At 55.9% G+C, this 461,373-nt stretch carries 415 protein-coding genes, 12 tRNA genes, 1 other RNA gene, 2 pseudogenes and 1 CRISPR repeat array (2 of these 431 only partly in view); of the genes and pseudogenes, 201 read left to right on the top strand and 229 right to left on the bottom strand.

What is annotated here, in order from left to right; genetic code table 11:
• The 9 genes from AC6I1V_RS03115 to AC6I1V_RS03075 all read right to left on the bottom strand — a co-directional run.
• Positions 1 to 991, bottom strand: the 5' portion of a protein-coding gene (locus AC6I1V_RS03115; RefSeq protein WP_497736833.1) for an aldehyde dehydrogenase. Its footprint begins 509 nt before the window's first position; only the first 991 of its 1,500 coding nucleotides appear in the window; it begins with the start codon at positions 989 to 991; the stop codon falls past the left edge of the window.
• Positions 992 to 1,247: 256 nt separating this feature from the next.
• On the bottom strand, positions 1,248 to 1,478 hold the full coding sequence (locus tag AC6I1V_RS03110) for a hypothetical protein (RefSeq protein WP_497736832.1): 231 nt from the start codon (positions 1,476 to 1,478) through the stop codon (positions 1,248 to 1,250).
• Positions 1,479 to 1,519: 41 nt separating this feature from the next.
• A complete protein-coding gene (locus AC6I1V_RS03105) occupies positions 1,520 to 2,530 on the bottom strand; it encodes a proline racemase family protein (protein WP_486854898.1) in 1,011 nt (336 codons plus the stop codon).
• 342 nt (positions 2,531 to 2,872) lie between these two features.
• Positions 2,873 to 4,438, bottom strand: a complete 1,566-nt coding sequence (locus AC6I1V_RS03100; RefSeq protein WP_486854897.1) for an L-serine ammonia-lyase, iron-sulfur-dependent, subunit alpha — start codon at positions 4,436 to 4,438, stop codon at positions 2,873 to 2,875.
• Positions 4,439 to 4,503: 65 nt separating this feature from the next.
• The gene (locus tag AC6I1V_RS03095; protein ID WP_482334496.1) at positions 4,504 to 5,862 is read right to left on the bottom strand and encodes a GntP family permease; all 1,359 of its coding nucleotides are present in this window, start codon (positions 5,860 to 5,862) and stop codon (positions 4,504 to 4,506) included.
• Positions 5,863 to 6,205: 343 nt separating this feature from the next.
• On the bottom strand, positions 6,206 to 7,594 hold the full coding sequence (locus tag AC6I1V_RS03090; protein ID WP_279140024.1) for an FAD-dependent oxidoreductase: 1,389 nt from the start codon (positions 7,592 to 7,594) through the stop codon (positions 6,206 to 6,208).
• Positions 7,594 to 7,971: a (2Fe-2S)-binding protein gene (locus AC6I1V_RS03085; RefSeq protein ID WP_016360363.1), complete on the bottom strand. Its 378-nt coding sequence runs from the start codon at positions 7,969 to 7,971 to the stop codon at positions 7,594 to 7,596. Before AC6I1V_RS03085 ends, AC6I1V_RS03090 begins: the two co-directional genes overlap by 1 nt.
• A gap of 312 nt (positions 7,972 to 8,283) precedes the next feature.
• On the bottom strand, positions 8,284 to 9,477 hold the full coding sequence (locus AC6I1V_RS03080; protein WP_486854618.1) for an NAD(P)/FAD-dependent oxidoreductase: 1,194 nt from the start codon (positions 9,475 to 9,477) through the stop codon (positions 8,284 to 8,286).
• Positions 9,478 to 9,611: 134 nt separating this feature from the next.
• A complete protein-coding gene (locus tag AC6I1V_RS03075) occupies positions 9,612 to 10,499 on the bottom strand; it encodes a dihydrodipicolinate synthase family protein (RefSeq protein ID WP_302554480.1) in 888 nt (295 codons plus the stop codon).
• A gap of 605 nt (positions 10,500 to 11,104) precedes the next feature.
• Between AC6I1V_RS03075 and AC6I1V_RS03070 the strand changes: the two genes are divergently transcribed.
• The 7 genes from AC6I1V_RS03070 to AC6I1V_RS03040 all read left to right on the top strand — a co-directional run bounded on the left by AC6I1V_RS03070 (position 11,105) and on the right by AC6I1V_RS03040 (position 19,133).
• Positions 11,105 to 13,174, top strand: coding sequence for a sigma-54-dependent Fis family transcriptional regulator (locus AC6I1V_RS03070; protein ID WP_486854619.1), 2,070 nt, complete (start codon positions 11,105 to 11,107; stop codon positions 13,172 to 13,174).
• 270 nt (positions 13,175 to 13,444) lie between these two features.
• On the top strand, positions 13,445 to 14,674 hold the full coding sequence (locus tag AC6I1V_RS03065) for an iron-containing alcohol dehydrogenase (RefSeq protein WP_005027546.1): 1,230 nt from the start codon (positions 13,445 to 13,447) through the stop codon (positions 14,672 to 14,674).
• A gap of 476 nt (positions 14,675 to 15,150) precedes the next feature.
• Positions 15,151 to 16,758, top strand: a complete 1,608-nt coding sequence (locus tag AC6I1V_RS03060; protein WP_486854620.1) for an ethanolamine ammonia-lyase subunit EutB — start codon at positions 15,151 to 15,153, stop codon at positions 16,756 to 16,758.
• A gap of 32 nt (positions 16,759 to 16,790) precedes the next feature.
• Positions 16,791 to 17,774: an ethanolamine ammonia-lyase subunit EutC gene (eutC, locus tag AC6I1V_RS03055; protein ID WP_483990874.1), complete on the top strand. Its 984-nt coding sequence runs from the start codon at positions 16,791 to 16,793 to the stop codon at positions 17,772 to 17,774.
• Positions 17,775 to 17,819: 45 nt separating this feature from the next.
• Positions 17,820 to 18,161 (top strand): ethanolamine utilization microcompartment protein EutS, encoded by a 342-nt coding sequence (gene eutS, locus AC6I1V_RS03050; RefSeq protein ID WP_009380668.1) that lies wholly within the window; start codon positions 17,820 to 17,822, stop codon positions 18,159 to 18,161.
• Between the two features lie 254 nt (positions 18,162 to 18,415).
• Positions 18,416 to 18,904 carry a EutP/PduV family microcompartment system protein gene (locus AC6I1V_RS03045; protein WP_302980195.1) on the top strand — a complete coding sequence of 163 codons (489 nt, stop codon included), beginning with the start codon at positions 18,416 to 18,418 and terminating at the stop codon, positions 18,902 to 18,904.
• A gap of 152 nt (positions 18,905 to 19,056) precedes the next feature.
• Positions 19,057 to 19,133: transfer RNA gene (locus AC6I1V_RS03040), tRNA-Met, on the top strand.
• Positions 19,134 to 19,398: 265 nt separating this feature from the next.
• Here the strand turns inward: AC6I1V_RS03040 and AC6I1V_RS03035 are convergent.
• Positions 19,399 to 19,475 (bottom strand) — tRNA-Arg (locus AC6I1V_RS03035).
• Positions 19,476 to 19,722: 247 nt separating this feature from the next.
• On the opposite strand from AC6I1V_RS03035, the gene AC6I1V_RS03030 reads away from it, so the two are divergent.
• The 7 genes from AC6I1V_RS03030 (at position 19,723) to AC6I1V_RS03000 (ending at position 28,687) form a co-directional block, all read left to right on the top strand.
• The gene (locus AC6I1V_RS03030; protein ID WP_479858302.1) at positions 19,723 to 20,613 is read left to right on the top strand and encodes a tRNA (adenine-N1)-methyltransferase; all 891 of its coding nucleotides are present in this window, start codon (positions 19,723 to 19,725) and stop codon (positions 20,611 to 20,613) included.
• A 15-nt stretch (positions 20,614 to 20,628) separates the two neighbouring features.
• Positions 20,629 to 22,644 carry an ABC-F family ATP-binding cassette domain-containing protein gene (locus AC6I1V_RS03025; RefSeq protein WP_486853806.1) on the top strand — a complete coding sequence of 672 codons (2,016 nt, stop codon included), beginning with the start codon at positions 20,629 to 20,631 and terminating at the stop codon, positions 22,642 to 22,644.
• Positions 22,645 to 22,674: 30 nt separating this feature from the next.
• Positions 22,675 to 23,265 carry a TrmH family RNA methyltransferase gene (locus AC6I1V_RS03020; RefSeq protein WP_302551995.1) on the top strand — a complete coding sequence of 197 codons (591 nt, stop codon included), beginning with the start codon at positions 22,675 to 22,677 and terminating at the stop codon, positions 23,263 to 23,265.
• A 121-nt stretch (positions 23,266 to 23,386) separates the two neighbouring features.
• Positions 23,387 to 23,866: a hypothetical protein gene (locus AC6I1V_RS03015; protein ID WP_302551994.1), complete on the top strand. Its 480-nt coding sequence runs from the start codon at positions 23,387 to 23,389 to the stop codon at positions 23,864 to 23,866.
• Between the two features lie 448 nt (positions 23,867 to 24,314).
• Positions 24,315 to 26,387 (top strand): sodium-translocating pyrophosphatase, encoded by a 2,073-nt coding sequence (locus AC6I1V_RS03010; RefSeq protein ID WP_479858304.1) that lies wholly within the window; start codon positions 24,315 to 24,317, stop codon positions 26,385 to 26,387.
• Positions 26,388 to 26,489: 102 nt separating this feature from the next.
• The gene (locus AC6I1V_RS03005) at positions 26,490 to 27,326 is read left to right on the top strand and encodes a deoxyribonuclease IV (RefSeq protein WP_486853807.1); all 837 of its coding nucleotides are present in this window, start codon (positions 26,490 to 26,492) and stop codon (positions 27,324 to 27,326) included.
• Positions 27,327 to 27,508: 182 nt separating this feature from the next.
• Positions 27,509 to 28,687 carry an iron-containing alcohol dehydrogenase gene (locus AC6I1V_RS03000; protein ID WP_486853808.1) on the top strand — a complete coding sequence of 393 codons (1,179 nt, stop codon included), beginning with the start codon at positions 27,509 to 27,511 and terminating at the stop codon, positions 28,685 to 28,687.
• 252 nt (positions 28,688 to 28,939) lie between these two features.
• Here AC6I1V_RS03000 and AC6I1V_RS02995 read toward each other — a convergent pair whose 3' ends face one another.
• From AC6I1V_RS02995 to AC6I1V_RS02980, 4 genes are all read right to left on the bottom strand, one after another.
• Positions 28,940 to 29,233 carry a hypothetical protein gene (locus tag AC6I1V_RS02995; RefSeq protein ID WP_302551990.1) on the bottom strand — a complete coding sequence of 98 codons (294 nt, stop codon included), beginning with the start codon at positions 29,231 to 29,233 and terminating at the stop codon, positions 28,940 to 28,942.
• Between the two features lie 161 nt (positions 29,234 to 29,394).
• Positions 29,395 to 30,822, bottom strand: coding sequence for a sodium:solute symporter family protein (locus AC6I1V_RS02990; RefSeq protein WP_486853809.1), 1,428 nt, complete (start codon positions 30,820 to 30,822; stop codon positions 29,395 to 29,397).
• Positions 30,815 to 30,964 (bottom strand): hypothetical protein, encoded by a 150-nt coding sequence (locus AC6I1V_RS02985; protein ID WP_302552007.1) that lies wholly within the window; start codon positions 30,962 to 30,964, stop codon positions 30,815 to 30,817. The genes AC6I1V_RS02990 and AC6I1V_RS02985 overlap by 8 nt, the downstream gene beginning before the upstream one ends.
• A gap of 255 nt (positions 30,965 to 31,219) precedes the next feature.
• Positions 31,220 to 31,648: a nucleotidyltransferase substrate binding protein gene (locus AC6I1V_RS02980; protein WP_486853810.1), complete on the bottom strand. Its 429-nt coding sequence runs from the start codon at positions 31,646 to 31,648 to the stop codon at positions 31,220 to 31,222.
• A 167-nt stretch (positions 31,649 to 31,815) separates the two neighbouring features.
• Here AC6I1V_RS02980 and AC6I1V_RS02975 point away from each other — a divergent pair, with 167 nt between their 5' ends.
• The 9 genes from AC6I1V_RS02975 to AC6I1V_RS02935 all read left to right on the top strand — a co-directional run bounded on the left by AC6I1V_RS02975 (position 31,816) and on the right by AC6I1V_RS02935 (position 44,824).
• Positions 31,816 to 33,213 carry a TolC family outer membrane protein gene (locus AC6I1V_RS02975; RefSeq protein WP_308771380.1) on the top strand — a complete coding sequence of 466 codons (1,398 nt, stop codon included), beginning with the start codon at positions 31,816 to 31,818 and terminating at the stop codon, positions 33,211 to 33,213.
• A gap of 23 nt (positions 33,214 to 33,236) precedes the next feature.
• Complete coding sequence (locus tag AC6I1V_RS02970; RefSeq protein ID WP_302551986.1) at positions 33,237 to 35,453, top strand: type I secretion system permease/ATPase; 2,217 nt, start codon at positions 33,237 to 33,239, stop codon at positions 35,451 to 35,453.
• 10 nt (positions 35,454 to 35,463) lie between these two features.
• Positions 35,464 to 36,840: an HlyD family type I secretion periplasmic adaptor subunit gene (locus tag AC6I1V_RS02965; RefSeq protein ID WP_479858311.1), complete on the top strand. Its 1,377-nt coding sequence runs from the start codon at positions 35,464 to 35,466 to the stop codon at positions 36,838 to 36,840.
• Positions 36,841 to 37,680 carry a transglutaminase-like cysteine peptidase gene (locus AC6I1V_RS02960; protein ID WP_486853811.1) on the top strand — a complete coding sequence of 280 codons (840 nt, stop codon included), beginning with the start codon at positions 36,841 to 36,843 and terminating at the stop codon, positions 37,678 to 37,680.
• A 72-nt stretch (positions 37,681 to 37,752) separates the two neighbouring features.
• Positions 37,753 to 39,837, top strand: coding sequence for an HD domain-containing phosphohydrolase (locus AC6I1V_RS02955; protein WP_479858313.1), 2,085 nt, complete (start codon positions 37,753 to 37,755; stop codon positions 39,835 to 39,837).
• Positions 39,838 to 39,867: 30 nt separating this feature from the next.
• Positions 39,868 to 41,085 carry a glycosyltransferase gene (locus AC6I1V_RS02950; RefSeq protein WP_486853812.1) on the top strand — a complete coding sequence of 406 codons (1,218 nt, stop codon included), beginning with the start codon at positions 39,868 to 39,870 and terminating at the stop codon, positions 41,083 to 41,085.
• A gap of 186 nt (positions 41,086 to 41,271) precedes the next feature.
• Positions 41,272 to 42,684, top strand: a complete 1,413-nt coding sequence (gene nhaC, locus AC6I1V_RS02945; RefSeq protein WP_486853813.1) for a Na+/H+ antiporter NhaC — start codon at positions 41,272 to 41,274, stop codon at positions 42,682 to 42,684.
• A 10-nt stretch (positions 42,685 to 42,694) separates the two neighbouring features.
• A complete protein-coding gene (locus AC6I1V_RS02940; protein ID WP_479858314.1) occupies positions 42,695 to 44,248 on the top strand; it encodes a sulfatase family protein in 1,554 nt (517 codons plus the stop codon).
• Between the two features lie 48 nt (positions 44,249 to 44,296).
• Positions 44,297 to 44,824: a 3'-5' exonuclease gene (locus AC6I1V_RS02935; protein ID WP_486853814.1), complete on the top strand. Its 528-nt coding sequence runs from the start codon at positions 44,297 to 44,299 to the stop codon at positions 44,822 to 44,824.
• 300 nt (positions 44,825 to 45,124) lie between these two features.
• On the opposite strand, the gene hflX is transcribed toward AC6I1V_RS02935, so the two are convergent.
• The 6 genes from hflX to AC6I1V_RS02905 form a co-directional block, all read right to left on the bottom strand.
• The gene (gene hflX, locus AC6I1V_RS02930) at positions 45,125 to 46,753 is read right to left on the bottom strand and encodes a GTPase HflX (RefSeq protein WP_486853815.1); all 1,629 of its coding nucleotides are present in this window, start codon (positions 46,751 to 46,753) and stop codon (positions 45,125 to 45,127) included.
• A gap of 333 nt (positions 46,754 to 47,086) precedes the next feature.
• Positions 47,087 to 47,590, bottom strand: coding sequence for a single-stranded DNA-binding protein (locus tag AC6I1V_RS02925; protein ID WP_479858317.1), 504 nt, complete (start codon positions 47,588 to 47,590; stop codon positions 47,087 to 47,089).
• 23 nt (positions 47,591 to 47,613) lie between these two features.
• A complete protein-coding gene (locus AC6I1V_RS02920; RefSeq protein WP_302551977.1) occupies positions 47,614 to 47,958 on the bottom strand; it encodes a formin-like protein 18 in 345 nt (114 codons plus the stop codon).
• Between the two features lies 1 nt (position 47,959).
• Positions 47,960 to 48,610 (bottom strand): biotin attachment protein, encoded by a 651-nt coding sequence (locus AC6I1V_RS02915; RefSeq protein ID WP_302551976.1) that lies wholly within the window; start codon positions 48,608 to 48,610, stop codon positions 47,960 to 47,962.
• Positions 48,611 to 48,682: 72 nt separating this feature from the next.
• Entirely contained in the window at positions 48,683 to 50,932 is a 2,250-nt protein-coding gene (locus AC6I1V_RS02910) for an acetyl-CoA carboxylase carboxyl transferase subunit alpha/beta (RefSeq protein WP_302551975.1), read from the bottom strand.
• A gap of 18 nt (positions 50,933 to 50,950) precedes the next feature.
• Positions 50,951 to 52,366, bottom strand: a complete 1,416-nt coding sequence (locus AC6I1V_RS02905; RefSeq protein WP_302551974.1) for a biotin carboxylase N-terminal domain-containing protein — start codon at positions 52,364 to 52,366, stop codon at positions 50,951 to 50,953.
• A 413-nt stretch (positions 52,367 to 52,779) separates the two neighbouring features.
• Between AC6I1V_RS02905 and AC6I1V_RS02900 the strand changes: the two genes are divergently transcribed.
• Positions 52,780 to 53,751, top strand: a complete 972-nt coding sequence (locus tag AC6I1V_RS02900) for a hypothetical protein (protein ID WP_486854978.1) — start codon at positions 52,780 to 52,782, stop codon at positions 53,749 to 53,751.
• A gap of 259 nt (positions 53,752 to 54,010) precedes the next feature.
• Here AC6I1V_RS02900 and typA read toward each other — a convergent pair whose 3' ends face one another.
• Positions 54,011 to 55,861, bottom strand: coding sequence for a translational GTPase TypA (typA, locus tag AC6I1V_RS02895; protein WP_483971885.1), 1,851 nt, complete (start codon positions 55,859 to 55,861; stop codon positions 54,011 to 54,013).
• A gap of 406 nt (positions 55,862 to 56,267) precedes the next feature.
• On the opposite strand from typA, the gene AC6I1V_RS02890 reads away from it, so the two are divergent.
• Positions 56,268 to 56,762: a CYTH domain-containing protein gene (locus AC6I1V_RS02890; protein WP_486855060.1), complete on the top strand. Its 495-nt coding sequence runs from the start codon at positions 56,268 to 56,270 to the stop codon at positions 56,760 to 56,762.
• Positions 56,763 to 57,173: 411 nt separating this feature from the next.
• Here the strand turns inward: AC6I1V_RS02890 and AC6I1V_RS02885 are convergent, their stop codons facing one another.
• The 4 genes from AC6I1V_RS02885 to AC6I1V_RS02870 form a co-directional block, all read right to left on the bottom strand.
• Positions 57,174 to 59,039, bottom strand: a complete 1,866-nt coding sequence (locus tag AC6I1V_RS02885; RefSeq protein WP_486855044.1) for a sigma 54-interacting transcriptional regulator — start codon at positions 59,037 to 59,039, stop codon at positions 57,174 to 57,176.
• The gene (locus AC6I1V_RS02880; RefSeq protein WP_497736831.1) at positions 59,039 to 62,665 is read right to left on the bottom strand and encodes a response regulator; all 3,627 of its coding nucleotides are present in this window, start codon (positions 62,663 to 62,665) and stop codon (positions 59,039 to 59,041) included. Before AC6I1V_RS02880 ends, AC6I1V_RS02885 begins: the two co-directional genes overlap by 1 nt.
• Positions 62,666 to 62,710: 45 nt before the next feature.
• Complete coding sequence (locus AC6I1V_RS02875) at positions 62,711 to 62,935, bottom strand: translation initiation factor IF-2 (protein WP_302553374.1); 225 nt, start codon at positions 62,933 to 62,935, stop codon at positions 62,711 to 62,713.
• 73 nt (positions 62,936 to 63,008) lie between these two features.
• Positions 63,009 to 63,299 (bottom strand): cysteine-rich small domain-containing protein, encoded by a 291-nt coding sequence (locus AC6I1V_RS02870; RefSeq protein ID WP_486855047.1) that lies wholly within the window; start codon positions 63,297 to 63,299, stop codon positions 63,009 to 63,011.
• Positions 63,300 to 63,607: 308 nt separating this feature from the next.
• Between AC6I1V_RS02870 and AC6I1V_RS02865 the strand changes: the two genes are divergently transcribed.
• The 12 genes and pseudogenes from AC6I1V_RS02865 to AC6I1V_RS02810 form a co-directional block, all read left to right on the top strand.
• Positions 63,608 to 66,334, top strand: a complete 2,727-nt coding sequence (locus AC6I1V_RS02865) for a molybdopterin-dependent aldehyde oxidoreductase (RefSeq protein WP_486855015.1) — start codon at positions 63,608 to 63,610, stop codon at positions 66,332 to 66,334.
• A 132-nt stretch (positions 66,335 to 66,466) separates the two neighbouring features.
• Positions 66,467 to 68,830, top strand: a complete 2,364-nt coding sequence (locus AC6I1V_RS02860; protein WP_497736830.1) for a pyridine nucleotide-disulfide oxidoreductase/dicluster-binding protein — start codon at positions 66,467 to 66,469, stop codon at positions 68,828 to 68,830.
• A 149-nt stretch (positions 68,831 to 68,979) separates the two neighbouring features.
• Positions 68,980 to 69,195: a DVU_1557 family redox protein gene (locus AC6I1V_RS02855; protein WP_337432152.1), complete on the top strand. Its 216-nt coding sequence runs from the start codon at positions 68,980 to 68,982 to the stop codon at positions 69,193 to 69,195.
• Entirely contained in the window at positions 69,192 to 69,899 is a 708-nt protein-coding gene (gene trsM / locus AC6I1V_RS02850; protein ID WP_308771951.1) for a DVU_1556 family methyltransferase, read from the top strand. The genes AC6I1V_RS02855 and trsM overlap by 4 nt, the downstream gene beginning before the upstream one ends.
• On the top strand, positions 69,896 to 70,345 hold the full coding sequence (locus tag AC6I1V_RS02845; RefSeq protein WP_308771950.1) for a DVU_1555 family C-GCAxxG-C-C protein: 450 nt from the start codon (positions 69,896 to 69,898) through the stop codon (positions 70,343 to 70,345). The genes trsM and AC6I1V_RS02845 overlap by 4 nt, the downstream gene beginning before the upstream one ends.
• Positions 70,342 to 71,709: a radical SAM (seleno)protein TrsS gene (gene trsS, locus AC6I1V_RS02840; RefSeq protein WP_486853568.1), complete on the top strand. Its 1,368-nt coding sequence runs from the start codon at positions 70,342 to 70,344 to the stop codon at positions 71,707 to 71,709. Before AC6I1V_RS02845 ends, trsS begins: the two co-directional genes overlap by 4 nt.
• Complete coding sequence (locus AC6I1V_RS02835) at positions 71,706 to 72,788, top strand: DVU_1553 family AMP-dependent CoA ligase (protein ID WP_486853564.1); 1,083 nt, start codon at positions 71,706 to 71,708, stop codon at positions 72,786 to 72,788. The genes trsS and AC6I1V_RS02835 overlap by 4 nt, the downstream gene beginning before the upstream one ends.
• A gap of 94 nt (positions 72,789 to 72,882) precedes the next feature.
• Entirely contained in the window at positions 72,883 to 73,494 is a 612-nt protein-coding gene (gene ruvA, locus AC6I1V_RS02830) for a Holliday junction branch migration protein RuvA (protein WP_005027369.1), read from the top strand.
• Positions 73,494 to 74,522 (top strand): Holliday junction branch migration DNA helicase RuvB, encoded by a 1,029-nt coding sequence (gene ruvB / locus AC6I1V_RS02825; protein WP_486853563.1) that lies wholly within the window; start codon positions 73,494 to 73,496, stop codon positions 74,520 to 74,522. Before ruvA ends, ruvB begins: the two co-directional genes overlap by 1 nt.
• Positions 74,523 to 74,533: 11 nt before the next feature.
• Positions 74,534 to 75,262, top strand: coding sequence for an FAD-dependent thymidylate synthase (gene thyX, locus AC6I1V_RS02820; RefSeq protein WP_486853562.1), 729 nt, complete (start codon positions 74,534 to 74,536; stop codon positions 75,260 to 75,262).
• A gap of 11 nt (positions 75,263 to 75,273) precedes the next feature.
• Positions 75,274 to 75,741, top strand: a complete 468-nt coding sequence (locus AC6I1V_RS02815) for a phosphatidylglycerophosphatase A family protein (protein WP_486853561.1) — start codon at positions 75,274 to 75,276, stop codon at positions 75,739 to 75,741.
• Positions 75,742 to 76,086: 345 nt separating this feature from the next.
• A pseudogene (locus tag AC6I1V_RS02810) lies at positions 76,087 to 76,185 on the top strand (transposase); the annotation flags it as partial.
• A gap of 167 nt (positions 76,186 to 76,352) precedes the next feature.
• Here the strand turns inward: AC6I1V_RS02810 and AC6I1V_RS02805 are convergent.
• From AC6I1V_RS02805 to xerD, 6 genes are all read right to left on the bottom strand, one after another.
• On the bottom strand, positions 76,353 to 76,820 hold the full coding sequence (locus tag AC6I1V_RS02805) for a hypothetical protein (RefSeq protein WP_486853560.1): 468 nt from the start codon (positions 76,818 to 76,820) through the stop codon (positions 76,353 to 76,355).
• Positions 76,817 to 79,477, bottom strand: a complete 2,661-nt coding sequence (mutS, locus tag AC6I1V_RS02800; RefSeq protein ID WP_486853567.1) for a DNA mismatch repair protein MutS — start codon at positions 79,475 to 79,477, stop codon at positions 76,817 to 76,819. Before mutS ends, AC6I1V_RS02805 begins: the two co-directional genes overlap by 4 nt.
• A 67-nt stretch (positions 79,478 to 79,544) precedes the next feature.
• Positions 79,545 to 79,955, bottom strand: coding sequence for a hypothetical protein (locus AC6I1V_RS02795; protein ID WP_302551671.1), 411 nt, complete (start codon positions 79,953 to 79,955; stop codon positions 79,545 to 79,547).
• Positions 79,956 to 79,965: 10 nt separating this feature from the next.
• Positions 79,966 to 80,472, bottom strand: coding sequence for an HIT family protein (locus AC6I1V_RS02790; protein WP_337432160.1), 507 nt, complete (start codon positions 80,470 to 80,472; stop codon positions 79,966 to 79,968).
• Positions 80,473 to 80,565: 93 nt separating this feature from the next.
• Positions 80,566 to 83,322 carry a CBS domain-containing protein gene (locus AC6I1V_RS02785; RefSeq protein WP_486853559.1) on the bottom strand — a complete coding sequence of 919 codons (2,757 nt, stop codon included), beginning with the start codon at positions 83,320 to 83,322 and terminating at the stop codon, positions 80,566 to 80,568.
• Positions 83,323 to 83,340: 18 nt separating this feature from the next.
• Positions 83,341 to 84,351: a site-specific tyrosine recombinase XerD gene (xerD, locus tag AC6I1V_RS02780; protein WP_486853558.1), complete on the bottom strand. Its 1,011-nt coding sequence runs from the start codon at positions 84,349 to 84,351 to the stop codon at positions 83,341 to 83,343.
• Positions 84,352 to 84,372: 21 nt separating this feature from the next.
• Between xerD and folK the strand changes: the two genes are divergently transcribed.
• From folK to cfa, 3 genes are all read left to right on the top strand, one after another.
• Positions 84,373 to 84,930, top strand: a complete 558-nt coding sequence (folK, locus tag AC6I1V_RS02775) for a 2-amino-4-hydroxy-6-hydroxymethyldihydropteridine diphosphokinase (RefSeq protein ID WP_308771549.1) — start codon at positions 84,373 to 84,375, stop codon at positions 84,928 to 84,930.
• Between the two features lie 21 nt (positions 84,931 to 84,951).
• Complete coding sequence (locus AC6I1V_RS02770; RefSeq protein ID WP_302551676.1) at positions 84,952 to 85,239, top strand: transcriptional regulator; 288 nt, start codon at positions 84,952 to 84,954, stop codon at positions 85,237 to 85,239.
• Between the two features lie 278 nt (positions 85,240 to 85,517).
• Positions 85,518 to 86,630: a cyclopropane fatty acyl phospholipid synthase gene (gene cfa, locus AC6I1V_RS02765; RefSeq protein ID WP_486853557.1), complete on the top strand. Its 1,113-nt coding sequence runs from the start codon at positions 85,518 to 85,520 to the stop codon at positions 86,628 to 86,630.
• A 40-nt stretch (positions 86,631 to 86,670) separates the two neighbouring features.
• Here cfa and alr read toward each other — a convergent pair whose 3' ends face one another.
• Complete coding sequence (alr, locus tag AC6I1V_RS02760) at positions 86,671 to 87,825, bottom strand: alanine racemase (protein WP_486853556.1); 1,155 nt, start codon at positions 87,823 to 87,825, stop codon at positions 86,671 to 86,673.
• Positions 87,826 to 88,237: 412 nt separating this feature from the next.
• On the opposite strand from alr, the gene AC6I1V_RS02755 reads away from it, so the two are divergent.
• Together AC6I1V_RS02755 and AC6I1V_RS02750 are read left to right on the top strand one after the other, a co-directional pair.
• Entirely contained in the window at positions 88,238 to 90,652 is a 2,415-nt protein-coding gene (locus AC6I1V_RS02755) for an LPS-assembly protein LptD (protein ID WP_486853566.1), read from the top strand.
• A 94-nt stretch (positions 90,653 to 90,746) separates the two neighbouring features.
• A tRNA-Ser gene (locus tag AC6I1V_RS02750) sits at positions 90,747 to 90,839 on the top strand.
• 178 nt (positions 90,840 to 91,017) lie between these two features.
• Here AC6I1V_RS02750 and crcB (AC6I1V_RS02745) read toward each other — a convergent pair.
• From crcB (AC6I1V_RS02745) to AC6I1V_RS02695, 11 genes are all read right to left on the bottom strand, one after another.
• Entirely contained in the window at positions 91,018 to 91,416 is a 399-nt protein-coding gene (gene crcB / locus AC6I1V_RS02745) for a fluoride efflux transporter CrcB (protein WP_302551679.1), read from the bottom strand.
• 9 nt (positions 91,417 to 91,425) lie between these two features.
• Positions 91,426 to 91,806 (bottom strand): fluoride efflux transporter CrcB, encoded by a 381-nt coding sequence (gene crcB, locus AC6I1V_RS02740; RefSeq protein ID WP_486853555.1) that lies wholly within the window; start codon positions 91,804 to 91,806, stop codon positions 91,426 to 91,428.
• A 48-nt stretch (positions 91,807 to 91,854) separates the two neighbouring features.
• On the bottom strand, positions 91,855 to 93,069 hold the full coding sequence (locus AC6I1V_RS02735; RefSeq protein ID WP_486853554.1) for an ammonium transporter: 1,215 nt from the start codon (positions 93,067 to 93,069) through the stop codon (positions 91,855 to 91,857).
• Positions 93,070 to 93,096: 27 nt separating this feature from the next.
• On the bottom strand, positions 93,097 to 94,098 hold the full coding sequence (gene yut, locus AC6I1V_RS02730) for an urea transporter (RefSeq protein ID WP_486853553.1): 1,002 nt from the start codon (positions 94,096 to 94,098) through the stop codon (positions 93,097 to 93,099).
• A 134-nt stretch (positions 94,099 to 94,232) separates the two neighbouring features.
• On the bottom strand, positions 94,233 to 95,201 hold the full coding sequence (locus AC6I1V_RS02725) for an urease accessory protein UreD (RefSeq protein WP_486853552.1): 969 nt from the start codon (positions 95,199 to 95,201) through the stop codon (positions 94,233 to 94,235).
• Between the two features lie 10 nt (positions 95,202 to 95,211).
• A complete protein-coding gene (gene ureG / locus AC6I1V_RS02720; RefSeq protein WP_308772145.1) occupies positions 95,212 to 95,850 on the bottom strand; it encodes an urease accessory protein UreG in 639 nt (212 codons plus the stop codon).
• Between the two features lie 55 nt (positions 95,851 to 95,905).
• Entirely contained in the window at positions 95,906 to 96,622 is a 717-nt protein-coding gene (locus tag AC6I1V_RS02715) for an urease accessory protein UreF (RefSeq protein WP_497736829.1), read from the bottom strand.
• A 16-nt stretch (positions 96,623 to 96,638) separates the two neighbouring features.
• Complete coding sequence (locus AC6I1V_RS02710; RefSeq protein WP_486853550.1) at positions 96,639 to 97,283, bottom strand: urease accessory protein UreE; 645 nt, start codon at positions 97,281 to 97,283, stop codon at positions 96,639 to 96,641.
• A gap of 215 nt (positions 97,284 to 97,498) precedes the next feature.
• The gene (locus tag AC6I1V_RS02705) at positions 97,499 to 99,217 is read right to left on the bottom strand and encodes an urease subunit alpha (RefSeq protein ID WP_302551687.1); all 1,719 of its coding nucleotides are present in this window, start codon (positions 99,215 to 99,217) and stop codon (positions 97,499 to 97,501) included.
• 36 nt (positions 99,218 to 99,253) lie between these two features.
• Complete coding sequence (gene ureB, locus AC6I1V_RS02700; protein WP_302551688.1) at positions 99,254 to 99,658, bottom strand: urease subunit beta; 405 nt, start codon at positions 99,656 to 99,658, stop codon at positions 99,254 to 99,256.
• Positions 99,659 to 99,672: 14 nt separating this feature from the next.
• Positions 99,673 to 99,975 (bottom strand): urease subunit gamma, encoded by a 303-nt coding sequence (locus tag AC6I1V_RS02695; RefSeq protein ID WP_302551689.1) that lies wholly within the window; start codon positions 99,973 to 99,975, stop codon positions 99,673 to 99,675.
• Positions 99,976 to 100,354: 379 nt separating this feature from the next.
• On the opposite strand from AC6I1V_RS02695, the gene AC6I1V_RS02690 reads away from it, so the two are divergent.
• A complete protein-coding gene (locus AC6I1V_RS02690; RefSeq protein ID WP_486853549.1) occupies positions 100,355 to 101,521 on the top strand; it encodes an MFS transporter in 1,167 nt (388 codons plus the stop codon).
• Positions 101,522 to 101,928: 407 nt separating this feature from the next.
• A pseudogene (gene pap / locus AC6I1V_RS02685) lies at positions 101,929 to 103,421 on the top strand (polyphosphate:AMP phosphotransferase).
• A gap of 170 nt (positions 103,422 to 103,591) precedes the next feature.
• Here pap and AC6I1V_RS02680 read toward each other — a convergent pair.
• Positions 103,592 to 103,831, bottom strand: coding sequence for a hypothetical protein (locus AC6I1V_RS02680; protein WP_302551692.1), 240 nt, complete (start codon positions 103,829 to 103,831; stop codon positions 103,592 to 103,594).
• A 343-nt stretch (positions 103,832 to 104,174) separates the two neighbouring features.
• Here AC6I1V_RS02680 and AC6I1V_RS02675 point away from each other — a divergent pair, with 343 nt between their 5' ends.
• The gene (locus tag AC6I1V_RS02675) at positions 104,175 to 104,615 is read left to right on the top strand and encodes an acetyl xylan esterase (protein WP_486853548.1); all 441 of its coding nucleotides are present in this window, start codon (positions 104,175 to 104,177) and stop codon (positions 104,613 to 104,615) included.
• 76 nt (positions 104,616 to 104,691) lie between these two features.
• On the opposite strand, the gene iadA is transcribed toward AC6I1V_RS02675, so the two are convergent.
• From iadA to AC6I1V_RS02655, 4 genes are all read right to left on the bottom strand, one after another.
• The gene (gene iadA / locus AC6I1V_RS02670; RefSeq protein WP_486853547.1) at positions 104,692 to 105,861 is read right to left on the bottom strand and encodes a beta-aspartyl-peptidase; all 1,170 of its coding nucleotides are present in this window, start codon (positions 105,859 to 105,861) and stop codon (positions 104,692 to 104,694) included.
• Positions 105,862 to 105,931: 70 nt separating this feature from the next.
• On the bottom strand, positions 105,932 to 107,722 hold the full coding sequence (gene nhaC, locus AC6I1V_RS02665) for a Na+/H+ antiporter NhaC (protein ID WP_486853546.1): 1,791 nt from the start codon (positions 107,720 to 107,722) through the stop codon (positions 105,932 to 105,934).
• A complete protein-coding gene (locus AC6I1V_RS02660) occupies positions 107,709 to 107,972 on the bottom strand; it encodes a type II toxin-antitoxin system RelB/DinJ family antitoxin (protein WP_337431486.1) in 264 nt (87 codons plus the stop codon). The genes nhaC (AC6I1V_RS02665) and AC6I1V_RS02660 overlap by 14 nt, the downstream gene beginning before the upstream one ends.
• Before the next feature lie 222 nt (positions 107,973 to 108,194).
• On the bottom strand, positions 108,195 to 109,760 hold the full coding sequence (locus tag AC6I1V_RS02655; protein ID WP_486853545.1) for a Na+/H+ antiporter NhaC family protein: 1,566 nt from the start codon (positions 109,758 to 109,760) through the stop codon (positions 108,195 to 108,197).
• A 618-nt stretch (positions 109,761 to 110,378) separates the two neighbouring features.
• Between AC6I1V_RS02655 and AC6I1V_RS02650 the strand changes: the two genes are divergently transcribed.
• Positions 110,379 to 110,735, top strand: coding sequence for a hypothetical protein (locus AC6I1V_RS02650; protein WP_486850458.1), 357 nt, complete (start codon positions 110,379 to 110,381; stop codon positions 110,733 to 110,735).
• A 116-nt stretch (positions 110,736 to 110,851) separates the two neighbouring features.
• Here the strand turns inward: AC6I1V_RS02650 and AC6I1V_RS02645 are convergent, their stop codons facing one another.
• On the bottom strand, positions 110,852 to 113,041 hold the full coding sequence (locus AC6I1V_RS02645; RefSeq protein WP_497736828.1) for a sensor histidine kinase: 2,190 nt from the start codon (positions 113,039 to 113,041) through the stop codon (positions 110,852 to 110,854).
• Positions 113,042 to 113,056: 15 nt separating this feature from the next.
• Positions 113,057 to 113,713, bottom strand: coding sequence for a DUF4390 domain-containing protein (locus AC6I1V_RS02640; protein ID WP_486853543.1), 657 nt, complete (start codon positions 113,711 to 113,713; stop codon positions 113,057 to 113,059).
• A gap of 211 nt (positions 113,714 to 113,924) precedes the next feature.
• Here AC6I1V_RS02640 and AC6I1V_RS02635 point away from each other — a divergent pair, with 211 nt between their 5' ends.
• Positions 113,925 to 114,170 (top strand): FmdB family zinc ribbon protein, encoded by a 246-nt coding sequence (locus tag AC6I1V_RS02635; protein WP_486853542.1) that lies wholly within the window; start codon positions 113,925 to 113,927, stop codon positions 114,168 to 114,170.
• Between the two features lie 253 nt (positions 114,171 to 114,423).
• On the opposite strand, the gene AC6I1V_RS02630 is transcribed toward AC6I1V_RS02635, so the two are convergent.
• The 7 genes from AC6I1V_RS02630 to AC6I1V_RS02600 all read right to left on the bottom strand — a co-directional run bounded on the left by AC6I1V_RS02630 (position 114,424) and on the right by AC6I1V_RS02600 (position 120,229).
• Positions 114,424 to 114,669, bottom strand: coding sequence for a hypothetical protein (locus tag AC6I1V_RS02630; RefSeq protein WP_302551701.1), 246 nt, complete (start codon positions 114,667 to 114,669; stop codon positions 114,424 to 114,426).
• Between the two features lie 158 nt (positions 114,670 to 114,827).
• Complete coding sequence (locus AC6I1V_RS02625) at positions 114,828 to 115,742, bottom strand: TIGR01777 family oxidoreductase (protein WP_486854885.1); 915 nt, start codon at positions 115,740 to 115,742, stop codon at positions 114,828 to 114,830.
• A gap of 122 nt (positions 115,743 to 115,864) precedes the next feature.
• Positions 115,865 to 116,179 carry a hypothetical protein gene (locus AC6I1V_RS02620; RefSeq protein ID WP_486854884.1) on the bottom strand — a complete coding sequence of 105 codons (315 nt, stop codon included), beginning with the start codon at positions 116,177 to 116,179 and terminating at the stop codon, positions 115,865 to 115,867.
• Between the two features lie 265 nt (positions 116,180 to 116,444).
• A complete protein-coding gene (locus tag AC6I1V_RS02615) occupies positions 116,445 to 117,167 on the bottom strand; it encodes a DUF4396 domain-containing protein (protein ID WP_486854883.1) in 723 nt (240 codons plus the stop codon).
• Positions 117,168 to 117,453: 286 nt separating this feature from the next.
• Complete coding sequence (locus AC6I1V_RS02610; protein WP_302551706.1) at positions 117,454 to 117,675, bottom strand: MoaD/ThiS family protein; 222 nt, start codon at positions 117,673 to 117,675, stop codon at positions 117,454 to 117,456.
• The gene (locus AC6I1V_RS02605) at positions 117,672 to 118,415 is read right to left on the bottom strand and encodes a HesA/MoeB/ThiF family protein (RefSeq protein WP_486854882.1); all 744 of its coding nucleotides are present in this window, start codon (positions 118,413 to 118,415) and stop codon (positions 117,672 to 117,674) included. The genes AC6I1V_RS02610 and AC6I1V_RS02605 overlap by 4 nt, the downstream gene beginning before the upstream one ends.
• A 74-nt stretch (positions 118,416 to 118,489) precedes the next feature.
• Complete coding sequence (locus AC6I1V_RS02600; RefSeq protein ID WP_486854881.1) at positions 118,490 to 120,229, bottom strand: aldehyde ferredoxin oxidoreductase C-terminal domain-containing protein; 1,740 nt, start codon at positions 120,227 to 120,229, stop codon at positions 118,490 to 118,492.
• Positions 120,230 to 120,656: 427 nt separating this feature from the next.
• On the opposite strand from AC6I1V_RS02600, the gene AC6I1V_RS02595 reads away from it, so the two are divergent.
• From AC6I1V_RS02595 to AC6I1V_RS02585, 3 genes are all read left to right on the top strand, one after another.
• Positions 120,657 to 121,250 (top strand): phosphatase PAP2 family protein, encoded by a 594-nt coding sequence (locus AC6I1V_RS02595; protein ID WP_486854880.1) that lies wholly within the window; start codon positions 120,657 to 120,659, stop codon positions 121,248 to 121,250.
• Positions 121,251 to 121,459: 209 nt separating this feature from the next.
• Positions 121,460 to 121,798 (top strand): ethanolamine utilization microcompartment protein EutS, encoded by a 339-nt coding sequence (gene eutS / locus AC6I1V_RS02590; RefSeq protein WP_005027076.1) that lies wholly within the window; start codon positions 121,460 to 121,462, stop codon positions 121,796 to 121,798.
• A 4-nt stretch (positions 121,799 to 121,802) separates the two neighbouring features.
• Complete coding sequence (locus AC6I1V_RS02585; protein ID WP_479858621.1) at positions 121,803 to 122,243, top strand: EutP/PduV family microcompartment system protein; 441 nt, start codon at positions 121,803 to 121,805, stop codon at positions 122,241 to 122,243.
• A gap of 639 nt (positions 122,244 to 122,882) precedes the next feature.
• On the opposite strand, the gene queD is transcribed toward AC6I1V_RS02585, so the two are convergent.
• The gene (queD, locus tag AC6I1V_RS02580; protein ID WP_479858934.1) at positions 122,883 to 123,266 is read right to left on the bottom strand and encodes a 6-carboxytetrahydropterin synthase QueD; all 384 of its coding nucleotides are present in this window, start codon (positions 123,264 to 123,266) and stop codon (positions 122,883 to 122,885) included.
• Positions 123,267 to 123,288: 22 nt separating this feature from the next.
• A complete protein-coding gene (gene dnaE / locus AC6I1V_RS02575; protein ID WP_486854306.1) occupies positions 123,289 to 126,816 on the bottom strand; it encodes a DNA polymerase III subunit alpha in 3,528 nt (1,175 codons plus the stop codon).
• A 236-nt stretch (positions 126,817 to 127,052) separates the two neighbouring features.
• On the opposite strand from dnaE, the gene AC6I1V_RS02570 reads away from it, so the two are divergent.
• The 7 genes from AC6I1V_RS02570 (at position 127,053) to AC6I1V_RS02540 (ending at position 133,057) form a co-directional block, all read left to right on the top strand.
• Positions 127,053 to 127,778 carry an HD domain-containing protein gene (locus tag AC6I1V_RS02570; RefSeq protein ID WP_486854305.1) on the top strand — a complete coding sequence of 242 codons (726 nt, stop codon included), beginning with the start codon at positions 127,053 to 127,055 and terminating at the stop codon, positions 127,776 to 127,778.
• The gene (locus tag AC6I1V_RS02565) at positions 127,771 to 128,199 is read left to right on the top strand and encodes a hypothetical protein (protein WP_486854304.1); all 429 of its coding nucleotides are present in this window, start codon (positions 127,771 to 127,773) and stop codon (positions 128,197 to 128,199) included. The genes AC6I1V_RS02570 and AC6I1V_RS02565 overlap by 8 nt, the downstream gene beginning before the upstream one ends.
• Positions 128,200 to 128,327: 128 nt before the next feature.
• Positions 128,328 to 128,942: a hypothetical protein gene (locus tag AC6I1V_RS02560; protein ID WP_486854303.1), complete on the top strand. Its 615-nt coding sequence runs from the start codon at positions 128,328 to 128,330 to the stop codon at positions 128,940 to 128,942.
• A 10-nt stretch (positions 128,943 to 128,952) separates the two neighbouring features.
• Positions 128,953 to 129,477 (top strand): hypothetical protein, encoded by a 525-nt coding sequence (locus AC6I1V_RS02555; protein ID WP_486854302.1) that lies wholly within the window; start codon positions 128,953 to 128,955, stop codon positions 129,475 to 129,477.
• A 21-nt stretch (positions 129,478 to 129,498) separates the two neighbouring features.
• On the top strand, positions 129,499 to 130,509 hold the full coding sequence (locus tag AC6I1V_RS02550) for an ABC transporter permease (RefSeq protein WP_337430917.1): 1,011 nt from the start codon (positions 129,499 to 129,501) through the stop codon (positions 130,507 to 130,509).
• A complete protein-coding gene (locus AC6I1V_RS02545) occupies positions 130,506 to 131,369 on the top strand; it encodes an ABC transporter permease (protein ID WP_308771165.1) in 864 nt (287 codons plus the stop codon). The genes AC6I1V_RS02550 and AC6I1V_RS02545 overlap by 4 nt, the downstream gene beginning before the upstream one ends.
• 128 nt (positions 131,370 to 131,497) lie before the next feature.
• Positions 131,498 to 133,057, top strand: a complete 1,560-nt coding sequence (locus AC6I1V_RS02540) for a DNA repair protein RecN (RefSeq protein ID WP_497736827.1) — start codon at positions 131,498 to 131,500, stop codon at positions 133,055 to 133,057.
• A 76-nt stretch (positions 133,058 to 133,133) separates the two neighbouring features.
• Here the strand turns inward: AC6I1V_RS02540 and rpsT are convergent, their stop codons facing one another.
• From rpsT to AC6I1V_RS02500, 8 genes are all read right to left on the bottom strand, one after another.
• Entirely contained in the window at positions 133,134 to 133,406 is a 273-nt protein-coding gene (gene rpsT, locus AC6I1V_RS02535) for a 30S ribosomal protein S20 (RefSeq protein WP_302553345.1), read from the bottom strand.
• A 195-nt stretch (positions 133,407 to 133,601) separates the two neighbouring features.
• Positions 133,602 to 135,689, bottom strand: coding sequence for a glycine--tRNA ligase subunit beta (gene glyS / locus AC6I1V_RS02530; RefSeq protein ID WP_486854300.1), 2,088 nt, complete (start codon positions 135,687 to 135,689; stop codon positions 133,602 to 133,604).
• Positions 135,689 to 136,564, bottom strand: a complete 876-nt coding sequence (locus AC6I1V_RS02525; RefSeq protein WP_308771852.1) for a glycine--tRNA ligase subunit alpha — start codon at positions 136,562 to 136,564, stop codon at positions 135,689 to 135,691. Before AC6I1V_RS02525 ends, glyS begins: the two co-directional genes overlap by 1 nt.
• A 95-nt stretch (positions 136,565 to 136,659) precedes the next feature.
• Positions 136,660 to 137,430, bottom strand: a complete 771-nt coding sequence (recO, locus tag AC6I1V_RS02520) for a DNA repair protein RecO (protein WP_486854299.1) — start codon at positions 137,428 to 137,430, stop codon at positions 136,660 to 136,662.
• A 3-nt stretch (positions 137,431 to 137,433) separates the two neighbouring features.
• On the bottom strand, positions 137,434 to 138,306 hold the full coding sequence (locus AC6I1V_RS02515) for a RodZ domain-containing protein (RefSeq protein WP_486854298.1): 873 nt from the start codon (positions 138,304 to 138,306) through the stop codon (positions 137,434 to 137,436).
• Between the two features lie 36 nt (positions 138,307 to 138,342).
• Positions 138,343 to 139,269 carry a SurA N-terminal domain-containing protein gene (locus AC6I1V_RS02510; protein ID WP_337430912.1) on the bottom strand — a complete coding sequence of 309 codons (927 nt, stop codon included), beginning with the start codon at positions 139,267 to 139,269 and terminating at the stop codon, positions 138,343 to 138,345.
• A gap of 221 nt (positions 139,270 to 139,490) precedes the next feature.
• Entirely contained in the window at positions 139,491 to 142,943 is a 3,453-nt protein-coding gene (gene mfd / locus AC6I1V_RS02505) for a transcription-repair coupling factor (RefSeq protein WP_497736826.1), read from the bottom strand.
• A gap of 280 nt (positions 142,944 to 143,223) precedes the next feature.
• Positions 143,224 to 144,444, bottom strand: coding sequence for a M24 family metallopeptidase (locus AC6I1V_RS02500; RefSeq protein ID WP_486854177.1), 1,221 nt, complete (start codon positions 144,442 to 144,444; stop codon positions 143,224 to 143,226).
• A gap of 355 nt (positions 144,445 to 144,799) precedes the next feature.
• Here AC6I1V_RS02500 and AC6I1V_RS02495 point away from each other — a divergent pair, with 355 nt between their 5' ends.
• From AC6I1V_RS02495 to AC6I1V_RS02485, 3 genes are all read left to right on the top strand, one after another.
• Positions 144,800 to 145,225 carry a CoA-binding protein gene (locus AC6I1V_RS02495; RefSeq protein ID WP_302553343.1) on the top strand — a complete coding sequence of 142 codons (426 nt, stop codon included), beginning with the start codon at positions 144,800 to 144,802 and terminating at the stop codon, positions 145,223 to 145,225.
• Between the two features lie 4 nt (positions 145,226 to 145,229).
• Positions 145,230 to 145,691: a YkgJ family cysteine cluster protein gene (locus AC6I1V_RS02490; RefSeq protein WP_302553344.1), complete on the top strand. Its 462-nt coding sequence runs from the start codon at positions 145,230 to 145,232 to the stop codon at positions 145,689 to 145,691.
• Positions 145,692 to 145,799: 108 nt separating this feature from the next.
• Entirely contained in the window at positions 145,800 to 146,477 is a 678-nt protein-coding gene (locus AC6I1V_RS02485; RefSeq protein WP_302554639.1) for an adenylate kinase, read from the top strand.
• Positions 146,478 to 146,551: 74 nt separating this feature from the next.
• On the opposite strand, the gene AC6I1V_RS02480 is transcribed toward AC6I1V_RS02485, so the two are convergent.
• Complete coding sequence (locus AC6I1V_RS02480; protein ID WP_302554627.1) at positions 146,552 to 146,980, bottom strand: GNAT family N-acetyltransferase; 429 nt, start codon at positions 146,978 to 146,980, stop codon at positions 146,552 to 146,554.
• Positions 146,981 to 147,121: 141 nt separating this feature from the next.
• On the opposite strand from AC6I1V_RS02480, the gene AC6I1V_RS02475 reads away from it, so the two are divergent.
• The 4 genes from AC6I1V_RS02475 to AC6I1V_RS02460 are packed head-to-tail and all read left to right on the top strand — an operon-like array spanning position 147,122 to position 150,325.
• Positions 147,122 to 147,799 carry a precorrin-2 dehydrogenase/sirohydrochlorin ferrochelatase family protein gene (locus tag AC6I1V_RS02475; protein WP_486854176.1) on the top strand — a complete coding sequence of 226 codons (678 nt, stop codon included), beginning with the start codon at positions 147,122 to 147,124 and terminating at the stop codon, positions 147,797 to 147,799.
• Positions 147,786 to 148,619: a cytochrome c biogenesis protein CcsA gene (gene ccsA, locus AC6I1V_RS02470; protein ID WP_486854175.1), complete on the top strand. Its 834-nt coding sequence runs from the start codon at positions 147,786 to 147,788 to the stop codon at positions 148,617 to 148,619. The genes AC6I1V_RS02475 and ccsA overlap by 14 nt, the downstream gene beginning before the upstream one ends.
• A 1-nt stretch (position 148,620) precedes the next feature.
• Positions 148,621 to 149,964 (top strand): glutamyl-tRNA reductase, encoded by a 1,344-nt coding sequence (hemA, locus tag AC6I1V_RS02465; RefSeq protein WP_486854174.1) that lies wholly within the window; start codon positions 148,621 to 148,623, stop codon positions 149,962 to 149,964.
• A 10-nt stretch (positions 149,965 to 149,974) separates the two neighbouring features.
• Positions 149,975 to 150,325, top strand: coding sequence for a hypothetical protein (locus AC6I1V_RS02460; RefSeq protein ID WP_486854173.1), 351 nt, complete (start codon positions 149,975 to 149,977; stop codon positions 150,323 to 150,325).
• A gap of 92 nt (positions 150,326 to 150,417) precedes the next feature.
• On the opposite strand, the gene purM is transcribed toward AC6I1V_RS02460, so the two are convergent.
• Entirely contained in the window at positions 150,418 to 151,470 is a 1,053-nt protein-coding gene (gene purM, locus AC6I1V_RS02455; protein WP_308771222.1) for a phosphoribosylformylglycinamidine cyclo-ligase, read from the bottom strand.
• Between the two features lie 185 nt (positions 151,471 to 151,655).
• On the opposite strand from purM, the gene AC6I1V_RS02450 reads away from it, so the two are divergent.
• The 4 genes from AC6I1V_RS02450 to AC6I1V_RS02435 all read left to right on the top strand — a co-directional run bounded on the left by AC6I1V_RS02450 (position 151,656) and on the right by AC6I1V_RS02435 (position 160,394).
• Positions 151,656 to 152,645, top strand: coding sequence for a Smr/MutS family protein (locus tag AC6I1V_RS02450; protein WP_486854172.1), 990 nt, complete (start codon positions 151,656 to 151,658; stop codon positions 152,643 to 152,645).
• A gap of 544 nt (positions 152,646 to 153,189) precedes the next feature.
• Entirely contained in the window at positions 153,190 to 156,786 is a 3,597-nt protein-coding gene (gene nifJ / locus AC6I1V_RS02445; protein ID WP_486854171.1) for a pyruvate:ferredoxin (flavodoxin) oxidoreductase, read from the top strand.
• 152 nt (positions 156,787 to 156,938) lie between these two features.
• Positions 156,939 to 159,056, top strand: a complete 2,118-nt coding sequence (gene pta, locus AC6I1V_RS02440) for a phosphate acetyltransferase (protein WP_486854170.1) — start codon at positions 156,939 to 156,941, stop codon at positions 159,054 to 159,056.
• 120 nt (positions 159,057 to 159,176) lie between these two features.
• Positions 159,177 to 160,394, top strand: a complete 1,218-nt coding sequence (locus AC6I1V_RS02435; protein WP_486854169.1) for an acetate kinase — start codon at positions 159,177 to 159,179, stop codon at positions 160,392 to 160,394.
• Positions 160,395 to 160,520: 126 nt separating this feature from the next.
• Here AC6I1V_RS02435 and miaA read toward each other — a convergent pair whose 3' ends face one another.
• The 4 genes from miaA to AC6I1V_RS02415 form a co-directional block, all read right to left on the bottom strand.
• Entirely contained in the window at positions 160,521 to 161,435 is a 915-nt protein-coding gene (gene miaA, locus AC6I1V_RS02430; protein WP_486854168.1) for a tRNA (adenosine(37)-N6)-dimethylallyltransferase MiaA, read from the bottom strand.
• Complete coding sequence (gene coaD, locus AC6I1V_RS02425; RefSeq protein ID WP_302552013.1) at positions 161,432 to 162,028, bottom strand: pantetheine-phosphate adenylyltransferase; 597 nt, start codon at positions 162,026 to 162,028, stop codon at positions 161,432 to 161,434. Before coaD ends, miaA begins: the two co-directional genes overlap by 4 nt.
• Positions 162,007 to 162,573, bottom strand: a complete 567-nt coding sequence (rsmD, locus tag AC6I1V_RS02420; protein WP_479858426.1) for a 16S rRNA (guanine(966)-N(2))-methyltransferase RsmD — start codon at positions 162,571 to 162,573, stop codon at positions 162,007 to 162,009. Before rsmD ends, coaD begins: the two co-directional genes overlap by 22 nt.
• Positions 162,574 to 162,678: 105 nt before the next feature.
• Complete coding sequence (locus tag AC6I1V_RS02415) at positions 162,679 to 164,298, bottom strand: MBL fold metallo-hydrolase RNA specificity domain-containing protein (RefSeq protein WP_486854167.1); 1,620 nt, start codon at positions 164,296 to 164,298, stop codon at positions 162,679 to 162,681.
• A gap of 233 nt (positions 164,299 to 164,531) precedes the next feature.
• Here AC6I1V_RS02415 and AC6I1V_RS02410 point away from each other — a divergent pair, with 233 nt between their 5' ends.
• The 3 genes from AC6I1V_RS02410 to AC6I1V_RS02400 all read left to right on the top strand — a co-directional run bounded on the left by AC6I1V_RS02410 (position 164,532) and on the right by AC6I1V_RS02400 (position 166,592).
• Positions 164,532 to 165,182, top strand: coding sequence for an LOG family protein (locus AC6I1V_RS02410; RefSeq protein WP_308771789.1), 651 nt, complete (start codon positions 164,532 to 164,534; stop codon positions 165,180 to 165,182).
• 134 nt (positions 165,183 to 165,316) lie between these two features.
• Complete coding sequence (gene tadA / locus AC6I1V_RS02405; protein ID WP_486849639.1) at positions 165,317 to 165,751, top strand: tRNA adenosine(34) deaminase TadA; 435 nt, start codon at positions 165,317 to 165,319, stop codon at positions 165,749 to 165,751.
• 286 nt (positions 165,752 to 166,037) lie between these two features.
• Positions 166,038 to 166,592, top strand: coding sequence for an NADPH-dependent FMN reductase (locus AC6I1V_RS02400; protein WP_486854679.1), 555 nt, complete (start codon positions 166,038 to 166,040; stop codon positions 166,590 to 166,592).
• 67 nt (positions 166,593 to 166,659) lie between these two features.
• Here AC6I1V_RS02400 and nifS read toward each other — a convergent pair whose 3' ends face one another.
• Both nifS and nifU read right to left on the bottom strand, forming a co-directional pair.
• The gene (gene nifS / locus AC6I1V_RS02395; protein WP_486854678.1) at positions 166,660 to 167,820 is read right to left on the bottom strand and encodes a cysteine desulfurase NifS; all 1,161 of its coding nucleotides are present in this window, start codon (positions 167,818 to 167,820) and stop codon (positions 166,660 to 166,662) included.
• A complete protein-coding gene (gene nifU / locus AC6I1V_RS02390; protein WP_486854677.1) occupies positions 167,817 to 168,665 on the bottom strand; it encodes a Fe-S cluster assembly protein NifU in 849 nt (282 codons plus the stop codon). Before nifU ends, nifS begins: the two co-directional genes overlap by 4 nt.
• A 991-nt stretch (positions 168,666 to 169,656) precedes the next feature.
• Here nifU and AC6I1V_RS02385 point away from each other — a divergent pair.
• Positions 169,657 to 169,950 carry a hypothetical protein gene (locus AC6I1V_RS02385; protein WP_302552020.1) on the top strand — a complete coding sequence of 98 codons (294 nt, stop codon included), beginning with the start codon at positions 169,657 to 169,659 and terminating at the stop codon, positions 169,948 to 169,950.
• A 77-nt stretch (positions 169,951 to 170,027) separates the two neighbouring features.
• On the opposite strand, the gene AC6I1V_RS02380 is transcribed toward AC6I1V_RS02385, so the two are convergent.
• The gene (locus AC6I1V_RS02380) at positions 170,028 to 171,746 is read right to left on the bottom strand and encodes an amidohydrolase (protein ID WP_497736825.1); all 1,719 of its coding nucleotides are present in this window, start codon (positions 171,744 to 171,746) and stop codon (positions 170,028 to 170,030) included.
• Positions 171,747 to 172,144: 398 nt separating this feature from the next.
• Positions 172,145 to 172,885, bottom strand: a complete 741-nt coding sequence (locus AC6I1V_RS02375; protein WP_486854675.1) for a sulfite exporter TauE/SafE family protein — start codon at positions 172,883 to 172,885, stop codon at positions 172,145 to 172,147.
• Between the two features lie 236 nt (positions 172,886 to 173,121).
• Between AC6I1V_RS02375 and AC6I1V_RS02370 the strand changes: the two genes are divergently transcribed.
• The 13 genes from AC6I1V_RS02370 (at position 173,122) to mtnP (ending at position 187,547) form a co-directional block, all read left to right on the top strand.
• Positions 173,122 to 174,111 (top strand): AAA family ATPase, encoded by a 990-nt coding sequence (locus tag AC6I1V_RS02370; protein WP_486854674.1) that lies wholly within the window; start codon positions 173,122 to 173,124, stop codon positions 174,109 to 174,111.
• Between the two features lie 4 nt (positions 174,112 to 174,115).
• Positions 174,116 to 175,450: a vWA domain-containing protein gene (locus AC6I1V_RS02365; protein ID WP_486854673.1), complete on the top strand. Its 1,335-nt coding sequence runs from the start codon at positions 174,116 to 174,118 to the stop codon at positions 175,448 to 175,450.
• A gap of 16 nt (positions 175,451 to 175,466) precedes the next feature.
• Positions 175,467 to 175,943, top strand: a complete 477-nt coding sequence (locus tag AC6I1V_RS02360; protein WP_486854672.1) for a hypothetical protein — start codon at positions 175,467 to 175,469, stop codon at positions 175,941 to 175,943.
• A 417-nt stretch (positions 175,944 to 176,360) separates the two neighbouring features.
• On the top strand, positions 176,361 to 177,557 hold the full coding sequence (locus AC6I1V_RS02355) for a DNA polymerase IV (RefSeq protein WP_486853955.1): 1,197 nt from the start codon (positions 176,361 to 176,363) through the stop codon (positions 177,555 to 177,557).
• Between the two features lie 72 nt (positions 177,558 to 177,629).
• Positions 177,630 to 178,748 carry a glycosyltransferase family 4 protein gene (locus AC6I1V_RS02350; RefSeq protein ID WP_486853954.1) on the top strand — a complete coding sequence of 373 codons (1,119 nt, stop codon included), beginning with the start codon at positions 177,630 to 177,632 and terminating at the stop codon, positions 178,746 to 178,748.
• 23 nt (positions 178,749 to 178,771) lie between these two features.
• The gene (locus AC6I1V_RS02345; RefSeq protein ID WP_486853953.1) at positions 178,772 to 180,121 is read left to right on the top strand and encodes a sugar transferase; all 1,350 of its coding nucleotides are present in this window, start codon (positions 178,772 to 178,774) and stop codon (positions 180,119 to 180,121) included.
• Positions 180,122 to 180,542: 421 nt separating this feature from the next.
• On the top strand, positions 180,543 to 181,700 hold the full coding sequence (locus tag AC6I1V_RS02340; RefSeq protein WP_486853952.1) for a hydrogenase small subunit: 1,158 nt from the start codon (positions 180,543 to 180,545) through the stop codon (positions 181,698 to 181,700).
• A 2-nt stretch (positions 181,701 to 181,702) separates the two neighbouring features.
• Positions 181,703 to 183,499, top strand: a complete 1,797-nt coding sequence (locus AC6I1V_RS02335) for a nickel-dependent hydrogenase large subunit (RefSeq protein ID WP_486853951.1) — start codon at positions 181,703 to 181,705, stop codon at positions 183,497 to 183,499.
• A 10-nt stretch (positions 183,500 to 183,509) separates the two neighbouring features.
• Complete coding sequence (cybH, locus tag AC6I1V_RS02330) at positions 183,510 to 184,202, top strand: Ni/Fe-hydrogenase, b-type cytochrome subunit (RefSeq protein WP_302552031.1); 693 nt, start codon at positions 183,510 to 183,512, stop codon at positions 184,200 to 184,202.
• Positions 184,203 to 184,204: 2 nt separating this feature from the next.
• Complete coding sequence (gene hybD, locus AC6I1V_RS02325) at positions 184,205 to 184,750, top strand: HyaD/HybD family hydrogenase maturation endopeptidase (protein WP_486853950.1); 546 nt, start codon at positions 184,205 to 184,207, stop codon at positions 184,748 to 184,750.
• A gap of 241 nt (positions 184,751 to 184,991) precedes the next feature.
• Entirely contained in the window at positions 184,992 to 186,125 is a 1,134-nt protein-coding gene (mtnA, locus tag AC6I1V_RS02320; protein WP_486853949.1) for an S-methyl-5-thioribose-1-phosphate isomerase, read from the top strand.
• Positions 186,115 to 186,777, top strand: a complete 663-nt coding sequence (locus AC6I1V_RS02315) for a class II aldolase/adducin family protein (protein WP_486853948.1) — start codon at positions 186,115 to 186,117, stop codon at positions 186,775 to 186,777. Before mtnA ends, AC6I1V_RS02315 begins: the two co-directional genes overlap by 11 nt.
• A 2-nt stretch (positions 186,778 to 186,779) precedes the next feature.
• The gene (gene mtnP, locus AC6I1V_RS02310) at positions 186,780 to 187,547 is read left to right on the top strand and encodes an S-methyl-5'-thioadenosine phosphorylase (protein ID WP_486853947.1); all 768 of its coding nucleotides are present in this window, start codon (positions 186,780 to 186,782) and stop codon (positions 187,545 to 187,547) included.
• A gap of 98 nt (positions 187,548 to 187,645) precedes the next feature.
• Here the strand turns inward: mtnP and AC6I1V_RS02305 are convergent, their stop codons facing one another.
• Positions 187,646 to 187,870, bottom strand: coding sequence for a hypothetical protein (locus AC6I1V_RS02305; protein WP_337432183.1), 225 nt, complete (start codon positions 187,868 to 187,870; stop codon positions 187,646 to 187,648).
• Between the two features lie 348 nt (positions 187,871 to 188,218).
• Here AC6I1V_RS02305 and AC6I1V_RS02300 point away from each other — a divergent pair, with 348 nt between their 5' ends.
• The 3 genes from AC6I1V_RS02300 to AC6I1V_RS02290 all read left to right on the top strand — a co-directional run bounded on the left by AC6I1V_RS02300 (position 188,219) and on the right by AC6I1V_RS02290 (position 191,340).
• Positions 188,219 to 189,490 carry a dicarboxylate/amino acid:cation symporter gene (locus AC6I1V_RS02300; RefSeq protein ID WP_302552037.1) on the top strand — a complete coding sequence of 424 codons (1,272 nt, stop codon included), beginning with the start codon at positions 188,219 to 188,221 and terminating at the stop codon, positions 189,488 to 189,490.
• Between the two features lie 439 nt (positions 189,491 to 189,929).
• The gene (locus AC6I1V_RS02295) at positions 189,930 to 190,682 is read left to right on the top strand and encodes a ubiquinone/menaquinone biosynthesis methyltransferase (protein WP_486853946.1); all 753 of its coding nucleotides are present in this window, start codon (positions 189,930 to 189,932) and stop codon (positions 190,680 to 190,682) included.
• Between the two features lie 64 nt (positions 190,683 to 190,746).
• Entirely contained in the window at positions 190,747 to 191,340 is a 594-nt protein-coding gene (locus AC6I1V_RS02290; protein WP_302552039.1) for a GDSL-type esterase/lipase family protein, read from the top strand.
• Positions 191,341 to 191,544: 204 nt separating this feature from the next.
• Here the strand turns inward: AC6I1V_RS02290 and AC6I1V_RS02285 are convergent, their stop codons facing one another.
• Positions 191,545 to 191,847, bottom strand: coding sequence for an integration host factor subunit alpha (locus AC6I1V_RS02285; RefSeq protein WP_302552040.1), 303 nt, complete (start codon positions 191,845 to 191,847; stop codon positions 191,545 to 191,547).
• Positions 191,848 to 192,247: 400 nt separating this feature from the next.
• Positions 192,248 to 192,673, bottom strand: a complete 426-nt coding sequence (locus AC6I1V_RS02280; protein ID WP_486853945.1) for an HIT family protein — start codon at positions 192,671 to 192,673, stop codon at positions 192,248 to 192,250.
• A gap of 166 nt (positions 192,674 to 192,839) precedes the next feature.
• Here AC6I1V_RS02280 and AC6I1V_RS02275 point away from each other — a divergent pair, with 166 nt between their 5' ends.
• The 5 genes from AC6I1V_RS02275 to cysK all read left to right on the top strand — a co-directional run bounded on the left by AC6I1V_RS02275 (position 192,840) and on the right by cysK (position 198,750).
• Positions 192,840 to 193,928: an elongator complex protein 3 gene (locus tag AC6I1V_RS02275; protein ID WP_486853956.1), complete on the top strand. Its 1,089-nt coding sequence runs from the start codon at positions 192,840 to 192,842 to the stop codon at positions 193,926 to 193,928.
• 630 nt (positions 193,929 to 194,558) lie between these two features.
• The gene (locus tag AC6I1V_RS02270; protein ID WP_486853944.1) at positions 194,559 to 196,223 is read left to right on the top strand and encodes a DEAD/DEAH box helicase; all 1,665 of its coding nucleotides are present in this window, start codon (positions 194,559 to 194,561) and stop codon (positions 196,221 to 196,223) included.
• 14 nt (positions 196,224 to 196,237) lie between these two features.
• Positions 196,238 to 196,720, top strand: coding sequence for a hypothetical protein (locus AC6I1V_RS02265; RefSeq protein WP_308771019.1), 483 nt, complete (start codon positions 196,238 to 196,240; stop codon positions 196,718 to 196,720).
• 41 nt (positions 196,721 to 196,761) lie between these two features.
• Positions 196,762 to 197,817, top strand: a complete 1,056-nt coding sequence (locus AC6I1V_RS02260) for a glycosyltransferase family 4 protein (protein WP_486853943.1) — start codon at positions 196,762 to 196,764, stop codon at positions 197,815 to 197,817.
• A 27-nt stretch (positions 197,818 to 197,844) separates the two neighbouring features.
• Positions 197,845 to 198,750 carry a cysteine synthase A gene (gene cysK, locus AC6I1V_RS02255; protein ID WP_486853942.1) on the top strand — a complete coding sequence of 302 codons (906 nt, stop codon included), beginning with the start codon at positions 197,845 to 197,847 and terminating at the stop codon, positions 198,748 to 198,750.
• A gap of 253 nt (positions 198,751 to 199,003) precedes the next feature.
• Here the strand turns inward: cysK and dtd are convergent, their stop codons facing one another.
• The 7 genes from dtd to AC6I1V_RS02220 form a co-directional block, all read right to left on the bottom strand.
• On the bottom strand, positions 199,004 to 199,474 hold the full coding sequence (gene dtd / locus AC6I1V_RS02250) for a D-aminoacyl-tRNA deacylase (protein ID WP_486853941.1): 471 nt from the start codon (positions 199,472 to 199,474) through the stop codon (positions 199,004 to 199,006).
• The gene (locus tag AC6I1V_RS02245; protein ID WP_486853940.1) at positions 199,471 to 201,294 is read right to left on the bottom strand and encodes a long-chain-fatty-acid--CoA ligase; all 1,824 of its coding nucleotides are present in this window, start codon (positions 201,292 to 201,294) and stop codon (positions 199,471 to 199,473) included. The genes dtd and AC6I1V_RS02245 overlap by 4 nt, the downstream gene beginning before the upstream one ends.
• A 174-nt stretch (positions 201,295 to 201,468) precedes the next feature.
• Positions 201,469 to 202,692, bottom strand: a complete 1,224-nt coding sequence (gene ispD / locus AC6I1V_RS02240) for a 2-C-methyl-D-erythritol 4-phosphate cytidylyltransferase (RefSeq protein WP_486853939.1) — start codon at positions 202,690 to 202,692, stop codon at positions 201,469 to 201,471.
• An 80-nt stretch (positions 202,693 to 202,772) separates the two neighbouring features.
• Positions 202,773 to 203,152: RNase P RNA component class A (rnpB, locus tag AC6I1V_RS02235), an RNA gene on the bottom strand.
• Positions 203,153 to 203,337: 185 nt separating this feature from the next.
• Entirely contained in the window at positions 203,338 to 204,105 is a 768-nt protein-coding gene (locus tag AC6I1V_RS02230; RefSeq protein WP_486854531.1) for a zinc ribbon domain-containing protein, read from the bottom strand.
• 35 nt (positions 204,106 to 204,140) lie between these two features.
• Positions 204,141 to 204,995 (bottom strand): Nif3-like dinuclear metal center hexameric protein, encoded by an 855-nt coding sequence (locus AC6I1V_RS02225; RefSeq protein WP_479858662.1) that lies wholly within the window; start codon positions 204,993 to 204,995, stop codon positions 204,141 to 204,143.
• Positions 204,996 to 205,031: 36 nt separating this feature from the next.
• Positions 205,032 to 205,865, bottom strand: coding sequence for a phosphoribosylformylglycinamidine synthase subunit PurQ (locus AC6I1V_RS02220; RefSeq protein ID WP_486850734.1), 834 nt, complete (start codon positions 205,863 to 205,865; stop codon positions 205,032 to 205,034).
• A 429-nt stretch (positions 205,866 to 206,294) separates the two neighbouring features.
• On the opposite strand from AC6I1V_RS02220, the gene pyrG reads away from it, so the two are divergent.
• From pyrG to AC6I1V_RS02170, 10 genes are all read left to right on the top strand, one after another.
• Positions 206,295 to 207,947, top strand: a complete 1,653-nt coding sequence (gene pyrG / locus AC6I1V_RS02215; RefSeq protein WP_302554000.1) for a CTP synthase — start codon at positions 206,295 to 206,297, stop codon at positions 207,945 to 207,947.
• 102 nt (positions 207,948 to 208,049) lie between these two features.
• A complete protein-coding gene (kdsA, locus tag AC6I1V_RS02210) occupies positions 208,050 to 208,871 on the top strand; it encodes a 3-deoxy-8-phosphooctulonate synthase (RefSeq protein WP_486854530.1) in 822 nt (273 codons plus the stop codon).
• A complete protein-coding gene (locus AC6I1V_RS02205) occupies positions 208,861 to 209,454 on the top strand; it encodes a KdsC family phosphatase (RefSeq protein WP_486854529.1) in 594 nt (197 codons plus the stop codon). Before kdsA ends, AC6I1V_RS02205 begins: the two co-directional genes overlap by 11 nt.
• On the top strand, positions 209,451 to 210,179 hold the full coding sequence (gene lptC / locus AC6I1V_RS02200) for an LPS export ABC transporter periplasmic protein LptC (protein WP_486854528.1): 729 nt from the start codon (positions 209,451 to 209,453) through the stop codon (positions 210,177 to 210,179). The genes AC6I1V_RS02205 and lptC overlap by 4 nt, the downstream gene beginning before the upstream one ends.
• A gap of 39 nt (positions 210,180 to 210,218) precedes the next feature.
• On the top strand, positions 210,219 to 210,794 hold the full coding sequence (locus AC6I1V_RS02195) for an LptA/OstA family protein (protein ID WP_486854527.1): 576 nt from the start codon (positions 210,219 to 210,221) through the stop codon (positions 210,792 to 210,794).
• Positions 210,794 to 211,516 (top strand): LPS export ABC transporter ATP-binding protein, encoded by a 723-nt coding sequence (gene lptB / locus AC6I1V_RS02190; RefSeq protein ID WP_302553995.1) that lies wholly within the window; start codon positions 210,794 to 210,796, stop codon positions 211,514 to 211,516. The genes AC6I1V_RS02195 and lptB overlap by 1 nt, the downstream gene beginning before the upstream one ends.
• 312 nt (positions 211,517 to 211,828) lie before the next feature.
• Positions 211,829 to 213,307 carry an RNA polymerase factor sigma-54 gene (gene rpoN / locus AC6I1V_RS02185; protein ID WP_486854526.1) on the top strand — a complete coding sequence of 493 codons (1,479 nt, stop codon included), beginning with the start codon at positions 211,829 to 211,831 and terminating at the stop codon, positions 213,305 to 213,307.
• 137 nt (positions 213,308 to 213,444) lie between these two features.
• Positions 213,445 to 213,981, top strand: a complete 537-nt coding sequence (hpf, locus tag AC6I1V_RS02180) for a ribosome hibernation-promoting factor, HPF/YfiA family (protein ID WP_302553993.1) — start codon at positions 213,445 to 213,447, stop codon at positions 213,979 to 213,981.
• Between the two features lie 131 nt (positions 213,982 to 214,112).
• Complete coding sequence (gene rapZ, locus AC6I1V_RS02175) at positions 214,113 to 215,018, top strand: RNase adapter RapZ (protein WP_486854532.1); 906 nt, start codon at positions 214,113 to 214,115, stop codon at positions 215,016 to 215,018.
• A gap of 88 nt (positions 215,019 to 215,106) precedes the next feature.
• Positions 215,107 to 215,733, top strand: a complete 627-nt coding sequence (locus tag AC6I1V_RS02170; protein ID WP_486854525.1) for a LysE family translocator — start codon at positions 215,107 to 215,109, stop codon at positions 215,731 to 215,733.
• A 218-nt stretch (positions 215,734 to 215,951) separates the two neighbouring features.
• Here AC6I1V_RS02170 and AC6I1V_RS02165 read toward each other — a convergent pair whose 3' ends face one another.
• From AC6I1V_RS02165 to AC6I1V_RS02070, 20 genes are all read right to left on the bottom strand, one after another.
• A complete protein-coding gene (locus AC6I1V_RS02165) occupies positions 215,952 to 216,482 on the bottom strand; it encodes an amidohydrolase family protein (RefSeq protein ID WP_486854524.1) in 531 nt (176 codons plus the stop codon).
• A 129-nt stretch (positions 216,483 to 216,611) separates the two neighbouring features.
• Complete coding sequence (locus AC6I1V_RS02160) at positions 216,612 to 217,268, bottom strand: class I SAM-dependent methyltransferase (protein WP_482333246.1); 657 nt, start codon at positions 217,266 to 217,268, stop codon at positions 216,612 to 216,614.
• 198 nt (positions 217,269 to 217,466) lie between these two features.
• Complete coding sequence (locus AC6I1V_RS02155) at positions 217,467 to 217,715, bottom strand: pseudouridine synthase (RefSeq protein ID WP_482333236.1); 249 nt, start codon at positions 217,713 to 217,715, stop codon at positions 217,467 to 217,469.
• Positions 217,712 to 218,275, bottom strand: a complete 564-nt coding sequence (locus AC6I1V_RS02150) for a DUF4376 domain-containing protein (protein ID WP_482333233.1) — start codon at positions 218,273 to 218,275, stop codon at positions 217,712 to 217,714. The genes AC6I1V_RS02155 and AC6I1V_RS02150 overlap by 4 nt, the downstream gene beginning before the upstream one ends.
• Positions 218,276 to 218,288: 13 nt before the next feature.
• Positions 218,289 to 219,032, bottom strand: coding sequence for a carbohydrate-binding protein (locus AC6I1V_RS02145; protein WP_482333230.1), 744 nt, complete (start codon positions 219,030 to 219,032; stop codon positions 218,289 to 218,291).
• 3 nt (positions 219,033 to 219,035) lie between these two features.
• Entirely contained in the window at positions 219,036 to 219,695 is a 660-nt protein-coding gene (locus AC6I1V_RS02140; protein WP_482333227.1) for a carbohydrate-binding protein, read from the bottom strand.
• 14 nt (positions 219,696 to 219,709) lie between these two features.
• Entirely contained in the window at positions 219,710 to 220,219 is a 510-nt protein-coding gene (locus AC6I1V_RS02135; protein WP_482333224.1) for a hypothetical protein, read from the bottom strand.
• Positions 220,219 to 221,118 carry a hypothetical protein gene (locus AC6I1V_RS02130; protein WP_482333222.1) on the bottom strand — a complete coding sequence of 300 codons (900 nt, stop codon included), beginning with the start codon at positions 221,116 to 221,118 and terminating at the stop codon, positions 220,219 to 220,221. The genes AC6I1V_RS02135 and AC6I1V_RS02130 overlap by 1 nt, the downstream gene beginning before the upstream one ends.
• Positions 221,115 to 226,661: a tape measure protein gene (locus tag AC6I1V_RS02125; protein ID WP_487479899.1), complete on the bottom strand. Its 5,547-nt coding sequence runs from the start codon at positions 226,659 to 226,661 to the stop codon at positions 221,115 to 221,117. The genes AC6I1V_RS02130 and AC6I1V_RS02125 overlap by 4 nt, the downstream gene beginning before the upstream one ends.
• A complete protein-coding gene (locus tag AC6I1V_RS02120) occupies positions 226,658 to 227,014 on the bottom strand; it encodes a phage tail assembly chaperone (RefSeq protein WP_479858762.1) in 357 nt (118 codons plus the stop codon). Before AC6I1V_RS02120 ends, AC6I1V_RS02125 begins: the two co-directional genes overlap by 4 nt.
• 44 nt (positions 227,015 to 227,058) lie before the next feature.
• Entirely contained in the window at positions 227,059 to 227,493 is a 435-nt protein-coding gene (locus AC6I1V_RS02115; protein ID WP_487479898.1) for a hypothetical protein, read from the bottom strand.
• A 28-nt stretch (positions 227,494 to 227,521) separates the two neighbouring features.
• Positions 227,522 to 228,445: a phage tail tube protein gene (locus AC6I1V_RS02110; RefSeq protein WP_482334227.1), complete on the bottom strand. Its 924-nt coding sequence runs from the start codon at positions 228,443 to 228,445 to the stop codon at positions 227,522 to 227,524.
• A 12-nt stretch (positions 228,446 to 228,457) separates the two neighbouring features.
• A complete protein-coding gene (locus AC6I1V_RS02105) occupies positions 228,458 to 228,856 on the bottom strand; it encodes a phage tail terminator-like protein (RefSeq protein ID WP_482334229.1) in 399 nt (132 codons plus the stop codon).
• On the bottom strand, positions 228,840 to 229,310 hold the full coding sequence (locus AC6I1V_RS02100) for a phage protein Gp37 (RefSeq protein WP_479858766.1): 471 nt from the start codon (positions 229,308 to 229,310) through the stop codon (positions 228,840 to 228,842). The genes AC6I1V_RS02105 and AC6I1V_RS02100 overlap by 17 nt, the downstream gene beginning before the upstream one ends.
• Positions 229,303 to 229,881 (bottom strand): phage virion morphogenesis protein, encoded by a 579-nt coding sequence (locus AC6I1V_RS02095; RefSeq protein WP_482334231.1) that lies wholly within the window; start codon positions 229,879 to 229,881, stop codon positions 229,303 to 229,305. The genes AC6I1V_RS02100 and AC6I1V_RS02095 overlap by 8 nt, the downstream gene beginning before the upstream one ends.
• Positions 229,882 to 229,883: 2 nt before the next feature.
• Positions 229,884 to 230,315 carry a gp436 family protein gene (locus tag AC6I1V_RS02090; protein WP_482334233.1) on the bottom strand — a complete coding sequence of 144 codons (432 nt, stop codon included), beginning with the start codon at positions 230,313 to 230,315 and terminating at the stop codon, positions 229,884 to 229,886.
• Positions 230,312 to 230,536, bottom strand: a complete 225-nt coding sequence (locus AC6I1V_RS02085; RefSeq protein WP_482334235.1) for an HI1506-related protein — start codon at positions 230,534 to 230,536, stop codon at positions 230,312 to 230,314. Before AC6I1V_RS02085 ends, AC6I1V_RS02090 begins: the two co-directional genes overlap by 4 nt.
• Positions 230,537 to 230,544: 8 nt before the next feature.
• A complete protein-coding gene (locus tag AC6I1V_RS02080; RefSeq protein ID WP_482334236.1) occupies positions 230,545 to 231,429 on the bottom strand; it encodes a Mu-like prophage major head subunit gpT family protein in 885 nt (294 codons plus the stop codon).
• Between the two features lie 12 nt (positions 231,430 to 231,441).
• Entirely contained in the window at positions 231,442 to 231,822 is a 381-nt protein-coding gene (locus tag AC6I1V_RS02075; protein ID WP_479858771.1) for a capsid cement protein, read from the bottom strand.
• On the bottom strand, positions 231,803 to 232,897 hold the full coding sequence (locus tag AC6I1V_RS02070; protein ID WP_482334238.1) for a phage protease: 1,095 nt from the start codon (positions 232,895 to 232,897) through the stop codon (positions 231,803 to 231,805). Before AC6I1V_RS02070 ends, AC6I1V_RS02075 begins: the two co-directional genes overlap by 20 nt.
• Before the next feature lie 193 nt (positions 232,898 to 233,090).
• Here AC6I1V_RS02070 and AC6I1V_RS02065 point away from each other — a divergent pair, with 193 nt between their 5' ends.
• Together AC6I1V_RS02065 and nadS are read left to right on the top strand one after the other, a co-directional pair.
• A complete protein-coding gene (locus AC6I1V_RS02065; protein ID WP_316253542.1) occupies positions 233,091 to 233,411 on the top strand; it encodes a type II toxin-antitoxin system RelE/ParE family toxin in 321 nt (106 codons plus the stop codon).
• Positions 233,404 to 233,694, top strand: a complete 291-nt coding sequence (gene nadS, locus AC6I1V_RS02060; protein WP_482334241.1) for a NadS family protein — start codon at positions 233,404 to 233,406, stop codon at positions 233,692 to 233,694. Before AC6I1V_RS02065 ends, nadS begins: the two co-directional genes overlap by 8 nt.
• Before the next feature lie 41 nt (positions 233,695 to 233,735).
• On the opposite strand, the gene AC6I1V_RS02055 is transcribed toward nadS, so the two are convergent.
• The 14 genes from AC6I1V_RS02055 to AC6I1V_RS01990 form a co-directional block, all read right to left on the bottom strand.
• Positions 233,736 to 233,990 (bottom strand): Rha family transcriptional regulator, encoded by a 255-nt coding sequence (locus AC6I1V_RS02055; protein WP_482334243.1) that lies wholly within the window; start codon positions 233,988 to 233,990, stop codon positions 233,736 to 233,738.
• A gap of 10 nt (positions 233,991 to 234,000) precedes the next feature.
• Entirely contained in the window at positions 234,001 to 234,711 is a 711-nt protein-coding gene (locus AC6I1V_RS02050) for a BRO-N domain-containing protein (RefSeq protein ID WP_487479896.1), read from the bottom strand.
• A 260-nt stretch (positions 234,712 to 234,971) separates the two neighbouring features.
• Positions 234,972 to 235,604 (bottom strand): hypothetical protein, encoded by a 633-nt coding sequence (locus AC6I1V_RS02045; protein WP_486854859.1) that lies wholly within the window; start codon positions 235,602 to 235,604, stop codon positions 234,972 to 234,974.
• Positions 235,605 to 235,970: 366 nt separating this feature from the next.
• Positions 235,971 to 237,257 carry a phage head morphogenesis protein gene (locus AC6I1V_RS02040; RefSeq protein ID WP_479858773.1) on the bottom strand — a complete coding sequence of 429 codons (1,287 nt, stop codon included), beginning with the start codon at positions 237,255 to 237,257 and terminating at the stop codon, positions 235,971 to 235,973.
• The gene (locus tag AC6I1V_RS02035; protein WP_479858774.1) at positions 237,244 to 238,815 is read right to left on the bottom strand and encodes a DUF935 domain-containing protein; all 1,572 of its coding nucleotides are present in this window, start codon (positions 238,813 to 238,815) and stop codon (positions 237,244 to 237,246) included. The genes AC6I1V_RS02040 and AC6I1V_RS02035 overlap by 14 nt, the downstream gene beginning before the upstream one ends.
• On the bottom strand, positions 238,815 to 240,152 hold the full coding sequence (locus AC6I1V_RS02030; RefSeq protein ID WP_479858775.1) for a phage terminase large subunit family protein: 1,338 nt from the start codon (positions 240,150 to 240,152) through the stop codon (positions 238,815 to 238,817). The genes AC6I1V_RS02035 and AC6I1V_RS02030 overlap by 1 nt, the downstream gene beginning before the upstream one ends.
• Positions 240,142 to 240,453 (bottom strand): hypothetical protein, encoded by a 312-nt coding sequence (locus AC6I1V_RS02025; RefSeq protein WP_482334681.1) that lies wholly within the window; start codon positions 240,451 to 240,453, stop codon positions 240,142 to 240,144. Before AC6I1V_RS02025 ends, AC6I1V_RS02030 begins: the two co-directional genes overlap by 11 nt.
• Before the next feature lie 56 nt (positions 240,454 to 240,509).
• Positions 240,510 to 241,598, bottom strand: a complete 1,089-nt coding sequence (locus tag AC6I1V_RS02020) for a DNA cytosine methyltransferase (RefSeq protein ID WP_482334679.1) — start codon at positions 241,596 to 241,598, stop codon at positions 240,510 to 240,512.
• Positions 241,588 to 242,088: a ParB N-terminal domain-containing protein gene (locus tag AC6I1V_RS02015; protein WP_482334677.1), complete on the bottom strand. Its 501-nt coding sequence runs from the start codon at positions 242,086 to 242,088 to the stop codon at positions 241,588 to 241,590. The genes AC6I1V_RS02020 and AC6I1V_RS02015 overlap by 11 nt, the downstream gene beginning before the upstream one ends.
• Before the next feature lie 379 nt (positions 242,089 to 242,467).
• Positions 242,468 to 242,746, bottom strand: coding sequence for a hypothetical protein (locus AC6I1V_RS02010; protein ID WP_302554036.1), 279 nt, complete (start codon positions 242,744 to 242,746; stop codon positions 242,468 to 242,470).
• Entirely contained in the window at positions 242,743 to 242,871 is a 129-nt protein-coding gene (locus tag AC6I1V_RS02005; RefSeq protein ID WP_482334918.1) for a hypothetical protein, read from the bottom strand. Before AC6I1V_RS02005 ends, AC6I1V_RS02010 begins: the two co-directional genes overlap by 4 nt.
• On the bottom strand, positions 242,861 to 243,061 hold the full coding sequence (locus AC6I1V_RS02000; RefSeq protein WP_482334916.1) for a hypothetical protein: 201 nt from the start codon (positions 243,059 to 243,061) through the stop codon (positions 242,861 to 242,863). The genes AC6I1V_RS02005 and AC6I1V_RS02000 overlap by 11 nt, the downstream gene beginning before the upstream one ends.
• Before the next feature lies 1 nt (position 243,062).
• Complete coding sequence (locus AC6I1V_RS01995; protein ID WP_482334914.1) at positions 243,063 to 243,353, bottom strand: RNA-binding protein; 291 nt, start codon at positions 243,351 to 243,353, stop codon at positions 243,063 to 243,065.
• Positions 243,353 to 243,739, bottom strand: a complete 387-nt coding sequence (locus tag AC6I1V_RS01990) for a D-Ala-D-Ala carboxypeptidase family metallohydrolase (protein WP_482334912.1) — start codon at positions 243,737 to 243,739, stop codon at positions 243,353 to 243,355. The genes AC6I1V_RS01995 and AC6I1V_RS01990 overlap by 1 nt, the downstream gene beginning before the upstream one ends.
• Before the next feature lie 140 nt (positions 243,740 to 243,879).
• Between AC6I1V_RS01990 and AC6I1V_RS01985 the strand changes: the two genes are divergently transcribed.
• Entirely contained in the window at positions 243,880 to 244,650 is a 771-nt protein-coding gene (locus AC6I1V_RS01985) for a hypothetical protein (RefSeq protein ID WP_497736824.1), read from the top strand.
• Position 244,651: 1 nt separating this feature from the next.
• Here AC6I1V_RS01985 and AC6I1V_RS01980 read toward each other — a convergent pair whose 3' ends face one another.
• The 10 genes from AC6I1V_RS01980 to AC6I1V_RS01935 form a co-directional block, all read right to left on the bottom strand.
• A complete protein-coding gene (locus tag AC6I1V_RS01980) occupies positions 244,652 to 245,026 on the bottom strand; it encodes an RNA helicase (RefSeq protein WP_489501937.1) in 375 nt (124 codons plus the stop codon).
• A complete protein-coding gene (locus AC6I1V_RS01975; protein ID WP_482334651.1) occupies positions 245,026 to 245,328 on the bottom strand; it encodes a hypothetical protein in 303 nt (100 codons plus the stop codon). The genes AC6I1V_RS01980 and AC6I1V_RS01975 overlap by 1 nt, the downstream gene beginning before the upstream one ends.
• Positions 245,328 to 245,600: a hypothetical protein gene (locus tag AC6I1V_RS01970; protein WP_482334649.1), complete on the bottom strand. Its 273-nt coding sequence runs from the start codon at positions 245,598 to 245,600 to the stop codon at positions 245,328 to 245,330. The genes AC6I1V_RS01975 and AC6I1V_RS01970 overlap by 1 nt, the downstream gene beginning before the upstream one ends.
• Positions 245,597 to 246,025 (bottom strand): PDDEXK family nuclease, encoded by a 429-nt coding sequence (locus AC6I1V_RS01965; protein WP_482334647.1) that lies wholly within the window; start codon positions 246,023 to 246,025, stop codon positions 245,597 to 245,599. The genes AC6I1V_RS01970 and AC6I1V_RS01965 overlap by 4 nt, the downstream gene beginning before the upstream one ends.
• Positions 246,022 to 246,357, bottom strand: coding sequence for an inverted formin-2 (locus tag AC6I1V_RS01960; RefSeq protein WP_489501938.1), 336 nt, complete (start codon positions 246,355 to 246,357; stop codon positions 246,022 to 246,024). Before AC6I1V_RS01960 ends, AC6I1V_RS01965 begins: the two co-directional genes overlap by 4 nt.
• Positions 246,326 to 247,327: a hypothetical protein gene (locus AC6I1V_RS01955; RefSeq protein WP_486855023.1), complete on the bottom strand. Its 1,002-nt coding sequence runs from the start codon at positions 247,325 to 247,327 to the stop codon at positions 246,326 to 246,328. The genes AC6I1V_RS01960 and AC6I1V_RS01955 overlap by 32 nt, the downstream gene beginning before the upstream one ends.
• On the bottom strand, positions 247,327 to 247,815 hold the full coding sequence (locus AC6I1V_RS01950; RefSeq protein WP_482334641.1) for a DNA N-6-adenine-methyltransferase: 489 nt from the start codon (positions 247,813 to 247,815) through the stop codon (positions 247,327 to 247,329). Before AC6I1V_RS01950 ends, AC6I1V_RS01955 begins: the two co-directional genes overlap by 1 nt.
• Positions 247,806 to 248,096: a DUF4258 domain-containing protein gene (locus AC6I1V_RS01945; protein ID WP_486855021.1), complete on the bottom strand. Its 291-nt coding sequence runs from the start codon at positions 248,094 to 248,096 to the stop codon at positions 247,806 to 247,808. Before AC6I1V_RS01945 ends, AC6I1V_RS01950 begins: the two co-directional genes overlap by 10 nt.
• The gene (locus tag AC6I1V_RS01940) at positions 248,093 to 248,545 is read right to left on the bottom strand and encodes a phage regulatory CII family protein (protein ID WP_308770971.1); all 453 of its coding nucleotides are present in this window, start codon (positions 248,543 to 248,545) and stop codon (positions 248,093 to 248,095) included. The genes AC6I1V_RS01945 and AC6I1V_RS01940 overlap by 4 nt, the downstream gene beginning before the upstream one ends.
• Positions 248,546 to 248,737: 192 nt before the next feature.
• On the bottom strand, positions 248,738 to 248,884 hold the full coding sequence (locus AC6I1V_RS01935; RefSeq protein ID WP_486855020.1) for a hypothetical protein: 147 nt from the start codon (positions 248,882 to 248,884) through the stop codon (positions 248,738 to 248,740).
• 246 nt (positions 248,885 to 249,130) lie between these two features.
• On the opposite strand from AC6I1V_RS01935, the gene AC6I1V_RS01930 reads away from it, so the two are divergent.
• From AC6I1V_RS01930 to AC6I1V_RS01865, 14 genes are all read left to right on the top strand, one after another.
• Positions 249,131 to 249,514, top strand: a complete 384-nt coding sequence (locus AC6I1V_RS01930; protein WP_288707007.1) for a helix-turn-helix domain-containing protein — start codon at positions 249,131 to 249,133, stop codon at positions 249,512 to 249,514.
• A gap of 120 nt (positions 249,515 to 249,634) precedes the next feature.
• Positions 249,635 to 250,312, top strand: coding sequence for a hypothetical protein (locus AC6I1V_RS01925; RefSeq protein ID WP_497736823.1), 678 nt, complete (start codon positions 249,635 to 249,637; stop codon positions 250,310 to 250,312).
• Positions 250,309 to 250,644 carry a hypothetical protein gene (locus AC6I1V_RS01920; protein WP_497736822.1) on the top strand — a complete coding sequence of 112 codons (336 nt, stop codon included), beginning with the start codon at positions 250,309 to 250,311 and terminating at the stop codon, positions 250,642 to 250,644. The genes AC6I1V_RS01925 and AC6I1V_RS01920 overlap by 4 nt, the downstream gene beginning before the upstream one ends.
• A gap of 361 nt (positions 250,645 to 251,005) precedes the next feature.
• Positions 251,006 to 251,245: a hypothetical protein gene (locus tag AC6I1V_RS01915; protein WP_497736821.1), complete on the top strand. Its 240-nt coding sequence runs from the start codon at positions 251,006 to 251,008 to the stop codon at positions 251,243 to 251,245.
• 88 nt (positions 251,246 to 251,333) lie between these two features.
• Positions 251,334 to 251,630 (top strand): hypothetical protein, encoded by a 297-nt coding sequence (locus AC6I1V_RS01910; RefSeq protein WP_497736820.1) that lies wholly within the window; start codon positions 251,334 to 251,336, stop codon positions 251,628 to 251,630.
• Positions 251,627 to 251,767 carry a hypothetical protein gene (locus tag AC6I1V_RS01905; RefSeq protein WP_497736819.1) on the top strand — a complete coding sequence of 47 codons (141 nt, stop codon included), beginning with the start codon at positions 251,627 to 251,629 and terminating at the stop codon, positions 251,765 to 251,767. The genes AC6I1V_RS01910 and AC6I1V_RS01905 overlap by 4 nt, the downstream gene beginning before the upstream one ends.
• On the top strand, positions 251,764 to 252,564 hold the full coding sequence (locus AC6I1V_RS01900; protein WP_482333818.1) for a RecB family exonuclease: 801 nt from the start codon (positions 251,764 to 251,766) through the stop codon (positions 252,562 to 252,564). The genes AC6I1V_RS01905 and AC6I1V_RS01900 overlap by 4 nt, the downstream gene beginning before the upstream one ends.
• A gap of 3 nt (positions 252,565 to 252,567) precedes the next feature.
• Entirely contained in the window at positions 252,568 to 253,584 is a 1,017-nt protein-coding gene (locus AC6I1V_RS01895; protein WP_482333816.1) for a hypothetical protein, read from the top strand.
• 85 nt (positions 253,585 to 253,669) lie between these two features.
• Positions 253,670 to 254,143, top strand: coding sequence for a hypothetical protein (locus AC6I1V_RS01890; protein WP_308770980.1), 474 nt, complete (start codon positions 253,670 to 253,672; stop codon positions 254,141 to 254,143).
• Positions 254,140 to 254,322, top strand: coding sequence for a hypothetical protein (locus AC6I1V_RS01885; protein WP_308770981.1), 183 nt, complete (start codon positions 254,140 to 254,142; stop codon positions 254,320 to 254,322). The genes AC6I1V_RS01890 and AC6I1V_RS01885 overlap by 4 nt, the downstream gene beginning before the upstream one ends.
• A 209-nt stretch (positions 254,323 to 254,531) precedes the next feature.
• Positions 254,532 to 254,870, top strand: a complete 339-nt coding sequence (locus AC6I1V_RS01880; RefSeq protein ID WP_482333813.1) for a hypothetical protein — start codon at positions 254,532 to 254,534, stop codon at positions 254,868 to 254,870.
• A complete protein-coding gene (locus AC6I1V_RS01875; RefSeq protein WP_308770983.1) occupies positions 254,855 to 255,118 on the top strand; it encodes a hypothetical protein in 264 nt (87 codons plus the stop codon). The genes AC6I1V_RS01880 and AC6I1V_RS01875 overlap by 16 nt, the downstream gene beginning before the upstream one ends.
• On the top strand, positions 255,100 to 255,402 hold the full coding sequence (locus AC6I1V_RS01870) for a hypothetical protein (RefSeq protein WP_308770984.1): 303 nt from the start codon (positions 255,100 to 255,102) through the stop codon (positions 255,400 to 255,402). Before AC6I1V_RS01875 ends, AC6I1V_RS01870 begins: the two co-directional genes overlap by 19 nt.
• Positions 255,403 to 255,437: 35 nt before the next feature.
• Positions 255,438 to 256,532: a tyrosine-type recombinase/integrase gene (locus AC6I1V_RS01865; RefSeq protein WP_482333811.1), complete on the top strand. Its 1,095-nt coding sequence runs from the start codon at positions 255,438 to 255,440 to the stop codon at positions 256,530 to 256,532.
• A 36-nt stretch (positions 256,533 to 256,568) separates the two neighbouring features.
• Here AC6I1V_RS01865 and AC6I1V_RS01860 read toward each other — a convergent pair whose 3' ends face one another.
• Positions 256,569 to 256,793, bottom strand: a complete 225-nt coding sequence (locus AC6I1V_RS01860; protein ID WP_482333809.1) for an amidohydrolase family protein — start codon at positions 256,791 to 256,793, stop codon at positions 256,569 to 256,571.
• 190 nt (positions 256,794 to 256,983) lie between these two features.
• On the opposite strand from AC6I1V_RS01860, the gene AC6I1V_RS01855 reads away from it, so the two are divergent.
• Together AC6I1V_RS01855 and hypB are read left to right on the top strand one after the other, a co-directional pair.
• Complete coding sequence (locus tag AC6I1V_RS01855) at positions 256,984 to 257,337, top strand: hydrogenase maturation nickel metallochaperone HypA/HybF (RefSeq protein WP_009378575.1); 354 nt, start codon at positions 256,984 to 256,986, stop codon at positions 257,335 to 257,337.
• An 11-nt stretch (positions 257,338 to 257,348) separates the two neighbouring features.
• Positions 257,349 to 258,008, top strand: a complete 660-nt coding sequence (gene hypB, locus AC6I1V_RS01850; protein WP_308772328.1) for a hydrogenase nickel incorporation protein HypB — start codon at positions 257,349 to 257,351, stop codon at positions 258,006 to 258,008.
• A 79-nt stretch (positions 258,009 to 258,087) separates the two neighbouring features.
• Here hypB and nadE read toward each other — a convergent pair whose 3' ends face one another.
• Genes nadE through uvrB form a run of 4 tightly spaced genes read right to left on the bottom strand, consistent with a single transcriptional unit; the run spans position 258,088 to position 263,902 of the window.
• Positions 258,088 to 258,930 carry an NAD(+) synthase gene (gene nadE, locus AC6I1V_RS01845; protein ID WP_302552608.1) on the bottom strand — a complete coding sequence of 281 codons (843 nt, stop codon included), beginning with the start codon at positions 258,928 to 258,930 and terminating at the stop codon, positions 258,088 to 258,090.
• A complete protein-coding gene (dapB, locus tag AC6I1V_RS01840; protein WP_337430596.1) occupies positions 258,930 to 259,721 on the bottom strand; it encodes a 4-hydroxy-tetrahydrodipicolinate reductase in 792 nt (263 codons plus the stop codon). Before dapB ends, nadE begins: the two co-directional genes overlap by 1 nt.
• Before the next feature lie 16 nt (positions 259,722 to 259,737).
• Complete coding sequence (ligA, locus tag AC6I1V_RS01835; RefSeq protein WP_497736818.1) at positions 259,738 to 261,834, bottom strand: NAD-dependent DNA ligase LigA; 2,097 nt, start codon at positions 261,832 to 261,834, stop codon at positions 259,738 to 259,740.
• Between the two features lie 31 nt (positions 261,835 to 261,865).
• Complete coding sequence (gene uvrB / locus AC6I1V_RS01830) at positions 261,866 to 263,902, bottom strand: excinuclease ABC subunit UvrB (protein WP_486854589.1); 2,037 nt, start codon at positions 263,900 to 263,902, stop codon at positions 261,866 to 261,868.
• Positions 263,903 to 264,135: 233 nt separating this feature from the next.
• On the opposite strand from uvrB, the gene AC6I1V_RS01825 reads away from it, so the two are divergent.
• Positions 264,136 to 265,440 carry a molybdopterin molybdotransferase MoeA gene (locus AC6I1V_RS01825; RefSeq protein ID WP_486854590.1) on the top strand — a complete coding sequence of 435 codons (1,305 nt, stop codon included), beginning with the start codon at positions 264,136 to 264,138 and terminating at the stop codon, positions 265,438 to 265,440.
• A gap of 258 nt (positions 265,441 to 265,698) precedes the next feature.
• On the opposite strand, the gene AC6I1V_RS01820 is transcribed toward AC6I1V_RS01825, so the two are convergent.
• From AC6I1V_RS01820 to hrpB, 8 genes are all read right to left on the bottom strand, one after another.
• On the bottom strand, positions 265,699 to 266,550 hold the full coding sequence (locus tag AC6I1V_RS01820; protein ID WP_479858549.1) for an MlaA family lipoprotein: 852 nt from the start codon (positions 266,548 to 266,550) through the stop codon (positions 265,699 to 265,701).
• An 11-nt stretch (positions 266,551 to 266,561) separates the two neighbouring features.
• Positions 266,562 to 267,191: an MlaC/ttg2D family ABC transporter substrate-binding protein gene (locus AC6I1V_RS01815; RefSeq protein ID WP_302552603.1), complete on the bottom strand. Its 630-nt coding sequence runs from the start codon at positions 267,189 to 267,191 to the stop codon at positions 266,562 to 266,564.
• Between the two features lie 2 nt (positions 267,192 to 267,193).
• Entirely contained in the window at positions 267,194 to 267,637 is a 444-nt protein-coding gene (mlaD, locus tag AC6I1V_RS01810) for an outer membrane lipid asymmetry maintenance protein MlaD (protein WP_302552602.1), read from the bottom strand.
• Between the two features lie 32 nt (positions 267,638 to 267,669).
• Positions 267,670 to 268,500, bottom strand: a complete 831-nt coding sequence (locus AC6I1V_RS01805; protein ID WP_302552601.1) for an ABC transporter ATP-binding protein — start codon at positions 268,498 to 268,500, stop codon at positions 267,670 to 267,672.
• 9 nt (positions 268,501 to 268,509) lie between these two features.
• The gene (locus AC6I1V_RS01800; RefSeq protein ID WP_302552600.1) at positions 268,510 to 269,307 is read right to left on the bottom strand and encodes an MlaE family ABC transporter permease; all 798 of its coding nucleotides are present in this window, start codon (positions 269,305 to 269,307) and stop codon (positions 268,510 to 268,512) included.
• Between the two features lie 4 nt (positions 269,308 to 269,311).
• The gene (locus AC6I1V_RS01795) at positions 269,312 to 269,995 is read right to left on the bottom strand and encodes an SPOR domain-containing protein (protein ID WP_486854591.1); all 684 of its coding nucleotides are present in this window, start codon (positions 269,993 to 269,995) and stop codon (positions 269,312 to 269,314) included.
• 93 nt (positions 269,996 to 270,088) lie between these two features.
• A complete protein-coding gene (argS, locus tag AC6I1V_RS01790) occupies positions 270,089 to 271,744 on the bottom strand; it encodes an arginine--tRNA ligase (RefSeq protein WP_486854592.1) in 1,656 nt (551 codons plus the stop codon).
• A gap of 736 nt (positions 271,745 to 272,480) precedes the next feature.
• Positions 272,481 to 275,027 carry an ATP-dependent helicase HrpB gene (gene hrpB, locus AC6I1V_RS01785; RefSeq protein ID WP_497736817.1) on the bottom strand — a complete coding sequence of 849 codons (2,547 nt, stop codon included), beginning with the start codon at positions 275,025 to 275,027 and terminating at the stop codon, positions 272,481 to 272,483.
• Positions 275,028 to 275,207: 180 nt separating this feature from the next.
• Here hrpB and glpX point away from each other — a divergent pair, with 180 nt between their 5' ends.
• The 3 genes from glpX to fabD all read left to right on the top strand — a co-directional run bounded on the left by glpX (position 275,208) and on the right by fabD (position 277,683).
• Positions 275,208 to 276,191, top strand: a complete 984-nt coding sequence (gene glpX / locus AC6I1V_RS01780; protein ID WP_482333082.1) for a class II fructose-bisphosphatase — start codon at positions 275,208 to 275,210, stop codon at positions 276,189 to 276,191.
• Between the two features lie 89 nt (positions 276,192 to 276,280).
• Complete coding sequence (locus tag AC6I1V_RS01775) at positions 276,281 to 276,727, top strand: hypothetical protein (protein WP_486854725.1); 447 nt, start codon at positions 276,281 to 276,283, stop codon at positions 276,725 to 276,727.
• Positions 276,728 to 276,735: 8 nt separating this feature from the next.
• Positions 276,736 to 277,683 (top strand): ACP S-malonyltransferase, encoded by a 948-nt coding sequence (gene fabD, locus AC6I1V_RS01770; RefSeq protein ID WP_486854724.1) that lies wholly within the window; start codon positions 276,736 to 276,738, stop codon positions 277,681 to 277,683.
• An 89-nt stretch (positions 277,684 to 277,772) separates the two neighbouring features.
• Here the strand turns inward: fabD and ettA are convergent, their stop codons facing one another.
• On the bottom strand, positions 277,773 to 279,455 hold the full coding sequence (gene ettA, locus AC6I1V_RS01765; protein WP_302552594.1) for an energy-dependent translational throttle protein EttA: 1,683 nt from the start codon (positions 279,453 to 279,455) through the stop codon (positions 277,773 to 277,775).
• A gap of 368 nt (positions 279,456 to 279,823) precedes the next feature.
• Between ettA and AC6I1V_RS01760 the strand changes: the two genes are divergently transcribed.
• The 6 genes from AC6I1V_RS01760 to AC6I1V_RS01735 all read left to right on the top strand — a co-directional run bounded on the left by AC6I1V_RS01760 (position 279,824) and on the right by AC6I1V_RS01735 (position 283,956).
• Positions 279,824 to 280,195 (top strand): hypothetical protein, encoded by a 372-nt coding sequence (locus AC6I1V_RS01760; protein WP_486854723.1) that lies wholly within the window; start codon positions 279,824 to 279,826, stop codon positions 280,193 to 280,195.
• Positions 280,196 to 280,211: 16 nt separating this feature from the next.
• Positions 280,212 to 280,604, top strand: coding sequence for a hypothetical protein (locus AC6I1V_RS01755; RefSeq protein WP_486854722.1), 393 nt, complete (start codon positions 280,212 to 280,214; stop codon positions 280,602 to 280,604).
• A gap of 764 nt (positions 280,605 to 281,368) precedes the next feature.
• Entirely contained in the window at positions 281,369 to 281,755 is a 387-nt protein-coding gene (locus tag AC6I1V_RS01750; RefSeq protein WP_302552591.1) for a YgiW/YdeI family stress tolerance OB fold protein, read from the top strand.
• A gap of 396 nt (positions 281,756 to 282,151) precedes the next feature.
• Positions 282,152 to 282,439, top strand: a complete 288-nt coding sequence (locus AC6I1V_RS01745) for a hypothetical protein (RefSeq protein WP_308771059.1) — start codon at positions 282,152 to 282,154, stop codon at positions 282,437 to 282,439.
• On the top strand, positions 282,439 to 283,107 hold the full coding sequence (locus AC6I1V_RS01740) for a thermonuclease family protein (protein WP_486854721.1): 669 nt from the start codon (positions 282,439 to 282,441) through the stop codon (positions 283,105 to 283,107). The genes AC6I1V_RS01745 and AC6I1V_RS01740 overlap by 1 nt, the downstream gene beginning before the upstream one ends.
• Positions 283,108 to 283,173: 66 nt before the next feature.
• Entirely contained in the window at positions 283,174 to 283,956 is a 783-nt protein-coding gene (locus AC6I1V_RS01735) for a class I SAM-dependent methyltransferase (RefSeq protein ID WP_308771061.1), read from the top strand.
• 44 nt (positions 283,957 to 284,000) lie between these two features.
• On the opposite strand, the gene AC6I1V_RS01730 is transcribed toward AC6I1V_RS01735, so the two are convergent.
• The 4 genes from AC6I1V_RS01730 to AC6I1V_RS01715 all read right to left on the bottom strand — a co-directional run bounded on the left by AC6I1V_RS01730 (position 284,001) and on the right by AC6I1V_RS01715 (position 286,733).
• Complete coding sequence (locus AC6I1V_RS01730; RefSeq protein WP_497736816.1) at positions 284,001 to 284,252, bottom strand: hypothetical protein; 252 nt, start codon at positions 284,250 to 284,252, stop codon at positions 284,001 to 284,003.
• Positions 284,200 to 285,582 carry a sensor histidine kinase gene (locus AC6I1V_RS01725; RefSeq protein WP_497736815.1) on the bottom strand — a complete coding sequence of 461 codons (1,383 nt, stop codon included), beginning with the start codon at positions 285,580 to 285,582 and terminating at the stop codon, positions 284,200 to 284,202. Before AC6I1V_RS01725 ends, AC6I1V_RS01730 begins: the two co-directional genes overlap by 53 nt.
• On the bottom strand, positions 285,575 to 286,267 hold the full coding sequence (locus tag AC6I1V_RS01720; protein ID WP_486854918.1) for a response regulator transcription factor: 693 nt from the start codon (positions 286,265 to 286,267) through the stop codon (positions 285,575 to 285,577). Before AC6I1V_RS01720 ends, AC6I1V_RS01725 begins: the two co-directional genes overlap by 8 nt.
• A gap of 91 nt (positions 286,268 to 286,358) precedes the next feature.
• Positions 286,359 to 286,733 carry a YgiW/YdeI family stress tolerance OB fold protein gene (locus AC6I1V_RS01715; protein ID WP_302552585.1) on the bottom strand — a complete coding sequence of 125 codons (375 nt, stop codon included), beginning with the start codon at positions 286,731 to 286,733 and terminating at the stop codon, positions 286,359 to 286,361.
• A gap of 479 nt (positions 286,734 to 287,212) precedes the next feature.
• Here AC6I1V_RS01715 and AC6I1V_RS01710 point away from each other — a divergent pair, with 479 nt between their 5' ends.
• From AC6I1V_RS01710 to AC6I1V_RS01690, 5 genes are all read left to right on the top strand, one after another.
• Positions 287,213 to 287,920, top strand: coding sequence for a Crp/Fnr family transcriptional regulator (locus AC6I1V_RS01710; protein WP_486854917.1), 708 nt, complete (start codon positions 287,213 to 287,215; stop codon positions 287,918 to 287,920).
• Between the two features lie 229 nt (positions 287,921 to 288,149).
• Positions 288,150 to 288,392: a 4Fe-4S dicluster domain-containing protein gene (locus AC6I1V_RS01705; protein WP_308771589.1), complete on the top strand. Its 243-nt coding sequence runs from the start codon at positions 288,150 to 288,152 to the stop codon at positions 288,390 to 288,392.
• 36 nt (positions 288,393 to 288,428) lie between these two features.
• Positions 288,429 to 290,105 (top strand): FAD-dependent oxidoreductase, encoded by a 1,677-nt coding sequence (locus AC6I1V_RS01700; RefSeq protein WP_497736814.1) that lies wholly within the window; start codon positions 288,429 to 288,431, stop codon positions 290,103 to 290,105.
• A gap of 157 nt (positions 290,106 to 290,262) precedes the next feature.
• Positions 290,263 to 291,648 carry an SLC13 family permease gene (locus AC6I1V_RS01695; RefSeq protein ID WP_308771587.1) on the top strand — a complete coding sequence of 462 codons (1,386 nt, stop codon included), beginning with the start codon at positions 290,263 to 290,265 and terminating at the stop codon, positions 291,646 to 291,648.
• Positions 291,649 to 292,248: 600 nt separating this feature from the next.
• A complete protein-coding gene (locus AC6I1V_RS01690) occupies positions 292,249 to 292,554 on the top strand; it encodes a hypothetical protein (protein ID WP_486854707.1) in 306 nt (101 codons plus the stop codon).
• Positions 292,555 to 293,421: 867 nt separating this feature from the next.
• On the opposite strand, the gene ilvC is transcribed toward AC6I1V_RS01690, so the two are convergent.
• The 7 genes from ilvC to AC6I1V_RS01655 form a co-directional block, all read right to left on the bottom strand.
• Positions 293,422 to 294,411 carry a ketol-acid reductoisomerase gene (gene ilvC, locus AC6I1V_RS01685; RefSeq protein ID WP_486854706.1) on the bottom strand — a complete coding sequence of 330 codons (990 nt, stop codon included), beginning with the start codon at positions 294,409 to 294,411 and terminating at the stop codon, positions 293,422 to 293,424.
• Between the two features lie 291 nt (positions 294,412 to 294,702).
• Positions 294,703 to 295,194 (bottom strand): acetolactate synthase small subunit, encoded by a 492-nt coding sequence (ilvN, locus tag AC6I1V_RS01680; RefSeq protein ID WP_005026706.1) that lies wholly within the window; start codon positions 295,192 to 295,194, stop codon positions 294,703 to 294,705.
• 43 nt (positions 295,195 to 295,237) lie between these two features.
• Entirely contained in the window at positions 295,238 to 296,929 is a 1,692-nt protein-coding gene (gene ilvB / locus AC6I1V_RS01675; protein WP_479859458.1) for a biosynthetic-type acetolactate synthase large subunit, read from the bottom strand.
• On the bottom strand, positions 296,929 to 297,162 hold the full coding sequence (locus AC6I1V_RS01670) for an HP1242/YdcH family protein (protein WP_302554280.1): 234 nt from the start codon (positions 297,160 to 297,162) through the stop codon (positions 296,929 to 296,931). Before AC6I1V_RS01670 ends, ilvB begins: the two co-directional genes overlap by 1 nt.
• 177 nt (positions 297,163 to 297,339) lie before the next feature.
• Positions 297,340 to 297,639, bottom strand: coding sequence for a YggT family protein (locus AC6I1V_RS01665; RefSeq protein ID WP_486854705.1), 300 nt, complete (start codon positions 297,637 to 297,639; stop codon positions 297,340 to 297,342).
• A 34-nt stretch (positions 297,640 to 297,673) separates the two neighbouring features.
• Positions 297,674 to 298,363, bottom strand: coding sequence for an HAD family hydrolase (locus AC6I1V_RS01660; protein ID WP_486854704.1), 690 nt, complete (start codon positions 298,361 to 298,363; stop codon positions 297,674 to 297,676).
• Positions 298,360 to 299,256 (bottom strand): hypothetical protein, encoded by an 897-nt coding sequence (locus AC6I1V_RS01655; RefSeq protein ID WP_486854703.1) that lies wholly within the window; start codon positions 299,254 to 299,256, stop codon positions 298,360 to 298,362. The genes AC6I1V_RS01660 and AC6I1V_RS01655 overlap by 4 nt, the downstream gene beginning before the upstream one ends.
• 254 nt (positions 299,257 to 299,510) lie before the next feature.
• On the opposite strand from AC6I1V_RS01655, the gene AC6I1V_RS01650 reads away from it, so the two are divergent.
• Both AC6I1V_RS01650 and AC6I1V_RS01645 read left to right on the top strand, forming a co-directional pair.
• Complete coding sequence (locus AC6I1V_RS01650; protein ID WP_302554276.1) at positions 299,511 to 299,711, top strand: twin-arginine translocase TatA/TatE family subunit; 201 nt, start codon at positions 299,511 to 299,513, stop codon at positions 299,709 to 299,711.
• A 120-nt stretch (positions 299,712 to 299,831) separates the two neighbouring features.
• On the top strand, positions 299,832 to 300,260 hold the full coding sequence (locus AC6I1V_RS01645; RefSeq protein WP_302554275.1) for an ACT domain-containing protein: 429 nt from the start codon (positions 299,832 to 299,834) through the stop codon (positions 300,258 to 300,260).
• A gap of 373 nt (positions 300,261 to 300,633) precedes the next feature.
• Here AC6I1V_RS01645 and AC6I1V_RS01640 read toward each other — a convergent pair whose 3' ends face one another.
• The 11 genes from AC6I1V_RS01640 to AC6I1V_RS01590 form a co-directional block, all read right to left on the bottom strand.
• Complete coding sequence (locus tag AC6I1V_RS01640; RefSeq protein ID WP_302554606.1) at positions 300,634 to 301,356, bottom strand: outer membrane protein assembly factor BamD; 723 nt, start codon at positions 301,354 to 301,356, stop codon at positions 300,634 to 300,636.
• A 2-nt stretch (positions 301,357 to 301,358) separates the two neighbouring features.
• On the bottom strand, positions 301,359 to 302,285 hold the full coding sequence (locus AC6I1V_RS01635; protein ID WP_302554605.1) for an NAD(P)/FAD-dependent oxidoreductase: 927 nt from the start codon (positions 302,283 to 302,285) through the stop codon (positions 301,359 to 301,361).
• Positions 302,282 to 302,605 (bottom strand): thioredoxin, encoded by a 324-nt coding sequence (gene trxA / locus AC6I1V_RS01630; protein WP_294624935.1) that lies wholly within the window; start codon positions 302,603 to 302,605, stop codon positions 302,282 to 302,284. Before trxA ends, AC6I1V_RS01635 begins: the two co-directional genes overlap by 4 nt.
• A gap of 158 nt (positions 302,606 to 302,763) precedes the next feature.
• Positions 302,764 to 303,852, bottom strand: coding sequence for a tRNA (adenosine(37)-N6)-threonylcarbamoyltransferase complex transferase subunit TsaD (gene tsaD, locus AC6I1V_RS01625; RefSeq protein WP_302554604.1), 1,089 nt, complete (start codon positions 303,850 to 303,852; stop codon positions 302,764 to 302,766).
• A gap of 136 nt (positions 303,853 to 303,988) precedes the next feature.
• Positions 303,989 to 304,993, bottom strand: coding sequence for a class 1 fructose-bisphosphatase (gene fbp / locus AC6I1V_RS01620; protein ID WP_302554603.1), 1,005 nt, complete (start codon positions 304,991 to 304,993; stop codon positions 303,989 to 303,991).
• Between the two features lie 91 nt (positions 304,994 to 305,084).
• On the bottom strand, positions 305,085 to 306,035 hold the full coding sequence (locus tag AC6I1V_RS01615; protein ID WP_486849919.1) for a hypothetical protein: 951 nt from the start codon (positions 306,033 to 306,035) through the stop codon (positions 305,085 to 305,087).
• 26 nt (positions 306,036 to 306,061) lie between these two features.
• The gene (locus tag AC6I1V_RS01610; RefSeq protein WP_497736813.1) at positions 306,062 to 307,096 is read right to left on the bottom strand and encodes a tetratricopeptide repeat protein; all 1,035 of its coding nucleotides are present in this window, start codon (positions 307,094 to 307,096) and stop codon (positions 306,062 to 306,064) included.
• Positions 307,080 to 307,442 (bottom strand): FtsB family cell division protein, encoded by a 363-nt coding sequence (locus AC6I1V_RS01605; protein WP_486854248.1) that lies wholly within the window; start codon positions 307,440 to 307,442, stop codon positions 307,080 to 307,082. Before AC6I1V_RS01605 ends, AC6I1V_RS01610 begins: the two co-directional genes overlap by 17 nt.
• Complete coding sequence (gene pgsA / locus AC6I1V_RS01600) at positions 307,439 to 307,993, bottom strand: CDP-diacylglycerol--glycerol-3-phosphate 3-phosphatidyltransferase (protein ID WP_302554536.1); 555 nt, start codon at positions 307,991 to 307,993, stop codon at positions 307,439 to 307,441. The genes AC6I1V_RS01605 and pgsA overlap by 4 nt, the downstream gene beginning before the upstream one ends.
• Before the next feature lie 191 nt (positions 307,994 to 308,184).
• Positions 308,185 to 309,039 (bottom strand): Mrp/NBP35 family ATP-binding protein, encoded by an 855-nt coding sequence (locus AC6I1V_RS01595; RefSeq protein WP_302554535.1) that lies wholly within the window; start codon positions 309,037 to 309,039, stop codon positions 308,185 to 308,187.
• Positions 309,040 to 309,112: 73 nt separating this feature from the next.
• A complete protein-coding gene (locus AC6I1V_RS01590) occupies positions 309,113 to 309,775 on the bottom strand; it encodes a protein-L-isoaspartate(D-aspartate) O-methyltransferase (protein WP_302554534.1) in 663 nt (220 codons plus the stop codon).
• Between the two features lie 253 nt (positions 309,776 to 310,028).
• Between AC6I1V_RS01590 and AC6I1V_RS01585 the strand changes: the two genes are divergently transcribed.
• Together AC6I1V_RS01585 and AC6I1V_RS01580 are read left to right on the top strand one after the other, a co-directional pair.
• On the top strand, positions 310,029 to 310,451 hold the full coding sequence (locus AC6I1V_RS01585) for a CBS domain-containing protein (RefSeq protein WP_302554533.1): 423 nt from the start codon (positions 310,029 to 310,031) through the stop codon (positions 310,449 to 310,451).
• 61 nt (positions 310,452 to 310,512) lie between these two features.
• A complete protein-coding gene (locus AC6I1V_RS01580) occupies positions 310,513 to 311,844 on the top strand; it encodes a M23 family metallopeptidase (RefSeq protein WP_337431743.1) in 1,332 nt (443 codons plus the stop codon).
• Between the two features lie 549 nt (positions 311,845 to 312,393).
• On the opposite strand, the gene AC6I1V_RS01575 is transcribed toward AC6I1V_RS01580, so the two are convergent.
• The 4 genes from AC6I1V_RS01575 to AC6I1V_RS01560 form a co-directional block, all read right to left on the bottom strand.
• Positions 312,394 to 312,537, bottom strand: coding sequence for a FeoB-associated Cys-rich membrane protein (locus AC6I1V_RS01575; protein WP_302554531.1), 144 nt, complete (start codon positions 312,535 to 312,537; stop codon positions 312,394 to 312,396).
• A gap of 554 nt (positions 312,538 to 313,091) precedes the next feature.
• A complete protein-coding gene (gltA, locus tag AC6I1V_RS01570; protein WP_479858289.1) occupies positions 313,092 to 314,516 on the bottom strand; it encodes an NADPH-dependent glutamate synthase in 1,425 nt (474 codons plus the stop codon).
• Positions 314,503 to 315,354 (bottom strand): sulfide/dihydroorotate dehydrogenase-like FAD/NAD-binding protein, encoded by an 852-nt coding sequence (locus AC6I1V_RS01565; protein WP_302552169.1) that lies wholly within the window; start codon positions 315,352 to 315,354, stop codon positions 314,503 to 314,505. Before AC6I1V_RS01565 ends, gltA begins: the two co-directional genes overlap by 14 nt.
• A gap of 102 nt (positions 315,355 to 315,456) precedes the next feature.
• Positions 315,457 to 319,056, bottom strand: coding sequence for an FAD-binding and (Fe-S)-binding domain-containing protein (locus AC6I1V_RS01560; protein WP_486854247.1), 3,600 nt, complete (start codon positions 319,054 to 319,056; stop codon positions 315,457 to 315,459).
• Between the two features lie 142 nt (positions 319,057 to 319,198).
• Here AC6I1V_RS01560 and AC6I1V_RS01555 point away from each other — a divergent pair, with 142 nt between their 5' ends.
• Entirely contained in the window at positions 319,199 to 320,155 is a 957-nt protein-coding gene (locus tag AC6I1V_RS01555) for an SAM-dependent methyltransferase (RefSeq protein WP_479858291.1), read from the top strand.
• A 196-nt stretch (positions 320,156 to 320,351) separates the two neighbouring features.
• Here the strand turns inward: AC6I1V_RS01555 and AC6I1V_RS01550 are convergent, their stop codons facing one another.
• Together AC6I1V_RS01550 and AC6I1V_RS01545 are read right to left on the bottom strand one after the other, a co-directional pair.
• On the bottom strand, positions 320,352 to 321,602 hold the full coding sequence (locus tag AC6I1V_RS01550) for a peptidase U32 family protein (protein ID WP_497736811.1): 1,251 nt from the start codon (positions 321,600 to 321,602) through the stop codon (positions 320,352 to 320,354).
• Positions 321,599 to 322,582 carry a DMT family transporter gene (locus tag AC6I1V_RS01545; protein ID WP_486853927.1) on the bottom strand — a complete coding sequence of 328 codons (984 nt, stop codon included), beginning with the start codon at positions 322,580 to 322,582 and terminating at the stop codon, positions 321,599 to 321,601. The genes AC6I1V_RS01550 and AC6I1V_RS01545 overlap by 4 nt, the downstream gene beginning before the upstream one ends.
• A gap of 197 nt (positions 322,583 to 322,779) precedes the next feature.
• Here AC6I1V_RS01545 and AC6I1V_RS01540 point away from each other — a divergent pair, with 197 nt between their 5' ends.
• Positions 322,780 to 323,820 carry a DUF2776 family protein gene (locus AC6I1V_RS01540; RefSeq protein ID WP_486853928.1) on the top strand — a complete coding sequence of 347 codons (1,041 nt, stop codon included), beginning with the start codon at positions 322,780 to 322,782 and terminating at the stop codon, positions 323,818 to 323,820.
• A gap of 140 nt (positions 323,821 to 323,960) precedes the next feature.
• Positions 323,961 to 324,782: a tetratricopeptide repeat protein gene (locus tag AC6I1V_RS01535; RefSeq protein ID WP_302552163.1), complete on the top strand. Its 822-nt coding sequence runs from the start codon at positions 323,961 to 323,963 to the stop codon at positions 324,780 to 324,782.
• A 179-nt stretch (positions 324,783 to 324,961) separates the two neighbouring features.
• Here AC6I1V_RS01535 and AC6I1V_RS01530 read toward each other — a convergent pair whose 3' ends face one another.
• The 3 genes from AC6I1V_RS01530 to AC6I1V_RS01520 are packed head-to-tail and all read right to left on the bottom strand — an operon-like array spanning position 324,962 to position 328,467.
• Positions 324,962 to 325,906: a DUF4037 domain-containing protein gene (locus AC6I1V_RS01530; RefSeq protein WP_486853929.1), complete on the bottom strand. Its 945-nt coding sequence runs from the start codon at positions 325,904 to 325,906 to the stop codon at positions 324,962 to 324,964.
• 25 nt (positions 325,907 to 325,931) lie between these two features.
• On the bottom strand, positions 325,932 to 326,606 hold the full coding sequence (locus tag AC6I1V_RS01525) for a TVP38/TMEM64 family protein (protein WP_497736810.1): 675 nt from the start codon (positions 326,604 to 326,606) through the stop codon (positions 325,932 to 325,934).
• A gap of 43 nt (positions 326,607 to 326,649) precedes the next feature.
• Positions 326,650 to 328,467, bottom strand: a complete 1,818-nt coding sequence (locus tag AC6I1V_RS01520; RefSeq protein WP_486853931.1) for a lytic transglycosylase — start codon at positions 328,465 to 328,467, stop codon at positions 326,650 to 326,652.
• Positions 328,468 to 328,595: 128 nt separating this feature from the next.
• Between AC6I1V_RS01520 and AC6I1V_RS01515 the strand changes: the two genes are divergently transcribed.
• The 5 genes from AC6I1V_RS01515 (at position 328,596) to AC6I1V_RS01495 (ending at position 337,716) form a co-directional block, all read left to right on the top strand.
• The gene (locus tag AC6I1V_RS01515) at positions 328,596 to 329,495 is read left to right on the top strand and encodes a TrmH family RNA methyltransferase (protein WP_497736808.1); all 900 of its coding nucleotides are present in this window, start codon (positions 328,596 to 328,598) and stop codon (positions 329,493 to 329,495) included.
• A 2-nt stretch (positions 329,496 to 329,497) separates the two neighbouring features.
• Complete coding sequence (locus tag AC6I1V_RS01510) at positions 329,498 to 330,820, top strand: ATP-dependent 6-phosphofructokinase (protein WP_302552171.1); 1,323 nt, start codon at positions 329,498 to 329,500, stop codon at positions 330,818 to 330,820.
• A 15-nt stretch (positions 330,821 to 330,835) separates the two neighbouring features.
• Positions 330,836 to 334,090 (top strand): UvrD-helicase domain-containing protein, encoded by a 3,255-nt coding sequence (locus tag AC6I1V_RS01505; RefSeq protein WP_486853933.1) that lies wholly within the window; start codon positions 330,836 to 330,838, stop codon positions 334,088 to 334,090.
• Positions 334,087 to 337,269 (top strand): AsmA family protein, encoded by a 3,183-nt coding sequence (locus tag AC6I1V_RS01500; protein WP_486853934.1) that lies wholly within the window; start codon positions 334,087 to 334,089, stop codon positions 337,267 to 337,269. The genes AC6I1V_RS01505 and AC6I1V_RS01500 overlap by 4 nt, the downstream gene beginning before the upstream one ends.
• Positions 337,270 to 337,641: 372 nt before the next feature.
• Positions 337,642 to 337,716 (top strand) — tRNA-Gln (locus AC6I1V_RS01495).
• Between the two features lie 612 nt (positions 337,717 to 338,328).
• On the opposite strand, the gene AC6I1V_RS01490 is transcribed toward AC6I1V_RS01495, so the two are convergent.
• The 4 genes from AC6I1V_RS01490 to AC6I1V_RS01475 all read right to left on the bottom strand — a co-directional run bounded on the left by AC6I1V_RS01490 (position 338,329) and on the right by AC6I1V_RS01475 (position 342,509).
• On the bottom strand, positions 338,329 to 338,802 hold the full coding sequence (locus AC6I1V_RS01490) for a HyaD/HybD family hydrogenase maturation endopeptidase (RefSeq protein WP_308770939.1): 474 nt from the start codon (positions 338,800 to 338,802) through the stop codon (positions 338,329 to 338,331).
• A 21-nt stretch (positions 338,803 to 338,823) separates the two neighbouring features.
• Positions 338,824 to 340,497: a nickel-dependent hydrogenase large subunit gene (locus tag AC6I1V_RS01485; protein ID WP_308770938.1), complete on the bottom strand. Its 1,674-nt coding sequence runs from the start codon at positions 340,495 to 340,497 to the stop codon at positions 338,824 to 338,826.
• A gap of 11 nt (positions 340,498 to 340,508) precedes the next feature.
• Positions 340,509 to 341,459, bottom strand: coding sequence for a hydrogenase small subunit (locus AC6I1V_RS01480; RefSeq protein ID WP_302552154.1), 951 nt, complete (start codon positions 341,457 to 341,459; stop codon positions 340,509 to 340,511).
• An 801-nt stretch (positions 341,460 to 342,260) separates the two neighbouring features.
• Entirely contained in the window at positions 342,261 to 342,509 is a 249-nt protein-coding gene (locus tag AC6I1V_RS01475) for a hypothetical protein (RefSeq protein WP_302552153.1), read from the bottom strand.
• A gap of 215 nt (positions 342,510 to 342,724) precedes the next feature.
• Here AC6I1V_RS01475 and AC6I1V_RS01470 point away from each other — a divergent pair, with 215 nt between their 5' ends.
• A complete protein-coding gene (locus AC6I1V_RS01470) occupies positions 342,725 to 343,123 on the top strand; it encodes a hypothetical protein (protein ID WP_302552152.1) in 399 nt (132 codons plus the stop codon).
• 262 nt (positions 343,124 to 343,385) lie between these two features.
• Here AC6I1V_RS01470 and AC6I1V_RS01465 read toward each other — a convergent pair whose 3' ends face one another.
• Positions 343,386 to 343,859 carry a hypothetical protein gene (locus tag AC6I1V_RS01465; RefSeq protein ID WP_486853935.1) on the bottom strand — a complete coding sequence of 158 codons (474 nt, stop codon included), beginning with the start codon at positions 343,857 to 343,859 and terminating at the stop codon, positions 343,386 to 343,388.
• A gap of 54 nt (positions 343,860 to 343,913) precedes the next feature.
• Positions 343,914 to 345,110, bottom strand: coding sequence for a dicarboxylate/amino acid:cation symporter (locus AC6I1V_RS01460; RefSeq protein ID WP_302552150.1), 1,197 nt, complete (start codon positions 345,108 to 345,110; stop codon positions 343,914 to 343,916).
• A 460-nt stretch (positions 345,111 to 345,570) separates the two neighbouring features.
• Here AC6I1V_RS01460 and AC6I1V_RS01455 point away from each other — a divergent pair, with 460 nt between their 5' ends.
• The 5 genes from AC6I1V_RS01455 to AC6I1V_RS01435 all read left to right on the top strand — a co-directional run bounded on the left by AC6I1V_RS01455 (position 345,571) and on the right by AC6I1V_RS01435 (position 349,224).
• On the top strand, positions 345,571 to 346,008 hold the full coding sequence (locus AC6I1V_RS01455) for a universal stress protein (RefSeq protein WP_302552149.1): 438 nt from the start codon (positions 345,571 to 345,573) through the stop codon (positions 346,006 to 346,008).
• A gap of 422 nt (positions 346,009 to 346,430) precedes the next feature.
• Positions 346,431 to 347,516, top strand: coding sequence for a YedE family putative selenium transporter (yedE, locus tag AC6I1V_RS01450; protein WP_486853936.1), 1,086 nt, complete (start codon positions 346,431 to 346,433; stop codon positions 347,514 to 347,516).
• Between the two features lie 12 nt (positions 347,517 to 347,528).
• Positions 347,529 to 347,741, top strand: coding sequence for a sulfurtransferase TusA family protein (locus tag AC6I1V_RS01445; protein ID WP_308771551.1), 213 nt, complete (start codon positions 347,529 to 347,531; stop codon positions 347,739 to 347,741).
• The gene (locus tag AC6I1V_RS01440) at positions 347,738 to 348,313 is read left to right on the top strand and encodes a putative Se/S carrier protein (protein WP_486853937.1); all 576 of its coding nucleotides are present in this window, start codon (positions 347,738 to 347,740) and stop codon (positions 348,311 to 348,313) included. Before AC6I1V_RS01445 ends, AC6I1V_RS01440 begins: the two co-directional genes overlap by 4 nt.
• Positions 348,301 to 349,224, top strand: a complete 924-nt coding sequence (locus AC6I1V_RS01435; RefSeq protein WP_497736805.1) for a carbohydrate kinase family protein — start codon at positions 348,301 to 348,303, stop codon at positions 349,222 to 349,224. The genes AC6I1V_RS01440 and AC6I1V_RS01435 overlap by 13 nt, the downstream gene beginning before the upstream one ends.
• A gap of 689 nt (positions 349,225 to 349,913) precedes the next feature.
• On the opposite strand, the gene AC6I1V_RS01430 is transcribed toward AC6I1V_RS01435, so the two are convergent.
• From AC6I1V_RS01430 to AC6I1V_RS01420, 3 genes are all read right to left on the bottom strand, one after another.
• Positions 349,914 to 350,897 (bottom strand): GGDEF domain-containing protein, encoded by a 984-nt coding sequence (locus AC6I1V_RS01430; protein WP_486854984.1) that lies wholly within the window; start codon positions 350,895 to 350,897, stop codon positions 349,914 to 349,916.
• Between the two features lie 164 nt (positions 350,898 to 351,061).
• The gene (locus AC6I1V_RS01425) at positions 351,062 to 352,255 is read right to left on the bottom strand and encodes an MFS transporter (protein ID WP_497736804.1); all 1,194 of its coding nucleotides are present in this window, start codon (positions 352,253 to 352,255) and stop codon (positions 351,062 to 351,064) included.
• Between the two features lie 1,362 nt (positions 352,256 to 353,617).
• A CRISPR array of direct repeats spans positions 353,618 to 354,605; the repeat unit is 28 nt; unit sequence CTTCTAAGCCGCCTACACGGCGGATAAC.
• 1,130 nt (positions 354,606 to 355,735) lie between these two features.
• A tRNA-Sec gene (locus AC6I1V_RS01420) sits at positions 355,736 to 355,829 on the bottom strand.
• Between the two features lie 1,075 nt (positions 355,830 to 356,904).
• Between AC6I1V_RS01420 and AC6I1V_RS01415 the strand changes: the two genes are divergently transcribed.
• Positions 356,905 to 357,717 (top strand): hypothetical protein, encoded by an 813-nt coding sequence (locus tag AC6I1V_RS01415; protein WP_497736802.1) that lies wholly within the window; start codon positions 356,905 to 356,907, stop codon positions 357,715 to 357,717.
• A 144-nt stretch (positions 357,718 to 357,861) separates the two neighbouring features.
• Here AC6I1V_RS01415 and AC6I1V_RS01410 read toward each other — a convergent pair whose 3' ends face one another.
• On the bottom strand, positions 357,862 to 358,332 hold the full coding sequence (locus tag AC6I1V_RS01410) for a YbaK/EbsC family protein (RefSeq protein ID WP_486854507.1): 471 nt from the start codon (positions 358,330 to 358,332) through the stop codon (positions 357,862 to 357,864).
• Between the two features lie 154 nt (positions 358,333 to 358,486).
• Here AC6I1V_RS01410 and AC6I1V_RS01405 point away from each other — a divergent pair, with 154 nt between their 5' ends.
• From AC6I1V_RS01405 to AC6I1V_RS01360, 10 genes are all read left to right on the top strand, one after another.
• The gene (locus tag AC6I1V_RS01405; RefSeq protein WP_486854506.1) at positions 358,487 to 361,885 is read left to right on the top strand and encodes a response regulator; all 3,399 of its coding nucleotides are present in this window, start codon (positions 358,487 to 358,489) and stop codon (positions 361,883 to 361,885) included.
• A complete protein-coding gene (locus AC6I1V_RS01400; RefSeq protein WP_486854505.1) occupies positions 361,872 to 363,677 on the top strand; it encodes a sigma-54 dependent transcriptional regulator in 1,806 nt (601 codons plus the stop codon). Before AC6I1V_RS01405 ends, AC6I1V_RS01400 begins: the two co-directional genes overlap by 14 nt.
• A gap of 708 nt (positions 363,678 to 364,385) precedes the next feature.
• Positions 364,386 to 365,141: an ABC transporter ATP-binding protein gene (locus AC6I1V_RS01395; protein ID WP_302553665.1), complete on the top strand. Its 756-nt coding sequence runs from the start codon at positions 364,386 to 364,388 to the stop codon at positions 365,139 to 365,141.
• Between the two features lie 56 nt (positions 365,142 to 365,197).
• Complete coding sequence (locus AC6I1V_RS01390) at positions 365,198 to 365,992, top strand: ABC transporter permease (protein WP_337430667.1); 795 nt, start codon at positions 365,198 to 365,200, stop codon at positions 365,990 to 365,992.
• Between the two features lie 5 nt (positions 365,993 to 365,997).
• Positions 365,998 to 366,840: an ABC transporter permease gene (locus tag AC6I1V_RS01385; RefSeq protein WP_302553667.1), complete on the top strand. Its 843-nt coding sequence runs from the start codon at positions 365,998 to 366,000 to the stop codon at positions 366,838 to 366,840.
• Positions 366,841 to 366,864: 24 nt separating this feature from the next.
• Complete coding sequence (locus AC6I1V_RS01380; RefSeq protein ID WP_009380730.1) at positions 366,865 to 367,644, top strand: ABC transporter ATP-binding protein; 780 nt, start codon at positions 366,865 to 366,867, stop codon at positions 367,642 to 367,644.
• A gap of 1 nt (position 367,645) precedes the next feature.
• The gene (locus tag AC6I1V_RS01375; RefSeq protein ID WP_486854504.1) at positions 367,646 to 368,032 is read left to right on the top strand and encodes a heme transporter; all 387 of its coding nucleotides are present in this window, start codon (positions 367,646 to 367,648) and stop codon (positions 368,030 to 368,032) included.
• A 93-nt stretch (positions 368,033 to 368,125) separates the two neighbouring features.
• Positions 368,126 to 369,205 carry an ABC transporter substrate-binding protein gene (locus tag AC6I1V_RS01370; RefSeq protein WP_302553669.1) on the top strand — a complete coding sequence of 360 codons (1,080 nt, stop codon included), beginning with the start codon at positions 368,126 to 368,128 and terminating at the stop codon, positions 369,203 to 369,205.
• A gap of 100 nt (positions 369,206 to 369,305) precedes the next feature.
• Positions 369,306 to 370,385: an ABC transporter substrate-binding protein gene (locus tag AC6I1V_RS01365; protein WP_302553670.1), complete on the top strand. Its 1,080-nt coding sequence runs from the start codon at positions 369,306 to 369,308 to the stop codon at positions 370,383 to 370,385.
• A gap of 288 nt (positions 370,386 to 370,673) precedes the next feature.
• Positions 370,674 to 371,210 (top strand): hypothetical protein, encoded by a 537-nt coding sequence (locus tag AC6I1V_RS01360; RefSeq protein ID WP_308770895.1) that lies wholly within the window; start codon positions 370,674 to 370,676, stop codon positions 371,208 to 371,210.
• 59 nt (positions 371,211 to 371,269) lie between these two features.
• On the opposite strand, the gene AC6I1V_RS01355 is transcribed toward AC6I1V_RS01360, so the two are convergent.
• Entirely contained in the window at positions 371,270 to 372,205 is a 936-nt protein-coding gene (locus AC6I1V_RS01355; protein WP_486854418.1) for a YceI family protein, read from the bottom strand.
• A 283-nt stretch (positions 372,206 to 372,488) separates the two neighbouring features.
• Here AC6I1V_RS01355 and AC6I1V_RS01350 point away from each other — a divergent pair.
• From AC6I1V_RS01350 to AC6I1V_RS01330, 5 genes are all read left to right on the top strand, one after another.
• A tRNA-Gly gene (locus AC6I1V_RS01350) sits at positions 372,489 to 372,563 on the top strand.
• A gap of 14 nt (positions 372,564 to 372,577) precedes the next feature.
• A tRNA-Cys gene (locus AC6I1V_RS01345) sits at positions 372,578 to 372,652 on the top strand.
• Positions 372,653 to 372,657: 5 nt separating this feature from the next.
• Positions 372,658 to 372,732: transfer RNA gene (locus AC6I1V_RS01340), tRNA-Gly, on the top strand.
• Positions 372,733 to 372,748: 16 nt separating this feature from the next.
• Positions 372,749 to 372,823, top strand: a tRNA-Gly gene (locus tag AC6I1V_RS01335).
• A gap of 430 nt (positions 372,824 to 373,253) precedes the next feature.
• On the top strand, positions 373,254 to 375,035 hold the full coding sequence (locus AC6I1V_RS01330; protein WP_486854419.1) for a DEAD/DEAH box helicase: 1,782 nt from the start codon (positions 373,254 to 373,256) through the stop codon (positions 375,033 to 375,035).
• Positions 375,036 to 375,523: 488 nt separating this feature from the next.
• On the opposite strand, the gene AC6I1V_RS01325 is transcribed toward AC6I1V_RS01330, so the two are convergent.
• The 4 genes from AC6I1V_RS01325 to AC6I1V_RS01310 form a co-directional block, all read right to left on the bottom strand.
• Positions 375,524 to 375,769, bottom strand: a complete 246-nt coding sequence (locus AC6I1V_RS01325) for a hypothetical protein (RefSeq protein ID WP_302553391.1) — start codon at positions 375,767 to 375,769, stop codon at positions 375,524 to 375,526.
• A 559-nt stretch (positions 375,770 to 376,328) separates the two neighbouring features.
• On the bottom strand, positions 376,329 to 377,897 hold the full coding sequence (locus AC6I1V_RS01320) for a helix-turn-helix transcriptional regulator (protein WP_486854420.1): 1,569 nt from the start codon (positions 377,895 to 377,897) through the stop codon (positions 376,329 to 376,331).
• Positions 377,898 to 378,240: 343 nt separating this feature from the next.
• Positions 378,241 to 379,275 carry a TRAP transporter substrate-binding protein gene (locus AC6I1V_RS01315; protein WP_486854421.1) on the bottom strand — a complete coding sequence of 345 codons (1,035 nt, stop codon included), beginning with the start codon at positions 379,273 to 379,275 and terminating at the stop codon, positions 378,241 to 378,243.
• A 254-nt stretch (positions 379,276 to 379,529) separates the two neighbouring features.
• Complete coding sequence (locus AC6I1V_RS01310) at positions 379,530 to 381,110, bottom strand: TerC family protein (RefSeq protein ID WP_302553387.1); 1,581 nt, start codon at positions 381,108 to 381,110, stop codon at positions 379,530 to 379,532.
• Positions 381,111 to 381,977: 867 nt separating this feature from the next.
• Here AC6I1V_RS01310 and AC6I1V_RS01305 point away from each other — a divergent pair.
• The 5 genes from AC6I1V_RS01305 to AC6I1V_RS01285 all read left to right on the top strand — a co-directional run bounded on the left by AC6I1V_RS01305 (position 381,978) and on the right by AC6I1V_RS01285 (position 384,754).
• A tRNA-Gln gene (locus tag AC6I1V_RS01305) sits at positions 381,978 to 382,052 on the top strand.
• A gap of 14 nt (positions 382,053 to 382,066) precedes the next feature.
• Positions 382,067 to 382,143 (top strand) — tRNA-Glu (locus AC6I1V_RS01300).
• 344 nt (positions 382,144 to 382,487) lie between these two features.
• Positions 382,488 to 383,177, top strand: coding sequence for a DUF3990 domain-containing protein (locus tag AC6I1V_RS01295; protein WP_482331843.1), 690 nt, complete (start codon positions 382,488 to 382,490; stop codon positions 383,175 to 383,177).
• Complete coding sequence (locus AC6I1V_RS01290; RefSeq protein WP_482331838.1) at positions 383,146 to 383,805, top strand: helix-turn-helix domain-containing protein; 660 nt, start codon at positions 383,146 to 383,148, stop codon at positions 383,803 to 383,805. The genes AC6I1V_RS01295 and AC6I1V_RS01290 overlap by 32 nt, the downstream gene beginning before the upstream one ends.
• A 115-nt stretch (positions 383,806 to 383,920) precedes the next feature.
• Positions 383,921 to 384,754, top strand: a complete 834-nt coding sequence (locus tag AC6I1V_RS01285) for a nucleotidyltransferase domain-containing protein (RefSeq protein ID WP_486854422.1) — start codon at positions 383,921 to 383,923, stop codon at positions 384,752 to 384,754.
• A 166-nt stretch (positions 384,755 to 384,920) separates the two neighbouring features.
• On the opposite strand, the gene AC6I1V_RS01280 is transcribed toward AC6I1V_RS01285, so the two are convergent.
• The 12 genes from AC6I1V_RS01280 to AC6I1V_RS01225 form a co-directional block, all read right to left on the bottom strand.
• Positions 384,921 to 386,537, bottom strand: a complete 1,617-nt coding sequence (locus tag AC6I1V_RS01280) for a DUF4435 domain-containing protein (protein WP_497736800.1) — start codon at positions 386,535 to 386,537, stop codon at positions 384,921 to 384,923.
• A gap of 24 nt (positions 386,538 to 386,561) precedes the next feature.
• The gene (locus tag AC6I1V_RS01275; protein WP_486854785.1) at positions 386,562 to 387,434 is read right to left on the bottom strand and encodes a restriction endonuclease subunit S; all 873 of its coding nucleotides are present in this window, start codon (positions 387,432 to 387,434) and stop codon (positions 386,562 to 386,564) included.
• Entirely contained in the window at positions 387,329 to 387,913 is a 585-nt protein-coding gene (locus AC6I1V_RS01270) for a restriction endonuclease subunit S domain-containing protein (protein WP_486854786.1), read from the bottom strand. Before AC6I1V_RS01270 ends, AC6I1V_RS01275 begins: the two co-directional genes overlap by 106 nt.
• Positions 387,913 to 389,331, bottom strand: coding sequence for a class I SAM-dependent DNA methyltransferase (locus AC6I1V_RS01265; protein ID WP_486854787.1), 1,419 nt, complete (start codon positions 389,329 to 389,331; stop codon positions 387,913 to 387,915). Before AC6I1V_RS01265 ends, AC6I1V_RS01270 begins: the two co-directional genes overlap by 1 nt.
• Before the next feature lie 63 nt (positions 389,332 to 389,394).
• Entirely contained in the window at positions 389,395 to 392,637 is a 3,243-nt protein-coding gene (hsdR, locus tag AC6I1V_RS01260) for a type I restriction-modification system endonuclease (RefSeq protein WP_486854788.1), read from the bottom strand.
• A 198-nt stretch (positions 392,638 to 392,835) separates the two neighbouring features.
• Positions 392,836 to 393,237, bottom strand: a complete 402-nt coding sequence (locus AC6I1V_RS01255) for a protein MobC (RefSeq protein WP_486854789.1) — start codon at positions 393,235 to 393,237, stop codon at positions 392,836 to 392,838.
• Positions 393,238 to 393,381: 144 nt separating this feature from the next.
• Positions 393,382 to 394,569, bottom strand: coding sequence for a MobV family relaxase (gene mobV, locus AC6I1V_RS01250; RefSeq protein WP_486854790.1), 1,188 nt, complete (start codon positions 394,567 to 394,569; stop codon positions 393,382 to 393,384).
• A gap of 169 nt (positions 394,570 to 394,738) precedes the next feature.
• Entirely contained in the window at positions 394,739 to 397,369 is a 2,631-nt protein-coding gene (locus tag AC6I1V_RS01245) for a DUF927 domain-containing protein (protein WP_497736797.1), read from the bottom strand.
• Positions 397,370 to 397,424: 55 nt separating this feature from the next.
• A complete protein-coding gene (locus AC6I1V_RS01240; protein ID WP_204626627.1) occupies positions 397,425 to 397,649 on the bottom strand; it encodes a helix-turn-helix domain-containing protein in 225 nt (74 codons plus the stop codon).
• A 246-nt stretch (positions 397,650 to 397,895) separates the two neighbouring features.
• Complete coding sequence (locus tag AC6I1V_RS01235; RefSeq protein ID WP_486853698.1) at positions 397,896 to 398,978, bottom strand: hypothetical protein; 1,083 nt, start codon at positions 398,976 to 398,978, stop codon at positions 397,896 to 397,898.
• A 229-nt stretch (positions 398,979 to 399,207) separates the two neighbouring features.
• Complete coding sequence (locus tag AC6I1V_RS01230; protein WP_486853697.1) at positions 399,208 to 400,233, bottom strand: Fic family protein; 1,026 nt, start codon at positions 400,231 to 400,233, stop codon at positions 399,208 to 399,210.
• 91 nt (positions 400,234 to 400,324) lie between these two features.
• The gene (locus AC6I1V_RS01225) at positions 400,325 to 401,473 is read right to left on the bottom strand and encodes a tyrosine-type recombinase/integrase (RefSeq protein ID WP_497736796.1); all 1,149 of its coding nucleotides are present in this window, start codon (positions 401,471 to 401,473) and stop codon (positions 400,325 to 400,327) included.
• Positions 401,474 to 401,760: 287 nt separating this feature from the next.
• Between AC6I1V_RS01225 and AC6I1V_RS01220 the strand changes: the two genes are divergently transcribed.
• From AC6I1V_RS01220 to AC6I1V_RS01135, 18 genes are all read left to right on the top strand, one after another.
• Positions 401,761 to 401,833, top strand: a tRNA-Glu gene (locus AC6I1V_RS01220).
• Between the two features lie 239 nt (positions 401,834 to 402,072).
• Positions 402,073 to 403,257, top strand: coding sequence for a tyrosine-type recombinase/integrase (locus AC6I1V_RS01215; RefSeq protein ID WP_497736795.1), 1,185 nt, complete (start codon positions 402,073 to 402,075; stop codon positions 403,255 to 403,257).
• A gap of 36 nt (positions 403,258 to 403,293) precedes the next feature.
• Positions 403,294 to 403,446 carry a hypothetical protein gene (locus tag AC6I1V_RS01210; protein ID WP_497736794.1) on the top strand — a complete coding sequence of 51 codons (153 nt, stop codon included), beginning with the start codon at positions 403,294 to 403,296 and terminating at the stop codon, positions 403,444 to 403,446.
• A gap of 38 nt (positions 403,447 to 403,484) precedes the next feature.
• Positions 403,485 to 404,525 carry a hypothetical protein gene (locus AC6I1V_RS01205; protein WP_497736793.1) on the top strand — a complete coding sequence of 347 codons (1,041 nt, stop codon included), beginning with the start codon at positions 403,485 to 403,487 and terminating at the stop codon, positions 404,523 to 404,525.
• Positions 404,526 to 404,650: 125 nt separating this feature from the next.
• Positions 404,651 to 404,869, top strand: a complete 219-nt coding sequence (locus AC6I1V_RS01200; RefSeq protein ID WP_278732728.1) for a helix-turn-helix transcriptional regulator — start codon at positions 404,651 to 404,653, stop codon at positions 404,867 to 404,869.
• The gene (locus AC6I1V_RS01195; RefSeq protein ID WP_497736792.1) at positions 404,862 to 406,643 is read left to right on the top strand and encodes an AAA family ATPase; all 1,782 of its coding nucleotides are present in this window, start codon (positions 404,862 to 404,864) and stop codon (positions 406,641 to 406,643) included. The genes AC6I1V_RS01200 and AC6I1V_RS01195 overlap by 8 nt, the downstream gene beginning before the upstream one ends.
• Positions 406,644 to 406,843: 200 nt before the next feature.
• The gene (gene mobV / locus AC6I1V_RS01190) at positions 406,844 to 408,031 is read left to right on the top strand and encodes a MobV family relaxase (protein ID WP_497736791.1); all 1,188 of its coding nucleotides are present in this window, start codon (positions 406,844 to 406,846) and stop codon (positions 408,029 to 408,031) included.
• A gap of 45 nt (positions 408,032 to 408,076) precedes the next feature.
• The gene (locus AC6I1V_RS01185) at positions 408,077 to 408,529 is read left to right on the top strand and encodes a protein MobC (protein WP_497736790.1); all 453 of its coding nucleotides are present in this window, start codon (positions 408,077 to 408,079) and stop codon (positions 408,527 to 408,529) included.
• A gap of 29 nt (positions 408,530 to 408,558) precedes the next feature.
• Entirely contained in the window at positions 408,559 to 409,164 is a 606-nt protein-coding gene (locus AC6I1V_RS01180; RefSeq protein WP_303866792.1) for a recombinase family protein, read from the top strand.
• 168 nt (positions 409,165 to 409,332) lie between these two features.
• Positions 409,333 to 412,857, top strand: coding sequence for a helicase-related protein (locus AC6I1V_RS01175; RefSeq protein WP_497736789.1), 3,525 nt, complete (start codon positions 409,333 to 409,335; stop codon positions 412,855 to 412,857).
• A 10-nt stretch (positions 412,858 to 412,867) separates the two neighbouring features.
• Entirely contained in the window at positions 412,868 to 413,284 is a 417-nt protein-coding gene (locus AC6I1V_RS01170) for a hypothetical protein (RefSeq protein WP_497736788.1), read from the top strand.
• Positions 413,285 to 413,303: 19 nt separating this feature from the next.
• The gene (locus AC6I1V_RS01165; protein WP_497736786.1) at positions 413,304 to 416,066 is read left to right on the top strand and encodes a DUF1156 domain-containing protein; all 2,763 of its coding nucleotides are present in this window, start codon (positions 413,304 to 413,306) and stop codon (positions 416,064 to 416,066) included.
• 21 nt (positions 416,067 to 416,087) lie between these two features.
• Positions 416,088 to 416,450 (top strand): hypothetical protein, encoded by a 363-nt coding sequence (locus tag AC6I1V_RS01160; RefSeq protein ID WP_483969743.1) that lies wholly within the window; start codon positions 416,088 to 416,090, stop codon positions 416,448 to 416,450.
• A gap of 19 nt (positions 416,451 to 416,469) precedes the next feature.
• Positions 416,470 to 419,877: a DUF499 family protein gene (locus AC6I1V_RS01155; protein WP_497736785.1), complete on the top strand. Its 3,408-nt coding sequence runs from the start codon at positions 416,470 to 416,472 to the stop codon at positions 419,875 to 419,877.
• A 794-nt stretch (positions 419,878 to 420,671) separates the two neighbouring features.
• Complete coding sequence (locus AC6I1V_RS01150) at positions 420,672 to 422,099, top strand: SNF2-related protein (RefSeq protein WP_486853689.1); 1,428 nt, start codon at positions 420,672 to 420,674, stop codon at positions 422,097 to 422,099.
• Complete coding sequence (locus AC6I1V_RS01145; protein WP_486853688.1) at positions 422,096 to 423,286, top strand: phosphoadenosine phosphosulfate reductase; 1,191 nt, start codon at positions 422,096 to 422,098, stop codon at positions 423,284 to 423,286. Before AC6I1V_RS01150 ends, AC6I1V_RS01145 begins: the two co-directional genes overlap by 4 nt.
• On the top strand, positions 423,286 to 423,711 hold the full coding sequence (locus AC6I1V_RS01140; RefSeq protein ID WP_486850218.1) for a GNAT family N-acetyltransferase: 426 nt from the start codon (positions 423,286 to 423,288) through the stop codon (positions 423,709 to 423,711). Before AC6I1V_RS01145 ends, AC6I1V_RS01140 begins: the two co-directional genes overlap by 1 nt.
• Positions 423,701 to 424,348, top strand: a complete 648-nt coding sequence (locus AC6I1V_RS01135) for an IbrB-like domain-containing protein (protein ID WP_486853687.1) — start codon at positions 423,701 to 423,703, stop codon at positions 424,346 to 424,348. Before AC6I1V_RS01140 ends, AC6I1V_RS01135 begins: the two co-directional genes overlap by 11 nt.
• A 965-nt stretch (positions 424,349 to 425,313) precedes the next feature.
• Here AC6I1V_RS01135 and AC6I1V_RS01130 read toward each other — a convergent pair.
• The 12 genes from AC6I1V_RS01130 to AC6I1V_RS01075 all read right to left on the bottom strand — a co-directional run bounded on the left by AC6I1V_RS01130 (position 425,314) and on the right by AC6I1V_RS01075 (position 438,161).
• On the bottom strand, positions 425,314 to 426,486 hold the full coding sequence (locus AC6I1V_RS01130; protein WP_486853686.1) for an aminotransferase class I/II-fold pyridoxal phosphate-dependent enzyme: 1,173 nt from the start codon (positions 426,484 to 426,486) through the stop codon (positions 425,314 to 425,316).
• Entirely contained in the window at positions 426,438 to 426,980 is a 543-nt protein-coding gene (locus tag AC6I1V_RS01125) for a hypothetical protein (protein ID WP_483971985.1), read from the bottom strand. The genes AC6I1V_RS01130 and AC6I1V_RS01125 overlap by 49 nt, the downstream gene beginning before the upstream one ends.
• Positions 426,973 to 428,184, bottom strand: coding sequence for a beta-ketoacyl-[acyl-carrier-protein] synthase family protein (locus AC6I1V_RS01120; protein WP_486853685.1), 1,212 nt, complete (start codon positions 428,182 to 428,184; stop codon positions 426,973 to 426,975). Before AC6I1V_RS01120 ends, AC6I1V_RS01125 begins: the two co-directional genes overlap by 8 nt.
• On the bottom strand, positions 428,177 to 428,563 hold the full coding sequence (locus tag AC6I1V_RS01115) for an acyl carrier protein (RefSeq protein WP_302552874.1): 387 nt from the start codon (positions 428,561 to 428,563) through the stop codon (positions 428,177 to 428,179). The genes AC6I1V_RS01120 and AC6I1V_RS01115 overlap by 8 nt, the downstream gene beginning before the upstream one ends.
• 8 nt (positions 428,564 to 428,571) lie before the next feature.
• Entirely contained in the window at positions 428,572 to 429,300 is a 729-nt protein-coding gene (locus AC6I1V_RS01110) for an SDR family NAD(P)-dependent oxidoreductase (protein WP_486853684.1), read from the bottom strand.
• On the bottom strand, positions 429,297 to 429,665 hold the full coding sequence (locus tag AC6I1V_RS01105; protein ID WP_486853683.1) for an ApeI family dehydratase: 369 nt from the start codon (positions 429,663 to 429,665) through the stop codon (positions 429,297 to 429,299). Before AC6I1V_RS01105 ends, AC6I1V_RS01110 begins: the two co-directional genes overlap by 4 nt.
• Positions 429,666 to 429,900: 235 nt before the next feature.
• On the bottom strand, positions 429,901 to 431,169 hold the full coding sequence (locus tag AC6I1V_RS01100) for a TRAP transporter large permease (protein ID WP_497736782.1): 1,269 nt from the start codon (positions 431,167 to 431,169) through the stop codon (positions 429,901 to 429,903).
• Between the two features lie 3 nt (positions 431,170 to 431,172).
• Positions 431,173 to 431,682: a TRAP transporter small permease gene (locus tag AC6I1V_RS01095; protein WP_302552878.1), complete on the bottom strand. Its 510-nt coding sequence runs from the start codon at positions 431,680 to 431,682 to the stop codon at positions 431,173 to 431,175.
• 350 nt (positions 431,683 to 432,032) lie between these two features.
• Positions 432,033 to 432,446 carry a hypothetical protein gene (locus AC6I1V_RS01090; RefSeq protein WP_486854986.1) on the bottom strand — a complete coding sequence of 138 codons (414 nt, stop codon included), beginning with the start codon at positions 432,444 to 432,446 and terminating at the stop codon, positions 432,033 to 432,035.
• Positions 432,447 to 433,084: 638 nt separating this feature from the next.
• Complete coding sequence (locus tag AC6I1V_RS01085) at positions 433,085 to 434,545, bottom strand: SLC13 family permease (protein WP_302552880.1); 1,461 nt, start codon at positions 434,543 to 434,545, stop codon at positions 433,085 to 433,087.
• A gap of 178 nt (positions 434,546 to 434,723) precedes the next feature.
• Positions 434,724 to 436,412, bottom strand: coding sequence for an FAD-dependent oxidoreductase (locus tag AC6I1V_RS01080; protein ID WP_302552881.1), 1,689 nt, complete (start codon positions 436,410 to 436,412; stop codon positions 434,724 to 434,726).
• 81 nt (positions 436,413 to 436,493) lie between these two features.
• Positions 436,494 to 438,161 carry an FAD-binding protein gene (locus AC6I1V_RS01075; protein WP_479858890.1) on the bottom strand — a complete coding sequence of 556 codons (1,668 nt, stop codon included), beginning with the start codon at positions 438,159 to 438,161 and terminating at the stop codon, positions 436,494 to 436,496.
• A 160-nt stretch (positions 438,162 to 438,321) separates the two neighbouring features.
• On the opposite strand from AC6I1V_RS01075, the gene AC6I1V_RS01070 reads away from it, so the two are divergent.
• The gene (locus tag AC6I1V_RS01070) at positions 438,322 to 439,254 is read left to right on the top strand and encodes a LysR family transcriptional regulator (RefSeq protein WP_479858889.1); all 933 of its coding nucleotides are present in this window, start codon (positions 438,322 to 438,324) and stop codon (positions 439,252 to 439,254) included.
• 856 nt (positions 439,255 to 440,110) lie between these two features.
• Complete coding sequence (locus tag AC6I1V_RS01065) at positions 440,111 to 441,061, top strand: glucokinase (protein WP_486853792.1); 951 nt, start codon at positions 440,111 to 440,113, stop codon at positions 441,059 to 441,061.
• Between the two features lie 15 nt (positions 441,062 to 441,076).
• Here the strand turns inward: AC6I1V_RS01065 and AC6I1V_RS01060 are convergent, their stop codons facing one another.
• From AC6I1V_RS01060 to AC6I1V_RS01045, 4 genes are all read right to left on the bottom strand, one after another.
• On the bottom strand, positions 441,077 to 441,616 hold the full coding sequence (locus AC6I1V_RS01060) for a methylated-DNA--[protein]-cysteine S-methyltransferase (protein WP_302552885.1): 540 nt from the start codon (positions 441,614 to 441,616) through the stop codon (positions 441,077 to 441,079).
• A 13-nt stretch (positions 441,617 to 441,629) separates the two neighbouring features.
• Positions 441,630 to 441,929 (bottom strand): MGMT family protein, encoded by a 300-nt coding sequence (locus AC6I1V_RS01055; RefSeq protein WP_302552887.1) that lies wholly within the window; start codon positions 441,927 to 441,929, stop codon positions 441,630 to 441,632.
• Positions 441,911 to 442,291, bottom strand: a complete 381-nt coding sequence (locus tag AC6I1V_RS01050; protein WP_497737106.1) for a hypothetical protein — start codon at positions 442,289 to 442,291, stop codon at positions 441,911 to 441,913. The genes AC6I1V_RS01055 and AC6I1V_RS01050 overlap by 19 nt, the downstream gene beginning before the upstream one ends.
• Positions 442,292 to 442,474: 183 nt before the next feature.
• The gene (locus tag AC6I1V_RS01045) at positions 442,475 to 443,239 is read right to left on the bottom strand and encodes an SDR family NAD(P)-dependent oxidoreductase (RefSeq protein WP_486853793.1); all 765 of its coding nucleotides are present in this window, start codon (positions 443,237 to 443,239) and stop codon (positions 442,475 to 442,477) included.
• A gap of 1,283 nt (positions 443,240 to 444,522) precedes the next feature.
• Here AC6I1V_RS01045 and AC6I1V_RS01040 point away from each other — a divergent pair.
• The 3 genes from AC6I1V_RS01040 (at position 444,523) to AC6I1V_RS01030 (ending at position 447,122) form a co-directional block, all read left to right on the top strand.
• The gene (locus AC6I1V_RS01040; protein WP_486853794.1) at positions 444,523 to 444,861 is read left to right on the top strand and encodes a hypothetical protein; all 339 of its coding nucleotides are present in this window, start codon (positions 444,523 to 444,525) and stop codon (positions 444,859 to 444,861) included.
• 69 nt (positions 444,862 to 444,930) lie between these two features.
• Complete coding sequence (gene galE / locus AC6I1V_RS01035; protein ID WP_482330679.1) at positions 444,931 to 445,935, top strand: UDP-glucose 4-epimerase GalE; 1,005 nt, start codon at positions 444,931 to 444,933, stop codon at positions 445,933 to 445,935.
• A gap of 38 nt (positions 445,936 to 445,973) precedes the next feature.
• On the top strand, positions 445,974 to 447,122 hold the full coding sequence (locus AC6I1V_RS01030; RefSeq protein WP_483971717.1) for an iron-containing alcohol dehydrogenase: 1,149 nt from the start codon (positions 445,974 to 445,976) through the stop codon (positions 447,120 to 447,122).
• 145 nt (positions 447,123 to 447,267) lie between these two features.
• On the opposite strand, the gene AC6I1V_RS01025 is transcribed toward AC6I1V_RS01030, so the two are convergent.
• The 4 genes from AC6I1V_RS01025 to AC6I1V_RS01010 all read right to left on the bottom strand — a co-directional run bounded on the left by AC6I1V_RS01025 (position 447,268) and on the right by AC6I1V_RS01010 (position 450,435).
• A complete protein-coding gene (locus AC6I1V_RS01025; protein WP_302553101.1) occupies positions 447,268 to 447,693 on the bottom strand; it encodes a hypothetical protein in 426 nt (141 codons plus the stop codon).
• A gap of 217 nt (positions 447,694 to 447,910) precedes the next feature.
• On the bottom strand, positions 447,911 to 449,146 hold the full coding sequence (locus AC6I1V_RS01020) for an aromatic amino acid transporter (RefSeq protein WP_486853795.1): 1,236 nt from the start codon (positions 449,144 to 449,146) through the stop codon (positions 447,911 to 447,913).
• A gap of 475 nt (positions 449,147 to 449,621) precedes the next feature.
• Positions 449,622 to 449,990, bottom strand: a complete 369-nt coding sequence (locus AC6I1V_RS01015) for a hypothetical protein (protein ID WP_486853796.1) — start codon at positions 449,988 to 449,990, stop codon at positions 449,622 to 449,624.
• Positions 449,991 to 450,033: 43 nt separating this feature from the next.
• A complete protein-coding gene (locus AC6I1V_RS01010) occupies positions 450,034 to 450,435 on the bottom strand; it encodes a hypothetical protein (RefSeq protein WP_486853797.1) in 402 nt (133 codons plus the stop codon).
• 159 nt (positions 450,436 to 450,594) lie between these two features.
• Here AC6I1V_RS01010 and trpS point away from each other — a divergent pair, with 159 nt between their 5' ends.
• On the top strand, positions 450,595 to 451,686 hold the full coding sequence (gene trpS, locus AC6I1V_RS01005; protein ID WP_486853798.1) for a tryptophan--tRNA ligase: 1,092 nt from the start codon (positions 450,595 to 450,597) through the stop codon (positions 451,684 to 451,686).
• A gap of 633 nt (positions 451,687 to 452,319) precedes the next feature.
• Here the strand turns inward: trpS and AC6I1V_RS01000 are convergent.
• The 4 genes from AC6I1V_RS01000 to AC6I1V_RS00985 all read right to left on the bottom strand — a co-directional run bounded on the left by AC6I1V_RS01000 (position 452,320) and on the right by AC6I1V_RS00985 (position 455,162).
• On the bottom strand, positions 452,320 to 452,517 hold the full coding sequence (locus tag AC6I1V_RS01000; RefSeq protein WP_486853799.1) for a hypothetical protein: 198 nt from the start codon (positions 452,515 to 452,517) through the stop codon (positions 452,320 to 452,322).
• Between the two features lie 242 nt (positions 452,518 to 452,759).
• On the bottom strand, positions 452,760 to 453,731 hold the full coding sequence (locus tag AC6I1V_RS00995; protein ID WP_486853800.1) for a DUF362 domain-containing protein: 972 nt from the start codon (positions 453,729 to 453,731) through the stop codon (positions 452,760 to 452,762).
• A 381-nt stretch (positions 453,732 to 454,112) separates the two neighbouring features.
• Positions 454,113 to 454,310 (bottom strand): cupin domain-containing protein, encoded by a 198-nt coding sequence (locus AC6I1V_RS00990; protein WP_497736778.1) that lies wholly within the window; start codon positions 454,308 to 454,310, stop codon positions 454,113 to 454,115.
• A gap of 351 nt (positions 454,311 to 454,661) precedes the next feature.
• Entirely contained in the window at positions 454,662 to 455,162 is a 501-nt protein-coding gene (locus AC6I1V_RS00985) for a (R)-mandelonitrile lyase (protein ID WP_486853801.1), read from the bottom strand.
• Positions 455,163 to 455,854: 692 nt separating this feature from the next.
• Between AC6I1V_RS00985 and AC6I1V_RS00980 the strand changes: the two genes are divergently transcribed.
• Positions 455,855 to 457,213, top strand: a complete 1,359-nt coding sequence (locus AC6I1V_RS00980) for an ECF transporter S component (RefSeq protein WP_337431471.1) — start codon at positions 455,855 to 455,857, stop codon at positions 457,211 to 457,213.
• A gap of 994 nt (positions 457,214 to 458,207) precedes the next feature.
• On the opposite strand, the gene AC6I1V_RS00975 is transcribed toward AC6I1V_RS00980, so the two are convergent.
• Both AC6I1V_RS00975 and AC6I1V_RS00970 read right to left on the bottom strand, forming a co-directional pair.
• Positions 458,208 to 460,778 carry a hybrid sensor histidine kinase/response regulator gene (locus tag AC6I1V_RS00975; RefSeq protein ID WP_486853802.1) on the bottom strand — a complete coding sequence of 857 codons (2,571 nt, stop codon included), beginning with the start codon at positions 460,776 to 460,778 and terminating at the stop codon, positions 458,208 to 458,210.
• A gap of 51 nt (positions 460,779 to 460,829) precedes the next feature.
• Positions 460,830 to 461,373 carry the 3' portion of an ATP-binding protein gene (locus AC6I1V_RS00970; RefSeq protein ID WP_486853803.1) on the bottom strand. Its footprint extends 1,964 nt past the window's final position, so the window shows 544 of its 2,508 coding nt (coding positions 1,965-2,508); its start codon lies beyond the right edge, outside the window; the stop codon is at positions 460,830 to 460,832.

Genomic DNA, 461,373 nt, shown 5'->3' with positions numbered 1-461,373 from the left:
TGCGCCAGTTTCCAAGCTCGGCGAGCAGGGCTTCGGTGAAGGCGTCCTTGCGCTTGCGGGGCACGATGATCCGGGAGTTGGCGGTGCAGTTTTCGCCCATGTTCCAGAAGGCGGCAGCGGCGGCCTGCACGGCGACGGCGGCGTAGTCGGTCACGTCGTCGAGCACCACGAAGGGGCTCTTGCCGCCGAGTTCCAGCACGATGCGCTTGAGGTTGCTCCGGGCGGCGTATTCAAGAAAGCGGCGGCCCACTTCGGTGGAGCCGGTGAAGGACACCACGTCCACGCCGGGGTGCAGCCCGAGCGCCTCGCCCACGGAGGAGCCGGGGCCCGTGATCACGTTGAACACGCCTTCGGGGATGCCCGCTTCGGCGGCGAATTCCGCGAGCTTCAGGGTGGAGAGCGAGGTGACGCTGGCGGGCTTGAGGATGACGCTGTTGCCTTCGGCAAGGGCGGGGCCGAGCTTCCAGCCCACCATCATGAGCGGGAAGTTCCACGGCAGGACGCAGGCGACCACCCCGGCGGGCTCGCGCACGATGAGCCCCAGCCTGCCGTCCCCGGAGGGGGAGATGCCGCCGTACTGCTTGTCCGCGCATTCGGCGTGCCATTCGAGGCACTCGATGGTTTCCGGCAGATCCGTGAGCAGGCATTCGCGGACGGGCTTCCCGCTGTCCAGCGATTCGAGGACCGCCAGCTCGACCTGATGCTTTTCGATGAGCCCGATGAAGCGCATGAGGATTTTTTTGCGCTCCGAAGGATGCATACGCGACCAGACCCCGCCTTCAAAAGCCTTGCGCGCCGCGGCGACGGCCTTGTCGACGTCTTCGCGCCCGCAGGAGGCGACCCGGGCGATTTCCTTGCCCGTCGCGGGGTTGACGGTCGGCATTGTCTCGCCGGAGAGGGCGGGGGCGAATGTCCCGCCGATAAAGGATTCGGTCGGGTAGGACAGGTTCGCGGCAATCCGTTCGTAGTCGGCGTGGGACAGCAATGTCATGGTGGCATCTCCTTAATCGTTTGAGTGGCTTTTCAGATCCAGGGGCCGGAGGGCGGTGCGGCGCGCGCTTCCCGCCTGCCGGTTCCGCAAAACTCCCCGCCGAAAGGCGGCGGAGGGGTTCGCTGTTGATGGTTGCCCGCCCGGCCGGAACCGGCGCAGGAAAAACGCGGCGGCCAATCCCTTGGGAGCATATGCCCGTGGGGGGAGGCAGCATCCCTCTGTCCGGGCCGTTCCGGAACGGGGCTCCCTCTTGGCTTTATTCCTTATGATACGGATCGTTGGGGGCAACGGCAGCCTTGAACGTCTTCCGGCAGGGGACGGGTATCTTCCCGGCAACCTTCCCGCCGATCCGCACCGGGGCGAATGCCTTCCGTTCCATCGGCCCGCACTGGAACGGATGCCTTCCGCGCGGCCCCGCCAGCCGAAAGCCTTGGGAAGGGAGAGGGGCCGGGAGGGGAACCTGTGCGGGGGCTTCCCGCTCTCCCAAAAGGCTCCCCCCGGCACGTTTCCCCTAGCCTTCCGCCACGGCTACCAGGAAACGAACCCGTTCTTCAGCTTGTCGTTCTCTTCCACGATAAGGTGGTTGAACCCGGTGATGTGGACGTCCGAGCAGGACACGTAGGGGACGATCGCGGACACGCCGCCCAGCGTGGTTTCCCGCAGCCCCTTGGCGTGGAACGCGCCGCCGCAGACGCTTTTCTGGACGAAGGTTTCCTCAAGCCCGATGAGGCCCCGGAAGTACCGCTGCGCAAGGCGGGTGGACGTGCCGGTCCCGCAGGGGGAGATGTCGGCCTGCGCGTCCCCGAAGATGCACTGGGCCAGATAGCCGCCGTCCTCTTCCGGGGCGTTCTGGCAGAAGAGTACTTGATCAAGGTAATTGATCGCCGGGTTCGTCGGATGGGCCACCTTGATGACCTTGTTGGCGGCGGCGAGGATGTCCTTGCTGAGGTCACGTAGGAGGTTGACCGTGTCCTTGGTGATGGTCAGGCCGAGGGACTGCACGTCCGCCAGCACGAAGAAGTTGCCGCCGTACCCGATGTCCACGGAAACGTCGCCGTATCCGGCAAGATCGATGTGCAGATCCTTGCGGTACAGGAAGGCCGGGACGTTTTCCAGATTGATGCTGGCGACCATGTGGTTTTCCCACTTCACATAGACCGTCACCAGCCCGGTGGGGGTTTCGAGGACGATCTTGGTTTCGGGTTCCACGCGCTTGACCATGCCCGTCTCCACGAGGACCTTGGCGACGGAGAGCGTCCCCGCGCCGCACATGGGCTGATAGGTCAGCGCATCTATATAGAACACGCCATAGTCCGCCTCAGGCGAGCAGGGCTCGGTCAGGATGGCCCCGACGAGGGACAGGAACCCGCGCGGCTGCTGCATGATGCAGGTGCGCAGCCAGTCGTGGTTTTGGCGCATGTCTTCCATTTTTTCAGCCACCGAAGCGCCCTTGAGCGGAGGGATACCGCCGGTGACGACGCGGATCGGGGTGCCCGTGGTGTGGGCGTCCACAACGAAAATCGACTGGGATGCAAGCATAATAGGCTCCTTTTTGAACTCGTATTTTCCAAAAGGCTGTGTTATAGAAAACGGTTGATGCTTTTTCCCTTGAAGTTCCAAAGGGATAACCGGAAAAATGCCTTAGCCGTGGATCCCGCCAAGGGGGAAAACCGGAGAAAAAGGCTGTCTTTTCATCGCACTGTGGAGATGAAACAACCACAAACTATAACAGAGCCTTCCAAAAAGAATCTGTGTTGGAAAAGACCGCCAACAGGGATTCGATAAGAATAAAAGTCTTTGGAAAGGGAGGGATGGGGCTTGGGGAAGGGAGGGAAAAGCTTTTCTTCAGAAAAGTTTTCCCTCCCTTCCCCAAACTTTCTGCTAACTCAGGCGCTTGCGGATGGCGAACGAGGCCGGGGTCTTGCCGAGCCCTCCGAGGGTACAGCGCAGATCGAGGGGAAGCATGAGCCCCACGTCGTAGACGGCGGCGATGGTCTCGTCGAGCGGGATGACCTTGTCGAAGCCCGCCAGCGCCATGTTGGCGCAGGCCACTGCGTTGAAGCCGCACATGATGTTCTTGCCGAGGCAGGGCACTTCCACGCGGTTCGCCACGGGGTCGCAGGCGAGGCCGGTGATGTTCTGGAGGGCCATCGAAGCGGCATCGAGGCACTGGGCCACAGTCCCGCCGAGCATATGCGCCACGCCCGCGGCGGCCATGCCGGAGCCCGCGCCGCACTCGACCTGACACCCGGCGACTTCGGCGGCGAAGGTCGCGGACTCCGCGATGAACACGCCGATGAGCCCGGCGGCGAGCATGGCTTTGACGATTTCCTCGCGCGGCAGGCCCAGCGTGCGGCCCACGCCGATCAGCGTGCCGGGCAGCCCGCCGCACGATCCGGCGGTCGGCGCGGCGACGATGACGCCCATCGCGCTCTTCACTTCCATGATCGCGGTGATGTACTTGGTGACGTTGTTGAACAGGTCATTGGGCAGGAGCGTCTTGTTCCGCTGGCCGGAGTCGATCAGGTGCGCCTGCGGGCCGAGGATGCGGTCGGCGTACTCTGTCCCGGCAAGCCCGTCCTCGACGGCCTTTTCCATGATGCCGACCAATCGGCTCATCTTATTGAAAATATCCTCTTCGGTGGTATTTCCGCGCACGCTCTCGTAGTGGGCGGCAAGCTCCCACAACGGCCTGTCGTTCTGCTTGGCGTATTCAAGAAGCCCGGCGGCGTTGGAGAAGGGGACGGAGCAGCCCCCCCATGAGCGCGTGGGCAGGATGGGATCGAGGACGATGCACCCGGCCACGCCGGGCAGTGCCCGCAGACGGGTCACGGTTTCCGCATCAAGCGCGGAGGCGCATTTGAGGTTGATGAGCAGGCGCGTGCCGTCGCTTTCCGTCCGCAGTTCGTCGGAGGATGCCACGGCCTTTACAGACGCGGCGGCCTGTTCGAGGGGGACGGCCCCCGCGTCCATAAGCAGCAGGTATTCATAGTAGCCGCCCTCGATGCTCACGGGGAAGCCCTCGAAACGCTGCATCTCCACCATACCGCCGCCCACGGAAACGGCTTCCCAGTGGAGGGTGCGCCCGTCGCCGCCGGTTGCGGTGATGCGGTAGTTGTTGGGATGGGTGGCCCCGTAGTCGAGGATGGAGAAGGTCACCTCGACGCCCTCGCGCTCGGCGATGGCGCAGGCATCGGGGACGCGGGGATCGGTCAGGTCAATGTCAAGGATCCCGCTGACGAATCCGATGTCCGAACCATGCCCGTGGTAGGATTCGGCCAGTGAGCCGTTGACGTCGAATTCGACGAGGACGCTGCGGACGTCCCCGCCGAGGGACTGGCGGACAAGGGCGCCTATGCGGGCTGCGCCGGCGACGTGGGAACTGGAAGGGCCGCGCATGACGGGGCCGATGACGTCGTTGAACAGGCTTGCGGGAAGTTTTGCCATAATGATTCCTTAAAGTAGTGCTTGAAAAAGAGGGGCGGGGCCCATTGAGGCCCCGCCCTGTAGGGTTACATGAGGCCGGGGAGGGAACCCGCGAACATATTCAGGATAAGGAGGACGGCAAGCCCCACGACGCCGGAGATCAGCGTGGGGATGGGGTAGACGAGGAATGCCTGCTTGGTGCTCAGGCCGGACATCTTGCAGATGGTCCAGAAACCGGAGTCGTTGGGCAGGCCGAGGCCGATGCCGCCGCAGCAGATGGCGAGGCCCACGAGGACGGGGGAGGCGCCGAGCTGGGAAGTGACCGGGGCGAGCACGGCGGAGGCCGTCACGATGGAAACCGTAATGGAGCCGAGGCCGATGCGCAAGCACTGGCTCATGAGGAAGCCGAGCAGGATGACCGGGATGCTCCAGCTCTGCATGACATTGACGATGGCAGTGCTGATGCCGCTCGCACCTATGACGGCCCCGAACGCGCCGCCCGCGCCGATGATGGCGAGGATGGAGCCCACGGATTCCGCGCCGCGCGAAACCACGGTGTCAAAAGGTTCGGGCAGGTGGTCGCGCAGGGCGAAGTACGCCACGAACACGGTGATCAGCAGTACGATGTTGGTGTTGCCGAAGAAGGAGACGATGCGGCTGGCGGAAGAGGCCGGATCAAGGAAGGCGTTCAGCGTGTTGGCGATGAAAATCAGCACGATGGGCAGGAAGATGATGGCGATGCCGAGCGCGCCGCTGGGGTGATTCTTTTTGGCGAGGGCCTGTTCCACGAGGGCGGCGTCGGGCTCCTCGTCCGTGAGGAAAATCGGGGACTTCCTGCCGAGGAACTTGCCGTACAGCACGCCGCCGATGAGCGAGGCGGGCAGGGCGATGAGCGCGCCGTAGACGATGAACCAGCCGATGTCAGCGCCCATGTTCCCGGCGACGGCCACGGGGCCGGGGGTGGGGATGACGAGGGCGTGCGTGCAGGTGAGGCCGACGACGAGGGCCGTGACCAGCGTGTTGAGGGCCAGCTTGCCTTCGCGGGACATTTCGCGGATGAGGCCGATGAGGATGACGAAGGCTGCGTCGAAGAACACCGGGATGGAGATGATGTAGCCGGTGAGGTTCAGGGCCAGCGCGGATTTCTCGCGCCCGCACAGCCGCAGCATGGTGTTGGCGATTTCGCGGGTACACCCGGATTCATGGAGCACCTGCCCCATGGCGACGCCGAGCAGGATGATGATGCCGATGTCGCCCATCGTATCCCCGAAGCCCTTGCAGGACGTCTTGATGATGGCCATCGGGTCAAGGCCGGAGCATACGCCCATCAGCAGGCAGCCGATGAACAGCGAGAGGAACGGGTGCAGTTTGAATTTGATGACCAGCGCCAAGACGACCGAGATGGACACAAGAAAGGCCAGGATGAGCGAGAGGTTACCGTCCATGAGGGGCTCCTGTGAAAAGGTTTGGATCCGGGAAGGACATCCTGCCGTGGGGAGGCAGGGGGCCGGGGCTGTAAGGGGTTCTTCGCCGTCGATGTATCCGCCGGAGGCCGCGGGGGATGCGCCTCCGGCGGAAGGCCTGATGAAAACGCGGGGGAAGCGCTTCCGGCTTGGCCTGCGGAGTACGCGGGGAACGCGCCTCCGGCTGACGGTTCAGGTACTCCGGGGGGAATGGAATACCCGCCCGCCGACGGCGCGCCGTGGTTCCCGTGGGGTGGAAACCGGGGCGCGGACCGTGGCGGGAAAAAGAAATCCCGAACGTTTATGAGAGATTACGGCCTGACGGCTATAATCCTTCAGGCGGAATGGACATGGAGGCCAGTTCTTCCAGCGGAAGCGGGAAGAGGGGCGGCTGCGCGTGGTAGGGCGGCAGCGTCTCGATGGGCAGGCCGTGCGCGTGGGCGATCATTTCGGCTACGGCGGCGGAACACATCCGGCCCTGACAGGTGCCCATGCCCGGGCGGGCCTGCGACTTGAGCCCGTCGGGGGAGTAGCACCCGGCCTCGATGGTCCGGCGCAGTTCCCCTGCGGTCAGTTCCTCGCAGCGGCACACCACGGCGTCGTCGGCGGGCAGGAGGGCCGACGGGGAGGGCGCGAAAAAGGTTTCCATGAACGGCTGCATGGCGTCGCAACGGTACAGCCGGAACAGCGCGGCCTTTGCCAGGCTGTCCCGCGTTTCCAGCGTCAGCGCGCCGAGCTCGCGGCAGATGTCGAGGGCCACGGCCTCGCCGCTGGCGATGGCGGCGTCGGCTCCGCGCACGCCCGCGCTGTCGCCCGCGACCCGGATGCCGCAGACGTTGGTCTTGCCCCATACGTCCGTCTCGACGTGCCAGTAACGCTGGCGGGGGTTCCACGCATGGCGGCAGCGGGCAAGGCGGGTGATGCGGGTTTCCGGGACAACCCCCTCATGCAGGAGCACGGCGGTCCCTTGCAGGGACTTGCGCTTGCCGAAGCTGGTGAAGTCCACGGTCAGCGTTTCGCCGTCCCTGCGGATGGAAACGTCCTTGGCGGCGGGGTGGCAGGGCGCGCCGAAGAAGGTGCGCAGGCCCATGCCCATGCCGTGCAGCAGGTACTGCGGGCGCAGGAGCGCGCCGGGCATACGCAGCGCGGCCTTGAACAGGCTGGCGGGGCTGCCCGTCAGCGCGACGCCCGCGATGGGGATGCCGAAATGCTTCAGGTGCACGACGGTCTGGAGGATGAGCGGGCCGTTGCCGCACAGCACGACCGGGCCTTCGGGCAGCATGGAGGCGGACTTGAGCAGCACGTCGGCGGCCCCGGCACCGAGCACGCCCGGCAGGGTCCAGCCCGGCAGGGGCACGGGGCGCTCCATAGCGCCGGTGGCGATGAGGATCTGCCGCGCCTGCATGACGTGGCTCGTCCCCTGATGGCTGACATAGGCCCGGCCCGGGGCAAGGTGCCAGACGTTCGCGCCGCCGAGGAAGGTGGCGGGGGACTGGCGGAATTCGCGGACGAGGGCTTCGCCGCGCGCGTAATCGGCCCCGATTTCCTTGCGTTTGTCGGCGGAGGCGGAACCGGCGCTGCGGAAGATCTGGCCTCCGGGCTCGGCCTGCCGGTCAAGGACGAGGACGGAAAGCCCGTGCCGCGTGGCCTGCAACGCCGCGCTCATGCCCGCGGGCCCGGCCCCGATAATGACGATATCCCATTGCGTACGCATCACTTGTTCTCCTCTGTCCTGAAGGAAGGCGCTCCGGACTGCCGTTTCACCGACATGCCTTCCCGCACGGGGATGAGGCAGGACTGCTGGTTCGGGACGCCGTCGATCTCCATGAGGCACTCGTAACAGACGCCCATGTGGCAGTACGGGCCGCGCCCGTCGTGCTTGCGGGCCGTGGTGCGGGTTTCGCCGCCCGCCCGGTCGAGGACCGCCGCCGCAACGGTCGTGCCTTCCTCAACCTGTATGGCCTCGCCTTCAAAGGTGATGGTGACCAGTGCGCGCTGGGGGGGAAAAACGGACTTGAACATGAAAAAACCTCTCTCCTGCGCTGTCGTTTCCGTGCCGGAACCGGCTGCGGCTGCTTGTCTGCGGGACATCCCTCGGCCTGCTGCCAAGGAAGGGGAATCCCTGAAGGGGGAACCCACCTTTCCGGGCGGCCTTCCGCCGTCCCTTGCCCCGTTTCCCTTGCGGGCGGCCTGCTGTGCCTTTCGGAAGGCCCGCTTTCCGCCAGAGGGGGGACGGCCTCCGGCAAGGGCCTGCCGGAAGGCAGTCTTCGCGGGGCTGGCGGTTCGCTTTCCGGGCCGGAGCCGGGGCCCCCGGTTTTCACAGTGCGGGCTTTTCCGGCTGGCCCGCCTTGGAAAGCCATGCCCGTTTCCGGGCTGCCTGCGGGACCGTTCCCGCCGTCCCGATCAGGCCGACGGCAGCGACGGCGGGTTCATGCCGAACCGGTCGATGCACAGGGGGGCGAGATCGACCAGCGGGGTTTCGCCGCGCAGCATCTGGGACACGAGCTTGCCCGTGATGAGGGACAGGCCGATGCCGTTGCCTTCATGCCCGGCGGCCACATACACGCCCTCCACGTGGGTGGGGGAGATGATGGGCTTGCCGTCCGGGGAGGCGGGGCGGACGCCCGCGTAGGCCCGGATGAGCTTTACGCCGCTGAAGGACGGGAAAAAATGCTTGGCGCGCTGCGCTATGGCCTGCATCACGGCGGGGTGGGACGTCGTGTCCATGCCCACGAAGCGGCGGCTGCTGCCGATGAGCACCGTGCCCGCCGCGGACGGCTCAAGCACCATCGCCACGCCGAACTGCTCCATTTCCGGGGTCACGCCGGGGCGCTTCTTGCCGCTCTTGGCCGCCAGATAGCCGAATTCCGCGTAGTTCTTGCTCACAAGCCCGTCGAGGCGCTCGGTGACGAGGATCTGCCCCTGCCGGGGGCGGATCGGGACTTTCACGCCCACCATGTCGCCGAGGCCGGGGGTCCAGACGCCGGAGGCCAGCACCACTTTCTTGGTGGCGATGCTGCCGCTGCTGGTTTCCACGCTCTGCACCGCGCCGTTCTTGACCGTGATCCCGGTGACGGCTGTGCGGTTGAAGGCTTTCGCACCTTTCTGGCGGGCCAGCTCCGCGAGGCCGAAGCACAGGCGCATGGGGTTGAGCTTGGCGTCGCCGTTGAAGTTGAGGCAGGCGATGACCTTGTCGGAGACGTGCGGCTCGTGGCGGAGCAGTTCGTCGCGGTCCCAGAAGGTCACGTCCACGCCTTCGTTCTTCTTGCCCTCATAGTTGGCGAGCACGGTTTCCATGTCCCGCTCGTCGTCGACCAGCAGGCCGAGGCCTTCGGGCTCGAATTCGATGTCGCAGGGCAGCTCGCGGCTGATTTCCGGGAACATGTCCTGCCCGATCTTGCAGAACTGGCTGAAGTAGCCGGGCGCGCTGTCGTAGGTCACGGCGTGGCCGTCGCAGCGGCGGCTGGAGCCCCATGCGTATTCGCCGCGCTCGACGAGCGCCACGTCCGCGCCGTCACGGGCGAGGTAGCAGGCGACGGCGGTCCCTACGGCTCCGCCCCCTATGACGACGATTTCCGCGTTTTCGTGTTTGTTCATCGTTCGTTCCTTTGGCCTTTCAGCGGCGGGAGGCTTGCCGGGCGGTTTCCAGCCCGGCGCGGGGGCCCTCCGGCGGCGCGCCCGGGGGCCGGAGCCTGCCGGGGCGGTCGGGGAGGGCTCCCCATTCGGGGGATTTAGGCGAAGTTGGTCTTGCCGAGCAGTTCGTCGAGCTGGGCCTTCACGCCTTCGGAAATGGGCTGGCGGGGCAGGCGGAGCGTGCCGGTGCCGAAGCCGCGCTGCTTGAGGATGTACTTCACGATCTGCCACAGCTCTCCGGTTTCCTCGGTGAGGCGGAGCAGGGGGAGGATCTGGCGGTACAGCGCGCGGGCTTCCTCAAGCTTGCCCTGATTGACGATGAGGTCGTAGAGGCGGGCGGACTGGGCCGGGGCGACGTTGGCGAGGACGCAGACCCACGCCTTCGCGCCCATGACGAAGCTCTCGTAGGCGAGGCTCTCGCAGCCGCAGAAGATCACGAGGCGGTCGGCCAGCTCGTCCACGGCGCGGGTGAGGCGCATGATGTCGCCGGTGGATTCCTTCAGGAAGCCCATGTGCGGCAGATCAGCGATTTTGTCCAGCGTTTCTGGGAGGATGTTGACACCGCTGCTGCCGGGGTTGTTGTAGATCATCACCGGCAGGGAGACGTTTTCGGAAATGTGCTTGTAGAAGGCGTAGATTTCGTCCTGGCTGGGATGCAGGCCGGGAGGGGGGAGGATCATGACGCCGTCGGCGCCGATAGAGGCGGCGTGTTTGGCGACTTCGAGGGTGACGTCCACGTTGGTGGACACCGCGCCGATGATGACCGGAACGCGCCCGGCCACTTCCTTCATGGCGAATTCGGCGAAGGCCTTGCGTTCTTCAAGGGTCAGCGCGGAAAATTCGCCGGTCGCGCCGAGGGGGAGCAGGCCGTGCACGCCGGATTCGATGAGCCAGTTGATGTGCTTGGCGCAGGCGGCGTAGTCGATCTCGCCGTTTTCCTGAAAGTGGGTGACGGTGACGGCGAAAATGCCGTGGATCTGTTTCATGAAGAACACCTCATTGTGTTGGTTGCGGCGGATTCCGCGCGCCGGCTCCGCGATGCGGGCGGCGCTGGCCGCCGTTGTCCGTTGCGGAAGCCGGGAGCCGGAGGGCGCGGATTCCGTGTTGCGTTGGTTGCTACGGATTCTTCACTGACAGCAAGGAAAATGCCAAAATGAGGCAGTTTTCCTATCATATGATAATCATTTTGAAAGAGGAAAGCTTTTTGGGCGGACGGCAAAACCGTGTCCCCAAAAAGCATGATTTGAGTGTTGCGTTTCGCTCCACTTTTTTCTAAAAGGGCGTTCAAGTGTAGCGATACACGACAGGTGGACATCAGCGCGCTACACTTGGAGCGTCCGTTACGCTCCGCCGCCCCCGCCCTTGGGACGCCGTTTCTTTGAGTTTGTTCCGCGGGGCGTCTTTGTTGCGCCGCCCCGTCCGTGGGACGCTGCACGGGGCAGAAGCCCCGCAGGGCGATCATCGCCCGCTGACCCGCCTTTGGGACGCCGCTGTCCAATACGGCGTTGAATGCTTCAGCCGTCGGCGTCGTCCGCGTCTACGGGGCGCCGCCCCGTTTTCCCCTTTTCGCCCGGACTTCCGGAGGCCCCGCATGGATACCTATGAAAAACGCAATCTCCTTGAAAAGAGCTACCAATCCGCCGTCCATGAGGCGTGGAAACAGTTCATCGCCAACAAGCCCATCAGGGAGAAGGACATCCCGCCGCACATCCTGCGCAGTTGGAAACTGAGCCGCGAGGCGGGCATGGACCCGCTGAACCCGCAGGTGCCGCCGGTCCTGAACAAGCGGGAACTGGCGAGCCTGTGCCGCCAGCACCAGACGCTCATCGACTCGGCCAAGCCCATCCTCGACATGCTGGAAGTCTCGATCCGCGACACCGGGTACATCGCCATCCTCGCGGTGGCTTCGGGGCACCTGCTGGCCGCCGTGGGCGACGACGACCTGCTTGTGCAGGCGCGGAGCCAATACAACATCCCCGGCGCGCAGAGGAGCATCAAGACCATTGGGGCTTCGGCGCTGTCCATGAGCATCGTGGAGCGCGCACCCATCCAGATAACCGGCTATGAACATTACAATTGCTGGTTCCACGAGTGGAAATGCGCCTCGGCCCCCATCTTCAACGACAACGACATCCCCATCGCCTCGCTCACCATTTCAAGCCATATTTCCTGTAAGGACATCCACACGTTGACGCTCGCGACCTCCTGCGCCAACTGCATCAGCATCCGGCTGCGGGAGAGCGCGCTCATCGACACGGAAAAACGCCTCAACGCCATGCTCCAGCGCGTGCTCAATTCACTCCCTGAAGCGGTCGTGGCCATCGACGGGAACGGCTCCATCACCCACGCGAACAACAAGGCCGCCAACTATCTGCTCCCCAAGAACAGCGTCCTTGTGGGCAAGAACATTGACGATCTGTTCCTGAAGTCCGAGTTGCCGCGCGTCCGGCAGTTCATGCGGCGGGGGGTGCCGGAGACGGGGGACGTGACCATCCTGACGCACGAGGGCGAGCGGACGCACTTCTGCCGCTTCGAGCCGATCCAGCTCAGCAACGGCGACTTCGGCATGACCCTCTCCATCAGCATGAAGAGCCAGATCATCAATATTGCCAACCATGCGGGGGGCAATTACGCTAAATATTCCTTTGACGCCATCAGGGGGAAAAGCCCGGAACTCAAGGCGCAGATCGACCTTGCCCGGCGCACGGCGCGCACGGCCTCGCGCGTGCTGCTGACCGGGGAGAGCGGCACGGGCAAGGAGCTTTTCGCGCAGGCCATCCACAACAGCAGCTCGGTGTGCAAGGGGCCGTTCGTGGCGGTTTCCTGCGCGGCGATCCCGCGCGACCTCATCGAGTCCGAACTGTTCGGCTATGTGGGCGGGGCGTTCACCGGGGCCAGAAAAGGCGGCATGATCGGGAAGATGGAGCTTGCCAAGGGCGGCACGCTGTTCCTCGACGAGGTCAACAGCCTGCCCCTCGAAATGCAGGCCAAGCTGCTGCGCGCGTTGCAGCAGATGGAGATCGTGCGCATCGGTGACACCAAGCCGACGCCCGTGGACGTGCGCATCATCGCCGCGACCAACGAGGATCTCAAGGACGCCGTGGCGCAGGGGACGTTCCGGGGCGACCTGTATTTCCGGCTGAACGTCATTGAGATCGCCATCCCGCCGCTGCGCGAACGGAAAGCCGACATCGGCTATCTCGCGGGCATCTTCCTCGACCGGCTCAGTCAGGCCAGCGGGCAGAGCGCGCCGGAGATTTCCGGCCCGGCGCTCAAGGCCATGCAGGACTATGCGTGGCCCGGCAATATCCGCGAGCTGGAAAACGTCTGTGAGCGCGCGTGGTTGCTTTCCGGCGGCGCGGCCATCACCAAGGCCCACCTGCCCCCGCGCATCCTTGAGGCGGCGCACGGGGCGCAGCCCGGCGAGGAGGGCGGCGGGCTTGGCGAGGGCTTCGATGCCGGGGCACGGGAAGGTGCGCCGGGCGATGCGCCCGCCCGGAACGAGGTTGTCGCGTCCGGAAGCGTGGACACGGTGTATTACGAGCTTATCCGCAGCACGCTGGACGCCTGCAACGGCAACCTGAGCAAGGCGGCGGAGCAGCTCGGCGTGGCCCGCAGCACGCTGTACAGAAGGCTGCGAAAGTTTGGGATTATTGAATGAATGGGCGGATGGGGAGAGAAGACTGGGGAAGGGGGGAGAAGCGTGGGGCGCTCCCCCCTTTCTTCAGAAACGTTTCTCCCCTCTTTCCTCCGCATCTCTTTGTCCGAGAACGCTACAGTTTGGCCGTTCTTTGTGAAAAGTGTAGCGTTGCGCTACAGGTTCCGCGTGCTCCGCTACAGATGCTTTGAGCGGACAAACAGGGCTTTGTGAAAAGAGATAAGCAATTTGAACGGATAGGAGTTTGGCACCGTTATTGCTCACTGAAAGGGCATGAGAACAAGGCGCTACGCCTCTGAAAACGCCAAACCTTATACGGAGCACAAAGCCATGATGAAGCGCATCGACTATTTCATCCCCACCCGGATCGTCTTCGGCGCGGGCCGTCTGAAGGAACTCGCCACCCTTTCCCTGCCCGGCAAGAAGGCCCTCCTGTGCGTCACCGAAGACAAGCTTATGGAAAAGCTCGGCATCCAGCAGCGCGTGATCGAACTGCTCGGACAGAACGGTGTGTCCGTGGCCGTGTTCGACAAAGTCACCCCCAACCCGACCCGCACCGGCGTCATGGCGGCCGCCGCGCTCGCCAAGGAAAGCGGCTGCGACTTCGTGATCGGGCTCGGCGGCGGCAGCAGCATCGACACCGCCAAGGCCGCCTCCATCATGATGGCCAACCCCGGCGACCTGTGGGATTACGCCTCCGCCGGAAGCGGCGGGCGCAAGCCGGTCTCCGGCGCGTTCCCCGTGGTGGCGATCTCCACCACCGCCGGGACGGGCACCGAAGCCGACCCCTATGCCGTTGTGACCAATGAGGAAACCAACGAAAAGCTCGACTTCACGCTCGACGAGATCTTCCCCGCCATTTCCATCATCGACCCAGAGCTGATGCTCACCCTGCCGCACAAGCTGACCCTGTTCCAAGGCTTCGACGCGCTGTTCCACGCTTCCGAATGCTACGTGAACAACGGCAACGAGAACCGCCTCACCGAGCTTTTCGCCGTCGACGCCATCGAAAAGGTCGCCAAGCACCTGCCCATCGTCTCCGAGGACGGCTCGAACCTCGAATCCCGCAGCAACATCTCCTACGCCGCGAATATCCTGTGCGGGTTCACGCAGTCCCTCGTGTGCACCACCTCCCACCACATCATCGCGCAGGCCCTCGGCGGGTTCTTCCCCAACGTGCCGCACGGCGCGTCCCTGCTGCTCATCGCCGACGCCTACTACAAGAAGGTCTGCTCCCTGCTGCCCACGGAATTCGATGCCATCGGCGAAATCATGGGCGAAAAGGCCGACCCCGCCAAGCCCGGCTACGCCTTCGTGACCGCCCTTGCCAAGCTCATGGAGCGGACCGGCATGGACAAGCTCGCCATGTCCGACTTCAACATCAACAAGGACGACCTGCCCAAGGTGGCCCATATCGCCGCCGCCGAAGTCGGGTTCGAGTGCGACCGCTACACCGTCACGGAAGCGGACGTGGTCGAAATCCTGATGCAGTCCTACAAGTAGCCGCCGTTCCCTTTCCGGGAAGCCGCGCGGGGTGCCGCTCCCCGCGCGGACGGCGGGGCCGCCTGCGGGACAGGCGGCTTTCTTCGGCCAGAGGAAGCTTCCCGCTCGGACGGCGGAAACCGGCAAAGCGCGGGAGCCGCACACCGATCTCTGAGCCGCTCCCCGCACGGGCGGCGGGGCCTGATTCCAGCGGATGCCTCCGGCGCTCCCGGCCCCGTTTCTGTGCGGACGGCGGTCCCCCTCCAATGGGAACCAGCGGGCTGCCCGTCCCCTGCGTGGGCGGCGGGCTTGCCCGAGAAGGCGGGGAAGGTGGGTTTGCAGCCGTTCCCCGCGTGGGACGGTGGCTGTATTCGCGCTGAGGGCGTCCCGGCGGCTCTTTGAGCCGTCCCCCGCGTGGCGGCTGGGACTGGAACCCCTTCCCCGTCGGGGCGTCCGATAGGCTTTGAATTTTGGGAATATGCCCGGAGCCTGTTCCCGTGTGGCGCAGGCCCGGCAGCCTTGCGGGGTGGAGAGTGGCCCGCCCTGCAAGGGAACCTTCGGGCAGGGGCGGCCCCTTGGGGGTTCCGCCCAGCCCGGCTGGGGCCGCTTGCCTCCGCATATGTCCGCTTCCCGAAGGCCGCCGCATCCGACGGCGCGCGGCGGGAGGCCCGTCCATCCCCTTCCGGGTCGCCGCCATTCCCGGCGTGCCGCCCCCGGACAACGCTTTTTTTCGTGGAGCAGCCGTGAAGCTGAAGACCGTCCTCTTCGGGACAACGTATGCATTCGGTTCGATCAAGGAAGTCCTGAACAAGGCCGGGGAGTTGCGCTCCGGAGACGTGCTGGCGGGCGTCGCCGCCTCGTCCATGCGGGAACGGGTCGCCGCCAAGCAGGTGCTCAGCGAGCTGACCCTCGGCGACCTGCGCGAAAACCCCGTGGTCCCCTACGAGGACGACGCCATCACCCGGGTCATTCAGGACGCCGTGCACACGCCGGTTTACGGGAGCATCAGGAACTGGACCGTCGCGGAGTTCCGGGAATTCCTGCTGGACGGGCGCACGTCCGCCGCGGACATCGAGCGCGTCCGCAAGGGCCTCACCTCCGAAATGGCCGCCGCCGTGTCCAAGATCATGTCCAACGCCGACCTCATCTGCGCAGCGAAGAAGATGCCCGTGGTGGTGCGCTCCAACAACACCGTGGGCCTGCCGGGGCGGTTCTCCTCGCGCCTCCAGCCCAACGACACGCGGGATGACGTTTCCTCTATTGTGGCACAGGTTTATGAGGGGCTGTCCTACGGCGCGGGCGATGCGGTCATCGGCATCAACCCGGTGACGGATACCGTGGAAAACACCAAGGCCATGCTCAACGCCCTGTGGGAGGTCATCGAGCGGCATCGGATACCCGCACAAAACTGCGTACTCGCGCACGTGACCACCCAGATGGAGGCCATCCGGCAGGGGGCCAACGCGAGCATGATTTTCCAGAGCATCTCCGGGAGCGAGAAGGGGCTCGGCGAGTTCGGCGTGAGCGTGGGGCTGCTTGACGAGGCGTATGACCTCGCCGGGCATTACTGCCAGGCCGCCGGGCCCAACGTCATGTACTTCGAGACGGGGCAGGGTTCCGCGCTGTCGGCGGATGCGCATTACGGCTGCGATCAGGTGACGATGGAGGCCCGCTGTTACGGGCTGGCCCGCCGCTACCAGCCGTTCATGGTCAACACGGTGGTCGGCTTCATCGGCCCGGAATATCTGTATAACCATCAGCAGATCATCCGCGCCGCCCTTGAGGATCACTTCATGGGCAAGCTGCACGGCCTGCCGATGGGCTGCGACTGCTGCTACACGAACCACGCCGACACCGACCAGAATTCCAACGAGAACCTGATGCTCCTGCTGGCCGTCGCCGGGGTCAATTTCATCATCTCCCTGCCGATGGGGGATGACATCATGCTGAACTATCAGACGAATTCGTTCCACGACATCGCCACGGCCCGCCAGCTGCTCAACCTGCGGCCCGCGCCGGAGTTCGAGCAATGGCTGGAGCGGCACGGCATCATGGAAAACGGTATGCTCACGGCGCGGGCCGGGGACGCCTCATTCCTCTTTTAAGGCGCGGCGTCGCCCATTCGTAAGGAAAGGACATGCGGGAACAGGATGTACAGCGCATCGCGGCGGAAGTGCTCGCCGCGCTGAGGGAAGGCGCTCCGGCCGGGGCGGATCGTCCGGTCGGTCACGGGGAAACCGGGACTGGCGTTGTCCCGTCCGCCGGGCGGGGAGGCAAGCCGGAAGCGGCGCATACCGGGATGCCCACGGCTCAGGACGAAGGCCGGGACGGGGGCGGTACGCTCCCCGATCTGGCGGGGCCGGAATTCCGCCGGGGGTGTTTCATCGCTTCACCCCATCGGCGTGACGTCATTGATGATTTCGTTTCACACACCGGAGCGCGCATCGCCACCGGGACTGTGGGGACGCGGCCCCCGACGCGGGCCTACCTGCGTTTCCTTGCGGATCATGCCCGCTCGAAGGGGACGGTCTTTAAAGAAGTACCTGAAGAATGGATCAGCGGGCATGGCCTCTGGAGCGTTTCCACGCTGGCGGAGGACAAGGATACCTACCTCACGCGGCCCGACCTCGGGCGGCTGCTGTCCGAGGAGTCGCTGCGGGAGCTGAAGCGCCGCTATGCCGACGCCCCGCAGGTGGTGATCGTGCTTTCGGACGGCCTGAGCACGGACGCGCTGCTCGCCAACTATGAGGAAATCCTGCCTCCGCTCCTGAACGGGCTCAAGCAGGCCGGCATCCGGGCCGGGGCCCCGCTGTTCCTGCGGCACGGCAGGGTGAAGGCCGAAGACCGCATCGGCGAGGCCGTGGGCTGCGACGTGGTGGTCATGCTCGTGGGCGAGAGGCCGGGGCTCGGGCAGTCGGAAAGCATGAGCTGCTACGCGGTCTACCGCCCCACGGCGGACACGCTCGAATCCGACCGCTCGGTGCTTTCGAACATCCACCGGGAAGGGACGCCGCCTGTGGAAGCAGCAGCCGTCATTGTGGATCTTGTCCGGGACATGCTGCATTGGAAGGCCAGCGGCATCAGGCTGAACAGGCGTCAGGCCGGGGACGCGGGCGCATGACGCCGTCAGCGGGCCGGGATGCCGGGACGGGAAAGGGGGAAGCCCATGCCCAATGAGACGAATACCGGGACGCGCGCCTATGTGCCGGGGAAACAGGTGACGGTGGCGCACCTCATCGCGCACCCCGCACCGGAAATCTGCGAAAAGGCCGGGATTCCCGACGTGGACGCCATCGGCATCCTCACCCTGACGCCGGGCGAGACGGCGATCATCGCCGGGGATATGGCGGTGCGTTCGGCGGACGTGAACGTGGCCTTCCTCGACCGCTTTTCCGGCACGCTGATCCTGTACGGTTCCGTGGGCGCGGTGGAGCAGGCCCTCACGCAGGTTAACGATATGCTCAAGCGGCTGCTGCAATTCACCATTTGCCCCGTTACCCGGCACTGACGCCGGGAGCGCGGCACCGGGCCGGGCAGTGCGGGGGCCCGCGCCCGTTCCGGAGTGGGGTCGGGCGGGGCGATGCCAGCATAGCGATACGCTGGGTGCCCTCCCGCCTTCCGGGGTGGGGGATGCCATGCCGTTTCCAATCCGGAAGCGGGGTGGCTCGCTTATCTGCGGGCCCGGCGCGCTGAGGCCGCTGGAGCCGCTGGTGGGCGGCCTTACGCCGATGCTGAAGGGAGAAGGCCGCTACGGAGGAAATCATGCCCAAACGCTGGAAATGCCTGCTTGCCGGGCCGCCCGAGGCCGGGAAGAGCACGCTCTGCGCCGCGCTTCTGGAGCCCGGTTCCGAAAGGCGGGTCATCAAGACGCAATCGCCCGTATTCCATAAAGATCTGATGGTAGACCTGCCCGGCGAGTACATCACCTACCCGCAGCGCCGCACGGCGTTCCTTGTGGCGGCTGAGGATGTGCGGGCCATCCTGTATGTGCAGTCCGCCACGGCGGAGCCCGCCCATGTCCCTCCGGGGCTGCTGCAAACCGTGCCGAACCTCCTCATCGCCGGGATCATCAGCAAAACCGACCATCCCGACGCGGACATCCCGCGCGCCGAGCGGGGGCTGGCGCGCATGGGCCTGCGGGGGCCGTTCTTCACGGTGTCGGCATTCCGGCCCGAAACGCTGGAGCCGCTGCGCCGCTGGCTTGAAGAGAACCATCTCGTCCCGTGCGCCGGAACCGGGAAAGGCGCCTGATCTGGAGGAAAGCCTTGTAAGGAAGGCAGGTTGAAAAGGCTCTCGAAGGAGGCCGGGCTGGACGGACGGCAGCGGGGCGGGATTTTTTTTGCCACGGGCCGAAAAAAAGCTTGCCATTCCCGCATGGTAAGCGTAGGACTCTTTCCACACGACGCGGGGTGGAGCAGCATGGTAGCTCGTCGGGCTCATAACCCGAAGGCCGTAGGTTCAAATCCTGCCCCCGCAACCAGAAAGTTCAAAGGCTTACGATGAAAATCGTAAGCCTTTTTGTATAAAAAGAAAACCACCCGCTGTGCGGGAGGTCCCGAAAAGCATAGTGTAACGCGACACAAATTTTTGCGCACAACGACACAAAAATTTGTGTCGCGTTACATTCCGGTTTGGGGATTTTACGGGGCGGTTGATTGAGGTAAAAAATCTATTTGGTAGCATAGTGGCAGCACAGCATAAGAAAAGGAGTTACGCTGTTAAGCGTAACTCCTTATTTTTTTACTTGGTGCGCCAGGGAGGAATCGAACCCACGGCCCGCAGCTTAGAAGGCTGCTGCTCTATCCAACTGAGCTACTGGCGCAAACATGACAACGACAGTCTGTACAGCAAGGCTTCCCAGAGGTCAAGCCTGATCTTGCGCATTTTGCAAGGCTTGGGAAGGGCGGGCGGCATGAGCCGGAGCGGGCGGGGGCATCCCGGCGAAGAATTCACGGGCGGAAAGGGGCGTCCGCCATTGCTTTCAGGTTGACTGTGGGCTATCCCCTCTGTACGCTTCGGCGCGTTTGGAGTATTGCCTTTACTTTTAGCGAAGAAACCAAGGAAAATTCATGCCCGCATACGGAGATCTCGTTATTATTGTTACCCCCAAGGGGAAGCGGAGCTTGCGCCGCGTTGATGAAAATCAGGACATGCACACGCAGGACGGCATCCTGCGCATGGCCGATGTGGTCGAAGCGCAGTTCGGTTCCGAAGTCTGTACGACGCTCGGCGTGCCGTACCGCATCCAGAAGCCCACGCTGAATGATATCGTCAAGGGCGTCAAACGCCAGACGCAGATCCTCTATCCCAAGGATATAGGGTATATCTGTATGCGTCTCGGCGTGGGGCCGAACCGCACGGTCATCGAAGCGGGCACCGGATCGGGCAGCCTGACCGTGGCCCTGTCGTGGTTCTCCGGCCCGACCGGAAAGGTGCATACGTTCGAGGCTAGGGAGGAATTCCATAAGCTCGCCCGGCGGAACCTGGAGTGGGCTGGGGTGGGGCAGAACGTGACCATGCACTGTCAGGACATCGCGGAAGGCTTCGGCGACGTGACCGGCGCGGATGCCCTGTTCCTTGATGTGCGGACGCCGTGGGACTATTTGAAGCACATCCCCGCCGCCGTGACGCCCGGCGCTGCGCTGGCGTTCCTCCTGCCCACCGTGGATCAGGTCGGCAAGCTCCTCCTCGGGCTGGAGCAGGGGCCCTTCGACGACGTCGAAGTCTGCGAAATCCTCGTGCGCCGCTGGAAGCCCATCGCGGATCGTCTGCGCCCCGAAGACCGCATGGTGGCCCATACCGGTTTTCTCATTTTCGCCCGCCATCAGGAACGCTCGGCGAAGTGGGATGAATGCCGCACCGCGTCGCTCGGCACCCGTGAACGCAAGCAGGAAGCCGCCCGCCGTGAGCGTCTGGGGCTGGATGACATGGAGACGGCTTCCGAACAGATTGATGAATAGCATTTCCATCGCATTATGAAAATAACAATCCAAAATCTTTCCAAGTCCTTTGGCGGTCGGGACATCTTCTCCGACTTCTCTCTGGACATCGACTCCGGTGTCCGCTTGTGCGTGTGCGGGCCCAACGGCTGCGGCAAGTCGACGCTCATCCGTATGCTGGCGGACGCCGATGCCCCGGATTCCGGGCGCATTATCATGCCGCGCGGCTGCCGGGTGGGGTACGTGCAGCAGGATTTGGACGAGGCCGTGCTAGACACGCCGCTGCTCGAATGGGTGGTGGACGTTCTGCCGGACTGGCATGACTTCTGGGCCGCATGGGAAGCGGCGGTGGCCTCCAAGGACGAGGCCGCGATTGCGCGCCTCGGTGCGCGGCAGGCCGAACTTGAGGCCCTGTACGGCTACAATCCTGAACACAAGGCGCAGGCCGTGCTGTCCGGTCTGGGATTCGACGAGAGCAAGTGGCACCTGCCGATCAAGCAGTTGTCCGGCGGCTGGCGTGAGCGTGCAAAGCTGGCCCGGGTGCTGGTCGCCGGGGCCGATGTCCTGCTGCTCGACGAACCGACCAACCACCTCGACATCGAGGCGGTGGAATGGCTGGAAGATTTTCTCATGGATTACAAGGGCGCGCTGCTCTTCGTGGCCCACGACCGCGTGTTCATGGACCGGATCGGGACGCACGTGCTGTACCTCGGCGGCTCGAAACCTGTTTTCCGCAAGGCGACGTTCAGCCAGTTCGTGGAATTGCAGGAGGAGCTTGAGGAGCAGAGGGAACGTGAGGCCCAGCGCCTGAGCGCCGAAATTGAGCGCAAGATGGATTTCGTGCGCCGTTTCGGGGCCAAGGCGACCAAGGCCCGTCAAGCCGGATCACGTCAGAAGATGGCGAAGAAGCTTGAGAAGGAGCTGGAAGGCTTCCGCCCGGAAGCCAAGCGCAAGGAGCTCAGCTTCAAGTGGCCCGAACCGCCCAAGGCCGACAAGACCATCCTGTCCGTGGCCGATCTCGCGTTTGCCTTCCCTGACGGCGTGAGTCTCTGGCCTCCGCTGACGTTCACGATCTACCGGGGCCAGCGCATCGCCCTTGTGGGGCACAACGGCTGCGGCAAGTCGACGCTGCTCAAAATCCTCGCGGGCCGTCTGGAGCGCAAGGGCGGGACGCAGGTCATGGGCTCTCTGGTCAAGATGGGCTACTACAGTCAGCACCAGACGGAGCTTCTGAACAGTTCGGGCACGGTGCTCGGCGAAATCCGGCGGCTCTCTGATCCTCGGATGACGGAAGAGGAGCTCATGAGCGTCCTCGGGCTGTTCCTGCTTGGGCAGAACTACTTCGACCGGCAGGTAAGCAGCCTGTCCGGCGGTGAGCGCAGCCGACTCGTGCTGGCGTCTTTGTTCCTCGCGCGCGCCAACTTTCTGGTGCTCGACGAACCCACCAACCATCTGGATCTCGAAAGCCGCGAAGCGTTGGTCGAGGCGCTGAACACCTTTGACGGGACGCTGTTGATGGTGGCCCACGATCGGTACCTGCTTTCGGAAGTGGCCGACGAGGCGTGGGCGATGTCCGAGGACGGGATCACCGTCTATAAGGAAGGGTTCGCCGAATACGACGCGGCACGGCGTGCGGCGCTGGCGGCGTCCAAGGTTGGGAAGGAGCGTGAGAAGGACGCCGGGCGGAAGGCTGAGGGCCCCGTCCCCGGAAAGGCGCTGGATCGGGAAGAGCTGAAGCGCCTCAAGCGCGAGCAGGCCGAGCAGCGCAACGCCCTTTATAAGAAGATGCGCCCCAAGCAGGAGGCGTATGCCAAGCTGGAAACGCAGCTTGAGGCGTTGCTGACGGAGCAGTCGGATGTCGAAGCCGCGCTTGCCGATCCTGAGGTGTATGCCGACGGGAACAAAACGACGGAACTGCTCAAGAAGTTCAGTCAATTGAAGGAATCAAGCGAGCAGGCGCTGGAGAAGCTCGGCGAGCTGGAAGCCGAGCTTGCGGAACTGGAAGCGCAGCGCGCCGCCCTGTCGATGAACGGCGGCGGGGATGAATTGTAGGCGTTCAGCCTGAAGAGTAAGGAGAATCTTGTGGCCAGAGAAATCACCGAGCGCCGCCGGGCCAAGTTGGAACGTGTGTTGCGCTGGCGTCAGAAGGATCTGACGCTGGTGCTGGCGAATATTCATGATCCGCATAATGTTTCGGCTATTTATAGGAGCGCCGACGCGTTTGGGGTTGCGGCGCTGCATCTCTATTATACGGATACGGCGTTCCCGGAGCTTGGCAAGAAAAGTTCCGCGTCCGCCCGCAAGTGGGTGGAAAGCGTCCGGCACCGCAGCGCCGAGGAGCTGTATGCGGCGCTCAAGGCGGGCGGGCATCAGATCCTCGCCACGAGCTGCTCGCCGGAGTCGAAGCCCCTTGGGGCCTATGATTTCACGAAGCCTACGGCGGTCATCATGGGCAACGAGCACAGCGGCGTCCCCGCGGAACTGAGCCCGTTGGTGGACGGCGAGGTATACATCCCGATGTACGGCATGATCCAGAGCTTCAACGTCTCCGTCGCCGCGGCCGTCATCTTGTCGGAAGCCTCGCGCCAGCGCGTGCAGGCGGGCATGTACGACCGTCCGAGCTACCCGCCGGACGAGCTTGCCGCCCGCCTTAAGGCGTGGATAGAAAAATGAGTAGGGTCTGTCATTGACCTTTCTCCGTCCTATTGGGTAAGAGAGGAAAGAAGGCTCAGGGAAAGCGGGCCCTCGGCCCGATGGGAACGGTTGGAACATGTCCTGCAATATGGGGAACTTCATGAATCTTCGCGTGTTCGCTTTGCTTGGCGTCCTGTTGCTTGCCGGGTGTTCGGGGCTGTCCGTGCGGCATCTTCCGAGCAATCCGTGGAAAAATGAGGCGTCCCAGAACATCCAGATGCGTTACCTCGCCTTCCAGTATCAGGTGATACCGGTGGGGAATGAGCTTGGGATCGTCGCCGAGGCCTATCCGGTTGTCGACAAGCTCCCTGATTGGGCTTCGTGGTACGGCGAGATTCTGTTGAGCGTCTACGTCTCGGACGAATACGGCAGGGTTCTGGCCTCGAAGGATACTGTGCTGGTTCCCCGACCGCTGAACCGTGAAGCCGGGCTTCCGCTTGAGGTCAGCCTCGATTTGGGGACGAATCGGCATCAGCCGCTTTCCATTTCCTTCGGGTACCGTCTGGTGCTGACGGACACGCAGCCCGACAGCGGGGCGGGGCGGCGGATTCTGGTATCGGAAAGGGCGCTTGAGAAATAGGTGTTTCACATCTGTATTGATGGAAAGGGGCGGGCCGGTGTTGACGGCCCGCCCCTTTTTATGCGAGGAGAGGCGGCTGTTTGTCCCGGCAAGAGGGAGATCATGATTGTCGGGAGCCGTTTTTTCTGGAAATGGCCGCATCGTTTCGGATGGGGAAGGGTGGCTTAAAGGGACGTGCAAGGGGGAAGGCTGGAAAGCTCCGGCGGAAGGGGGTTCCCCGGTACCCGGCCTGATTTTTGCTTGCCAGTACCTTTATTTTTGAGTAACATTTTCCGATTCCATTGATACGGTCAGTGTTTTTGAGATGCTGTACCTCGTACGGGCTTCCCGGTTCCGGTCGGGAGCTCGGTTGCGTGTTTTTCCGGCATGTCGCGTCCGCCGGAAGGCGCGATGCGGAGGGGGAGCGTCCTTATGTTCACTTTTAAAAAGCGATATGCGGGGTTCTGAGATGTTCTCATTCATCGTGGTATTGGCTTGCGGGCTGTTCGCCCTCTACTATGCGTATGATACCTCCAAGCGCGTCTTCTCTGCCGGTACCGGCACGGAAGAAATGCAGAAGATTGCTGGCGCTATTCAGGAAGGCGCTCAGGCGTACCTGAACCGTCAGTACAAAACCATCGCCATCGTGGGCGTGATTGTGGCCGTGCTTCTGGCGTGGGCCCTGTCCGGCCTTGTGGCGCTGGGTTTCGTGCTTGGCGCGGTGCTGTCCGGCGCCGCTGGCTACATCGGCATGAATGTTTCCGTGCGTGCCAACATCCGTACCACTGAAGCCGCCCGTCAGGGTATGACCCCCGCCCTCAACGTGGCTTTTCAGGCCGGTGCTGTGACGGGCCTGCTGGTTGTGGGCCTTGGCCTGCTTGGTGTGGTTCTTTATTACGGCCTGTTGACCATGTTCGGCGTGGAACAGAAGACCATGCTTGAAGCCCTTGTGGCCCTCAGCTTCGGCGCTTCCTTGATCTCCATCTTCGCCCGTCTTGGCGGCGGTATCTTCACGAAGGGCGCTGACGTGGGCGCCGACCTCGTGGGTAAAGTCGAAGCCGGCATTCCCGAAGACGACCCGCGCAACCCCGCCGTTATCGCTGACAACGTGGGCGACAACGTGGGCGACTGCGCCGGTATGGCCGCCGACCTTTTTGAAACCTACGCCGTGACTGTGGTCGCCACCATGCTGCTCGCCGCCATCTACTTCACCGGCGAACTCCAGCACCTCATGATGATGTATCCCCTGCTCATCGGCGGTGTGTGCATCCTCGGCTCCGTGTTCGGCACCAAGTACGTCCGCCTCGGCTCTGACAACAACATCATGAAGGCCCTGTACCGTGGTCTGACCGTCGCCGCTCTGGCTTCCGCCGGTCTCATCATCGTTGTGACCTTCCTGCTGTTCTGGGGCGCTCCTGAAATGCAGATTCAGGGCAAGGTCTTCGGCGTGGGCAACCTGCTGATGTGCTCCCTGACCGGCCTCGTGATCACCGCCGCGCTGGTGTGGATCACCGAATACTACACCGCCACCTCGTTCCGTCCCGTCCGCAGCATCGCGCAGGCTTCCACCACCGGCCACGGCACCAACGTCATTCAGGGCCTCGCCGTGTCCATGGAATCCACCGCTCTGCCGGTCATCGTGATTTCCATCGGCATCCTGTTCTCCTACAGCAACGCCGGCCTGTTCGGTGTCGCCATCGCCGCGACCACCATGCTCGCCCTCGCGGGCATGATCGTCGCCCTTGACGCCTACGGCCCTGTGACTGACAACGCTGGCGGCATCGCTGAGATGTCCAACCTGCCCAGTGAAGTCCGTGAAGTCACCGACGCCCTCGACGCCGTGGGCAACACCACCAAGGCTGTGACCAAGGGCTATGCCATCGGTTCCGCCGCGCTCGCCGCTCTGGTGCTGTTCGCCTGCTACACCGAAGACCTCGGTCGCTTCTTCCCCAACCTGAACGTGGCCTTCTCCCTGCAGGATCCCTATGTCCTCGTCGGTTTGTTCCTTGGTGGCCTGTTGCCGTACCTGTTCGGTGCCATGGGCATGATGGCCGTGGGCCGCGCCGGTTCCGCCGTCGTGGTTGAAGTGCGCCGCCAGTTCCGCGAAATCCCCGGCATCATGGAAGGCACCGCAAAGCCGAACTATGGCGCCGCCGTGGATATGCTGACCAAGGCCGCCATCCGTGAAATGATCATGCCCTCCGTACTTCCGGTCTTCGCCCCGATCGTCGTGTACTTCATCATCGATGCCTTCGGTGGCCAGAGCGCCGCGTTTGCGACCCTCGGCGCCATGCTGATGGGCACCATTGTGACCGGCCTGTTCGTCGCCATCTCCATGACCTCCGGCGGCGGCGCGTGGGACAATGCCAAGAAGTTCATTGAAGATGGTCATCACGGTGGTAAGGGTTCTGACGCTCACAAGGCCGCCGTTACCGGCGACACCGTGGGCGACCCCTACAAGGACACCGCTGGCCCGGCTGTTAACCCGATGATCAAGATCATCAACATTGTTGCTCTGTTGCTGCTTCAGGCCCTTGCCTAAGCCTTAGAGACTCAGGGCCATTATCGCGAAGCGCCCCGGTGGGATTGACCGCCGGGGCGCTTTGTGTTTCTGATACGGGATAGCCATTCGGGAAGGTTCGCCATGCTGCATATCGGGTGTCATTTGTCCAGTTCCAAAGGGTATCGCCACATGGGGGAGGAAGCACTCTCCATCAAGGCGGATACGTTCCAGTTTTTTACGCGCAACCCAAGGGGGAGCAAGGCCAAGAAAGCGAACCCCAAGGACGCGGAGGCCCTGCGCGGCCTGATGGAGGGGCACGCATTCGCGCCTGTTCTGGGGCACGCGCCCTATACGCTGAACGCATGTGCGTTTGATGAGGGGCTGCGGGCATTCGCGCGGGAGGCCATGCGTGAGGACGTGATGACGCTGGACACGTATCTGCCGAATATGCTGTATAATTTCCATCCCGGTAGCCACGTGGGGCAGGGGATTGACGCGGGCATGGCGCTCATCGTCGAACTGTTGGATGCCATCCTGCGCCCGGAGCAGACTACCCGCGTCCTGCTGGAAACCATGTCCGGCAAGGGGACGGAGGTCGGGAGCCGTTTCGAGGAACTGGGGTATATCCTCCGCTCGGTATCGCTGGGCGGCAAGATGGGCGTGTGCCTCGACACCTGCCACGTGTATTCGGCGGGATATGATATTGTGAACGATCTTGATGGGGTGCTGGAGCAGTTTGATCGGCATGTCGGGCTGGACAAGCTGTATGCCATTCACCTGAACGACAGCCTGATGCCCTTCGCCAGCCGCAAGGATCGCCACGCCCGCATCGGCGAAGGGACCATCGGGCTGGAGGCGATTGTGCGGATCATCAACCATCCTGCCTTGAGGCATTTGCCGTTTTATCTGGAAACGCCCAATGAGCTTCCCGGCTATGCACATGAAATCAGCATATTGCGGGACGCATGGGTTGAATGACGGCGGGCGCGGCGGTATCCGGCCCTCCACAGGCATTGCCGGGAGGCCGATACGCCGCCTTGCCCCAACCGGTTCCGTCCTGCAAAAAGAGGCTCCGGCCCCTTGACTTCGCGCTTTCGTGAAGCACTCTATAGTCGGTTCACCGTGCGCTTTCGCACCGTCCAATCATCAGGGAGAATCATATGAAATTCACCTATTCCATTCCCACCAAGATCCTGTTCGGCCCCGGCAGTTTCAACGATCTCGCCACGACGCCCCTGCCGGGCAAGAAAGCCCTTATCGTCATCACCGCCGGGAAGTCCATGCGTGCGAACGGCTATCTGGATCGGCTCATCGACATGCTGGGCAAGCAGGGCATCGGACATGCGCTGTTCGACAAGATCCTGCCCAACCCGGTGTTGCGCCATGTCCATGAAGGCGCGGCGTTGGCCCGTGAGCAGGGTTGTGACTTTGTGATCGGTCTTGGCGGCGGCAGCTCCATCGACTCCGCGAAAAGCATCGCGGTCATGGCCAAGAATCCCGGCGACTATTGGGATTACGTCTCCGGCGGTTCCGGCAAGGGGCAGCCGCTGGTGAACGGTGCCCTGCCCATCGTAGCGGTTGCGACCACGGCTGGCACGGGTACGGAAGCCGATCCGTGGACCGTCATCACCAAAGAAGACACCAACGAGAAGATCGGTTTTGGCTGCGCGGAAACCTTCCCCGTGCTCTCCGTGGTGGACCCGGAAATGATGTTGACCATCCCGGCGCACCTGACCGCCTATCAGGGCTTCGATGCGCTGTTCCACGCTACGGAAGGGTACATCGCGAACGTCGCCACGCCGCTCAGCGACGCCTATGCGCTGAAGAGCATTGAACTCCTCGCCAAATACCTGCCCGCCGCCGTGAAGGACGGATCGGATCTGGAGGCCCGCACGCAGGTTGCACTGGCAAGCACGCTCTCCGGCATGGTCGAATCGACCTCCTGCTGCACATCTGAACATGGTATGGAGCACGCCCTGAGTGCCTTCTACCCGAAGCTGCCGCACGGCGCGGGGCTGATTATGCTTTCCGAGGCGTACTATTCGTTCTTTGCCGATAAAGCCCCCGAACGGTTCACGGCTATGGCCAAGGCCATGGGCGTGGTGACGGGGCATCTGCCGGAGGTCGAGCGCCCGATGGCGTTCGTCAAGGCGCTTGTGGACTTGCAGAAGGCCTGCGGCGTTGACGGCCTGAAGATGTCCGACTACGGCATCACAAAGGAAGACATGGCCAAGTGCGCGGCCAATGCGCGGCATACGATGGGCGGGCTGTTCGAGCTTGATCCCTATGCGCTGTCGCTCGAAGAAACCACACAGATCATGGTGGCCGCCTACAAATAAGTGGACGGTACGCACAAAAAAAGCGCGGGGCATACCGCGCTTTTTTTGTGTCCATGCGGGCGTCGCACCTCTGAACCTATGGCGTTCACAGGGAGCCGGTTTCACGGGACACGCTGAACGACCTCGATCCGCACGGGATTTTTGCAGGGCAGGGCTATCACCCTCTGTGGATTTGAGATTGGAAAATCTGGAAGCCTTCACCGGAAGGCTTGCCCCTTCCCAATGCCTTTCTGCCGGTCCTCTCAAAAGCTGCTAGCGGCTGCCGACGTTTTGTGTCTTTTCGATCCAGATAAGGAGCTGCTTGCAGAAGGTTTCGATGGCCTCTTCCGTGATCTCCTTACCTTCGGTAATGGTGTATTGGTTCATAAGCAGGGCGGGCGTCGCATTTGTGAACCCTTGCCGCGCGATTTCAAGCCCGCAGCCCACGCAGGTGATGCGGGCCTCGACAGCATGTTGCTTCAGATGGCGGCGCAGTGTCCGCTCGGTTTGGGCCATGCGCGTGCCGTTCAGATCCAGAATACGAATATTGATTTCAGGCTGATTCATCAAAGCGATCCTTCAGGTGTGTTTTTTCCGCTATAGCGCTTCGATGTGGAGCCTGCAAGCGTCGTGGCAGAAGTCCCGCCTTTCTTCCGAGTCAAGGGGAAGTGTGGCATCCGCAAGCGCTGGGGCGGACGGCGGGGGGGCCACGCCGCCCACCCTGAATGTTAGGCTTCCTGTTCCAGCGCAGGGGATTCGGACAGGGTGGAAACCGCGATCCAACCTATCCATGAGAAGATGAAGCCGACGAAGAAGGGCGGGATGCCGGCAGCCATGAGGCCGAACTGCGGCCCCCAGATGGCGGTGGGGCCGTAGGCAATCAGGTACCATGCAAGGCAGGAGAGGAACCCGCACGCGGCGCTGGCCCATGCTGCCAAGGCGTTGCGGCGTCCGAAGCGCACGAGGGCGACGTAGGGCACCAGCGCCATCGCGCCGACGATGCTCCAACTGGTGGTGCAGAGCAGGGCGACGAGCTGCCCCTTGATTTGGGCGCACCCGCCGCTGACGAGCACGCAGACGGCGATGCCGGTAAACCACGAAAGCCGGCTGCTGGGCCTCCCGCGCAGGTCTTCGGACAGGGCGGACACCGCGATGTGGTAGATGCCGGTGGCCGTCGACAGCGATGCGGAAACGATGGCCAGCACGAAAATATGCAGGGCGAACTCAGGGAGCAGCATCTGGACGAGACGCGGCATGACCTCGTCGGGACTGGCGGCTTCGGGCAGGATAAGCCGGGAGAGCGCGGCCGCGAAGTAGGCCCCGCCCACGAGCACCGTCAGGATGAACATGGCGAGCGGCGTGGTCTTCTTGAGCTGGCGCGGATCGGCGATGGCGAAATGGCGCTGTATCATCTGCGGCTGGGCCCATACCGCGATGGAGGTCACGACGACCAGCGAGAGGATGAACAGCCCCCGTTCCCCGCCTGACAATGAGACGAACCCGTTGTTGGCGAGATCGCTGGGGGGAAGGGCCGCCAGCGCCTGCATGCCTTCCCACGGGCCTCCGACCTTGGAGAAGATGGCCCCTACGAGCATGAGCATGCCCACGAGCATGACGACGCCCTGCATGGCTTCGGTGTAAAGGACGCCGCGCAGCCCGCCGATGAAGACGGTGAGCCCCACGATGATCGCCACCAGCCAGATGAGCGCCCAGACGGGCATGGGGAGGATTTCGGCCAGCAGGAGGGCGGCTCCCTTGATGACGGCCGAGCCGTACACGCCGAGGAACAGGGCGAAGACAAAGGCCATCGCCCTTGTCAGGCTGGGTGAGCCGTGGCCGAGGCCGAGCAGCTGCGCCGGGGTACGCGCGCCGAGGCGTTCCTGCCATTTGCGCGTGGGCCACGCAAGGAAACGGTAGACGGCCCACGTCCCGAACCAGACGTTGCCCGCGGCCACGAGCAGCATTTGCAGGCCGTAGGCATGGGCGAGCCCGCCGAATCCGACGAGCGCCACCGCAGAGATGTAGGTGGCGACGTAGGCGAAGGCCTGCACGCCGAACCCGACGGAGCCGCTGAGCACGGCGTCCTTGCTGCGTCCCTTATGCACCAGAAAGGCAAAGACCGCGAAGTAACCGGCCCAGAGCAGGATCTCAGTCATGGCTGCGCTCCATCCGGCGTTTCGCCGGTTTCACATTGCGGAGAAGCCCAAATAGGGACACCGAAAAGGACACGAACATGGAAACGAGGGCAATTCCCACGGCGCCATCCATAGGCAGGTTGGTCAGGGCGGCAAACATCACGGTTTCTCCCGGCGGTAAAAAGGTACAAAAAAAGCCACCGGCCCTTTGAGGTCGGTGGCTTGTCCTTACTGAACAAAGCTCAATGTGTTGCGGAACGTCTCATTTACGCACAGCACATCCGATCCGGGGCCAGCGGTTGGTATCCCGAATAATAATAGTAAAAGTGCGCAAACGAAACGATCATAACGTAACTCCGTGGGAAAAGACTCCCACAAAAAGGGAGGCCCCGTCAAGGGGGCGCGGCCGCTTTTTTTGTCATTGCTTTCTTTCCTCGGAACAAGGATGCTGGATGAGCCAGTCCCGAAGGCGGATGAGTTCGGGGAGGAAACGGGATTCCAGCTCTTCCATGCTTGCCCGGAGCGTTTCCGGCGAGTCGTCCCTCGCAAGCTGGCTCCTGCGTGAAAGCATGTCCATCCAGATGTGCCCGTTAAAGATGATCCGCCTCCGCCACGCGGCGGCAAGGACGGCGGGCGGGGTGGGCACATCGGGAAGGTGCCCTGATGTTGCGAGGTGGTCTTTCATTGCCTTCAAGCCTGCGTCGACGGCAAAACGCATACGGCGTACGGCCCCTTCCTGTTCAAGCTCCGAAAGTGGAGACACCGAAAAGGTTTCTTCTAATCGGTTTAATTTTCTAATAAAGCATTGCAGAGGATCTAAAGGCTGCGTAAACGGGTGAGAGATCATTGTTCCTCTCGGCAAGATCGCGACAGGGAGCGAAATGTATTTCGCGCTGTACATCGATGTTTCTATCGTGTATACGTTATTCGGTTACTCTTATCAGTAAAAAGAACTTTGAAAGGCACGTCGGTAGCTGTAGAGCAAATCCGTCATAATGAAAAGGGGAATAGGGAATGAAGTCTTCGCACTTGAGGATGCTGTTGCTTCTTGGGGGCTTGGGGCTCGTGTGGTCGCCGGAAGCGGCTTTTTCTCAGGAAAAGGCCTCCGCTCAGGCCCAAGCGGGGAAAACGGTCACGGGGGAAGTGACCGTAAAGCAAACCGTTGAGGATACCTTGCAGTCCCACCGCGGCCTGAAGGTCATGCAGGAGAACCTTGACGTCGTCCGTCATGAGCTCCGCAGGGCCAAGGCTGGATGGGGGCCGAGCGTCGATGTCGTGGGGCGTACCGGCGCCAGCCGGCTGAGCAATACGACGACGCGCCCTTTGAATGCCGATAAGGATATGTACGCGGCCAACAGCATCAGCCTTACGCTCACGCAGCCGCTGTGGGACGGTTTCGCCACGCGCAGCCGCGTCCGCACGGGTGAAGCGACGGTCGACTCCATGACTTACCGTGTCCTCGACAACGCTACGTCGTTTGCCCTGGACGCCATCATCGCCCATGTGGATCTGCTCCGCCGCCGCGAAATCCTCCAGCTTGCCAAGGACAACGTGAGGCAGCATGTGGAGATCCTTGATTCCCAGAAGGAACGCGTGGAGCTTGGGGCCGGTTCCTCCGCCGACGTGACCCAGACCAAAGGCCGCTTGGCCCGCGCCCAGAGCACGCTCACCGATGCCGAGGCATCGCTCCGGGAAGGGGAGGCTTCCTACATCCGTTTGACCGGGAAGCCCGTGCCCGCTTTGCTGGCGGAAGTGCATGTCCCGGACCCCATGTATCCCGATTATGACGCCGTGATAGCGGTCGCCGATAAGAACAACCCGAAGCTGAAGGCCTATATGTCCGACATCAAGGCCGCGCGCGGGGAAAAGGAACTGGCCGAATCCGCCTACCATCCCCAAATCAATTTTGAAGTCGGCCCTTCCTACTCCGACCGCAGCGGCCCCGGCAGCCAGTGGACTTCCGGTATGGACGCCGGGCTTGTCATGCGTTGGAACCTGTTCAACAGCGGCGCGGACAAGGCCGGAACCGAAGCAGCCGAGTCCCGCACGAGGATGTCTACGGAGACGCTGTATAATTTTCATGACGAATTGGCCTTGGAAATCGAAAATACATGGACTCGGTATCTGGCGGCCAAGGAACAGAAGAAGTATTATGAGGAAGCCATCGCCTACAACACGGCGACGCGCGACGCCTACCTTGAGCAGTTCAAGCTGGGTGAAAGAAGCCTGCTTGACGTGCTTGACGCGGAAAGCGAGCTTTTCAACTCCTCCACGGAGTACACGACGGCCAATGGCAACGTGGTTGTCGGCGCGTACAGGCTGTATGCCCTTACGGGCATGTTGCTTCCCGAACTGGGCATCAAGGAAGATCCGCTTTATGAATCGCCCAGAAATCAGCAGGAAAAGCGCTAGGTTCCTGCGTTGAGAGTATCCGCATGGCTGATGTGATGCAGCCCCCGAAAGGGGGAGAGCCCGATATGCCGGAACAGAAGAAGCCTGTCCCGCTGGTCAACGACGGTTTGTCGCCTTCGGATGTGGATTTTATCCCGCCGCTGGTGCATAGCTTGGTTACGTTGCTGCGGCTCCGCGGCAAGTCCGTTTCCACGGCGTTTCTGATGGCGGGGCTGGCCGGAACGGGACGTGTCTCCCCTGGGGCCTGCCTGCACGCGGCAAAGCGTGCGGGGCTTGAGGGGAAGATCGTTTATCGGAAGAGCCTTCAGGACATTTCCACGCTGGTGCTCCCGTGCATCCTCCTGTTGTCCCGTGACCGTTCGTGCGTCCTTACTGCGATGGATGACGGAAAGGCGGAGGTGATTTTCCCGGAAACGGGGGAGGGCGTGCAGCCCGTTCCCCTTCAGATGCTGGCGGACGAGTACAGCGGATACGCCATCTTCGCCACGCGAGAGGCCCGGCTTGACCAACGGGCCGACCGCATCCGGCTTCTCAAGGGGAAGCGCTGGTTCTGGGATGTCCTGCTCTATTACATGCCGATCTATCGCCATGTGGCCTTTGCCAGCGTGGTCATCAATCTGATCGGCGTCATCAGCCCCCTGTTCGTGATGAACGTGTACGACCGCGTGATCCCCAACAACGCGGTGGATACGCTCTGGGTGCTGGCCATAGGCATCCTGATAGCCTACCTTTTCGATTTCCTGCTGCGCAACCTGCGCAGTTACTTCGTCGATGTGGCGGGCCGCAATGCGGACGTCGTGCTATCCAGCCGTCTGGTGCAGAAAGTGCTGACCATGCGGCTGGACGCCAAACCCGAATCGACCGGCGCGCTGGTCAACAACCTGCGCGAGTTCGAGTCGCTGCGCGAATTTTTCAGCTCTTCGACCCTGTTGGCGTTCATCGATCTGCCTTTCCTTGTGGTGGCACTGCTCCTGCTGGGATATATCGGCGGCCCGTTGGTGATTCTGCCGTTATGCGCCATCCCGGTGCTCATCATTACGGGCATCGCGCTGCAGGAGGTGGGCAAACGCACGGCGGAGCAGGGGTATAAGCAGAATATGCAGAAGAACGCGCTGCTTGTCGAACTGGTCAACGGGCTGGAAACCCTTAAGGCGTGCATGGCCGAAAGCCGGATGCTGCACCTCTGGGAACAGGTGGTCGGTGTCTCGGCCAAAGCCAGCAGTGTCGCCAAAAAGTACAACAACCTCGCCATTACCATTTCCACGCTGGTCACGCAGGCCGTGTCCGTGGGGATGGTCATTTGGGGGGTCTACCTGATCGCCGACGGCGCCATGACGATGGGCGGGCTCATCGGCTCGAATATTCTGGTGGGCCGGGCGATGGCCCCGCTGATGCAGATCGCAAGCCTCCTTACCCGGTTGCAGAATTCCCGCATGTCCCTGCAGGCGTTGGATCTGTTGATGCAGCTTCCCTCCGAAGGGCAGAACGACAACGAATACGTCGACTTCGGCAAACTGAGCGCTTCGTTCTCGTTTGAGGATCTGTCATTTGCCTACCCCGGTGCCGAACGCTTGGCTCTCGCGGATATTTCCATGTTCATCAAGCCCGGCGAAAAGGTCGGCGTCGTCGGGCGGATGGGCTCAGGCAAGTCCACGCTCGGCAAGATGCTGATCGGGTTGTACCAGCCTAGGGACGGCGCCGTGAAATTCGGCGGCGTGGACATCCGGCAGCTTGCCGAAGCGGATCTTCGGGGCAGGGTCGGTTTCCTGCCGCAGGACGTGGTGCTTTTTTACGGCACGATTCGGGATAACATCGCGCTCGGCGATCCCACCATCAACGACCAGATGATTCTGCGGGCGTCCACGCTGGCGGGGGTGACGGAATTCATCCGTTCCAACCCGGCCGGTTTCGGGGCGCAGGTCGGCGAGCGGGGCATGGCATTGTCCGGCGGCCAGCGTCAGGCCGTGGCTCTGGCCCGTGCGCTGGTACGGGACCCGGACATCCTGATCCTCGACGAGCCGACCAGCAACATGGATAATGCGTCCGAGCAGATGATCAAAAACCGCCTCAAAGCGGTGATGGGCAGCAAGACGCTGGTTCTGATCACGCATCGGCTGAGCATGTTGGAACTCGTGGACAGGCTCATCGTTATGGAAGGTGGACGTATCATTGCGGATGGCCCGAAGAACGAAGTGCTGCGCCGCCTGCGCGAGCAGCCCGCGCCCCGGACCGAACAGTAAGGATTGAGTCATGCCGCAGCAATCTGAAAAACCGCAACAGCCTCAACTCCCAAACGATACCCGCACTCAGGCCATCGGTTCGGAGGAGCTCCCCTACGTCAATGAGGTGGAAGCCGCACTGGCGCGCAAGCCGCGCCTTGGGGCACGCTTTCTTTCACTGGCTGTCGGGCTTTTTTTCCTCATTTTGGGGATCTGGGCGAATTTTGCCGAAATCGACGAGGTGACCCATGCCAACGGGCAGGTGATCTCTTCGCAGCGCACGCAGATTATCCAGAATCTTGAAGGCGGCATTCTGGGGGCCGTTCTTGTCGGGGAAGGGGAAATCGTCGAAAAGGGCACGCCGCTTGCACAGCTCGACAACAAGCTTGCCGAGAGCCAGTACCGTGACGCCCAGAACAGGATCTTGGAGAATGAGCTTTCAATCATCCGCCTTGACGCCGAACTGAAAGGCGAATCGCCTGTTTTCCCGGAAGAACTCTCGGTTTCGCACCCGCAGGCCATCGCTGATCAGATGGCTATCTTCCACGCCCGCGAACAGCAGCAGAACGCCGAAATGGGCCTGCTGCAATCGCAGTATGAGCAGCGCTCGCGCGAAGTCGAAGAGCTGACCGGCAGGAAACGCCAGACCGAACGCAGCCTTGCGCTTGCCGTTGAACAGCGGAACATCGCCGCGCCGCTGATGCAGCGCAAGATTTATTCCCGTGTCGACTACTTGGGCCTTGAGCAAAAGGTCGTGTCTCTGCAAGGCGATATCGAGTCGCTGGCGTCCTCCATCCCCAAGGCGAAGGCCGCCGCAGAGGAGGCGAAACAGCGCCTGACGCTGCGCAAGGCGGAAATGGAAGCGGAAATCAACGCCGAAATCAGCAAGCGCCGTACGGAACTCAATTCGTTGAAGGAAACCCTCGCCGCCGGCGGCGACCGGGTGACTCGTACCGAATTGAAATCCCCCGTCCGGGGCACCGTCAAGCAGATTTACATCAATACGGTGGGTGGCGTCGTCAAGCCCGGCGAAGCAATCATGGAAATTGTGCCGCTTGACGATACCCTGTTGGTCGAGGCCCGTGTCCGCCCGGCGGACGTGGCCTTCCTTCATCCGGGGCAGAAGGCGATGGTCAAGGTTTCCGCGTACGATTTTTCCATCTACGGGGGGCTTGAAGCCGAGCTTGAGCAGATCAGTGCCGATACGATTGAGGACAAACGCGGCGAGTTCTTCTATTTGGTCAAGGTTCGCACGCATAAGAATGCCATTTCATACCGCAAGGAGCAGTTGCCGATCATCCCCGGCATGGTGACGACCGTGGACATTCTGACGGGGAAGAAGACGGTTCTTGACTATATTTTGAAGCCGATTTTGAAGGCCCGGCAGAACGCCTTGCGGGAAAGGTAAATGATCCGCTGGAGGTGGTTTGGTATTCTCGCGGGCTTGCTTGCATTAAGTATTTTCGTCGGGTTGCCGCATCCCGGCGCGTTCGCTTCGGATGACGGCGACGAAATACTTCTCAAGCGGGGTTCCGTCGGTTCGCTCCTGTCAAACAGGAATAAGGCGGGGGATGCCCGGAATGCGGCACCGTCCCAGCCTCCAGCCGTAACCCCGGCCGAGCCGGCGCGGGAACCGGAGGCGCAGGCGGCCCCGGCTGGAAAACGGAAAGAGGGCGGCCCTATACGGCTGTTCGGTACGCTGGAGATGCGGAGCAAGATAGGGAATATGCCGAAATGGACTTCCGTTTTGGAAAAGGAGCGGAAGAATCCGGGATACGTGGCTCAACGGCAGTTCCCCGGACAGGGCATGTGGAAGGACATCAAGGCGAAACTGTCGCGCCTGTCGCCGCTTGAGCAGGCGAAGGCCGTGAACGTGTTGATCAATCGCTGGCCTTACCGTACTGATATGGATGTATGGGGCCTCATGGACTACTGGGCGGCGCCTACGGAGTTTTTTCGGAAGTCGGGCGACTGCGAGGATTTCGCCATCGCCAAGTATTTCGCGTTGCGTGACTTGGGCATTCCCGCTTCCAAGATGCGGATCGTCGTGCTGAAGGATACGCTTCGCAATCTTGACCATGCCGTCCTCGTCTTCTATTCGGACGGGGACGCATGGATACTTGACAATTTGAGCAACGCGGTCTTGTCGCATAGGCGGCTTTCGCATTATCGGCCGCAATTTTCAGTGAACGAGGAGTACCGCTGGGCGCATTTGAAGCCCTCTGCTCCTAAAAAGACGGGCCGTTAGCTCACGGGCTCCGGCTGGGACGTGTAGTGGACAACCATGCAGACGAGTGGAACGGATAAAGAGAGGGGCGTTATGGAGCAAGTCATTCCCCAGTCTAAGGTGGGAAACAAGTCCGCGGCGTACAGGCGCATGGGCTGGTTTATGGCTGTCATTCTTGTGCTTGTGCTGTGCGCTGCGGGCAGTCTGGCATGGTTCAACATCAATATGGCGGAAACGTCCCTCAAGCAGGATGTGGAACGCCGTCTGCAGTTTACGGCCCAGAATAAGGCCAGTGCGCTTTCGCTTTGGTTCAATTCCATGCAGAATCAGGCCAACCGTCTGATCAGCGCGGATCTTTTCCGGCTGTTCGCGTCGGAAGTCAATGGGCTTGGCAATGATCTCTCCACGCTCCTGAATGCCTCCGGCGACAGCTCCTCTGGGATTGATGATCTGTCGCAGTTGGCCTCTCAGCTTCCGCTCATGAAGAACCTTCTGCAGGAATTCATCTCTTATTCCGGGTTCCTGCGCGCCCGTATCACCAACACGGACGCCCAGACGTACCTTTCCACGGACGTCACGCCCCCGGCGCTCTCGCTGGAACAGCAGCAGGGCATCCGAAAGACGGTCGAGTCGGGCAAGCTGGGCATCCTGCCCGTGCGTAAGACCAGCAATGGGCTGGTTCTTGATCTGGTTGTTCCCATCTTCGCCCCCCAGTATGTTGAAGGCCGATCGGAAAAGCCGGTGGCTACGCTCCTGCTGTCCCTGATGGTGTCTTCCCGTCTTGGCGAAACCATTGATGCCGTGAAGGGTGAGGGCTCGTTCGGCGTTACCCATGTTTTCCAGATCGTCGGGGACAAGTTGCAGGATCTTCTCCCCTTGTCTGCGGATATCCAGAACCTGCCTGGCTGGCAGCTGGGGCAGAACGACAGCCTGCCGTTCGGGATCAGGAAAGGGGCGTCTGGCTCTCATGAAGCGGTATACAGCATCGGCGTGAAGGTTCCCGAACTGCCGTGGCTGGTCGTGCAGGAAGTGCCGGTGGCTGCCGCGCTCAAGCCCTTCCTGTCGCAGCGCAATGCGATTGTCATATGGGCGGTCATTGCGGTTGTGGTCGTGCTGCTGGCTCTGTTGGCCGTCTGGTGGTGGCTCGTGGGGCGCAACGCCCGGAACGTAAGCGCCGAGCTGCTCCAGTTGTATCAGATTTCCAACCAGCAGAAGCAGCTCCTTGACGGCATCAACAGCGCGCTTGTGGACGGCATTGTCCTGACCGACAAGGGCGGCATGGTTCAGTATGCCAACCAAGCGTTCGCGCATATGGTCGGGCGTTCCGATGAAGAGCTTGTAGGCATGGATTGTGCGGCGATTTTTGGCTACGATACCGCTTTGCGGCTGTATAAGCAGTTGGACGTGGCCATCCAAAGCGGGCAATCTTTCATGTTCAAGGACGTGATGTGGCTGCAGTCGAAGAAGTACCATTATCAGATCACATGTTCGCCGTACCGCAATGAAAGCGGGGTAATCACGGGGACGGTTTCGGTGTTCCGCGACATTACGCAGCTTGTCGACGCGCAGGAGCGAAACCAGCGTATGGAGCGGCAGACCATCGCCGCGTTCATGCACGCTATTGAGGCCGTTGACCCGTACTTGGGCGGACAGTCCTCGTATATGGCGAACTTGGGCGGTGATTTGGTCAAGACCCTCGGCCTCAGCGAGGAAGACGAGAGCACCGTCCGCACGGCGGCCAGTCTGTCGCAGATCGGCAAGATGCAGCTGCCCCGTGAGCTGCTGACGAAGCCCGGCGCCTTCACGCCGGAAGAGCGTCAGGCTATGGAGCGGCATGTGGAATATGCTCGGGACACCTTGAAGAACATCAATTTTGAATTGCCCGTCGTGGAAGCCATTTCCCAGATGAACGAGTTTTTGGACGGTTCCGGGTATCCCGAAAAGCTGCATGGGGACGAGATCAGCATTCATGGCCGCATTCTGTCGGTTGCGAATACGTTCTGCGCCCTGATCCGGCCCCGTTCGTACCGCAACGCCAAGTCCGTGGACGTGGCCCTGCATATTCTGGAATCCGAATCGGCGAAGTATGATCAGCATGTGGTACACGCGTTGCGTGAATATTTGAAGACGCCTGCGGGGGAAAAGTTCGTCAGAAGCCTTGCAGATGAAAACGTCTGATGGAGCGTAACGAAGGGATCGGTGTGGGATATGCGCATCCTTTTTCTGCATCATACGTTTCCGGGGCCGTTTCGGTATCTGGCGGCGCGCTTGGGTGGGCTTCCCGGCAACGAAGTCGTGTTCCTTTCGGAGCGGAGCAGGAGGGATGTGCGGATTCCCGGCGTTCGGAATCTGACGGTTTCCGGTGTCCAGCCGGTCATGTCGGAGGATAGGGCCGAGCGGGAATTGATGCAGATGATGCGTTACGGCTCACGTTTCGCCAATGCGCTGTTAAGGTTGCAGCAGAGCGGCTTTGAGCCGGATATCGTCTATGCCCATCCCCGGTGGGGATGCAGCTTTTTCGTGCAGGATATTTTCCCTCAGGCGTTCCATGCCGTGTATGCGGAATGGTATTACACGAAAGGAGCCAATTATACCTTTTTCACGCAAGGGGCACCCCGACCCGCCGTGGAGTTTGCCCAGAGCCGCGTCCGTAACCTTTGCCAGCTCAATGCGCTGGCGGAATGTGATCTTGCAGTCACGGCCACAAGTTGGCAAAAAAAGCAGTACCCGCAGCAGATTGCAAAGCATATTCACGTAGTCCACGAGGGGGTGGACACGGATTTCTTTTCCCCGGAACCTGAGCGTTTCCGCATCGAAGGTTGTGATCTTTCCACTGTCAAGGAGCTGGTGACGTTTTCGGGCCGGGGTCTGGAGCCTTTTCGCGGTTTCCCCCAGTTTTATAGGAGCTTGCCCCGATTGCTGGCGGCACGCCCTGAGTGTCATGTGTTGATTATGGCGTCGGAGCGGCAGGGGAGCGACCAGGCCGTTTCGCTGGAGCGCCTTCGGGAAGAGGTGCCTGTCGATCCCCGGCGTGTCCATTTTGTAGGGTTCCGTCCTTACGAAGAGTATCGGCTGTTGCTGCGCGCTTCCACGGTGCATGTGTATTTTACGGCGCCGTTCGCGCTTTCGGCGGGGCTGTTTGAATCCATGAGCTGCGGCTGCCTGCTGGTGAGTTCGGATACGGAACCCGTCCGGGAAGTGGTTCGGCACGGCGAGAATGGATTCCTGTGCGACTTCTGGGATTACGGCATGCTTGCCGATATCACGGCGGAATTGTTGGCCAGATCTGATGCCATGGGCCCCGTGCGCGCGGCTGCCCGTCAGCGCATTGTGGAAGAATACAACCTGAAAGTGCAGATCCCGCGCCATTTGAACTTGCTTCTTTCGGCGTATGCCGACTGGAAAAAAGCTCGGCGGACATCGTAAATGACAGGCTCCCTTATGAGGGGGCTTTTTTTTGCCGTTTTTGCGGGAAAAGGGGCGGAACGTCAGTTGTCTTTTGGTAAAGGGCGGGTCATACTTGTGAGAACGACAAAGACTTCTGAGCGCGATGCGCTCGCCGGTAACCGTTCCTGAGTGGGACGGGTGGAAGACAGTGGAGAGGAGTATGGAATGGAGACGAAAGGGAAGAAGCCTTCTTTAGGGTGGGCGATCCTGTCATTGGCGTTACCTGTGGCGATGATCCTGTATGGTACGCTCATTGTTGGGGTGCGGCCTCCCGTGCTGCCGCTCATCGGTGCCGTGGCGCTGGCAGGCCTCATGGGGCTGAAGACGGGATATCGTTGGGAAGACTTGCAGGAAGGGATGTTTGAGGCGCTCGGGCGCATCCAGATCGCCATCGCCATCCTTGCGCTGGTGGGCATGATCATCGCGGCGTGGCTTGCTTCAGGAACCATTCCCGCCATCATTTATTGGGGCTTGAAACTGATTGCGCCTGAACATTTCCTCTTGTCCGCCATGGTGCTGTGTTCGGTGGCCTCCATCGCCACGGGCACTTCATTCGGTACGATGGGAACCATCGGCGTGGCGCTGCTCGGCGTCGGGCAGGCGCTTGGCTATCCTCCGGCCATGACGGTTGGGGCCATCGTTTCCGGCGCGTACATCGGCGACAAGATGTCCCCGGTATCCGACTCGACCAACATCACTGCCTCCGTCTGTGAGGTGCCGCTTTTCGATCATATCCTGTCCATGCTCTGGACGACAGTTCCGGCATTCGTTGCGGCGGGGATCGTATACGCCGTGCTTGGTTTTTCCTTTGCGCAGGAGCAGAACGCTTCGCTGGAAAGCCTCAACGCGATCCTCAGCGGCCTTGAAGCGAATTTCAGTCTGGATTTTGTGGCGTTCATCCCCCCCATCCTGATGATCGTCTTGGCATACAAGCGTTTCCCGGTTCTGCCGGTCATGGCGGTGTGCCTGCTCAGTGCCGTGGCCATCGCTGTGTATGAGGGTGCGGCCTTCAACGAGCTCGCCAAGATGATGACCTCCGGCTACGTTTCCAAGACCGGCATCAAGCAGCTTGATCCGCTGTTGTCCCGCGGCGGCCTGCTCAGCATCATGCCTACGGTTTTGCTGTTGTGCTCCGGCATGGCCTTTGGCGGCATTCTGGAACGCTCCCGCGTACTTGAAGTCTTGCTCGATGCGGTATTGAAGGGGGCCCGCTCCGTCGTCCGTCTGGTTGCTTCAGTGCTGGCTGCGGCTTACATCATCAACTTCGGCACGGGCAGCCAGATGCTGGCGGTCATCGTGCCCGGCCGCGCCTTCCTTGATTCGTTCAAGAAGGCCGACATCAGCCCGTTGGTGCTGTCGCGTACCTGCGAGGACGCGGGGACTATCGGTTGCCCGCTGGTTCCGTGGAGCGTCCACGCGTTTTACATCGCGGGCGTGCTTGGCGTCAGCGCGTTCGACTTCGTGCCGTATGCGTTTTTGAATTGGTTCGTCCCCATTTTTTCCATCTTGTGCGCCCTAACCGGCTTCGGCATTTGGCGTTTGAACGGCACGCCGGTTCATGGCCGCAGAAAAGCCTAGAGAGGACAGCATGTCTCCCATCAAGAATGTGGTTTTCATTATGCTGGACACGCTCCAGTTCAATTATTTGGGATGCTACGGCAACACGAAAGTGAAAACGCCCAATCTGGATCGCTTCGCCAGACAGGGGTACCTGTTCGAGAACGCCTATAGCGAAGGGCTCCCCACGATTCCCGTCCGCAGGGCGCTCATGACCGGGCGTTTCACCTTGCCCTATGCCGGGTGGAAGCCGTTGGATCTGAATGATACCAGCCTGACCGACATGCTCTGGTGCCGGGAGGTGCAGACGGCTCTGGTGTATGATACGCCGCCCATGCGCCTGCCCAAGTACGGCTATTCGCGGGGGTTCGACTATGTAAAGTTCTGCAACGGGCATGAACTGGATCACGAGACGTTCCATAATGTGCCTCTGGATCCCGCTGTGAAGGCTGAGGATTATCTTTCGCCCGGCATGTTGCACAAGAATGAGGACGGCGAATACGACAGTTCGTCGCAGTCCCTGATCCGGGAGGCCGAATGCTACCTCAAGCAGCGTCAGTTCTGGAAGTCGGACGCTGACAACTATGTCAGCATCGTCGCACGGGAAGCCGACGACTGGCTGCGGCGCAAACGCGATCCGAAGCGGCCTTTCCTGTTGTGGGTGGATTCGTTCGATCCCCATGAACCTTGGGATCCGCCGTCCGTCTGGGAAGGGAAACCGTGTCCGCATGACCCGGACTATCAGGGCAATCCGATGATCTTGGCCCCGTGGACTGAAGTCAAGGGCGTGATGACGGAAGAGGAGTGTGCCCATATCCGCGCCCTGTACATGGAAAAAGTGGAGCTTGTGGATAAGTGGATCGGCAATCTGCTTGATTCTATCCGCGAGCAGGGCCTCTGGGATGAGACGATGGTGATTATCACCTCTGATCACGGCCAGCCCATGGGCAACGGCGAACACGGGCACGGCATCATGCGCAAGTGCCGTCCTTGGCCTTACGAGGAACTGGTTCATGTTCCTTTGCTCATCCATGTGCCCGGCCTTGAAGGAGGGAAGCGGATCGAAAGTTTCGTCCAGAATGTGGATGTCACGGCGACCATAATGGATGCGCTCGGCTACGGACAATCCGCTCTTTCCGAAGCCGGGCATGAAGGCATCCAGACCTACGGCGCGGATGAGATGCACGGTATCAGCCTGTTCCCGGTCATGCGCGGGGAGACGGATACCGTGCGCGAGGTCGCGATTGCCGGTTACTACGGCATGTCATGGTCGCTCATCACCAAGGATTGGTCGTATATCCATTGGCTCAAGAACGATATTGATACCGACGAGATGAACCGTCTTTTCTATGACGGATCGGGCAAGGGCGGCAACGCTGGCCGTCAGTCCGCCGAGCTGGAAATGAAAGAGGAAATGTGGACGTGCGTTCAGGGGGCCGAAGTGACGGTTCCCGAACAGGACGAACTCTACGACAGGCGGGTTGATCCGTTCCAGTTGAACAACTTGGCTGGTGCGCATCCCGAAAAGGCCAAGGAACTGCTCCAGCAGTTGAAGTTGTATATCGGTGAATTAAGAACCCTGTAGCTTAAAAGGGCGGGGGATTTCCCCGCCTTTTTTGTTGGAAAGACATTAATGGCCGACCCCGTATATGCCGCTTTGGATTTTGAAACCGCCGACTATCAGCCGGACAGCGCCTGTGCCGTAGGATTGGCGAAAGTGCGCGGCGGCGAAGTCGTCGACACGCTGTACAGCCTGATCCGTCCACCGAGGAGGCGTATCCTGTTCACATGGGTTCACGGCATCACGTGGAAGGATGTGCAGGACAGCCCCACGTTTTTGGAATTTTGGCCGCAGATGGCTTCGTTTCTGCAAGGCGTTACACATCTTGTCGCGCACAACGCCCCTTTTGATCGGCGGGTGTTGGAAGCCTGCTGTCAGGCCAACGGCATAGCCCTTCCGGATCTTCCTTTCGTATGCACACTGCGGGAATCGCGCAGGAAGCTCAAGATCCCTTCGCATAAGCTCGACGCGGTTTGCCGTTATTGCGGCATCCCGCTTGAGCATCACCATGCGGGTTCGGATGCCGTCGCCGCCGCCCGAATTTTGATTTACCTCCAAAGAGAACTACAGGGGGGAGGAGGAGAAAAGGGGAGCGGGTAGGGAGCTGTCTAGCCGTGCCTTCCCTTTTTCTCTTAAGGCTGTCCGACTGATGGGGATACGGAAGGGGATCCTGCCGTACGTCCGCCCCACGGTCAGGATGGATTGGAGCTTCGTGTTGAGTGAGCTGTGGCTTTTGTGCCTCCTTTTTTCTCATAGGCCTTTGGAGCGGCGCGGGGCACCGAAGAAAACGCGCCACGGGATCAAGGGGATTTCCTTATCCCTATGGCGCGTTTTGTATCTTGTGTTGAGATGTCGGCTTTGGGAGAGGGCGCGTGCCGTTTTCCAGAGCAGGGTAGCTTGTCAGTATATTTTGGGCATGGGCCCGGTTATTTCGATGTGGGCCGTCGTTTCCCAGTGGATGGTGTTTTCTATGCAGCGGGAGAGAGCGTTGAGACCGTCCCGGTTTTCCGCCGAAATGGGCAGGGCGTCGGGCCACCTGTCGCGCAGGATATCGCGCATCTCATCCTCCAGCCGATCCCACTTGTTGAGGATGAGGATACGCGGAACCTCATTCAGCTCCATATCGGCAAGGATGCCGTCCACAGCCGCAATCTGGCGGTCGAGTTCAGGATGTGAAGCGTCGGCCACATGCAGCAAAAGATCGGCGGCCTCCAGTTCCTCAAGGGTAGCCTGAAAAGCGTCGGTCAATTCCTTTGGGAGGTTGCGGATAAAGCCGACCGTATCCGCCAGCACCAGTTCATGCTCTTCGGGGAAACGAAGTCGCCGGGTGGTGGGATCCAGCGTGGCGAACAGCTTGTCTTCCGCCAGCACTTCCGAACGGGTCAGGGCGTTGAGGAGCGTTGACTTCCCGGCATTGGTGTAGCCCACCAGAGCAGCCACCGGCAAACCCTGCCGGGCGCGGCGGGCACGGGTAAAGGCCCGTTGCTGGCGCAGCCCTTCAAGCTCTTTCTTGATCTTGGCGATCCGTTCACGAATGCGGCGTCTGTCCGTTTCCAGTTTGGTTTCCCCGGGGCCACGGCCTCCGATGCCGCCCATGAGCCTGTCCATAGCCCGGTTTTTGCCCACAAGCCTGGGCTGCGTATACTTGAGCTGCGCCATTTCCACCTGCAGCTTGCCCGCCCTGGTCGTGGCGCGCTGGGCAAAGATGTCCAGAATGAGCTGGGTACGGTCGAGCACTTTGCGCTCGGTGACTTCCGAAAGGCTGTTGAGCTGAGCGGGAGTAAGTTCGCCGTCGAAGATGATCAGCGAGGCTTGGCCCTGCAAAGCCAAAATCTCAAGTTCCGCCAGCTTGCCTTTACCCAAAATATGCCGGGGATGGATGTCGGCGACCCGCTGGATAAGCGTCCCGGTCACCACAATGCCCGCACTGCGCGCCAGCTCCCGGAGCTCTTCGATGTGCATTTCTTGTACGGCGCGGGGAAGGGGCGAGACGGATACGAGGATCGCCCTGGGGCTGTCCCCCGCCTCGGACGCTTCGGAGAGCACGCGGCCAAGCTCCTCTTCCAGCGAGACGGCTTCGGCGTTGAAATCGATGTCCACGCGATCCCATGCGGTCATGGGATGGACGCGGTAAGGCTTGCTGTCGGCATTTGGGGGAAGCAGGTGCCCGCTCTGAAAGCTGACGGGATCGCCGTAATCATTGACGGTCAGTACGGAAACGCTGTCCAGGCGCAGGAACAGCATGTCCATCAAGTCTTCTTGGGAAAGCCCGTCCGGTGAAAGGTGCGTGTGCATCAGGCGGATGCCGCGCAGACGGCCCGCCGCACTACGCCCGCGCGGTAATTCCGGGATCAGGATGGACGCGGGATCGCCCACGATCACCATGTCCACCTTGCCCTGCCGATCTATGACGAGCCCAACCTGACGGCCGAGCGCACGCGAAAGGAGCGCAAGTTCGCGGGCCTGTTCCGTCGTATATCCACCCCGTACGGGGTATCGCCGCTGCCCCAGACGCGTCAGCGCCTTCATCTGGCTGGGCTTCAGGCCCGCCGTGTTGCCTTCCAGTCGAGTAGCTATGATCAATGCCTCGTGTTTATGGATGAAAAATGGAGCTCGTCTCTTTCCATGGTGCTTCCCTGTGATCTGGCGGCGCGTATTTCGGAGGCGTTGCCATCAATAACCACGCTGTATGATGTGAAAAAGTTGCCTTTGATCAAATACGGAAAACCCGCCTCCCTCAGCTCTACATCGGAACGAACTCCATCCGCGTGACCTCCCCACCAGTCAAACGTCTTAGGATGGGAGAGGGAGGGAAAGGGGAACCTTTCTCCAGAAAGTTCCCCTTTCCCTCCCAATATTTCTCTAGAACGGCACGTCATCCATGCCGCTGGCCTCGGAAGGAAACGCAGGGCCCAGATCTTCATAATCGTCCTGACGCTGCTGCGGGCGCTGCTGGGGACGGTTGCCGCCGGGCTGGGCGGGACGGCGGGGAGCGCTGTAGCCGCCTTCGCTGCCGCCGGACATGCCGCCCTGTTCGCTCCCGCGCTTGTCGAGGAACTGGACGCGCTGTGCCTTGATTTCGGTGGTGTAGCGATCCTGCCCCTGCTGATCCTGCCATTTGCGGGTCTGCAGGCTGCCTTCCACAAACACAAGGCTGCCCTTGGTCAGGTACTGGGAGCAGTTCTCCGCCGCTTTCTGGAACACCACGACGCGGTGCCACTCGGCACGGTCCACACGGTTGCCGTCGCGATCCGTGTAGGATTCGTCCGTGGCGATGTTGAGCGTGCAGACGGGGCTGCCGCTCTGGGAATAACGCAGTTCGGGATCGCGACCGAGCCTGCCGATAATCATAACCTTATTCAGCATGATAACTCCTTGCAGGGCGCCCGCTAGGGCTTGGGCGCCCGTTCGTTCAATGTGGCAAGTTCCTCTTCCAGCGTTTCGCTCAGCCCGTTGGCCTTGCGCGGTTCCCACTGGAAAAGCGCTTCCTCCAGTTCCTTTTTGACGGCGGCGGCGCGCCCGATGCCTTCCCGAAGGCCATCGGCGACAGCCTTGGGCCAGCCTTCAAACGAAAGGCCGTTTTCCAGCGCCGTCACCAACTCCAGCACGCCGCGTTTCTCGCCGGGGTACTGGGGACGGGGCCACGCCAAGGCCGCCAGAGCGGGCCATGCCCGGACGACGTCCTCTTCGCGGTATGTCCATGCGCTGACGCGGATCTGGAGGAGTTTGCCCATGTTATTCCTGCTCCTGCCATTCGGTTTGGACTTTCAGCACGACCTCTTCGATCTGCTGGAGCTGATCCGGGGGGCAGACGCCGATCAGCGGGCTTCCCGCGTCCACGTTTTCGTTGTGTTCAAAGTACACCGTATAGATAAGCCCGTCCGGGCCGGTGTAGTACAGGGGCATTTCCCGTTTCATACGAGAGACGATGAACAGCTCCATGCCTTCGTAGACGGAGACGGAACGGCAACCCGACACCTTGATTTTGGTGTCGATCTGGGGAACAAAATAATATTTGGCCCGTTCGGGAGCCACAAAGAGGTTAAGCGCCTGCTTGAGCAGGATGCGCAGCACCTCGTCCTTGGACAAAAAGTGCCGGATGGTGGCGAGCGGGGTGCCCGCCTGTACGTACGTCCCTTCCAACTCGCTATGGATTGCGCAGAGTTCACCCTTCTGAACCGCGTTGAGCGGCTTTGGGTTGCGTTCGCGCGTGATGGTGGCGATAAGCGTTCCGGGCCGTTCCTTCCATGTTCCGTTCGGGCCGATGACCTTATCTCCCAGCTTGAGCGAACCGAACGTCACCACACCGGTATGGGGGGCGACGATTTCCTGTTCCTCAAAAGGGGAAGCCTTGATTTCTTCGAGAAGGCTTGTGACATCTAACATGCTGTTGACTCTCTTCTTGCAAAGGGGAAAGGCGGGGAACCGGGACGTCCCGGCCCCAAAGCCCATCGGCGGTTAACGGTAGTAAAGGTTGCGGCCGCCCATCGTCAGCAGAACCTGCTTCAGGTTGGCGCGAGCCTCACGGCGATCCCATACACCCTGAATGTGTCCCCGCGCCAGTGCCTTATACGCGCTGTGGTAGTGGGGTTCGATGTCTATCCCTGTGGTTTCCTTGATGACGCCGCGTCCGGCGAACCCAAGGTTCGAGGAGCGCATGGCATACTGGTAGGGCGAGCAGCCGAGGAAGCTCGCCACCGGCCCGGCGTAGGAGTTGGTATCGTACAGAACCGTATACAGGCCACCGGCATTGATGTAGCGGCGCACCGCCACCGTGCAGCGGGGCATCTGAATGACGCCGTGCGTGCCTTCCTGAATGCGGATGCCCGCCGTGCCGTGCACGTAGGCGAGAAGCGGATAGCGCTTCTTCATCGCCAGTTCCGCGGCTTCCACGAACTTGGTGCCTTCGGCGGAACCGACGGAGCCGCCGCGGAAAGTGCCCGCGAACAGGGCGACGATCATCTTGGTGCCGTCCAACTTGGCTTCAAAGGTAATGCAGCCGCTTTTGAGCTTGGTGCGCTCCCGCGCTTCGGCAAGGCGGACATCAAAGCCTTCAAACTGCAGGGGGTTGCCGGCTTCCACTTCGCCGTTGAATTCGCGGACGGAATCCTCATCGAACACGTTCTTGACGAACCACTGGTATTCCATCGGGAAGTGGTGGCCGCACCACGTGCAGACGCCCGCGAATTCGCCGTACAGATCCGGGGACCACAGGTCGAGGCAGCCATGCGTGCCTGCATTCGGGCAGGTGACCGCGCGGTCTTCCTTGGCGCGGGGGCTGATATACGACCATTGGCCTTTGCGGGACTCGTTTTCCTCGTCCCAATCGGAAAGCGTGGTCAGGTTGCGCACGGTTTCCGGTTCGATGGAGGGGCGCTGATCACGAGGGATGCGGCAGAAGGGCGCGGTCAGGCGGCGCTTCAGCAGGTGCATTTCAGAGGTCATTTCATCCAGCAGGTAGGCGAACTTACGCTGATGCTTGGTGATAAGCGCATATTTGATGCGGGCGGAGATGTTGCCCCACGATTCGCGCATGCTGTTGCGCATCTTGTTGAGGAAGGGGCGGCGGTCGATATAGGCCCCGCGCGACAGGCGGAGGAATTTTTTCTGGCGGCGCAGGACAAGGCGCTCGCGGGCACCCTGGCTGAGGTGCCAACGGATATACATCTCGTCGAGGTTGATGTCGTCGCGGCTCATGCGGCGGAGCAGCGCGCCGCGGAACAAGCCTGAACGCACGGACAGGACTGTTTCATCGGTAGCCCGGATGATTTCCTGGCGCAGGGTGCGGAAGAAGTCATAATGATACGGACGGGCGCCGAGGCTGGGTTCCTGAATGATCCTGTCGATATAGCCGAACTGGAGGTTGTCCTCGGCGGTGATGTGCAGTTGGGTGGCGCAGCGTTCGATGAGTTCGGGCGTGGCGCGCTGGCCGGGCTTCAGACGGCCTTCGATGGCTGCGGCGCCTTCAGGGGAAATGACCGAATAGTAGCCGTGCGAAAGCATGAGGCGGCGATCCGCCAGCGAAATGGCCTCGGCGCCGCCGGAACCGCCTTCGGAGAACACGGCGACCATAGGCACGGTGAGCCCGGCCATTTCATAGAGGTTTTTCGCAATCTGCTGCGCCGCGCCGGGCGTGTCCTCAATGGGGAAGGAGCCGGGCGTGAAGACGTAGGTATGGATCGGGATACCTTCGGTTTCCGCAACCTTCATGTACTGGAGGGCCTTGGAGTTGCCCCACGGCTTGACGGAACCGCCGTTGCGGAATTCCTCGCCGTGGCCTTTTTCTTGGCCGATGACCATGATGAGCTGGTTGTAGGTCTTCTTGCCGCGGCGGCGGGTGATGGTGGCGCGGGCGATAAGCATACTCGGATCGATGCTGTGCTCTTCCTGACCGCCGATTTCCGTGAAGTTGTCGTATACGTTTTCAAGGATGTCACGCAGGCAGATACGCTGCGGATGGCGGACGATGCGCACCTTGTCCATAGGCTGGATTTTCGTTTCCAGCTTGCGCTCCATAAACGTGAACAGTTCTTCCAGCGTGGTGAGCTCCGCATCCGGGTCGGACTGGATGCCCTCCGTGGCACGGCGGAAGAATTCGTTCAGGCGGTTGTGCAGCAACTCGATGTCTTCCGGGTGCTTGCCGTCAAAGATATCCCGGATATAGTTGAGGCGTTCGCTCAGATGATGTGCTCTTTTTTCGATATCCATGCTGTATCCAGTAATCCGCTAGAAGCGGAGAATGCGGCCCGTATTGGCCCGGAGGAAGTTGACGTTGGACTTCAGTTCGCCGGACTGGTTCTCACCCTGCAGGGTCAGCTCGTCGAGGAACTGCATGCCCCGTTCCTTGGCCTGTTCGAGGTTTTCGCCCCAGATGATGGCAAGCGCAAGGTTCGGGTCGAATTCCGTGGGGATTTCGTACGGCTCGTCCGTAGGCACGTGCGTGTACATTTTGAGCCAAGGATGGCTCGGCCACCCGAAGGCATCGATGCGGCCGACCCACGGCGTAAAGCGGTTATCGGGATCCTCGGCGATGAGGCGGTATTCGATGCCCACGCCTTCAAAAGTGATGTCTTCCTGCGTATAGCCGAGGGGCTCGCCGAGGCCTATGCGGATCTGTTCGGCGATGATGTCGACGTCGCCTTGCCCCTTGACCTTGGAAATGCGGGCGGAGACGCCGTTTTCCACCTGAATGCGGGTGTTCACTTCCATAAGGAAGGGGCTGCCGTCCTTGGTGACGATCCATTCCCACGTCCCTACGTTGTCGTAGCCGACCTTGCGGGCCAATGCGAGGGAGTGGCGGGTGATGTCTTCCAACAGCTTGTCCGCGTCGAAATCGTATTCGATGGATGAGGAATCGAAGCCGGGCGCAACTTCGATACGCTTCTGGAGGCCTGTGGACTGGATCGAACAGTTACGGGTGCCGAAATGAACCGGATTTTTGCCGCTCCGGTCGGAGACGATCTGCACTTCAAGATGGTTGAAGCCGCAGATGCGCTGTTCGATGAGCACGCCTTCGTCCTTGAACTGGCGGAGCGCGTAGTTGCGGATACGCCGGTACACGGAGCGGAACTGATCGATGTCGTATACTTCCTCAATGCCCATGCCGCCGCCGCCCGCGGAAGCCTTGACGAGAACCAGCGGGCGAGTGATGCCCTGCTGAAGCTGGAAATCATAAAGGTTTCTGGCGATCTTTTCGGCTTCCATTTCGTCGTAAATGGGGCGGTCGGAACCGGGAACCGTGGGCACGCCGAGGCTGCGGGCAAGGCGTTTGGTATTGATTTTATCGCCGAGCTCCCGGATGACCCGCCACGAAGGGCCGATGAAGATCAGCTTGCGTTCTCTGGTCGTGACCCGGCGGGCGAAGCGGAAGTCCTCCGCGAAGAATCCGTAGCCGGGGTGAATGGCCGTGGCGCCGGCGTCGTCGGCGACGGACAGGATTTCATTGGCGTCGTGGTAGGAGGACACCTGATAGAGGGATTTTTCCCCACCAAGTTCTTTGGCGATGCGTACGTGGCCGGAATGGATGTCCTCGGCCGTATGCACGCAAACGAATTCCAAGCCCAATTTACGGCAGGCCTGAACGATGCGTACGGCGATTTCTCCCCGGTTGGCTACGAGGACTTTATGTTCTGTTTTCTCCACCGTTGTACCTCATGCATGATTTGTAGGCTCCGGAGCGGAGCATTGCCAGTCGCCGGGCCGCTGGCCCGATATGGATTTTCCTGCCCCGTTTCCAGCTTGCAGGTACGGACAGCACCTGCGGGTCTGACAGTATCGCCTAAATCAAGGCCGTTAGCAATCGCTCCGCTGGGGGATCCAAGATTTTTTCGGGAAATGGAAGCCTTTTGGCATAGGTTGGCTTCCGGCTTTGAATGACTCCTTCAGAAATATATCCCAAAATACGCAAAAAAAGTGTGCGAACAGGGTTTACTTTTGGTATTGGTGACCCCATGTTGAGGCCTGAATCGTTGCGCGTGCCTCCGATAGGCGTTCGGTTTGCCAGCGGGACGCGGCGGGGCGCGCTTCACTTTCTGCCCTGTTAATGAGGAAATGGCATGGAATCGATGTCTGTATTGGAGCGTTTGTCCGAACTGTTGCCCGCTTTGCCGCCGGGCCTCATCGAAGCATGGGGGCAGCTTGCGCTGTTCGCCGTGCCTGTATGCTTATATCTCGCGGCAGTCGTGTTGCCTTTTGTGGTGCTCTATGGACTGATCCGCGCCCATTTTGGCAGAAGGAGCCTGTTGGAGCGCTGTTCCCGCCAGCAGGCGCGGTTTGCCAATTTTTTGAACTGGCTGTTCGTCGTGTGCTTCGCGGGCCTCGGTCTGACAAAGATCGTCCCCTACGACACCTTTCCCCCCCTATATCAGGCGGGCCTATACCTTTCGGCGGGCCTTCTGCTTGGCGGGGCCATCATCTGGGCTATCGTGGTGGCGGCGTGGAAGCCGCTGCGCAGTTGGCCCGTGCTGCACGGTTTTCTCGCGTTTTTGACCGGAAGCAGCCTTGCCTGCCTCCCCATCATCGGGCTTATTCTGGGCCGCGTGGCCTTGCAGGGCACAGAGCTGCCGCAAGAGAACGACCTTCAGACGCTGATCGATCTCCTGTTGCCTTCCGTCAGCGATCCTTTCTGGTTGTACTTCGGGCTGATCCACTTCCTTGAGGTTGCCTCTGCGGGGGCTCTGGGGCTGTTCTGGCTTCTCGTCCGGCGGAATATAGACGACTTCGGGCGTGACTACTATGTCTTTGCGGCCAACTGGTGCGGCGAGTGGGCCGCGTGGGGTGGTTGGCTTTCTTTGATCATGGCGGGCGTGCTGTGCTTCATGCTGCAAACGCAGGAGCTGCTGACGTTTGAAAATCAGGGTGCACTTCTGTTCGTCGCCGCGTTGTTTGCGGCGTTGTTCATCCCCTCCGTCATCTGGACGGTCATCGCCCGGAGCACGACGCCGATGCGCCATAAGATCGGCATGATCTTCTCCCTCCTGCTCTTGATCGTCGCTATCGCCAACAGCGGCGTCCTTGTACTGCTGTAGCGGGCCGGGAAGAGCCTTTTACTGTTCCCCGCAAGAGGCCCGTCTTCTCCCATCAACTACGCAGATCATCCACTTACGAGAATGAGAAAGCCCGTGCGGAACAGACCAGCACGGGCTTTCTTGCCTGTTACGGCAATACCTTTGAACAGGGATTCGATAAACGCGAAAGTCTTTGGAGAGGAAGGGGGAGAGGTTTGGAGAGGGGGAAGGGGAACCTTTCTCCAGAAAGGTTCCCCTTCCCCCTCTCCAATCTTAAGATTTACTTCCCCGGGCTGGCGAGCTTCTTCTTGCCGGCGGACTGGTAGCGCTTGAGTGCATTCAACTCGGCCTTGCGCAGGCGGATGGAGTGGGGGGTTACTTCGACCAGCTCGTCTTCACGGACGAAATGCAGGGCATGCTCCAGCGTCATGGGGCGGACGGGCGTCAAGACAACGGCTTCGTCCTTGCCGGAGGCGCGTAGATTGGTGAGTTTCTTTTCCTTGGTAGGGTTCACGTCGATGTCGTTATCACGGTTGTGCTCCCCGACGATCATGCCTTCATAGACGGGATCGCCAGGCACCACGAAAAGCTGGCCGCGCGGCTCAAGATTGAAGAGCGCGTAGGCGACGGCGTTCCCGGCGCGGTCGGACACGATGGAGCCAGTGAATCGGCTCGGAAAATCGCCGCGATAGGGCTCGTAACCTTCAAGCAGGGAGTTCATGATGCCCGTGCCCTTGGTGTCGGTGAGGAACTCGTCGCGGTAGCCGATGAGCCCGCGGGACGGAACCGAGAATTCCAGACGGACGCGGCCCGTGCCGTTGTTCACGCAATTGACCATGCGGCCCTTGCGCTGAGCGATCTTGTCGGTCACGACGCCCATGAAATTTTCGTCGCAGTCAACGTAAAGCTGTTCGATGGGCTCAAGGAGCTGCCCGTTTTCGTCCCGCTTAAAGATGACTTCTGGGCGGCCCACGCAGAGCTCGAAGTCTTCGCGGCGCATGGTTTCGATGAGGATGGCCATCTGGAACTCGCCGCGGCCCTTGACGATGAAGCTGTCCTTCTCGTCGGGCTCCTCAATCTTGATGGCCACGTTGATGAGGGCTTCCTTAAGCAGGCGCTCGCGGATCTTGCGGGACTGAACGTTCTTGCCTTCGCGTCCGGCGAGAGGCGAGGTATTGATGGTAAAGCGCATGGCCACGGTGGGCTCATCCACACGGAGGCGCGGGAGCACGCGGATGTTTTCCTTGGTGCAGATGGTGTCGCCGATGGCTACGTCATCCATGCCCGCGATGATGACGATGTCGCCGGGCATGGCTTCCGTAATATCGACGAGACGCAGGCCTTCGTAGGCTTGCAGGCGGGTCACGCGCAGGGGCACGGGGACGCCCGCCTCGTTGACGCAGACCAACGCCTCGTTGGAACGAACCGTCCCATGCAGGCTGCGGCCCACGGCGAGGCGTCCGAGGTATTCTGAGTAGTCGAGATCCGAAACCAGCATTTGGAAGGGTTCTTCGGGATCGTAGGACGGGCCGGGAACTACTTCAAGGATGGTTTCAAAGAGAGGGGAGAGATCTACGCGGGGGGCGTCCAGCTCGCGCATGGCTACGGCGTCGCGTCCGATGGCGTAGAGCACCGGAAATTCGAGTTGTTCTTCCGTAGCGTCGAGATCGATGAACAGATCGTAGACTTCGTTCAGCACTTCCTGCGCGCGGGCGTCCTTACGGTCAATCTTGTTGATGACCACGATAATCTTGAGGCCGCGTTCCAGCGCTTTGCGGAGCACGAAACGGGTCTGGGGCAGAGGGCCCTCCGCCGCATCGACTAGTAGGATGGCGCCGTCGGCCATGGATAGGGCGCGCTCGACCTCACCACCGAAGTCGGCGTGGCCGGGGGTGTCGATGATGTTGATTTTCACGCCGTTCCAGCTCACGGCACAGTTCTTGGCGGAGATGGTGATGCCGCGTTCCCGTTCCAGATCCATGCTGTCCATGACACGGTCATCAACCTGCTGGTCGCTTCGGAAAATCCCGCTCTGGCGGAAAAGGGCGTCCACGAGCGTGGTCTTGCCGTGGTCAACGTGAGCAATGATGGCAATATTACGGAGCTTTTCGTTACGAACGAGATCTTTCAAGAAAGTATCCTCATGGAGATTGGCCGGACGAGACCGGAAGGGCAAGCCGGAAAAAAAGGGCGCGTCAACAATGACGGAATCGGTATCTGTACACCGTTTCGCCTTGTTACGCAAGCGGCTGTAAAAATGCTTTCCCAAGCGGAAAAGGAAATGGGGGAACCCATATGCCCAGCCCCAGCTTTCCGAATAGGATTCCTCCAGCTTTTCAAGAAGAACACATATCTACATGAGTTCCTTAGTTTTATTCAGCGTATTTTGGAGGATAGGGAGAACCCTCATGTACACGGAGCCCGTAACGTATCCCGTATACGGAAAGCGTTTCCGGTGGAAAACACCGAGCCTGTACGCTGGGGCCGAAACGCGGTAGAAGGGAAGCATACGACATCGGGCCGTACAGGAGGATGACATGAATGTGGAAATCGAGCGGAAATTTCTTGTCAAAAGCGAGGCATGGCGCGGGCTCGCCGAAGGTGTGCGGTTCCGGCAGGGCTACTTGCAGACGCACCCATGCACGATCCGCGTGCGTACGGAAGGCGAACGCGGCGTCCTGACCGTTAAAGGACAGACACGGGGTTTTTCCCGCGAGGAGTTCGAGTACGAGATCCCGCGCGGGGATGCCGACAGGATGCTTGATACGCTGGCGCTGCCATCCCTCATCGATAAGATCCGTTACAAAATTCCTTATCAGGGCTTCGTTTGGGAAGTCGACGAGTTCCTTGGGGACAACGCTGGGCTTGTCGTCGCTGAAATCGAACTTTCCGACGAGGGGCAAGCCTTTGAACTGCCCGATTGGATTGGGGAAGAAGTGACGGGAGACCGCCGGTATGCCAATTCTGCGCTGTCGAGCTGCCCGTTTTGTACATGGCAGGCTGGATTCCCTGACACCATGCGGAAGCGTTAGGGGCAGGGGCTTTTCCGGAAAAAATTTTTCTCTTTTGGCCCTGTTATAACATGTGGTTGCTTCATCTTTACAGCACGGTGAAAGTACAGCCTTTTTCTCCTGTTTTCCTTTTGGCGGGATCCACGGCTAAGGCATTTTGTTGGTTATTCCTTTGGAACTTCAAGAAAAAAGGCATCAACCATTTTCTAGGTCGTATCGGCAATTAGATATAATTTATCCAAATTATTAAACTGTTTTTCATAAAAAAGATTGTTTTCGATAATTTCAAGTGATTGTATGTAAAATGACGACACGACCTAGGACACAACTTTCCTTTTCTTCCCCCAAATCGCCGGACAGAGCACGTCCGTCCTCTTTCCCAAAGGCTTTCGCGTTTGTGGAATCTCAGAGCGAGGCGTTTCCTGAACCGGGCTATTTGCCTTCTTCGTCCTCCAGATTGAACTGCTTGATCTTGCGGAACAGGGTACGGCGGTCGATGCCGAGGATATCCGCTGTTTCCGCGCGCTTCCAGTCGTTGCGGCGGAGGGTTTCGAGCAGGTATTCCCGTTCAAAACGATCCAGCGCCGTAGCCAACGGCTCCTGCGGGAGGGCTTGGCGGTGTTCGGCCTCGTCGGAGCCTGTTTGCCCCCCGGCGGGAAGCTGTCCTGAACCGACCTGCAATGTGCCGAGCTGGACTTTGCCGAGCGTCAGGTAACGGTACAGCGTATTGTGCAGTTCGCGGATGTTGCCCGGCCAGTCGTACTGCATGAACGCCTGCATGACCTCGCCGTTGAGGGAGGGGAGATCCCCGACGCGGGGGTAGGCGTTGAGGAAGTATTCGATGAGCAGGGGGATGTCCTCCTTGCGCTGACGCAGAGGGGGGAGGTGGATCGGGATGACGTGGATACGGTAGAAGAAGTCCTCGCGCATCTGCCCTGAAGAGACCCGTTCAGCCAGATTGCGGTTGGTGGCGGCGATGATGCGGAAGTTGGGCTTGTGCAGGTCGGAGCCTCCGACCGGGGTGAAGCCCTGTCCCTCGATGGCGCGGAGGAGCTTGGTCTGGGCGGAAAGGCTCAATTCCCCCAGCTCGTCGAGGAAGAGGGTTCCGCCGTCGGCCCGGTCGAGGCAGCCCTTGCGGTCGGCCAGCGCGCCCGTGAACGCGCCTTTCTTGTAGCCGAAGAACTCGCTTTCAAAGAGGTTTTCGGGGATGGCCCCGCAGTTCACCGCGATGAACGGCTTGTCGCAACGTGCACTGCATTCGTGTACTGCACGGGCGGCCAGCTCCTTGCCTGTCCCGGATTCCCCGAATATGACCACGCAGTCCTCCGTGGCTCCTGCGCGGGCAATGAGCTCAAACACCTCGCGCATGGGCGGCGAATCCCCGACAATGTTGTTGAAGCAGCGGGCCTTGAGGCGTTCACGGAGTTCTTCGTTTTCCCTGCGGATGCCGAGCTCGTTCTTTTGCTTTTCCGTAATGTCGTTGACGAGCCCTTCAATGGTAATGAGTGTTCCCGATGCGTCGAACGCGCCCGATGACTGTTCCCACACCCATTTTTCCTCGCCCCACGCCGTGATGATGCGGTAGACGAGTTCCCAGCGGCGGTGCTCTTTGAGGGCTGTTGCGATGGTGCTGCGGATGGTTTCACGATCCTCTTCGTGGGCAATGTCCAAGAGGCCGAGGCGTTCCTCACCCATGAACCTGTCCGGCGCATACCCCGTCAGGCCAAGGACGCCGTCGCTGACGAAGCTGACCGCGCGGCGGGCGTCGGGGATGCCGCCGATGACGGTTTCCCGGTAGGCGAGGCCGGGCAGGTTGTCGAGCAGGGCCAGCAACTGGCGGCGGTGCTCGTCCAGCTCCTTGCCGATTTCGGCGTTGTGGCGTTTGAGCTGTTCGCGCATCTGCTTGTTCATGATGTGCGTACGCACGCGTGCCAGCACCTCGGCGTCATGGAACGGCTTGGTGATGTAGTCGACGCCGCCGACCTCGAACCCCCGCGTTTTCTGGCTGGGATCGTCCACGTAGGAAATGAAGACCACGGGAATGTCGCACAGCCGGGGATCCCGCTTGATGTGCTCGCAGACGGCATAGCCGTCCATGTCCGGCATCATGACGTCAAGCAGCACCAGATCCGGGATCTGCTTGCCCATATATTCCAGAGCCTTTGTCCCGCTTTTGGCGACGCCGAGCCGGTACTCCCGGTTCAGCTTGCTGACGAGGATCCGCAGGTTGGTGGGATCATCGTCCACGACGAGGACAAGGGGCTTTTCGTATTCCGTTTCCATAAGCAGAGGCTCCATCACAGCGTATCCGGGGGAAGCAGCGCCAGCGCTTCGTCATAATCGTAGAAATCGATCGCCTGCTGTAGTTTTTCCATCAGAGCAGATGGAAGGAAAGCCGTCAACGGCATGAGCGCCTCCGCGATCCGTTCGGGATCGGCAAGGGCCAGCATCTCCTTGAAATGTTGCAGTTGCGCTTTTTGATCTTCATTCAGCGTTCCGGCCTGTATGGGCTGGGGTGGGGCATCCTGCTGCTGCGGCGTTTCAGGGAGGGCTTCCAGTACGGATATCTGCACGGTGGCGAAGGCCTCCTCCAGTGCGTTGAGCAGGGGAGAGAATGTCTGTGCAAGCGCCGCCGTTTCGACGGAGGCGTTCCCCGATTGCTTGACGAACTGCTTGAGCGCGAGCTCCAGCGCGTGGGCATCCTGCTGTACGGCGATGGCCCCCACGTTGGCGGATGCGCCTTTCAGGTTGTGGGCTTCGCGGATGAGCCATTCCCACGCCGGGCGGCACAACGCCTGTTCGGGCAGGGCGGGATCGAGGTACAGCCCCTTGCGCAGGGCGGGCAGGGCTTCTGAGGTGTTGCGCACGTAGCCCCGCAGGATTTTCTGGTACGTCTCCGGCGAAACGTTGAGGCGTTCGATGGCCCCGGCGTCGAGGCAGGGAGGCAGGGGGGTGTTGTTGAGCACGATAGGGGCGGAAAGCGCCGAGGGTTCCGAGCCCTGCGGGGCCTGTTCGGGCTTGCGCGGCAGGATTTTGTTCGGAAGCAGGGCCCGCAGCGTGCCGAACAGGGCCGCACGGCTGAGGGGTTTTGAAAGGTATCGGGCGATCCCGGCGGAAAGCGCCCGCATTTTGTCCTCGTGCATGGCGTGGGCCGTGATTGCGACGATGGGCAGCCCTTCGAGTTCGGGCATGGTGCGGATGATCCGGGTGGCCTCATAGCCGTCCATGACCGGCATCTGGACGTCCATCAGGACGAGATCGAAGCGTTCGCCCCGCTGTGCGCCGACCCTGAGCGCGTCGAGGGCCTGTTTGCCGTTGCTGACGATGGTAAGCTGGACGCCCGTATCTTCAAAGAGCGCTTCCATGATTTCCTGATTGGTGGGGTTGTCTTCCGCCACAAGGATGCGGACATCGTGGAACAGCGGCGTTTCCATCGGCGAGGGCAAGGAGTGCAGCCGCCCGGAGTAGGCCACGAGGCAGGGCTCGTTGAGGGAAACAATGGATTCGTGCAGTCCGCGCAGGGTCACGAGGGACAGGATGGCGACCTGCCCGTCATGCTGGGCGGCGTCCCGGTTGGATACGGAAAGGATCTGTTCGCCCGCGTGCTCGTCCATGAGGATTGCGGGGATGGTGCGCCCGAAGGCCGTGCGCAGTGCGCGCAGGGCATACAGTGTATTGGGTTCCGAAAGCTTGCGGTCGAGGAACAGAAGATCCGGCTGCTTCTTGGGCAGAGCCTGCGCCTTGCTTACGGCCTCCTCCGTGTTTGTGGCCGTAAGCGCATCAATGCCGAGGGCCGAGAAGTGGCGGCAAAGGATTTCCGTCTGGAGCGGCGAGGCGCTGAGGACGAGCGCATGGATCGGCTGGGCCGGTGGGGGCGGCAGCTGCGCGGTTGCTCCAGAGTCGGGCTGGGTACATAGCGGAATGGAAAACGCGAAGGTGCTGCCGACGTTGGGTTCGGATTCCACCCATATTTCGCCGTGCATCATTTCGACAAGCTGGCGGCAGATGCACAGGCCGAGGCCGGTTCCCCCGTGGCGGCGCGTGGTGGAGGCGTCCACCTGTCGGAAGGGCTGGAAGAGCTGGCCGAGGAATTCCGGCGCGATCCCGACGCCCGTATCGCGCACGAAACAGATGATCTGTATGCGCCGCTGTTCCGGGCAGGTGTCGGAAGGCAGCGGTTCGGCATGGCCCTGCTTGAGCGTCACGCAGATCTGCCCGCCGGGGCCGGTGAATTTCACCGCATTGGTTACGAGGTTCATAATGATCTGTTGGAGGCGCCCGGCATCGCCGATCAGCGCGATCTGCATGTGCGGGTCCATGTCCACGACGAGCTCGATGCCGCCCGCATGGGCGTTGTGCAGGGCTACGGTACAGACGTGATGCACCACGTCGTCCAGCATGAACGAGGCTTGTTCAAGCTCAAGGTGCCCGGCTTCGATCTTCGATACGTCGAGCAGATCATTGATGATTTCAAGAAGCGCCCGCGAGGACTGGAGGATGGCCCGGAGGTAGCGGTGCGGCGGGGTCTTTTCCTTGAGCAGGGCAAGTTCGGCAAAGGCCATGATGCCGTGCAGGGGCGTGCGGATTTCGTGGCTGATGTTAGCGAGGAACTGGCTTTTCGCGGTTGTGGCGGCGTCGGCGGCTTCCTTGGCGAGCTGGAGCTCGGCATTGATGGCTTGCAGGTCGCGCGTGCGCTCGTTGACGCGGTGTTCCAGTTCCACGTTGGACTGCTCCAGCATGGCCCGGCTTTCCCGAAGCTCCTTTTCGGCACGGTCGTATTTGGCCAGTTCCTGATTGAGCTGGGCCGTCCTGCGCGATACCTGCCGCTTGAGGGAAAAGTTCCAGTAAAGGACAAAGGCAAATACCGTGAACAACACTTCCGCCGCAAAGAGCATCATCCAGATGGTCTGTTTGGAGAAGGCCTTCTTTTCATACGGCTGGAGCCACTTCTGGGCAATGATCCTGCGCTCTTCCTGCGTGATTTTGCCGAGCGCCTTGTTGATGATGCTGTGGAGTTCGGGCCAGTCCTTGCGGATGCCGAAGGCATGTCCGTAAGGCGCGTCGATGGGGCCGGCGACGCGGAGGTTGCGGATGCCGCTGTTGTTGATTTTTTCCGTAATATTGAACTGGTAGTCGATCATGGCGTCGACTTCGCCGAAGGCGACTTTCTGCAACCCCTCCAGCGTGTTTTTGACGGGCACGGGCACTATTTCAGGGTGCAGTTCCTCAAGGAAATCATGCCACGAATACCGGTTGACCACCGCGACCTGCTTTCCGGCCAAGTCCTTGATCCCCTCTATGTCCGGTTCCGTTTCGCCCGTGGAAGGGCTGCGGGCCATGAGCCCGTCCTTGGTGGGCTGCCGGGCCACGATGATGCCGGGGAGCACAATGTAGGAGGGCGTGAACAGCATATATTGGGAACGGTGCTGCGTCTCCGCTGCGGCGATGTACATATCCACCTTGTGGGACGTGGCCATGTCCGTCGTGTCGCTCCAGTCGGAGGGGGGCGTGATGCGGAAGGTGAGCCCCGTCATCTTGTGGAGGATGCGGAGGTAGTCCGGGCCGATGCCGGTATAGCGGCCTTCGGCGTCGAATTTTTCCAGAGGGTAGAAATCGGGATCGATGCCGACCCGGACAGTGTGGTTCTTGCTGAGCCACAGGCGTTCCTGAGGCGTGAGATCGTCGGAAATGGATTCCTGCCGTTCCATGACGGCATCCACAGGATCGACGTTCCGGTCGAACAGGTTGTCCTGCATGGCTTTCAGGACGAGAAAAACCTGCGTCGCCACGAGAAACACGCCGAAAAGAAGGACTGTCAGCAGACGCACGCGAACCTCATACAACTCGGAGTAGGTGGGGGAGCCAGCGGGCAGGGAAGGCACCCGCCGAGCCTCCAAAAAAGAGGCAAGCCCGGAACGTCCCATGTCGGCGCATCCCGGGCTTATTACGGATCATACGGAAGGTCAGGATCAGTCCTTGCCGAGGCCGGAAAGGTACTCATGGGCGGCTGTCAGCACGTTCGGCATGAGGATTTCCCCAGCTTTAGGGTTACATTTGGCCATGGCGATGCACGCGGCCAGATTGTCCCGGACGCGTTCAGCCATGTGGCGGGCCTGCGTCTGGGGCGTCAGGGTTTCCATGTGGGCTTCAACCTTGGCGAGGGCTTCTTGGGCTTGTTCGAGCTTGTTGGGCATGAGGGATCATCCTTGCGCAAAAGTGTTTCAGAAAGGCGACTATAACGCAGGCTCTGCTGTTTTTCAAATAAGATCATTCCGTGGGCTGTCGAGGCCCCTTTTCCTTCCTTTCCGCGGCGCTTTGGCGTATCGCCGCGGAAAGTCTTTGGATAATGCGATCATAGTTGTCGGGTTGATGGGGGGCGCGGCAGAGGGTGCAGTCCTTTATACCGTTCGCGTTCCAGCGGGGGGTGCCGATGCATTCCGGCAGGAAATAGAGCGGGCAATAACAGAAAAGGCAGTTGAATGTTTCAGGATCCGCGTTAGGGTGGCACGGAAAGTAAGCGCAGGACGTGTTCCTGAAAAAGCGGGAGCTGTTTTGCATGGGTGTTTCCTTAAAAACAGTATCAGTGTTTTTCGGGTGACCGCATTGACAGAATGCAGGGCTTCTTATATGCACAAATAAACATATCCGCTCTTCCAAGCAGGGTAGGATAGGTGCACGTCATCGGGAACCGTTTTTGTACGGAACCGTGCCTGTGAGGGTGCGGGGAAGGAGCGGCTTCCGAATGTACTCATCAAGGCAGGCTACAGGGGAACCGGCGAAAAGGGAACAGCCCTTTCGCCTGGGTATCCAGAAACCCTCCGGTTGGGCCCGTCAGACGGGCCGGCCGTGGAATCAAGGAGTGGCACATGATTTCCAAGACTCTCATTGTAAATGGCATGACGAAAACGCTGCTGGTGAATCCGGATGATTCGCTGGCCGACGTATTGCGCGGGCAGCTTTTGCTGACCAGCGTAAAGGTCGGATGCGGCACGGGTCAGTGCGGTGCCTGTAATGTGATTCTGGACGGCAAGCTGGTGCGTACCTGTACGCTGAAAATGAAACGCGTTGAAGACGGGGCCTCCGTCACCACCCTTGAAGGTATCGGCACGCCCGAACATATGCACCCGTTGCAGCTTTCGTGGATGTTCCACGGCGGCGCGCAGTGCGGTTTCTGTACGCCCGGCTTCATCGTGTCCGCCAAATGCCTGCTCGACAAGAACCCGGCCCCGACCCGCAACGACGTGCGCGACTGGTTCCAGAGCCACCGCAACGCCTGCCGCTGCACGGGCTACAAGCCGTTGGTCGATGCCGTCATGGACGCCGCCGCCGTCATGCGCGGCGAGAAATCCATCAAGGACATCGAATATAAGGAGCCCGTGGACGGCCGCACATGGGGTTCCCGCCGTCCGCGTCCCAACGCCGTCGCCAAGGTGACCGGCACGCACGACTTCGGCGCGGATACCGCCCTCAAGATGCCTCCGAACACGCTGCATCTGGCGCTGGCTCAGGCCAAGGTTTCCCACGCCAACATCAAGGGCATCGATACCTCCGAAGCGGAAGCCATGCCCGGCGTATACCGCGTGCTGACCCATAAGGACGTTAAGGGCAAGAACCGCATCACCGGCCTCATCACCTTCCCGACCAACAAGGGGGACGGCTGGGATCGTCCCATTCTGAACGATACCAAGATATTCCAGTACGGCGACGCCCTCGCCATCGTGTGCGCCGACTCGGAAGCGCACGCCCGTGCCGCCGCAGACAAGGTCAAATTTGATCTCGAACTGTTGCCCGAATACCTGAACGCCCCGGACGCGATGGCTCCCGACGCCATCGAGATCCATCCGGGAACCCCGAACGTGTATTTTGAGCAGAAAGAGGTGAAAGGGCAGGAAACCGCGCCCTTTTTCGCCGACGCCAATAATGTGGTCGTGGAAGACAGCTTCTACACGCAGCGCCAGCCCCACCTGCCCATTGAGCCGGACGTGGGGTACGGCTATATGAATGAAGAGGGCAAGCTGGTCATCCATTCAAAATCCATCGGCCTGCACTTGCACGGCCTGATGATCGCCCCCGGTCTGGGGCTTGATTTTGCCAACGACATGATCATGGTGCAGTGCAACGCGGGCGGTACCTTCGGCTACAAGTTCAGCCCGACGATGGAAGCGCTTATCGGCGTGGCCGTGCTTGCCACAGGCCGTCCCTGCCATCTGCGCTACAACTATGAACAGCAGCAGCAATACACCGGCAAGCGCTCGCCGTTCTTTACGACCGTCCGTTACGCCGCCGATAAGGCCACCGGCAAAATCAAGGCGATGGAAACCGACTGGATCGTCGACCATGGCCCGTATTCCGAATTCGGCGACCTGCTGACCCTGCGCGGTGCCCAGTACATCGGTGCTGGATACGGCATCGAAAATATCCGTGGTATCGGCAAAACGGTCTGCACGAACCACGGCTGGGGGGCTGCGTTCCGTGGCTACGGCGCTCCGGAAAGCGAATTCCCCTCCGAAGTGCTCATTGACGAGCTGGCCGAAAAGCTCGGCATGGATCCGCTGGAACTGCGTGCGGTCAACTGCTACAAGCCCGGCGATACCAATCCTTCCGGGCAGGCCCCCGAAGTGTTCAGCCTGCCGGACATGATCGATATCATGCGCCCCAAGTTCAAGGCGGCGAAGGAAAAGGCCGCGGCGAATTCCACGGATACCGTGAAGCGCGGCGCGGGTGTGGCTATCGGCATCTACGGCTGCGGCCTTGACGGCCCCGACTCGGCGGAAAGCTGGGCGCAGTACAATGAAGACGGCACGGTCACTATCGGCGTGTGCTGGGGCGATCATGGGCAGGGTGCCGACGCCGGCGCGCTCGGTACGGCTCATGAGGCTCTGCGTCCCCTGAACATCGCCGCCGACAAGATCCGCCTTGTCATGAACGATACCTCCAAGGCCCCCGTAGGCGGCCCGGCTGGCGGTTCCCGTTCGCAGCTCGTGGTGGGCAATGCCATCCGCGTAGCCTGTGAAACCCTGATCGAGGCTATGAAGAAGCCCGGCGGCGGTTTCTACACCTATGACGAAATGAAGGCCGAAGGCCGCGAAGTCCGGCAGTACGGCAAGTGGACTACCCCGTGTACGTCCCCGGACGAAAACGCGCAGGGCGAGCCCTTCTGCTGTTATATGTACGGCCTGTTCATGGCTGAAGTGGCCGTGGACATCACGACCGGTAAGACCACGGTGGAAAAGCTGACCATGATCGCCGACATTGGTAAGGTGAACAACCGCCTCGTAACGGACGGCCAGTTGTACGGCGGCTTGGCGCAGGGTGTCGGTCTCGCCCTGACCGAAGACTATGAGGACATCAAGAAGCACTCTACGCTTATCGGCGCCGGCCTGCCCTACATTAAGGACATCCCGGATGACATTGAGCTGATCTATCTTGAGAACTCCCGCAAGGACGGCCCGTTCGGTGCTTCCGGCGTGGGCGAGCTCCCGCTTACCGCTCCGCATGCCGCCATCATCAACGCCATCTATCAGGCTTGCGGTGCCCGCGTGACGCATCTGCCCGCACGGCCCGAAAAGGTGCTGGCCGCTCTGAAGAAGTAATTGATGGAGTGAGATGACGCGCCCGGCCTTGCTCGTGAAGGCCGGGCTTTGCAGCCCTCCCGGTTCTTGTATAGCGAGATGCGTTATGCGGGCCGGGAGGGTCTTTGATTTCGACGGTTTTCGGGAGGCGTTATGGAACAGGCGGATCTGCGGGGCTGGGAACGGCAATGCACCCAGGATGATATGCCCAAATGCCGGGCGGCCTGCCCGTTGCAGATGGATGTGAGGCCGTTTCTCGAACGGATGGCGCACGGGGATATGCCCGGGGCCCGCAAGGTACTGGAGCGGTATCTGCCTCTGCCCGGCGTTTTGGGACGGATTTGCGAACACCCGTGCGAAACGGCCTGTGTCCGGCAGGGGCTTGGCGGGCCGCTCGCCGTTGGCGCGCTGGAACGGGCCTGCGTATCGCAGTGTCCGCAGCAGACGCGGAACCTGCCGCGTCCCCCAAAAAGCAAAAAGGTCGCCGTGATTGGTGACGGCATGGCGGGGCTGGTTGTAGCATGGGATCTTTCCCGGAAGGCGTATCCCGTGGATTTGTTCTATGTGGGCGGGCAACCGGCGGAAGGTTTGCTCGCCGCATTCCCTTCACTGGCGCCGGAAGCCTTGGATGGTGAACTCGAAAGCATGCGGAAGAGCGGCGTGACGCTGATCCGCCGAGAGCCTGACAGAGCCCTGCTTCAGGAAGTAGAAGGCTATGACGCCGTTTTTGTGGATGTTTCCCTTGTTCCGGGCTTGGCCCCAGCATCACGGGATGCTGTGGATTCCGTAACGCTGAATGTGGCGGGTGGGCCGGAACATGTCTGCTTCGGCGGCTGGCCGTCACTGGACGGGACGGGTACCCCCGTTGCATGGGCGGCGGAAGGCCGCCGGGCCGCTATGACGCTTGAGCGTTCCATGACCGGTGTTTCCCTGACGGCTTCGCGAGAGAATGAAGGAGCGAGCGCCACTCGGCTGCACACCCCGCTCGACGGGTTGGCTCCGTTGCAGCGGCTGGAACCGGAACACCCCGGTGAAGGGTATTCGCTTGAAGAGGCCAAAACCGAAGCCGGAAGATGTTTGCAGTGCGAATGCCTCATTTGCGTGCGGGAGTGCCTGTACATGCAGAAGTACAAGGGCTACCCTCGCGTTTACGCCCGCCAGATGTACAACAATGCCGCGATCGTGAAGGGACACCATCAGGCCAACACGATGATCAACAGTTGTACGCTGTGCGGCCAGTGCGAGGTTTTGTGTCCGGAAGGCTTTTCAATGGCGGATTTGTGCCTGTCGTTCCGAAGGGATATGGTTCGGCGCGGCATGATGCCCCCTTCGGCGCATGAGTTCGCGCTGGAGGACATGGCCGCCGCCAACGGCCCGGAATGTGCGCTGTCTTTCGCTGGGTTGGGGGCGGATGGGAAGGCTGCGGAGCGGTGCGGGCATGTGTTTTTCCCCGGCTGTCAGCTTGCGGGCGCACGGGGAGAACAGGTTTTGGCCGTGTACGAGACGTTGCGCAAAGATCTCGGCAACGTCGGCCTGTTGTTGCAGTGCTGCGGCGTTCCCGCGCAGTGGGCGGGAGAGGAAAAGCTGTTTGCGGAAACCGTGGGGTCGCTCAAGTCCACATGGGAGTCGCTTGGGCGTCCTCGCGTGATCGCCGCTTGCGCCTCCTGTTGTAAGACGCTGCGTGAAGCCTTGCCGGAAATGTCCGTAGCGTCGCTTTGGGAAGTGCTTGATACGGAATGCCCCTCGCTGTCCTTCAGCGGGGAAGCCTGCTGTTGCGGCGTCCCCACATTGAGTATTCATGATCCCTGTTCCGCCCGTCACGACGAGGTATGGTTGCGGTCGGTGCGGAGTCTCCTTGCCAAACGGGGCGTCCCGTTTGAGGAGCCGCGTTTGTCCGGCGAAACGACGCCCTGTTGTGGGTACGGAGGGCTGGCATGGGACGCCAATCCGCAGCTTGCTTCGGCTATTGCGGCGGATCGGGCCGGCCAGCTTGAGCACGACGCCGTCACATCCTGCATCATGTGTAGGGAACGTCTGGCCGCGGAAGGCAAGCCTTCCCTGCATATGCTCGATCTGCTGTTCCCGCGTGAATCCCTTCATGCGGCGGCGACCGCAAAAGGAAGCGGGCTGTCGGCCCGGCGAGCGGGACGTGCCGCACTGCGAACCGAGGTGCTCCGGCGTTATGCCGGGGAAAACGTGGCAGAAACGCTTGATGACGGCATCCCTGTCCGCATTGCTCCGGATGTCTTGGAAAAGATGGAAGAGCGCCATATCCTGAGGGAGGATGCCGTGCGTGTCGTGCGCCATGCCGAGGCATCTGGGGATACGTTCCTGAACCGGAACAATGGGCATTTTCTTGCATCCTTGCGCCCCGTACGGGTGACGTTCTGGGTGGAATACAGCGTTGAGGACGGCGTGTGCGTTGTCCATGATGCCTATTGCCACCGGATGGAGGTACCCGGCACATCAACCCCCGAAGGCCGTTACGAGGCTGTCCGCAGCCCGTTCCACCTTTAAAATGCCCAGGGGAGAGTGGCGGGATAACGGAAGGCTGCCGTTCCCAGCCCCTGCTGAAATGGAACAGGCCCCAGCCCCGTGGTTCTCACGGTGAGCTCAGTGATAACCAGCTATGCGAGAAAGCGGAAATTTCCGGCGGGAGGATCATCATGGCTATGGAACCGAATTATGTGCCGGATCCCGGCGACTGGGTATGTGCCCGTTGCCAATGCCCCTTGGAACAGGTCAAAGTTCAGGTCGGCTACCTCGGCAGTGCGTTTGACGTTTCTTTGCCCCGTTGCCCGTCCTGTGGATTGACGATGATCCCCAAGTCCCTGGCTGAGGGAAAGATGGCGGAAGTGGAAGCCCTGCTGGAAGACAAATGATTCCGCAGCATCAGGAAGAGCCTTTATACCAGCGGGAGCTTTTCCGCCTGGCGTCGGCGGATTGTTTCCGTCCCGGCGGCGTGGAGCTTACCGCGCGGGGGCTCGCATACTGCGCTTTCAGCGTCGGCGAGCGGGTGGCGGATTTGGGGTGTGGCCTGGGCGTGACGCTGGCTTTGCTGGCGGAACGTGGCCTGCGCCCGGTAGGTATGGATTGTTCCTCCCCCATGCTTCTGGAAGCGGAAGGGCGGTTGTCCGGAGTGCCGCTCCTCGCGGGGACGCTTGAGGGGCTTCCGCTGCGGGATGTCTGCATGGACGGCATAGTCTGCGAATGTGTCCTTTCCCTGTCGTCCAACCCTGAACGGGCGTTGGGCGAGATGTGGCGTATCCTGCGGCCGGGGGGACGGCTGTTGCTTACGGACATTGTGGCCCGCGGAGGCGGCTATGGGGTGGACGGGCAAGGATGCGCGCGTGGTGCCGTGCCCGTGGATGTTGTGGCGGAACGGCTGGCGCGGCAGGGATTTCGTGTTCTGGCCTCCGAAGATCATTCACGGCTGCTCGCTGAACTGGCGGGCAGGCTCCTGTTTCAAGGCGTCCCCCGTTCGGCCCTGCTTGCGTGGATGGGGGGATGTCAGGGGGGCGGTTCGGCTTGTTCGGAAAAACGGTTTGGATATTGGATGTTCGTCGCGGAAAAGGGGAATAAATGAACGCATTGATGTTGGAACTCGTACCGCTGATTCGGGAAGGCTACTGTTGCAGCCAGCTCCTTATCCTGCTCGTCTTGCAGCAGCAGGGGGTGGAAAACCCCGGACTCGTCAGGGCTGCCGGCGGACTTTGCCACGGAATGGGACAAAGTGGCGGTGCGTGCGGGCTGTTGACGGGAGGCGCGGCGGCGCTTGGGTATCTGGCGTGCAAGGGGGCAACGGGTGAAAGCGCCCATCCGATGGCGGAACCGTTGATCAACGACTATGCAACGTGGTTTGCCCAGCATGTATGTACCGGAGGGTGCCGTGATGTTTCCTGTCCTTCCATTCAGGAAAAAACAGGCGGAGGTGCGGACATGACACTGTGCGGGGATCTGCTCGCCGACTGTTGGGACAAACTTGTCGATTTGTGCGTCGGGTACGGAATCGACATGACGGAGCCTCGATAATGTCCCCCGCCCGTTCCCTGCCGCAGGCCACGGAGAGCCTCTGTCCCGTCTGTTTGCGGCGCATCCCGGCAGAATATGTGCTTGATCCTGCGGAAGAGGGTACTTCCACGGTTTTTCTGAACAAGGAGTGCCCGGAGCATGGCGCTTTTTCCGTTCCCATTTGGCGCGGTTTGCCGGATTTCCGGTCTTGGGTTCGTGACAAAACGCCTTCGTATCCTCGGCATCCATTTGTAGAGCGGGATCGTGGCTGTCCTTTCGACTGCGGGTTGTGCCCGGATCATGCCCAGCATACCTGTACGGGGTTGATTGAAGTGACGGGGCGGTGCAATCTGCGTTGCCCAGTCTGTTATGCCAGTGCCGGGGAACAGATTGCGCCGGAGCCCTCCCTTGAACGCATCGCCTTCCAGTTGGATCGCCTCAGACAAGCGTCAGGGGCGTGCAATGTGCAGCTTTCCGGCGGTGAGCCCACGGTACGGGATGATCTTCCCGCAATCGTCCGTATGGCCAAAGCTCGCGGTTTCGCGTTGATCCAGTGCAACACCAATGGATTGCGTCTGGGGACGGAGCCCGGATATGCGGCGAAGCTGCGCGAAGCGGGGCTGGATTCCGTCTATTTGCAATGCGATGCGGCGGATGATGCGGCCCATGAGATTTTGCGCGGGAGGCGTTGCCTTCCTGAAAAGCTGGAAGCGATCCGGGCGTGCGGCGAAGCGGGGATCGGGGTCGTGCTGGTGGCGACTGTGGCGGCGGGCGTTAATGCCGACCGCTTATGGCCGCTGGTGGAAATGGGGCTGCGTCTGGGAAGGCATGTCCGGGGCGTACACTTCCAGCCGATGTCCTCGTTCGGACGTTGCCCGTGGCGATCCGACGGTGCGCCGCGCGTGACATTGCCGGAGATCGCCGCGGATCTGGAACGGCAGTCGCAAGGGCAAATCCGATGGACGGATTTCCACCCTCCGGGATGTGAAAACGCGCTGTGTTCCTTCAGTGCCGTTTATCGGAGAAACGGGGAAACATTGGAACTGGTGCAGGGCGCTTCCTCCTGTTGCGATTGTGGGGAAACGTCGTCTGCCGCTGAGGGGGCCCGTAAGGCCAAGGCATTCGCCGCCCGGCACTGGAGCGCGCCCGCGTCCCCGGCAGCGGCCCGGGATGGGGATGCGTTCGATCGGTTTTTGGCGTCGGCGGGGATAGAGCAGCGCTTTACCGTGTCCTGCATGGCATTTCAGGATGCCATGACGCTGGATCTGGAACGGGTCAAAGGGTGCTGCATCCATGTCGTCAGCCCATCAGGGAACTTGATTCCGTTTTGCCTGTACAACCTGACCTCGTTTGAAGGCACCACGCTGTACCGGGGCCGTGTATGATGACGCGCCCGTTTCTGGACGACTGGATCGCGCGTTGCTGCGGGCTGGATGTGCTGAGCGAAGGATCGTTGCTGCGGTATCAGTTGCACAAAATCAACGAGGTGTTGCGCTATGCGGAACGCAACAGCCTGCTGTACCGGAAACGTCTTGCGGGCGTTTTTGCGTGCCACGGAGAGGCGATCCGGGCGGGGGCATGGCCTGCCTCGCTTGATGATGTGGCACAGCTGCCGTTTACGACGGCGCGGGATCTTGAGGATGGCTGGAAGCGGTTTGTCTGCGTTCCGCTGGATGCCATTGCCCGGATGGTGACGCTGAGCACGTCCGGAACAACCGGAGAACCCAAACGGCTGGCCTTCGCTTCCGCTGATTTGGAGCGGACGCTGGATTTTTTCGCCCACGGCATCAGCGTGCTGGTACGTCCCGGCGATACGGTGCTCATTCTGTTGCCCGGAGCGGAACGCCCCGATGGGGTTACGGATCTGCTCATCCGGGCATTGCCCCGGATCGGAGCCCGGGGGATCGCCGGAAATCCCGCAGCGGAACATGCCTGTTTTCGCCGGGAGCTGGAGCTGCATCGCCCGGACTGTCTGGTCGCCGCGCCGGGGCAGTTGCGCCGTCTTTTGGGTGCGCATCCGGCCTCTCCGGGAATCCGGGCCATATTGTCGAGCGCGGAGCCTTTGCCGCTGGATTTGGAAGAAGCTCTTGTCCATTGTTGGCATTGTGAGGTTTTTGATCACTACGGCCTCACTGAGACAGGCTACGGCGGTGGGGTTGAATGCCCCGGAAAGCAAGGGTACCACCTGCGCGAGAGTGATTTGTTTTTTGAAGTCGTTGATCCGGTTTCCGGTGAACCTGTGCCTGACAGGACGCCGGGTGAGGTGGTCTTCACCACATTGACGCGTCAGGCCATGCCGCTGATCCGTTACCGGACGGGAGACATGGCGGCCATGTTGCCCGGCCCGTGCGTTTGTGGGAGCCCGCTGAGGAGGCTCTCACGGATCAGGGGGAGGTTTCGGACGGTCGGGGACAGGCTGGAAGTGCTCGCCCCACGCAAGGGCTGGATGGAAGATTCCGGCTGACATGAGAGGGGGTTTCCTCCCGGCGGGGTTTGGGCTATGCTGGCCCTCGGTACGCCATCCGGGTGTTGCCGCTCAAACAGGGAGAGAACACCCCATGATCGCTTATATAGAAGGGCGGTTGGCGGAAGTGTGCGCCAACGCTTGCGTCGTCGTCACGGAAGGCGGCGTCGGTTATGAAGTCTACCTGCCGCAGCAGACGCGGCTCCAGTTGCCGGAACGCGGCGGCCATGTCCGCTTCTACATTTGCCATATCGTCCGGGAAGACGCGCAGGAACTGTTCGGTTTCGAGACATGGGACGAACGGCAGACGTTTATTGTGCTGACATCCATTTCCAAGGTGGGGGCGCGGACGGCTCTCGGCATCCTTTCCGCGTTCCGCCCCGACGACCTGCGGCGCTTGGTGCTTGAGGACGACGTGCTTGCGCTCACGCAGGTTTCCGGTATCGGCAAAAAGAGTGCCCAGCATATTTTCCTTGAGCTCAAGTATAAGTTGAAGGTTGAGGACATGCCGGCGGCGGCCTCGCTGCAGTTGGGCGTGCCCGGAAGCGTCTACCGCGACGCGTTGACGGGCCTCGAAGGGCTTGGCTACGCCGAAGCCGAAGCCGCACCCGTTTTGAAGAACATCCTGCACGAAGAGCCTGATCTTGAAGTCAGCGAAGCCCTCCGTGCCGCCCTGAAAGCCCTTGCCCGCGAACGGCAGAAGTAATGTCCGATTCTCTTAATACGCCATCATTCCTTCCCCCCGCAGATTTGGCGAAAGAACTGTCGGCTCCCGAATCCGGCTCTCCCGGTGACGAAAGCATCCGGCCTTCCCGTTTGGAGGACTTCATCGGGCAGGAGGAGTTGAGAGCCAATCTGCGCGTCTTTCTGAACGCCGCCCGTGAACGTGGGCAGGCGATGGATCACGTCCTTTTTTACGGAAACCCCGGCCTTGGGAAAACGACGCTCGCCCAAATCATGGCGGCGGAATTGGGGGTCAACCTGATCTGTACGTCCGGCCCGGTACTGGAGCGGAGCGGCGATCTGGCGGCCATCCTGACCAACCTCTCCCGCCACGACATCCTGTTCGTGGATGAAATCCACCGGATCCCCATTGCCGTGGAGGAAATCCTGTATCCGGCGCTTGAGGATTACAAGCTCGATCTGTTGATAGGGCAGGGGCCCGCCGCCCGTACCGTCAAAATTGATCTGGAGCCGTTCACGCTCGTGGGCGCCACGACGCGCATCGGCTTGCTTTCCTCGCCGTTGCGGGATCGTTTCGGCATCATCAGTCGGTTGGAGTTCTACACGCCTGAGGAGCTGTCCCGTGTGGTCATGCGCTCCGCGCGTATTCTGGGGGTACCGATCACTGAGGGAGGCGCACTGGAAATCGGCCGCCGTTCGCGGGGAACGCCGCGTATCGCCAACCGGTTGCTGCGGCGCGTGCGCGATTTCGCCGCCGTCTATGGTTCCGGCGTGGTGGACGAGGAACAGGCGGCGCATGCGCTCCGGCGCATGGACGTGGACGAGAACGGGCTGGACCAGATGGACCGCAAATTATTGCGCGTCCTTGTGGACATTTACGGAGGCGGGCCCGTGGGCGTGAAGACGCTGGCGGTGGCTTGTTCCGAAGAAGTCCGTACGATTGAGGATATTTATGAGCCGTATCTTATTCAATGTGGATTTTTGAAGCGCACCTCACGGGGCAGGATGGCTACGGCAAAAGCGTATAAACATTTAAATATGCTCGGATAGCCGGAGATCATATGCCCGTAGTCCAACCTCACGTCGAATTGCTTGCCCATACGCCGGAACCGCTTTCTTTGGTGTATGCGGCGTTTCGTCAATGTTATCACGCCGGATTTGTGGCCGATATGTGGCCCCGCCTGCTCGCCGGGGACATCGGCCGCGAAAAGCAGGCTCAGTTTGTGGCTTCCATTATGGAGTCCGGCCATGCCAGCCCGGTTGAGCACGTCAGTTTCACGTTTGCGCTTGGCGGCGTGTCCCGCGCCTTGACGCATCAGCTCGTGCGCCACCGCATCGCATCCTATTCACAGCAGAGCCAGCGATATGTGGACGGTTCGGATTTCGACTACCTGATCCCGCCGGAGATCCGGAAGAATCCGGAAGCGCTGGCGCGGTTTGAAGGGATCATGCGGGAGATCGGTTCCGCTTACCGGGATCTTAAAGGATTGCTTGAAGAAGCAGGGCGAACCGGATCCAAGGCGAATGAGGATGCGCGTTTTGTCCTGCCGCAGGCCACGGCGAGCAACATTGTCGTAACCATGAACTGCCGGGCATTGCTGAACTTTTTTGAGCACCGCTGTTGCCGCCGTGCACAGTGGGAAATCCGGCACGTCGCGGACGAGATGCTCGCGCTGTGCCGGGGGGTACTGCCTGAGGTATTTAGTCTGGCTGGTGCCAAGTGTGAGCGGCTGCGGTACTGTCCCGAAGGGGAAAAATTCTCGTGCGGGCGTTTTCCTGCCAAAGCATAGAGAGGGTTGTAATGGATAAACTGACACTCGCCTTTTGCCGGCTCGGTTTTGCGGGGCTGTCTCCCATCATGCCGGGGACATGCGGTTCCGCGCTGGCGGCGGTTCTGGCTCCATTTTTGTTCATTCCACTGCCGTTTGTCGCCCGGATTGCGGTGCTCGTACTTGTGTTTTGGATTGGCGGAATGGCCGCGACCCGTGGTGAACAGATACTCGGCTGCAAGGATCCGGGTGAGATTGTTATTGATGAACTCCTTGGCATGTGGTTGGTGCTGTTGCCGTTTTCTGATCCGGGCTGGTCAAAGATAGGTATCGCCTTCATTTTATTCCGGGTTTTTGATATGTGGAAGCCGTGGCCCGTCCATGCCTCCGAAAGTTGGCTGCCCGGTGGCTACGGAGTCATGATCGATGATGTCATGGCAGGGGTACAGGCGTTGCTGGTCATGTGGCTGTTGCAGTTGGCCGGTTTTTGGGGAACTTGAGCAGTATGCTGCCACTCAGGGGGGATTTTTGCAGATCCCTTGGTGGGTATAAAGGCGGATATTTTCCCCACAGTAGAAGCAGGTGGAAGCTTTTTTGAGCGTTATGCGCAAGAAACGCGGTAGGCCCTTTTGATAGGGGGCCGCGTTTTCAATATAGGAAAAGATGATTAGAAAGAGGATGGTTAGAGCCCATCCTCTTTTTTTGTATAGAAAGAAAACCTCCCGCTATGCGGGAGGTTCCGAAAAGCTTACAGCTTTGTATATGTTATAAAAACGCCTTTTGATTTGTTAGTAAAGCTTGCGGTCTGGCAACTGCAAACGGCAACAAATTAAAAGGAGGCCACAATGAGTGACGTTCAAAGTTTAGCCCACACAAAATGGAACTGCAAATACCATGTGGTCTTTGCCCCCAAATATCGCAGGCAAGTTTTCTATGGGGAAATGTCTTGCCCTAACTAAAGAGAATTTGCTGGAAAACTGTGAATGGGCTTTGAGTATATGCCGCAAAAGGTTTTAGAGGAATGTAGAAGGGGATTGATGGGGAAGTGAGGGAGCCTTTCCAGAGAAAAGCTCCCCCAATGCGTTTAGAATATTTTAAAAGGAATGTTGCCTTAGCGAACGGTTTTCACCGGGGTCAGTGCGTAGGGGAAGGCCATGAAGACGTTCCGCGCCACCAGACGCCAGCGGTAAGCCGCCGCCTTGTTTTGCGGGCAATAGGTGAACGCGAACCGCGTTCCCGAATCCGTGGGGACGGCCTGCTGTGGCGTCAGTTCCTGCGTTTCGCGCGGGGCGAAGGGGCAGCCCTCACAGGTATCCTGCGGCGTCTGCAATTCCTTGGGCAGGGTGGAATCGGCGGATGCGCCCAGAGGTTCCAGCTCGATGGAGAAACCGTCCACATTGCGCGCCGCGCCTTTCATGAACGCGGAAATGGCGAGACAACCGTTTCCGGTGAGGGCGGCGTCAGCGCTTTCCCATTCAAACAGGTTTTTCTTGTCTTGGGGGATCGGATCCCCTTTCTTGCCGCATCCCGCTGCGATCAACAGTAGGCAGCACAGTATTAGCGTGATCCGTGTTTTCATTGCTTTGGGGCTCCCCATAAAAGTTTCCATTCCGTGATACGTTTCAGGGCCTCAAGAGGGGTCAGGGCATCGGGATTGGTATCCCGCAGAGCCACGAGCAAAGGGTGTTCCGGTTCCGCAACGGCAACTTCCTCGACCACTTTCTTGGGCTTGGCCTCGGGAAGCTGGATGCCGGGCAGAAGATTCGGCATGACCTGACGGACGGGTGAGGAGCCTTTGTTTTGCTCCAGTTGGGCGAGGATTTCCCGTGCCCGCTGGACGACGGGCTGTGGGACACCCGCCAGCCGCGCGACTTCGATGCCGTAGCTCCGGTCGGACGGCCCGGGGATCAGGCGGCGGAGAAAGACGATTTCCCCGTTCCACTCCCGAATGGCGATGTTCATGGTATGCACACCGGGGATCTTGCCTTCCAAGGCCGTGAGTTCATGATAGTGCGTGGCAAAAAGGGTTCGGATGCTGCCCCCAGCCCGTCTTGCCAACTCTTCCGCTACGGCCCACGCCAACGCCAACCCGTCGAACGTGCTCGTGCCGCGTCCGATCTCGTCAAGGATGACGAGGCTGCGTTTGGTGGCTTGCCGCAGGATGCGTGCGGTCTCCATCATTTCCACCATAAACGTACTTTGGCCTTGCGCCAGATTGTCCGAAGCGCCTACGCGGGAGAAGATGCGATCGCACAGGCCAAGCTGGGCTTCCCGGGCCGGGACGAAAGAACCCATCTGCGCGAGGAGGCAGATCAGTGCGGTCTGGCGGAGTACGGTCGACTTACCCGCCATGTTGGGGCCGGTGATCAGCAGGAGCCGCCTGTCCTCATCCATATGGAGGTCGTTGGGCACGAACGCGGCTTCTCCGATAATACCCTCAACGACTGGGTGGCGCCCTTCCCTGATTGTGATGGATTGCCCGGTATGAAGCACGGGGCGCGACCAGTTGTGGCGCACCGCCGTTTCCGCCAATGACTGCCAATAGTCCAGTTGCGCCAGCATGTCGGCCATGAACAGGATGCGGGGGCGGGCTTCCGCCAACGCCCCGCGAAGCTGCTGGAACAGCTTGTATTCAAGCGACTTGCGCCGATCGGCGGCGGAAAGCAGCTTTTCTTCCAATTCCTTGAGGTGGACGGTCGTGAAGCGCTCGGCGTTGGTCAGCGTCTGCCTGCGGATAAAATGTTCGGGAGGCGTTCCGCCTACTGCCTTGGACAACTCGAAGTAATACCCGAACACCCGGTTGTAGCCGAGCTTGAGCTTGCTGATGCCCGAAGCTTTCTGTTCCTCTTCGAGCAGTGCCTTGACCCGGTTTTCCCCGTGCTCGACGAGATCCAGCAGTTCGTCCAGTTCCGGGTTATAGCCCTGCTTGAACAGCCCTCCTTCGGTGATGAACTGCGGCGGATCGTCGGCAAGGGCTTTTTGCAGCGTGGCGGCGTGGTCGCCAAGATCATCCCAGTGTTCCGTAATGGAGCGGAGCACTCTGGGGGTATCAGCATCGGAAGACGTGATAGCGGATTTGACCGGAGGAAGCGCCGCAAGGCTCTGCCTGAGCGACAGCATATCGCGGGGGGAGGTTCTGTTCAGTGCGATACGGGTAGACAGGCGCTCAAGATCATAAACGCCGGAAAGCGCCTCGCGCAGCTTTTTTCTGTTTTCGGGATGTGCAATGAGCCATGCAATGGCTTCCTGCGTTTCCTGAATGGGCGCAAGCTCGCGCCAAGGGTTGCGCAGGCGCTCCTCAAGCAGGCGGCCGCCCATCGGCGTCTGCGTGGAGTCGATCACATGGCGCAGCGTGCCTACGCCCTTGCGTCCATCGAGGCGGCGGAACAGCTCCAGATTACGTTCCGTAACGTCGTCGATAAGGAGGTGCTGGCCAAGATCCAGAGGCTCGAAGGGCGCAAGATGTCTGGTGTCCTGCATCTGCGTCTGCTCCAGATAGGCGAGCAGTGCGCCGCAGGCCTGCACCAGCTCTTTGCGGTCTTCCAGCCCCAAGGCCCCCAGTTCGGCGACGGACTGGGCGGCAAGGACGCGTTCAGTGGAGCGCTTGTAGTCGAAATGGCTCCGCAAGGGGACACGGACGACCTGAATGTCCGTAAGGTGCAGCAAAGGCGGGATGTCGGCATCTTCCGGCAACAGGAGTTCGCGCGGGGCAATCTTCTGCGCCCACTGCCAGAGTTCCTGACTCTTTTTGACGTGCAGCCCGGCCCAGTAGCCGGTGGAGACATCCACCCACGCGAACCCGCCTCGATCCGTGTCGGCACTCCAGAGCAGGGCCCCAAGATAGGTGTGCCCCTTGGGCTCAAGGCTGACGTCCTCGACGGCGGTTCCGGGGGTGTAGACACGGGTGACGGCGCGCTCGACAAGCCCCTTGGCGGCTCTGGGGTCTTCGACCTGATCGCAGAAAGCGATCTTGTAGCCCTTGTTCAAAAGCTGGCTGACGTACCCTTCGGCGGCATGCCACGGGACGCCGCACATGGGAACGGGTGATTCCGCGTTAGGGTTGCGCGAAGTCAGCGCGATTTGGAGTTCACGCGAGGCTACTTCGGCGTCCTCAAAAAAAAGTTCATAAAAGTCACCCATGCGGTAGAAGAGCAGGGCGTCAGGATAGCCCTCCTTAATGCGGAGGTACTGTTCAAACATGGGGGTAAGGCGGGGAGATGCGGGCTGTTGGCTCATATGCTGCAATAATGCCCACGCACAATCCAGCGAGGGATCATCCGTGGGCATCATGAATGGTAAATGGTTATTCTTGTTCGGTAAGTGCGGAAGCGGACTTTTTCGCGTTTTCGACCTCTTCGGCGAGCTGGGCGGCCTTGGCTTCGGCGGCGTCTAGCTTCTTCTGAAGGGCCTCGTTGGTCTTGAGGGCCTTGGCGACATCCTTTTCAAAGCCGCGGGCACGCATATTGGCCATCGTCAGCTTGGCGGAGAGGGAAACCCGATCCCACATCAGCATGGCGAGGATACACAGGGCGCCAAGGACGAAACAGATGATCAGCAGGGTGTAGAAGGGCAGAGGGGCGGATTCGACCGGAGGGAGGAACAGCAGGTCGAGTTTCAGCGCAACGGCCTGCGAGAACGCACTCTGGTTCTGCACGAAGAACATCATGACCAAGAAAAACAGAATGACCAGCAGCAGCACTTTGATGTAACGCATAGACCTCTCCTCATGCGGGTTGGCCCGGGCGCAACCGGGCGAAAAGGGGTTTGAGTTTGGTATAGGTCGAAGCCAGATGATCGGGGATGACCCGCGTTTCACTCATCACGGCCATGAACGAAGAATCGCCATTCCAGCGGGGGACGAGATGGAAATGCAGGTGGTCGCGGATGCCCGCTCCGGCGGCTTCGCCGAGGTTGAGGCCTACATTGATGCCCTGCGGTTTGAAGAACTCCCTGAGAATGGTCGTGCACTGCTTGAGCAATTCCATGATTTCCGTCGATTCCTCCGCCGTCAGAAGCGGCAGATCCATGACGTGCCGCAGGGGTGCCACCATGATATGCCCGTTGTTGTACGGAAATTTGTTCATGATGACGAAAGCGGCCTTGCCGCGGTACAGGACGAGCCGTTCCTCATCATGGGACAGATCATCGGGAGGGAGGCACAGAACGCACGAGTCCGGTTTCGGCCCCAAAATATAGTCCATACGCCACGGGGCCCACAGAGGATGTGTCATACGACAGCTTCCTTGTCTTGAGTGAAAATCGTTTTTCCTCTTCTACACGGCAAGGGCGCTCACGGCAAGCCCTTCCCGCCCGTGGAGGACGCTTCAGCGCGGCTTCCTTTGGGCGGCGTCCGCCATCCTCTTTCCCGGAAGGCCCTTCCTGATCATCCCCTCCGCCAGTTTCAGTTGCGCTTCCCTTGTTTCGGCCTCCCCGTCCAATTTTGCGGCCAGAACCATACGCATAACGCTGCCGAACTGCGGCCCGGGCTTCAAACCGAGGCGGTGCAGATCGTCGCCGTTGATGTCCACTTTGATCTGCCGCCATTTATAGATGTATTGGGAAACGCTGCTGCTGATTTCCTCGTTGTCGGAGCGGGCCATCAGGTAAAGCGTGCTTTCGAGCGGCAGGGGGGCGAGGAGGGCGCATAAGCGGCTTATGGAGTGTCCCGCCTGCCCCTTTTTTTGCGTATCCCGGTGCCAGTTGAGGAGCTCCATCAGCGTCGTGCGCACGCTTTCCCGCAGGCTGAGGAGCTCCTCGCGCATTGTGGGCGTCAGCCCAAGGCGGTGCAGGATATCCGCCGTTTCGATGGCTGGGACGGCGCTGCACAGGGCCATGAGATACAGTGTGGAAAGGTCGGGCGTTTCCTTGAAATAGAGGAGGCGGTACCAGTCGATGACCTCACGCAGGGAGTCGAGGAGTTCGTCCCTGTCGGGGGTCAGGGTAAGGCTCGGATGGATCGCGGCCAGCACGCCGAGTCCGTTGAGGCGGCGCAGGCAGGTTTCCGGTTCGTCCTCGCGGAAGATGAGGTTCAGCTCGTGCAGGATGCGCGCGCCGGACAGTTTTTCCACGAGGTTCAGGGACAGGGCGTTCTTGATGAGCTTTTCGCCCTGCGTGCTGATGTGAAAACCGTACCGCTGTTCAAAGCGCACGGCCCGGATGATGCGGGTGGGATCTTCCACGAAGCTCAGGGCATGGATGATGCGGATTGTCTTGCGCTGGATGTCGCTCTGGCCGCCGAAGAAGTCGACGAGGCAGCCGAACTGCCCCTTGTTGAGGCGGAGGGCCATCGCATTGATGGTGAAGTCGCGGCGGAAGAGATCCATCTTGATGGAAGAGAGTTCCACAGTGGGCAGGGCGGCGGGGTATTTGTAGTATTCAAGGCGCGCCGTGGCTACGTCGAGGCGCTGTTCTTCGCCGTTTTCGTCATGATAGATGATGAGGGCGGTCATGAAAACCCTGTGCTCGCGGACGCGGCCTCCGAGTTCCTGCGCCAGCGCCTTGGCAAAGGCGATGCCGTCGCCTTCAACCACCAGATCAACGTCGTCGAACTCCACGGCGGGGCGGCTGAGCATGATGTCGCGGACGAAACCGCCGACGGCATAAACGCTGACCTGTAGGCGGTCTCCGAGTTCTCCGGCCCTGTGGAGCATACGCAGCATGGGCTGGGGGAGGCGGGTAGACAGCAGTTTCGCGAGATTGCGTTCACGTGCGCTGGTGTTGACGGGGATGGGCACGCCGGAAGGATCCTCGACGAACATATTGATGAGGTCGGTGCGGGTGACCACGCCGATGACCTCGTTTTTTTCGACGACGGGAACCAGCCGCTGGTGCGCCCCCACGATGATTTTCATGAGGCGTTGCAGGGGGGCGTCCGGCGGAACCGTCAGGATGGTGCGCTGCATGTATTCGGAAACCGGCATGTCGCCCAGTTCGTGGGCGATGGCCTTGGATGCCGTCTGGCATTCCATATAGCCGATGCAGTGGCGCGTCCCCGCCCGGAAGACGGGAGCGGCCTTGAGGCCGTAGCGGTTCATGATCTGTTCCGCTTCCCGGATGGTCTGCCTGTCCTCAATGCCGACGGCGGGCGAGGACATGAGATCCCGCGCCTGTTTGTTGGGGTTCACCTGCATATACAGTTGTTGGAAGATGGCATCCTTGAGTTCGGGGATGGGAATGCCCTTGACCGAAGCGGACGCCGCGAAACGGTGCCCACCGCCCCCAAGCGCTTTACATATCTGGCCGACATCCACGGCGTCCACGCGGCTGCGGGCCACGACCTGCACCTTTTCCTCCATGTTGGCAAGTGCGAACAGGACGTTGCAGGACTCCATCTCCATGAATTTCTGGGCGAGGTAGGCGAAATCGCCCATGAAGCTGTCCAGCGTCGCTTCGGCGAGGACTACGCTGTAAGGGCCGACCTCATGGACGGCAGCGGAGTCGAGCAGTTCATTGAGAACCTTGATATGGACGCTGGTCATGCCCGTCTGGACGAGATCCGCGATAAAGGGCAAATCCATGCCGTGCTGGCGCAGCCATGCCCCCGCAAGGAAGTCTTCCGGCTTGGTGGACGTGTAGGTGAACGCGCCCGTGTCGCCGTAGATGCCGAGCCCAAGAAAGGTGGCTTCCTGACAGGCTGGGGTGATGCCCCGTTCCTGTAGGGCCTGACAGATGAGCGTACAGGTGGAGCCTGTGGTTCCGATGTGCGTCACGTCGGCGTTGATGACCTTACTTTTTTCGCCGGAGCAAGGCTTGGGGGTGGGGTGGTGATCCCATACCTCCACCTCCACGCCGGGAAGATCGAGCAAATCATGCACCTGCGGCACGCGGGAACGGATCTGCGTGTCCACGATGACGACGCGCTTCACACTCGTGTGGTCGATTTCTTTTATATTCTTGAATGCGTACAGAAATACGGCGGTTTCATTGAAGAACTGGTTCAACGGCTTTTCCATGCTGCCCGGAAAGATCATGATGCTGTCGGGGTAGATCATGGACATGCCGATCATCGAAGACAAGGCATCCCAGTCGGCGTTGCTGTGGCAGGTGATGACGGTGGGGGCTGAGGCCAAAGAAGGTTTCATATGGTTTCCTTATGCAGCTTACGACAGTTCGCCTTCGGTGGGGGAGGCGTCATCCGGGCCGGGTTCTGTGTACTGGGAGCGGGGGTGGTATTTCCTGTGGATTTGGAGCAGGCGTTCGGACTGGACATGCGTGTAGAGCTCCGTCGCGCTCATATCCGCATGGCCAAGGAGGATCTGTACGGAACGGAGATCCGCTCCGCCTTCCAACAGATGGGTGGCGAAGGAGTGCCGGAACGTGTGCGGGGAAATGGGTTTTCGGATGCCCGCCTCCAGTGCGTAGCGTTTGACCAGCTTCCAGACTCCCTGCCGGGAGAGGCCGTTACCGGAACGGTTGAGGAACACGCGATCCTCAACGGGAGTGAAGAGAGGGCGCACGATTTTGAGGTATTCGGCCATGCGCATGACAGCCGCGTCATGCAGGGGGACAAGGCGTTCCTTGCTTCCTTTGCCGAAAATGCGCACGACGCCACGTTGGAGATCCAAATCGATGGGTTGTAGTCCGATGAGTTCGGAAACGCGCATACCCGCGGCGTACAGCAGTTCCAGCATGGCCCGATCCCGAAGCCCTAGTTTGCTGGTGGCGTCCGGGGCGTTGAGCAGGCGGATGATCTCATCTTGCGTCAGTACGTCGGGCAGGAGGGAAGGGAGTTTGGGCGTGTCGATGAGGGCCGCCGGGTTGGAGGCCAGCTCACCCCGTTCGACGCACCACGCAAGGAAACTGCGCAGGGACGAAATGCGCCGCGCGAGCGTGCGGGTCGCGTCGCCGCGTTTGCGCAGCCAAGCGATGAACAGCGTGATGTTTTCGTCGTCGAGGCCGCTGAGGGGCGTTTCCAGCTCGTCGAGGAAGTCCCGGAGCGCATCCAGATCTTGTTTGTAGGCGGCTACGGTGTTGCGCGAGAGCCCCCGTTCGGCTATGAGTCCATCAAGCCAGCGGGAAGCCAGTTTGGAGGGAAAAACTGCCGGGGTATCGGGGCGCCGCCCGCCCTTGCCGGAAACGGGAGATGTATGGATTCGCGAGGTCGTCTTCATGTTCGCAGAATACACCAGAGCATGGGGAATCGCAAACCGATCGCGGTTTTTGGGAGTGATATGATGAATGAGCGGCATGTGGCGTATGTGTGCATGGGATCCAACATGGGGGAACCGGAAATGAATCTGGCCCGGGCGCGGGAGGTTTTGGGTTCTCTGCCGGGCTGGAAAATCGAGGCGGCGTCGCCCGTCTATTTTACGGAGCCGCAGGAGATGCGCGATCAACCGTGGTTCGCCAATCAGGTTCTCAAGGTATCCTGCGCTTTAGACATGACAGCCCCCGAATTTTTGGATATGCTCCTTGATGTGGAAAAGAGGTTGGGCCGCGTCCGGGAGACGTCGGACCCGGCGATGCGGTTCGGCCCGCGCGTTATCGATCTGGATCTCTTATTGTTTGATCAGGATCGCTGGGATACGCCGCATCTGGCTCTGCCCCATCCTCGCATGTCGGAACGGGCTTTTGTGCTTGTCCCCCTGCGGGATATTGAACCGAATCTGCTCCTCTCCGACGGACGGACTCCCGGAGAGGCGTTGCGTTCCCTCGCTCATGCCGTGGAAGGGAACCGCATCCGCCAGTAACGGCAATGCTGGAGTTGAACCATGTGGAAATGGTTGATCCTCATCCTTGTGGGTTATGCCTTGTATCGTATGTTCATGAATGACCGCAAAAAGAGCAGTGAGGATACCAAGAAGGAAAAGGAACATCTCATCGCTACCGGGGAAATGGTCAAAGACCCGGTTTGCGGAGCTTATATTGATTCCGACAGCAACATCACCGTTCGGGACGGCAAGACGGTTCACCGTTTTTGCAGCTACGACTGCCGCGACGAGTTTTTGAAGCGTATCGGGAAGCTGCCCGAAAAGACCGGCGGTGATGGCGACGAATAATCTCCCTTGCGAAGGGTGGTTGCAGTCTTACATAAAGAGGAGGCGGATTGTCCGTCTTCTCTTTTTTGATCGTGGCGGCAAGGGCCAGCCGTCCGCACAGCCTCTCCGAATTGTGGGGAATTTTGGGTCTTTTTGCGTACTTTCGCATGGAGGAGTCTTTATAGCTGAATGATTCTAGTACCAACTAATAATTGAAGAAAAGGGTATTCCGTGGTGCATCATGGAAAGCCGCCTTTACCTGGAAAGGGGCGTAGAGGCGATATTTTCGGAGGTTAATCATGGATGCAAAAGCCGTTTTGACTTCGATGCTTGCTGAGGCGGATATCCGGGTGGGAGGAGACCGTCCTTGGGATATCCAGATTCATAATGAAGGCCTGTATAAACGGGTGTTCCGGGAGGGGACGCTCGGAGCGGGCGAGGCCTATCTTGAGGGCTGGTGGGATTGCGAGCAGTTGGATGTACTGTTTTGTAAGGCCCTCCATGCGCATTTGGAAAATAAGGTGCGGCATAACCTTCCCAATGCGCTGGTTGTGGCGAGCCAGCTCCTGTTCAATTTACAGAGCGTGGCCAGGGCCCCAATGGTCGCTGAGCAGCATTACAATATGGATAACGCCATGTTCGCGCGGATGCTCGGGCCTACGATGAATTACAGTTGCGGGTATTGGAAGAATGCCGGGACGCTGGACGAGGCGCAGCGTAACAAGATGGAGCTGATTTGCCGGAAACTGGAGCTTCAAGAAGGGATGTCCGTGCTCGACATCGGGTGCGGCTGGGGCGGCCTTTCCTTATATATGGCCAGAGAATACGGGGTGAAAGTCACTGGGGTCACGATTTCTACGGAACAGTTTGCCTATGCCCGGGAGCATGACGCCGGGCATCTCGTCAATTGGTTGCTGGAAGATTACCGATCCTTAAAAGGGCAGTTCGATCGTATTGTTTCCGTCGGTATGTTCGAGCATGTGGGACGGAAAAATTACGATATTTTCATGAAGACGACCAAACGGCTGCTGAAGCCTTCGGGATTGTTCCTGCTGCATACCATCGGCAACAGCAAAAAGAAGACGGGAACCGATCCGTGGATCAACAAATATATTTTCCCCAATGGGATGCTTCCCTCTCCGGTTTGCGTTGCAAAGGCCATTACCGGGCGCTACGTCATGGAAGACTGGCACAACTTCGGCGCCGATTACGACAAGACGCTCATGGCATGGCATCAGCGTTTTGAAGAAGGCTATGCGGAAGGCGCTTTTCAGTGCAGCGAGCGCGTACGCCGCATGTACCGGTACTATCTTTTAAGCTGTGCGGGCGCGTTCCGGGCGCGTGACATTCAGCTCTGGCAGATTGTGCTGAGTCCGGAAGGTGTGGAAGGCGGCTATTGCTGCCAGCGTTAAGCTGTGCGGAGGGGGCTCTGCCGCGCCATAAGCTGAAGCCTTAGGCACGCCTGTTGCCGTATTCGCTGAATTTTTTCTCGCTTACGCGGCGGTTGCGGCCTAGCGCGCAGAATACTTCATAAGAAATAGTTCCCCACCACTCGGCAAGTTCTTCGGGGCGGATGGTCAGCGGGCCCGATCCCCCCAGCAAATAAGCCGTATCACCGGGTTCAACGTCCGGGATATCTGTTACGTCGACGATGCACATCTGCATACATACCCGCCCAAGAATAGGGGCGCGCTGTCCCCGGATCAAAACAGATCCGCGCATGGACAGCGAGCGCGGGTAACCGTCGGCATAGCCAGCCCCGACGACGGCCGCCTTGATGTCTTTGGGGGCGGTGTACAGGCAGCCGTAGCTGACTGTGGCGCCTTTCATGACGGGGTGGACGGAAAGCACTGGAGCCGCCATCTCCATGACCGGAAGCAGGCCCATGCCCAGTTTGGCCCTGTCCGTACCGTGAAGCGGGTTCCCTCCATAGAGTGTGACGCCGGGCCTCGCCAGATCGCCGACATAGCTCGGCCAGCAGAGGAGGCCCGGAGAGTTTGTCAGGGATGTTTTGAGATCTGGGAAAACGGCCTTCATGTTTTCCGTCGCCTCATGGAAGCGGCGCGCCTGTTCGTGGGTGAAATCGTCAAGTGCCGGAGTATCCGAAGCGGCGAGGTGCGACATGACCAGTACGGGCCGCACTTCTTTGAGCGTACGCAGATAATCGGCCAGCTCCGCCGCCTCATCCACACGGAACCCCAACCGGGACATGCCGGTGTCGAATTTAATGGCGATCGTCAATGGTTCCGCACGTCCCATCAGATGGCTTTGCGCAAGGATTCGCTCAAGGCTTTCCCGGCTATGGATCAATGGGGTGATGTCATAGTTCGCGGCAAGAGCCGTATCTTCATCCCTTGCCAGCCCCATCAGCGCGAGCAGGAAAGCCGTATGCCCTTCCTGTCTGAGCAGTGCGCCTTCCCCCACAGAACCCACCGCCATATGCCGTATTCCCTCTTCCGCCAGCACACGCGCGACGGCGACGACGCCGTGCCCGTAGGCGTCGGCCTTGATGACGGGCATGAGGGAAGGATGGCGGGCCAGCAGTGTTTTCAGGTTATGACGAAGGTTTTCAAGGTGGACGGTGATGATGGCACTGCTCAAAAACATGGGACCTCCACGCTCAAGCGCTTTACTGGTGGGAAAACAGGGATAGGGGGTGCGGGACGGTAAAGGGGCGTGGAAACATCCCCCATTTCATATTTCAGGAAAAGTTATGGATGAATCGGAAAAAAGCTCTTTTTTATTGTGCCCGGCGGCGGGGAATAACCGAGGGTTTTTTTTGTTTGAAAAATGGGCTAGAGTACACCCCGCACGAACCAGAGCATGAAGCCGCATTGTTTTTCAAAAAGCGTCCCCGCGAGGGAGGCAGTTGTTGAGAGGCTTCGGGATAGCCCCGGCAATTGGTTCGAGTGATACAAAAGAGACGTTGCTGCGGAGTTATCCTTTAAAACACGCTCCTGTGCGGAGCATTTTTATAGTGCGTCCGAACGCTGGATGCAACAGGAAGTTTACCGTGCCCATGATTGTGCCCCTGCCTCGCGAAATGTTCCGGTTTGTAACAAAAACGATTTGCGCGCCCGTAGCTTTGCTGGCGCTTTTCCTTTGCTTGCCGGGTCATTCGTATGCCGCTACGGATGTGCTCACTATACCGATGGAAGACACGAAGGAGGCTTCGTGGAATCTTGAGGCGGACAAACTGGTCACTCTCAGCGATAATACCATTGTTGAGGCGCAGGGTGGGGTTGTCCTTCAACGGGGAAGCGACATTCTAAAAGCCGATTTTGCCCGGTACTACTCTGCGACGAACTGGGTTTATCTGAAAGGCAACGTGTTCGTCCGCATGGGCAGGGACGACATCCGTTCTGATGAGGCCGAGTTTGATCTGCACTCCAAAACCGGCTGGCTGACGAATGGACACGTTTTTATGGAAGGGCCCCACATTTATTTCAGCGGTTCGCGGATTATCAAGCACTGGGGGGATAGGTATACCTTCAACAAGGCGAAGGTGACGACCTGCGACGGGGCGGTTCCCGCGTGGTCGATGAATGCTGAACAGGCCGTCGTAGAGATTGACGGCTATGCCCAGCTTTTCCACTCGACTTTTGACGTAAAAAATACTGGGGTTTTTTACAGCCCCTTCATGGTATTGCCGGCAAAGACGACTCGCCAGTCCGGGTTGTTGCCGCCTGATTATGGCATCAGCGAAAAGCGCGGTTTTTATTATACTCAGCCGTATTTCTGGGCTATTGATGAGAGCCATGACATGACGTTTTACGGTGGCTGGATGACGAAGATCGGGCCGTCTTTCAGCGTTGAGTATCGGGCGAATGAATTTACGGATCAGAAGACATGGCTTGCCGCTACCGGGATCTACGATAAGGATACTGTGGCGATTCCGGGGACAAGCCGGGTAAGTGAAAATACGCAGACACTGCGTACCAATAACGATCGGTATTGGCTGCGTGGAATGGCCGACGGGTTCCTTGGGGCTTCCACGTGGCGTTACCGCTCCAATATCGATTATGTTTCGGATCAGGATTTCCTTCGTGAGTTCAACCAAGGGCCTATAGGCTTTGACAGAACCCGCGACAACCTGTTCAGGATGTTTGGGCGTGATTTGCAGGAAGACGATCAAAACCGCGTGAGCGCCGCTTTGGTAAGCAATGACTGGCAGCGCGTGGGTATTGTCGCCAGTGTGCGGTATGAGCAGGATCCTTCCCTCGGGCATGGGAATATGGCGCGAAGTCAGGATGAATTGGTGCAGCGCCTGCCGCAGCTCGACTTGTTCCTGTATAAGGGAAGGATTATTCCGCAGATTCCCTTGGAACTGGAAGCGCAGTTTCAGTCGGGGTATATGTACCGCGCTTCGGGAACAACGGGCGGGCGTACGGAAATCTATCCCAAGCTCTCCGTTCCTTTGGATTTGGGTTTTGGTTCCGTCATTGGTACGGTCGGGCTCCGTCAAACCTACTACAATACGGATCGCAAAGAGCACACTAGTCCATTGGCCATGTATATGGACAATTCCGCTTCTCCCCGTCAGACTGGCGAATCCCGTACCATGATCGACATGGATATCCAAGGATATACGGAAGCAAGCCGTATCTGGCAGATTGGAGACGAATCAAGCATTCCGCTCAAGCCTGAAAATGCCGGAAAGCAGATGTGGACAGCGGTTCGCCACGAAATCCAGCCGCGTATCCGGTATTCCCGCACGCCGCATGTCGATCAAGAAAAGAATCCTTTTTATTTGATGGAGGATAGAATCCTGCCCCGGGATGAGCTGACGTACTCCATTACCAATATTGTAACGCGAAAGGGTTCCATTGTTTCGGTAACTGGAGAGGGGGATAAACAGGAAGCACGGCGCAGTACTTTTTATCAGGATCTTTTGCGCTGGCGGATTGAGAGCGGTTACGATTTTGAAGAAGCTCGCCGGGATCGGTATCGGGATGAATATGGGCGCAGGCCATTCATGGATATTGTTTCGGATTTTGAAATCTATCCTTGGCCGTGGCTTGGGTATCACGATAAAACATATTTTTCAGCGTATGACGGAGAAGTTACACGTCATGATCATGATATCAACCTACGGTATAAAGATAAGATATCATGGTACACAGGTATGAGCTTCCGTGATAAGTATTATGACTATAGAAAAAAATTTCAGTATGAGAACTGGAACAATGTTCAACTTACTTCGGACTTACGGCTTATCCACAATGATTTGACGATCAATGTGACGCCTGAGTGGTCTATCCGGTTTGATGACTACCGCGATATGCGCCAAGGTGGAACATTTGGCAAAACCTACGATCAAAGTATTGATATTGCTTATACAGCGCAATGTTACCGTATTATAGGCCGATATAATTACGATGGCTATGACAAGAGTTACTCCATTATGGTAGAGCTCCCCGGAATTTTTGATTGATCACCGAGAATGATAAAATCGAAAAAACGGTTGACAGGCACGGGAAGAATCGCTAGAAGAATCCACGGAACGACGCATTGAACGTCATTTCTACGGAGAGGTGGCCGAGACGGCCGAAGGCGCTCGCCTGCTAAGCGGGTATACGGGTAACACTGTATCGAGGGTTCGAATCCCTCCCTCTCCGCCATTAGAATTTAACCCACTGGAAACAGTGGGTTTTTCTTTTTGGTGTGAGCTTTATTCCTGCGGATACATTTAAGGCTCATCTGAGGCTCATCATGCCATCAGCCAGAGTTTTTCCTCATCCTTAACAAAGCCCCGGACATTTGCCCGGGGCTTTGTTTCTATTTGGGGAAAGCATTTGTTTATTCATGTGTGGCAATGCGTGGGAAGACAATGCGATAGCCAGCCCATACGGCGCAGATACATATCACGGCATTGAGGAGAATATTCAGACCTGCAAGCATAATATCATCGGTATGGTAGAGGTTAAATGTATCAAGAGAGAAGGTGGAGAAGGTGGTGAAACCGCCGAGGAAACCGGTTCCAAGCAGGCTGTATCCCACCGTGAACGTCTTTTCGCTGCGTTTCATGGTGCCTTGCAGTAGGCCCATGAGAAAACCGCCGAGCACGTTTATGCAGAGGATGCCAAGAGGGAAGGCCATGGTCAGGCCGCTCATGATCGCGGTATTCAGCTTGAAGCGGCAGACCGCCCCCGCCGCACCGCCGCACAGGACGGCAATGGTGTTTTCGATATACGACATACCTTCCCCCTAGTGGAGCATCAGGAAAAAGCCGAAAGCGGTCCCACAAAGGCACAGGGCCATATTGATGACGACGTTGGTGACGGCCTTTCCGGGCTGTCCGTCACGGAAGGCGGCGAATGTATCCATAGAGAATGTGGAGAATGTGGTCAGCGCGCCGAGAAAGCCTTCGCCAATGAAGTCATGCCAAGGGATAAAGGGAACGACATCTATTTTGATTGCCCCTACAAGCAGTCCCATAGTAAAAGAGCCGAACACGTTTACGAATAGAGTCCCATAGGGGAAACCTTTGCCGAGCCATGCGGCGAACCACGCGGAGAGCTGGAAGCGGCAGTAAGCGCCGAGCGCGCCTCCGCCTGCGACCCAAAGCGTCCCTGTCAACTCAGTCATGTTGTTTCCTTTTAAAAAAGGCCGGGTAGCTGGCCCGACCTTTGAGGGTTACATCTTATAGGCGTCTTCGCCATGCAGGGACTCATCGAGTCCTGCCTCTTCCTCTTCCTTCGTAACCCGGATCGGCCCCCATGTGCTGATGACCTTGAAGATGATGATGGTCACAACGAAGGAGTAGACCGCCACGATGATCACGCCGAGGAGCTGCATGAGGAACTGATGGATGCTGGCACTCACCTTATCGATACTGCTGCTGGCGAGAATACCGAGGAGCAGGGCGCCGGTGACGCCGCCCATGCCGTGGGCACGCCACACTTCAAGCGCATCGTCGAATCCGAGGCGTTCTTGTACATGCTTGGCGTAGTAGCACACGGTAGAACCCACGGCTCCGATGACGATTGCAGCCCACGGTTCCACGTACCCGGCGCAGGGGGTAATGGTGGCGAGGCCGGCCACGGCGCCGACGAGCACGCCGGAGAAGGACGGTTTGCGGTCATAATGCCAGTCGTAAAGCATCCAGACGATCATGGCGATGGAACCGGCGATGGTCGTGTTGGTGAAGGCGTAGGCGGCCAAGCCGTCGGCGGCGTACGCGCCACCCGCGTTGAAACCGAACCAACCGAACCACAAGAGGCCGGCACCCACGGCGACCAGTGGCAGATTGTTGGGTACGGTCGGTTCACCGGGCTTTATGTCGTCACGCCGACCAAGGAAAATGACCGAGGCAAGCGCCGCAAAACCGGCGCTGACGTGGATCACGATACCGCCTGCAAAGTCCATCACGCCAATCTTGGCGAGGAAGCCGCCGCCCCAAATCCAGTGGCAGACGGGAATGTAGATGAAGATCATCCACAAGATGAGGAACTTCAGGTAGCCGCGGAAGTTCAGCCGTCCGGCGAACGCGCCGGTGATCAGCGCCGGGGCGATGACCGCGAACATAAGCTGGTAGGCGAAGAACAGGATGAAAGGCACAGTGCTCGCATAGATGGGGCTTGGGGCAATCCCCACTTTATCCAGCGCGAAGTGGTAGCTGATGTCACCAAACAGGCCGCCCACATCCGGCCCGAAAGCAAGGCTGAACCCTCCGAAAATCCAGATGACGGCCGTAACGCCCATAGAAATGAAGTTCTGCATCATAATGGTCAGCACGTTCTTTTTGCGGACCATGCCGCCGTAGAACAGCGCAAGGGCGGGGGTCATCATGCACACCAATGCGGTGCAGAGCATAACGAAGCCAGTATCGCCCGTGTTGAGAGAAAACATATGGCTACTCCTGATGGTTGAGGATGATCAGTTCTGATGGGTCTTGGGGAGCAGATCGATGTTCGGCAGCAGGAAAATCCATGCCGCAATCACAAAGGGGAAGGTCAGGGTCGGGATACCATAGACGCTCAGCAGTACATTGAGCGCGCCTTGGGCTACCACGGTAAACACGGTACCGAGGAAGGTGTAACAGATGACCCGCCAGTTGGGGTTGTAGAAGGTTGTACCAAGGCCGATGGCGGTCAGCACAGCACTGAACTGGAATAAGCCCGCAATGATGGCCGTGGAGCCGCCGCCAAGGATGACCGCCGTGCAGATGGCAATGATGGAGCCTAAGAAGGCGAACACAGCCGCCCAGATGGAGCTCACCGCAAGGCCGATGAGGAACAGAATACCCGTGATTACATTGTTGAGCAGGAACACCTGCGATACGCCCGCGAACGCTGCTCTCCAGAACTGTTCCATGTTTAAGGCGAACAGATCCGTCGCTGCAGGCTGTACGGAGACAGCGGGATGCGGAAGGCTGATAATCTGGATGTTGCCGAAGTTGTAGGCGGCAAGCATCAAGAACCATGTGGTGATGACGAAAGGGCCAGTCATGGCTGAAACCTTCCACGTCCGCAACATGCTGGAGACGGCCATCATGAGGACGGTGGAAAAGATCGAGCCTGCCACGATGTATCCCCACAGCAGGGGCGTAGGTGCAAAGAAGGTCGGCAGGGCGCAACCCACAAGGATACCGTTATAACCATGCAACCCGATGTTGATGTTTTCTTTGGGCGCTTTCAGAGCGTAAGCGGTAAGCGTACCTACAACCGTTCCGATCACAGCACCGATCCCTACGGAGATCATGTGCGCGGAGTAGGCGCCCCAAAAGATGCCGATGAAGAAGAACACCCCGGTCAGCGGGCTATTTTGAAACATGACCTGCCCCGCACCGCGCAGGCAGACGTCAATGAAGTGAATGACCGGGTTTTGGGATGCAAGGGCGTTCCACGGGTTAGGTGAGCCTTTGGCGACAACATTCATGTTTCCCTCCAGGTAATTGCCGGTTTGAAGGATGGCCTTACGGCAGAAAAGGGGGAACCTGCGTGAAGCGGGCGTCCGGACACAGGCGGCGGAAACTACCGCCAGTGTCTTTCTGAGCTTCCTGTTGGTTCGTATCATTGCCACAGGAAGGCTTGCGGCAGTTCATTCCCTGTGACGGCCTTGCGTGCGATTTGCCAAAATTCTCGGATTTTGCCCCGGACTGACTCCGATGTCATGCCGAGAACCTTAAAAATCAACCCGCATTCACCTGGAAGCAGGGACACTCCGTAGGCGAGGCCCGTCTCCTTATCTACGTCGGCCTCTACCTCCTCGCGTACCCGAATGGCCTTTTCCTTTGTCGTCATAAGGATGACGTTGCCGAATACCTCATAGCCGTTCATGATGCCGGTTCGGGACAGATCCGTTTCGCGTGGATTGATGATGAACTTCTCGACAAACAGCTTTTCGCCGTTCTCGCGGCGGGTGGCTTCAATGGTCGAAGAGTAGAGGTCGAATCCGAACAGTTCGTCTTCGTGGTGGTATTTCCGTCCCGGCAGTACGACTTCGGCATAGAGCAGGCTTCCGGTTTCCGAGACGGAAATCCGGGTCTTGCTGAGAAAGCGCGAAGTACGGTGCGGGATGAGCGGATCGGGCATGTATTCCAAATAACCGCCTTCCTCCACGACAATGTCCTGTAGCTGCGAGGCGTAATTGGCATTCATCATATGAACCTTGGTCGCAGACTGCGTGGTGACGTGGGCCTGCGCGTTCTTGCCGACCTCGATCTCCAACGCCATCCGATCACCCTGCAATACACAGCCTGTTGTCGTGATGATGAATATGCAGGGCATCCGCGGCATGGCCTCGTCCCAGTACAGCGCCCGCTGGACAAGGAACGGCACACGCCGATCCATGAACGCCATTACGCTGCGATCTCCCTGATCGGCGAACTCAAGCCGCAAATACCCGTCTTTGCCGACCGTGCCGCTGGGCATCTGCGCCGGTTCATCCTGATAGGGGCGCAGTTCCGGCGATTCGAGCCCGATCCGCGAAAGGGCCGCTCTTGCGAGCTCGACGCGGGCGCGGCTGCTGAGCTGACTCATGGGCAACCTCCTAGGCCGTCTTTTCGGCGGGCTTGAAATCAAACAGGGCGTCACGGATGATCATGTCCGTGAGCTCTTCGATGTTCTTGCCCGTCATGCAGTTGGTGAAGATGAAAGGCTTGCCGCCCCGCATCTTTCTGGAATCTCGATCCATGACCTCAAGGCTGGCCTTGACGTAAGGGGCGAGGTCTTCCTTGTTGATCACGAGGATGTCGGACTGGCATACGCCGGGGCCGCTCTTGCGCGGGATTTTGTCCCCAGCGGCCACATCGATGACATAGATGAAGAAGTCCGCCAGCGCCGGACTGAAGGTCAGGGTAAGGTTGTCGCCGCCGCTCTCGATGAAGATGAGATCACTGTCGGGGAACTTGCTTTCCAGCTCTTCCACGGCGGCGAGGTTCATGCTTGGATCCTCGCGGATGGCGGTGTGCGGGCATGCCCCGGTTTCCACACCCACGATCTTTTCGGCTTCGAGGATGCCATCCAGTTCACGCTGGACGTGCCTGGCGTCTTCGGTGGTGACCACGTCGTTGGTGATGATGAGCGGCTTGATGCCTCTGCGGATAAGAACGGGGGTGACGGCTTCGATGATGGCCGTCTTGCCGGATCCGACCGGGCCGCCCACGCCGATGCGAGTGATTTTTTTCATTGCGTATTCCTTTTCAAAAAAGAGGTGGAGGATCTTTCCGGAACGGATGGCCGGATCAGCCCATGAACAGCCGCACGTGCGCCTTGACGTGGTTGGCGGCGAGGATGTCGGTCATGGGAGCGTAATTGGACATCTGTTCCAGCGGCGTCCGCATGGCGGTCCGGCACATGGCGTCGAAATCCCGCGTCAGGCTGTAGAGCACGCGCTGCATATCAATATGGCTGATGCGCATGATACGCATGGATGCGTTCAGGATGGTCATGGCGACGCCGTACTGGTGGACGGTAAGGACTTCGTCGAGCGTTCCGGCGTCGAGCTTCTCCTGCGTGGAGAGGCCCATTGCCACGAACTGCACGGCGAGGGAGACCGGGTAGGTCCCTGGAGCCCTGCCGTCCTTGACGGTGTCCCGCCAGCCGATGACAAGGGGGTTCTCGGTGATGTCCGCTCCCATTTCCGCGAGCTTGCGCCCCATACGGGTAGCCATAAGTCTGTTTTCTTCATTGAGTTTGCGGCACAGTACCTCACGGTCAATACGGATCAGCTCTTCCAGATCCCCGGAGAGGGCCGCGCGCGTCGCCCAAACGACGGCCACGGCATCGCCTTTCGCCGCCTGTTCGAGAGCCGTATGCGTATATTGACGCAGGGTTTCGGTATCGTAGACCACGCCTTTCTGGACTGCCGACTCTAGGCCGTTTGAAAAGGCAAAGGCCCCCACTGGGAGCATGGAGTCGCCGAACTGCATCATTCTGGAGAGAGAAAGAATATTTTTCACGGTATGCTCCGGGGCCTTAGTTATGGCAGTGGCCGTCGTGGCAATGTCCTTCGTGTGCGTGCGTGTGGTGATGGCCATGGTGGTGCGCATGTCCGTCGGGAGACGCGTGGGTGTGGCCGCCGTCCATGGGGCGCTCCGTGCCGCCGAACAAACGGCGGGCCTGCGTGGGTTCGAGGAGCTCCACGATCTCGGAACCGGGCGCAAAGCGGAAGGTAATGTCTTTGAAATGATGGGTATTCATGACTGAATTCATGACGAGGCGGTTCACCGCCATGGGAACGTATACGAAGCCGTTCTGTACGATGGCGGGCCAGTGCTGGTTGCCGAGGGCATGCCCGAGCTGGACGCAGCGTTCGATGAGCTGCTCGGGGGGCAGCTTTTGGAGGCCGCTGAGATCGATGACAAGCACATCGCACAGATCGATTTTGCAGATAACGGCCTGTTTCATTTTTTCGTCCCAAAGGAGGACGTCGCCATCATGGAGGAAGGCGTTGCGATCGAGGGATACTGCAATGGCCTGGCCATTTCGGGTATCTTTGCGGAGCCTGTTTTTCTGCGCGTCCCATTGGCTGAGTTCAAGCGTATCAATGGCGGCATCGGCCAGCCGAGCTTTCCACACGGGATCGTTGCTGTTGCCGAGTACGTTTTCTACGAGTTGCATGGAGTTTCCTTTCTATGATGCTTTCGGCGGTAAGAGACACCGCCCTTAACCCACTGTGAAAGAGGTTCACCATTACAGCCTTGCAGCCGTATCCCGGTGAATTTAAAGGCGTCATGCGAATCTGGTCACTGAAACAAATTTTTTAAAATTGTTGCAGTTGGAGGGGTTGGGGAGGACGCTTTTTTTACAAAGCGTCCTCCCTAGCGATTCAACCGTTAACTGAAGAAATAAAGCTGGCCGAGGGCGACCTTTTCGGCCGGCTTAACGGTGGCATGCACACCGTTGACTTTGACCGCGAAGGTTTCGGGATCAACTTCGATTTTGGGCAGGTTGCCGTTGCGCACCATGTCGTGCTTGTTCAGACCGCGGATGTTGCACACAGGTTCGACGCAACTGCGCAGGCCGAGCTTTTCGCGGATGTTCCGCTCCATGGCGGCCTGTGAAACGAAGGTGATTCGTGTGCGGGGCTTGGCGAGACCCATGCCGCCGAACATCGGGCGGTAGTAGGTAGGCTGTGGCGTGGGCAGGGAAGCGTTGGGATCACCCATGTTAGCCCAGCTGATCATGCCGCCCTTGATCACCATTTTGGGCTTGGCGCCGAAGAACTGCGGTTCCCAGAGTACGAGGTCGGCATACTTGCCTACTTCCACGGAGCCGATGAGGTGGCTGACGCCCTGCGTGATAGCGGGGTTGATCGTCAGTTTTGCCACATAGCGCAGGACGCGGAAGTTGTCGTTGCCGGGCGCATCCTCAGGGAGTTTGCCGCGGGCGGCCTTCATTGCGTCAGCGGTCTGGATCACGCGGAGCCAGTTTTCACCTACGCGGCCCATAGCTTGCGAGTCGCTGGAGATCATGGAGATGACGCCCATATCATGCAGTACGTTTTCAGCGGCGACGGTTTCGGCGCGTACGCGGCTTTCGGCGAAGGAAACGTCGGAGGGCACGTTGGGGTTCAAGTTATGGCAAACCATGATCATGTCGAACAGTTCCGACTGAGTGTTGATGCCGAAAGGCAAGGTTGGGTTTGTGGAACTGGGCAGCACGTTGGGATGGCTCGCCACACGCAGGATGTCTGGAGCGTGTCCGCCGCCCGCACCTTCCGTATGGAAGGTATGGATGACGCGGCCCGCGATGGCGTCGATGGTGTCTTCCACATATCCGGATTCGTTCAAGGTGTCAGTGTGGATGGAAACCTGCACGTCCATATCGTCGGCGACGCTCAGCGCAGCGCGGATCATGGCGGGCATGGCCCCCCAGTCTTCATGTACCTTGAAGCCGCACGCGCCGGCCTCAATCTGCTCGACCAACGGGACACTGTTGTAGGCGTGCCCCTTACCGAGGATGCCCATGTTCACAGGCATGGCGTCGATGGCTTCCAGCATTTTGCTGATGTTCCACGGACCGGGGGTGATGGTCGTACCGTTGGTGCCGTCGGTGGGGCCGACTCCGCCGCCGAAGAAGGTGGTTACGCCATTGGAGAGAGCGGCATACCCCTGTTGTGGAGAGATATAGTGGACGTGGGAGTCGATGCCGCCGGCGGTGAGGATAAGATGTTCACCGGTGATGGCGTCAGTGGAATTGCCTACGATGAGATCGGGATCGACGCCATTCATCATGGACGGGTTGCCGCTCTTGCCGATACCCACGATCTTACCGTCCCTGATTCCCACGTCGGCTTTAATGACACCCTGCACGGCATCAATGACGGTGACGTTGGTAATGACGAGATCAAGCACGCCAGCATCGCGGTTCAAGCGGGCATCACCGCCCATGCCGCCGCGCAGGGTTTTGCCGCCGCCGTACATGGACTCGTCACCGTAGTGGCGCAAGTCCTTTTCGATTTCAACATAGAGATCCGTATCCCCAAGCCGGATTTTGTCCCCAACGGTCGGGCCGAAGAGGGCAGCGTGTTCCTGACGAGAAATTGTTGGCATATGAAACTCCTTTCCGTCGCGCCGATGGCGCGGGAACTACTTTTTGGCGTTCTTGAAACCGAGCTTGTCGGCACGTTCCTCGTTGATGACCCGTTCGTGTTCGTCCCCGGTCCAGCCGTCCACAAGATTGTTGAATCCATAGGTGCCGGAAGTCCCGCCAATGGTGACGAGGGATACGGTTTTCTCATCGCCCGGCTCGAAACGGATGGCGGTCGTGGAGGAGATGTTCAAACGCATGCCGTAAGCGGCGTGGCGATCAAATTCGAGGGCGCGGTTCACTTCGAAAAAGTGAAAGTGTGAGCCGACCTGAATGGGGCGGTCGCCGGTGTTGCGGACTTTGAGGGTAACTGTCTTGCGCCCCGCGTTGAATTCAATGGGAGCGGAACCAAGGATCAGGCCGCCGACCGGCGCTGTGGTTTTGTTCGGAGTCTTGTTGGTCATGGAAAAATCCCCCTTTAGTTGATGGGGTTGTGAATGGTGATGAGGCGGCTCCCATCGGTGAAGACGGCTTCCACCTGCACGGAAGGGATCATTTCGACCACACCTTCCATGACGTCGTTGCGGGTGAGGACTTTGCGGGTTTCGGCCATAACTTCTTCGACGGTCTTCCCGGCGCGGGCTTCTTCAAGTGCGGCGGCGGAAAGCACAGCCACTGTTTCGGGATGGTTGAGCTTCAAGCCTTTGGCTTTCCGCTTGAGCGCGACATTGGCCAAGGTATGAATCATGAGCTTGTCGAGCTCGCGAGGAGTAAGGTGCATATGAGCCTCCTTTGCAGTATCTGTAGTACATATGATATAAATGTAATATACATGTTTCATGATGAGTACGTCACGTCATGAAACAACAAAAGGCTAACAATGCATGTGAAATATGAACAATTATAAAGAGTGTTATACTGTTTTATTTTTTAAGAAAATAAAATATGGAATTATAATAATATTTATATATTTGGATTGTATATTATTCATGTTATTATAATTTAATAGAATATGAACTAAATATTAAATTAATATATAAGATACGAATTGTATATTGTTCACCAATCTAAAAGAATAAAAATAATATGGTATATAGTGAGACAGCATTCAATAATGCTATACGGTATGCCACGTGCCGATAAAAATACAGGGAGAGGCCATGCCGGGAAAAAGTGACTTGACGTTGTTGTTCGGAGTCCGCTTGCTAAGCGCTATGGGAGTCACGTTGATTCTTCCGGTCATGCCGGCAATGGCGCGGACATTCGGCCTGAGTATTGCGGAGGCAGGGATGGTGGTTGTCTGCTTTACATTAGCGGAAGCCGCAATGACGCTTGTTGCAGGAGTGCTGTCCGATCGGTTCGGGAGAATGGCGGTTTTACTTCCAGCTTTGTTGGTATTTGCCGGAGGGGGGATTTTGTGTCTTTTTGCGGAGAGTTGGCGAGATGTGTTGATCTGCCGTGTTATTCAAGGGATTGGTGCCGGGCCGCTTGGTGTGCTCTATACCATCCTTGCGGCGGATATGGTGGATGAAAAGCATCTGCCGCGTATCATGGGGCGGCTTACAGCTGTTTCGAGCCTTGGAACCATCATTTATCCCATTATTGGCGGCCTCATCGGGGAATGGTCATGGCGGGCGCCGTTTTTCGTCTTCACGTTGGCCCTGCCGATAGCGGTTTTGTCTCTTATGGTGACGCTGAAAAAGCCGCAGGGGGTAATGGACTGGCGGCGTTACTGGAAACAAACGGGGAATATTCTATGCGAGAGGAGGGCCATTGGCTTCTTCCTGCTAGTATTTTTGTGCTACTGTGTCATCTATGGGCCCATTAACACCTGTTTCCCGATGATGGCTGAAGCAAAATACCACGCAACTCCGTCCCGCATCGGTCTCGTTTTTTCGTTTGTGGCCATCGGCTCCTACCTAGCGGCTACAGGGCTTCCCCGCCTCCATACAAAATGGGCTTTCCGTACACTCATTTTGGCGGCAGGGGTTTGTTATACTCTGCCGCTGGCTTTCTTATCCTTTATTCCTGAGTTATGGCTTTGTGCGGTTCCCTTATTCGTGTCCGGTGCGGCGCAGGGGCTTTCCTTACCCATCATCAATGATAAGGTAGCACTGCTCGGTACGCCCAGTGATCGTGCAGCCATCCTTGCGGTGAGCGAGACGTCCGTTCGTGTAAGCCAGAGTGTATCGCCGCTCCTGTTCAGCATCATTTCCATGAAATGGCTTTGGAATGGTGCGTATTTCTTTGGTTTTACCGTAAGTATTTTGATTGTGCTGGTGGCATCTTTTTTGTTTCAACCACGTATTACTTCCACTCAGAAATAAAAAATATTCATTCTTATCAGCATATAGTAGACAGGAGAATATCCATATTTTCATATCATAAGAGCGTACCTAGTCGAACAGATTGTATTTTATTATACTGCAAGAAAAGAGCATGGTATCATGGTGTATTCTTTTTATTCTAGTATGCAATTGTATAAAACACAGTGTCTCACAGGGACGGTATGTTCCTTGATGTGATGCAGATTTTGACTTTTGTGATTCTGAACTACTTTTTTTCTATGGTTGATATCTTATATAGCTAACTATTTTAAATTATGTATTTTTTATGGATGAACTTGCGCTCATGTAGGGGGGCGTAATCTCTTTAAGCAACAGTCCATTAGCGGCTTTGCTATAATTGTTTCTTCTCGTTTTTATAGGAGAATTTCTAGAAGAAAGGAGTGCCCATGTTTGAGTCTGCGGCATTAGGCCGGAGTTACCCGGCAAAAGAATATGCAGCTATTGAAAGTGAGCTGCGCATGAATCTATTCAAGGCACAGGGGTTCTGCATTGAACACAAGCTCCCTGTCTTAATCACCATAACTGGCGTGGATGGTTCCGGGCGTGGGGCGGTTGCTAATATGCTTTCCGAGTGGATGGACGCCAAAACGATCCGAAACCATGTCTTTTGGATGCAGACGGATGAGGAGCGGACGCGCCCTGATGCATGGCAGTTCTGGAACAAGCTGCCCGCTAGGGGCGAAATTGGGGTTTTCTTGGGAGGCTGGTATGATGGAACCCTCAGGCGTTTTGGCTGCGGAGAGATCAGCGAGGGTGAGTTTAATGCGTCGATGGACCGCTGGAGGAGGCTTGAACATACCTTAGTGTCATCCGGGACGGTCATCATCAAGCTCTGGCTTCACCTCAGCAAGAAAGTACAGAAAGCCCGTTTCAAAGAGCGCCTGAAACACCAAGAGATCCACCACTTCACTCCTTATGATAAAAAGGGTGCCGAGAACTATGACGGTCTTGTAAGTGCGGCAGCCAAGGCCATTACTCTGACGGATAGGGTGGATGCACCTTGGACTATCATTGATGCGTATGATGCCAATTTTCGTAATGCATCGGTGGCACGGGCCATTATTGGGGCAGTTGAAGCGGCAGTTACCATAAAGCCGCGGAGTGCTGCCTCGGCGCTTCCTGCGAAAGCGGGCAAAGAGGTGATAGGGCAGATTTCCGCTTTGGATGCCATCGATCTTTCCAAGACCTGTGAACGCGGGGCATATAAGAAGGAATTGGCTGAGCTACAGTCGGAAGTATATGATTTGACGTATAAAGCCTATAAAAAGGGGATCTCCAGCACGATTCTCTTTGAAGGCTGGGATGCGGCGGGCAAGGGTGGCGCTATCCGAAGGCTGACGGCGGGGATAGATGCCCGGATTACCCGTGTCATCCCCATCAGTGCTCCTACTGATGAAGAACTCGCCCATAACTATCTATGGCGGTTTTGGCGCCATATTCCACGGGCGGGATTTGTCACGATTTATGATCGCTCATGGTATGGCAGGGTATTGGTGGAGCGGGTGGAAAAGCTGACGCCGCCGGAGGACTGGAAACGGGCCTATGCGGAGTTGAACGGTTTTGAGGACAACTGCAGGAGCATAACAATATTCTGCTCAAGTTCTGGCTGCATATTTCCCCGGAGGAGCAATTGAGGCGGTTCAAGGAGCGGGAAGAGATTCCGTGGAAAAACTACAAGATTACCCCGGATGACTGGCGCAATAGAGAAAAATGGCCCGCCTATGTGGAAGCCGCCGATGAGATGTTCCTCCGGACAAGTACAGAGTATGCGCCGTGGCATATCATTCCAGCCGAAGATAAAAAATATGCACGGCTGGAGGTAATACGGATATACCGGGACGCCCTCAAGAAGGCCTTGGAACAGAAAAAGAAGAAATGAACTCCACAGGCGGATAACCCTCTGTCGGAGGAGTGAATAAATCCTGAAACCCTTCAGGCGAACAGAAAATGCGCTCTCCATTCCATTGGGAACGGAGGGCGCGTTTTCTAAGGTAAAGAATGAAATTTTGCTGCCTTGGTGAGCTTACCTCAATATAAGGAAAGATATTGCTATGCGGAGTGGTGTTTGATTTTTTTCTGAACAAGAAGGTTGACGCCAATGGTTGTCAGGACGGAAAATGTCATCCAAAGCACTCTTCCAAGGGGAGACCATTCACTGAGCGGCGTATATTTCCAGAACAGGAACACATCAAACATGAACCAAAACACCGCAGCAAGGGCAAAGACAATTAAAAGAAGAAAAAAGTAAAAGATACGTTTGATGATAAATTCAAATTGGGGGAATTCCATAGCGTTTTCTCTGAATACGTTTATGAGTGTCTAAACAAATACAATTTCCAGCCAGAAGCACTTTTCGAGAGGCTGGAATGAAAAGAGGCTCAACACCTGTAAAACGTTCCTATTGCGCAATGCAGCTTGCCCTACAGACCGTACGCATGGCTATATTTGCTCATGGACTTTGCTCTGTCATATACAGAATAACATGAACTGTCTAGAAGGAACCACCATTTTTTAGGAAGGAACGGGAGCCCTGATGGGAGGAGGGGCAACCCCCTTTTTAGGTTAGCGGTTGCGTCCCTTGCTGCATCGCGCTATCACCGTCCGGGTATAAGCCCGAGGAAAGGAGATGAGCATGGACTTCATAAAGGTATACGAGCGGATCAGAGAGGGCGGCATGGAGGCGGAATGGGGAACCCTGAATAATGGCTTGCCGCAGATCAGTGTGCGGGTTTTGGGGATTACCTTTTTCGTTGTGCCGGATCACTTTCCCGGGTACGCGAAAGCGGAGAGCGACTTCATTTGCCTCAGGACGTTCATGCCTATGGAAACGGTCAATCTGTGCCACAAAGCGTTTCTTGATGCCGCCTTTAATAAAATTGCCAGCAACATTCGGATGGTAAAAATATACAGTGTGGAGAATGATGGTATTCTCTATGCCTTTTTCGAGATACAGACGCTGAGTACACCTGAAGATTTCGTTCAGAGGTTATCCTCATATGCAAAAGAGTGTGTGCGTGCCATCAGGGATGTGGCGGCATTCGTCAACAGCCACCCTTCACTTGCGGAGGGCTAAGAAGAGTTATCGGTGACACACAAAAAGCCCTATCCGGGAAGGCGGATAGGGCTTTTTTCAAGGCTGAGACAGCCCGTTATTCTTCAAAGGTTCCTTTCTTGCACAGCCGACCTTCCCGCATCATGCACTCGCCGCGTGCGATAACCGTATGCAGGGCCAGATCGGGCGTGAGCAACAGAACGTCTGCATCGGCCCCAACCGCAATGTGCCCTTTCCGGGAGAGGGAAAAAGCCTGGGCCACGTTGCGGGTAACCGGGCAAAGCGCTTCGGAGAGCGGCATACCTTCTTTTACGCAGTCAACGAACTCCGTATGGAGGCTGCCGAGGTCAGAGGCCACAAGTCCGCTGACACTGCCGTCGTCTCCATAACGTGCCGCGCTGCCGTTGCCGTCCGAACTCATCAGGATACGCTCCTTGGCAACTCCCTGACGCACGGCAGCGGCAATGGCTTCTGACGGTTTCAGGGTGTCCGGGCCCAAGGTTTTGGCATTCAGGCCGGAAGAAATGTCCATGAATCCGCCTTTGGTGACCAACTTGATCGCTTCGGAAAAGGTGAAGGGGTTTCGGTTGATGTGTGTAGCGATCAAGTGACGCCCTAGGTGCGGCGCACGTTCCAATGCGGAGAACACACAGGAAAGCCCTTCCGCCGCCGCACCGATATGCATGATCAGCATACCGATGAATCCGCGGAGCATTCCGCCTACGCGGGCTTCCGTGGCAACGGCAAGCAGGGTTTCGACGGAAACGGGAGCGACCCGATGATCCGCAATGGCAATCTTGCCGCCGCGAACCTTTTCAATGAAGGCAATATCCGAACGGATTGAGCCGGTCAGCGTCGGAGAAGGTACAGGATACCCTCCTGACATAATAAAAGTGCTGACGCCTTCTTCTTCAAGAGCGTTCGCTTTGGCGAGCACTGCATCGACATGCCGGGTTACTCCATCAGTGCCGAGAAGCCCACCAACGGTCGTCACACCCGAACGGATGAGCTTTGAAAGGGGAAGAGGAGGAACTTGCGAAGAGAATCCTGCCTCACCGCCTCCTCCTGTAATGTGGACATGCGCGTCAATGAATCCGGGAACGGCAAAAAGCCCTTTACCATCCATCTGTTGCACGGGATCAAGCCATTCTGGGATGGAAATATTCTGTGCAATGGCGGCAATGCGATCGTTGATGATCAGGATATCGCTGGTTCCAAGGGGATCGGGAGAAAAAACGGAGGCATTACGTATAAGAATAGTGGCCATGATGTTTTCCTTTGGAAGGAGCCGTCGCCTCTTTCGAGGCGGCGGTTTGGGGATAGATGCGTAACGATGCTTACCCTACTAGGAATTCTTTGTTTTCTTCCGCCATTTCCTCTGGAGTAAGCCGGGTCATGTTGATGTTAAACGCCGCGTAAAGGATGGACATGAGGGGCGTGAGGTACAGGACGAACGCCCACGGTGCGTAATCCATATATGATACGCTGAGCATGCTCATGGGGAAGAGGGCATTGGAGGCCCAAGGCACAAGAGGGCCTCCGAGCGTCCCGGCATCCTCAACGACCCGGGAGCAATTTTCAGGGCGGTAACCGCGCTTGCGGAACAGAGGTGCCATGACGGTACCGTTCATGACGATGCTGAAGTAAGCGGCGGCCGTCAGCATGAGCGTCCCATAGCCGATGAACAGTGTAGCGAGCACCAGAGAAAGGCCGGAAGTCGCACGGCGGGCCACAGGCTCCAACACGGCATCGATAATCCCTATGTGGCGGAGCATGCCGCCAAGCCCACAGGCAAAAATAACCAGCGCAGCGATGTCGAGCATACTGGTGATGCCGCCGCGGTTCAGCAGCTTCGCCAACATAGGATTGGCAAAATCAGCCTTGTAGCCGCTCCACATGGAGTTGAAGGCGGTAGTTAAATCCATACCGGCATAGCCAACGGCGATGAGGACGCCGAAAAGCGCACCGCTGACGATGGCGAGGACGGGATTGGTCTGGCGGATCAGCAGGCCGAGCACCAGCAGCATGGGCAGGGCGGGGATGATGCCGATTTGGAAGTGTTCGCTGAGTCCAGTGAGGATGGCATTGAGCTGGGATGTATCGGCTATGCCGGAGCTCTGTTTGAACCCGATGATTGCATACAGGATGATGGTAATGATGTAGGCGGGCGTAATCGTGTTCACCATGTGGCGGACATGCCGGAGCAACGGAACCCCGCTGACTGCGGCGGCCATATTGGTGGTATCGGAGAGAGGAGAAAGCTTATCGCCGAAGAATGCGCCGCAGATGATGGAGGCTGCGGTAATGCCCGGATCAAAGCCGAGGCCGGCGCCAATCCCCATGATGGCAAGGCCGACCGTTCCGATTGTACCCCATGAAGTCCCTGTCGTAAGTGACGTTACCGAACACAGAATCAGGCTTGTCACGAGGAAGAGGCTGGGGGAAATGATCTGGAGGCCGACATAGATCATGACCGGAACCGTTCCGGCGGAAATCCATGCCCCAATAAGAGCTCCGACACACATCAAAATGATGACGGCGCCCATGGCCCTCTGGATGAGTTCATACGCGCCGACTTCAAGTTCCGTATACGTATAGCCCAGACGCCGGGCAAACAGGGCACAGACAACCCAACAAGACATCATGAGCAGGTGAAGTTTCAAGTTAAAGAAAATCATCCCGCAGGCAATGATTGTGACGATGGAAAGCAGCGTAAAAAGGGCGAAGGCAAGTGTCGGTTTCCTATGCGTGGTCACAGTCGGTCTCCCTGTAGTTGTATTGTCGGGTTTGAAAAATCTGGAGGGCTCTTCCTTATTTCCGCAAGATACAGAGAATCCGATGTCATACTCGTCGTCCCGGCATTCAAAGTCGGAACAACTTCCCAGACGTACGAGCTGAAGTCTGTTTTTGTCAGGTTTTCTATAAATAAGGAAAAGATTCGATTGCAGCTGGCATTCCAGATAATCGCTCCATTTGCCGGGCAGCGTGTGCGTCGGCATACCCACCATGAATTCAAGATCACGCGCCAGAATGGAAAGCAGGTCTTCAACAGCTTGTTTCCGACCCGGATCCCGGCAGACTCTTTTCAAGTCCTCCTTGAAGGTTGGGGTTGCTTCAATTGTTCTCATCGATGCTGTCCATGAGTGATGTGACAGACTCGAAGGATTCCAAGGAGCCCACCTTCACATCCTCCATAGCTCGGATTGTGTTTGTATTGGGAACCCTGATTTCAAAAGGCAAAGCCTTTTCTGCCGCCACACGGACAAGGAGCAGACGCACAGCATCCGAAAGAGACAGGCCCATGCCGTCCAGAGCGGCACATGCTTCGCGTTTGAGCTTTTCGTCAACACGGATGTGAACCATTGTCGTATTAGCCATACCCACCTCGTATCGTATTTGAGTTATTATGTATCTCAATTGAGATAGTGTCAATCTAACATCCTGAAAAAAGTGACTACTCAGAAATAATTCCGTTGGTTACTGCTTAAAAACAATTTTACCTGTAATTACAGTATAATATATTTAGAGATTTGATATGCACACAAAAAGAGGGCGGACTTAAGCCCACCCTCATGCCTATTTGATTTCCTAGGTGAATACTTAGATACTTTCCTCAGCTGCGGCGGATTCCCTGGCGGCAGCCCTTTTATTGCCCAACATATGTAAAATAAACACGCTGATGAGCAGCAGGATAAGTGAAGAGCCGAGGCTCAACAACAGGTTGGCTTTGGTAAAACCTGCGACCACATATCCGACGAAGCAGCAGAAAGCCACTATGCACGCATAGCCCAACTGTGTGGATACGTGCTCGATATGATTGCAGCCTGCACCGGCACTGGAGAGAATGGTCGTGTCCGAAATGGGGGAGCAGTGATCCCCGAACACGCTGCCAGCGAGAGTTGCGGAGAGGGAAACCACCACCAGCTCCGGATCGACAGCCTGAGCGACAGGGACGATGATAGGGATCAGGATGCCGAAGGTTCCCCATGCCGTGCCCGTGGAGAAGCTCAAAAAGCCCGCAATCAAAAACACGATGGCAGGAAGGAGTGCCCCGGAAACGCCTCCGCCCTCCACGAGGGACTGCACGAAAATAGGTGTCTGCAGCAGATCACGGCAGACACCGCTGATTGTCCATGCCAATACCAAAATAATATTGGCGGGCAACATGGTTTTCATTCCTTCAACGGCCCCGTCCATAAACGTCCTGAAAGACAAAAGGCCACGGGGAACAAAAAGCAAGAAGGAGACGGCAAGAGCGCCAACGGACGCCCAAACAAGGGCTTTGGCGGCGGTACAGTTGCCGAAAGCCGCGCCCATGGTGTGGAACGCCGGATCTTTTCCCCAGTAACCACCGTTGTAAAGGAGGCCGAGTACGGCAAAAACAATCAGGCTGCCGATGGGGATCAGCATATCCCATACGGTACCGCGTTCCGCTGGTTGAACTTGCTCCTTGGAACTTCCATCAACAGCGCCAAGATCGCCGTGCTGCGCGTGTTCCTCAGCTATGCGCATGGGGCCGAAATCCGAATTTGTCAGGCAGATGAGCCCCACCATAGCGATGGAGAGCAGAGCGTAGAAATTATAGGGGATGGTGGAAACAAACGCGGCAAAGTCACTGGTGAATGCCCCGGTTGTCTTCAGGTTGCTTCCCACTGCGGCAGCCCAGCTGGAAATAGGTGCGATGATACAGATGGGCGCGGCCGTGGCATCAATAATATAGGCCAGCTTAGCGCGAGAAATTTTGTAGGAATCGGTGACAGGCTTCATAACCGTGCCGACGGTAAGGCAATTGAAATAGTCGTCGATGAAGATGAACGCCCCCAGACCGCCGGTGGATAACAGGGCGGCCTTTCGGCTCTTGATCTTGCGTGTAGCCCACTTCCCGTACGCTCTTGTCCCCCCCGCCATGGAAATAGTGTAAACCAACGCCCCAAGCAGTGTGCAGAAAATCAGAATGTTGAAGTCGACTTTATTGCCCATAGTGTCAAAAGCCGATTCAATGGTGCCCATGAACAGGACATCACTATTCATCCCAACCGAATAAATGAATGTTCCCGTCAGAATGCCTATCAGCAAAGAGGAAATGACTTCTTTTGTCAGTAAAGCCAAGGTGATGGCGATAACTGGCGGCAGCAGCGAGAGCCATCCTGCATAATACGGTTCCACGATTTCATCCTCCGTGCAGCCGATGCGAATCCGGCAACATTTTTTATGCTCCTCTAAGCTCCGTAACGTCCACGTGGGCAATCGGCATAAGCCGTCCGTTTCTTGCCACGTATGAACATTCCCCATATGCCGGGCAGAGTGGAGCAGTATTCAAGAAAGCTGTTCAGGGACAAAAACAGCATGAAAAATATGCCATTCGGGTGACTATAATACAGGCTAAGGGGGATTGTACACCTGTTTTTATTGGGAATGAGTGCCATTGGATTACGGAATAAAGGCGCTGTGTTCCAGATGTCAGACAACAGAGTATATAGCTCATAATTTATATAAATTATGTAAATTTTTAAAATCTGACACACAACCCTTTCTATTTAATAAAAATAACTACCAAATATTCTCCACCATAAAATCAAAAAAGCAAATACTGCGCCAAACCTTGGCGGGATTAACTGTCCGATTGTTTTTCAACATAGCCCACTTGACAATGCGTCCATTTTTTATACCGTAAGCCTGTAAATTGCGGATACTATCATAGGATAGCTTCTCGGTTACTTTTCATCATATCGAGGAGAAAGTGCGGCATTCAGCCGTATTTTTGGATAGAAACAGGATGATGCTATGAAACGATTTGGTGTGATTGGTGCTGCGTTGTTGTTGCTCTCTGGTTGTGCCGCGAACGATACGGGAACCCCCTCAAATCTTGAAGGCGCTGTTTCTGAGGCTCCTAGTGCTGACGCGTCTGGCCCTGCCGTGACAGACGGGAAGCTGCATACGTTAAGCGTTGAATTAATGACGTATCAGGGAGGGACAAGTGGGGCTAGGGAATACGTTGTCGCTCAAGCGAAACAGGCTTGCGACAGCATCAATCAAGAGGTCTATATCGAAAACCTTACTTCGGAAACGACATGGCGCGGGGGCAGGGCAGAGTTGACTTTTGCCTGTGTCGACAAAAACGATTCCCGCCTTAAACAATAGCGGATAAATCAGCCACACCGCGTTTTTGTGGGTTGTATGAATAAAAAACTCCCCGGTTAGATTCGGGGAGTTTTTTATTGGTTCTCTGATATTCTATTGAATACAAAACAAAAAAGCTAGGCACGCATAACAGGAAATTCAAGGACAATGGCTGTCCCGCCCCCCTGTGCCGCTACAGCTCGGATAGTGCCACGGTGATCCGCAACGATCGATTTGACAATGGCCAGCCCCAACCCTGTGCCTCCCTTTTTGCGGGAAAAATAGGGTTCAAACATGCGTTCCCGTTCTTCCGGTTGCAATCCCGGGCCATTATCGGAAATGATGAGCCTAAGGCTGCCTCGTCCCCGGTCGTGGACAGCCGTAATGCGTACCCGTTTTGAGGCTTCGGGCGGCAGAGTACCCAGAGCTTCCGCCGCATTGGTAAAAATATTCAATAAGGCACGGTGCAGCGCGGCGGGATCCAAAGCTATCTTGGGTAAGCGTTCAGGCAGATGCAAATCCCAAGTGACGCTGCTGTGACTCGTGCGGAAGAGCGTTGTAAGCTCATCCAGCAGCGGAGCGACATCATTGGGTGAAAGCTGTACTTCCGGAAGCTTTGCAAAAGAGGAAAATTCTTGCACCATTTCCTGCAGTCGCTCGACTTGTTTGACGATAAGATCGGTACATTGACCAAATGCCGGATCTTCTATCTGCTTGCCGAATTTCCGATCCAATCGCTGCGCCGATAACTTGATCGGGGTAAGGGGATTTTTGATTTCATGAGCGATGCGCTTTGCGACTTCGCGCCATGCCGCCATCCGCTGCATTTTTTCGAGTTCCGTAATGTCTTCAACGACAATGACATATGCCCGGATACCGCCTGGCCCGGAAAGTGCAACCGCATGCAATATAAGCTTCCAGCTCCGATCTCCAAGCAGGAAATCTTCCTGCCGTTTCCAGTTTTGCTCAGGGTGTTCGCACAACGTTTCAAGCATGGAAACAAAAATATTGGAGTAACTTCTCGGAAGAAATTCCGCAGGGTTTCTCCCTGTAAGCTTTTCGGGCTGAGCATCAAAAATGGAGCTTGCCGCTTTGTTCATTGTCTGGATACGCCCATCCGCATCCAAGGTGATCACGCCAGTAGTGATATTATCAAGCACTGTTTCGATGTAGCGATTGTGTTCGGCCAGCATCGCGTTGGCGTGAGTCAGGCTCATCCGTCCTTCTTGAAGATCTTTAGCCATATGGTTGAATGACTGTACAAGAAGTCCCAGCTCATCAGCCCCCTTGTCCTCAAGACGGAAATCGAGATCGCCTTGTGCAATGCGCGTAGTCCCTTGCGCCAAAGCCAAAATGGGGGCCGTGAACTCTTTGGACAGGCGGAAGCCGAACCATACGGAACCAAAGATGGTAATCATCCCCAGCACGCCCAAAATAAGCAAAAAGGAAACTTTAAGCGGTTTCTTGAGTTGCTTGAGCTGAGCGTATTCCTCGAAGCCCTTCGAAATCCGCTCCAGTTTGGCCAGCAAGCCCTGCCCAATGCTTTCCGCAGTAATAAGGTAGCCTGTTTTGCCGCCATCGATCGCCAAGACACCGATGACGTAATCGGCGTCATCCGTTGCCCAGAGCAAAGACCCAAATGTCGCTCGGGCGACATGGGCCCAATCGATACGCGTACGTGCTTCCTGCCATCCTTCTGTAAAGGCTTGAGGTGCGTGCCAATACAGTTCTTTTTCCTGCGGTGTAACAAAGCCTACTAAGGTAAGGCCGTATTCTTTTTGTTTTGTTTGAAGAAGCCTGTTGACGCTGGAGGCCGTCCAAGCGATGCGACGTTGTGCCGCTTCCTGAGCGATCGCCTCGGAACGGCTGTGCAGGCGTTCCGCCGCCGCCGCATAAAAACTTTGCCCCACGTCAAGAGCCGCCTGAAGGGAGGTTTCCGTCTGCCGGGTAAACCAATAGTCGACGCTGGTTGCAACGACACGGTTGGATGCCAAGAACATGATAACCGTAGGGATCAGAGAAAGCGAAACAAAAACGACGACAAGACGAGTACGGATTTGGGCGCCGAACACTTTTCTGCGCCGCTCCATGATCAGCTTTACGACATTCCGGGCGACAAGGAACAGAATAACAAGCATGAAGATGGAGTTGATGTTCAGCAGGGCGATGAACATCCACGAGTCCACACCGTAAAGCGTGAGCTGCGTCCATGTTCCCCCTAACACCAACAAGAGCAGAAGAAAAGCCGCCAAGAGTTCATAACGCCTGCGGCGTCGTTCCCGTTCATCGGGAACGCCAATCTGGACTACTTTCTCCTGTTCTGCCATGCATACCCTCCAGCCTTAGAAAATAAAGTCCTGAGAAAAGGATAAGGGGGGAGTGACTTCCCATGACCAGAAAAAAAGTGCTTTTTCCAGCCACGGCGGAACTTCGGCGTGCTCCAGAGTAATCTTGAGTTGGACACGATAGTTTTCCCCAGAAACAAGCGGTGCCTGCAAAGGAAGGAGAAAATCCAAATGCTGAAAAGCTGAGGCAAGCAGGGTATCAAACTGTTTTTGCCGCACAATGGGTTGCCCCGGAGACGACAAAATGAACTCGCGGGAAAGCAAGTCATGGCGCAACTGGTATGAGCGCGATTCCTCAGAGAGGACTTCATTGGAGAGCAGGGTACGGACACGCTCAAGAGCAAGTTTGCACGTCAATGTCATTACGGCGCCATCCCGCAATTGGGCTCGAACCACCCCGTCGTTTTCCAGCCCTATTCCCATGCTGACATCTACGCCGTCATTAAGCATTTCAACCGTAAAAGTGCGTAATTCCAGCTTTGGTGTCTGCCCATGAGAAATTGACGCGTCTGACGGCTTGAGCTCAACGGACGTGCGGTTCCCCCGTTCTTCCCTTGAGTCTGATTGGGCATAAGCTTCCGCAAAGAAAAAGAGCAGAAGGGCCAGAATCAGGCAGGCCGAAAAACCATATGGTATGCGTTGGGGTAATGACATAGGGCAAATGCTGTTGAAGATATAGAGCCTAAAATGGGTTATAAAAATACAAACACTGTTGTTTGGCACAGGAACCAAAACTTGGCAAGCACGGCTGGTGGCACACCGTCCCCCAAAAAGGTACGAGAAAAGAGCCTTGTCAGCGGTTAAAAACTGGCTATATAATCGATAACCATATTATGGAACGACGTCAGAATGGAGTTATCCCTTTATGCCTATGTACGATTTTTATTGCTCTTCCTGCTCGTGCGAGTTTGAAGACATGGTCGGCCCCAATGATGCCTGTCCGCCTTGCCCCCAGTGCGGAAGTACGGACACCGAACGGCTGCTTTCGGCCGCAAACCTAAAACACGGGGCGAAGCCTTTCAAAGTGGGCCCTGTCCGGCCAATGCCTCCCAAACCCTTGCGGGGAGGCGGTCCTTGTGGGGGCGGAGGCTGTGGAGGCTGCAGTATATAGTAGCCAAAAGCCGCTTGTATCAGCGATACAGGCGGCTTTTTTTGGAAAAAGTCCCCGGACGTATTCTTTGCCTATCCTCATCTGTTCGTACCATGCCGCATGGTTCCTGTAAATAAAGGAAGGGGCGACAAGACTGCGCTTGAGCGGGGCGGATGTATTCCTTGAATCGATGCCTTAAACAATATGATGAATAATATACTAAAAACAAAGGCGATTCTTCCGAATCGCCTTTGTTTCATGCGCACCGTTTCAATCAGGTATACATTTGATCAATGGTCGCCTTTACGGTGCGATGATGCTCGGTATCGGAATATACGGAAGCATACCGCTCGTTGATGGCTGAGAACCAATCAAGAATATCTTCATTCAACTGTGCAAAATCAGAAGAATAAACACCGTCGAACATCAGATTTTTCACAAACTGGTTCCCCGGATCGACGATTTCGATGAAACGGACTTGCTTCCAAAGGTTTACCATTTTTTGTCTTCTTGAAATCATGTATCCTGCCCCTCACAGTTATTATAAGTTAGTTCCTGTTCGCATTACTATAGGATTTCCTCCTGAAAGGGAACCCTTCTCCACGGAATGGGGCAAAAATTCCGTTTAAAAAAGAAGCTATTTTTCTTTTGCGGTTAAGGCACCGCGTGCCTCCCATATCACAAAGGGAGTGCTGAGTTGAGGGTAGGGCGGCGAAAGGTAAATCCGTGTTCCAACAGGCGGGTTGGGGACACCTTTTGTCCGGCAAGAAACAGTTCATCGGCCATATCTCCAAAAACGAGCCGTAAAAGGGGAGAAGGGAGGGGAATCCAGACAGGCCTTTTCAAAGCTCTTCCGAGAGATTGCACAAAATCATTCATGGTATTCTGCTCAGGAGCCACAAGGTTGAAGGGGCCGCCCAGTTCTTCATGGTCGAGTAAAAAAAGAATCGCGGCGACTTCATCGTCAAGATGAATCCAAGCGAACGGCTGTCTTCCTGTCCCTATCGGCCCTCCAAGCCCAAGCTGAAACACTGGGAGCAACTTGGCAAGCATACCTCCACCCAATCCCAACACGGGTGCTGTCCTGATGATGCACCGGCGAAGTCCTAAGTGCTGCTCTGCCTGCTGCGTTGAACGTTCCCATTGGATGGTAGCAGTTGCCAAAAATCCTGACCCGGCGGGACTGTCCTCGGTACATTCGGGAGCTGAAAGGCTTTCGGGCCAGAACCCATAATAACCGATTGCAGAAGCTTGTATTAATATTTTAGGTTTTACGATTGGCAGTTGCAGGGCGATGACGAGCGCCTGCCCCGCAAGAAGCCTTGAGCTGAGGATACGTTTTTTTTGTCCAGGGCTCCAACGTTTCGCCGCGATGTTTTCACCAAGTAAATTGACGACGGCATCAGCCCCATTGAGGATCTGGCTCAGGCTTGAATGATCCTGCCCATCCCATAGTTGGTATTCGGGGCCGGCAGGGGACGTTATAGCTGGAACATGCCGAGTCGGAACAACTACCTCATCGCCACGGGAAATGAGCGCCTGCGTCAGGGCTCTGCCTATGAATCCGGAACCACCCAAGAGAACGACCCGCATGCAGCTCTCCTTATTGAAACTGATCTTCCTGTAACAATAATAAAATGAGGAGGGCTTTATATGATTATTTCGGCGGATACAAAAAAAGCCGGGCTGTGTCCCGGCTCCCGGCCCTGAAAGAGTTATTTCATCTGTAGAAGCCGGTTGGAAAACTGCATACAATCAAAATTGGAGGGCTCCAGACCTCGATCGCGCAAAAGGGTTTTCCCGATGCCAAACGCAAACCACAAATGCTTGGCTTCATCCGTGCCGACCTCAGGGACTTCCGCAATGCGTTTGTCTGGGATCTTATCAAAGAGCTCGTCCGCTACTGAACTGACAAAGACCCGTTTGATATCGTACCGTTCGGCGATTTTCAGCAAAAATTCTTCGTCGGAAACGCCTTTTTCCTGAAATTCCGCGCGCAAGTTGTCAGCAAGATCAAAAACATCCATCATGCTCCTCCTCTCTGGGTACCATTGAACGCAAAAGATTCCGGACGAAGTATCGTTTCCCATTCGCTATCATGCTGTATCCATTCTGTAAACACAGAAAAAATTCAAGCTGTACCGTGGGATATCCGCAACACTCCGTCCGAGATGGAACAATGGCAGCGGAAGGGATGACGCACTCAAGGGAGTTGTTGAAGGGAAGGACAGACATACCACAAAAGAAAAAAGCTCTGTCCCCAGCAGCCTGTGTAGGGCAAGACATCGAAGGTACTTACATGGCATTCTTAATACCAGTGCGCATGAGCCACCAATTCATGGGGTACGCGGTGATGAAGCCGCAGAACATGCTGAGCTGCATCATCAGCCAAAAAACGGGCTGATCGGGTGACATGGGGCCTACCAAAAGGAATACCGCAATGGCCATCCAGCCATACATCCCCACCTGCCAAGCTGTAAGTGATAAAAAGTCCGCCTTGAAAGCCCTGATCCATAGGGAAAGCCCTCGGTTATGATTCATTGAGGACAATCCGGCATATTGGAAGAAGACCCCGATGATCAGCGCCAACACATAATCCACCGCCCATTCCCCATAGAGTGAGCTGCCAAAGAGAATGAAGGGTGCCATGCGAAAAAGGAGGGAACCTAGTAAGTCAGCAAGTGTGCATCCTGCCCCGCAATGGAGCGTTCCCGTCATGACGCTCTTCCAATGAGAGGTATGTGAATGCGTCGGTTGCACGGGTATTTCCATGTGCATACCGGGCATGTCATGCACAGCGCCATCGTCATGGAATGGTACGCGCTGATTGGATGTTTCATAGGCCCAGATACCCAAAGGGCCTGCCCATAGCGTGATGATAGGCCAGACCAGCAACATGACGCGCATCATAGGGGCAGTCCGCCGCCGCTGTTTGGAGATAATGAACAGGCAACATAACACGCAGATGCCAACGTACGTTTCAGCAATCAGGTCGAGCCAGTACCTACTTGATTCCATGCCTATTCTCCAGATGCTTTCACCGATTCAATGACGCCCCTTCAAAAAAGAAAGGGAGAGGTTTCCCTCTCCCCAGAAGAACCGATACTCGCGCACCGGTTCCCGTTCCTGTATGGGCTGACGCCTCATGCAGGGACCCCATACTTCTTTTCTAAAGAAGAAGCATATCCGAAAAAATGATTATCATAAAAAATGAAGGAACTTCTCACTGAAGTTTACCCCAGCAAAAGCCGATGGGCGCTCTTTGGGCACGGCAGGCACTTTAAGGTATGTGCAAAGGTGAAAATTATCCCCCGCCCACGGGAGGAAAAATCCCCACGCGATCGCCATCATGGAGCAAGGCATCCTTCTCTACGCCAATACCGTTCACAAAAATGATTTTGGCTTCAGATTCCGGGATGGCAAGCCGCAGCAACAAGTCACGGACATCCGTACCGTGAAACTCCAAACTGCCGCCCGGAGGAGTCAAGGGCATGAGTGTGGCAAAACATTTGACGGTAAGTTTCATTCTGGCCTTCGGTCGAGCATGACCTGCGTGAAGGTTCCATCTTCAAGATCGAAGAACAAGGTTTCCCGCCGTACGGGTTTTCCGGTCAGGATCTGAAGTACGAGCGCGGCCTGTAAGGAGGCTGCAAGAAATGCCGTAGGCGCGAGGTTGCCGAGGATTTCGTCGGGAGTAGGGCGATCGTCTTTTCCAGCAAGAAGAGATGCAGGTCCCGCCTCTCCCGGAAAAATGGCCTTGCACCAGCCCGTCAGCCCGGCTATGCCAGCGCTGACCACGGGGACACCCTTTTCCGCTGCGGCCTTCTCAAGCGCCTGCCTGTCCGTAAGCCCTCCTAACGCATCGACGACAACATCGGCATCCCGAAACAGCTCGCACATTGAGCTGAAATCCTGCTTTTCCGTCACTGGGATGAAACGCACGTCCGAATTGATTTGCCGGGCGCGCAAACGAGCCGCTTCCGCCTTGTGAAGGCCGATATTTTCTTCCGTGGCGAGAAGCTGCCTGTTCAAGTTGGAAAGTTCAAAAATATCCATATCAACGCCGGTGATTGTACCGATGCCAAGACGCAGGAGTTCCTCAAGAACGGTGCCGCCCAAGCCGCCAAGCCCCACGATGATGACGTGGGCTTGCAAGAGCTTTTCTTGATCCGTCCGGGAAAGGAAGCGGGCGTTTCTCCAATAGCGTTCCGGTATGGCATCAAGTGCGGCGGGAGCTTCCCCGTTCGAGCTTTCAGCGTGTTTCATGGCTTTCCTAACGTAAAGGGGACAAAGCGTCGTGCGTTTCGTCCCCATTTTATATGCCTTACCGGGCATAGTCATTAAAAATTGAATACAGAATCAAGATCTTCATCCGAGACGTCCCAACGCACGTTGTGGGGGGCAACAGACTCCCGGCTGAAATACAAAGGCAACCGATCATGGGCCTTGGTGAACCCGGCGGCGGCATTGAATGCCCGTTCCTTTCTGAGGATATCCTTGCCGAGCTCCGTCACGTCATCAAGGGTCATATTCAAATCATACATGGCATTGATCGTATCAACAAGGGCCTGCATGGTTTCGGGCTGATCGAGCAGTGCGAACGCTGTAAAGATGCAATAGCCTGTGGCATCGATAGCGGCTGTGGCAATCTGCAGGTTCCGGGAGATTTCGGCCTGCCCCTCTGCGGAAAGAGGATCGGTCTTGCCGCCGCAGCCCAAAATGTTGGTCGCCACAGCGTAACCCGCCGTGTGATCCGCACCCATGGTCGTCGTGGCATACGTCACGCCCACACCCTTGACCGCACGCGGATCATAGGCGGGCATGGCCTGCCCCTTGACGACGGGAGCGCGCTCGACGCCAAAGCAGCGGGCCGTGGTAGCCGTCCCCGCCCCGAGGATACGCCCCATAGGCGTACCCTTGCCGATTTCATGAATCATGGCGATGATGCCGTCGATGTCCCCCCATTTGAGGACACCGGCTTCCATAAGTACGCCGAGAGCCGCGCCGGTCTCGATAGTATCAAGCCCGTAGTCGTCTTCAAGGCGATCACAGAGGATGATTTTATCCAAATCGTCTACGCCGCAATGGGCTCCATGCGACCAGACGGTTTCGTATTCAGGCTGTTTGGAAACGAACTCGCCGTTTTCATCAACGCAGATGCCGGAGCATTTCATAATGCAGCCGCGATGACAGCCATGAGTAGGATTGCCGCCACGCCGCTTCTGGATTTCCACCATCGTTTCGGCACAAATCTTATCCGCGCCTTCAAAACGGCCAACTGAAAAGTTTTTTGTGGGCAGTCCGCCAGCTTCATTCAGGATGTTGACGAGGACATTGGTTCCGTACGTGGGAAGGCCCGTCCCACATACGGGATGCGACGAAAGCCCTTGCGCAAAAGCACGGCTTGCCGCTTTGAACGCTTCAGGTTTTTTCGGCTTGCGGATTACCGGAGTACCCGCCGGATCCAACACGATAGCTTTGATTCCTTTGGATCCCATGACGGCTCCGACGCCGCCGCGCCCGGCATGGCGGGTAGCCCGCCCTTCAGGATCGGTAAAACAGATGGTGGAGTTGCACATGAGCATTTCCCCGGCAGTCCCGATGGTCACATATCCGGGGGCCATACCATGTTTCTCCTGAAGGGCCGCGACGAGAGGATAGTTGGAAAGCATACGGTATTCATTACATTTTTCAAATGTTACCGTATCCTTGGTGATGACGACTTTCCACAGATCGTCCGTTTTCCTTTCGCCTTCAAGGATAATGGCCGCGTAACCGAGACGGGCCATGAACTGGCCGCCGGTGCCGCCAGAATTGGATTCCTTGATAGTCCCCGTAAGCGGACTTTTGCATCCGACCGAAATGCGGCCCGATGACGCCGCAGCCGAACCAGCCATCAGTCCGGGAGAAAAAACGAGCTTATTTTCAGGACCAAGAGGATGGCAATTCGGAGGAACTTCTTTGCATACGACGGTCGTAGTCATAGCACGCCCTCCAAGGCCTGCGTATACACCGAGCTCCTCTATAGTAGCCACGGGGCCGTTTTCAGCTCCGACATTGATACGAAGCACTTTTTCCATGCCGCTTCTCCTGTTTTTTCTTTGAGCATAGCAGAACAGGAGTATTGCGCAATATGTCATGGAAAACATAGGTGAAACACCTTTTCCTCTCTATAAGGGCAGGGGAATATGCTCATCGGGACATGCCCGAATGGGCCGGACGTAGGACGGCAGCGGAAAATAAAACATTGTACAAGCCAACCTATTGGTTTATCTTTTTATTCAGAAAAAGCTATCTCTCAAAGAGATATGGCTGTGGCAGATCAGGAGGGGAAAACGGCAAGGAGCCTCTTATCTCCTTATCCATTTCATCCTCAGCAGGTAATAATTATTTAGACAATAATCATTTATGAATACGATGAGTTGTTCTATCAAGGCACTTCTTGCACCCTCCCCGAACTATCGATGGGGGGAGCATCTCTGTCTGCTGGCACCGCTTGGTGCCGTTATGACATTCATTATCTTTTGCCTTGGCTGGTGGGGCGAGCCCGTCCGCCAATTTTTTTCTCAGCTTGCGGCAGCTGATATTTCCATTACCCGCTTTATGAGCGTTATTACCCATATCGGCAATCCACTCATCTACGGGTGTTATTTTATGTTGCTGCTTGTGGCTCTCGCGAAGCGCGACAAAGAGAAAAAAGTGTTCGTTCTGCGTTGCGCCTTGTTCAGCATCCTTTTTTTGTGCTTTGCCATGCAGCTCATAAAATATGGACTGGGTATGCCGAGGCCGGGATTTCCTTGGCCTCCATACCCTTTGGGCTTTACCAACCAATATGCTTCATTCCCTTCAGGGCATACAGCGACTGCCGTCACCGCAGCCATTCCTCTGGCACTTTGGTTCAAAAATCGTCCCTTTTCCCTTTTTCTCTCAGTATTGATCGCGCTTATAGGTTTTTCCCGAATATGGTTAGGTCAACATCACCCTATTGATATTGTTGGAGGAATGCTTTTAGGAAGTATTGCCGCCCGATATATTGCCTGTGAACGGATTCCGATAAAAAGTAGGGCAACACGTACCTTAGTAAACCCCAAAATTACATGAGTAACAATGAAATAAGATTTCTCAATCAGAGAGGGGCTGTGTCCGCTGGCCTGGCCTTGAAACAAAGAGGATGTTGGGCCGCAGGCCTCTCATCCAGCTCCTCCTTGAAATATGGAGCAGGTTCACTTATCCTTAGCAGATTCGCACGGGTTGTGCGGTCAATGTCCTTCGCTGACGCACGCCAGACTGTGCGCAGGAGAATTGAGCTCATGGAAGAAAAAGCACGTATCATTCAGGAACTCGTACCCGGAAAACAGGTTACGATTGCCCATCTGATAGCTCACCCTGACGAGGATCTCGCCAAAAAAATGGGCGTTCCCGGCGCTGAAGCGGTAGGGATCTTAACATTGAGCCCTCGTGAGGCGGCTATGATTGCGGGTGACTTCGCCACAAAAGCCGCTTCCGTCCAGATCGGATTTGTCGATCGTTTTACCGGCGCACTGGTCATTCAAGGCTCTGTAGCCAGTGTGGAAGAAGCCTTGCGTTATACGGTAAAAGCTCTCCATGATGTGCTTGGCTTTGCCGCATGCGAAACGACCAAGAGTTAACCCAATGAAGCGTTACGTTCTTCTTGGTACGGTCGGCGCAGGAAAAAGCACGTTGTACGCGGCCCTTCACGGTATTGCGTGTGACGAGGCAAAAAAGACGCAGGCTATGCAATATGATCTGGATGGGGGTGTCGATACCCCCGGCGAATTCTTCTGCCATCCCATGTATTATCCGGCGTTGCTCAGTGCCACTGTGGATACCGACGTGCTCATCTATGTCCACCCCGCCAATGATCCGCTGTGCCGTCTACCCGCTGGCTTTCTGGATATCTATACGCAGCGTGAGGTTATTTGCGCCATCACGAAAGTGGACTTGCCCGACGCCGATTTTGAAGCTACCAAGGCCATGCTCATAGAGCACGGCGTTTCAGGGCCTTTCTTCCCTCTCGGAAAGGATCGTCCCGACCTCCTGCAGGAACTGGTGGATTGGCTCCAAAAGGAATAAGTTCCGACCGATAGAGAGTAGGGTAGGCTTGTATATTTTTAGCATAAGAATCCCCCTTGGTTTTATGCCCAAGAGGGATTCATTATTTTCTGAAGCTATTCTGTCCGTGATAAAAGCCGTACTTTTCTTTCGATGATACTTTTTGTCCTAGCAAATAGGAATAAGTTCATCTTCTTGGTTTTTCATAAGTCTCTTGTACTTTTTTCAGTGTCTGCATTGATGTCCTCCTTTTCAAACCCTTAGATTTATAAGATTATTCTTGGCAACACCAACAAAATCACTCCTGTTTTCCGTAGTAGAATTCTTAGCATTACTTATATAATCTGCTGTTTTGTTAAAAAAAATAACTTTTTTCTTAAGCATACTGCTTCCATTGAAAACTTCATTTAGTATTCACTAGCATATTCAGGAATATATTATACAAGAATAATTTTATATTACTCTCTAATTTATATATTCTTTTATTAAGTAGAACCAGAAGCTGGAACGTTTTCAGCCTTGTCTATAAGGAGAACAGGTTGAAAATATGAAGAATATAGAAAAACACCCCCTTCTCAATTAATTAAGAAGGAGGTGTTTCACCATGTAGTCATGACATTTTATACTGCTGAAGTCTAATCTATTCCATAGATTAAATTACTATTCTTCCATGTACGTTGCGGACTGGATACCCTTTTCGGCTACCGTTACGCTGTACATTTTCACCGTTTCGGGAAGAGAGGGCGCCATCTGATTCCAGATATAGCGCGCCAAGTTTTCAGAGGAGGGGTTTACGGCATCGAACGGGGGGACATCATTGATATAGGCGTGATCAAGAGGCTCGAGAGCCTGTTTCAGAAGTGCCTTGAGATCGCCAAAGTCCATGAGAAGTTCCGTGTCCTGCGAGAGCGTATACCCTTTGACGACCACTTCGACGGCGTAGTTATGCCCGTGGAGGTGCTCGCACTTTCCTTTATAATGCCGAAGGGCGTGCGCGGCGCAAAATTCGGAACGAACCGTAAGCTTCCAAAAAGGTCGAGACATGGTATTCCTTTCTTCCTGTATGTTATTGGATAGGGTTGGCTGAACACCAGCGGTGCATATCCTGCTGAAGGGCCGGGCCGGGAGTAACCATCCACTGCGGGCCAAGCCGTACCCGGCAGAAGGTGCCGTCGAGACAGAAAGCCAGCTGCATTTCCGTACTTCCTTTATGCCTTTCAAGTATGGCTTTGAGCGATTCCATCCCCTCGGCATTCAGGCGTCGGGGATCCAGTTCCCATGAAATGGGCGCGTCGCTTGCGGAGCAGGCTTCATTCAATGCCTGTACCGAAACGCCCCGCAGCTTGATTTCCTTGACTGGGGCCTCGTCGTCCGAATCGTCATCCGAATCAGAAGAATAAGACGAGCCTTCCCTGTTGTCGATAGTCGCGGTCAGCAAAAGCGGCTGTTCTGAGTTGAGCAGCTCTCGGCTGGCATTCAACTCCTCTGTAAAGAAGGTCACTTCACCGGAAGCCGTGAGATCTTCTACAGCGACGAAGGCCATGCGGTTTCCACGCTTATTGAGGATTTCACGGATGCTTGTGACCAGTACGGCGCACTTGATCGTCGCCTTGTCCGCCATTTCCCGGCAGTCTTCCAATGGACGCAGAGCCAGCCGATTCAGTTCATGTCGATAGGGCTGCAAAGGATGGCTTGTTAAAAAGAAACCGAGCGCTTCCTTTTCAAAGCGGAGCTTTTGATCCTCATCCCATTCTGAAATGCGCTCTTCCTCGCAAGGGAAACCTATCCCCGACGCCTGATTCTCTTCAGCCTTCTTTGGCGCAAGCGTCAACAGGGATATTTGATTGGACTGTTTTTCCTTAATCTTTTTCTGGGCACGGGCAACCACAGAATCAATGGCAGCGACCATAGCGGCGCGGGAACAGCCGAAGCAATCCAGCGCTCCTCCTTTAATCAAGCTTTCCAAGACACGTTTGGTGACTTTCCGCAGATTGACGCGGACACACAGATCCAAAAAGGAAAGGAACGGCCCATCTTTTTCACGGGCGGCAACGATTTCACGGATGGCTTCATCGCCGACATTCTTGATCCCGCCCAAGCCGTAAACGACCGCTTCATCGCGCACGATGAACTCACGGCGGCTGACCTGCACGTCAGGCTGACGGACTTCAATGTCGTTGTCCTTACAGGCGGCAATATATTTGAGGATCTTATCCTGATTCCCGATTTCTGAAGTGAGCAGGGCGGACATGAACTCCACCTTATGGTGGGTCTTCAGATACGCCGTATGGTAAGAAATGAGCGCATACGCGGCAGAGTGCGATTTGTTGAAGCCGTATTCCGCGAATTTTTCCATCAAGTCAAAGATTTCCGTTGCCTTTTCCTTACTGGTGCCATTTTTGACGGCACCGTCCACGAAAAGGGTTCTCTCTTTGGCCATGGCTTCGGCATTTTTCTTCCCCATTGCTCGCCGGAGAAGGTCTGCGCCGCCGAGAGTATATCCGGCAACAATCTGTGCGATCTGCATGACCTGTTCCTGATAGACGATAACACCGTAAGTGTCTTTCAGGCAGCCTTCCAGCGACGGCAGGGGGTAGGTGACATCCACCTCGCCGTGTTTACGCTTAATAAATTCGTCGACCATGCCGGAACCGAGAGGGCCGGGCCGGTACAGCGCCAACATAGCAATGATATCTTCAAAACAGTTTGGGCGGAGCATGCGCAAATACTGGCGCATACCCGAACTTTCCACCTGAAACACGCCGTCCGTATCCCCTCTGGAAAAGACATCGTAAGTATCGGGATCCGTCAGCGGAAGGATGTCGAGGTTAGGAGCCTTCTTTCCCTGTTCCTCAATGGCTTTCAGGGTATTGTCGATCAGGGTCATGGTTCGCAGGCCAAGGAAGTCGAACTTTACGAGGCCCACCTTTTCGACCATTTTCATGTCGAACTGGGTGACAAGTTCGCCTTTTTTACCCCTATAGATCGGCAAGTACTCGTCCATCGGCTTGTCGGAGACAACCACGCCAGCAGCGTGCGTCGATGCATGGCGGGACAGCCCTTCCAGACGCATGGAGATGTCAAGCAGCTTGCGGATGATCTGATCTTCCTTATAGAGGGTCGCCAGTTCGGGTTCCACGTCCAGCGCCTTCTTGATGGTCATCTTGAGATCATCGGGGATGAGCTTGGCGATGCGGTCGGTTTCTTTGAAGGACATGTCCAGCGCACGCCCCACGTCGCGGACTACCGCCTTGGCCTTCATTTTTCCGAACGTCGTGATCTGCGATACGGAGTCGATGCCGTATTTTTGGCTCACATACTGGATCACGCGGTTACGCTTGTCTTCGCAGAAGTCAACGTCGATATCGGGCAGGCTGACACGTTCGATATTCAGGAAGCGTTCAAAAATGAGGTTATAGGGCAGGGGATCAAGGTTTGTAATACGCAAAGCCCACGCCACGATAGAACCGGCTGCGGAACCGCGGCCGGGGCCAACAGGGATGTCGTTCCCCTTCGCCCAGTTGATGAAGTCCTGCACGATCAAAAAATACCCCGGGAAGCCCATCTCGCAGATGACCTTCAGCTCCATCTCAAGGCGATCCCAATAGATTTTAGGATCAAGCGTATCCCGATCAGGGTGCATTTCCAGACGCTGTTTGAGGCCTTCACGCGCAAGACGTTGGAACTCCGTCGACAGGGTCATCCCTTCCGGCAGTTCATATACAGGGAAGTAGTGGTGCGTGAAATCCATCTCCACATGGCACTCTTCAGCTATACGAACCGTATTGGAGAGGGCTTCGGGCACATGCTTGAAAGCCTGCTCCATCTCCTCGGCGGACTTATAATAGAGATCCCGCGCTTCAAAACGCATCCGTTTGGCGTCATTGACTTTTGCTTGTGTCTGGATACACAGTAGGACGTCATGGGCCTCAACGTCGTCAGCATTCAGGTAGTGGCAGTCATTCGTCGCAACCAAAGGAACTTTGGTATGTTCCGCAAGTTCCAACAACTTATTGTTCAGAGCCGCCTGATCAGGCAACGTGTTGGCTTGGACTTCCAGATAAAAACGCCCATCATAAATATCCATGTACTCTTGCGTCTGCCGGATGGCGTCGTCAAACGTCCCGCCATTCGTGATCAGCTTGTTGGCTCCCATCAAGGTCCGGGGGATTTCACCGGCAAGGCACGCGGAAAGCGCAATGAGCCCTTCACTGTATTGGCGGAGCAGGGCCTTATCCACGCGGGGCTTGTAGTGGAAACCGTCCAAGAAGCCCTTGGAGACAAGGCGAACTAGGTTGTGGTACCCTTCATTATTCTTCGCCAGCAGAATCAAATGGTGCCGGACGCGGGAAAATTCGGAATCTTTATCCCGGTGGTCTTTGGTAACATAGACTTCGCACCCGATAATGGGTTTGATACCGTAACTCTTGCAGGTCGTATAGAAATAAGCCGCACCGTACAGGTTGCCGTGATCGGTAATCGCGGTGGCAGGCATCCCGAAATCTTTGGCGCGTGCGCATAAATCGTTCAGACGAATCGCGCCGTCGAGAAGACTGTACTCAGTATGGCAATGCAGATGCACAAATTCGGACATGAAACAATCCCGTAAAAGATGGAGTGAGGAAGTACGGCGATAAGCCTATCAAAAGACGCGGGCAGGCACAACGAACCTTTCTGGAAGGTTATAATAGAAAAACCTATAATAGAAGCTTGTCGATCGCCTTGCTTCGAGGTATAAACAACTCCATGATGCATGCCTGTGAAAACAATATACCTCCGTCTTGGGACGACATCAGGGCTCACGAAGCTCGCTTTGAGGGTTTTGCCGTCATGTTCCTGCGTGAACACCCCAGTGACATGCTTCGGCTCAAACGGGAACATACCTATAAAGTCTTAACCCATGCCCGTGCCATCATCGCTAAGGAGGGGCTTGCTTCCCAAGAGGGAAGGGCGGCCCTGCTTGCGGCACTTTACCATGATACGGGACGATTTCCCCAATACGTCCGTTGGCGCACATTCAGCGATGCCGAGTCTGAAAATCATGGCTATCTTGGCGTCCACGTCGTGAAAAAAGAGCATTTTCTGATGGGCGAACCCCAAAACATCCATAAATGGGTACTCACAGCCATTGCCTTACACAACAGATATGCACTCCCGGCTTTGCCGGAACCGTACCTCACTATTGCCCATGTTGTCCGGGATGCGGATAAATTGGACATCATGCGCATCATGGCCCAGCATCTTTCACAGCCCATCCCAACGCGGGACGTTGTCCTCCATGTTCAGGATGCTCCCCAATTATGGTCGCAATCCATTGTGGATACGGTTCTTTCCGGGAAAGTCCCCAGCTATCGCGATCTTCGTTATATAAATGATTTCCGAATATTACTGGGATCATGGATCCATGATCTCCACTTTAGGTCTTCAAAGAAAGCATGTGTAGCGTCTGGATTTCTTCAAGAAGTCCTTAAAGGTTTACCTTCGACACCGGAATTGCAGCCCGTAACAGCATATCTGCTCAATGAGTTCTCCACTATAGGAAATCTCCGTGGCTGACTTTTTTCACCCGTCGCTCCAGCGGGACATCAAGCGATTTTGTTCACGGCATGGGCTGAATGGATCCCGTATTTACCATACCCCCAGGGACTTTTGGAATGACGAAAGAGCAGGGGAACAAGCTGTTTTCGTGTGTCTGCTGCACCAAATGCCTTTCGGGGAGGCATTGAAACTGGTAAGGGTTGCACAGCAATATTCGAGGGGTGTCCTCCTTATAGATTACAAGTTGCCGGAAAGAAATCTAGATTTTCCCGCATATTGGCTTGGGCATTGTTTCGAACGGATAGACACACATTATGAGTTGTACAAACGCTTTATGCGGCATGGCGGTATTGAAGGCGTTGTCCATCAGTTAGGGGTCGTTCCTTTGAGGAGGGATATTTTTTGGGGTGGGGCGATTGCCGCAGTGTGGATTGTATGATATTCTATAATATAGAAGTAAACAAAAATTTACATAATTCCCATTATGCGTCATTTTTACACTTGCCACAAGATGCGTCCTTAGCGTAAAAATACTTTCTTTCGTTACCCTCATTCAAGGACACACTCATGGGCATTCTCAGTGCTAGCTGCAGTTTTACCCGGTTCAAAATTACGGAACCCGTTCCTAAAGAACTCTGGATGGAAATCCCCGCAAAGCTCCGGCAATTTGCCTTTCAGGATATCGACGATATCGCCGAGGAACGTGCATGGGGATGGACAAGTTTTGAGGATATGCTCGATATGCAATGGCGCTCTGCTCCACCAGAAAAAGGTGCGTACCTCGCTTTTGCGCTCCGTCTGGACACGCGCAGGATTCCTCCTGCCGTCCTGAAAAAATATGTTACGATTGCACTCCGTGAAGAAGAAGCCCGCATCAAGGAACAAGGGAAAAAATTCATCGCCCGGGATCGGAAAAATGAGCTTCGGGATCAGGTCAAACTGCGCCTCATGGGACGTTTTCTCCCTATTCCTGCCGTATTTGACGTGGCGTGGGCAACCGATACCAACATCGTCTATTTGGCATCCACTCAAACAAAACTCATTGAACTTTTCATGAACCATTTTACATTGACTTTTGATCTCCACTTGGAGCCGATGACGCCGTACGCCTTGGCAGCCTCCATGCTGGACGAAAAAACTTTGGCCCGGCTAGATGATTTTGAACCCACCAGCTTTGTATAAGGGGCCGACAATGAATGAACCTTATCTCGGCCAGACGACAGACATGGTGCTCGGCCAAGAATTCCTGACGTGGCTTTGGTTTCGTAGTGAAACGCAACCTATGGGGTTTAAAGATAAAGAAGGCGTGCCTTTTTCCATAAACCTTGAACAGCGGATCGTTGTCCAGGGAGGCGAAGGGGAAAATCTGGAAACGGCCTCCGTGTCCGGTTCCCTTTCCCAACTGCGTGAAGTCCGTCTTGGTTTGCGAACCGGCAAAAAGGTGACGAGGGCCCTTGTCCGTTTTGAACGGGAAGAATTGGCTTGGCAAGCCACTGTAAAGGCCGAAGATTTTTCTCTTGGCAGTTTCAAGACGCCAAAGGTGGAAAGAGAAGAAGATGACGATCCCGATGCCGCCTTTCTTGAAAAAATGTATCTGATGGAGCTCTGTCTGGGGCTCTTTGACGCTTGTTACAAGCAGTTTTTGGATATCCGCCTTTCCAGCCTTTGGAATAAGGAAGTTCAAGACATGTCCACATGGATGAGTCAGCAGGCATAGCCCACAGCGCTGGAGGCGACCATGTTCACGAACGAGACAACTTCCTTTATCCTCCGTTGCGTTCGCAAAACAATTTGGATGCTTCTGGTGCTGTGGGGGATTACCCTCGTCAGCTTCTTCGTTATCCATCTGGCTCCGGGGACGCCGACGGATATGCAGACGACGCTGAACCCTCTTGCGGGGGAGGCGGCGCGGGCCCGTCTTGAAGCGCTTTATGGGATTGATCGCCCTTTGTATGTCCAATATTTCGATTGGTTGTCGCGGATCGTACAGCTTGATTTCGGAAACTCCATGTCCAGTGATGCTCGCCCCGTTATAGAAAAAATAGCTGAGCGTCTTCCCCTGACTATCGGCATCAACGTGATTTCTCTCCTGTTGACGCTGCTCATCGCCATTCCCATCGGGGTCATTTCCGCATGGAAACAGGGCTCACTGTTTGACAAGGGAATGACGGTACTCGTCTTTCTCGGATTCGCCATGCCGGGCTTTTGGCTTGCGCTGCTTCTCATGCTGTATACGGGTTTGGAACACCAATGGTTGCCTATTTCCGGTTTGATGTCCCTTGATTATGAATCGCTGTCCTTCTGGGGGAAGCTGATGGATCTGGGCAGGCACCTTGTTTTGCCCATTACCGTCATCACGGTGGGAAGCGTTGCAGGCATGTCCCGCTTTATGCGTTCATCCATGCTGGAAGTCTTGCGGCAAGACTTTATCCTCACAGCCAAAGCCAAAGGGCTGCCTGCACGTGTGGTTATTTTTCGGCATGCTCTGCGCAATGCGCTCCTCCCGGTCATTACCCTGCTCGGCCTTTCCGTGCCCGGACTTATCGGAGGCAGTGTCATTATTGAAACCATCTTTGCCCTGCCTGGTTTGGGGCAGCTTTTCTATGCTGCGGTCATGGCAAGGGACTATCCTTTGATTATGGGAAATTTAGTTCTCGGCGCCGTACTCACGCTCGCGGGCAATATGCTTGCTGATATCGGATACGGACTCGCAGATCCCCGGATTCGCGCTCAGGGGAAACGCCAATGACCGTAGACAAGACGTTCTTCACCCCGCTCTGCAAGCGCCTTGGTGCCATCCTTTCCCGACGTGGAATGCTCTTTATCGGCCTTGGCATCGTCATCATCATGTCTGCTGCCGCCCTCCTCGCCCCGTGGCTTGCCCCCTATGATCCTACGGCGTTACACCTCAAATCCATCTTGATGCCGCCGAGCGCGCAGTTTCCTTTGGGGACGGATGCCTTGGGCCGGGATGTACTCTCGCGCCTGCTTTACGGCGCGCGTGTCTCGCTTTGGGTAGGCTTTGTTTCCGTCAGCATCTCCATAGCCATAGGTATTACCTTGGGGCTGCTCGCCGGCTATTTTAGGGGGATCGTCGATGAAATCATCATGCGCGGCGTCGATGTCATGCTTTGTTTCCCCTCTTTTTTTCTTATCCTTGCCGTTATTGCATTTTTAGAGCCAAGCCTGAATACGATTATGGTAGTTATCGGACTGACATCATGGATGGGGGTGGCTCGGTTGGTTCGCGCTGAAACCCTCTCCCTGCGCGAACGGGATTTTATCGCGGCCGCCCGCTTGGCCGGTACCCGCCCTTTTCGCATTATGGTCATGCATATCCTTCCCAATGCACTGACTCCAGTCCTTGTCTCCGCCACACTCGGCATCGCCGGGGCCATTTTGGTGGAATCTTCACTCAGTTTTCTGGGGCTAGGTGTCCAACCGCCGGATCCCAGTTGGGGGAACATGCTGATGGAGGGCAAGGACGTCCTCGAAATCGCACCGTGGTTATCCTTGTATCCGGGGCTTGCCATTCTGATCACTGTCTTGGGATACAACCTGCTGGGAGAAAGCCTACGGGATACGCTTGATCCTCGGCTCAAGCGGTAAACGCAAACCAGCCCTTCCCTCGCGGCTTGCATCATTCGAGTAATCCCCCTATGGTGGCTCTCGTTCGCGGTGAAACCTGCGAACGGCCTTGCAAGTCATGACCTTTCTTCGTACGAGTATTCCTTATTATGCTTGAATATTTGCATATTCGTGATCTCGCCTTGATATCCGACATGGAACTGGAATTTGCCCCAGGCATGAATGTTCTTACCGGGGAAACAGGGGCTGGGAAAAGCTTCATTCTGAAGGCGCTCAACTTTTTGATGGGGGAGAAACTCGGTGCGGACATGGTTCGTCCGGGAAGGGAGAGGGCTCAGGTCGAGGCCCTTTTTATGCGTTCCGGGGAAGAGTTCATCGTCCGCAGGGAACTGATTGCGGAAACCGGGCGCAGCCGTCTGTTCATCAACGATACGCTGGCCTCCCAAGAAACCATCAAAGAACTGCGAACCACCCTTCTCGTCCATACGAGCCAGCATGGGCAACAAAAACTGCTCCAACCGAATTTTCAGGCCAAGTTGATTGATGACTGGATGAACCGGCCCGATCTTTTGGCGACACGAAACACTCTGGTAAAAGAACTCAAGGAAGCGGTCGAAAAAAAGGAAGCGCTCCGTATTCGTTTCAGGGATCTTGCGGATCGCCGGGAGCTTCTTGAAATGCACCTCGCGGAGATTAAAAAAGTCGATCCGGCTGAGGGCGAAGAAGAACAGCTCGAAGCTATGCGCGCTGAGTGGCGTGGGACTGAGCAATTGCGGCGGCATTACGAGCGGGCGCAAATGCTCCTGCGTGGCGATGAAACAGGCCTCCTCGAACAGATCGGGCATCTGGAGCACGCACTGGAATTGCTGGCTGGAGATGATGAGGATATGGCCGCATACCTTGAATCGGTAGTCGCTTTTCGCCAGACGGTTGCCGAGCTGGAGCGGAAACTGCGCCGCCCTCCCCTGCCACAAACGGATATCGATCCGGAACAGATAGAAGCCCGGCTTTTTGAACTGGCCCAACTCAAACGTAAGCTCCACCGGACACTTCCAGAGATTCTTGCCCTCAGGGAAGAAATTCAGGATAATCTTTCGTTTCTTGACGCCTGCAAACTGGATATCAGGCAAGTAGAAAAACAGGAAAAGCAGCTTCAGGAACAACTCGCGAGTGTATTGGCACTGTTAAATCCCGAACGCCGAAAGGCGGGAGTGTCTTTCACCCAAAAGTTGGAAAATGAGCTGCAGGGATTGGGCTTTTCCCAATATGTCCGGGTCATCGCAGAATGGTCGGAAGTGGAATTGTTCCCCGGATGTATGGAAGACCGGGTCAGGCTTTTGTGGTCTCCCAATCCCGGTCAGCAACCGCAGCCTCTGGACAAAATCGCCTCAGGCGGCGAACTGTCCCGATTCATGCTCGCGGTCGTTTCCGTACAGGAACACGATGAAGAAGCCACGCTTATTTTTGACGAAGTGGATGCCGGAGTTGGTGGGCTCACCCTCAACAAGGTTGCTGAGCGGCTCGAAGCTCTTGCACAACATCGGCAGATGCTTTTGATTACGCATTGGCCGCAGCTTGCCTCCAGAGCCCTTCGCCACTTCCGCGTGACGAAGCAGGTCAAAGACGGCAAGACCTTTATGCAATGCCTCCGTCTTGATGAAGGAGAACGGAAAACGGAATTGGCGCGTATGGCCGGTATTGAAAGCTGATTTTCCCTTAATAACAATACATAAAAAAAGGAAGAGGCGAAATCCCCTTCCTTTTTTTACATCAAAACCAGATGCGTTACGCGGCGGCTTTGGCAGCGTTGAGAGCCTTGGCAAGGCGAGAAATCTTGCGGGCGGCCTTCTTCCAATGGATGACGCCCTTGGTGGCGGCCTTATCCAGAGAAGAGGTGGCAGTGCTCAGGAGCTGCGCGGCGGTAGCCTGATCATCAGCCTTGATAGCGGCGCGGACAGATTTCACCACATTCTTGATGCGGGTCTTGACGGTACGATTGCGAGCAGCGCGCTTCACGCTCTGCTTATGACGCTTGATAGCAGACTTGTGGTTGGCCACGATTTCCCTCCGGGGTACGTCTTGCTGCGTCCGAGACGCGGCGTGGTTGCAGTTTGAATTGATGTCCTTATCTTCTTTTACGTATTCAGTCAAGTCTTTTCAGGAAGCCAAGTTCCTGTGCAGCCGCGCAGAACCGTTCCGAATGCGTTATGGCGATGGCTCCCCGACCGGACTACGTCAGAGAGCCATGTGGGGCTAAAGTTGCAGCGCCGAAAAATCGGCAAGCCGCTCCATGCGCAGGGTTAATGCCTTAAGCATATTAAGACGGTTGGCGCGAAGATCAGGATCTTCGCACATAACCATGACCTTATCGAAAAGCTCATCTACAGCCGGTCGAAGTGCTGCCAGCATGGAGAAAAGCGCATTAAAATCGTCATTTGCCCAGGCAGCATCAAACGCAGCAAACATCTTTTCCAGAGCTTCCGCAAGCCCTTTTTCCGCCGGTTCCTGCAACAGTTCACGTTTCCACGTACCCTGAAGAACCACACCGGCTTCATGGCCCTGCTTACGGATGATATTGGCGACGCGCTTGAACGTCTGTGCGGCCTGCGGGAAATCATCCTGCCGACTCATGGTTTCCAAAGCACCGAGACGTTGGCCGAGAGCCCATACGTTGTCGGGATCAACAGCGGTCACGGCCTCGACAAGCAACGTATCCTTACCCTGCGTCAGGAAATAGTTCTTTACACGGGCAATGAAAAATTCATTCAGTTTCACGAGCGCTTCGGCGGGGGCCAGCTTCCACTTCCGATCGCCGTACAGCTTCTGTGCTTCCACGAAAAGCTCTTTGACGTCAAAACGGTAGCCACGCTCAAGCATGATACGGGTAATGCCGAGAGCACAACGCCGGAGCGCATAGGGATCGGCCGCACCTGTGGGGATCATGCCCAGCCCAAAGCATCCGACAAGCGTATCCACCTTATCCGCGATCGACAGGATGGAGCCAAGCCCTGTGGCCGGAACGGGCGAATCAGGGCCGGAGGGCAAATACTGTTCGGCAAGAGCGGTTGCGACGGCTTCCGTTTCTCCCTTTTTACGGGCATAAATTCCGCCCATGACACCCTGCAACGTATCGAACTCGCCGACCATAGCGGAAACCAAGTCCGCCTTGGAAAGCCGCCCCGCCCGCGCGGCCTGTTCCTGATCCTGCTGCACCTTCTCGGCAAGCCAGCGGCATAGCGCGCTGATACGGCGGCTCTTTTCGCCCATACTCCCCAAAGGAGCAAGGAATGTGACCGCATCAAGCGCTTCCAGCCACTCATCAAACGTAGCTTCAAGATCGGTCTTCCAGAAAAACCGCCCGTCTTCAAGGCGGGCGCGGAGCACGCGTTCCCATCCCTTTTTGACAAGGGAAAGATCTTTCGGGCGCAGATTCAGAACAGTCAGGAAGTGCGGCATGAGCTTGCCAGAAGCATCTTCCACCCCAAAGCTCTTCTGGTGTTCCTGCATACTGGTCAGCAGGACTTCACGGGGCAACTCAAGAAAAGCAGGATCAAAGTCCCCCAGCAACGGCACGGGACACTCAACCAACCCTTGAACTTCATCAAGCAGGCCGTCGATCCAGATGATTTTGCCGTTGACCGCTTCCGCGATTCTATTCCCCTCGCTGACGATATAGGCGCGCCGTTCAGCCGCCTTCAGTTGAACGGCCCCTTCCTTTACGATGGTGGGTACGTAATCGTCCGCAGTCTTAATTGTAAAGGGTCCGGGGCCAAGCACACGATGCCCCCGCGTAACCCGTCCGGAAACGACCTTACCGATTTCAAACGGAACGACAACATCGCCCAACAGTGCAAGAACCCAACGAATGGGACGGGCAAACGCAAACTCGCCGTCTCCCCAACGCATGCGCTTGGCAAAAGGCAAGGCCGCAATAATGGACGGACACAAACCGGCAAGCACATCCAATGTAGGTACGCCGCCGGTTTTCTTCATCCCGGAAAGGTATTCCCCTTTTTCGGTTTGCGTCCTAGTCAAAACGGAAACGTCAATGCCGAGCGTCTTGGCAAAACCCTGAGCGGCTTTGGTAGGATTCCCTTCGGCATCGAACGCGATGCGGGCGGGCGGCCCCATAACCAGTTCTTCTTTGGTAGGCTGGGTATCTTCCAGCCCTTCCACAAGAACCACGGAGCGACGCGGCGTAGCGCAGGTATCAAGAAGGGAAAATGTATAACCAGCTTCTTCCAGCCCAACCGTGAACCGCTCTGCCAGTTCTTTTTCAACATTGGACAAAAAACGGGCCGGCAGTTCTTCCGTGCCGATTTCAAGAACAAAGGTGGACATTACCGCTTCCCTCCGAGCATGGGATACCCCATTTCCTTACGCTGCTCCGCATACAAACGCGCAACGGATGAGGCCAACGTACGCACACGCCCGATATAGCCGGTGCGTTCCGTAATGGAAATAGCCCCCCGCGCATCCAGCAAATTAAAAGTATGGGAGCACTTTAAACAATAATCATACGCGGGCCAAAGCAGTCCCTGAGCAGCGAGGCGAAGACATTCGGCCTCGAACTGGTCAAAGTGCTCACGGTGCATGGCGGCGTTACTTTCGTCAAAGTTATAGCGGGACTGCTCAACTTCATTCTGATGGTAGATCTGCCCATAGGTCACATATTCGTTCCACTGGATGTCGTAAACGGAATCTTTCCCTTGCAAGTACATGGTCAGACGTTCCAAGCCATAGGTGAGCTCCGCGCTGACGGGCGAGAGATCAATCCCACCGACCTGTTGGAAATAGGTAAACTGCGACACTTCCATACCGTTCAGCCACACTTCCCAGCCGAGTCCCCACGCACCGAGGGTTGGAGATTCCCAGTCGTCTTCAACGAAACGGATGTCATGTTCTTCCTGATGAATCCCCAATGCGCGAAGGCTGCCAAGATAAAGATCCTGCACATCATCTGGTGAGGGCTTTAAAATGACCTGAAACTGGAAATAGTGCTGAAGCCGGTTGGGGTTTTCCCCATACCGCCCATCCGTGGGACGCCGGGAAGGTTCCACATAGGCGACATTCCACGGCTCAGGCCCGATAACACGCAAAAATGTCGATGGGTTAAACGTACCGGCACCACATTCTATATCCATCGGCTGAGCAACGACGCATCCCCTGCTCGCCCAATAGCGTTGCAGAGTGAGAATTACATCCTGAAAATACATGCTTCCTCCATGACAATAGCGGCACTCACCAGTGGGGGATTTCCTTCTGAAAAAGCGGCCACAACAGACCGTTTTTATACTCGGAATTTTTCGGATTACATTCTCCGAAAGCGCCCCCTGTCCCAAGTCAGGCCCAAATGATACTGCACAAAGCCATCCACCGCTCTCGCGCACTCACGTCGTTCCGCCGGGAGCAATACTGCGTCCGCTCCTTCCAAGGAATCAGACGTCAAAAAATGCCAATGCAGGGGTGATACTTCCTGTACTTGGCGCAAAACGTCAAGGGTTTTGCCGCTGATTTCCACAATATTTCCTCGTCCGGAAGCACAATCCGGGCAAATGATGGTTCCTTCGGAAACCAGAAATCCGGCATGATCAAAATCTTTTTTTCCGCAAGAAACACATGCCGTCAAAGCGGGAGCATATCCCTGCTGAGACGCCAAACGCAACCGAAAGAGGATTGGAAGAATATCCTGAACGGTTTCGGACTGTTCGAGAAGTTCCAACGTATCCTTGAGAAGCAGGAATACCCCATCCGCACCATCCTGAGGAACACCAAGCGCTTCAACAAACCGGACACAGTTCATGAACATGCCCAGCCGATTCCAGTCCGTCCGCAAACGTCGGGGGCCACGAATCAGATTGCCTTCCTGTAAGGAGAGGTACATCCCGTTTCGAGTCGTCTTGGTGCTGATCTGGAGTTCGTTAAAAAGATCCAGACAGCCGCAGAATCGTTTGCGACTCCGGCTGCCGCCAAAGGCGAACGCCGAGACGATACCGTGGCGGCGCGTCAACATGCGCAGCCAAAGATCCGCTTCCCGAAAGCGCCCTACCCCCAAAACAAGGGCTGTGTCGGACCATTCCATAGATTAATTCTGAGCGTCATTGGGGAACGTGACAGTCTTGACCTGACCAATTTTTCCTACAGGGGGCAGTTCCTTGCCGTCGTACGTGAGCAGCATGGCTCCCGCATTGCCCAATTTTATAACAAGTTTTTCCTGAAAGTCGACACTCAGGGTATCTCCTTTATGCATGATCCGCTGGCTGTTTTTGCCGTCTGCGGTCGTCGAAACCCAGCAGTCGCCCTGTGCCGTCAACAACATACTGTGCCCTGTAACCTGAGGCGTCTCTTGCGCTGTTGACATCTCCGTTTCAGCAGGCAGGGGCGTTCCACCCAAAACAATCGGTTCCTCTGATGCCGAAGGAAGCGTCGCGTTCACAACCGGCCCTGCAGAAACGGCAGGCGTCGTGACCACAGCAGGAACCGCTTCGGGGACAATCGTAGAAGACACCGCCGACGAGTCCACTTTTTCCTGACTCGCCATATTGCTGGAAAGTCCTGGAATGCTGTCGCGAAAATACCATGCCCCTCCCGCAAGGAACAGTGCGCACAAAAGGATGGCAAGCCAAGGCACATGCCTTTCCTCGCGACGTGCCGCAGTGGGGACAACACGGACTTCCTGTTCACGCAGCTCTTCTTCTGGATCTCTGAGCAGCGCGCACGCAGCGTGGGTAATGCTGTCGTCGACGGCAAGGAGTTTCGCATACGCCCGAATGAACCCCCGGGCATATACGGCGTGGGGCATAGCTTCCATGTCGCCTTCCTCTATGGCTTTAACCAGCCGAGAGGTAATCTTGAGTTGCGCGGCAACATCTTCTTCCGCCAGCCCCTTATGAATACGCCTCTCACGAAGCAGAGCCCCAAAATCTGCCAGCGTCCAAACAGTTTCCGTCTCTTCCATGCTGTGTCCTTTCGGAAATCGAATGCAAAGGGATAGTTATTGGCGGATCTCAACCACAGCCCGCTTGCGGAGCTGTTCACTGTATTCACGGAAGCGCTCTTGGAGCTTCGGTTCACGCAAAATCCTTTCGATCTGCGGCGTGGCTTCCTCCAAGGTTTGCCCCTCTCCGGACTCCATTGAGAGAAGCTTCAACTGTCCTTTCAGTCCGTTGTTCACTTCAAACAATCCGGAAACATCTCCCGGATTGAGCTGAGAGAGGCGATCCTGCCATGTAGGATCAAGGCTGTTCCAATCCACAACACCCACATCGCCACCTTCCTGAGCGCGAGGCCCCACGGAAACCTGACGAGCGGCCTGTTCAAAGGAGAGCTTGCCGCTACGGATGCGGGCGGCAAGCGCCTCGGCATTTTCCGTGGGCGGATATACGATAACCGCGAAACGAACTTTCTGGTTATTCATAAACGTTTGCTTATGCAGATTATAATAATCTGCGATTTCTTCTTTCGTCACAATGACTTTACGGCCGACCATGTTGGCAAGGAGGCGGTTCCGCAAAAGGCTGCTGCGGATGCGTTCACGGAAATCTTTCTCCGTCGTGCGCTGGATCTGGAGCTGACGCTGGAACTCTTCCGGCGTCATTTTATTGCGTGACATGATTTGTTGTATTTCATTATCCACTTCGCTGTCGCCCACCGAAATTTTAAGGCGTTGGGCTTCCTGCGTCAGGATAATGTTGTTGATCATGCGTTCTAGCGTTACCTTGGTTAGTTCTTCTATCGCGGCGGCCTGATTGGGATCTTTAGGATTCAATCCCCGCCGCATGGCTTCGGGGGCGGTTTCGGCCTGTAAGTCAAACACTGTTATCATTTCGCCGTTCACAACGGCGGCAACGCCATTGATGGCGGCGTGTGCGGAAGACGTGATCAAAAACACCAAAAGAAACGCAGTACTGACGATGCGCACGCTATGCTCCTTGATATTCTGGCTTTGGGATTGAAACACTCCCATCCTTGTTTCGTAACACTGGGCACACAAAAAGATTTCCTCAGGAGGAACGTTTTTCGGAATGCGTTCGATCCGATGGAAAACCTTCTTGATATGCTGCCTGTGCGACAATTGTTAGGCAAGATACGCTGATTCCTGCCAACTTGCAACGCCAAGACTTTCTAACGCTTCCGGGCATATCAGTCCGCCAGAAGCGTTCCCAGCGCAAGCCTGGCGGCATCCAACCTGCTTGGGGCAGGCAACTGCATATCCAGCTTCAACTCTAGACTTGATGGGGGAATCAGTTTGGCGTTGCCTTTTTGGGCACTCAAGAACGGCACCAGTTTTTCGGGGGCGATAGCGGTCTGCTTCTCATCCCACAGAATGCGGATCCGATCTTCATATACGTCGGCTTTCAGGGCTTGAGCACCGCTCAGGAATTGTTTAAGCGCCAATACCGCTATAAAGACTTCCAAGGGCTGCGGCAAAACGCCAAAACGATCTCGGAGCTCAAGTTCGAGTTCTTGGCGGGCCTGGGCATCCGGAGCAGCGGACAGCCGCTTATACCAGCGCAGGCGTTCCCGCCCATCTGTAATATAGTCCTCGGGGATATGGGCGGTAAGCCCTAAGTTGAGCTCCGTTTCAACCTGTAACGAGACGCCGCCATTTTTGATCTTGTTGACGGCTTGTTCCAGCATTTCAAGATACAGTTCAAGCCCCACACGCCCCATATGACCGGACTGAACCTCACCAAGGATATTTCCGGCGCCACGCAGCCGCAGATCTTCCATTGCAACCTGGAAGCCTGCCCCCAAATAATCCATATCAAGGATGATACGCAGACGTTCTTTCGTTGCGGCCGGCAGGCGTTCCAAATCCGAAACAACGAAACAGGCAAAAGCCTGCCGATCTGACCGCCCCACCCTGCCCCGCAACTGGTACAACTGCCCCAGACCGAAAAGATGCGCCTGATCGACGATCAGCGTATTGGCCCGAGGGAAGTCCAGCCCCGACTCAACAATAGCGGTACAAACCAGAATATCCAATTCGCCATGCCAAAACGCGTGCATGGTTTCTTCAAGCTTCTTTTCCGGCAACTGTCCATGCGCCATACCGATGCGCGCATTTGGAGCCAGTTCCTTGACGAACTCGACGACCCGTTCCAGTCCCTGCACCCGGTTATGAACCCAAAAAACTTGCCCCTCACGGGACAATTCCCGTTCAATCACCTGCCGGAGCGTTGCCTTGTCCCGCTCCAGCAGCGCCGTGGATACGGGTTTGCGTTCTGGAGGTGCCGTCTCGATGACTGAAAGCTCACGTACCCCGGACATGGATAACTGAAGCGTCCGGGGGATCGGTGTAGCCGTCAATGTGAGCGCATCGACATTCTTTTTGATCTTCTTAAGCTTCTCTTTGTGCCGGACACCGAAACGCTGTTCCTCGTCAAGGATAAGCAAACCAAGATTCGGGAGAACCACATCGTCCGAAAGGAGCCGATGTGTGCCGATAAGAATATCGATCTGCCCTGAAGCCGCCGCCTTGAGCACTTCTTTCTGCTTGGCCGAAGAAACGAAACGGCTTAGCAAGCCGACATTGAGCGCGAAACCCGAAAGCCGGGAGCGAAAGGTCTGATAATGCTGCTCGGCAAGGACCGTTGTAGGACACAATAGCGCAACCTGACGCCCTTCTGAAGCGGCTCTGAAGGCCGCCCGTAGGGCAACCTCCGTTTTGCCGAATCCCACATCTCCACAGACAAGCCGATCCATAGGCTCTGGCTTTTCCATGTCAGCCAGGACGTCCTGTATAGCTTTCGCCTGATCGGGCGTTTCCTCGAAGCCAAAAGACGCTTCAAATTCATGGTACAATTCCCCAAGAGGGGGATACCGGAAGCCCTTGGCCACCTTACGCCATGCATACATTTCGATCAAATCTTCGGCGATTTTCTCAATAGCTTTGCGGGCTTTTTCTTTGCCGGACTGCCAAGACCCACCGCCCAGACGATCCAGTGACGGCTGCGTTTCCCCTCCACCTTTAAAGCGTTGGATGAGGGAAAGGCGATCCACGGGAACATAAAGCCGATCATCCCCAGAGTAGTGCAGCAGCAGGAAATCGTTGGCCGTACTGCCTGTCTCCATACGCAACAGGCCCCCGAAACGGGCAATGCCGTAGTCCCGGTGAACCAGCAAGTCGCCGGGCTTCAACTCATCATACCGGTCGAGCCCTTTAAAGGCTCCTGTAGGAACGCGGCGGCTTTTTTCCGCGTGCGGCTGGAGGAGGTCTTCCCCAAGTAGGATGCTCTGATCCCAAATCAGTTCAGCGCCAGCCCGAAACGGTGCCACCAAAGCGAACAGGCCATGCTGTTCCGCCGAATACCGCAGTAAAGGGGCCAAACCATCCTGAGAAGCAAGATTCAAAAACTTTGTACGGCTCTTTTCGGAAGCAAAGCACAAAATCGTCTGCCGCTTGTCGATCTGCCACCGTTTCAGTGACTGAACGAGTGTCTGCCAAGGGCGATCCTGCTCCGCAATCGAAGGAAACAGATCCTCGAACGAAGAAAGGCTCCGTTCCGGCAGATCATGGGCTTCTTTAGCGACGCCCATCACCAGAGGTTCCGCGTGAATACAGGCGAACCGCTCGCAAGCACTTTCCGCATCGTTTGCGCCGCGTATGGCTAAACGTTGCGGCTGAGGGCGGCCTTCCACATCCTGCGCTTCAAGGGCTTCCGTCCAAAGGCATTCCGCTGAAAACAACATATCCCGAAGCTCGGTGAGCCCCGGCAAGACCCATACTGTATCAGCAGTAAGCCATCCTTCCAGATTGGTCGCCGTGTCATAATAACAACAACCCGGCAATAATCGAAAATCACCTTGCTCTTGTAAGCGCGTCAGCCCAAACCGTTCATTTTCAGTCAGCATGCTTTTTTGAAACAGGCTGTTCCAACGGGCCTGCATTTTTGCTTGGTCTGCGGGTGACTGTCGAATAGGTGACACGGGAAGAATCCGTACTTCGGAAAGATTTGCCTTGGAACGCTGGCTCACAGGATCGAAAAGGCGAATGTCTTCTATAAGATCTCCAAAAAAATCAAGACGTATGGGCTTATCATAACCGGGAGGCATGATGTCGAGGATATCACCACGTCTGGCGATCTCTCCCGGATTCGAGACCATGGAGACGCGCTCATAGCCCCACTCAACGGCCTGTTCAAGGAGCATATCCAACGAGACGTCTTCCCCCCGGATGAGGTTAATCTCCCGATTCTCAAAAAAATCCAGAGGGACAAGTTTGGGAAGCAAGTTATCGGCGGTCAGGATAAGCCCTTTGGCCTGTCCACTACGTAAGGCGTATAGGGCGGCCAAACGTTCCGTCCAGCCCGCACGGTTGACCGAGCGAGGAGGAAACGGCGGTAATGACGTCCAACCACTTTTATGAAGGGCATCCGGCAAAAAGTCCCCGCTGGACAACTCAGGAGAGAAGAGCCGTATTAAGGCACGGGCGGTAAGCAATTCATCCCTGTTTTTTACAACCCAAGCCACACCACGGCCCTGTTGGAACATATCTACGCAAAGCCGCGCCTGTGTAACCAGCCCCGCACGCGCAACGTGTATCCGCCCGTCCTTGAGGTGAGCGATCTCGGCTATCACATCTGTATACACGAAAGTACCTCGTCAACCATTGAACGTCATTCCCAAATCACACGGAATCAATGAAGCTTTCCCACCAATTGTCAAGCCTCGCTCCGCATGGCGATGATCCGGGACAAAAGCTGAAAATAAAACTATTCTTATACTTTTAAACAAATGGACAAGCAGAAGAATTGAATAGGTGAAGGCCCCACTCTTGTCCAAAGGCAAAATGATTATGGAGGCTGGACAAGTCAGCTTCTTAGGTTAGGGCATCATAATCTAACAGCAGGCGCACGGGTTATGAAAAAAATCAATTGATCAAAATGAGATGTTTTGATGTCCCCGTAAGCGGACGAGCCCCTGATGCGGTGATTTCCAGCGTATGCTCAAGGCCAACCATCCCGACACCGGGGATGCCGATTTTCGGCTCAATGGCGACAACCATGCCCTGTTCCAACGGGGCGGTAAAGCCTTTAGCAAAAACCGGGGTCTCATCGACAGTCAAGCCTATGCCATGTCCCAAGAATGGAACCTTGTCACGCCCTAATCCCATAAATCCATCCATTTGCCCTTCTCGTTGGGCAATGGCACATGCCCCTGCCCATATTTCTGCCGGAACAGCTCCCGGCTTCAAAGCTGCTGCGGCTTGTTCAAAAATCTCAACGCACACGGCATGCGCCCGCCGAACAGAGTCGGGGATCGTGTCGGCCGTACCACTCCAATACACCTGTGTCCTATCCGTATTATACCCTTCCACGTTGAACCCCATATCAATGGAAAGCAAAGCGCGTTCCTGCCAAAGGCGTTCAGCATTTCCCATAAACGGAACGGCCGGACACATACCTTTGCAACCAAGGGGGCCATTATAATAGGTTGGATAAATGCCGGACGTTTCAGCAGAGGCATAACCAAAAAAATTTTCCTCACCCGGCGCATTCATCCGCAACATGCCGCTCCCGCCGCACATAAACACCGCTTCCACATACTTTCTTGCAATATCAAACTCGCTCATGCCGGGGTGTATGCACTCTGGGAGAACTTCATCCAACACTTTTGCATGCAATGCCCCGCATCGACGAAGTCTTTCAAGTTCCCACTCAGATTTTACGGATCGAACCTGAGCAAGGACAGCATCGCAGGAAGTGAATCGTACGCCTTCCATACGGCTTTGCAGCATCTCCGCCATCGACCAGTTGAATCCATTTTTATCAACGGCAATGACTGGAGAAAGCGGACTTCCGCACCCGGCGCACAGAGAGGCTATTTCTTTATATGACTTAAAGGGGAAAATGTGATGCAAGGGAGATTCCATTTGCGCACGTTCTACTCCCTTGCGGAGTAATAACACGGGTTCTCCTGCAACGGGCAGCCATATGAGCCCCCACCCTAGTGTTCCTGTCAAATAGTAAATACCAAGCCGGGAAGTAACGAGCATCCCCCCTGCATCAGGAGCGAGCGTGCGCAACAGACGACGACAGTGGGTATGCCGAAATTCTATTTCTCCAAGCGGTAACATATCAGGGCTCGCCATGATCAGCTCTCCTTACAATAAGCTCGTTTTATTCCGTTTTAACGGATTTTTTTGCGTCATTGATCCTTGGAATTTTCCTCATTTTGTTTTTCATTGCAATAGCGGGGTTGAAATATGTTTTTGGAATTTTGGGAAATATTTTTATTGGTTGAGTTGTAGGATATTTGTTGTTATAAATTTACATAATTTTAAAAACTATGGGCTAGTTAAAAACATCAAAAAGGCTTTTACTAACTAGCTGAAAAGCAAATCTTTCCATGTTATCCCAGACGAAGAATACATACCTAAAACCTTTTCATTGCCTTTATTGGCATAACCTACTAAACTTTCCTGCACTCTTTTTGTGAGGTTCATCATGTTGCAGACGTTTCTTTCCGACGGCAGGATGCGCGAATTTCTGACCCAAGCCCGTACAATTGCCGTCGTCGGAGCAAAAAATAAAGAAGGTCAACCTGTTGATCGCGTTGGGAAATATCTCATCCAAGCAGGCTACCAAGTGATTCCGGTTCATCCTGTACGCAAAGACGTGTGGGGACTGCAAACCTATCCTTCGCTTGCCGAAGTACCTTTCCCCATTGACATCGTTAATGTATTCCGGGCGCCGCAATACTGCCCTGCTCATGCGCGGGAGACTGTGGCGCTCTCCCCCCTCCCCCAACTGTTTTGGATGCAGGAAGGCATTGTGAGCGCTGAAGCCGCTTCCACTGCTGGTAAGGCGGGGATCGCCGTCGTCGAAGATTTATGCATCATGGTTGAACACAAACGCCTTCTAGGGAATTGATATCATGAAAAAAACTGTTTTTGACTGCCAAATGTGCGGTCAATGCTGCGAGGGGGAAGGCGGCATAATACTGAGCCCCAAGGATTTGAAGCGCCTTTATGAAGGCTTGAATCTCGAAAAACAGGCTTTCCTTGATGCCTACGGCGTTTTTCGGAATGGAAAATGGCAAGTAAAGACGGGTGAAGACGGGAATTGTATTTTTTTCCGGGCCGGACAAAGCTGTACCGTCCATGCCATCAAGCCAGATGTTTGCCGGGCATGGCCATTTTTCCGCGGAAACATGGCTGATGCCGAAAGCCTCCATCTGGCCAAGGCTTTTTGCCCCGGTATACGCCCTGATGCAACGCATGAGGAATTCGTAGAGGAAGGCCGGGCTTATCTGGAAGAAAACGGGCTCGTGGCCTCTGATCCCGAGCATGAGGGGCACGCCCTTCTGCCGGTTTCCAACACAGGCTCTTCCTTTTAACTTTTCAGGATTCCTGCCCAAACCTTCTGGGCGGGTTTCATGCTTCCGCCTCAGATTGTTCTGAAGACGCCAGCACTATACGACCTCTTACACAGGAGATTTTGGATCATGAATATCCTTATGTTCGGTCCCAACGGCAGCGGCAAAGGCACGCAGGGCGCTCTCATTAAGAAGGCGTTTGGTTTGGCCCATATCGAATCTGGAGCCATTTTCCGCGAACATGTGGGCGGTGGAACCGAACTCGGCAAAAAGGCTAAGGAGTATATGGATCGCGGCGAGCTCGTCCCTGACTCCATTACCATTCCTATGGTCCTTGAAACCCTGAAGACCAAAGGGACTGACGGTTGGCTGCTTGACGGTTTCCCCCGCAATATCGCTCAGGCGGAACAGCTGCACAAAGCGATGCAGGAACAGGGTATGAAGCTTGACTATGTGGTGGAAATCGATCTGCCCCGCAACATTGCCCGCGATCGCATTATGGGCCGCCGGGTGTGCAAAAACGACGGCAATCATCCCAACAATATCTTTATTGATGCCATCAAGCCCAACGGGGACGTCTGCCGGGTCTGCGGCGGCGAACTCACGGCCCGTGCTGACGATCAGGATGAAGCCGCAATCAACAAGCGCCACGATATTTATTACGATGACAAAAAGGGGACATTGGCTGCCGCCCACTACTTCAAGGCGCTGGCCGAAAAAGGTGAAACCAAGTATATCGTCCTCAATGGCCAAGGCACGATCGACAGCATCAAAGAAACACTTACCAAGGAACTGGGGCTGAACTAGTCTTTGCTTTCCAAACGGCAGGCCGATCGAAAAAATTCGATCGGCCTGCCGTTATAAAAAGAATGCGTGACCGGTTATGGAAAAACCATGAGCAGCTCAGTGTGGCCGGTCATTTCTTCAATCCGTTTATCAGTCATACGGAATCCATTTTTTCGGTAAAAGGCGACTGCCCGTTCATTTTCCGCATAAACGGAAAGCTCTAGTGTATCGCGCATTTTTTTGGCTAGAGCTAGCAAGCGGGATCCCACTCCCTTCTTTTGATGCGCAGGGGCAACAAAAAGCGCAGCAAGATAGTCTTCCACAAAAGCTATAAAGGCAACCACTTCGCCCGTGTCCTTATCCTCATCCACAACGACTTCACTTAATGGAAGATACAAGGTTCGCATGGCATCGGCCTTCTCTTCCCAATATGCCTTATCAATAAAAGAATGGGAAAGAATGGAAGCCTCCAGCCATATTCGGATAACGGCCTCCGTGTCTTCTTCTTTAAATGCCCGAATCATCTCCCCTCCATGCGCACGCACCAGGCAAGGGATACCTGAAAGGCCCCATTCTCCATCTGTGGACGAAGGTGCATAGTCGTGCTATGTTTAGGAATTCATAGGTTACGAATATGTTTTCTGTTAGCCCCTATCGGATACCTTATGCATTACTATCCAGTTTTTTTGGAACTTTCTGGACGGAGCTGTCTCGTAGTCGGCGCGGGTGCCGTTGGTTGCCGCAAGATAGCTTCCCTGCTCGAATGCCCTGTTGGGCGGCTTCATGTCATTGACTTAGCTGAACCGGACTCCAATCTTCAAGTATTGCTTGAAGATAAACGTGTCCGTTATACGCGCCGGCCCTTTACACCGTCCGATGTCGAGGGGTGCGCCTTGGTTTTTGCCGCCACCAGCAACAGACAGACCAACGATGCTGTGGCGAAAGCCTGTGCGGAACGCGGCATCCTCTGTAACTGTGCCGATGCGCCTAAGGACAGTTCCTTTATCGTACCCGCCCTTGCGGAACAAGGAAATATCTCCATTGCCCTTTCCACAGGAGGCGCTAGCCCGGCGCTAGCCCGAAAGATCCGTGAAGATTTGGAGATATGGCTCGGAGGACGCTATACGGGGATAAGCGAACTTTTGATGCGGCTCCGTCCCTTGGTTCTTGCCTTACATCACGAGACGAGGCAGAATACAAGCCTCTTCCGGAGCATTGTGAATTCGCCTCTGGCCGAAGCCCTGCAACATCGGGATCGACAAGCGTGCGAATCTTTGCTTGAGGAGTTGCTACCTATCGAACTGCATCCGTATATCATGGAGTTGCTGCATGATCTTGCCTGAACTGTTGCCGGTTCTGGCCATTCACCTATATGCCCTTGGAACGGCTGCCGTCGTGGCGGGTATCCTTGCCCGAAACGAATGGCTCAAGCGTGCCGCCCTCGTGCTTACGGTGCTTGCCTTCACTACCCACACCTTATTGTTGCTCACCTCTTGTATGAGTGACGGGCTCGCTGGCCTAAGCCGTTCTGTGTATGTCCAGCTTCTGGCTTGGTGCATTACCCTCAGTGGACTTGTCGCGTGGCTCCGATGGCGCTATGAGGCACTGCTCCTGACCGTAGCGCCGTTTTCCTTGCTGACGTTCCTGATCGCCCTCTTACTGCGGCATGCCGAAACTCCGCTTCCCCCCGTGCTTTCGGGAATGACTTTTACTATTCATATCATAGCAATATTTATCAGTATCGGCCTGATGGCCCTCGCTTTCGGTGCGGGTGTGCTTTTCCTCATACAGGCAAAGAGCATCAAGTCTAAATCAAAGCTGGCAGGTTTCCAAAAGGATCTTCCCGCCCTCTCCGCATTGGACAAGATCAACGCGTTCACGACGACAGTCGGTTTTCCACTGTTCACGGCAGGCGTACTTTTCGGGTTCATCTCGGCCCGCATCAATTGGGGCACAATCCTTTCCGGTGATCCCAAGGAATTTATTTCGCTCGTTGTTTGGGGCCTGTACGCTTGGCTTTTCCACCAGCGGTTCACACAGGGCTGGCAGGGACGCAAACCGGCAATTCTGGCAATTTGGATCTTCACGGTCTGCGCGTTTTCGCTCATCGTGGTGAACCTTTTTATGACGACACACCACAGCTTTCTGACCACACCACGCTGATATGGAACAACAAATCTATCTTATTGGGCTCAACTACCGTACTGCCGGCGTTGAGGTGCGGGAACGTTTTGCGTTGACGGATCATTGCTCCAAGGATACGTGGGCCATCCCGTTGCGCCCGTCAGGGGAAAACGGTTCGGCCGAGACAACATTAGATGAGGCACTGATCCTCTCAACCTGCAATCGGGTTGAAATCCTTGCCGTAGGCCAAGGAGATGTACCGGGGTTGGTTCTGGAGGCATGGGCCTCCGCCAAAAACCGGAAGGCCGTCGAACTCGCTCCGTATGTATACATCCACAAAGGCCGTGAGGCGATCGCGCACCTGTTTACCGTTGCCTCCAGCCTCGATTCGATGGTGCTTGGTGAACCGCAGATCCTTGGACAGCTTAAAGGCGCTTACCGCAAGGCTACCCTTGCCGGAACGACGAAGACCATCATTAATCGCCTCCTGCACAAGTCATTCAGCGTCGCCAAACGGGTACGTACGGAAACCGGCATTGCGGCAAGCGCCGTTTCCATCAGTTACGCGGCCGTGGAGCTGGCTAAGCGCATTTTCGGCGACATGGGCCAATACCAAGCGATGCTCATCGGTGCTGGCGAAATGGCGGAACTGGCAGCCACCCATTTGATCCAAGCCGGAATCAGCAAGGTCAAGGTCGCCAACCGAACCTACCAGCGCGCTAAAGAACTAGCCGCTGAGTTCAAAGGGGAAGCTATTCCCTTTGAGCACTTGTTCGAGCACCTTGCCGATGTGGACATCATCATCAGTTCCACGGGTTCCCCAGAAGCCATTATTCGTGCCCGCGACATCAAGGATGTCTTGAAGCGCCGCAAGTACCGGCCGATGTTCTTCATCGACATTGCGGTTCCCCGCGACATAGATCCCGACGTCAACAACCTAGATAACGTCTACCTCTATGACATCGATGATCTGAAAGAAGTGGTTGAAGAAAACCTGGCCCATCGGCGCGTCGAAGCGGAAAAAGCGCAGGGGATCGTTAACGAAGAAGTCAATGCTTTCCTTTTTTGGCTGGAATCGTTGGAGCTCCAACCCACTATTGTGGATCTGCTCTCCCACTTTGAAACACATGCGCAAGAAGAGCTTCAGCGGACCTTAAAACGGCTTGGGCCCGTGAATCCGGAAACCCGTGAAGCGTTGGAAGCTATGCTGCATGGTCTGATCAGGAAGCTTTCACATGAGCCAATTACATTCCTGAAAGGGGCCAAGTCCGAGACAGCTTCCCGCAATGTGGAGCTGATCAGGCGCATGTTCGGACTGGATGACGAACACCCGACGGGCCGATGTACGCGCAGGGTCCACAGAAACGGATCTCAACTGCCATAAGGGAACGGACATGCGTTGTTATCTTGTAGACGAGCTCCAGCCTGAAGTCATTGCCAACCTTGAGGCGCAGCTGACGAAAAAGGGCTGTCAATCCGGTATTGAAAGACTGTATTGGCTGCCGTTAGAGAAGGATTACCTGCTTCCCGTCCAGCGTGAGCACACGTCTTCTTGTGGGCCGCATTGCCTTGCATTGGAAATTCTTGACGATGCCGTCAGGCTTGAATTTCTCGTCCGTGCCAAAGGGTGTATGCGCTGCGAATGTGTATGCTATCTCTCTCCGGAAGCCGAACGCCACATGATGGACTGGCTTGATGCCCGCATCATGGAGGCGGAAGCCGAGCAAGGGTACACCCAACAGTAGTCTCAGCATTGCTGGCTTTTTTCATAGGTCGAGTTAAACAAAAGGCCCCTCACATTTTCGTGGGGGCCTTTTCATGAATAGGCTTTCAGTCACTAGAACAGGATCTTAACCTGTTCTTCATCCTTATCTTGACGGCGGCCGATCGTTCCGATGACCCAAGCACCTTTATGCATGGCCTCGAGGCGGCCCATAGCCTCTTCCGCGACCTCACTGGGCACAATAAAGATATAGCCGATACCGCAGTTGAAAATCTGCAGCATTTCAGGCCAAGTCAAGCCGCCTTCCTCACGCAGCCAATGGAAAACGGGCTGTACATCCCACGAAGCGAATTTGATATCCGCAGTGACCGAATTGGGTAGGACACGGGGGATATTATCGTAGAAGCCGCCGCCCGTAATATGGACCATTCCCTTAACGGGCAGATCGCGCATCAGGTTGCGCACAACATCGGAATAGATATAGGTGGGCTCCAGCAGGACATCCTTCACCGTCCTCTCAGAACCGGGCATGATGTCATCCGGACCAAGCCCGCTCTTATCAAGGATCTTGCGGACAAGGGAATAACCGTTGGAATGGATGCCGGAAGAAGCAAGGCCGATGAGCACGTCACCGACCCGTATTCCGGAACCGTCCACGATCTTGGCATTATCAGCCATGCCTACGCAGAATCCCGCGAGATCATACTCACCGTCAGCATACATATCAGGCATTTCGGCCGTTTCACCGCCAAGCAGGGCACATCCAGCTTGCTTGCAGCCCTCCGCGATGCCGGCGATCACTTGCGTGGTTTTATCCACGTCAAGCTTACCGGTCGCAAAGTAGTCGAGGAACAACAACGGACGCGCGCCCTGAACCAAAATATCATTGGCACTCATGGCCACAAGATCGATACCAACCGTATCATGCTTGTCGAAAGCGAAGGCCAGCTTTAACTTGGTGCCGACCCCGTCGGTGGAGGCAACCAGCACCGGCTCGGCCATTCCGGACATATCCGGCTTGAAAAGCCCGCCGAACCCTCCGATATCCGAAAGAACCCCGTGGATATGGGTTTGGGATACGATGGATTTGATACGGGAAACAAGGGAATTGCCGGCGTCAATGTTCACTCCGGCTTCAGTATACGCTTGGGCTCGCGTCAGGGGCATGATCCTCTCCTAAACTAGCGTTGGGTAACTTGTCCGGTGAGAATAGGCTTTTCCCATTACTTGCGCAAGAGGCCAATTTCCTTTCTCGAGTACTCCGTTTCCCCATTCCTCCCCTTGCGGTTCACCCGTTCGGGGACTATTCTGATTGATATCCGATTCTCCCAATACATTGAAGGTTACAAATCATGAATGAAGAAAAACCGTTCGCGGATGAAAACCCCTTTCGAAAACTTGATAAGAAACGTTTTCCGTCTCATGACGAAAAGAAAAAAGCGAAAAGCCTCAAAAAAAACGTCCCTATCTCCAGCAATGACAGTGCAGCTTCCTCTTTTTATACGGAATTCGTCTCGCCTCAGGATGAAGGGGAAACCAGAGCCTTTTTGAATGCCGTTTCTGGCGTGACCAAGCTGGGTGCGTCAGCAAATGCAAAGTGCAAAAAACGACCTTCCGTCACCTCCTTAGAGAATCCCGTACTCGGCAAGCAGTCTCTCCATAACACCGAACAGTTGTTCCCAAAAAAGAAAAAAAATACTGCCCCTGAAACAGTCAATAAAATGGCAGTCTCCCCTGCTCCGGAAAGAATGGAAAACGAAACCGGCGAGGAAGACATCAATTTCTTTGCGGCCATGCAAGATGTTACCCCGCTTTCCGGGAAGGGGCGGGAAGTAGCGGCGGAAGCGCCGACACCTACTCCCCCAGTACAAACACCATCAAACCCCCTTCAGGAATTCATCGACGGCAAGCTTGAGTTTGCGCTTGCCTTCACCGATGAGTATGTGGAAGGGCACGTTGTCGGCCTCGATCTGATGCTTGTAGGGAAACTGCAGGCGGGACAATTCAGCCCGGAGTCTCATCTGGACTTGCATGGAATGAACGCGCAACAGGCTTTTGACGCTTTGGTGGGCTTTTTCCGTGCGGCGTATTTTAAAGGACAACGGACGGTTCTTGTGGTGCCCGGGCGCGGCCTAAATTCTCCTCACGGCATCTCCATCCTCAGGGAAAAAGTTCAGGAGTGGTTTACCCAAGAACCGCTTAAGCGCGTCATCCTTGCGTTCTGTACGGCCAAACCTTCCGATGGCGGGGCGGGAGCCCTCTACGTCCTCCTCCGTAAATTCAGAAAAGGAGGAGGAAAAATTTATTGGGAACGCAGGCCCGTGGATCCAGATTTGATTTAACATTTTTCTGCACGAAACAAACGTTTCACACAATATATCTATTTGAATTTTTTTCAAAAAAATTATACACCTAAAGAATATGGTACTTGTGCAAAAAGATTTTTTACGTGTTTGATGGAAATAGACTGTTCAACCAAACAAATCCATGCTATGGTTCTTTCGTCCACGGGATTTTGTTTTTCATCCCAGAAATGTGTTGATTGAAATCTTGCCCGTGAAAAAAGAATGTATCAGGTTTCATTGCCAAAGCGAGGAAGAGAGTTGTCCTGCTGGGTATGCGAAACCTGAGCGCCAAAACCGGAGCGGCAACAACATAACAATGGACACGGGTGGATAAGTTCGTATCTTTAAGAGGGGTCTTTTCCCTAAGGGTACACATCCGAATGGACGTTATGGAAAAGCCTAAGAAAAATGGCTCGCCGTATCTGGGAACAGTACACGACTCGCCGTATTGGTCATCCGTGACCACACGGCTAACACGTATCTCGTTATGCTGTTGAAAGCATGACAAACAAAGTCCGCCGGGGGGCGGAAGGGAGTCTTCATGGCTAAGAAAATGAAAACCATGGACGGCAACACGGCAACCACGCATATTGCGTACGCTCTTAGCGATGTCGCTTGTATTTACCCTATCACACCGTCTTCCGTGATGGGCGAACTCGCTGACGACTGGGCCGCAGCCGGTAAGAAAAACCTGATGGGCCAGACCGTTACCGTGCGTGAACTGCAGTCCGAAGCAGGCGCCGCCGGTGCCGTACACGGTTCTCTTGTGGCTGGTGCCATGACCAGCACGTTTACGGCCTCTCAGGGCCTCCTGCTGATGATCCCCAACATGTACAAAATTGCCGGTGAACTGCTTCCCACCGTATTCCATGTTTCCGCCCGTGCCCTTTCCACGCACGCGCTGAGCATCTTCGGTGACCAGCAGGACGTGATGGCCGCCCGCCAGACCGGCTTTGCTTTCCTTTGCTCCAGCTCCGTTCAGGAATGCATGGACATCGCCCTTGTTGCCCATCTGGCCACCATCGAATCCAGCGTCCCCTTCTGCCATTTCTTTGATGGTTTCCGCACCTCTCATGAAATCCAGAAGATTGAAGTCATCGACTATGAAGACATCCGCAAGGTCGTCAATTGGGACAAGGTGAACGAATTCCGGCAGAATGCCATGAATCCGGAACACCCCCATCAGCGCGGTACTGCCCAGAACCCTGACATCTATTTCCAAAACACCGAACGTCGGAACGTCTTCTATGATGCGGTTCCGAACGTCGTTGTCGAAGCGATGAAGAAGGTTGAAGGCATCACCGGCCGCAAGTACCGTCCTTTCGACTATGTGGGCCATCCGGAAGCCGACCGCATCATCGTGGCTATGGGTTCCGCCTGTGAAACCATCGAAGAAGTCGTCAACCTGCTGAACGCACAGGGTCAGCGCGTCGGCCTTGTGAAGGTTCGCCTGTTCCGTCCCTTCTCCACTGAACATCTTCTGCAGGTTATCCCCTCTACGGTGAAGAGCATTACCGTGCTTGATCGCACCAAGGAACCCGGATGCCTTGGCGAACCGTTATATCTCGACGTTTGCACCGCCTTCATGGAAAAGGGCAAGACTCCGGAAATCCTCGGCGGACGCTACGGTCTCGGCTCCAAGGAATTTACGCCTGCCATGGCTGAAGCCGTCTTCGCCAACATGACCACTGTCGGCCCGAAGAACCACTTCTCCGTAGGCATCGTCGATGACGTGAGCTACACCAGCCTTGAAGTTGGCGCCGACATCGACACTGTGGCTCCCGGCACCGTACAGTGCAAGTTCTTCGGCCTTGGCGCCGACGGCACCGTGGGCGCGAACAAGCAGGCCATTAAGATTATCGGTGACAATACCGATCTCTACGCTCAGGCCTACTTCGCCTACGACTCCAAAAAGTCCGGCGGCTTTACGGTATCGCACCTGCGCTTCGGTAAATCCCCCATCCACTCCACCTATCTGGTGAATCAAGCCGACTATATTGCCTGCCACAAGTCCGCGTACGTGCATCAGTACGACGTCCTCGAAGGTATCAAAGACGGCGGCGTGTTTGTGCTGAACTCCGAATGGAATACCGTTGAAGACCTCAGCCGTGAACTGCCCGCTTCCATGAAGCGTACCCTCGCCCGCAAGAACATCAAGTTCTACAACGTGGACGCGGTGAAAGTCGCTATGGAAATCGGCCTCGGCGGACGCATCAACATGATCATGCAGACTGCGTTCTTCAAGCTCGCCGAAGTGATTCCTTTCGAACAGGCGGTTTCTCTGCTGAAGGACTCCATCAAGAAAACCTATGGTCGTAAGGGTGACAAGGTCGTCAACATGAACCTTGCCGCCGTGGACAACGCCATCGCCGCGCTGACCGAGATCAGGATTCCGGCCGAATGGGCTGAGGCTGTTGATGAGCACAAGGCTGAAGCCTGCTCCTGCGGTTGCGGCTGCGGCCACAGCCATGAACCTGCCTACATCACGGATGTGGTTCGGCCGATCCTCGCCCAGCAGGGTGACAAGCTGCCCGTGTCCGCCTTTGAGCCTGACGGTCTTGTTCCGCTCGGCACCACCGCCTATGAAAAGCGTGGCGTGGCTGTAAACATCCCCGAATGGATTTCCGAAAACTGCATCCAGTGCTGCCAGTGCTCCTTTGTCTGCCCGCACGCGGCCATCCGTCCCGTTTTGGCTACCGAAGAAGAACTTTCCTGTGCCCCCGACACCTTTATTACCAAGGATGCCATCGGCAAGGAGCTCAAGGGCCTCAAGTTCCGTATTCAGGTTTATGCTGAAGACTGCCTCGGCTGCGGTTCCTGCGCCGAAGTCTGCCCGGCCAAGACCAAGGCTCTGGTCATGAAGCCTCTGCAGACCCAGCTCGAAGATCAGGTTGCCAACTTGAAGTTCGCCACCGAATGCGTGGAGCCGAAGGACAATCTGGTCGCTCGCGATACCCTCAAGGGTTCGCAGCTCCAGCAGCCTCTGCTTGAGTTCTCCGGTGCGTGCGCCGGCTGCGGCGAAACGCCTTATGTAAAGCTGATTACCCAGCTGTTCGGTGAACGCATGTTGATTGCCAATGCAACCGGCTGCTCCTCCATCTGGGGTGGTTCCGCGCCTACCGTGCCTTATACTACCAACAAGGATGGCCATGGCCCGGCTTGGGGCAGTTCCCTCTTTGAAGATGCCGCCGAATACGGTTTCGGTATGTTCAGCGCCGTCAAGCATCGTCGCGAAAAGCTCGCCGACGTTGTTGCGGAAGCGGCCAAGTTGCCCGACCTGCCCGAAGGCTTGCTCAACGCGCTTAACGGCTGGCTGGAAAACAAGGAAGATGCCGAAGGTTCCAAGAAATTTGGTGAAGAAATCCTTGCCGCGCTGTCCGATGCTCCGGAACATGAACTGTTCGAGCAGATTTGGGACATGAACGATCTGCTCACCAAGAAATCCGTGTGGATCTTCGGTGGTGACGGTTGGGCCTATGACATCGGTTACGGCGGATTGGATCATGTCCTCGCTTCCGGTGAAGACATCAACGTACTCGTCATGGACACCGAAGTGTACTCCAACACCGGCGGTCAGGCATCCAAGTCCACCCCGCTCGGTTCCGTCGCCAAGTTTGCCGCCGCAGGCAAGCGCACCGGCAAAAAGGATCTGGGCCGCATGGCCATGACCTACGGATACGTGTATGTGGCTTCTGTTTCCATGGGCGCCAACAAGCAACAGGTGCTCAAGGCGCTGAAAGAAGCCGAAGCCTATAAGGGGCCGTCTCTCATCATCGCGTATGCCCCCTGCATCAACCAAGGCATTCGTAAGGGGATGGGTAAGAGCATGGAAGAGGGCAAGCTGGCCGTCGACAGCGGTTACTGGCCTCTGTACCGCTTCAACCCCGAATGGGCTGAGCAGGGCAAGTCGCCTCTGATTCTGGAATCCAAAGCTCCCGACGGAACCTTGCGTGACTTCTTAGCCGGTGAAAATCGCTATGCCCAGTTGAAGAGCACAGCTCCTCAGGACTCCGAACGTCTCCAGACGGAACTGGAGAAGGCATATAATGATCGCTACCATCTGTTGAAGTACATGGCGGCGTTCCCGGGTTCGGCCGACCAGCCGAAGGCCGCTGAAGAGCCCAACGTAACGAAATAACACTCTCTTCCGGGAATCGGTTTTGCCGGTTCCCGGTTTTGCTCTGCCGGCGGAGTGTCTTTTGACAGAAAGGGGCACTCCGTCTATTATTATGTGGATTTTGTTGCTTTGCGGAACAAAACTGTAATTCTTACATCCCGGAGTACCTCTTTATGGCCCATTCTCTTTATATCACTGGTACGGAAGGCTCGAGTGGGAAAACCGTAGTCACCTTGGGGCTCATGCACTTCCTGCAGTCTCAGGTACGCAAGGTTGCCTTCTTTCGTCCCATCATCGACAGCGAGGACGAAGCCCGGCGCGACTCCAGTATCAATCTGATCCTCAAGCATTTTGAGCTGGATATGCTGTATAGGGACACTTATGCATGTACCTATAAGGAAGCGCTCGAACTGGTGGCTTCGGGGAACACGTCCCTGTTGATCGAAAAAATTTTCCAGAAGTACAAAGCTCTTGAAAACGAGTACGACTTCGTTTTGTGCCAGGGCACGGACTTCCGGGATAAGGATACGGCCGTCCAGTTCGAGCTGAACACTGAGATCGCCGCCAGCCTTAATATTCCGCTTGCACTCGTCATCAACGGCAGGGATAAATCTCTGGACGCCATCCAAGCATCCGTCAGGAGTAATCTGGAGTTGCTGAAGGACAAGCGGCGCGAGGTGGGCTGCGTATTTGTCAACCGCGTGTCATTCTCCACCGAGGATTGTCCCACCTGCGCAAGCACAATAGTTGAAGGCACCGGGTCCTCCACCCCGTTGTTCTTCATCAGCGAAACCCCCGCCCTGTGCAATCCGAGCGTCGGTGAAGTTCAGAAATGGATGAACGCCGATGTGCTTTTCGGTAAGGAAGGCCTGAACAACCTTGTTCACGACTACCTTATTGCGGCTATGCAGGTCGGCAACTTCATGAACTATCTTAAGCAGGATCTGCTGATCGTCACCCCCGGCGACCGTTCCGATATCATTCTCGCCAGCCTGACCTCACACCTTTCGTCCACCTATCCCAATATCGCGGGCATCCTTCTGACCGGTGGCATTGATTTGCCTGAAAGCATGCAGAAACTCATGGAAGGCTGGACGGGAATCCCCGTTCCCATTCTTTCTGTAAAGGGCGCCACTTACGACACATGCCAAGAGCTGCTGAAGCTGCACGGAAAAATTTCTCCCGAAGATTATCGGAAAATTACTGTGGCGCTTGACGCCTTCTCCGAGGGCGTGGACAAAGAAACCCTCGTCAACAAGATTTTTAACTTCCAATCCGATCGCGTCACCCCGATGATGTTCGAGTTCAACCTCGCGGAGCAGGCCCAAAAGCATCGCATGCGCATTGTCCTGCCCGAAGGTGAGGAACTGCGTATTCTGCGTGCCGCCGAAGTCCTGTGTGAACGGGGAATCGCGGATCTCATCCTGCTTGGCGATACGGATGCCATTCAGGAAAAGATCAAAAAGTTTGGCTTGAAACTACAGGATGTCACGATTATCCAGCCCACGGCCTCACCGCGCTTCGACGCCTATGCCCAGCAGTATTACGAAATGCGCAAGAACAAGGGTATTACGCTGGAGCAGGCACAGGAGCGTATGAAGGATACGACCTACTTCGGCACGATGATGGTTCAGATCGGCGATGCCGACGGCATGGTTTCCGGCGCTGTGAACACCACGGCGCATACCATCCGTCCCGCCTTTGAAATCATCAAGACAAAGCCCGATACGTCCATCGTTTCGAGCGTGTTCTTCATGTGCCTCAAGGATCGTATCCTTGTGTTCGGCGACTGCGCGGTCAATCCCAATCCCACAGCCAGCCAACTCGCGGATATCGCCATCAGCTCGGCGCATACCGCGCGTGTCTTCGGCGTTGAACCTCGCGTCGCCATGCTGTCCTACTCCACCGGCTCTTCCGGTAAGGGTGAAGCCGTGGATGAAGTTATCGAAGCGACCAAGCTTGCACATGAACGGGCTCCCGAACTCCTCCTTGATGGCCCCATCCAGTATGACGCCGCCATCGATCCCGAAGTGGCCCGCACAAAGGCACCCGCCAGCCCCGTCGCCGGGCAGGCCTCCGTATTCATCTTCCCTGATCTGAATACCGGGAACAATACTTATAAGGCCGTCCAGCGGGCCGCCGACGCGCTTGCCATCGGCCCCGTCCTGCAGGGCCTCAACAAGCCCGTAAACGACCTCTCCCGTGGCTGCACCGTGCCGGACATCATCAACACGGTCATGATTACGGCTATTCAGGCTCAGGCTGAAAAGGGTTTAATCACCCTTAAATAAGGGCTCTAATGAAGGATCCGGGGCACCTCTTTCGTATGTATGCTTTTTGCGGAAGATGCCGGATCCTTCATCTTTTATTGCCACAAGACTCTTTAACTTTTTTAATCAGCTGGTAGAACAATGAAAATTTTGGTCATCAACGCGGGTTCTTCTTCTTGTAAGTACCAATTGTTCAATATGGACGACCAATCCGTCCTGTGCTCCGGTGTCGTCGAACGCATTGGGCAGCCTATGGGCAAACTGAGCCACAAGATTGCTCCCGGCAGCGACAAGGAAGAAAAAATCGTAGTCGAGCGCCCCTTCCCCACGCACGTTGAAGGGATGGAGGATGTCATTTCCCTGCTTCTGGACGCCGAAAAAGGGGTTATTCAGGACAAGTCGGAAATCTCGGCCATTGGGCACCGCGTACTGCATGGCGGCGAAGCGATCACCGATCCGGTGCTTATCGACGAAAAAGTAAAAGAAATCATTCGTGACTGCTTCCCCCTCGGCCCGCTGCATAACCCGGCCAACCTGATGGGTATTGAGGTTGCGGAAAAGCTCTTCCCCGGCGTCCCCAATGTGGGCGTTTTCGATACTGAATTCGGTATGACCTTGGCTCCCGAAGCGTATCTGTATCCCCTGCCCTATTCGTTGTACGAGGAGCTGCGTATCCGCCGCTATGGGTTCCACGGCACCTCCCATAAGTATATCGCGAAAGCGACGGCGGCCTTCCTCGGCAAGCCGCTTTCGGAACTGAACTCCATCACGATGCATCTCGGAAACGGCTCCTCCATGAGCGCCGTTCAAAACGGCAAGTGCATCGATACCTCGATGGGCCTGACGCCTCTCGAAGGCCTGATGATGGGTACCCGCTGCGGTTCTATCGACCCCGCCATCGTTCCCTTTATGATGGAAAAGAAGGGGATGACGCCTCAGGAAGCTGATACCGTCCTGAATAAAAAGTCCGGCCTGCTCGGTATCTGCGGCACCAGTGATATGCGCGACGTGCATGCAAACATCGAAAAGGGTGACGAAAAGGCTGCCCTCGCGTTCAAGATGCTGACCCGAAGCATTAAGAAGGTGCTTGGTTCCTACTTCTTCCTGCTCGGCAAAGTTGACTCCATCGTATTCACCGCCGGTATCGGTGAAAACGATGAATTCGTCCGCGAGGCCGTCTGCGAAGGTCTTGAGCCCTTCGGCATCAAGATTGACAAAAAAGAAAACCACACCCGCAAGCCCGGGGCTCGCGCCATCAGCACGCCTGACAGCCGTATCCCCGTCCTCATCATTCCCACCAATGAAGAACTGGAAATCGCTACAACCACGATGCGTATCGTGGAAGAAAGCCAGAAATAAAATTCTGTCCTGAGCAATACAAGAGCCGTCCTGCCCACTGTGGGAAGGACGGCTTTTGTATTGCTATCTACGATCTAAGCCAAGGGCAGGAAAGTTCGAGGCTGTCCCCTTCCCCGTCACAGCCCACTAATCCTTTTTCCTCTGATGCCACTCGCTGACGAGAGAGAGGATATCTTTGCCTTCATCCGGGGAAAACCATTGGATTCGCTTATCCGCGTTGAACCATGTCAGTTGCCGTTTTGCATATGCCCGCGTATTTTTGATCCACAGTTCCCGTGCGGCATCCAACGACAATGTGCCCGAAAGATAGAGATGAAGTTCCCGGCATCCGATGCCGGACCACCCCGGCAATGTCCCATCGGGAAATACATTATACTCGGAGCGGGCTTCATCAAGCGCGCCAGCCTCAAGCATCAAATCGATACGCTGTTCCAGCAAAGGCGTCAACATATCAAGTGGAAGGCGTAAACCTATGCGCAGCACATCCGCCTCTCGCGGGGGAGGCGTTTGGCTGTGCCACCATGAAAAGGTCTTTCCTGTGGCCTCATAGACACAAAGTGCCCTCACGATACGCTGTCGATCGTTTTTATGGATACGGGCGGCATATGCCGGATCGATTTCCTCCAACTTCCGATGCAGCACTGGTGAACCTTCAATGCGGCACGCTTCCGTAAGCCTTGTGAGGATGGTATCCGGTATTGGCGGAATATCCACGATGCCATCAAAAAATGCCCGGAGATACAGCCCCGTTCCTCCCACAATCACAGGGAATGCCGTATGTTCAATATACCCTAGGGCCTTTTCCCCCCAAGCCCCTGCGGAAAAACGGGCGTCCGTTTTCAAAAAACCGTAAAGGTGATGCGGGAATGCGGCCTGTTCCACCTGAGAGGGTTGGGCCGTGATGATCGGAAAAGCTTCAAAAACCTGACGCGAATCCGCATTGATGATCTCACCATTAAACTGTTCGGCAAGGCGTAACGCGATTGCGGACTTTCCAACCCCCGTAGGGCCGACGAGACAGACGACGCGGAGTTTCGTCATTTATCAGCATCCCTATCAAGTGAAGCTTCCAGTTCCTGCAAGCGCGCAAGCTCTGAGAGTTCCGGTACGGGCGGCGGGGCTACAGGTTCGATCTCTCCGTGTGTGAAACCGAAACGCTCACGCAGGCAACTGAGAACATAATCCGGGACAAGCCCACGCACATCCCCGCCTAACCTTGCGACGGTCTTAACGATGGTTGAGCTGATGTACAGCCAGCGATAGTCTGAAATCAGAAACAGCGTCTCAATATCCGGGCGCAACTTACGGTTCATGAGCGCAATCTGAAACTCATATTCAAAGTCCGAAACGGCTCGAAGCCCTCGGAGCACCGTATGGACATTCCGTCGGGCAACATACTCCACAAGCAACCCCTGAAACGGCTCAACGGAAATATTCGGTTCCTTGGCGAAAACCTTCTCTGCCATGGCAACACGCTCTTCGAGGGAAAACAAGGGGGATTTTCCCGTATCGGCGGCTACCGCGACAATGATATTGTCGAACATGCGCAATCCTCGCCGGATGATGTTCGCATGTCCGTTTGTCAACGGATCGAATGTTCCGGGATAAATCGCTACTCGTTTGTCTTGTGCCATAAGATGATCCGGGTTTGTCCGTAATTTCGGTCAACTTCCAATTCAAGCTCCTCATGGGCCGCCGCTGCGTCAAAACGCAGCAATCCTTCAATCTCAGCAAGCAGATACCCATCTGGTGCAAGCCAACCGCCCTTCATAATGGCCTTGAGCGTAGGGGCCAGCCGGTTTTCACCATACGGCGGATCGGCGAAGATGACGTCATACGGCTGATACGCCCTGCCCCGCAAAAAACGCAGGACATCGCTCTCAGCCACACGGCACCGATCTGCCACATCCAGTGTATCCACATTCTGGTTCAAGCATTGTACAACCTTCGGCTCACGCTCAACGAGACAGACCTCTTGGGCCCCCCGGCTGAGGGCTTCAAAGCTCAGGCTTCCACTTCCGGCAAACAAATCCAGAACGCGCAAACCGCTCCATACAACCCCCCGTGAGGAAAGCATAGAAAAAATGGCTTCGCGTACCTTGGCTGTAGCCGGACGATACCCCGGCCCTTCAACCGTCTTCAAACTCCGGCCTCCAAGGGCTCCGGCAATGATTCGCATGAAAACTCCAGTAGGAAACGGTCGGTTGTCACCAACATTGAAGTGAACAGATTCTACCTTAATCACCGGAGAAGAAGAGGCCCATTGCGGGCCCCTCTTCTTCACTTACAGTTGAGTCAGGACAGACAGCAATTCCTTATTGAGCTCAAGGATACGATCCCGGATATCAACCTGCTCATCCCAAGGCCGCTCCTCGGCCTTTTCAAGGCGTACACGGAGCTTGGAAAGCTTGTCTTCCGTCTCTTCAAGCAGCAAGTTCCAGTCCACATGCGCGTAACTCTTCGGCTGGGCGGTAACGACCACTTCGGGGGTAGCGCCAGACACAAGAGCCATTTCTTCCAAGTAACCGGGAGTATAGACCGAAAGATGGAACTGGTCTTTGATAAGGCCGGAAAGGATCTGCTGCGCTTTCTCCTCGCCATGCACCAGTACGACCTGCATGCCGGGATGCGCCATTTTCCGTATCCAATCCAAAATCTGGCTCTGCCCAGCGTGCGCGGAAAATCCGCCAATCGTAAAAACCTTGGCCTTGATGGCGACATCTTCATTGAAAAGCCGGATGGAGCTTGCACCATCGACGATCTTACGACCCGGCGTGCCGACGCCCTGATACCCGACAAAGACGATGCTGGCTGTGGGGCGCCATGCGTTGTGGCGGAGATGATGCTGGATGCGCCCGGCATTACACATTCCGCTCGCGGAAATGATGATCGCCGGCCCTTTCATCACGTTTAATGCTTGGGACTCTGAAGCGCTCAGGGTAAACTTCAGGTTGGGCAGCAATGCGGACATGTTCCCTGACAAATCGATCTCAGGCGTGTCCAAATACTCCTTGAACTCTTTAAAGACTTCCGTTGCACGAATCGCCAGAGGGCTGTCAACGAATATGGGCATATCATCCGGGAGCTTTCCCTTCTGCCGCAACAAGTACAGGCAGTACAAAATCTCCTGCGTACGCCCTACGGCAAAAGCAGGAATGATGACCTTATCGTTGTTATTGTAGCTGTAGGCGATGGCTTCCGCCAGTTCGTCAAATGTCGCTTCTTCGTTCTTATGATTCCGATCGCCGTATGTACTTTCAATGAACAGATAATCCGCCTGACTGGCAACGACCGGATCATGCATCAGGAGCGTTCCCGGACGTCCCAAGTCCCCTGAGAAGACAACGCGGGTCGTCTTGCCCTCTTCCGTCACGGTCAGCTCCAAGAAAGCGGATCCAAGGATATGGCCAGCGTCCCTGTAGGTAACGGCAATGCCCGGATGGGGTTCAAAGGTTTTGTTGTACTCCACCAAACGGAACTGATCAGAAACCTTCCGGGCATCTTCAACCGTATACAGCGGGGCAATCTCTTTGCTTTTACCGTTCTGACCGGTGTGTCGCTTTTGCTTCTTCTGCTTCCATTCAGCTTCCATTTCTTGGATATGCGCGCTGTCCTCAAGCATCAGCCCGGCAAGGGCCGCCGTCGGGGGCGTGCAATAAATGGAGCCTTTGAATCCCTCATGTACAATGCGGGGCAAAAGGCCGGAGTGATCGATATGAGCGTGTGTCAAAAGGATAAAATCAATATTTCCAGACTGGTAGATATCAGTATCGAAGTTGCGGGCCTCGATCTCGGAGTTCCCCTGATGCATGCCGCAGTCCACGGTGAAACGAATCCCGCAAGCCTCAATGAGATAGCAAGAACCGGTGACCGTCTGCGCCGCACCGAGAAAATGGACTTTCATAGAACCTCCTGATGCAGAGTAAATTCCCAAACAAAGTCCCATACTACCTGTAACCGGTATCTCATGACAAGAAAAACTATGCACTCACATAAGTCAAAATGGTTCTCATCATACCGCCATGATATGAAGAAAAAAATTTATGCGCCCTTCTCTCACATAGGCTTTCTCTTGGAGTCTTGCGCCATAATACACACCGGGCTATAGTCCCTTCCATACCTCAAAAGGAGTTACCTATGAGCCAATCCCCGATAGACATGCTATCTATCCGTGAATCATGGCGAATGTTTAGAATTCTCGCTGAAATTGTCGATGGGTTTGAAACGCTCAGTGAGCTTGGACCCTGTGTGTCCATTTTCGGTTCCGCCCGGGTCAAGCCTGAAAACCCGTTGTATGCTGAGGGCGAGACCATCGCCAAGTTGTTGGTTGAGTCGGGTTATGGCGTCATTACTGGCGGCGGCCCCGGCCTCATGGAGGCGGGAAACAAGGGAGCCACCGAGGCTGGAGGAACGTCCGTCGGCCTGCATATCCAGCTCCCCCATGAACAGGAATGTAATAAGTATGTAAAGATACGCAGTGATTACCGCTATTTCTTCCTACGCAAGCTCATGTTTGTAAAGTATGCGCTCGCGTATGTCGTCATGCCCGGCGGCATGGGCACCATTGATGAACTCTCTGAAGCGTTTGTACTCGCACAAACCAAGCGTATCCGCCCGCTTCCCATTATCCTGTACCAAAGCAGCTTCTGGAACGGCTTCCTTGACTGGCTTCGCAATACGATGGTTGCCGGAGGCTACATCAGGGCTTCTGAAGTAGACGATCTCATTACGGTCTGCGATACGCCCGAACAGGTGGTTCAGCAGATCCGCAGGCGGGTCATTCTATAATGACGTCACCAGATAGGCCGTCCTCCAGATCGCAGCATCCTCGGACGGCCTTTTCCGAAAACGCCTGTGAACCCCGTGCTTACACAGCATGGGGCCCTATCCCTCCCCCTCCTCCCGGCTGGTCATGGGAGGGGTTGATGCACCAAGCGATTGTAAAAGCACAGCAAGCGCCCCAGCAAGGCGAAATTCCCGTAGGGGCACTCATCGTCAATCCTGAGGGGACGATCCTCGCTGCGGAGCACAATCAACCCATTACCCTTTCCGATCCGTCAGCCCATGCCGAAGTTATGGCCATGCGTTCAGCCGGAGCCGTTTTGGGCAATTACCGCCTCGAAAACTGTATTCTCGTCGTTACGCTTGAACCTTGCCTGATGTGTACGGGCGCTATTGTCCATGCCCGCCTTGCCGGTGTCGTCTATGGGGCTGCGGACAATAAAGCCGGAGCCGTAGAGTCGTGCTTCAACGGCTTGGATTTACCTTTCCACAACCACCGAGTATGGCATATGGGCGGTATTGCCGCACTGGAGTGCGCATCTTTACTGCAAAAATTTTTTCAAAAGAGCAGATAATATTGTTTCGTTATTTTCATTGGCTCTGTCATAACATGTGATTGTTTTTTCATAGTATGATGAAAATACAACCTTTTTCTCTAGTTTTCCACTAAAGGACTCCATAGCTGAGACATTTTATTGGTTATTCCTTTAGAATTTCAAAAAATAAAGCATCAATCATTTTCTATGACACGGCCTTTCCATTAAACCCTCTTCAACAGCTTGTGTATCGTCTGCTATTATGATTTGTCTTTCTCATGGACAAGCTGTGTATAACAACTAGTTTTAAAAAAGGAGAAATCGTATGAATCCTACTCTCAATATTCTCGGTATCTCTGGAAGCCTGCGCACCCAATCCCGCAATACGGGACTCCTACGGTTCGCCAAGCAATGCCTCCCTGCTGTGGTGAACTTCCAAATTGCCGATCTTACCGATATTCCTTTTTACAATGCCGATCGCTGCGATCCCAAACCTGAGCCAGTGCAAACGCTGATCCGGCAGGTCACCGAAGCCGATGCTCTTGTGCTGGCTTGTCCAGAGTATAATTACTCTATCGCCCCGGCTTTAAAAAATGCTCTTGATTGGGTTTCACGCGAGCCGAACTGCGCGCCGTTCAACGGTAAACCGGTAGCCATCATGGGAGCCGGAGGCGGTATGGGAACATCGCGGGCGCAGTACCATCTGCGGCAGGTATGTGTTTATTTGAACCTCCGACCAGTAAATAAACCGGAAGTCTTTTCCAACGCCTTTTCCGCCGCCTTCAACGAATCTGGAGATCTCATTGATCCCTCTTTACAACAACAGGTCACGGCGCTTATGAACGCCCTGCTCGCTTGGTATAGTCAGCTAGCCAAGTAGCCCCACCGCAGCAATACAAAAGGCACCTCAGTGAGGTGCCTTTTCTTTCTCCGCCAAAAGACGACTGCTATTTCATTGCCCTAAACGGCGAAATCGCACGCAACTGCTCAATGATGGGCGGCAGTTTTTCAAGGACATAATCGATTTCAGTGGCCGTCGTATAACGGGACAACGAGAAACGGATGGAACCATGCGCAAAGGTGAAGGGAACGCCCATAGCGCGCAGCACATGCGAAGGCTCAAGGCTGCCGGAGGTGCAGGCCGAACCGGAACTTGCGCAGATGCCGAGCTGATCCATAAGCAACAGAATAGCTTCGCCCTCAACATACTGGAACGCAATATTGGACGTGTTCGGCAGACGGTTTTCCACATCTCCATTCACGATGGCATCGGGAATAGCCGCCAGAAGTCCCTTTTCCAACTTATCGCGGAGGGCGGGCACTCTCGTGTTTTCATCCGTCATGTGGCGCATAGCCAGCTCACATGCAGTACCGAGGCCTACGATGTACGGCGCATTTTCCGTACCGGCACGACGCCCCCTTTCCTGATGCCCACCGCGAAGGAACGGGAGGAAGCGCGTCCCCTTACGGACATACAACACACCAATCCCCTTGGGAGCATGGAGCTTGTGTCCGGAAAGCGCTAAAAAATCTACAGGCATTTTAGCCAAATCAATGGGAAGCTTACCCGCGGCTTGTACAGCGTCGGTATGGAACAGTATCCCCCGCTCCTTCACCATTTCGGCGATCTTCTGAATGGGGAAAACGGTACCGGTTTCATTGTTGGCGAACATGATGGAGACAATGGCCGTATCTTTACGCATAGCTTCCGAAAGCTCGTCCAGATCCAGACGCCCTTTGGAGTCCACTCCCAGATACGTCAGCTCATAGCCCTTCTGCTCCAGATGCTGCCCTAGGGCGATAAGCGCCGAATGCTCAACACGGGTCGTAATGACATGCTTTTTTTCAGGCTGCGCCTGCAAAGCGGACATCACGGCCGTAGAATCGCTTTCCGTACCGCAGGAGGTAAACACGATTTCTTCAGGCTGCGCACCAAGCATCGCCGCAACCTTTTCGCGTGCCTCCTGAATGCTCTTGCCCACCTGTCCGCCGAACGTATGCATGCTGGAAGCATTACCGTATTTTTCCGTAAAAAACGGAACCATGCTTTCAAAAACTTCCGGCGCTACGCTGGTCGTGGCGTTGTTATCAAGATAGATGACGCTCATGCCTTCACCTCTTCAACCACAATTTCCGGTTCCACCTGCTCACAAAGAATCTTCTCAACCAAATCCTTCAACGTCACCGTACGGGAACTGCAGTTTGAACACAGGCCACGCAAAGCAACGACGACCCGATGACCATCGACATCTACCAATTCAATATCACCGCCATCTGCAGCGAGACGCGGACGTACTTCATCCTGAAGGGCCTGCATGACCTTTTGCATACGCTGTACATTGGTCATTATGGACTTCGGGGCGGGGTTAAATTCCTTCAGCTTCGGCTTCCCCAATTCTTCATCAAGAATATCCTGAATAGTATCAAGACATTCACCGCACCCGCCACCAGCCTTGGTGTAATTCGTAACTTCTTCCACCGTCTTGAGGTTGTTCTCCTCAATGGCACGGCGAATCTGAACATCGGTCACACCAAAACACTTGCAGACCAGCTTGCCTTCATGCTCATGCTGCTTTTCGGCGGGTTCACCGCGCCAGTTGCGCAGAGCTGCTTCCAAGGCTTCCTGTCCCATGACAGAGCAATGCATCTTTTCTCGGGGCAATCCGCCAAGGTACGCCGCAATATCCTTATTGGTCACCTTGGCCGCTTCTTCCACTGTCTTGCCCTTAATCATTTCAGTCAACGCGGAGCTTGAAGCAATAGCACTGGCACAACCAAACGTCTGGAAGGAAGCGTCTTCGATGATGCCCTTGTCATTGATCTTCAAGAAAAGCTTTAAGGCATCGCCGCAAGCAAGGCTTCCCACCTCGCCAATGGCGTTGGCATCAGCAAGCTCACCCGCGTTACGCGGCTTCAGGAAATGCTCCCGAACGGTATCCGTGTATTCCCACATATGCTGTCCTCCAAAAAAACTGGTCACCAATCCGGGGTGCGACCGGAGCCACGCCCGGAGAGCATAACGATTCATTAAAGGGATTTCTCCCGACAAAATACCATATAAGCCCTAACAGCCATAATGGAAGGGGGGGGAAGGTATTTTCTTGTCATCCGTTCTACTCGGAAATCTATGCACCGCTTCACAGAGCAGGTCAAGCTGGCACCGCGTAGGATTCATATTGATATCTATTTATTATATATGAATATTATCAAACAAAACCACTTTATCCATTTTAAAGAACAGGCTTTCCCAAAACATTCTCTTCAAAAAAAGGGCCATGAACCTCTTCGGAGAAGGATCACGACCAGCCTATCCTGTCTTTTCTCTATTGAATACGCGGCTGCCCCCTACCCTCGCACCCTGCCCACCCGTAACGGTATCGGGTAAATGAACCTCGTCACAGACAACTTCTTCAGCATAAGTCCCCGCATTGCGCCGTCCTAAACCGATAGCAGCCATGACCTCGGCCTTGCTCCCCACTACTGAATGGTCTCCCCCTTCACTACAATGGCTTCTACTATTTTGTTGTTCTTATTCATGCCGTAAGAGCCGTCACAAAAAACTATCACCGGGTTTGCTACATTGCACACTCGCACCTACCTTGCCCACGACTCCAACGCCATCAAATTCGGGAGAATAGGGCAATGTGGTTTTAAAGAATGCATATGCCCCGTTCTGATATAGACTTCGGTAGGATTACCCCCGTACACAGCCGAACACGAATCTGTCCATATTCCGACTCTAGTTCCGGCATGGGGAAATATTACTAGAAGCCTACCTTAAAGCCTTGCACTCCAGATACCTCGCTGCTATTTTAAGGTACCTTCAACCGCTAGTATGTATTCTCTTTGGCGGATCGGGAACAGCGTGACAAAAGGCCTGGCAGACGTCTCGCGTTTATGATGGCGGTCCCTTACGATGAGGTTGATCACAACAGGAGCACAGTATGGCAAGTACGGAATCCGGTCGTCAGATGTACCCTTCGTTTAAAGAAGCCCATGAAGCCTTTGTGGCGGAATATACCGCCCTATATCATGGATTTCCCAAATATCTCGAAGACCTTGTGATCGGCTTTGGATGGGGGGAAGACTCCTCAGGGCAACGGTGGTTCATCATTTCGGCTAACCCGCAAGGCTTACAGCACTTGACCTATCCTGAGCTTGTGAGTTGGGATTTCGAAAGATTTACTGACATCCCGGAGCTTATCCAGCATGCGCATCTGGATAACATCAGCTTCTAAGCTGTCTCAATACAACGATGGATAGACAAAAGGCCCGCTTTTGGCGGGCCTTTTTATAAACATTAGACAACGGCGCATCAAGCGCGCTTGTAAACCGTGTTACCACCCACGATGGTTTCTTCCACCATGATGTCCTTCAGCTTGACTGGATCCACCTTGGTGGGATCCTTGTCCAAGATAACCATATCGGCCAGCTTGCCCTTTTCCAGAGAGCCGATCTTGTCTTCAAGCCGCTGCATATAGGCACCGTTAATGGTTACGCCGCGCAGAGCTTCCATAACGCCAATACGCTGATCAGGGCCAAGCACCTTCCCTGAGGACGTGAGACGATTAACAGCCGAAAAGACATCCATGAGCGGGCTAATGGGCGTCACGGGCGTATCATTATGCAAGGCAAAGGTGATCTTATGATCCAATGCCGCCTTCAAAGGGCTGATATGGGCCGCACGCTCAGGGCCAGCTACCATATCGCGGTGAATATCGCCCCAGAACCATGTGTGGGTTACAAAATAGGAAGGCACAAAGCCCTTTTCGGCAATGGCCACCACCTGATCAGGACGACAGAACTGACAGTGGTTAAGGATATGGCGGTGATCCTTACGCGGATTCTTTTCCAAAGCGGCACTGTACGCGTCGATCATATCCTGAATGGCTTGGTCGCCATTGGTGTGCGTGGTAATCTGCCAACCCGCATCATGGAGTTTCTGAACCAACGCAAACAATTCCTCTCGCGAATTGAATACCGGAAATCCGCGAAAATCTGCCGGCTTACCGGGCAACTGCTTAAAGTAGGGCTTGGAGAACCAAGCCGTATAACCTTGCGGGCTACCATCGGCAAAAAGCTTGGCCGGGCCAAGAAATACCTTGCCAGCCTTATCAAGCTGTGTGCCCTGCCGCTTTTCACCATAGCTTTCTACCAGCTTGGCATTACGCCCATTGGGCCAAATGACCACACGAATGCCCAAATCGCCGTTTTCGCTGGCCTTGAGGAAAAAGTCATCCACAGTGGGGCTGCCGCCATTGTTGGCCGTCGTAATCCCCGCAGCCGCATAGACCATACTGTCACGACGCACAGCCTCTTCATATTGCGCGGCCGTAGGTTTGGGACGAATAGCCGAAACAGGCGCTTGGGCTGCCGGGCCTTCCAACACGCCATCCAGCTTTCCGTCTGGACCACGGCGGAACTTACCGCCTTCAGGATTCGGCGTCTCTTCCGTAATGCCAGCCAACTCCAGAGCCTTGCTGTTCGCCACACCTAAATGGCCAGACACATGCTTTACAAAAATCGGATGCTCAGTAGACACCGCATCCAGATCGGCACGGGTAGGATGCCGTTGTTCCTTAATAGCTAAATCGTTGTAGTTATAACCGACGATCCAGTCCCCTTTTTTCGTCTGGGCGGCACGTTCCTTAAGCAGATTCTGCATGTCCCCAATCGACTCCGCACGCCCAAGAGGAGGTACGTTGAGATTGACCATCGTCAACTCATTAAAAGCCCCTGAGGGAAAATGGCTGTGCCCATCAATCATACCGGGGATAAGCGCCTTTCCCTTAAGATCCACTACGGTGGCACCTGAACCGGCAGCAGCCATGACCTCGGCCTTATTGCCCACTGCCAGAATAGTCTCACCCTTCACCGCGATGGCTTCTACTATCTCGTTGTTCTTGTTCATGGTGAAGATTGGGCCACCCAAATAGACACGCACCGAATCTTTGGCAAAAGCCGTCAACGCCGGCGAAACCATGAGAGAAAACGAAACAGCAGCCGCACCTTTTAGAAACGTTCTACGGATCATGGATACCTCACAAAGGGGGTAAAAAGGAGGGGAGATGGAACGCCTACTACGTGTTTAACCCTACTTGCTCTTTTTTTCACTGTCAATGCATTTTTGCATTACAATTCCATTTTTTCGTCTTTCGGGTTAATACCCATCTCATTATAATTATTTTGTTTTATTGTCACTATGCTTTTGCCCTCCTTCCTCTCAACATGGCACTTTAAAAACTACTATTTTCTCAATTAATCCAAAAAATATTGGTAAAAACCATACAAAGGACATCACATCGTCCAAACTTAAGTCGAAGAAAAGGAGGAAGACGCTCAATGTCTTCCAACTTACTTAAGGAAGTTAGAAACAAAAAAATATACTTCTATATGGATATCCGGGTAACGATAGCTATGAAAAGGCTGCGCTCAATGCAAAAAAGCCTTGAACAATAAAGAGATGGCCCCCAGCAATACTATCCACATCATGCTTCTGCGGAAAGTTTCTTGGCGGATCTTGCGCGCAGCAGGTAGGCCGACCAGCGTCCCTAACAATACACCTGGAAGTCCAACAAGTGTGTGCTGCATAACCACGGGAGTGACCAGCCCATAAAGAATGTCAAATATCACGGCAATACTGATACTGAACATAAAAAATGCCCCGAAGATGGCCCGAGCTACGTTCTTATCCCATCCGGCCATCGACGCACATACCGCCAGCGGTGGTCCACCCAACCCCACGGCACCGGTAAACATCCCAGACGCAGCCCCCCAACCTAACCGTGCGAGAGCGCCGTCTCTCCATGAACTCCGTAAATTGAGGCCACCCCACATTTGCCAAACGGCAAACGCGATAAGCATGCTCCCTAAAAAAATTTCCAACCCGAAAGCCGGAATGTGTTTCAAGCTCCAAACTCCCAGCCCCACCCCCGGCAGACTCCCCAGCACCAGCATCCAGACAGCCTTCCAATCAGTATAATGCCAGAATCGAATTACCAGCAAAATATTAGTCAGCACAGACAACAGACAGGCTACCAAAATAACCAAGGAAAAATCCATGAACAGCACCATGAGCGGCAAGGCAATCATGGGACCACCCATCCCCGTAACGATATTAACAAAGCCCCCCAAGAACCAACCGGAAAATGTAATAATATAGGACAACTCCATAATTATACCCTACACATCCACACTGGAATTTTTTTGAGATGCTGTCTGTATCCGCCGTCACTGGCATGAGAGGCCACCGACAAACCTTCGCACAGTCCACGGAAAGCATCCTGCTCCAGAATGATGGATTCATCAACCTCCATCCCATGCGACCTAAAATCTATTTAGATATTGACTTTCATTTTCATATAGCTATAGTCCTTCGCAAACAACGACCCTCTTTCATGGATGGCTTCATGACACCTTCTCAAATTTCCTCAGCGCTCCATACGCTTCTTTCCGCTCACCAAGCGGTCTTCCTCTGGGGGGCACCAGGTGTAGGCAAAAGCCAGGTTGTGGCGAAAGTCGCTGCGGATCGCGGTATGGACTTGCGTGACATACGAGCGGTTCTGCTCGATCCTGTCGATCTTCGTGGACTTCCCCGCCTTGAAAACGGACGTGCGGAATGGTGCCCGCCCGCCTTTCTCCCGGGCCCGGATGATCCAGAACAAGGCATTATCTTCCTTGATGAACTGAACGCTGCGCCGCCATTGGTTCAAGCGGCCTGTTACCAGCTTGTGCTGGACCGAAGAATCGGGGAGTACCGTCTGCCTGACGGCTGGAGCATCATAGCGGCCGGCAACCGTGAAAAGGACAAGGCCGTTATCCACCGGATGCCTTCCGCGCTGGCGAACCGCATGGTGCACCTTGAATTCGATGTTTGCCCTGATGATTGGTTCCAGTGGGCACAGCAAGCGGGTATACGGCGTGAAATAATTGCTTTTCTACGATTCCGCCCCAAACTGCTCCATGACTTTGATCCGCTTTCCTCCGGGAAGGCGTTCGCCTCTCCGCGCTCATGGGCTTTCCTGTCAGGCATTCTTAATGCCGATCCCGATCCGAATGTGGAATATGAGCTCTTCCGTGGGACTGTGGGGGATGGCGCGGCGGCTGAATTCATGGGATTCCTTCACGTCTGGCGTGAGCTCCCTTCAGTGGAAGATATCCTTGACAATCCGGATGACGCTCTCGTGCCTGATGATCCGGCAGCGCTGTATGCCGTATGTGAAGCCCTTTCAGAAAAAGCTTCCGCTGAAACCGTCAAGGCTCTTGTAGCCTATGCCGGACGCCTGCCCGCTGAATTCGGTGTTCTGCTCATGCGTGACGCCGTCTGTCGTGACGAGCGTATCGTCCATACATCTGCCTTTGCCGACTGGGCTCAGGCCAACGCTCACGTCTTGATGTAACATTATGACACCACTCGAACGGCAAGCCCATCTTGCCATGATCCGCGCTAGGGCGGCACTCGTATTGGATCATCCTTTTTTCGGCTCCATCGCCCTGCGTCTGAAGCTGAAGCCGGATCCCACATGCAGTGACCTCTGGACGGACGGGCGTACTCTTGGCTTTAACCCCTCTTACGCCGCCGCATTGTCCGAGGCCGCGCTCATAGGGGCGCAGGCGCATGAGGTCATGCATTTGGCTTGTGCCCATCACGTCCGTCGCAAAGGGCGCGATGCGGCGCTCTGGAATAAAGCTTGTGATCTTGTTGTCAACCAACTTTTGTTGGATGCAGGATTCTCTCTCCCTCAAGGAGCCACACACGATCCGTCTTATGCCGGGCTTTCCGCCGAGGCATTGTATTCAGAATTGGCCCGCCTTCAGGATGAACCGCCCAACAAAGGGGCCGAGCGCCCGGAAGTTCAGGAGGAAACCGAACAAGCAGAAGGCGGTACGGGACAATCGGGCGAAGGGAAAGGGGAATCCAAAGATCAAAAAAAGCCCACAGAAGGAGAACGCGGCGAGGCCGAACTATTGGGGGGACACGGAGCTTCCGAACACAGTCAAGAGAAAGGCAACGGGCAACAAACAAAGCCCATGGCCTTTACAGGAGAAGTGCGTGATCATCCCGTATTGGACGGCGGCAACGGAGCAGCGCAAAAGCAGGCGGAGCAGGAAGCCGACATTGAACTCGTTCAGGCTATGCAGCGTGCCAAGCATATGGGAGATATGCCGGCGGGCTTTCTCCGTTTGTTCCGAAAACGGCTGCACCCGACATTGGACTGGCGAGGTATCCTTCAACGCTTTCTCGAGAACTGTACGGATGGTGACTCTACATGGACCACACCAAATCGCCGCTATCTTTACCAAGGCATCTATCTGCCTTCGCGGCAGGAACCCCGTATCCCCCATGTAGTGCTCGCCGTGGACAGCTCTGGATCCGTGGATGATACGCTTCTTGAAATCTTCTGTGCCGAACTGTCCGGTATTCTGGAAGACTACGACACTCTCCTGACCGTCTTGTTCCATGATACGCAAGTTCAGTCCGCCCAAACATTTACCCGACAGGATCTGCCATTACGGCTGGCCCCGGTGGGAGGCGGCGGAACGGATTACAGGCCAGTTACCGCGTATATTGAAGAAAACGATCTCACCCCCACCTGCATGATCTGGTTCACTGATCTGGAGTGTGACAGATTTCCGGAGGAACCCGCCTTTCCCGTCCTCTGGCTCGCCGAACAGCCGAACGGGACAACGCCACCTTTTGGTGAACTGGGATATTTCAAAGAACTTCCATCCGCCTAACAATAGGACTACCGACATGCGTATAGAATGGAATATTACCAAACGGCGCGGCAATATCCGCCCTATTCTTCACTACACGGTAACCCTTGAGGAGCATGAACGAGAGTTGGCCCTGCCGTTCATCCGCATCGCTTCGACCATCCCGGAACCGCCCGATTCTTGGCAGGAATTCTGCTATCCCGGACAACATGAACGCTCAAAGAATCCTATGTCTGGAAAAACCTATGATTTAGAAATCCCTTCCCACAAAGGACGCCTCTGGAAACAAAGCTTGCGCCTTCCTTGGCGTGAAGAAAACAACTATCCCGAAATCGAACAATCCTTCAAAAAATTACGTGATGCTTTCGAAGCGGAATTAAAAGCGGCTTATGACAGCCTGCCCATGAATGAATCGAATGCACTTGAAACCAGCTTTGAGTCTCGCCGTTTCATAGCCCCCGGAGCCCTTGCGGAACGTTTTCTCGCCCTCGCCAAAAACGCCAAGGCATCCTGAAAAAACAAGGGGAAAATTTCAAAGGCTCTGGGGCTGCGACGGCCAATTGCCTCCTAGGGCCAGACCTCAAACTGAGCTAGAAGATAACAGAAGTAATAAAGTAGATTGCTGAGAAAAAATGTTAATTCCTGTATTTCGTAATATCCTATTAAGATAATTATCTAACAAAATTTCACTACCATACAGCTTTTCTCTTCCAGGGGGGATGTCGTCTATCATCACCTTGATTTCAAAACTTCCTGCAAGTACACGGTTCCCCTCCATCTGCCAGAGAAATACTATTACAGTGAGTAGAAGGGAATAGAGGATAGGTCGAGAGCTAGTCTTGCTTGAAAAAAACTCTGATCAGCAATAGATTAACAAAAAAGACGGTATGAAATAACGTAGGGGAATAAATACTGTAAGGATATTTCATAGATGCAGAAATGGTTTATGCATGTGGACATGGACGCATTTTACGCGTCCATCGAGCAAAAAGACCATCCTGAACTGCGGGGCAAACCGGTTATTGTTGGTGGAGGCGGCCCCCGAGGGGTCGTCAGTGCGGCTTCCTATGAAGTCCGGAAGTTCGGCGTCCATTCCGCAATGCCCATAGCACAGGCATTGCAGCTCTGCCCTCATGCTATTCTCGTTCCTGTGCGTATGGCACGATACGCCGAAGTTTCCCGAACCGTAGTTGATGTCTTACGCTCGTATTCTCCCCGAGTCGAAAAGGCATCCGTCGACGAAGCCTACCTTGATGCGACAGGGTTGGAGCGACTCTTCGGCCCTGTAGAAGACATGGCACGGCGCATCAAACGCGAAGTGAAAGAAGTTACCGGAGGATTGACCTGCTCCATCGGGCTGGCCCCCGTTAAATTTCTTGCCAAAATAGCTTCCGATTTAAACAAACCTGATGGACTCAGTATTCTGCTTCCTGATAAGCTGTCCGCTTTTCTCCAATCGCTTCCGGTGGAACAAATACCGGGTGTGGGAAAAACAATGGTGCGGGAACTTCAAAACCTTGCCATCCGGACAGCAGGCGATGTCCTACGCTATCCTAAAATGTTTTGGGAGCGTCGTTTTGGAAAAGCCGGCATCATCCTCTATGAACGGGCACAAGGCATTGATCCACGAGAAGTGGAACCCTATACGCCTCCCAAATCAGAAAGTGCCGAAACGACGTTTGATGTCGACACACGCGATGTAGGCTTCCTTAAGGGCTGGCTTTTTCGCCATGCTGATCGGATAGGTCGCACACTACGGAAACAGCGGCTTCAGGGCCGTGTAATCACGCTCAAAGTCAAGTATGCCGATTTTCGCATCATTACCCGCAGGGTCACGCTTGATGCCCCTACTAACGCTACGGAATCTATTTATGAGACAGCGTGTAATTTGCTCGATCACATGCGTCTTGAGGAGAAAATTCGGCTTATCGGCGTAGGCGTTTCCGGTTTCGACAGCTCACCACACCAGTTATTACTCCCTACCCTTGGGAAGGACAGCCGAGCTACAGAAGAACGCCGCATCAAACTGGACAAGGTCATGGATGAGCTCCAAGACAAGTTCGGCCAAACATCGGTCGTACGCGGGCGCCTCTTCCAACAGGTGGCCCCGCCCAAAAAACGAACCTGATTCTTTCCCTTCTACGGCAAGGTGTCCTATCCCTCTTCCTTTCTCTTCAGCCCACTGCTATACTTTCCTGCCATGAACATCATTATTATGAATAATAGGGCCAGTTTTCTGGTCAGCTTTTGGAGTGTGCTCATCTCCCGCTTGCGGGAAGAAGGGCATCAGGTAACGTGCCTCGTCCCTGCGGGAGATTCCGAAGCCGAAACCACCCTCAAAGGGCTTGGGGCGAATGTCCGTAACTATCCTTTGGATAACAAGGGGCTAAACCCAGTCCATGACTTGAAAACTTGTTTTGCCCTATACAAGGTTTTCCATGAGGAACGCGCCGATATCCTATATGCGTCCACCATCAAGTCGGTTATTTACGGGATCCCGATGGCGGCTTTGGCGGGCATTCGATCCCGTTATGCCATGATTACGGGACTCGGATACATGTTTGAGGCCAATACCCCCACAAAAAAGATGCTTACGTATCTGGCCTCCTTCCTCTACCGTATTTCGCTTTCTTTTAGTAATGCCGTATTGTTTCAGAATACGGATGATGTCCGGACGTTTCGGGATTGGCATTGCCTCCCGCGCGGTGCCCATGTCGTCATGACCAAAGGTACGGGAGTGGACACGGACAAGTTTGCCGTGGAGCCTCTTCCCGAAGCTCCCCTTACATTCCTTCTCGTGGGAAGGCTTCTTGAAGCCAAAGGGCTGTATGAATATGCGGAAGCGGCCAGGATAGTAAAAAAACGGTATCCCAATGCCCGTTTCCAGCTCCTTGGTGCCCCTGAAAGCTCTAGGGGGGGAGTCCCTCTTGAAACGGTTAAGGGATGGGAGCAGGAAGGCATTATTGAATACCTCGGCGTCACGCGTGATGTGCGTCCCTATGTTGGACAGGCGAATGTTATCGTTCTTCCATCGTGGCGGGAAGGGTTGCCGTGTTCGCTCATGGAAGCCATGAGCATGGGGCGTCCCATCGTGGCAACCGATGTTCCCGGATGCCGAGATGTGGTCGTCGACGGGAAGAATGGTTTTCTCGTGCCTGTACGGACTCCCGAAGCCTTGGCAAAGGCGTTGGAATCGTTTTTAGAGGATGGCGCTCTGGCGGCCTGTATGGGGAAAGAAGGAAGAGCCATTGCGGAAACAGAACTGGATGCCCGTAAGGCTGCCGATCTTATCCTCAACGTCATGAAGTTGGTTTCCTAACGAGGACTCACTGGAGGTTTCCCTTGCTTATCAGCGGTTATCGCAAAGGGCTGTTTAAAGTTCTGGATGCCGTCTGCATCCTTGCGGCGCTCAGCATTACCGGATGGGTCATGCTGCCCGCGGATCTTTCCGTTCTGCACGACTACACAGGGGCGTCGCTGTTTACCGTCGCCTCCTACCTTTTCTTCTTTTATGTGTTGGATGCCTATAACATTGGGGCTGAGGACTTCAAGGACACCACCGGCCGGGTTCTTATAGCTTTCTTCCTCGGCGCCATCGCTTCCGCTTCCGCGTTTTATGCGTTCCAGCACTGGCGTTTCGATCGTAAGACACTGCTGCTACTTTTCAGCCTGTGCCTTCTGTTCTGTCTCGGCTGGCGTGCGCTCTACTATAAGCACATCGGCCGTTTTGTGCATAAAGCCAGAATCCTGCTCATCGGGACGGATCGCGCAGGGAAGGTCCGGCAAACCATTTCCGAATCCCTGACCGACGCCGATATCGTCGGTTATGTGGGCGATTGTGACAACGACAGAGAAATCCCCTATCTTGGCACCCCCATGCAGGTTGAGGAAATCGCCAAACAGCAGAACGTCACCATGATTGTCTTGCTGCCCGACGCTCCCATTGATGAAGACATCGCTACCGAACTGTTGCATGCCAAGCTGCACGGGCAGATGATCGTCGATGTCCGCTCCTTCTGTGAACATATGGTGCATCGGCTCCCCGTCTCACAGATCAGCTCGGAATGGCTGCTCACGGAAGAAGGCTTTTCGCTCAATACCCGAGGTTCCCTGCGCCGCCTCAAGCGGGCTTTCGACCTGTTCGCCACGCTCGGCCTGCTGCTCTGCACGTCGCCCATCATGATTCTCACCGCCATTGCCATCCGTGCGGAATCTCCCGGCCCTATCATCTACAGACAGCGTCGTGTGGGCCTGTTCGGGCAGGATTTCACCGTCTACAAATTCCGCTCCATGCGTACTGACGCCGAGAAAAACGGTGCGGTCTGGGCCATGAAGTCCGACCCCCGCGTCACCAAAGTGGGGAAAATCATCCGCAAAACCCGTATCGACGAACTGCCCCAGTTGTGGAACGTGCTCAAAGGCGAAATGAGCCTCATTGGGCCTCGCCCGGAACGCCCTGAATTCGTCAGTGAACTTGAGAAGGAAATCCCCTTCTACAGCCTGCGCCACGCGGTCAAGCCCGGCGTCACCGGCTGGGCACAGGTCTGTTATCCTTACGGCTCCTCCGTCGAGGATGCCCGCCGCAAGCTGGAATATGACCTGTACTACGCCAAAAACATGTCCATCCTGCTGGACGTTCGGATCATCCTTAAGACCATAGGCGTGGTGCTCTTCCCCAAGGGCGCACGCTAACCCTTCCCCTTCTCTCGCCAGAAAAAAGGCATACCGTTTTTTCGGTATGCCTTTTTGTTTGGCTGTGTTATAGAAAATGGTTGATGCTTTTTTCTTTGAAGCTCCAAAGGGATAACCGGCAAAATGCCTTAGCCGTGGATCCCGAAGGGGAAAACAGGAAAAAAGGATGTATTTTTCACCGTACTGTGGAGATGAAACAACCACATACTATACAGAGCCTTTTGTTTTCTCGGCACATTCTAACGACTCAACGCTCCCAATCCCGCATTTATCATAGTGATCCAGCTATCATGCGGTTGACGGGCATCCCCGAAAAGGCTTCAGTGTGAAACAGATACGGCAGAAGAAGCCGTCCGTACGGATGTGCCTTTTGCCAAGGACACGTCTTGAATGCAACGCTGACCCAAAGAAGGATGTACCCATGTTCAACCCAGAGGAAACCCAGTACGAAGTGCTGCGCCGCAGAGGTATCTGCCGACGTGATTTCCTGAAATTTTGCTCTATGGCGGCGGTTGCCTTGGGCCTTGGCCCAATGGGGCACCTCGAAATCGCCCACGCTATGGAAACCAAACCGTATCTGCCCGTCATCTGGATCAATGGCCTTTCGTGTTCCTGTTGCACGGAATCTTTTATCCGCTCGGCGCATCCTTTGGCTTCCGACATCATCCTTTCCATGATCGCGCTGGACTATCAGGACACCATCATGGCGGCGGCGGGCGATCAGGCCATGCAATGTTTTGAAGAAGCCATCAGCGCCTACAAGGGACGCTACATCCTTGCCGTGGAGGGCAATCCGCCTCTGGGCGAAGAAGGCATGTACTGCATCGACGGTGGGCGTCCCTTCATGGACAAACTCCAGCGCGGAGCCGCCGGAGCCAAGGCCATCGTCGCGTGGGGGACCTGCGCCTCATGGGGATGCGTGCAGGCTGCCCGCCCCAACCCCACGCAGGCAACCCCTATCCACAAGGTCATCCACGACAAGCCTATCATCAAGGTTCCGGGCTGCCCCGCCATCCCGGACGTCATGAGCAACATCGTCGCCTACGTTCTCACCTACGATCAGCTCCCCAAACTCGATTCGCAGGGTCGCCCAGAGGTCTTTTACGGCAAACGTGTGCATGACCAGTGCGTGCGCCGCGCCCACTTCGACGCGGGGCAGTTTGTGGAATCATGGGACGACGCCGCAGCAAGCCTCGGCTATTGCCTCTACAAGATGGGCTGCAAGGGGCCGACGACCTACAACGCCTGCCCCGTTACCCGGTGGAACAACGGGGTTTCCTATCCTATACAGTCCGGCCACGGCTGCATCGGCTGTGCCGAACAGAATTTCTGGGATCACGGTTCCTTCTACGACCGCATCACCAATATCCCACAATTCGGAACCAACACGACGGCCGAAACTGTGGGCGTGGCCGCCGTCGCCGGCATCGGTGCCGGCGTGGTGACGCACGCGGCCATCAGTACCGCCGTGCACCTCAAGCACCGCTACGGCAAGGACAGAGACTGTTCCAAGGAAACCAAGTCCGCACAGGCTGAAAAAAACGATTCCAACGATTCCACCCCTTCTGAAAGGAACTGATCATGGCCTACGAATACACAACGCAGGGATACACCGTTAACGACTCGGGGCGGCGTCTCGTCGTTGACCCGGTTACACGCATTGAGGGGCATCTCAGATGCGAAGTGAACATCAACGACGATAACGTGATCACCAACGCCGTCTCATGCGGAACCATGTTCCGGGGGCTGGAAATCATCGTTAAAGACCGTGACCCCCGCGACATCTGGGCTTTTGTGGAACGCATCTGCGGCGTCTGTACAGGCACGCACGCGCTCGCCTCCGTCCATGCAATCGAGGACGCACTCAAGATAGACATCCCCGACAACGCGAACATCATCCGCAACCTGATGCAACTGGCCCTCTGGTATCATGACCACCTGGTGCACTTCTACCAGCTCGGCGGGCTGGACTGGATCGACGTGGTTTCCGCTTCCAAGGCCGATCCTAAAGAAACATCCAAGCTTGCCCAAAGCCTTTCGCCGTGGCCGCAGTCCTCCCCCGGCTATTTCGCCTCCGTAAAGGAAAAACTGGTCCGCATCATCTCCACCGGACAGCTCGGCATTTTCAAAAACGGCTACTGGGGGCATCCCGGCTATAAGTTCTCACCTGAGGCCAACCTCATGCTGGTGGCCCACTATATTGAGGCTCTCGACTTTCAGAAAGACGTCGTCCAGATCCATACGGTTTTCGGCGGCAAGAACCCCCACCCCAACTGGCTGGTGGGCGGCGTTCCTCTGGCCCTCAACATCAACGCCAAGGGCGGGGCCGACGTCATCAACATGGAGCGTCTTGAGCTCGTCCAGTCGATCATCAAACGCTGCCGTGAATTCTCGGCACAGGTGCTCCTTCCCGACAGCATCGCCCTCGCCAAATTCTATCCTGAATGGCTGCATCTCGGCACGGGCCTTTCCAACCAGTCGTTGCTGGCGTATGGGGCGTTTCCATCCATCGCCAACGACTACTCGCAAAAAAGCCTGCTCATCCCCGGCGGGGCGATCATCAACGGCAACTTCAATGAAGTGTTGCCCGTCGACCTGTCCGACGAGGATCAGATCCGTGAAGAAGTCGGACGCTCATGGTACACGTATCCCAAGGGCATTACTTCCCTGCATCCCTATCAGGGCGAAACAGTGCCTCACTTCGAGCTTGGCCCCGCAACCAAGGGCAATAGGACGGACATCAAGCAGCTTGATGAAAACGCGCCCTATTCGTGGATCAAGACACCCCGCTGGCGCGGCAACATGATGGAAGTGGGGCCGCTGGCAAGGACACTTATCGCCTACCAGCTCAAGCAGCCGGACATCGTCGCCCGCGTCGACGATCTGTGCGCCCGGATCGGGTCGCCCGTCACATCGCTGCAATCGACTATGGGCCGTATCCTCGCCAGGGCGCAGGAAGCGCATTGGGCGGCCGACACCATGCAGGTCTTTTTCGACAAGCTCATAACGAACCTCAAGAACGGAGACAGCACCGCCGTCTTCACCAACAAGTGGGATCCCGACACATGGCCGCAGGAAGCCCGCGGCGTCGGCTTCACCGAAGCCCCCCGCGGCGCGCTCGGCCACTGGACGGTCATCAAAAACAAGAAGGTGGACGTATATCAGTGCGTCGTCCCGACCACATGGAACGCCGCACCGCGCAGCGACGGCGGACAACTCGGCCCGTATGAGGCCGCCCTGCTCGGCACAAGGATGGATGTACCCAAGCAGCCGCTGGAAATACTGCGGACGCTCCACAGCTTTGATCCCTGCCTTGCCTGTGCGACGCACGTCTTGGGGCCGGACGGCAGCGAACTGCTGACGGTCCATATGGACTAAGGAGGACGCCATGAACGAACCTATTCAGGAAGGGAAACCCATCTATGTCTTCCAGCTGCCGATCCGCATCTGGCACTGGAGCATGGTGTTGTCATTCCTTGTGCTCATTCCAACGGGGTATATCATCGGCAAGCCGTGGCATTCGCTGGACGGCGATCCGACCTACCTTTTTTATATGGGCTATACCCGTATGGCCCACTTCATCGCCGGGTTCATCATCGCCATCGGCCTGCTCTGGCGCATCATCTTCGCGTTCTTCGGCAACAAGTATTCCAGACAGGTCTTCGTCATTCCGTTCTGGAGAAAAAGCTGGTGGCAGGATCTGCTGTCGGACTTCCGCTGGTATCTGTTTCTTGACAGAACCCCGCGCGAACACATCGGGCATAATCCGTTGGCCCAGCTCGGCATGATGACCTGCATCAACCTGCTCATCATCATGATCCTGACGGGCTTCGGCATGTACGTCCAATCGTCCGACTCGGTCATCCTCCAGCCGTTTCATCTGGTGGTGGACTTCATTTACTGGATCGGCGACAGCGGGCGGGATCTGCACAGCTACCACCGCTTGGGTATGCTGTTCCTCATGTGCTTCATCATCATTCACTTGTATATGGTCATCCGTGAAGAAATCATGGGCAAGTCCACGCTCGTCTCGACCATGTTCAGCGGATTCCGGCTGCTGCGCTCAGGAAAGGGAGGCTGATTATGGAACGGATCGTTGTATTGGGGCTGGGCAATATCCTCTATGGGGATGAAGGCTTCGGCGTCCGGGTCGCGGAACAGCTCTATTCACGGTATGCCTTTCCCGACAATGTGGAAATCGTGGATGCCGGAACACAGGGGCATCCTCTGCTGGCCTTCGTGGAACGGGCCACACGCCTGCTTTTGCTGGATGCCGTGGATTTCGGGCTCCAGCCGGGAACCATCATTGAGAAGGACAGTACCGGCATCCCAGCCTATTTGAGCGCGCATAAGATAAGCCTGCACCAGAACAGCTTTTCTGAAGTGCTGGCCCTTGCGGAGCTGAAGGACTGCCTCCCGGAGGAAATCCGGCTGATCGGAGCCCAACCTCTGGACATGACCTATGGGAACACGCTGAGCCCCCTGCTGCTGTCGCGGCTGGACACGCTGGTGGGTATGGCGCTACATCAGCTTCAGGCATGGGGCGTTCCAAGCCACCCGGCGAACTCAAAATCCGCATTTCAAAATCCTGAGATCTCGCTTAAGCGGTACGTTCCTTTATCAGCCTGATCACCCCACACACTGACTGTAAGGAGCGGGGAGAAAAACTTTCCCCGCTCTTTTCTATGCCTACCCAAGCACCAGCCGGGCACACGGCGACCGACTAGTTGCACCGGTGCTAAAAAGCTTCTACCCCACACTGAACGCCCTGCCGCAACAAAATCCTCTTTCCCCGCACTATCCGCCTCTGGACATTCCTTCCACCCTACGGGTATGAAACATAAAAATATCCGATTAGGGAGATGAGGACGTGAATATAGACGGAAAAGCATATCGGACGATCTGGCTTGACGAGGCGGATCGCCTGCATGTCATTGACCAGCATGTACTGCCCCATCGTTTCGAGACGGCGACGCTCACATCGTTCAGCGCGGTTTGCGACGCCATCAGGAACATGCTCGTCCGAGGTGCGGGGCTCATTGGTGCAACAGCCGGATACGGCATGTGGCTTGCCGCCTGCGAAGCTCCCGCGAAGGACACTGAAGCTTTCGACGCCTTCATGTCCGACGCCGCAACCGCCTTAAAACGAACCCGCCCAACGGCCTCCAATCTGGCATGGGCCGTTGACCGCCAGCTTGCCGCCATGACGTGGGGGAATTCCCCGGAAGAAAAGCGGCATATCGCCAAAATGACCGCCCAAGCCATCGCCGACGAAGATGCCGAGGCGTGCAAATCCATCGGCGTGCATGGAAAAACGCTGCTCGAAGCGCTGGCGGCGAAGAAAGCGAACGGAGCCCCCGTCAACATCCTGACGCATTGCAACGCGGGCTGGCTGGCCTTCGTCGATCACGGTTCGGCCCTGTCCCCCGTGTACACGGCACATGACGCGGGGCTTCCCGTGCATGTGTGGGTCGACGAAACCCGTCCCCGCAATCAAGGTGCAAGCCTCACGGCGTGGGAGCTCTCTCGGCACGGCGTGCCTCACTCGCTGATCGCAGACAATGCGGGCGGGCATCTCATGCAGCATGGGCAGGTGGACATCGTTATCGTCGGCGCGGATCGGGTTACCCGCAGGGGTGATGCGGCCAACAAAATCGGGACGTATCTCAAGGCTCTAGCCGCGCATGACAACGGCGTTCCCTTTTATGTGGCGCTCCCCTCCTCGACGTTCGACTTTTCCCTTGATGACGGCGTGGCGGAAATCCCCATTGAAGAACGCGGAGCTGCTGAAGTCCGCATCATGAGCGGGAAAACGCCCGACGGCAGCGTGCTTGACGTTCAGATTTGCCCGGACGCAACTCCAGCCCGAAACTGGGCGTTCGACGTCACCCCGAATAGGCTCATCACAGGGCTCATTTCCGAACGCGGAATCTGTCAGGCCACTCAAGAAGGCATTGCCTCCCTGTATCCCGAATCCCTAGGAATGGCACGCCATGGCCGCTGAACCGATTGACGGCATCGTCAAATACCAAGCCAGCCATACGGTGGGAGATGTCGAGACGTATCTTTGTACTTTGCCTGCCAAACTACGGGATACGGCGCTTGATGCGCTGACGCTTTTTCCTGAACTGGATGCGGCGCGCACAGCGCTTCATGACGCAGGGCTCATCGGCATTTACCCTTCCGGCATCGGTTACGGGAACATCTCTTTGCGGCTGGCGGGAAACCTGTTCCTCATCAGCGGGAGCGGAACGGGCTCCAGCCGCCTTTTGGGAAAACAAGGTTACAGCCTCGTCCACACGTTTGATCCTCTCAAAAATACCGTGACATCCTTCGGCCCCGTCCAAGCCTCTTCGGAGTCCATGACCCACGGGGCCGTTTACGACGCAGCCAACAAAGCGCACTGCGTCATCCATATCCACAGCCCGTTCCTCTTTACGTCCCTTCTGGCGAAAGGCTTCCCCCGGACTCCGGAGTCCATCGCCTACGGAACCCCCGCCCTTTCCCGTGAAGTGACGCTTTTGATTACGGAAAAACTTTCTCCTTCCGAAGGAGTCTTCGTAACGGCCGGGCATAATGAAGGCGTTTTCGCGTACGGTGAAAGCATCGCCTCCACCCTCGACCTCATTCTTTCCCTGAACACGACAAAGGACTGATCATGGGCATCAAAATAGGCATCATCGGCGGCAGCGGCCTCGACAACCTGAACATTTTTACCAACGCGAGGGACACCTTCGCTGGCACGGTATGGGGTGAACCGTCCTCGCCGCTCCGGAAAGGCGAAATTGCGGGCGTTCCTGTGATCGTATTGGCGCGTCATGGGCGCAGCCATACGATTGCGCCTTCTTCGGTCAATTACCGGGCTAACATCCAAGCCCTCAAAGATGCCGGATGCACGCACATCCTCGCGACGACGGCGACCGGTTCCCTCCGGGAGGAAATCCGGCGCGGCGATCTCGTCATTCTTGATCAATTCATCGACTTCACCAAACAACGGAAAATGACGTTCCACGATTATTTCAAACCGGGCCAGCCCATCCATACGCCCATGTCCGAACCATTTGACGCCGCTCTGCGCCAAATCTTAATTGAAGGCTGCCGTAAAAACCATTTTCCTTTCCATCCCACCGGAACCGTCGTCACCATCGAAGGCCCCCGCTTCTCCACCAAGGCGGAATCCCGTATGTTCCGTACGTGGGGGGCTGATGTCATCAACATGTCCGTTTCCACGGAAACGGCACTTGCCAATGAAGCGGGCATTCCTTATGCCGCTGTAGCCATGTCCACGGACTATGACTGCTGGAAGGAAGACGAAGCCCCGGTCAGTTGGGAGGAAGTATCTCTCGTCTTCAAGCAAAACGCCGAAAAGGTGACGACTCTGCTGGTTGAAAGTATCCCTGCCATTGCCCAGCTCGCGTTAAAGTAGTTCCATACATCGCCTCAACCCCCGCAGTATACGCACTGTAAAACAAAGACAGCCCGAAAAAATTCCGGGCTGTCTTTGTTTCTTTTGGAAAGCTGTTCCTAGTGGAACCACCATTCCGAGCCTTCCGGCTGAACCGTCGTCCCGTGATAGGCAATCATCACACCTTCGTTGTCTTCGTTACGGTGGCAATATCTTTGGGCGAAGCGAATGGCGGTTGCCTTGTCCACATTTTCCGCAATCATTCCGGCATGCTTGTTTTCCGCATTCTTGCGGGCGACAAAAATGACGTCATAGGTGTTGTTGTCCATCTGTCCTGTGCTCATATCGTCTCCGTTCCGATGAAAGCTTGAAGAAACACTGATACCATCCGGGAATGTACCGGGTGAAGGCTTCTCTTGACATGTTTCTTTTTTGAGCCTGTTTGCATGGCCTTGTCAACCCTGCCGTATGCCCCTTTTCCCTTTTGGTCAGATCACATCACCGACTGCGGCATAGCGTGTATGGAATACCGATTTACAATCTTTCAACCCAGTTACTTTATTTAATAAATGAAAAAACAATTAGTTCTTGTCCTTTGCGCCACAATTGTCTATGACCGTAAAGCCGTACCTTGGCTGCCTGTTTACAGACAGCCGTTTTGACTACATCAATCGTTATGAGGGGAGGAGATTATGTCAAAGAAACATTCCAAAATGAGCCTTCCGGTGCAGATGGTCATCGGGCTTATCCTTGGCGTCATCGTCGGAAGCATGACGTCGGCCGAGTTTACCGCCGCCTACCTACGTCCGTTCGGGCAGCTTTTCATCACCCTGATTCGCATGGTGGTCGTGCCGTTGGTTCTTGCTACGATCATCGCGGGGGCCGCAGGCATCCATGACCTGAGCAAACTGGGGCGCGTCGCCACCAAAACGCTCGTCTACTACTTCCTCACCACGGGTGTTGCCGTGGGCATCGGGCTCCTCCTCGCCAATATCATGCAGCCCGGCATTGGGCTGGATCTTTCCACGGAAGGCCTGAAAGCCAAACAGATTACGCCGCCCAGCCTGATCCAGACCCTGCTTGACATTGTGCCGATGAACCCCATAGATGCCCTCGCCAAAGGCAACATGCTGCAGGTTATCTTCTTTGCCGTCATTTTCGGCTTTGCCTTGAGCTCCCTCGGCGAAACGGGCAAGCCGCTGCTCCGTATTTTTGAACTCATCGGCGACGTGATGATCCGTATGACCAATATGGTCATGATGTATGCCCCCATCGGCGTATTCGGCCTCATCTCATATACCGTCAGCCAGCACGGTCTTAAGGTGCTTTTGCCTCTCGGCAAGCTCATCCTTGTCTCGGCCATCGCGTCCGTCCTGCATGTTCTCATCTGCTACAGTCCGCTGGTCAAGTACGTGGTACGTATTCCGCTTCCCACGTTCTTCCGCGGTATCTTTGAACCGTGGCTCATCGCCTTTACAACGTGCTCCAGCGCCGCGGCCCTTCCCACTAACTTACAGTCCGTACGCCGCCTTGGGGCTTCAAAGGGCGTGGCCAGCTTCTCCATCCCGCTCGGCAATACCATCAACATGGACGGCACCGCCATTTATATGGGCGTCGCGGCTGTTTTCGCCGCCGAAGTGTATGGCATCCCGCTGACCTTAAGCGACCAGCTCACCGTCATGCTTATGGGGCTCCTTGCCTCGATCGGCACCGCCGGCGTGCCCGGTGCGGGCCTTATCATGGTCAGCCTCGTCTTCACGCAGATCCGCATCCCGTTGGAAGCCCTAGCTCTGATCGCGGGTATCGACCGCGTACTTGATATGATCCGCACCTCCATCAACGTCCTCGGCGACGCCACGGGTGCCCTGCTCGTTTCCAAACTTGAAGGGGATCTGGGGAAAGAGCCTTTTGAGGAAAATGAAGATGCCAGCGAACTGAATACCGGTACGGAAACATTTGAATAATTCGCCATACCATCCTTAAATGCAGAGGCGTCATCCCGAAAAGGAGACGCCTTTTCCTTTAACCGCACTCCAGTACGCGCATTGTTGCAGGGCGGACTTTTGCCGCGATAGTGGCGGCTATACCGCTCGACCGGAACATGCTTACGTGATATATATGAAAAAAATGGGGAGGAGCATGGCCTGTTTCTTCCTGTTTCCCCGTCCGGTTTTGTCCACTGTGGTCAAGGCCATTCCCCAACGGACGGGTTTTCCGACATTGAACCGTGAGGGGTACTCATGGGTAAAGAAAATAAAGAAGCTTTACAGGTTACGAAAGAAATCATCGTCAAATTCATCGAAACGCAGCGTATTTCCCCAAGCAATTTCGCAGAACATTTCCCTGCCATCTACAAGATTGTTCTCGATACGCTGGAAGACAACGCGACACAGGATAGCGCCAGTGAACGCTGAAAAAACTCAAGAAGAACTTGAAGAAAAAACCGGAACGGCTGTCGATGCACATGCGGCAAAAGTTTCGGGGCTCTTCGCCCGTATCGTCAAATGGTATGATCCTTTGAACAGAATCTTAAGCCTAGGGTTGGACCAAGGCTGGCGGAAATGCCTTGCCGATGCAGTGCTTCCCGGACAGGCGGAAGGGAAACGGGTTCTCGATCTTGCTGCGGGCACGTTGGACGTTACATTAGCGGTGCGGAAGCGCCATCCCACGGCACAGGTACTGGCAATGGACTTTTGCCCTCCCATGCTGGTGCATGGGCAAAAAAAACTTTCGGAAAAGGACAAAGACTTCGTTCTTTCCGTCGGGGCCGACGCGCGTGCCCTGCCTCTCCCCGACGCATGTATGGACGGCCTCACTATGGCGTTCGGCATCCGCAACATTACCCCCCGTTCAGCCTCTTTTGCGGAGATGGCGCGGGTTCTTAAACCAAAAGGACGGGCATGCATCTTGGAGTTTGGGACGGGGAAAAAGCGCATTTGGCTCGGTATCTACAATTTTTACCTGAAAAGGATACTGCCCATCATAGGCAGGCTTTCTGGAGATCCCGGAGCTTATGCCTACCTTGCCAAGAGCATCATCGAGTTCCCTTCGGCGGAAGCCTTGAGCGATGAACTGCGTGCTGCGGGTTTTAAACGGATTTACCATATTCCTTTGTGCTCAGGCATTGTGTGCCTGCATGTTGCCGAAAAAGGCTAGAGGCATTGTTATAAGAAAAAAGTAGAAAGGACATGGACTGGTTTACTGAAACAAGGAGACGGCTATGAAAACATTTTTCTTTTTTGGCGACTCCATCACTCTGGGGGTCAATGATACCCTTGCTGGCGGCTGGATCGGACGATTCGCCGGATTGGCGTCCCAACGCACCGGCCTTCCCGTTCCGCCTTCGACTTTCTACAATCTAGGTGCCCGTAAACATTCGAGCCTTCAAATCCGGGAGCGTTGGGCTTCCGAATACCGTTCCCGCGTCAATGACGCCACCGTGCCCTATTTGATTTTCTGCTTCGGCACCGTGGACATGGCAGCTCCCAACGGCAATGTCGTTATCCCCATTAAGGACAGCATCCAAAACGCTCAAGCCATTCTTTCCGAAGCGCAGATGGAAGCCCCGGTCCTTATGATGGGCCCGCCCCCGGTAAAAAATCCGGAGCATATGGAGAGGTTGAATAAACTGAATGAAACCTATGCCGGGCTTTGCCTTGATCTGGGTGTTGCCTATCTTGATCTCCTTAAAGGGCTCCCTGCCGTATACGTCGCCGATCTGGATGACGGGATCCATCCGGGAAAAACGGGAAACGCACTCATTGCCGAACAGCTTCTCACTGCCCCAATCGTACAAAGCTGGCTTCAAAGCTAAGCCGCGCAATACAAAAAAACGCCCCTTCATGCCATATAAGGGGCGCTTTATAGTTCTCCAAAACAATCTAAACCAATGAGATAGACACGAAAGCCCTTAAAAGGACGGGGCGGGCCTGCACTGGGAAACTAAAGAAGGGAGAGAAAGTTTTTCAAAATCTTTCCCTCCCTTCTCCATACATATTCTTCCAACGCTAACAAAGCTCTAGGCTTCAACTTCCTCGCCGTTCAGTTCCGCGCGGAACTTGCGAGACAGACGGAACACGACCACCTTGCGGGGAGGGAGCGTAATGGTCTCATCCGTTTGAGGATTGCGGCCCTTGCGCGCTTCCTTATCATAAGCCTCGAATTTCCCGAATCCGCTCACCAAGAGGGCATCATCCTTCTTGATGGCCTGCTTCATCAGACTCAGCAGAATTTCCACCGTGTTCTTCACATCAGCGCGGTTTCTATCGGTCTTCTCATAAATGGCTTCTACAATGTCCGCTTTGGTCAGTGCTCTGTTCATAGTTCCTCCATACTTCCCAAAATGTTCGAGCATCCAGAGCATTCCACAAGTATCGTTTCCTCCGCGAGACATTCCGTCGCAATGCCCTTTGACGAAAGGCCCCTCTTGAGGAGAACTGGAGACTCTTCGTTGCTGCCGACTCCCAAATATGTTTTTCTCAACACCCTGTGTCAGCCTGTTGTCACTCTTATCAGACCCCACACAGTTTTTTGTAAAGAAAAACAGGCGAAACCACTTTTCCCGATCCGTTTCGGATACATCTTCCCCCAAAGACGCACTATCGCTCGAAACGAGGTTCGCCTGCCCCTAAGTATACTCTTTATTTATCTATAGTTCAAGAAGATTGCATGCCTACAGCGGAAGAATATGCCTCTTTTCTGTTCATGCTTGAAATTATCGGTTATAATTTTCCTCGGATAGCGCCAGCAAGGGCAGCCATCTCCTGCACATCTTGATATGCCCCCTGCGGCCACGCCATATGGCCGTCATCAGCAAACCGGGGAATGAGGTGCCAATGCACGTGCGGAACTTGCTGGCCCGCAGCGGGGTAGTTATTCTGAACGACATTCAGGCCTTTTGCACCCGTCGCCTCCATAACGGCAGTACCTACCTGCTTCATAGCGGCCAATAGCGTTTGGCCTATATCATCCGGCATATCGAACAGTGTTTCCATATGTGCTTTGGGAACAAGCAATGTATGCCCTTTATTGACTGGGCTGATATCCAAAAAAGCTATCAGCTCTTCGGATTCAAAGACGGATGTGCAAGGTATCTCCCCATGTACGATTTTACAAAAAATACAATCTTCATGTTGTGATACAGGCATAACAGCTCCTTTTTTTGCCTCGGGCTCAAGCTCTACGGTGACTGTGGGATAGCCTTTAAACAAAACACAGTGTACAAATCGATAAGCGCCAAGGTACATTAACACTTATCGTCTAATACCACACAAATCAACAGGTATGAAAAAAATCTCTTCCACGGGACGTTCGGTGCGCGAATGCTTTTTTCCTATTGGCAATCCCGGTGCATCAGCCCCACGACAGCGTCCCGCCATCGTCCCTTTCTTTTTACCTTTTGCAGGCTGTCCACATCGTTGCCTCTTTTGCGCTCAAGACAAGCAGACGGGACACTCTCAACGCTCCGACTCCCTACCATACCCGCAAGCCCTTGCCAATCTTTTGTCTGAATTGGAGAGACACCCTATGGAACAGGCGATCTCTCGTCCCATCGAGTTGGCCTTCTACGGCGGCACATTCACCGCTCTCCCCGAGAGCCTTCAGATGGAATGTCTGACTTTGGCCATGCAGGCCAAAGAAAAAAATATCGTATGCCGAGTTCGGTGCTCGACGCGCCCTGATGCGCTTTGCCCGGATCGGTTAGAGGCATTGCGCCATGCGGGACTGGATCTCGTTGAACTGGGGATACAGTCATTTCATACGGAAGCATTAGCGGCGGTACAGCGTGGCTACAGCGGCGATACGGCACGGGAAGGCTGCCGCTTAATCAAGGAAAGCGGCCTCGAACTTGGCATCCAACTGCTCCCCGGCATGCCCGGTTCCACTCCACAACGCTTCTCTGAAGATGTGGAAGAGGCCCTTGCGCTTTCTCCTTCCTGTTTACGCTTTTACCCCTGCCTCGTCGTAGACGGTACGCCCCTGGCGACACGCTGGAGGATGGGCCAATACGCTCCTTGGGAACTAGACACGACGATAACCACCCTTGGAAAAGCTCTTGCCTCAGCATGGGCCCGGAGAATCCCCGTCATCCGGTTAAGCCTCGCCCCAGAGCGTGAATTGGATGAATCCATACTGGCAGGGCCCCGTCATCCGGCTCTCGGCAATATCATCCAAAGTGAAGCGCTGTTTGAAACAGTTCGCTCACACTTCGCGTTGAATGCCTTCCTGCCGCCGGACGAGCTTTTCTTCCCCAAATATTGCCAAGGATTTTTCTTCGGCTATAAAGGGAGCCTGCTCCCCCGCTGGGAGAAACTCGGTATCCGGCCATCATCCATACAATGGGTTGAGGGCGAATATGCCTTGTTGCGCTGGGACAATCCCCCTGAGGAAGTATCATTATAGAACCAGACCTTATTTATGGGCTTTTCTTTTAGGAAAAGGCTGTGCCATAGAAAATGGCCGATACTTTTTTCCTTGAAATTCCAAAGGAATAACCAACAAAGTGCCTTAACCATGTATTCCACCAAGGGGAGAAATGGATAACAAGGCTGTATTTTCACCGTGCTGCTGTGGAGATGAAACGACCACATACTCTGACAGAGCCTAGGCTGTGTCGTCATTCTACATGCAACTATTTGTAGTTATTAAATCAATCTTTTTACAACTTAAAGATAATTAATTTTTTCAACAGATTATATAATTGACGACACGACCCAGGAAAAATACCTGCGAAACGGCCTCTCCCGGATCTTGCCTTGTGCTGTAGGTCTGTTATCATTCTTTGCTTGTGTTGCTGAGGGTTGGCTTTTTCTTTTTTCAACTGACGGGCCAACATGCCGTCGGCTCTGTTTGCCGGAGGCCATACGAGACAACCTTTCACAACGTCTTTGCCGTTTTTTCTTTGTTTAAGAAAAGTTCCATTCCGTACCGGGCAACCATCATATATGCTGACTCAGCTCTCCGATGCTTCCCCGATAGGGATATTCCCGGAATCCGGAGTTCCTGTTCCACCTTTTCACTTTTGGACATCACATGACTGAACAAATACAAGAGGCTAAGGCCAACCCGGCTGCTCAGAAAGCCAAAGCCAAGTCTCATCCTTCCGGCTCCATCCAGACTTCTTCTGAAATCATCTCCGTCGATGAGCCCGAAAACGCCCTCCCGGAAGTCTCCCTCGCCGATCTGCCTCAATTGCTTCAGACCGCCTGTGCCAAGGCCGGTTGGAACAGCCTTATGCCCGTGCAGTCCCGTGCTCTCCCCTATCTGCTCGAAGGGCGGGATCTTATGGTTCAGTCCCGTACGGGCAGCGGCAAGACGGGAACGTATCTGCTTCCGCTCATGGCCCGCCTGAACCCAGCCATGCCCGCCGTACAAGCGCTCATTCTCGTCCCGACCCGTGAGCTTGCCGTTCAGGTGGAGCAGGAAGCCAAAACCCTTTTCAAAGGGAGCGGCTTTACCGTGGCCGCCGTCTATGGCGGAGTCGGTTACGGCAAGCAGATGGACGCGCTCCGTCAGGGGGTCAGCGTTGTTGTGGGGACGCCCGGCCGTGTGCTTGACCATCTCCTTCGGCGCACGCTTAGCCTTGATCATATTTCCGCTCTGATTTTTGATGAAGCCGACCGTATGCTTTCCATCGGCTTCTATCCGGATATGAAGGAAATACAGCGGTATCTGCCCAAAACATCCATCCATGCGATGCTGTTCTCAGCTACGTATCCGCCCCATGTGCTCAAGCTGGCGGGGGAATTCCTGACCGATCCCCAAATGCTTTCCCTGTCCACGACACAAATCCATGTAGCTGAAGTCCAGCATCTCTATTGTGAATGTAAGGGCATGGAAAAGGATCGCACCCTGATCAAGATCCTGGAAGTCGAAAACCCGGCCTCCGCCATCATTTTCTGCAACACCAAAGCTACGGTGCACTTCGTGACCGCCGTCTTGCAAGGCTTTGGATTCAACGCCGACGAGCTGTCCGCCGACCTGTCCCAAAGCCGCCGCGAAGACGTCCTTTCCCGGCTGCGCAAAGGCAGCATTCGGTTCCTCGTCGCCACGGACGTGGCCGCACGTGGCATTGACATTCCCGAACTCTCCCATGTGTTTCTCTATGAGCCGCCGGATGACAGGGAATCCTACATCCACAGAGCAGGACGTACCGGACGCGCTGGAGCCGCCGGTGTGGTCATTTCCCTCGTCGACATCATGGAAAAAATGGAACTCCAGCGGATCGCTAAGTATTTCAAGGTACCGCTCGCCCAGCACATGGCCCCTACGGATGAAGAAGTCGCCCACGCTGTTGGTATGCGGGTCACGGCCCTTCTTGAAGCCCGTTTCCGACAGCTCAACGGGTTGGAACGTGAACGCATGAAGCGTTTTGAGCCGCTGGTGCAAAGCCTCGCGGAAGATCCGGAACAACGGCATTTGTTGACGCTGCTTCTCGATGACAGTTACCAGAAGAGCCTTAATCCTACGACATTCCTTCCTGCGGGCACGCCGCGTAAGGACTCGGAGGGTACGGCGCGGCCCCCCAAGTCCCATACTGGCGGCGGACGGCGTGGTCCACGGGAAAACGAGCCTCGCCGGGAAGGGAGTCGACGCAAAGGCCAGCCCTTCTCTAAGGAAGACAAGAAGGAAGGCAAGCGTGAAGGCGGTCGCGGCTTTAAAGGACGCAAACGTTCTTCCAACAAATCTTCTGACTGATTCCGGAGCGGATTGTGTCAATAGTCTCTCAAGACTCTCTGCCCGATATGACGGAAGAGGTGCTGGGAAACTTCTCCGCCATACTGGAAAGTATGGATTTTGCTCAGGAGCTTGAGCTCCTGGGCATACGGAAGCTGCATTTTCGCCAGAGAAAACGGGCTATCCGGGAACTGCGCGCCATGGGCATCGGCCTCTGGCGTCTTGGGTTGAAGCGTTCATTCCCCTCCGATGGCGAGTTCCTCTTTGAACGCTTTATGCTTGGGCTATACGAACAGGCGCATACCAATAAAGAACGGGAACAGGCCAACGCCTTCGATCTTCTTGTACGATCGTATATCGACAAATTCGGGGAACGCGGCGATACGGACTTTACAGCCGTAAGCGGGCATATCATTTCCCTCTTCCGACGCAAGCCGGGAGACACCGCGGCACAGAGGCTTAAATTGGCCCTGCTCATGCGAAATACCTATACCGATATCTTTCACCATCTTATCTGAACAACTGCGTCTACACATCGCGCCCTGAAGGGGAGTCCGTCATGCGTGTCATCATCATTACCTCGTCCAGCAACCGCAGCGGCGGTACACGCCAAGCAGTTTATCAAGCCCAAGGGTTGAGCGAACGGGGCCATGATGTGGCGCTCTGCCTCCCCCATGACTCGATGCTCTGGGAATTGCCCAATGCGGCATCCAATCCCCTCTGGCATACGTTGCCGGAAGATCCGGCACAGCACCGTGCTTATATGGAAAGTCTCTTCCCCTCGCCGGATACGCCGACCATCGTTCATGCCTTTCACAATAAAGCTGTAAAACGCGTCGCATGGTGGGGCCTGTTTTGGCGGAAACGGAAGCTGGCCTGTGTCGCGCATCGCGGCGTCATATACCGCCCGGGCAACCCCCTCCCCTACCTTTCGCCCTCGATGAAGGCCTTCCTCCCCAATTCGGAAGCCTGTGCCAAGGCAATCAGCTGGTGTTGCCCCAAACACAAAATCCACGTCATCCCGAACGGCATTCCCGATGCCCGCGTGATTCCCACGCGCTCCGCTTCCGCCGTAAAACAGGAACTGGACATCCCTGAACACGCCCTTATCTTTACCTATGTAGGAAATAACAATCCTGCCAAGGGGATAGAACCGCTTCTAAAGGCTTTTTCCGCCGCACGCCTTGACGCATATCTGGTCATGGTGGGAGCCAACCCCGATCTCTGGTTTCCTCTCTGCGATACGTTGGGAATCCGAAAAAAAGTCCGCCTTATACGGCAGACCGAATGCGTCAGCGATTACCTCCAGATAGGCGATGCGTTTGTCTTTCCTTCAAAAAATATGGACTCGGCTCCCAATACGCTTCTTGAGGCTATCCGTATGGGGTTGCCTATAGTGGCGACGACAGTGGGTGGAGTTCCGGAAATAGCTCAAAATAATGGGCTGCTCGTCCCACCGGATGATACGGAAGCCTTAGCGCGAGCTTTGCAGGAAATGGCTGCTGCCCCTGAACGCCGTAAACTGTGGGGAGCCAACAGCGCCCGCAGAGGGCAAAGCTACTCCGTCGAAGCGCGATGTATCGAATTGGAAAAAATATATTATTCCGTCCTGTAATCTGCTCTCGGAGCAAAAGGAAACATCATGAATCTGTTGCAGAGCATCGGAAAAACGCCGTTGATACGGCTCACCAAGTTGACTGAAGGCCTTGATGCGGAGATTCTGGTCAAAGTCGAATCCCGCAATCCGGGCGGCTCCATCAAAGACCGTGCCGCCCTTCGTATGATTCAGGGGGCTATCGAGAAAGGCATCCTCAAGCCAAACGGAACCATTGTCGAACCGACCAGCGGAAACACCGGCATCGGCTTGGCGGTCGTGTCCGCCTGCATGGGGTTCAAGCTTATCCTGACGATGCCGGAATCCATGAGTGACGAACGCAAAGCCCTGCTCCGTGGTTTTGGGGCGGAACTCATTCTCACCCCCGCCGCGAAGGGCATGGGAGGGGCCGTTGAGGAAGCCCAACGGCTGGCCGCCACGAAAGGCTATGTACTTCTGGATCAGTTCTCCAATCCGGATAATGCGGAAGCGCACTACCGCACGACGGGGCCGGAAATTCTCGCAGATGCAGGAACGGTAGATGCCTTTATCGCGGGCGTAGGTACAGGCGGAACCATCACGGGGACAGGGCGCTACCTGCGCAAACACCTTCCCTCAGTGGGGCTGTTCGCTGTCGAGCCTGCGGAATCAGCCGTCCTTTCGGGCAATCCCGCGGGGCCGCATCTCATTCAAGGCATTGGCGCCGGTTTCGTTCCTACGTTGTTGGATCGTTCTCTGTTGACTGAAGTGCTGCCTATCCCTAGTCTGGAAGCCATTAAAATGGCTCGGCGCGTCATGACGGAAGAAGGCATTTCCTGCGGTATTTCGTCCGGCGCCAACGTCGCGGCCGCGCTTCTTCTGGCGAACAGACCGGAATGGAAAGGAAAGCGCCTTGTGACGGTTCTGCCCGACACCGGCGAACGTTATCTCTCAACCCAACTTTTCAAAGCGTAACTGCTGACAGCCCCAAAAATCACACAAAACAAAAAGGACGGCTCGTTGAAACGCCGTCCTTTTTGTTTATGGCTCTGTCATAGTATATGGTTGTTTCACCTCCACAACACAGTGAAAATGCAGACTTTTTCTCAAGATTTTCCCTTGGTGGAATCCATAGCCAAGGCATTTTGCCGGTTATTCCTTTGGAACTTCAAGGAAAAAAGCATCAACCATTTTCTAGGACACAGCCTTGTTTATCTATCACATTCGCTTATCCGCTAAAATCTGCTGAGTCCAATAAGATCGTTACAGGCCCCCAATTCGTGAGGGAAACGTCCATATCCGCAGCGAACACGCCCTGCTGAACCCGTCCCGGCAGTCTGGATCGCACATCTTCCACAAATTGCTGAAACAACGGTTCCGCCACGTCCGGAGGGGCCGACAGGTGGAATGAAGGGCGACGTCCCTTTCGGGAGTCCGCGTACAGCGTGAACTGGGAAACCAGAATGATTTCCCCGCCAGCCTCCTCTATCCCTCTGTTCATCTTTCCCTCGTCGTCAGGAAAAATGCGGAGCCCCACCATCTTTTCGATCAGCGTATTCCAGAGTTTGCCGCCGCGCAAAGCAAGCGTATCCTCCGGGCCAAAACCAACGAGGACAACCAAGCCCTTGCCAATAGTTGCCACATCTTGACCTTCAATGGTGACTTTTCCCTCACGAACCCGCTGAAGAAGCAACCTCATACGTTTCCGTCCGTCTTTTCGGAGCTACCCTGTTTTGTTTCCTTTTCTTCGGTTTCAACCTGTTTCGGAGCGGAACCTTCTTCCTTCAGCGCATCCTCAGGGACAAGCTGCTCTTTATTCTGTTCCGCATCACTCTTGTGCAGTTCTTCTTCCCGCAGAATACGCCGCAAAACTTTACCTACCATCGTCTTCGGCAGTTCCTCGCGGAACTCGATCAAGCGAGGCACCTTGAACGAAGCCAGTTTCTGGCGACAGAAAGCCACGACTTCCGGTACGGTCAGGTTCTCCCCTTCCTTCGGGACGATATACGCCTTGACCGTCTCACCACGGGAACGGTGATTGACGCCTATGGTAACAGCTTCCCGAATTTTGGGGTGCGTATGAAGGACTTCATCGATTTCACGAGGATAAACATTATACCCTCCAACGATGATCAAATCTTTCTTACGGTCGACAATATAAAAATAGCCTTCTTCATCCATGTACGCGATATCACCGGTGTACAACCAGCCGTCGCGGATGGTTCGGGCGGTTTCTTCCGGGCGCTTCCAATAGCCCTTCATAACCTGCGGCCCCTTGACGACCAGTTCCCCAATCTCGTTGTGCGCCAAAACCTTTTCACCGTTTTCCGTATCGACAATCCGGGCGAGGGTTCCGGGAACCGGCACACCTATGGAACCCGGTTTCTGCTTCCCGAACACGGGGTTGGCATGGGTAACGGGCGAAGCCTCCGTCAGCCCAAAGCCTTCCGTGATGGGCGTACCCGTCACTTCTTCAAATTTTTTCAGCCACTCTACAGGCATGGGGGCTGACCCCGAAATACAGAATACGATATGATGCAGATCGTAGTGGGCCAAATTTTTTTGCTGCAACAGGGAAATATAGACGGAAGGAGCGCCAATGAATGCCGTAAACTGATACTTTTTGAATGCCTCCAGCATGTCGGCAGGAACATACCGCGGCATGGGAACCACTCGTGCGGCCATCCTTGCGGGCAACAACAATGTAATCGTCAAACCGAACACGTGGAACAAAGGCAATAGGGCCAGAAACACATGCTCCTTTTCCGGGGGCTGCTGAATGATCGCCATCAGCTGGGTAAGGTTGGCCAACAGGTTTGCATGGGTCAGCATGGCCCCCTTGGAAAGCCCCGTAGTGCCTCCCGTATATTGCAACAAGGCAATGGTCTCGTGAGCATCCGTCACTTCCACGCTCAGGCGCTCGGTTGTTTTGAAAAGGTCTTTCCATGCTACGACCTTTTTTCCGTCAAAGGGAACGGGAACCCATGTACCCTGCCGCCGGGCTGAAAACGGCTGCAGCCAGCTCAAGGGGAATTTCAACGCATCACGGACACGCGTCACATAGCAGACGTCCAATTCGAGCTGTTCCCGCAGCGCCGCGATCTTGGGCCAAAAAATATCAAGAGTGATGAGATGTTTTGCGCCGGAATCCTTGATCTGATGCGTCAGCTCGGATTCCATATAAAGAGGGTTGGTCATGACGGCGACGGCTCCGGCCTTCATGACGCCCCAAAATGCTATGAATGTCTGGGGAAGGTTCGGGAGCATGATGGAAACACGATCTCCCGGCCTAATCCCGCGCCGCCGAAGCGAAGCGGCAAGTTTTTCAGCTAATTCTTTCAGTTCCTTGTAGGAAATATGCGTATTTTGAAAGACGATGGCTTCACGCTGTCCGTATGCTTCCGCCGCAGTATCGAGGATATTTTGCAGCCCCCCCTCGGGGATGACTATGTCATGCGGCACACCTTTGTCGTAAGAAGAAAACCAAGGACAGTCCATACCCTGCTGAAGGTCGCTCATAACGGCTCACGATGCGAAAAAGGTTAGAAATACCCCCGGAAAGGGTCCGTATTGCTTGTTACACCAACATACGAACTTTTACAAGGACGACATGGAACTTCCATTCAGCCCAACGGGTTATCTGTTATTTTTAGTGTATTTGTTTGGATTTTAAATTTTACATAATATAAAGCATTATGCGTCTCTATTGTTACGAAGTCCCATAACGACGGCGACGGCCTTTATTCCCAGCCGTTCCCCTGTAAAACCAAGCCCCTCCTCCGTCGTCGCCTTCACATTCACCGCTCCCATGTCCAATCCGAGCAACCGCGCTATATTCCGCCGGATAGCCTCCCTATACGGACTAACTTTAGGAACCTGGGCAATGACAGTCAGATCCACATGGGTAATCTGTACATTGGCCTTATGGACATGCTCCAGAACAGTGTCCAGCAAGACAGCCGAATTGGCATTGTCGAATGCAGGATCGGAATCAGGAAAGAAGGTTCCGATATCCCCCGCTCCGATGCAGCCGAGCAAGGCATCCATCAGCGCATGCAGCAAAACATCCCCATCAGAATGGGCCAGCACGTCTGGCGAACCGGCAATGGGCACCCCCCCCAACCGCATGGGCCGGGCAGGTTGTTTCGTCTCACTGCCACCGGCATACTTATGGACATCATATCCATACCCGACACACGGGATACGCTCTCCTGCCATACGCAACATTTCCAAATCCTCAGGTGTCGTGATCTTTTTGTTCCCCACTTCTCCCTCCGCAACATGCACAGCGTGTCCGCACAATTCGAGCAAGCTGGCGTCGTCAGTGACAACCCAGCCTTCCTGCTCCGCACGCTGATGGGCAGCCCGTAGAAAAGCAAGGGAAAAACCTTGCGGGGTCTGAACCGCTCTCAAATGTTTCCGATCGGGCGTGGCAACAACCTTTCTATCTTCATCCATTACTTTAATAGTATCCACCACGGGAACGCCGGGGATACATGCCGCGATACGCTCCCCCGGAGTTTCGCCGTGCAGCCCGTCCAATATCCGATTGACCAAGGCTGGCGAAACAAACGGCCTTGCCGCGTCGTGGATCAGAACTTCCTCGCAATCATCCGGCAAAACGGACAAACCGTTTCGGACGGAATCTTGGCGTAACGCCCCGCCAGCCACAACTTTCCAAGGAAGCCCTAGGGAAGCATCCCTCATCAGGCCCGTAACACGTTCGTGTTCTTCATCAATGCACGCTTCCGGGAACACAAAAACAAGCCCCTCTACACGCGCACATCGTGAGAAGACAAGTGCCGATTCCCAATACAACGGGGCGCCTTTCCAGTCCAAAAACTGCTTGGCAAGCCCGCCCGTAGCCGAAGCCAACCGATTCCCCTGCCCTGCTGCAAGAAGAAGTGCCCACGCCATGACTAACCTCGTTTATATGCTGGATGCGAAAAAAGCCCCGGTGAAGTCTGCATATGCAAAAACCGTCACCGGAGCTTCAAATCGGGAGTCGGACTATAAGCCGGGTTCTGTACCACCCCCATCCTTGCGGATGGTATGGCGATTGTCATTCCTCTAGGAGCACAGTTACCTGTACCCTCAAGCAACCTACCCGGAAGCGTTGATCGGGCCAATCCGCTTCCCTATTTGGTCTTGCTTCGGACGGGGCTTGCCGAGCTCGTCACGTCACCGTGCCGACTGGTGGGCTCTTACCCCACCGTTTCACCCTTACCGCCCGAAGGCGGCGGTTTGCTTTCTGTGGCGCTCTCCGAGGATCGCTCCCCCTGGGCGTTACCCAGCGTCCTGCCCTGTGAAGCCCGGACTTTCCTCTCCGTCCGTCACGCCGAAACGCAATGGACGCGGCGACAATCCATCCGGCTCCCGAAAACTTAAGGCTATGTTATAGAAAATGGTTGATGCTTTTTTTACTTAAAGCTCCAAAGGGATAACCGACAAAATGCCTTATCCATAGATCCCGCCAAGGGGAAAACCAGAGAAAAAAGCTGTACTTTCACCGCACTGTGGAGATGAAACAACCACATACTATAACAGAGCCAAACTTAAATACTATTCAGCGTCGTGCGCCATTTCATCAGCCGTCTGATTGGTCTCTTCGTTGAAGTGCTCCACCCAGTAAATCAGACGCTGACAGTTGGGGCAGTTGATGATCTTATGGCCGCCCTGCAGTTCAATGAACGTCTGGGGGGGGATCATGATCCGGCAACCGGAACAAACTCCGGCGGTCACGGGCACAATCACGGGATGGGACAGACGGCGGCGGATGAACTCATAGCGATCAAGGACAGGACGCGGCACAGCGGAACCTGTTTCGGAACGCACCTGGGCCAGCTCATCCAAGCGCTTACACGCCTCATCCTGCCTCGTTTCAAGGCTGATCTGCTTAGCTTCCAATTCGGCCTTGAGGTCGGCCCATATAGCGTCAACTTCCTGCAGTGCGTTGTCCTGATGCAGTTTTTCTTCCAACAAGGCGGCACGTTCCTCTTCACGGGAACGGTTCACCTTTTCCATATTGTCCATCTCCCGAGCCATGGCCTGATATTCCCGGGAGTTGGATACCTGCATCATCTTGTTCTTACTCTTTTTGATGCGGGTGCTGTCGTCATCGAGTTCGCCGGCAATACGCTTTTCCTGTTCCTTCAAGTGCGCAAGCTTTTCCAGTACCCGCTCGCGCTGCGTATTTGCAGCAGCAAAACGTTTTTTAAGCTCTTCCAATTCCTTCGGGGCCTGTTCGAGTTCCATCTCCACAGAATGGATGGCATCGTCCACGCGCTGAAGGGCCACGAGTTGGCGGATTTGTTCGAGATAAAGGCTCACAACTCTTCTCCTGAAATCTGATAACGGATTACGCCTCAGTCTGTGGGGGAAAACGGCGCAAGAGGATCCTGCGCGGGCACGAACTGCACGGCGACATCAGACACATTCTCTTTCAATTGCAGGGCAAAACGCCGCATCATCTCTTCTTCAAGACTGAAATGCCCCACATCCAGCACTGGAAGGGGAAGATCGAGCGCAGCGTGATACTTCAAGTCACCGGTAATGAGCAGATCCGCGCCACAGGCAGCGGCCTCAGGCGCAAGCGAACTTCCCGATCCGGGGCAGATGGCAATGCGGCGGATGCGCTCAGGCAAGGTTCCAGCCAAGCGGGGACAACTCCCCACCAGCCATAAGGCCAACATTTTTTTCAGCTCTTCCGGGGTGATGTCAACCGCACAATCACCGACGACACCGAAGCCACAGGCGTACGAACTGCCGCCCCGCTCCATTGTCCCCGTCTGTTCCAGCACAGTCAGCGGCAATGGCATTCCATGTGCCGCCTCACCATCCTTGGTATCAGAGGAAGGAATACGGCAAAGCCCCAGTTCGTCTGCCAGCCACGAGACAGGTCCCAAAGGATTCGCATCAAGGGACGTATGCGCCGAGTACAACAGCACATCGGCCCGAAACACCAGCGAAAGGACTTCATGGTAGCTGTCCAGCTGATCCGTGAACCGTCCCTCCAGCGTCAGCGGATGATGGGCCAAAATCATTTCAGCCCCTTCGGACAGTGCGATGCGGATAGATTCCGGCGTCGGATCAAGGCACACGGCGAGGCGATTGATGTCCTGCCGTGCGGAAGCGATCTGAACACCCGATTTATCCCAAGGCGCGGCGATCGCGAGCGGTGCCGTCCGTTCAATGAGCGCAATGAGTTCCGACTGTTTCATGCTTCCAATTCCTCTATCTTGCCGAACAGTAGATTTCTAGCTGTGGTTGACGGGATTCTCACGCAGGTACCGGACAGCGTTTGCAAAAAGTGCGGTTCCGGGCACCGCGACTTCCCCGCGCGCCCAACCGGGATGATTCGTAGCGTGATGGAATGCTTCAGGGTGCGGCATCAGTCCGAGGATATGCCCGGTCGGATCCGTCAGGCCGGCAATGCCCAACGGGGAACCGTTCGGATTCCAAGGATACTCTTGCGTGACCTCACCAGTTTCCGGGTGCGTGTATTGCAACGCAATCAGATTTTCGTCCTGCAACCGCTGCAAGGTCGCGGCATCGCGGGCCACCAACTTGCCTTCGCCATGACGGACAGGCATCGGCAGCACCCCGTGGACAGCCAATCCTTTGGTAAAAATACAAGGGCTGTCAGGGTTAGGTTTGAGCTGAACCCATCTGTCCTCATAGCGGGCGGAGTCATTATGGCTGAGGGAAACCTGCCGCTCAAAACGCTTCCCGTCCAAGGCGGGGAGGATACCGAGCTTGACGAGCAACTGGAATCCGTTACAGATCCCCAACACAAGACCTCCCGCATCGACGAACCGGTTCAAGCTGTCCAACATGGGCTGACCTTCCGCATCGGAAAGATGCAGCCAGCGCTGTGCCGCGGCCTGTGCCGCACCGAGATCGTCTCCATCAAGGAATCCGCCGGGGAAAATAAGGAATTGATACTCGCTCAGGCGGACCTTCGCAGCCACAATGTCGGAAAAATGCACCACATCAGCCCTGTCCGCACCAGCCAGACGTGCGGCATGCGCTGTTTCCTGATGCGAATTGGTGCCGTATCCGGTAATGACCAGCGTGTTGACCTGACTCATTGTCCACCCTTTTCCTGCATAAAAATTAAAATCTTACTTAACGAAAAAGCGATAACGCGCCTGCATGCTCCAGCTGCGTCCTTTGATGAAACAAAAACAGGAGCCAGTCTGGAATGGGGGATTTACTTTATGCGGGTGTTTCTTTTCAGTCAATGGCTGTTTTTTTTCTGAAAACAGGCTATAGTTGGCAGATATTGTTTGCGTGCATCTGAATGGCCTGCTGAAAAGCAGAGGAATTATGTTTTTGGAACAGGCGGGTGCCTAAGTCAACGCCTTGTTTCCGTTACAGAACCAGCCGCGTATCGACCCGCTCAGGCGGGCTTTTTGTGTTCGCGTTCTCTCCTTTTCTGATGTATCCTGTTTCAGAGCGACTTTCGTACACTGCATCCCCTCCTTCACGGCGGGAAAATCATAAACTCGAGGTTTTTCATGAAGACCAAGTTTATCTTCATCACTGGTGGCGTCCTTTCCTCTCTCGGCAAAGGGCTTTCGGCGGCTTCCATCGGCGCACTGTTGAAAACGCGTGGACTGACCGTGACCATCCAAAAACTTGATCCCTATATCAATGTGGACCCCGGAACCATGAATCCCTATCAGCATGGTGAAGTATACGTTACGGATGACGGGGCGGAAACGGACCTCGATTTGGGGCACTACGAACGCTATCTCAATACGGCGCTCTCCCAAAAAAACAACACGACTTCGGGTTCCATCTATTATAAGGTCATCACCAAGGAACGCCACGGCGACTACCTCGGCGGCACGGTGCAGGTGATCCCCCACATTACCGATGAAATCAAAAACGCCATCCTCAGCCTCGCCAAGGATGAACCCGAAAATCCCGCTCCCGACGTCGCCATCATTGAAATCGGCGGCACGGTGGGCGACATCGAAGGCCTCCCCTTCCTTGAAGCCATCCGTCAGCTCCGCTCCGAACTGGGCCGCGACAACTGCCTCTACATCCACCTGACGCTCGTGCCCTACCTCCGTTCCGCCGGGGAACACAAGACCAAACCCACGCAGCACAGCGTCAAGGAACTCCGTTCCATCGGCATCCAGCCTGACATCATCCTCTGCCGCTGCGAAGAGCCCGTCCCCGCCGACCTCCGCGCCAAAATCGCCCTGTTCTGCAATGTGGACAAAGACGCCGTATTCTCCGCCGTGGATGTGAGCAACATCTACGAATTGCCCTTAAAGCTTTATGAAGAAGGCTTGGATCAGAAGGTCGCCATTATGCTGCGCCTACCCGCCCGCAACGCCAAGCTTGAGCCGTGGGAAGAATTGGTCCACAACGTCAAGAATCCGCAGGGCCGGGTCACCATTGCCATCGTCGGCAAGTATGTCGAACTGAAGGAAGCCTACAAGAGCCTTCACGAGGCTTTGGTGCATGGCGGCATCGCCAACAGGGTCGCTGTGGATCTCCGTTATGTGAACTCCGAGGAGGTAACGGCTGAAAACGTCGCCGAAACCTTTAAGGGCGCTGACGGCATCCTTGTTCCCGGTGGCTTTGGGTATCGCGGCGTCGAGGGAAAAATCGAATCTATCCGCTACGCTCGCGAAAACAATGTCCCCTTCTTCGGAATCTGCCTCGGCATGCAGTGTGCGGTCATCGAATTCGCCCGCCACGTCGTCGGCATCGAAGAAGCCAACTCCGAAGAATTCAATCCATTTGCCAAGGATAAGCTCATCTACCTGATGACCGAATGGTACGATTTCCGCAAAAAGGCCGTGGAACGCCGCGATGCAGAAAGCGACAAGGGCGGAACCATGCGCCTCGGCGCGTATCCCTGCACCGTTTCGGAAGGGACCCATGCTTTTGAGGCTTACAAAACGGCCAATATCAACGAACGTCATCGCCATCGTTACGAATTCAATAATGCCTATCGCGAACGTCTTGCGGATATGGGCATGGTTTTCAGCGGCCAGTCTCCCGACGGTACGCTGGTGGAAATCGTTGAAATCCCCAATCACCCGTGGTTCTTGGGCTGTCAGTTCCATCCTGAATTTCAGTCCCGCCCGATGAAGCCCCACCCGCTGTTCAAGGACTTCATCCGTGCGTCTTGCATGGCTCGTAAGAAGTAGACTTCCCTCCCATAATGCTTATTCCTTTGCGGTCATTCCGGTGATAAAACCGGAATGACCGCAAGGCCGTCTCCTAGCGAGAACTCCTTTTACCGTTAAGGAATGCCCATGATGACATCGGACGAGCTCTATAGCCAGCTTCGGAAGGAGCACTTTATTTTTGCGGGCCCCTGCGCTCTGGAAAGCTTTGAATTGGCGCTGGACACGGCGCACGCCGTAGCCGAAGCCAGCAGGGAAGCCGGATTGTTTGCCGTCTTCAAGAGTTCGTGGGATAAGGCCAACAGAACGTCTGGGAAAGGCTTCCGTGGCCCGGGCTTGGCTAAAGGCATGGAATGGCTGGCTCGGATCAAGGAGGAAACGGGGCTGCCCGTCGTGACGGACATCCATCTGCCCGAACAGGCCGGGCCTGTCGGTGAGGTGGCGGATATCCTTCAGATCCCCGCTTTTTTGTGCCGCCAGACGGATCTGCTCTTGGCGGCGGCACGGACGGGCCGCGTCGTCAACGTCAAAAAAGGCCAGTTTGTAGCCCCGTGGGATATGGGCCCCGTGCGCGATAAAGTGGTCGGGGCTGGCAATGACCGTGTCCTTCTGACGGAGCGAGGCTCCTCTTTCGGATACAATAACCTCGTGGTCGATTTTCGTTCCATACCCATCATGCGTGCGCTGGGCGTCCCGGTAATCTTTGACGCGACACATTCCGTTCAGCTCCCCGGCGGGCAAGGCAGCTGCTCCGGTGGTGAACGGCATCACGTGCCCACACTGGCCCGTGCCGCTGCGGGGGCTGGGGCAGACGGTATTTTTATGGAATGCCACCCGGATCCCGACAAAGCCCTGTGCGACGGCCCCAACAGTTGGCCCGTGGCCAAGCTTCCGGCGCTCTTGAAGCAACTTTCAGCCATATGGAACATTCCTTATGACTTGTAATACCCTTTATTCCGATGGGACCGGAAGATCCGGCCAATCCCCCACTCCACGGCACGAATCGCTTGAAAGCCTCGCCAAACGCATCCGTCTTCTTGTCTTGGATGTGGACGGTGTCATGACGGACGGCGGCCTTTACTATGACGCTCACGGGCTGGCCATGAAGAGGTTCCATGTCCTTGACGGGATCGGCATCCGGCTGGCCAAAACAGCGGGGATTGAAGTCGCCGTCCTTTCCGGCATGGATGTGCCCTGCGTCGTGAGACGGCTTGAAGTCCTTGGCGTGACCGAGTATCACGGCGGATCCGACAACAAATGTACTATCCTTGACGGGATGCGTAAACGGATGTCCCTTGAGTGGCACGAAATCGCCTACCTTGGGGATGATTGGGTCGATCTTGCACCGATGTCTCGTGTGGGGCTGCCCGCCGCCGTTGCGAATGCCATGCCGGACGTCAAAAAACTGGCGAAATTCGTAACCCAAAAAGAAGGCGGATGCGGCGCCGTCCGGGAATTTGTCGATTTGTTGTTGACTTGCCAAGGGAAACGTGACGCTCTGCTTGAGCATTGGATGCGTCTGGAATGAAACGGTCACGAATCCTGCTTATTGCCGCTCTGGCGGCACTTCTCGCTGGAGGTTGGTATGTCGCGAAGCGTGGCGGGGAAACAACGCTGATCGGCAGGCTGCTTGATGTCGCCAACAAGGGCGGCATCAAGTCTCTTGACGGGGCGAAACTGCAAGACAACGCCACACAACCCGGCAACCCGCTTGAGGAAGTGGCTGGACTAGCCATTAAGGGGATCAACCTCTTCCAAGGAAATAAAGGATTGGAACTGTGGCGTCTCAAAGCGAGCTGGGCCCATATGTCCCAAAACGGCGATACGATCGATGTGGACAAGCCCGTCGTCCGTTATGCGCTCGGTGAAGGTTCCGCAAGCAACCCTGACGATGATGTTCTTGATGTGCAGGCCCAGTTTGGAAAAATCACCGACAACCAGCGATTCCTCACGCTTTGGGATGATGTCGTCATCACTCGTTATGATGAAGTCATCACCAGTTCGCGCATGAACTACGATGCCAATAAGCGCCTTATGACCTTTCCAGAAGGTGCTGTGTTTGAAAGTCCCACGGCATCCGGGACGGCCACCCTTCTTGCTTGGGATCTTGCTGCCAATGAAGTACATGGTTCGGAAGGCGTACTGGTCGTACTCAAGCCCCGCCCCGATGCCACAAACGTCAATGCCGTACCTTCTCCGCATGAAACGCAGGCCAATCCCCAGCAAGAATTACCTCAACCTGCAAAGAAATAAGCCGCTATAGCTTCAATGGGTTACGGCTAGGAAAACATTATGAAAAAAAAATTTTTAGGTATAACCACACTGAGTTTAAGCCTGCTCTGCTCTGCCCCGCTGTGGGCAGCGCCGGTGACGCCGCCAAAGCCCGCCAAAAATGTTGAAACACGGATCACCTCCGATCAGCTGACCTATATTGCTGAAAAACAGCTCGTCATCTTTGACAAAAACGTCCATGTAGTCCGACCGGATATTGAAATATGGGCCAGCAGGATCACGGTTTATTTGAAGCCGCCCAAAGGGGACGCACAGAAGAAAGAAAACGAAAAAGGCGGTATGCCTGCCGGAATGGCCGCCGGTGATGTAGATCGTATCGTCGCCGAACGGAATGTGCGCATGAAAAGCGAAAACCGCAACGGCACTTGCGCGAAAGCGACCTATACGATGGACGACGGCGTCCTTCTCATGGAAGGCGATCCCCGTCTGACCGACGGGGAAAATACGGTTACTGGGGAGACCATCAAATATTTTACGGAAGAAAACCGTAGTGAAGTCATGGGCGGCTCCAAGAAGCGCGTCGAAGCGGTCTTTTCCGGCTCTAAAAGCTCCAGCCCGATTCGGGGGAACCGCTGATGGCCCGACTGTCTGGAGTTGATTTACGTAAATGGTACGGCCAACGCGAGGTCGTGCGCGGCGTTTCCCCCGAAGTGAACCAAGGGGAAATTGTTGGTCTGCTCGGCCCGAATGGGGCGGGTAAAACTACTTCGTTCTATATGCTGACCGGGATCATCAAGCCGTCTTCAGGTCGGGTTCTCCTTGAAGATCAGGATATTGGCACTTGGCCGCTCCATGAGCGCGCACGTGTGGGCATTTCCTACCTCCCGCAGGAAAGTTCCGTCTTCAGAAAACTTACGGTGCGTCAAAACCTTCAGATTATTCTGGAGCATACGGGCCTTTCCCGCAAGGAGCAGAAAGAAAGGGCGGATATCTTGCTTGAAGATTTCGGCCTCACCCGGCTGGAAAAATCCCACGCTATGCACCTGTCCGGTGGGGAACGCCGACGCTTGGAAATCGCCCGTGCGCTTATTCGGGAACCGAAATTCGTCCTGCTCGACGAGCCGTTTGCCGGGATTGACCCCCTTGCGGTGGGCGATATTCAAGGTTTGGTACGCGCCTTGCGCGATCGCGGGATCGGAGTTCTCATCTCTGACCACAACGTCCGTGAAACTCTGACGATTTGCGACCGGGCCTATCTCATGGTGCAAGGGCAGGTCGTTCTTTCCGGGACACCGGAAACCATTGTCAATAATGAACAGGCTCGGAGCGTCTATCTTGGAGAAGGGTTCTCGCTCTGAGGCTCCGTAGCTCGCCATTCTTTGTAATGATAAAAAAAGATCGTGTACTCCGGTACCGATCTTTTTTTCTGGGGAAAATACAATAACCAGTTTTTTTCTCATTTCTTTTTTATCAAATAACCACCTACAAGAAAAGAACAGAAGAAAAAAGCATCCCTGTTCTTGCAACATCCCTGAGCATGTGGCATAATCCCTGCATGTGAGGCATAAAGATGCTCGGTTGCTCTTGGCCTGACGGGTACCGTCGGTTCCCCTCCTCTTTTAAGGTGTTCCTGCGGGTTGGACAGACTCTTATGACAACGGGATATTTGCATGGCATTGGAACTCAGACAGCAGCTTAAGCTTTCACAACAGCTGGTGATGACACCACAATTGCAGCAGGCTATCCGCCTATTGCAGCTATCCCGCTTGGAGCTTGTGGAAACGGTTCAGCGGGAGTTGCTGGAAAACCCGTTTCTCGAAGAAATACAGGATGAGCCCTCCAACGAGCCCCCCGCAGAAGTCCGCCCCGAATCCCCACGCGATGAGCCTACATACGATCGGGAAGTGGCCCGCTCCGAAGACTGGGAAGACTATCTCGGAGAATTCGCAAGTACCCCGCAGCAAGTCCAGCCCAGAGACTATGAGCTCCCCGAAGAAATGAGTTCTCTGGAAGCCAGATATGCCTCCAGTCCCACGCTTGAAAGCCACCTTATGTGGCAGCTCCGCCTTTCCTCCCTTACTGACGATCAGAAAGAACTCGGTGAAATCATTATCGGAAATCTTTCTTCTTCCGGCTACCTTCAAGCATCCCTTGAAGAAATGGCGGAGATGGCACGGGCGGATTTTGCTGGCGAGGCTTCAACCGACGAAACGAAAGACAAGGCATGGCCTACAGTCGAAGAGGTGGAAACGGTTCTTAAGGCCATCCAGTTATTTGATCCGGTGGGTGTCGCCGCCCGAACGCCTCAAGAATGCCTCCTCATCCAGATAAAGGCTTTAGGATATGATAGGGATCAGGTCCTTGTCGATCTCGTGCGCGATCACCTTGAGGATCTGGAGGCCCACAGATACAAGCCCCTGCTCCGCAAGTTCCGGCTGGATATGGATGAACTCAAGGAATATCTGGATATCATCCAGTCCCTTGATCCCATGCCCGGAGCGAGTTTTGGTGAAGGCGTGTCCACTTATGTCAGCCCTGATGTCTTTGTATACAAGGTGGACGGGGAATTCCTCATTGTCCTCAATGAGGACGGACTGCCGAATCTGCACTTGAGCCCCGTGTATGATAATGCATCGGAAAACGCGTCCAGCAAGGAAAAAGAATACTTCAACGAAAAAATCCGTTCCGCGGCGTGGCTTATCAAAAGCCTGCACCAACGGCAGCGGACATTGTACAAAGTTGTCGAAAGTATTGTAAAACATCAGCGCGGCTTTTTTGAGGAAGGGATCAGCAAGTTCAAGCCGCTTATCCTGAAAGACATCGCCGACGATATCAACATGCACGAATCCACGGTCAGCCGCATCACGACCAATAAGTATGTGGCAACCCCCTTTGGCGTGTACGAACTCAAGTTCTTCTTCAACAGCGCGCTGGAATTGGATGACGGAAGCCAAGTGGGTTCGGAGAGCGTCAAGGCGCTCATCAAAAAGTGCATCAGTGAAGAAGATCCTAAAAATCCCCTCTCGGATGAACGCATCGGTGAAATTCTCAAGGAACACTTAAAGGTGAATATAGCCCGGAGAACGGTAGCCAAGTACCGGATGGCAATGGATATTCCGTCATCATCCAGAAGGAAGGCCCATTTTTAGCCGTTCGAGGCCGCTTGAGAGGCCTTGACAGGACCTCAAAAAGGTTGTTGTAAAGGAATCATGCCTGACAAAGCAATGTCCGTTGCGGATATCTTGGTATTCGTTGTGCGGACTGGTTAGCAGCCAAAGGAGGCTTCATGCACATTTCCTTTACTTTCAAGAATTTCGAGCCGTCTGAACATTTGCGTAAGTATGCCCGTCGCCGTATGGAGAAGTTGGGAAGGTTCTTCGGCAAGAACCCCGCTCTTGATGCGCAGGTAAATATGGCGGTCGACAAGTTCCGCCAGCGCGTTGAAGTTCAGCTTACCGGTGACGGCATCAATATTGCCGCCAGCGAAGCCTCGGAAGATATGTACGCCTCCATCGACCTCGTTCTTGATAAGCTGGAAGCTCAGGTCAAGAAGTTTGTTTCCCGGAACAAGGAAATCCATCGGAAGGGGCGCGCCAATGATATTGACGTGTATACGTTTGAAGTAACGGAAGAGGATGGTGAACGCACGATTACGGGGCGCGACCATTTTTCTCCCAAGCCCATGAGTCCCGACGAAGCGGCCATGCAGCTTGATGCAAATGACTTTGAATTCCTCACTTTCCTAAATTCGGAAAATGATCGCATCAATGTCATCTATCGGCGTAAGAACGGTAACCTTGGATTGATAGATCCTATTTTCTAGGGCTTGTGCCGATACGATAAAGTAATTTCAACAAGCCCGCCCGGAGAGTATCACCGGGCGGGCTTCCTGTTACTACGGAAGCACTCATGACGGATCAGCCTCTCCTTCCTAACCATGTCGCGACAAAGTCGATGAACCCTACTCCCGAAGGCCCCAAAGCGAATGCTGATAAGCCGATCTTTATCATCACCGGGCTCTCCGGTGCGGGCAAAAGTACTGTACTTCATGTCTTTGAGGACATGCGCCTGTTCACGGCGGACGGGGTGCCGCCAGAGCTCATGCCGGAGATGGTGCGCCTTCTACAGAGTTCCTCAGTTGAGCCTTCTCATGGCATAGCTCTTGGTTTCGATCAGCGGCGCAGCGAGTTTATGGCTGAACTCGATCAGGCGCTGCATCGGCTGTCCGGTATGGGGTTCCGCACGAAGATCCTTTATCTGGAAGCAGATCCAGCCGTTATTATGCGGCGCTACGCCACAACTCGCCGTCCCCATCCGCTTGAACGGGAAGGCGTCGGCTTGGAACAGGCCGTGCGCGAAGAAATGGAACGCCTTGCTTCCGTTCGGGAAATCGCCGATAATGTCATCGATACCTCTTCCTTTTCCATCCACGACTTGCGGCGGAGCATTCAACGCAAATGGAACAGCACCCAAGAACGCCTTCACACCATCAAGGTCAATCTGATTTCCTTCGGGTTCAAATACGGCGTTCCCCGCGAAGCGGATCTTGTCTTTGATCTGCGTTTTCTCCCCAATCCCTACTTCGTCGAAGCGTTGCGCCCGCAGACGGGAAAAGAGAGCGCCATTGCCGAATATGTTTTCAGTGAACCTTCAGGTAAAGAATTTAAAAAACGGCTTATTGATTTTTTATCTTTTCTTTTGCCCCTTTATGATGCTGAAGGACGTTACCGTATTACGGTAGCCTTAGGATGTACGGGAGGGAAACACCGCTCCGTGGCGATGACAGAAGCCCTTATGCGGGCCCTCAAACGGCAAGACTATGCTGTTTCCGTGGAGCATCGGCATATGGAGCTTGGCTGATCCGCTCACTTCTGAGGTTTGCTTTTTCCGCTTCGAGGCATTAGAGATACAGCCTGTCATACACATCAATGCCATAGGGAATATGAACATGCTGCCTCTTGAAACCCTCGGAGCGTTTTTTGTTGCTGCCATAGTAATGGGATTAGCCCCCGGCCCCGATAATATTTTCGTTTTAACCCAGTCCGCCCTGTATGGCTTTCGGGCCGGCATCATGACCACGTTAGGGCTGATGACCGGGCTTTTCGGGCATACGGCAGCCGTAGCCCTCGGCGTTGCGGCACTGTTCCAGACATCCGAGATGGCCTTTACTGTCTTGAAATGTGCAGGGGCGGCCTACCTGCTGTATCTGGCATGGCTTTCCTTCCGCAGCGGCGCATCTAGGGCATGGCTTGAACAAAGCACCTTTCCCGGCTACTGGGCCTTGTATCGGCGGGGTGTGATCATGAACATTACCAACCCCAAGGTTACGCTTTTCTTCCTCGCCTTCCTTCCGCAATTCGCCAAACCGGAACTTGGAAATGTCCCGTTTCAGCTCATCACTCTTGGCCTCCTCTTTCAGCTCGCTACACTAATCGTCTTCGGAGGCGTTTCGTTCCTTGGCGGCAGGCTTGCCGAGTGGTTCAACGCCTCCATCCGGGGGCAAATCATCCTCAACCGGATCACCGCATGCATCTTCACCGCATTGGCGCTCCTGCTCATCTTCTCCTCCAGATGACAGAAAGCCCCGTCATACGGGGCTTTTCTTTTTGGCTCTGTCATAGTACATGGTTGTCTTGTTTCAGCAATATATTGAAAAATATATGCTTTTCCTTCAATCTTTCTGCTGGTGGGCTCTGTGATTGGGGGATTTTATTGGTTATTTCTTTGAAATTTCAAGGAAATAAAGCATCAACCGTTTTCTATGACACAGCCTTCTTTTTTTGTGGATCTGAACTAGAATCCTAAGAACTGCTTGATATTGCAATAAAAGATCTTCTCAAGGGCGTTCTCCGGCAATCCGCAGACCTCCGTCCGCAGCATTTCCACCCGGTAATGATGGAACGGCGCATCGCTCCCCCAGAAAACCCGTTCGCTGCCGACAGTATTGTAGGCCTCGCGGATTTTGGTGTGCATGGGCATCCCCGATGTTTCGAGGTACACATTGTCGTGTTTCTTGGAAAGATCAATGGCGGCCTGTATATAGATGCCGTTTCCATGTCCCATGTGTACCATCGCGATCCGTACTTTCGGAAAATCCTCCGCAAGCTGGATAATGCTGTGGGGAAGGGAAAAAGGTGGATGCCCCGAATGGATGAATACAGGCAAATCCATCTGTTGCGCGACTTCCATCAGGGGATGCACCACGGCGTCATTCGCCGTAAAAGCATTGAAAAGGGGATGCAGCTTTATCCCCTGAAAACCGTGTTCACGGGCTTCGCGGATAACTGTTTCGACGGCCTTATCCCCGTCGTAGGGACTAGACAATAGTTTAATATATTTAAATAATTAAACTTACACTCAGCATAATGTGTCAAAATGTGGCGAAATAGACCACAAATATGTGTCAAAATATGTGCCTAAAAAGCCCTCCCGGAACTACCGAGAGGGCTTTTTCTATCCCTCAATCAACCATCCCGCAAAATCTCCGAACCGGAACACCTCCACGGCGTCGGGCCCCAACTCCCCACGGTAAAGAGGCCGCTGCACGCCGGACAGTGAAAGCTCTTTCCGCATCACCGCCCCCGGCTCCGCGCCCTGCCTGAGCTTGCAATCCCACGTCAGCCGGGACAGCACCGTTGCCGGATAACCGCCGGGGGATTCTTCCTTGTCCACCACGATAATCGCCCCGCCCGGCTTCACCTTCCCCCTCAGCGTCGCAAGCAAACGCCGCCGCTCCGGGACGGGCAGGAACATGAGGACAAGGAAACAGATAGCAACATCAAACGGCTTATAGGGATATCGGGCTACGTCAGCCATGACCGCCCTACCCGGCCCATTGTACGCCTTCACCATGTCCGGGACTTCATCAAGCGCAACAAGCCGTGCGTTTCTCTCCGTCAGCGTCGGCGAAAGAGCCCGCCCGACGTTCCCCGTGCTGGCCCCAAGGTCATAAACCAGACCCCGCCGAGGAATGTAATGCCGCGCAATCAGCACGATGGATTCCGTCACCATCCCATACCACGGCAACTGCTCCCGTACATGGACATCAAACTGAGGGGCAAACCCCTGAAACGTCCAATCCTGCCGCTTATCCTGTTCAGCTCCTATCATCACTGAGTTGAGTCCTGTCTTGCGCCCCGCCGTTCCGCCTGTTACCCTTCGTGCGCCCCGTAGAATGGGCACAAACACTGGCGGAAACCTTGCACGATGCTGCAATCATCGTGTGGGGCCGTGGTTCGGCGGTGAGACGCCGAGCCGGTGGGGGAGGCTCCAATCTCCCCCGCCTCTGCCTGAACATACTCTAACGGTTTACGCTTCCGGGGTCACGCGCCGCAGTTCAGGGGGCGACTGCCTGCCCTCCCTCTCGCTTTCGTAACTGCTCTTACAGTGTTCCCTTTCCCAGAAGAACAGCGCGTCCACGAGCTTGCGGGGCCATGTGCGTATGCCTGCCTGTTCCCACCGCCAGCATCGGCTGCTCAAGGTTTCGTCAGGCCAGCCCATGAAGAGGGTGTTGAGGAACTGATCGAAGCCGATGAGGATGTGTTTTCCGTAGGTCATGCGGCTTCAACCTCTTCCGGCGTGGTCGCGGCCTCCACAGCCGCTTTACGTTCCCCGCCGCGCTGCATCGTCTCGTTCTTGTGATTCATGGCCCCGCCCGCGTAGAGCGCGAGGAAGCCCGATGCGTCGAACGTCAAACGCTCAAGTTCACCGCCCGGTACTGTGTAGGCGTTCCACGTCACGGATTCGGGCAGGCCGGGCATTCCCGATTGCTTCATCAGGCAGACATTCGCCGTATCCGCAAAATTCTGCTGGTCAAAGGTGTCATAGCTGAAATGATAGGTGACTCCGCCCACGGCATAGTCGAACCCGGAAGCAATGGCGGCGGACGTTTCCGCGTCGATCCGGGCCTTCTTCGCTGCTTTCAGCTCTTCCAGCGTGGGCACATAGGGTTTTTCTTCGGTCACACATTCCGGATGCGCTTCGGCGTAGGCAAACACCTCGTCCCATTCTTCCGCGAATTCGGCGGCGTAGGGATAGACATGGTAGGGCATGCCATTTTTCGTGATGACGTATGAGTCGTCAAAAGTGCGGTGGATGATTTGTCTGTAGTCCGTCATCTTTTTATCCTTTTCATGCTATTCTGATAGCAAGGGCTGGCCCGGTAACCATTGTTCCTCCAGCTTCATCTATTGCTTTTGTTCCCTTATCAAGATACCGCCATGTTCCTCCATTCGGTAGGTTAACGCCAGTCCTTTCAGATATAGCAACTACATTAGGCGTAACTACTGCCGAGTGTGCCGCGTAACTAGTGCTTCCCGCAGGCCCTTGCGGGCCTTGTGGCCCTGTCGCTCCCGTGGCTCCTTTAGGGCCTTGCGGCCCAGTAGCGCCCGTATCACCTTTGTCGCCTTTCGGCCCTTGTTCCCCCGTGGCCCCTTTGTCACCTTTGTCGCCTTTGGCTCCAGTCGCGCCTTTTTGCGCGATCAGCGTCCAGTAAGCCGTATTCGTGGGGAGGATGGAGGTGGTGGAGGTATGGCTTTTCTTGCAGGCATAGGAACTGCCGTTATACGTCACCACGTCAATTTGCGTAGTGTTGTTTACGTAGGCCGTTCCACTGGCCCATGCGCCCTTCACCACAAGCGAAGCGCCCTTGGCCCCGGTTGCGCCTTTCGCTCCCGCCGCTCCGTCCTGTGCGGCCTTTTTCCAGAACGTCGATGAGTCGGACGGTGTGGAGCCCACAGTATAGGTCTTTGCGGTCATTACCCACAGCGCAGTGCCGTGGCGAACCATGTTCAAGGTTTCGTATGTGGCCTTTGCCGACCAATCCCCTTTATAGATCGGGCACACCGGCCCAAGATCATATGTTTGTTGCGCCATTTGTTAATCTCCTATCGTAACGATCAAATGCCCGTTGGCGTTGATGGCCACTGCGGTAATGCTCGCCCCCGCATCGCCTTTTGGCCCCTGCGGTCCTGTTGCTCCAGTTGCGCCTTTCGTTCCGGTTGCGCCTTTCGGCCCTTGTTCCCCCTTGTCTCCCTTATCCCCTTTCTCTCCTTGTTTTCCTGTCGCTCCAGTCGCTCCCTTTTGTGCGATCAGCGTCCAATACGTAGCGTTGGTCGGCAGAATGGAAGATGAAGACGTATGGCTTTTGACGCAGGCGTAGGAACTGCCGCTATACGTCACCACGTCAATTTGCGCAGCGTTGTTTACGTAGGCCGTTCCGCTGGCCCATGCGCCCTTCACCGCAAACGAAACGCCCTTGGCCCCGGTTGCGCCTTTCGCTCCCGTATCTCCGGTATCCCCTTTGTCGCCTTTAGCCCCCGTTGCGCCCGTAGCCCCCGTATTGCCTTTTTGAGCCATGAGCGCCCACTTTGATGTGTCCGTGGGCAACGTCCCGGCGGGGCTCCCGCCTGACGCCGTGCATACGTATGACGAACCGTTATAGGTCACACAGTCAAAAAACTCGTAAGCCGTGCCGGAACTGTACACACCTTTATGCACAAGCCGGACGCGGCCAAGGTCAAGCGTATTGCCCGCCATATGCTTGTCCTCCTTTAGCTGACGGAAATAATGAGATTTCCACGATCATCAATGTAACCATCCGTGATGTCGGACGATGTCACGACCATAAACCGCAAATGCCCGGTGTCAGGATCGAGCCTGAAACTTGAGACGTTCGTCAAACCTACTACCGTGTCGCCGCGTGGGATGCCGAGCGTGAGCTTGGAATTGCCGGGATCAAAGGTTGCGGTCGCGTCGGCCCCCGACGCCAGAGTGACGGCCTCAGCGGTCATTTCCCTGTACTGATTGACGAGGCTCTGAGCCCGGTTTGCACTTTCCCCGGCTGCCGTAGCTGAGGCTGCGGCTGCTTCGACGCTGCCATTCACATCCACGGCGAACTGGTTCAATGCTGGAATAAGCGTCTTGTTCAGGTCTTCGTTGACCATCTTCTTTTGCGCTTTCAGACTGTTGAACGTCAGCACGTCAAACCGTTCCTGATCGCCCACCAGCCTGTCCGGCGGCTCCGGGAGATCCGAAATCTTGGGAATCTGTTTTACTGCCATTACTTCAACCCCTGTATGTCAACGCTCATGGAAATTTCGTTCGGCCCTTCAAAAGTTGCCCGCCAATCCTCAAGCCACCCCCAAACCGTCAGCGACTGGTAGGAGCCGATGCCCTCGTTGTCGTCGCCAAGCCACAGCGCCGGAAGGCCATGCAGCCGGGAAAGGATTTCCCGCACGGTATCGAGCCGGGACGGATGCAGATACAAGGGCAGGCTCGTGCGCTTGGCGTTGGCCCGCTTGACCAGCCGCGTGTTGCCGAACTCGTCGGTATCCTTCCGGGAATAGTCGCGGATGGAGCATTGCGTGTTGTAAAGCGTCAGGCCAAGGGGCCATGCCTGTCCGGCCACGACATGGCCGAGCGCCGGGCCTCCCTTCTGCGTGAGCGTCACCTCCAGCGTGGCCACGGGCGACAAGGGAATGTTGGTCACGGCCTGATCAACAACCCGCTCAAGGGGCCTGAAATAGTATTCCCAATAACCGTCAACATCCTTCAATGTGTTTACGGTGTTATCGTACATAACGAGGCCGTCGCCGTCCTTCACCACGGCCCGGATGCTCGTGGCTTTGAAGTTCAGGAGCGCAAACGCCGTACAGCGGTTGAAAGACACCGTGAACGTCAGCGTCTCGGCGTCCGCCGGGGCAACGGTTTGCGTAGACACGTACTGGTCGAGCATGGCGTACCGGTTCGTCGGCCCCATGAGCCGCCACACCGCGTCTGTCCCTTCGCAATGCAGATCCGGCTGTTTGCCTGTGCTGGCGCCTACGGCCTTGTAAACCTCATGCCCGTAGACGACGGAATCCCCGACGCCATACGCGGCTTCCGTAGCCCACGCCGGGGCGTCATCTTCCGGCACGGAACTGGACAACAGCCTGACGGCCTGTGGCTCTATGACCTTCATACGCCCACCTTCGTCGGCACGCCTTCAACATCCCAGAGTTCGACCAAATCCGACACGCGCCGCCCGTACTTTGCCACCTCACTGAGGAGAATATTCATATCCCGACGAAGCTGATGGACTTCCTGCCGCAATGCCCTTGCCTCCCCACCGCTTTCGCGGCTTTCCCCGGATGTTGCCCCAGGTATCGCGCCCCGGAGTATTGCCGCCGTATCCGCCGCAGTGTAGACGCGTCTCGGCTGCGAGAAATTCACCAGTTCCGGCCCTTTTTCGCCCACAAGCGCCCACCCCGGCATGGCAAGGCCGCCTCCCGCGAACGCCTTGACCCCGGCCTTGTCCGCCGCCGCATCCAAAAGCGGTTTCAGCTCGGCAATCTGCTTCTCGATTTCTTCAAGTGTCGCGCTCTGACCTTGAAGCTGCTCAAGGGCCGCATTCTGGGCATCAAGCTGGCCTTGCAGCGTTTCAAGTTGTTTGTCGGCGGCGGACACCTGCGCACCCGCCGCCTCTTGCGCGGCTTTCAACTGCGCATTCACCGCCCAGAACGCGTCGAGGTATTCCTCTTCCGTCCCCGCCGTCTGCTTCACCAGATCGAGCAGGGAATTGCCCACGCCCGCAAGCTGGCCCGCAGCGTCGGAGTCGCCGCCCAGAGCAAGCCCTGACAGCCTCCGAAACTCGGCCTGCACCGTGCCGAGACGGTTCTCCGCGTCAATGTTGGCGTTCCCGGCGAACAGGCCGTAACGGGACTGTTCAAGGCTCTTATCAAGGTTTTCCCATGTGTTCTTGAGAGATTGCGCGGCGGAAAGCTGCTCGTTAAGGGCGTTGATCTCTTCTTGGATCGCCTGTTGTTGCAACTGGAGCCGTTGCTGCTCCAGCGCATCCATCTGCGCCTTGAGCGAATCATATTCGGATTTCGCGGCGTCCTGCGCGGCCTTTGCCGTTTCCGCCGCGTGCAGCTTCATGAGTTCCGCAACCTGCGCGGAGCCTTCACCGAACTGGCTGATCGCTTCCCGCAATTCGTTTTCCTGCGAAATGGCCCGGCTTACTTCGTCACTGGTGCCGTCAAGCGCCGCCCACCGCTGCGCGATGGACTGATCGAACGTGCGCAGCATTTCCTCAGTGGCCTGTTTCACCACTTCCGCGCGCATGGCCTCCACCTGCGCAAGCTGCGATTCCGTAGCCCCGATGATTTCAAGCGCCTTCTTGCGCTGATCGACAGCCTCGTTCGCCGCCTTCACCGCCTGCTCATAGGCGGAAAGCGGATGCAGCGATTCATCCAACGTATTGATGTAATCGTTGATGAAGGCGTTCCGGTACTCATCAATGAGATCCGCAGCGTACTGCGCGTTCACACCGGAATCCTTCATGCCCTGCGTCCATGCGTCGAGCTGCTCCTTGGCGGACTGCGCCTGCTGCTCCATCTCGGACAGCGGGTTTGTAATGGCTTCGGTCGCGCTCGTCACCGCGTTGATGGCGGAAAGCGCCGTAGACGCCTTCTGCAACCCCTCGTCGGTGGTGACGTCGAACGAATCAAAGAACTGCGAGATGCCCGCGTCCGCAAACACCTTTTGCGCCACGGCGGTCATCTGGTTGCGCATGTCCTCGGCGGCTTCCTCAAGCCGTTCTTCGGCCATGCCCTCTTCCCACCACTGGAAATTCCACGAGGCATCGGAGATGCCACGCCCGGCTGACCATGTTGCCGTCTCAAGCCCGGAAAGCGCCTGCTGGCGGATCTGCTCCGGCAGCGCCCCGGCAATATCCAAAAGGTTCCCGGCGGTCTGGCTGGCGATTTGGGCAATGCCCTGCGCGAACGGCTCGGCTTCCTTCCGCCCGGCCCGGTCATACCACGCCCCACCCATGAAGGCGTCAATGTACGTCTGCGGGTCACGCGAGAAGCCCACATTCTCCATTTTGCCGTACACGCTGGCGTGCGTCCGCCGCCCGCCGCCGAAGAGGGAGCCAATCCCTCCACCGAGCAGGCTGCCGATTGTACCACCGAGAAGCGTACCGATGCCGGGCACCACGGAACCGATGGCCGCACCGAGCCCGCCGCCAATCCCCGCGCCTGTACTGATGTTTGGCTGGTTGGGGAAAAGCAGGTTGCCCGCAAGGGAACCAAGGCCGAAACCAGTACCGGCCGCGCCGAGCGTGCCGAGAAGCGTGGAACCTCCTACCCCCCACCCCCCTGTAATACTATTCGCCAATGCATTAAATTGAGCCTCAGTTGCCGAAGACGCAAAAAAACCACCCGTCACATTTGAGGCAAAACTATTGATCCCCCCGGTTATGCCGGAAAAGAAGCCTGCCGCGCCAGACGTCCACGAATCGGGCAACAGGCTGGAGAACGGCAAGTTGCCGAACCCTATTCCAGAGCCGCCACTCCCCCCCGCAGCATACGCAACGCCGCCCGTACCGAGCATACCGGACACCACGCCCGCAATCTGCACGGTGATGGGCCGGGTGATCGCCATGTGCATCAAATCGGCAAGGAACGATACAAACAGCGAGCGGAACGACGACAGCGACACTTTCCCCGTCTCGATCATCTGTTCCCATACCGACTTCCAGCCGGAATCCATACCGGAATAGAGCGAGGAAAAGGCTTCCTCAGCCCCCTTCGCCGCGTCGGTCGCATCGGCCCGGTATTGCAGGAAAGCCCGCCGAGCACCGTCCGCCCATTCATGGGACGCTTGAAGCTCTTTCAGTTCACGCCACTGGTTGATGTACTCCTCTGGTATCTCAAGCCGTTCAAGTTCCTTCACCTGTGCGGCAATGACTTCCGACTGGAATTGCAGGGAAAGGCCGTATTGCCCCGTCAGTTCCTCGATTTCCTTGTAAAATTCGTATTTGTCGCGCGCGAGTTCGGCCAGGCGCTTCTCTTCCTTTTCCTGCGCCTGCCGCAGATCAAGATCACGCTTGAGCCCGGCTTCAATTTCTTTCTGCTTCTTAAGCTGATTGGCCTGTTCGGTGCTGACGCCCTTTTTATTGGCGTATTTTGTGGCCTCTTCGTTGATCTTTTCCAGCGTCTTTTCATAGTCGGCAAGGATCTTTGCCTGTTCACGCGAAAAGACATCGCCGGGGGCCGTGGCGAGCTGCGCCTGCAAGGAACGAATGGACGCCTCGGTCTGCTCCAGTTCAGACTTGTACGACGCCGCGTTGTTCTCCATCTGGTTGTACGCGGATGTGTGATCCTTGGCGGTGTCACGTAAATTTTTCTGGTAAGCCGCGTACTTCGCCTGAGTCTTGCCGAGTTCCGCACCTGCGGAAAAAAGTTTGTTGATGCCTTTGACGGCATTATCGCCCATAGCGGCATACTGCCCGCCGAGTGCGGCGGCAACCTGTCCCGCCCTCTGCCACGGTTCAAGGTTCGGCGTTTTTTGGTAAATATCAAAGAGTTCCTTTGCTTTTTCGAGAGGAAAATCCTTCGGGAGCGAGGAAACGATCTTTTCAAATACCTTGCCGCCAAGCATTTCGGACTGCATCGAACGTATGGATTTTTCCATAGCGTCGATGCCCTTGGTCACGTTATCAACATCAATATTCCAACCGGTTCCGACGGCAACCTTGGTATGTTCGGCTTCGGCGGCAAGCTGGCGCAGGGCGTCCTCAACGCTCAGGCCCTTGGCAATCAGCGCGGAAAGGTTTTTGACAAAGGAGTCATTGCTGTACAAGAGCTTGTCAATCGCGTCATTCCACGCCTTGGTTGCCAACCCTGCGGCGCGCATACGCTCGTCAATCGCCCGTACTTTTGCGGCGTAGGCGTCAAGATCCTCCTGTGTAATGTTCTGGCCGAGCTTGGCAAGCTCGCGCCCTAAAGACTCAAGTTCCGAGCGGGCTTCAACAAACCGAGTCCCGTCTGTGCTGAAAATCTGATCGAATGACAGGAAAGTCAGGCCGGACAGGGCGCTGTTGATACTCTGCGTTGCCGCTGCAATATCCGTTTTTAAAACGTCGCGTTGCCGCTCAAGCGATTTTTTGTAGGCTTCATCCTGTTCGGCGCTGAGGTTCCTTACCTCATCGGCGGCCTCGCCCATTTTTTTCTTGTATGCGTCAATCGTCGACTGGTGCTTACGGAAAACATCATCGGCGCTCGCCGTCGATGTACAGAGCGAGGTTACGGCAACGGCGGCGGCTGCAACAACGACGGCAATGGCCCCGGCTCCAGAAACGATACCGGCGAAACTCACGGCGCTGGAGAGGGTCTTAAGTGTCGTGAAAACAGAGACAAGTCCGCCTAATGCCTTAATGAAGGCATAGGCCCCGGCGCTCCACACGGCGAACTGGAGCGCCTTGCTGACGATTGCGCCGACTGTTGCACTATTATCAGCAAAGGATTTCATGACCTGTGCCAGCGTGCCGACGGCGTCCGCCGCAGAATCGGCATCAAGCATTCCCGCCTTGAGCCGCGTCCATTCCGTAGAGAGGCGGTTAAGCTGTCCCTGCAATCCGCTTGCAGCGGCTTCTGCGGCGGCCCCAAAGTCCTCCCGCATGACCTTGGCAAGTTTCGGGAGCAAGTCCTCAGCCGTCAATTTGCCGTCGGCCATGAACTTGTCGAGCTCCGCCGTGGTCATGCCCATAGCCTTCGCCGCGAGCTGGAACGCGCCGGGGAGACGTTCGCCAAGCTGCCCGCGCAATTCTTCGGCCTGCACTTTGCCCTTGCTGATCATCTGGCCGAGAGCAAGAAAAGCACCCTGCATATCGTCTTGGGACAAGGCAAGAGCGGCACCGGCGGACGCCACGGCCTCAAAAATCGAGTTCAGATCTTTTTCAAGGGACGTGCCTTTCCCCGCGGCGAAAAATGTCTTTGCCGATTCCGCCGTGGACTGGAACTGCAACCCCAACCGGTTGCTCACATCGTAAAGATAGGAAAGTTGTGCCTGTGCTGCGGACGACGAGCCAGTGATTGTGGTATAGGCTTTTGAAATGCGATCGGCTTGCAGCGCGGCCTCAAGGCACGCCTGCCCCCCGAAAGCGACGGCGGCGGTAAAGGCGAGCATGGCGGCTTTCGAGAGGCCAAGGCCGTTTGACAGCGTCGCCAGTGCGCCGCGCGTGTCGCCAAGCTCGGCGCGGAATTTGGCAAGCTGGAGCGTGGAAAGATTGGCATCGGCGGCAAGCTGCTGAAAAGCCCGCTCACGTTCCACCTGCTGCATGGCCTTTGCCAGCTTTTGCGCGTGCAGGCTTGAGGTGTTCAGCTTGACGCCCATTGCGCCAAGGTCTGTCGCCATTTTGTCAAACTTCGCGCTGGCGGCGAGCTTGGCGACAGAACCGAGACTTTCAGAAGCTTTCTTGACTGACGTATTGACGCCTGTAAACTTTTGCCCGGCGTCACCGGCGGCTTGGGCGGCCACGTCAAGGCCAGTCCCCGCTTTCTTTCCGGCATCGCCGACATCGGCAAGCCCCTGCGCGGCGGCCCCGGCGGGCTGTACCGTCCCGCCGAGGCCCGTCCGGATCTTCTGGAGGGAAGCGTCGACGGCGGCAAGGTCGCGGGCCGCTTCCTGCGTACCGTCCGCGCGGACTTCAATTCCTACCGTCGTTGTATTGCCTGTCATCGCTTTCCCTTGCTTTTGTCGCGTCTTTCCGTTTCTTTGGCATAGGCGGACAGAAAGGCCGCATCCATGCTGCGGATCGTCAAAACTTCATATGGAGAGAGGGGGGTGGACGTGAGCCGTGCCCATGCTTCAATGTCCGGCCATGACAACGGCATGGGGCCGAAACCGTTGTTGCCGCGTCCGCCGCAAAGCTCCTGAAAAAAGAACCAGAGGTACAGCCCCTCGTCGGGAATAGGTATTTCCTCGTCTTCAAGGGAGATTTCGGGGCAGCCGAGCTCTTCCGGCGTCTTCCCCGTCTGCCTGCATGCCTCAAGGATATGATCGCGCTGCGTTGTGCCGTCCGCTTCGGGCATGATCCGGGATACCCAGACGCGGACGGCTTCGCACAGCGCCCCGGTCAGTCCTGCAAATAGGCCGAGCGGTCGCTGATGAACTGGTCAACCTGCTCACGCAGCCACGGGAACCGGGTGTACAGCATAACGGCATTGTCGCGGCCGCACGGGAGGGGCGCGCCGTCAACGACGACGCCTTTCCAGCCGAGCGTGCAGGCGGCGAGCACTTCGATGCTTTCCGCCTCGAATTTTTCGGGATCAAGAGCCCGGTTGCGGAAGCCCTTCGCGTTGCTCATGCGGCGCTTGGCGATCGTGGCTGTGGCCTTGCGGTGAATGGTGGAATCGGCACCGGCAAGCGTGATGGTGACGCCGACGGCTTCGCCAGTGACGGGATCGAGCACTTCAAGATCGGCTCCCACCTCAGCCTTGGCGGCCACGTCGCGGGTGGCGAAGTCAAAGGCGGCGGGGGCGGTGACGGCGGTTTCCATGTTTTTATTCATGTGGTTTCCCCTTTGGAGTGGTAAAAGATTAAGGTTCGTCGACTTCGGGCACGGTGCGGGTGATGCGGAAATTCGTTCCGATCGTGGCGTCAAGAGCGGCGGACCACGGAACCGACAATGTGATCGGGCCTTCGGACTGCGCCGAGTCTTCCGCGCCGGTCAACGTGATGTTGGGAATAAGAAACGTGTACGAATATTCGCCGCGCTCAAGTGTAAACTCCAGCTTCACGCGGGTATCGTTGATAAACATCTCGGGGATATTCCCGTCGACATAGAACGCCGAAAGGGTACCTGAAAGGGTGCTCCGTCCCCAACTCACGGCTTGCGCCGATCGGCTGAAAAGCGCGTACTGCGGCTCGATGCCGTTGTTGAGCGTAAGATCGATTCCGGTCACAACGGCAATTTCCGTTTCATTGACCTTGAGAGCCCCCCGGAAGCTGTCGAACGGATCACCCTCCGGGGCCGGTGTCGGCGAAGCCGAAAGCGGCGTTTTCCCTTTCCCCCCGGAAAGCCCCACAAACGAAAACGTGCCGGTGATCATTTCATTGGGTTTGATGGAGAGCGAAAGCTGATTGACGAAACACCCCGTATACGTCGCGTACTGGCCGATGTTTTTAAAGGCGCGTTCAAGCGTGAAGGCGTGAACCGCCGTTCCCGCGTCCAGCACGTTCTCGTTCCAATTCCCGGCAAGGGCTGCCTGTAAAAACGGATCGTACTCTCCAGACACAAGATCAAAAGCTACATCACCGGATACCTTGTCGACGCCGGTTCGGTGGAAAGGGATTTGACGATCAGGACGCAGGGCGTTCGCCGTGAACGTATCGCGCGAGAGCGTCAGCGAACAGGAATTGTGATTGAGTTCAACCATGCGGGGGGACACGGGCGTTGTGCCCGGCGTCGTCTCTTCGATATACCTCAGTCCGTGGTTTGCACCGGATGCGATGGTGTACATGCCTGTATCCTTCTAGGCTTGGAAGGCGTAAAAGCCCACGTTGACCACAGCCTCAGTCCGTTTGCCGTCGCAGACGGGCGCAGACTTCCGGGGCGTGGTGATAGTGCCGGTTCCGTCGTCAAAGTGGATGTCATCCCCGCGCGGGAACCGGCGGGCAATCTGATCGGCGAGCGTCGCGGCAAGGGAATCCTCCCCGGCCTTGACCACCACCTTGATCTCAATCCGCCCGTCGATTTTGGTGAGGCCGCCCATACCGAGCGTGGCCTGCCGCTGATTTTCAAAAACAATCTGCGCCCGCAGGTGGCTGGCGTGCGGCGGCACGAACGGCTCCCCCTCCCAACCGAGAGGCAGGTCCAGCGCGCGGGCGGCAAACCGAACTTTCTCTTTCAGGGTGTCATACAGAAACGCCATCAGCGTTTTCTCCTTGACTAAAGGCAAATGATTGCCGCCAGAGTACGGACCAGACGCACACGCCCTGTCCGGCAAGCTCCTCATCGGTTACCGCCTCCAACGAACGAACCACGGCGGGCCCCACCGACAGGCCGAAGTCGTTTCCATGGAGCACCAGAGCCGTTTTTTCAGCAACGGCCAGCGCCTCGGCTTCCGCTCTCTCGGCTCCGGCCACATTATTCGAGACGACAAGCGCCCCAAAGGTGGCCGTCACATCAAAATCAAGTGAGCCACCCGCAGCCTCATTGTCCGCGGCTACAGCGGCGATGAGTACGGACACGCCGGGCGGAAGCCCTTTCTCGGCAACGGCATCAAGTGTGATTTCCCCAGAAAAGGCTTCCACGCGGGGAAGTGTCGGGAAAACGGCTTGCAGTTGTGTAACGGCGGCGTCACGCACTTCGGTCAGACTAGGCATGGTCAACCCCCAAATGTCTTTTTACGATGCCCACGATCGCCCTCTTCCAGTCGTCCGGGATATCGCCGTCGCGTTGAAACAGGTAAGGACGGGCTGGAATATGAATATTATATGCGGCTGAGGCCATGCCGAACTTGGCGCGTTTGTCGTTTGCCTTGGCAAAGCGCACCTGTCCCTTGTTTTTTCCCCGACTGATGCGCCGGAAGTGCAATTTTGTTGCACCCACAGCCCGATTGATGACAGCTCCGAACTGATGGACCGCCGCATAGGCGAGGTTCGTCCCGACAATTACGCTGTCCGGTGTCATGTTGAGCGTGATGCTCTTCTTGAGCCGCCCGTGCCGCTGCAAAATAGGGTGGGCGTTGCCCTTTCTCTGCCGCACGGTCGCGGGCTTCAACGGTTCCCACGCTTCGCCATCGGGAGAACATTCTGCTTCAAACCCCTGCCGGATGCTCACGAGCAGGGACATGCCAATTTCACGGAGAATGCGTGGTTTCTCGGCCTCGAAGCGTTTCAGCCCCACCGAAAGGGACAGGGTGACGGCTCCATCCGTGGCCTTGATGCTGATCATGCTCAAAACCCCTTGAGGTTGTCCGGGCTGAATATCCGGCTCGGGACATCAAGCCGGACGCCCCCGGAAGCGTCAGTATTCGCGGTGGGCACCCCCTCGGCCTGAAAGACGATGACGCCCCGCGCCATATCCTTGAGTCCGGCAAGCGCATCCTCGAATGCCTTGCGGACGCCCTCAGGCGCGGAGACTGCCGTGTGAAGATAGTAAAAAGCCATGTCCGCACACCACCGCCGCACCGGAGCGGGGACAGGATCGAGCGGTATCCGGTAACGGCTCGCCGCATATCCCTCAATCGCTTCCGTAGCGTCGGTGAGAGCCGCCCCTATGACGGCCTTGTCTGGATATCGTGCCGGGGGTATGGATCGGTCGGTAAGCTGTGTGAGCTTCATCTCACCAAACCGGGTCACAAGGTCGTCATAGGTGGCGTAGGTCATGCTTCGGTCTTCTTTTTCCCGCTTAGGGTGGAATGCTCAGGCTCCTTCGCTGGAGCCTTCTCCTTCTTCGGAACGGTGATTTCCTCGACAACAAGCATAGGCTCGGCCTTGAGAGCAGCGAGTTCTTCCGGCGTAAAACGCCCGTCGGGATAGTCCCGCGTCCCGGCATGACTGATGCCCGCCCGCCGGAAGCCGTCTTTCTTTGCGGTAATGCGTATCATGACGTCACCTACAACCACGGACTGACGAGCAGTTCCGCGGATCCGGCCCATTCGTTGGTGGCCCCGCCCGTCGTCAAGGCGGCGACGACGACCTTGCGCGCGGCGGATTCGTGCATGGGCGGAACAACAAGAAGGTTCGGCACCAATCCCAGAGGATCGCCCGCGTCATTGGTAAAACCCATCATCGCGGCGCGGGCCTCGGCGTAACTCTCGTTCGTCAACGGCTTCGTGGAACGGATCGCGCACTGCCACAGGCCGAACCCCACGTTCACACGGGCATCGACACCGTAGAGGTACTCGTCACGCATGAATACGTTGTCGTCGTTGGGCGCGTCCTTTCTCTTCAACTCGTATTCCCGGCGCTTCTGGAAGATCATCGGCTTCACAGGGCGGGTGGTGCACATGAGGAACCACGGCTCTACTGCGCCGGAACTTGCCGTGATGGAGTTCGAGACGGATTTGCCGCTGACGGGGTGATCCGTGTCGAAAAAGTATTGGCCGTCATAACACGCAAGCTCGTGCCCTTTTTTGAGCGCACCGAAGACCAGTTGATTCGGATGAAGCCCGGCCTGCGCCCCCATATCGCGGAACATGGGGCCGTAGATGCCGACCTGATCGTCTTCGATGTCGTCGCGCTTCACGGCGATCGTCATTTCAAACTTTTCGTTCTCAATACTGTACTTGTGGGCCTTCAAGTTGCGGATGATACGATCCCCGGCCCATTTCTGCATGGAGGGCAAGGTGCCGAGCCAAGGATAAACGTTTTCCCGCGTGCCTGACGGTACGACCATCGCAATTTTCTCATACTGGCTCTCGGCGGTGCCGAGGCCGCCCTGAAAGGCGGCGGACACGCCAAAATAGAACTGCTCAAGGGTGGAACGATTGATGTCCATCGGGTTCTCTCCTCAGATTTTGACCCAGACGCCCTCGTCGGTGACGTCAAAGACGATTCCGGCAACGGGTGCGTTCTCGGCCGTGGTTTTCTGGACGGTGCAGTCGTCCGCCGCCCAACACGTCGCGCCAATTTGGGCGGGCGTGGGCGCGTCCCCGGATGCGGCCTCAAACGCAAAGACCCCACGGCGCACGGACACTTTTTCCCCAGCCTTGCCTTGCCGCTGCGCGACCCCCACAACCGGGGACAACCCGGCGGTAATGCTTGCCGGCACAAGTTTGCCGTCCCCATTCAAGCAAACCATACTTCCGGCATAAACCGTAGAAGCCGCCTCAAACTCGAACTCGTCACCATTGCGGCGCACGGTATCCCGATCACTCGTCAGAGCCGCCATTGTCGCCTCCTTTCACGGACTGCATGGCCTTTTTGTAATCCTCTTCGGATACGCCCATTACACGGCAAAGCGTCTTCGCCGTGCCGTCCAGCACGCCGTCGGCACTGTCGGGCGGGGTCGTCTTTACGGACTGCGCGGCCTTACCGCCGGGCCGCAGGTCGGGAGCCGCCTCAAGGAATTTCTTGAACCCCTCAGGATCACGGGAGGCGGATTCCTTCGCCCACGTTTCCATAGCCGGACTGATCTTGCCGTCGGCCTTGCCCTGCTCGACGAGAGCCACGGATTGCGCGGCTTTCATTTGGGCAAGCTCCGTATTCACGGCAGTAAAGGTTTCGACAGGGACGAAACGGTTCACATCCGGGTGCTCGGCACGGGCGGCGACGGACTGCACGGCCTTGACGAGCCCGGCGGGCGTTCCGTCGTCGGCCTTCACGGTCTGGGCCATAGTGGACATGGCCTCTTTCATGGCCTGAGCGTCCTGCACCACCATTCGGGCTACGGCCTCGACGGTGGCCTCAGTCGGATCGGCGTCGGTCACGCCAAGGACGGAGGCAATGGTCTTGAGAAAAGACATGGGACTTTCTCCGGTAAAAGATTGCTGGCCGGAAGACTCACAGGAAGCGAGGGCCTTTAGCCCGGTCAGATTGGGGACGTTGGTGAGGGCCACGGACTCGATCGACTGGATGACGCCGTTCTGGTCGTGGTAGTAGACGGGGGAAACGTAGCGGTACTCGCGGGCGGCGACGTGAGCCCTGCCCTTCTCCGTCCACTCAACGCGCCCCCATACGCCGTCGGCGCGCGCTTCAAGCGCGGTAATCCACCCCGCCGCCGGAGCGGGCTGGCCGTTCACAGCGGAAAATTCAAGCTGATGGTCGTAATCCACGGGGATGTCGAGGGGGCCGTTGTGCGCCCGCGTCTGCGCAACTACGGAAACCGGATCGCAAGTGTACGGGCCGCGCCCGTCCCGCCCTGAAAACGTCCCGGTTGGGAAAAGCTGCATCCAATCCGGCGCGTCCCCGGCTTGGAAAGCGGGAAGCGCGACGGAAAAAACGGATTTCAGAAGAGGGCTGTTCATGGATGGACTGTACGGAAAGAATAAAAACGAACACACCCTGAACATTTTCCAATAGATAAAAGAAAAGCCCCCGGAAACGGGGGCTGTGGCTCAAAGGGCCTCAAGGACATTCATCCCGCGCAATGGAAAAATCCCAAACATCTTCACGCCAACAAAATTTGACTTATATACGCCAATGACGTATAGTCATTTCATGGAATTCATCGAAACGCCCATATTTACCCGTCTCGTGTTGGAACTTCTCCCCGATGACGAATACCGCGAACTCCAGTTCATGCTTGCGGATAACCCGTCTTGCGGCGACATAATCCAAGGGGGCGGAGGAATCCGTAAGGTTCGGTTTTCCGCTAAAGGAAAAGGCAAAAGCGGAGGCGTTCGCGTCATCTATTATTGGATGACGGCAAGGGGGCAAATCTACATGCTCCTGATCTATCCCAAAAATAAAAAAGATACCCTTACGGACAAGGAAACCAGCATACTGCGAGAACTGGTCAAGGAGTTGGCTCATGGATAAAGATTTGTTCGACGATCTGACGGCAAGCCTCAAGGAGGCAGCGAGCATAGCCAAGGGAAGAGCCTTCCCTTCCCGCTCCTTCAAGGTTTCCGGGCCGGATGTAAAAAGCGTTCGAGAGCAGACGGGACTCTCTCAAAACGAGTTCGCCCTTCTCCTTCGGGTAAGCGTCAAAACGCTCCAGAACTGGGAACAAAACCGGAGACAGCCGACCGGCCCAGCGGCGGCACTGATACGGATTTTTGAGAAGTCGCCTGATACGGCTATTCAGGCATTACAAGCGTAGCACGGAAACAGCCCCTTTCCTCACGGTTGGGGGCTGTTTTGTTACAATGCCTTGATGACGTCCATCATCCACAGGATTTCATGTTTCGTAGCTTGTCCCATGAAGAGGAAAGGCAAAGCATCGCGGGTGAGATGGAAGAATCGTTGCCGCTTTCCGGTGGGGCTGATTTGCGCGTCCGGGGTGAAGGCTGTTGCCGCGAAGTCCGGCGGGAGGATGGAGCGGAGCCGATCTATATCCCGCATGAGGTTGGAGTGCTTGCGCTGCATTCCCTTGGCTGCTTCGAGTGTAGTGAGCATGTCCGTCCCTCTACCGTACGCTCATGGCGCGGGCGTATTCCAACAGGAGTATTGCCGGATTCTTTTCATCCGGCAGCCTGTCATCAAGGGAATGCAGGGCGGCGATCATGCGCTCGGTGAAGTACCGTTCCCACTGCGCTCCGACGCGGACGCCGGAGAAGGGGCGGTCGGGGGCTTCCTTGTAGACACGGCGTTCCAGCGTGGTGAAGACGGGAATGCTCATGGTGATCAGCCTGCTGCACAGGCGACCAAAGGTACGGGAGTAGTTCTGTTGGGCCTCCCGGATTTCAGCGGCGAGTTCCAGCATAGCGGCTTCGTCAAAACGCGGCGCAGCGGGCAAGGCGGGGCGATTGCGGGTGGATGGGGTGGAGAGCATCACAGGCTGTTCTGCGGGCACCCTATCGCCGTACTGCTCGATGACGTTCAGCACCCAGCGGCGGAATGCCTTGGCCACTGGCGTCCGGGCGAACATGGCGAGGAGGTGGCAGCCGCGCAAGCTGAAGATGCGGGTTTCCTGCGGGCCGCCCTCCGTCGGGAGAGTGACCACGGCGGTCATCGCGGGGGTGAATTCGTCGGCGTGGCGGGTGTAGAGCTTGGAAATCTGAACGTCTGGGGCGGTGTATCCCAAGGCTCTACCGATCTGGTAACCCCTTACCCAAGGTTGCTGATTTTGCTGAATTACGTCGAACTCTACTGATTGGAAGCAAAGAGCCTGTGACATAGTAAACCTCGCAATTTTTCTATTGGCTTTTCTAAAATGGAAAAGGCCGGGAGCTAGAAACCGTTGCGAGACGGCGGGCATATTCCCCCGAAGGGTATTCTATTAGCCCACTCCCGGCCTGAATAGCCGAAGATACGCCATACTTTTCTGTGCATGGACGTAAAAAAGCCACTCTCACGGGGTTGGCATCCGCTCGCAAAGGAGTTTCTAGGCTCCATGGGAGACATCAAACCATGAAAGCGGCTCGGTTGTCAAGATAGCTATTGGGTACTCAACGTGAGCTTTATTTTCTTATCATAATCTTTTCCAACTATATGAACGTATGCACCATATACACCATTAGTCAGAGGCTTATGGAGCCATCCCGTAGGGATTCCTAAACTTTTTGCATACCTATCATATGGAATATATACAATCATACTGTTTGGATAGATATTTTTATTCAATGTTCCACTTGGAAATATGAGAGCATCTTGCTTCGGTGATTCTCTATCTACATACCTTATTCCGTCAAACATAAAACCACCATCTGGATTCATGTTGTTAATAAAATATGTATCATTCCAAATTACTTTAATATCTTCTTTTGATTTATTATTTATATTGATATTTAAACCTTTTGGTTTTCCATATTGATCATATGAAAAACTAATTAATGCTGATATATAATTGTCATTATATATTGGATTTACGTTCTCTATTATGCTTTTAGCAAGTGGTGAAGATTTTTTTGGTGCTTCCCCTATTGCTTCACTATAGCTTTCTGCTACAGGCGGAGTGTCACTCTCTTCTCCTATGACAGGAAGATAGTTTTTATTTTGATACAACTCACCACACCCCGTCACTCCCCAGCACATCACGACCATAACCAACGCTAAAATCAGTTTTCGCATAACGTATTCCTCCCACCCTCCCCACACCATACGGGACAAGGAAAGTCAAGACTGAGGCCATAATAAAGCCCCTTTCCTCCACGGTCGGGGGCTTTTATCCTTGTCTTCTCACTTTTCGCGTCGTATAGTTACTTCAAACAGGAATCCGTGAGTTCATGACAACCGGGAAATTCGCACGTCCGGTTCGCTTCTACCCGAAAGGGAAAGTGTTACGTGGAGAGTGGCGTACCACCTTGAACTCATAGAGTCCGCTCTGGAAGCTGTATCCGGGAGGTCTGCCGTTAAGTCGTACTGGCAGCCATGCTCCGCCCCGGCAGCGGTTGATGGTGTGAGGGGAAAGAGCGCTCCCCCACCGGATACGGCCTTCTACCGCACCTGCTCATATCTGCCTTTATTCTGGAACTCCTCCAGATTCTTGATCCGCTTTCCCGTCCGAATCGTATTAATGAGAACCTGCTTCCTCTGGACGCGGGTTGCATAGTCCACAAGGACGATAATCTTCCCCTTCCCTTCCTCCATACTCAGGACGTAGACGACGCCGGGATTTTGCCTGTCCCAATAGATGCCCTCAGGTTCGACCAGCAGACTTGGCAGACGCTTCCACACGTCCGGCGGCAAGGGATCGACCTTGGCCGATCGCAGGGCGTGCGTGAGATCGGCGTCGGAAATGGAAATGGCCGCCGTCGTCGGGATTAAGCCCTTTCCTTCCAAAAAACGCAGCACGTCGTCTGCAAATGCGCCCACCACGCGGCGCTCGCCCGTGGTCCTGAAATCCCCGACCGCCACCCGCGCCGCAATGCCTTCGAGCCAGCCGCCAAGCTCCCGCTCGACCTGCGGGAAGGCAAAGGCCAGTTCCGCCACCGCCGCCGCGCCGACCTCGGCGGGGAGCGTGACGAGCTTATCCATAGCGAGTTTGGCAAGCTGCGCCGCCCGGTCGGTATTCCCCGGATTGTAGGCCCACCCCGGATCGATGCCGTCGGGGACTTCAATCACATCCCCGGTAGCCGGGTTGATCCACGTCACCGTGCCTCCGTCTTCCGGGGCGCCGCTCACCTTCCAGCCATACCGCCGCATGTCGTCCAAAGACACGCTCATGGCGTCGCAACGGCACTTCCAGCCGTTCGGGGGGTAGTGCGTCCTCCACCACGGATGGTCGATCGGCAAAATAGTCCCGTGCCAGCGGCGGTGCTGCGGCCTGATCCTGCTGTCGAGGATCCCCGTGTAACGCAAATACGGGAAGGCGTCCTTGACCGCTTGCTGCTGCTCCCAACGCCCCTCGGCAAAGGACACGCTCATATTCGTGTCGAATATGGTCTCCAGCCGCCGGACGCTGCCGAGCCGCACCGTGTGCCGTTCCCCAGTCTTCGGGTCAACGGCGGTAGTGTCGCCCCACCAACCTTTTTTCTGCAACACGGGGATGAGCCCGCGCTTGAAGTCGTCGAACGTCCTGCCGCGTTCCATCGCGTCCACAAGCGCGGTATGGATGTCCTTTACGATGTCGAACCCGGCGGAACGCGCCACGGTAAACCCGGCCTGATGCTGCTCCTGCCAAACGGACGCCCAATGCTCCGAGGGAAAGAGGTTCGTGCCGCGCCGCCTGAGCGCCCTGACCGCCTCGTCGAACGGGATGGAAGGGAAACTACGCCCTTCCATTGCCGCCGCCCTTCACGCGCTGATCGAACATGGCGAAAGAAAGGGAACGGGCCAGCGGCGCCGCGTCCTGTTCCTTCAGGACGCCGGGAAGCCCGGCAAGGAAATCTTCGTAGGACGAGCACCGCGCGGCAAGCGCGAGGATTGGATTGACCAACGGCGACACCAGCGGCTCCCATCCGTCCAGTTCTTCCTGCACGGCAAGGCTGATCGGATCCGGCGCGGGGGTGGGCTGCGGAGACTGGACGGCTTGAGCGGCCTTGTGTGGCGCAGGAGGAACGGGCGGCAGACCATCAGGGAGTTCAGGTGAAGACGGTACGGATGGCTTCATCCCGATAACCTCGGCACCCTTTGCGGGTTCGGGTACGCCGAGCCTGTCACGGATGACGGATACCTCCACCAAGTTCGGGGCGACGGCGGCGAGCTTCACGATGTTGTCCACCAACGCGCTCACATCCTCTTTTTTCTCGCGGGCGACCTTGAGGTAGGGATACCGCTTGCGGGGGCCAAGGTTCAGGTCGACGAGGGGTCGCACCAAATCGCGGTTGAGCGTCGCGGAGAGCTGCGCGGCGTCCGACGCCTCGATGTCTTCCCTGACCTTCTCGTGGGCGTTCGCCGTGCCGACGTGCTGGCCCACGTCCGTGGTCCCCGTCTGGCCCAGCACGATCTTGGAAATCTGCTTATCGAAATAAGAAGCCATGCCCTCGAACACGGTCACGTTCCCACGCACGTCCGTGGACTGGAACTCGATCTGCATGTTCGCGGGGATGATCGCCGCCGCATCCTGCGCGATGTTACGGACGGCTCGGAGGAGCTTTTCCTTCTCGTCCGGCGTGGCGTGGGCATCATACCGCCCGAGCCGCAGCGGGAAGCCGAAGACCTGCGCGAACTGCACCCACGACTTGATGCCAAAATTCTTGAAGAGATAGTACCACGCCACAGGCCGGGCGAGTCCTCCCCGGATGGGGAGCCCGCTCTTGCTCTTGTGGACGTGGGTGATGAACTTCGCGGGTGCGAGCGGTTCCGGAAGGCCGTTTTCGCCCTTGAGCCGGAGCGTCACGCCGTCCAGACGGTCGAACTCAAACCACCGGGGATCTCGCCAGAGGATCGAGGAAGGATACCACGCCTTCCCTTCCGTATCCCACAGGATTTCACAGGCGGAAAAGCCCTTGCCCACGGCGTCGAGGATATCCTGCATGGCGTTGGCGAGGACGCCCGTGCTCAGGAAGTCGCGCACGAGGTCGGCCGCCTTCACGTCCTCGGCGGCATCGGACGCCGCCTCAACCGTCACGGGGAGGCCCGACACCTGCAACTTGCGCGTGGAAAGGACCGAACGGTAATGGAGATCCTTCTCTTCCATCTCCTCGGCAAGCTCAAGATAGGCCACGGCGTCGCCCTGCTCGGCGGCAAGCAGCAACGCGGCAAGACGGCGCGGAGAAAGGTTCTGCGCCGGATGCCCGGACAGGATTTGCCGAACCCCCGTCACCGTGGGTGCGGCGATCTCTTCCACAAGCCTCGTTTTATCTATCGGGTTCCCGTCGGCATCATACAGCATCGGCATTACCATGCTCCTCTTGCATCGTCGTCATCGTCCATCCCGTAAAAGTCGTCCCGTGCGCCCGCCGGAGTATAGCCATACTCAAATCCGGGGGAACTCGACGCGGAGACGGCAAGGAAACAGGCCCATGTCCGGTCGGCGTGCCCGTCCGAATCCGAGTCAGCGACGAACCGAGGGGCTCCCGTCGGCCCGCTCACCTTCCTCAGCTTATGAAGATCGGCCCGGAGCGCCTGCACGCCCATGGGGATGCGTATCTTGCGCTCCTCGAAAGCCGCCTTGCCGAGCGTGGCCAAGGCCAGCTTGTTCGTCGCCGTGAACAGCACGCCCTCGACGCAAGATGCGCCGTGGCGCCGCTGCGCGTCTTCAAGCGGCTTCTCACCCATGCCCGTCTGGTCCATGCAGCAACGAGCCACATTGTACCGGGCGAATACGTCGTCAAGGATTGCATCCTGTTCCGCAAACGTCGCCCCCCGGCGCTCGACGATTTCCCGCGTCCAGAGCACGTCGCCCACCTTTTCCAGAACCCAAATGACGAACAGGTCACGCCGCCGTCCGATGTCCACCCCAATGAAGCACGGCCCACCACAGGAATGGGAAGGCTTCCCCGCCTCATCGTCCTCGGCATCGGTAATGAGCGAAAAAGGAAGCCATGCCGTGGACTCGTCCAGCCATTGGAGTTCATACTCCTGCGCCCATGTGTCGGGGTCGCCGCAGCCTTCCCTCAGTTCGTCGACATTGCGATCCAGCCCCTGCGAAACGGCTTGGTAAATATCCACGACATGCCGGGACCAAAGATCACCTTCTTTCCCGGTCATGAGCTCGTAGAATCGGTTCCCCTTGCCGTTCGGCGTGGAAACGATGCGGAGTTTCAAACCGCTTTTCGAGACGACGGGGAAAAGGGCCTTCCAGATCTTCTTGCTGTCCCGATGGAAAGCGAACTCGTCGAGAAGCAGGTTGGCGGAAAAGCCGCGTGCGGTATCCGGGTTCGCGGGGAGCGCCGTCACGCGGGAGCCGCCCCGGAAGGCGACTTCCATAGCCTTGCATTCCGTGCGTTCGCCAAGCCTGAACCCCGAAGGGAGGCCACGGAAAGCAACGTCCAGCGCACGGAGATGGAGCCCGACGCCCTCCTCAATGGCTTCCCGCGCCTGACGCTCTCCGCGAGACAGGATAAGCCAGCGCGTACGGCGCCCTTCCATTTCCGCCCGGATCATATCGAGCACGATTTCAAGCGTCGCCACGAACGTCTTGCCGGACTGCCGGGAAAACATGCCGATCTTGAAACGGGAATCGTCCTCAAGCCAGCGGGCCTGATAGGGCAGGAGGATCGGCCTACTTCTCACCGCGATAGACCGCCATGACAGCTTCAAAGTCCCGCTGTGCGTCCGGCCCGCCCTCTCCCAATGAAGGCTCCACTTTCTGCGTTTCCTTCCAGCCCATGCGGACCTTGGCCCAAAAGATGAGGGCGGTGGTGTCGCCGGATATCGCCTTATCGAAAAGCCGCTTGCCGATCTTGGCGTTGGCGACCGCCCTGCCCTGCGCCAATTCATGGCTGTACAGGCGCTGCATCGTCTCCACGCACATGCCGATGGTCGCGGCAATGTCCTCGTGGGGGACGCCGTACTGTGACATGGACTGCACCACTCCGGCTTCCTTGGGGCTGTATGCCTTTTGAGGCCTTCCCCGTGGGGCTTTCTTCTCTACAGGCGGCATAGGATTTCCCTCTCTATCGTCTTTGCGATATGGCCCATCATCACGGGCGGGACCATGCGCCCGAGGCGCTCCCACTGCTGGGCATACGTCCCCGTCAGGATGAAGTCGTCGGGAATGGACATGATCCGCCGCAATTCCGGGATGGTGAACTTCCGATCTTCGAGCGGGTGGCTGTTCCCACAGGCGGAAGGGTTCCCGTTCATCTGGCAAACCGTCCCGCAGGGGGCGTAGAGGCTCTCCCGTCGCAGGTTGAAGTAGGAACCGTTCATCACTGAGGCACCCGTCAACGGCTTGTACGGGTCACGCGGAAGCAGGGAAAGCACCTTCCCCCATTTGTAGCGGCGCCCGTCCTCAAGCAGTCGGGCGACCTCCTGCGGATCGTTCTCCAAGCCCTCGAACGCATCCCGCAGCGTGTACACATAGGGGAGAGGCTTCGGGTAGACGGGTTCCCGGTTCAGATCCTCGCGGACACCGATGAAGATCAGCCGCTCCCGGCTCTGCGGGACACCGAGGTTCTGCGCATTGAGTACCGCGGCCTTCACGCGGTAACCGCATTCCTTGAGGGCGCGCAGGATGAGCTTGAAGTACCCCTTGGCCGTCCCGATAGTAAGCCCCTTGACGTTCTCCGCGACGAACACCTTGGGCCGGAGCCCCTTGAGCAGCCGCGTGTACTCGAAAAAGAGATCATCCACGCGCTGCGCCCTGTCGCTGTAGGGGTGGGGCTTACCCCACCCCTTTTCGCGCTTGCCGCAGACGGAGAACGCGCAGCACGGCGGGGATCCATCGAAGAGGTCTATCTCTCCGGTCCGCTTGCCGACGATTTCAAGGATGCTCTCCGGCGTGACCTGCCGGATGTCCCGCGCGTCCAGAGAGACGCCGGGATGGTTGAGCCGATAGGTCTTCTGCGCTTCCGGGATGAACTCCGAGGCGTACAGGACGCGATACCCCGCCATCCGATAGCCGAGGCAGCTTCCCCCGCCGCCGGAAAAGGTCGAAACGACGGAAAACCCGTTGCCGGGCACCTCCTCAATCTCCCGCATGAGGGGAACACGGTACGGGGGTTTGCTACCACTCATAGCCGCACTTCGGGCACTGGTGGGAGGTCTTGATCCCCTCATCAAATTCGGGGAACGATTCGGGAACGGCGGGCGGCTCAGGCTCGGCGGCGTCCTTCAGGATATCGTCGAGTTCCAAAAGCTCATGCCCGGTCAGCAGCAGGTCATAATCCAGTTCCTTGAGGTCTTCGAGTTCGAGCTTGAGCAAGCCGTCATCCCATGCCGCCCACTCCGCCGACTTGTTGGCCATGATGCGGAACGCCTTCACCTGCACGTCGGTCAGGTCGTCCACAAGGGCAACGGGCACCTCGGACAAGCCGAGCATGAGGGCCGCTTTTAACCGCAAATGCCCGTCAACGACGCTGCCGTCGGACTTGGCGACAATGGGGATACGGAATCCGAACTCCCGGATACTCGCCGCCATCTTCCCGACCTGCTCGTCATTTTTGCGGGGGTTCCGGGCGTAGGGAACCAGACGCTCCACAGGCCACATTTCGACAATCAGATCCATTTTGATAACTCCGAAAAATCGTTCCAGGCCTCACCATGCCACGCCGAGACTAGAGGGAACACCCTGAACGACTTCTACGGAGTACAGCCTGATTCCCCTCACGGAGTACAGCCTGATTCCCCTCTTTGCTTTCTCGGAGCAATCAATGTATGGAGAAAAAAGTTCAAGGAGCGTTTAGTGTCTTCCCCACACATGTGGGGGTGTTTCTCGGTCGGGGGTTTCAGCAGACGTATCTCGAAGGTCTTCCCCACACATGTGGGGGTGTTTCCAGTCCGCGCAGCCAGTAACCGAAAGCGATAAGGTCTTCCCCACACGCGTGGGGTGTACAACAAAGCCCCCTTCCTCAGTTGGGGGCTCTCTCTTTTCTGTTCCCGGCAGCTCACATCGGGCCGATCAGCTTCATGATGAGCGCACCGAGGCTGCCTGCCGCCGCAGCCACGCCGGCAAGCACGGACAGTCCCCCGGCGCGTTTGTTCTCCGCCGCTTCAAGTGCCGAAATACGGACATCCTGCCCGGCGATGCGTTTGCCGTGATCCTTGAGCTGCGTAATCACGATGTCGTCGAGGCGCTGGTTGGTGCCCGCGACTTCGGCCTTGAGCCCGGAAAGTTCGGCCTTCACTTCCCCGATTTCACGGACAAGCTGCACATCGTCGCTCATTGCGCCTCCTCAACGCCCCTGATCCACAGGAGCAGGTTCCCGGCCTCGCCAGCGGGCAGGTGCACCCATTCGCCGGGCTCGGTGAACGTCTCGCCCCGGTAGGTGTAGGACCACTCACCCGTCACGACCGCCCCCGGCGTCAAGGGGGCCGGACTTGTCACGGCGGTCGGTTCCGCCCATCGAGCGCACCCACTCGCCGCCGGCGTCATCACAAACAGCAGCGCGATCAGCCTCGCGGCGTTCGCCATACTTTTGGCGCAGCCACAGCTTGAGGAGCCCGACGAGCGAGGCGAGGAACTCAAGGACGGCCCGCACATCACTTCCCCGTCACGGCCCTGACTTCGGCCCGCACGGTTTCGGACTTGCCGTCCGCCACGGCGCCCTTGTTCTGCCCGAAATGTGCGGCAAGGGCGTGCGTCCAGCGGTAGAAGACGGCATAGGCCCCGGACGTCCCTTTGGGCACGGGAAGCCAGATGGTCGCGACGGCAGCCACACCGCACAGAGACATGAGCACGGCGACGGCGGTGACGATCCACGAGGCTTCGGGATACTGCGCGGCAAGGCTTGCCAGTGTCGAAAAAAGAAAATCAATCACGGTCTGTTCCATCAGTATTTGCCTCCCTGCTGGTAGAACGCCACGTCGCGCGGCTTGTCCGGGTCGTTGTCCACATGAATCCACGTCGGGGCCAGCTCGATGCGCCGGAACCCGGCTTCAAGCAACGCTTGAAGGATCGCGAAACGGGAATGGGAATCCACACAGCGGATGTCCACGGCGTAACCTCGCGTATGGGCGGAGGCGGGCACGCCGCCGACCGCCTTGTTGTGCTTCGGACAGCGATAGGCGGAAGAAAGAGGGAATGGGATGCCCGCCAAATCGCGGGCCTCATCAAGCATCTGGAGCAGGTCGGCGTCCATCTTCTCCATGCCCGCACCGCACCCGCACTTGCAGCGGAATTCGATAGGGGAGAAATGACGCAAGGGAAGAACAGCCATAAAAAAATCCTCCTGCGCTCACTGTGCCACGGTGGGGCGGGAGGAGGCACCCTGAACTTGTTCAAGAAAAACTCGTGTAAAAGTACTGTACTTTATAAAAGACTTAATACCATGTAGACTCACAGTAAGGAGAAACACATATGAAAACAATATTTACTACAACACGTTATGGTTTAAAAAGGATACAGATAAATGCTAAGACTGATCAGACTATCACTCCCAAGCCGATCAAGGATGACGTTCCTCTCCTGACATCAACAGAATTTTTCTCTTTCTTAGGCTCAATTGGACTCATTTATTCTTTTTGTATTATTCTTATCAGTCTTTCAATCATGCATCCTAGTGAATTTATTTATGGTTTATCATTTTCAAAAGAGATTTTTTCCATAGCTAAAAACGCATCTAGTTTATTTATGATCTTATTTATTTATGCGTCCGCAGCGGTCATTTTAGTTGAAAAATTAAAATACATAATAGATAATTATATAGTAAATATTAGAAATATAAATGAAATAATATTTATTATATTTGCAATATTTTTATTTTCTATATACATATATAGAGATGAAATTATTAATTACACCAATGAATTATATTTAATTACTATAGCATTAACATATTCTATATATTTACTTTCATTCAAAAGTAATAGTTTTTTTAAAATATTATCAATCTATACTATATTATGCACAGTCAGTTCATTGTATACTGTTTATACTACTAAAAAAATAGACACAGCTATTAATGTTACGATTTTTCTCACAGATGGAGAACAGCTCAAGGCAAAAAACGTCTTCATTTCCAAAGAATCTCTTGCCATCGTCCACCTCGACGAAGAAGAGATCATAATTCCTCTTTCGAGAATAAAACAAATCGAAAAAACCCCTTCTTCAAAGAAAAAAGCCCGTTAATTCACCACAGCCTGAGCTGCACCTGCGGCTTGGGCTGTTCCTTTACCTGCCGGGCGAGGATGCGCACATAGCGTTCCGTTACGCCGAGTTCGAGGGCGATGCGTCCCGGCGACTTCCCGGTTTCCAACATGCGGACGATCCTGTCCTTGAACGGCTCGCCCTTGCGCCTGTTCGGAAGCGTCACCCGGAGCCCCCCGAAGGCTGCGCAGAGCCTTTCCATGCGCTCCGGCCCGATGACGGCGGAAAGCGGGGAACCCGCAACGGGCTTGCGGGGAATGTACGTGGATACCCCGCCCACGGCCCTGCATAAGAGATCCGCGCCGTCGTCACCGATGGCTTCGGCCAGCTCCTCACGACTGACCCACGTCTCGCTCATTACGCCTCCTCGTGCTCCCCAAGCCAGAGCCGCAGGGCCGTCACCGCTACGTCGAGGGCCTCATCGCGGATACGCTCCGGGGACTCATGCTCAACGGCATGTACAAGCTCCCTGTACTCCTCCCCGATGACGCCAAGCGCGTGGTATCTGCCCTCCGCGAAAACAGGATGCTTTCCCCGCGCCTCGCCCATGCGCTTTGCCAACGCCGTTATCAGGCCATGTCCAGCCTGCACACTGCCCTTGCCAAGAATCAACTCCGCTTCCAGCGTATCCACGATTTCCCCTGCCTTCCGCCACGCCATTAGGCCGTGATCCGGTATGCGCTCAGGTTCCAGACGTTGCACAGCGAATAGCCGCCCATGTCACGGGCAATGCGATACACCAGCGTTCGGTACGGCTTTCCGGGGTTGTCCCCGATGTGCGGCCCAAACACGGCGATCTCCCCACGCGACGCATTCCACCACCTCAACCGTCTTGCGATGACTTGATCGAGGACGGCGGACACCTTCGCCAGCGCCTCGATCTTGCCCATGCTTTCGGGAATGACGATCTCAACCTGTACGGCCGTGCTCATGCCCCACCTCCAAACGTTTCATACTGCCACCCTGTCTTCCCTGCCTTCACAGCGAGGAACCGGAACCACGGATGCTGCGTTGCGGCGACCTTGATTTTCACGCGGGCGTCGTCTTCCCAATGCCCCTTGACCTCATGCAGCTCGATGCCCCCGTCAGCCCGGATCACGACGAAATCCGGCGTGTAGAACGTCTTGTCCGCAAGCCGCAGCTTCATAGCCTCATACGCCCACGCGACGACCTCGCCCGTGTGCTTCATCCCGTCCAGATACCCGGCATAGCGGGCCTCGGTCTGGTTCATGGCGTCGGTCCGGTACGTGCGGCCATTCCGGGGAAGGCGGGCCTTGCCGGAAAGCTGAGACTTGGGCAACGGGCTGGGACCGGGCTTTACCGCCTTGAGAAATTCCCGGTACTCTTCGGGGCTCACTGCTCCACCCCCATCTCCCGAAGCCCTGCAAGCTGCTCATCGAGCGGCGTGTCGGGACGCCCCTGCATCCGGGCATCCATTTTGCCGCGCATGTTGGCAAGGATCTTCGCGCACCAGTCGGTACCGAGTTCGCACCGCTCATCGAACGTCAACGCATTTTCCGGCAAGGCTTCGCGGTTCACGGCCGCCACCCGCTTCCTGGCCTCTTCCACCTGTCGCATCACGTCGGCAGGAACGGGGAAGAAGCTCAATTTGGCCTCAACCCGGCGTATGCCCTCGATGAACTCCGCATCGCCCACGTCAGCCAGCACGTCGCCCCAAGTCCTGACCAACAGCTCGAATTCCGCCTGCGCGGGCCTCGGCTGCCGATAGAGCACGAACGCCTTGCTGAGTTCCAGAGCCAAAAGCTGCAAGCTCGCCATTTCTGTACACCTCGTCGAGTTTCAAAACCTGTTCCGCAAAATCGCCGCGTTCCGCCGCTTCCACCTGCCTCGCCGTCATGGGACGGCTTAATCCCACGGCGGGGCTGGACCTGACGGCGTTGTTCTGCGCCTTGTCCATCCAGCCGTTGAGAAAACGCCGGATGCCGTTCTTCGTCTTCCGCTGGCGGGGATTGCTCAGGCACCACGCACGGGCTTTCCCGAATTCCCCCATGACGTTCACGCCGGGATAGGCGACGGCGTATTCACAGGCCAGAGAGACGGGAACGGGATATTCCGAGCCGTCGGCAAGGGGGATGAATGCGACGGGCCCCTCCTGCTCCGCCGGCGGATGCGCGGAGGATGCGCCAGCATCGCTCTGCGCAAGATGCGAAGCATCTGTCTTTCTCTCTTCTTTCTTCCCTTCTCCTCTTATCTCTTCTAGGCTGTTTCTGGTTGTTACAGGCCGTTTCATGGCGTTACATGGCGTTTCGTCGCGTTGCGCGCCGTTTCCATCCGTTTCTTTCTGTTTCTTCGCCCTGTGCTCCCTGACGCGCCCTGTGGAGCTTCCAGAGGGCTCTGGGTCCCGTTCCCGTTTCGGCTGACGCTGCTCCCATTTGCACACGCGGTACTCGTCGATCAGCCCCTTATCCTTAAGCGCCTGTACAATGGCACACGCCGCACCGTCGGGAAGGCCCAGGGAAACGTCCGCCCCCTCGCAGTCATACCCGTCGATGCACCCGCGTTCCTTCGATGCGCTGGCGCGCTCAAGGATTTGCGCCCATACCGCAATGACAAAGGCGACGGGCTGCCCTGAGCGCCGCGCCACAACCGCAAACTTGGGGTCTGTCGTCGACCCCTCAAACCATCGGAACCACTCCATCACATCCTCCCCCATACGGCGATCATGGACGGGAACGGCGCGGAAGCCGCCGCCCCTTCAAACTTCAAGCGTCCCTTTAAAAACCGGATTTCGGCTGCGGCCCGGCAGACGTGCTCGTGGAACCACGCCGTATCGGTACGCGCCGGGAGGAGCCCGACGACCAGCGCGCCACGTTCCGCTTCCCGGCGGGCCTTCTCGACCCATGCGCCGATCTCGCGGCCGTAGGGCGGGTTCATGTAGCAGCGTTCCCCGGCCCACGAGTGCGCGAGGCCGTCCACAAGGGCGTCTGGGAACAGGCGGCGGAACGTCGCTTCCCCCAAAACCCGCGGCGCGTGGGGCGGCACGCAGTACCGCCAGACCTTCGCCGACCACGGCACGGCGCATACGTCCAGCGTGAAATCGAACTCCAGATCAAGATTACGGAAGAACTCCCACGGCGTCGGCCAGTCGTCCCTGACGCTCGAAAAAAGGGCCGAGGCTACCACCATATCCCGCTCTCCTTCCGGCTCGCGCGCTGGAACCTGCGGACTTGCCGGCGGCGTTGCCGGGCCATGCGCTTTTTGTTGGCTTCGGCGGCGCGGTAGGCCGTCACAATGACGCAAGCGTCGCCCTGCCTTTCAGCTACGACTTTGAGCCGTCCATGAATCACGACATAGCGGTCGCCGCAGCGTTCCAAGCATCCCGAAAAAAGGGCATCGGCCACAAGCTGGAGGGAGATGCCCCGCTCAAGGCAACGGTCGAGCGCGTGGGCGGAAAAGGTGAGGTTCATTCGTCCCCCTTGACCGTCCGGCAGAAGGTTTCCCGGACTTCCTTGAACGCCCTGTCTTTGAGTTCGTCGAGCTGCGCGAGCGTGATCCTGCCTTGTCGGTAGAACTTGCAGCCTTCATGGAAGGCCACCAGCGGCGGGTAGTCCTGCAGCGCCTCGGCTTCGAGCGTCGGGGCGTCCGGCTCCTCATCGGCGGCGGACGCCAACGAGTACCCGAACCAGTTGGCAAGCTCCCGGAGCGGCCCATGCTCGCCGGTCGCTTCCATTACCCTGACCAGTTCCCACACCCGAAGCGTGGATTGCCCGTTGTTCGGGTTCAAATCGGCGTAGACGGATGACTCGGACAACCCATGCCGCTCCCGCATCCCCGCGAACATGGCCCGGATGCCGCCGGGATACGTCCGGCAAAGCTGGTACGTCTTGGCTGCGACGGCCTGTAACAGTTTATTCATTTTGCAATTCCTTCCTGTCGGCCGCCGTGTTCCAGTGGCGGCATGGAAAAGATCCACCTGCTCATCACCCGGCGCGGCCCGGTCTGGCGCGTCCGAATCCTGATCCCTAGTCAACCGCGCCCACACTGGCGGGCGTACCGCGTCACGGAGTACCCGACGCCGGAGGCCGTGGTCCGGCGGTACATGGCGGGGCTATCCCGCCGGAGAGAAGACGAACGCCACGACGACCACGACACCGATGGCAATCAAAAGATTAGTCAGCATGGTGGGCCTCTTCGGGTTCGCTGGGAGTATTGGGGGAAGATAGACGGCGCATAGCTGCACGTAACGCATCGGCATTACTTGAATGCATATCTTGCCTCCTCCCCGTGAGCACATGAGACACCGTGGCTGGAGAAACGCCTGCCTCTAGGCAAAGCCTACGAACCGAACATCCGGTAGAGCGGATGAATTCGGTGAGTTCGGAAACGATTCGTGTTTTCATAGACCTGATAATTACAAAAGTAATCAAAATAATCAATACAATTCTAAAATTGATTCCCAAAAGAAATAGATACAATTGTAACCGTATGATATGAAATAGCCATGAAAGAATCTCTTTTTGAATCGACGATGCGCCGTACGAAGGAAATCATCCAAAAAAATGGAAGTATTCGAAGTCTTGCGGAAAAACTGGAGACAAATCCCTCTACTATTACTCGCTGGTTTGCTGAAGAGGGACGAGCTCCGCGTTTTGATGCGCTCGCAAAAATCTTTGAATTCTTTTCAGTAGAAATAGTCTTCCCCGGTGAAAATCAAAAAAGAGATGAAGTAAGACAACTCGAAGAAAAAATTGAAGCACTGTTAAACGACCTACATTCTGCCGAAAAGGAGCGAGATGCCCTAAAGGCTCAAGTTGAAGTTCTAAAAGACATTATACGTCCAGCTCAACTTACTCTGAATGAAGAATCCAAGGAAAAGAGCGCGTAGACCGCCCCCACCTCCGCGAGATAAGGCGCGAACAGCGGCCTTCCGGGTGTGTGATCATCTATGTTGAGTATAGATGAAATTCCCGCCGAAGCAGTAAACACGTATACAAGGAGTATAGTAATGGATATAAAGCTTACTCAGCTTTTTTTTGCTTTTTTTCTTCGTACAGAATTTGTTGATATTGCAGATACGGAAAAAGAAATTAGAAAATTAGTATATGGATTCGACAAAGCTAATAAGCAAACATTTCCTAATATACAATTTCCTCAAGGAGTTCCTACTCCAAATTTACCATTATTTTCATTAGTTTTTAATCAACAAACTATAACAGTACATAAGGATAAAATAGAATACTCTCTTAATGGCATATACGATGATAAAGACTATGATGATTGTATTGGTTTTTTCGCTGCAACAGTTAAACCTATTGTGTCATTTTGTACATCTGAAGACAATATATGCAGTAGAGTTGGAATTGTGAATAATACTTTTATAGTTACAGATAATCAGGATGATTTAATCAAAAAATCTTTTTTTAAAGAAAATATATCAAATATAAACAATATAACTCTATCATATATACGCTACAATAAATATGAAGATATTAATATTGTAGAGCTTAATTCTATTTCTCAAGGTATATTAAATACCAAACCATCCCAAAATGGTATATTAATAATAAGAGATATTAATATACCCCAAAAAAGAAAAAAAATTACAGAATCTGATATAGATATTTTTATAAAAAATGCTTTTCCATGTATAAAAAAATCTAGCATGATTAAGGATATTTCATGACTAGGCGTAAAGTATCAAAAAGCAATCAACAAGCAGTTACACCTTTTACCCCTCCAAATTCAACTGCTCCACCCTCTGGCTATATAATACCGTTCGACCCAGAACATACCAAAATATCAATACCACTTGATGAATATATCCATAAAATAATAGAAGAGGGTATAGAAAACGCTCTTCAAAGTTATAAATCCAAAGAAAGTGGATTTTTTCCTTACATAAAAAAGAACTGGCTTCTCATTGCCCCAATTGCAATAGGTATTATGCCTGATGAAGTCCGAAAGAATATATGGCTGTGGATATGCAATATATTCAAGGCAATATCCAATGGATAATAATTGCACACCACATTATAAATATAAAATAAAAATAATTATACATAATATAAAAAATATATAAGACTTTACCTCATCTCTGATCAATAAGACCAATATAATATTGGCTAATATCGATAGAGACAATACAAATTCAATATGTTCCATACAGTCCCATTCCCGCCCCTCCCCATGAGGGGCTTTTTTGTGCCCCGCCGGGCGTGACCGCCGATGCCTTCATGGTGTCGGCGGTATTTTTTTAATCCCTTTCATCTAAAAAATTTTATGCCGAGTGTTTACTTTTAGCAACATTTTTATTGACACTAATGTTTACTTTTGTAATTATCTCTTCACAACGAACGGAACACCAAAGGAGAACGCCATGCCCACCGCCCCCTACCTCGTAATCGGAACTTCCCCCTTCGACGGGAGGGACACCGTGGACGAATGCGACTCTCTCGAAGAGGCGCAGGAGTTCGCCAACGAGCACGGCGGAAAGGTGGTCAAGGCTTCCGAGTATCGCCCCAAGGGGCTGCTTGAAGACTGGCTCAACAACGAGCCCGAAGACTTCGGCGTTCTTCCCGGCATCGACTTCCCCGCAACGCTGCACCGCGCTTGGTAAAGCGCCCAGCCCCGCACCAGCCCGGAAAATCCGGGTTGGAAACGGGATTGGGACGCCAATCCGAACATCAATGCAGGAGAAAGGAACTATGAAGGATTTGGACAAGATGACCGCCCGCGAACTTGAAGCGGAGCTGTCCCGGCTGGTGCTCCTCCGTACAGAGGCCCGCTGCTGTATCACTCCAATCTTTGAACCGCAGGGCCTCGGATTCGTGAACGACATCGAAGGCAACGAACTCGCCCGCTGCACCTACGAGAATGTCCGCGACTACATCGTCACGTTCGACCCCGCCACAGTCCGCGGACTTCTCGACATCGCCATCAATGCCGTGTCCGCCAAGCTCGACGCGGTTGTCGAGGCCGAGCGCAAGAGGGACGCGGCATGAAGTGGATTGAAGAACACCCCGTCGCGTGGCGCGTCACCCTGCTCGTCTTCTGCTTCCTGATCACGGGGTACTTTGAAGCCCAAGACGAGGAACTTTTCCGGCAGCTTAATTCCATGCACACGGAGTCAATACGATGACCACCGCCCCCATCATGATCCGCGCTTCCAGCCTCGCCGGACTGTTTGAATGCCCGGCCCGGTGGGAAGCCCAAAACATCCGCGGGCTGCGGACGCCTTCCAGCGGTTCCGCACGGCTTGGAACCGCCGTCCATGCCAGCACCGCCCTGTTCGATACTTCGCGCATGAATGGAACGGGCATCACCCCGGACGAAGCGGCGGGCGCCGCTGTAGACGCCATCCACAAGCCGGATGAAGAAGTCCTTTGGGACGACCTCCAGCCCACGGAAGCCGAACGCATCGCCCTCTCCCTGCACCGTCTGTACTGCTCCACCATCGCGCCCCGGCAAACCTACGCGGCGGTCGAGGCCGCCTGCGAACGGCTGGAGATCGCGGATCTTGGCATCGCCCTGACGGGAACGGTGGATCGCGTGAGACGGACGGAGGAGGGGTACGGAATTGCCGACATCAAAACCGGGAAATCCGCCGTCGGCTCGGACGGAACCTGCAAGACGCAAGGGCATGCCGCCCAACTCGCCGTCTACGAACTGCTGGCCGAACACAGCACGGGCATTTGCATCAAAGCCCCGGCCCAGATCATCGGGCTGCAGGCCGCAAAGACGGAAAGGGGCCAGCGCGCAGCCACAGGGACAATCTCCGGCGGGCGTGAGCTTCTCATAGGCGGCGAGGATTTCCCCGGCCTTCTCGAAATGGCCGCAACCCTCATCCACAGCGGCAACTTTTACGGCAACCCCCGATCCAACGGATGCGGGAAAAAATACTGCCCCATCTTCAACATCTGCAAATGGAGACGATAACCCATGAGCCAACAGCCACAGACAACCACGCTTTCCGAATTGAAGAAGCCCACGCCGCCCCTCGATCCTTCCATCAAGGCGGGCTTCGATACGGTGGGCGGTTTCGACCTCATCCAGCGCACGGCCAAACTGTTTGCGGCCTCCAACATCGTGCCGCAGCAGTTCCAAGGGAACCTCCCCAACTGCGTGATCGCCGTGGACATGGCCCTGCGCATGGGGGCCAACCCGCTCATGGTCTGCCAGAACCTCTATATCGTGTATGGACGCCCGGCGTGGTCCGCACAATTCCTGATCGCCACCCTCAACCAGTGCGGGCGGTTTACGTCCATCCGCTACGAATTTCAGGGCGAGGAAGGCAAGGATGAATGGGGATGCCGCGCCGTGGCTACCGAACTCGCTACGGGGGAAAAGCTGGCCGGCCCGCTCATCACCATCGGACTGGCCAAAAAGGAAGGCTGGTACGGCAAGAGCGGGAGCAAGTGGCAGTCCATGCCGGAACTGATGCTCCGTTACCGGGCTGCGTCGTGGTTCGTCCGGGCCTATGCCCCGGAAATCGCCATGGGCTTGAAGACCGCCGAAGAAGTGCAGGATACGTATGATCTCGAACCCGCCGAAGACGGGACATATCGCGTATCCGTGCAGGAAATGAAGGAAGAAGCGCAGGATAAGGACACCCCGTCCAAGCGTAGCCGCCCCACCAACGCCGAAATGGAAGCCCGACGCAGGGAAGCCGCCGACGCATGGCTGGCCACGGGCAACCCTCTTGAGGACGTCGAAAAGCTGGTCAACGCCTACGCCCGCAACTGGAACACGGCGCAGTGCGAGAAGGTCAGGCAGCTTGCCGCCGAAGCCATGCGGAACGGTGCGCAACAGGACGCCCCGGAAGCCCCCGCGCAGCCGGAAGCGCAGCCCGCCCCCGCCGCCAATATGCTCACCTGCCCGAAAACGGAAACGCAGGTCAGCGACTGGACGTGCTCCGACTGCGAACAGCGCACCGGATGCCCGGCGTGGGCCGAGTAAGCCCCCAACCGCCCCGCACCTTCCTTCCGGGGCGTCACCATAAAAGCCCCGCCGGGGGCTTCATACCCGGCCCAAAGGAGAACCCATGAGCCAAGAAATAGCCATCATCGCCACCAATGCCCGCCCCATCGGCCCGAATATGACCTATGTGCGCGAGGAAACCATCACCATCTCCGAACCGCTGACAGACGCCGAACGGCTGGAATACGGACAGGAAATGGCCGATGCCCTCGCGAAAATCGAGGAATACGAGGCCGCGCTTGATGCCGAACGCAAGCACTACAAGCGCCTCATCGAAACGCAGGAGAAAATCGCCCAAACCGCCTCAAAACGCTACCGCGACGGCAAGGAAGAACGGGAGGCTCACTGCGATCTCCTGAAGGATTGGGACAAGTGCGAAATGGTATGGGTTGAATCCGCAGAACCTTACCGTGAAGTCCTGCGCCGCCCCATGACCGCCGAGGAACGGCAGGGCTCCTTTCTTGAAAAGCCCGTCTCCGTCTCGCCCAGCTCCCCCGATGATGACGACGTAATCGACGTGACCTCGGAGGAACAATGATGGATACCCGCCGCGCCACCATCACCATTTCCGAAACGCCAAAGGAAAATACCCTCAGCATCGACGTGGAGTTCTTCCCCGAACTGAACCTTCAGGACGATGCCTTCTCAGGTCTGGCACATCTCGTTTGCACCGCGCTTGAAGCCATCAACAAGGAAGCGGAACGCCATGCCGGATGAAGCCCCGAAACCACGCAAACAAAAAAACTTCGCTCAGATAAACGGCGCCTGCAAAATGGCCCGCCTCAGCGACGGACTGTCTCCCAAGGCTTGCCCCGTCTGCGGCACCGTCAGCAAGCTCAGGGAATGCCCCTTTTGCCACCATCGGCGGGAGAAGAAATAGCCGCCGTCCGGGGGCGCGGCCGGACAACAACGCGCAGGGAGAAAGTATGCTGACGAAACAGGAAAAAGAATGGTTCGATAAAGCAAAGGCAAAGGTTCCTCAGTGCGGCTGTACTTGGCTCTGGTGCACTATGAAGTGTGAGCATGGAGAAGAGTGCTTCGACATCCATTCAGATTTCGAAGACGCCGCCGAGTTCGAGGCGAGAGTGGCGGAAAAACTTACACTGAAAGAGCCTTGTCCTCTTCCCGAAAATGCTGGACTTCATGATTGCCCCTACTCCTACTTTATCGAAGACGAGGAAAGCGCATTTTCGTGCAGATGGTGCCGTCTGAAAAGAGCCCGTATCGCCGTTGAACAGGAGATGGAAGAATGCCCGAACCAATGACCGAAGAACTCGACTACATCCGTTCCGCCGCCATCGGCGACATGCTCGGAGACTCCCGCGCCTTTGATGGGATGGGGCCGTCCGCCGTCGTTTTCAGATTGTGCGTGGAGATCAAAAAACTCCACAAAGAGCGCAGCGAAAACAGGGCGTTAATCCGTTTCATCATCGGCAGATTGGAAGCCATAGCCCAAAGAGGGAAAGCCCCCGTAAGACGGTGTAGGAGAACAGCATGGAACCGGAACTGCTGACAACAAAACAAGTCGCTTCCGTCATGAACATTGGAGAAGAGAGGGCGCGGGCAATCCTGCTGTCCCGTGGCGTACAGCCTGTGAGCCTTCCGTGGGGCAAGGAGCGCAAAACCTTGCGCTGGTCACGGCGCGCCGTTATGACGGTGATCGACACATTACATGCTGAGGCTCAGGCAAAGGCAGGAGTTCCCAAGCGCCGACGATCACTCAAAACAACAGGGTGCGTCATCGGAAAATCCGCAGAGGAACTTTTCGCAGAATTCAATATGGGGGCCGTCCAGTAGTGGCTGGCGGCCCCTTTGCTCAGGAGCTATTCAGTATGGCCATCAGACAGAGGAAAGGCCGCAGAAAGCCGTGGGAAGTGTACTGGAACAACCCCTTCACGCTCAAGCGTGAATCACTGTACGTCGAAACGGAGGAAGAAGCAAAAAAACAGGATGCACTTAAAAAGTATCAGCTCAAATATGAACGGGATCTCTTTCGGCGAGAGGCAACGGAAGCGCCGCAGGTGGAGCATACCTTTGAATCCGCGTATTACCTGTTCCTAAAAGAAAGACGCTTTTCAGAAAGGGCGTTGAGCAGGCACTTGCTAAACATGAAACCCTCCGTCCTGTTTCTTGGAAATACACCACTTCGAAATGTGGACAGGGTTAAACTCAAAAATCTTGTTGAGCATCTTCTATCGCGTGGAATCAAGACGGCAACCCTTAAACGCTATATGTGTCAAGTCGTTTCCGTGCTCAGGTGGGCACATCAAAATAAACTCATCATAGAGATACCGCAACTCCCCCAACTACCACATGTGGAGTACGAGCATTTTATTCCGCCGACTCAACATGAAATCACACTGATTTTTGCTCATGCCAGCGAACATGTTCGGCGTGTTATCGTACTCGGATCGCAAATGGGCATCAGAGTAGGTCCATCTGAGCTTTTCGACCTGAAATGGGTGGATGTAGATATTGAGAATAGTGTGATTCATCTGCGTGCGGCAAAGAAAAACAGAGCTGAGCCGATCAGAGATATTCCGATCAGAAAAGCGTTGATAAAGGAGTTGCAGTCGTGGCGTGATATGGACAGAGCACAGGGGGCTGAGTATGTCATCCATTTTATGGGGAAACCTATCAAAAGCATACAAAGAGGATGGAAAGCGGCCCTGAGACGAGCCGGAATAGCCAGAAATATACGTCCATATGATTTACGGCATGCCTTCGCCACCGAAGCAATCGCCGCCGGTGCAGACATAGGAACGGTTGCAAAACTCATGGGACACACAAGTTTGACTATGATTTTAAAGCATTATCAGCATGTGCTCAACTCACAAAAAGTTGCCACTATGGAGGCCATCCCCGAACCGAAATATGTGGCAGAAAGTATGTGGCAAATCAGGAATACAGATTCCAACATCCAATAACATATTTTAAATAATATATTTTTAGCTATACTATTTTTACATCTTATCCCCGTCGTAGGGATTGGCCCACGTAATCCCGACAAAACGATCCGGGAAACGTCCCACGGCCCGCTCCACTACCGTGTTGTCCATATAGCTCACCACAGACTTTTCGATACCGTACCGATCCATCTCGGCGACCATCTGCTCATCCGTATACCCGACATCAGCCCATCCGCCGAAATATCCCACATGCGCATGTGCGTCGATCTTTTGCATCATGCCCTCCTCAAAAGAATACTGCCTAGTGGCGTTTCATGTGACCTACGCCCGCTCGGAACAACGGTCAAGCCAGTCTCCCCTTATCCTCCGTCCGGCTGGACTCACCACCCTTTTTCGCCTACACTCCTTTCCTGTGCGCTTGTCCGAAAGCTGCCGAACCTTGTCAGGAACCAACCAAAGAAGTTCTGCCATGCACGAAATGTCTGTCGTTACAAGCCTGTTATCCATTGTTCGCGAAGAGATGGAAAAGCACGACGTCCATCGCCTCCTGCTGGTACGGGTACGGTATGGCGCATTGTCCAACATCGTCCCGGAAGCGCTTTCCTTTGCCTTTGAGGCGCTTACGGCGGGAACGGATTTCGAGGGCGCCGTGCTGGAAACCGAAGAGGTTCCCATCACTCTCAAGTGTTCCCAATGCGGACATACCTTCCCGGCCGTCAAAGGAGAGCACTTCTTTGCACCGTGTCCAGCCTGCGGCGAGCAATACGGACATTCAATGGAAACGGGCCGCGAACTGTACGTTCAACATATCGAGGCGGAATAAAGGAGCTTATTGTGGAAATACCTGTCATTCGTAATGTTCTTGAAGCCAACGGAAAGTTGGCGGCAAGCCTGAAAGATCAGTTCGCCAAACACGGCATCCTTGCCCTGAATCTCATCAGCTCTCCCGGTGCGGGCAAGACCTCCCTGCTGGAGCGCACGCTTACGGATTTGGCTTCCGAATTTCGCATGGCCGTTATTGAAGGCGACCTCCAAACGGACAATGACGCACGCCGTGTCGCCGCCACCGGAGCCAAAGCCGTGCAGATCAATACGGACGGCGGCTGCCACCTCGACAGCAACCTTGTTATGGAAGCTCTGGGGGCTTTCGATCTGAACGAGATCGATATCCTGTTCATCGAAAACGTGGGGAATCTCGTTTGCCCCGTCGAATTCGATTGCGGTGAAGACGCCAAAATCGCCCTGCTCAGCGTGACCGAAGGCGACGACAAGCCTGAAAAATACCCTCTCCTTTTCAACCGCGCCAGCGCGATGATCCTCAACAAAATCGATCTTCTGCCCTATGTGGATTTCGATGTAGAGGTTGCCGCCCGCCATGCCCGCCATCTTAATGCGGATCTGGCCCTCTTTGAGGTTTCCTGCCGTACAGGTGAAGGGCTCGAAAAATGGTACTCGTGGCTGCGCCAAGCGGCGAAAGCCAAAAAGAATGCTTGAGTATCCCCTTTGGGAATCGTCAAGATCAAAAAAAGCCTCCCATATTTTGAGAGGCTTTTTTTGTATCAACGATTATGCGTTACATATGGACATGTACGCCAAAAGCATGGTTCCCGACAGGCAACAGCGGGGGCAACTGGAGGCGCTTGAACGCGCTCCTGCGCATAAGGGCTTGCACACGGTTGACATCCTCAGGCGTGACGCCGGGCAACTCAATATCCTCAGCCCGCTTCGATTCTTCAATCAACGCATGAAGGATCGAATCCAACACATCGTACTCAGGCAAAGAATCCTGATCCTTCTGGCCCGGGCGCAACTCCGCCGACGGCGCCTTATCGAAGATGCTCTGGGGAATGGCGCACATCCCCTCGCGCTCGTTGAACCATTGCGCGAGCTGGTACACTTCCGTCTTATACAAGTCGGCAATGGGTGCCAGACCGCCGCAGGTATCCCCATACATTGTGCAATACCCGGCGGCCACTTCGGACTTATTCCCCGTAGCCAAAAGCATCCAGTGAAATTTGTTGGAAAACGACATCGTGATCACGCCGCGGATACGGGACTGGATATTCTCTTCAGTGACATCCCTTTCCCTTCCAGCAAAGGCAGGGGCAAGCGCTTTTTCAAAGGCATCCATCATCGGCGAAATCGGAACCGTGAATGTTTCCATCCCCAGATTGGCGGCCAGCGCCTCGGAATCGGTGATGCTTCCCTCACTCGACCACGGGGACGGCATCATCACGCCATGTACGTGGCCCTTGCCCAACGCATCGACGGCAAGCGCCGCGACAAGTGCGGAATCCATCCCCCCGGAAAGGCCGAGGACGACATCCGTAAAGCCGTTCTTCCGAACATGCTCGCGGATGCCGGATGTCAGCAGCCCCCAGACTGATTTCCAATCCTTGGCAGGAATGCTCGACATTATTTCAACCTCGACTTTAAGATATCGCCCATGGCGTATACCTTGCCGCCCGGCTGCCCCGGCAGCCAGCTTGCGGCACGCAGCGCACCCTGCGCGAAGTTTTCCCGCGAATGTGCGTGGTGAGTCACCTCGATGCGTTCTCCGGGGCCCATGAAATAGACGGTATGCACGCCGACCACATCGCCGCCGCGAATGGCCTGAACGCCGATTTCCTTCTTGGGGCGCTCTCCAATAATACCTTCACGGTGGTAGCAGGCAACATCCTTAAGCTCCCAATCCCTGGCCGAAGCCAAAGATTCGGCCAGGCGCAAAGCCGTGCCGCTGGGGGAATCCTTCTTGCGGTTGTGATGCAGTTCGACCATTTCCAAATCATAGTCCGGGCCAAGCATCTGCACGAGTTCAGGCAACAGTTCCAAAAGGACATTGACCCCGACGCTCATGTTTGGAGACCAGAACACCCGACCGTTTTGGGCGATCGCATCCAGCTCCGCCTTTTGATCCGGGGTGAAACCCGTCGTCCCGATGACGATGGGATTGCCGTTCTTGACGGCGCACCGGGCATTGGCAAGGCTTGCTTCCGGTGCCGTAAAATCGATTACGACAGCCCCGGGAACCTGCGGGTACACGACTTCGGGATCCGTTCCGGCGAGACATCCCCAATGAGCCAATGCATCCAGCTTGTCAGGGCGTTCCAGTACGGCCGCAAGCGTCATGCCCTGCTCTTTCGCAAGATTGGCAATGGTCGTCCCCATGCGCCCGGAAGCGCCCATCACGACAACAGAAAGACTCATATCCTCACCTACTCCCTTATTCAGAATCCTGTGCCGCGCTTTCAGACGAAGACGCCGCCACCCCATTGTCCGCCTGCAACAATGCCAGAAAACCGGCTTCGTCCACAATACGGATACCTAATGCCTGAGCCTTTTCACGTTTGGAACCCGGATCCTCCCCAACGACCAGCAGATCCAGTTTACGGGAAACGCTGCCCGCAATTTCCGCACCGGCATTTTCCGCCATCTGCTGCGCCTTTGAGCGAGGCATGGACAACGCCCCCGTAAAGAGGATCTTCCGCCCGGCGAGCGGCCCCGCGGGTACGGAAGCCACAGCCGCCTCCTGACGCACAGGCCACAACCCAAGCTCCCGCAGCCGCGCCAATAAAGCCACATTGGGCTCATCGTCAAAAAACGCCTTGATGGAACTCGCCACTTCCGGGCCGATGTCAGGCAGCTCCTGCAATGCTTCTGGGCTTGCCGACCGCAACGCATCCATATCGGCATACGCCGCCGCCAATGTTTTTGCCGTCTGCTCACCCACATGCCTGATGCCGAGCGCGCAAAGAAGACGCTGCAACGTCGCTTCCTTCTTAGCCCGATCCAACGAATTCACAAACTTGGTGGCGAGTTTTACACCCATCCGTTCATAATGCAAGAGCTCGTCAACTCTGAGCGTAAAGAGATCCGCAGGGGTTTTGACCCGTCCTGATGCGACAAGCAGTTCGATCCAGCGCTGGCCGAGCCCTTCGATATCAAGACCGGCCTTGGAGACGAAATGCGCCAATGATTGCCGGATCATGGCGGGGCAGGAAACATTCACGCACCGCCAAGCCACTTCCCCTTCCAAACGGGACGCGGCCTGACCGCAGGACGGGCATACATGGGGGAACACAAAAGGCTGCGAATCCGGGGCACGTTCCGAGAGTACGGCCCGCACCACTTCAGGGATGACATCCCCGGCGCGCTGAACCACCACACGATCGCCGATTCTGACGTCCCTATTGCGGATTTCATCCTCATTATGGAGGGTTGCCCGGCTGACGAGCACACCCCCGACGTTCACCGGCTCCAATTCGGCCACGGGGGTTAAAACCCCTGTCCTCCCCACCTGAACGGTAATATCCAGCAACAGGGTTGTTGCCTGCTGCGCCGGGAATTTCCATGCAACGGCGAATCGCGGAGCCCGCGCCGTATAGCCCAATGCCTCCTGCGCCTCAAGATCATTGAGCTTCATAACCACGCCGTCGATCTCGTATGCCAACGACTCCCGTTTTTCGCTCAACGACGCGTAGTAGGCTTCCACTTCTTCGGCCCCCCGGCAGAGGCGCCCTCCCGGCGGCGTCTCGAACCCGAAGCTACGGAGCCGCTCCATAACCTCCGCATACGTATTCCACGGCTGTACCCCGCCGAATCGAACGTCCCCAAACCCATACGCCAAAAAACGAAGGGGCCGGGAGGCTGTAACCGAGGTATCCAACTGTCGTATGGAGCCAGCCGCAGCATTGCGCGGATTGGCAAATGTCTTGAGGTGTTCCTTCCGCAGCCGCTCATTGAGCAAGGCGAAATCCTTCCTGCGGAAAATGACTTCCCCCCGCACTTCCAAACGCTCCGGGGCATCGCCGTGCAGCACTTTGGGCAAGTTGCGCACCGTCCGCATGGCCTCCGTCACAAGTTCGCCAACCTCGCCGTCCCCGCGCGTCAGGGCTTCGACAAAACGCCCATTCTCATACACAAGCTCAAGGGCAAGGCCATCCATCTTCGGATCACACCAAAAGGCATGCTCAAGCCCCTCCTGAGCATTGTCCAGACGCTTGAGAAACCCTTGCCACTCCTCCGTATCGAACACGTTGTCCAGGCTGTACATCCGCCGCGTATGGGCCTTGGTTTCCAGCGACGACAACACTTGCCCACCGATCCTGTTTGTCGGGGAATCGGGCGATCGCCATTCAGGATGGCGCTCTTCCAGCTTCAAGAGCTCCTGAAAGGCGGCATTGTACTCGTCATCGGTAATTTCAGGCGCATCAAGCGTATGATACCGATAGTTATGGTAGCTCACGAACGAACGGAGCTCTTCCAGACGTTTTTTATCGGCATCCTCGACCAACAGGGCTTGGAGCGTCCCTTGATTCATGGCTTCATCCTTCGTTACCCCGCTGACGAGGCTAAACAATCAAAAACTGTTCCCGAAGCTGCTTGATGCGATCACGCAAGGCAGCCGCCTTCTCAAATTCCAGATCACGGGCAGCGTCGCGCATCTCGCGTTCAAACTGCTTCAAATACCGGGCCACGTTCTGGGCCGTGATGTCCACTGATGTGGAAACCGCCGCAGGCTGTTGAGCCTGTTTGCCCCGCCCACGCTTTCCCTTTCCTTCGTTTGAGGAGGTGTACAGGGAGTCAAAAGGCGTGGCAAGCGGCTTGCTGATGGTCGTCGGCGTAATGCCGTGCGTTTCGTTCCAGTCCTGCTGCTTCGCGCGCCGACGGGCCGTTTCGCCCATAGCCGCACTCATGGATGCCGTCACCGTATCCGCATACAGCAAAACCTTCCCGCCAGCATTACGCGCCGCCCGCCCGAACGTCTGGATAAGCGATCCTGTGGAACGCAAAAAGCCTTCCTTGTCCGCGTCCAAAATGGCGACGAGGGAAACTTCGGGGATATCCAAGCCTTCACGCAACAGGTTGATGCCCACCAGCACATCAAACTCACCCGATCGCAGGGCTTTGATGATGGCCATGCGTTCCATCGTGTCAATGTCCGAATGCAGATAACGGGCCGTGACGCCCATCGTATTCAAATATTCGGTCAAGTCTTCAGCCATGCGCTTAGTCAAGGTCGTGACCAATACACGCTCATGCTTTTCAACACGGACCCGGCATTCCCCAAGCAAATCGTCAATCTGCCCTTTTACGGGACGAACCTCAACTTCGGGATCGAGCAAACCGGTCGGGCGGATGATCTGTTCCGCCACAATGCCTTGCGAGCGTTCCAGCTCCCATTTTCCCGGCGTTGCCGAAACATAGACTACCTGATTCAAGCGTTCCAAAAATTCATGAAATTCCAGCGGTCTGTTATCCAAAGCGGACGGCAGCCGGAAACCAAAGTCCACCAGCGTCGTTTTCCGGGAACGGTCTCCCTTGAACATGCCGCCGACCTGCGGAATACTGATATGGGACTCGTCAGCGAACAGCACAAAATCATCTGGAAAGTAATCAAGCAACGTGGCCGGAGGTTCCCCTTCCTTGCGCCCATCCAGATGCCGGGAATAGTTCTCGATGCCGGTGCAATAGCCCAATTCCTGTATCATTTCCAAATCAAGCTGCGTGCGCTGCTCCAGCCGCTGCGCCTCAACCAGCTTGTTCTGGGACTGGAACAAGCGCAACCGTTCCCCAAGCTCATCCCTGATATCAGACATGGCCCGCTCAAGGTTATCCCTGTCCGATACATAGTGGCTTGCCGGATAGATAACGGTTTTCCCGATATTCCCTAAAATTTCACCTGTCAGCGGGTCAATCTCCCGGACGGCTTCGATCTCGTCGCCGAAAAATTCCAAACGTAGGGCGCGCTCGTGCTCATAGGCTGGGATTACTTCCAGCACATCGCCACGAACCCGGAACGTCCCTCGGTGGAAATCCATATCACTGCGCTGATATTGGACATCCACAAGTTTGGTGATGATAGTGTCCATACTGACACGCTGACCGACCTCAACCGGAATGATCAGCCGGGCGTAGTATTCAGGAGAGCCCAAACCATAGATACAAGATACGGACGCAACAATGATGACATCCCTGCGCGTCAGGAGGGCATGGGTAGCCGCATGCCTGAGCTTGTCGATATCGTCATTGATGGCCGAATCCTTTTCAATATACGTATCGGACGCGGGGACATAGGCTTCAGGCTGATAGTAGTCGTAATAACTGACGAAATATTCGACGGCGTTTTCTGGGAACAACGCGCGGAATTCATTGTAAAGCTGTGCCGCCAAGGTCTTGTTCGGGGCAAGCACCAGCGCGGGCCGATTGACCTGAGCTATGACATTGGCCACGGTAAAGGTCTTTCCCGATCCGGTAACGCCGAGCAAGACCTGATCTTTGACGCCCGCTTCGATATTGGAAGCAATTTGCTCGATAGCCGCAGGCTGATCGCCTGTAGGGACATGATCGGTTCGCAGCTTGAACAGTGGAGTTTCGGTTGTATTCATAGGAGTTCAATAAGCATCTCTTTCCCCTCAGGCAAGAAAAATCCTCATTGGAACCCACCTGACATGCAGGTCAACATTTTCCCACCCCTGTGCCTGAGCCCTCCGCCCTCTCCACAACAACTTGTTCACTGGGTCATATTGTCGTCTCCCCCTGCATGGGATAAAACGGAAAAGCCGATTCGCCAAGGAATCATTTGTTATACCTTCCTTCACCTTGTTTTGGAGCTGCACGGATGCAAAAGGATTTCCTCCACGTCCTCCCTGTTGAAGAAGTCATTTCCCGCTTACTCGGCTTTTCTCCTCTGCCTCAAGAAAACAAACGGCTGGATACGCTTCCCAGCGGCTCCATACTGGCTGAAACGATTATGGCTACGGAAACCCTGCCGCCAGCCAACCGTTCGGGAATGGATGGCTATGCCGTGCAAGCCTCCGATCTCTTCGGGGCTTCGGAGGCCAACCCTGTGTGGCTTGACTGTATCGGGGAAATCGCCATCGACCGGCCGCCCAGTTTCACGCTTCAATCCGGGCAGTGTGCCGCTATCGTGACGGGCGGTTACCTTCCAGAGGGCGCAGATGCCGTCATTATGGTCGAGCATACCAAACCGTTCGGCGCTGGCGTCATTGAAATGCGCCGTTCCGTAGCCCCCGGTGAATACGTCATGCAAAAAGGGGATGACGCACGAGAAGGCAGCCCGCTCCTCGGACGGGGAACAAAACTCCGTGCTCAGGAAATCGGGCTCTTGGCAGCCCTCGGCGTCGTGGATGTTCCCGTCATCAGGCGTCCTAGGGCTTCCATCCTTTCCACGGGCGACGAACTTGTACCACCTGCACAAACCCCACGGCCCGGCCAAATCCGCGACGTCAACACGTTCTCCCTTTCAGCCATGCTCCGCCCCGTTGCCGATGTTTCCACATTCGGCATCGCGCCGGATCAGCTCGAACCGCTAACGGCATCCCTCAAAACTGCTCTAGCAGGAAAAAGTGGACTTCCGGCGGATGTCGTCTTTCTATCCGGGGGAAGTTCCATAGGCGTCAGAGATCTGACGCTGGAAGCCCTGCAATCCTTGGGCGACACGGAAATCCTTTGCCACGGCGTTGCGCTCAGTCCGGGCAAGCCCTTGATATTGGCCCGCTGCGGTCAGGCACTCGTCTGGGGGCTCCCCGGACAGGTTGCCTCCGCACAGGTCGTCATGCACATTCTGGGGATTCCCTTTCTCCGCCACCTTGCCGGGCATTCCATCATGGCCCAGCTTTTGGGGCAGGAGAACTCCCGATACGGACACGCGTTCGAGCAAACATTCTGGCCTTCGCGCCAAGCCATATTGTCGCGCAACATCGCCTCCCGCCAAGGGCGTGAGGACTACATCCGCGTGAGGTTAGAACATCAGGTGAACGGCCTTCCGCACGCTGTCCCAATCCCCGGCCTGTCTGGCCTTCTTCGGACGTTGCTGGATTCGGAAGGATTGGTACGGATTCCCGCACGGATAGAAGGCCTTGAGGCAGGTATGCCTGTAGATGTCCTACTTTTCGAGAGCTGAGCTTTTTGGAAAGATAACACCATATTATGAGCTAGATACCTCAGTCAAACTCACCCGTATAACGGGTGTGGTTGTTTCATATCCACAGCACGGTAAAAATACGGCCTTTTCATCCGGCTTTTCCGTTGGCGAAATCCGTGACTGAGACATTTGGCTGGCTGTTCCTTTGGAACTTCAAGGAAAAAACATCAACCATTCTATAACACAACCTAATAAAAAAGCCCTCCTAGGAGGGCCTTTTTATTGTTCAATACCGCATCACCATTGGAGCCGATTCCCCATGATTCCGGCACGGCGATATTTGACATAGGCATCCCGTGCCGCGATATAAGGTTCTACAGCGCTCTTTTTCAACGATTCGTATGTACTGATCACCGTCCCCATGTCATTGAAACGGAAGCCAAGGCTTGCCGCAAGCGTAGGCTCAAAATCAAGGGGACCGATAGGTTCTGAAAGCCAGAAAGATGCGGACGCCGCCCAGTCTCCGGCAAGGCCAACCGTATCACGCACCGTACTTGGGCCGACGACGGGCCATACAAGATAAATCCCCTCGCCAAATCCCCATACGCCGAGCGTCTGACCGAAATCAGCATCTCGGTTATCCACAGGAATAAGCGGCTTACTTTGCTTGGCGACATCGAAGACACCACCGAATCCGGCGGTTGTGTTCACGATAAAACGCCCGACTTCAATCCAAGCTTCCCCGAAACGTCCCTGCAGCACACAGTTTAGAAAACGGATAGGCATCTGGATATTATGAAAAGCATTGCTGATCCCAGTACGCACTGGTGCCGGGGTAACGTAGGTATAGCCCGTATAGACGGGCTTAACGACCTTCAACAGGAGAACGTCATTGAAGCCGAACCAAAACCGGTTCCACCCCTCCAGAGGGTCGGCAATCGCTTCAGATTCTTCATCATCATAATCCTCAAAGGCAGAATCGGAGTCCGCTACGCTAGCCGCTTTAACTGACGACGTCGTTTCAGCCACCTGCACATCAGCAGAGTTGACGGCCTTATCATGTTTTGCCGCACACCCCACCAGAGAAAGCGCAACGGCGACACACAGACACATCTTCCATATTGGGGAAAAACATTGCTCCGCAGTCATGAAACAATCCGTTAATTGACGGTGGATTGGGCCTGAAGCTCTCTGGCCCGGGCTTCAACCTTTTCGATCAACTGTTCAGGAGTCCCCCGCGTCAAGACATCCTGGAACTGCGAACGGTAGTTCTTGATCAAGCTGACGTTCTCGATCAGCACATCATAGACGACCCACTTCCCGTTCTTCAGCATCATCCGGTACGCCACAGGAACGGGCTTACCGTCGGACAGCGTGACGATGGTCTGGATCTCGGCACGATCCCCCTTTGTCGAGAGGACTTCGCCGGAGTATTCAATTTTTTCCCCGTTATATCCCTGAATTCTATCAAGATACGTTATGAGCAAAAGGTTGGCGAAAGCCTTGTCGAACCGTTCTTTCTGCGCATCGGAAAAACTCGGCCAATTCCTGCCCACCGTGCGCGCTGAAAATTCGTTGAAATCAAAAACTTCATGGACATACTTCTCAATTTGGGCACGGAGCGGAACCCGCTTAATCGGATCCTTGTAATTGGGCTCTTTCAACACATCCAAAATTTGATCGATTTGCTTCTGCAACACCATAAGCGGAGATTCCGCGGCTTGAACGGTACCGCAAAGAACAAACACACTGCACAACGCCAAAACCATATGTCTGATTGTACGCATCATAATTACACCTTCCCAAACACATACTTGCTGATGAGGCTTTCAATATCCACCGCCGATTCGGTGTCCGTAATTTCGTCGCCGCTCTTCAGCGGTTCCCCAGAGCCGCCGGGCTCCAAGCTGATATACTTATCGCCAATGAGCCCGCTGGTTTTGACCGAAGCGATCACATCATCCGTAAGATGCACATTGTCCCCTAGCTGCAATTCTACAATAGCACGGGGCTGTTTGTCATCCAAGCGGATGGACTTGACCCGCCCGACGCGGACACCGGCGATCTCAACCTCCGCTCCGGGGCGCAAGCCGGACACGGAATTGAAAGAGGCCGTCAAAACGTATCCCTCGGAATGGAAAACTTCCATGCGCCCAAGCTTCACCGTCAGGTAGGCGACACAGACAAGTCCGAGCATAACAAAAAAACCAACAGCGGCTTCTTTGGAAAACGACATAGGGGTTCCTTCCTTGTCCTTGATGAGAGCGTTTACCCTTCAAGCCACGCATCCAGCGCGGCCCGAACATCCGGATCCGTCGCGGTAGCCGCGACACGACTGGCTTTTTCTTCAGCCTTCCTATCCATGAAGCGCCGAAGGTATTCATCCGTAGAAGCCTTCAGCGCCTCATATGAACCTGAAAAAACGACGCGCCCGTCACGCAATACCAGTACGTGTTCCGCAATGCGGGCCACGCTTGCCAGATCATGGCTGACCACGATCAGGGTCATTTCCGGGTATGCCTTGCGCATATCCAGCAGGAGCTGATCCATTTGGGCCGAATTGATCGGATCGAGGCCGGAGGTCGGCTCATCGCAAAAAAGCAGCGGCGGCTCTGTGACAATGGCGCGGGCCAGCCCACCGCGCTTCTTCATCCCGCCGGACAATTCATTGGGATAATAATCGGCAAACTCGGCAAGCCCTACCAGCTCCAGAATACGCAGGACGGTAGAACGAATGGTCGCTTTGGGCAAACGGGTATGCTCATGCAACGGCAATCCCACATTCTCGGCCAGCGTCAACGAACCGAGTAAAGCCCCATCCTGAAACAGGACGCCAAAACGCCGCCGCACCCGCCGGAACTGGCGTTCCGGGAGTGCGAACAAGTCTTGACCACCATAAAGGATATGCCCCTGCATGGGCCGCGAAAGCCCGATAACGTGCCGCAACAGGGTCGACTTGCCGCATCCAGACTCGCCAAGGATGACCGTAATCTTACCGCCGGGCAAAACGGCATTGATATCATCAAGAACCACGCGAGTCCCATAGCCTACCCGGAGGTGTTCAAGGCGTATATCCCAAGAAGAATGTTGATCCTTCACCTGAACCTCCTAACGCAGCATGGCCGAAGTGACCACATAGTCCGCCACAAGAACAAATACGCACGAAATCACAACTGCGGAGGTCGTGGCATTGGCGACCGCTTCAGGCCCCATGCCGTCACGCCGCCTGTGCGCATTATACCCCTGATAACAGCAGATCAATGCTATCAGCAGAGCAAACACAAACGACTTGATAAAGCCTTCTATGACGTCCGGCATCAGGACACTGCTCTCGATACCGTGGAAGTAAGCGCCTTCATTGACCCCCAACAGCAGTACACCGGTCAGGTAGCCGCCAATGATCCCAACCACATCAAAAATGGCCGTCAAAAGCGGAAAAGCTATCAACGAAGCGACGAAACGAGGTGCGACCAGATATCCCATTCCGGGAATATCCATAACTTCCAACGCGTCGATCTGATCCGTGATGCGCATGACGCCGATCTCGGCGGCCATAGACGATCCCGCACGCCCCGTGACCATAATGGCCGTCAGGACTGGGCCAAGCTCCCTGATGAGCGTCAACGAGACAGCGGCCCCCAAAAAGCCCACCGAGCCAAACTTCACCAAGACATAATATCCCTGCAGGCCAAGAACCATACCCGTAAACAGCGCAATCAGGCAAATGACGAACAGCGATTTCGTGCCGATGACATACAACTGCTGGAGAACCTTGCTGAACAGCTTAGGCGCTATGAATATTTGCCGCAATCCCTCCAACAGGAATAAAAACGTATCCCCAAGGGCACCTATCCAACGTAGGAAAAGCGCGCCCGGAACAGCAAAAAAACGAAATAAGATGTCCATTCGCTCACCGCCCCCGAACAGGCTTCTTTGAAACCTGCGTTGCATCCTTTAATCCCATTTTGGCAAGAATCTGCTTGGTAGCTGCGGCATCCGCATCCGTTCCCCGGACGAGAACCTGCACCCGAAACCATTTGGGACGCCCCTTTTTGTCCTTCTCAATGGTCATGCGAGTACGTAACCCGTCACCGTCCATGCGCTCGCGCAACTTATCGGCACTCTCTCTACTCTTGTATGCCACAGCCTGAAAGACGAAGTCATATTTAGCCTTATCCGTAGAAACGGCTTCCGGTTTGGGTGTCGCGGCAGCCGCGGGCTGAGCCGCCTTCACTTCGGGCTTGTTGGGAGCTGCATTTGCCGCAGACTGGGCCTGCTTGAGATCCGTCATGAACGTCAGTTCTTCAGGCTTCAAGATCCCCTTCGCCTCTTTCGGAGCATCCTGCCCTTCAGGTGGAGGCAGCAAGCGCGCCAGTTCGGGCATTTTCTTTTCGGGATTGTACCCTCTGCCGACGATGACTCCAAAGGCAAAAATCCACCCGATGGCGATGATTGTAATGATCCCGCTCGTAATAAGGCCGGAAAAACTCAAGCTGATCGTATATTTCCGGTTGGACAACTTTTTTTCGCCACCAGCATCGCCACCCCCGGATGAGCGCGACGAAGAGCGACTGGAAAATGGCATCAGAGACATATTCTATCCTGCTGTCTGAATGGCGTCTCAAGTGGGGGAACCGGAAGGCCGAACCCACTGGCCGTGGGTTCGGCTGAGGGCAGGGCGATCCCCCTACATGCTTTCAGGAGCACTTACGCCAAGAAGTTCAAGACCATTTTTTACCACCTGCCCCACGGAACGGAGCAACGCAAGACGAGCCAAGGCCAACTCAGGAGCACCTGCCTGAAGGACGGGATGTTTGGCATAGTAGCTGTGCAGCATCCCGGCAAGTTCCATCAAATAATAGCTGACGTGATGCGGAGCCAGTGCCTGTGCTGCACCTCTGGCGACATCTTCAAACCGATCAAGAAAACGCAGGAGAGCCAGATCTTCCGCTTCGGAAAGGGGCGCCAGCAGTGCCAGATCCGGCTTTTCAGGCAGCGCCAGCCCCACCTCGGCGGCCTTCCGCAACACGGATTGCACCCGCGCGTGGGCATACTGGACATAATAAACCGGGTTGTCCATGGAACGCTGCTTCACCAGAGCGAGGTCGAAATCCAGATGGCTGTCGCTCTTGCGGGACAGGAACATGAACCGCGCGGCGTCCACGCCCACTTCCTTGACCACGTCGGCCAAGGTTTCAAACTGCCCGGCGCGCGTGGACATGGCCACCTGCGTACCGTTCTCCAACAAATTCACAAGCTGGATGAGCACAACATCAAGATCTTCCGCCCTCCGGCCAACGGCCTGAACCGCCGCCTTCATGCGGGGGACGTACCCATGATGATCCGCGCCCCAGACATCGACCACACGATCAAAGCCGCGATGGTACTTATCATCATGGTAGGCGATATCCGACGCGAAGTACGTCAGCGAACCATCGGACTTGCGCAGGACACGATCCTTATCGTCACCAAAATCCGTCGTACGGAACCACAAGGCACCGTCCTTTTCAAAAGACAGGCCCGCTTTCTTCAGGCGCTCAAAGGTTTCCTCAACCGCACCACGCTCAACAAGAGAGCGTTCCGAGAACCACACCTGATGCTCAACCCGGAACTCCCGCAAGTCTTCCTTGATGCCGTCGAGGATAGTCTGCATGCCATAGGCAAAGCACCTGTCCTGCCCTTCCGCATCGGGAAGCGAGGTCAGCCCCGGATCTTTGTCCATCATCTCGCGCGCAATATCAATGATATAGGAACCCCGATAGTAATCTTCAGGCCATTCCACAGCTATCCCGGCAAGTTCCTTGGCACGCAGCCAAATGGAAAGGCCAAGGAGCCGCATCTGACGGCCAGCGTCGTTGATATAATATTCGGTTGTGACGTCATAACCGGCAAAACGGAGGATACGCGCCAAGGTATCACCCACCGCCGCACCTCGTCCATGACCGATATGGAGGGGGCCGGTGGGGTTGGCCGAAACATACTCCACCTGTACCTTACAGCCTTCTCCAGCAGTGGACTGCCCAAAACGATCGGCGGCGGCATCAATGCGCCGGATCGTTTCACGCCAGAACTCAGGGCTGAACGTCACGTTCAGAAAACCGGGGCCAGCCACTTCGACAGAGGCCAACGAAGTATCCTCATTCCGCAGGGCTTCAGCCATTTTCGCAGCCAACTCGCGCGGCGGCATCCCTGCGGCCTTGGCGGATACCAATGCAAGGTTGGAAGCCAAATCGCCGTGCTTGGGATCTTTGGAAGGTTCAATGACGGCCTTGTCCGGCCAAGGAAGGTTCATATTTTTCAGTACAGCCCTGAAAGAAGCCTCAAGATGCTGTTCGGCGCGCATGTAGTAATACCTCGAAATAGGAACGGTTAATAAAGATAGACGTAAAGCGGTTATTCTACCGCAACACCCGCAAAAGTAAAGTAAGCTGTCTTGAGGACTGCCCGCAGCCTTACGAAGCAACCGGAACGGAAAAAAGAAAAGCGCCCTTCCGAAACAAACTATCCTTAAGCTCTCCTCTTGGAACATGGTGGAAAGAAGCGCTCTAAAAACACCGGCTCGGCATAGTATGACTGTTTTATTTCAGTAGTATACTGAAAATACAGACTTTTTATCCAGTTTTTCTGCTGATGAACTCCATGATTAGGGCATATTATGAGTTATTCCTTTGGGATTTCAAGGAATAAAACATCAACTGTTTCCTATGACACTGCCAAAACACTTTCCCACGCCTCAACCGGTCAGCGTAACTTACGCTACCCCACTCTTTCCAAAACCCACCGGACATATTAACATCTCATCGAAGTACACCTGACAGATTTCCATTAAAAATAGTAGCTGCTGTAAAATGTGCGTTGAGAATCAACCGCCTGGGTCGTGTCAGCAATTAAATATAATAATTTGAAACTATTTAACTATTTTTAAGACTACAAAATATTTACAATAATTTAAAATAGTTACATACAATACGACGATGCAACCTAGAAAATAACCTCTTGGCCCCTCCCTCCCGATGGAAATTTTCCTTTCCATGTAAAAAGGCTACGGGCTGTCAGCAGTTCTTAGGAATTCCCTCACGTTACGATCGGTTCTGAAGGCGCCGATTCGTCAGCCGCGTAGGGAGGGCTGCAAAAGGATCTTCAGGCCATGGATGCTTCGGGTACCGCCCCCGCATTTCCGCTCTGACGGCTGGATATCCATTCTTCCAGAATCCTTTGAGATCGCGGGTGATCTGTAAGGGCCTGCCCGCAGGGGATAAGAGATGGACAAGAACCGGAACCTTCCCTTCAGCTACCGCAGGGGCTCCCTGCATACCGAACATCTCTTGGAGCTTAACCGCAAGGACTGGTACAATCCCTTCCGCTGATGCCTCGTAGTGCAGACGGACAAAGGAGCCTGAGGGGACTTCCATATGGGTGGGGGCCATCACATCAAGCTCACGTTGCTTGCGCCAAGGGAGCAACGCGTGAAGGGCCGCCGCCAGATCGATTTTCGAGAACTGAGAACGCCGTGATATGCCTTGTAAAAAGGGGATAAGCCAGTCTTCCAGGCCTGCTAAGAGCGTTTCTTCCGAAACATCGGGCCAGTTCCCGCCTTTGTCCACAGCCCGCAACAGCTCGACGCGCAGCCGCCACTGTTGCAATTCGTCCGTCCATGGCAAACAGGCCAATCCAAGTTCCCGGATTCCCGAAAGCACCGCTTGCGCCACCCGATCCGCAAGGGAAGGCCCGCCGCCGCTTCTCAAAGGAGTTTCTTCCAGAATAAATGCGCCGAAACTCACGCGCCTGCGCGCCGCCACTGCCTGTTCCCGGCTATCCCACACAACTTCTTCGGTTTCGGTAAATTGGGCATGATATAAAGCCTCAACCGTTTCCTGAGAAAGCGGCGCAGCCTGCCAAATACGCACATTACCGGAACCGCCGTTGACGGCCCCTACAGCCAACACAGGCTCGTCAGCCAACGAATCCGTATCGTCCAGAAAGCCGCCGCGCCCGTTGACCATACGGTAACTGCCCCGGCTCCGTTTCTGGGCAAGGCGATCCGGGTACGCCAAGGCGAGCAAGACACCGGCTTGTTCCTCTTCCGGTATATTCACAGGATTCCGGTGCGGCGATTCACCCGCCGCATCCACCAGCCGCCCTACTTGGCGGGCAGCCTCCCGGATCCGAAAAACGGCGGGCGTCCCCTGACCGTGTTCAAGCAGTGCCAGACGCGGGCGGATATCCGCATCGCGCAACCGCAGCGGATCACGCTCATCGGCCATTGCCGCCAACAGGCAGGCGGCCTTGCCAAGCCCAAGCGGTTTAGCGGCAAGAACCATATGCGCAAGCCGCGGATGCAAGGGGAGGCGGGCCATAGCCTTTCCCCGTGCGGTCACCCTCCACGCCGCATCGACTGCCTCCAAGCTGCGGAGTAATGGAAGGGCCTGATTGACCGCTTCCGCCGGGGGCTCATCCAGCCAGTGCAGGGAAGAAGGGGCGGCTATCCCCCATACGGCAAGCTCAAGGCACAGCGGGGCCATGTCGGCATCCAGTATTTCCGGTCGCATATGAGCCGCCATTCCCGCTTCGTCCCCTTGGTGCCACAGCCGGTAGCACACGCCAAGCCCCGTCCGCCCCGCCCGGCCTCTGCGCTGTTCGGCACTGGCAAGGGATACACGCTCCGTGACAAGCCGGGACATGCCCGTCCCCGCGTCAAAACGTACCGTGCGGGCCAAGCCGGAGTCGATGACCACCCGCACGCCTTCGATCGTCAGACTGGTTTCCGCAATGGACGTAGCAAGCACTATCTTCCGTAGCGGAGCCTGAACCGGCGCAATGGCGGCGTCCTGCTCCGCTGCGGGCAAATCGCCGTACAGAGGGCAAAGGTGTACGGTATCCGATCGTACACCTTGAAGTAACGCTTCAACTTTTCGGATTTCACCCACTCCCGGCAGGAACACAAGGATGCTGCCGTCCTCCTCCCGCAACGCGCGCCGGACAGCATCCGCAACCCATGCCTCCATAGACATATCAGTCCGGGGCAGTGGGAAGTAATACGTCTCCACAGGCCACGTGCGCCCCCCGCTCCGCAATACCGGAACCTCTCCGGGAAAATCCTGTTGCAGCAGCTTAAGGAGTGGCCCGGAATCCAATGTGGCCGACATGATCAGTAGCCGCAAATCGTCACGCAGGCCCTGTTGGCAATCAAGCGCAAGGGCAAGCCCCAAGTCGGCGTTCAGGCTGCGCTCATGAAATTCGTCAAAGATCAGGCAACCGACCCCCTGAAGTTCGGGATCTTCTTGAAGCATCCGGGTCAAGACGCCTTCCGTCACCACGGTAATCCGGGTAGCCGCGCTCACCCGGGAATCCAGACGTACACGGTAGCCTATGGTCTGGCCAACCTTTTCCCCAAGCAGGGAAGCCATATACCGGGCCGCATTCCGGGCCGCCATGCGCCGGGGTTCCAGCATCAGGATGCCTTTGCCGCCGAGCCACGCCGCCCGGAGCAATGCCAAGGGAACCCGTGTCGTCTTGCCCGCACCGGGCGCCGCTTCGAGTATACATCGGGTTCCGCCGCCCAATGCTTCAAGCAGATCCGGGAGCAGGGCCTCAATGGGAAGAACTTCTTTGGTATGATTGGACATGTCCCTCTCTAGCATGAATCCCACTTCCCGGAAAGTATGCCTCCCAACCATCGCGTGGCGAGCTTTTCCTTGAAGAGCGGCTTCGCCTGATCTATGTTCCGAATACCGCCTGAGCCACCGGATCGGGGAAGGCCGGGCGTTCATGAACCATTCTTATTTCTGGAGAGCGATATGTCCCTTATGGAAGCGCCGGAGCGCAACCTTGCCTTTGATCTTGTCCGTGTCACCGAAGCCGCCGCCCTTGCGTCCGCGCGCTGGCTCGGACGCGGCGACAAAAACGCCGGAGACGGCGCCGCCGTGGACGCCATGCGCCTGTCCTTCAATTCCTTGCCCATTGCGGGCAAAGTCGTCATCGGAGAAGGCGAAAAGGACGAAGCGCCCATGCTCTACAACGGCGAAATCATCGGCATGGGCAATGGGCCTTCCCTTGACATCGCCGTGGATCCCGTCGAGGGAACCAACCTGCTCGCTTATGGGCGTCCCAACGCCATTGCCGTCGTCGGGGCTGCTCCGGGAGGCAGCATGTACAACCCCGGCCCCAGCTTCTACATGCAAAAGCTGGTTGTCGGCCAAGCCGCCCGTGACGTCATCGATCTGGATGCGCCGGTCCATGTCAACCTCCGCCTCATCGCCAAAGCGCTGGGCAAGGATACCAACGACCTTGTCGTCTTCGTTCTCGATAAGCCCCGCCACCAGAAGCTTATTCAGGAAATCCGGGCCGTAGGCGCACGCATCCAGCTGCATACCGACGGCGATGTCGCCGGTGCCCTGATGGCCGTGGATCAGCGTTCCGAGGTCGATGTCATGATGGGAACCGGCGGCACGCCTGAAGGTGTACTGGCGGCCTGCGCCATCAAAGGCGCGGGTGGCGCCATGCTTGCCCGCCTCGATCCCCAGTCCGAAGCGGAAAAAGCCGCTATTCAGGAAGCGGGCATCGACCTTGCCCAAGTCCTTGATGCCGATACTTTGGTGCAGGGAGATGACGTCTTCTTTGCGGCCACAGGTATTTCCGGCGGCACGTTCCTGCGCGGCGTCCAGTTCTCCGGGCAGGGAGCCGTTACGCATTCCATGATTATCCGCAGCAAAACCGGAACGATGCGCTATATCGAATCGCATCACAACTGGAACAAGCTCATGCAGATCAGCTCCATCAAATACGATTAGTATACTATACGCCGGGACAAAGGGGCACTATCCTTTTGTCCCGGCGCAGTATGGACGCCGCCCCATCCCTTCAACAAGAGACGTGATACATGGCCCTTTTTTTCCGCTTCGGCCTTGCCTGTTTGCTGCTCCTGCTGACAGTATTCCCCACTTCGGCGGAAACGCTGTACAATCAGCCTCCGTTTTCCGAAAAGGAACTCAACCAGTTTATCGCCGATCTTCCCCGTTTCCGTGCATGGATCAAAACCAATAAGGAAAAGGCCCACCCGATCGTCAATGAAGCGGGCGAACCCGATTTCCTTTATTCCGAGAACGCCGCCGGGCATATCAAGGCTGCGGGCTGGAAACCGGAACGCTTTTTCTGCATTATGGGGCGGGCCGCCGCCGCTGTCGCCATCATCCAGCACGGGGACGCCATCACGAAGGAGCCCCCCGTTGAAATGCCCAATGTGAGCGATGACGAACTCGACATTGTCCGGCGCAATCTTCCCGGCCTGCTCAAGGCCATCAGCCCGGCCCCAACCCCCAAAAAGTAGAGGTCAATATGTCCACTGTTCCCACCGCCGTTCTTTTCCCCGGTCAAGGTTCCCAAGAGCCCGGCATGGGCCGCGATGTTGCCGAAGCATCGAAAGAAGCCATGGAGCTCTGGAAAAAAGCTGAACAGATCAGCGGCTTTCCCCTGCGCGCCATCTACTGGGAAAGCGACGATGCGGCGCTTATGGCCGATACCAAGCACCTCCAACCCGCGCTGACGGTCGTCAATGTGACGCTGTGGCAGGCGCTTTCCAGAAAGCTGTCCCCCGCCTGCGCCGCCGGCCATAGCCTCGGCGAATACAGCGCGCTGGCTGCCGCCGGAGCCCTTTCCCTCGAATCGACCCTTGAATTGGTAAGCCTGCGCGGGAAGCTGATGGCGGACGCCGATCCTGACGGCAAGGGCGGCATGGCGGCAATCCTCAAGCTCAACCGCGAAGCCGTGAGCGAAATCGCCAAGGCCGCTGCGGAAGCCACGGGGGAAATCCTCATTGTGGCCAACCACAACACCCCGGCCCAGTTCGTTATCAGCGGGAACAAAGCGGCGGTGGAGGCGGCCCTCCCACTTGTTAAGGAAAAGAAAGGCCGGGCGGTTCCCCTTCCCGTCAGCGGGGCATTCCACAGCCCGCTGATGGATACGGCCGCACAGGAACTCGCCAAGGCGCTCAACAAGATGACGTGGACCAAGCCGCGCTTCCCCATTTACAGCAATGTAACCGGTAAGGCGGTGACGGATGGAGAAAGCCTGCGCGAACTCGCCGCCGTCCAGATGATTTCTTCGGTTCTGTGGATCGATACGATCGCCAACCAGTGGCACGACGGCATCCGTTCATGGGTTGAAGTGGGCCCGAAGGGAACCCTCTCCCGTATGGTCAAACCGATCCTCGACGCCGTTCCGGTGGAGGAAGAAGTTGCTGTTACGGCTGTTGGCTCTCTGGAAGCCGTAAACGCTTTCGCTTAATCCCTCCGCTCAGTTGAAGCAATCCACATAAAGATGTGGGGAGGACGTTGAAAAACGCCCTCCCCTCTCTTTTTATTGGATCAATCTCTTTACCGGGTCAGCTTGCGGAACTTCAAGCGGTGCGGCTGATCCGCATCCTTACCGAGGCGCTTCTTGCGATCTTCTTCGTATTCCGAATAGTTCCCGTCAAAAAAGACAACTGACGAATCGCCTTCAAACGCCATAATGTGCGTAGCGATGCGGTCGAGGAACCACCGGTCGTGGCTGACGACCAATACGCAGCCCGCGAAATTTTCAAGGCCGTCTTCAAGGGCACGCATGGTGTTCACGTCGATATCGTTGGTCGGTTCGTCAAGCAGGATGACGTTGGCGCCGGACTTGAGCATCCGGGCAGTATGCACGCGATTCCGCTCGCCACCGGAAAGAACGTCGACCTTCTTCTGCTGATCGGATCCGGTAAAGTTGAAACGGGAACAATAGGCGCGGGCATTGATTTCACGGTTGCCGAGCTTGATCGTCTCGGCACCGTCGCTGATCAGCTCATATACGGTCTTACCCGGCGTCAGGGATTCACGCTGCTGATCCACATACGCAAACTGGACGGTGTCGCCGATGGTCAGCGTACCCGCATCGGGCTTTTCCTGTCCCACAAGCATCTTGAAAAGTGTCGTCTTACCCGCACCGTTCGGGCCGATGATGCCCACGATAGCACCCGCCGGAATGATGAAATTCACATTTTCCATCAATTCCTTGTCACCAAGGGCCTTGCAGACGCCCACGGCTTCGATGACCTTTTTGCCCAAACGAGGCCCGGCAGGAATATAGATTTCCAGTTCGGGGGCCCGCTTTTCGCTCTCGTGGCTCAGCATGGCCTCATAGGCGTTGATGCGCGCCTTGCCCTTGGCATGACGGCCTTTCGGGGACATGCGAATCCATTCCAGCTCACGCTTGAGGGTCTTGCGGCGCTCATCCTCAGCCTTGTCTTCCTGAGCGAGGCGCTTTTCTTTCTGCTCCAGCCAAGAGGAATAATTCCCCTTCCACGGAATGCCGCGGCCGCGATCCAGTTCGAGGATCCACCCGGCGACGTTGTCGAGGAAGTAGCGGTCGTGGGTTACGGCAATGACCGTACCGGGGAAATTCTGAAGATACCGTTCCAGCCACGCCACGGACTCGGCGTCCAAATGGTTGGTGGGTTCGTCGAGCAGAAGGATGTCGGGGTTCTGCAACAGCAGGCGGCACAGCGCCACACGGCGCTTTTCACCGCCGGAGATGACGGAAACGGGCGTGTCACCCGGAGGGCACCGCAAGGCATCCATCGCCATCTCAAGCTTGGAGTCAAGATCCCATGCGCCCTTCGCGTCCATGAGTTCCTGTACCTGCCCTTGGCGTTCGATGAGCTTATCCATTTCCTCCGGCTCCATAGGCTCGGCGAATTTGGCATTGATCTCCTCGAACTCCTTGACCAAATTAACAAGCTCCTGCGCCCCTTCCTCAACGACTTCGCGGACGGTTCGCGTTTCGTTGACCAGCGGTTCCTGCTCCAAATAGCCGATGGTATAGCCGGGAGCCAGCACGGTCTTCCCCTCAAAGGCTTGATCCACGCCTGCGAGGATCTTCAACAGGGAGGATTTGCCCGATCCGTTCAGGCCGAGAACACCGATCTTCGCGCCATAAAAATAGGAAAGGGAAATATCTTTCAACACTTCACGCTGCCCATGACGCTTGGACACGCGGATCATGGAATAAATAATCTTGTCAGGTTCGTTGCTCATGAAATCTCCTTACAAAAAATGGCCCTGCCGCTGGACGCTCCACTTCAGCGGCAGAGTCTGGATGAACCCATGCCATGTTGTGCAATCACAGATGTCCGATTGTCTTTTGCCCTATTTTGCTTCGCTATGCAACCATTGGGGAATACGCCATTTGCACTTTCCTGTGCTTTCCTACAATATGCCTTCTGGGTTAGCCAAACAGTCAGTCGAACTTCGCCAAGGCGACTTTGACGGCTTCCTCAGACAGTAGGCCGTCTTATTTGCTCGACATGATTGAAAAGGCTACGGGTAAGACCATCTCCAGACGCGATAGCGACGAAACAGTGATGGCATTCGGAGCAACGCTCTCGTTTACATGGGGGATATTGATGCGTTTTCTTGCACCCTGCCTTGTTATCGTACTTCTGTTTTCCCTGTCGCCCATGCAGGCAGAGGGAGCATCAGACGCCACGGCAACCGTCCGGGAGGCTATCAGCGACCTTCTGGATGACTTCGATGATTTCAAAGACTCTGATGTATTTCGGCAATGCATATACGGGTGCGGCAGTAAAAATCCGGGCAGCGAATGGCGCAACAGGCTTATAACGCTCCAGCGTCAGGCCATGCGGCGTAAGGACGTCCCGACCTACCTTAAGGATGCCATCGGTGAACTGTGGCAGATGGGCCGGAGCTATGCCCGAGGCAATATCCGTAAAGCAACCGAACTGCGCCAGCGCGTTGAGGCTGTACTGGAAGACTAAAGATGGGAAAAACAAAATGCAAATAAAAGGAAGAAAAAGGATGTGCCTCTTTCTGGCACTGATTATCGTACTTTGTATGGGCTCACCGGCCTATGCCGAAACGCCCACCGCTGAAGCCCAAAAGAAAGTTGCCGCCTATCTCACACTCCTTGACGATATGTGCTTCACCAACCCCTTTTTGTCTGATGGCTTTACTCAAGACCCGGGAAAGAGTTGGAAAGAGGGCCTGGAAAAACTTGAAGCAGAGCTAAACGCCAACCCGGAAGTAGCACCTGCCGTCAGGGACACCCCTCGGCTCCTTATCCATCTTGGTTTTCAGACGTTTTATGCAAGGCACTGTCTTGCCGACAGCAACTGGGACAGAAAAAACGTGCTTGACAGGCTCGGCGAATACGCCGAAGGCATTTAATAAAGAAGGCTCTGTTATAGTATGTGGTTGTTTCATCTCCACAGTGTGGTGAAAATACAGCCTTTTTCCCAGTTTTTCCCTTGGCGGGATCCACGGCTAAGGCATTTTGCCGATTATCCCTTTGGAGTTTCAAGGAATAAAGCATCAATCATTTTCTTTAACACAGCCTAAAAGAAAGCATTGTGAGATTTTTGGGCTTTTGTTCATTCCCGCTTCTGCCACTAACTTCAGAAGCATATTTGATTTTTGAGGAGCAGAGGCCGTACTGCGTTTTGGCATCTGTCTCAACTTCTTCCATCCGCTATAGAAGGCCGGAAACGCTTATGCCTAACATGCGAATGTCGCACAAGCACTCTGCCTGTGGCCGTCAGCGCGGCTGTGTGACCGTATTAGCCGTATCTATCGGTACCCACCTTGATCTTATCAACGCTCCGCTCTGACCATACAAACGACAGCCGGTTCTCCCGATACTCCCATTGCCCTTTCTCCAACTCCGAAGCGCTGAGCAGTAAAGCCATATCGTTATTGAAGTACTGGCGTCGACCATCGGCGCAGTGTCGTTGTGGTGCGGTCATGTATATCCGACTAGTACCGTGCTAAGTCATGCACGGGACGGAAACGGAAGCGTAACGGCTACGATCAAAAACCTATGCACATTGCCCGACACCCTTTATTTGACTCGGCTTACCCCCAATCAGCTTGACATATTCAAGTTTTTGGTTATAGCTAAAAAGAATCAATCCCTTTAAAATAGGAGAGCAACCATGAAGCGTCTATTCGCATTGGCCCTTGCCGCTACCCTTGCTGCTCCCACCATAGCCGTAGCAGGTTTTCAGGGGCCGAGTTCCGCTCAAGGGGGAGGCTTCCAAGGCCCCACTACCGGCATTGAGGCCGATACTGTAGCCAAAGCTCAAAAAAGCTGGGACGACGCCCGTGTCGTGCTCACCGGGAACATCACCCAACGGGTTGCCGGCAGCGACGACAAATACATCTTCAAGGACGCCACGGGCGAAATGATTGTGGAGATCGATTTCGAGCTGTTCGCAGGCCGAACCGTTACTCCCCAGAATAAAGTACGTCTCTCCGGCAAAGTGGACAAGGACTTTATGGAATCCCCTAAGGTTGACGTAAAGGTTCTTGAAATCCTGTAACGGGAGATCCCAAAACATCCTCTTAGGGTACATTGCTGTTCTGAAATGAAATGGGGGGAAGGAAAGAAAAGCCTTCCCCTCTTTTTCCTAGCTAAAAAGAGGGCTAGCTACCCCAAAAATGCCAAGCTGACAGTTAAAGAGGCATTTACGCGTATGAGTATGTTCTCTTTTGAAACAATACCGCTAATATTTATATAGCTATATAGTTATATAAATATATTTTAACCCATTACAGACAGAAATTTTTTATCCAGTGGACAAAGCCCCAGCCGGATACGGACTCGCCATCTCATTCCCATCTTCTGTTCTGACCACTTCATTTCGGGCTCTTGCGTATAGCCACGAAACGCGTTAGGAGGAACCTTCTTTTAACAACAGCGTGGCGAAAGGACTGTTATGAGCAGCACACCAGACGAAATCACTATTGAATACGAAGAGTCCGGGCAGATCCTCATCAAGGAGCTGGACAAGGTCATCCTCTCCAAAGGGGCATGGACAACTATTCTTTTCCGCTATCAGGAACTCGACGCGGAAACGGGTGGATACGGCCCGGACAAATATGCTATCCGCCGTTATCAGAAGTCGGGGGGCGAGTACCGTCAAAAATCCAAATTCAACATCTCCAGCGCGGAACAGGCTCGCAAGATTGTGGACGCCCTCTCCGGCTGGCTTGCGGACGCTTGATGCACATCTTTGCCAAAATGCTTTCCGCCGTCCTTGTGACGGCTTTTTTCGTTTTCCAGACAACCTTCTCCCATGCGGAAGGCTTGTTTTCAGCCACCGTGACGCAGTGTACGGATGGGGACACGCTTGTGCTTGATACGGGGCAGCGCGTCCGCCTTGCCGGAGTCGATACGCCTGAAAAAGGTTTCAAGGACACTCCGCCCCAATATTATGCCCGCGAGGCGGCGCGCTTTACCTGCGAACGGACAAGGAAACAGCGGGTTAAGGTTATCCCGCTTTCCGGGCCGTCCCGCGACAGGTATCAAAGGCTCGTCGCTGAAATCATCCTTCCCGACGGGCGTTCCCTCAATGAACAGCTCCTTCTCCACGGTATGGCCTCTTTTTACGCGCATAAGAACCTTCCCAGCCAACTGGTGCGCCGCCTGACCGCAGCCCAAAAGGAGGCGCTGGACAAGCGTACCGGCTGTTGGGCGTTCGTCCTGGCCCGCCCTCAGGCTCAGCAACCCTACATAGGCAATAAGAACAGCAAACGCTTCTTCTCCCAACCATGCCTGCGGACGATTACTCTTTCAAAAAAAAATCAAGTCCGCTTTTCAGATCTTGAAGAGGCTTTCAGGGCTGGCTATGCACCGGCAAGGCAATGCGGTATCTGGCCATCCGCGGAGTAAGGGGCTTTCCTGCACGCCGCCAAAAGGATACTCTGTCTTCATGAATACAGAAACGTGGAGGCAAAGATGTGGAACGCCGAAACAGCCCGATTCCTACATGACTGGTATGCAACGCCTGAGGGAACCTATGCCATCGCTCAGGAAAACCGCCTTTTTCAACACTTGATCTCTCAGTGGCCCCGGCGCGGGCATACGCTTCTGGACATAGGATGTGGTGCAGGTATCTTTTTGGAAATGCTCTGGCACTATGGATTTGATGTCACGGGCTTTGATACAAGTACCGAACTGCTCGACATGGCGAGGGAACGACTGGGAAACCGGGCTGAATTCCAACTGGGCCACCCGGAACATCTTCCTTTTGATGATGAAGAGTTTGATTACGTAGCTCTGCTTACCGTATTGGAATATATGGACAACCCGGAAGACGTGCTGCGCGAAGCCATCAGAGTTTCCCACCGCGGCGTCATCATCGGTTTTATGAACAGTTTCTCGCTCTACCAGATACAGAGGCGCTTGTACCGCCCGACCCTTGAGTTCCGGCACAGACGCCATAACCTGAACTTCTGGTCGCTGGCCCGTATGGTCAGGCGGATCTGCCCTAAAGCCGCCCTATCCCCCCGCTCCGTATTGCTTGGCCCGCCAATCACATGGAAGAAAGAAGGTTTTTGGGGGAAACTCAACAGCCTCCAAACGCCGCTTCCCATCGGGGGCTATCTCGGCATTTGCATCGACACCATGCCGCGTGTTCCTCTGACGCCTTTATTCCTTCGCGCCAAAGAGAAAGCATTCAAAGTTTATGCGGGACTCCAGCCCGAGGCCAACCGTGAAGGGGCACCATCCCGGCCTTGATGTATGTCCCCACTCTTGGAGCACTCCAAGAAACGGCTGCACTTTTAGCCGCCCCCTTTTTGAGAGGCATGGCTCAGGCAAAGGACGGAGATTCTCCCGTCCTTTCCATTACCCACACGGCAATAGTGCTCCTGCCGTCCACAGCCGCCGTAGCCGAACACCTTCTCCCGGCCCAGCCAACCATCGAAACGCTCCAGCGGCGCATATTTCCTTAAAATGCCGATCCCGGTATCCGGCAGTATCCTACCCTTGAGAGAAGCGCACACGAAAACGGTTTCCGCCTTCCCAGTGCTCATGCATCACTTTCCAACCCAAACGTTCACAGCCCCGTAGCACAAGCGATAGCCCCAGCCCGCTGCCGGGGCTTTTGCTGGTTCCGCGCACGCCCCGTTCAAACATGCGTGCGCGCACATCAGGATCGATGACGGGGGCGGTATCCGTCAGAAGCATTTCCTCCGTGCGCAACTCCAACAGAATGCGGCCCTGTTCGGTATAGCGACATGCGTTGTCGAGCAGATTGTGCAAAACCATAGCAGCCAGCTCAGGGCTTCCCAAAACCGTCAGACGATCGGGCAACAGGCTGGAAAAGGTGACAGGCCTCCCGCGCAAGCGTTCCCGAATCTCCGCCTCTTCCTGCCTCGCCAGCGCACAAAGATCGAAAGGCCGGAACTCCAACTGCTCCGGTTTACGCGCGAGAAGCAGCATTGTACCAACCATCGCCGTCATGGACTCGACTGTACGCTGCATTCTGACCACAATCGGAAGCAGTTTGCCATCTCCGCTCAAGCGGCTTTCCAAAATCTCCACCCCGCCCTGCAATACGGTCAGCGGAGTGCGCAACTCATGGCTGACGTCCCCAGTAAATAGCTGTTCCCGGTTTAAAAACTCCCTTAATGCCTGCTCCCTTCCTGCGAACGCCCGCGCCAGATCTCCGACCTCATCATCCCGACAACACAACGGCGTGTCATCCAGTGCTTCGCCCCGGTTGACCCTGCCGGTCAGCTCGACAAGCGGTGAAACCAGCCGGCGGCTCAACCAGTAGGCCAGCAACCCTGCACCGATCAGGCTCCCCACGACACATGCCAGCGCAATGTTGGCCATCACTTCTTCCAGATCGTCAAGATCCTTGATCTTGCCGACAATGGCGTATTCTTGCCCCTCTTTGTTCCTGTATGTCATGGCATAGCGATCCCGCTTGATGCGCACAAGTTCACGCACTTTGGAACGCTCCGGACGCAAATCATCAGGAATGGCTTCCCCGACGTACCATCTTACCTTCAGCTCCTTTGCGAGCACCTTACTGTCTACGGAAAGCCTTTCCCCCTTGCGGAGCGCATCCCCTTCCTCTGCGGCTATGAGCAGACGCATGATCGGTTCCATATGCCAGCGAATGACATGGGTAATCGCATAATCATATGAAAGATAGGCGGTTAGGCTGAATATGCCTCCGGTTACCAAGGTCAAGATGAGGAACGCTTCCGCGATACGCCTGCTGAGTGACCGGGCCCTGACACGCCGCACCGTCCGATCGCGCAATGCCGTCAGCGGACGGGAAAAGGCTATTGCCCGCCACAAGGCGCCGCAGCCGGCACGGAACCCAGTAAGAAGCAAAGGGATTTTATTCATGCCGAACCAATGTATAGCCTACATGAGGGATAGTCTTAAGGAGCGGACAGGTAAACGGTTTATCCAGCTTTTGCCGCAATTCATGGATATGGGTACGCAAAGCATCGCTGTCCGGCGGAGAATCCCCCCAGATGGCTTGTTCAAGTTCCGTTCTGGGGACGACGGTTGGAGCGGCCCGCAACAATGTCTCCAAAATGACGAACCCCGTGGGGCTCAAGCGCAGGGGAACCCCGCTCCGGGTTGCGCTGTGGGCCGCGGGATCGAGCTCAATATCTTCCCAGCGTAAAACGCTGCGGGTTTGCCGCCCCTGCGCACGGCGCACCAGTGCACGCAGCCGGGCGTCCAGCTCTTTCATCGAAAACGGCTTGACCAGATAGTCATCAGCTCCGCAATCAAGGCCCGTCACGCGATCCGCAACCGTATCACGGGCCGTCAGCATGAGGATAGGGGTCGGATCGGTATGGTCTTCCCGTAATGCTCGGCATACCGCCAACCCATCCATCCCCGGAAGCATGATGTCCAAGACGATGACGTCAAAGGTACCCGCTACCGCCATCTCCAATCCGATATGGCCATTGGCGGAACAATCGAGCTCATAGCCGAGAGGCTCAAGGAATGCGTATAAATTTGCGGTAATATCTTGGTTGTCTTCAATAATCAGTGCACGTATCCGACCTGCTTCCATACGCCCCTCCACTTCCCTCAAACAGCCTTCCGGCAATGCCCATAAATAAAAGGCGAGCACAGAGGATTTCCGTGCCCGCCTCCCAAACGAACTACTTCACGATTTCAAGGTACCGTACGTCCACTTCATTGGCGCGCCCCTGCTTCTTGTGATCCACCTCGCCCGTCAGCCTCACCCGCGTCTCCGGCGTTACCCTATTGGAACCAAAGATCCGCTGGCCGATTTCTACCGTTACCTGTCCAGAACCATCTTGGAATACATACTTATTTTTGCTGAGACGTTCCAGAATGTTGCCTTCCAGCGTGCAGGTGGTATCATCAAGAGCATTTTGTACCTGCGCCGCTTTCGTAATGGTCTGAGGGCCGGGGCCGGCAAACCCGCCAGTACTGGCATTAGGCCCCTCAAAACCCGCAAAAGCGGGAACAGCCAAAGCCAAAGAAAGCAGCAAAACCATGATGTAACGCATACGGACACTCCTTTATTGGGGTTCTCATTCATTGATGTGGCCATCATGCTATACCGGGTGTGAAGAGAATGTTAAGAGCGAAAAAATTCCCTCAAGCGGCCTCCCTTACCCTTTGCATCCCCATCACCATGAGGTGTCCTTTCTTACCAGTGTATTCGTAAGGCTCTGTCATAGCATATGATTGCTTCATCTCCACAGTATGCTGAAAGTGCAGCCTTCTTGTCCATTTTCCCCTTGTCGGAATCCGCGGCTAGGGCTCTTTGTTGATTATCCCTTTGGAGCTTCAAGGAAAAAACATCAACCCTTTTCTACGGCGCAGCCATTCGCAATAAAAAACGGAATGGCCCAAATGTATTTTTTGCGGCCCCGGCACGCTACCAGCCATCAGCGTATCCCCTGAGGGACTCCGGCCCCGTTGAAGGCAACCCCTTGTTTTCCACCCGATACTATTGCACACTTTATACTCTGGAGGTGCAGCCATGACCAAGCACGATAGTCCTGTTTCATCCGGTAAGCAGCCTCTGTTCGCCCCCTTCGCTGTTCCAAAGATCGGAAATATAACTACGGCATGGCACGAAATACTGCATCTTGGCACCAAACTCCACCACTCCGCCGGAAGCATCGTCAAAGTTGAGGGCGAAACCTGCTTTGATCTCTTCTACATCGGGGAAGGGAAAGTCCATGTAGTTTTCGACACGATCGACGGCAGGGTGCGCTCGGTCGTTTCCTTTGAAGCGGGAAGCATCTTCAACCTCGCCCCCGCAGCCACCCGGCGTGAGGCATCCGGCCAGTACCAGTGTATGACCGACGCCGTGATCTGGCAAATTCCGGGAAAAGTGCTGCACGATCCCTCTTTTGCCGCCCAGTATCCCAACCTCATGCTTTCCGTCATCGAGCTGCTCGGCACACTAGTCCTCACCTACCACACTTACCTCACTGACATGCTTATGGATGATTTCGTCATCCGTTTCAGCCGCTTTCTCATTTCTCTCAGCCTTGAGCGGGGGTCTGACAACTTCCCCCTCGGCATGACGCAGGAACAGCTCGCTTCCGTATTCGGCGTCCATCGCGCTACGCTGGCACGGGCAATCCAGTACCTAAAACAGGAAGCCATCATTGCCTGCTTTACCTGCCGCCATGTGGAAATCATTGATATGGAACGGCTGCGCCATATGGCGCACCTGTAAAACCGTTATTTGTGAAAAAATATTTATTTAGTTTATTTTTATTTTAATAAAATTATTTCAATATAGTATAAAAAAGAAAAAAGCTCGTTATTCTTCATGACGGGCTTTTTTTGCGTTTTGTCGCATATGCGATAGCCATATCCGCCCATATTGTGAAAGAAAGAACACATAAAGGCATCTCATGATGCCCCGGCTTCGGAAAACACTGTTTGCTCAGGAGGAAATGAATATGCCCCCAGTCATCGACAGGAACAAATGCATTGGTTGCGGCGTGTGTGCGGACGTGTGCCCTCTCCAAGTCTTTCGCCACGAGCCCAAGAAGGACAAAATTCCTGAAGTGCGCCGCCCTTATGAATGCTGGCACTGTAACGCCTGTGTTCTTGATTGCCGGGCCAAGGCGATTGAGCTCCGGCTTCCGCTAACGCATATGCTGCTCTATGTGGATTCTGATTCCCTCAAACCCAAAGAATAACGCAGCAGTATCCTTTTATCCTTCGGAGGTACCATCATGATCCCCATCAAAGAAAAGCTGGAATCGGACGTTCTTATTGTCGGCGGCGGCATTGCCGGGCTTATGGCCGCTATTGCGGCGGCGGATAAAGGCGCGAGCGTGACCCTATTGGACAAAGCCAATACGAAACGCAGCGGGGCGGGGGCCACGGGCAACGACCATTTTCTCTGCTATATCCCGGAGAAGCATGGCTCCATCGATGTGGTCTATGAGGAATTCATGGACAGCCAAAACGCCACCAGCAACGACACGCCGCTTGTCATGCGCTTCCTGGAAACCAGCCCCACCATCGTCAACATGTGGAACGACTGGGGCATCAACATGAAGCCCACAGGGGATTTCCACTTTGAAGGCCATGCCTATCCGGGGCGTCCGAAAATCTTCCTCAAGTATGACGGCCACAATCAAAAAAAGGTGCTCACGGAACAGGCCAAGAAACGAGGCGTCCATATCGTCAACCACTCGCCGGTACTGGAACTGTTCCGTGATGCGGACGGAGTCACCGGAGCTCTGGCCCTCGACATTTCCTCCGACGAGCCGGCCTACCGCATCGTAAAGGCCAAAGCGGTAGTGGTCGCCACAGGATACGTCAGCCGCCTGTTCACGACCGATCCCACGCCGAGCCAGATGTTCAACACGAACATGTGCCCTTCCGGGACCGGCGACTCCATCGCGCAGGCGTGGCGCTTGGGGGCCCATCTCGTCAACATGGAAAAGACCTACCGCCATGCCGGGCCCCGGTTCCTCGCCCGCTGCGGCAAGGCCACATGGATCGGCGTCTACCGCTACCCCAACGGCAAGCCCATCGGCCCGTTCATCACCAAACCCAATGTGGAAACCGGCGACATGACCAGCGACATCTGGGCGTCCGCCTTTACCGATCTGAAGCTCAACGGCACGGGCCCCGCCTATATGGACTGTTCCGGCGCGAGCCCAGAAGACCTTGAACATATGCGCTGGGCCATGCGGTGCGAAGGGCTCACCGCGCTGCTCGACTATATGGACAAGGAAGGCATCGATCCCGGCAAACATGCCGTGGAATTCGGACAGTACGAAGCCAACCTCTGTACCAACGGCATCGAAATCGACATCAACGGCGAGAGCAATATCCGCGGCCTGTTCGCGGCGGGCGACATGATGGGCAACATCAGCGGCGACATCGGCGCTGCGGCGGTCTACGGCTGGATCGCGGGGCATCACGCGGGGGACTACAAAACGCTTGGACAGCCCGCTGATGTGGACGGGACGCCTTTCTGCCAAGAACGCATGGCTTTTTTCAGCGGCCTGTATGAACGCAGCGGCGGCGCGTCATGGCAGGAAGCGAACTTTGCTCTCCAGCAGATCATGACCGAATACGCGGACTGCGGCCCGCACCGTCTGCGCTCCGATACGCTGTTGACGGCAGGCATCAAGTATCTCGGCGACCTGCGGAAAAAAATCAACAAGGAAATGTCGGCATCCGACTCCCACGAACTGATGCGCGCTGCGGAAGTGCTCAATCTGCTCGATCTCGGCGAAGCGCTCATGATTGCGGCACGTGAGCGCAAAGAAAGCCGGGGACGTCATTTACGGGCCGATTTCACCTTCACGAACCCTTTGCTCCGCGACAAGTTCCTCCGCGTCTGGCAGGAAGACGGTACGCCCCGCACGGCATGGCGCGACCGCCTGAAATAGGCAACACGCCGGGGAAACAACCTCCCCGGCTCCGCCATACGGCCGCCCTTCCCAATTGCTTTTCAAAATTCCGCCAGAATTCCGAAGCATACCGGTAAACGCCCATACATTCCCTGTCCGGTCAGGCCATTCTTCCCTCATACCAACAGAGGTCGTTATGAATCCCGTTCAGGCTCTCAAGTGGACCATGACCCTGCTTATCCCTTGCGGCATCTATTTCCTTTCTCCACAAGAGGTTTCGCCGCATTTCCCACTATACATGGGAATTACCAGCGCCGCCATCATAGCGTGGGCGCTCAATGTATTCCCCGCCATCGGCGTGGCGGCGATGCTCACGTTCGCCTATATCCTTTGCGGCGTAGCGGATGCCGAAGTCGTATTCGGGCCGTGGGCTACCGTGCTCCCGTGGCTGAGCTTCGCGGCGGTCATCATTGGCGAAGGCATGGAAAAGACGGGGCTGGCCAAGCGGCTGGCCTTGCAATGCCTCAAGCTGACCGGCGGCTCCTTCAACGGTCTTGTGGCGGGATTCTTCCTCGCCGGGCTCGTGCTCGTCGTCATCCTGCCCTCGATCCTCGCCCGCGTAGTCATCTTCTGTGCCATCGCCGTAGGCATTATTCAGGCGCTCCAGCTTGATGCCAAGTCCCGTATGTCGTCCACCATCGTCATGATGGCTTTCTTTGCGGCGGCGGCCCCGCAGTTCATGTTCCTGCACTCTTCGGAGTCCTTCATCTGGGCCTTCGGGATGATGCTCAAGGGGACGGACAAGACCGTCAACTTTTGGGATTATGTCTATCAGGCAACATTCATCAATTTGATATACTACGCTTTGTCCATGGCAACGGTCTACATCGTGAAGGGGCGCGAAACGCTTGTTTCCGGGGCATACTTCTCTACGTTCATCGAGCAAAGCCGCCGTGAAATGGGCCCCATCCAACCTCGTGAGATCAAGCTGCTTATTCTCGTCCTCGGCATCATCCTCGGCTTCATGCTGGAGCCCCTGACTCATATTGATCCCGTATACGTCTGTTGCGTGCTGGCACTCCTGAGCTACCTGCCCGGTATCAATGTCCTTGACCGCGAGAGTTTCAGCAACCTGAATATCGTATTCCTCGTGTTCATCACGGGCTGTATGGCTATCGGCTTTGTCGGCGGCAGCGTCGGCGCGAACAAGTGGGCCGTGGCGAGCATCGTGCCCCTGCTTCAGGGATGGGGCGAAACCATGTCCGTCGTATGCGCCTATATCGCCGGGGTCGTCATCAACTTCCTGCTGACCCCGCTTGCAGCGACGGCCGCGTTTACGCCCGCCTTCGGAGAGCTGGGGACGGCCATGAACGTAAACCCGCTCCCGCTGTTCTACGCATTCAATTTTGGCTTAGACCAATACATCTTCCCGTATGAAGCCGTCTACTTCCTCTATATTTTCATCACTGAAAAGGTCCTGCTCCGCCACATCGCAACCGCCTTGGCGATCCGTATGCTCATCGTAGGAATCTTTGTCGTCGTGCTTGCCGTACCCTATTGGAAGGGTATCGGCCTAATGTAGCACGCTCAAAAATGGCGGGAGCCCCCTGCTGGTTCTCCCGTTCACCTCTCCATTTCCAGCCACCCGATGTGTTGCCCCAGATAGATTTCCGGGGCAACATTTCTGTCTATGCTGTACGATAGCTTACCCATCTTTCATACTTTTCGCCTTTGGCTGATCGTTCTTACAACGCATTATTGACACGCCTGTTTTCGTCTCGTACCCTCTATGAGAAAAATTACGAAAACCTATTCTCAATGCGGCTTCAAGCGGCTTGGATCTTATGAGCATCATAGCTCCCTTTATTGACCTTTACCTTTTATATCCCATGAATATTCAGCCTTTTACCTGACGACTCCCCGCAAGGTGCATGGAATGCGCTTTCCTGTCTGCGTCGGGTCTGGCAAAGCCTCAGCCCCTTCATGGGAATGGAAAGCACCGCCTTTAACCCAAACCATATTGTCTCCACAAACAGGTGCAACCGACACGACGCGGAACTATTGGAAAACCGTCATGAAATTTCCAAATGGTTGCCCTAGAAAAGGACAACGCGGCTCTTGAGGATGAAAGATACATGCCGTGTAGCTTTTCTCCCACGGGACATCATAAAATGAGGCGAATATGATCACGTTATCCGAAGCGGTACTTGAAGAATTGAAACGCCTAAGAGGGCGTACCGAACGTACGTTTCGCATTGAACCCGGATGTAGTTGCTGCCACAGCCCGACGTTGGAATTGATTCTGGACGAACCTGAAGACGACGATGTAACCATGGAAGTTTCCGGTTTTACGTTCTGCATCAAGAAGCATATGCTGGCTCAGCTCGGCAGCGTCCACATTGAAGCCGACCATGTAGAGGGATACCGGATATCCTCGGAACGGTCACTCTCCTCCTTTGTCAAAAACGGGCGCTTTTGCGCTTCATAACTCTACCCATAGAAAAGGCCGGAAACATTCCGGCCCTTTCATTTTATCCGCCAAAGCGGACTCTCTTGATACTCGCGCCGGTTCACTCCATTTATGGAACTCCACCTTCAGCATGCTCTCCTCCCTGAGCCGACCCCCAAACGCCTCCGGTCAGAAGCGAATCTCTGTAGTTCCCCAGCCCACGGACAAAGCAATAGGAATATATGGCCATGCCGAGGTATTCACCTTTTCGATGACTTTCTAAAAAATTCATTTTGAATTTCAGATAGTTGAAACACAATTTTCATTGCAAAAGCGAATGCCTCGTCATGCCTGTGATCTTGCCCTCTTCCCGGCTCTCCGCTATCTTACGCCAAGATACGGTATCGGCCCGTTTCCTTTTCGATACCACCAACGAGGAGATAGACAAATGCCCTTGCCCATGCCTGAAGAGGAAGAACTACACCGCTGTCCTCACGGAGAACGATGCCAAGCCCTAATGCTGTGCTCTCTGGACTGTGCAACAAGTGGCGCCCACCCAGACAGGAAAACAAAGGCCGATGGCCGGTTTATCGTAACTCCGTGGTGGTGCATCCATAAGTGCAAATGGTTTTCGGAACACAAGAACGAAGTGCCCAAAAAGCCCTGATCCGTCGAATAGAAAAGGCTGTGTTGTAGAAAATGGTTGATGCTTTTTTTCTTGAAGTTCCACAGGGATAACCGGAAAAATGCCTTAGCCGCGGAGCCCGCCAAGGGGAAAACTGAAAAAAGGCTGTATTTTTCACCGTACTGTGGAGATGAAACAACCGTATACTTATAACAGAGCCATAGAAAAAATCCCCCAAACAAACGCTTGGGGGATTTTTTATCAAACAGCCGCTTCAGAACTTACTTCTTCAGCCAAGGCATGAGGGCACGCAGTTTGCTGCCCACCTGTTCGATCTGGTGATCGTTTTCGATACGGCGCTTCGCCTTAAAGCTCGGGTAGCCGCAGCCACATTCAAGGATGAAGTCACGAGCGAACGTACCGTCCTGGATTTCGCTCAGAACCTGCTTCATGGCCTTGCGGGTTTCATCGGTGATAATGCGGCGACCGGTACGGTAGTCACCGAATTCGGCGGTGTCGCTGATGGAGTAACGCATCTTGCCGAAGCCACCTTCATAGATGAGATCAACAATAAGCTTCATCTCGTGGCAGCATTCAAAATAAGCGATTTCAGGCTGATAACCGGCAGCAACCAGCGTTTCGAAGCCGGCCTTGATCAGTTCGGTCACACCACCGCACAGGACGGCCTGTTCGCCGAAGAGGTCGGTTTCGGTTTCTTCCTTGAAGGTAGTTTCGATCACGCCGGAACGCGTCCCGCCGATGCCCTTGGCATAGGCCAACGCCTTCTGGGTGGCTTCGCCGGTGGCGTCCTGATAGACGGCAAACACGCAGGGAACCCCGCCGCCTTCCGTGAAGGTGCGGCGAACCAGATGACCGGGGCCCTTGGGAGCCACCATGAACACATCCACGTCTTTCGGAGGCTCGATCTGGCAGAAATGAATATTGAAGCCGTGAGCGAACACCAGAGACTTACCGGGCTTGAGGTTCGGAGCGATGTCTTCGCGGTACACGCGGGCCTGATGCTGGTCGGGCAGCAGGATCATGATCACATCAGCGGCAGCGGCAGCTTCCGCGGCGGACATGGGGGAAAAACCGTGCTCCTTGGCAAGAGCGTAGTTGGCACCACCGGGACGCTGACCAACAATCACGTTTAGGCCGGAATCACGCAGATTCTGGGCATGCGCATGGCCCTGGCTGCCGTAACCGATGACGGCAATGGTCTTGTTTTTGAGAAAATCCAGGTTCGCGTCCTGTTCATAGAAGGCTTTCATGTTCTCTCCTTAACTGGTAACTCCAAACATTCCGAAAACACGGCCCAACGCGGACCGTCCCAGAATCACCTGCGGGCATGCGCCTAAAAGCGGATTGCTCGAAAACTCAAAATACACAAGAGCGCAGAGGCTGGCAATATCCCCCTCTCCATAAAAACATAACGGATGCTATACGGAAAAGGGGGAAATCCAATCCACTACGGCTGTTTTCGAAGCCAGAAACAGCAATTCAAGAGATAAACGCTAAAAAAGCGGCCCGCGAAAATTTCCACGGGCCACTTACAAAATCGTTTAGATATCGTCGCTCTGCATCGTACGCCGGACAGCAAGCGTTCCCGTACGGGCAAGCTCCTTAATGCCGAACTTCTGCAGCAACTGAATAATCGCCTGCAACTTGGAGTGATCGCCCGTTGCTTCCAACGTCAGGTCGGTAAGGCTCACGTCCACGACCTTACAACGGAAAATATCCGCTATGCGGAGCACCTCGCCGCGCTTGGATTCTTCCGCGTGAACCTTGATGACCATCATTTCCCTTTCAACATAGGCCATGCCGTAAAAGTCGACGACCTTGACGACGGTCACCAGCTTGCGCAACTGCTTGACGATTTGTTCGATGATCTGCTCGTCGCCGCTGGTGGTGATGGTCATGAGAGAAACCCCATCCTCAAGGGTGGGGGCCACATTGAGCGACTCAATGTTGAAACCGCGACCACTGAACAATCCCGCCACGCGAGAGAGGACGCCCGGTTCATTCTCAACAAGTACAGACAAAACGCGCCGCATTCTTCCTCCAAGAGCTGTTAAAGTTCACCCAAGAGGGCAACACCTATACGATCAACATCTCGTCCAGCGAGGCCCCGGCCGGTACGATGGGAGAAACATTCTCTTCCCTATCCACCAGCACGTCAATAACAGCGGTCCTCGGTGAAGCCAGAGCCTTGGGCAACAGCTCCTCAAGCTCTTCTTCCGTCGTAATGCGATAACCTTCCGCGCCATACGCGTCCGCCAGCTTCACGAAATCGGGCTGCCCCTTCATGTCCGTGGCGACGTAGTTGGCATCATAAAAAAGTTCCTGCCACTGGCGAACCATGCCGAGATGCCGATTATTCAGAATGAGGATCTTGACGGGAAGCCCATTTTCGACAGCCGTCATCAGCTCCTGAATGTTCATCTGGATGGAGCCGTCTCCCGCGACATCGACAACAAGGCGATCCGGAAAAGCCAGCTGAGCCCCGATTGCGGCGGGAAGCCCATACCCCATCGTGCCGAGGCCACCTGAAGTCAAATACGTCCGCGGCTTATGGTACTTATAGAATTGGGCCGCCCACATCTGGTTCTGCCCCACTTCCGTGGTGATGATGGCTTCGCCCTTCGTGATCTCGTACATGCGTTCAACGACCTGCTGCGGCTTCAACACATCGCCCTTGGCCCATGAAAGCGGATGCTCCTTTTGCCATTCCAGCACCTGCCCCATCCAGTCCGCATGATCCCCTGCCCAGTCCTTCTGGGCATGACCGGATTCCAGAATGGAACGCAACCCCTGCAAGGCGCTGAGCGCGTCGCTCACAACCGGCACTTCCACCCGGACGTTCTTACGCAATGTCGTCGGGTCGATGTCGATGTGCACGATTCGCGCGTTGGGAGCAAACTGGGACAATTTACCCGTAACGCGGTCATCAAAACGGGCTCCAACAGCCAAAATGACGTCGGCCTGAGTCACGGCACGGTTTGCCGCAAAAGTTCCGTGCATGCCGAGCATGCCTATCCACAGCGGATCATCGCCGGGGAAAGCCCCCAAGCCCATCAGCGTAGAGCAAACCGGAGCGTGCATGAGATGAGCCAACGTACAGAGCTCCTCTGCCGCATTGGCCATAATCACACCACCACCGGCCACAATGAGCGGTTTTCTGGACGTAACGAGGACATCCATCGCCCGCCGGAGCTGGTTCAGGTTGGCCCGGAACGTGGGACAGTACGACCGCATCACCACATCTTCCGGCCAAACGAATTCACAGCTTGCCTGCTGGATGTTCTTAGGAATGTCGACAAGCACAGGGCCGGGACGCCCGGAGCGCGCCAGATAGAAAGCCTTCCTGACAGTTTCGGCCAAGTCTTTGACGTCTTTGACCAAAAAATTGTGTTTCGTGCAGGGTCGGGTGATCCCTACAATATCCACTTCCTGAAACGCATCATTTCCGATAAGCGGCGTGGATACTTGCCCCGTAAAAATAACCATGGGGATGGAATCGCTGTAGGCCGTCGCAATCCCCGTCACAGTATTGGTCGCACCGGGGCCGGACGTAGCGAGACAAACCCCAACCTTTCCGCAAGCCCGCGCATAGCCGTCGGCGGCATGGACAGCACCCTGCTCATGCCGCACGAGAATATGGCGTAGATCCGGGTGGTTGGACAGCTCATCATAAATATCAATGACAGCCCCGCCGGGATAGCCGAAGAAAAGGTCAACACCTTCACGCTTCAGACTTTCCAAAAGGATCCTAGCCCCGGTGCACAACATTAGTTGCCTTCCTGTTCGTTATAGCCGTCGAGGATGGCGTGCAGGCGCGTCTTCCCTTCAAGCTTCTGTTTCTTCAGCTGCTTTAACGTCTGTTCTTCCGTAGGCGTGCGATAGACCTTGGCTTCGAGCTTTTCTACCTGCTTTTCATAAAGAATATGGTCTTCCCAGAGTTCTTTCAGTTCAGGATTGACGGCGGCGTACTTTTCCAGAAGAAGAAGCTCACGCTGTTCCATAAGACTTTCTCCAATAATAGAGGTTTGAAAACGACACTGGAACGCGACGCTGTGCGTTACCGTTCCTTAAATGCATAGCCCAAAAAACGAGGAAAGGGAATGCCAATTCATGGCTGACTCCCAGAAAGGCGCTTTCTTCCTTTGCTGACGGCCGCCCCTTCTTTCTATTTTCACAGCTTACAACATGGCCGCATACTGGAACAGGGAACGGACCACGATGGACTGCACCAACTGGATGGCGATAAGCACCACGATGGGGGACAAGTCCAACCCGCTGATATAAGTAAAGGGAAGCCATTTGCGGATCCTGTACAGGACGGGCTCGGTTAAGGCATTCAGCGTACGAACTACGGGATTGTACGGATCAGGGCGAACCCAAGTCAGCAGGGCGGAAATGATAACAACCCAGAAATACAAGGTTAAAAGCGTATCCATAACCCGCGCGACGGCGAAGATGATATTGCCAAGCACAAACATGCTACCTCCTATAAAGATACGTGGATGGACGTTGTCAAATGCGGCCCAGCAGAGGAAGCCGCTCCAGCGCACTGCGCAGATGCGCAAAATTGTCGATATGCACGGCCGCGGGCAAATCCGGGCTGTTGTATGCCAACAGGGGAACTCCGCCGCCTTGTGCCGCAGCAGCATCCGTAGCGCTATCGCCGATAAACCCTACCACTTCAGGGCTACACTGCCATGCTTCAAGGATACGGTGAACCCCGGCAGGATCGGGCTTTGAAGGAACAATCTCGGCGGTCATGACCGGATCGAACATCTCGCGCAGGTTGAAGCGGGCCAACAAATCCCACATGCCGCCTCCACGATTCGTATGGATCCCGAGCCGGACGCCCCGCCCACGCAACCAATGCAGCATCTCCTCCAGCCCCGGCTCAAGCTCCAACTGCGGCAACGCTACATCCCTATACGGGTAACGCTCCGCAATAGCTGGCAGGAGCTTCAGTTCCTCCGGCGAAAAAATATACTCAAGCGCCTCCTGCGCCGTGGACATTTGAACATATCCTGCCTGTTCCGGCGTAATGGAAGGCTTGCCGACTTCCCTCAACAACAGGTTATAATAACCGATATTTACATCCCGGGAATCGACCATGACGCCGTCACAGTCGAAAATAAGGCCGGAAAGCCCTGCGGGAAATGTCCTCTCAAGCAAAGAAGCCAATGTCGTCACCGAGGATTGCATCATGCCTGCTCCAACACATCGTCTGCTGTACAAAGAATCACGAGTTGCCGTCTGTCAAGCCATGGCCTATCCGATTGCGGCGCTTTTTTTCCGATCAGCTTCCACATCGGCTCCTCGCCATAGGTCACAGCATAGCCCGCCGGGGCATGCCAGCCTTCAGGCAATCGGGCCAAAAGTGACGGCGATACGGGGTCCTGACATATGCCGGCTTCCGCAAACGCTTTTGCCATCCGCTGATCCGCCGTACAGACCATCGTTCCTTCCGGCAATAAAATTGCAAACAAATCCAATATAAAACGCCATGAAGGCAACAGTGTGGCCGGCTCATCAGGAACCAGATCCCGCATCATGCCAAGCAGGCCGGAAAGCATGTCCGCATCTTCATCGGAAGGTTCCGTCTCTGTACCACATCCCCCCAGATGCGCTGCCAATTTCTCCGCCCCCGCACGATAACGCGCCGAGAGCTGCTCCATATCCAGAACCCGTTCTTCCTGAAGCCAGCCCAGCAAGAGAAAACGCTGCGCCCAGCGACGCATATCTTCCGTTAAAACCATATCTTTTCCGGCCTCTCGGCATTCGCCTGTTTCAGCGAAGCGCTTCAAATCCTCCCGCTCCTGTGAAACCTTCTGGGCCGCGGATCGGAAAGATGCCGCCGTATCCGAAAGGGCAGCAATACCCGCCTCATCAAGCTGCGCCAGTTCCGCAAGGCAAGCTGTCGCCTCCGTAGGCGTATAAGGCAAAAAAATCTTATGCCATGCATCAGAGGCTCGTTGTCCCCAATAGCGGCTCGAAAGCCCCGGCCAAAGAGGTCGAACACTCCCCGAAAATCCCTCAGGGAAGAATTCCCGGTGCATCGTCGGAACATATACAATAGAATCATTCGATTCTTTTTGCATGATACATCCTTTGTAACAATTCTCTTGCAGCCGCTCTGCAATCTTGACCTCTAAACCTCACAGGCGTACTGTGCCAGCATTGATTCCCGTGATCCGCCCAGCAGTGCGGATTTTGGCCTTCCGGCCTCGTCAAGGCCTCCATCCCGCCACGGCATTTTGTTGTGTACCCTGATGGACAGAAGGATGCAACGCCCTTTGCTTGACCTGCCCGGGATCCATCGGTATATCTCTGTCCTATAAAAACGGAGGCCTTTATGTACGGTATCGGCATGCAAGAATTGCTCGTAATTCTCGTTATAGTAGTGCTTATCTTCGGTTCCAAAAAACTCCCGGAAATCGGCGGCGGGCTCGGCAAAGCCATCCGTAATTTCAAGCGGGCCAGCTCGGAACCCGACGAAATAGATATCACCCCAAAAGACGAAAAGAAAAAAGACGATACAACCCATTCCGCATAGTCCGCCCCGATTTCAGTTCAGGGTCAGTCCTTACTGGCGTTTTTGGGTAATATCTGTCAGAATAATTCCACTCCTCCAACGGAGGCTGGCAGCAACGCAAGGCATATAAGGAAGGCCACCATGAAAGTCGAACAACTTTCCATTTTTCTTGAAAACAAAGCCGGTCGGTTGGCTCAGGTAACCAAAACGCTGGCGGAAGCGGGAATCAATATCCGAGCCCTCTCTCTGGCCGATACGTCCGATTTCGGTATTCTCCGTCTCATTGTGAATGATACGGAAAAAGCCATCAACATCATGAAGGAAGCGGGATTCACCGTTGGGCGTACCGCTGTCGTTGCAGTCGAAGTAGACGATCAGCCCGGTGGGCTGAACAACATCCTTGAAGCCTTGTCCGGCCAAAACGTCAATGTGGAATACATGTATGCGTTCGTGCAGGAAGGCGGCGGCAGTGCTACCATGATTTTCCGCTTCGATCGGATTGATCAGGCCATCGAAGTGCTGAAGGCCAAAAACATCCCGATCATCCCCGCTGACCGCATCAACGGTTAGTGAAGAGGTGCCCCCAAAGTCCCCACTCCAAGGTGGGGACTTTTTTATTCCTTCCCGCGCTCAAACAGAAAAGGCTCTAACATAGCGCATATGGTTGTTTTATTTCAGCAGGATGCTGAAAACAGAGACTTTTTCTCCAGTTTTTCCGCTGACGGACTCCATGATGGGCGCACTTTATTGGTTATTCCTTTGGAATTTCAAGAAATAAAGCATCAACCGTTTCCTATGGCACAGCCCGCAGGTAAGTATGTCCTCCTTCATAGAAAAAAGCTGACTCACTGTGGATGGGATTGAGGGCTCTCTTCCACCTACACGAAAGAAAGACGCCGCCGGAAATCTCCCGACGGCGTTTTTCTTTCAGCTTAAAGAGCGGCTAAAGCCAATCAAACCAACGCTTCCACGAACCTTGGATCTGCTCACGGGCTTTCTGTGACTGCTGCTCACGGTACCTATAGTACGCAGACAGGGCCTTTTCCTTCGCATGAGTACTGACTTCCGGCACATCGGGGAAATTATCCACAATGTACGTATAGCGCCGCCAAGCCGGGCCATAGTTGTTCATGTTCCAGAATACATCGCCCAAGTACAGCTCATGTTCAGCAAGGAGCCGACGGCAATTTTTCATTTCCTCGACAGCTTTCTGAGCGTATTCAGTATCCGGATAGGTCTCCCTCAACCGTCCGAAGAACTCCAAAGCCTCCTGCGTCGACGTCGTGGGCCGATCTACGGAAATAAAACTCTTCAGATTAGACATCCCTACCTGATACAAAACGTAGGGAATAGCCTCATGGCGAGGGTGAAGCGATTCAAACTCTTTATAAGCTTCGGCTGCCTCAGGGTATTTTTCGTCAAGGAATAAAGCGTCACCAAGCGACAATTCCGCCTCAACCGTATAAGGGCTGAACGGGAAGTTATCCTTGAGCTTCGTATAGTACTGAGCAGCCTGTGAGTAATTCTTCTCTTGCATGGCGTCGTTGGCGCCTTCATAAAGCTCCTGAGCCGTATCTTCTGGCGGAGGCAGGAAGAAATAGTCAATGATGCCACACCCAGAAAGAAGCAAGAGACATGCGGCCAGCACTAGATGGCGAAAATACATGCTTAGGCGTCCAGTTGTTCAAGATACGTAAAGGCAGCCGTAGCGGCTGTAGCCCCATCCCCGACGGCGGTTGTCACCTGACGGCACATCTTGGAACGGATATCCCCCGCCGCAAAGAGTCCCGGCAAATTCGTCCGCATCTCGCAATCCGTAATGATGAACCCCTGCGGATCCAATTCGAGACCGGCGGGCAGGAAGCTGTTTTGAGGCTCATAGCCCACAAAGACGAACATCCCATCCACAGGAAGCTGTGTTTCTTCACCGGTCTTGACATTTTTCAGTTGAAGCCCCTGCAACGAGCCTTCTCCTATCAAACCGGTTACCACAGTATCCAACACCAGTTCAATCTTGTCCGAAGCGGCGCGGATTTTATCCTGATAAACCTTGGCGGCGCGGAAACCTTCCCGCCGATGGATCAAATACAGCTTGCTGGCAATCCTAGAAAGGTACAACGCCTCTTCCAGCGCTGAGTTCCCTCCGCCAACCACGGCAACGACCTGATCGCGGAAAAAATTGCCGTCACATAAGGCACAATACGAAACCCCCCGTCCCGTGAGTTCCGTTTCACGCGGCACACCCAGAGGACGGGGATTGGCACCAGAGCAAACAACGACCGCTTTCCCTACGATGGTTTCTTTCCCTATGCTGAACAACCAGCCGCCGGGAACCTGCTCCATCTTGAGAACCGCATCATTATACCGATCCAGTTCGTAACCATCCAGATGCGCAGCGAACGCATCCGCCATCTCCCATCCCTTAATCCCTTTTGGGAATCCGGGATAGTTCTCAATGCTTTCCGTCTTGAGGATTTGCCCCCCGGGAGCAAGCATTTCGATCTGGGCTACGGAAAGTCCGGAACGGCAGAGATAAAGGGCGGCAGTGATCCCAGCGGGGCCGCCGCCTACGACAATGGCGTCGTAATGCTTCATGCCAAAGCCTTTTGTTCGATCATAGTCGTGATGCTGGACTTGGATACGGCACCGGTAACCTGCTCAACGACTTCACCGTTCTTGAAAAGAATAAGGGTAGGAATGGCGCGAATCCCATACTTGCCGGGGGTAGAGGGGCTTTCATCCACATTCAGCTTGACCACGGACAGCTTGCCTTCGTACTCATTGGCGAGCTCATCAATGATGGGGCCGATGGCACGGCAAGGGCCGCACCAAGGGGCCCAAAAGTCAACCAAGACAGGAAGCTGGGACTGCAACACAACGGCATCAAAGTTGGAATCATTCACTTGGGTAGCCATTACCGACTCCTTACGAAAGTTGCTTGTTAAGAAACAAACTGGTGCACTTTTTACGAGAAAATGCAGTGCCTCCAACGTAGCAATTGTAGGTGCGAGATCTCAGGGTGTCAAGATGCTGCGGAAAAGATTCACTCTTTGAGAAAAACGGCCCAAGCTGTTTAAAAAGGAAGCAGAGGGACACGCAACTCCCCAAAATCATCAGGGAGTTTTTGCCCACGAGGAATTGCGGGGAACGCCAATCCCTGCCCGTACCCCTTACAGGCCAGCAATTCTCCCGCATGTGCGATCATGACGGCGTTATCGGTACACAGAAATCTTGATGGCAACAAAAGCGGCTTGCCCACTTTCCCGGCAAGCGCATGCATTGCGGCCCGAACCTGCGTATTGGCGGCCACACCGCCAGCGACGACGATTCCGGCGATCCCTTTTTGCCGCTCATGGTAAAACGCCTTCTCCATCTTAAGGCTCAGCGTTTCAGCCACAGCCAACATATAGGATGCGCAGACATCACACAGGGCGGGGGAAGCCGAGTCGGTACCGGCTTCGCGGATACGCCTGCCCTCCTCCACAAGCGCGGGGTGTTCGTTGAGATATGTCAGTGCGGCCGTCTTCAATCCGCTGAAGCTGAAATCCAAATTATCCACATGAGCATATGGACGCGGGAATAGGCGCGCATCGGCAGTCCCCTTTTGGGCGAGGCGATCCAGCAACACTCCGCCGGGATATGGCAGCCCCAACATCTTCGCGAACTTGTCGCAGGCTTCCCCGGCAGCGTCATCGAGCGTACGCCCAAGCAGTTCCAGCGACTCCGGGGCGTCTATTCTGTAAATATGGGTATGCCCGCCGGAAACGAGCAGTCCGAGCAGCGGATACTGCAACTCATGTTCAAGGCCCACGGCCAACAAGTGCGCATGCAAATGGTTGACGGCAATAAGCGGCTTGTTGCCCGCCAAAGAAAGCCCTTTTGCAAAGGCCACACCAACAAGCAAAGCCCCAAGGAGCCCGGGGCCACGGGTCACCGCCACCACATCCACATCTGCGAGGGTCAATCCCGTGCGGCGCATCAATTCGTCATACAATGCGCCCAAAAAACGGTAATGCTCCCGGGAGGCGATCTCCGGGACAACCCCCCCAAACAGGGCGTGCACATCCATCTGCGTGGCAAGCACGGACTCCACACACTTCCCGTCCCTGACCAGTGCCAGCGCCGTTTCGTCACAAGACGTTTCGATACCAAGGCAAAGCATGACAACCCATCGTGTTCAATAGAAAAAAACAATATCCCTGATAAACGAACGATCGACCCATTCTCGGCATGCGAACATGCCCTGAGGTCGATCGTCCGTCCATCACGCCGCCGGACCGTATCCGGCCATGCGCGGATTACTTCTTGTAAATAGCATTGACCGCTTCGACATCCTTGCGGGAGCCGATAAACAGGGGCACCCGTTCATGCAGCGTGGTCGGCGTAATGTCCAGAATGCGGTTATAGCCGTCGCTTGCGGCACCGCCGGCATTCTCCGCAACAAAAGCCAACGGAGAGGCTTCACACAAGTACCGCAGCTTCCCACGGCTTTTTCCCTTGCGGCTGTCCGGTGGGTACATATAGATGCCGCCGTACAGGAGCGTCCGGTGGAAGTCGGCAACCAGCGAACCGACGTACCGTGCGGAACAGGGGGCCGCATTCGGATCGTCAGGATGCTTGAAGTAGTCGATCGCGGCACGTGCCTTATCATCCCAGTGGTTCCAGTTCCCCTCATTGACCGAATAGATGCTTCCGGCCTCAGGGATACGGATATCGGGATGGGACAACAGGAATTCCCCCACGCTCGGATCAAGCGTGAACCCATGTACCCCCTGACCAGTCGTGTACACCAACATGGTCGAAGTGCCGTAGAGGAAGTAACCGGCGGCTACCTGCTCGGAACCGGGCTGGAGGATTTCATCAAGCTGCACCTCACCGGTGCGTCCGGGCTTGCGGCGCAGGATGGAAAAAATGGTTCCGACGTTGATGTTCACGTCGATGTTGGAGGAGCCATCCAGCGGGTCAAAGATCAGCATGTAATCCCCACGGGGGAATGCCGCGGAAACGCGCACCAATTCCGCGTTCTCTTCGGAAGCGATGGCGCACAGCACACCGGAACGCTCCATCCGGTACAGAAGAACCCTGTTGGCAAAATCATCAAGCTTCTGGACATTCTCACCCTGAACGTTGATATCCCCGGTGCCGCCAAGAACATCAAGCAGACCAGCCTTATTTACGCTGCGGGCTATGATTTTGGCCGAAAGAACAAGATCATGAAACAACGCAGTAAAGTGGCCCGTCGCCTGCGGAGCCCTCTGCTGCTGCAGAAGCAAATGTTCGGTGACGGTGATTTCAGAAGACATGAGCCCTCCTTATGGGTCCTGTGAACGATCTGAAAGTGAATCAAGAAATCGCCTTTGAATAGCCATCAAAAACGGGCATGCAGCACCTTGATCAATCTGTAATGGCCGATTCCTCCATTCCCAACCCCTTAATGGGGGGGAGCGGCGCTGTCAGGATACTGCTCTCTCCGCCTTCAATGACAGAGGACTCCGTGACTGGAGCCAGCATGCCCTGAGAGCTGAAGGCCGCCGGGTGGGACAGCGCATCCAACTGTCCGGGCTGTTCGGGGAAATGCCCTTCCGAAGGCGTCGCAAACACAATCGGCTGCGTCCCAAGGAAACGTACCATCCAGATGAACGATCCGGTCTTGTTGGATACCATACCATGTGTGGAATCTTTTGTGAGTTCGTTCCAGTCCTGCCCCGTCAACGGCGTGGCGTCAACCGCAAAACGGCCCGGCCACAAAACCCCCTGTGGCGCCAGCACAACAAGATCCTCTGCGCCGCTGGTATAAGTGAGGAGCGAACGCATGTCAAAATGAGCCACGAGCAATCCCAACATTTCCGAACCGGAGTAAATGGGAATACCGATCAACACTTCTGGCCCAAGCGGCGTATCCTCAACCAAACCGCGAAGGCCCCGCAGTTCGTTGCCTCTGGCTTTTTGCTCCAGCATCTTCGCAAAATCAAGCTCTTTCATGGCCGCCGGAGGCTCCTGTGCGAGAACGGTGCCGTCGGCGTCTACCGCCGCAAGGCCGGAAAGCCACGGGAAGCGGTGGAAGAGAATCTCCACGGATTCACCCGTCGGCGGCCTGTCCGAGTTCTGAAGATACCGCTCGAGCTGCTCAAGCTGGATGTCTATACCCACCATGCGAGAGGCGAGCATCGTTTCGGCATCATTCAATACCCCCTTGTCCTCATAGTCAATCTGGGCGGGGGGATTGATGTATTCACCGTAAAAAGCTTTGGTGCTTTTCCATGTGCTGTCGAGCGTAGAACAGCCTCCGATAAACACCAAAGAGCCAATCAGGGCCGTCGTGATAAAAGAACTCTGCAAAGACACACCATTCTCCAATGTAAACAGGCGTACTATACGCGCGCCCGTGCTTCGAGGCGATCCGCTAACGACTCCAGAAGGGACATTAACTTGTTCTGCCCTCCCACGTCGCCATACGAAGGTTCTCCCATTTCCGTCTGCTCCCCGGGTTCCCCACTGTTTCCAGCCATCCGGGAGGCCAATGCGACGACACTATCATGTAATTCTCTGGCTTCTTCCGGTGTAGGCGCGGCAGCTTCAAGCTCCTGATAGATTTCAAGAGCACCGACAATGTCCCCCTGTTCCGCAAGGACATCTGCCATGGAGCGGGTCCGCAGTGTCGGCTCTTCAGGATTCTCATCAGCCATATGGCCTGAATCCTCATCATGAACCATATGATCCGGTTTCGCTTTGTTTGGCAAAAAAGGCGTCGCGCGTGGAGGCTGCTCCCTGACGGGGGCACTTTCCTCAAGCATGCTCTCAAGGAGTTCCGCATCAGCGAGGGATGGCTCCTCTACAGGTGCCGTGCGGAAAGAAGAAGAAGAAGAAGAAGAAGAAGAAGAAGAAGAAGAACGCTCCTGAGCGGAGGGCGCAACCGTACAGAGGGTTTCTCCGGGAGAGCCGCCGCATGCGGGATCGGAATCCGAAGTCTCACGAGGCTGGGAAGAGGAGAAGCTGCGGCGGACGTCCTGCAATATGCCTAAGCCGCTCTCCAGAATCAGGCTCAGCGAGCGTTCCGGGTGGCGTATCGTCGAGGCCATCAACCGGATAGCCAGCGCCAAATCCCTGTTCTTCTCCGAAACGGACTCAGCCCACACTTCCCAGAAAGCAGGATAGTTTTCCAGCAACCCCGTTACGGCGGAAAGTTCCTCAGAACACTCGCCGGAACGGGATTGTTCAAAAAGAATCTGGATCAGCAAAAGGCGCGCTTCGAGAAAAACGGACGAATGCCGCAATCCTGCCCGCAATACCTCTATGGCTTTGTCCGGCTGCTGCGAGTCCCTCAGGAGTTTCGCCAGCGGGAAAAAAACTTTGGAATCAGGGTCCAGTTTAAGGACTTCCTGATACCACTCAATTTTTTCCATCATGAGGCAGGGCTCCACGCGCATTCGCATCTTCCGTAAAAAGATAAAGAATTTCGTTACTGCGAACGAAATTCAGCCGCTGCCGGATCATCTTTTCCACATACTTCTCGTCAGACTGCAGGAGGCGGATTTCCCTGCTCAGCCCCGCATTAACGGCATCGAAGGCATCGCGCTCCTTGAGCAGTTCCGCATATTGCGAAGCCAGTTCCCTATACGAAACAAGGCTCTGGTGCCCCCACAGCAGGCGAGAGGCAAGAACCGCATTGACGATAATAGCCAGAATGAGAATAAAAACTTTCCAAAGCGTGGCCTTGGAAGATGTATTTACGGTGCTTCGTGCGTTCATCATGCAGCCCGATCGTTTTCCCGCCAGATGCCATAAAACTTATAGAAGTAATTCAGGCCGGAAAATATCGTGAGCACAAGGGCAATGTAAAGCAGAAAATTTCCAATCAAATGCACGTTTACGCCCAAAAGCGGATAATGGAGCAAGAGAGGAATGATGGCGATGATCTGCATGACGGTCTTGACCTTGCCGTATTTGTCCGCGGCAATGACGACGCCCTCATCAATGGCCATTGCACGCAAACCGGTCACGGCAAGCTCCCGGCCGATGATGATGATGGTCACCCATGCCGGAACCCATCCCAGCTCCACAAACATAATCAGGATGGAGCAGATGAGCAACTTGTCGGCAAGGGGATCCAGAAACTTCCCGAAGCTCGTAACCATATTCCCCTTACGGGCGATATGCCCGTCTAGGAAATCGGTAAGCGACGCAATGCCGAAAAGCACCGCTGCGAGAAAGCAGGTGATCTTCCCCGGAAAATACAACAGGAGAATGATAGGAACGACGAAAAAAATCCGGGCCAGTGTAAGCTGATTTGCCAAATTGAACATAGTATTACCCGCTTTTGGCGACAGTTGTTGGGTCTCTATAGCACAACCATTGTGAAAGGCAAAGAGCAGAATTCCCCACCACAGCGGCTTTGCTTCAGACAACTATCCCATGTTCAAGGCAATATAAAAACAGGCGGATCAGCCTGTGGAGCGGCCAGATCCGCCTTACAGCATATTCCGGCGGAAAATCCCTATTCACCCTCGGTCGCGGCGATAACGGCGTCCGCGAGGGCCATGAATCCCTGACGCGCCGGGGAGTTTTCCGTCAAGGAAACAACCGGCACGCCCCGATCCGCAGCGATGACCGTGGCGGTATCCAGCGGAATGGCACCAAGGAACGGCAGCTCATATTGTTTCGCAAGCTGCTCTCCGCCGCCCTTTTTGAACAAATCGATTTCCTTCCCGCAATGCGGACAGCTCAACCCGCTCATGTTTTCGACGATGCCGAGGATAGGGGCCTGTACCTGCTTGAGGAAATCAAGGGCCTTGCGGACGTCCGCAAGGGAAATCTCCTGCGGCGTGGTCACAACGATACACCCCGCATCGGGGATGGCATCCAGCACGGTCAAGTGCTCGTCGCCCGTGCCTGGAGGGGAGTCGATGAGCAGATAGTCCAAAGCCCCCCACCGCACATCAGTCAAAAACTGTCTGATGGCCCCCGTCTTCTTGGGGCCGCGCCAGAGGATCGCCGTATCCTTATCTTTCAGGAAAGAATCCATGGAAATAAGCGACATGCGCTCACCACAGGGAACAGGCAGCATTTTACCGTCTTCGTCAGCCATGACGGACGCAGAAGCGCCCAACAAACGGGGCACGCTCGGCCCGTGAATATCCACATCAAGGATACCGACCGTAAAGCCGCGCGAGGCAAGGGCCGTGGCAAGGTTGACAGTTACGGAACTCTTGCCCACGCCCCCCTTGCCGCTCATGACGAACAGCTTGTGGCGCACATCCTTCAGATTTTGGGAGAGTACTTTATTCTGCATAGCCGCGGTCATGGGGATCGTGGCCTGCCCCTGCGGGGCCTGATTGGAACATGACGACATGAAAAGACTCCTGAAAAGCGTTAGTCCCAAAAGGACCGTCCCGGTTTGCCACAAAAGACAGGGAAAAGAAACCTTACCAACCATGATCTCCGACAAGATCAACAAAGGCGACATTGCCGAAAGCCCTTGCCGTCACCCTGCCGTCGCGCTTGGATACGCGGAGCAGCTTCTGCTCCCTGCGCGCCCTTCCCACCGGGATAGCCATAATTCCGGGATCAGCTAACTGCTCAAGAAGCGGCAGGGGCAGATTCGGGCCTCCCGCCGTCACAATGATACGATCGAAAGGGGCCTGAACACGCCAGCCTAAAGTTCCATCACTGAGCTTCATACGGATGCCCGAACTTCCTTCCGGGAAAATCTCCCTTACGGCTTCGTACAACTCCCGCACACGCTCTATCGTAAACACTTCAAGCCCCATTTCCCTCAGTACGGCCGCCTGATATCCGGATCCCGTACCGATTTCAAGCACTTTCATTCCCGGCTTCGCCTCAAGCAGCTGCGACATGAGCGCGACGATATAGGGCTGCGAAATCGTCTGCCCAAACCCGATGGGCAGGGCGTGCTCCTCATAAGCCCGCCCCTGAAGGGCTTCGGGGACGAAAAGGTGACGCCGAACCGTCCGCATGGCTGTAAGAACAGCCTCATCTGTGATGCCCCGCTCTTCAAGCAGTTTGACCATCCGTGCGCGCTGGCGTTTGAAATCGGGAAAAATCCTTTGCTGTCCGAGTTCTGTCATGAATGTTCCAGTAAAAAACACTACAAATATCCGCCGGGCGGCTTCCCAAAGCATACCGGAAGGCGTCGGCCGCCACTTGCCTAGACGCTTTCCCTGTGCGAAAATGCTTTCTTACAGTATGACCGTCTTGCGCAAGAATGCAAGCTCCCGCCATCGCCTCAAACAGGTATTTTTGCATGGCCCCTTGATTCGTGCCTTAACGAATCCTCATCACTCCACCGAGCCATGCTGCACCTTTTTATGGAGAACAAATATGATTTATGTCAGCGACCTGATGACGAACAGAGTGTTTACGCTTCGGCGCACGGATACCCTTCAAGACGTGCGCTCCCTCATGCAGCTTGCCAAGATCCGCCACATTCCCGTGACCGAAGACGGAGATCATTTCGTCGGGCTGCTCACACACCGGGATCTCCTCGGTTATGCGGTATCGCATCTTGCGGAAATCAATCAGGAAGAACAAGCAGAAATCGAATCCGCCATTTTGGTCGGCGACATCATGCAAACGGATGTCAAAACAGTTTCGCCCGATACCCTTCTCCGGGAAGCGGCGGAAATCCTGTACCGCAACAAGTACGGCTGTCTGCCGGTCCTTGATGATGACAGGAAACTCGTCGGCATCATCACCGAAGCCGATTTCCTGCGTCTGGCCATCGCGCTGCTGCACGACGCTTGATCTCCCACTCCTCAACCCGTTGGAGCCTCTTTCATCACCGAGCGCGCTTTAAGGAAAAAAAATGGGTCGCATCATTCGTAATACCATCAGTTATGGCTTTGTAACACTCATTCTAGCTGCCTTAGGTTTTTGCATTTATCTCTTTCTGGACGACCTTGACGGGCCTGAAATCACTATGACGCCCGATACCGGGCGGATCTCGCCAACGCAGGAGATTACCCTCAAACTTATGGACGTCAAATCAGGCGTCCGCTCCGTTGTCGTCACCATCCACCGCAACAATCAGTCTCTGGTGATTCTCGATAAAGTATTCAGCGAGCCAGCCCCCGTTCAAACGACTTCGTTCAACCTCAAGAACGCGGGCCTTCGAGACGGTGCCTTTGAACTGGAAATCACGGCGCGGGACAATTCCCTCATGAGTTTTGGCAAGGGAAACGGAACCACGCGCAAGTGGAACATGCAATTGGACACGCAGCCGCCTAAGGTCCGCATTAAAACGACGGTCCCCGCCCTGCGCCGTGGCAGCGTGACAGCCATAGCCTACAGCGTTTCGGAAGATGCCAGCATGACTGGTGTCCAACTCGGCGAGCAATTCTTCCCCGCTTTCCTTCAGCCAAACGGCCTGTACTACTGCTTCTTCCCCTTCCCGTTGGATACGCCCAAAGGAAAGTTCACGCCGGAACTGATCACGCGGGATCTTGCCGGAAACGAATCCCGAAACAGAGTCCTCGTCAACGCCGGAGAGCGAAATTTCCGTAAAGATACCCTTAATATCAGCGACAATTTCCTAAACGGTAAGGAAGATGTTTTTAAGGAGCTGGTTCCTGAAGACATTTCAAACCTCGAACGGTATGTGAAGATCAACAACGAAGTACGTATTTCCAATGAAAAAACGCTGTTGGAAATCGGCAAAAACACCTCGCCCACCATGCTGTGGAGCGGTGCATTCAAGCGCCTGCCGGGATCGGCCTCCAAAGCTTCCTATGGCGATCAGCGTACGTATATGCACAACGGGGCGAAAATCGACGAGCAGACGCATATGGGACAAGACCTCGCTTCCGTCGCCCACGCGCCGATTCCCGCAGCCAATGACGGCAAGGTCGTCTTTGCGGAACCACTCGGCATTTTCGGCAACCTTATCATTATCGACCACGGCCTCGGCTTGCAGTCCCTCTACTCCCACATGAGCGAAATTCAAACAAGCGTCGGCGCTACGGTAAAAAAGGGAGACATCATCGGGCTCACCGGCACAACCGGCCTTGCAGGGGGAGATCATTTGCACTTCGGCATCCTCATGCACGGCATCCAAGTACAGCCGCTTGATTGGCTGGATCCCAAGTGGATCAAAAACACCATTACCGATCGGCTTAATGCCGCTGGAGCCGAACGCTAAGGCGAATTAGCTTTAAAACTATGGATGGGGAAAGGAGAACTTTCTGGAGGACAGTTCTCCTTTCCCCAAAACTGTTTCCTCCCCACCCTCTTTTTTTCTGAATGTGTGCTTACCAAAACTGCTCACAGTTTTTGGGATACGGATCCCCCTTAAGATTGATACGACTCCAATCGACAGAAAAAGGCTCTGTCATGGGATGTGGTAATTTTATCTCCATAGTACAGTGAAAATACGGCCTTTTTCTTTGGTTTTCCGTTGGTGGGGTTCAAGGATTGATGTCTTTTATTGGTGAACCCAAACTTCAAAAAAGAAAGCATCAACCATTTCCGTATGGCACAGCCAAGAAAAAATCATTGGGAAGACGGGGGGGAGAGCCACACAAGACAATAAAAACGCCCTGCAAGACTCATTTTGCAGGGCGTTTTTATTTTCGCCAAAATCCATTTTGCACAGTATAACACGCCGAATAGGATAGCCTTTTACAAAAAATAAGCGTTCAGAACACGCCTGTCAGAGCATATCCCCCGAAGGCATATTCTGTTGGACAACTTAAAGCGTCTTCGGCTTGCAGCTCTTGCCGCAGCCGCCACATCCGCAAGAACACTGCCCTTTCCGAGCTTTCTTTGCGCGCCAAACTATATACACTACCGCAGCCAAAACAATAAGGCTCACAATAACAAGCTGTATATCCATTGAGTTACCTCCAACCCTTCAAAAAACGTACAATTGCACATTCGTTAATAAAAAATAATGATATTGAAATTCTTTGTCAAGTATAGACGAATATCATTATTCCTCTTTTCAAGTGTGCGCACCTCGTTATCCTGTTTCCTAAAACGATTGAACAGCATAAACGGAAGGCTGTGTCCTAGAAAATGGTTGATGCTTTTTTCTTAGGCTTTGTCATAGTACATGGTTGTTTTGTTTTACCAATAGATTGAAAATATATGCTTTTTCTCCAAATTTTTCGCTGGTGGGCTTTGTGATTGGGGGATTTATTGGTTATTTCTTTGGAATTTCAAGGAAATAAAGCATCAACTATTTTCTAGGATACAGCCTTTCCTTAAAGTTCCAAAGGAATAGCCAACAAAATGCCTTAGCCATAGATTCCGCCAACGGAAAAACTAGATAAAAAAGCCGTATTTTCACCGTACTATAGAGATAAAACAACCACATACTATGACAGAGCCAAACGGAAAAAGGGAAGGCCGAAGCCTTCCCTTTCACAACAGGGATCTTGAAAAATATCAGCCGAGCAGACGCTTGGCGATCTCCTGAGCGGCCTTACGTCCGGCCCCCATAGCCAAAATAACCGTAGCCGCGCCGGTCACGATGTCGCCGCCGGCAAAAACATTCGGAATGGACGTTTCGCCCGTCTCCTCATTGACAACGATATAACCGCGCTTGTTGAGTTCAAGCCCCGGCGTCGCCTCAAGCAGGATCGGGTTGGAGCGCGTCCCCACAGCCACAACCGCGAGATCCGTCTCGTGCTCGAAAACCTCCCCCTCAATCGGTACGGGGCGGCGGCGCCCGGAGGCATCGGGCTCACCAAGCGCCATGCGCTGCAAGGTCACGGACTTCAACACGCCGCTCTCGCCGGCGTTGAAGTGCAACGGCCCCACCAACTCGAAAAGCTTCACGCCTTCCTCTTCCGCATGTTCTATTTCTTCACGGCGCGCGGGCATTTCAGCACGCGAACGGCGATAAATGATCGTGGAGCTTTCCGCCCCAAGGCGCAGAGCCGTACGCGCGGCGTCCATCGCCACGTTCCCGGCACCGAATACCGTCACATGCTTGCCGGGATACGTCGGCGTGTCGAAATTGGGAAAATCATAGGCGCGCCCAAGGTTCACGCGGGTCAGGTACTCGTTGGCGGAAAACACACCGATGAGGTTTTCTCCGGGAACACCAAGGAACTGAGGCAACCCTGCCCCCACGCCGATGAACACGGCCTTGTATCCCTCATCGAACAACTGCTGGACGGAAACCGTCCGACCGCCGATCCAGTTGGTACGAAACTCTACATTGTTCTGACGCAAGCCATCAAGTTCCGCAGCCACAACATTCTTGGGCAGACGGAAGGCCGGGATACCGTAGATGAGCACCCCGCCCGCCTCATGCAGCGCTTCAAACACCGTAACCTTGATTCCGCGCGCGGCGAGATATCCCGCTACGGTAATGGAAGACGGGCCGGATCCGATACAGGCAACCTTCAAATCCGGGTTGGTGACGGCGCAAGCGTCGTTGTCGGTTACCCCGACACAGGGATCATGCATGGCATTATCGGCAACGAAGCGTTCCAGACGGCCAATCGCCACCGGCTCGCCCTTGACGCCCAGAATACACTTGCCTTCGCACTGGTTTTCCTGCGGACACACACGGCCACACACGGCGGGGAGACTATTGGTGCTTTTCAGGATACGGTAGGCCTCCGCCAAATCACCCTTGACGACCTGAGCAATGAATTCAGGAATACGGACTTCAACCGGGCATCCCTGACGGCAGCGCGGGTTCTTGCACTGGAGGCAGCGGCTGGCTTCAAGCTGCGCCTGCTCCAACGAATAGCCGAGCGCGACTTCCTTGAAGTTGTGCGCCCGCACAGCAGCGGGTTGGCAGGGCATATCGACGCGGGGCGTCTTGGCGGGTTTCTTCGCATTCTCAGTGTTTGTCATGGCAGCTGCACCTGTGCTCGTGATGTTCGATGGATTGCTTTTCCTGAGACCGGAAGGCGGACAGACGCTGACGCAGTTCGGCAAAGTCCACTTTGTGCCCATCAAATTCCGGGCCGTCGACACAGGTAAACTTGGTTTCCCCGTCAACAGTCACACGGCATGCCCCGCACATTCCAATGCCGTCCACCATGAGTGAGTTCAGGCTGACGGTCGTGGCGACTCCGAAGGGCAACGTCGTCCCAGCTACGGCCTGCATCATGGGCACGGGGCCAACGGCGACGACTTCCTGAACCTTTTTGTCTTTCTCAAGACGATCCTTCAGCAACTCAGTCACAAAACCCTTATGCCCATAGCTGCCGTCATCCGTCGAAATAAGCACTTCATCACAGAACGACTTCAATTCGTTCTCAAACAGAAGCAAATCCTTGCTGCGCGCGCCGATAATGGCGATTACGTAGTTGCCGGCCCTGTGATGTCCCTTGGCGATGTGGTGCATCGCGGCGATGCCAGTGCCGCCACCAACACAAATCACGCTGTCGCCCTTGACGATATGCGTAGCTTTTCCGAGCGGGCCAGCGACGTCAAGAATGCTGTCGCCTTCGGAAAGCGCTTCAAGCATCATCGTCGATTTGCCCATCACCAGATAGACGATGGTGATCGTTCCCTTTTCCGGATCCGTATCAGCGATGGTCAGAGGGAAGCGCTCCCCCTGCTCGTTGACGCGCAGCATGACAAAGTGCCCCGGTTTTGCCGTGGCAGCAATCTGCGGCGCGTCCAGCACCAATTTACTCGTTCGACCAGGAATCAACGATTCCTTATGCAGTATCGTGGTTGGCATGTGTAAGGCACTCCTTGTTTCAAATCACCAAATCCGAGCCCCGTCGCACCTGTCCCGAACGAGCCCCCTTGTCCTGCCGCGTCCGGAACCTCCGAAGGGAGGTCATCCATCCAATTCGACGATCCGCACGCCCTGCGCATCCGCACTGGGCGCAATCCGACGCCGAAAAACCCGAATCCATTTCTCGCCCCACCGCTCGCGGAACAGCAGCGTCGCCAGCCATTCCACCGTATGCAGCACGGGCTTGCGCACATGCATGGCCATCAGGCTCCGCGTAATGCCTACCTTGCAGGAAGGGCATCCCACCAGAATGGGGCTCTGCGCCGGATAGTCAGCCAAGGCCGCCCCCAGCACATCCATCTTCCGCCTGCGCAGCGTATTGTACACCAGCGGAGACGCTATAGCCCCCATACCCGATTCGCCGCAGCATCCCGGAGAGACTTCCATCGACGCGCCGGTCAGCCGGGCAATGGCACCTGCCTGCTTCTGCACCCCCTTTACCTTATGGACGCCGACCCATTCTGGATGGCAGGAGGCATGATACAGAACTTTGCCCTTGAACAGCTCGGAGTTGGCATCCATCCGGCCCTGCACGAACTGCATCACGTCAAGGTGCACGAGCTCCCCGCCTCCTTCACCAAACAACGTCGAAGGCTCAAGACGCTCAATACCTTCACGGCACGAACCGCATGCCGTGACAATATGCGTCACCCGGAAACCGCGCTTGGTCGCGCAAGCGATGGTCGCCTGCAATGCCTCTTTATTCCGTGCCATGTTGGAGGCGAACTGCGCATCGGCCCCTGAAGACAGCAAAGGATAACCGCAGCACAAATGTGTTTCAGGCAGGATAACAGCGACGCCCGTCCGCAGCAACAGCCCCAAGGCGGATAAACCTATGGTTCGGGAAAGCAGGCTTCCCCCGCAACCGGGGAAATACAATACCGCCTCTTTCAGAGCCGTATTTTCCTGCACCGGGGCACCATCCCCGAAGCGGGGCACAAAGATGTTCCCGCGTTCCAGATGCAGCGCCTCGTACAGGTTCCTATACCCCGGTTCCGGGCCTTTACCCGAAAACAGCGGATTATACAAACGTTTCTTGATGGTCTGCGGCACAATGCCGATAATCCTGTTCTGCATCCTCTGGCCCAGCGCAGCCGCCTTGACAGCCTGGGGGATGCGGTGCGCAGGATTCCGCACCAACCAGTCCAGCACCTTGCTTTTCAGGGGATGCCCGCCCGCGCCTTCTTCCTCAAGGAAAGCGCGGAGCTGCAACGCCACATCGGCGGAAGGAATCTTTACGGGGCACACGGACGTGCAGCGGCCGCATCCCGTGCAGTGCTCCATCATGGCCCGCAGTTCCGCAAGGATGGACGGATCGGGCCGCCCCTTGTTGATCTGCGAATAATAGATCGCTTCAATGATCGCCCCAAGCACCATATTCTTGTTCCGGGGATGGAAATGATAGGAGCATTCCGGGTACATCATCGGGCACACCTGCTTGCATTTGCCGCAGCGGGTGCACATCTGCACGGAGGCAAGCAGGCTGATGAGACGTTCCTTATCCGGCAAACCGCTCTGACGGATGTCTTCGATCAGGCGGTTGAAGGAAAAGGTAAACGGACGCACGGGAAGTTCACGCTGCGTGAGCTTGGCGGGGTTAAATACGTCGCGCGGATCCACCCGCTTCTTGAACTCTCGGATGGCGTCCATCTTGTCCTTTCCGAGGAAGGCGATTTTGGTGATGCCGATGCCGTGCTCGCCGGAAACGGCCCCACCCATTTCCTGAGCCTCGGCCATGACCCGCATAGCGGCTTCTTCTGCAATTTCAAGCATATGCAGGTCATTGGAGTTGACGGGGATATTGACGTGGCAATTCCCGTCGCCAGCGTGCATATGGCTCGCCACCACAACGCGGCCTACCAGCATATTATCGCTGATTTTTTTGATCTTGGGGGCAAGGCGGTCATAACGTTCGGCCATGAGCCGGAGGAATTCCACCGCGCGCTCTTCCATTTCCTCATCGGAAAGCTCGGAAGAAGGGACGCCGCCCTGCGCCACACGGGTCACATTGACGAACTCTCGGTTGAGATCCTTATCCTCCAGCGCCATACCGGGCAGACGCCCCAGCTCCTGCAACGCCTGACGGTATGCCGTTGCCGCGCACTCCAGATTGAGCTGTTCAAGGAACAGCGCAAAGTCCGGGATGCGCTGCATGGGAATGACCACGTCCTCGTTGATCTTGAAACCGGACGTCCGGCGGGCAATGGCGGAAAGACGGTGACGATCTTCCCAAAAAACTTCGGCTTCCTTCTCATCCTTCGCCACGAGAAGCGCCACGTTGTCGTGCGGAGCCACGATGTCCACGATTTCCTGAACGCACTTTTCCAACAAGTACGCCTCATCACCGTCCACTTGGATGATGATGACGGAAATGGGAGTCCCTTCGTGCTTGTCCGACTTTTTCTGATACTCAATGGCGCGCACATACTTGGCATTGAACTCTTCAAGCGCCGACAGATGGGCGTAGTCGCCTTCCTCACGGATACGGTTGCGCAGCTCGACAATCTGACCGATGACCACAGCGGCCTGATGCATGGAACGGCCGTAAAATTCCAGTACCATGACCCGCGACTGCGCGGGTTTCTTGTGCACGATGAAGGTCGCATCGGTGATGATGCCGTCCACACCTTCCTTCTGCATACCCGGAAGGCCGCCGAGCGCCTTGTTGGTGACATCCTTGCCGAGGCCCGGCAGACGGATTTCGGAACCGTGCAGCTCCACGACGCTCCGCACGCCGCCGCTGATGTCCTTGACTTCAAACACGGCCACTTCATCAGGCAGAATCTTGTGGCGGGGATGGTTCTTGCGCTCAATGCTGATGATCTCGCCGGTGGGCGTCACCATGCGCCACGAAAGCAGGTTGTCCAGCGTCGTCCCGTATTCAAAGGCGAACGGGCCGCCGGAATTTTCCGCAACATTCCCACCGATGGTCGAAGCGGTCTTTGAAGCCGGATCCACGGTGAAAAGAAATCCTTCCTTCGCCACGGCGTCGATAGCCGCCTGAGTGATCACCCCGGCGTCCAGCGTTACGCTCATGTTTTCATGATCCACCGGTGACATCTTCGTGAACCGTGTCGTGCGGACGATGACGGAACGCCGCCGCATGGGCACCGAACCGCCGGTCAGCCCGGACGCGCCTCCGCGCGGGATCAGCGCGAACTTCAATTCATTGGCCAGCTTGACCAGTTCGCTCACCTGTTCCGCGTTGGCGGGTTCCACGACCATGAGCGGCAGCTCCATACGCAAGTCGGTAGCGTCCGTGGCGCAGGCCACCAGCGCGCTTGGGCGGGTGACGATGGCGTCCGGCGGCAGGAATGCGCTCAGGCGTTCGACCAGTTCCTTGCGAAAAGCGACTTCAGCCTCATGCCCGCTCCAGAACAGGGTGATGCCTTCGCCGATGGTATTCGCATAGTGGTGAGCGAGGGCAAACACCTCCCGCTCAAAGCGTTCCTTCACGCTCGCCTTGACCGTGGCTGGATCCACGAAGGGGTTGTATGCGACAAGAAACAACTCTTCCGCGATTTCGGTAGCCAGATGCCGCACGGATTCCGGCCAGTCGGCAAAGTCTTCGAGATTGATGCGGAGAATGCGGTTGACGACAAAATCAGGAGCAATGGAAATGTGCGGGCCTTTATGAGGCATGTGAGCTTCCTTATGTCTGGCGGGAAATCCCCATTCGCGGATTGTGGATAAAACAAAGGTGGAGTATAGAGACTCGGCAACGCCTTTGCAAGGCATAAACATTTCAGCCGATTTTGCCCCTCAGGGGTCATTTCTTCTCTTTATGAAAAAAATATCCGCCGACGCCTCCGTTTCTGGAAACGCATCCCCCATTACGGTTCCCTTTACCGCATATCTTGCCGCGAAGGGTTTTCTTGAAGATCTTCTTGCCGAACTCGGAGACGAGGTTATTGAAGTCCGGGGGAGGCTCGTGCTCGCCAAGGGCGCGCCCCGCCCGGCGGCATGGGCTCAAAACACATGGGAAACGCCCGTTTTCCTGCCCATCGAATCCATTGGGGACGGCGCACGCAAGCTCTCCGCCATACAACGGAACTGGCACCTGCATTCCGAGGAAAACCATCGCCGTGCCTCCCTCATTCAGGAAAAACTCCCCCACGTCTCCGAAAAGCCGCGTCATTTCGGCGAAGCCGCGCCTACGGCCCCGCTCGGCTCATGGACGCTGTGGGAGCCCAACCTCATCCTCGCTTCGGCCCGGTGCTCGTCGCCGTTCCCCGACGGCATGGTACGGTTCCACGAAAACAAAATCGATCCGCCGAGCCGGGCCTACCTCAAACTTTGGGAAGCCTTCACTCTATTGCCCAAACGTCCCGGCCCCGGCGATCTGTGCCTTGACTTGGGTTCGGCCCCCGGCGGTTGGACATGGGTACTCGCCAGCCTCGGCGCACAGGTTTTCAGCATCGACAAGGCCCCACTCGCCCCACAGGTGGATCACATGCCCGGCGTAACCCACTGCATCGGCAGCGGCTTTGCCCTTGATCCCCGCCATGCCGGGGCCGTGGATTGGCTGTTCTCAGATATGATTTGTTATCCCGACAAGCTGTATGAGGTCATCTGCCGTTGGATCGAGCTGGGGAAATGCCGCAACTTCGTGTGTACCCTCAAATTCCAAGCCGAGACGGATCACGCCACCGCAGCGAAATTCGCGGCTATTCCGGGATCGCGGCTCATGCATCTGTCCTGCAACAAACACGAACTCACATGGGCGAAACTGGAACAGTAGAATGCTGGGCTTTGAAACAACCTAAAGGCGTTGGGGAAAGGAACTCTGGAAAAGGGCTTTCCCCTTCCCCAACCCTGCGGCACGGGGCCGATCTTTACCCTTTTAACGGCTTTTGAGCTTCCCCAAGCTCGCTCCACAGCCTATTCCGGCACGGGTTGCCTTGGGAAATCCATTCCCCAAGAATGGGAATACGCAGCTAGGCCCTTACGTACAGCCCCTTTCCGAGACCGTCGATTTCACAATGCAGCACGCCCTCCATGCCCGGGTGCAGGAGATCCACACGCTCTCCCCTGTGGTTTTCAAGCTGATATGCGCCGGGGAGGAGTGCCGGACGCCGCATCCCCGGCACGAGGAGGGACGCCTCGCGATCCGCCGACCACGGGGAACGCACCTGTACCCGCCAGCCGTCGCCCTCCGGCTCAATAAGGCGCGCCACCACGGGCCGGGGACGCAGGCCCGCCGGAGGCACCTCCACCCTTCTCCGGGGAAGGAAAAAGCCCGTGGACAGAGGACGCGATGCCGTATGAAACAATTCTTCGAGCAATGCCGCCGTGGAAACCTCCTCTCCGGCGTGCATGCCTTCCGTTTTCCGGCGTATGTGCTGATCCAGCGCCGTACGGTACACATCCGCAACCTGAGCGACATACCCGCCGCTTTTGGTGCGGCCTTCCAGCTTCAGCGCCCGTACCCCAAAATCCACCAAGTATCCCACATACCGCAACAGGCACAAATCCTGTGGGGCCCAAACGCCGCTGAACGCTTCACCCTCGCGGATTTCCCAGAGGGCTTCGCCTGAGCGCTTTTGCTCCTCCACCAGCAGGGACAGGCCGCGGTACTCGAAACGGCACGGCTGCGTACACCTTCCTTGGTTGGCGGGGCGGTTGTTCACCCATGCGGACAAAAGGCAATGCCCGGACAAGGCCAAGCACATGGCACCGTGTACGAACACCTCAAAATCCATGCCGGGAAACGCTTCCGCCAGCGCCAGGATCTGTTTGAACCCCAATTCACGGGCCAGATTGATCCGCTCCACCCCGGCTTCACGCCAAAAAGCCACGGCAGCCCCGTTTACGGAGTGGGCTTGTGTGGACAAATGCAGCGGCACTAACGGGCAATGCTTCTTTGCCAGCCAGATCACGCCGGGATCAGCGGCGATGAGGCCATCCGCGCCCATTCCGGGCAAACGCTCCAGCACAGTTTCCACGGCGGGCAATTGCGCATCATACGGCATGGCGTTGAGGCAATAATATACCCGTACCCCGGCGGCATGCGCGTCGGCTACGGCAAGCGCCAGCTCCTCACCCGAAAACCCCTCGCAAGCTGTCCGCAGGCTCAGTTCCGGCCCTCCCATATATACGGCATCAGCCCCATAGAGGATGGCGGCCTCCAACTGTTCCCGGCCTCCGGCGGGAACTAACAGCTCCGGCAACTGCGCTTTTTCTTTCATTCCGCCCCCTCCGAAATGGAAGCCGCTGCCGACGGGCCTGTCTTTTCCTCCGGCTGCGCCGTCTTCCACTGGCTGAAGATCACGCCCCCCAACACCAGCGCGGAAGCGGCCCATTGCCCTGCGGTCAGCCGCTCGTCGAGGAAAACCAGCCCCATAAACAACGTCAGCACGGGTACAAGGTTGAGAAAGGCCCCGGTGCGCGAGGCGGGCACGGAACGGACGGCAAAATTATACAGCAGGAAGGAAAGCATGGTCACGCCGACCCCCAGATAAAGGATGGCCAAGGTAGGCAGCAAGGGAAAGCTGTCCGGAAGTTTGACACCGGGAAGCGGCAGAAGGCACATGAAAAAAAGAAGGCCGACCAACGACTGCATGGTCGTGATCAAGACCGGCGAACACCGGGAAGAAAGCTGCTTGGCGCACACCACATAAAGGGCGCCGCACAGCATGGCCAATACTTCAAGAAAATTGCCGAAAATCGGATTCGGCGCACTTTCCGTGGCTTCGGATCCGGCGCTCAGCCAGACGACCCCGGCAACGGCCAGCACAAACCCGATCCAGACGCGCCGATGGGGGCGTTCGCCAAGCAGCAGCCATGCCGCGACCACGACCGCCAGAGGCAAGGCCGCGACGACCATCCCGGCCTGAGACGCGGTCGTGTAGATCATGGCGTACCCCTCAAACACGAAATAGAAGCAGGGTTCGCACAACGCCAGCAGCACGATGTATTTCCACTCCCGGCGCGTCACCCGCCTGTCCAGCAGCATGGGGGCCTCGGCACGCCGCCATACGGTCGCCCGCAAAAGCATCAGCGCCACCAAAGAGCTCAGCATGCGGCCAAAGACCATGACCATCGGATCAAACGCCGATACCGCGATCTTCAGCGCGATAAAGGAACTACTCCAAAGGAGCACCGCGCCGAAAAGCGCCAGCCCTGCCTGTACGGACAACGAAACGTGATTTTGGATAAAGCGCATCATGGGACAAAGCTCTACCGTGGGAACGCCGAAATGACCAGCCCCCTTAAAGGCAAAAGCTGATATTCCGGCTGGAAATGCCGGGAACCAACACAGGGGTTATCCATTTTAGTACATATAACCTGTTTAATTTATAATAGTATTCAAAAATCCGGTGTGCTTGGCTCTGTTCATACATTCCATCCGCAAAGGAGCAAGCCATGAACTATTGGATCAGCGTTCTCTTCAGGATCATCCCACTGGCTATGGGCGCCATCTGCCTCGGCTATGGCTGGTACATCTGGGATATGGGCAGCGACGCCAACGCGTACGTCGCCGGGCATGTCGTACTCTTCCTAAGCATCATCTGCGTGGCGCTGTTTACAACGGCGGCGACCATCATCCGCCAGCTCATCCATACCTACAGTGCGGCCTTCAAGGTCGCCCTGCCCCTTATTGGGTATGTGGCCGCTGCCATCGGCATCATCGGAGGCTTGCTCTTCGTCCATTCCGGTACGGGGGCCGAACATTTCGTCGCCGGGCATGTCGTCTTCGGACTTGGGCTGATCACATGCTGCGTGTCCACCGTAGCCTTATCCTCCACCAAGTTCATCCTCATCCCAAGCAACTCCAAGGCCGGGCCGGGACACCACCCCGACCATGCGTTCAGCGGCGGCATGGTCGCCCTGCTGTTCGCCATCCCCATCATCTGCGCCCTGATCGGCATCGTCTGGGGAATCGACATCCTCAGCGCCGACGAAGCGCAGAACATTGTGGCCGGACACGTTTTGACGGGCATAGGGCTGGTCTGCACAAGCCTCGTCGCCCTTGTCGCCAGCGTCGTGCGCCAGATCCAAAATACCTACTCCGAAACGGATCGCCGCTTCTGGCCGTGGCTGGTCATCGTCATGGGCACCATCGACATCCTTTGGGGGCTTTACCTGCTGATTTTTCAGTACAGCCCGGTCACCATCGCCCCCGGATTCGTCCTTATCGGCCTCGGCATCGTCTGCTACAGCATCCTGAGCAAGGTTCTCTTGTTGGCGCTGGTATGGCGGCATCCCTATCCCCTCGCCAAGCGTATTCCCCTCATCCCGGTGCTGACGGCTCTGATCTGCCTGTTTATCGCGGCCTTCCTGTTCGAGGCGGCGACAAGCAATCCCGCCTATATGGTTCCAGCCCGGGTCATGGTCGGCCTCGGTGGTATCTGCTTCACTCTGTTCTCCATCGTTTCCATTCTGGAAAGCGGCACTTCCAGTTAACCCCTCGGTAGCCTTTTGAAACGAAATAACTTATACTCCCCACTCTCCGCCCCTGCCTACACCCGCGGGCAGGGACGGCTGTTCCGGTCGGGCGGCTCCATATACCGCCTCTTCGGTATTCATTTCAGAGGGAGAGTCCCATGCAGCTTGACGAACATTTTCAGCGGCGTTTGAGTGAGGCCCGGATGTTTTTTGCGGAAGGCAAGGCCCTTGCCGCAGAAAAAATCTACCGGGATCTGCTGAAACCTGATCTGCCCACAGGGGGCCGGGTTCTGGTTCTGGATGGCCTTGGGCGCTGCCTGCACATTCAAGGGCGGCTGGAAGAGGCTGAAGCGTTCTTTCGCGAATCACTGCGCCTTCTTGAAGAATTGTTCGGGCCGAATCACATCCATGTGGCGGGTGGGCTGCAAAACCTCGCTCGGCTCCGCTCTGAGCGGGGAGAATGTGAAGAGGCCGCAACGCTTGGCGAACGGGCGCTCGCCATCCTTAAGGAAAACCTGCCCGCCGACGATTTGCGCATCGCCGACGCGCTGTTGAACCTTTCCTCCCATCAGTACACCGCCAAAAAATATGATGCCGCCGAAGCGAACTTGAAAACCGCGCTGGCTCTGTGGGAGGCCAAGGAAGGCCGACGCTGCTTCGGCGTTTCCACCTGCCTGAACAATCTTGGCCGCATTTGCGAGGAACGGGGCGAAACCCATCAGGGAGTCCTGTACCATCAGGAAGCCGTGTCGATCCGTAAGGAAATCCTCGGCATCCACCCTGAAACAGCCTTCTCTCTCGGCAACTACGGTGCGGCGCTGGCCGGGGATGCGCAGTGGGACAAAGCAGCCCAGACGCTTGAGGAAGCGCTCTCCTGCTATGACAGGCTTGGGCTTTCCGATAGCCCGGATGCCGCCACCTGCCGCAATAATCTGAGCCTGTGCCGCAACGCGGCGAAACAAGCCGCCGCGCAAGGATGATAAAAGGGGCCTGACGGCCCCTTCCTTTAGGGCATATTCACACTATGCCGGTTTTTCCAATGGCTGAAGTGGGTTGGAAGGAATATTCAGCATCACTCAAAAATAAATATAACTACTTGTAAAAAGTATATTTATTCTTTGTTCGTGTGAACATACCCCAGTGCGATCCGCTGAAAAAGCTATTCCAGCATAACGGACATCCTCCGCAGCTCCGGCGTTTCAACCCGCGACTGGACGGACGGGCCATGATCCAGCAGCCAGTCGCCTTCGGCATCGGACAAGCCGTCCGAGCGCAGCCGACCAGCCACGTCATGGCACAATGATTCTACAAGATCCCCGGCTACCGCCTCGGCACGGGGGCCAAGACGCCAATCCACCCCGGCCAACGCCGTTACGCATGCAGCCGTTTCCTTGCCGAGGATCGGCAACTGCGCAACGCCGCGGTGCGCCCATTTGTAAAACGGCATGTACCGCTTATTCAAAAGAAACGTCATTGAAATGGCCTGCTCCGAAAAACGCGCGGCGGCGAGCATAGCCGTTGCCGTCTCCCCCCGCCTCAACGAACGGAGCAAGTTATACTGACCAGCCTGCGCCATGCCCATGCACCGGGCGGCGATCTTCTTGAGGCGGACATCTTCCGGATAGAACCCCAATAAGGCCTCACGGAAAGCCGTAAAAGCCCCAAGCCGATCACTGAACACGGCGCCGTTCGTACTTACGGCAAGGAACTGTTCAGGCACGAGCCGCCACTGTTTCCACGTCTGAGGAGGCTGCGGCATCCCGATGAACCGGGCATAGAACCCTTCGATGGACAACGGGCCGACCCGCTCCATACGCTTGGCGGACGCCATGCGGGCAGGGAACCCCTCATACGTATCGGGCAATCGGGCAAGCAAGGTTTCCACGGCGTCCTGCCATTCCGCCCATTCGCTTTCAGGCAGCCATAGGCAAAATCCCGGCCCCCAATCATGGTCTTGGGAGATTTCATCATCAAAACCAAAGCATTCAGAGCCTTCTCCAACAAGACCGACAGCGGCGCGATCCAAAAACGCGGGCAATTCCCGCCGGAACAGCGGCAGCGCGCACTTTTCCCAATACATCCTTGAAAGTTCCAATCCTTTCATATCATTTCCTTTTCATTGTAAATGTTCAATGTTCGTTCGGTGCCCCTACCGGGTATGCGGCGGCATAGCGCTTATAAAGCCACCAACCTAAAGCACAGGAGGCGGCAAACAGGAATACGCTGAGCCCGATCCTCCATCCCTCATCTACGCGCATCCCGCCTCCAATCATGGCAAACAGCAGATTTTGAGGAATGTACCCAAGGCACGACCCCAGAAAAAAAGGCCATGCCGGGATGCGGCTGCCCCCGGCAAGCAGACTGAACACCAAGTTGTTCCCGGACGGAAACAGGCGGATCAAGATGGCAAGGATGAAGGGACGTTGAACCACATAACGATTGAATACAGCAGCCTTGTCCCCATATCTCCGCTCAACGAAGGAGCGCCCACAGTACCGGGCCATGCCGAACGCCAATACACAGCCAAGCGTTACGCCGAGGGTTGCGAGCGCAGCCCCGCACAGTGGGCCGAACGCGTATCCCCCGGCAAAACTCAATAACTGGCGGGGGACGGCGAGGCAAATCAGCCCCGCCGCCGAGCAAACATAGAGAAAGCCCCCCACATAGCCGCCCGGCATGTAGAGATCGATCCAACGTGTGACGGTTTCAGCCTGAGGCAGCAGCCAGCGAAGGGCCAGCCCCGCCCCAACCAACAAAACAGCCAATGCGATGACGCCGCTCCATACCCGAAAAAAACGCAGCACGCTTTGACCGAAGCAGGCAAGGGATCTTACGGTACGCACCTGTTTAATTGACCGCCACACGAACCGTATCACCGGGGCGCAGGGCCGTATTCCGGCTCATGTTGTTCAGTGAAAGCAGTTCGACAGGAGAGACGTTGAACTTGCGGGCAATGGCCCAGAGGGTATCCCCGCTTTGAACCGTATACCGGACGATCTTATTCGTGGCCTTGGCCTCAGCCACGGGACGGGAAACGGGAACACTGGATGAGGACGCCGTCACAGGGCGAACCGAAGAGTCCACGGGAACCGCTTTAGCGGACTGGGACGCCACCGTCTTTCCCTTGCCGGGAATCCGCAACTGCTGGCCAAGGCTGATATTATGGTTTTTCATGCCGTTGGCGGCGAGGATCGCTTCCTGCGTTACACCGTACCGCTTCGCAATGGAGTACATGGTATCGCCCCGCTTCACTTCGTGCGACGCGACGGAGGCAGCCGATACGGCTTTTTCACGCACCGGTGCAGAGGCGGAAACCGTACGCGAAGGAGGCGCTTGACGCCCGGCGGACGCAACGGGCGTACCCTTTGCAGACGGCGTTTCCCGCACGGATGCCAATATACGAGGGTTGACGCCTGTCCGATTGGTTCCGGGGATTTTCAGCACACGGCCAGCGCGCAAAGGCTCGCTGACCTGATTGATGCGCCGGAGCTCCGCCACCGGAACGCCGGTCTTCCGGGATATGCTCGCCATCGTGTCGCCACGCGAAACCTTGTAATCCCGCAGCCCGGCATAGCCCGTACCGCTTTTTGCCGGAGGCAGCTTGAAGAGCAGGGCCTGCGCCTTGCCTGCCACCGCACGGGGCACATAAACCTTGGTGGAACGCGAGGGATGGCTTACATAGCGCTGATACGCCGGGTTATGCGCCGAAAACTCCTCCCAGCTCATACCTATGCTTTTGGAGAACAGCATAAGATCCGTCCCCGGTTTCGCCCTGACTTCCGCGATCTGCGACGAACTCGCGAACGGCGCGCAGGAAAACCCTAATTTATCAAGATTGCGCACTATTTTGCAGACGGCCAAAAACTTGGGGAGATACTGTTTGTTCTCATCGGACAGGCGATCCCGAACGCTATAAATCTGCTCATTCTTGCGGCGCAGCTCAAAGAACGTCTTGGCGCCGGTAGCGGCGAGCCCTCGCTGGATCTTTCCTTCCCCCGCGTTGTAAGCCGTAACCGCCAGATGCCAATCGTTGAACATTTTATAAAGCTTTTCGAGATAATCTGCTGCCGCCCGTGTGGACTGGTACGGATCGCGGCGTTCATCCATCCACCAGTCCTGCGCCATGCCGTAATGCTTGCCCGTGCTCGAAATGAATTGCCACATGCCCGCGGCCCCGCTGCTTGAAGTCGCCATCGGGTTGTACCCGCTCTCGATAAATGCGACATACGCCAATTCGCGCGGCAACCCTTTTGAACGCAGCGTCTCGTAAATAAACGGCATATACAGCTGCGCGCGCTCAAGGTTCTTCTCGACGGTATAACGATCCTTATGCACCAGATATTTAAAATGGAGCAGAACGTCCCCAAGCTCCTCCTGCGGCAAGTTCCTATCGATTTCCCCTTCGGACAGGAACGCTTCCTGTTCGGCTTTCGTCAGCGGCCTGCCGTCATCGGAAGGCAAGTAGACCGTTCCCGTCTTCTGCCCCGAAGAAGAAAGCGTCTGTGGATAGCCTTTGGAAGGTTCCTGCAATACGAAGGGGCCCTTGCTCGTGATGTTTTTAGAGCTGCAACCAGTCAGCGCAACAAGGACGCACAACAGCAACACGCCCAAAACGCCGGAAGGACGGAAAACCGCACAGGACGACAAAACGCCGTCCGCGCGCATTCCGATTGCCCTGCGGAGAAGCATAGACGCGGGAAGGACAACACGATACACTCTGTTCACCTCGTGATGTTACCCCGGGCCATTCCGGGGGCATAAATCCACATCCAGTCTACTCGACGAGGCCGTGCTTGGCAATCCTCCGAGACGTGGCAACCTTTAAGGATCTCATGATTACAGATAAAAATACTCCTCCCCGCAAGGCGTTCCATTCCGCTCCGAAAACTGCTGAACAGGGCGCTTCTCTTGAAAAGGCTTCCTGTTCCGATTCTAAAGAAGAGCAGGCCGTCCTCTCCGGGATCAAGCCGGTTTTGGAACTTCTCGAACGGGAACCGGAACGCATTGATGCCGTCCTTGTCCGCAAGGGCAAACGCTCGCAAGATACGGATCGCATCCTCGATCTGTGCCGCACGGCTAAAGTCCGTTTTACGCTTACGGATGCCCAAAGCCTTGATCGGCTTTGCCCCGCCGGGCATCAGGGCGTCGTCGCCCGGCTTTTCGAGGCCGGCTTCACCGAGTTCGCCGATATGCTCATGACCGCTGCGGACGCCCCCCTGCCGCTCATCCTCGTGCTTGATCAGGTGCAGGACCCCGGCAATGCCGGAACCCTCGCCCGAACCCTGTACGCAATGGGGGGTGCCGGGCTGGTCATCCCGCGTCACAACGGCACCTTTCTGGGGGCCGGGGCGCGCCGCGCCGCAGCCGGGGCGTTGGAACGCCTTCCGGTCTCCAAGGTCATGAACGTCGCCCGGGCGCTGGATGAGGCGCGGGACGCGGGATTCCTCATCTACGGGGCCGCGTTCGGCGAAGGCAGCCTCGACGCCTTCACCACCCGCCTGCATACCCCCGCCCTGCTCGTCCTCGGCAATGAAGAACACGGCATACGGCCGCAGGTTGCCAAACGCTGCCACCATCTCCTGCACATCCCCATGCTGCGGGCATTCGATTCGCTCAATGTGGCGCAGGCGGGCGGTATCCTGACAAGCTGCTTCGCCCGCCAGCATCTCGAAAAAAATCCGTCCGGAGAATGACCATGACATCGGAATACAGCATCCCTGTCCGCGAAATCCCCATCGCCACGCTCGGCCAAGCCAAGATTCCTTCTCCGCTTCCTTACGGGAACATGATCAATACCGGAAAGGTCATGCTGAGCCTGAGCCACGAATACGACGAAGACATCGGTACCCATCAGACCCTGCTTTTTGAAGAAGCGGGGCCGCGTCAGGAACTGTATTTCGATCCCGGCAAAACCAAATGCGCCATCGTCACCTGCGGCGGGCTTTGCCCCGGCCTCAACGACGTGATCCGGGCCATTGTCCTCGAAGCCTACCACGCCTACAACACGCCTTCCGTTCTCGGCATCCGTTACGGGCTTGAAGGCTTCATCCCCTCCTACAGCCATAACGTGATGGAGCTGACCCCGGCCAGCGTCGAGCACATCTACCAGTTCGGCGGGACGCTCCTCGGCTCCTCCAGAGGGCCGCAGGATCCTTCCGAAATCGTTGACGCGCTCGAACGGCTCAATGTGAGCGTCCTCTTCGTCATCGGCGGCGACGGCTCCATGAAGGCCGCCTCCGCCATCGCCAAGGAAGTGCGCCGGCGCAACATCCGCATTTCCATCATCGGCATCCCCAAGACCATCGACAACGACATCAATTTCGTGCCGCAGTCCTTTGGCTTCGACACCGCCGTGGACAAGGCCACCGAAGCCATCGGCTGCGCGCATGTGGAAGCCGTAGGCACGCCCAACGGCATCGGCATCGTCAAACTCATGGGCCGCGAGTCCGGGTTCATCGCGGCGCAGTCCGCCCTCGCCCTGCGTGAGGCCAACTTCGTGCTCATCCCCGAAGCGCCGTTCCAACTGCACGGCGAAGGGGGCTTGCTCCCCGCGCTGGAACGGCGCCTCAAGCTGCGCGGGCACGCCGTCATCATCGCGGCTGAAGGCGCGGGCCAGCACCTCCTCCAGAGGAACGAAGCCCGCGACGCCTCCGGGAATCCCGTGCTGTCCGACGTGGGGAGCCTGCTGAGGACGTCCATCGTCGATTATTTCCACGGGAAAATGCCCATCAGCATCAAATACATCGACCCAAGCTACATCATCCGTTCCGTCCCGGCCAATGCCAACGACCGGGTCTATTGCGGTTTCCTCGGCCAACATGCCGTCCACGCAGCCATGGCGGGTAGGACTGAAATGGTTGTTGCCAAGATCATGGATCGTTACGTCCACATCCCGCTGGATCTCGTCACCAAAAAGCGCCGCAAGCTCGACATCCGTTCGGGGCTGTGGCGTGCCGTGCTCGAATCGACCGGACAAGGCGAGTTGACCGGTATGTTGCCCGAAGGCGAAAAAGCGTAACATTCCGTGTCATCCATGTCCTCATCAGCTCCACAGCTCAGGCAGATCCGCGCTTCGGCAGGTTCGGGCAAGACCTACGAACTGACCACCAGCTTCCTGAAGCACCTTTCGGGTGCCGCGGAAGCTGGCGGCGGTCCCTTTTCCGGGTGCAGCGCCGTCCATTCCGGGCCGCACGGCTGGCCGGAAATCCTTGCCGTCACCTTTACGAACCGCGCCGCCGCCGAAATGCAGGAACGGATCATCGGACGCCTTAAGGATACCGCCCTCGGCACGGACAAGCCCGCTCCCGGATGGACGCGCGAGCAGGCCCGGAGATGGGTGGGGATCATCCTCCGGCGCTATGGGGCCCTCAACGTCCGCACTATCGACAGCCTCCTGCACCTCATCGTCAGGCTGACGGCGCTGGAGCTGGATCTGCCTCCCGACTTCGAGCCCGTATTCGCCACGGATGAGGCCATCGCGCCGCTTCTGGACAGCCTGCTCGAGCAGTCACGGAGCGACGAACGGCTCCACGCCCTGCTGGAGGAGGCATGCCGGAACGTCTTTTTCCATTCCCCGCAGCGCGGGTTCCTCGCCGGGGAAACCCTGCGCGGACGGGTCATGGAGCTGCTTCTTCCTATCATGAAGACGCAGTCCGTCGCACTCGCGCATCCCTCTGAAATCACGGAACGGCTGGGAGCCATGACCCGCGATCTGCGCGATGCCGTAGAAGCGTTGCACAGGCGGCTTGCCGAAGAAAAACTTTCCTGTTCCGCACATCTGACCAGAGCTCTTGATGCCTGCCGGAAGGCCGCCCCCGCAAACCTGCCGCCCAACTCCACCATGCTGCGCAAAGCCTGTTTGGACGACTGCCTGAACAAGGCATCCAAAGGCAAGGCGTCCCCCGACGCGGAACGGGCTTTCGACGCCATGCGGGACATCATCCGAAAATGGGACGAGGCTGGCGTCTTGCTCCGCCGGGCCCAGACGGTCATGCCGTTTGTGGAACTGGCGCGGGAACTCTCAGATCAGGTTCCCGACTTCCTCAAGCGTGAGGGGGCCGTTCCCGCCGCCTTCGTCCCCCGTCTGGCCCGTCAGGTGCTGTCGGGCGATTACGGCGTTCCCGAAGCGTTTTGCCGCTTGGGGACGAGCCTGACCCATATCCTCGTGGACGAATTCCAAGATACCAGCCGCGAACAGTGGGAAGCCATCCACCCCCTTGTTTTGGAAGCCCTTTCCCGCGGCGGTTCGCTTACATGGGTCGGTGACGTCAAACAGGCCATCTACGGCTGGCGCGGCGGCGACGCCACGCTGTTCGACGAAGTGCGCTCCGATGAGGAGCTGTGCGCCGTCGCACCTGAACCGCGCGTCGACATCCTCCCCACCAACTGGAGGAGCTGCCGGGCCATCGTCGAAACCAACAACACCCTGTTCCGCCAGCTTTCCGAAACGGCTACGGCTAAGGCCGTGCTGTCCGCCATGCTCCCCAAAGATACGCCGCCCGCCCTGCTGGCAGCCGTTCTTGAGGAAGGGGCCCAACTGCTCAAAGAAGGCTTTGCCGGTTCCGAACAGGACGTTGCGCCCGACAAGGCCGAAGGCTTCCTGCGTCTCCAGCGCGTCTACGGCGACAAGAGCGAAGATCTGGACGAAGAAGTCCGCGAACGTCTGCTGGAATGCGTTCATGAGGTTGTCTCACGCCGTCCGTGGGGAGACGTCACCGTACTAGTGCGCTCCAACGGAAAGGCCGCACAAGTCGCCGGATGGCTTATGGAGGAAGGGATCCCCGTCGTCACCGACAACAGCTTCCTGCTCGCCGAACACCCTCTGGTGGAACAGATTACCGCGCTCCTGACCTTCCTCGATTCCCCGCGCAACGATCTGGCGTTCTGGACATTCCTTTCCGGCCGCCAGATGCTGTTGCCGCTTATCCCCCTGAGCGAACAGGCGCTGGAAGACTGGGCCGCCGCCCGCAGGACGTCGGAACACCGCAACATGCCGCTGTTCATGGCTTTCCGTGAGGACTTCCCCGACATCTGGCTAAAGTGGATCGCGCCTTTCCATGCGGACGCGGGGTTGCTCACGCCTTACGATCTCACCCGCGAAGCGTTGGGACGCCTCGACATATGGGGCCGCTATCCCGCTGAGGCCGCCTTTGTCCGCCGCTTTTTGGAAATCATTCACGTCGCGGAAGGGCAAGGATACGGTTCGTTATCCTCATTCCTCGACTATTGGAACAAGCACGGGCAGCAGGAAAAAGCCCCCATGCCGGAAACCCTCGACGCCGTGCGGGTCATGACCATGCATAAGTCGAAGGGGCTGCAATTCCCCGTCGTCATCGTGCCGTGGCATAACTTTTCCCAACGGGTGGACAGCCCTGCCGTGGAGACGCATGTGGACGGCCTGACGGTACTTGCCCCACGCGGCCCGGCCTCCGGTTACGCACACTACAAGGCCATCGCGGACAATGCCCGTGAAGCGCTGCACCTGCTTTATGTGGCGTGGACGCGGGCGGAAGAGGAGCTGTACGCCTTCCTGACGGAAACGGCCTCCAGCCGCAGTGCATCGGGGCTCGGAAGCGGCCTGAACGTGCTTCTCGGCGCGCTTCCCATGACTGAAGAAACCTTTGAAACCGGTACGCCTCCCTTCGTCCGCTCCGCCGAGCAAGCCGGGGGGCCAAAGCCGATACGGGATGACGAGGCTGCCGCCGAAGAGCTGTCATTGATCGAGCCGGAAGGCATCCCCGCAGGGCAAGACAACGAACGCTGGCGTCCCATGCACTGGCTGCCGCGTTTGCGTATCTTCCGAAATCCGCTGGAAGAATTTTCGTTTACCCAAAAACGCCGCGGCACGTTCGCGCACCACTGTCTGGCTTGCCTGCAAACGGCAGGACAACTGACGGGGCACCCGGAAGAGGACGCCCGCCAAGCCTTCAAGCAGGGCTTGCGCACATTCCCGCTTCCGATCCGTGACCCCGAAGCGGTCGAGCGCGAGATTGTGGAGATGCTGGCATGGTATGCGGCCCTGCCCGAAACGGAGGAATGGCTGCGGTACGGGACCCCCGAACAAGAGATCATTGATGAATCCGGCGAATTGTACCGTTCCGACCTTGTGGTTGACGACGGGAAGCGGATCACCGTGGTCGAATACAAAACGGGAGCGCCAACCCCAGCGCATGAAATCCAGCTCCAGCGCTATATGCGCCTTATTGCCAAGGCTGCGCCTCGGCCTGTCCAAGGCGTACTGGTATACCTCGATCTCAAACGCCTTGATTACAAACAGCTACAGGTATGAAGCGTTCCACCTCCATCCTCCTTTGTGTTTTGCTCCCCATTTTCTGGGCGCTTGTCCTTGTGCTTGGCTTTTTCATATATACGTTCAACCAAGACCCCGCAGGGTTCGCCCGTTCGCTGTCCGCCCGCTTTTCCGCTCCTGAAGCCGGGTTTGTCCTGTCGGTTGATCAAGCCTCGCTCTCCCTCTTTCCACGCCCGGCGGCCAGCGTTTCCGGCCTGACCATCCGTACCCCGGCAATGACGCTGTTTGTGGACGAAGGGGCCGTCTATCCCGATCTATGGGCCTTGCTCCACGGCGAAACGCACATCGCCGGAGTCCGCCTTCTCAAGCCCGCACTGCTGCTTGAACCGCCAACCGGAACGATGCCGGAAACGTTGCAACAGCCGCAATTTTCCATACCGCCACAACTTGCTGAAATGGAAATAGATGTCGAAGACGGAACCGTCGCCTATCTCCTCCCCGGTACGAACAAGTCCGGCCTTCACCCCCAGTGGCGGATATCCGGCATTTCCGGCAGTGCCGCCGTTCCGGGAAACGGGGACCCCGGTGAGCTCTCGCTCTCGGTGGGCAAGATGGAATGGTACGGAAACACGCCGCCGGAAAAGGACGGACAAGCCACCCCGCTCCAAACCCTCAGCGCCATCAATCTGGAAATATCCGATCTGGAATATGCGTTCCCGGCTGATGCCCCGGCCACGCTCCGGTTCAAAGCCACTTACGCCATGCCTCTTTCTCGTGATGAAGATAGCCCCCGGTTTGTCCTCGGCATGACGGCCCGTACCACTGAAGGCACACTCGCCATTGACGGCGCAGCCTCCCTTGACGGTAATTTTTCACTAAAAAGCCAATCTGTTCCCGTCCATGCCCTGCTTCCGTTCACGACGGAAGCCCCTTTGGGCTCCCTCTTTCAGGGCTCCCCTCTCCCACAGGTTGCCGTCAAAGGGGCGACCCTCAACGTCGATGGGGATCAGGCTACGCTGGACGGGCGGCTGAACTTCGGCGCGGATTCTATGCCGACGCTGCGGGGGACACTTGCCATCAAACGATTCAGCCTTCCCCGCTGGTTCGGCTTTGCGCGGGATCTCCCTCCGGGCGTACAAGCAGCGTTGGACAACCTATCGGGAACGCTTCCCTTTGAGCTGACACCACAAAAATTCGTCGTCTCCTCCGCTACCGCAACGGCACTGAATACCGTCTTCACGGGAGGCGGGGGCGTCACCGATTTTTCCAATCCCGTCATTGCGCTGCACCTTGCAACCAAAGACATCCCCTTGAACCGGGTATTCCCCGAAGTGGAAAACAAGGCGGTTTCCGCGCCGTCCTATAAAACGCCGCCGCTTCTCGGAGAAGACGATTCCAATACAACGGTCGGCTATGACATCCATTTGGAAGCTGCCCGCGCCACATTTTGGAAGTGGGCGGGCAACGGCGTCTCCGTCCGCATTACGCCCGATCCGACAAATAAAGCGGAACAGGCCAAAATCGCCATCCGCTGCGCTTCACTGTACGGCGGATCGGTACAAGGCGATCTCATCCCCGGTGACGTCATGGCCCTGAACCTCACGGCCAACGGCGTCAACATCGACAACCTGCTCAGCCCCGTGGCGAGATACCCTGTTCTGAAAGGCACGCTGACAGGTTCGGCCAATTTTATGGCGCGCCCTACTTCGCCCGCCGCCTTCCTCTCCTCACTGAAAGGCAAGGGGGAAGCTCTTATCGAAAAAGGCAACCTCTCCCTCTCACGGGCAAAAAAGGATAAAACTCTTGCTTTCTCTCAATTGCGTATCGCCTTTCAGGGGGCAGGAAGCCGGACGCAGGGAGCGCAGCCGCACTATGCCTACACCGGGAAATGGCAGGGCAACCTGACGACGGAGGCCGGACAAGGGGCACTCGACCTGACGGGAACGCTCCAGTTCCCGGCAAGCGGCCCTTTCAACCTTTTCGCCGATGCCGTTTCCGCTTCAGGCAAGCTTTCAGCCAACGGCATCAGCGGGCAGGCTTCAGGTAAACTGTCCCTTAATACGCAGGCCAACACGCTGGAAGCCAAAGGGCTCTCCGGGCAGCTTCTCACAAAAGGCGCTTCCGCTTCGTTCATCGGTTCTGTAAGCGGAAACGGCCTGAATACCAACCCGACATGGGATGCTTCGTTGTCCGTTTCGACGGGAAACCTCCGTGCCTTCCTTGCCCAGTGGGATATGTTGCCCTCCAGCCTTCCCCAACAGGCGCTCAGGCAGGCACAGGCCAAGGCGAAAATCCGTATGGACGAGTCCGCACTGCGCTTTTCCGGGCTTGAAGGGCGCATTGATGAAACGCGCCTTACCGGTCAAATCGAATGCACAAAGGGGACGCCGCCGCACTGGATCGCCAAACTCCGGCTTGGGACATTGCGCCTAGGGGACTACCTGCCCACGTCTTCCAAATATGCACAACCGAGTACACCGTGGCAGACCGAATGGCTCAGGCAAATACAGCTGGATGGGGAGCTCAGTGTGGATCGCCTGATCATCGCCCGCATTCCACATGAAAACCTGACCGTTCCCGTAACCATCAAAAACGGTGTGCTCACGGCCGACCCCATCAAGGCCCGTGTCGCGGGAGGGGCGGCTGGAGCCGGCTTGCGTGCGGAGGCCACCGCGGGCGGGCTGCTCTCACGGCTGCGGTATACGCTGAACGCCGTCAATATCCTGACGCTGTGCAAGGAACGGGGGCAGGCCCAACTGCTGTCCGGTACGGGGAGCCTCGACGCGGACGTTTCCGGCCTGCTCCGTTCCGGCGCGGACATCCCCGCCGCCCTGAACGGCAACCTCAATTTCGTTATCCGAAACGGTGAATTGGATGCGAAGAAACCCGGCCCCATGAGCCGTTTCAGTTCCTTGAGCGCATCCGGGACGCTTTCCAAAGGAATCCTAACCACACGCGATCTCAACCTCTCCGGCGGCCTGTCCGTCCGAGGCCAAGGCAACATCAACCTCATCAACAACACGCTTAACTATGCCTTGAACGTAACCGGGCCCGGCATCCCGGACATTCCGGTACGTTACTACGGCAGTCTCGACGCGCCACAGCGCAGTTTCAATGCTACCGGCATTTTGGCCAACGTCTTCAACAGCATCGGCAGCGGCGTCCTCAATATATTGGACATCGTGGTTTCCGCCCCGCTCCGTCTGCTTGCGCCGTAGAGGGTTGCCTGTCTCCGTTTCAATTTCTCATTGTAAGGCGAAGATGGGGAAACCGCTTCTCCCCATAGGGCCGCACCCAAACGGAGTGCCTTTTCCTGGCCCAAGGATATCGTAACTTCCTTCCGGTTCAGCAGGCTTTTCCACTAGGCTCTGTCATAGAATGTGGCTGTGTTATCTCCACAGTATGGTGAAAATAGAAACTTTTTCTCCAAGCTTTTCGTTGGCGGATTCTATAGCTGAGACATTTTATTGATTATTCCTTTGGAACTTCAGGAAAGAAAACATCAGCCATTTCCTATGACACGATCAAAGAAAAAAACATTTTTTACTTGACTTCGCGGGCATTCTTTGACAGAAATTTTCTCACGTTGTTGGGCTATCGTTCAATTGGCAGGACGACGGATTCTGGTCCCGTTAATCGTGGTTCAAGTCCACGTAGCCCAGCCAAAAATTTAAAAGGAAGGTTATTCTGCCTTCCTTTTTTTGTGCGCCGCACAGAATGGAATGGCGAGGGGAGGAATCTTTCTGAAGAAAGGCTTCCTCTCCCCTCACCAAACCCGCAGTATGGCTCAGCCCCTCAGCTTCTAGGGTGTGTCATTATTTTATATAACTATTTTAAATTATTGAACTAATATTTTTACGGCTTAAAAATAATTAAATAATTTCAATATATTATATCTAATTAACGACACAATCTAAGGCTTTCATAAAATGGGGAGGCCACCCGAAAAGGCTCTTTTCCGGCGTGAGCTGAAAAAAGCGTTCCGAGCGCGCCACGGACGACGCTTTCCCCCCCTCTTCATTGTTCCCACCCCCAAAAAATATGTGCCCTACAGACGTTTTTCTTGGGAAGCGTAGCGTTCCAAGGTCGTCTGCGCTGGAAAAACTACGAACAGGGATTCGGTGAAATCAAAAGTACTTGGAATTTGGAATTGGAAAAGGAGGGATGAACGCAAGCCACACTAGCAGTTTTGGGAAGAGAGAAAAGCGTGAGGGTGCTCTCCCCTTTTCTCCAGAAAGGTTTCCCCTCCCTTCCCCTATCTTTTCTTTAGCCTGACACTACGCGATAACCCCACGTGCGCGCAGCTCCTCGACGACCTTCCCGGCCAGATCGGGTAGGCGCTCCTGACAGACCGGGGTCAGCCCGATCTCCATCGTGTGGTAATCGGCGGGCTCCATACCGAGCACGACCGCATCCGGCCTATGCCCCGCCAAATCGCAGTAAATCAGCGTATCGACCAGATCCGTCTGATGCATAGAGTCACGGAAACTCATACTCTCGCGCAGCCCCTCGCCTTCCAAACGGTACAGGGTCCCCGGCTCGCCGCCGCCAAGGACGGCATCCACCACAATCAGCAGATCACACCCCATGATGGCGTCCATCAGCCGGATGCCGAGCGTGCCGCCGTCCATGAGCAATACGTTTTCAGGCAAGGATGCGCACTGCTGCAGATGCTCAACCGCACGCACCCCGATAGCCTCGTCGGAGAACAGAATATTGCCTACACCCAAAACCAGCACCTGTTCAGCCATCTTCCGTTCTCCCGTTTTCACTTACAATATCTGGAACTTGCTGACTTCATTCGTCCTGCCGTCGATCACATGCACCGCGCAGGCAAGGCAGGGATCGAACGAATGAACCGTACGCAGGATTTCGACCGGACGCTTGGGATCGGCGATGGGCGTATTGACAAGCGCCTCTTCCACCGCGCTCGGAATGCCCTTTGAACAGCGCGGGCCGAGGTTCCATGTGGAAGGCACCACAAGCTGGAAATTGGCCACCTTCTTGCCCTCGATGACCAGCCAGTGAGAGAGCCCGCCGCGGGGCGCGTTCACAAAGCCCACACCTTCGCCCTTGTCCGGCACTTCGCAGTTCTCGACGATCTTCTTGTCGCCGGAAGCCACGTTTTCCTTGTATTCCTGCAACATCTCACCGGTCTTCTTGGCGATGACGGCGGTTTCGATGCCGCGCGCGGCGGTTCTGCCGAGCGTGGAGAACAGATCGCCGGGCGTCAGGCTGAGGGTCTGGAGCACGCTGTCGACTACCGGGACGACCTCGGCATTGCCCTTGAGATAGGCCACCAGAACCTGCGCGAGCGGGCCGGTTTCCATAGCGCGCCCGTCGTAACGGGGCGCCTTCATCCACGAATAGCGATCCTTGTCGCCCATAAAGGTAAACTTGGGCTCGGTAACACCCTGGAACGGCTTATGAACAGCATCGCCAGCATACCAACTGTGCCGCACATGCTCCTCGATCTTCGAGGGATCGAAAGGCAGGACTTCCAGCTTGCGGTCGAACACCACGCCGGGCTTGAACCACCGGGATTCGAGATTGCGCTCGTCTCCGGGGAACTCGCCGAAGGTCATAAAGTTGGTCGTGCCGCCGATCTTGGCCCAGTCCTTGTACGCGCCGCCGACAAGCAGCAGATCCGGGATGTAGACCTGATTCACGAAGTCGTTGACTTCCTTATACAAGCCTTCAAATTCGGCAATGCGCTCCGGCGTCAGGCTTTCGTAGCAGGTCACGCCGCCCGCCACGAGGAACTGGGTATGCGGGTTCTTCGCGCCAAACACCGCCATAGCCCGCGCCGCCTTGACCTGCAGCCGCAGGGCCTCAAGGTAGTGCGCCGTGGCGATGAGGTTCGCTTCAGGATCGAGATAGTAGGCGGGATGCCCGCCGAGGAAGTAGGCGTTGGTGAACGGGCCGAGCTGGCCGCTTTCCACAAAGGCTTTCAGCTTGGCCTGCACCGCCTTGAAGTCCTCCGCCGACACGGGGCGCGGGGAAACGGACGAGCAGATTTTGGCGGCCTTGACCGGATCGGCCTGAAGCGCGCTGGTCACGTCCACAAAATCGAGGGCGTGCAGATGATAGAAATGCACGATGTGATCGTGCAGATACAGCATCCCAAGCACGAGGTTTCGGATGTAGGTGGCGTTCTTAGGGATTTCCACCTTGATCGCGTCTTCGAGGGCGCGGGTGGAGGCCAGCGCGTGGGTATAGGTGCACACGCCGCAGGTACGCTGTGTGAAGTGCTGCACGTCGCGGGGGTCGCGCCCGACCAAAATCGTCTCAAGGCCGCGGTACAGGGTGCCGACGCTGCGGGCTTCGCTGACGCGCCCGTCCTTCACCTCCACTTCAATGCGCAGATGGCCTTCGATACGGGTCAGGGGATCGATAACGACAGGTCCGGTAAAATGGCTCTGGGGTGTTTTTCTGGCTTCGCTCATGGGTGCTCCCTCTAGTTTTCATAGAACGGGGACAGGTTGTCCCAGAAACCGGGCTCGCTGCAGCCGATGCACGGATGCCCTGCGCCCACAGGCCAGTTGGTTTCGTTGAATTTGACCTTCGGGCAGTTATTCATGGTCTCCGGCCCCTTGCAGCCCAGCTCATACAAGCACCAGCCGTTGCGGGCCTCTTCGGAGTCGAAGGAGGGAGCGAATTCGCCGTTGTCGAAATGTTCCCGGCGCTCACACAGGTCATGCACGCTGCTGCCGAAGAACATCATGGGACGGTTGTTGGCGTCGAGCTCGATCTTGTCGCCACGCAGGAAGGCGACCAGCGTCCCCACGAGGTTCAGCGGGTTCGGAGGGCAGCCGCCGATATTGATGGCCTTGACGCCCTTCGCGCCGAAGCACTCGTTGACGCCCATTGCGCCGGTGGGGTTGGGCTTGGCCGCCTGCACGCCGCCGAACGCGGCACAGGTGCCGTAGGCGACCACGGCCTTGGCCTTGGGGAGGATGCGGCCGCAGATGTCGAGCATGGTATGCCCGGCGATGTAGCCGTATTTGCCTTCATTCGCCGTGGGGATGGCCCCTTCCACGACGCAGATGAAGCCTTCAGGGGCGGAAATGGCCTGCTCCAGAGCTGCTTCGGCGGCTTCGCCCGCGGCAGCCATGATGGTTTCATGGTAATCGAGCGAAATCGTATCCAAAATCAGTTCATCAATGAACGGCTGCCCCGTCCGCAGCAAGGCTTCCGAGCAGCCCGTGCACTCGGCGTTGTGCAGGTACACCACGGAAGGGCGACGGGGCATGGTCAGCGCCCGCGCGACCTGCTCGGCAAATCCGGTCCCCATGCCCATCGTCACGGCGACCATGCTACAGAATTTCAGGAAATCCCGGCGGGATACCCCCTGCCGTTCCAGCCGCGCCTCGACATTTTCTTTTCCCAGACCAACGGCAATACGCATACGCTTCTCCTTTTCAGCGACCGACAACATATCGGCCGCATGCGTGGATCAAAATGGTCGGAACCCCTTTTGCATCCATCCGGCATTTCATCCGCAAAGACGGCGAAACCGGGCATATCCCCACAATAACGGAAGAAATGCCGCGCATTGCAGGACGCGGCCTCAGGACAATGCCCTTTCAGGCAAGCATGTTCCCCCTCCGGGAAGAACAATGCCGCCCTCCTCCACTTCGGAACAGCCCAGTATAAGGGTATTCGGAGGCTACGGCAACGATGGGGCCGTGTCAATCGGGTCATCAAAAAATCGTAACGTGAAAAAGGGCGCATAGCGGGACGTAATGAGAATGCTTGCACACGGCGTTAGAATGCTTCCGGGCCGTTGTTATGGAAAGAGAAAAGGGGGGCGGCGGGAGAATCAAAAAGAAAGGCTGTGTTATAGAAAATGGTTGATGCTTTTTTCCTTGAAGATCCAAAGGGATAACCGGCAAAATGCCTTAGCCGTGGAGCCCGCCAAGGGGAAAACCGGAGAAAAAGGCTGTATTTTCACCGCACTGTGGAGATGAAACAACCACATACTTAACAGAGCCAAAAGAAAAAGAGATACGGCGCAGCGTGCTGCAGCAGAAAGACCCCATCCTGACAGGATGCAAGAGAAGCGGGGCCCTTGTGCCGGATTGGGCGGAGGGTACAAAAAAAGCGCCCGCTGAGGCGCTCCGACAGGCATTCCAATACCACCGGCGTACAGTCCGCCGGGGCTGTGGGCGATTCCGGCCCGCAGTATCCCGGTAGGCTGAAAGGGCCGTTACGACAGCTTCAAGAATTTTCTGGCCCGCTCCACCTGTGCCTGAATAAGGGCATCGCCGACCTTTTTGGATTTCAGGAAATGTTCAATAGCCTTGGCCACATCATCCATCGGGATGCGCTGTTCCGAGCACACCTTGCGCAGTTCCTTGGCGCGTTTTTCCTCGGCGGGATGACCGGCGAAGATATGATCCGAACCACCAAAGCAGCCGGGAACATGCGATTCCCATGTCTTGACTTTCTGTGACATCTCAAATCTCCTTTCCAGGAAGAATGCGATCGTTTTACATGATGTCAAGAGGTATTGCGTTGATTCCAGAAAAAGAAAATGCCGCTTGCAGTGCATGGGAGGATATGCCGCCATTGCAGTGAGGTATGATTTCTTTCCTCTCATGTGGTTGCCTTTTCCCTTGCCTGAGGTACACTCAAGGTAATCAATCACAGTCTAACCTTTGGGGGATTATCATGAAACGCAATAACGCCCTGCTGCACGGCTGCCTCCTCGCCGCCGGGCTGACGCTCCTTCCGTTCGCCGCCCACGCCACCGGCCTGAGCAGCCATTTCCTCGCGGAAAACTCATTCACCCAGTCCGTCAAGGACGGCTATCGGGACATCAAGAAAGAGGTGAAGGAAACCGTCGACGAACTCACCGGCGACGACAAGACCGATGCCCAGAAGTTTCAGGAACGCCGGGACAAGGATCTGAAAAAATACTACAAGGAAGTCCGTGACGCCCAAAAGGACTATGTGAAGGAACGGGAAAAGGCCCAGCGCGAATACCTGAAGCACCACAAGCAGCTCCCCTTTAAGGAAGACCTGCAAAAGGATCTCGAAAGCGCCCCCGCGCCCACGACCGCAAAGTAACCCAGATGCCCCGGCCTTCCGGGGCTTTTTTGCGTGGCTCTGTCACAGTATGAGGTCGCTTCATCTCCACAGTGAGGTGAAAATACAGCCTTTTTCTCCAGTTTTCCTCTCGGCGGAATACAGGGCTAGGGCATTTTCTCGGTTAATCCTTTGGAACTTCAAGGAAAAAGCATCAACCATTTTCTAGGGCACAGCCTTTTATGTCCGCCGTCCAAGGCCCACCCAGACAAAACGGGCCGGAGCGTCTGCCCCGGCCCGTATTCTATTCGGCGAACTCCAGCTTGATGATGCTGGCCTTCCAGACCACCCTGTCCCCTTCAGGATCGCGGGTCAGACCGGGGGCCTTCCAGCAGGCCGACACCGTGCCCCGTGGGTTGATGATGTGATCATCGTCGAACCAATTCCCCTTGGCGATGTTGGTGCTCCGGCCTTCACGGTAGGCACCCACATTGAACCGCACGCCCAACACCGTCTTCCCGCTCCCGTTCGTGATGGAGACGAGCAGTTCGCCCTCCCCGCACGCAATGCCGGGCGACACCCGCGACGCCGCTTCCGCGGCCGGCTCCACGGTAATGGCGACAAGCTCCCGCTGGCGTTCAGCATAAACGCCGTATCCCCAGAAGGCGATGCCGACAAGCGCCCCGACCGTCCCGACGACGGCCAAGCCTATCAGCGTGTTCCGGGGCCAAAACCAGACTAGGACACACAGCGCGGCGGCGAGGATCACCCACGGCATACTAGCGCCTCCTCTTCGCCGGGCCAAGCGCGGCGGGGGAATACGTTGACGGCACTATTCACCCGTGCCGAAGCGGTCGTCGAGCTGACGGTTGCGGTTGAAAATCCCTTCCATCATCATGGCTAGCGCCCCGTCCCCGGTCACGTTGCAGGCCGTTCCGAAACTGTCCTGCAACGCGAAGATGGCCAGCAGCAGGGCCACGCCCGCCGGATCAAAATGGAGCACGCTCGTCACGAGGCCGAGCGAAGCCATAACCGTCCCGCCGGGCACGCCGGGGGCACCTACGGCGAAGATGCCGAACAGCACGATGAAGAAAGCCATCGTACCCGCGGACGGCAGCGCGCCGTACAGCATCAGGCTGATGGTCATGACGAAAAAGGTTTCGGTCAGCACGGAACCGCACAGATGCACGGTCGCCCCCAAGGGTATCATAAACTCTGTGACGGTCTTGCTCAAGGCCGGGGAACGCCGCGCGCAGGACAGGGCCACGGGCAGCGTGGCGGCGCTGGACATGGTTCCCACTGCGGTAAGGTACGCGGGCAGGTAATAACGCAGCACCTGCCACGGGTTGCGGCCCGACAGGATGCCGCCGATGACGTACAGTACGGCGAGCCAGATGTAATGGCCGAGGATCACGATGCCGATAACCTTGAGGAATATGGGAAACTGCACGGTCAGGCGGCCTTCATAGGAAAGCTCACAGAACGTCGCGCCCACGAAAAGCGGCAGGATGGGGATGATGACGCGGGTCACGACGCTGGTCATAATGGCTTCAAGCTCGGCCAACGCCTTGTTGATGATCTCGGCCTTAGTCCAGCTCACGGCGAGCCCAAGCAGCAGCGCCGTGACCAGCGCGCTCATGACGGACATGAGCGGCGGGATGTCCAGCACAAAGGACGGCTTCGGAAGATCGACGAGCCCGCTCACTTCCGTGGGCACGGAGAGGTGCGGGATGATGGCGTAGCCGGAAGCCGCCGAGAACGCCGCCGCGCCGACGGACGAAAGGTAGGCGATGGCCACGGCAGTCAGCAGCATCTTGCTGGCGTTCTGCCCCAAACGGGCGATGGCGGGCGTGATGAAGCCCACGATGACGAGGGGCACCGCGTAGAAAATAATCTGCCCCAAGGCATATTTGATCGACGCCACGGCATCCATGACCTGTACGTTGGCCATGCGCCCCAGAACGGCACCGATGGCCAGTGCCACCAACAGTTTGATGATCAACCCGAAATCACTTTTCTTGGCGGACATCGCCCACTCCTTCTCTCTTCGTCAAACATACCGGGAAGGGGCCCGGCCTCTTCGGGGCGGCCCGCCTTCTCATCGGGGGCCGCAGAACGCCATGCCAAAAACAGGCCGGAGGCCCTGCCGTTCCCCACGGCCCGCCTCCGTCCACCCGTCTCCGCCCCATCATACGTAACACGGCCCCCAAGGACAAGGCTGTCCAGCAAACGGCGGCGGATCGGAAGGGAACGCCTCGGCGTGTGGCGATCAGGGCGTCCGGCGACGGCCTATCGCGGCGGCGCGGCAACGCCCCTGACGCATCACTGTCGACATTCACGAAAAGCCCTGATGCAAGGAACAATTTTGAATCCAATGAGATACCATCGCTGTCCCCTCTCCCCATGAGGATTGTTCTTGACAGCCTCCCTCTTCCTTGGGCATCGTAACACCAATAAACACCGTTTTGGGCACCACAGGAGGCCATGTTATGGAACTGAAAAAGCTTCTTTACGCCGTTGACTTGGAAGATGCCCCCCATCCGGCCATCGAACACGTGAAGATGGTGGCGTCCCTGACGGGCGCTTCCATTTCAATCGTGTACGTGCTCCCTTCCGAAACGGTCTATGAATCCAACTACCTTTCCGGCGAGGGCCAGCCCAACAGGATCGCCCCCACCCAAGCCCTGTTGGAAAAGATGGAACATTTCCTGAACGCCAACTTCCCGGAAGGCGTCGACGACTGCGCGTTCCTCATGGGGAAGGTTTCGGAAGAAGTCGTCAAATACGCCCACAAGAGTGACATCGACTGCATCGTCGTCGGCGCGCATGGACGGATCGGATTCCGCCAACTGTTTGCCGGCTCCGTAGCCACGGAAGTCGTGAAAAAGGCCCACTGCTCCGTATCCGTCATCCGCCCCAGATATTGACGGCACACGCCCTTTCCCGGCAAGCGGGGAAAAGCATTACGCGTTTCGGAACCTCCCGCCTAACGGGAGGTTTTTTCATGCGGAAAAGCGTCCCCCGGATACGTCCCGCCGCGCTTGCGAAAGCGGGTTGACCCGGACTTCCCGGCGGTGTAACAGGAAACCGTTCATGGGAAATGTTCATGGGCAACACTTTTTAAGGGTGGTACCAATGCTGTATACGCGCAACTGATTGAAGGCAAACAGAACCCACGGTGTGAGGTTCTTCTTGTCCGTTCGGACGCGGAAAGAGCATGGAGCTTTTCGCCGCCCTTCTGAGTGTGCAGCCGAGGGGAGGCCGTAAGGCGTTCCTTCTCTTTCCCCGTTCAGGATGGAGCCATCGTATGCATGGTGTATCCGCCAAAACGTTTGGGAAGGAGTAGGAGATGAGGAAAAATCTTTTTGCGACGACGCCGGGCATCATCGTTGTGGGTGCCGTCATCGGCCTGATCGCCGTATGGCTGCAAAAGCTCGGCAACCCGGCAAACATGGGGATCTGCGTAGCGTGCTTCGAGCGCGATGTGGCCGGAGGGCTTGGCCTGCACCGCGCGGCCATCGTCCAGTACCTGCGCCCTGAAATCATGGGGCTGGTGCTCGGCTCGCTGGCAGCCGCCATCGCCACGCGGGAATTCAAACCGCGCGGGGGTTCCGCGCCCATCGTCCGTTTTGTCCTCGGCATGATAGCCGCTATGGGCGCATTGGTGTTCCTCGGATGCCCATGGCGCGCGATACTCCGTCTCGCCGGCGGCGACGGGAACGCCATCCTCGGCCTTGCCGGACTGGCCACGGGGATCTGGGTCGGGACACTCTTTTTCAAAAGGGGTTATTCCCTTGGCCGCAGCAACAGCCAGAGCGTCGTTTCCGGGGCAATCTTCCCCGTCATCGTCGTCTGCCTGCTCCTTCTCTACCTCATTTTCCCGCAAATCCCGGATCAGCCGCAAAGCGGCCCCCTGTTCTACTCCGTGAAGGGCCCCGGTTCACAACACGCCCCCTTCATCGCTTCGCTGGGGCTGGCCTTCATAATCGGCATCTTCGCGCAGCGCAGCCGTTTCTGCACGATGGGCGCGTTCCGCGACCTCTTCCTTTTCCGCTACACCCACCTGTTCCTCGGGCTGGCGGCCATGTTCGCCGCCGCATTCATTGCGAACGCCCTGACGGGCGGCCTCAAGTTCGGCTTTGAAGGCCAGCCCGTGGCCCACAGCGACTTTCTGTGGAACTATCTTGGGATGGTTACCGCCGGGCTCGCCTTCGCACTCGCCGGGGGATGCCCCGGCCGCCAGCTCTTCATGGCGGGGGAAGGCGACAGCGACGCCGGCATTTTTGCCCTCGGCATGTTGGTCGGCGCGGCTATGGCCCACAATCTGGGCACGGCCAGTTCCGGCACGGACATCGGCGTATACGGTATGCAGGCGACAATCATCGGTTTCGTCGTCTGCCTGATCATCGGCTTTGTCCATTCCAAGAAGGCGTAAAGGAGAATTGCCATGCGTACCATTGATACCAGGGGACTTTCCTGCCCCCAGCCGTTGGTCCTCTTCCATCAGGCCATGACGGAAAACGCCGATGCCCCTCTGGATGTGCTGGTGGACAACGAGGCCAGCCTCGAAAACGTCACCCGCGCCGCTGAAAAAAAGGGCTGGAACGTCACCCCGAAAGATGAGGGCGAGGGCGTCTTCCGGCTGGAACTCCGCAAGTGAGGGACTTCTTTTCCCGTTTAGCCGAAGTGTTTCAAGGGAAGCCCCGGAAAGGGGTTTCCCCGCCTTCCCGCACATCCACGGAATACGGCTTTCTCGTTTTCCAGCATACGGGCGAGGTCATCCGGGCCGAACGGATACTGCGGGAAGCGGGGTTTGCCGTGGAGGTCAAAGGGCCTCCCCCCGAACTGCGCACGGGATGCGACATGATCATCGTTTTTGACCTGATGCAGGAGCCGCTTATCCGCAACGCGCTGGAAGCCGCCCGCCTTGAGCCGATCCAGTCCGTCCCCATGCGCGATACCCTGCTCGAACCCGTATCGCTGTTCCATGTGCAGGATTACGGCGACTGGTTCATGGTGCGGGCCGCGAACATGAAAATCACCGTGGAACGCGCCACGGGGAAAATCGTCAACGTGTCCGGAGGCGGATGCCCCGATGTGCCGTATCTGGCGGCGCTGCTGACGGGGCAATGCATCGGCGAGGCCGAGGAGCCGCGGGTCAAGGGGCAGACGCTGTGTTCCTATTCGCTGCAACGCGCATTTGAGGAGGCGAGGCGGCTATGGCGTGGATGATCTGCGGTACGGTGCCGGATGCTTCTTTTCCCCTGACGGGGGGGCGCTGGCGTCTGGATGGCGGCTTTCTCCATGCGGAGGGCGGGGGCATCGCCCCGCTTTCCGTACAGCGCGGGACGCCCGCCCTGCTCGGAACCGCATTGCTGACGTGCGAAACGCTTGGGGTGGAGCCTCCCACGGCACTGCTCGCCGGGGACATCGGGAATGGCGACGGAAGCCGGAAGCTCTACAGCCGCCTTGCGGCCTCCCCCAGCCTGTCCGGGGTGCAGGGCATCACGTTCCATTACCTGTTCCCCGACCTTGATGGGCACAACCGCGTCCTGATGGCTCTGGAGGAAGCGAACCCCAAGCCCGTGCTCGTTGCTGATGCCGGTTTCATGTATGTCGCCAAGATGAGCGGCTACGCCGACGCCTACGATCTATTCACCCCCGATGCCGGGGAACTGGCCTTTCTTGCCGATGAGAAAGCGCCGCACCCTTTCTACACCAGAGGTTTTCTGCTGGCCGCGGATGAGGATATCCCATCCCTCGTCGAACGCGCCTATCAGCACGGAAACGCCGCGCGCTTCTTGCTCATCAAAGGGAAGATTGATCATCTGGTGGAAGGCGGACGGTTCCTCGGTGACGTATCCGAACCGCAGGTTGCCGCTCTGGAGCCCATCGGAGGCACGGGCGATCTTGTCACCGGCCTTGTGACGGGCCTGCTCGCCGGCGGCATGGAGATGCCCCAAGCCTGCCTGACCGCAGCGCGGGCCAGCCGGATTACCGGGCTGCTTGCGAACCCGACCCCCGCGACGCAGATCGCGGAACTGCTGCCCTTCCTCCCCGAAGCGTTGCGCTGTGCCTTGGAAGGGGCCTCCCCCTGTGCGCCTCTAGGGTATAAAACGGTTTTAGACAAGGATCGCCCCTAGGAATTCTGCCTGCGTAGATGGGGGGTACGGAAGGCTATGTTATGGAAAAGGGTTGATGCTTTATTTTTTCGGCTGTGTCATAGGAAACGGTTAGTACTTTATTTCTTAAAATTCCGAAGGAATACCAAATAAAATGCCCCAATCATGGAGCCCATCAACGGGAAAAAAGGCTATATTTTCAGCATAATGTTAAATAAAACAGCCATATACTATGACAGAGCCATTTTTTAAGGCTCTGTTATAGTTTATGGTTGTTTCATCTCCACAGTGCGTTGAAAATACAGCCTTTTTCTCCTATTTTCCCCTCGGCAGGATCCACGGCTAAGGTATTTTTCCGTTTATACCTTTGGAATTTCAAGAAAAAAAGCATCAACCATTCTCTATAGCATAGCCTTTTTTAAATTCCAAAGGGATAACCAATAAAACGCCTCAGCTATGAAGCCCACAAACGGAAAATAAGAGAAAAAGGCTGGTTTCAAGATACGGCGGAGACAAAATAACCTCTCTATGAAATGCGTTACGGAAAAAACCGGCGGATTCCCTTCTGCCGCGGCTTCTGACGGTACGCCTCAACCCTGAACACTTTCCCTCGCCCCTTCCTTATAGATGGAAGTCTTCTTGGTGCTGACGTAAAACGTCATCACGCGCCCAAAGAGAGACACTACTCCGTAAAGTACGGGAAAAGGCCCTCAGCCTGCATTCCCGGCGGCCTGTTTCATGGCTCGCTTCATGGCGTAGAGCATGACATCCGCCCGCTTGACAATCTCCGAAAGGCCGTGATCCGTTTCCGGGTTGAAAAAGGCATGCCCCCAAGCGGCACTCATATGTATCTCATTTCCCTCATTGTAACGCTCAATGCACTGTTCCAAATTTTGCTGGCACTTTTTCACATCAGAGAGCGAAACGTCGTGCAAGGCGGCGATAAACTCGTCCCCGCCGTACCGATACAATTTGGCGGTGGGCGGCATGGTTTCCCGCAGGATCGAGGCGAAATCCTTGAGGAGCCGATCACCGGCAAGATGCCCCCATGTGTCGTTGACCCGCTTCATGCCGTTAAGGTCAAACAGGATGAGGCACAGGGAACGCACCGAGTCAAAATCGTGGGCCATCCTCACGCAGCTTGTCTCGTAGGCGTTGCGGTTGCCGAGTTCGGTCAGGCTGTCCGTAAAGGCCATCTGGTGCGTCCGCTGGATATAGTCAAAGGCATCCTTCCCGTACCGGAACGGAAACACTTCGTCCGAATCCACAAACTCATAGGGATGGGACAGGTGCATATGCACGACCTTGAGGCGGCCGCCAACCAACCGAAAAAAGAAGGACACCCGCTGCAGGGTACGTATGAATAGGCCGGTTTCCTCGTCGGAAGTAACCGTGTAGCAGCCGAAGATGAGGCAGGATTGCTCGTCCTCATAGGCGACCTGATAAGTTTCCTGCTCCATCGTGAAGGTGACGAGCCGCTCGATCTGCAGAAGTTCCTTGAGCTTGTCCACACCGGTGGTGTACTGGGCGCGGGAAGGCCCAATCCACGTGACCCCCTCGGCCATCTGCGCATAGACGAAATCCTCATCGCGCCGATAATGCCGATACATGATCTCGTGAGTCAGCTCAATGCCGCGCCGACCCAGCGGGCCGATCCCTTCTTCATTCTCGATGCGAAACACGCTGCTCATCATTTACCCCACTCTCCCGCAGTACAGAACCCCACTCCCGCAAAAAGCGTCTCCTAGCATTAGGAGGAAACACAAGGCCCCGGACATGTCAACAGCCACGCCAAATTCTCCAAAACATGCGGAAACGGACAGGCATCCTGAAGCTGGAACTAACGGGGCGGGCCGTCCTACCGCAAATCGGGCGCCGTCCGGTGCAGCCTGAACAGGATGAAAAACGCGGCGACCTGAACGAGCTGAATACAGAGGTAACAGGCAAACCAGCCGAAGCCCGAATAGAGCGCCCCGGGAATGTAGGAGCCGAGAAGCCCGCCGAAATAATAACAGGCAAGAAAAAGCCCGTTGACCATGCCGCGGTCGCCATGGCCGGAGAGCGTGGCCTGATGGTTGATGAGGCCGGGGCAAATGGAATGGACGACGAACTCCCCAAAGGCTATAAGCCATAGCCCACCGAAAAGGGCCCAAAGAGACGGCACCGCAAGCGTGAGGCAAGAGGCGACATACACGGCGGAGGCGAAAAGGATGAGCCTTGTTGGTGTCTTAAACAGGCGCATGAGCGGCGCAAGGGACAACGAAGCGACAAGGCCGACGGAATACCCGAAATACATAAGCCCGATGAGCCCTTCGGAGTGGCCCTGCCCAAGCTCCGCCATACGGAAGGGGATAAGGTTGCCGATGGCGGCGAAGACGAAGATGCCGCAGGCTTCAGCGAAAAAGAGGCTGGGGACTCCCCTGCCCTTGAAAACGGCGAGGTATTCACGGGGGCTGTGAAGGCGTGCTTTGGTGTTGCGCATTTCCGGGATGCTGCGGATGAAGAGGAGGATAAGGAAAAAGAAAAAGCAGATGAAGGCGAGAGTGGCACGCCACCCAAACATCTGCGCAGCCCAGCCCCCGATGATCCGGCCGCACAGCGAACCGACAAGATTGGAAGTCACATATCCCGCAAGCGCACGGTTGAGATCCAGATGTCGGAACATGACCGCAATGCTGGACATAACGGCTGTGAGCACCACCGGAACCAGCAATGCCTGGAAAGTGCGGATGCCGAGAAGGACAAGGAAGGACGGGGCAAACCATACCCCCATGCCGCTTATGCCGAGCAGGAGTGAAGCGCCCAGAATGGCGCGCCGCACACCGATACGGCTGAGCAACATGCCCACGCACAAGGGCGAGATGGCGAGCGACAGCATGAATACGCTGACGAGCAGCCCTGTGGAGCCTTTATCCACACCAAAGTCCCGGCTCACCGAGTTGAACATGGGCTGCGGAGCGTACATCAGCGTATAGACGCAAATCGAAATCAACAGAAGCCCGGCATAGGTTCTCAAGATCGCATTCTGATGAGTGCGAGGATGATCCGACATAATCCCCTCCCAGTCTTTTTCAGCTGAAACTCTCGGAACATGCCCTCTTCGCAGGCATCAAACAGGGAAAAAGGCCCGCATCAGGCAAAAAGACGAACAGCCCGGAGCCTCCCGCCCGCATGCGGGCTGGCCCCATGAAAACCGGCTTCATGGAAAACGCTTTTCACGCTCTAATACAAATCCGTTTCTGTCAATGGAATCTCCGCCGCAATTTCACAGGGCAGGCCATGAGGGAATATTTCTGCCCTCCACTTCCGCCTGAAGAGGGCATGGCTACGCCTTGAGGGATATACGCAATTCCGGCGTCCGCACGAGCCCCATCGCAATACCGACGGGCCAGTACTGATTAGGCTGTGTCGTTATTTTACACATAACTATTTTAAACTATTAAAAACGATACGTTACTCATTGAAATAGCCAAATAATTTCAAAAGATTATATCTAATTGACGACACGACCTAGGACAAGGGGCCAAATAATCCAGAATAAGGCATCACTCCGTACCTCTGCAACATAGGGGAACACCAAGAGGCGAACGCTCTTCTTTCTGTGCTTCACTCCGTATTTACACAAAACGGAGCCTGCCCCAAACCATACCAATACCACATACTGGCATTTGAAAGGGCTGTGCTGAAAATGGATGGAATAGACAACAGAATACGATGAAATTCCGAAGAATTCACGCCATGCTGCGGTATAAAAATACTCAAGACTATCCTCAGCATACTCTCCCTATATCCTCGTGTATTCCGAATTCCAAAGGAAGAGGTTTCCTATTTTTATAGTAGGGAATAATGCCTGCCTCGTACGTAAAAAACCCGTCTCATGACCGGCAAAGGAACGACGCAGGAAAGCCCGCTGTATACGTCTAACTGCAAGCTGTCCCAGTCCCCCAGCGTATCGGGCTTCGGGGATAAAAACGGAACAACCGTTTCTTTCCAATAAAAAAGGCTCTACCATAGAATGTGGTTGTTTCATCTCACAGTATAAGGAAAATACAGCCGTTTCCTCCTGTTTTTTCATTGGCTGGCTCCATAACTGAGGCATTCTGCTGGTTATTGGAGCTTCAAGCAGTAAAGTATCAACCATTTCCTATAAACAATCACAAAAAAATCCAGATTGATGAACGAAGCCGGGCTTTGTTTTGTTCGATGCAGGATTGCAGATCTTCAATAACGTAAAGCCCCACAAAGCTTTTTGGGCTTTATGGGGCTTCCTAAGATTCTTTTTGGCGGAAACATATAGGAAGACTACGAATGAAACCAAACGGAAGATACCTCACTCAGGTGGGCTGCTTTTCAGTATTTTTACCGCCTACACGGCGGATAACGGCAGCCTCGCCGTGGTGGGCACGACGGAACACTTCTAAGCCGCCTACACGGCGGATAACGCCCCCCTTGCGTTTGCTATCTTGTCTTCAACCTTCTAAGCCGCCTACACGGCGGATAACCGTTCAAGGCTTGTCGCCATTCGTGGGATGCTCTTCTAAGCCGCCTACACGGCGGATAACGGGGGCTGGTCGACGTCATCCGGGACAATGAGCTTCTAAGCCGCCTACACGGCGGATAACACACGAGACAAGACCGACCTGTCCCGCGCCAACTTCTAAGCCGCCTACACGGCGGATAACGAGAAGCGGAAATACTCGGGGGCGACGGGCGCCTTCTAAGCCGCCTACACGGCGGATAACAGTGATCAGCCCTTTCACATATGTGATATGCCCTTCTAAGCCGCCTACACGGCGGATAACTTTTGTTTTCAATCCGTGGTCGGCCCATTGCACTTCTAAGCCGCCTACACGGCGGATAACACCAAACGGGAAGGCGCAAGGCTACATCGCAACTTCTAAGCCGCCTACACGGCGGATAACGCACGAAAAAATTGGAAAGATGCATATAAACACTTCTAAGCCGCCTACACGGCGGATAACGGGAGACGCCGAAGAGGATGGCGTGATAGTGTCTTCTAAGCCGCCTACACGGCGGATAACCTGCGACCGCGCCACGTTTATCTCGATAGACTCTTCTAAGCCGCCTACACGGCGGATAACATAGTCCCGTTGGTTCTCTTGCAGATGCTTTCCTTCTAAGCCGCCTACACGGCGGATAACACCCAGAATGGGTATTGTGGAATGGACAAAGCCTTCTAAGCCGCCTACACGGCGGATAACAAGATGCTCGCTTGCAGTTGCCGGAATATCTCCTTCTAAGCCGCCTACACGGCGGATAACCGGCATCTCAAGGCCATGGTGCTGGTTATCTACTTCTAAGCCGCCTACACGGCGGATAACGAGCAGTTGTGAAATAGTCTTTAGCCCAGGAACTTCTAAGCCGCCTACACGGCGGATAACTAGAATCTCTCGAAAAGTTTTCCCTGCTTTTCAACAGGTTACCCTTAACAAGGCTTCAGAGACTTCGTTTTTACCCTCTCTTTCTAACTACCTTATTCTTAATTCCTTTTCTCGACAACTCTTTTATGAAGCCAAAGGACGTCCCTCATTACTGTCGGGCTTTCTTTTTCTGGAAGAGAATATGCAAAGACCAATCCCCCCACCATCCCCTATCCACACAAAGTAATCCAGGCACCCGCTGTATTCTGGCCATGTCCATGATCATCGTGGTACTAATCCCCCCTCAAGCCGGAACCTTTTGCCAAGATTGGCGAATTTGGCAAGCAGATTGAGAAAATCAACCGCTGGTTTGAACGATGTAGTAATAATGCCAAGTGCAGGCTGTCTGCCGGCGCCAAACGAGACCTCAACGGAAGGTTTCGTATCCTCGCCGAACATGTCGGTTCAGCACTCGCCAAAATCGATGAAGACGCGAAATGGGAAAAATAGGCCGCCGGAATGTGGGCGGGCCTCACTTTCCTAGGGCGTGTCGGCAATTAAATATAATCTATTGAAACAGTTAATTATTTTCAAGTTTTAAAAATATTTAAAATAATTTTAAATAATTATACAAATAACGACACAACCCTAAGGAATACCCGGAACACCTGCCCTGTCTACTTCCGGGGCCTTTACTGGCATAACCTACTCAAGCACTGACCACGCTGTACAATGCGCTCGAAAAGGTTGAGCAGCAAATAGAGGAAATCGGAACAAACATTTATCTGAAGGCAACATAATGGGCTCTCTCAATAAAAACACCATGTTTGAACAACTTTTCCAAGAGCTTCCCCCTATTTTTGCACGGCAACAGTTCCCCAGCTTCTTCAGGGGATCTATAAATACCAAACGCTATACAACATGAAGTCTGAGGGAGATGGACCTCCTTCCACAAAAATTGGAAAGAAGATTTGTTATGAACGGGAGTCCGTTCTCCAATAGCTTATAAGAGAATTCAGGTGAAAATTGATTTACGCGCTACTGTTGCTTCCCATTCATTACTTTTAAATGTGGGGTAATGATGGGGCAAAAAAGAAAAGAAGAAAGTTAATCTATATATTAGGCTAACCTTCTTCTTTTTTATTCAATAATGGCGGAAACGTATAGGAGTCGAACCTACCAACGGCCTTTCGACCGTCCACCAGTTTTGAAGACTGGGCGCCACACCGGTGACGAAACGTTTCCCTAACTTGTGCTTACTTTTGGGAAAGTATCACATCCTTCCTTTTCGTCAATAGCGCCTTTTTCATTGTAATATCAATAGGTTAATAACCCATGACACGAAAAGGCGTGAAGGGGCCACCATATGCCGCCTGAAAAGCAACAAAACACGCCCAAAGGGAGCCTATTCTGGCGACAGAGCAACTGCACAGTATCTTTTTTCAAAAAACTCAATAATTCCCGGTTTGACTCCTCAGCATATGGCCCTTCTCCGATTCGTTTCGACCGAGGCTGCGATGCCCCCAAGCCTCAAGGCATCGCAGCTCTTTTCAGATAAGCCTACTGCGCGGGGTTAGCTCCATTATTGCTCTCCCTCCCCCAATTGGCATCTATGCCAAACACTTTTTCCTATTCATTACATTTCTTTATAACGAAATACCGCATATATTTTTATACAAAATGATAATAAGCTAATCAATATATTTAAAAGACAATAATATTATTTTTAATACATATTGATTTTCTATTTGTCATATTCCTTTTAATTTAACACAATTTCTCATAAAAAGCACAAATATATGAAAACCACTTTTTTATTGCCTAACACATACCAATAATTTTATAATATTCACAATTTTTATTGTGAATCTATCCGCCATATCTCCATGATATATTTTCTCTATAAAAAATTTCTATACACAGACAAATACCATCATATACAACACTATAATTCAAATCAACACTATTACATTACCGTAGAAAACAAGTTTTCTAAAAACGCCTTGTACGTAATAGCATCCGTTTGAAACAGTATTTGTTTTGCTTTCATCTTTGCCTATGCGGAAACGGACAGTACTCATATTTTTCGGAAAATACATATTTCATCAGTGGTTATACCAAGATACAGTAACTACAACGAATATTGCAATAAAATTCTTTATATAGAGCCCTATCTCTATATATGTTTTATTTAACGCTTTGACAATCCTACTTTCTTGTTTAATATAAAAAAACCTCTAAAACCATTTGTTAAATGTGAAAAAGATTTGGGAAGCGATTCTCTTTTCGTTTTATTCAAAATATGCTTTAGGCATACGCAGTGCTGAAAGACAAAGAGGCGACCATGAACCATAGGCCTGAAGAACTCTTTTCCGTCTTCTTTTCAACCGTTTTTGAATCGTCCTGCATATCGGACTTTACACGGAAAGTATCCTCTTTCCTCAAGCGGTATATGCCTGTATCCGCCGCATATATCTGCTTTTTTGAAAAAGATACCCTTTTTAAGGTAGCCGAGCATGTCAACTACATAAAAGCGCCTTTCCCGGATCAAGTCATCATACCGGAAGATATTCTCAACCGTATGTATGTGGAAGACAATTTTTTTACCGGAGACGTCCACTCCATAAGGAACTTTACGGGGGAGGAATCCTGCGTCTTTTCTGAATTCAGGAACAGCCTTTTCAACAACGAAGAGTCCTCCAGCATCTATATTCCTATCAAGCACCATGTCCTTGAAGGCATTCATATTTACATGTCCATATACGGCATCGGAAAGAATAGGTTCTCACAAGAAGACATCGATATATGTTCATTCATACAGCCGATGCTTATAGATACCTTCAACAGTATTCTTCTTTATAACGACATCAACGCGCTGAAGCAGTCTTTCATTGCGGAAAAATCCCCCTCGGTGGCCAAGAGCATTATAGAACGATACGATTCCTCAGCAAACGGGGATGCCTTCCCCACACTTGACGCCATCATCATCGAACATATCAAGTTGGCCATCACAAAGGCCAATGGGAAAATTGCCGGGCCTGACGGGGCCGCAAGCCTGCTTGGACTGAACACAAGCACGCTGTGGTCCAAGATCCGCAAATACAATATAGATCCTAAGACGCTTACCGAGTAAGCGCCAAAACAATAACTCACCCTCATAGCAGGTGGTTTATTGTTTCGGCCGCCTTGTACCCTCAACAGGCTGAAGCCCATAATATGAGAAAAGCCAATCCATACGGATTGGCTTTTCTCATGCGCGGGCTGTCGGCAAAGCGGCCTACTCGGCCTCTTGCTTACAGACATCAATCCATGTCCCGCCGGTTACCCGTTCCAAATCGGCGAGCGAAAGGCACACCGCATTGTTCGGGGCCCCCGCCGCAGGATAAACCGGGTCAAAGGCCTTGAGGCTGCGATCAAGGAAAATCCGTACCCCCTCGTTTACCGCAAAAGGGCAAACCCCGCCGATGGGGTGCCCGATGAAGGACTCCACTTCCTCCCCCTGCGGGAACTTCGCCTTTTCCTTGAATTGATCCTTGAATTTCCGGTTGTCGATCCGTGCCGTGCCCATCACCACAATCACGATGGGCCCTTCAGCCGTCTTGAACGACAGTGTTTTGGCGATGCGTCCGGGTTCGCATCCTGCTGCGACGGCCGCCAGTTCGACAGTGGCGCTGGACGTGGCGAATTCGCGGTAGCCGCCAAGAACGCCGAAAGCCTCAAGCTGTTTCTTCACTTCATCAATACGCATTGTCCCATCCTTCTCATAGCTGTGCCGGGCTTGAAAACACGCCCCCGCCACCATAGTCAACCGGAGGCGCAACGACAAGATGCCCTCTCGACCTTGCCGCGCATCTCTGCCATACTGGCGCTTTCTCCCGAGCCGTTTTCCTTACGAGACGTTTATGCGCATTTTTGTTTTCCTCGGCACCATACTCGTCATATTCATCCTGTTTACAGGGCACGTGCTGCTGGTCACGAAGGACGCGCCGGACGACAGCTATCTCCCGTCGCTGGAGTCGTCCATCAGCATGCTCTCGCCCATGACGGCCATGCCTCAGCTATTCACCCCCAAAGAACAGACGTGGATAGATGAACACCCCGTCATCACCGTAAGCATGACCCCGGCCTTCATCCCGTTGTCCGATCCCAAGCAGCTCAACGCCTATTCGGGCATCAGCCTTGACTATCTGCGGCTCCTTTCCCGCATCATCGGGGTCCAGTTCCGTATAGAGCCGCAATCCAACTGGGCCACGGCGCTCGAAGACGCCAAGCAGTGGCGGACGGATTTGTTCGCCATGGTGGAGCCGACGCTCGCCGCCGACGCCAACCTGCGCCTTACCCGCCCCCATACCCCGCTCCCCGGCATCATTGTGATCCGCGAAAACGCGCAGCACACCACCAGCCTCAAGGAGCTCGCCGGAAAACGGGTTTCCGTCGTCTACAGGCATTACTGGCACAATTACCTTGAAAACCGCTACCCCGGAATCATTCTTGACCCCGTCAGCAATCCGCTGCAAGGGCTGTTCCGGGTCATGTCCGGGCATTCCGATGCGCTGGTCGACTATAAGGCCAGCGTCCTCCCCAAGCTGGAAGACAACGCGCATCTGCGGCTTCAGGCAACCTCGACCATCCCCGCCCAGAGCGGCCTGTCCATCGGCGTGCGCTCGGACTGGCCCGAACTGCACAGCATCCTTGACAAAGCCCTCTACCAGATCCAGCCCCCCGAAAGGGAGCTCATCAACAGCCGCTGGCTCAGCCGCCAGCCGTCGTTCCATCTTCCCCCGCGCACATTCTGGATAAGCCTGCTCGGCATTGAAGTCGTCCTGTCCGTCCTGCTGCTGATTATTTTCTGGAACTTCCAGCTCCGCCGCAAGGTTGAGGAACGTACCAAGCGGCTGGCCGCCGAACTGGAAAAAAGCGCCAAGGCCGAAGATCTCCAGCGCCTCAACACCGAGCTCCAGCAGGCCATGAAAGCAGCCGACGCCGCCACGGAAGCCAAAAGCCGTTTCCTCGCCAACATCAGCCACGAGATCCGCACGCCGCTGCACGGCATCATTTCCTTTACCGAATTGGCCTACCTGAAAAACAACCCGCTGCCGCGCAACCACCAGCGCACCATTTTGGATCTGTCCTACGCCCTGCTCGACATCGTCAACGACACGCTGGACTTCTCCAAGATCGAAGCGGGCGAAATGGACACGGACACCGCCCCGTTCATGCTTGATGAAGTGATCCTGCGCGTTTGCGATATGACCATGCGCGGCAGCATGGCGCGCGAGCTGGAATGCCTGATCGACATCGATCCCTCCACGCCGCTGGCGCTTCTCGGCGATGCGGGGCGCTTGCAGCAGATCCTGACCAATCTGATGGGCAACGCCGTCAAATTCACGCCTCCGGGCGGGCGCATCCACCTGCAAGTCCGGCACGGCGGCAACCTCCATCTTTCCGAAAACCAGAACAAGGCGCAATTCCTGTTCTTCGTGCACGACACCGGCGTCGGCATCGCCCCGGATCAACTGCCGCAACTGTTTCAGCCATTCAAACAGGCCGACTCCTCGCTGACCCGGCGGCACGGCGGCACGGGCCTCGGCCTGAGCATCGCCCGGTATATGGTCGAAAACATGGGCGGGGAAATCTGGGTCGAATCGGAAGTCGGGCAAGGAAGCACATTCGCGTTCTCCATACGGCTTGCGCTTCAGGAGCAGGTGGAGGTGCTCGGCGGCAATACCTTTATGGATCTGCAGGCGGTCGTGGTCAGCTCGTCGGATACGGGCGTCCGGGTCATGCGCCGCACGCTGGAGGCCCTCGGCATCCGATGCCAAAGCCATGTCGCCAGCAGGGTGGGCCCGCTTTCCGTCCTCGCCTCGCTGGGGAAAAAACCGCTCAGGCCGGATTTCATCATCATCGATCGTCTTCTCGGCGATGGGGACTGTCCCCCGGCCCTGCGCCTTGCGGCGGAACTCCAATTGCGCTGCGCCGCCCCGGTCCCGCTCGTGCTTGTGGGCGGCCCAAGGGAAGGCCTCGCCATCTCCGAACTCAAGGACAAGCCCTATCCCGTCGAGGTCATACCGGCCATTACCGTGCGCTGCGTCCGCTCCACCCTCCGCAAGCTGTTTGATCGGAAAAAAGCGGGCTTCAGGGAGCCGCGCCCGGCGCAGTCGCCGGTGACGCCGGATCTGTCGGACGTCCGCATCCTTGTGGCCGAGGACAACCCCGTCAATCAGGAGATCATGTCCATACTGCTCGAAGAAACCCACGCCCGCATCAAGATGGCCGGCAACGGCATCGAAGCCCTTGCCCTGCTGGAGCGCGAAGCCTTCGACCTCATGTTCCTCGACATCCAGATGCCGGACATGGACGGCTACGAAACCATCAAGATCATGCGGGAACGCGGCTATGTCCTGCCCGTCGTCGCGCTTACGGCCCATGCCATGCAGTCCGACAAGCAGCGCTGTCTGGATGCGGGAATGGACGCGTACCTTTCCAAGCCGTTCAAACAGGCGCTGCTCTTCGACACCATCCACAGCCTGCTCCCTGAGTACTACCGGATCCCGGAAGCGCAGGCGGAAGAGCAGGCACGGCCTTCCCTGCCCGATGCGGAATCGTGGGCGTTCCTGCCCCCCTGCTTCTCGCCTGAAACCGTGATCCAGACAGGCCTGTCGCCGCAGCAGTACCCCACCATCCTGCAAAGTTTCGCCAGGAACCACGCGCAGGATGCCGCCCTCTTCCGCCATGCCGTCCGCACCCATGATTGGGAATCCCTCCGTGAACGGGCGCACGCCCTCAAAGGGGCCTCGGCCAACCTCGGCGCGCTGCATTTGCGGGACGCGGCCCGCACGCTGGAACTGGAAGCGCAATCGCAGTTGGACAAGGGCTACCCCAATGCCGCCTTGTCCACGCTCCAAGGCAGGCCGCTCGCCGCCTTGCTGCCTGAACTGGAAGAGGCCCTCGGCGACGTCCTTGAGGCCGCCGCGAAGCTGTGCCCGTCGGACAAGGAAACGAAAAACGCGGACGGCCCCTCGGCCACCGCCTCCAAGCCCAAACTCGACATCGCCAAATTGGGCGCTTATTATAATGATCTGGTCGAGGCGCTCCAGCAGGCCGCGCCCGGGCGCATCCGCATCGCCTTGGGCAGCCTGCTGGTGATTTGCAATGCGGACGAATATCCCTTACTCCACACCCTGAAAATGCATGTGGACAATTATGACTATGAAGCTGCTCTGACCGTTTTGGAAAGGATCCGCCCTTCCCTGTTCTTGAGCAGCGTCCCAAGTACGGAGCCTTCCGATGCAGCCCAATAAGCCTGTCGTTCTGGTCGTGGATGACGATCCTGTCAATCTGGACATCCTGGTCCAGACCCTCGAACAGGACTATTTCCTCATCATCGCCAAAAACGGAAAGCGCGCGCTGGATTTGGCCTTCAGCCACCATCCCGATCTCATCCTGCTGGACATCCTCATGCCTGAGATGGACGGCTTTGAAGTCTGCCAGCGCCTCAAGGCGGACAAAAAGACCGAGGGCATCCCGGTGATCTTCCTGTCCGTGATGGAGTCGCCCGGCCAGAAGCACCGCGGTTTTGAAGTCGGCGGCGTCGACTATGTGACCAAGCCTTTCCATGCCGACGAAGTGCTGGCCCGCGTCCGCACGCACATCACCAACAAGCGCCTCCGGGAGGAGCTCGAAAGCCACAACATGCTCATCGGGATGGAGCTGCACGAGAAAAGCCGCCAGCTTGAAACCCTGATGAACAACCTTCCCGGCCTCGCCTATCAGGGCGAGCATTCGCTGGATCGGAAAGTCCGCTTCGTCAGCCAAGGGGTTACACGCCTTACCGGGTACACGCCGGAGCACTTCATGGGGCCGGACGGGATGGGCCTGCTTGCCCTCGTCCACCCGGACGACAGGGAACACGTTTCGGAAACGCTGGAAAACGCGCTCAGGAAAAAAGAGCCGTTTGAACTGACCTATCGGATCATCACCTCGTGGAATGAGGAAAAATGGGTCTGGGAGCAAGGCGCGGGCGTCCATGCCGAAGGATCCGGGGAGCAGGCGCCTCTCCTCGTCGAAGGCTTCATCAACGACGTGACCGAAAAGCAGAAGCAGGACAACACGATCCGGCAGGAAAACAAGGAGCTGCGTGAGCGCCTCAAAGCCCGATGTTCAGGCGACATCGTGGGCAATTCGCCGCAGATCACCGCCGTCTTCGACCTCATCGCCAAAGCGGCGGCCGTGGACGACAACGTGGTCGTTTACGGCGAATCGGGGACAGGCAAGGAACTGGCGGCCCGGGCCATCCACGACGGCAGCTCCCGGTATCAGCAGCCCTTTGTGGCGGTCAACTGCGGGGCCATCCCCGAAAGCCTCTTTGAAAGCGAGCTGTTCGGCTACAAGAAAGGCGCGTTTACCGGCGCGACGGCCGACAAGAAAGGGTATCTGGATCAGGCCGACGGGGGCACGCTTTTCCTCGACGAGCTGGGGGAAATCAGCCTCATGGGGCAGGTGAAGCTGCTCCGCGCCATTGAGCACGGCGGGTTTACGCCCGTCGGCGGCTCCCAGATCCACCGCCCGAATGTGCGCATCATCGCGGCCACGAACCGGGATCTCCTTGAGCGCGTCAATGAAGGGGCCATGCGCCGCGACTTCTACTACCGCATCCACGTCATCCCCATCCACCTCCCGCCGCTGCGGGAACGCAAATCGGACATCCCCCTGCTGGTGGAGCATTTCCTGAAGGCCTATCCGAGCAACAAGCGTTTCGAGTACATGGACAGCGAGATGCTGCACGCGTTCATGCTCTATGACTGGCCCGGCAATGTCCGTGAGCTGCAAAATGTGCTCTACCAGTACCTGAGCCTGGGGACGGCGCGCTTGGGGGATACGATCATCGGCGAGGCCACCGCACAGGCGGCCGCCTCCGAGCCCCCGGAAGATTCCCTGACGCTGGCGGAAGCGCTTTCCCGTTTCGAGAAGGTCTACCTGCTGAACGCCTTGAAAAAAAACAACTGGAAACGCGGCCCGACGGCGGACAGCCTCGGTATGGACAGGCGTACCTTGTTCAGGAAAATGAAAGACTTCGGCTTGGAAAAAGAATAGCGCCCGCGCGCTGTACTCCCCGCCCCTGTCAGAGCGCCTCCCTCAGCAGAAAGGGAGGCGCTTTCCTGTTTTGGGGCCAGTGAAAAAATGTCGCATTTCTGTCCCATTTTTTCATGCCCTTTTTGGTGATGGGCGTTTCCAGCGGCGGCCCTACTCGTGCTTTTTATCCCAATCACGGCTTATTATACGGGATTTTTTTCCCAACCATAGCGGGGGTGTATCGCCCGTACCGCATTTCAACAGAATAATACATTGAAATACAATATGTTATAATTTGGGAAATTTTTGTCCCAAAAAAAATCCCCTCCATTCCCTTTTTGGGACATTTTGATCCTATTTTTCCGGGGCATCAATGCAACCTCTGATGAAACGGAACTTTTTTACTTTTTTTCTTCTCTTCGGCATCATCCCTATTCCCCTCAAATAAAAGCCTTCTCTACTCCAGAACCAGAGGCGGCGGGCTGTTTTTGAGGATCGCGCCCAGCTTCTGGCACCATCTTTGCTCATTAGAGAACAAGATTGGAGCCGAAAGTGCAACTTGTGAGGGAGCAATCCCTTGCCGGCGTATCGCCTCCAGAAAGGATCCAGAGGCGGCGCTTCAGCCAATGTATGGACTAGCGTACGAGGTCCATGAATTGGCCAAAGCGCGTTCCTCCCTAGGAGGCGGCACCAGCGTGTTCGCCTTGAAAAAAGACAAAGGAGCCACCAGTGCCCACCACCCCAGAATCACGCATCAAGATTCAGGTGAATAACCTCACAAAACGGTTTGGGGATCTGACCGTCCTCGATGGGATCAACTTCAACATCAAAGAAGGCGAGCTCCTTGCCATCGTCGGCCCTACGGGCTGCGGCAAAACCACCTTCTTGAACACCCTGTCCAAGCTGATGCCCACCACTGAGGGCGAAATCCTCATTGATGGGGAAGAAGCGAACCCCAAGAAGCACAACATCTCGTATGTGTTTCAGGAGCCGACCTGTCTGCCTTGGCGTACCGTCCGCGAAAACGTGGCCTACGGCATGGAAGTCAAGGGCGTCGGCAAGGAAGAGCGTGAAGCGCGCGCGACCCAAATCATGGATCTCGTCGGCCTGTCTTCCTGTGCCGATCTGTATCCCAACCAGGTTTCCGCCAGTATGATGCAGCGCATCGCCGTTTCGAGGGCGTTCGCCGTGAATCCCGACCTGCTGCTGATGGACGAACCGTATGGACAGCTCGACGTCAAGCTGCGTTTCTACCTTGAGGACGAGCTGGTCAACATCTGGAGAAAGCTCAACAGTACCGTTCTGTTCGTGACGCACAACATCGAAGAAGCGGTTTACGTTGCCGAACGTATTCTGGTGCTGACCAACAAGCCCACCAAGATCAAGGCGGAAATCCCCGTGGATCTCCCCCGCCCCCGTAACCTGATCGATCCCAAGTTCGTGGAGCTGCGCAAGCAAGTCACCGAACTGATCCGTTGGTGGTAACCCAGGTTAGACGAGGCCCGCCTCTCTAACGCAGCACAGACACGAGGATGTGACTCATGGCCTACAAAGAAGTAAGCGTCAAACAGCCATTGCTTCTGACCATCCTTCCCTACATAAGCATCATCATCTTTTTCGCCTTCTGGGAAGGCGTGGTGCGTACAGGGATCATTCCGAATACGTTGCTGGCATCGCCCTCACAGGTGTTCGCCGCGTTCATCGACAAACTCAGCAACCCCAACCCCGACGGTGCCGTCATGGCGACGCACGCGTGGACGTCCATTCAGGAAGCCTTCATCGGGTATGTGCTCTCGCTCGTCGTAGGCATCCCGCTTGGGTTGGCTATGGGCTGGTTCAATGTGGTTGAAGGTCTGTTCCGCCCGATCTTTGAACTCATCCGCCCCATCCCCCCCATCGCGTGGATTCCGCTTACCGTTTTCTGGTTCGGCATCGGCCTTGCCGGCAAGGTGTTCATCATCTGGATCGCGGGCATCGTGCCTTGCGTCATCAACTCCTACGTCGGCGTACGCATGACCAACCCGACCCTTATCCAGATGGCCCGCACATATGGCGCCAACAACTGGCAGATTTTCACGCAGCTCTGCATCCCGTCCGCCCTTCCCATGGTGTTCGGCGCCCTGCAGCTCGCTCTGGCCTACTGCTGGACCAACCTTGTGGCCGCGGAACTGCTGGCCGCCGACTCCGGCCTCGGCTTCCTCATCACTATGGGTGGACGTCTCGGCCGTCCCGACATCATCGTCCTCGGCATGATTTGCGTGGGTCTGTCCGGTGCAGTCATCGGCTTCATCATCGACCAAGTTGAAAAGAAACTGCTGGCTGGCATCAGGAGGTAAGCGGCATGACCAGTTCTATCGCCAACGAAACCGTCGACCACTCCAAAAACCGCGAACCGTTCAGCTTTTACAAGTTCATTACCAACAAGTATTTCCTCAACGTGGTTTCCATCGTCCTGTTCCTCGCCCTGTGGGACTACGTGGCGAAAGAGAAGATCTTCCGCGACTCTCTGGCCCGTCCGATGGAAGTGGTGGATCAGCTGTACCGCCTGACCTATATGAAGTTCGCCGGCACCAACCTTCTGGGCCATATTTGGGCCAGTACCCAGCGCGTGCTCATCGGCTTCGTCAGCGCCAGCATCGTCGCCGTGCCCCTCGGCCTGTTCATGGCCCTAAACAAGTACGTCAACGCGATTGTGAAGCCCCTGTTCGACCTGTTCAAGCCCATGCCGCCCATCGCTTGGGTGTCCATCGCCATCCTGTGGTTCGGCATCGGCGAAATGTCCAAGGTGTTCATCATCATCATCGGTACGTTCGTCCCTTGTCTGCTCAACGCGTACAACGGCGTGCGCCTCGTTGACCCCGACCTGTATGACGTTATCCGCGTCCTCGGCGGCTCGCGCCGGGATGAAATCTTCCACGTATGCTTCCCCGCGTCGTTCCCCGCAGTCTTCGCCGGCCTCCAGATCTCCCTCAGCTCCGCTTGGACCTGCGTTCTGGCCGCCGAACTGATGAACTCCCGCGACGGCATGGGCTTCCTTATCAAGCGCGGCATGGACACCCACCAGCCCACCCTCGTGCTCGGCGGCATGGTCCTCATCGCGGCAGCGGCTTATGGAACCTCTCTGCTGGTCACGCTCCTCGAAGGCAAGCTCTGCCCCTGGAAGCGCACCATTGAAAACCTCTAAGCACAGCTTGAGAAAGGAAAGCATATGACCACCTGCAACTGCGAACCGAAACTCAAACTCCGCTGTGAAAACGTCAGCAAGACCTTCATCCAGAAGGGCAATCAGGAAGTCCCCGTCATCCGCGACGTCACTCTTGATGTGTATGAAAACGAGTTTCTGGTCATCCTCGGCCCCGGTCAGTGCGGCAAGTCCACGCTGCTGAAGATCTTCGCCGGGCTGGAAACGCCCGACACCGGATTTGTGACGCTTGACGGCCAGCCCATTACCGGCCCCGGCCCCGACCGCGGCATCGTCTTCCAGGGGTACATGCTCTTTGCATGGAAAAACGTCCGTGATAACGTGGAACTAGGCCTCAAGCTCCGCAATATCCCCGCCAACGAGCGGCACGAAATTGCGCAGCACTACATCGACATGGTGGGGCTGACCGGCTTTGAAAAGCACTACCCGCATCAGTTGTCCGGCGGTATGAAGCAGCGCGTGGGCATCGCCCGCGCCTATGCGAACTCCCCGAACATCATGCTCCTTGACGAGCCTTTCGGACAGTTGGACGCCCAGACCCGTATGTTCATGCAGAAGGAGACCGCGCGTATCTGGGAACAGGAAAAGCGCACCGTCATCTTCGTCACCAACAACATCGACGAGGCCCTGTTCCTCGGCGACCGCATCATCCTGATGGAAGGCAAGCTTCCGGGGAGCATCAAGACCGAATACATGATCGATCTTCCCCGCCCCCGCGAGCACACCAGCATGGAGCTGTTGAAGCTCCGCTCCGTCATCACCGACAACACGGCTCTGGTACTGTAATATGGAAACGACCACCGTCAGCTTCATCATCGGCACCCTGTGCGCAGGTCTGGTCTGGTGGTCGGTGCAGGGCTTTGTCCGACGCTGTTCGGGCAAGGCCCCGCAGGAACAAAACGATGCGCAGCGCCAGTATGACGACGCCCCTTGGGAACACACCGGGGAGATATACAGGAAGCTCCTGTATCTCAGACTCGCCAGCTTCGCATTGTGCATCCTCGCCGCGGCCGCCTTGTATTTCCATCTGGGAACGGCGCTCGCGATAGGGTTGGCGGGAATCGGCTGCGGGCTGCAGTTCTGCGCTTTCCGCATCCGCACCCGGCATGTTCAGGCCGTCCGCAAGGCGACGGTTGAAGATGCTGAAAAGGCCGCCGCAGGGACGTCCCGCTGACGTCCAAAATACGATCATCGTGCATGCCCCGACATGTATAATGATAAGGGTAGAGGGATTTTCCTCAGTACATTTCAACTTGGAGGAACAGGTATGCGTTTCAAGAAACTCATCAGTGCTTTTCTCGCTGCCGCATTTTGCGTTTCGCTCGCCGGCATGGCTTTCGCTGAAAAGCTCACCAAAGTACCCACCGCTTGGATGGACGAACACGAAACCTTCCTGATCTGGTACGCGAAAGAAAAGGGCTGGGATAAAGAAGCTGGTCTCGACATCGACATCCAGTACTTCGGTTCCGGCATGGATATTCTGAACGCCCTCCCGTCCGGCTCTTGGGTTTTCGCTGGCATGGGCGCCGTTCCGGCCATGATGGGCAACCTGCGTTACGGCACCTCCGTCATCGCCATCGGCAACGACGAATCCATGACCAACTCCGTGCTCGTCCGTCCCGACAACCCGATTGCCAAGGTAAAGGGCTACAACAAGGACTTCCCCGAAGTGCTCGGCAACCCCGACACCGTGAAGGGCAAGACCTTCCTGACCACGACGGTTTCCTCCGCCCACTATGCCCTGAGCTCTTGGCTCAAGGTTCTGGGCCTGACGGACAAGGACATCACCATTAAGAACATGGATCAGGCTCAGGCCCTGGCCGCTTTTGACAACGGCATCGGCGACGGCGTGGCTCTGTGGGCCCCCCACATGTACGCCGGTCAGGAAAAGGGCTGGAAGATCGCCGGCGACCTGCATATGTGTAAGGTCGGTAACCCGATCGTCCTGATCGCCGACACCGCCTATGCCGAAAAGAACCCTGAAGTCGTCGCGAAATTCCTCGGCATCTACATGCGCGCCGTCAACATGCTGCAGAAGGAACCCCTGGAATCCCTCGTGCCCGACTATCAGCGCTTCTTCCTCGAATGGGCCGGCAAGAACTATTCCCCCGAACTGTCTCTGACCGACCTCAAGACGCACCCCGTCTACAACCTGGAAGAACAGCTTGCCCTGTTTGACGCCTCCAAGGGTGCGAGCACCGCTCAGAAGTGGCAGAGCGACATCGCGAAGTTCTTCGCCGGTGTGGGCAGCATCAACAAGGACGAACTCAAGAAGGTCGAAAGCGGCTCCTACGCCACCGACAAGTACCTGAAGCTGGTCAAGACCCCCATCCCCAGCTACAAGTAAGCTTGAGCAAGGTGTAGATTAACATTGCGGGGTAGAAGACTCTCCAGAGCTTTCTACCCCGCTTCTGCCCCTACTTCCCAACGTACAGGAGAACATTCATATGAACGTCAAAAAATGGTTTCGCGGCCTCTGCGCTGCCGTCCTCTGCGTGGCCTATGTGGGCACGGCAGGCGCCGCCGAGCTCCAGAAAATCCCCACCGCATGGATGGGCGCTCAGGAGACCTTCCCCATCTGGTATGCCAAGCAGAAGGGATGGGACAAGGAAGTGGGCCTCGACGTCGAACTGCTCTACTTCAGCTCCGGCATGGACGCCCTCAGCACCCTGCCCGCCAAGACATGGGTCTTCGGCGGTATGGGAGCGATTCCCGCCCTCATGGGCGCCCTGCGCCATGACACCTACGTCATTGCCAACTGCAACGACGAGGCGATGGTCAACGCCGTCATGGTTCGCCCCGACAGCCCGATCATGAAGACCAAGGGCTATAACAAGAGCTACCCGAACGTGTACGGCACCCCCGAAAGCGTGAAGGGCAAAACCGTCCTCTGCACGACCGTTTCCTCGGCCCACTTTGCCCTGAGCTCGTGGCTCAAGGCCCTTGGCCTGACCGAAAAGGACGTGACCATCAAGAATATGGATCAGGCGTCCGCGCTCGCCGCGTTTGAATACGGCATCGGCGACATCGTGACCCTGTGGGCGCCCCTCACCTACGTGGGCGAAAAACGCGGCTGGAAAGTGGCCAGCACGCCGCATGACTGCTACCGCGGCCTTCCCATCGTCATCGTTGCCGACCGCGAATTCGCCGACAAGAACCCCGAAGCCACCGCGAAGTTCCTGAGCATCTACATGCGCGCCATCGACATGATGAAGAATGAGCCGATGGACAAGCTGCTGCCGGAATACCTGCGCTTCTACGTTGACTGGGCCGGTACCGACTACAGCAAGGATCTCGCCGAAATGGATCTCAAGAACCATCCGGTGTTCAATCTGGAAGAACAGCTCCAGATGTTCGACGCCTCCGAAGGCCCCAGCCAAGCCCAGAGCTGGCAGGGCGATTTGGCCCAGTTCTTTGCGGCCATCGGCAGGATTTCGCAGGATGAGCTGAAGAAGGTTGAAAACAGCTCCTATGTCACCGACAAGTTCCTGAAACTCATCAAGACGCCTCTTCCTTCCTATAAGTAGCAGAGGAACAAGGGCTGGCAGAAAAGGCCGGAAGCCGTTTCCGTTCTTTCCTGTCAGCCTTGCGCTTCCTCCCGCCTTGCCGCGGCCTCCCCCTCCTCCCGCTCTCCCTCCCCGTTCAGTTAATCATTTGTATTCACAAAAACTTTCCGTACGCTTGCAACGCCGGGAAAGTGGCGTATAGAGGATACGTATCCCACCCTGCGGGGCTCCCACGCCTCTGTTGCGTATGGCGTCCCCCGGAAGGGCGGCCTTTCAAACAGCACTGACGAGAGATTTGAGGAAAAGCCCATGAAACACATTACATGCCTTTGTGCCGGGACGCTGCTGGCCTGCTTGGTCCTGAGCAACGCCTATGCCTCCGCCCCCCGCGCTTTTCTGCCGCACGCGCTGGATTTCTCCGTCCCGGCGCATTCCTCTGGATTGGAGGCTCTCGTAGCCGACAGGGACGACCACCGGGAACAGATGCGGCAACAGCGCCAGCTTGAGCAGCGCGAAAGGATGCACCGCGCCGAGGATCGTTACCAGCAACAGAAAATGCGCAAAGAACAGGAGCGCATGATCCGTGAGCAGCGCCGCATGGAAAGGGAGCAAGCCCGGCGTAACGGCCAGCATTGGGACAACAGGGATCACAAGGACCGCAAATGGAACGACCGGAACCGCAACCATCCGGGGAAAAAGCACGACAGGGAACGGTGGGAACGGGAACGGCGGAAAGCGCATCAATATGATCGTCATCCCCGACCCCGCTACGATGATGGGCAGTACCGCCCCGAAGAATTGAAGCGCCGCGGCTTTGACGACGGCCAGTATCATCCGGGCCGCTGAAAACAGGGACAGGATCGTCACATGGCGATCCTGTCCCTGTTTTTATCGTCAGTGTTGATTTATCCCTTCTGGGAACGGAAAAACAGCCTCACGCTAAGGCCAATGTTGTCATCGACACTGTGCATCCCCAGAAAACGGTAGAAACGCGCCGAACCATAGCGTACGCCCCAAAGTGTCCTGTCCCAAACCAACTGGCAGAACATGCTGAGTTCCCCATCCGGCAGGTTCCGCAGTTCCGCATCGCACTCGATGGCCCGTTCAGTCCGCAGCACGCTGAGCCGCCCTTGCAGCCGATGCGTACGCCCCGTCACGGTGGCCCCTGTAATGGGCATCAGCGACAGGATATCCAAGTGTGCCGTGGGGTAGGCCATGACGTCAAAAAAATCGAGGGATTTCAAATGGGCAATCAGGACGGGCAACATCTCGTCCCGTGCGAGATCCCGGCAGACGATGCCGTTCATGTCCACCGTCAAAAATCCTTTCCCCTCCCCTTGCGGGCCGTGTGGGAACCTGAGCTCCCCGCCGCGCACGGAAAGCGTCCCGTCATGGCTGTGGATATTGTTATGGCACGCCCATTGGATAAAGCTCCTTTCAGGGATAAGCATATACTCCTTGAATTTCGGCAAGGGGATATCATCCTGCACGGGGGAATCCACCCCATCGCCTTCGAGAGGAAGCCCGGCTTCCCTCCAAGCCTCAAGCCCCCCGGCAAACAGGCTGATGTCCCTATAGCCTTCGCGCTGCAGTTTTTCAGCGGCAACGGCACTGTCCCAAGAGCCTCCCGCTCCGTATAACAAGAGCGGCGCGTCCATATCCGGCACCAGAGCCCGCATCTTCTCCTGAAACGCCGTTTCAAAGACGCAGACGCCGGATGAACCGGGGATATGCCGCCGGACGTGGAACTCAGGAGGCAGCACATCAATTAGGAAGCCTTCCGGGTGGTTTTGAAGGAATATTTGCACCTCGCCTATGGAAACGGTACGTATCTGCTGCATGCGGCAATCCTCTTTTTCCTTCAAAATATGGCGCGGGCCTCTTCTCCTCAATGATTACCCGCGCAATGCCCGCCCCCAAAAAGACGGGCATTGCGGTGGACGGCACCCGATCGCTACCCTTTGGCTTTGGATGCGGAAAAGCCCCTCCTGAGCGTTCCCGGCAAAGCAGCAACATCCTCAGCATGTTAAGCGCCATGCAAAAAAGAAGGGAAAGAAATATGTGTTTTTTGAAAAACAACGCTTGACAGAAACGGAGTTCGACGGTAAACCTTCTCTTCGTTGAGCGGGAGTAACTCAGTGGTAGAGTGCAACCTTGCCAAGGTTGAAGTCGCGGGTTCAAATCCCGTCTCCCGCTCCAACAAACACGCTCAAGGCGACGTAGCCAAGTGGTAAGGCAGAGGTCTGCAAAACCTCCATCCTCCGGTTCAAATCCGGACGTCGCCTCCATTTGAGCGGGAGTAACTCAGTGGTAGAGTGCAACCTTGCCAAGGTTGAAGTCGCGGGTTCAAATCCCGTCTCCCGCTCCATTTTTTACACCGCATTGCGGGAGTAACTCAGCGGTAGAGTGTCAGCTTCCCAAGCTGAAGGTCGCGGGTTCAAATCCCGTTTCCCGCTCCAGAAAATTGAAGGGGTTGCATCATATGATGTAACCCCTTTTCTTATGCGGCCTGCCGCTGTGCCGCCAATGGGCCTTTTCCGGGCCTTGATCAGCCGCCCGGCGAAACCCCAAACCGGAAAGACTTCCATGAGCCATGACTTCAGCGATTCCTTACAGCGGATGTTGCGGGAGAAAAAAGGAAGTCTCTTTCCGGTTCATGAAGGCATCCGATACGCTGAAATGCCAACCCCAAAGAGGCCACATCACCATAGGTTCCATTGGAAAACAAACTCCCTCCGTTTTCCACACGGTATTTTGCCGCACCCCGTCCCTCAATGGAGTGCCTTTGTTTCCACCTTCTAAGCATGTATTGGAACTCACGGTTATTGCGCTTCCAAAGCAATGAGGCCGCGTTTCCTCCCGTTTTGCTCTTTTACCTACAGGAACATCATGACCGCATCGTTTACAGAACTGGGATTGTCCCAAGAACTTTTGAAAGCCGTTGAAGATTTGGGGTTTGAAGAACCCTCCCCCATTCAGGTTTTGGCTATCCCGGCACTGCTGACGGGGAAGGATGCCGTGGGGCAGGCGCAGACCGGAACAGGCAAAACGGCGGCGTTCGGCCTGCCCATCCTGGAAAAGCTCACTTCCGGCAAGGGCGTGCAGGCGTTGGTGCTTTGCCCTACGCGCGAGCTGGCCATTCAGGTATCCGAAGAACTGAGCAAACTGGCCGTACACAAACGGGGCATTTCTGTTTTGCCCATTTACGGCGGTCAGCCTATCGAACGCCAGCTTCGGGCGCTTGCCAAGGGCGCGCAGGTGGTCGTAGGCACGCCGGGCCGGGTTATCGATCACTTGCAGCGCGGCACGCTGCGCTTGGGCGATGCGCGGATTGTCGTGCTGGACGAGGCCGACGAAATGCTGGACATGGGTTTCCGCGAGGATATAGAGCTGATTTTGGAACAAAGCCCGGCGGACTGCCAACGGGTTCTGTTCTCCGCAACCATGCCCCAGCCCATCCGTGAATTGAGCAAGCGGTTCCTGCGCGAGCCGGAGATGCTGACCATCGCCCACAAGATGCTCACGGTCCCCGCCATCGAACAAGTCTACTACGAAGTCCGCCCATACCAGAAGATGGACGCCTTGTGCCGCGTGCTGGACTCGCAGGGGTTCCGCAAGGCTCTGGTGTTCTGCGCCACCAAACGCAGCGTGGACGAGATAACCGTACACTTGCAGCAGCGCGGCTATCAGGCCGACGGGCTGCATGGCGACATGAACCAGACCCAGCGGGATCGGGTGATGAACCGTTTCCGTACCGACGGCATTGAGATCCTGGTGGCGACGGATGTGGCCGCACGCGGGATTGACGTGGACGACGTGGACGCGGTGATCAACTATGACATCCCCCACGATGTGGAAGGCTATGTACACCGGATCGGGCGTACTGGCCGCGCGGGCCGCGAAGGCAAGGCCTTTACCTTCGTCACGGTACGCGAACAGTACAAGATCCGCGAAATCATCCGCTATACCAAGGCCCGCATCCAGCCGGGCCAACTGCCGACCCTGCGTGACGTCAACAACATCCGCACTTCCAAGCTGTTGGATGAAGTCCGGCAAACCTTGGCCGAGTGCCCTCTGGATCGCTGGCGGGTACTGGTAGAGGATTTCCAGACCGAACACTTCCCGGATGGCGATGTTTCCAGCCGTGATATTTCGGCGGCCCTGCTCAAGTTGTTGATGCAGCGGGACTTTGGGAATCAGGACAATGTCGGTGAAGTGGATGAGCTGGCGGAACCGCAGCGCCCCGCCAAAAGTGCCCAAACGAAATCAAAAGGCAAGATGCAGCCGCTTTCCCGCAGGCAGGAATCCGGCCCCATGTCCAGGCTCCACATTGATGTGGGGCGGGCGCATGACGTCACCCCCCGCGCATTGGTGGGCGCCATAACCGGCGAAAGCGGCATCCCCGGACGGAGCGTCGGCGCCATCGATATTCAGAACAACTTCAGCATCGTGGAAATATCCGCCGAACTGGCCGCGCATGTGCTGGCCACACTCAACAAGGGCGTGTTCATAAGCGGGGTGAAGGTGTCGGCGAAGGCCGCCGATGAGACGGGCAACCCGCACCCCCGCAAACCCTTCGCCCCCGGCCCGCGCCGCCAGCGCTCCGGCAAATTCGGCAAAAAACCACGGGGAGCCACCTTGGGCAGGAAAGCCTACGGCGAATCACGGTAAAGAGGGCTTCCCCTTCCGGGATACAGCCCGCCGGCCCGACAGGTTCCCTACCCTTTTTCTGGATGGGGATCTGCCGAGGCCCTGATGACGGAGACTCGAAAACCGGGCAGGGACAAACAGCCAGCAGCGAAAAATACGCGGATTTTTCCCGTTATCGCAATTATGGGCTGTCCCCAAGTCAGCCGCAGGACACGGCTTATATTAGCCGTCCGCCTTCTCGTAAATCTCATGCCTGCAAGAGGCCCGGAGGGTATTTCTCCGGGCCTTTTCCATACATATGCCCCGTGCCGAGGCTTTCGTCCGCCAATCATCCCCGCAGACACACGGCCTTCATCATAGCACACTGTGGCGCCGTTCAGAAGAGAGAGAGAGAGAGAGAGAGAGAGAAAGAAAGAAAGAAAGAAAGAACGCATCCTACGATTACTCCAGACTCCTGATTGGCCAGCGGAAAACGGGGACAGCGTGGTACAAGTACCTCACCTCACGGTTTACCCATTCGGCACATCACAGCCTTCCCAGGCATCGGGGAGGACACGGGCAAAACGCTCCCAATCCGCAGCACTCTTGTCTTCGTCCGTAAAAACGTATGCGCGCACATCGGCAAAGCCGGTTTCCCCGATAAAATGTCCATACACGGCCCGCCCTTCCCGAATCGCCGCAAAAGAAACGCCATATCCGGGCCGGGTGATCAGTTCCCCCTTCCCGGCAAGCGAAAGAGCTTCTTCAAACCGCATATATCCCCCTTCGTTTATCATTCCCTTACGCGGGGAACGGGCCGTTTTCAAGCCGCCTTCCAGAGTACTGCCCCACGGCCCGATATATACACAGCCCGTAATAAAGGAAATACGGGCCACCTCCAGCTTCCACTTTGGGCCGCCTTCTCAAAAGGCTCGTTAGGTTGTGTCGTCATTTTACATGCAATTATTTTAAATTATTGAAAACAATCTCCTCACAATTTAAAAACAGTTAAATACTTTCAATAAATCAGGCTGTGTTATAGAAAATGGTTGATACTTTTTTCCTTGAAGTTCCAAAGGGATAACCGGAAAAATGCCTTAGCCGTAGCTCACGCCAAGGGGAAAACCGGATAAAAAGGCTGTACTTTCACCGCACTGTGGAGATGAAGCAACCACACACATAACAGAGCCATAAATTATATCTAATTGACGACGCAATCTAGAACCTTCTGCACGCAAAAAAGGCGTTCCCAAAAGAACGCCTCCTCAGCTTCAACCGCCCTTCCTGAGCGGCCAACGGCACGTTTCGCCATCCGCCAGCCTGAACGCCGCGCGGCTAACGGCTGCCTCCCTGCGTTTCGGCGATGCCCGCCGGGTTCGCCGTCACCAGCCACGCCAGCTCGTGGCGGCTGCTGATCCCAAGGCGGCGGTGAATGTTCCGTATGTGGGTCTTCAATGTGCTCGGCGAAATGTTCAAGTTGTCGCAAATGGTCGTATCCGGCGTTTTGCGGGCCAGCAATGCGGCGATCATCGCCTGCTGCCGGGTCAGCCCCAGATCACGGAAATGCGTCTCCAACTCCTCGATTGGCCAATCCATCAAGGACATCGGCGTGCTTGGGGCTTGTCCGGCCACCCGCTCAGGAGCCGCCGGCTCACCCTTTGCCAGACGGAAAAAGCCCACTTTTTCCAGATAGACGACAAAGATGAAGCTTCCCGCTAAAATGGCGAAAGCCTGAAACGCGAACAGCGAGTTGAGCGAATCGCCTCGGGCAATGCTCTCCGTAATCCAGCCGCTGTTGTGGCTTCCCACCCAAGACGCCAGCGCGATGCCCCCTACCCCACAGGCCAGCAACTCTAGCCTGCGCGTACCTTTACGGTACGAAACCGTGTGCAGAAATGCCGTCATCATATAAATGTTCAGCAAGGTATAACCAAACAGCAAACCGCCAAGCGAGAGGCCGGGCGACTCCCTGTGCAGCAGCGGCCACGCGGTATAGCCCACGACCAGTACCGGGATGACAAGCAAAAAAGCGTACCAGATTGGGGAACGGTGGGCCTGCCCAAGCACCAGCAACGCCGACAGCCCTCCCAAGACCACAAGGGAAAGCACGCCCAGGCTTGGCCCGGGCATGACCGGCTCAAGCGCACCATACAGATTGTAGTAAGCGCTTTCACTGAATGCCGTAAGCAGGCACCCACACCACAGGAACAGGGGGATACGGGAAAAGGGATAGGCATGTTTTCCCTCTTCCGCAGAGGTGTTGGGATACACGGATGGCAGCAAGGCAAACAGGGCGGGGAAAAGCAACGCGGGAATCACCCAATACGGTTCTGGGCACAACAGGACAAGATAATTGCATATCGGCGCGAGAATACTCGCCAGCCCAAGGCCCAGGACAAGCTGCCCCCCGGAAAACCGGCAGAGCGCCAGGCCAATGCGGCAGGCTGCGATGCCGGCCCCTACCCCGGCAAGGGCGCTGACGGCCCAACTGCCGGAACGCACCCAGCCTGAAAGCTCATTGGAAACCGGCGTAACCATCAACAAAACCGGCGTCCACATCAGCAGCAGCGTCACAAGCCTGCGCCGTAAGCGCGTACTTCCCAAGACAGGGATGACATACCCTTGGCATGATTCCTGTTCCGCAAAACGGAACCGCAGCCGGAGGCCGTAGGCAAGCAGTGCGAGCCCCGTGAACAGCGGCAGGTGAAACAGCTCCCCGGCCTCGTCATTGTAAGGCACAAGCCCCGGATAGCTGTACAGACGGAACGCCTGCCAAAGCCATGAAAAAAACAGCGCGGTCAACAATGCCGTACAGAGCAATGCCTGCACGGTACGGGCATCCGAAGGCCAAAAGCCTTCTTCCGCGGAGCTTCCCCCTGATGGGTCAAATATGCCTTTTTTCACATGGACTCCAATACGACGGCATGCTCAGGCGTCACCTTCCGGCCTGAACCGACCATAAAAAGGACACTGATCCGCCAAGCAGATTTTTGTCATCCATTCTCACGGAAGACAACGATTTCAAATAAAAAGTCAAAAAACAGGCGCGGCGTGAAAAAGAATTTTGACTTCTTTGCCATACCCCGCAGCGAACGCCCAGACGATCAACACTCATCGGGGCGGTTCCGGGATATACGGCAAACAACAGGGCTCCCCGGCCCCCGCCTTTCTGTTCAGAGTAATAGCCTTATGGCTTAAGTACAAGGGCACAAAAGCATGCCCTCCCCTCCCGCACATAAAACCGCCCTTACTGCTGCGTAGCCACCACGAGATCAATAAGTTCCTGCGGCAACGTGTCCGGGAAAAGATTCCAAACGGGCCGCGTTTTCCGCTTCAGCTCCTCAAGCTCGGCTTCCGAAGGTTTGGAAACCTCAAGGCCATTGGCCTTGAACCGCTTGATCGCCTCCTCTTCCGACTGCGGGGCCAAGATTTCCCGCTGATACTTCAATGCCTCGGCTGCCGCTTCCCTGATGATGCCCCGAACCTGCGGGTCAAGCCCTTCCCACCATTTCTTGTTGGCGCTCAGGATCTGCATGCTGTAATTATGCTGTGAAGCGAAGGCGTATTTGAGGATGTCCTCATGCTCAGCGTTGAGCAGGAAAGAAAACGTGTTGCCTTCACCCCCCACGATGCCTTCCTTAAGCGCGGTGTAGGTTTCACCCCACGCCAACGGTTTCGGCTTCATGCCAAGGGCTTTCGCCACTTCGACCTCAACGACGGAAGCCGTCGTGCGGACTTGGACGCCCGTCAGATCCGCGACGGAACGGATCGGCTTTTTCACGCTGAAGAAATCCCTGTAGCCGTATTCGCAGTACATGATCGGCTCAAGGCCGACCTCATTGAATTTCCCCTTGAAATACCGGCCAAGCTCGCCGTTATCCAACGCTTCATACAAATTCTTCTGATACTTGACGCTTGTGATGTACGGCAGATCGAAAACCATGAGCGACGGCACCACCCACGTCAGGTTCGGGCTGGAACTGACCGCCATTTCGAGCCCGCCGGTCAGCGCGCCTTTGAGCATGACGACATCGCTCCCCAGAACGGCATTGGGGAAAACATGCACCTTGATCTTATTCTTTGACTTTTGGGCGACCAATTCCGCAAACTTTTCAAAGGCCAAAGTGGTGTGATGCCCCGGCGGGCACGGATGCGCCACCCGAAAGCGCACCTTGGGGCCGGAATATTCCGCATACGCGGAAACCAGCGCCCCACAGATGAACATCAGAACCGTGGGCAACAGCAGCACACGGGTTATGTATTGCAGGAGATTCCGTTTCATTCCTATTCCTCGGTGTTGGTGTAGCGTTTCTTTTCCGGCAGCGCCGGACGGCACAGCCGCCAGACTCTTTGAAAAGAAACGCCACGCCGCACAATACCCCAAAGAGGTATTTTCTCTCAAAAAACAGGATTCCGTGCTCAAAAAGCGCCATGAATCGTTCAGGAAAGGTTCTCCTTTCTCAGAATCACCCTACCCTAAACCGTTCTTGCGAAGAAATCCATAGTCATTTCATGGCAAAATCAATCCATGCATCCTTATTCACTTTTTCCCGAAATATCCTCCGAGCGCTGCGGATGGATGCGGATTTGCTCAATGCGCAGCCCGTCCATGGAAGCGACCGTCCACAAATGCCCCCAGAAAAACAGGCTCTCCCCCGCAGAGGGAATATGCCCCAGCCGCTCAAGCAGCAACCCGGCCATAGTAGCGCAGCTCAGTTCCTCTTCCGGCTGGATGCCCAACGTATGCAGCCCCTCGTCCACAGCCATGCGTCCGGGAAGCAGCCATGATCCGTCAGGCTGATGGAAGGAATCCGGCTCAGGGGCCACATCCCCCATGTGCCCGGCGATGGCGGATAAGATGTCCATAGGCGTCACAACGCCCACGGCGCTCCCGTATTCATCCAAAACGATGCCCATCGGGGCGGGGTGCTGCCTGAAGGCGTCCAGCACGTCGGGAAGACCGGTATGCTCGAAAACCATGGGGACGGGGACAACGGAGGCCTCAAGCGAAAAACGGCCGGTCTTCTGGTAACGCCACAACAGTTCGCGCAGATCCACGACGCCGAGCACTTCGTCGGTATCCCCGCGCATGACCGGAAGGAATGCGTGCTTCGACGCGCCCACGAGCTTGAGAAGGGCTTCCGGCGACTCGTTGCTGTCGAGCCACTGCACCTTATGACGGGGCGTCATGATATACCGCACGGTACGCCCGCCAAAACGGATGACCCGTGCGACAATGGCCCGCTCTTCCGGCCTGAACACCTTGTCCCGGCAATCGGAATAGCCCAGCGCGGCCATCTCCATTTCCGTCTCGCCGCCGGGGAGCGTGGTTCCGCCCAGCAGCTCCAAGACCGCTCTGGCGGCGGACTCACGCAATCCGCGTGTTGTGATCCTGTTCCTCCGGTTCCGCAGCGCCAACTGGTTGAAGGACTCCACAACTATCGAAAAACCAATGGCCGCGTAGAGATACCCCTTGGGAATATGATAGCCGAGCCCTTCCAAAATAAGGCTTAGGCCGATCATCAGCAAGAAGCCGAGGCACAGAATGATGACCGTGGGGTGCCTGTCCACGAATTCCGTCAACGGACGCGAGGCCAGCAACATCGCCAGGACGGCGATGATGACGGCCAGCATCATGATGGAAAGCTCCTTCACCATACCTACGGACGTGATGATCGAATCCAAGGAGAATATGGCATCAAGCACCACAATCTGCGTGATGACCTGCCAAAACACGGCTTGATGGACGGCTTTTTCTTCCGTGGGCTGATACCCTTCCAGCCGTTCGTGGAGTTCCATTGTCCCTTTCAATAAAAGAAACAGGCCGCCGATGAGCAGGATAACGTCCCGTGCCGTAAACGAGTGGCCAAACACGGAAAACCACGGCTTTGTAAGCCCAATCAGCCATGCCACCGTGGAAAGCAGTGCCAGACGCATGATCAGGGCAAGCGAAAGGCCAATGATAAACGCATGCCTGCGCTTGTCTTCCGGCAGCCGCGAAGACAAAATGGAAATAAAAACAAGGTTGTCGATACCGAGCACGACTTCAAGCAGGATGAGCGTGCCCAACCCGCCCCATGCCGTGGGTTCTGCCACCCACGAAAAATCGAGAAACATATACGCTCCTTCCCCGAATATGGGGAACGCCGTTGCGATTGAACGAATGCGATTGGACAAAAAGGACTAGGCCGGTCTGGACGTTCAAGCCGCCGGGGGCGAACGGGGGCAAGCGTGGCAAGAATCCCAGTCATGGGGAAATATGGAAACGGCTGATGAAATGCTGCCCCGCCGCAGGAGTATCCCCGGGCAGAAACAGTTTCCTGACAGTGCTGCAAACGAGCTGAAGGCATGCCCCCGTTCCAAACGGGACGTACTGGGGGCGGAACATTCATAAGGGGTATATGCAGCCCTCCCCTGCTCAGGGAGGCCCCATACCTCCCCCTCCCCCAAGGAGGCCCCACCGGGCGGCAAGACAAGGGGAGCCGGGCAAGGCTCCAAAGTGTGTTCCGTACACGGAAACACCGCAGCGGAATCAAATGAATCGAAGGGAAAAGGATTTCCAAGCGGCGGGAAAAAGAGAAAGCCCCCAGCCATGACAAAGGCGAGGAGCAAAGAGAGGCGTGTTCGTATGGGAATGTCCACAGGGCAATACTGCAATGCCATGCCCGCAGATGTCAAGCGGCCTCCCCGGTCGAGGCATCCGCCTTTTCGATGATTTTCTAAAAAATTTATTTTGGGTTTCACATAGTTGAAATGCGGTTTTCATTGCAGCAGTGAATATCTCCCCTAGCCAGCATGCCGGACACGGCCCCACACCCCCTTTCCGTGCACAGCCCCAACTGCGTCCTCATGAAAACAATAGTTTTAAAAACATTTAATCATGTAAAATAACACGGAAAAATTTTTAAACGGAAATTTTTTTCTGAAATGCATATTTTTTTGTTGACAGTAAGGAGCGTTTTTACTAAACCCCTTTCTGCGCGTTGGGCTATCGTTCAATTGGCAGGACGACGGATTCTGGTCCCGTTAATCGTGGTTCAAGTCCACGTAGCCCAGCCAACACGCACTCAGACGTCCCCATCGTCTAGCCGGCCCAGGACAGCGGCCTTTCACGCCGTCAACAGCGGTTCAAATCCGCTTGGGGACGCCAAATGAAATCAAAGGGTTACATGAAAATGTAACCCTTTTTTCGTATGTGGGGCAAATTTGCCCCACGCTATGCCCCACAGATTTGGGAAAGTCAGGGAAATTTTCTTCAGGTTGGGTAAGGGGGGATTTCAGGGGAAGCAATGACCGGAATTTCGGGAAGAATCCAAGCGTCCTCCCCCACACGATACCCAGCAGTTTTAAAAATACATCCACAGATGAGAAAGGCATCTTCACAGGCGGGGGATGACTTTCTTTGTATTTTTTACGATCACCGAGGGAGGAGCCGAACATTCAGTCTTGACCTTTGTACTCCCGTGGGAGTATGTTTCTGCCAAGGGGACTTTCATGATCAGAAAGCTTTTTCATGGCTCACAGAACATTGTCGAAACCCCACTTTGGGGATACGGAAAACGATACAACGACTATGGGCTTGGCTTCTATTGCACAGACAGCCTTGCGATGGCGAAGGAATGGGGCGTTGGAAAGGGGCAAAACGGTTTCGCCAACTGCTATGAAATCAACTGCGAAGGGCTGTCCATCCTTGATCTGAACAGTGCGGCATTCACCATTCTGCACTGGCTGACCGTTCTTTTGCAGAATCGGGAATTTGATATTCCGTCCGGTCTTGCTTTCGAGGCCAAGGCGTATCTTCTGGAAAATTTTTCCATTCCGTATGAGCGTTACGATGCCATCATCGGCTACAGGGCAGACGACAGTTACTTTTCCTTTGCTCAGGATTTCATCAACGGTACGATTTCGTATCGACAGCTTACCAATGCCATGCACCTTGGCAAGCTGGGGCAACAATTTGTTCTGAAAAGTCCGCTGGCTTTTGAACGTATCCGTTTCCTCGGCTACGAAGTCGCAGAAAGCGAATTGTGGTACGCCAGAAAGATGGCTCGCGACCATGCCGCCCGGCGTGAGTATTTTGATGTTGAGCGCAATCGCAGAAAGCGCGGCGACATCTATATCACCCATATTCTTGATGAAGAGATGAAAAGCGATGATGCACGCCTACGACAAGCTGTATCTTGAAAAGGCTCGTACCGCGCTGGGGCGTATGCTGGACTTTGCCGTCCATGACCTGAAGCACGATCTGTCAGCATTCTTCAATCTGTTTATCGCTTCCGGTATTGCCGAGCGTTTTGAGCATGGAGATTTCACCATTCTGGCAGGCAAGTCGGGAATAGAGCTGGCCTATATGGTTCTTGATGAAACGGAATTCGACTATGAACGTCTGACACCCCGGTTCACGGCGGGACGTAGTGAGGAGTATTGGACGGGATGGGCACTTGCCTATTACCAATGGCTTACGGCCATGAAGTTTGCAGACATCATCAGAGCCGTACCCATCAGGGAAGTTTGCGCACTCTATTCGCCGTATCACGAGATGGATATCCGGCATTTTGCAGACAAAATGAACGAACTTTGTCTGCATCAAAGAACGAAAACACGTCTGAAACAGCTTCGTCATCTGGTTGGTCTGAGCCAGAGAGAGCTTGCCGAGAGATCGGGAATCTCCCTGCGTACCATCCAGCAGTTTGAACAACGGAAAAAGAATATCAACAAGGCCCAGATAGACACCCTGCTCCCGTTGAGTATGGCTCTGTATTGTGATGTGAGAGATCTGCTTGAGCCGCTGGATCAGGCCGCAGCAGAGTAGGATCAAGGGGAGTTGCCTGAAGTCCTTTTTTCGTTATGAGGAAAATTGTCTCATGCTCTGCCCCACAGATTAGGGAAAGTCAGGGGAATTTCTGTAAAGCAGGGAAAAGGGGCGTATGAAGTCGTCAGATACCATTTCAGAATATTCAACCTCGTCGACCATCTCTGCTGCTATGGAACAGCGCATCCAAAATGAACTCACGCGTGTTGAGCAGGCGCATGGCGTGAAGGTTCTTTATGCGTGCGAGTCCGGCAGTCGCGGCTGGGGATTTGCCTCGCAGGATTCAGACTACAATGTGCGCTTCATTTACGCACACCCTGCGGATTGGTATCTTGCCGTGTGCCCGGAAAAACAGCGTGACGTGCTGGAGAGCGGCATCGTCAGCACTCCAGATGGCGTGCTTGACTGTTCCGGCTGGGATGTTCGCAAGGCCCTCCGCCTTCTGCAAAAATTCAATGGGGCTTTGCCGGAATGGCTTACATCACCTATTGTTTATCGAAAGCAAGGCTCCTTTGCTGACCGTGCCCTTTCAGCCGCCACACAAGGATTCTCGCCGCTCACCTTATGGCATCACTACAGGAGCATCCGCAACAAAAGCCTTGAACGCTTCCAGACAAAACAGACTGCCAAGGTATGGCTGTATGCCTTTCGGCCCATGCTTGCCATGTTGTGGATAGAGCGCGGGCTGGGTATTCCGCCGACGCCTTTCGAGATACTTGTGCGCGAACTGCTTTCTCCGCAAGAACAGGCAGAAACCACTGTGCTTGTGGCGCATAAACGTTCCGGCAAAGAGAACGATCACGATTTCGTGCCGCCGCCCATTCTTGCGGCTTTTCTTGACAGGCAGCTTGCTCGTGAATCAGAAGATTGTGTTGATATTCCGGCTGCCAGGGCCATGCCGAATATGGATGCTGTATTTCGGTTGCTGTTGAGGGAGACATTTATTTAAAGTATTTACCTGTTGAAATTATCAGAATACAACTGTGGGACTCCGTTCGTTATGAGGGGATTCGTGAGAAACCATTTTCCACTGCTGGGCACAGCGCAGAGCTCCGTTTGATAAACTCAGATAGAAAATCCCCTTGTTAGAGAGTAATGCTCGAAAATAGTAGTGTTTAAATATCTTCTAAATCTGGCAAGTAATTTTTTATAGCGTTTTTCCAGCAATCATTATTTGCACTGCTAATTTTTCTAATAATATAATCTTTATAAGAATCATTTGTTAACCCGAAATAATGCCCTATAGAATTAGAAAGGCTTTTATAATTGAAAATAGCAAGCACTTTTTTGTAATCTCTTTCTTCAAAAGCTTCTTTGAATTTCTTTTCTATGTCAGGCTTGATATTTTCAATAGTTATATTTTTATAACTATCACTTAACCTCTGTGATAAATCACCTACATCTGCAGAGCTTATATCTATACATGTAAGCTTATATTTGATATTAGCAATAACTGCTTCGAGTATCATTTTTTGCATCTGATTTTTAAACCGGTCATTAATGATATGATTTTTAATTTTTTCTATTCGTGAATCATCTGTAAATCCAAGCTCCCTATTGACTTCATAAAGTATTTCTTCAATGATAAAAAAATTTTCTACTTCTGCAACGTCAATAGTATAAATCCCGTCATTAACGAGGCTATTAATTTCCTGTTGAGATCGATAATCTCTATCTATAATTCCAAAGCATTTTAGATGATGTAATTGAGCACTTCTCTTCATGGCTTTAGTTCTAAGGATAACCTCAGTGCAACTTCCACACGGTACAACAAAATAATCTTCATATATCTTTGAATACAATTTAGTATCATAACTTCCTGCAGTCCCTTCAACAAATATAACAGGTCTGCGGTTACCAAGAATGCTTAAAAGCAACTCCTCAGGTAGATCGCTATCTTGAATTTCATCCCAGTCCCAATTCGTACCATCATAATTTTTTACCCAAAATTTTTTTGCTTGTTTGTGATTAGCTGCAAATAGAGTATCATGGGTTATATAAATAAAAAGAATATCTTGTCTTTCATTTTCGATAGCAGCCCAAAGTCTATTCATGATAGAATGATGAAGATGAAGCTCTGGTTCGTCTACGATAATAATTTTTTTGTCTTTAGGAACGCAAATTGCTTGAGATATTAAATATAAAGCTGCTCTTTCTCCATCACTCATATTCCTCCCTGTGTACTCTACTTGGCTACTCTCTTTTTTAAGAATACATGTTACTTTACCGTCTTTAAAAGAAATATCTCTATGTGGGAAAATTTTTTCCCATACTTTTTTTAGTTTGTCTGTAGACATCTCTGGAACATTATTATGGTTCCTGCTATTTCTCTCACACGCCCTACATTCTTCAATAAATAAATCTTGCTCTTTATTTTTTAATGCCAATAGTGCAGATAATACATAGTCAAAGTCATTGGCTACAGACGATATGTAATTATGTTGGCTTCCGTCATATGGATATCTACTGTTGTTATTTCGTTGTGGAGTTTCATTCCCAAACATGAGCAAATTGCTTGCTTGTTCATAACTCTTTTGTGGAATATACTTTTCAAAAATGAGAGCTTTTTGAGCTCCAATACGGTGTACCTCCAGTGGGGCTCTTTTTTCTATCGCAATACCAATGCTACTTTTTCCAGAGCCATTTGCACCTATTATAATTATAGAATTATCTTCAACTGTGTATTCAACATATTCTTGTGTTCCTTTTGGCAATTTAACTGTGTAGCTCATTTCAGAAATCCTGTAGTTAAAAATTTAATCAATGTTCTGCTTTAACTCCCCACGAAACGCCTTAGCCAATATAGCCTTTTTCATCAAGTCGATTTGCTCAAGCACGTTTTCAGCGGAGTCCTTGATTTTTTGTTCCTTTTCAAGAATGTCGTCAATGATACGGGTGATTTCTTTTTGTTCAACAATAGATGGTAAATGTAAAGTTAGTGAAGAATAGCTTTTGACATTGAAATGAGCAAGAGCCATCCCTCGTTTATTTGCCGCAATAGATTTTTTCCCTAATGGTGAATTTGTAAAATAACATAAATAATGTGATGTTACTTTTTGAGTATTTGGAACTGCAATTAATATATCAATTGCGTTATATCCATCAAAATCTTTTGTAACAATGCAAGCAGTACCGGGGTTACCAGACCGTACTACAAGGACATCTCCCTCGTGTACGATACAACGTTTATTGTCTTTCATACCCCTGTCATTCAAATAAACCCAATCAAAATTATCGACTCGGTTTTCCCTTACATTAGCAGAACGGAATGCGGGAGTTCCGCTATTGGCGTCGGTATAATACTGCGACGGTTTAATGACGATACCAACTTTTACATCATAGCATATATCTGACACGACAACATTCTCCCAACTCTCCCGCGAAACACCGTTTTCCTCCCGCCATTTCGCCGTCAATTCCCCGGTAAACGCCTTGTGCAGAATGGCGGCCTTGCGGATTTCAAAGCTCTCTAGGGCGGCTTCTGCTTTTTCTTTGGCTGTGTCCAGCTTGGCGAACAGAAATTCTATGTGGCTAACGATTCGTTCCTGAACGTCAATGGGAGGGAGGGGAACCTTTGTTTTGTTAGCATTGATAATCGTATAAGTATCAACGGTTGTCCCTGCTGACATTTCATGAATTTGGTTGTCAATAAATACACTTTTGAACAAGTAATATATAAATTTTGAAAAAAAACTTTTTTATTTTTAAGCCATATAATATTACCATCCTTGAAATAAAATTCATTTTTATCATTAACAACATATGGAACACCTATAGTTCCAACGCCACTAATGAGAATATCATTTTTTGATGGCACACCATAACAATGTTTTATATTTTCATATAATGCTTTATCTATAAAAAGTTCATTGTCCACATAACCATATTTAGAAAGCTTAACTAATTCCCTTGTTCTGTAAAACGGAATACCTGATTCTCTCCAGTCTGATTTATGAATTCTTTTACTTGAGGTTATTTCATACCCTGTACGCAAATAAACCCACTTCCACCCCTGCGGCAGAGCATACGGCTGTTCCTCCACGGGAATCTCCGCAGGGATGGGCAGGCTTTTCTGCCTTTGTCCGGCGTTCTTTCTGGGGCGGGCCATCAGCGGGCCTCCTTGCCGGTCAGAACCTGAAGTTCGCGTACTACGCCCTTAAGCAAATCAACAGCTTCTTCAAGCTGGGCGATGCATTCTTCGGCACTTTCGATGGGGTCGGGCAGGTCGCCATGATCCAGCACAGAGGCATCACGAATCAGGCCAAGGTCAAGGCTGTTGCCCTTGGCGGCGATGTCCTCACGGCTCAGGACGCTCCACCGTTCGTCAGCGATGCTCTTTCTGTCCGGCGCATCATAGGCCGTTTCAAAGGCCGTAAAATGCTCCTGCCGGAGAGGGTTGGTTTTGCCAAAGGAAGGCATGTTGGTACGGAGGTCATAAAACCAGACTTGGCGGGTATTGCCTTTGTCGTTCAGACCGCGCTGGAAAAAGAGGACATTGGTCTTGACGCCCTGCGCGTAAAAAATGCCCGTGGGCAGGCGCAGCACTGTATGCAGGTCGCACTTGTCCATAAGCTCGGCACGGATGCGCTCGCCGTCGCCATCGGCAAACAGCACGTTGTCCGGCAGGACAACAGCGGCCCGTCCGCCGGGCTTCAAACTGCGGTAAATATGCTGCAAGAAATTGAGCTGCTTGTTGCTGGTGGCAAAGGCAAAGTCATCACGGGCAGCCCGTTCCCCGCCCTTCTTGGTGCCGAATGGCGGATTGGTCAGCACAAGGTCATAGCCTCTCATGTCCTTTCCCAAGGTGGAAAGGGTGTCGCCCAAGGCTATCTTGCCTTCAATGCCGTGCAGCATGGCATTCATCAGAGCCAGACGATGGGTATCGTGTACCAGTTCACAGCCGCTGAAGGCCGCATATTTCTGAAAAGTCGCCACATCCTCGGACAGCTTGAAATAATCATCGGTCCGCGCCCGTACATACCGATCTGCGGCTATCATAAAACCAAAGGTGCCGCAGGCCGGGTCATTACAGCTTTCACCGGGCTGGGGGCGCATGAGCCGTACCATGACATCAATAAGCACACGCGGCGTAAAATACTGCCCTGCGCCGGACTTCTTTTCATTGGCGTTCTTTTCCAGCAGACCTTCATACAGGTTGCCCAGCCCTTCTTCCTGAGCGGAATACCAATCCAAGTCATTGATGCTGGAAATGATCTTTTCCAGATTCTTTGGCTCATCAATATTGGACACAGCCCCCTGATAAATCTGGCGCATACGGCCCTTGCTGTTTTCACCCAGCTCTGTGAGGAGCCGTTTATAAAAGCTCTTCAGCTCAATGCCGCTCCTGCGGGTCAGCTGATCCCAGCGAAAGGCAGGGGGAATGCTGTCTTCTTTGCCAGTTTCTTTGGCCATTTTGAGGAAAAGGATATAGGTCAGCTCAGTCACATACTGATGGTAGGTTATCCCGTCATCCCGCAGGACATTACAGAGATTCCAGAGTTTGGCGACAATTTCCTGTGTTGTCATGCGGCACGGCCCCCATCGTCATACAAGTAGGTATTCAGTTCAGCCACGATACTCGCTAAATTGTTATGAAAGAGCTTGTCCAAAGCCGCCCTTGCCGCGAAAAGCAGGATGGGAATCAAAACTCGCTACGGACAGCACAGACTCATTACGCAGATAGTTTGCCATCCGGTCAATCCACTTTTCTTCCGTTCGGGAAAAGCTATGGGCTGTTTTCAGCCGCTCAATGGCACGCTGGATGCGTTCCTCATGCCCCAGCAGCTGGGCATTGATGCCATAACGCCGGATAAGACTGATGATGTCGGCAACGATCTTCGTGCTGCTCATGCTGTTCAGAGCGGAATTGAGCTGCCGGACGGTAAAGCCTTCACGCCCCAGGGCAAGGCGCAGACTCTTGAGAGTCTCGCGGGTCAGGTCTGCCGGACGGGTACAGATGATATTGAGGGCCGCCACTTCGTTACGGTTGTTCTGCACAAAGGCGGCAAAGGCTTGCAGATAGTCCTGCGGGGCCAGATTGCCCTTGCCGTAGCCGCGTGTGTGGGAGGTAAGGACATCCTCCTTGGTATCAATGACGATACCCCTGCGGCCAACATAGCCCTCATTCTGGATAAGCTCGAACAGGCCGCTTTTGGAGAGCAGCAGAGCCTTGGCCTCGCGCGGGCGCATATCCTGAAGACGCTCTATGAAATCGTCGGGGCTGTCTCCGGCCATGTCGGTAAACTGCTGGAGTATCTCCTCCGTCATACTGCGCTTGCGCCGATTGAGCTTGGCAATGACCTGATTGATCTGGTTCAGAATCTGGGCAGGCTCCTCCATCACCTCCAGTCCCTCCAGCAGCTGCGGAAAAGTGGCGGACGAATTGACAGCCACAGGCTTCATACTGCTGACCGGCTCAAGAGTTTTGTACAGGCCCACGGCGTCATATATCTCAAAGTGTGACTTCTGGATGGTCGGGCAAAGACGGGTGGCGCGGCCCAGCATCTGCTCGTAAAGGATGCGGGACTTGACGCAGCGCAGAAAGACAAGGCGGCATATCTCAGGCACGTCGATGCCTGTGGTCAGCAGATCCACCGTAACGGCAATGCTGGGGAAGGCTTCGTTCTTGAAGCGTCGGATGGCCTGATCAATGGCCTTGCGGTCGCCTATACTGCCCGTAATCTTCATGATGGCGTCCGTATCCACCAGCTCTCTGGCATAGATTTCCTTGAGGATACGCACGATCATATCAGCATGCTGGTCATTGACGGCATAGATGAGCGTCTTGCCGGAGGAGGAGGCGGCGTCCTCAGGGTCGATGTGCTTGGCTATCTCTTCCAACACAGCGCGGTTGAAGTTTTCATTGACCACACTTTTGTTGAACTGAGTTACGTCAAAATCAAGCTCGTCTTCCAGCAGCTCGCCATTGTTCACTACGCCAGTCTGCGGGTCATAGGTGACGATCTGATCCCCATGTCTGTAGTGGATGCCCGCTTCACTCAAGCTGGTCGTGAGCTGATGCGGTGCGTCATGGTCCACCAGATAATCATCAATGACAGCTTCTCGATAGCTGTAGTGAAAAATCGGCGCGCCGAATATCTGCGTGGTCTGGAGTGCGGGCGTGGCCGTCAGCCCGATTTTAACTGCCTGAAAATAGTCGATGACTTCCCGATAAGTGCTTTGGTACTCGCGCTGGTCGCGGTACAGGGCCTCGTCATCGCTCATCTCTTTATCGAGTATGTAGCCTCGGTGAGCTTCGTCCACAATGATGAGGTCATAGTCAGTAACAGCGGGCATTGGCTCACTGTCTTCACTGTAAAGGATGCGGCGAGCCATGCCCTGCACGGTAGAAACATGCACACGGGTATCTTTTTCGATATATTTATCTGACAGCTCTTTGATGTTGTAAATTTTGGCTAAAGGCAGAAGCTCCTCAAGCTGCACATCCTTAAAAACATCAATGGCTTGTGTGCCGAGGGCATTGCGATCCACCAGAAAAAGGATACGGCGGAAACGCCCGCTTTTCAAAAAGCGGTACATCATGCCCAGCACGGTACGGGTTTTGCCAGTGCCAGTGGCCATAGCCAGCAAGGCAGTCTGTGCGCCCTTGGCAAGAGCCTGTTCTGCCGCACGGATGGCACGCAGCTGATAGTCGCGCAGGTTAAGGCCATTGGGGTCGGTGAGCAGGTCTTCGGGCATGGACGCAAGGCGCTCGGAGGCCGTTTGCACATCCTGATGCAGCAGTTCCTCCAGACCGGTGGGGCTGGGCCAGCCGTGCAGAGCCTGCGGAGCATTGGCAGTATTCCGCAAATCCTGAAACCAGATGCCGGACTTTTCCACCCACTGCTTGAGATAGGGCCTGCCATTGGTGGCGAAGATGAAGGGCACACGATAGCCACGCCAGTCGCCAAGCAGGAAGGGCGCATTGTCAGGGTGGATGTGCCGGGCGTAGGTCTTGCACTGCTGGTCAAGAACGGTGGGGATGTCCTTATGGGCTGCCTTGGCCTCGATGATGCCCACAAGCGATGTGCCCATGAAAAGGGCATAGTCGGCAAAACCGCGCCGCCCATTCGGCAAAAGTGTGGGCCATTCAGCTATGGCCATATGGTGTCCAGAGCGTGGACGTACACCCTTGGAGTGACGGAGATTTTCGGTGTCTGCCTCCCAGCCGACCTTTCGCAGCTGTTCGTCGATACGCAGACGGGTTTCGGCTTCCGAAATCTGGCGCAGAGAGGATGCCTTTTCAGCACGGGTGCGGCGGATCTCTTCGCTGACGGCGGGTGTTGAGGCGGCACGGGTCGCCGCCTGCTCCATGATCCGCTTGTCCTCAGATTCGGAGCTTTCGGAGGCTTCGGCGGATTCAGAGTTCACGGAGGCTGTCTGAGATGAGGATGATGTGGAGGGCGCGGAGGTCTCGGCGCATTCCGGCTTCGAGAACAGAGACGGGCGGAAGTGCTCATCCGCATAGGTTTGATAGAACCAGACACAGAGGCTGCAGGTGATCTCTGTCAGAGCCAGCGCCTTTTCGGCAGGGGGCGCGTAGCCCTCGTGGGCCGCCTTGTTGCGGGCCTTGCGGAGCAGGTGGAAGGCATCAGCCACATTCTGGGGCAGACATCCGCGCCGATGAAGAATATGCAGGCGTTCTGCCGCGTCACAGCGTTCAGGCAGGGTGACGCGATCCATGATCGCCATGACCTTCACCATGCCCTCGCACAGCAGACCGAGCTTGAGCAGGCAGGAATGGGTATCGGAACGCCAGTAGCGTTCCGCCAGAATACCGACCTGTGCGAGTTCAGGAAAGGATTCCTCCAGAAAAGCGAAGTTCGATGCCATGCCAGCCTCGTCCGGCAACTGGTTTCAGAAAGAACTGCTATTTTATAAGAGGTATACGGGGATGTAAAGGAAGAAAAAACAGCCCCGCCAACATCTTCATGAACATTTCAATAATGCCCTGTCCGGTGAGGGCAGGGCATTTGAAGGTGATGCAGACGGGTGGAAGGGCTATGCCATACGTTGTCTTCTGCCATTTATTTACAGTTCATCATCGGGCGTATCCGGCCTGACGAAACTGCTGCTGTAGGTGAACGGTTGCCGGTTCAGAGCTGTGTCCTTCCGCAGTACAGACGCCTGTGGCAGGGGGGGGGGCGGGGGCGTGTCCTTCTTCCTGCCTTTCCTGTCTTCCTTCTGCCGTCTGTACTCCTTGAGGTATTTGGTGAGGGTTGGAGGCTTGATGGCGATCCCTTTTTCGGCCAGACGCTCCACTATTTCCTGTGTATCGAAGCCGCGCTTCTTCATCCGTTCCAGTGTCGGGGCAAGGGAGAAGATGGCCTCCCTGATGGTCATGGGCCTGTGTCCGTCCAGCGTGACTGTGGCGGGCCTGAGCCTGGCAAACTCCTGTCTGATTTCCCTGATTTGTTCTGTGGTAATGGGCATGGTGTTTTTCTCCTGTGGTTGATGGGGTATCCCCAAATTTGTCTTTTGCCTTTGGCGGTCAAGCGGCCACGCTTGCCCACGACTTCACGGAGTGAAGTATAGTGGCTATATCTTCGGTCTGTGCGAAGATTTCCCTCCGACGCCTTACCTCATTCTCATGCCACGGGTGGAGTGCGCCTGCCGACGCTCCCTGTCCCGCGCTTCCTGCTCCTGCCGCTGCCGTTCCTCTTCCTGCTGACGTTGGAGCTGTTCGGCGCGCTTGCGCTCCACGAACTCGATATGGAGCGGCCGGATTTCCGGCAGAAGCAGAAATTCCCGATAGCCTGCCATGATTCTCTTCATTTTCTTCAACTGCTTCTCCAGCTCCTCTTTTTCCTCATGGCTTTGTTTTCTGTGGGCCGTGTATCCCGCTTCAAGCCGCGTCAGTTTTCCGCGAAGGGTATCCACTTCCCGTTGCAGGATTTCCTTCTCCGTCTGGACAAGGTGTTTGACGGCAAGCGCCTTTTTCAGTTCTTCAATGAGGGAAGAGGCTTTTTTCAGCACGGACGGATAATTGAGAAAAGAGGCTTTCGGTAGATCGGTCTCCTCCCGAAGTACCTTTTCCGCTTCCTCAGCCTGCCACTCATACTCTTCAATGCTCTTTCTCAACTCTTCCTCACGCTGTTCCAATGCGCTGATAAGCTGCCGTGAATTTCGGGAAGTCTCTTCGGATTCCTGAATCAGTTTTTCCAATGCTTCCTGTTGCTGCTTGAACTCGCGGGTATCCAGATGCCTTTTCGCGGAACCGGGTGTCTGTTCCACGCCGCGTTCAATGACGAAGCCACGGCTTTGCAGATGGGCGGGAAGCCCGGATTGCAGTTTCCGCAGACTCTGACGGGTATAGATTTTGTTGGCGTTGAGCCTCCCGTCCGGCGTCACCGGCACATGAAGGAAGTGCATGTGCGGCGTCTTTTCATCCATGTGAACCATTGCGGAAATGACATTCTCCGCGCCCACAAACTCCGTGAGAAAGGCTTTGCTCTCCTCAAAGAAACGCCTTGTTTCCTCCGGCGTGAGGCCATCAAAAAACGCCTTGTCCGAGGTGACGATAAGTCCGCACATGCGCACGGCGTCCTTTCTCACGGCCTTGACCAGCAGAAGCTCGTCAATGCGATTCTGAATGGCTTCGGCATAGTTTGATGAGGCGGCTTCGTGCAGCTCGTAGTTCGCCGCGCTCCTGTCGTAGTCAATATCGGGGTTGCTGTGGCTCTCCCGCTCCCGCCGGTTGTGGCTCTGGATGCCGCGTACGGCCTCCTTCTTGAATTTGTCCATATGAAGGACGATGTAGGACATGGCTTTTTCCCTTTGTTCATTTTCAGTGGTGACAACGGTGACAGTGGTGACAATCGAGCAATGGCAATGCTTTTCGGCTGTCACCACTCAAATATGCAATGGTGACAGTGGTGACAGGCGTAACCCCTTGCGGCTGTAGGTTTGTCACCATTGTCACCACTGTCACCGCTCAATCAGGCAAGGCAGGAGCAGGTTCTTCATCCGGGTCATCAGGCAAACAAACAACGTAGACACGCACGCGCCCTAGACCGGGAAGCCTTTCCTGATGCTTCAGTCTGTTTTTAGAGGGTGTGCGTAACCATCCAGCCTCACGCAGAACACGCACGGCTCTTGCCTCGGAGTATCCTTTGACGACTTCAGCCCGAAAACTTTCCGGTAGAATCAGATACTCGGTCGTGCCGTTGCGAGTACGCTGAAATCCCACCCGGTTAATGCAGGTGGACATTTGCGTATCCAAGTCCTGAAAGCGGCTTGCGCCGTGCTGTTCGATGAACAGCCGTACCGTGGAAAGGATGGCGGCATCCTCGGAAGCTCCGGTTCCGCCTCTTGCCGTGAGCCAGTCCCGGAAGCAGATTTTGATGCAGTTCAGTACGTCCAGCTTTTCGGGAAGGATGCCCAGCCGCAGGGCCAGCATTCCGGCCATGCCGCACAGGGCGAAGCGCATGGCCACACGTCGTACCTGTCCGTCAGCGCCTTCGGGGACAAGATGCCTGACGGCATGGGCCATTGCCGGGCCGATTTCCGCCCGGACGGCGTTCAGGGTTTCGACCTTCGTCAGCTTTTGCAGAAAATCATGCCCCGCATGGCCGTAATGTTCGGAAGCAAGCAACTTGATACGATTGGCCACGGCTCTGGCATCGGGAAGACCATGCAGGCTGGTGAGCATGGACGAGTCCACAGGCAGCCCCACGAAACGCACTTCCTGTCCGCCTCTGGACTTCAGACCGTTCTCGGCCAGCTTGTCGGAAAGCCCAAGTTCGCCGCTGGAGAGAAAGAGCAGACGCCAGTTCTGGGAACGACGAATTCCGCCTTCACGGTTCGAGCGGCCTTTGCCCTGTCCGTTGGCCAGCATGTAGGCGCATTCGGCAAGAACACGTCCGTTGACCTGCCCCATTTCATCCAGAATCAGCACATTGTCGTTGTGCAGGGCGGCGATGCCTTCAAGCCCGTTGTCCGTAGCCCGCCAGCTTCGGACATGCTCAGGACCGCCCCAGACGGAGGCGGCGATCTGCAATGCCGTGGTCTTACCGGATGATGAGCCTCCCTCAAAGCTGAAGCCGCCGCCTTCCAGACCGGCCGGGCGAAGCAAAGGCCCGGCGAAGGCCGCGCATAACGCGAAACTGAGACGAGAGTTGCCGACGCACAATTCCGCTATCTCCCGCCAGCCTTCCATCGTTCCAGATGTACGGTACAAGCCGCCATGCTGCGAGGATTGCAGCACGGTGTCTTCTTCTGTTACGCCGTAAACGGTATCGGGAAGGACGTAGACGGATTCATGCCAGCCCGTGCGCAAAACACAGCGTATCCGTCGGAGGGGCCGGACCGTGGACAGAAATGCCGCCAGCTTCGACCGGGTGGACGGATTGCCGAACCACCCGCCGGAGGCCAGTATGCTGTACCAGTCGCTTCCCTGCCGGAACAGCATTTCCACGGGCATGGCCCATGCGTGCCTGTTGCCGTCCGGGTCAATCCATTCCAGCATCAGGCCCCATTCGTTGCCGTCAGCTCCCCGCGTCATGCCTTTGACCAGAAGCGGAGGACCAAGCCGGATTTCCTGACTGTCTCCGTCCGATTTGGTCTCCAGCTTGTACAGCCCGGCGCGTCTGCCTTCCTTCACCAGAAAAAAGCCTTCCGGCATGGGGCAGTCGTCATCCCGCTTTCGCGCTTCTTCCACAACGGCCCGGACGGCTTCAAGGGAACGCAGCCGGTGCAGGTCCTTGAAGTCCGTCCCCTTGCCTTCATGCACCGGACAGACGGCCAGCTTGCCGCCCACGGCCTGAGCCGCCAGAGAGGCCATCTTCTTGCCGGGATTCCCTTGTGTCTCCGTGTCGTTATCGGCACAGAGGATGATTTCACGCTTTGCATACCTCTCTCTGGCCATGACGGCTACGGCTTTCAGATTCCCGGCGTTGAAGGCCACAAGACAGGCATAACCGGTCGCCAGATGAAGACTGGTCGCTGTGGCATACCCCTCGGCAATCAGCAGGGGACCGTCTTTCTTCCCGTCTCCGGCGGAAAGGGAAAAGAAGCCTCCCGCCGTGCGTCCTCCCTTGAGAAAGAACTTGTCCGTACCCTCGGCAGTTTGTTCCGGCAGGATGAATTGCAGACTTTGTATCCTGCCGGACTGGTTCAAAACAGGGATAATCAGACGCCCGTCTTTTGTCCGGCGCAATCCGATGGCCGGGACTTCCTTCCGTTGCAGATATGGATGCCCGGCATCAGCGGGCAGGGTATGATTCCAGATGCTCGCTGCCAGCTTTGCGGCCGCCTGCCAGCGGCGGGTCTGCTCCGTTTCCTTGTCCGCCCGGATAGCCCTGATGCGTTCACGCAGAGCATCCCGTTCGGCGGCGGTCAGTTCCTTCTCAGGTTTGTATGTCCACGTTCCTTCGTCGTCCGTGCGCCAGTTCTTCCACCAGAGCGAGGCGGGTACATCAGGAAACGCCTTGTACGCCCCGTCCCTGCGATGCGGTCTGCCTTCCGTGCCGCAACGGTGCAGGCTCCCATCCATTTCCACCTGCTCGACAATCAGCCCGGCTGCCCGGAGCTGCTCGGCAAAGGCTTGCTGAATATCCGCGCTCATGCTTCGCCTCCGGGATGGGCAGGCAGAAACTGCCTACTATGAAAAAGACGGGGATTCATCGCTGGTTCCTGTAACGGCGATCGCGTTTGGCGCTTTCCAGCGTTTCTATGGAACGGGAAGCAAAGAACTCGTCAAGGTCTGCCTTGTCATAAATGACGCGAGTGCCGAGTTTGGCGTAGCGAGGCCCTTTATGCTTGCAGCGCCAGACTTCAAGAGTGTTGGGCTGGATGCCGAGATAGGCAGCCGCTTCCTGAGTATTGAGCTTTTGTTTGGGAGTCATGGTTGTATCCTTCTTTCATGGGATTGCCCGCGTGAATTCATGGCAGGCGGTGTTTGAAGGAAGGATACCGGTCTTGAAAAAGAATAAAATTCTCGGTGCCGTGCCGGAGAAAAGAAAAAATCTCCGAGTTCTGTCAATCTCGGAGATTTTTATGTTTATTTAATAATTTCAGATTATTAAAAAATATTGAGTTGTGTGGGGTGCCGCAAAAAATATTTCACAGAGCTGAGAGATTAGAACGGAAATTCAGCTTTCCCTGTCGCGCCCTGGACTTGTTTGAGCGTACTCTCCCAGGGCAAGACGAATTTCTTCCATAGCCCAGCCTGCCAACTCAAAGGGAGTGTTGTTTTTGGCTTTTTTGGGGGTATGAAGTGCGTCCCGAACCGCAGGCTTGAGTTCGGGGAAGGAATCAAGTTCCCGCAAAAATTCTTCCTGAATTTGGGTACGGGTGTACTTTGTTCCCGGCTTGGCCTCGGCAATGAGTCGATTCACCAAAGGATAGAAAATACGCCGGACAGGCAACTTGGCGTTTTCCCGGCTTTCCAAGCTCTTTTCTCTGCCGGAAAGGGTTCGCTTTTTATTTTGGTATTCAACTTTTTCAGCGAGCAATGCCTGATTTTGCTCCGTGAGTTCATTCATTTTTGTCTGCTGTACCGAGAATGCGCCCTGTAGATTGGTGATGGTCTCTTCCAGATCGCGGATACGCGCTGCATAGGCAGAAAGGGCTTCCTGTCCATACTTTTTCAGAAGATATTCATAATCGGCAGCGTCAAGACACAGACGTTGTTGGCCGATATACGTGTTGAAAATATTCGCATCGCTAAGATTTGAATTGTACGCAAAGGCATACAGGCGTACGGGGACATTATATTGTTCCAGTTCAAGAAATGGTTCGGATGCTATAAAAACAGGAACTCCCTGCTTGCGAACAAAATCTATCCTGTCTTCAGGGGTATGTATGCCGATATGCTGCATGGCCTGTTTGAATTCAATAACCTTGGGGAGAACAACTGGTTTTGACCATTGGAGCTTTGCGGATTGTCGAATGATAAGCAAGCCGATAACTCCGAAAATAATTCCAATAAAAATAAGATTAAGAAAGAATATTCCATCACGCGATTCAATGAGAATGGTAAAAGCATTGACAGCCTGCTCAGAAATAGAGCCTTGTTTATTTACTTCATGAACGATCTTCAGAAAGGTTTTCTTGTCCAACCAATCGAGAATAAATGCTATAAAAGTAATGCTGATAATGTATGTGCAAAATACCGCACATTTTTGTGCTACGCCACGCTGTAAAAGGGTTAATTTTGTTGATGAAGGAAGCATGTGTTATTCCTGTTTACCTGTATCCAGTTCTTTTTCAATCTCTTCAACGCTCGTTTTCCATTTTGAGCTTGTTGATAAGCAACATGGTATGGCCCCACGGCAATTTTGCAACAACTTGCTGCAAAATTGTCGTGTAGGAGGGGCAACTGTCGTTCAGGGCAATGGAGCGGACACCTGCCCGGAACTGGCCAGCCACGCGGCAAAGGAATGACGCAGGCCATTATCAGGTTCACATTGACTGGTGAGCATTGCCGTTGGCGATTCTTCTTCCCGCCGCTGTTAATCTGTATCTTTGCAAGGGACTGCGGGGCGCATCCGGTCTTGTTCGCTCAACAAGAGCGGCCTCCAGTGCGGGCGACAGGTAATTTTTGCGGAATGTAGGTGCATGGCGCAGTCCCAGATTATCCATCAGCTCAGCCGCGCTTTTTTCCCCTTGCCCAAGAGCCTCCAGTAAGCGTCGTACTTGATCGCTTACTTGGTCGCTTACTTGGTCGCTTGGGATATCGGTCACGGCATCGTTCAGGGCCGCGAGCATAAACTCCACAAAGGCCGTTGCTTCTCCCTGTGCATCGGCACGACCAAGGCTGTCGTAATATTCGGCCTGCCTATTACGGACAATGGTTTCCACCGGCAGATAGGCAAAAAGAGGATTCCACTTGCTGAGGATGAGCGTTTGCCAGAGGCGTCCCATGCGACCGTTGCCATCCGCAAACGGATGGATGAATTCAAATTCGTAGTGAAAGACGCAACTCGAAACCAGTGGATGCTCGTCCGTCTTTTCCAGCCAGCCAAGGAGCTTTTTCAGATGTTCATGCACCAGGTGAGCGGGCGGGGCCATGTGTACGACTCTGTTGCCCTGAAAAACGCCTACGCCGCCAGTGCGGAGACTGCCGGGCCTTTCCACAAGATTGCGCATGAGTACTGCGTGAGCCGACAGCATATCTTCCAGCCTGTGGGGTTGCCATGTATCCAGTCTTTCATAGGCGGACACTGCGCCGTGTACTTCCTGAATATCGCGGGGCGGCCCAATAACCGTCTTGCCGTTAATAATGTCCGTCACCTGTTCCAGACTGAGCGTATTGTTTTCAATGGCAAGAGATGCATGGATGGTACGAATACGATTTTCCCGCCGCAGATGCGGAGACAGGAGGTCCACGGCAAGCCCCCTGAGGGCGGCACGTGCGGCAAGCTGTTCGCTGATGTTCGCCACACGTTTGAGGATGGCGCTGGTGATGGTGTATGGCGGATACGTCATGCGGCGCATTCCTCCCTGTTCAGATATGTATCAAGGCAGGTTACAACAAGGTGAGCTTGATGCGGGTACAGGTGTTGGCTGCAAGGATGGTTCATGCGCCCTTTTCCCGGCCAGACCGTTTCGTTCTACGAATTTTTAGCGTATCCGGCCCGTTTTGAGAAGACGGCGCTTCGGGAGCATTTTGTATGGCTCCAAACAGAGAGCCTGCCACACCGGAAGCCTTTTTCAGCGCGTCATCATGCAAGTGAGCGTAGCGTTGGGTCATCTGCGGACTGGAATGAGTCAGCAATTTTTGCAGCTCGTACATGGACACCTGCCCGGAACTTGCCAGCCATGAGGCAAAAGAATGGCGCAACCCATGCAGGGGGCGAAATGATTCCGGCAATCCCGCCTTCTCTTTCACTCGCCTGAGCATGTCCGTAATGTTCCCCCTCGGTTTATCGTCATAGCGACCGGGGAAAACGTAAGGACTTTTGGTCTGCGGCAGGGCAGTCAGGATAGCGCGAGCCTGGTCGTTCATGGGGATGGTTTCCGTTTTGCCTTTCTTGGCAACTGTGCCGCGCAATGTGATGAATCCCCGCTCAAAATCAAGGTCTTCCCATTGCAGGTTGAGAAGGGCACTGCGGCGCATCCCGGTGAACAGAGCCAGACGCACGAGAGACGCCAGCGTCTGGTCCGGCTCTTCGTCCAGCGCCTTCAACAGATTCTGGACCTGCTCATGGGTAAGATTCTCCGTGACCTTGTTGTCAACGGTGGGCATGGTGATGCGGAGAGTGCCGGGAATGAAGTCGACATATCCTTTCTGCAAGGCGAAATTCAGTATGCGTTTGACCAGAGTCAGAACGTGCTTGACGGTCTGCGGAGACTTGCCCGCTTTTTCCAGTTTGGCGCGGAGCTTGTCTATATCGTGGATGGTCAGTTCGGGAATGCTTTTCGTTCCCAGAGAAGGAGCGATATGAAGGTTGAAGCGGATACGGTCATCCTTGATGGAACGATTGGAGCTTTTGGCTTCCTCGAACAGACTCCACAATCTGTTGAAACTGTATCGTGATTCCTCAGCCATCTTTGCTGCGCGAACGGCAATACGCTTTTCCTCGTTGGAGGCGTCTTTGCCTTCCATACGGAGTCCACGGATACTGGAGGCTTTGGCGGCGGTCATGTTGTCGCGGTATTGCCCGCCGACTTTTTCCTCGATGAGCTTTCCCTGCTTGCGGTATCGAATGTAATAGACCTTTTCCAACCCATGTCCTGTTGAACGTGGAACTTCAACAAAATACACTCCCGCATAGCCTACGACCGACTGTCTTTTTCTGCTTGCCATATTGCCTTTAACCTCTTTTGGTGTGTTCTGCCCCACATATACGGGATAGAATGGGCTTTAATCCGTTGATAACGGCGGAAATAGCCGTTTTCATCTGCCCCACACTATGCCCCACAAACGGCATAAAGTCCAATCGAAGTTGGCGGCTTTTTGGCAGGAGAAAAATGAAATAACTATATGAAATATATAATTTAGTAAAAGTGGGGGTAAAGTCGGTCAAAATGACAGTCACGGCCTTTCACGCCGTCAACAGCGGTTCAAATCCGCTTGGGGACGCCAAATTTGAGTACAATGAAGAACGCCAAGATGCATAACATCTTGGCGTTCTTTGTTTTTTCTTTCCGGTATGGTTTCCCGAAGTCCAGCCTCGTCCGCTTGCATCCAAACATTTTATGGGTATATCCGTAGGTAGAAATGTGGTATGACATTTCTGATACCTACATGAATAACTGCGCGGAATCAAAAATATTTTTATCCATGTGGGTATCTCTTCGTCCAACGACAGCCAGGGAGTGCCCATGCCTCTTACCGATACCCATATCCGCAGTCTGAAACCCGACCTGAGGCCCCGCAAATATTTCGACGGCGGAGGTCTGTTTCTTTTCATTCCCACCAGTGGAAGCAAGCTCTGGAGAATGGCCTACCGTTTTGACGGAAAGAGCAAGCTGCTCAGTTTCGGGGAATATCCTACCGTATCTCTCAAGGATGCCAGAGAACGCCGCGAAGACGCGAAGCGTATGTTGTCCAGAGGCATCGACCCGGCAGAGCATAAACGACAGATGCGGCAGGCCAGAGCCACGGCGGAACGCGACAGTTTTCAGAATATCGCCAGAGAATGGCATGAAACCCGCATGGCGGAGTTTTCTGAAAAGCATCAGGGAACCGTCATGTACCGGCTGAAAACCTACATCTTTCCGCGCATCGGCAAAACGCACATCGCCAAACTTGAGACACGGGACGTTATGGAGGTCGTCAAGCCTCTGGAACAGAGGGGAAACTACGAGACTTCCCGGAGAGTATTGCAAATCATCAGTCAGGTGTTCCGCTATGCGGTCATCACGGGCCGGGCGAAACACAATGTCGCAGCCGATCTGCGGGGAGCCTTACGACCGCGAAAAACTGTTCACCGGGCGGCAGTGCTGGAACCGGAGAAAGTCGGTCAGCTTCTGCGGGATATCGACGCCTACGAAGGTTATTTTCCTCTGGTCTGCGCTTTGAAGCTGGCTCCGCTGGTCTTCACCCGTCCCACGGAACTGCGTGCCGCTCAATGGAAAGAATTCGACCTTGAGGCCGGGGAATGGCGCATCCCTGCGGAACGCATGAAAATGCGCCGTCAGCATCTTGTTCCCTTGTCCAGACAGGCAATATCCATTCTTCGGGAACTTAAGAAATACTCCGGGGAGGGAAAATTCCTCTTTCCCTCCATCCGCACGGAGGTGCGGCCCATTTCTGATGCGACCATGCTCAATGCGCTCCGGCGCATGGGCTACCAGAAACACGAAATGAGCGTGCACGGCTTTCGCTCCATCGCTTCCACATTGCTCAATGAACTCGGCTATAACCGGGACTGGATAGAGCGGCAGCTTGCCCACGGGGAACAAGACGAAGTGCGGGCGGCATACAATTATGCGGAATATCTGCCTGAGCGCCGAAAGATGATGCAGGCATGGGCTGACTATCTGGACGGATTACGCAACACATAAAGGAAAAAATCAGGGAGAAGCATGAAAGAGGACACCATGAACGACCGTAATGTTTGTATCTCCATCGGGAAAATAGAAGGCGAGACGCAGGTGACGAGCAACGACACCGGCTGGAGCGAGGAAGAAAAGGAACGTATGAGACAATACGGCTATGACGACATGGATATAATCCGGGCGTGGTATAGCTGACAACGCCTGTTTTCAATAAACAGCGGCACGGAAGGTACATGACTATCCCTGCCGCTGTTTTTTTGTTGTCCATCTTTTGGCGACAGGGTATCCTTTCCTCCATGACAGACCGGCAGAACATTACCATAGGCAGAGTACGGCAGGCGTATGGCCTGACAGCCAAAGAAGGTGAAATGCTTGTTCAGGCGTTTTGGCCTGACGCCGTTCAGCCACTGGAATTATGGCGCGGAGTATATGAGACTTGCTGGCAGGCATTTGTCGCGAGCCGTCATGTAGTATACGGAACACAGCTCCCGGAATTTCCTTCAGCTCCAGAACCGGATACAGGCATTCAGACGTATCTGCTCGGCTTTGACGTGATGGAATTTTTCAGAATGATATCGACAGTTGTTCCTCTTAACTCCCTGCGATATGGAATGGATGTTATTCTTGAAGAATCCTTTGAAGATACGGCGTCTGTCTTTCCCAAGGAACGAGAATTTCTGTTCAGCGGTCTGGAGAGACTGAAAACAGAAGACATCTTCGAGCAGTATTCACCGGACTCGCCTCTCTTTGAGAAGCCGATATTCTCCATGCCCGCCTCAAGTTATCACTTCATTGCGCATATCTTTACCGATACCATAATGGTGGACAGGGACGCCGCCATCAGGCAGCTCCGCCATTATCCCCTGCGCCGGGAAGTAAAAGGCATCACCCGCGCCCTTGTGGAATCCCTTTTACGGGCAGCTCCGCCGGAATCGTCCGTTGCCGACAAAGCGGCGGCAGTTCCCCTGTGTGAAAGGGCACCGCAGGATGGAAAACTCGTTTTTCGTATTCCCGGAGCCGTTTGGGAAGGAAGGCCGGATGCCGCCGTCCGTGACGCCATGAAAGAAAAGTATCCTCTTTCGGTCATCGCTTATGTTCTTCTGTACTGGTGTGGTCCTCAAAAATCCGAGACCAGTCACAAAACCCCGCAGGGCAGAAAGACACATGTGGGGCGCTTGCTTGCGGGCAAAGAGTACAGGGACGACAAATCCTATCGCAATTTGATGGATATGCTCCTCAAGGAAGCGGAGACATACACCATAATCAAGGCGTGACCAGCCTGTCGCTTTCCCATCTTTTTTGGATTTTCCCGTCATTTTCCCGTCCGATTCCCTCACGGGAATTGTTTGACGTGTGCCAGATTCTCCTGAAATCCAACCAGATTCAGGAGATTTTTTTTATGAAACAGCATCAAGCTCCCATCCCCGTCCACGGCCTTCTGCGTCTGCCTCAGGTTCTCAGCATGATTCCCATAAGCAAGAGTGCATGGTGGGAGGGATGTCGCACAGGACGTTATCCCAAACCCGTGAAGCTCGGTCCCAGAACAACAGTCTGGCGGGCGGAGGAAATTGCCGCATTTATCGAAAGCCTTGGCCGTCAGGGAGAGAATCATGAATAATCCCCTGCAAACCTTTCGGGACATTTTGACCGACAAGGGATTGATTCCGGCCGAAATCATGGCGGACGGGAACTTGCATCGCTGTCCCACCCAGACCAAACCGCACAAACAGAACGGCGCATATATCGCGCATGTCGATGTCCCTGCGACGCTTTGGTGGTGCAACTGGGAAAATGGTGAACAGGGCACGTTCTGCACAGAAGAAAAGCAAACGCTTTCCGTGTCCGAACTTTCCGCATGGCGGGAACGCCAACACTCCATACAGCGGCAACGCGAAGCGGAATATGCCGAACGCCATGCTGAAGCAGCTCAACTGGCCAGACAGGAATGGAACTCGGCACGAATGTGCGACGCCAACCATCCCTATCTGCACCGCAAGGGCATTCCGGCTTTGGAAGGCATACGGCAGGCACGGGACGGCTCTCTGCTTATTCCTGTTATGGATGCCGCAAACAATCTGCAAAGTCTGCAACGCATCTATCCTGATGGAACAAAGCGTTTTCTCGTGGGCGGCAAGGTATCTGGAGGACAATTCATCATTCAGGGGCAGCCGGAAAAGCCCGTTGCCGTTTGTGAGGGGTTTGCCACCGGTACAAGTATCCATCTTGCCACAGGCTGGACGGTTTATGTGGCCTTTTCCGCAAACAATCTCGCGAGAGTGGCCAAGACCGTGAAAGAACGCTTTCCGGACAAGACCATCATCATTTGCGGCGACAATGACGAAGCCGGACTCAGGAAGGGGGAGGATGCAGCCGGCCTCGCAAACGCTCAACTTCTGTTTCCCCACTTCACCGACGACAACGGTACGGATTTTAATGACCTTCACCAGATTGAAGGCATTGAGGCCGTCCGCTCGCAACTGGAAACGGCGCTGACCAAACAGCAAGGTCTTATCGCTCTGGACATGGGCGAATTTCTTTCCATGTCCATACCTGAACGGAGGTATCTTTTATCGCCCGTTCTTCCGGTACAGGGCATAGGCATCCTGTACGCCCCGCGCGGCATAGGCAAGACATTCGCCGCGTTGAGCATCGCCGTTGCGGTGGCTTCCGGCGGAGCCGTGTTCAACTGGCGTGCGCCGATGCCCAAACGGACGCTGTATGTGGATGGGGAAATGCCCGCCACGTCTATGCAGAACCGTCTTTCCGCTCTTGTCAACGGCATGTCTGTTCCTCCGCATACGTTGAAAAACATGGCGCTCATCACACCGGATCTACAGCCCTGCCCCATGCCGGATTTGTCCACAGCCGGCGGACAGGCCATGATTGAGCCGTTTCTGAAAGACGTGGACATGGTTGTGCTGGACAACATCGCAACCCTGTGCCGCACCGGCAAGGAAAACGAGTCTCAGTCATGGCAGACCATGCAGGCGTGGCTGCTGGAGTTACGGCGCAGAGGGATGACCGTCCTGCTTATCCATCATGCCGGAAAATCCGGCGACCAGCGCGGCACCAGCGCCAGAGAAGACATTATGGACACGGTGATCAGTTTGCGCAGGCCCAGGGAATACAGCATGGCCGAAGGCGCACGGTTTGAAGTTCACCTGACCAAGGCGCGGGGCATATTGGGCGATGACGCCAAACCCTTTGAAGCCAACCTGATTACTGAAGGCAATACCCTGCATTGGCGGGTTCGGGACGTTGAAGATGTGGAACTGGAGGAATTGAAAAGGCTGCTCGGCGAGGGATACAGCATTCGTGACTGCGCCGAGGCGATGGGAAAATCAAAATCGTCTGTCCACAGACTGAAAAGAAAACTGGAAGGTCTTGCTTGACCATTTTCAGGTGTCCCGCTGTACCGCTGCTTAAGCGCCGGTACAGCGGGACACCTGTAATCATCATCGTATCTGTCATCCTATGAAGTCCAGCCAAATCCGAACAGATTTTCAATTCTTGTCCCGCGTAAACTGAAAAAGTGTCCCGCATTCCTGTCACAGAAAGAACGGGACATCCATTGATACAAGGAAGTATTGCCATGTCCTATCTCGTACTCCACATGGACAAATTCAAGAAGGAGGCCATACGCGGCATCCAGAGCCACAACCGACGGGAGCGGGAGAGCCACAGCAACCCCGATATTGACTACGACAGAAGCGCGGCGAACTACGAGCTGCACGAAGCCGCCTCGTCGAACTATGCCGAGGCCATTCAGAATCGCATTGACGAGCTTCTGCTGGTCAAGGCCGTGAGAAAGGACGCCGTGCGCATGTGCGGGCTTATCGTCACCTCGGACAAGACGTTTTTTGATGGCCTCACGCCGGAGGAAACAAGGCGTTTCTTTGAGGAGAGCAAGGCCTTTCTCACGGAGTTTGTGGGCGCGGAGAATGTCATTTCCGCCATGGTTCATATGGATGAAAAGACGCCGCACATGCACTTCCTTCATGTACCGGTGACGCCGGAAGGGAGGCTCAACGCCAACAAAATTTATACCCGCCAGAGTCTGCGGAAACTGCAATCCGAGCTTCCCGCCTATCTGCAAAGCCGGGGCTTCGCCATTGAACGCGGCGTGGAACAGACACCCGGTTCCGCGAAAAGGCATCTGGATACCCGCGAGTTCAAGCAGCAACAGGAAGCATTGGAGAAACTGATTCAGGAATCCGAAGAGACTTCCCGAAATTCACGGCAGCTTATCAGCGCATTGGAACAGCGTGAGGAAGAGTTGAGAAAGAGCATTGAAGCGTATGAGCGGCAGGCTGAGGAAGCGGAAAAGGTACTTCGGGAGGAGACCGATCTACCGAAAGCCTCTTTTCTCAATTATCCGTCCGTGCTGAAAAAAGCCTCATCCCTCATTGAAGAACTGAAAAAGGCGCTTGCCGTCAAACACCTTGTCCAGCTGCGGGAAGAAGCACTGCAACGGGAAGTGGATACCCTTCGCGGAAAACTGACGCAGCTTGAAGCGGGATACACGGCCCACAGAAAACAAAGCCATGAGGAAAAAGAGGAGCTGGAGAAGCAGTTGAAGAAAATGAAAAGGCTCATGGCAGGTTATCGGGAATTTCTGCTTCTGCCGGAAATCCGGCCGCTGCATATCGAGTTCGTGGAACGCAAGCGTGCCGAACAGCTTCAGCGGCAGCAGGAAGATGAGCGGCAGCGGCAGGAGCAGGTAACGCGGGACAGGGAGCGTCGGCAGGCGATGACCGCTCGTGGCATGAGGATGAGGTAAGGCGTCGGGGAGAAATCTTCGCACAGGCCGAAGATATAGCCCACTATGCTTCACTTGCGTGAAGCGTGGGCGACCGTCCCGCTCGACCGGAAAAACAAAACACCAATCCGGGGCATGGCCCCGGCGAACCACAGGAAAAGCACCATGACCATTACCGCGACTCAGTTGAAGGAAATCAGACAGGAATTCGCCACTCTCAAACCCGCTTCCGTCACACTGGAGGGGAACAGAGCCATGTCCGTCAAAGAAGCCGTCTTTGCTCTGGCCCCGACACTGGAACGGATGAGAAAGCGCGGCTTCGATACACAGGAGATTGTCGAACGCCTGCACGAAAAAGGCATTGATGTGAAGTCCCAAACTCTGACCAAGTATCTGACCGAAGCCAGACGGCAACGGGAAGGGCGAAAGTCAAAGAAGCAAGACACACCCCCGCATCCTCCGAAACGCGAACAACGCTCCAGCTTCATTACTCCTGATATACCCGATGATGAACTATGAACATAAATCCACTGAAAGGAGAAAATCTTATGGCAGAAACTTACGGATATATTCGCGTATCCAGTACAGATCAGAACGAGAGCCGTCAGCGCATCGCCCTTGAGCGGCAAGCCATCCCGTCAGACCGCATTTTCATGGATAAACTGTCGGGCAAGGATTTTCAGCGTCCACAATATCAGGCTATGCTAAAAAAGTTCAGGCCGGGTGACCAGCTCTGTATTACAAGCATTGACAGGCTTGGCAGAAATTACGAGGAGATTCTGGAACAGTGGCGGATAATTACCAAGGAAAAGCGCGTAGACATCTTTGTGCTGGATATGCCACTGCTGGACACACGGCGCGACAAAAACCTGCTCGGCACCTTCATTGCCGACCTTGTTTTGCAAGTACTTTCCTTTGTGGCTCAGAACGAACGGGAGAATATTCGCAGCAGACAGGCTCAGGGGATTGCGGCAGCCAAGCAAAGCGGCGTGCGGTTCGGGCACGCGCCACGACCGCTTCCCCCAAATTTTCCGGAAACATATACCTTATGGACAGAGGGTGCCATCTCGACATCGGAAGCGGCAAAACGTTCCGGCATGGCTCGTTCCACATTCCGCATTCGTGCGGAGTCATTCAAAAAAAATTGTCCATAATATGTCGATAAAGTGTACTTGGCCGCCACCCGTTTTTTTTCCTTCTAGCACTCTTTTTTAGACGGTAAAAACAGCTTAGTCAACGTTATTGGACTGTCACAGACAGCAGAAGTTTCCTTGGCGGCCAAGTACACTTAACCGCCACCTCCTCCGGGGTGGCAGGAAGTGGTGCGACTCGAAGATATTACAAGCGGAAGTCTTGTTCTTGGCATTGATCCACATGAGGCAGTCACCATTGTGGCAGTCCAGTGGTACGGCAACGCCGTTCTGAATCTTACCTACAAAAACAGCCGGGGCGATCTTGGCAATCGTATCCTCTATCGTGAAGATGAAGGGCAACTAGCGCTTCAGGACGCCTCCCTGCCGTGGAGTTTTGACGCCGACGGAGCAAAGCTCCGCCTCGCTTCGGAAGCATGGCGTATACACTACGCCCATCTCTTCGACCCGTATCTCGCCGTCCATACATCAGATGTGGAGCCTCTTCCGCATCAGATTTCCGCCGTTTATCAGGAAATGCTGGGCCGACTGCCCCTGCGTTACGTTCTTGCGGACGACCCAGGCGCGGGCAAAACCATCATGACCGGCCTCTTTGTCAAGGAACTCCTTGCACGCGGCGACCTCAGGCGCTGTCTTATCGTTAGCCCCGGCAGTCTTGCGGAACAGTGGCAGGACGAACTTTTCCAGAAATTCCATCTGCGCTTCGAGATCCTCACCAATGACCGTTTTGAATCCGCCGTTACGGGCAACGCCTTTAACGAAACGCCGCTGGCCATCGCCCGGCTCGACAAACTGGCCCGTAACGAAGCCATTCAGGAAAAACTGAAGGCTACGGATTGGGATCTTATCGTCTGCGACGAAGCCCATAAAATGTCAGCCACGGTCTGGGGCGGCGAAGTCAAAATGACGCGCCGCTTCCAGCTTGGCCGCCTGCTTTCCGGCATCACGCGGCATATGCTTCTGCTTACGGCAACCCCGCACAACGGCAAGGAAGAAGATTTTCAGCTCTTCCTCTCGCTGGTGGATCAGGATCGCTTCGGCGGCGTGGCCCGTACCGGCTCGCAGACTATCGACATCTCCGATGTCATGCGCCGCCTTGTCAAAGAAGAATTGCTCAAGTTCGACGGTTCGCCCCTCTTCCCTGAGCGCCACGCCGTCACGGTGAACTACAGCCTTTCCCCCGAAGAGGCCGAACTCTACGAGGCTGTGACCGCCTACGTTCAGAACGAATTCAATCGCGCCGACAATCTGAACAACGAACGCCGCACCACCGTGGGCTTCGCGCTCACCGTGCTCCAACGGCGTCTCGCGTCTTCTCCCGAGGCCATCTATCAATCTCTGCACCGCCGCCGCGAAAGACTGGAAAACCGTCTCAGCGAAGAACGGCTCGGCCAGCGTGCCCGCGACTGGAACGAACTGCGTAACCTGAACCTTACGGACGAATTCGACGATGACGACCTGACTTCCGCCGAGCTGGAAGACGCCGAAGAACGCGTAGCTGACAAGGCCAGTGCCGCGACTACCATCACGGAGCTGGAAGCGGAAATTGCCATGCTCAAAACGTTGGAAGCCAAGGCCAACGCCGTCCGCACCAGCGGCAGAGACCGTAAATGGGAAGAGCTTTCCAGTCTGCTGCAAGACGAAAAAGGCATGTTCGACGCAGAGGGGTTCCGCGAAAAGCTGATCATTTTTACCGAACACCGCGACACGCTCCGCTACCTCACGGACAAGATACGATCCCTGCTCGGCAATGACGACGCCGTGGTAGTCATCTACGGTGGAATGATGCGCGACGAACGCCGCAAGGTGGAAGAGCGCTTCAAGCAAGATAAGGAAGTCCGCATTCTCATCGCTACGGACGCTGCGGGCGAAGGCCTCAATCTTCAGCGCGCCCATCTCATGGTGAACTACGACCTGCCGTGGAACCCCAACCGCCTTGAACAACGTTTCGGCCGTATCCACCGTATCGGCCAGACGAAAACCTGCTGGCTTTGGAACCTCGTGGCTTCTGAAACACGCGAAGGCGCGGTGTTCCAGCGGCTTTTTGAAAAGCTGGAGCAGGAAAAAGAGGCACTGGGCGGCAAGGTCTTCGACATTCTCGGTAAAGTCTCGTTCAACAACCGTCCCCTACGCGAACTGCTTATCGAAGCCGTGCGCCACGGCAGTGACCCCGACGTTCAGGCCCGACTCAATCACGACATGGATATTGCCTTCGACCCGCAAGCACTGCTTCAGTTGCTGAAGGAACGCGCCCTTACCGAAGACGTGATGAACATCCGCACGGTCAACGTCATCCGCGAGGAAATGGAGCGCATGGAGGCCCGCCGCCTCCAGCCGTATTTCATCGAGGCATTCTTTAAAGAAGCGTTCCGCGAACTGGGCGGCCGTATGTCGGCCCGCGAGAAAGGCCGTTGGGAGATACTCTCCGTTCCCTTCGCCATCCGCAATCGAGACCGGCAGATAGGTCATATCGAACCGGTGCTCAACCGCTACGAGCGCATCTGCTTCGACAAGGCCTATCGCAATCTGCCCGGCTCTGTACCTGCCGCGCTCATCTGCCCTGGGCATCCTTTGCTTGAAGCTGTGATCGACATCATCCGCGAACGCTCTGTCGAGCTGCTTAAACGCGGAGCCGTCCTTATCGACGACAGCGATCCTGGCGAGACCATACGCCTGCTTTTCTACATCGAACACACCATTCAGGACGGCACGGCTCAGCCCGATGGTAGCCGCCGCGTCATCTCGCGCAATATCCATTTTGTGGAAATGGACGAACACGGTACGGCCACAAGCGCAGGCTATGCGCCGTACCTCGACTATCGCCCCGCAGCGCTTGAAGAAGTGGACGCCGTTCTTGCTCACGCCCGCAAGCAGCCATGGCTGACGCGCGGCGTAGAAGATGCGGCCATTGGCTATGCCTTGGGCCATCTTATCCCCAAACATCTGAAAGACGTGCGCGAACGCCGCGAAATCATGATTGACAAGACGGAAAAGGCCGTGCGCGAACGTCTTACCGCCGAGATTCGCTACTGGGACTACCGCGCCGGAGAGCTGAAACAACAAGAACAGGCTGGGAAGATCAGCAACAACCTGAACTCCCACAAGGCCGCCCGCCGCGCCGAAGAACTGGCCGCCCGCCTGAAGCAGCGTACGGACGAATTAGCGGCAGAACGCCTGATTTCGGCTCAGCCGCCCGTGGTCATCGGCGGCGCGCTGGTCATCCCCGCCGGACTGCTGGCTCGACTGACGAACGCTCCTGTGCCAACCATCTGTATCGATGCTGCCCCCCGGAGAGTAGTGGAGCTTGCCGCTATGCGTGCGGTCATGGAAGCGGAGAAGGCCCAAGGCCATCTGCCTCGTGACGTCAGTGCGGAAAAATGCGGTTATGACATCGAGTCCTACGTGCCGGATGTTGGCAACGGTCTGCCAGGCCTGCGTCTTATTGAAGTAAAGGGACGGGCGGTCGGGGCCGATACCGTCACCGTTTCCCGCAACGAAATACTCACTGCGCTCAATCTGCCGGAACAGTTCATCCTCGCCCTTGTGGATGTGGATGGTCCGCACACGCATACCGTCTATCTGAAACATCCTTTTGTGAATCCCCCGGATTTTTCCGTGGAAAGCGCCACCTTCAATATGGCAGCGCTGATGGAACGCGCAGAACAGATTTATGAAAACCATGCAATGCTGTCATAAGGATGCGGACATGTATGAAAGTTATACGCGACAGTCGCTGCCTTCTAAAGAATACAGAGAGATTTTGGGAACAGCTATATGTGTATTTAACTCTAACAATGCATTTATAATAGAAAATATATTGATGTGTGATAATAATGAGTCTTGGTATAAACTTATGGATAAAAATTGTATGCCATTACAAGAGAAAATAAGAAATATAATATCTAAAGATTCAAATAATAAAATTTACGATCAATTTAAAAAAATATGTGAAATGAGGAATAGAATTGTACATTCATTTCAATGTACATATAAAAATGAACAGATTTTAGCGACTAAAGATAAGCAAAATAAGCAATTTTATATAACTAAAGAGTATTTATTGGATTTTATAAAGAAAAATGAGCAACTATCAGATATGCTTCATGATTTTCGTGGATTTTAATGTTGGAGGAGTATGAAGTATGCCTGTAAAAAAACTTATTGAAGTCGCGCTTCCGCTGGACGCCATCAACGCCGAATCCGCGCGAGAAAAATCCATCCGTCACGGGCATCCTTCCACCCTGCACTTGTGGTGGTCGCGTAAGCCTACGGCAACGGCGCGCGCAGTGCTCTGGGCTTCATTGGTGGATGACCCGTCGTCGCACCCGGAACTTTTCCCTACGGAAGATGCGCAGGTTATGGAACGGCAAAGGCTGCATACCCTGCTGGCGAAGCTTGTAAAGTGGGAAAACTCCAACGACGAGAATATCCTGAACGAAGCACGAGCCGAAATCAGAAAATATATGGGCGAAGAGCCGCTGATCTTCCTTGACCCCTTTGCAGGCGGCGGTTCTATTCCATTGGAAGCCCAGCGTCTGGGGCTGGAAGCGCACGCACACGACCTGAACCCCGTGGCCGTGATGATCAACAAGGCCATGATAGAGATTCCCCCGCGTTTTGCCGGGCAATCTCCGGTGAATCCCGATGCCCGAACTAAGCTGGGTAGTGACCGTTCGTGGAGCGGAGCTAAGGGGCTTGCCGAAGACGTGCGTTATTACGGCGAATGGATGAAGCAGGAAGCCTTCCGCCGTATCGGTCACCTTTACCCCAAAGTGCAGGTTCCGGCAGAACAGGGCGGCGGCGAGGCTACCGTTATCGCCTGGAAATGGGCCAGAACCGTAAAGTGCCCGAACCCGGCCTGCGGCTGTGAAATGCCGCTGGCCAGTTCTTTTGTGCTGTCGAAGAAGAAGGGGAAGGAAGCGTGGGTAGAGCCGCAATTTGAAGACGGGAAGGTAACGTATGTCGTGCATCTTAAAGGTAAGCCGAAAATAGAAGGAACCGTTAACCGCCAAGGGGCTGTGTGCCCGTGCTGTGGTACTGCCGTACCTTTCAGCTATATCCGGGAGCAGGGCAAGGCTGGGGGCATGTCAGCCCAGATGATGGCTGTGGTGGCGGAAGGAAAAAACGGGAGAATTTATCTGTCGCCGAATAGTATACAGGAGAATGTAGCTGCGATAATAGGGCCTGAAGAATCCCCTGATGCGCTCCTTCCCAAAAATCCTCGGGATTTCAAGACTCCCAATTACGGACTACGTACATTTGCCGACCTTTTCACTCCCCGCCAGCTTACGGCCCTGACCACCTTCAGCGATCTGGTGGCCGAAGCGCAGGCAAAAGCCACACAGGATGCCCTTGACTCAGGTATGCAAGACGACGGCAAGGGGCTGGATGAAGGCGGATGCGGCGCAACAGCCTACGGCCAGGCCGTGGGAGTGTATTTGGCGTTTATCGTAGATAAGTTGGCGGATAGAGGCTCGACAATTTGTAGCTGGGATGCGACACGAGATGGATTGCGGAATACTTTTGCCCGTCAGGCTATTCCCATGACTTGGGATTACGCTGAAGCAAATCCTTTCAGTAGTTCTTCTGGTTGTTTTGACAATATGCTGGAATGGGTCTTCAAAAGTCTGTTGGAATTTCCGGCGACTATAACAGGAACGGCCATTCAGCAAGATGCGCAGACGGACTGCGGTCTGCGAAACCTCGTTATTTCTTCCGACCCGCCGTATTATGATAATATCGGCTATGCCGACCTTGCCGATTATTTCTATATCTGGATGCGGCAGTCACTGAAAAGTACATATCCTCGTCTTTTCCGCACTATGCTGGTGCCCAAGGCGGAAGAGCTGGTGGCTACGCCTTATCGCTTTGAGGGGAGCAGGGAGAAGGCTCGAGATTTTTTTGAGGGCGGCATGGTTCAGGCCTGCCGTCAGTTCTACCGCTATGCGCGAGAAGACGTGCCCGTTACCATTTATTACGCCTACAAGCAGAGCGAAAGCGACGAAGGCGACAATGCCGCGCAGGCTTCCACCGGCTGGGAGACCATGCTTTCCGCCATTATTAAAGCAGGCTTTGCCATTACAGGCACATGGCCAATGAGAACGGAAATGGCCAATCGCTCTGTGGCGAGCAATACCAACGCACTGGCATCTTCTATTGTGCTGGTCTGCCGCAAACGGCCGGAAGAGAGCGCTTCCTGTTCACGACGTTCCTTTATAGCAGAGCTCAAACGCGAACTCCGCACAGCCCTGAAGAATCTGCAAAACAGCAACATCGCCCCGGTGGATATGGCGCAGGCCGCCATCGGGCCGGGTATGAGCGTGTATTCCCGCTATGCCAAGGTGATGGAGGCCGATGGTTCGGCCATGACGGTGCGCAGTGCCTTGCAAATCATTAATGCCGAACTGGACGCTTATTTGAAGGAGCAGGACGGAGACCTGGATGAAGATTCCAGATTCTGTCTTGGTCTCTATGCCCAGTGTGCCTTCAACGACATAAAGTTCGGAGTGGCAGACGTGCTGGCACGCGCCAAAAATACCTCTGTTGCCAGACTGGCCGATAGGGGGCTGGTGTTTGCCCAAAAGGGGATTGTCCATTTGCAGGACCGGCAGAATTTGCCCGCCCCGAATGCTGACAGCGAAAAAACGCTCTGGTTGCTCACCCAGCAGCTCGTCTTCGCCATGCAGGAAGGCGGCGTCAGCGCTTGTGCGAAGATCGTAGCCCGCATCTATGGTTCCGGGCCGGACAGGGCAAAATCTTTGGCCTACCGTCTGTACACTCTCGCAGAGCAGAAAGGCTGGACGCAGGAAGCTTATGCCTACAATGCGCTGGTGGTCGCTTGGCCGGAAATCCAGAGCAAGACTTTGGAGATGAAGAACGTACACATGGTGCAGGGGACGCTGTAAGTGACTCTCAAGAGGATGCCTATGTTGAATACAACAATTATTTTGCCTAAAGTCTATAATGGAATTCACTTTGGAGAAAAGGAAAACACTACGGAAATTATTTTCCTTGGTAAATTTTATGAGTCCAGCGGTACTCCAAAAGTTCCATATGGAGGAGGCGTAAGATATGGCAGAAAAGGCGATAAACATTATGTAGCTGTTGACAGCTATTCAGCCTTATCTGAAACAGTAGCTTATATTATGAAAAGGAATCCTCAATACAAAATTGAATGTACTGTAAAAAAAGAAGGGAAAGAAACACACGGTTATGTTTGTGCATATGAAAGCCCCTGTCAGGAATGGGAGCTTGGATTAGTAGTCATCTGCATTGATCCTAACTTTTAGATATAAAACCTGGAATACCATGTCTGCATCAAATACTAATCATACTCGCATAACACAAGGATTTCAGTTCCTTTTACAGGTTCTTTCCCCGTATATTGCCCGCGAACTGCGCGGTGTATTTGGATCAGTCTGGTGGAATACGGGGGTTCTCGACAGACTGTACGACGAGCAGAAGCGCAACCTTCCCCGGAATGGAGACGATGAAACACTTACGGCTTCGCTGGACATCTATCTTTGTCTGCTTTTGCTTGATCTGCATTGGAATGAGATTTTCCGCAAAAAGCTCCCCATGGATTGCCGTACATGGGCCAAGGAACTCGTGGGCGTACGCAACCGCTGGGCACATATGGGGAATGAAGATTTCAACGACGACGATACCTGGCGCGCGCTTGATACCATGTCCCGCCTGTGTGAGCAGTTGGACGCCAAAGCTGCGGAAGAGATTCGGACGCTGTTGCGCGTTGCCCGATATGGATCATCGGCTGGTTCCATGTATTCTGTCTCGTCTGGTCAGACTGCACAGCAGACTGCGGGTAGCAACGGCAATGCCGGAATGCTGAGAGTTTCCCCTGCTGGACTTCCCTGCTGGCGTGATGTGATGGAGCCTCACCCCGATGTGGCTCAGGGGCGCTATCGTAACGCTGAATTTGCGGCAGACCTTGCGCAGGTGGCACGTGGCGAAGGTTCCTTTGAATATCGTGATCCCGTAGAGTTTTTTGCCCGCACCTATGTGACGGAGGGCATGAAGGGCCTGCTGGTGCAGTCTGTGAGACGTGTGACCGGCAAAGACGGCGAGCCGGTTATTCAGCTGAAAACGGCCTTCGGCGGCGGCAAAACACACAGTATGCTGGCGTTGTATCACTTGCTGCGCGGCAAGGCCCCGCTGGAAAAAATCCCCACAGTCCGCCCAGTGCTTGAAGAAGCGGGCGTAGGACACCTGCCCGCCGTACACGTAGCCGTGCTTGTAGGAACGGCGCTGGACCCCAGTCGCAGTCGAAGGCCGCAGAATCTTCCCGGCGTTACTATCAATACCCTGTGGGGCGAAATGGCCGCGCAACTCGCTCTTTCAGCAGGGAGTCCCAGACTTTACGATATCGTTAAGGAAGCGGATAAAAAAAGGGTCTCTCCAGGCTCTGAAGCCTTGAAACGTTTGTTCGATGCATGTGGCTCCTGCCTTATTCTCATGGATGAGCTCGTGGCCTATGCCAAACGAATCTATGGCGTAAACGGACTTCCGGCAGGAAGTTTCGACAATTTCATTTCTTTTATACAAGAAATAACCGAAGCCGCGCGGGCCAGTAAAAGCAGCCTGGTGGTGGCTTCCATCCCGGAATCGGATATCGAGGTAGGCGGGGAAGCAGGTAAAACCGCACTTGAAGCCATTGAACACACTTTTGGCCGCATGGAAGCCATCTGGAAGCCCGTGGCTGCCAGTGAAGGTTTTGAAGTGGTACGTCGCAGGCTTTTTCTGGATTGCAAAAATCCTTCCGCACGCGAAATGGTGTGCAGTCATTTCAGCGCTCTGTATCGGGAAAATCCAACAGATTTTCCTCTGGAAGTCAGAGAAGTGGAGTACAGGAACCGTCTGCTGGCCTGTTATCCCATACACCCGGAAGTATTTGACCGACTGTATGAAGACTGGGCCACGCTGGAGCGTTTTCAGCGCACACGCGGAGTGCTGCGCCTGATGGCCGCCGTCATTCATGAATTGTGGATGGGCAGCGACGCGGGGCTGTTAATCATGCCCGGTTCCCTGCCGCTGGACGTGTCAGCTGTGCGCGACGAGCTGACGCGCCATCTGCCGGAAGGTTGGAACAGCCTTGTGGACAGGGAAGTGGACGGTAAGCGTTCCGTTCCCTGGCAGCAAGATAAAAATGTTCTTCGTTACGGCAAAGTTCTGGCCTCAAGGCGAGTAGCCAGAACCATCATGCTGGGTAGCGCCCCTACAGTGAGGCAACAAAACGTACGCGGCATAGAAGCCTCACGCATACGTCTCGGTGTGGTGCAGCCAGGCGAACAGATTGCCGTGTTCAATGATGCGCTCGGTTCTCTGCAAAACAGCCTTGCTTACCTGTACACGAATCCTTCAGGGGATCGGTTTTGGTATGATACCCGACCGACGCTACGAAAGACGGTAGAGGATCGTGCGACACAGTTCTCGGCTTCTGAAGTGGAATATGAGATAGAACGCCGCATGAAAAAATTGCGGCTGGAATCTCCATTTAAAGGCATACATATTTGCCCTGCTTCCTCACTGGACGTACCAGACGACCAGACTGTCCGGTTGGTGATCCTCAGCCCCGGCGAGACAGTGACGACTTCATCTCATGGATGCGCAGCCTTGGACGTTGCTGAAAAAATTTGGGAAAGTCGGGGGAATTCTCCGCGAATTTTCCGCAATATGCTGGTTTTTCTTGCTCCTGACCAAACATCCATGTCGGCATTGGAACAAGAAACCCGTCGCTATCTGGCGTGGCAGTCCATTAAAAATGACAGTCAGGACTTAAACCTTGATGCTGCACAAAACAGAGAGACGGAAAACAGCCTCAAACGCAGTAATGAGACTGTTGATCTACGATTGAGTGAAACATGGTGCTGGCTTCTGACTCCGGCTATTGCTCGCTCTGACATGAAAACTCTGGATTGGGAAAAAATAAGGCTCAGCGGTGGCTCAGAGGGAATTATAAGCCGGGCTGGCAAAAAGCTGTTGGAGAATGAGACGGTAATTGATAGGTGGGCTCCTGCGCTTCTGCTGATGGAGTTGGACAGCCTACTTTGGAAAAATGCAGATAGCCTGCAAATAAAAAAATTATGGGAGTATCTCTGTACCTACTGCTATCTGCCGCGTCTTTCCGATTACAGCGTACTTGAAAAGACCATCCAGGAAGGTGTGCAGGGGGAAGATTACTTTGCCTATGCAGCTGGCGTAAGTGAAGGGCGGTTTATAGATTTAAAATATGCTCAAAAGGCATCTATAGATCGCAATGGCTTCATAGTGCGTAAAAGTGCTGCAAAGAAGCAGCTCGAACTGAAACATATGCAGAGTAATCCATCACCTTCTGGATTTGTTACTGATGCGGGAGTTTCGAATCCTCATTCTTCCGTGCAACGGGAAGGCGGGACACCTTTGACTACGGAGCGGACGGGCACAGAGCCCTCCACCTCTCCATCGCCCCTGTCTACGCCCAAAAGTATGCGATTTTTCCTCTCCGCACCCTTGGACGATACCCGCGTTAATCGAGACGTACAGCGTATCCTTGAAGAAGTTATTTCTCAGCTCACAGCAGACAATGGGGTTACGTTGAGTCTGCGGCTTGAAGTGGAAGCTGGTGCCTCAAAAGGCTTCTCACAAGAGACAATACGGGCAGTATCCGAGAATTGTCGGACATTGAAAATCAAGGAGTTTGGCTTTGAGGAAGAAGAGTAGCTTTGCTTTTGAAATAATTACCTTCTTGGCCTTATTGTGAATTGTTGTAATCAAGCTAATGCTTTTCAGCGTCCAACGGCGTCCCTAGAAGTTTTTTGAACTATTTTAATTTTTGAGGTACTTTTGTAGGTATTATCTTTTTGTATATATAAAAATATTTTTAATTTTAGTATGTTATAATTTAAAATTTATCCGCTTGGGGACGCCAACAGAAAACTGAAGGCGCATCACAGTACATCGATTTTTCGAGGTAATGTGGTGCGTTTTTGTTATATAAATATTCTGCCCTTACATTCCCCCTACCCGCCCTCAAGCTGCTTCTCCTTTCAGGCACTCCGTCACCATCTCCCTTAAGGCGTCTTTCCTTAGCTCCATTCTCTTACAATTCCTCTCCCCGTGGCGGAGCGACAATTGTAAGGCCGTAGTAAGACCGTATACAAGTCTCATCACCACGATCTGTATCCGTGGATGCCCCAAGCCGTTTCTGCCCTCGTTCGTACCTGGCGAAGTACGGGCAACGGCTAATCTCGCTGCTCATCCCCACTATGCTCAGGGCACCTTCATTCGGAAAAAACAGAGAAGGCTTGCCTCAAGCCAAGGCAAGCCGAATGAGGCCGTGCACGTGGACAGGCTAAGTGTCCTCAGGGAGTTCAGGAGCCTTACCTCCGGCCCAGCTTCCCTAGCGCATCACGAGAAACGCCCCAGTCGCCCCCCAGAGCCATAAGCTCCGCTTTTGACACTCATCCATCGGTGTTATAATAACCGTTATAGTTTCATGAATGGGGATGACTTCGATGATCCGTTTGAACGCTGACTGGAAACTGACAACGACTGCCTATGCTCATCAGCGGGCGGCGATAGAAAAGCTCTCGCGGCTCAGGGTCGGGGCCTTGTTCATGGATATGGGGACGGGCAAGACGCGCACGGCCCTTGAGCTTGTTTGGCTTCGCAGAAAGCGCATCGCAAAATGTGTCTGGTGCTGCCCCGTATCCCTTATGGAGGAAACCAAAAGGGAAATCCTGCGGCACACTTCCTGTATCGATGCGGACATCCACATGATAGGCCCCCGGACGCGAGAAAAAAACATGCCGCAGACAGGGTGGCATATTGTCGGGCTGGAAAGCCTCAGCAGTTCGCCCCGCGTGGTTTATCTTCTTGACAAGCTGATCGATGGTGAAACGTTCCTTGTGGTTGACGAGTCGACCTATATCAAAGGGCACCGGGCGAAGCGGACACGGCGGCTTATCAAGTTCGGCGCCCGGACTCCCTATCGGCTCATTCTCACCGGGACGCCGATCCAGCAGGGAATCGAAGACCTGTATACGCAGATGGAATTTCTTTCCCCGTTGATTCTAGGCTATACCTCTAGGCGTGCCTTTCAGGGCGCCCTTGCCGTCTTAGCCCCCAAGCGGGCTTTTTCCGCCGAAACCATGAGCCTCGGCGAGGTCTGCCGGATCATAGCCCCCTATGTCTATCAGGTCAGCAAGGAAGACTGCCTGAAGCTGCCTCCCAAAATGTACCGCCGTATTCTGTGCCGTTTTTCCGAAGAGCAAACGATGCTCTATCAGGCGGTGAAGAGCCGCTTCCTAGACGATCTGGACAGCTATGGGACATCCGATCTCGGTACGGCGATTTTCCGTTTATTCAGCGGGCTGCACTCCGTTTCCTGCGGCATTCTGCCTTCCGGCTTTCTGGGGGCGAAACGGCTGAGGAACCAGAGGATGGATGCCCTGTTCTCCGAACTCAAGAAGCTCAAAACCAGCCATGTGATTATTTGGGTGAACCACCTCGAATCGATCGCCGCACTGGATGAGGACTTTCCCAAAGTATTCCCCAAGATGCCCGTCTATACGGTTCACGGCAAGGTTCCGGCGGCGGTGAGAACGACGAAGATCGATCTCTGGAAAAAGAGGGGCGGGGTGCTCATAGCGACGCAGGGAACCGGAGGGTACGGGCTGACGCTGACGGAGTCACATCGGGTCTTCTTCTACTCCGAAAACTGGCGGTATGCGCTCAGGCTTCAGGCTGAAGACAGGTGTCACCGGATAGGCCAGAAAAGCAGCGTACACTACATTACGCTTCAAGGCGAAAGCCGGTTTGACGAACGCATCCGTTCTGCGCTTAGCCGAAAGGCCGACGCGCTTGAGGAGCTGAAAAAGGAGGTCAGGAGGCTGAATGGCAACAAGAACGCCATAAGGAAACTGGTGGAGCAGGCGGTATGAGGCATTGGCTTGACATGGACGTGTTCTCTGCGGCGCGCCTGCGCCTGGAGGAGGCCTTTGACGCTTTCGAGCGGGTATATGTTTCTTTTTCCGGTGGAAAGGATTCCGGCGTCGTCGTCCAGCTCGCCTTGGATATCGCCCGTGAAAAAGGCCGCCTGCCGCTTGATGTGCTGCATATCGATCTGGAAGCGTGGTATGCGCATACCGATGCCTTCGTCACCCGCATCATGACTAGGCCCGATGTCCGTCCGCACTGGGTATGCCTGCCCATCCACCTGAGGAATTCCGTATCGCAGATTCAGTCGCACTGGTTGTGCTGGGATCCCGATGCAAAGGATTTGTGGGTCCGCGAGCTCCCCGCCCATCCGGGCGTCATTGCGGACGAGGCCTATTTTCCATGGTTCAGGCGGGGGATGGAATTCGAGGAATTCGTGCCGCAGTTTGCGGAGCATTTCGCGGAGGGGCGTTCCTGTGCCTCGATCGTAGCCATCCGGTGCGATGAGTCTCTAAACCGCTTCCGAACCATCGCCTCCACGACCAAGCGCCGATGGAACGGAAAAAGCTGGAGCACGGTGACCCCTTCGGGCGTCGTCAACATCTATCCGATCTATGACTGGAAAACGGAAGACGTATGGACGGCCACGGGCAGGCAGGGCTGGGACTACAACAAAATTTACGACCTCATGCACATGGCCGGGGTGGGCATCCACCAGATGCGCCTCTGCCAGCCATATGGCGACGATCAGCGCAAGGGGCTCTGGCTGTTCAAGATGCTGGAACCGGAAACATGGTCTAAGGTGGTTGGGCGCGTGCAGGGGGCCAATTTCGGCAACCGTTACGTTGAGCTTTCAGGAAACGTGTTCGGCAATATCCGCATCCGCCTTCCCCAAGGGCACACATGGAGGAGTTATGCCGAGTTTCTGCTCGACACCATGCCTCCCCCCACGGCGGAGCACTACAGGGAGAAAATCAATACCTTCCTGAAGTGGTGGGCGAAGCACGGCTTTGAAGAAATCCCGCAGGAGGCCGAACCCAAGCTGGAATCCTGCCGCAAAGCCCCAAGCTGGAGGCGTATCTGCAAGACATTGTTAAAAAACGATTACTGGTGCAAGGGATTGAGCTTTGGCCAGACGAAGCGCGATATGGAGCGTCAGGCGCAGCTCATCATGAAGTACATGGAGCTATGATGGAACTGCTGGAATTCAAACATGAAAATGATCCGGCAAGGAACCGGGAGCTGTTCGGGCTGTTGGGGGAGTACGCGGCAAGTTCGTCCATCCGGGAAAAACTGGGGGGCGTTATCAGTTCCGAGCCGGGACGCCTCTGGTTCATCACGACGGAGGAAGGGAAAGCAAAGCGGGTAACGGCCTTCGGATCGATCCGCTTGGGGAAGGAGGGGGCCAATATCCTCCACTTATACGCACTGGAAGAAGGGGCGGACGTTCCGGTCTTGGAACGTTGCCTTGAAAGGGCCCGGGAAAACGGTGCAACGCATCTGACAACCACGGATTTCTGGACGAGGAAAGAGCTGTACCTGCGGTACGGCTTCGCCCCCGTCCGAAAAATCGGACGTTTCGTGCGCTTTAAAAAGGAATTTGAGCGTGGAGATTGATGGACTTCTGGCTGAACTGGAGAATGCCCTCAAGACAGAAAAGGGCAATCTGGACAGGCGCGTTGCCGTATACAATCGCATCGTCGCCTTAGCTGCGGCCTATCTTGATATTCCGCACCCGGTGGCATGTCCGCAGCTTGTCCCGGTGGATGACGTCCGGGGGAACGACTATAACCCGAACAAAGTCGCCCCTCCCGAAATGCGGCTGCTCAAGCTGTCAATCCGCAAGGACGGCTTCACCATGCCCGTTGTGGTGGCCCAAGACGGCAAGGGGCATGTCGTGGTGGACGGTTTTCATCGGCGGCAGGTAGCCAAGATGGACGCACAGATACGGAAAAGCCTCGGCGGGTATTTGCCCGTGGTCAGGCTCGACAAAAGCATTGAAGATCGCATCACCTCCACCGTCAGGCATAATATGGCGCGAGGGACGCATCAGGTGGAGCTTACGGCAAGGCTCGTGACGTTGCTCCGCAAGCACAGTTGGACAAATGAAAAAATAGGCAAGGAACTCGGCATGGACCCGGATGAAGTGTTGCGGCTGAAGCAGATGCAAGGGCTTGCCGAAGCCTTCGCCGACCGGGAATTTTCGCAGGCATGGGATATGCCCCGCCAGAGCACGGCAAAAAGGCAGGAATAAAAGCCCGCAAGGACGTTGTCCCGTCAGGCTGTCCGCGCCGAACGCAACATGACAACCGAATCGCCTTCTTCCTGTTTGAAAAGGTATGCCCGGTACAGGCCGTCCGCTCAAGGGAAGGCGGCGTGCCTCTTGCCGGTTCCGCAGCCTGCGATGGTTAGGACTTCCGCATACCGATTTGCCCTTTGGAAACACGGCATCGGTACGTAGGCAAATAAGGGCCACGATTCCGTTTGGCCCTGTCAGGGTATATAGCTTTTTATCTCCACAGTATGGAGAAAAATACTGGCGTTTTCTCCAGCTTTTCCATCTATGGGCTCCATAGTTGGGCCATTTTATTGGCTATTCCTTTGGAATTTCAAGAAATAAAACATCAGCCGTTTCCTATGGCATAGCCTTTCGTTTACACGCTGTGGAAGGCTGTGTTATAAAAAATGGTTGATGCTTTTTTCTTTGAAATTCCAAAGGGATAACCGGAAAAATGCCTTATCCGTGGCTCCCGCCAAGGGGAAAACCGGATAAAAAGGCCGTATTTTCACCGCACTGTGGAGATGAAACAACCACATACTATAACAGAGCCCTGTGGAAAAGAACGGGGCAGCGCCAAAAAAATTCTTTTGGCATGGTGAGGAGCGCCCTGCCCGAATCCCGGAAACTTCCCACAATAGGCGTCCCTTGCGGCGCAAAAGCGGGATTATGTTGAGCCATTGCGTGTTTTGCACAGGCAAAACATGCGGCCAAAGCCGCAAACGTATCGGCTGTTGTGTGAACCTGTTGAAAAAAGACGGCCTTTCCAATAAGCCAAGCCCCTCTCCTCCTGTCGGCAATCCGCTTGCCGGCATTTCGTCAGGAGTATCCGTACCACCTTGTTTTATCGGGAACCCCGCCTATGGCGGCATCATGCGGCAATAGGCGGCTGTCCTTCACTTCGGAACGGATCCGGGGACATCAACGGCCAATCCCAACGCTTACTCCCACAAGTCCGCAAGGATGCGGGCCGTCCGCTCCAACATGCCTTGCGTATGCAAGGCGGTGAGCCCAAACCGGAGCAAGCCGTCGCCGTGGGGAACCGTAGGATAGCGGGCCGCCAGTGCCAGCACGCCCCTTTCCGCCAACTGTTCCCCAAGGTGGATTGTCCTTGCTTCCCTGCCTGTAGGTACCGCAACAATATGGGCGGTGCCGCGTGTAGGGATCCCAAGCTCGGACAGGCGGGCGCGAAAAAACACGGCGTTGTCCCGAAGCCGGGCGCGTTCGGCTTCAAGCAGCGGCAAGCGTTCCAACAGCTTCAAAACAGCCGCAGCATGGGCCGGAGGCATGGCTGTGGAATGCATGACCGCCGAGGAAAGGCTTTCAAAAAAAGCGGCGAACCCCTTGGGAAGCAGCAGGAACGAACCGAACAACCCCAGCGACTTGCCGAATGTCCCCAGAACGATGTCCGCCGTACCCGGCACCCCGGCGCACAGCCCGCGCCCTCCGGGGCCGAGCGCGCCCACAGCATGGGCCTCGTCCACCATCAGGAAAAAACCGTACTTGCTGCGGAGTTCAGCCATACGGGACAGGTCGAGCTCCGTGCCGTCCATACTGAACAAGGACTCCGTCATCACCAGCGGCTGTACCGCTGCGGGAGGGGCGGAAGCAAGCCGCCGTTCCAGATGCCCATAATCCGCATGGGCATACGTCCGTACATCGGCTTTCCCCAACAGGAGCCCCCGCGCTATGCTGGCATGTACCCGGCGATCCACAAAGACGGGCTGCCCCGCATGGATCAACGCCATAGCGCAAGCGAGGTTGCCCTGATAGCCGCTCGGCAGGAACAGGCATTCGTCAAACCCGAAATACGCCGCAGCCGCCTGCTCCGCTTCTTCGGTGATCCGGCTCCGCCCGCCGGCCAGACGTGACGCCGAAGCCGACGGCGGGAACGCCGCGAAACACTCCCCGACCTCAGCGCGCCATTCCGCAGATGAGGCCAGCCCCAGCCCGTCGTTGAGCGTAAAGTTCAAAAAAGCCCGGCCCCCCATGTGCACGACAGGGCCTTCGCCCGCCATATCCAGCAAAGGCGGCCGCCGTTCAAGCCCTCTGGCCCGGCCTTCCTTCAGCCTTTCATCGAGACATTCGCGGAGGGTGCGTTTTGTGTCAGCCATTGAAAAAGCCGCCTATATCGAGGTTCCAACATATCCCTTCTAAAGGTATCGTCATAAGGCGCCAGCCCGATGCCGAGGGAAACCGACCATGCCGGAACAGCCCCTTTCCCGCATTCCATCCCCAAAGGGCCTTTCCCCGTTTTCGCCGTATTCCCGGCCTCCGGCAACGGGTGGGGACATGCCGGACAAACATCCACCCGATACGTTGCCGCCCGTAAGGACTGCCCCAGCAAAACCGCACGGAATGCCGTCAAGCCATTGAGGGCATCTGTGGGGAATCGGCATTCATCCACCGACAACAGAAAGGCATGGCACGAAAATCCCGCAAGGAACCGCTGATGCAGGGCGGCGGCCTGTGCCGCGGCCTCCAGCCCTTGCCACATGGGGGCCGATTCAAAACGGCGCCACGCGATGAGGTGATCCGGTTCTGCCGCGCCCACCGCGTCCAGCAGGACAAAAGGCCGGGGCACGTTTTCGGGAAGGGCATCATTCATCGCCGCACCGCACTACCAAGGCCGCGTTTTGCCCGCCGAATCCAAAATTCTCCAAGACCCCCACCGGGCCGGGAAACGGGCGCGTTGCTGCGGCAAAATCCAACAGCCCGGAACAAGGTTCGCGCAGGTTCCGAATGGGCGGCAACTGCCCGGATCGCCATGCAACGAGCATCAAGGCCAGCTCCATCCCTCCACAGGCGGCGGAACCATGCCCGATCCATGACTTGAGGGCGGTTATGGCGGGGCGCGCCCCCGCCTGCGCAAAAACCCTCTCCAATAATACGGCCTCACTCCGGTCATTGAGGGGAGTCCCCGTACCGTGTGCGGAAACCCAATCGACGGCATGGGGCTCAAGGCCCGCATCGGCAAGCGCCCCCCGTACCGCCTGCTCCGCAAAGCGGGCCGATTCGTCGGGCGCGGTGAGCGCCCCTCCGTCCAGAGAAACCCCAAAGCCGAGAATCTCCGCAAACACCGCCGCCCCACGCGCCCGCGCCGACTCCAAGGATTCAAGCACGAAGGCGGCCCCACCCTCGCCGGGGACAAAACCGTCACGGGCCTCGTCAAAGGGGCGGGACGCTTCCGACGGCACGGGGTTCCGGCTGAGCGCATGGGCTTTGGCATACCCAAGCATCCCGCCGCGGGAAAGGCGGGAATCCCCGGACGAGCAAAGGACGGTTTCCGAAAGGCCGTACCACACGCGCCGGAAGCCCTCCCCTATGGCCTGCAACGCGGACGTGCACGCCGTCCCGATCACGAGGCCCTCCCCGTGGATATTGAGAAAACGCGCCAACGCGGAGTTTGCGGTATTAGGCAGCCAACGCAAGAGCCATAGGGCGTCGAGCGCCTCGGAATCCGCCGGAGGAAGCCCGTTTTCCCGATCGAAATCCAGCATGGGGCCGGATGCCCCTATCAGGCAGGTCTGTGGAGGCATGTGCGGATCAAATCCCGCCGAAGCCGCCGCCCGAAGGCCGGACAAGACGGCAAACGCCGCACCCCGGTTCAGATAGCGGCGATGACGCCATGCCGAAAAACGGGAATACGCCGCATCATCCCCCAAATCGGAAACGGGGCAGGAGGAATACCCCGGCAGGGCTTCGCTTGGGGCGAACGCCGGGCATCCGCCGGCAAACGCCCGCGCAATGCCGCCCTGCTCCCATCCGAGGCTGGTACAGCAGCCTATGCCGGTGATGACGACCCTATTCATCTTCCTGCGAAGGCAGCGCCGCACGGACGTACGCCGCAATGTCATCAAGGCAGAGCTGCGGGACGGCATCCGGGTTGGACAAACCGAGGGCAAGCGCCTTCACGCGTTCCGGGGAAAGGTAGGGATATTCACGGCGGATAACCGCTTCCGGTTCGCCGCCATGCGCTACGTGGTAACGCAGGGAACGCAGGAACACCACATCGTCATCAACAAGGATGTGGAACGTCTGGCCCAGCCGTGCGCCGATCTCCAACAAGTCGATGGACTCACAAGGCAAATCCGTCATGAGCCGGGTTGCGCCGGAGAGCGTCCGGGGGTCGCGTTCAAAAATGTCGGCAACAATGCCGCATACCTTATCCGTTATTTCCGAGTAATCCATTACTATCCTCAAAATGTGGTTTTCGTCGCCGAAAGCCCGCCATCCAGCGTCACTACCGTACCATTGACCGAGGAGGCCGAAGCTGAAAGCAAAAACGACACGGTTTCAACGGCCTCATCCATGCGGACCAGCCGACCGATAGGCATCCGTTTTTCTGCGCCCTCCCTCCTGTGCTCCAGAAATGCCGCACCCCGCCCGGCATCCAGCCAGCTCAGGCGCAAGGAACAGGCGGTGATCCCCCTTCCAGACAGCTCCACGGCAAGGCTCCTGTACAGGGCTTCGCCAGCCAGCTTGGCGGACGCATAATACCCCTGCCCCTCAGCCGGGCACTCGGCGGCGCTGGATGAAACAAACACGCAGCGCCCGAACCGGCGGGCCAGCATGGAGCGCCCCACCGCGCGGACAAGGCGGGCACGCAGGCCGATATCCACGGCGGCCCATTCCATGATCGCTTCCGGCGCGGCCCCGGCAATCAGGCTTTCAAAACGCGAATGCATCAGGTCAACCAGATGGGCGGGCGGTTCGCCGAGCAGCCCCCGGCACCGTTCCGGCAGGCTTTCCGGTTCGCCGAGCGGAAGGCAACAAAGCCCCGCTTCCCCGCAACGCGCGATCCCTTCGGACGAACGGCAGACGGAAAGCGTTTCCGCGCCCTCCTCCCTGAGGGCACGGGCCAACACCATGCCGAGCTGGCTGCTTCCCCCCGTAATGATGACCGGCCCTTTGAAAAGCAGTTTCATGCCTCCCCCCGCACGGGATCCGCCGCAACAAGGAGCGTCCCCTCAGCCATACGGCGTCCACCGGACAGCAAGACGCACCGGATCGCCGCCGCATCGGGCTGGGGGGTGAATGCGTAATCATACTCCCCCGGCTCAATGAAATGACGGAAGCGGAACCGCTTCACGCCCAGAACACGCCAGCCGGGAAAGAGGGCTTCCGCACCGGTCCGCATAGCCTCAATGACGAGCGTTCCCGGAACCCTTGGGGCACCGGGGAAATGTTCAGCAAACAAGGGGTGTTCCCCAGAAAACCGCCATGTGCCCCGCACCTCGCGGTTTCCGGAGCCATCCACCCGCCCGCCGGGGATAGCCTTTTCATTTTCCATGCTTTTTGTGTACCCATACCAATCCGAAAAAGCAATCCGTCCCCCGCAGCCCCCAAAAATCCGGTATAGGTGTTCCTATCCAGCCTAACTTGCCCCATGCCGCCAACGCTTGGGCAAACGATCAAGCCCCCATAAACATTATCCACCAAAAAGTGCGAACCGGAAACATCCGATCCGCACTTTCATTTGCCATACGGCATCTGCCCATATCAGGCGGGCATCGCCGCAGGCTTGATTACATCAAGAGCCGTGGCAGGAACATGACGAAGTCCGGGCAAGCCGCGACAACGATGATGAGCAGCCACATCGCCAGCAGATAGGGGAACGCCTTCAAAGCGACCTCTTCGAGCTTCACGTCCGTGATCTTCATGGTAATAAACAGGTTCGCGCCAAAGGGAGGCGTCAGGAACCCGGTTTCGCAGCACACCACAAACAGGATGCCGAGCTGGATCGGATGGATGCCGAGGGCGTTCGTGATGGGCAGGAACACCGGCGCGAGCACCACGACCATCGCCAGCGTATCCGCCACGAAGCCGCACAGGAAGATGAAGAACGCGATGAGCAGCAGGGTGATCGTCGGGTCGGTGGAGATGGAGGCGAGGAACGCGCCCACGGTCTGGGGGATGTGGTACAGAGTCAGGAGCCGCGAGAAGGCCATTGAGACGCCAACAAGGATGGTGGCGGAACCGGCAAAGGCCGAGGTGCGGATAAGCGCCGAGGAAATGTTCCTCCATGTCAGCTTACGGTAAACGAACAGGCCGACGAACAGCGTCCAGAGAACGCCCACTTCGGCGGCTTCGGTGGGAGTGAACACGCCCCAGTAGATGCCGCCGAGGATGATCGCCGGGGTCGCCAGCGCCCACTTGCCGTCCCAGATGGCCTTACCCAAGCCTGCAATGGAGAACTTCTCGTTCGTGCCCTGATAGCCGCGCTTCTTGGCGATGCAGTACGCGGTGATGCACATGAGGCTCGTCAGCACGAAACCGGGGATGAAGCCCGCCATGAACAGCCCGGCGATGGACGTATTCGCCACGACGCCGTAAATGATCATCGGGTTGCTCGGCGGGATCAGGATGCCGAGCGTCCCGCCCGTGGCGGAGACGGCGGCCGCGTCGTCCTTGCGGTATCCGGCGGCGATCATGCCGGGAATCATGATGCTGCCGATGGCGGCCGTGGTGGCGGGGCCGGATCCGCTGAGCGCCGCGAAGATCATGCAGGCGAGGATGGTCACCATCGCGAGGCCGCCGCGGATGTTGCCCACCGCCTTCTTGGCGACTTCAATGATTTCGCCGGTGATCCCGGCTGGCTCCATGAGGAACCCCGCCATCACGAAACCGATGGTGGCGATGAGCGGGAACTGGTCCATGCCGGTGTACAGGTTCTGGGGGATGAACTCCATCGGGAACGGCATCCCGATCATTGAAATGATGGAGGCCAGACCGATTACCCCAAACAGGGGCAAGCCAAGCAGCATGAAGACGACGAAGGATATGACGAGCAGCATGGGTTAGTCCTCCCGGCTTTCAAACTCAAGCGTGTTGTTCCGAATATCGCGGCACAAACCCTGAAGCGTCCGAAAGATGGTGAGGGCCATGCTGATCGGAATGATGAGATACGCATACATGACGTTGATCTCAAGGGCGGCGGAAACCTGCTTGAACCTGACCATATTCTCAAGCATGCCAAGGCTGTAGTAGAAGACCAAGGCGCAGAATACGGTGAATATGAGCTCGGAAACGACGTACAGGACCCTGACCAATTGCGGGAAGCGCTTCTTCAACACGTCCATGAACATGAGGATGCGCAGTTGTTCCTTGTGCTTCACGGCGATGGCGACGCCGATATAGGACGACCACACGAACAGATAGCGGCACAGCTCCTCCATCCACGAGAACGATTTGCCGAGAAGGAAGCGCGAGAACACTTCCATGCCGAGCAGCAGGACGAGCAGAGCCAACATGACGGAAACGACAAACTCTTCAGCCCAATCATCGAGCCAGCGCAATATTCCTGACATGACTTCTCCAATAAACGGATTCCGTTTGAAGAATGTGGGAAGGCACCGTCTTCGGAACACTAAGCCGTATCGTCAATTAAGTATAATCTATTGAAATTATTAAACTATTTTTTTCAAATTACAAAAAGATTATTTTAATAACTTCAAATAATTAGGTATTAAATAACGACACAACCTAAAAGAAAGGTACGGGAGAAGACCCAAGGCGCAATCCGGGATTCCCAGCAAGCATCCCTGCCCTGCCATGACGAAAGATGGCATGGAGGAGAAAATGCCGCAGGATACCCGCCGCAATCCTTTCGGATCGGGCCCGCTCCTTCAATTGCCGAAGCGCGGGAGACAAAGACGGATCAGGAAAGGGGCAAGCCGGACGGGGGAGCGAGAGGAAGGGGCAGCATCCCCCTGATGTCCGAGAGGTGGGGTACGAGGAGGGACTCGGAAAAACGCGTCCGCAGAACCTTCGTACACAAAGGGAAGAGAAGCAGAAGAAAAATGACAAGCCGCATATTCGGCAGCTTGTTGGGGGCGGCCTCCGTTGCGGACAGGACGGCCTTGCTTTCTCCAATGAGCTGTTCTGCGGCTTCCTGATGCATGGAGAAGAAACTGGACGTATCACGGATCATGAAGTTCGCTATGCTGATGTCGGGAATGGTGATCTGCTTCGCCTGAATCATCCACGGGCCGTACAAAAGCATCAGCAACAGCAAGATGCCCCCGCACCCGAAGATAAAAAAGCGCACGTATCGCCATACCTGATTCTGCATACGAACTTTTCCCTTTGATTTGAATCCAATCTATAGCCTACTGTTTTTTCTGTCAATATAATTGTGATTTTAAGAACGCTTTCTTTCCTTTTTTCTTTTGGCCCTGCTATGGGATGCGGCTGTTTCATCTCCACAGTATAGCAAAAATACAGCCTTTTCCTTCAGTTTTCCGTTGGCTGGCCCCATAGCTGAGACACTTTATTGATCATTCCTTTGGAACTTCAAAAAATAAGGCATCTGCCGTTTCCTACGGCACGCCTTTCTTTTCCGTTTTCCGTCAAATAACAACCCAATGCCATCCATGACGTATTTTTCCCCGCTCCTCCAATGCCGCTCATCTGCGGCAATGCGCCATCCCCCCTTTCCAAAGGCGTGCTCCCCTCCATCTGCCCTTACCAAGGGCCTCTGAACAATCCCGATACAATGCCGACAAAGGGAGAATCCTGTCTCCACATCCTTTCTTCCAGCAAAAAACGCCGGGGAAAATTCCCCGGCGTCCCTTATTGCCTTGGATGGGCCATGCCTAGGCCGTGTCGTCAATCAGATATAATCTACTGATATTATTAAACTATCTTTCAAGCCATAAAAAGATTATTTTAAATAATTTCAAGTAGTTATATACAAGATAATCACACAACCTAGAACAGCACTTCGCCCAACAGGATAGTCACAACCGCAATCGCTATCCACGACAACAAAATAATCAAGGGGGCCGTCTTCCAGATGCTTCCCGAATCAGACCACTCATTGCCGTGCAGGAGCGCGGCGCTGGCGCTGGCGGCGGGCGTCAGGAAAGCAAGGTGGACGCCCATGACGACCATGATGAGGGGCAGTTCGGGGGCCGCTTTCATGCTCGAACAGTAACTGAAGATGACGGGCATGAGGGCCACGCCGACGGCGCCGTTGTTCATGACCTGCGTGAGCACGGTGGCCACAAAGCCGATGAACAGCGCGAACACCACCGGGGAACTGCCGCCGAAAATCGGCTCGACGATCATCATAAGGAAGTTCGTAATCCCGCTCTCCTGCGCGGCCATGGCCCCGGAAAGCGGCTGCACCACGGCGAGCAGCAGGATGATGCCCCATGCGACGCCGGAATCGATCATGGCCTTGAACTTCAGCAAAGGCTTGCCGTCCACCTTGAGGAAGCACATCACGGTGACGAGGAACACGCAGATCCCCGTGTTGCCGATGGACTTCAGGAACCTGGAAATGAACAGGTCGGCGGGCAGGAAATTCGGAAGCAGCAACAGGGCGACCAGCGCGAAGAGGAAACAGAGGATGAGCTTCTGCACCTTGCTCAATTCAAGCGCGCCGTCGGTGTCCAGCTTGCTTGCGTCCAGCTTCTTGAGCTTTTCCATGTCCGGCTTGAACACGTACTTGCCGAGCGCAATGAACAGGAGCGAGCACAACACACAGGAACAGGCCGCGATGAGCATGTACTTGGCGTAGTCGATCCCCACGCCGGACATGGTCTCGTAGGCGCTGAACACGGTGAGGGCGGCCTGCTTGAAGGGGATCAGGGACATGCCCACCTGCGACGCGAAGACGATGCCGAACACCATCATGGTCGGATAGCCGTCCCCCTTCTTGTAGCCGCACACGTCACAGATCCCGTACAGGATGCTCCAGCCGATGATGGCGGCGGGCGAAGCGCTGGTCAATCCGCCGAGGATGAACATGGAGGCCAAAAACGTAAAGGTGAATACCCACGGCCTGCCCGCAACGAACTTCCGGGTGATGAACCACAAGGAGATGAAGCGCGACAGGCCGTAATGGTTGATGGTCGCACAGAACACGAAGATGAAGAACATCATCACAACAATGGGATCGCCGAAGCTGCGGTTGAGCAGCGCTACGGGCTTCATGCCGCCCACCAGCATGAGCGCAAGCAATCCGGCCATGCTCGGCCAGACGATGTCGATAAAGATCCAGCCGTACAGCAGGCCGAGGAAAATCCCGATCAGCCGCATGCCGAGCGCCGTCAACGGCTCGACAGGCGGCAGTTGACCAAAGCCGAACATGATCAACAGGCAAAGAAAAGAATGCACATAATACATGGCATCGCCTCTTGCCGTCATCTGAGCATTCGCGGACATGGCGTCATCCTTCTTTCGATTCGGTTACATTCGATTCTGAAGAAACGGAGGCGGGGAACCTCTCGGCATACCGGGTTCCTCATGGGGAGGGGCATCATCCCCGCTCGCCACGATTCCCCGGCACGCCTCAACATTTCCCGTAGGGCAGGGGCTTCCCCACAAGGAAAGCCCCGTGCCCTCACACCTGCATCCGCAACGGGAACGAAAAGCCGATGGCCCCGCAGGGGCAACTGGTACGGCAGTTGGCGCAATGCCAGCATTCGTCGCCAAAGGCCACTTCCGGGCGATCCCGATCCTCAAGATGCTTCAGCTCAAGCACATAGCCGGGGCAATCGTCCACGCAGGTCCCGCACCCCTTGCAGTGCCCGCAGTGCATACAGCGCGCGGCTTCGGCCTGCGCCTGTTCCGGCGTGTAGCCTTCGTTGATCTCCCGGAAGGACAGCCCTTCCCGGATGCCCTGACGCTGCGGCTCGGCCCGCCCGTACTGCGCCACCCCGTAGATTTCCTCAAAGGGCACCACATAAGGGGGCTGGGCCCCGGCGAGACGGTCACGCGCTTCGATCCGGCCTTCTTCATTGATGACGTAGACTCTGGAATTTTCCCCGGTCAGGTAGGCATGGACGCCGAAAGCGGCCCTGCGCCCCGCTCCGACGGCCCCGGCAATGGACGACGGCCCCGAAGCCACGTCGCCCGCGGCAAATACGCCCTCAAGCGACGTCTTCTGGGCGGCGTCCGCAACGATCCACTGGCGCGGGGTGCACTCAGGCACTTCATCCCCGAAGAAGCTGAGATCCGTCTTCATGCCCACGGCGAAAATCACGGTGTCGCAGGCAAGGGAATGTTCCCCGCCGGGAACCGGGATAAGCGACAAGCGTCCCTGTTCATCGAAACGGCATTCCTGCACGTCGAAATAGTCCACGCCGGAGACGCGGTCGCCGTCCATGCGGACGCCGGACATCGTACAGCTATTATGGATATGGACACCTTCGCGGCGGGCCTGTTCCAGATCCTCTTCCGGGGCGCGCATGGCGCCTTCCGCCTCAAGGCACAGCACATGCACATCGGCCGCGCCGAGGCGCCGGGCCGTGAACGCACAGTCGAAGGCCACCCCGCCGCCGCCCATGATCACGACCGTCCTGCCCACGTCGGGACGCTGGCCGAGCGCGGCCTTGCGCAGAAATTCCACCGCCTTGAGGCCGCATTCCGCGTTGGGTATGGGCAAGGCGTTCTCTTTGGGCGTGCCGGTGGCGACGACAACGGCATCCGAGGAAGCACGCAGTTCCGCGAAAGAAATGTCCTTGCCCACGGTGACGTTGACACAGGCGCGGACGCCCGTTTCCAGTATCCAGCCGATCTCACGATCCACCACGTCGCGGGGCAGGCGGAAATCCGGGACGGCGTAACGGGGAATCCCCCCAAGCACGGGGCCGGATTCGTACACGGTCACCTCATGCCCAAGCAGGGACAGGAAATAGGCCGCCGTCATCCCGGCGGGCCCGCCGCCCACCACGGCGACGCGCTTGCCCGTTTCCGGCGCACGGGTGAAAGGTTCGATGCCCTTGGGCGCGTGATCGTAGACGGCGCGTTCCAGCGCCCGCGTATTCACGCAGCCTTCCAGACGATCCCGGTTGCACTTCGCCTGACAGAAGTGGGGGCACACCCGCCCGGTCACGCCGGGGAACGGGTTTTTGGCGCGCAGGTAGCGCAGCGCTTCACCAAAGCGTCCCTTTTCCACAAGGGACTGCATCTTCTGGATCGGGTTTCCCGCAGGACAGGACGCCTCGCACGGCGAGGTGCGGAACTGATCCTTAAGGCTGTCGCCCATGACGATGGGCTGTTCGATTTCTCGGCTATATCTCGGGGGCATAGAAAACTCCTTGGCGCTCAGGGCGCATTCGACGACATCCGCGCATCGGCCTCCCCTCCGGGAGGAAACGCGCCATGAACCTTACAGAAGCGGGGCCTTGCCCCACTGATAGACCGGGCCATTCTCGCCGCGCGTCAGCAGGAGCGGCTTCGCCATATCGGGGTTGAGATCGGGGTAGTCGGTCAGGCGGTAGACGCAGCGCCCAGACTCCTTGCGCTCCATAGTGGCCTGAATAGCCAGCTCGCATACGGTGAGCACATCCTTCGCCTCGTGGCAGCGCATGAGATCGCGCAGCGTATCGGCGTGCAGGCGGGAAGCCTGATCGGACAGGAAGCGGATCTTCTCCAGCGCGCGGGCCATGCCGGTCATGGAGCGGCGGAATCCCATGTAATAATTCATGACGTTGCGGGCGGCCTCTTCCAGCTCCTTATAGGAAAGCGTCTCGTCGTTCCCCATCGGCGCAAAGATTGCCTCACGCACGCGGGCGGCCAGAGCCTCATCCACCTTGCCAGCCGCGGACATGCCGGACGCCTTCAAGGCAGCCTGCCTGCCCGCCTCGAACCCGCCGCACATCGCGCCGGAACAGTAGAGGAAGATGCTGCCGCAGAACAGGCCGGGCACGGAGGTTTCAAACTGGTCGTTCACCGCGATGGTGCCGCCGAAGATCAGCTCGCCGATTTCCACTTCGAGGAGCTTGTGCTGGAAGTCGGTGCCGGTGCATTCCGCCCAGTCGCCGAACGTGGCCTTGTCGCCGGGCATCAGGATGTCCTGCAGCTCGCGAACCACGGCTTCGTCCACATGCCGCATATCCATATAGAAAGGCGGGCCGGACCCTTCGAGCTGCTCTTGGAAAGTGCCCTGAATCTGGTTGTTGCGTACGCCGTTTTCCCACATGGGATCGTACTTGCCCATGAACCTCTCGCCGAGGGCGTTGATCTCGTGGGCGCCGGAACTGTTGATCCCGTTCATGCCCGGACAGCCGTAGCCCTTGGGCAGCATGGTCGCACGCTGGTAGGTATCCAGCTCCGTCACGGCGGCCCCGGCGTCGTAGCCGAGCACCACGCCCGCGCTGGTGTTGTAGGGATACATCCACACGTTGTACGGGTTGTGCGTGGAGTTGTCGGTGCCGCGCGTGGCGGAACGGCCCTGCGCCGAAACGACCGTCTTCGCGCGGATAATGTAGAATTCGCCGGTGCTCACGTTCCAGCCGAGCGCGCCGCAGGCCTTGCCGCCGTCCGTGAGGATCTTGACCGCCATCACGCGGTCGAGCACATCCGCCCCGCTCTCCCGGACGATCCGCGCCATCACGCGCTTGATGGTCATGCCGTTGGCGATGTGCACCCACCACGTCCCCGGCTGCCCAAAGCCCTGCGTGCGGAGGTAGCGGCCGTCCGGCGTCCTGCCGAATTTGACGCCCGCCGCCTCCAGCTTTTCAAGCATGGGCCTCATGTGGGCGTACCAGCCGTTGCGCAGCATGGCGGGGGTCCAGCCGTTCAAAGGCTTGGCGTAAAACTTGATCAAATCCTCGGCGGCATCGTGCGCGACGCCTTCCTCATCGAGGATCGCCATATAGTGGTCATTCCCGCCGCCGATGCAGCCGGAGCTTTCCAACTTGCCCTTGTCCATGAGGAGGACGCGCAACCCCTGCTCGCGCGCGCCGAGAGCCGCGCCGCAGCCGGACGCGCCGGAGCCGATGACGAGCACGTCCGTTTCGATGAGCGTACCGAGAGGATGAGTTGAGGTATTCATGGTTCCTTCCTGTTGTGAGGTTCGCTGCGGGGGCGGGCCGCGCCGAGGATCGGCGGCATCCCACGCCCCCTCTTGTGAAAAAAACATCATCAAAAACACTTGTATTGTCAAATCGAAAAAAAACATTTATCATTTGAAAAAATCATACAGTGAGGCCGCCATGATTGAAGAGCTGAACGGTGATTTTCTCCAATGGCTACGTGGTTTTTACTACGTTGCCCAGACAGGGAGCATCCGCCGGGCCGCCCAGATGATGAACAGGAACCCTTCGACCATCAGCTATCAGCTCCGGTCCTTGGAAGAGGAACTCAACACCGTCCTCTTTGATCGCTATAAAAAAAGCCTCCGGATCACTCCAGAGGGCAAAAAACTTTTTGAATGGACTGTTTACACGTTTGAAACATTGCGCGGGCTGCGCTCTGAGGTTGGGACGCTGAACGGAAAGCTGCAAGGGACTGTTACATTTTCCAGCAACTTGCCCTTTGCAGCACAAGTTGTCGGCATTGTCTCCGGGTTTCGGGAACGGCACCCCGACGTCAACATCCGCATCAGGCGCGCCCTGACCTACGAAGTGGTCGACGATGTGGAAAGCTCCAAGGTGGATTTTGGCCTCACCGGAGTTACGGTTCTTCCCGATCACAGCGAACTGGAAGAACTTTTTCAAGCGCGCCCCCTGCTCATCGTCCACCGGGACAACGCCTATCACCTTCCCAAGAAGCCGAAGCTCAGCGATTTGGAACGCCTGCCCTTCGTTTCGTTCCTCTCGGAACGAATGGACGACAGCGGCGATCCCTACTTTGAGAATATGGACGCAACCCTTTTCGTCAAAAACACCGTACTCAGCGTCAACAACTACCACCTGATGCTGCGTTACGTCCTCCACGGCGTAGGGGCGGCGATCATGGACGAAATGTGCCTCAAGGCCAGCTCCTACGGGACGGACTGGCGGCCTCTCGTCAGCTACCCGCTGGACGGCTTCCTCCCCACAGTCCGTTACGGCATCCTTGTCCGCAAACGCAAACACCTGAGCCCGCAGGCCAAAGGGCTTATTGAGAGTATCCGTGAAGAGTTGAGGAAAAAGAATCTGCCCTGAGCGTGCGGCTGTTGGAAGGAGGGGATTGGAGAGCAGGCGATCTCTTCTGAGGAAAAGGCGGAATATCCCGTTGTCCCCCAGCCCGCCCGCACAGCCCATTCCCCGCCCAGCGGTTTTTATAGGCTGTGTATAGAAAATGGTTGATGCTTTTTTCCTTGAAGTTCCAAAGGATTAACCGATAACATGCCTTAGCCGTGGATTCCGCCAAGGGGAAAACCGGAGAAAAAGGCCGTATTTTCACCGCATTGTGGAGATGAAACAACCACATACTCAACAGAACCTTTTTGCATCCCTAAAATGACGACACAGCCTAGGCCGTGTCGTCATTTTATATAACTATTTGAAATTATTAAAAACGATCTTTTTATGACTTGAAAAATAATTATATAATTTCAACAGATTATATTTAATTGACGACACGATCTAGAAAATCATCGAAAAGGTGAATGCCTCACCCCTTCCGTCTTTTCAGCCCCGCTGGCCCGCTGCAACTGCAACGCGGAACAAGCCTATGCGTCCCTGCCCAACCGACGGCAACACATGCCGTGAAGCCTCGGAACCGTATGACGGCGACCGCCAACGAAACCAGCCACAGACCCCATGCCCATCAAATCTGCATGGCGGCGAACGCCCCTAAAGGAATCCGAAGCACCCCGGTGGGTTCCCGCTGCGGAAGATTCCAGCCTGCCGTAGGCCCTCTTTTGTGGGTATTCCGCATCGTTACAGGGTGCCCGCCTGTTTGAGATGCCCCTCCCCCATCAAGGAAGCGCCTTCTCCCCGCTTGTCTCCGGCCCGCATCAACTGGCATACTTCCCTTTATGCTTCGGGGTTGCCACGCCCCCAAAGAGGAGGCCCTATGCCGTACATTATAGCCGTCGATCTCGGCGGCACCAATTGCCGTTTCGCCGGGTTCACCCTGGACAAGGGAAACCTCTCCCTGCACCGCATGGGCAAGCGCAAAACGGCGGAACTCCCGGACACGGGAGCCCTCATCAGCGCCTGCGGGACGGCCCTGGATCGGCATCCCCGCACCGCCGACGCGTTCGTCGTCGGCATGGCCGGCCCCGTCGCCGATCCGCTGAAAGCCCGGCTGACGAACGCGCCTCTGGAAGTGGATCTGACCGACGCCGAGGAACGGTACGGCATCCGTTCTTGCCGGATAATCAACGATTTCACGGCGGAAGCCTGCGCGTGCCTGACCGAAGCCGGTTCGAGCGCCCATTGCGTGCTCGGCGTTCCCTGCCCACGTCCCGGCGGGCCCATCGGCATCATCGGCGCAGGCACGGGGCTGGGCACAGCCTCGCTTGTCCGGGACAGCCACGGCTCATGGCTCCCCCTTCCAGCCGAGGGAGGGCATGTCATATTTCCTTTCATCGGCAAAGAGGAGGCGGCGTTTCGGGATTTCGCGGCGCAGGAGTCCGGGCTCGCCTGTTTGAGCGGCGATGATGTGCTGTCTGGGCGCGGGCTTCGCCTGCTCCACCTGTTTCTCACCGGAGAACGCCGGGAGGCTCACGAAATCGCCGCCGAAGCGCTCGGAAGCGAAACAGGAACATTGCACTGGTATGCCCGTTTCTACGCACGGGCCTGCCGGAACTGGGCGTTGTCCACACTTTGCACGGGCGGGCTGTTCATAACCGGCGGCATAGCCCTCCGCAATCCCCTCGTGACCGAGTGCGCCGCTTTCCGGGAAGGCTTTTATGAAGGCCCGCACCGGAGGCTGCTCGAACGCATCCCCGTACGCCGTTTCACCGACATGAACAGCGGGCTGTGGGGATCGGCATGGTTCGGGATGCGGATGACAGCATAGCGCGAAGCCAGCGGGTTATGGGGCGGTACTCTTTTTCGGCACAAAAAAGCTTTTTGAATATGCCCCCTCATGGGTCAGCAGTTTTATTTTTTTATCGATCCCACCGGCATAGCCTGTCAAACTTCCGTTGGCTCCGACGACACGGTGGCAAGGTATGATGATGGAAATAGCATTGTGCCCTACTGCGCCGCCTACCGCTTGCGCGGACATCCGTTCCCTATTGTGGAGCACGGCCATTTTTTGGGCCAGTTCCCCATAGGTTACGACTTCACCATAAGGAATCCGGCAAAGGGCTTCCCATACCGCCTTCCTGAATCCGCTTCCTGCCGGCTCAAGCCTCAATTCTCCTATGCGGGGTTTCTCGCCGGCAAAATACCGATCGAGCCACCCCTTGGCCTGAATGAACACCGGGAAATCGTCCTGTTCCCGGACTTCCCCCTTCAGGGTAGCCGCGAAATACTTCTGGCCTTCCATCCAGAGCCCGGTAAGGGCATCGCCTTTCGCCGCAAGCATGACCCGCCCCAAAGGCGTTGTGTGGTACGTTATGCGGTTCACCGCCCTCTCCTTTTCAGTAATCCCACTGGCATTTTTTCAAATCCACATGGCTGTCGTCCTTCATGACGACCTGTTCCGCTTCCAGCAAAAGGCGCTGTTCCAGCCATCCGGGCACAAGGCGCCCCGCATGGTTGACGACCCTGTGACACGGATAGTCACCATAGTATTCCGCCATGCTTAGAACCTTTCCCACCAGCCTGGAATTTTTGTCCCTGCCGATCAGCCGCGCAATCTGGCCATACGTGGCAACGCATCCTTCCGGTATTTCCTCAACAACAGAAAGTATTTCGTATATCAAATCCTTGTGTACCATACGGCACCCCACGGCATATTCCAGCACCGCACCCTTGACGGGAAAGACCGTTTTTCCTTAGCCCCTCCAATCTCCACCAGCCTGCGTTTGTTGTCCACGCCGACCGGATAATCGCGCAGGCCATAATCGCACGACGAGGGGCGTGGTTGTGGGGATGCCGTTTTCCCAAATGATCGCGTAGGCCATATCGCGCAGGATGCGCGGGAAAACGGCACTTCGAGCAAGTGCAGCTCATGTGCGGTACGGCAGGTAAAAACACCTTTCAGCGGGCTTTCCGGATCCGGGTGGCTCTCGTGGGCAATGCGGCGGATCATTGTCAGGATACCCTGCCGTCCCCATTTCATGTAACGGACAGCAGGCATAAATCCACCCGCCGATTTCTGATCCGCTATTATGGCTACTGGCCCTTCGACGCCTTTCCCCAGCCCCTCACTCTATCCCGTTTGCCCCACATACAAACGGGATAGGGGTTGGGGCAAACAGACACCGGGAAGATGCCGTATCGTTTGCTCCGTATAAGCGGAAAAGATGAAAAAGAAACGCCTCTAAACGATGGTATAGCCGCCGTCAGCCATCCACAATGCTCCCGTGACGAAGCTGGCTTCATCACTGGCAAGGAAGGCGATCACCGAGGCGATTTCCTCCGGCTTGCCGAAACGCTTGAGCGGCTGCAGGGCGAGGAAGCCCGCCATACCTTTGGCCTCGTCGCCGGTATCCTTTGCGCCGTCGTGCAGTCCGGGGGTTTCCGTAGTTCCGGGGCCGACGGCATTGACGCGGATATTGTGCGGCATCAGGGAAATCGCCGCCGCCCGTGTGAACGAGGCCACCCCGCCCTTGGAGGCATGGTACGCGGCGTATCCCGGAGAGCCCACCACGGCGAAGGTCGAACAGACGTTGACGATGGCCCCGCCCGTCTTCTGGGCAATGAAGACGTTCGCCGCCCCTTTTGTGAACAGGAACATACTGGTCAGGTTCGTATTCAGTACGGCGTTGAATTCTTCAGCCGTCGTTTCCAAAAGCGTCTTGTTGAGCTGCCATCCGGCATTGTTCACCACGATGTCCAGCTTCCCGTATGTACGGGCCGCCGTGTCCAACACCGCCTGCACATCGGCCTCGTTCCCCACGTCGCACAGACAGAATACGGCTTCCCCTCCCTCTTTGACGATGGCCTTTGCAGTCTCATGCCCGTTGGCTTCATCCTTGTCGGCCAAGACGATCTGAGCGCCTTCGGCGGCGAAACGGCGGGCAGCCGCAGCGCCGATGCCTTTGGCCGCTCCAGTGATGATGGCTGTTTTTCCTTGCAGTTTCATAGTCCTTCTCACTGTGTTTTGCTGTATTCGGAAAATTTCTTTCCTTATACGCCTTCGGGCATCCCTGACAAGCGCGGCTCCAGCACGAAAATCCTCAAGCCCCTCCCGCAGGACTCTCCAGCCCTGCCGAGCAGTATTTATGTCATTTATGCTAGGCTCTGTTATAGCATGTGGTTGTTTCATCTCCACAGCACGGTGAAAATACAGCCTTTTTCTCCAGTTTTCCCCTTGGCTGAATCCTTAGCTAAGGCATTTTGCCGGTTATTCCTTTGGAACTTCAAGGGAAAAAGCATCCGCCATTTTCTAGGTCGTGTCGTCTTATATGTAAGTATTTGAAATTAATTAAAAACAATCTTTTACAACTTAAAAATAGTTAACTCATTTCAATAGATTAAATCTGATTCACGACACAACCTAAGACACAGCCTTATTTATTATGACATCATGCGGAAGAATTCCTTATGGAAAATCCGCAACGGCGGCACGGGATTGATGCAGCTTGACCGCTTTTGAAGGCCCCACTGTCCAGGATAAAAAGGCCAGTGGGAACACCCGATCATCTCAAGGGATAGGGCTTTGCGGCAAGGTGCGCAAAGGCCCCCGGCTCCTTTGCCGCTGCGGTTCAAGCACGCTGTATCGCACTTGGGCTTGAAATTTGGCTGTGTTATAGAAAATGGTTGATGTTTTTTCCTTGAAGTTCCAAAGGGATAACCGGAAAAATGCCTTAGCCGTGGATCCCGCTAAGGGGAAAACAGGAGAAAAAAGCTGTATTTTCACCGTACTGTGGAGATGAAACAACCACAAACTATAACAGAGCCTAAAATTTTAGAATAGGTTTACAGATTAGGCCATGTCGTCAATTTAATGTAATATATTGAAAATATTTAACTATTTTAAGTCATAAAAATTATTTTCAATAAGTTAAATAGTTATATGTAAAATAACGACACGGCCTAGGCTCTGTCATAAGATATACTCGTTCCATCCCCCACAGCACCGTGAAAGGAGAGAATTTTATCCATTTTTCCGTTGACGGCTTCATAACAGAAGCATGTTGTTGGTTTTATTCCTTTGGGACTTCAAAAAAACTACGTCATAGGAAACAGTTGATGCTTTATTTCCTAAAACTCCAAAGAAATAACTCATAAAATGCCCCAATCATGGAGTCCATCAGCGAAAAAAATCTGATAAAAAGTCTATATTTTTTATTATATTGAGAAAATAAAACAACCACGCTCTATGGCAGAGCCCCAAAAGCATCTGCCATTTCCTACGGCACAGCCATGCACTATCTGGATGGAGCTTTTCCAATAGAAAACGGATTGGCAAAATGGGCAATCCCACCAAGGCTAGGGCCTCCTTATCTTCCTATGGCAAAACAGCTTTTCCGATATATTGCCGTACAAACGTCACCCAATCGCCGACGGAACCTCATCGCCGGCCCTTGCGCGGATCGCCCGGCTGGATTAAGCAGCAAAAAAGATTGGCTGTGTCCCAGAAAATGGTTGATGCTTTTTTCTTTGAAATTCCAAGGGAATAACCAGAAAAACGCCTCAACTATGGATTCAGCCAAAGGGAAAACTGGAGAAAAAGGCTGTCTTTTCACCGTGCTGTGGAGATGAAACAACCACACACTATGACAGAGCCAAAAGATTCAGCCCGGATAGACCGGGCGTCAGGAGAAAAACAATATGGGTAAGATTCTCGTCACCGGAGGAACCGGCTATCTCGGCACGCACATGCTTGTGGAACTCGTCAAGCAGGGCTACGAGCCCCTGTGCGTGGACAACCTCCACAACAGCAATCCGTCCGTCCTCCTCGCCGTAAAGGAAATCTGCGGCAAAGAAATCCCGTTCATCAAGGCCGACGCGGGCGACGTCGCCGCCATGCGCGCCTTGTTCGCCGAACACCGGATCGACGCGGTCATCCACTTCGCAGGGCATAAGGCCGTAGGCGAATCCGTGGCGCACCCGCTCATGTACTACCGCAACAACTACGACTCCGCGCTGACTATCCTTGAAATGTGCCTCAAGCACGGCAGCGCCCTCGTTTTCAGCTCGTCCGCCACGGTGTACGGCGTGCCCCACTTCCTCCCCCTCACCGAAGACCATCCCCTCAGTGCGGTCAATCCCTACGGCCGCACCAAGCTGTACATCGAAGAGACGATCCGCGATGTGGCACTGGCGCATCCCGAATTCAACGTCTCCATCCTGCGCTACTTCAACCCGGTCGGCGCGCATGAGTCCGGGCTCATCGGCGAAAACCCCAACGGCATCCCCAACAATCTTATGCCGTTCGTCTGCCAGACGGCGGCGGGCATCCGCAAGGAATTGCAGGTGTTCGGCGACGACTACGACACGCCCGACGGCACGGGCGTGCGCGACTACATCCATGTGACCGATCTCATCTCCGGGCACATCGCCGCGCTGAAAAAGCTGGAAACGAAGCCCGGCTGCATCATCCACAACCTCGGCACGGGCAACGGAACCAGCGTCCTTGAGATGGTTCGCCGCTTTGAGGCCGTCAACGGTGTGAGCGTACCCTACCGCATCGTTGCCAGACGCCCCGGCGACGTGGCGAGCTGCTATGCCGATCCGTCCAAGGCGTTTGAGGAACTGGGCTGGAAAGCCGTGAAAAACCTCGACGACATGGTACGCGACAGTTGGCTGTGGCAGTTGAAGGGCGCGAAGAACTAAACCGGATGCGATCGAGCCGACGTAAGGAGGGGATTCCCATGCAGTGCCATTTCCACAATCCCGTCAGTATCCATTCCGGCCCCGGCATGCGCCGCCGGATCGGGGCGCTGGCCGCGAAATACGGGAAAAAGGCGCTTATCGTCACCACCGGCAGCGCACACTCCCGGTCGCTCGCCGAAGAAGCGGGCGCTTCGCTGGAAGCCGCCGGGCTCGGCTGGGCGCACTACAGCGGCATCCGTCCCAACCCGCTGGGCTCGATGGCGGCCGAGGGCGCTCAGGCGGCCCGCGTCAACGGGTGCGACATGGTCATCGGGATCGGCGGCGGCAGCGTCATGGACGCAAGCAAGGGCATCGCCTTTGCCTATTACAACGACGCGCCGATCTTCGACTACATCTACGGGCGCAGACAGGGCGGGCAGGCCCTGCCCATCCTGCTCATCGCCACCACGGCGGGGACGGGCAGCGAAGGCAACTGGACCGCCGTGTTCACCGACACGGATCATGTAAAAAAGGGATTCGCCCTGCCCGCCTTATACCCCAGGGAAAGCATCGTCGATCCGGAGCTCATGACCACGCTCTCCAGCCGGGGCATTGCGGGGCCCGGCTTCGACGCGCTGGCCCACGCCATCGAATCGTTCCTCTCCGTCCGCGCCAACCCGTTCAGCAAGCTGTATTCGCGTCAGGCAATCCTCTGGCTGCATGAAGGCCTGCCCAAGGTACAGGCCAACCCCTCCGATCTCGAAACGTGGGAACGGGTGGCGCTGGGAAGCACGTTCGCGGGCATCGCCATCGGCAGCGCGGGCTGCACCGCCCCGCACGGCATCGAACACCCGATCAGCGGCCTGCTCAACGTCGCGCACGGCGAAGGGCTTGCCGCCATTTATCCGGAATACATGCGGTTCATGCGGCCCCACGCACAGGCGGATTTTGCCGAGCTCGCCCGGCTTCTGGGCGCGGAAACCTCCGGCCTTACGGAGGAGGAAGCCTCCCTACGCGCCGTCGAACAGGTGGATGCTCTTCTGAAAACGCTGGGGATCGCCTTCACCCTGTCCGACCTCGGCGTGCAGGAAAGCCAGCTCGACTGGCTGGCCCGGACTGCGCTGGACAGTATGCCCGCCGTATTCGCCAACAATCCCGCATCGATGACTTTCGACGACGTCAAGGCCATTCTGGAACGCCGCCTGTAAATCCTCAGCTTCACACAAACGGGCGGCCCTGAAATCCGAAGATCTCAGGGCCGCTCGTATATCCGGTCTTCACCGGAGCACCTCGCCCGTCAGGGCAAAGAAGGTGCGGAGGACGGGCCGCCTTTGCCTCTCCCCCGTTTCCAACTTACGAAAAGTCTTTCCACACCTGTACGCCGGTATAGCATTCCACGGCGACAAGGATGATCAAAAGGACATTGATGGCCCCGTGGATGAGGGGCAGGATCTTCCGCTTTTTCTTGTAGCGGTTCATGATGTACCCGGTGATCAGCCCAAGGACGGCCAGCCCGATGATCGGCCACGCCAGTTCGGCGTGCAGTCCGGTAATGTGCGTGCTGCCGAACAAATCCAGCGTCACATAAAAACCGAGCGCCCCGAGAATCCACAAAACGAGGGCCACTGTCCCAAGCCTTACATGCTGCTTCCACGGGAAAAGCGTCTTCTTGCCGAGCAGCATCGCCACCCGTTTCAGCCCCTGCCACATGGCCCATACTCCGAGAACGGCGGCGCATACCTGCATCAACGGATGCACCCACAGCAAAACCTCACTCATGCTTCCTCCTCTTTGCACCGCCTTCTTAGGGGAAGCCGGTAGTTAGTAATAGTTACTGACAGCGAATTTTTAGAGCATTTCGCGTTGGGAAGCAAGCTTTTTCTGAACCAGTGCATCAAACAGGCAGGCCGCACCTGCCTGGCAACGTGCCCAAGCAGCCCATAAAAAAGCCCTCCCGATCAGCCGACCGGGAGGACGAAAGAAGCTGGCGGAAGCCTTATTCGTACATGGGCAAGTACTGCAGCACGAAAAGGATATGGCACACGGCGGTAATACAGCCGTATATGAGCAGCACATAAATGGTCAAAGAGCCGCCCGGAGCGCTATAGGCCGCCGCCGGGAACTTCTTGCGGCTGGCCCACAGCATGAGGGCCGGGACGATGACCGACCAGATGGTTGCGGCGAGGCCCGCCCAGCCGATGGCCGCGAGGAAGCCGTCCGGCTTGATGAGCCCGCCGAGCAAGGGCGGCAGGAACGTCACGAGAGTCGTTTTGGCCCTGCCCATAACGGAGTCATCGAACTTGCACAAGTCGGCCATATAGTCGAAAAGGCCGAGCCCCGCGCCGAGGAACGAAGTCGCCACCGCGAAGAAGGAAAACGCCTCCAGCATACGGAGGATGAAGCTGCTGTCGATGCCGGAACCGGCGGCACGGATGAGATCCCCGACATTGCCGCCCGCGGCGATGACGGACTTAAACTGCTCGCGGGAGATGATCCCATCGGCGGCCACAATCCACGCGACATAACAGAGCAAGGCAATCAGCGTGCCGTAGCGCAGGCACTTATTGATATCGGTCGGCCTCTTGCCGAAATACTTGACAAGGCTGGGTACGGAGGCATGGAAACAAAACGAGGTAAGGTAGGTGGAAAGCGCACACCAAATGAAGATGGCCGCCCCGCCGCCGGATCCGTTTTCACCCAGATCAAGCAGCACGGGCAAACGGATCTGCGACAGCATACCGGTCATGGACAGGATGAAGGTCAACACCATGCCGCCCATCAGGATGACCGAAAGCCGATCCACAAACCGGGTGCTCCACCAAACGCAGGCCATGAGGATCAGCGAGAAAAACAGGCTTGAGCTCATCATGCCGGGATCGCTGCCCGTCACCGCCATAATGGTCTGCTGCACGGTGGACCCGCCGCCGCTCACATAGGCATACACCAGAATATACAGGACGAAGGCCACGGCAAGCCCGTTGATCGTGCTCCAGACGGGGCCAAGCGTATCCTGAACGAGCGTGTGGAAGCTGCTGCCCGGCTCGTAATGCAGGTTCACTTCCAGAATGGCCTGGCTCGCGCGCAGCATCAACAGCCACGTCAGGGCCATCAGCAGCAAAGACCAATAAATCCACATGCCCGCCGAAATCATCGGCAGCGCCAGCATCCCGGCACCGATAGCCGTCCCGGCGATGATCATCGTGCCGCCCAAAACATTGCCTTGAAAACCCATGCCTTCTCCCATTTGTTCCTGCATCACGGCAGGTTTTGGGGTGAAATCTCTCCGGCGGTATCGATCCATGCCGCACGGCCTGCTTTCCCCTGTGGGGCATCCCGGTTACAAAAACGATAGAGGGGAGCGAGTATCCTCTAAAACAGGCGGCAGGTCTATATGCACAATGGGCCCGCCGTCCGCCAAAGCTGGCGGGACGCTTCCAACCATGCGCCGCCACAACACTTGCCAAGCAAAAAAACATTTACCCCACAGTACGGAATTCGCCACCCCTCGCCCAAAGCACATAAAAAACAGCCGCCCCATCCGGCGTTCCCCCGTATCGTTATGGCTTCCGCACACGGGAAAAAAGGGACATCAACGACGATGGCCTTGTTGCCGTGGAAGGTACAGGCGAATTTGTAGGCAAGTCATCCCGTGCCGAGACGGAGCACTTCTCCCGCCGTCAGATGTCCGACCGAGGGCACGCCGTCCTTCAATTCGAGGATACCCGCGCATACTTTTTACAGGCGGCGACGCACGCCGTGATCCCACAGGCAAGGCGCTTGCTGACACCGATCGAGATCGTCGAAGATTTTTCTTTGATTTCCAAGGAGCTCCCCTGCCTTCTGAGGCTTTTCTCAGCGGTGTATTCCCCGTACAGAGCAAGCAGCCGTTCACCGATGAACTTCGTATCCGTGACGTGTTCCCACCCGTATATCTCGATGCGCCTGCCGATGCCGTCCGGGGCCATCATGTCGGCGGTCCCGGTACGCAGGCTCTCAAGGGATTCGCCTTCACAGTTACCGCACAGCAACAGCAAGCGGGGAAATTCGGGCTTCTTGGGCAGGATCTCGCGCAGCACCTTGACCAGCCGTGGGCGTGGCGCCGCTGCTCCTGATTCGCCATTATACAGCCACCGAGCAGGTACCCTTCAATATTGGGCTGTGAGGGGGCACCTTGGCGACGCGGTAAATCTTGGCGGCAACGGGTTTGCCGCTGGCATCGGCGTAGTTGGCGGCCTTGAGGCCCACGGCGTTCAGCCCGTCGAGGCCCATCATGGCGGAGCCGCCGATGGTATGGCGGCCCACATAGCCGGGGCTCACTTCATCGTAGCCCATGTTCATGAGAAAGCCGATGCCGCAGGCGTCCGTCTCTTCGATGCCCCAGCCGATGACGTCCAGATCCGTGGGCTGGCCGGGCAGATCACGGGCGATCTTGATCCCGAAATCGGGGCGGCGAGGCCCGTCTGCGCAACGCAAAAGAGCGTGAGGAAGCCGCTGCGAGGCCTCCGCCCGTCCTTCCTCCATCCGAGGGCGGTTCCGGGCGTTTGAACTTCATCGCCCTATCATGTATGAACAGAAACCGTTACGAAGCGGGGCCCGGGCATGGAGAGGCGCGCTGCGACGCCACCCGCGCACGCCGCAAGCGTCAACCGAAAAACGAAACAGGCGAGAAGGAAAGCTGTAATGGAACAGATTATATTGACTGGAGATCGGCCCACCGGAAGATTGCATGTCGGCCACTACGTCGGTTCGCTGAAGCGCCGGGTGGAGCTCCAGAACTCCGGCAAATACGACAAGATTTTCATCATGATCGCGGACGCGCAGGCGCTGACCGACAACGCCGAACATCCCGAAAAGGTGCGCCAGAACATCATCGAAGTCGCGCTCGACTACCTCGCCTGCGGCCTTGATCCGGTAAAATCCACGATGTTCATCCAATCGCAGATCCCGGAACTCTGCGAACTCTCTTTCTATTATATGAACCTCGTGACCGTGGCCCGGCTCCAGCGCAACCCCACGGTGAAATCCGAAATCCAGATGCGCAATTTTGAGGCCAGCATCCCGGTCGGCTTCTTCACCTATCCGATCAGCCAAGCGTCCGACATTACGGCCTTCAAAGCAACGGCCGTGCCCGTTGGCGAAGATCAGGCCCCCATGCTGGAGCAGACCAAGGAAATCGTCCGCAAGTTCAACGCCGTTTACGGGGACACGCTGTTCGAACCTGAAATGCTGCTCCCGGACAATAAGGCCTGCCTGCGCCTGCCCGGCATCGACGGCAAGGCCAAAATGAGCAAATCGCTCGGCAACTGCATCTATCTGGGCGAGGACGCGGACGAGGTCAAAAAGAAGGTCATGTCCATGTTCACCGACCCGAACCACCTCCGCGTGGAAGATCCCGGCCAGGTCGAGGGCAACCCGGTATTCACCTATTTGGACGCGTTCAGCCGCCCCGAACATTTTGAGCGCCATTTCCCGGATTATCAGAATATCGAAGAAATGAAGGCCCATTATACCCGTGGCGGCCTCGGCGACATGAAGGTCAAAAAGTTCCTGAACAACGTCCTGCAGGACGAACTGGAGCCCATCCGCAGCCGCCGCCGGGAACTTGAAAAGGATATTCCCGCCATCTATGACATTCTCAAGGAAGGCAGCATACGGGCCCGCGAAGCCGCCGCCCGGACGCTGGATGACGTAAGGCGGGCCATGAAGATCAACTATTTTGAAGATATGGATCTGATCAGCGAACAGGCGAAGAAATACGCCCGCTCGTGCTGACGGGCTTTCAAGCCGTATGAAGCCGGAAGGGAAGCGTTTCTGAAAGGCTCAGCCATAGCATGCGGTTGTTTCATCCCCACAGATCGGTGAAAAATACAGCCTTTTTCTCCAGTTTTTCCATTGGCGGAATCCACGGCCAAGGCGTTTTGCTGGTTATTTGAAGTTCCAAAGGAATAACTCATAAAACGCCCCAATCATGGAGTCCATTAGCGGAAAAATCAGATAAAAAGTATATATTTTCAGTGTACTACAGAAAAAAAACAACCATATGATAGCCTTCTGAAAAATGCAGGCCATCCCTTCACCAAGAAAGGCCCCGCACATCCCTCAGGCTGAGCAGGTATGCGCGGGGCCTTTTCGCTTGGTTGTGTCATAGAAAGTGGTTGATGCTTTTTCCTTGAAGTTCCAAAGGAATAACCAACAAAATACCTCAGCTGGGGATTCCGCAAGGGAAAAGCAGTATAAAAAGTCTGTATTTTCAGTATGTTATAAAACAAAACAACCACATACCATGACAGAGACTTTCGCTTAGGCTCTGTCAAAGCATTATTGATGCCATGTTACCGCAATGGATTTCATTGAGTTTTTTGAAGGCATCTGCTGGCGCAGCCAACGACGGAAAAACGTATTTCATCAACGCACCCACAATGCCGCCCCCTCCATAAGCGGCAGCAGCTCCGTATTGTGGAAAGCGCCGCCTTCATAGTGGGGCGACTGCGATATTGCGTCAAGACGGGCACCTTCAGGCAGCTTGCCGAATGAAGCCTGCGGCATGAAAGCATACCCTCCCCCGGCAAGGATACAGAGCAAAAGCACCAAGCCCAATGCCACGCGCATCCCCCTTTTTATGGAATATCCAAAGCGTGTCGCCTTTCAAACGCGAACGGGAGACGGCAAGGCGAATCGGCCTACGAGACAGGCACTTTTGCAATGAAAGCCGCATTTCAACTATCTGAAGCCCAAAATGATTTTTGGGAAACTCATCGAAAAGGCGAATGTCTCCGGCCCACTTCCAGAACCGCCTTGCCGCCTCCGCCGCTGCCCTCCGCGCACATCGGCGGAATCCAGCCGCCTTACAAGGTGATCAAATCGTATTGATTGTTCCCCATGCCTTGGAGCTTCATATACTCAAGCTGGCGCAGGCCGCTGCGGGACTCGATGCGTTCCACAAGGTCGCGCCGCTGCGCTTCGGGCAGCGCATAAACCATGTCCACCGAAGCCTGATCGACAGCCAGAATATCCGTCGAGGCAATGATCCCCAAATCCGGCGTGGTGGGTGCCGCCGCGCCAAGCCCGGCGCAGTCGCAATCCACCGACAGGTTCCGAAGTACGTTGATATAGGTAATATGCTGCCCAAAATGATTGGTAATGGCTTTGCCGCCTTCCACCATCCGTTCCATGAACAGCGGGCCTCCGGGCCAGCTCCCGTCGCCGGGAAGCTGATGGATCTGCTGCTTGCCCAGCTTCCCTGAGGCACAGCCGATGGAAATGTTTTTGAGCGATCCGCCGAAACCGCCCACGGCATGCCCTTTGAAATGGGTCAGCACCAGCATGGAGTCATAATTCAGGATATGTTTGCCGACGGACACTTCCGCAAGCCATTTTCCGCCGGGAATGGGGAGGCTTATGTCCCCATCCTCATCCATGATGTCGACGTGGCAGAAAGTCCAGCCGTTGGCCCTCAGGGTTTCACGATGCCCTTCCGTGGTCTGCCTTGGGCTGGGATACAAAACATTGCATTCCACAATGCTGCTGTTCGGGATATTCGCTTGAAACCCTTTGACCATTTCACGGGGTAAAATATTCGGCCCATGCGGTTCGCCCGTATGCAGCTTGATGGCGATCCTGCCGATCATGCCCTGATTGACGCGGGCGTAGACCTTCATCAACCCTTCGAGGCTGATGTCCTTCGTAAAAAAGACCTTTGCCTTTTCCTGCGGCGCGGCAATGGCTGAATCGGCTCTAGGGAACCCACCCAAAGCGAAGGCCCCTACAGCGAACGCTCCACCCTTCAGAAAACTCCGACGCGAAAACTGTCCGGCCATACTGTGCACTCCTTAATTGCCTTTACACAATGGTGTTTGTAACCTTTTTATTCATTCTTCTTTCAAAGCAGCTTCGTGGCATCCCGTACTCGAAAACAGAAAATATATCGCCGCATGTTTTCAAAAAGGCTCTGTTATAGTTTGTGGTTGTTTCATCTCCACAGTGCGGTGAAAAATACAGCCTTTTTCTCCGGTTTTCCTCTTGGCGAAATACAGGGCTAAGGCATTTTGTCGGTTATCCCTGTGGAACTTCAAGGAAAAAAGCATCAACCATTTTCTATAACACAGCCTTCAAAAATATGTTTCCAGCGCACGGCATATAAGGCAAGGCCACATCCCCGGCCTTTAGGGGCAACGGATTCCCCATGTATTGCCCTTCCGTTATTTTTCCAGCCACTCGACGTTGTTCCCGCCTTCTTCTCCAGCCACGGAAATATGAAACGTGGCGACACCGGGCGCGGCTCTGTGCCAGTGTTTGATACACGGAGGAAACAAGACCACATCGCCGGGGCGAACCTCTTGAGTCGGCCCTCTCTGCCCCCTGCCGACTCCAACCGTAATGATCAGAGCCTGCCCCAAAGGATGGGTATGCCATGCAGCACGGGCTCCTGGCTCAGAGGTGGCGTATGCGCTTGAAACACATACGGCGCATGGCCGGGAACGTAGGATCTGAACCGTGCCGGTAAAACCATGTATCCGGCCCCTTATGGAAGGCTGTGAACTGTACGCAGGATGATCGGATCACCCACAGCGACGGCGGAAGGCATATCTTTTTCCATATGACGGACTCCATTATCGCCGTTTTCCCTATAGGGGGAGAAACGGCTTCCTACTCCGAAGAGCAGACAGCACCTTATTTCCTGCCCGTTTCCCCCAGCAGGCTTTACGGGGAAGCAAGGAATGGCTTCAGATACTTCTTTTCAGCCCACATCACTTGCCGTTATACTGGGCATCGGTCACTTTTTCCATCCACTCTACAACCTTGCCGGGCTCCTTTTCCTCACAAATAGAAATATGCGTCATAGCGCTATTCGGTGCGGCGCCGTGCCAATGCTTGACTCCCACAGGGCATATGACTACATCCCCCGCCCTGATTTCCTGCATCGCCTTGCCCCATTCCTGAGTCCGGCCAACACCGGAAGTAACAATCAGCACCTGCCCCACAGGGTGGACATGCCAGTTTGAGCGGGCCCCCGGTTCAAATGTGACGCTGCCTCCGCTGGAACGCATATCATTGTTCGCCGCGTAGAGGGGATCAATGCGTACGCTGCCTGTAAAAATCGTATCCGCCCCCTTGATGGAAGCCTGTTCACCATTTCGCACGATGACTTGTCCCGTCTTGCCGGATTCCGCGGCCTCAGCCGGAACAGCAAGCACCCCCTGAGAAACAGCCCAAAGCACGGCCAACATCATTGCTGAGAGTCGATTCATAGCATATATCCTTAATGGTTAAGTGATGATGGAATATACGATAGCGTTAGCCGAAACCGTGCGGTAGACACAATTCTCTCTTAATCTTGCCTGATCCTCTCTTTTCTCTGAAAAACGCAATCTAAAACAAAAAGGAAGTAATCCCCGCCTGTTGTGGACAAGTAGTGGATGCTTCCCCCGCATGAACCTTCCCACTCCAGCACAAAACAAAACCCAACGGCCGCATGCCGCTTGCTTAACCAGCCCACTAACAATGCAAAACGGGCCGACGAACTGCTCTGTCGGCCCACATGCTTTTAAGATACTGAAAAGGCGCTCAAGGAGACATTCGCCTTTTCGATGATTTTCTAAAAAATTCATTTTGAATTTCAGATAGTTGAAATACGGCTTTCATTGCAGAAGTGAATGTCCCGCTCAAGAGAAGGCTTGAATTTTCAGTATGATCCATTTTTATAACCGACGCCGGGCATGAAATGGCCGATGTGGGCGTCACTGAAAGCTGTACCGGCGACTGGCCTATCCCAATTCCCCTTGCCGATGTAACCACTGAATCCAAATGGAATATCGGGTAATCATCCGTATTTTCAAGCCAGGCTAAAATAAAATTCCCACTGGCCAGCTGATCAGCTATGGACAGATAGCGTAATTTTTAGCAAACTATTTGAAATTACACTCACTAAAGAAATATCATCATGTCTATGCGCAATTCTCCACTCTATCTTCCAATATTGTCCATCCTTGTGGCCGTGGAGCTGGTACTCGCCTTTTCCGCATTCGGTTATATTGTTATTCCGCCTATCTCTTTTACCCTCATGCCACTGCCGGTTCTTATAGGGGCATTACTGTTTGGGCCTGCAGAAGGCCTGGTTCTAGGTGGAATATTTGGGCTAACGAGCATGTGGAAAGCATCCGTGACTGCTACAGCATATGCCGATCAAATTTTTTCACCGTTCATCAGTGGTGCTCCAGTATCCAGCCTCATAGTCAGCGTTGGAATGCGGATGGCCTTTGGTTTTCTGGCGGGCTGCCTCTTCCTTCATGCAAAAAAGAACACCAGATATAAAAAAGCGTGCATAGCTTTCGCAGCTATCCTAGCAGACTTTCTGCACTCGTTTTTGGTAATCACAGCCATACAAATCCTGTTTCCTGAATCCGGCATTACTCTATTTTATGGACTATTACGAAAACTGTCTCTACAAAATTTTATAGAATGGGGTGTCGTCGGCCTGCTCATAATAGGCGTTTACGCCGTATCAAATTCCAAAGAAATACTCTTTATCCGTGATGAAATAAAAAAGACGGAGGGGATTGCAGCACACCCGAAAATCTTATTGGGTTTGGCCGGATTTATCCTATTGATGTTTCTATTGACATTGGGGCTATGGTATCATTTTTACAATCGAACAGAAATGATATTGCGCTGTGAAGGTGTTGCCATATCCGAAAAAATCCTAAGCCAATTTTGGCAGTTGGGAGCACAGTTTTTAGTAGCCGTTATCTCGTTATTTTTGGTCGTCTCCATTGTCTTGATTCTAACTGAAAAATATCTCCTGAAATTGACTCAGCAGGCTAAGCGCGACTTGATGACAGGGTTGTACAATAAGATGACCCTGACGCGGTATGTCGATATGGCTTTACGCGATAACAATTCTGGTTTCTTGCTTATACTGGATGTGGACAACTTCAAGCGGCTTAACGATACATACGGCCATCCCGCCGGGGATAAGGTCTTAATATCTATTGCCAGTATTCTTCAGGCTCATTTTGATGGACACGGGATGGTAGGCCGTTTGGGCGGAGATGAATTCTGTGTCTATGTAAGCAATCTATCCAAGGCGAAGATGATTGAGAAAGCTGACAAAATAGGCAAAGATATAGCCGCACTGTCCATATCGGGGACATACGATGTTTCATGCAGTATTGGTGTCGCGTTCTGTGAAGGAAAGCGGAATTTTATGGAAGCATATACTGCGGCAGACCAAGCGTTGTACCATTCTAAAGAGTTAGGTAAAAATCGCTGTTCATTTGAAAGAGCCCACCCCCTCTTTTGACGATGAATTCCAGTAACAGCGCGTAGGGAATCACATTCCCTCTCGCCCGTGTGCTTGCATGAATATTTTTGGGATAGACATCCAGCTTTTTTTCAATTCCCGGACACGCCGTAACCATCCCTCTTCTTGAACATGTTCCATCTTTTTTACTTCGGAACTACCCAATACCCTCGCAGTTAAAAGGATATACTCCCAAATAACAACCGCCCGCATAGCGGATAGTTTATTGTTTCGGCCTTTTTGTGTCCTCAATAGGTAAAGCCTATAGTTAGGCTCCAATATGCCAAAATCCAATTTTTATCATAACAATAAACTCCATTATGACTATAGCAAGCAAGAAACTCCATATTATAAGCAAGCGGCGTCCCCAATGCTTTTTATTTTTATATTGCAACCCTATCAAATATTTATTCTTCTGATTGTATCTGACATGACAAAATACAAATGGAACAACAATAAGAATAATACTTCCTAATAGTTGCAGTACCAATGAAATGTTCAGTTTGTTTACGACAGATACTAAGGGAAGAAAAAAAGTACAATACCAACATATTGCAATGAGCATATTTCCATCACCCGGACTTTGCTCTCGTTGGTGGAATCGCTCTCCGACATACCATACATAATCAATTAAGGACATATTCAGCTTACGTTTCACGACGCTTTGGTAGGGGATTATATTAGCATATGCTAATCCAATAATACCTAACGGATAATCGACTTTCCAAGGATGATTGGTACGCTCGCCATCAAATCCATTTGAACAACAAAAAGGACGGCCACACCGCGCCGATTAAGCAGTTCCGTTAGGGACAGCATACGAGACGTTCACTTTCGCAATGAACGCTGCATTTCAACTATATGAAATTCAAAATAACATATTAGAAAATCACCGAAAAGATGAATATCCCCACATACTGCGACAACCGGCAGCAGGCAGGCTTCCGGGAAGCCCGTACCTTTCCGGGCAGGCTAAAACGGCGGAACGGCATGATCAGCGCAGGTACTTCTGGAGCATGCGCAGCACTTCCTTCATATCAAGCGGCTTGGCAATGTGCGCATTCATGCCGCTGTCCAGACACTTCTGAATATCCTCGGAAAAGGCGTCGGCCGTCATGGCTATGATGGGAATATCGGCATCCGGCCTGTCCATAGCCCGAATGCTTCTGGCCGCCTCGTAGCCGTTCATGACCGGCATACGAATATCCATAAGCACCACGTCGTAATACCTCACGCTGGACTCCCTGAACATATCCACGCATACCTGCCCGTTTTCCGCCCAATCCAAGTCAAAGCCATATTCCTGTAAAAGCGTGCTCGCCACTTCCCAATTCAGCTCGTTGTCTTCGGCCAACAGAATACGTTTTCCCTTCCAATCCGGCACGGCGTGCTCTTCCTGAAGCCCGCCCGGTTCCGCATCCTCTTCCACAAACCGCTTCAATTCATAAAACAGCGTGGACTTGAACAACGGCTTGGAAATGAAGCCGGTAATACCGGCAAGGCGGGCCTCTTCCTCGATTTCACTCCAGTCATAGGCGGAAATCAGCAGGATGGGCACATCTTCGCCCAAATGCCGGCGCAGTTCCCGCGCCGTTTCAAGCCCGTTCATTCCCGGCATTTCCCAATCCAGAAGCACCATATGATAGTCTTGGCCCTGCTCATGGCGGCGCACGCTCATCTGGACGGCACTCTGCCCGTCCTGTACCCATTCCGCCTGTATCCCCAACTCCATCAGGGAAGAGGCGGCACTCCGGCATAACTCCTCGTCGTCGTCCACCACCAGAATGCTCCAGTCGGGCAGCACCATGTCCTCTTCCTGCATGTCCACCCTTTCCATATCCAGCGTGATGTGGAACTCCGACCCCCGATCCGGTTTGCTGCGCAGCTCTATGGTTCCCTTCATCTCGTCCACGATATACTTGGTGATGGCCATGCCCAACCCCGTTCCTTCTATCCTGTGGACGCGGGCATTGGGCTCGCGAGAAAACGAATCATAGATTCTCTTCTGGAATTCTTCCGTCATGCCGATGCCAGTATCCTTCACATGGATATGGGTGCGCACATGCCCATCTCCCAGAGGGGAACGCTCCTGATACAGGCTCACGGCGACGGAACCGCCCAGGGGCGTGAACTTGAGCGCGTTGGAAAGCAGATTCAGCAGAACCTGATTCAGCCGCACGTTGTCGGAATAGACTCTTTCGGCCAGAATATCGTGGATGCGGATATCGAAACGCAGTTTCTTCGCCCTGACCTGCGGCTGCACGATGCCCACCAGCCCTTCCATGACCTCACGCAGGGAAACGATGTCGATATTGAGCGAGAGCCTGCCGCTCTCGATCTTGGACATATCCAGCACATCGTTGATCAATCCCAACAGATGCCTGCTGGAAAGCGTGATTTTCCGCAGGCAGTCGTGAACAATGGCGGTATTCTCGAAATTCGACGCGGCGATGGCCGTCATGCCCACGATGGCGTTCATGGGCGTACGGATGTCGTGACTCATATTGGACAGGAATTCGCTCTTGGCGCGGTTCGCCCTGTCCGCCTCATGTTTCGCCTGCCGCAGCGCAAGCACCTGCCGCCTCGCCGTCCTTCCATAAAGGAACACCATGACCAATACCGGCAGCAGAATCAGTACGCACCCCAGCAGCGAAACAAAAAGCCTCCTGTCTCCCAACTCCGCGATTATCATGTCGAGAGGCCCATGAGGCATGACCGTCACCAGAAACCACTCGGAAGAAGGCATCTTTGAACAGTACACATGGCGGCGTTCCCCCCCGTCGCGCATGGTGAGGAGCATGGTATGCGGCTCGTCACGCATAAGATGTTCCCTCATGGCGGCGACCATCTCCGCGGGCGACACATCGTCGAAAACGCACTCCTCCATAAGCCTGTTGTAATAGTTGCCGCCCCCAAGCCCCGCATTGCTGAGCACGAAGCTCCCGTCCCTGCGGATGATATGGGAAAAGGTCAGAAAATTTTCTACGGCATCAAGCGACAGGGATTCGTTGAGGTTTTCGAGAGGGACCCCGGCCACCAGAGCCGTGCATTGCCTGCCGTCCGACATGGGATACCCTTCCGATAGGGGATAGCCTACGGATATGCCCAGCAGAAGAAGCTTCTCCCCGGATGGCGTGACGCCGATACTCACTTTCCGCTCAGCGTTGTTCAGGGACAGGAGAAACGCTCCCTCATTGAGGACGGTCACAGGTTCGCCGTGGATGACGTCGGCATATCCGTCCGTGGCGTAAAGGGCCAGATAGGAAAAATCCCTCAGGGCGGCATGATCGTTCATCTGCTGCCGTACCTCCGGAACGAGGCCCGCAGCCATAGCCTCCGGCAGAGTGCGGTCGAGGATGACCTCAATCTGTTTCAGGCGCAGGGAAATGATGGACGCGAAGTGCAGATTCACCTGATTGTTTATCTCTTTCAGATAGATCTCGCCCACTATGCGGATGGATTCCCCGGTATGGCGAACCATATCGCGGGTGCTCCAGACGAAAAACCCAACGCAGATGAAGACGCTGATGGCCCCACCGATGACGAACTGGCGTATATTCTTCATGAAACCTTTTGCTCCTCGCAGCACATTCCGGTTATGGGCGGGACGGGACGGCTAGCCATTCTTGATGAATTTTTCCAGCAGGCTGAAGAGAAGACTGAAATCAATGGGCTTGGCCACATGCGCATCCATGCCCGCCGCCGTGGTAGCCACGATGTCCTCCGCGAAGGCGTTGGCCGTCACCGCAATGATGGGGACGCTTTTCGCATCGGGCCTGTCCATGGCCCGTATCTGCCGGGCCGCCCCGCAGCCGTCCAGTTCCGGCATCTGCATGTCCATGAGGATGAAATGGAAAGAAAACGGTTCGGATGCGGCAAACTGTTCCACGGCTTCCGTGCCGTTCCATGCCTGAACGACCTCTATTCCGTGCATGGAAAAGACCTCGACGGCCAGTTCCATGTTCACCATATTGTCTTCGGCCAGCAGGATGCGCTTCCCGCGGAGGGCTTCCATATCCGGGGCATCCTGCTTTTCCTTCTCTTCCCCCGCGCAAACGGGATCGACACTGACGAAGGGCAAGACGATGGTGAAGGTACTGCCGCGCCCCACTCCGCTCTCCACGCTGATTTCACCGTTCATCTGCTCCACAAGATTCTTG

Source organism: Bilophila sp. T19-St14 (assembly GCF_059728385.1).
This window is presented reverse-complemented; position numbering and strand designations above follow the sequence as displayed.

Bases quoted from the DNA above. Each gene is read 5' to 3' on its own strand.
- AC6I1V_RS03105 (WP_486854898.1), bottom strand. From the start codon at position 2,530: ATGCTTGCATCCCAGTCGATTTTCGTTGTGGACGCCCACACCACGGGC.
- AC6I1V_RS03100 (WP_486854897.1), bottom strand. From the start codon at position 4,438: ATGGCAAAACTTCCCGCAAGCCTGTTCAACGACGTCATCGGCCCCGTC.
- AC6I1V_RS03095 (WP_482334496.1), bottom strand. From the start codon at position 5,862: ATGGACGGTAACCTCTCGCTCATCCTGGCCTTTCTTGTGTCCATCTCG.
- AC6I1V_RS03090 (WP_279140024.1), bottom strand. From the start codon at position 7,594: ATGCGTACGCAATGGGATATCGTCATTATCGGGGCCGGGCCCGCGGGC.
- AC6I1V_RS03085 (WP_016360363.1), bottom strand. From the start codon at position 7,971: ATGTCCCGCAGACAAGCAGCCGCAGCCGGTTCCGGCACGGAAACGACA.
- AC6I1V_RS03080 (WP_486854618.1), bottom strand. From the start codon at position 9,477: ATGAACAAACACGAAAACGCGGAAATCGTCGTCATAGGGGGCGGAGCC.
- AC6I1V_RS03075 (WP_302554480.1), bottom strand. From the start codon at position 10,499: ATGAAACAGATCCACGGCATTTTCGCCGTCACCGTCACCCACTTTCAG.
- AC6I1V_RS03070 (WP_486854619.1), top strand. From the start codon at position 11,105: ATGGATACCTATGAAAAACGCAATCTCCTTGAAAAGAGCTACCAATCC.
- AC6I1V_RS03065 (WP_005027546.1), top strand. From the start codon at position 13,445: ATGAGAACAAGGCGCTACGCCTCTGAAAACGCCAAACCTTATACGGAG.
- eutC (WP_483990874.1), top strand. From the start codon at position 16,791: ATGCGGGAACAGGATGTACAGCGCATCGCGGCGGAAGTGCTCGCCGCG.
- eutS (WP_009380668.1), top strand. From the start codon at position 17,820: ATGCCCAATGAGACGAATACCGGGACGCGCGCCTATGTGCCGGGGAAA.
- AC6I1V_RS03045 (WP_302980195.1), top strand. From the start codon at position 18,416: ATGCCCAAACGCTGGAAATGCCTGCTTGCCGGGCCGCCCGAGGCCGGG.
- AC6I1V_RS03030 (WP_479858302.1), top strand. From the start codon at position 19,723: ATGCCCGCATACGGAGATCTCGTTATTATTGTTACCCCCAAGGGGAAG.
- AC6I1V_RS03025 (WP_486853806.1), top strand. From the start codon at position 20,629: ATGAAAATAACAATCCAAAATCTTTCCAAGTCCTTTGGCGGTCGGGAC.
- AC6I1V_RS03015 (WP_302551994.1), top strand. From the start codon at position 23,387: ATGAATCTTCGCGTGTTCGCTTTGCTTGGCGTCCTGTTGCTTGCCGGG.
- AC6I1V_RS03010 (WP_479858304.1), top strand. From the start codon at position 24,315: ATGTTCTCATTCATCGTGGTATTGGCTTGCGGGCTGTTCGCCCTCTAC.
- AC6I1V_RS03005 (WP_486853807.1), top strand. From the start codon at position 26,490: ATGCTGCATATCGGGTGTCATTTGTCCAGTTCCAAAGGGTATCGCCAC.
- AC6I1V_RS03000 (WP_486853808.1), top strand. From the start codon at position 27,509: ATGAAATTCACCTATTCCATTCCCACCAAGATCCTGTTCGGCCCCGGC.
- AC6I1V_RS02995 (WP_302551990.1), bottom strand. From the start codon at position 29,233: ATGAATCAGCCTGAAATCAATATTCGTATTCTGGATCTGAACGGCACG.
- AC6I1V_RS02990 (WP_486853809.1), bottom strand. From the start codon at position 30,822: ATGACTGAGATCCTGCTCTGGGCCGGTTACTTCGCGGTCTTTGCCTTT.
- AC6I1V_RS02980 (WP_486853810.1), bottom strand. From the start codon at position 31,648: ATGATCTCTCACCCGTTTACGCAGCCTTTAGATCCTCTGCAATGCTTT.
- AC6I1V_RS02975 (WP_308771380.1), top strand. From the start codon at position 31,816: ATGAAGTCTTCGCACTTGAGGATGCTGTTGCTTCTTGGGGGCTTGGGG.
- AC6I1V_RS02970 (WP_302551986.1), top strand. From the start codon at position 33,237: ATGGCTGATGTGATGCAGCCCCCGAAAGGGGGAGAGCCCGATATGCCG.
- AC6I1V_RS02965 (WP_479858311.1), top strand. From the start codon at position 35,464: ATGCCGCAGCAATCTGAAAAACCGCAACAGCCTCAACTCCCAAACGAT.
- AC6I1V_RS02960 (WP_486853811.1), top strand. From the start codon at position 36,841: ATGATCCGCTGGAGGTGGTTTGGTATTCTCGCGGGCTTGCTTGCATTA.
- AC6I1V_RS02955 (WP_479858313.1), top strand. From the start codon at position 37,753: ATGGAGCAAGTCATTCCCCAGTCTAAGGTGGGAAACAAGTCCGCGGCG.
- AC6I1V_RS02950 (WP_486853812.1), top strand. From the start codon at position 39,868: ATGCGCATCCTTTTTCTGCATCATACGTTTCCGGGGCCGTTTCGGTAT.
- nhaC (WP_486853813.1), top strand. From the start codon at position 41,272: ATGGAGACGAAAGGGAAGAAGCCTTCTTTAGGGTGGGCGATCCTGTCA.
- AC6I1V_RS02940 (WP_479858314.1), top strand. From the start codon at position 42,695: ATGTCTCCCATCAAGAATGTGGTTTTCATTATGCTGGACACGCTCCAG.
- AC6I1V_RS02935 (WP_486853814.1), top strand. From the start codon at position 44,297: ATGGCCGACCCCGTATATGCCGCTTTGGATTTTGAAACCGCCGACTAT.
- hflX (WP_486853815.1), bottom strand. From the start codon at position 46,753: ATGAAGGCGCTGACGCGTCTGGGGCAGCGGCGATACCCCGTACGGGGT.
- AC6I1V_RS02925 (WP_479858317.1), bottom strand. From the start codon at position 47,590: ATGCTGAATAAGGTTATGATTATCGGCAGGCTCGGTCGCGATCCCGAA.
- AC6I1V_RS02920 (WP_302551977.1), bottom strand. From the start codon at position 47,958: ATGGGCAAACTCCTCCAGATCCGCGTCAGCGCATGGACATACCGCGAA.
- AC6I1V_RS02915 (WP_302551976.1), bottom strand. From the start codon at position 48,610: ATGTTAGATGTCACAAGCCTTCTCGAAGAAATCAAGGCTTCCCCTTTT.
- AC6I1V_RS02910 (WP_302551975.1), bottom strand. From the start codon at position 50,932: ATGGATATCGAAAAAAGAGCACATCATCTGAGCGAACGCCTCAACTAT.
- AC6I1V_RS02900 (WP_486854978.1), top strand. From the start codon at position 52,780: ATGGAATCGATGTCTGTATTGGAGCGTTTGTCCGAACTGTTGCCCGCT.
- AC6I1V_RS02890 (WP_486855060.1), top strand. From the start codon at position 56,268: ATGAATGTGGAAATCGAGCGGAAATTTCTTGTCAAAAGCGAGGCATGG.
- AC6I1V_RS02885 (WP_486855044.1), bottom strand. From the start codon at position 59,039: ATGGAGCCTCTGCTTATGGAAACGGAATACGAAAAGCCCCTTGTCCTC.
- AC6I1V_RS02880 (WP_497736831.1), bottom strand. From the start codon at position 62,665: ATGGGACGTTCCGGGCTTGCCTCTTTTTTGGAGGCTCGGCGGGTGCCT.
- AC6I1V_RS02875 (WP_302553374.1), bottom strand. From the start codon at position 62,935: ATGCCCAACAAGCTCGAACAAGCCCAAGAAGCCCTCGCCAAGGTTGAA.
- AC6I1V_RS02870 (WP_486855047.1), bottom strand. From the start codon at position 63,299: ATGCAAAACAGCTCCCGCTTTTTCAGGAACACGTCCTGCGCTTACTTT.
- AC6I1V_RS02865 (WP_486855015.1), top strand. From the start codon at position 63,608: ATGATTTCCAAGACTCTCATTGTAAATGGCATGACGAAAACGCTGCTG.
- AC6I1V_RS02860 (WP_497736830.1), top strand. From the start codon at position 66,467: ATGGAACAGGCGGATCTGCGGGGCTGGGAACGGCAATGCACCCAGGAT.
- AC6I1V_RS02855 (WP_337432152.1), top strand. From the start codon at position 68,980: ATGGCTATGGAACCGAATTATGTGCCGGATCCCGGCGACTGGGTATGT.
- trsM (WP_308771951.1), top strand. From the start codon at position 69,192: ATGATTCCGCAGCATCAGGAAGAGCCTTTATACCAGCGGGAGCTTTTC.
- AC6I1V_RS02845 (WP_308771950.1), top strand. From the start codon at position 69,896: ATGAACGCATTGATGTTGGAACTCGTACCGCTGATTCGGGAAGGCTAC.
- AC6I1V_RS02835 (WP_486853564.1), top strand. From the start codon at position 71,706: ATGATGACGCGCCCGTTTCTGGACGACTGGATCGCGCGTTGCTGCGGG.
- ruvA (WP_005027369.1), top strand. From the start codon at position 72,883: ATGATCGCTTATATAGAAGGGCGGTTGGCGGAAGTGTGCGCCAACGCT.
- ruvB (WP_486853563.1), top strand. From the start codon at position 73,494: ATGTCCGATTCTCTTAATACGCCATCATTCCTTCCCCCCGCAGATTTG.
- thyX (WP_486853562.1), top strand. From the start codon at position 74,534: ATGCCCGTAGTCCAACCTCACGTCGAATTGCTTGCCCATACGCCGGAA.
- AC6I1V_RS02815 (WP_486853561.1), top strand. From the start codon at position 75,274: ATGGATAAACTGACACTCGCCTTTTGCCGGCTCGGTTTTGCGGGGCTG.
- AC6I1V_RS02805 (WP_486853560.1), bottom strand. From the start codon at position 76,820: ATGAAAACACGGATCACGCTAATACTGTGCTGCCTACTGTTGATCGCA.
- mutS (WP_486853567.1), bottom strand. From the start codon at position 79,477: ATGAGCCAACAGCCCGCATCTCCCCGCCTTACCCCCATGTTTGAACAG.
- AC6I1V_RS02795 (WP_302551671.1), bottom strand. From the start codon at position 79,955: ATGCGTTACATCAAAGTGCTGCTGCTGGTCATTCTGTTTTTCTTGGTC.
- AC6I1V_RS02790 (WP_337432160.1), bottom strand. From the start codon at position 80,472: ATGACACATCCTCTGTGGGCCCCGTGGCGTATGGACTATATTTTGGGG.
- AC6I1V_RS02785 (WP_486853559.1), bottom strand. From the start codon at position 83,322: ATGAAACCTTCTTTGGCCTCAGCCCCCACCGTCATCACCTGCCACAGC.
- xerD (WP_486853558.1), bottom strand. From the start codon at position 84,351: ATGAAGACGACCTCGCGAATCCATACATCTCCCGTTTCCGGCAAGGGC.
- folK (WP_308771549.1), top strand. From the start codon at position 84,373: ATGGGGAATCGCAAACCGATCGCGGTTTTTGGGAGTGATATGATGAAT.
- AC6I1V_RS02770 (WP_302551676.1), top strand. From the start codon at position 84,952: ATGTGGAAATGGTTGATCCTCATCCTTGTGGGTTATGCCTTGTATCGT.
- cfa (WP_486853557.1), top strand. From the start codon at position 85,518: ATGGATGCAAAAGCCGTTTTGACTTCGATGCTTGCTGAGGCGGATATC.
- alr (WP_486853556.1), bottom strand. From the start codon at position 87,825: ATGTTTTTGAGCAGTGCCATCATCACCGTCCACCTTGAAAACCTTCGT.
- AC6I1V_RS02755 (WP_486853566.1), top strand. From the start codon at position 88,238: ATGATTGTGCCCCTGCCTCGCGAAATGTTCCGGTTTGTAACAAAAACG.
- crcB (WP_302551679.1), bottom strand. From the start codon at position 91,416: ATGTCGTATATCGAAAACACCATTGCCGTCCTGTGCGGCGGTGCGGCG.
- crcB (WP_486853555.1), bottom strand. From the start codon at position 91,806: ATGACTGAGTTGACAGGGACGCTTTGGGTCGCAGGCGGAGGCGCGCTC.
- AC6I1V_RS02735 (WP_486853554.1), bottom strand. From the start codon at position 93,069: ATGTTTTCTCTCAACACGGGCGATACTGGCTTCGTTATGCTCTGCACC.
- yut (WP_486853553.1), bottom strand. From the start codon at position 94,098: ATGAATGTTGTCGCCAAAGGCTCACCTAACCCGTGGAACGCCCTTGCA.
- AC6I1V_RS02725 (WP_486853552.1), bottom strand. From the start codon at position 95,201: ATGAGTCAGCTCAGCAGCCGCGCCCGCGTCGAGCTCGCAAGAGCGGCC.
- ureG (WP_308772145.1), bottom strand. From the start codon at position 95,850: ATGAAAAAAATCACTCGCATCGGCGTGGGCGGCCCGGTCGGATCCGGC.
- AC6I1V_RS02710 (WP_486853550.1), bottom strand. From the start codon at position 97,283: ATGCAACTCGTAGAAAACGTACTCGGCAACAGCAACGATCCCGTGTGG.
- AC6I1V_RS02705 (WP_302551687.1), bottom strand. From the start codon at position 99,217: ATGCCAACAATTTCTCGTCAGGAACACGCTGCCCTCTTCGGCCCGACC.
- ureB (WP_302551688.1), bottom strand. From the start codon at position 99,658: ATGACCAACAAGACTCCGAACAAAACCACAGCGCCGGTCGGCGGCCTG.
- AC6I1V_RS02695 (WP_302551689.1), bottom strand. From the start codon at position 99,975: ATGCACCTTACTCCTCGCGAGCTCGACAAGCTCATGATTCATACCTTG.
- AC6I1V_RS02690 (WP_486853549.1), top strand. From the start codon at position 100,355: ATGCCGGGAAAAAGTGACTTGACGTTGTTGTTCGGAGTCCGCTTGCTA.
- AC6I1V_RS02680 (WP_302551692.1), bottom strand. From the start codon at position 103,831: ATGGAATTCCCCCAATTTGAATTTATCATCAAACGTATCTTTTACTTT.
- AC6I1V_RS02675 (WP_486853548.1), top strand. From the start codon at position 104,175: ATGGACTTCATAAAGGTATACGAGCGGATCAGAGAGGGCGGCATGGAG.
- iadA (WP_486853547.1), bottom strand. From the start codon at position 105,861: ATGGCCACTATTCTTATACGTAATGCCTCCGTTTTTTCTCCCGATCCC.
- nhaC (WP_486853546.1), bottom strand. From the start codon at position 107,722: ATGAGAACAATTGAAGCAACCCCAACCTTCAAGGAGGACTTGAAAAGA.
- AC6I1V_RS02660 (WP_337431486.1), bottom strand. From the start codon at position 107,972: ATGGCTAATACGACAATGGTTCACATCCGTGTTGACGAAAAGCTCAAA.
- AC6I1V_RS02650 (WP_486850458.1), top strand. From the start codon at position 110,379: ATGAAACGATTTGGTGTGATTGGTGCTGCGTTGTTGTTGCTCTCTGGT.
- AC6I1V_RS02645 (WP_497736828.1), bottom strand. From the start codon at position 113,041: ATGGCAGAACAGGAGAAAGTAGTCCAGATTGGCGTTCCCGATGAACGG.
- AC6I1V_RS02640 (WP_486853543.1), bottom strand. From the start codon at position 113,713: ATGTCATTACCCCAACGCATACCATATGGTTTTTCGGCCTGCCTGATT.
- AC6I1V_RS02635 (WP_486853542.1), top strand. From the start codon at position 113,925: ATGCCTATGTACGATTTTTATTGCTCTTCCTGCTCGTGCGAGTTTGAA.
- AC6I1V_RS02630 (WP_302551701.1), bottom strand. From the start codon at position 114,669: ATGATTTCAAGAAGACAAAAAATGGTAAACCTTTGGAAGCAAGTCCGT.
- AC6I1V_RS02625 (WP_486854885.1), bottom strand. From the start codon at position 115,742: ATGCGGGTCGTTCTCTTGGGTGGTTCCGGATTCATAGGCAGAGCCCTG.
- AC6I1V_RS02620 (WP_486854884.1), bottom strand. From the start codon at position 116,179: ATGATGGATGTTTTTGATCTTGCTGACAACTTGCGCGCGGAATTTCAG.
- AC6I1V_RS02615 (WP_486854883.1), bottom strand. From the start codon at position 117,167: ATGGAATCAAGTAGGTACTGGCTCGACCTGATTGCTGAAACGTACGTT.
- AC6I1V_RS02610 (WP_302551706.1), bottom strand. From the start codon at position 117,675: ATGAAACTTACCGTCAAATGTTTTGCCACACTCATGCCCTTGACTCCT.
- AC6I1V_RS02605 (WP_486854882.1), bottom strand. From the start codon at position 118,415: ATGAAACACGCTGAAAGCTCGAACGGGGAAGCTCCCGCCGCACTTGAT.
- AC6I1V_RS02600 (WP_486854881.1), bottom strand. From the start codon at position 120,229: ATGGAAAAAGTGCTTCGTATCAATGTCGGAGCTGAAAACGGCCCCGTG.
- AC6I1V_RS02595 (WP_486854880.1), top strand. From the start codon at position 120,657: ATGACATTCATTATCTTTTGCCTTGGCTGGTGGGGCGAGCCCGTCCGC.
- eutS (WP_005027076.1), top strand. From the start codon at position 121,460: ATGGAAGAAAAAGCACGTATCATTCAGGAACTCGTACCCGGAAAACAG.
- AC6I1V_RS02585 (WP_479858621.1), top strand. From the start codon at position 121,803: ATGAAGCGTTACGTTCTTCTTGGTACGGTCGGCGCAGGAAAAAGCACG.
- queD (WP_479858934.1), bottom strand. From the start codon at position 123,266: ATGTCTCGACCTTTTTGGAAGCTTACGGTTCGTTCCGAATTTTGCGCC.
- dnaE (WP_486854306.1), bottom strand. From the start codon at position 126,816: ATGTCCGAATTTGTGCATCTGCATTGCCATACTGAGTACAGTCTTCTC.
- AC6I1V_RS02570 (WP_486854305.1), top strand. From the start codon at position 127,053: ATGTTCCTGCGTGAACACCCCAGTGACATGCTTCGGCTCAAACGGGAA.
- AC6I1V_RS02560 (WP_486854303.1), top strand. From the start codon at position 128,328: ATGGGCATTCTCAGTGCTAGCTGCAGTTTTACCCGGTTCAAAATTACG.
- AC6I1V_RS02555 (WP_486854302.1), top strand. From the start codon at position 128,953: ATGAATGAACCTTATCTCGGCCAGACGACAGACATGGTGCTCGGCCAA.
- AC6I1V_RS02550 (WP_337430917.1), top strand. From the start codon at position 129,499: ATGTTCACGAACGAGACAACTTCCTTTATCCTCCGTTGCGTTCGCAAA.
- AC6I1V_RS02545 (WP_308771165.1), top strand. From the start codon at position 130,506: ATGACCGTAGACAAGACGTTCTTCACCCCGCTCTGCAAGCGCCTTGGT.
- AC6I1V_RS02540 (WP_497736827.1), top strand. From the start codon at position 131,498: ATGCTTGAATATTTGCATATTCGTGATCTCGCCTTGATATCCGACATG.
- glyS (WP_486854300.1), bottom strand. From the start codon at position 135,689: ATGTCCACCTTTGTTCTTGAAATCGGCACGGAAGAACTGCCGGCCCGT.
- AC6I1V_RS02525 (WP_308771852.1), bottom strand. From the start codon at position 136,564: ATGTATTTTCAGGATGTAATTCTCACTCTGCAACGCTATTGGGCGAGC.
- recO (WP_486854299.1), bottom strand. From the start codon at position 137,430: ATGGAATGGTCCGACACAGCCCTTGTTTTGGGGGTAGGGCGCTTTCGG.
- AC6I1V_RS02515 (WP_486854298.1), bottom strand. From the start codon at position 138,306: ATGGAAGAGACGGAAACTGTTTGGACGCTGGCAGATTTTGGGGCTCTG.
- AC6I1V_RS02500 (WP_486854177.1), bottom strand. From the start codon at position 144,444: ATGGCGAGCCCTGATATGTTACCGCTTGGAGAAATAGAATTTCGGCAT.
- AC6I1V_RS02495 (WP_302553343.1), top strand. From the start codon at position 144,800: ATGTTGCAGACGTTTCTTTCCGACGGCAGGATGCGCGAATTTCTGACC.
- AC6I1V_RS02490 (WP_302553344.1), top strand. From the start codon at position 145,230: ATGAAAAAAACTGTTTTTGACTGCCAAATGTGCGGTCAATGCTGCGAG.
- AC6I1V_RS02485 (WP_302554639.1), top strand. From the start codon at position 145,800: ATGAATATCCTTATGTTCGGTCCCAACGGCAGCGGCAAAGGCACGCAG.
- AC6I1V_RS02480 (WP_302554627.1), bottom strand. From the start codon at position 146,980: ATGATTCGGGCATTTAAAGAAGAAGACACGGAGGCCGTTATCCGAATA.
- AC6I1V_RS02475 (WP_486854176.1), top strand. From the start codon at position 147,122: ATGCATTACTATCCAGTTTTTTTGGAACTTTCTGGACGGAGCTGTCTC.
- ccsA (WP_486854175.1), top strand. From the start codon at position 147,786: ATGATCTTGCCTGAACTGTTGCCGGTTCTGGCCATTCACCTATATGCC.
- hemA (WP_486854174.1), top strand. From the start codon at position 148,621: ATGGAACAACAAATCTATCTTATTGGGCTCAACTACCGTACTGCCGGC.
- AC6I1V_RS02460 (WP_486854173.1), top strand. From the start codon at position 149,975: ATGCGTTGTTATCTTGTAGACGAGCTCCAGCCTGAAGTCATTGCCAAC.
- purM (WP_308771222.1), bottom strand. From the start codon at position 151,470: ATGCCCCTGACGCGAGCCCAAGCGTATACTGAAGCCGGAGTGAACATT.
- AC6I1V_RS02450 (WP_486854172.1), top strand. From the start codon at position 151,656: ATGAATGAAGAAAAACCGTTCGCGGATGAAAACCCCTTTCGAAAACTT.
- nifJ (WP_486854171.1), top strand. From the start codon at position 153,190: ATGGCTAAGAAAATGAAAACCATGGACGGCAACACGGCAACCACGCAT.
- pta (WP_486854170.1), top strand. From the start codon at position 156,939: ATGGCCCATTCTCTTTATATCACTGGTACGGAAGGCTCGAGTGGGAAA.
- AC6I1V_RS02435 (WP_486854169.1), top strand. From the start codon at position 159,177: ATGAAAATTTTGGTCATCAACGCGGGTTCTTCTTCTTGTAAGTACCAA.
- miaA (WP_486854168.1), bottom strand. From the start codon at position 161,435: ATGACGAAACTCCGCGTCGTCTGTCTCGTCGGCCCTACGGGGGTTGGA.
- coaD (WP_302552013.1), bottom strand. From the start codon at position 162,028: ATGGCACAAGACAAACGAGTAGCGATTTATCCCGGAACATTCGATCCG.
- rsmD (WP_479858426.1), bottom strand. From the start codon at position 162,573: ATGCGAATCATTGCCGGAGCCCTTGGAGGCCGGAGTTTGAAGACGGTT.
- AC6I1V_RS02415 (WP_486854167.1), bottom strand. From the start codon at position 164,298: ATGAAAGTCCATTTTCTCGGTGCGGCGCAGACGGTCACCGGTTCTTGC.
- AC6I1V_RS02410 (WP_308771789.1), top strand. From the start codon at position 164,532: ATGAGCCAATCCCCGATAGACATGCTATCTATCCGTGAATCATGGCGA.
- AC6I1V_RS02400 (WP_486854679.1), top strand. From the start codon at position 166,038: ATGAATCCTACTCTCAATATTCTCGGTATCTCTGGAAGCCTGCGCACC.
- nifS (WP_486854678.1), bottom strand. From the start codon at position 167,820: ATGAGCGTCATCTATCTTGATAACAACGCCACGACCAGCGTAGCGCCG.
- nifU (WP_486854677.1), bottom strand. From the start codon at position 168,665: ATGTGGGAATACACGGATACCGTTCGGGAGCATTTCCTGAAGCCGCGT.
- AC6I1V_RS02385 (WP_302552020.1), top strand. From the start codon at position 169,657: ATGGCAAGTACGGAATCCGGTCGTCAGATGTACCCTTCGTTTAAAGAA.
- AC6I1V_RS02380 (WP_497736825.1), bottom strand. From the start codon at position 171,746: ATGATCCGTAGAACGTTTCTAAAAGGTGCGGCTGCTGTTTCGTTTTCT.
- AC6I1V_RS02375 (WP_486854675.1), bottom strand. From the start codon at position 172,885: ATGGAGTTGTCCTATATTATTACATTTTCCGGTTGGTTCTTGGGGGGC.
- AC6I1V_RS02370 (WP_486854674.1), top strand. From the start codon at position 173,122: ATGACACCTTCTCAAATTTCCTCAGCGCTCCATACGCTTCTTTCCGCT.
- AC6I1V_RS02365 (WP_486854673.1), top strand. From the start codon at position 174,116: ATGACACCACTCGAACGGCAAGCCCATCTTGCCATGATCCGCGCTAGG.
- AC6I1V_RS02360 (WP_486854672.1), top strand. From the start codon at position 175,467: ATGCGTATAGAATGGAATATTACCAAACGGCGCGGCAATATCCGCCCT.
- AC6I1V_RS02355 (WP_486853955.1), top strand. From the start codon at position 176,361: ATGCAGAAATGGTTTATGCATGTGGACATGGACGCATTTTACGCGTCC.
- AC6I1V_RS02350 (WP_486853954.1), top strand. From the start codon at position 177,630: ATGAACATCATTATTATGAATAATAGGGCCAGTTTTCTGGTCAGCTTT.
- AC6I1V_RS02340 (WP_486853952.1), top strand. From the start codon at position 180,543: ATGTTCAACCCAGAGGAAACCCAGTACGAAGTGCTGCGCCGCAGAGGT.
- AC6I1V_RS02335 (WP_486853951.1), top strand. From the start codon at position 181,703: ATGGCCTACGAATACACAACGCAGGGATACACCGTTAACGACTCGGGG.
- cybH (WP_302552031.1), top strand. From the start codon at position 183,510: ATGAACGAACCTATTCAGGAAGGGAAACCCATCTATGTCTTCCAGCTG.
- hybD (WP_486853950.1), top strand. From the start codon at position 184,205: ATGGAACGGATCGTTGTATTGGGGCTGGGCAATATCCTCTATGGGGAT.
- AC6I1V_RS02315 (WP_486853948.1), top strand. From the start codon at position 186,115: ATGGCCGCTGAACCGATTGACGGCATCGTCAAATACCAAGCCAGCCAT.
- mtnP (WP_486853947.1), top strand. From the start codon at position 186,780: ATGGGCATCAAAATAGGCATCATCGGCGGCAGCGGCCTCGACAACCTG.
- AC6I1V_RS02305 (WP_337432183.1), bottom strand. From the start codon at position 187,870: ATGAGCACAGGACAGATGGACAACAACACCTATGACGTCATTTTTGTC.
- AC6I1V_RS02300 (WP_302552037.1), top strand. From the start codon at position 188,219: ATGTCAAAGAAACATTCCAAAATGAGCCTTCCGGTGCAGATGGTCATC.
- AC6I1V_RS02290 (WP_302552039.1), top strand. From the start codon at position 190,747: ATGAAAACATTTTTCTTTTTTGGCGACTCCATCACTCTGGGGGTCAAT.
- AC6I1V_RS02285 (WP_302552040.1), bottom strand. From the start codon at position 191,847: ATGAACAGAGCACTGACCAAAGCGGACATTGTAGAAGCCATTTATGAG.
- AC6I1V_RS02280 (WP_486853945.1), bottom strand. From the start codon at position 192,673: ATGCCTGTATCACAACATGAAGATTGTATTTTTTGTAAAATCGTACAT.
- AC6I1V_RS02270 (WP_486853944.1), top strand. From the start codon at position 194,559: ATGACTGAACAAATACAAGAGGCTAAGGCCAACCCGGCTGCTCAGAAA.
- AC6I1V_RS02260 (WP_486853943.1), top strand. From the start codon at position 196,762: ATGCGTGTCATCATCATTACCTCGTCCAGCAACCGCAGCGGCGGTACA.
- cysK (WP_486853942.1), top strand. From the start codon at position 197,845: ATGAATCTGTTGCAGAGCATCGGAAAAACGCCGTTGATACGGCTCACC.
- dtd (WP_486853941.1), bottom strand. From the start codon at position 199,474: ATGAGGTTGCTTCTTCAGCGGGTTCGTGAGGGAAAAGTCACCATTGAA.
- AC6I1V_RS02245 (WP_486853940.1), bottom strand. From the start codon at position 201,294: ATGAGCGACCTTCAGCAGGGTATGGACTGTCCTTGGTTTTCTTCTTAC.
- ispD (WP_486853939.1), bottom strand. From the start codon at position 202,692: ATGGCGTGGGCACTTCTTCTTGCAGCAGGGCAGGGGAATCGGTTGGCT.
- AC6I1V_RS02225 (WP_479858662.1), bottom strand. From the start codon at position 204,995: ATGAAACAGTCGGAACTCATTGCGCTCATTGAACGGACGGCACCGCTC.
- AC6I1V_RS02220 (WP_486850734.1), bottom strand. From the start codon at position 205,865: ATGAGTCAGGTCAACACGCTGGTCATTACCGGATACGGCACCAATTCG.
- pyrG (WP_302554000.1), top strand. From the start codon at position 206,295: ATGAAGACCAAGTTTATCTTCATCACTGGTGGCGTCCTTTCCTCTCTC.
- kdsA (WP_486854530.1), top strand. From the start codon at position 208,050: ATGCCCATGATGACATCGGACGAGCTCTATAGCCAGCTTCGGAAGGAG.
- AC6I1V_RS02205 (WP_486854529.1), top strand. From the start codon at position 208,861: ATGACTTGTAATACCCTTTATTCCGATGGGACCGGAAGATCCGGCCAA.
- lptC (WP_486854528.1), top strand. From the start codon at position 209,451: ATGAAACGGTCACGAATCCTGCTTATTGCCGCTCTGGCGGCACTTCTC.
- AC6I1V_RS02195 (WP_486854527.1), top strand. From the start codon at position 210,219: ATGAAAAAAAAATTTTTAGGTATAACCACACTGAGTTTAAGCCTGCTC.
- lptB (WP_302553995.1), top strand. From the start codon at position 210,794: ATGGCCCGACTGTCTGGAGTTGATTTACGTAAATGGTACGGCCAACGC.
- rpoN (WP_486854526.1), top strand. From the start codon at position 211,829: ATGGCATTGGAACTCAGACAGCAGCTTAAGCTTTCACAACAGCTGGTG.
- hpf (WP_302553993.1), top strand. From the start codon at position 213,445: ATGCACATTTCCTTTACTTTCAAGAATTTCGAGCCGTCTGAACATTTG.
- rapZ (WP_486854532.1), top strand. From the start codon at position 214,113: ATGAACCCTACTCCCGAAGGCCCCAAAGCGAATGCTGATAAGCCGATC.
- AC6I1V_RS02170 (WP_486854525.1), top strand. From the start codon at position 215,107: ATGCTGCCTCTTGAAACCCTCGGAGCGTTTTTTGTTGCTGCCATAGTA.
- AC6I1V_RS02160 (WP_482333246.1), bottom strand. From the start codon at position 217,268: ATGATAGGAGCTGAACAGGATAAGCGGCAGGATTGGACGTTTCAGGGG.
- AC6I1V_RS02155 (WP_482333236.1), bottom strand. From the start codon at position 217,715: ATGACCTACGGAAAACACATCCTCATCGGCTTCGATCAGTTCCTCAAC.
- AC6I1V_RS02150 (WP_482333233.1), bottom strand. From the start codon at position 218,275: ATGACGGACTACAGACAAATCATCCACCGCACTTTTGACGACTCATAC.
- AC6I1V_RS02145 (WP_482333230.1), bottom strand. From the start codon at position 219,032: ATGGCGCAACAAACATATGATCTTGGGCCGGTGTGCCCGATCTATAAA.
- AC6I1V_RS02140 (WP_482333227.1), bottom strand. From the start codon at position 219,695: ATGGCGGGCAATACGCTTGACCTTGGCCGCGTCCGGCTTGTGCATAAA.
- AC6I1V_RS02135 (WP_482333224.1), bottom strand. From the start codon at position 220,219: ATGGCAGTAAAACAGATTCCCAAGATTTCGGATCTCCCGGAGCCGCCG.
- AC6I1V_RS02130 (WP_482333222.1), bottom strand. From the start codon at position 221,118: ATGAAGGTCATAGAGCCACAGGCCGTCAGGCTGTTGTCCAGTTCCGTG.
- AC6I1V_RS02125 (WP_487479899.1), bottom strand. From the start codon at position 226,661: ATGACAGGCAATACAACGACGGTAGGAATTGAAGTCCGCGCGGACGGT.
- AC6I1V_RS02120 (WP_479858762.1), bottom strand. From the start codon at position 227,014: ATGCCCGAAGCGGACGGCACAACGCAGCGCGATCATATCCTTGAGGCA.
- AC6I1V_RS02115 (WP_487479898.1), bottom strand. From the start codon at position 227,493: ATGAATAAAAACATGGAAACCGCCGTCACCGCCCCCGCCGCCTTTGAC.
- AC6I1V_RS02110 (WP_482334227.1), bottom strand. From the start codon at position 228,445: ATGTACACCATCGCATCCGGTGCAAACCACGGACTGAGGTATATCGAA.
- AC6I1V_RS02105 (WP_482334229.1), bottom strand. From the start codon at position 228,856: ATGGCGTTTCTGTATGACACCCTGAAAGAGAAAGTTCGGTTTGCCGCC.
- AC6I1V_RS02100 (WP_479858766.1), bottom strand. From the start codon at position 229,310: ATGCCTAGTCTGACCGAAGTGCGTGACGCCGCCGTTACACAACTGCAA.
- AC6I1V_RS02095 (WP_482334231.1), bottom strand. From the start codon at position 229,881: ATGATCAGCATCAAGGCCACGGATGGAGCCGTCACCCTGTCCCTTTCG.
- AC6I1V_RS02090 (WP_482334233.1), bottom strand. From the start codon at position 230,315: ATGACCTACGCCACCTATGACGACCTTGTGACCCGGTTTGGTGAGATG.
- AC6I1V_RS02085 (WP_482334235.1), bottom strand. From the start codon at position 230,536: ATGATACGCATTACCGCAAAGAAAGACGGCTTCCGGCGGGCGGGCATC.
- AC6I1V_RS02080 (WP_482334236.1), bottom strand. From the start codon at position 231,429: ATGGACATCAATCGTTCCACCCTTGAGCAGTTCTATTTTGGCGTGTCC.
- AC6I1V_RS02075 (WP_479858771.1), bottom strand. From the start codon at position 231,822: ATGGCGGCTCTGACGAGTGATCGGGATACCGTGCGCCGCAATGGTGAC.
- AC6I1V_RS02070 (WP_482334238.1), bottom strand. From the start codon at position 232,897: ATGAACAGCCCTCTTCTGAAATCCGTTTTTTCCGTCGCGCTTCCCGCT.
- AC6I1V_RS02065 (WP_316253542.1), top strand. From the start codon at position 233,091: ATGGAATTCATCGAAACGCCCATATTTACCCGTCTCGTGTTGGAACTT.
- nadS (WP_482334241.1), top strand. From the start codon at position 233,404: ATGGATAAAGATTTGTTCGACGATCTGACGGCAAGCCTCAAGGAGGCA.
- AC6I1V_RS02055 (WP_482334243.1), bottom strand. From the start codon at position 233,990: ATGCTCACTACACTCGAAGCAGCCAAGGGAATGCAGCGCAAGCACTCC.
- AC6I1V_RS02050 (WP_487479896.1), bottom strand. From the start codon at position 234,711: ATGTCACAGGCTCTTTGCTTCCAATCAGTAGAGTTCGACGTAATTCAG.
- AC6I1V_RS02045 (WP_486854859.1), bottom strand. From the start codon at position 235,604: ATGCGAAAACTGATTTTAGCGTTGGTTATGGTCGTGATGTGCTGGGGA.
- AC6I1V_RS02040 (WP_479858773.1), bottom strand. From the start codon at position 237,257: ATGGAAGGGCGTAGTTTCCCTTCCATCCCGTTCGACGAGGCGGTCAGG.
- AC6I1V_RS02035 (WP_479858774.1), bottom strand. From the start codon at position 238,815: ATGCCGATGCTGTATGATGCCGACGGGAACCCGATAGATAAAACGAGG.
- AC6I1V_RS02020 (WP_482334679.1), bottom strand. From the start codon at position 241,598: ATGAGTGGTAGCAAACCCCCGTACCGTGTTCCCCTCATGCGGGAGATT.
- AC6I1V_RS02015 (WP_482334677.1), bottom strand. From the start codon at position 242,088: ATGGATCTGATTGTCGAAATGTGGCCTGTGGAGCGTCTGGTTCCCTAC.
- AC6I1V_RS02010 (WP_302554036.1), bottom strand. From the start codon at position 242,746: ATGAGCGACGATGTGCAGCTTGTCCGTGAAATCGGGGAAGTGAAGGCC.
- AC6I1V_RS01995 (WP_482334914.1), bottom strand. From the start codon at position 243,353: ATGGAACAGACCGTGATTGATTTTCTTTTTTCGACACTGGCAAGCCTT.
- AC6I1V_RS01990 (WP_482334912.1), bottom strand. From the start codon at position 243,739: ATGGCTGTTCTTCCCTTGCGTCATTTCTCCCCTATCGAATTCCGCTGC.
- AC6I1V_RS01985 (WP_497736824.1), top strand. From the start codon at position 243,880: ATGAAAACAATATTTACTACAACACGTTATGGTTTAAAAAGGATACAG.
- AC6I1V_RS01980 (WP_489501937.1), bottom strand. From the start codon at position 245,026: ATGAGCGAGACGTGGGTCAGTCGTGAGGAGCTGGCCGAAGCCATCGGT.
- AC6I1V_RS01975 (WP_482334651.1), bottom strand. From the start codon at position 245,328: ATGGCGTGGCGGAAGGCAGGGGAAATCGTGGATACGCTGGAAGCGGAG.
- AC6I1V_RS01970 (WP_482334649.1), bottom strand. From the start codon at position 245,600: ATGAGCACGGCCGTACAGGTTGAGATCGTCATTCCCGAAAGCATGGGC.
- AC6I1V_RS01955 (WP_486855023.1), bottom strand. From the start codon at position 247,327: ATGGAGTGGTTCCGATGGTTTGAGGGGTCGACGACAGACCCCAAGTTT.
- AC6I1V_RS01950 (WP_482334641.1), bottom strand. From the start codon at position 247,815: ATGGTGGTAGCCTCGGCCCTTTTTTCGAGCGTCAGGGACGACTGGCCG.
- AC6I1V_RS01945 (WP_486855021.1), bottom strand. From the start codon at position 248,096: ATGAACCTCACCTTTTCCGCCCACGCGCTCGACCGTTGCCTTGAGCGG.
- AC6I1V_RS01940 (WP_308770971.1), bottom strand. From the start codon at position 248,545: ATGAATAAACTGTTACAGGCCGTCGCAGCCAAGACGTACCAGCTTTGC.
- AC6I1V_RS01935 (WP_486855020.1), bottom strand. From the start codon at position 248,884: ATGCCGATGCGTTACGTGCAGCTATGCGCCGTCTATCTTCCCCCAATA.
- AC6I1V_RS01930 (WP_288707007.1), top strand. From the start codon at position 249,131: ATGAAAGAATCTCTTTTTGAATCGACGATGCGCCGTACGAAGGAAATC.
- AC6I1V_RS01925 (WP_497736823.1), top strand. From the start codon at position 249,635: ATGGATATAAAGCTTACTCAGCTTTTTTTTGCTTTTTTTCTTCGTACA.
- AC6I1V_RS01920 (WP_497736822.1), top strand. From the start codon at position 250,309: ATGACTAGGCGTAAAGTATCAAAAAGCAATCAACAAGCAGTTACACCT.
- AC6I1V_RS01915 (WP_497736821.1), top strand. From the start codon at position 251,006: ATGCCCACCGCCCCCTACCTCGTAATCGGAACTTCCCCCTTCGACGGG.
- AC6I1V_RS01910 (WP_497736820.1), top strand. From the start codon at position 251,334: ATGAAGGATTTGGACAAGATGACCGCCCGCGAACTTGAAGCGGAGCTG.
- AC6I1V_RS01905 (WP_497736819.1), top strand. From the start codon at position 251,627: ATGAAGTGGATTGAAGAACACCCCGTCGCGTGGCGCGTCACCCTGCTC.
- AC6I1V_RS01900 (WP_482333818.1), top strand. From the start codon at position 251,764: ATGACCACCGCCCCCATCATGATCCGCGCTTCCAGCCTCGCCGGACTG.
- AC6I1V_RS01895 (WP_482333816.1), top strand. From the start codon at position 252,568: ATGAGCCAACAGCCACAGACAACCACGCTTTCCGAATTGAAGAAGCCC.
- AC6I1V_RS01890 (WP_308770980.1), top strand. From the start codon at position 253,670: ATGAGCCAAGAAATAGCCATCATCGCCACCAATGCCCGCCCCATCGGC.
- AC6I1V_RS01885 (WP_308770981.1), top strand. From the start codon at position 254,140: ATGATGGATACCCGCCGCGCCACCATCACCATTTCCGAAACGCCAAAG.
- AC6I1V_RS01880 (WP_482333813.1), top strand. From the start codon at position 254,532: ATGCTGACGAAACAGGAAAAAGAATGGTTCGATAAAGCAAAGGCAAAG.
- AC6I1V_RS01875 (WP_308770983.1), top strand. From the start codon at position 254,855: ATGCCCGAACCAATGACCGAAGAACTCGACTACATCCGTTCCGCCGCC.
- AC6I1V_RS01870 (WP_308770984.1), top strand. From the start codon at position 255,100: ATGGAACCGGAACTGCTGACAACAAAACAAGTCGCTTCCGTCATGAAC.
- AC6I1V_RS01865 (WP_482333811.1), top strand. From the start codon at position 255,438: ATGGCCATCAGACAGAGGAAAGGCCGCAGAAAGCCGTGGGAAGTGTAC.
- AC6I1V_RS01860 (WP_482333809.1), bottom strand. From the start codon at position 256,793: ATGATGCAAAAGATCGACGCACATGCGCATGTGGGATATTTCGGCGGA.
- AC6I1V_RS01855 (WP_009378575.1), top strand. From the start codon at position 256,984: ATGCACGAAATGTCTGTCGTTACAAGCCTGTTATCCATTGTTCGCGAA.
- nadE (WP_302552608.1), bottom strand. From the start codon at position 258,930: ATGTCGAGCATTCCTGCCAAGGATTGGAAATCAGTCTGGGGGCTGCTG.
- dapB (WP_337430596.1), bottom strand. From the start codon at position 259,721: ATGAGTCTTTCTGTTGTCGTGATGGGCGCTTCCGGGCGCATGGGGACG.
- ligA (WP_497736818.1), bottom strand. From the start codon at position 261,834: ATGAATCAAGGGACGCTCCAAGCCCTGTTGGTCGAGGATGCCGATAAA.
- uvrB (WP_486854589.1), bottom strand. From the start codon at position 263,902: ATGAATACAACCGAAACTCCACTGTTCAAGCTGCGAACCGATCATGTC.
- AC6I1V_RS01825 (WP_486854590.1), top strand. From the start codon at position 264,136: ATGCAAAAGGATTTCCTCCACGTCCTCCCTGTTGAAGAAGTCATTTCC.
- AC6I1V_RS01820 (WP_479858549.1), bottom strand. From the start codon at position 266,550: ATGACTGCGGAGCAATGTTTTTCCCCAATATGGAAGATGTGTCTGTGT.
- AC6I1V_RS01815 (WP_302552603.1), bottom strand. From the start codon at position 267,191: ATGATGCGTACAATCAGACATATGGTTTTGGCGTTGTGCAGTGTGTTT.
- mlaD (WP_302552602.1), bottom strand. From the start codon at position 267,637: ATGTCGTTTTCCAAAGAAGCCGCTGTTGGTTTTTTTGTTATGCTCGGA.
- AC6I1V_RS01800 (WP_302552600.1), bottom strand. From the start codon at position 269,307: ATGGACATCTTATTTCGTTTTTTTGCTGTTCCGGGCGCGCTTTTCCTA.
- AC6I1V_RS01795 (WP_486854591.1), bottom strand. From the start codon at position 269,995: ATGTCTCTGATGCCATTTTCCAGTCGCTCTTCGTCGCGCTCATCCGGG.
- argS (WP_486854592.1), bottom strand. From the start codon at position 271,744: ATGCGCGCCGAACAGCATCTTGAGGCTTCTTTCAGGGCTGTACTGAAA.
- hrpB (WP_497736817.1), bottom strand. From the start codon at position 275,027: ATGTCCAATCATACCAAAGAAGTTCTTCCCATTGAGGCCCTGCTCCCG.
- glpX (WP_482333082.1), top strand. From the start codon at position 275,208: ATGGAAGCGCCGGAGCGCAACCTTGCCTTTGATCTTGTCCGTGTCACC.
- AC6I1V_RS01775 (WP_486854725.1), top strand. From the start codon at position 276,281: ATGGCCCTTTTTTTCCGCTTCGGCCTTGCCTGTTTGCTGCTCCTGCTG.
- fabD (WP_486854724.1), top strand. From the start codon at position 276,736: ATGTCCACTGTTCCCACCGCCGTTCTTTTCCCCGGTCAAGGTTCCCAA.
- ettA (WP_302552594.1), bottom strand. From the start codon at position 279,455: ATGAGCAACGAACCTGACAAGATTATTTATTCCATGATCCGCGTGTCC.
- AC6I1V_RS01760 (WP_486854723.1), top strand. From the start codon at position 279,824: ATGCGTTTTCTTGCACCCTGCCTTGTTATCGTACTTCTGTTTTCCCTG.
- AC6I1V_RS01755 (WP_486854722.1), top strand. From the start codon at position 280,212: ATGCAAATAAAAGGAAGAAAAAGGATGTGCCTCTTTCTGGCACTGATT.
- AC6I1V_RS01750 (WP_302552591.1), top strand. From the start codon at position 281,369: ATGAAGCGTCTATTCGCATTGGCCCTTGCCGCTACCCTTGCTGCTCCC.
- AC6I1V_RS01745 (WP_308771059.1), top strand. From the start codon at position 282,152: ATGAGCAGCACACCAGACGAAATCACTATTGAATACGAAGAGTCCGGG.
- AC6I1V_RS01740 (WP_486854721.1), top strand. From the start codon at position 282,439: ATGCACATCTTTGCCAAAATGCTTTCCGCCGTCCTTGTGACGGCTTTT.
- AC6I1V_RS01735 (WP_308771061.1), top strand. From the start codon at position 283,174: ATGTGGAACGCCGAAACAGCCCGATTCCTACATGACTGGTATGCAACG.
- AC6I1V_RS01730 (WP_497736816.1), bottom strand. From the start codon at position 284,252: ATGAGCACTGGGAAGGCGGAAACCGTTTTCGTGTGCGCTTCTCTCAAG.
- AC6I1V_RS01725 (WP_497736815.1), bottom strand. From the start codon at position 285,582: ATGAATAAAATCCCTTTGCTTCTTACTGGGTTCCGTGCCGGCTGCGGC.
- AC6I1V_RS01720 (WP_486854918.1), bottom strand. From the start codon at position 286,267: ATGGAAGCAGGTCGGATACGTGCACTGATTATTGAAGACAACCAAGAT.
- AC6I1V_RS01715 (WP_302552585.1), bottom strand. From the start codon at position 286,733: ATGCGTTACATCATGGTTTTGCTGCTTTCTTTGGCTTTGGCTGTTCCC.
- AC6I1V_RS01710 (WP_486854917.1), top strand. From the start codon at position 287,213: ATGACCAAGCACGATAGTCCTGTTTCATCCGGTAAGCAGCCTCTGTTC.
- AC6I1V_RS01705 (WP_308771589.1), top strand. From the start codon at position 288,150: ATGCCCCCAGTCATCGACAGGAACAAATGCATTGGTTGCGGCGTGTGT.
- AC6I1V_RS01700 (WP_497736814.1), top strand. From the start codon at position 288,429: ATGATCCCCATCAAAGAAAAGCTGGAATCGGACGTTCTTATTGTCGGC.
- AC6I1V_RS01695 (WP_308771587.1), top strand. From the start codon at position 290,263: ATGAATCCCGTTCAGGCTCTCAAGTGGACCATGACCCTGCTTATCCCT.
- AC6I1V_RS01690 (WP_486854707.1), top strand. From the start codon at position 292,249: ATGATCACGTTATCCGAAGCGGTACTTGAAGAATTGAAACGCCTAAGA.
- ilvC (WP_486854706.1), bottom strand. From the start codon at position 294,411: ATGAAAGCCTTCTATGAACAGGACGCGAACCTGGATTTTCTCAAAAAC.
- ilvN (WP_005026706.1), bottom strand. From the start codon at position 295,194: ATGCGGCGCGTTTTGTCTGTACTTGTTGAGAATGAACCGGGCGTCCTC.
- ilvB (WP_479859458.1), bottom strand. From the start codon at position 296,929: ATGTTGTGCACCGGGGCTAGGATCCTTTTGGAAAGTCTGAAGCGTGAA.
- AC6I1V_RS01670 (WP_302554280.1), bottom strand. From the start codon at position 297,162: ATGGAACAGCGTGAGCTTCTTCTTCTGGAAAAGTACGCCGCCGTCAAT.
- AC6I1V_RS01665 (WP_486854705.1), bottom strand. From the start codon at position 297,639: ATGTTTGTGCTTGGCAATATCATCTTCGCCGTCGCGCGGGTTATGGAT.
- AC6I1V_RS01660 (WP_486854704.1), bottom strand. From the start codon at position 298,363: ATGATGCAATCCTCGGTGACGACATTGGCTTCTTTGCTTGAGAGGACA.
- AC6I1V_RS01655 (WP_486854703.1), bottom strand. From the start codon at position 299,256: ATGCAAAAAGAATCGAATGATTCTATTGTATATGTTCCGACGATGCAC.
- AC6I1V_RS01650 (WP_302554276.1), top strand. From the start codon at position 299,511: ATGTACGGTATCGGCATGCAAGAATTGCTCGTAATTCTCGTTATAGTA.
- AC6I1V_RS01645 (WP_302554275.1), top strand. From the start codon at position 299,832: ATGAAAGTCGAACAACTTTCCATTTTTCTTGAAAACAAAGCCGGTCGG.
- AC6I1V_RS01640 (WP_302554606.1), bottom strand. From the start codon at position 301,356: ATGTATTTTCGCCATCTAGTGCTGGCCGCATGTCTCTTGCTTCTTTCT.
- AC6I1V_RS01635 (WP_302554605.1), bottom strand. From the start codon at position 302,285: ATGAAGCATTACGACGCCATTGTCGTAGGCGGCGGCCCCGCTGGGATC.
- trxA (WP_294624935.1), bottom strand. From the start codon at position 302,605: ATGGCTACCCAAGTGAATGATTCCAACTTTGATGCCGTTGTGTTGCAG.
- tsaD (WP_302554604.1), bottom strand. From the start codon at position 303,852: ATGCTTTGCCTTGGTATCGAAACGTCTTGTGACGAAACGGCGCTGGCA.
- fbp (WP_302554603.1), bottom strand. From the start codon at position 304,993: ATGTCTTCTGAAATCACCGTCACCGAACATTTGCTTCTGCAGCAGCAG.
- AC6I1V_RS01610 (WP_497736813.1), bottom strand. From the start codon at position 307,096: ATGATGGAAAAAATTGAGTGGTATCAGGAAGTCCTTAAACTGGACCCT.
- AC6I1V_RS01605 (WP_486854248.1), bottom strand. From the start codon at position 307,442: ATGATGAACGCACGAAGCACCGTAAATACATCTTCCAAGGCCACGCTT.
- pgsA (WP_302554536.1), bottom strand. From the start codon at position 307,993: ATGTTCAATTTGGCAAATCAGCTTACACTGGCCCGGATTTTTTTCGTC.
- AC6I1V_RS01595 (WP_302554535.1), bottom strand. From the start codon at position 309,039: ATGTCGTCATGTTCCAATCAGGCCCCGCAGGGGCAGGCCACGATCCCC.
- AC6I1V_RS01590 (WP_302554534.1), bottom strand. From the start codon at position 309,775: ATGACAGAACTCGGACAGCAAAGGATTTTTCCCGATTTCAAACGCCAG.
- AC6I1V_RS01585 (WP_302554533.1), top strand. From the start codon at position 310,029: ATGATTTATGTCAGCGACCTGATGACGAACAGAGTGTTTACGCTTCGG.
- AC6I1V_RS01580 (WP_337431743.1), top strand. From the start codon at position 310,513: ATGGGTCGCATCATTCGTAATACCATCAGTTATGGCTTTGTAACACTC.
- AC6I1V_RS01575 (WP_302554531.1), bottom strand. From the start codon at position 312,537: ATGGATATACAGCTTGTTATTGTGAGCCTTATTGTTTTGGCTGCGGTA.
- gltA (WP_479858289.1), bottom strand. From the start codon at position 314,516: ATGACAAACACTGAGAATGCGAAGAAACCCGCCAAGACGCCCCGCGTC.
- AC6I1V_RS01565 (WP_302552169.1), bottom strand. From the start codon at position 315,354: ATGCCAACCACGATACTGCATAAGGAATCGTTGATTCCTGGTCGAACG.
- AC6I1V_RS01560 (WP_486854247.1), bottom strand. From the start codon at position 319,056: ATGCCTCATAAAGGCCCGCACATTTCCATTGCTCCTGATTTTGTCGTC.
- AC6I1V_RS01555 (WP_479858291.1), top strand. From the start codon at position 319,199: ATGAAAAAAATATCCGCCGACGCCTCCGTTTCTGGAAACGCATCCCCC.
- AC6I1V_RS01550 (WP_497736811.1), bottom strand. From the start codon at position 321,602: ATGAAAGAAAAAGCGCAGTTGCCGGAGCTGTTAGTTCCCGCCGGAGGC.
- AC6I1V_RS01545 (WP_486853927.1), bottom strand. From the start codon at position 322,582: ATGATGCGCTTTATCCAAAATCACGTTTCGTTGTCCGTACAGGCAGGG.
- AC6I1V_RS01540 (WP_486853928.1), top strand. From the start codon at position 322,780: ATGAACTATTGGATCAGCGTTCTCTTCAGGATCATCCCACTGGCTATG.
- AC6I1V_RS01535 (WP_302552163.1), top strand. From the start codon at position 323,961: ATGCAGCTTGACGAACATTTTCAGCGGCGTTTGAGTGAGGCCCGGATG.
- AC6I1V_RS01530 (WP_486853929.1), bottom strand. From the start codon at position 325,906: ATGAAAGGATTGGAACTTTCAAGGATGTATTGGGAAAAGTGCGCGCTG.
- AC6I1V_RS01520 (WP_486853931.1), bottom strand. From the start codon at position 328,467: ATGCGCGCGGACGGCGTTTTGTCGTCCTGTGCGGTTTTCCGTCCTTCC.
- AC6I1V_RS01510 (WP_302552171.1), top strand. From the start codon at position 329,498: ATGACATCGGAATACAGCATCCCTGTCCGCGAAATCCCCATCGCCACG.
- AC6I1V_RS01505 (WP_486853933.1), top strand. From the start codon at position 330,836: ATGTCCTCATCAGCTCCACAGCTCAGGCAGATCCGCGCTTCGGCAGGT.
- AC6I1V_RS01500 (WP_486853934.1), top strand. From the start codon at position 334,087: ATGAAGCGTTCCACCTCCATCCTCCTTTGTGTTTTGCTCCCCATTTTC.
- AC6I1V_RS01490 (WP_308770939.1), bottom strand. From the start codon at position 338,802: ATGGCTGAACAGGTGCTGGTTTTGGGTGTAGGCAATATTCTGTTCTCC.
- AC6I1V_RS01485 (WP_308770938.1), bottom strand. From the start codon at position 340,497: ATGAGCGAAGCCAGAAAAACACCCCAGAGCCATTTTACCGGACCTGTC.
- AC6I1V_RS01480 (WP_302552154.1), bottom strand. From the start codon at position 341,459: ATGCGTATTGCCGTTGGTCTGGGAAAAGAAAATGTCGAGGCGCGGCTG.
- AC6I1V_RS01475 (WP_302552153.1), bottom strand. From the start codon at position 342,509: ATGTCACAGAAAGTCAAGACATGGGAATCGCATGTTCCCGGCTGCTTT.
- AC6I1V_RS01470 (WP_302552152.1), top strand. From the start codon at position 342,725: ATGAAACGCAATAACGCCCTGCTGCACGGCTGCCTCCTCGCCGCCGGG.
- AC6I1V_RS01465 (WP_486853935.1), bottom strand. From the start codon at position 343,859: ATGCCGTGGGTGATCCTCGCCGCCGCGCTGTGTGTCCTAGTCTGGTTT.
- AC6I1V_RS01460 (WP_302552150.1), bottom strand. From the start codon at position 345,110: ATGTCCGCCAAGAAAAGTGATTTCGGGTTGATCATCAAACTGTTGGTG.
- AC6I1V_RS01455 (WP_302552149.1), top strand. From the start codon at position 345,571: ATGGAACTGAAAAAGCTTCTTTACGCCGTTGACTTGGAAGATGCCCCC.
- yedE (WP_486853936.1), top strand. From the start codon at position 346,431: ATGAGGAAAAATCTTTTTGCGACGACGCCGGGCATCATCGTTGTGGGT.
- AC6I1V_RS01445 (WP_308771551.1), top strand. From the start codon at position 347,529: ATGCGTACCATTGATACCAGGGGACTTTCCTGCCCCCAGCCGTTGGTC.
- AC6I1V_RS01435 (WP_497736805.1), top strand. From the start codon at position 348,301: ATGGCGTGGATGATCTGCGGTACGGTGCCGGATGCTTCTTTTCCCCTG.
- AC6I1V_RS01430 (WP_486854984.1), bottom strand. From the start codon at position 350,897: ATGATGAGCAGCGTGTTTCGCATCGAGAATGAAGAAGGGATCGGCCCG.
- AC6I1V_RS01425 (WP_497736804.1), bottom strand. From the start codon at position 352,255: ATGTCGGATCATCCTCGCACTCATCAGAATGCGATCTTGAGAACCTAT.
- AC6I1V_RS01410 (WP_486854507.1), bottom strand. From the start codon at position 358,332: ATGCGTATTGATGAAGTGAAGAAACAGCTTGAGGCTTTCGGCGTTCTT.
- AC6I1V_RS01405 (WP_486854506.1), top strand. From the start codon at position 358,487: ATGCGCATTTTTGTTTTCCTCGGCACCATACTCGTCATATTCATCCTG.
- AC6I1V_RS01400 (WP_486854505.1), top strand. From the start codon at position 361,872: ATGCAGCCCAATAAGCCTGTCGTTCTGGTCGTGGATGACGATCCTGTC.
- AC6I1V_RS01390 (WP_337430667.1), top strand. From the start codon at position 365,198: ATGGCCTACAAAGAAGTAAGCGTCAAACAGCCATTGCTTCTGACCATC.
- AC6I1V_RS01385 (WP_302553667.1), top strand. From the start codon at position 365,998: ATGACCAGTTCTATCGCCAACGAAACCGTCGACCACTCCAAAAACCGC.
- AC6I1V_RS01380 (WP_009380730.1), top strand. From the start codon at position 366,865: ATGACCACCTGCAACTGCGAACCGAAACTCAAACTCCGCTGTGAAAAC.
- AC6I1V_RS01375 (WP_486854504.1), top strand. From the start codon at position 367,646: ATGGAAACGACCACCGTCAGCTTCATCATCGGCACCCTGTGCGCAGGT.
- AC6I1V_RS01370 (WP_302553669.1), top strand. From the start codon at position 368,126: ATGCGTTTCAAGAAACTCATCAGTGCTTTTCTCGCTGCCGCATTTTGC.
- AC6I1V_RS01365 (WP_302553670.1), top strand. From the start codon at position 369,306: ATGAACGTCAAAAAATGGTTTCGCGGCCTCTGCGCTGCCGTCCTCTGC.
- AC6I1V_RS01360 (WP_308770895.1), top strand. From the start codon at position 370,674: ATGAAACACATTACATGCCTTTGTGCCGGGACGCTGCTGGCCTGCTTG.
- AC6I1V_RS01355 (WP_486854418.1), bottom strand. From the start codon at position 372,205: ATGCAGCAGATACGTACCGTTTCCATAGGCGAGGTGCAAATATTCCTT.
- AC6I1V_RS01330 (WP_486854419.1), top strand. From the start codon at position 373,254: ATGACCGCATCGTTTACAGAACTGGGATTGTCCCAAGAACTTTTGAAA.
- AC6I1V_RS01325 (WP_302553391.1), bottom strand. From the start codon at position 375,769: ATGCGGTTTGAAGAAGCTCTTTCGCTTGCCGGGAAGGGGGAACTGATC.
- AC6I1V_RS01315 (WP_486854421.1), bottom strand. From the start codon at position 379,275: ATGAAACGGAATCTCCTGCAATACATAACCCGTGTGCTGCTGTTGCCC.
- AC6I1V_RS01310 (WP_302553387.1), bottom strand. From the start codon at position 381,110: ATGTTTCTCGATTTTTCGTGGGTGGCAGAACCCACGGCATGGGGCGGG.
- AC6I1V_RS01295 (WP_482331843.1), top strand. From the start codon at position 382,488: ATGATCAGAAAGCTTTTTCATGGCTCACAGAACATTGTCGAAACCCCA.
- AC6I1V_RS01290 (WP_482331838.1), top strand. From the start codon at position 383,146: ATGATGCACGCCTACGACAAGCTGTATCTTGAAAAGGCTCGTACCGCG.
- AC6I1V_RS01285 (WP_486854422.1), top strand. From the start codon at position 383,921: ATGAAGTCGTCAGATACCATTTCAGAATATTCAACCTCGTCGACCATC.
- AC6I1V_RS01280 (WP_497736800.1), bottom strand. From the start codon at position 386,537: ATGAGCTACACAGTTAAATTGCCAAAAGGAACACAAGAATATGTTGAA.
- AC6I1V_RS01275 (WP_486854785.1), bottom strand. From the start codon at position 387,434: ATGTCAGCAGGGACAACCGTTGATACTTATACGATTATCAATGCTAAC.
- AC6I1V_RS01270 (WP_486854786.1), bottom strand. From the start codon at position 387,913: ATGGCCCGCCCCAGAAAGAACGCCGGACAAAGGCAGAAAAGCCTGCCC.
- AC6I1V_RS01265 (WP_486854787.1), bottom strand. From the start codon at position 389,331: ATGACAACACAGGAAATTGTCGCCAAACTCTGGAATCTCTGTAATGTC.
- hsdR (WP_486854788.1), bottom strand. From the start codon at position 392,637: ATGGCATCGAACTTCGCTTTTCTGGAGGAATCCTTTCCTGAACTCGCA.
- AC6I1V_RS01255 (WP_486854789.1), bottom strand. From the start codon at position 393,237: ATGCCCATTACCACAGAACAAATCAGGGAAATCAGACAGGAGTTTGCC.
- mobV (WP_486854790.1), bottom strand. From the start codon at position 394,569: ATGTCCTACATCGTCCTTCATATGGACAAATTCAAGAAGGAGGCCGTA.
- AC6I1V_RS01245 (WP_497736797.1), bottom strand. From the start codon at position 397,369: ATGAGCGCGGATATTCAGCAAGCCTTTGCCGAGCAGCTCCGGGCAGCC.
- AC6I1V_RS01240 (WP_204626627.1), bottom strand. From the start codon at position 397,649: ATGACTCCCAAACAAAAGCTCAATACTCAGGAAGCGGCTGCCTATCTC.
- AC6I1V_RS01235 (WP_486853698.1), bottom strand. From the start codon at position 398,978: ATGCTTCCTTCATCAACAAAATTAACCCTTTTACAGCGTGGCGTAGCA.
- AC6I1V_RS01230 (WP_486853697.1), bottom strand. From the start codon at position 400,233: ATGACGTATCCGCCATACACCATCACCAGCGCCATCCTCAAACGTGTG.
- AC6I1V_RS01215 (WP_497736795.1), top strand. From the start codon at position 402,073: ATGCCTCTTACCGATACCCATATCCGCAGTCTGAAACCCGACCTGAGG.
- AC6I1V_RS01210 (WP_497736794.1), top strand. From the start codon at position 403,294: ATGAACGACCGTAATGTTTGTATCTCCATCGGGAAAATAGAAGGCGAG.
- AC6I1V_RS01205 (WP_497736793.1), top strand. From the start codon at position 403,485: ATGACTATCCCTGCCGCTGTTTTTTTGTTGTCCATCTTTTGGCGACAG.
- AC6I1V_RS01200 (WP_278732728.1), top strand. From the start codon at position 404,651: ATGAAACAGCATCAAGCTCCCATCCCCGTCCACGGCCTTCTGCGTCTG.
- AC6I1V_RS01195 (WP_497736792.1), top strand. From the start codon at position 404,862: ATGAATAATCCCCTGCAAACCTTTCGGGACATTTTGACCGACAAGGGA.
- mobV (WP_497736791.1), top strand. From the start codon at position 406,844: ATGTCCTATCTCGTACTCCACATGGACAAATTCAAGAAGGAGGCCATA.
- AC6I1V_RS01185 (WP_497736790.1), top strand. From the start codon at position 408,077: ATGCTTCACTTGCGTGAAGCGTGGGCGACCGTCCCGCTCGACCGGAAA.
- AC6I1V_RS01180 (WP_303866792.1), top strand. From the start codon at position 408,559: ATGGCAGAAACTTACGGATATATTCGCGTATCCAGTACAGATCAGAAC.
- AC6I1V_RS01170 (WP_497736788.1), top strand. From the start codon at position 412,868: ATGTATGAAAGTTATACGCGACAGTCGCTGCCTTCTAAAGAATACAGA.
- AC6I1V_RS01165 (WP_497736786.1), top strand. From the start codon at position 413,304: ATGCCTGTAAAAAAACTTATTGAAGTCGCGCTTCCGCTGGACGCCATC.
- AC6I1V_RS01160 (WP_483969743.1), top strand. From the start codon at position 416,088: ATGTTGAATACAACAATTATTTTGCCTAAAGTCTATAATGGAATTCAC.
- AC6I1V_RS01155 (WP_497736785.1), top strand. From the start codon at position 416,470: ATGTCTGCATCAAATACTAATCATACTCGCATAACACAAGGATTTCAG.
- AC6I1V_RS01150 (WP_486853689.1), top strand. From the start codon at position 420,672: ATGATCCGTTTGAACGCTGACTGGAAACTGACAACGACTGCCTATGCT.
- AC6I1V_RS01145 (WP_486853688.1), top strand. From the start codon at position 422,096: ATGAGGCATTGGCTTGACATGGACGTGTTCTCTGCGGCGCGCCTGCGC.
- AC6I1V_RS01140 (WP_486850218.1), top strand. From the start codon at position 423,286: ATGGAACTGCTGGAATTCAAACATGAAAATGATCCGGCAAGGAACCGG.
- AC6I1V_RS01130 (WP_486853686.1), bottom strand. From the start codon at position 426,486: ATGGCTGACACAAAACGCACCCTCCGCGAATGTCTCGATGAAAGGCTG.
- AC6I1V_RS01125 (WP_483971985.1), bottom strand. From the start codon at position 426,980: ATGAATGATGCCCTTCCCGAAAACGTGCCCCGGCCTTTTGTCCTGCTG.
- AC6I1V_RS01120 (WP_486853685.1), bottom strand. From the start codon at position 428,184: ATGAATAGGGTCGTCATCACCGGCATAGGCTGCTGTACCAGCCTCGGA.
- AC6I1V_RS01115 (WP_302552874.1), bottom strand. From the start codon at position 428,563: ATGGATTACTCGGAAATAACGGATAAGGTATGCGGCATTGTTGCCGAC.
- AC6I1V_RS01110 (WP_486853684.1), bottom strand. From the start codon at position 429,300: ATGAAACTGCTTTTCAAAGGGCCGGTCATCATTACGGGGGGAAGCAGC.
- AC6I1V_RS01105 (WP_486853683.1), bottom strand. From the start codon at position 429,665: ATGGAAAATGAAAAGGCTATCCCCGGCGGGCGGGTGGATGGCTCCGGA.
- AC6I1V_RS01100 (WP_497736782.1), bottom strand. From the start codon at position 431,169: ATGCTGCTCGTCATATCCTTCGTCGTCTTCATGCTGCTTGGCTTGCCC.
- AC6I1V_RS01095 (WP_302552878.1), bottom strand. From the start codon at position 431,682: ATGTCAGGAATATTGCGCTGGCTCGATGATTGGGCTGAAGAGTTTGTC.
- AC6I1V_RS01090 (WP_486854986.1), bottom strand. From the start codon at position 432,446: ATGCAGAATCAGGTATGGCGATACGTGCGCTTTTTTATCTTCGGGTGC.
- AC6I1V_RS01085 (WP_302552880.1), bottom strand. From the start codon at position 434,545: ATGTCCGCGAATGCTCAGATGACGGCAAGAGGCGATGCCATGTATTAT.
- AC6I1V_RS01080 (WP_302552881.1), bottom strand. From the start codon at position 436,412: ATGCCCCCGAGATATAGCCGAGAAATCGAACAGCCCATCGTCATGGGC.
- AC6I1V_RS01075 (WP_479858890.1), bottom strand. From the start codon at position 438,161: ATGAATACCTCAACTCATCCTCTCGGTACGCTCATCGAAACGGACGTG.
- AC6I1V_RS01070 (WP_479858889.1), top strand. From the start codon at position 438,322: ATGATTGAAGAGCTGAACGGTGATTTTCTCCAATGGCTACGTGGTTTT.
- AC6I1V_RS01065 (WP_486853792.1), top strand. From the start codon at position 440,111: ATGCCGTACATTATAGCCGTCGATCTCGGCGGCACCAATTGCCGTTTC.
- AC6I1V_RS01055 (WP_302552887.1), bottom strand. From the start codon at position 441,929: ATGGTACACAAGGATTTGATATACGAAATACTTTCTGTTGTTGAGGAA.
- AC6I1V_RS01050 (WP_497737106.1), bottom strand. From the start codon at position 442,291: ATGCCTGCTGTCCGTTACATGAAATGGGGACGGCAGGGTATCCTGACA.
- AC6I1V_RS01045 (WP_486853793.1), bottom strand. From the start codon at position 443,239: ATGAAACTGCAAGGAAAAACAGCCATCATCACTGGAGCGGCCAAAGGC.
- AC6I1V_RS01040 (WP_486853794.1), top strand. From the start codon at position 444,523: ATGCACTATCTGGATGGAGCTTTTCCAATAGAAAACGGATTGGCAAAA.
- galE (WP_482330679.1), top strand. From the start codon at position 444,931: ATGGGTAAGATTCTCGTCACCGGAGGAACCGGCTATCTCGGCACGCAC.
- AC6I1V_RS01030 (WP_483971717.1), top strand. From the start codon at position 445,974: ATGCAGTGCCATTTCCACAATCCCGTCAGTATCCATTCCGGCCCCGGC.
- AC6I1V_RS01025 (WP_302553101.1), bottom strand. From the start codon at position 447,693: ATGAGTGAGGTTTTGCTGTGGGTGCATCCGTTGATGCAGGTATGCGCC.
- AC6I1V_RS01020 (WP_486853795.1), bottom strand. From the start codon at position 449,146: ATGGGTTTTCAAGGCAATGTTTTGGGCGGCACGATGATCATCGCCGGG.
- AC6I1V_RS01010 (WP_486853797.1), bottom strand. From the start codon at position 450,435: ATGGAGGAAGGACGGGCGGAGGCCTCGCAGCGGCTTCCTCACGCTCTT.
- trpS (WP_486853798.1), top strand. From the start codon at position 450,595: ATGGAACAGATTATATTGACTGGAGATCGGCCCACCGGAAGATTGCAT.
- AC6I1V_RS00995 (WP_486853800.1), bottom strand. From the start codon at position 453,731: ATGGCCGGACAGTTTTCGCGTCGGAGTTTTCTGAAGGGTGGAGCGTTC.
- AC6I1V_RS00985 (WP_486853801.1), bottom strand. From the start codon at position 455,162: ATGAATCGACTCTCAGCAATGATGTTGGCCGTGCTTTGGGCTGTTTCT.
- AC6I1V_RS00980 (WP_337431471.1), top strand. From the start codon at position 455,855: ATGTCTATGCGCAATTCTCCACTCTATCTTCCAATATTGTCCATCCTT.
- AC6I1V_RS00975 (WP_486853802.1), bottom strand. From the start codon at position 460,778: ATGAAGAATATACGCCAGTTCGTCATCGGTGGGGCCATCAGCGTCTTC.